Annotated in this window: 417 protein-coding genes, 4 tRNA genes, 2 pseudogenes and 3 riboswitches (1 of these 426 cut by a window edge); of the genes and pseudogenes, 200 read left to right on the top strand and 223 right to left on the bottom strand. The window is 63.9% G+C overall.

Annotated features, from left to right (window positions below; translation table 11 throughout):
* Window positions 1–322: 322 nt before the first annotated feature.
* The 13 genes from fliE to fliR all read left to right on the top strand — a co-directional run bounded on the left by fliE (window position 323) and on the right by fliR (window position 9,822).
* Window positions 323–658, top strand: coding sequence for a flagellar hook-basal body complex protein FliE (gene fliE, locus QM685_RS00005; protein WP_415111803.1), 336 nt, complete (start codon window positions 323–325; stop codon window positions 656–658).
* Between the two features lie 238 nt (window positions 659–896).
* Window positions 897–1,331 (top strand): flagellar export chaperone FliS, encoded by a 435-nt coding sequence (gene fliS, locus QM685_RS00010; protein WP_415111804.1) that lies wholly within the window; start codon window positions 897–899, stop codon window positions 1,329–1,331.
* Window positions 1,328–1,654, top strand: a complete 327-nt coding sequence (locus QM685_RS00015) for a flagellar protein FliT (protein WP_415111805.1) — start codon at window positions 1,328–1,330, stop codon at window positions 1,652–1,654. Before fliS ends, QM685_RS00015 begins: the two co-directional genes overlap by 4 nt.
* A gap of 97 nt (window positions 1,655–1,751) precedes the next feature.
* Complete coding sequence (locus tag QM685_RS00020; RefSeq protein WP_415111806.1) at window positions 1,752–3,203, top strand: flagellar hook-length control protein FliK; 1,452 nt, start codon at window positions 1,752–1,754, stop codon at window positions 3,201–3,203.
* Entirely contained in the window at window positions 3,203–3,577 is a 375-nt protein-coding gene (locus QM685_RS00025) for an EscU/YscU/HrcU family type III secretion system export apparatus switch protein (protein WP_415111807.1), read from the top strand. Before QM685_RS00020 ends, QM685_RS00025 begins: the two co-directional genes overlap by 1 nt.
* A 213-nt stretch (window positions 3,578–3,790) precedes the next feature.
* Entirely contained in the window at window positions 3,791–4,933 is a 1,143-nt protein-coding gene (locus tag QM685_RS00030; protein ID WP_415111808.1) for an IS481 family transposase, read from the top strand.
* Window positions 4,934–5,218: 285 nt separating this feature from the next.
* Window positions 5,219–5,719, top strand: coding sequence for a flagellar basal body-associated protein FliL (gene fliL / locus QM685_RS00035; protein WP_415111809.1), 501 nt, complete (start codon window positions 5,219–5,221; stop codon window positions 5,717–5,719).
* 58 nt (window positions 5,720–5,777) lie between these two features.
* On the top strand, window positions 5,778–6,779 hold the full coding sequence (fliM, locus tag QM685_RS00040; protein ID WP_415111810.1) for a flagellar motor switch protein FliM: 1,002 nt from the start codon (window positions 5,778–5,780) through the stop codon (window positions 6,777–6,779).
* Entirely contained in the window at window positions 6,772–7,233 is a 462-nt protein-coding gene (gene fliN, locus QM685_RS00045) for a flagellar motor switch protein FliN (protein WP_415111811.1), read from the top strand. The genes fliM and fliN overlap by 8 nt, the downstream gene beginning before the upstream one ends.
* Entirely contained in the window at window positions 7,230–7,790 is a 561-nt protein-coding gene (gene fliO, locus QM685_RS00050) for a flagellar biosynthetic protein FliO (protein WP_415111812.1), read from the top strand. Before fliN ends, fliO begins: the two co-directional genes overlap by 4 nt.
* Window positions 7,791–7,897: 107 nt before the next feature.
* Window positions 7,898–8,656 carry a flagellar type III secretion system pore protein FliP gene (gene fliP, locus QM685_RS00055; RefSeq protein ID WP_415112288.1) on the top strand — a complete coding sequence of 253 codons (759 nt, stop codon included), beginning with the start codon at window positions 7,898–7,900 and terminating at the stop codon, window positions 8,654–8,656.
* Window positions 8,657–8,708: 52 nt separating this feature from the next.
* Entirely contained in the window at window positions 8,709–8,978 is a 270-nt protein-coding gene (gene fliQ / locus QM685_RS00060) for a flagellar biosynthesis protein FliQ (RefSeq protein ID WP_415111813.1), read from the top strand.
* 61 nt (window positions 8,979–9,039) lie between these two features.
* On the top strand, window positions 9,040–9,822 hold the full coding sequence (gene fliR, locus QM685_RS00065; RefSeq protein WP_415111814.1) for a flagellar biosynthetic protein FliR: 783 nt from the start codon (window positions 9,040–9,042) through the stop codon (window positions 9,820–9,822).
* Between the two features lie 15 nt (window positions 9,823–9,837).
* Here the strand turns inward: fliR and flgL are convergent, their stop codons facing one another.
* The 12 genes from flgL to QM685_RS00125 form a co-directional block, all read right to left on the bottom strand.
* Window positions 9,838–11,064: a flagellar hook-associated protein FlgL gene (gene flgL / locus QM685_RS00070; protein WP_415111815.1), complete on the bottom strand. Its 1,227-nt coding sequence runs from the start codon at window positions 11,062–11,064 to the stop codon at window positions 9,838–9,840.
* An 11-nt stretch (window positions 11,065–11,075) separates the two neighbouring features.
* Complete coding sequence (gene flgK / locus QM685_RS00075) at window positions 11,076–13,076, bottom strand: flagellar hook-associated protein FlgK (protein ID WP_415111816.1); 2,001 nt, start codon at window positions 13,074–13,076, stop codon at window positions 11,076–11,078.
* A 213-nt stretch (window positions 13,077–13,289) separates the two neighbouring features.
* The gene (locus tag QM685_RS00080) at window positions 13,290–14,063 is read right to left on the bottom strand and encodes a flagellar brake protein (protein WP_415111817.1); all 774 of its coding nucleotides are present in this window, start codon (window positions 14,061–14,063) and stop codon (window positions 13,290–13,292) included.
* Between the two features lie 310 nt (window positions 14,064–14,373).
* On the bottom strand, window positions 14,374–15,369 hold the full coding sequence (gene flgJ, locus QM685_RS00085; RefSeq protein WP_415111818.1) for a flagellar assembly peptidoglycan hydrolase FlgJ: 996 nt from the start codon (window positions 15,367–15,369) through the stop codon (window positions 14,374–14,376).
* Window positions 15,370–15,376: 7 nt separating this feature from the next.
* Complete coding sequence (locus QM685_RS00090) at window positions 15,377–16,555, bottom strand: flagellar basal body P-ring protein FlgI (protein ID WP_415111819.1); 1,179 nt, start codon at window positions 16,553–16,555, stop codon at window positions 15,377–15,379.
* Window positions 16,556–16,557: 2 nt separating this feature from the next.
* Window positions 16,558–17,256 carry a flagellar basal body L-ring protein FlgH gene (gene flgH, locus QM685_RS00095; protein WP_415112290.1) on the bottom strand — a complete coding sequence of 233 codons (699 nt, stop codon included), beginning with the start codon at window positions 17,254–17,256 and terminating at the stop codon, window positions 16,558–16,560.
* Window positions 17,257–17,285: 29 nt separating this feature from the next.
* A complete protein-coding gene (gene flgG, locus QM685_RS00100) occupies window positions 17,286–18,074 on the bottom strand; it encodes a flagellar basal-body rod protein FlgG (RefSeq protein ID WP_415111820.1) in 789 nt (262 codons plus the stop codon).
* Between the two features lie 36 nt (window positions 18,075–18,110).
* Window positions 18,111–18,869, bottom strand: coding sequence for a flagellar basal-body rod protein FlgF (gene flgF, locus QM685_RS00105; RefSeq protein WP_415111821.1), 759 nt, complete (start codon window positions 18,867–18,869; stop codon window positions 18,111–18,113).
* 17 nt (window positions 18,870–18,886) lie between these two features.
* Complete coding sequence (locus QM685_RS00110) at window positions 18,887–20,398, bottom strand: flagellar hook-basal body complex protein (protein ID WP_415111822.1); 1,512 nt, start codon at window positions 20,396–20,398, stop codon at window positions 18,887–18,889.
* Between the two features lie 51 nt (window positions 20,399–20,449).
* Entirely contained in the window at window positions 20,450–21,172 is a 723-nt protein-coding gene (locus QM685_RS00115; protein ID WP_415111823.1) for a flagellar hook assembly protein FlgD, read from the bottom strand.
* 10 nt (window positions 21,173–21,182) lie between these two features.
* Window positions 21,183–21,608, bottom strand: coding sequence for a flagellar basal body rod protein FlgC (flgC, locus tag QM685_RS00120; RefSeq protein WP_415111824.1), 426 nt, complete (start codon window positions 21,606–21,608; stop codon window positions 21,183–21,185).
* Window positions 21,609–21,725: 117 nt separating this feature from the next.
* The gene (locus tag QM685_RS00125; protein WP_415111825.1) at window positions 21,726–22,223 is read right to left on the bottom strand and encodes a flagellar basal body rod protein FlgB; all 498 of its coding nucleotides are present in this window, start codon (window positions 22,221–22,223) and stop codon (window positions 21,726–21,728) included.
* Window positions 22,224–22,441: 218 nt separating this feature from the next.
* On the opposite strand from QM685_RS00125, the gene flgA reads away from it, so the two are divergent.
* The 5 genes from flgA (at window position 22,442) to QM685_RS00150 (ending at window position 25,915) form a co-directional block, all read left to right on the top strand.
* A complete protein-coding gene (flgA, locus tag QM685_RS00130) occupies window positions 22,442–23,926 on the top strand; it encodes a flagellar basal body P-ring formation chaperone FlgA (protein WP_415111826.1) in 1,485 nt (494 codons plus the stop codon).
* Window positions 23,927–24,133: 207 nt separating this feature from the next.
* Window positions 24,134–24,490 carry a flagellar biosynthesis anti-sigma factor FlgM gene (gene flgM / locus QM685_RS00135; RefSeq protein ID WP_415111827.1) on the top strand — a complete coding sequence of 119 codons (357 nt, stop codon included), beginning with the start codon at window positions 24,134–24,136 and terminating at the stop codon, window positions 24,488–24,490.
* Between the two features lie 94 nt (window positions 24,491–24,584).
* On the top strand, window positions 24,585–25,031 hold the full coding sequence (locus QM685_RS00140) for a flagella synthesis protein FlgN (protein ID WP_415111828.1): 447 nt from the start codon (window positions 24,585–24,587) through the stop codon (window positions 25,029–25,031).
* Window positions 25,032–25,325: 294 nt separating this feature from the next.
* A complete protein-coding gene (locus tag QM685_RS00145) occupies window positions 25,326–25,508 on the top strand; it encodes a type II toxin-antitoxin system HicA family toxin (protein WP_415111829.1) in 183 nt (60 codons plus the stop codon).
* Window positions 25,505–25,915, top strand: a complete 411-nt coding sequence (locus QM685_RS00150; RefSeq protein ID WP_415111830.1) for a type II toxin-antitoxin system HicB family antitoxin — start codon at window positions 25,505–25,507, stop codon at window positions 25,913–25,915. Before QM685_RS00145 ends, QM685_RS00150 begins: the two co-directional genes overlap by 4 nt.
* 159 nt (window positions 25,916–26,074) lie before the next feature.
* On the opposite strand, the gene QM685_RS00155 is transcribed toward QM685_RS00150, so the two are convergent.
* From QM685_RS00155 to flhD, 19 genes are all read right to left on the bottom strand, one after another.
* Window positions 26,075–26,809, bottom strand: a complete 735-nt coding sequence (locus tag QM685_RS00155) for an RNA polymerase sigma factor FliA (protein ID WP_415111831.1) — start codon at window positions 26,807–26,809, stop codon at window positions 26,075–26,077.
* A 26-nt stretch (window positions 26,810–26,835) separates the two neighbouring features.
* Complete coding sequence (locus QM685_RS00160) at window positions 26,836–27,705, bottom strand: MinD/ParA family ATP-binding protein (protein ID WP_415111832.1); 870 nt, start codon at window positions 27,703–27,705, stop codon at window positions 26,836–26,838.
* Complete coding sequence (gene flhF / locus QM685_RS00165; protein WP_415111833.1) at window positions 27,698–29,695, bottom strand: flagellar biosynthesis protein FlhF; 1,998 nt, start codon at window positions 29,693–29,695, stop codon at window positions 27,698–27,700. Before flhF ends, QM685_RS00160 begins: the two co-directional genes overlap by 8 nt.
* Before the next feature lie 219 nt (window positions 29,696–29,914).
* Entirely contained in the window at window positions 29,915–32,017 is a 2,103-nt protein-coding gene (gene flhA, locus QM685_RS00170) for a flagellar biosynthesis protein FlhA (protein WP_415111834.1), read from the bottom strand.
* A complete protein-coding gene (flhB, locus tag QM685_RS00175) occupies window positions 32,014–33,243 on the bottom strand; it encodes a flagellar biosynthesis protein FlhB (protein WP_415111835.1) in 1,230 nt (409 codons plus the stop codon). Before flhB ends, flhA begins: the two co-directional genes overlap by 4 nt.
* Before the next feature lie 177 nt (window positions 33,244–33,420).
* Window positions 33,421–34,752 (bottom strand): DUF3443 domain-containing protein, encoded by a 1,332-nt coding sequence (locus tag QM685_RS00180; protein ID WP_415111836.1) that lies wholly within the window; start codon window positions 34,750–34,752, stop codon window positions 33,421–33,423.
* Between the two features lie 14 nt (window positions 34,753–34,766).
* On the bottom strand, window positions 34,767–35,324 hold the full coding sequence (locus QM685_RS00185) for a DUF2844 domain-containing protein (RefSeq protein WP_415111837.1): 558 nt from the start codon (window positions 35,322–35,324) through the stop codon (window positions 34,767–34,769).
* Window positions 35,325–35,656: 332 nt separating this feature from the next.
* Entirely contained in the window at window positions 35,657–36,367 is a 711-nt protein-coding gene (gene cheZ, locus QM685_RS00190) for a protein phosphatase CheZ (protein WP_415111838.1), read from the bottom strand.
* A gap of 1 nt (window position 36,368) precedes the next feature.
* Entirely contained in the window at window positions 36,369–36,764 is a 396-nt protein-coding gene (gene cheY / locus QM685_RS00195) for a chemotaxis response regulator CheY (RefSeq protein ID WP_415111839.1), read from the bottom strand.
* Window positions 36,765–36,828: 64 nt separating this feature from the next.
* Window positions 36,829–37,917, bottom strand: coding sequence for a protein-glutamate methylesterase/protein-glutamine glutaminase (locus tag QM685_RS00200; RefSeq protein WP_415112292.1), 1,089 nt, complete (start codon window positions 37,915–37,917; stop codon window positions 36,829–36,831).
* A 5-nt stretch (window positions 37,918–37,922) separates the two neighbouring features.
* Window positions 37,923–38,639: a chemoreceptor glutamine deamidase CheD gene (gene cheD, locus QM685_RS00205; protein ID WP_415111840.1), complete on the bottom strand. Its 717-nt coding sequence runs from the start codon at window positions 38,637–38,639 to the stop codon at window positions 37,923–37,925.
* Complete coding sequence (locus QM685_RS00210) at window positions 38,636–39,616, bottom strand: CheR family methyltransferase (protein WP_415111841.1); 981 nt, start codon at window positions 39,614–39,616, stop codon at window positions 38,636–38,638. Before QM685_RS00210 ends, cheD begins: the two co-directional genes overlap by 4 nt.
* 208 nt (window positions 39,617–39,824) lie before the next feature.
* Window positions 39,825–41,693, bottom strand: a complete 1,869-nt coding sequence (locus QM685_RS00215) for a methyl-accepting chemotaxis protein (RefSeq protein ID WP_415111842.1) — start codon at window positions 41,691–41,693, stop codon at window positions 39,825–39,827.
* A 46-nt stretch (window positions 41,694–41,739) separates the two neighbouring features.
* Window positions 41,740–42,276: a chemotaxis protein CheW gene (locus QM685_RS00220; RefSeq protein ID WP_415111843.1), complete on the bottom strand. Its 537-nt coding sequence runs from the start codon at window positions 42,274–42,276 to the stop codon at window positions 41,740–41,742.
* 54 nt (window positions 42,277–42,330) lie between these two features.
* Window positions 42,331–44,763: a chemotaxis protein CheA gene (cheA, locus tag QM685_RS00225; RefSeq protein ID WP_415111844.1), complete on the bottom strand. Its 2,433-nt coding sequence runs from the start codon at window positions 44,761–44,763 to the stop codon at window positions 42,331–42,333.
* A 97-nt stretch (window positions 44,764–44,860) separates the two neighbouring features.
* Window positions 44,861–45,238 (bottom strand): response regulator, encoded by a 378-nt coding sequence (locus QM685_RS00230; RefSeq protein ID WP_415111845.1) that lies wholly within the window; start codon window positions 45,236–45,238, stop codon window positions 44,861–44,863.
* 82 nt (window positions 45,239–45,320) lie between these two features.
* A complete protein-coding gene (gene motB, locus QM685_RS00235; RefSeq protein ID WP_415111846.1) occupies window positions 45,321–46,328 on the bottom strand; it encodes a flagellar motor protein MotB in 1,008 nt (335 codons plus the stop codon).
* 18 nt (window positions 46,329–46,346) lie between these two features.
* Window positions 46,347–47,207: a flagellar motor stator protein MotA gene (gene motA, locus QM685_RS00240; RefSeq protein WP_415111847.1), complete on the bottom strand. Its 861-nt coding sequence runs from the start codon at window positions 47,205–47,207 to the stop codon at window positions 46,347–46,349.
* 210 nt (window positions 47,208–47,417) lie between these two features.
* The gene (gene flhD / locus QM685_RS00245) at window positions 47,418–47,738 is read right to left on the bottom strand and encodes a flagellar transcriptional regulator FlhD (RefSeq protein WP_415111848.1); all 321 of its coding nucleotides are present in this window, start codon (window positions 47,736–47,738) and stop codon (window positions 47,418–47,420) included.
* A gap of 745 nt (window positions 47,739–48,483) precedes the next feature.
* On the opposite strand from flhD, the gene QM685_RS00250 reads away from it, so the two are divergent.
* Window positions 48,484–49,548 (top strand): glycosyltransferase family 4 protein, encoded by a 1,065-nt coding sequence (locus QM685_RS00250; protein ID WP_415111849.1) that lies wholly within the window; start codon window positions 48,484–48,486, stop codon window positions 49,546–49,548.
* Window positions 49,549–49,788: 240 nt separating this feature from the next.
* Here QM685_RS00250 and QM685_RS00255 read toward each other — a convergent pair whose 3' ends face one another.
* Window positions 49,789–50,091, bottom strand: coding sequence for an H-NS family nucleoid-associated regulatory protein (locus QM685_RS00255; protein WP_013090908.1), 303 nt, complete (start codon window positions 50,089–50,091; stop codon window positions 49,789–49,791).
* Between the two features lie 286 nt (window positions 50,092–50,377).
* On the opposite strand from QM685_RS00255, the gene aqpZ reads away from it, so the two are divergent.
* The 3 genes from aqpZ (at window position 50,378) to QM685_RS00270 (ending at window position 52,602) form a co-directional block, all read left to right on the top strand.
* A complete protein-coding gene (gene aqpZ / locus QM685_RS00260; protein ID WP_415111850.1) occupies window positions 50,378–51,118 on the top strand; it encodes an aquaporin Z in 741 nt (246 codons plus the stop codon).
* 148 nt (window positions 51,119–51,266) lie between these two features.
* On the top strand, window positions 51,267–51,989 hold the full coding sequence (locus QM685_RS00265; protein WP_415111851.1) for a histidine phosphatase family protein: 723 nt from the start codon (window positions 51,267–51,269) through the stop codon (window positions 51,987–51,989).
* A gap of 307 nt (window positions 51,990–52,296) precedes the next feature.
* Complete coding sequence (locus QM685_RS00270) at window positions 52,297–52,602, top strand: hypothetical protein (RefSeq protein ID WP_415111852.1); 306 nt, start codon at window positions 52,297–52,299, stop codon at window positions 52,600–52,602.
* A 187-nt stretch (window positions 52,603–52,789) separates the two neighbouring features.
* Here QM685_RS00270 and QM685_RS00275 read toward each other — a convergent pair whose 3' ends face one another.
* Together QM685_RS00275 and QM685_RS00280 are read right to left on the bottom strand one after the other, a co-directional pair.
* The gene (locus tag QM685_RS00275; protein WP_415111853.1) at window positions 52,790–53,611 is read right to left on the bottom strand and encodes a Cof-type HAD-IIB family hydrolase; all 822 of its coding nucleotides are present in this window, start codon (window positions 53,609–53,611) and stop codon (window positions 52,790–52,792) included.
* A gap of 180 nt (window positions 53,612–53,791) precedes the next feature.
* Window positions 53,792–54,676: a BadF/BadG/BcrA/BcrD ATPase family protein gene (locus tag QM685_RS00280; RefSeq protein ID WP_415111854.1), complete on the bottom strand. Its 885-nt coding sequence runs from the start codon at window positions 54,674–54,676 to the stop codon at window positions 53,792–53,794.
* A gap of 140 nt (window positions 54,677–54,816) precedes the next feature.
* On the opposite strand from QM685_RS00280, the gene QM685_RS00285 reads away from it, so the two are divergent.
* Both QM685_RS00285 and QM685_RS00290 read left to right on the top strand, forming a co-directional pair.
* Window positions 54,817–55,413: a DNA-3-methyladenine glycosylase I gene (locus QM685_RS00285; RefSeq protein WP_415111855.1), complete on the top strand. Its 597-nt coding sequence runs from the start codon at window positions 54,817–54,819 to the stop codon at window positions 55,411–55,413.
* A 347-nt stretch (window positions 55,414–55,760) separates the two neighbouring features.
* Window positions 55,761–56,186: a hypothetical protein gene (locus tag QM685_RS00290; RefSeq protein WP_415111856.1), complete on the top strand. Its 426-nt coding sequence runs from the start codon at window positions 55,761–55,763 to the stop codon at window positions 56,184–56,186.
* Between the two features lie 196 nt (window positions 56,187–56,382).
* Here the strand turns inward: QM685_RS00290 and rpsU are convergent, their stop codons facing one another.
* Together rpsU and QM685_RS00300 are read right to left on the bottom strand one after the other, a co-directional pair.
* Window positions 56,383–56,595, bottom strand: a complete 213-nt coding sequence (gene rpsU / locus QM685_RS00295; protein WP_006050883.1) for a 30S ribosomal protein S21 — start codon at window positions 56,593–56,595, stop codon at window positions 56,383–56,385.
* A gap of 434 nt (window positions 56,596–57,029) precedes the next feature.
* Complete coding sequence (locus QM685_RS00300; protein ID WP_415111857.1) at window positions 57,030–57,971, bottom strand: aldo/keto reductase; 942 nt, start codon at window positions 57,969–57,971, stop codon at window positions 57,030–57,032.
* A 296-nt stretch (window positions 57,972–58,267) separates the two neighbouring features.
* On the opposite strand from QM685_RS00300, the gene QM685_RS00305 reads away from it, so the two are divergent.
* The 6 genes from QM685_RS00305 to tagD all read left to right on the top strand — a co-directional run bounded on the left by QM685_RS00305 (window position 58,268) and on the right by tagD (window position 67,731).
* Complete coding sequence (locus tag QM685_RS00305) at window positions 58,268–59,764, top strand: flagellin (RefSeq protein WP_415111858.1); 1,497 nt, start codon at window positions 58,268–58,270, stop codon at window positions 59,762–59,764.
* 157 nt (window positions 59,765–59,921) lie between these two features.
* On the top strand, window positions 59,922–61,751 hold the full coding sequence (fliD, locus tag QM685_RS00310) for a flagellar filament capping protein FliD (RefSeq protein ID WP_415111859.1): 1,830 nt from the start codon (window positions 59,922–59,924) through the stop codon (window positions 61,749–61,751).
* Between the two features lie 40 nt (window positions 61,752–61,791).
* Window positions 61,792–62,091 carry a flagellar protein FliT gene (gene fliT, locus QM685_RS00315; protein ID WP_415111860.1) on the top strand — a complete coding sequence of 100 codons (300 nt, stop codon included), beginning with the start codon at window positions 61,792–61,794 and terminating at the stop codon, window positions 62,089–62,091.
* Between the two features lie 362 nt (window positions 62,092–62,453).
* Complete coding sequence (locus tag QM685_RS00320) at window positions 62,454–65,318, top strand: tetratricopeptide repeat protein (RefSeq protein WP_415111861.1); 2,865 nt, start codon at window positions 62,454–62,456, stop codon at window positions 65,316–65,318.
* Between the two features lie 90 nt (window positions 65,319–65,408).
* Window positions 65,409–67,301, top strand: a complete 1,893-nt coding sequence (locus QM685_RS00325; protein ID WP_415111862.1) for a CDP-glycerol glycerophosphotransferase family protein — start codon at window positions 65,409–65,411, stop codon at window positions 67,299–67,301.
* Between the two features lie 16 nt (window positions 67,302–67,317).
* The gene (tagD, locus tag QM685_RS00330) at window positions 67,318–67,731 is read left to right on the top strand and encodes a glycerol-3-phosphate cytidylyltransferase (protein ID WP_415111863.1); all 414 of its coding nucleotides are present in this window, start codon (window positions 67,318–67,320) and stop codon (window positions 67,729–67,731) included.
* 37 nt (window positions 67,732–67,768) lie between these two features.
* Here the strand turns inward: tagD and QM685_RS00335 are convergent, their stop codons facing one another.
* Both QM685_RS00335 and QM685_RS00340 read right to left on the bottom strand, forming a co-directional pair.
* The gene (locus tag QM685_RS00335; RefSeq protein WP_415111864.1) at window positions 67,769–68,578 is read right to left on the bottom strand and encodes a hypothetical protein; all 810 of its coding nucleotides are present in this window, start codon (window positions 68,576–68,578) and stop codon (window positions 67,769–67,771) included.
* 219 nt (window positions 68,579–68,797) lie between these two features.
* The gene (locus tag QM685_RS00340; RefSeq protein ID WP_415111865.1) at window positions 68,798–69,214 is read right to left on the bottom strand and encodes a hypothetical protein; all 417 of its coding nucleotides are present in this window, start codon (window positions 69,212–69,214) and stop codon (window positions 68,798–68,800) included.
* Between QM685_RS00340 and QM685_RS00345 the strand changes: the two genes are divergently transcribed.
* Window positions 69,203–70,297 (top strand): glycosyltransferase family 9 protein, encoded by a 1,095-nt coding sequence (locus QM685_RS00345; protein ID WP_415111866.1) that lies wholly within the window; start codon window positions 69,203–69,205, stop codon window positions 70,295–70,297. The genes QM685_RS00340 and QM685_RS00345 overlap by 12 nt on opposite strands.
* A gap of 101 nt (window positions 70,298–70,398) precedes the next feature.
* Here the strand turns inward: QM685_RS00345 and QM685_RS00350 are convergent, their stop codons facing one another.
* Window positions 70,399–71,409: a sodium:calcium antiporter gene (locus tag QM685_RS00350; protein ID WP_415111867.1), complete on the bottom strand. Its 1,011-nt coding sequence runs from the start codon at window positions 71,407–71,409 to the stop codon at window positions 70,399–70,401.
* A gap of 109 nt (window positions 71,410–71,518) precedes the next feature.
* A riboswitch (yybP-ykoY riboswitch) is annotated at window positions 71,519–71,700 on the bottom strand.
* Window positions 71,701–72,427: 727 nt separating this feature from the next.
* Between QM685_RS00350 and QM685_RS00355 the strand changes: the two genes are divergently transcribed.
* Window positions 72,428–73,582 carry an AAA family ATPase gene (locus tag QM685_RS00355; protein WP_415111868.1) on the top strand — a complete coding sequence of 385 codons (1,155 nt, stop codon included), beginning with the start codon at window positions 72,428–72,430 and terminating at the stop codon, window positions 73,580–73,582.
* 32 nt (window positions 73,583–73,614) lie between these two features.
* On the opposite strand, the gene QM685_RS00360 is transcribed toward QM685_RS00355, so the two are convergent.
* Together QM685_RS00360 and QM685_RS00365 are read right to left on the bottom strand one after the other, a co-directional pair.
* Entirely contained in the window at window positions 73,615–73,773 is a 159-nt protein-coding gene (locus QM685_RS00360) for a hypothetical protein (RefSeq protein ID WP_415111869.1), read from the bottom strand.
* 599 nt (window positions 73,774–74,372) lie between these two features.
* A pseudogene (locus QM685_RS00365) lies at window positions 74,373–74,552 on the bottom strand (hypothetical protein); the annotation flags it as partial.
* 909 nt (window positions 74,553–75,461) lie between these two features.
* On the opposite strand from QM685_RS00365, the gene QM685_RS00370 reads away from it, so the two are divergent.
* The 15 genes from QM685_RS00370 (at window position 75,462) to QM685_RS00440 (ending at window position 83,132) form a co-directional block, all read left to right on the top strand.
* Window positions 75,462–76,607, top strand: a complete 1,146-nt coding sequence (locus QM685_RS00370; RefSeq protein ID WP_415111870.1) for a tyrosine-type recombinase/integrase — start codon at window positions 75,462–75,464, stop codon at window positions 76,605–76,607.
* A gap of 54 nt (window positions 76,608–76,661) precedes the next feature.
* Window positions 76,662–77,207, top strand: coding sequence for a hypothetical protein (locus tag QM685_RS00375; RefSeq protein ID WP_415111871.1), 546 nt, complete (start codon window positions 76,662–76,664; stop codon window positions 77,205–77,207).
* A 127-nt stretch (window positions 77,208–77,334) separates the two neighbouring features.
* Complete coding sequence (locus QM685_RS00380) at window positions 77,335–77,538, top strand: hypothetical protein (RefSeq protein ID WP_415111872.1); 204 nt, start codon at window positions 77,335–77,337, stop codon at window positions 77,536–77,538.
* Window positions 77,539–77,548: 10 nt separating this feature from the next.
* Window positions 77,549–77,761: a hypothetical protein gene (locus QM685_RS00385; RefSeq protein WP_415111873.1), complete on the top strand. Its 213-nt coding sequence runs from the start codon at window positions 77,549–77,551 to the stop codon at window positions 77,759–77,761.
* Between the two features lie 164 nt (window positions 77,762–77,925).
* Entirely contained in the window at window positions 77,926–78,183 is a 258-nt protein-coding gene (locus QM685_RS00390) for a hypothetical protein (RefSeq protein WP_415111874.1), read from the top strand.
* Window positions 78,176–78,820 (top strand): hypothetical protein, encoded by a 645-nt coding sequence (locus QM685_RS00395; protein ID WP_415111875.1) that lies wholly within the window; start codon window positions 78,176–78,178, stop codon window positions 78,818–78,820. Before QM685_RS00390 ends, QM685_RS00395 begins: the two co-directional genes overlap by 8 nt.
* On the top strand, window positions 78,817–79,260 hold the full coding sequence (locus QM685_RS00400; protein WP_415111876.1) for a hypothetical protein: 444 nt from the start codon (window positions 78,817–78,819) through the stop codon (window positions 79,258–79,260). The genes QM685_RS00395 and QM685_RS00400 overlap by 4 nt, the downstream gene beginning before the upstream one ends.
* Window positions 79,257–79,577, top strand: coding sequence for a hypothetical protein (locus tag QM685_RS00405; RefSeq protein WP_415111877.1), 321 nt, complete (start codon window positions 79,257–79,259; stop codon window positions 79,575–79,577). Before QM685_RS00400 ends, QM685_RS00405 begins: the two co-directional genes overlap by 4 nt.
* A gap of 10 nt (window positions 79,578–79,587) precedes the next feature.
* Window positions 79,588–79,881 carry a hypothetical protein gene (locus tag QM685_RS00410; RefSeq protein ID WP_415111878.1) on the top strand — a complete coding sequence of 98 codons (294 nt, stop codon included), beginning with the start codon at window positions 79,588–79,590 and terminating at the stop codon, window positions 79,879–79,881.
* Between the two features lie 74 nt (window positions 79,882–79,955).
* Window positions 79,956–80,939: a hypothetical protein gene (locus QM685_RS00415; protein WP_415111879.1), complete on the top strand. Its 984-nt coding sequence runs from the start codon at window positions 79,956–79,958 to the stop codon at window positions 80,937–80,939.
* Window positions 80,940–80,949: 10 nt separating this feature from the next.
* Entirely contained in the window at window positions 80,950–81,252 is a 303-nt protein-coding gene (locus QM685_RS00420; protein ID WP_415111880.1) for a hypothetical protein, read from the top strand.
* 17 nt (window positions 81,253–81,269) lie between these two features.
* Entirely contained in the window at window positions 81,270–81,584 is a 315-nt protein-coding gene (locus tag QM685_RS00425; protein WP_415111881.1) for a hypothetical protein, read from the top strand.
* A gap of 13 nt (window positions 81,585–81,597) precedes the next feature.
* Window positions 81,598–81,843 carry a hypothetical protein gene (locus tag QM685_RS00430; protein ID WP_415111882.1) on the top strand — a complete coding sequence of 82 codons (246 nt, stop codon included), beginning with the start codon at window positions 81,598–81,600 and terminating at the stop codon, window positions 81,841–81,843.
* 126 nt (window positions 81,844–81,969) lie between these two features.
* Window positions 81,970–82,518, top strand: coding sequence for a P27 family phage terminase small subunit (locus QM685_RS00435; RefSeq protein ID WP_415111883.1), 549 nt, complete (start codon window positions 81,970–81,972; stop codon window positions 82,516–82,518).
* Window positions 82,515–83,132: an HK97 family phage prohead protease gene (locus tag QM685_RS00440; RefSeq protein ID WP_415111884.1), complete on the top strand. Its 618-nt coding sequence runs from the start codon at window positions 82,515–82,517 to the stop codon at window positions 83,130–83,132. Before QM685_RS00435 ends, QM685_RS00440 begins: the two co-directional genes overlap by 4 nt.
* Before the next feature lie 55 nt (window positions 83,133–83,187).
* Here the strand turns inward: QM685_RS00440 and QM685_RS00445 are convergent, their stop codons facing one another.
* The 3 genes from QM685_RS00445 to QM685_RS00455 all read right to left on the bottom strand — a co-directional run bounded on the left by QM685_RS00445 (window position 83,188) and on the right by QM685_RS00455 (window position 84,953).
* On the bottom strand, window positions 83,188–83,553 hold the full coding sequence (locus QM685_RS00445) for an STAS-like domain-containing protein (RefSeq protein WP_415111885.1): 366 nt from the start codon (window positions 83,551–83,553) through the stop codon (window positions 83,188–83,190).
* Complete coding sequence (locus QM685_RS00450; RefSeq protein ID WP_415111886.1) at window positions 83,550–84,515, bottom strand: hypothetical protein; 966 nt, start codon at window positions 84,513–84,515, stop codon at window positions 83,550–83,552. The genes QM685_RS00445 and QM685_RS00450 overlap by 4 nt, the downstream gene beginning before the upstream one ends.
* A 362-nt stretch (window positions 84,516–84,877) precedes the next feature.
* Window positions 84,878–84,953 (bottom strand) — tRNA-Arg (locus tag QM685_RS00455).
* A 302-nt stretch (window positions 84,954–85,255) separates the two neighbouring features.
* Here QM685_RS00455 and QM685_RS00460 point away from each other — a divergent pair.
* Window positions 85,256–86,170 (top strand): c-type cytochrome, encoded by a 915-nt coding sequence (locus tag QM685_RS00460; RefSeq protein WP_415111887.1) that lies wholly within the window; start codon window positions 85,256–85,258, stop codon window positions 86,168–86,170.
* 131 nt (window positions 86,171–86,301) lie between these two features.
* Here the strand turns inward: QM685_RS00460 and QM685_RS00465 are convergent, their stop codons facing one another.
* Window positions 86,302–88,389: a UvrD-helicase domain-containing protein gene (locus QM685_RS00465; protein ID WP_415111888.1), complete on the bottom strand. Its 2,088-nt coding sequence runs from the start codon at window positions 88,387–88,389 to the stop codon at window positions 86,302–86,304.
* A 272-nt stretch (window positions 88,390–88,661) separates the two neighbouring features.
* Between QM685_RS00465 and QM685_RS00470 the strand changes: the two genes are divergently transcribed.
* The 8 genes from QM685_RS00470 (at window position 88,662) to QM685_RS00505 (ending at window position 100,201) form a co-directional block, all read left to right on the top strand.
* Entirely contained in the window at window positions 88,662–89,711 is a 1,050-nt protein-coding gene (locus tag QM685_RS00470; RefSeq protein ID WP_415111889.1) for an oxidoreductase, read from the top strand.
* 222 nt (window positions 89,712–89,933) lie between these two features.
* Window positions 89,934–90,284 carry a hypothetical protein gene (locus QM685_RS00475; protein ID WP_415111890.1) on the top strand — a complete coding sequence of 117 codons (351 nt, stop codon included), beginning with the start codon at window positions 89,934–89,936 and terminating at the stop codon, window positions 90,282–90,284.
* A 253-nt stretch (window positions 90,285–90,537) separates the two neighbouring features.
* Window positions 90,538–90,640: riboswitch (glycine riboswitch) on the top strand.
* 20 nt (window positions 90,641–90,660) lie between these two features.
* Window positions 90,661–90,820: riboswitch (glycine riboswitch) on the top strand.
* A gap of 81 nt (window positions 90,821–90,901) precedes the next feature.
* Complete coding sequence (gcvT, locus tag QM685_RS00480; RefSeq protein WP_415111891.1) at window positions 90,902–92,020, top strand: glycine cleavage system aminomethyltransferase GcvT; 1,119 nt, start codon at window positions 90,902–90,904, stop codon at window positions 92,018–92,020.
* Window positions 92,021–92,081: 61 nt separating this feature from the next.
* Window positions 92,082–92,462, top strand: coding sequence for a glycine cleavage system protein GcvH (gcvH, locus tag QM685_RS00485; protein ID WP_415111892.1), 381 nt, complete (start codon window positions 92,082–92,084; stop codon window positions 92,460–92,462).
* A gap of 81 nt (window positions 92,463–92,543) precedes the next feature.
* Window positions 92,544–95,480, top strand: coding sequence for an aminomethyl-transferring glycine dehydrogenase (gene gcvP / locus QM685_RS00490; protein WP_415111893.1), 2,937 nt, complete (start codon window positions 92,544–92,546; stop codon window positions 95,478–95,480).
* A 178-nt stretch (window positions 95,481–95,658) separates the two neighbouring features.
* On the top strand, window positions 95,659–96,789 hold the full coding sequence (locus tag QM685_RS00495) for an alginate lyase family protein (RefSeq protein WP_415111894.1): 1,131 nt from the start codon (window positions 95,659–95,661) through the stop codon (window positions 96,787–96,789).
* A 27-nt stretch (window positions 96,790–96,816) separates the two neighbouring features.
* On the top strand, window positions 96,817–98,205 hold the full coding sequence (locus QM685_RS00500) for an L-serine ammonia-lyase (RefSeq protein ID WP_415111895.1): 1,389 nt from the start codon (window positions 96,817–96,819) through the stop codon (window positions 98,203–98,205).
* A gap of 253 nt (window positions 98,206–98,458) precedes the next feature.
* Entirely contained in the window at window positions 98,459–100,201 is a 1,743-nt protein-coding gene (locus QM685_RS00505) for a thiamine pyrophosphate-binding protein (protein WP_415111896.1), read from the top strand.
* Window positions 100,202–100,271: 70 nt separating this feature from the next.
* On the opposite strand, the gene QM685_RS00510 is transcribed toward QM685_RS00505, so the two are convergent.
* The 4 genes from QM685_RS00510 to putA form a co-directional block, all read right to left on the bottom strand.
* The gene (locus QM685_RS00510) at window positions 100,272–100,892 is read right to left on the bottom strand and encodes a hypothetical protein (protein WP_415111897.1); all 621 of its coding nucleotides are present in this window, start codon (window positions 100,890–100,892) and stop codon (window positions 100,272–100,274) included.
* An 8-nt stretch (window positions 100,893–100,900) separates the two neighbouring features.
* Entirely contained in the window at window positions 100,901–101,173 is a 273-nt protein-coding gene (locus QM685_RS00515) for a hypothetical protein (RefSeq protein WP_415111898.1), read from the bottom strand.
* A 226-nt stretch (window positions 101,174–101,399) separates the two neighbouring features.
* Entirely contained in the window at window positions 101,400–102,548 is a 1,149-nt protein-coding gene (locus QM685_RS00520) for a branched-chain amino acid ABC transporter substrate-binding protein (protein WP_415111899.1), read from the bottom strand.
* 87 nt (window positions 102,549–102,635) lie between these two features.
* On the bottom strand, window positions 102,636–106,574 hold the full coding sequence (putA, locus tag QM685_RS00525; RefSeq protein WP_415111900.1) for a trifunctional transcriptional regulator/proline dehydrogenase/L-glutamate gamma-semialdehyde dehydrogenase: 3,939 nt from the start codon (window positions 106,572–106,574) through the stop codon (window positions 102,636–102,638).
* 321 nt (window positions 106,575–106,895) lie between these two features.
* Here putA and QM685_RS00530 point away from each other — a divergent pair, with 321 nt between their 5' ends.
* Entirely contained in the window at window positions 106,896–107,075 is a 180-nt protein-coding gene (locus tag QM685_RS00530; protein WP_415112294.1) for a hypothetical protein, read from the top strand.
* 73 nt (window positions 107,076–107,148) lie between these two features.
* Here the strand turns inward: QM685_RS00530 and QM685_RS00535 are convergent, their stop codons facing one another.
* The 4 genes from QM685_RS00535 to hemE form a co-directional block, all read right to left on the bottom strand.
* Complete coding sequence (locus QM685_RS00535; RefSeq protein ID WP_415111901.1) at window positions 107,149–107,430, bottom strand: hypothetical protein; 282 nt, start codon at window positions 107,428–107,430, stop codon at window positions 107,149–107,151.
* Window positions 107,427–108,869, bottom strand: a complete 1,443-nt coding sequence (locus QM685_RS00540) for a YeiH family protein (protein ID WP_415111902.1) — start codon at window positions 108,867–108,869, stop codon at window positions 107,427–107,429. The genes QM685_RS00535 and QM685_RS00540 overlap by 4 nt, the downstream gene beginning before the upstream one ends.
* 172 nt (window positions 108,870–109,041) lie before the next feature.
* Window positions 109,042–111,300 carry a primosomal protein N' gene (locus tag QM685_RS00545; RefSeq protein ID WP_415111903.1) on the bottom strand — a complete coding sequence of 753 codons (2,259 nt, stop codon included), beginning with the start codon at window positions 111,298–111,300 and terminating at the stop codon, window positions 109,042–109,044.
* A gap of 464 nt (window positions 111,301–111,764) precedes the next feature.
* A complete protein-coding gene (hemE, locus tag QM685_RS00550) occupies window positions 111,765–112,865 on the bottom strand; it encodes a uroporphyrinogen decarboxylase (RefSeq protein ID WP_415111904.1) in 1,101 nt (366 codons plus the stop codon).
* Window positions 112,866–112,986: 121 nt separating this feature from the next.
* On the opposite strand from hemE, the gene QM685_RS00555 reads away from it, so the two are divergent.
* Genes QM685_RS00555 through QM685_RS00565 form a run of 3 tightly spaced genes read left to right on the top strand, consistent with a single transcriptional unit; the run spans window position 112,987 to window position 114,308 of the window.
* Window positions 112,987–113,133 (top strand): hypothetical protein, encoded by a 147-nt coding sequence (locus QM685_RS00555; RefSeq protein WP_415111905.1) that lies wholly within the window; start codon window positions 112,987–112,989, stop codon window positions 113,131–113,133.
* An 18-nt stretch (window positions 113,134–113,151) separates the two neighbouring features.
* Window positions 113,152–113,943, top strand: coding sequence for a transporter substrate-binding domain-containing protein (locus QM685_RS00560; RefSeq protein ID WP_415111906.1), 792 nt, complete (start codon window positions 113,152–113,154; stop codon window positions 113,941–113,943).
* Entirely contained in the window at window positions 113,931–114,308 is a 378-nt protein-coding gene (locus QM685_RS00565; protein ID WP_415111907.1) for a hypothetical protein, read from the top strand. Before QM685_RS00560 ends, QM685_RS00565 begins: the two co-directional genes overlap by 13 nt.
* Before the next feature lie 400 nt (window positions 114,309–114,708).
* Here the strand turns inward: QM685_RS00565 and QM685_RS00570 are convergent, their stop codons facing one another.
* The 26 genes from QM685_RS00570 to QM685_RS00695 all read right to left on the bottom strand — a co-directional run bounded on the left by QM685_RS00570 (window position 114,709) and on the right by QM685_RS00695 (window position 145,412).
* The gene (locus QM685_RS00570) at window positions 114,709–116,439 is read right to left on the bottom strand and encodes an AMP-binding protein (RefSeq protein ID WP_415111908.1); all 1,731 of its coding nucleotides are present in this window, start codon (window positions 116,437–116,439) and stop codon (window positions 114,709–114,711) included.
* A gap of 238 nt (window positions 116,440–116,677) precedes the next feature.
* On the bottom strand, window positions 116,678–117,103 hold the full coding sequence (locus QM685_RS00575) for a F0F1 ATP synthase subunit epsilon (protein ID WP_011490288.1): 426 nt from the start codon (window positions 117,101–117,103) through the stop codon (window positions 116,678–116,680).
* Window positions 117,104–117,257: 154 nt separating this feature from the next.
* Window positions 117,258–118,652, bottom strand: a complete 1,395-nt coding sequence (gene atpD, locus QM685_RS00580) for a F0F1 ATP synthase subunit beta (protein ID WP_415111909.1) — start codon at window positions 118,650–118,652, stop codon at window positions 117,258–117,260.
* Between the two features lie 101 nt (window positions 118,653–118,753).
* Window positions 118,754–119,638, bottom strand: coding sequence for a F0F1 ATP synthase subunit gamma (gene atpG / locus QM685_RS00585; RefSeq protein ID WP_415111910.1), 885 nt, complete (start codon window positions 119,636–119,638; stop codon window positions 118,754–118,756).
* A 140-nt stretch (window positions 119,639–119,778) separates the two neighbouring features.
* Window positions 119,779–121,320: a F0F1 ATP synthase subunit alpha gene (gene atpA, locus QM685_RS00590; RefSeq protein WP_415111911.1), complete on the bottom strand. Its 1,542-nt coding sequence runs from the start codon at window positions 121,318–121,320 to the stop codon at window positions 119,779–119,781.
* Between the two features lie 56 nt (window positions 121,321–121,376).
* Entirely contained in the window at window positions 121,377–121,916 is a 540-nt protein-coding gene (locus tag QM685_RS00595; protein ID WP_415111912.1) for a F0F1 ATP synthase subunit delta, read from the bottom strand.
* A gap of 2 nt (window positions 121,917–121,918) precedes the next feature.
* Window positions 121,919–122,389, bottom strand: coding sequence for a F0F1 ATP synthase subunit B (locus tag QM685_RS00600; RefSeq protein ID WP_415111913.1), 471 nt, complete (start codon window positions 122,387–122,389; stop codon window positions 121,919–121,921).
* Between the two features lie 136 nt (window positions 122,390–122,525).
* Window positions 122,526–122,795, bottom strand: a complete 270-nt coding sequence (atpE, locus tag QM685_RS00605; protein ID WP_007180033.1) for a F0F1 ATP synthase subunit C — start codon at window positions 122,793–122,795, stop codon at window positions 122,526–122,528.
* Between the two features lie 82 nt (window positions 122,796–122,877).
* Window positions 122,878–123,729, bottom strand: a complete 852-nt coding sequence (atpB, locus tag QM685_RS00610; RefSeq protein WP_415111914.1) for a F0F1 ATP synthase subunit A — start codon at window positions 123,727–123,729, stop codon at window positions 122,878–122,880.
* A 165-nt stretch (window positions 123,730–123,894) separates the two neighbouring features.
* The gene (locus tag QM685_RS00615) at window positions 123,895–124,440 is read right to left on the bottom strand and encodes an ATP synthase subunit I (RefSeq protein ID WP_415111915.1); all 546 of its coding nucleotides are present in this window, start codon (window positions 124,438–124,440) and stop codon (window positions 123,895–123,897) included.
* Between the two features lie 602 nt (window positions 124,441–125,042).
* Window positions 125,043–125,930, bottom strand: coding sequence for a ParB/RepB/Spo0J family partition protein (locus tag QM685_RS00620; RefSeq protein WP_415111916.1), 888 nt, complete (start codon window positions 125,928–125,930; stop codon window positions 125,043–125,045).
* Between the two features lie 18 nt (window positions 125,931–125,948).
* A complete protein-coding gene (locus QM685_RS00625) occupies window positions 125,949–126,740 on the bottom strand; it encodes a ParA family protein (protein WP_415111917.1) in 792 nt (263 codons plus the stop codon).
* Between the two features lie 70 nt (window positions 126,741–126,810).
* Window positions 126,811–127,494 (bottom strand): 16S rRNA (guanine(527)-N(7))-methyltransferase RsmG, encoded by a 684-nt coding sequence (gene rsmG / locus QM685_RS00630; RefSeq protein ID WP_415111918.1) that lies wholly within the window; start codon window positions 127,492–127,494, stop codon window positions 126,811–126,813.
* Window positions 127,491–129,449: a tRNA uridine-5-carboxymethylaminomethyl(34) synthesis enzyme MnmG gene (gene mnmG / locus QM685_RS00635; protein ID WP_415111919.1), complete on the bottom strand. Its 1,959-nt coding sequence runs from the start codon at window positions 129,447–129,449 to the stop codon at window positions 127,491–127,493. The genes rsmG and mnmG overlap by 4 nt, the downstream gene beginning before the upstream one ends.
* Window positions 129,450–129,635: 186 nt before the next feature.
* Complete coding sequence (locus QM685_RS00640) at window positions 129,636–130,412, bottom strand: ABC transporter ATP-binding protein (RefSeq protein WP_415111920.1); 777 nt, start codon at window positions 130,410–130,412, stop codon at window positions 129,636–129,638.
* Entirely contained in the window at window positions 130,412–132,196 is a 1,785-nt protein-coding gene (locus tag QM685_RS00645; RefSeq protein WP_415111921.1) for an ATP-binding cassette domain-containing protein, read from the bottom strand. The genes QM685_RS00640 and QM685_RS00645 overlap by 1 nt, the downstream gene beginning before the upstream one ends.
* Before the next feature lie 4 nt (window positions 132,197–132,200).
* Window positions 132,201–133,256: a branched-chain amino acid ABC transporter permease gene (locus tag QM685_RS00650; protein ID WP_415111922.1), complete on the bottom strand. Its 1,056-nt coding sequence runs from the start codon at window positions 133,254–133,256 to the stop codon at window positions 132,201–132,203.
* A 232-nt stretch (window positions 133,257–133,488) separates the two neighbouring features.
* On the bottom strand, window positions 133,489–134,649 hold the full coding sequence (locus QM685_RS00655) for an ABC transporter substrate-binding protein (RefSeq protein WP_415111923.1): 1,161 nt from the start codon (window positions 134,647–134,649) through the stop codon (window positions 133,489–133,491).
* A gap of 429 nt (window positions 134,650–135,078) precedes the next feature.
* Window positions 135,079–136,245, bottom strand: coding sequence for an ABC transporter substrate-binding protein (locus QM685_RS00660; protein ID WP_415111924.1), 1,167 nt, complete (start codon window positions 136,243–136,245; stop codon window positions 135,079–135,081).
* A gap of 538 nt (window positions 136,246–136,783) precedes the next feature.
* Complete coding sequence (locus tag QM685_RS00665) at window positions 136,784–137,755, bottom strand: branched-chain amino acid ABC transporter permease (protein WP_415112296.1); 972 nt, start codon at window positions 137,753–137,755, stop codon at window positions 136,784–136,786.
* Window positions 137,755–138,639, bottom strand: a complete 885-nt coding sequence (locus tag QM685_RS00670) for a branched-chain amino acid ABC transporter permease (RefSeq protein ID WP_415111925.1) — start codon at window positions 138,637–138,639, stop codon at window positions 137,755–137,757. Before QM685_RS00670 ends, QM685_RS00665 begins: the two co-directional genes overlap by 1 nt.
* A gap of 257 nt (window positions 138,640–138,896) precedes the next feature.
* The gene (locus QM685_RS00675; protein WP_415111926.1) at window positions 138,897–140,111 is read right to left on the bottom strand and encodes an ABC transporter substrate-binding protein; all 1,215 of its coding nucleotides are present in this window, start codon (window positions 140,109–140,111) and stop codon (window positions 138,897–138,899) included.
* A gap of 84 nt (window positions 140,112–140,195) precedes the next feature.
* Window positions 140,196–140,954 (bottom strand): ABC transporter ATP-binding protein, encoded by a 759-nt coding sequence (locus tag QM685_RS00680; RefSeq protein WP_415111927.1) that lies wholly within the window; start codon window positions 140,952–140,954, stop codon window positions 140,196–140,198.
* Window positions 140,951–141,730 (bottom strand): ABC transporter ATP-binding protein, encoded by a 780-nt coding sequence (locus QM685_RS00685; RefSeq protein ID WP_415111928.1) that lies wholly within the window; start codon window positions 141,728–141,730, stop codon window positions 140,951–140,953. The genes QM685_RS00680 and QM685_RS00685 overlap by 4 nt, the downstream gene beginning before the upstream one ends.
* Window positions 141,731–142,028: 298 nt before the next feature.
* Complete coding sequence (locus QM685_RS00690) at window positions 142,029–143,744, bottom strand: GMC family oxidoreductase (RefSeq protein ID WP_415111929.1); 1,716 nt, start codon at window positions 143,742–143,744, stop codon at window positions 142,029–142,031.
* 129 nt (window positions 143,745–143,873) lie between these two features.
* Window positions 143,874–145,412 carry a CoA-acylating methylmalonate-semialdehyde dehydrogenase gene (locus tag QM685_RS00695; protein ID WP_415111930.1) on the bottom strand — a complete coding sequence of 513 codons (1,539 nt, stop codon included), beginning with the start codon at window positions 145,410–145,412 and terminating at the stop codon, window positions 143,874–143,876.
* Between the two features lie 142 nt (window positions 145,413–145,554).
* Here QM685_RS00695 and QM685_RS00700 point away from each other — a divergent pair, with 142 nt between their 5' ends.
* Complete coding sequence (locus tag QM685_RS00700) at window positions 145,555–146,454, top strand: LysR substrate-binding domain-containing protein (protein WP_415111931.1); 900 nt, start codon at window positions 145,555–145,557, stop codon at window positions 146,452–146,454.
* A gap of 322 nt (window positions 146,455–146,776) precedes the next feature.
* On the top strand, window positions 146,777–147,313 hold the full coding sequence (locus QM685_RS00705) for a class IV adenylate cyclase (RefSeq protein ID WP_415111932.1): 537 nt from the start codon (window positions 146,777–146,779) through the stop codon (window positions 147,311–147,313).
* Window positions 147,314–147,353: 40 nt separating this feature from the next.
* On the opposite strand, the gene QM685_RS00710 is transcribed toward QM685_RS00705, so the two are convergent.
* Window positions 147,354–147,845: an Lrp/AsnC family transcriptional regulator gene (locus QM685_RS00710; protein WP_415111933.1), complete on the bottom strand. Its 492-nt coding sequence runs from the start codon at window positions 147,843–147,845 to the stop codon at window positions 147,354–147,356.
* Window positions 147,846–147,989: 144 nt separating this feature from the next.
* On the opposite strand from QM685_RS00710, the gene phhA reads away from it, so the two are divergent.
* Window positions 147,990–148,892: a phenylalanine 4-monooxygenase gene (gene phhA / locus QM685_RS00715; protein ID WP_415111934.1), complete on the top strand. Its 903-nt coding sequence runs from the start codon at window positions 147,990–147,992 to the stop codon at window positions 148,890–148,892.
* An 82-nt stretch (window positions 148,893–148,974) separates the two neighbouring features.
* Entirely contained in the window at window positions 148,975–149,265 is a 291-nt protein-coding gene (locus QM685_RS00720; protein WP_415111935.1) for a 4a-hydroxytetrahydrobiopterin dehydratase, read from the top strand.
* 105 nt (window positions 149,266–149,370) lie between these two features.
* Here QM685_RS00720 and QM685_RS00725 read toward each other — a convergent pair whose 3' ends face one another.
* On the bottom strand, window positions 149,371–149,595 hold the full coding sequence (locus QM685_RS00725) for a DUF3717 domain-containing protein (RefSeq protein ID WP_233832945.1): 225 nt from the start codon (window positions 149,593–149,595) through the stop codon (window positions 149,371–149,373).
* A gap of 160 nt (window positions 149,596–149,755) precedes the next feature.
* Here QM685_RS00725 and QM685_RS00730 point away from each other — a divergent pair, with 160 nt between their 5' ends.
* A complete protein-coding gene (locus QM685_RS00730) occupies window positions 149,756–150,442 on the top strand; it encodes a response regulator transcription factor (protein WP_013090980.1) in 687 nt (228 codons plus the stop codon).
* Window positions 150,443–150,618: 176 nt separating this feature from the next.
* Window positions 150,619–152,127 (top strand): sensor histidine kinase, encoded by a 1,509-nt coding sequence (locus QM685_RS00735; protein WP_415111936.1) that lies wholly within the window; start codon window positions 150,619–150,621, stop codon window positions 152,125–152,127.
* Window positions 152,128–152,169: 42 nt separating this feature from the next.
* Here QM685_RS00735 and QM685_RS00740 read toward each other — a convergent pair whose 3' ends face one another.
* The 6 genes from QM685_RS00740 to QM685_RS00765 form a co-directional block, all read right to left on the bottom strand.
* Complete coding sequence (locus QM685_RS00740) at window positions 152,170–152,712, bottom strand: SET domain-containing protein (RefSeq protein WP_415111937.1); 543 nt, start codon at window positions 152,710–152,712, stop codon at window positions 152,170–152,172.
* Window positions 152,713–152,930: 218 nt separating this feature from the next.
* Complete coding sequence (locus tag QM685_RS00745) at window positions 152,931–154,043, bottom strand: NADH:flavin oxidoreductase/NADH oxidase (protein WP_415111938.1); 1,113 nt, start codon at window positions 154,041–154,043, stop codon at window positions 152,931–152,933.
* Window positions 154,044–154,124: 81 nt separating this feature from the next.
* Window positions 154,125–154,838, bottom strand: a complete 714-nt coding sequence (locus tag QM685_RS00750) for a glutamine amidotransferase (RefSeq protein ID WP_415111939.1) — start codon at window positions 154,836–154,838, stop codon at window positions 154,125–154,127.
* Between the two features lie 127 nt (window positions 154,839–154,965).
* The gene (locus tag QM685_RS00755; protein ID WP_415112298.1) at window positions 154,966–155,604 is read right to left on the bottom strand and encodes a MarR family winged helix-turn-helix transcriptional regulator; all 639 of its coding nucleotides are present in this window, start codon (window positions 155,602–155,604) and stop codon (window positions 154,966–154,968) included.
* 585 nt (window positions 155,605–156,189) lie between these two features.
* Window positions 156,190–157,305, bottom strand: coding sequence for a YbdK family carboxylate-amine ligase (locus QM685_RS00760; protein WP_415111940.1), 1,116 nt, complete (start codon window positions 157,303–157,305; stop codon window positions 156,190–156,192).
* A 30-nt stretch (window positions 157,306–157,335) separates the two neighbouring features.
* The gene (locus QM685_RS00765; protein ID WP_415111941.1) at window positions 157,336–158,541 is read right to left on the bottom strand and encodes a cation:proton antiporter; all 1,206 of its coding nucleotides are present in this window, start codon (window positions 158,539–158,541) and stop codon (window positions 157,336–157,338) included.
* Window positions 158,542–158,616: 75 nt separating this feature from the next.
* On the opposite strand from QM685_RS00765, the gene QM685_RS00770 reads away from it, so the two are divergent.
* Window positions 158,617–158,979 carry a hypothetical protein gene (locus QM685_RS00770; RefSeq protein ID WP_415111942.1) on the top strand — a complete coding sequence of 121 codons (363 nt, stop codon included), beginning with the start codon at window positions 158,617–158,619 and terminating at the stop codon, window positions 158,977–158,979.
* Window positions 158,980–159,413: 434 nt separating this feature from the next.
* Here the strand turns inward: QM685_RS00770 and mnmC are convergent, their stop codons facing one another.
* Window positions 159,414–161,390, bottom strand: a complete 1,977-nt coding sequence (gene mnmC, locus QM685_RS00775) for a bifunctional tRNA (5-methylaminomethyl-2-thiouridine)(34)-methyltransferase MnmD/FAD-dependent 5-carboxymethylaminomethyl-2-thiouridine(34) oxidoreductase MnmC (protein ID WP_415111943.1) — start codon at window positions 161,388–161,390, stop codon at window positions 159,414–159,416.
* A gap of 424 nt (window positions 161,391–161,814) precedes the next feature.
* On the opposite strand from mnmC, the gene QM685_RS00780 reads away from it, so the two are divergent.
* On the top strand, window positions 161,815–162,093 hold the full coding sequence (locus QM685_RS00780) for an HU family DNA-binding protein (protein WP_075303500.1): 279 nt from the start codon (window positions 161,815–161,817) through the stop codon (window positions 162,091–162,093).
* A 100-nt stretch (window positions 162,094–162,193) separates the two neighbouring features.
* On the opposite strand, the gene QM685_RS00785 is transcribed toward QM685_RS00780, so the two are convergent.
* The gene (locus QM685_RS00785; RefSeq protein ID WP_415111944.1) at window positions 162,194–163,534 is read right to left on the bottom strand and encodes a GTP-binding protein; all 1,341 of its coding nucleotides are present in this window, start codon (window positions 163,532–163,534) and stop codon (window positions 162,194–162,196) included.
* 258 nt (window positions 163,535–163,792) lie between these two features.
* Window positions 163,793–164,236 (bottom strand): lytic transglycosylase domain-containing protein, encoded by a 444-nt coding sequence (locus QM685_RS00790; protein ID WP_415111945.1) that lies wholly within the window; start codon window positions 164,234–164,236, stop codon window positions 163,793–163,795.
* Between the two features lie 501 nt (window positions 164,237–164,737).
* Here QM685_RS00790 and gspD point away from each other — a divergent pair.
* The 3 genes from gspD to gspF are packed head-to-tail and all read left to right on the top strand — an operon-like array spanning window position 164,738 to window position 169,918.
* Window positions 164,738–167,170 (top strand): type II secretion system secretin GspD, encoded by a 2,433-nt coding sequence (gene gspD, locus QM685_RS00795; protein WP_415111946.1) that lies wholly within the window; start codon window positions 164,738–164,740, stop codon window positions 167,168–167,170.
* 50 nt (window positions 167,171–167,220) lie between these two features.
* Entirely contained in the window at window positions 167,221–168,696 is a 1,476-nt protein-coding gene (gspE, locus tag QM685_RS00800; RefSeq protein WP_415112300.1) for a type II secretion system ATPase GspE, read from the top strand.
* A gap of 4 nt (window positions 168,697–168,700) precedes the next feature.
* Complete coding sequence (gene gspF / locus QM685_RS00805; protein WP_415111947.1) at window positions 168,701–169,918, top strand: type II secretion system inner membrane protein GspF; 1,218 nt, start codon at window positions 168,701–168,703, stop codon at window positions 169,916–169,918.
* Window positions 169,919–169,986: 68 nt separating this feature from the next.
* Here gspF and QM685_RS00810 read toward each other — a convergent pair whose 3' ends face one another.
* A complete protein-coding gene (locus QM685_RS00810; protein WP_415111948.1) occupies window positions 169,987–170,400 on the bottom strand; it encodes a type II secretion system protein N in 414 nt (137 codons plus the stop codon).
* 136 nt (window positions 170,401–170,536) lie between these two features.
* On the opposite strand from QM685_RS00810, the gene gspG reads away from it, so the two are divergent.
* From gspG to QM685_RS00850, 8 genes are all read left to right on the top strand, one after another.
* Window positions 170,537–171,001, top strand: a complete 465-nt coding sequence (gspG, locus tag QM685_RS00815; RefSeq protein ID WP_415111949.1) for a type II secretion system major pseudopilin GspG — start codon at window positions 170,537–170,539, stop codon at window positions 170,999–171,001.
* Between the two features lie 147 nt (window positions 171,002–171,148).
* On the top strand, window positions 171,149–171,721 hold the full coding sequence (locus tag QM685_RS00820; protein WP_415111950.1) for a GspH/FimT family pseudopilin: 573 nt from the start codon (window positions 171,149–171,151) through the stop codon (window positions 171,719–171,721).
* Between the two features lie 91 nt (window positions 171,722–171,812).
* Window positions 171,813–172,166: a type II secretion system minor pseudopilin GspI gene (gene gspI / locus QM685_RS00825; RefSeq protein ID WP_415112302.1), complete on the top strand. Its 354-nt coding sequence runs from the start codon at window positions 171,813–171,815 to the stop codon at window positions 172,164–172,166.
* A complete protein-coding gene (locus tag QM685_RS00830; protein ID WP_415111951.1) occupies window positions 172,144–172,818 on the top strand; it encodes a type II secretion system protein J in 675 nt (224 codons plus the stop codon). The genes gspI and QM685_RS00830 overlap by 23 nt, the downstream gene beginning before the upstream one ends.
* A 1-nt stretch (window position 172,819) precedes the next feature.
* Complete coding sequence (gspK, locus tag QM685_RS00835) at window positions 172,820–173,968, top strand: type II secretion system minor pseudopilin GspK (RefSeq protein ID WP_415111952.1); 1,149 nt, start codon at window positions 172,820–172,822, stop codon at window positions 173,966–173,968.
* Between the two features lie 28 nt (window positions 173,969–173,996).
* Window positions 173,997–175,430 carry a type II secretion system protein GspL gene (gene gspL, locus QM685_RS00840; RefSeq protein ID WP_415111953.1) on the top strand — a complete coding sequence of 478 codons (1,434 nt, stop codon included), beginning with the start codon at window positions 173,997–173,999 and terminating at the stop codon, window positions 175,428–175,430.
* Window positions 175,427–175,930, top strand: a complete 504-nt coding sequence (locus tag QM685_RS00845; protein WP_415111954.1) for a type II secretion system protein M — start codon at window positions 175,427–175,429, stop codon at window positions 175,928–175,930. The genes gspL and QM685_RS00845 overlap by 4 nt, the downstream gene beginning before the upstream one ends.
* A gap of 28 nt (window positions 175,931–175,958) precedes the next feature.
* Window positions 175,959–176,738: a type II secretion system protein N gene (locus tag QM685_RS00850; protein ID WP_415111955.1), complete on the top strand. Its 780-nt coding sequence runs from the start codon at window positions 175,959–175,961 to the stop codon at window positions 176,736–176,738.
* Between the two features lie 120 nt (window positions 176,739–176,858).
* On the opposite strand, the gene QM685_RS00855 is transcribed toward QM685_RS00850, so the two are convergent.
* Window positions 176,859–178,475 carry an efflux transporter outer membrane subunit gene (locus QM685_RS00855; protein ID WP_415111956.1) on the bottom strand — a complete coding sequence of 539 codons (1,617 nt, stop codon included), beginning with the start codon at window positions 178,473–178,475 and terminating at the stop codon, window positions 176,859–176,861.
* Window positions 178,476–178,747: 272 nt separating this feature from the next.
* A complete protein-coding gene (locus QM685_RS00860) occupies window positions 178,748–179,161 on the bottom strand; it encodes a hypothetical protein (RefSeq protein ID WP_415111957.1) in 414 nt (137 codons plus the stop codon).
* A gap of 257 nt (window positions 179,162–179,418) precedes the next feature.
* Between QM685_RS00860 and QM685_RS00865 the strand changes: the two genes are divergently transcribed.
* Both QM685_RS00865 and QM685_RS00870 read left to right on the top strand, forming a co-directional pair.
* Window positions 179,419–179,964, top strand: coding sequence for a MarR family winged helix-turn-helix transcriptional regulator (locus tag QM685_RS00865; RefSeq protein ID WP_415111958.1), 546 nt, complete (start codon window positions 179,419–179,421; stop codon window positions 179,962–179,964).
* A gap of 170 nt (window positions 179,965–180,134) precedes the next feature.
* Entirely contained in the window at window positions 180,135–181,697 is a 1,563-nt protein-coding gene (locus QM685_RS00870) for a DHA2 family efflux MFS transporter permease subunit (protein WP_415111959.1), read from the top strand.
* Between the two features lie 62 nt (window positions 181,698–181,759).
* Here QM685_RS00870 and QM685_RS00875 read toward each other — a convergent pair whose 3' ends face one another.
* The 4 genes from QM685_RS00875 to ada all read right to left on the bottom strand — a co-directional run bounded on the left by QM685_RS00875 (window position 181,760) and on the right by ada (window position 186,478).
* Window positions 181,760–182,266, bottom strand: a complete 507-nt coding sequence (locus tag QM685_RS00875; RefSeq protein WP_415111960.1) for a hypothetical protein — start codon at window positions 182,264–182,266, stop codon at window positions 181,760–181,762.
* A 252-nt stretch (window positions 182,267–182,518) separates the two neighbouring features.
* Window positions 182,519–184,135, bottom strand: a complete 1,617-nt coding sequence (gene gshA / locus QM685_RS00880) for a glutamate--cysteine ligase (RefSeq protein ID WP_415111961.1) — start codon at window positions 184,133–184,135, stop codon at window positions 182,519–182,521.
* 217 nt (window positions 184,136–184,352) lie between these two features.
* Window positions 184,353–185,276 (bottom strand): DNA-3-methyladenine glycosylase family protein, encoded by a 924-nt coding sequence (locus tag QM685_RS00885; protein ID WP_415111962.1) that lies wholly within the window; start codon window positions 185,274–185,276, stop codon window positions 184,353–184,355.
* The gene (ada, locus tag QM685_RS00890; protein WP_415111963.1) at window positions 185,273–186,478 is read right to left on the bottom strand and encodes a bifunctional DNA-binding transcriptional regulator/O6-methylguanine-DNA methyltransferase Ada; all 1,206 of its coding nucleotides are present in this window, start codon (window positions 186,476–186,478) and stop codon (window positions 185,273–185,275) included. Before ada ends, QM685_RS00885 begins: the two co-directional genes overlap by 4 nt.
* Before the next feature lie 489 nt (window positions 186,479–186,967).
* On the opposite strand from ada, the gene QM685_RS00895 reads away from it, so the two are divergent.
* Window positions 186,968–187,393, top strand: coding sequence for a VOC family protein (locus tag QM685_RS00895; protein WP_415111964.1), 426 nt, complete (start codon window positions 186,968–186,970; stop codon window positions 187,391–187,393).
* Window positions 187,394–187,434: 41 nt separating this feature from the next.
* Here QM685_RS00895 and QM685_RS00900 read toward each other — a convergent pair whose 3' ends face one another.
* Both QM685_RS00900 and QM685_RS00905 read right to left on the bottom strand, forming a co-directional pair.
* Window positions 187,435–187,989, bottom strand: a complete 555-nt coding sequence (locus tag QM685_RS00900) for a YaeQ family protein (protein ID WP_415111965.1) — start codon at window positions 187,987–187,989, stop codon at window positions 187,435–187,437.
* Between the two features lie 143 nt (window positions 187,990–188,132).
* Window positions 188,133–189,110, bottom strand: coding sequence for a LysR family transcriptional regulator (locus QM685_RS00905; protein WP_415111966.1), 978 nt, complete (start codon window positions 189,108–189,110; stop codon window positions 188,133–188,135).
* A 187-nt stretch (window positions 189,111–189,297) separates the two neighbouring features.
* Here QM685_RS00905 and QM685_RS00910 point away from each other — a divergent pair, with 187 nt between their 5' ends.
* The 4 genes from QM685_RS00910 (at window position 189,298) to araH (ending at window position 194,724) form a co-directional block, all read left to right on the top strand.
* A complete protein-coding gene (locus tag QM685_RS00910; protein WP_415111967.1) occupies window positions 189,298–190,743 on the top strand; it encodes an aldehyde dehydrogenase family protein in 1,446 nt (481 codons plus the stop codon).
* 202 nt (window positions 190,744–190,945) lie between these two features.
* Window positions 190,946–191,950, top strand: coding sequence for an arabinose ABC transporter substrate-binding protein (locus QM685_RS00915; RefSeq protein WP_415111968.1), 1,005 nt, complete (start codon window positions 190,946–190,948; stop codon window positions 191,948–191,950).
* A gap of 85 nt (window positions 191,951–192,035) precedes the next feature.
* Window positions 192,036–193,604: an L-arabinose ABC transporter ATP-binding protein AraG gene (araG, locus tag QM685_RS00920; RefSeq protein WP_415111969.1), complete on the top strand. Its 1,569-nt coding sequence runs from the start codon at window positions 192,036–192,038 to the stop codon at window positions 193,602–193,604.
* Window positions 193,605–193,719: 115 nt separating this feature from the next.
* On the top strand, window positions 193,720–194,724 hold the full coding sequence (gene araH, locus QM685_RS00925; RefSeq protein ID WP_415111970.1) for an L-arabinose ABC transporter permease AraH: 1,005 nt from the start codon (window positions 193,720–193,722) through the stop codon (window positions 194,722–194,724).
* A gap of 248 nt (window positions 194,725–194,972) precedes the next feature.
* Here araH and sap1 read toward each other — a convergent pair whose 3' ends face one another.
* On the bottom strand, window positions 194,973–195,311 hold the full coding sequence (gene sap1 / locus QM685_RS00930; RefSeq protein ID WP_415111971.1) for a surface attachment protein Sap1: 339 nt from the start codon (window positions 195,309–195,311) through the stop codon (window positions 194,973–194,975).
* A gap of 439 nt (window positions 195,312–195,750) precedes the next feature.
* The gene (gene speG / locus QM685_RS00935; RefSeq protein WP_415111972.1) at window positions 195,751–196,293 is read right to left on the bottom strand and encodes a spermidine N1-acetyltransferase; all 543 of its coding nucleotides are present in this window, start codon (window positions 196,291–196,293) and stop codon (window positions 195,751–195,753) included.
* A gap of 327 nt (window positions 196,294–196,620) precedes the next feature.
* Here speG and QM685_RS00940 point away from each other — a divergent pair, with 327 nt between their 5' ends.
* The gene (locus tag QM685_RS00940; protein WP_415112304.1) at window positions 196,621–196,800 is read left to right on the top strand and encodes a hypothetical protein; all 180 of its coding nucleotides are present in this window, start codon (window positions 196,621–196,623) and stop codon (window positions 196,798–196,800) included.
* A gap of 246 nt (window positions 196,801–197,046) precedes the next feature.
* Here QM685_RS00940 and QM685_RS00945 read toward each other — a convergent pair whose 3' ends face one another.
* Window positions 197,047–197,484: an HIT family protein gene (locus QM685_RS00945; protein WP_415111973.1), complete on the bottom strand. Its 438-nt coding sequence runs from the start codon at window positions 197,482–197,484 to the stop codon at window positions 197,047–197,049.
* 269 nt (window positions 197,485–197,753) lie between these two features.
* On the opposite strand from QM685_RS00945, the gene QM685_RS00950 reads away from it, so the two are divergent.
* Window positions 197,754–198,086: an ecotin precursor gene (locus tag QM685_RS00950; RefSeq protein WP_415111974.1), complete on the top strand. Its 333-nt coding sequence runs from the start codon at window positions 197,754–197,756 to the stop codon at window positions 198,084–198,086.
* Window positions 198,087–198,223: 137 nt separating this feature from the next.
* Here the strand turns inward: QM685_RS00950 and QM685_RS00955 are convergent, their stop codons facing one another.
* The 3 genes from QM685_RS00955 to mnmE all read right to left on the bottom strand — a co-directional run bounded on the left by QM685_RS00955 (window position 198,224) and on the right by mnmE (window position 201,389).
* Window positions 198,224–198,385 (bottom strand): hypothetical protein, encoded by a 162-nt coding sequence (locus QM685_RS00955; protein ID WP_415111975.1) that lies wholly within the window; start codon window positions 198,383–198,385, stop codon window positions 198,224–198,226.
* A 246-nt stretch (window positions 198,386–198,631) separates the two neighbouring features.
* Complete coding sequence (locus QM685_RS00960; protein WP_415111976.1) at window positions 198,632–199,822, bottom strand: tyrosine-type recombinase/integrase; 1,191 nt, start codon at window positions 199,820–199,822, stop codon at window positions 198,632–198,634.
* A gap of 172 nt (window positions 199,823–199,994) precedes the next feature.
* On the bottom strand, window positions 199,995–201,389 hold the full coding sequence (mnmE, locus tag QM685_RS00965; protein ID WP_415111977.1) for a tRNA uridine-5-carboxymethylaminomethyl(34) synthesis GTPase MnmE: 1,395 nt from the start codon (window positions 201,387–201,389) through the stop codon (window positions 199,995–199,997).
* A 369-nt stretch (window positions 201,390–201,758) separates the two neighbouring features.
* On the opposite strand from mnmE, the gene QM685_RS00970 reads away from it, so the two are divergent.
* Window positions 201,759–202,166, top strand: coding sequence for an XRE family transcriptional regulator (locus tag QM685_RS00970; protein WP_415111978.1), 408 nt, complete (start codon window positions 201,759–201,761; stop codon window positions 202,164–202,166).
* A gap of 138 nt (window positions 202,167–202,304) precedes the next feature.
* On the opposite strand, the gene yidC is transcribed toward QM685_RS00970, so the two are convergent.
* The 4 genes from yidC to rpmH form a co-directional block, all read right to left on the bottom strand.
* Window positions 202,305–203,963: a membrane protein insertase YidC gene (yidC, locus tag QM685_RS00975; protein WP_415111979.1), complete on the bottom strand. Its 1,659-nt coding sequence runs from the start codon at window positions 203,961–203,963 to the stop codon at window positions 202,305–202,307.
* Between the two features lie 30 nt (window positions 203,964–203,993).
* A complete protein-coding gene (yidD, locus tag QM685_RS00980; protein WP_187632646.1) occupies window positions 203,994–204,224 on the bottom strand; it encodes a membrane protein insertion efficiency factor YidD in 231 nt (76 codons plus the stop codon).
* Window positions 204,225–204,336: 112 nt separating this feature from the next.
* Window positions 204,337–204,816, bottom strand: a complete 480-nt coding sequence (locus QM685_RS00985; RefSeq protein ID WP_415111980.1) for a ribonuclease P protein component — start codon at window positions 204,814–204,816, stop codon at window positions 204,337–204,339.
* A 19-nt stretch (window positions 204,817–204,835) separates the two neighbouring features.
* Entirely contained in the window at window positions 204,836–204,970 is a 135-nt protein-coding gene (rpmH, locus tag QM685_RS00990; protein ID WP_004198824.1) for a 50S ribosomal protein L34, read from the bottom strand.
* Between the two features lie 384 nt (window positions 204,971–205,354).
* Here rpmH and dnaA point away from each other — a divergent pair, with 384 nt between their 5' ends.
* The 8 genes from dnaA to QM685_RS01030 all read left to right on the top strand — a co-directional run bounded on the left by dnaA (window position 205,355) and on the right by QM685_RS01030 (window position 220,524).
* Window positions 205,355–206,950, top strand: a complete 1,596-nt coding sequence (gene dnaA, locus QM685_RS00995) for a chromosomal replication initiator protein DnaA (protein ID WP_415111981.1) — start codon at window positions 205,355–205,357, stop codon at window positions 206,948–206,950.
* Between the two features lie 423 nt (window positions 206,951–207,373).
* Entirely contained in the window at window positions 207,374–208,477 is a 1,104-nt protein-coding gene (gene dnaN, locus QM685_RS01000; protein WP_129956695.1) for a DNA polymerase III subunit beta, read from the top strand.
* Window positions 208,478–208,590: 113 nt separating this feature from the next.
* Window positions 208,591–211,062, top strand: coding sequence for a DNA topoisomerase (ATP-hydrolyzing) subunit B (gene gyrB / locus QM685_RS01005; RefSeq protein WP_415111982.1), 2,472 nt, complete (start codon window positions 208,591–208,593; stop codon window positions 211,060–211,062).
* 295 nt (window positions 211,063–211,357) lie between these two features.
* Window positions 211,358–212,920, top strand: a complete 1,563-nt coding sequence (locus QM685_RS01010) for an SIR2 family protein (RefSeq protein WP_415111983.1) — start codon at window positions 211,358–211,360, stop codon at window positions 212,918–212,920.
* Window positions 212,921–213,229: 309 nt separating this feature from the next.
* A complete protein-coding gene (locus tag QM685_RS01015; RefSeq protein WP_415111984.1) occupies window positions 213,230–215,071 on the top strand; it encodes a type I restriction-modification system subunit M in 1,842 nt (613 codons plus the stop codon).
* Window positions 215,068–216,417, top strand: coding sequence for a restriction endonuclease subunit S (locus QM685_RS01020; protein ID WP_415111985.1), 1,350 nt, complete (start codon window positions 215,068–215,070; stop codon window positions 216,415–216,417). The genes QM685_RS01015 and QM685_RS01020 overlap by 4 nt, the downstream gene beginning before the upstream one ends.
* Window positions 216,414–217,346, top strand: a complete 933-nt coding sequence (locus QM685_RS01025; RefSeq protein WP_415111986.1) for a DUF5655 domain-containing protein — start codon at window positions 216,414–216,416, stop codon at window positions 217,344–217,346. The genes QM685_RS01020 and QM685_RS01025 overlap by 4 nt, the downstream gene beginning before the upstream one ends.
* 64 nt (window positions 217,347–217,410) lie before the next feature.
* On the top strand, window positions 217,411–220,524 hold the full coding sequence (locus tag QM685_RS01030) for a type I restriction endonuclease subunit R (protein WP_415111987.1): 3,114 nt from the start codon (window positions 217,411–217,413) through the stop codon (window positions 220,522–220,524).
* Window positions 220,525–220,646: 122 nt separating this feature from the next.
* Here the strand turns inward: QM685_RS01030 and QM685_RS01035 are convergent, their stop codons facing one another.
* Genes QM685_RS01035 through QM685_RS01045 form a run of 3 tightly spaced genes read right to left on the bottom strand, consistent with a single transcriptional unit; the run spans window position 220,647 to window position 224,348 of the window.
* The gene (locus QM685_RS01035) at window positions 220,647–222,632 is read right to left on the bottom strand and encodes a DUF3732 domain-containing protein (protein WP_415111988.1); all 1,986 of its coding nucleotides are present in this window, start codon (window positions 222,630–222,632) and stop codon (window positions 220,647–220,649) included.
* Between the two features lies 1 nt (window position 222,633).
* Window positions 222,634–223,128, bottom strand: coding sequence for a three component ABC system middle component (locus QM685_RS01040; RefSeq protein WP_415111989.1), 495 nt, complete (start codon window positions 223,126–223,128; stop codon window positions 222,634–222,636).
* The gene (locus QM685_RS01045) at window positions 223,125–224,348 is read right to left on the bottom strand and encodes an ABC-three component system protein (protein WP_415111990.1); all 1,224 of its coding nucleotides are present in this window, start codon (window positions 224,346–224,348) and stop codon (window positions 223,125–223,127) included. Before QM685_RS01045 ends, QM685_RS01040 begins: the two co-directional genes overlap by 4 nt.
* Before the next feature lie 762 nt (window positions 224,349–225,110).
* On the opposite strand from QM685_RS01045, the gene QM685_RS01050 reads away from it, so the two are divergent.
* From QM685_RS01050 to QM685_RS01085, 8 genes are all read left to right on the top strand, one after another.
* Entirely contained in the window at window positions 225,111–225,713 is a 603-nt protein-coding gene (locus QM685_RS01050) for a hypothetical protein (protein WP_415111991.1), read from the top strand.
* Window positions 225,710–227,698 (top strand): hypothetical protein, encoded by a 1,989-nt coding sequence (locus QM685_RS01055; RefSeq protein WP_415111992.1) that lies wholly within the window; start codon window positions 225,710–225,712, stop codon window positions 227,696–227,698. Before QM685_RS01050 ends, QM685_RS01055 begins: the two co-directional genes overlap by 4 nt.
* Window positions 227,695–228,666, top strand: coding sequence for a TniB family NTP-binding protein (locus tag QM685_RS01060; RefSeq protein WP_415111993.1), 972 nt, complete (start codon window positions 227,695–227,697; stop codon window positions 228,664–228,666). The genes QM685_RS01055 and QM685_RS01060 overlap by 4 nt, the downstream gene beginning before the upstream one ends.
* Window positions 228,663–230,522, top strand: coding sequence for a TniQ family protein (locus QM685_RS01065; RefSeq protein ID WP_415111994.1), 1,860 nt, complete (start codon window positions 228,663–228,665; stop codon window positions 230,520–230,522). Before QM685_RS01060 ends, QM685_RS01065 begins: the two co-directional genes overlap by 4 nt.
* A 10-nt stretch (window positions 230,523–230,532) precedes the next feature.
* Window positions 230,533–230,880, top strand: coding sequence for a hypothetical protein (locus QM685_RS01070; protein ID WP_415111995.1), 348 nt, complete (start codon window positions 230,533–230,535; stop codon window positions 230,878–230,880).
* A 51-nt stretch (window positions 230,881–230,931) separates the two neighbouring features.
* Entirely contained in the window at window positions 230,932–231,435 is a 504-nt protein-coding gene (locus QM685_RS01075) for an HAD domain-containing protein (protein ID WP_415111996.1), read from the top strand.
* A gap of 67 nt (window positions 231,436–231,502) precedes the next feature.
* Complete coding sequence (locus QM685_RS01080; protein ID WP_415111997.1) at window positions 231,503–232,282, top strand: hypothetical protein; 780 nt, start codon at window positions 231,503–231,505, stop codon at window positions 232,280–232,282.
* Between the two features lie 1,295 nt (window positions 232,283–233,577).
* A complete protein-coding gene (locus QM685_RS01085; RefSeq protein ID WP_415111998.1) occupies window positions 233,578–233,904 on the top strand; it encodes a helix-turn-helix domain-containing protein in 327 nt (108 codons plus the stop codon).
* A 12-nt stretch (window positions 233,905–233,916) separates the two neighbouring features.
* On the opposite strand, the gene QM685_RS01090 is transcribed toward QM685_RS01085, so the two are convergent.
* The 5 genes from QM685_RS01090 to QM685_RS01110 all read right to left on the bottom strand — a co-directional run bounded on the left by QM685_RS01090 (window position 233,917) and on the right by QM685_RS01110 (window position 238,334).
* Window positions 233,917–234,048: a hypothetical protein gene (locus tag QM685_RS01090; protein WP_415111999.1), complete on the bottom strand. Its 132-nt coding sequence runs from the start codon at window positions 234,046–234,048 to the stop codon at window positions 233,917–233,919.
* Window positions 234,049–234,356: 308 nt separating this feature from the next.
* The gene (locus tag QM685_RS01095) at window positions 234,357–235,259 is read right to left on the bottom strand and encodes a plasmid partitioning protein RepB C-terminal domain-containing protein (RefSeq protein ID WP_415112000.1); all 903 of its coding nucleotides are present in this window, start codon (window positions 235,257–235,259) and stop codon (window positions 234,357–234,359) included.
* Complete coding sequence (locus QM685_RS01100) at window positions 235,256–236,158, bottom strand: ParB/RepB/Spo0J family partition protein (RefSeq protein WP_184249271.1); 903 nt, start codon at window positions 236,156–236,158, stop codon at window positions 235,256–235,258. The genes QM685_RS01095 and QM685_RS01100 overlap by 4 nt, the downstream gene beginning before the upstream one ends.
* Window positions 236,155–237,720, bottom strand: a complete 1,566-nt coding sequence (locus QM685_RS01105; RefSeq protein WP_415112001.1) for a recombinase family protein — start codon at window positions 237,718–237,720, stop codon at window positions 236,155–236,157. Before QM685_RS01105 ends, QM685_RS01100 begins: the two co-directional genes overlap by 4 nt.
* Before the next feature lie 170 nt (window positions 237,721–237,890).
* Window positions 237,891–238,334 carry a hypothetical protein gene (locus tag QM685_RS01110; RefSeq protein ID WP_415112002.1) on the bottom strand — a complete coding sequence of 148 codons (444 nt, stop codon included), beginning with the start codon at window positions 238,332–238,334 and terminating at the stop codon, window positions 237,891–237,893.
* A gap of 948 nt (window positions 238,335–239,282) precedes the next feature.
* Here QM685_RS01110 and QM685_RS01115 point away from each other — a divergent pair.
* Window positions 239,283–242,417: a DEAD/DEAH box helicase gene (locus tag QM685_RS01115; protein WP_415112003.1), complete on the top strand. Its 3,135-nt coding sequence runs from the start codon at window positions 239,283–239,285 to the stop codon at window positions 242,415–242,417.
* A 367-nt stretch (window positions 242,418–242,784) separates the two neighbouring features.
* On the opposite strand, the gene QM685_RS01120 is transcribed toward QM685_RS01115, so the two are convergent.
* The gene (locus QM685_RS01120) at window positions 242,785–243,666 is read right to left on the bottom strand and encodes an AraC family transcriptional regulator (protein ID WP_415112307.1); all 882 of its coding nucleotides are present in this window, start codon (window positions 243,664–243,666) and stop codon (window positions 242,785–242,787) included.
* A gap of 241 nt (window positions 243,667–243,907) precedes the next feature.
* Between QM685_RS01120 and QM685_RS01125 the strand changes: the two genes are divergently transcribed.
* Window positions 243,908–245,302: an ethanolamine ammonia-lyase subunit EutB gene (locus tag QM685_RS01125; RefSeq protein ID WP_415112004.1), complete on the top strand. Its 1,395-nt coding sequence runs from the start codon at window positions 243,908–243,910 to the stop codon at window positions 245,300–245,302.
* Complete coding sequence (gene eutC, locus QM685_RS01130; protein ID WP_415112005.1) at window positions 245,299–246,096, top strand: ethanolamine ammonia-lyase subunit EutC; 798 nt, start codon at window positions 245,299–245,301, stop codon at window positions 246,094–246,096. Before QM685_RS01125 ends, eutC begins: the two co-directional genes overlap by 4 nt.
* Window positions 246,097–246,104: 8 nt before the next feature.
* On the opposite strand, the gene QM685_RS01135 is transcribed toward eutC, so the two are convergent.
* On the bottom strand, window positions 246,105–248,459 hold the full coding sequence (locus tag QM685_RS01135) for a heavy metal translocating P-type ATPase (protein ID WP_415112006.1): 2,355 nt from the start codon (window positions 248,457–248,459) through the stop codon (window positions 246,105–246,107).
* 80 nt (window positions 248,460–248,539) lie between these two features.
* Here QM685_RS01135 and cadR point away from each other — a divergent pair, with 80 nt between their 5' ends.
* From cadR to QM685_RS01165, 6 genes are all read left to right on the top strand, one after another.
* Window positions 248,540–248,971 (top strand): Cd(II)/Pb(II)-responsive transcriptional regulator, encoded by a 432-nt coding sequence (gene cadR / locus QM685_RS01140; protein ID WP_415112007.1) that lies wholly within the window; start codon window positions 248,540–248,542, stop codon window positions 248,969–248,971.
* Between the two features lie 67 nt (window positions 248,972–249,038).
* The gene (locus QM685_RS01145; protein WP_233845985.1) at window positions 249,039–249,239 is read left to right on the top strand and encodes a hypothetical protein; all 201 of its coding nucleotides are present in this window, start codon (window positions 249,039–249,041) and stop codon (window positions 249,237–249,239) included.
* 23 nt (window positions 249,240–249,262) lie between these two features.
* Window positions 249,263–250,678 (top strand): ATP-dependent RNA helicase DbpA, encoded by a 1,416-nt coding sequence (gene dbpA, locus QM685_RS01150; protein ID WP_415112008.1) that lies wholly within the window; start codon window positions 249,263–249,265, stop codon window positions 250,676–250,678.
* A gap of 339 nt (window positions 250,679–251,017) precedes the next feature.
* Window positions 251,018–252,172 carry a pyridoxal phosphate-dependent aminotransferase gene (locus QM685_RS01155; protein ID WP_415112009.1) on the top strand — a complete coding sequence of 385 codons (1,155 nt, stop codon included), beginning with the start codon at window positions 251,018–251,020 and terminating at the stop codon, window positions 252,170–252,172.
* A 117-nt stretch (window positions 252,173–252,289) separates the two neighbouring features.
* The gene (locus QM685_RS01160) at window positions 252,290–253,084 is read left to right on the top strand and encodes an ABC transporter substrate-binding protein (protein ID WP_415112010.1); all 795 of its coding nucleotides are present in this window, start codon (window positions 252,290–252,292) and stop codon (window positions 253,082–253,084) included.
* Between the two features lie 109 nt (window positions 253,085–253,193).
* Window positions 253,194–254,054: an AraC family transcriptional regulator gene (locus tag QM685_RS01165; RefSeq protein WP_415112011.1), complete on the top strand. Its 861-nt coding sequence runs from the start codon at window positions 253,194–253,196 to the stop codon at window positions 254,052–254,054.
* Window positions 254,055–254,079: 25 nt separating this feature from the next.
* Here QM685_RS01165 and QM685_RS01170 read toward each other — a convergent pair whose 3' ends face one another.
* Complete coding sequence (locus QM685_RS01170) at window positions 254,080–254,667, bottom strand: LysE family translocator (RefSeq protein WP_415112012.1); 588 nt, start codon at window positions 254,665–254,667, stop codon at window positions 254,080–254,082.
* A gap of 419 nt (window positions 254,668–255,086) precedes the next feature.
* Between QM685_RS01170 and QM685_RS01175 the strand changes: the two genes are divergently transcribed.
* From QM685_RS01175 to QM685_RS01265, 19 genes are all read left to right on the top strand, one after another.
* On the top strand, window positions 255,087–256,607 hold the full coding sequence (locus QM685_RS01175; RefSeq protein ID WP_415112013.1) for a diguanylate cyclase: 1,521 nt from the start codon (window positions 255,087–255,089) through the stop codon (window positions 256,605–256,607).
* A 320-nt stretch (window positions 256,608–256,927) separates the two neighbouring features.
* Entirely contained in the window at window positions 256,928–258,286 is a 1,359-nt protein-coding gene (locus QM685_RS01180; protein ID WP_415112014.1) for a tyrosine-type recombinase/integrase, read from the top strand.
* Between the two features lie 82 nt (window positions 258,287–258,368).
* Window positions 258,369–258,770 carry a hypothetical protein gene (locus tag QM685_RS01185; protein WP_415112015.1) on the top strand — a complete coding sequence of 134 codons (402 nt, stop codon included), beginning with the start codon at window positions 258,369–258,371 and terminating at the stop codon, window positions 258,768–258,770.
* Between the two features lie 88 nt (window positions 258,771–258,858).
* Window positions 258,859–259,014: a hypothetical protein gene (locus QM685_RS01190; protein ID WP_415112016.1), complete on the top strand. Its 156-nt coding sequence runs from the start codon at window positions 258,859–258,861 to the stop codon at window positions 259,012–259,014.
* Between the two features lie 263 nt (window positions 259,015–259,277).
* Entirely contained in the window at window positions 259,278–260,000 is a 723-nt protein-coding gene (locus QM685_RS01195; RefSeq protein WP_415112017.1) for a hypothetical protein, read from the top strand.
* A gap of 156 nt (window positions 260,001–260,156) precedes the next feature.
* Window positions 260,157–260,519: a hypothetical protein gene (locus tag QM685_RS01200; protein WP_415112018.1), complete on the top strand. Its 363-nt coding sequence runs from the start codon at window positions 260,157–260,159 to the stop codon at window positions 260,517–260,519.
* 1 nt (window position 260,520) lies between these two features.
* The gene (locus QM685_RS01205) at window positions 260,521–261,156 is read left to right on the top strand and encodes a hypothetical protein (RefSeq protein ID WP_415112019.1); all 636 of its coding nucleotides are present in this window, start codon (window positions 260,521–260,523) and stop codon (window positions 261,154–261,156) included.
* 120 nt (window positions 261,157–261,276) lie between these two features.
* Window positions 261,277–261,513 (top strand): helix-turn-helix domain-containing protein, encoded by a 237-nt coding sequence (locus QM685_RS01210; RefSeq protein WP_415112020.1) that lies wholly within the window; start codon window positions 261,277–261,279, stop codon window positions 261,511–261,513.
* A gap of 10 nt (window positions 261,514–261,523) precedes the next feature.
* Window positions 261,524–261,823 carry a helix-turn-helix domain-containing protein gene (locus QM685_RS01215; RefSeq protein ID WP_415112021.1) on the top strand — a complete coding sequence of 100 codons (300 nt, stop codon included), beginning with the start codon at window positions 261,524–261,526 and terminating at the stop codon, window positions 261,821–261,823.
* The gene (locus QM685_RS01220; protein ID WP_415112022.1) at window positions 261,820–262,716 is read left to right on the top strand and encodes a PriCT-2 domain-containing protein; all 897 of its coding nucleotides are present in this window, start codon (window positions 261,820–261,822) and stop codon (window positions 262,714–262,716) included. Before QM685_RS01215 ends, QM685_RS01220 begins: the two co-directional genes overlap by 4 nt.
* Window positions 262,706–263,827: a helicase RepA family protein gene (locus QM685_RS01225; protein ID WP_415112023.1), complete on the top strand. Its 1,122-nt coding sequence runs from the start codon at window positions 262,706–262,708 to the stop codon at window positions 263,825–263,827. Before QM685_RS01220 ends, QM685_RS01225 begins: the two co-directional genes overlap by 11 nt.
* Window positions 263,828–264,084: 257 nt before the next feature.
* Window positions 264,085–264,273, top strand: coding sequence for a hypothetical protein (locus QM685_RS01230; RefSeq protein ID WP_415112024.1), 189 nt, complete (start codon window positions 264,085–264,087; stop codon window positions 264,271–264,273).
* Window positions 264,270–264,659 carry a single-stranded DNA-binding protein gene (locus QM685_RS01235; protein ID WP_415112025.1) on the top strand — a complete coding sequence of 130 codons (390 nt, stop codon included), beginning with the start codon at window positions 264,270–264,272 and terminating at the stop codon, window positions 264,657–264,659. The genes QM685_RS01230 and QM685_RS01235 overlap by 4 nt, the downstream gene beginning before the upstream one ends.
* Before the next feature lie 30 nt (window positions 264,660–264,689).
* Window positions 264,690–265,106 (top strand): DUF5681 domain-containing protein, encoded by a 417-nt coding sequence (locus QM685_RS01240; protein ID WP_415112026.1) that lies wholly within the window; start codon window positions 264,690–264,692, stop codon window positions 265,104–265,106.
* Entirely contained in the window at window positions 265,084–265,392 is a 309-nt protein-coding gene (locus tag QM685_RS01245; protein WP_415112027.1) for a hypothetical protein, read from the top strand. The genes QM685_RS01240 and QM685_RS01245 overlap by 23 nt, the downstream gene beginning before the upstream one ends.
* On the top strand, window positions 265,392–265,625 hold the full coding sequence (locus QM685_RS01250) for a hypothetical protein (RefSeq protein WP_415112028.1): 234 nt from the start codon (window positions 265,392–265,394) through the stop codon (window positions 265,623–265,625). Before QM685_RS01245 ends, QM685_RS01250 begins: the two co-directional genes overlap by 1 nt.
* Entirely contained in the window at window positions 265,622–265,984 is a 363-nt protein-coding gene (locus QM685_RS01255; RefSeq protein WP_415112029.1) for a hypothetical protein, read from the top strand. The genes QM685_RS01250 and QM685_RS01255 overlap by 4 nt, the downstream gene beginning before the upstream one ends.
* A gap of 13 nt (window positions 265,985–265,997) precedes the next feature.
* Entirely contained in the window at window positions 265,998–267,938 is a 1,941-nt protein-coding gene (locus QM685_RS01260; RefSeq protein ID WP_415112030.1) for a hypothetical protein, read from the top strand.
* 10 nt (window positions 267,939–267,948) lie between these two features.
* The gene (locus QM685_RS01265; RefSeq protein WP_415112031.1) at window positions 267,949–270,090 is read left to right on the top strand and encodes a hypothetical protein; all 2,142 of its coding nucleotides are present in this window, start codon (window positions 267,949–267,951) and stop codon (window positions 270,088–270,090) included.
* 4 nt (window positions 270,091–270,094) lie between these two features.
* Here QM685_RS01265 and QM685_RS01270 read toward each other — a convergent pair whose 3' ends face one another.
* Window positions 270,095–270,403: a hypothetical protein gene (locus QM685_RS01270; protein ID WP_415112032.1), complete on the bottom strand. Its 309-nt coding sequence runs from the start codon at window positions 270,401–270,403 to the stop codon at window positions 270,095–270,097.
* A gap of 109 nt (window positions 270,404–270,512) precedes the next feature.
* On the opposite strand from QM685_RS01270, the gene QM685_RS01275 reads away from it, so the two are divergent.
* The 5 genes from QM685_RS01275 (at window position 270,513) to QM685_RS01295 (ending at window position 275,070) form a co-directional block, all read left to right on the top strand.
* Entirely contained in the window at window positions 270,513–271,262 is a 750-nt protein-coding gene (locus QM685_RS01275) for a hypothetical protein (protein WP_415112033.1), read from the top strand.
* 577 nt (window positions 271,263–271,839) lie between these two features.
* Entirely contained in the window at window positions 271,840–272,397 is a 558-nt protein-coding gene (locus QM685_RS01280; protein ID WP_415112034.1) for a hypothetical protein, read from the top strand.
* 282 nt (window positions 272,398–272,679) lie between these two features.
* The gene (locus QM685_RS01285) at window positions 272,680–273,039 is read left to right on the top strand and encodes a hypothetical protein (protein WP_415112035.1); all 360 of its coding nucleotides are present in this window, start codon (window positions 272,680–272,682) and stop codon (window positions 273,037–273,039) included.
* A 38-nt stretch (window positions 273,040–273,077) separates the two neighbouring features.
* Window positions 273,078–274,238 carry a restriction endonuclease gene (locus tag QM685_RS01290; RefSeq protein WP_415112036.1) on the top strand — a complete coding sequence of 387 codons (1,161 nt, stop codon included), beginning with the start codon at window positions 273,078–273,080 and terminating at the stop codon, window positions 274,236–274,238.
* A gap of 298 nt (window positions 274,239–274,536) precedes the next feature.
* A complete protein-coding gene (locus QM685_RS01295) occupies window positions 274,537–275,070 on the top strand; it encodes a Panacea domain-containing protein (RefSeq protein WP_415112037.1) in 534 nt (177 codons plus the stop codon).
* Between the two features lie 455 nt (window positions 275,071–275,525).
* Here QM685_RS01295 and QM685_RS01300 read toward each other — a convergent pair whose 3' ends face one another.
* Entirely contained in the window at window positions 275,526–275,999 is a 474-nt protein-coding gene (locus tag QM685_RS01300) for a hypothetical protein (protein ID WP_415112038.1), read from the bottom strand.
* A 101-nt stretch (window positions 276,000–276,100) separates the two neighbouring features.
* A tRNA-Lys gene (locus QM685_RS01305) sits at window positions 276,101–276,176 on the bottom strand.
* A gap of 204 nt (window positions 276,177–276,380) precedes the next feature.
* Here QM685_RS01305 and QM685_RS01310 point away from each other — a divergent pair.
* Together QM685_RS01310 and QM685_RS01315 are read left to right on the top strand one after the other, a co-directional pair.
* Window positions 276,381–276,785 carry a PaaI family thioesterase gene (locus QM685_RS01310; RefSeq protein WP_415112039.1) on the top strand — a complete coding sequence of 135 codons (405 nt, stop codon included), beginning with the start codon at window positions 276,381–276,383 and terminating at the stop codon, window positions 276,783–276,785.
* Window positions 276,786–276,863: 78 nt separating this feature from the next.
* Window positions 276,864–277,739 (top strand): patatin-like phospholipase family protein, encoded by an 876-nt coding sequence (locus QM685_RS01315; RefSeq protein ID WP_415112040.1) that lies wholly within the window; start codon window positions 276,864–276,866, stop codon window positions 277,737–277,739.
* Window positions 277,740–277,823: 84 nt separating this feature from the next.
* Here QM685_RS01315 and QM685_RS01320 read toward each other — a convergent pair whose 3' ends face one another.
* The gene (locus QM685_RS01320; protein WP_415112041.1) at window positions 277,824–278,837 is read right to left on the bottom strand and encodes a D-2-hydroxyacid dehydrogenase family protein; all 1,014 of its coding nucleotides are present in this window, start codon (window positions 278,835–278,837) and stop codon (window positions 277,824–277,826) included.
* Between the two features lie 392 nt (window positions 278,838–279,229).
* Here QM685_RS01320 and QM685_RS01325 point away from each other — a divergent pair, with 392 nt between their 5' ends.
* Window positions 279,230–281,086 carry a phosphoenolpyruvate carboxykinase (GTP) gene (locus QM685_RS01325; RefSeq protein ID WP_415112042.1) on the top strand — a complete coding sequence of 619 codons (1,857 nt, stop codon included), beginning with the start codon at window positions 279,230–279,232 and terminating at the stop codon, window positions 281,084–281,086.
* A gap of 344 nt (window positions 281,087–281,430) precedes the next feature.
* Window positions 281,431–282,534, top strand: a complete 1,104-nt coding sequence (locus tag QM685_RS01330) for a LysR family transcriptional regulator (protein ID WP_415112043.1) — start codon at window positions 281,431–281,433, stop codon at window positions 282,532–282,534.
* Window positions 282,535–282,715: 181 nt separating this feature from the next.
* On the opposite strand, the gene QM685_RS01335 is transcribed toward QM685_RS01330, so the two are convergent.
* The 3 genes from QM685_RS01335 to dprA form a co-directional block, all read right to left on the bottom strand.
* Window positions 282,716–285,385, bottom strand: a complete 2,670-nt coding sequence (locus QM685_RS01335) for a DNA topoisomerase III (RefSeq protein WP_415112044.1) — start codon at window positions 285,383–285,385, stop codon at window positions 282,716–282,718.
* A gap of 267 nt (window positions 285,386–285,652) precedes the next feature.
* Window positions 285,653–286,030 carry a thioredoxin family protein gene (locus QM685_RS01340; RefSeq protein WP_415112045.1) on the bottom strand — a complete coding sequence of 126 codons (378 nt, stop codon included), beginning with the start codon at window positions 286,028–286,030 and terminating at the stop codon, window positions 285,653–285,655.
* A gap of 98 nt (window positions 286,031–286,128) precedes the next feature.
* Window positions 286,129–287,445: a DNA-processing protein DprA gene (gene dprA / locus QM685_RS01345; protein ID WP_415112046.1), complete on the bottom strand. Its 1,317-nt coding sequence runs from the start codon at window positions 287,443–287,445 to the stop codon at window positions 286,129–286,131.
* A 242-nt stretch (window positions 287,446–287,687) separates the two neighbouring features.
* On the opposite strand from dprA, the gene def reads away from it, so the two are divergent.
* The 14 genes from def (at window position 287,688) to QM685_RS01415 (ending at window position 300,519) form a co-directional block, all read left to right on the top strand.
* Window positions 287,688–288,191 carry a peptide deformylase gene (def, locus tag QM685_RS01350; protein WP_415112047.1) on the top strand — a complete coding sequence of 168 codons (504 nt, stop codon included), beginning with the start codon at window positions 287,688–287,690 and terminating at the stop codon, window positions 288,189–288,191.
* A 30-nt stretch (window positions 288,192–288,221) separates the two neighbouring features.
* Entirely contained in the window at window positions 288,222–289,211 is a 990-nt protein-coding gene (fmt, locus tag QM685_RS01355; protein ID WP_415112048.1) for a methionyl-tRNA formyltransferase, read from the top strand.
* 116 nt (window positions 289,212–289,327) lie between these two features.
* A complete protein-coding gene (locus QM685_RS01360) occupies window positions 289,328–289,969 on the top strand; it encodes a LysE family translocator (RefSeq protein WP_415112049.1) in 642 nt (213 codons plus the stop codon).
* A 105-nt stretch (window positions 289,970–290,074) separates the two neighbouring features.
* A complete protein-coding gene (gene htpX / locus QM685_RS01365) occupies window positions 290,075–290,932 on the top strand; it encodes a zinc metalloprotease HtpX (protein WP_415112050.1) in 858 nt (285 codons plus the stop codon).
* 198 nt (window positions 290,933–291,130) lie between these two features.
* The gene (gene rsmB, locus QM685_RS01370) at window positions 291,131–292,582 is read left to right on the top strand and encodes a 16S rRNA (cytosine(967)-C(5))-methyltransferase RsmB (RefSeq protein ID WP_415112051.1); all 1,452 of its coding nucleotides are present in this window, start codon (window positions 291,131–291,133) and stop codon (window positions 292,580–292,582) included.
* A complete protein-coding gene (locus tag QM685_RS01375) occupies window positions 292,579–293,178 on the top strand; it encodes a DUF4390 domain-containing protein (RefSeq protein ID WP_415112052.1) in 600 nt (199 codons plus the stop codon). The genes rsmB and QM685_RS01375 overlap by 4 nt, the downstream gene beginning before the upstream one ends.
* The gene (locus QM685_RS01380; RefSeq protein ID WP_415112053.1) at window positions 293,168–295,594 is read left to right on the top strand and encodes an ATP-binding protein; all 2,427 of its coding nucleotides are present in this window, start codon (window positions 293,168–293,170) and stop codon (window positions 295,592–295,594) included. The genes QM685_RS01375 and QM685_RS01380 overlap by 11 nt, the downstream gene beginning before the upstream one ends.
* Entirely contained in the window at window positions 295,595–296,284 is a 690-nt protein-coding gene (esaR, locus tag QM685_RS01385) for a response regulator transcription factor EsaR (protein ID WP_415112054.1), read from the top strand.
* Between the two features lie 94 nt (window positions 296,285–296,378).
* Window positions 296,379–296,454: transfer RNA gene (locus tag QM685_RS01390), tRNA-Phe, on the top strand.
* 403 nt (window positions 296,455–296,857) lie between these two features.
* Window positions 296,858–297,589, top strand: a complete 732-nt coding sequence (queC, locus tag QM685_RS01395) for a 7-cyano-7-deazaguanine synthase QueC (protein WP_415112055.1) — start codon at window positions 296,858–296,860, stop codon at window positions 297,587–297,589.
* Window positions 297,590–297,654: 65 nt separating this feature from the next.
* Complete coding sequence (gene queE, locus QM685_RS01400; protein ID WP_415112056.1) at window positions 297,655–298,287, top strand: 7-carboxy-7-deazaguanine synthase; 633 nt, start codon at window positions 297,655–297,657, stop codon at window positions 298,285–298,287.
* Window positions 298,288–298,296: 9 nt separating this feature from the next.
* A complete protein-coding gene (gene queD / locus QM685_RS01405) occupies window positions 298,297–298,740 on the top strand; it encodes a 6-carboxytetrahydropterin synthase QueD (protein WP_415112309.1) in 444 nt (147 codons plus the stop codon).
* Window positions 298,741–299,005: 265 nt separating this feature from the next.
* Window positions 299,006–299,788, top strand: a complete 783-nt coding sequence (locus tag QM685_RS01410) for an HpcH/HpaI aldolase family protein (protein ID WP_415112057.1) — start codon at window positions 299,006–299,008, stop codon at window positions 299,786–299,788.
* Entirely contained in the window at window positions 299,785–300,519 is a 735-nt protein-coding gene (locus tag QM685_RS01415; RefSeq protein ID WP_415112058.1) for a tetratricopeptide repeat protein, read from the top strand. Before QM685_RS01410 ends, QM685_RS01415 begins: the two co-directional genes overlap by 4 nt.
* Before the next feature lie 85 nt (window positions 300,520–300,604).
* Here the strand turns inward: QM685_RS01415 and rodA are convergent, their stop codons facing one another.
* The 5 genes from rodA to QM685_RS01440 all read right to left on the bottom strand — a co-directional run bounded on the left by rodA (window position 300,605) and on the right by QM685_RS01440 (window position 307,057).
* On the bottom strand, window positions 300,605–301,753 hold the full coding sequence (gene rodA / locus QM685_RS01420; RefSeq protein WP_415112059.1) for a rod shape-determining protein RodA: 1,149 nt from the start codon (window positions 301,751–301,753) through the stop codon (window positions 300,605–300,607).
* 10 nt (window positions 301,754–301,763) lie between these two features.
* Window positions 301,764–304,121, bottom strand: coding sequence for a penicillin-binding protein 2 (gene mrdA, locus QM685_RS01425; RefSeq protein ID WP_415112060.1), 2,358 nt, complete (start codon window positions 304,119–304,121; stop codon window positions 301,764–301,766).
* 80 nt (window positions 304,122–304,201) lie between these two features.
* On the bottom strand, window positions 304,202–304,714 hold the full coding sequence (gene mreD / locus QM685_RS01430) for a rod shape-determining protein MreD (RefSeq protein ID WP_415112061.1): 513 nt from the start codon (window positions 304,712–304,714) through the stop codon (window positions 304,202–304,204).
* Complete coding sequence (gene mreC, locus QM685_RS01435; protein WP_415112062.1) at window positions 304,711–305,859, bottom strand: rod shape-determining protein MreC; 1,149 nt, start codon at window positions 305,857–305,859, stop codon at window positions 304,711–304,713. The genes mreD and mreC overlap by 4 nt, the downstream gene beginning before the upstream one ends.
* A gap of 154 nt (window positions 305,860–306,013) precedes the next feature.
* On the bottom strand, window positions 306,014–307,057 hold the full coding sequence (locus QM685_RS01440; RefSeq protein WP_004189550.1) for a rod shape-determining protein: 1,044 nt from the start codon (window positions 307,055–307,057) through the stop codon (window positions 306,014–306,016).
* A 375-nt stretch (window positions 307,058–307,432) separates the two neighbouring features.
* On the opposite strand from QM685_RS01440, the gene gatC reads away from it, so the two are divergent.
* The 5 genes from gatC to QM685_RS01465 all read left to right on the top strand — a co-directional run bounded on the left by gatC (window position 307,433) and on the right by QM685_RS01465 (window position 312,684).
* Complete coding sequence (gene gatC, locus QM685_RS01445) at window positions 307,433–307,732, top strand: Asp-tRNA(Asn)/Glu-tRNA(Gln) amidotransferase subunit GatC (protein WP_415112063.1); 300 nt, start codon at window positions 307,433–307,435, stop codon at window positions 307,730–307,732.
* Window positions 307,733–307,862: 130 nt separating this feature from the next.
* Complete coding sequence (gatA, locus tag QM685_RS01450; RefSeq protein WP_415112064.1) at window positions 307,863–309,356, top strand: Asp-tRNA(Asn)/Glu-tRNA(Gln) amidotransferase subunit GatA; 1,494 nt, start codon at window positions 307,863–307,865, stop codon at window positions 309,354–309,356.
* A 5-nt stretch (window positions 309,357–309,361) separates the two neighbouring features.
* A complete protein-coding gene (gatB, locus tag QM685_RS01455) occupies window positions 309,362–310,837 on the top strand; it encodes an Asp-tRNA(Asn)/Glu-tRNA(Gln) amidotransferase subunit GatB (protein WP_415112065.1) in 1,476 nt (491 codons plus the stop codon).
* Window positions 310,838–310,997: 160 nt separating this feature from the next.
* Window positions 310,998–311,837, top strand: coding sequence for a PPK2 family polyphosphate kinase (locus QM685_RS01460; protein ID WP_415112066.1), 840 nt, complete (start codon window positions 310,998–311,000; stop codon window positions 311,835–311,837).
* Window positions 311,838–311,904: 67 nt separating this feature from the next.
* Entirely contained in the window at window positions 311,905–312,684 is a 780-nt protein-coding gene (locus QM685_RS01465; protein WP_415112067.1) for an exodeoxyribonuclease III, read from the top strand.
* A gap of 32 nt (window positions 312,685–312,716) precedes the next feature.
* On the opposite strand, the gene QM685_RS01470 is transcribed toward QM685_RS01465, so the two are convergent.
* From QM685_RS01470 to argB, 7 genes are all read right to left on the bottom strand, one after another.
* Entirely contained in the window at window positions 312,717–314,015 is a 1,299-nt protein-coding gene (locus QM685_RS01470) for a M48 family metallopeptidase (protein ID WP_415112068.1), read from the bottom strand.
* Window positions 314,012–315,406 carry an AmpG family muropeptide MFS transporter gene (locus QM685_RS01475; protein WP_415112069.1) on the bottom strand — a complete coding sequence of 465 codons (1,395 nt, stop codon included), beginning with the start codon at window positions 315,404–315,406 and terminating at the stop codon, window positions 314,012–314,014. Before QM685_RS01475 ends, QM685_RS01470 begins: the two co-directional genes overlap by 4 nt.
* Window positions 315,407–315,420: 14 nt before the next feature.
* Window positions 315,421–316,029 carry a methionine biosynthesis protein MetW gene (gene metW, locus QM685_RS01480; protein ID WP_415112070.1) on the bottom strand — a complete coding sequence of 203 codons (609 nt, stop codon included), beginning with the start codon at window positions 316,027–316,029 and terminating at the stop codon, window positions 315,421–315,423.
* Window positions 316,026–317,171 carry a homoserine O-succinyltransferase MetX gene (gene metX / locus QM685_RS01485; protein WP_415112071.1) on the bottom strand — a complete coding sequence of 382 codons (1,146 nt, stop codon included), beginning with the start codon at window positions 317,169–317,171 and terminating at the stop codon, window positions 316,026–316,028. The genes metW and metX overlap by 4 nt, the downstream gene beginning before the upstream one ends.
* Before the next feature lie 327 nt (window positions 317,172–317,498).
* Window positions 317,499–318,233, bottom strand: coding sequence for a nucleoid occlusion factor SlmA (slmA, locus tag QM685_RS01490; protein WP_415112072.1), 735 nt, complete (start codon window positions 318,231–318,233; stop codon window positions 317,499–317,501).
* A 38-nt stretch (window positions 318,234–318,271) separates the two neighbouring features.
* A complete protein-coding gene (locus tag QM685_RS01495; RefSeq protein WP_415112073.1) occupies window positions 318,272–319,039 on the bottom strand; it encodes an HAD-IA family hydrolase in 768 nt (255 codons plus the stop codon).
* Window positions 319,040–319,136: 97 nt separating this feature from the next.
* Window positions 319,137–320,036: an acetylglutamate kinase gene (argB, locus tag QM685_RS01500; RefSeq protein WP_415112074.1), complete on the bottom strand. Its 900-nt coding sequence runs from the start codon at window positions 320,034–320,036 to the stop codon at window positions 319,137–319,139.
* Window positions 320,037–320,302: 266 nt separating this feature from the next.
* Between argB and QM685_RS01505 the strand changes: the two genes are divergently transcribed.
* Window positions 320,303–320,527 carry a cysteine-rich CWC family protein gene (locus QM685_RS01505; RefSeq protein WP_415112311.1) on the top strand — a complete coding sequence of 75 codons (225 nt, stop codon included), beginning with the start codon at window positions 320,303–320,305 and terminating at the stop codon, window positions 320,525–320,527.
* Between the two features lie 98 nt (window positions 320,528–320,625).
* Here QM685_RS01505 and QM685_RS01510 read toward each other — a convergent pair whose 3' ends face one another.
* Window positions 320,626–321,978, bottom strand: a complete 1,353-nt coding sequence (locus QM685_RS01510; protein WP_415112075.1) for a tetratricopeptide repeat protein — start codon at window positions 321,976–321,978, stop codon at window positions 320,626–320,628.
* Window positions 321,979–322,105: 127 nt separating this feature from the next.
* Between QM685_RS01510 and QM685_RS01515 the strand changes: the two genes are divergently transcribed.
* The gene (locus QM685_RS01515; protein WP_415112076.1) at window positions 322,106–323,416 is read left to right on the top strand and encodes an ATP-binding protein; all 1,311 of its coding nucleotides are present in this window, start codon (window positions 322,106–322,108) and stop codon (window positions 323,414–323,416) included.
* Entirely contained in the window at window positions 323,413–323,955 is a 543-nt protein-coding gene (locus QM685_RS01520; protein ID WP_415112077.1) for a response regulator transcription factor, read from the top strand. Before QM685_RS01515 ends, QM685_RS01520 begins: the two co-directional genes overlap by 4 nt.
* A 114-nt stretch (window positions 323,956–324,069) precedes the next feature.
* Here QM685_RS01520 and hslU read toward each other — a convergent pair whose 3' ends face one another.
* The 9 genes from hslU to QM685_RS01565 form a co-directional block, all read right to left on the bottom strand.
* Window positions 324,070–325,410, bottom strand: coding sequence for an ATP-dependent protease ATPase subunit HslU (hslU, locus tag QM685_RS01525; RefSeq protein WP_415112078.1), 1,341 nt, complete (start codon window positions 325,408–325,410; stop codon window positions 324,070–324,072).
* 13 nt (window positions 325,411–325,423) lie between these two features.
* Window positions 325,424–325,960: an ATP-dependent protease subunit HslV gene (hslV, locus tag QM685_RS01530; protein ID WP_415112079.1), complete on the bottom strand. Its 537-nt coding sequence runs from the start codon at window positions 325,958–325,960 to the stop codon at window positions 325,424–325,426.
* Window positions 325,961–326,313: 353 nt separating this feature from the next.
* On the bottom strand, window positions 326,314–326,733 hold the full coding sequence (dksA, locus tag QM685_RS01535; protein ID WP_331601524.1) for an RNA polymerase-binding protein DksA: 420 nt from the start codon (window positions 326,731–326,733) through the stop codon (window positions 326,314–326,316).
* A 673-nt stretch (window positions 326,734–327,406) separates the two neighbouring features.
* Complete coding sequence (locus QM685_RS01540; RefSeq protein WP_415112080.1) at window positions 327,407–328,537, bottom strand: CobW family GTP-binding protein; 1,131 nt, start codon at window positions 328,535–328,537, stop codon at window positions 327,407–327,409.
* 222 nt (window positions 328,538–328,759) lie between these two features.
* On the bottom strand, window positions 328,760–329,962 hold the full coding sequence (locus QM685_RS01545) for a class I SAM-dependent rRNA methyltransferase (RefSeq protein ID WP_415112081.1): 1,203 nt from the start codon (window positions 329,960–329,962) through the stop codon (window positions 328,760–328,762).
* A gap of 89 nt (window positions 329,963–330,051) precedes the next feature.
* Entirely contained in the window at window positions 330,052–330,975 is a 924-nt protein-coding gene (gene xerC, locus QM685_RS01550) for a tyrosine recombinase XerC (protein ID WP_415112082.1), read from the bottom strand.
* Between the two features lie 55 nt (window positions 330,976–331,030).
* Complete coding sequence (locus QM685_RS01555) at window positions 331,031–331,759, bottom strand: DUF484 family protein (RefSeq protein ID WP_415112083.1); 729 nt, start codon at window positions 331,757–331,759, stop codon at window positions 331,031–331,033.
* A gap of 56 nt (window positions 331,760–331,815) precedes the next feature.
* Window positions 331,816–332,775: a diaminopimelate epimerase gene (gene dapF, locus QM685_RS01560; protein ID WP_415112084.1), complete on the bottom strand. Its 960-nt coding sequence runs from the start codon at window positions 332,773–332,775 to the stop codon at window positions 331,816–331,818.
* A 179-nt stretch (window positions 332,776–332,954) separates the two neighbouring features.
* Complete coding sequence (locus QM685_RS01565) at window positions 332,955–333,839, bottom strand: lipid A biosynthesis lauroyl acyltransferase (protein ID WP_415112085.1); 885 nt, start codon at window positions 333,837–333,839, stop codon at window positions 332,955–332,957.
* 285 nt (window positions 333,840–334,124) lie between these two features.
* On the opposite strand from QM685_RS01565, the gene metK reads away from it, so the two are divergent.
* Window positions 334,125–335,315 carry a methionine adenosyltransferase gene (gene metK / locus QM685_RS01570; RefSeq protein WP_415112086.1) on the top strand — a complete coding sequence of 397 codons (1,191 nt, stop codon included), beginning with the start codon at window positions 334,125–334,127 and terminating at the stop codon, window positions 335,313–335,315.
* A gap of 123 nt (window positions 335,316–335,438) precedes the next feature.
* Here metK and QM685_RS01575 read toward each other — a convergent pair whose 3' ends face one another.
* The gene (locus QM685_RS01575; RefSeq protein WP_415112087.1) at window positions 335,439–335,801 is read right to left on the bottom strand and encodes a hypothetical protein; all 363 of its coding nucleotides are present in this window, start codon (window positions 335,799–335,801) and stop codon (window positions 335,439–335,441) included.
* A gap of 46 nt (window positions 335,802–335,847) precedes the next feature.
* On the opposite strand from QM685_RS01575, the gene QM685_RS01580 reads away from it, so the two are divergent.
* Window positions 335,848–336,081: a hypothetical protein gene (locus QM685_RS01580; RefSeq protein WP_415112088.1), complete on the top strand. Its 234-nt coding sequence runs from the start codon at window positions 335,848–335,850 to the stop codon at window positions 336,079–336,081.
* Between the two features lie 303 nt (window positions 336,082–336,384).
* Window positions 336,385–337,146 (top strand): phytanoyl-CoA dioxygenase family protein, encoded by a 762-nt coding sequence (locus QM685_RS01585; RefSeq protein WP_415112089.1) that lies wholly within the window; start codon window positions 336,385–336,387, stop codon window positions 337,144–337,146.
* A 75-nt stretch (window positions 337,147–337,221) separates the two neighbouring features.
* On the opposite strand, the gene QM685_RS01590 is transcribed toward QM685_RS01585, so the two are convergent.
* Window positions 337,222–337,428 carry a DUF3185 family protein gene (locus QM685_RS01590; RefSeq protein WP_415112090.1) on the bottom strand — a complete coding sequence of 69 codons (207 nt, stop codon included), beginning with the start codon at window positions 337,426–337,428 and terminating at the stop codon, window positions 337,222–337,224.
* Between the two features lie 215 nt (window positions 337,429–337,643).
* Here QM685_RS01590 and mgrA point away from each other — a divergent pair, with 215 nt between their 5' ends.
* Window positions 337,644–338,687, top strand: a complete 1,044-nt coding sequence (gene mgrA, locus QM685_RS01595) for an L-glyceraldehyde 3-phosphate reductase (protein ID WP_415112091.1) — start codon at window positions 337,644–337,646, stop codon at window positions 338,685–338,687.
* A gap of 89 nt (window positions 338,688–338,776) precedes the next feature.
* Here the strand turns inward: mgrA and QM685_RS01600 are convergent, their stop codons facing one another.
* The 5 genes from QM685_RS01600 to QM685_RS01620 form a co-directional block, all read right to left on the bottom strand.
* Entirely contained in the window at window positions 338,777–338,962 is a 186-nt protein-coding gene (locus QM685_RS01600) for a hypothetical protein (RefSeq protein WP_094777732.1), read from the bottom strand.
* A gap of 327 nt (window positions 338,963–339,289) precedes the next feature.
* Entirely contained in the window at window positions 339,290–340,480 is a 1,191-nt protein-coding gene (locus tag QM685_RS01605) for an MFS transporter (RefSeq protein ID WP_415112092.1), read from the bottom strand.
* Window positions 340,481–340,658: 178 nt separating this feature from the next.
* On the bottom strand, window positions 340,659–342,281 hold the full coding sequence (locus QM685_RS01610; protein ID WP_415112093.1) for an efflux transporter outer membrane subunit: 1,623 nt from the start codon (window positions 342,279–342,281) through the stop codon (window positions 340,659–340,661).
* Entirely contained in the window at window positions 342,278–343,531 is a 1,254-nt protein-coding gene (locus QM685_RS01615; protein ID WP_415112094.1) for an efflux RND transporter periplasmic adaptor subunit, read from the bottom strand. The genes QM685_RS01610 and QM685_RS01615 overlap by 4 nt, the downstream gene beginning before the upstream one ends.
* A 39-nt stretch (window positions 343,532–343,570) precedes the next feature.
* Complete coding sequence (locus QM685_RS01620; protein ID WP_415112095.1) at window positions 343,571–346,753, bottom strand: efflux RND transporter permease subunit; 3,183 nt, start codon at window positions 346,751–346,753, stop codon at window positions 343,571–343,573.
* 414 nt (window positions 346,754–347,167) lie between these two features.
* Here QM685_RS01620 and QM685_RS01625 point away from each other — a divergent pair, with 414 nt between their 5' ends.
* Both QM685_RS01625 and QM685_RS01630 read left to right on the top strand, forming a co-directional pair.
* Entirely contained in the window at window positions 347,168–347,380 is a 213-nt protein-coding gene (locus QM685_RS01625; RefSeq protein WP_415112096.1) for a hypothetical protein, read from the top strand.
* A 185-nt stretch (window positions 347,381–347,565) separates the two neighbouring features.
* The gene (locus QM685_RS01630; protein ID WP_415112097.1) at window positions 347,566–348,603 is read left to right on the top strand and encodes a serine/threonine protein kinase; all 1,038 of its coding nucleotides are present in this window, start codon (window positions 347,566–347,568) and stop codon (window positions 348,601–348,603) included.
* Window positions 348,604–348,769: 166 nt separating this feature from the next.
* On the opposite strand, the gene QM685_RS01635 is transcribed toward QM685_RS01630, so the two are convergent.
* From QM685_RS01635 to QM685_RS01645, 3 genes are all read right to left on the bottom strand, one after another.
* Window positions 348,770–349,048 carry a hypothetical protein gene (locus QM685_RS01635; protein ID WP_415112098.1) on the bottom strand — a complete coding sequence of 93 codons (279 nt, stop codon included), beginning with the start codon at window positions 349,046–349,048 and terminating at the stop codon, window positions 348,770–348,772.
* Window positions 349,048–349,731 (bottom strand): hypothetical protein, encoded by a 684-nt coding sequence (locus tag QM685_RS01640; protein ID WP_415112099.1) that lies wholly within the window; start codon window positions 349,729–349,731, stop codon window positions 349,048–349,050. The genes QM685_RS01635 and QM685_RS01640 overlap by 1 nt, the downstream gene beginning before the upstream one ends.
* A 159-nt stretch (window positions 349,732–349,890) precedes the next feature.
* Window positions 349,891–351,792, bottom strand: a complete 1,902-nt coding sequence (locus QM685_RS01645; RefSeq protein WP_415112100.1) for a DUF3857 domain-containing transglutaminase family protein — start codon at window positions 351,790–351,792, stop codon at window positions 349,891–349,893.
* A 366-nt stretch (window positions 351,793–352,158) separates the two neighbouring features.
* Here QM685_RS01645 and QM685_RS01650 point away from each other — a divergent pair, with 366 nt between their 5' ends.
* Entirely contained in the window at window positions 352,159–352,884 is a 726-nt protein-coding gene (locus QM685_RS01650; RefSeq protein ID WP_415112101.1) for a PepSY-associated TM helix domain-containing protein, read from the top strand.
* 71 nt (window positions 352,885–352,955) lie between these two features.
* On the opposite strand, the gene QM685_RS01655 is transcribed toward QM685_RS01650, so the two are convergent.
* The 16 genes from QM685_RS01655 to QM685_RS01730 all read right to left on the bottom strand — a co-directional run bounded on the left by QM685_RS01655 (window position 352,956) and on the right by QM685_RS01730 (window position 372,138).
* Window positions 352,956–353,978: an XdhC family protein gene (locus QM685_RS01655; protein WP_415112102.1), complete on the bottom strand. Its 1,023-nt coding sequence runs from the start codon at window positions 353,976–353,978 to the stop codon at window positions 352,956–352,958.
* Window positions 353,951–354,556 carry a CoxG family protein gene (locus QM685_RS01660; protein ID WP_415112103.1) on the bottom strand — a complete coding sequence of 202 codons (606 nt, stop codon included), beginning with the start codon at window positions 354,554–354,556 and terminating at the stop codon, window positions 353,951–353,953. Before QM685_RS01660 ends, QM685_RS01655 begins: the two co-directional genes overlap by 28 nt.
* On the bottom strand, window positions 354,547–355,827 hold the full coding sequence (locus tag QM685_RS01665) for a vWA domain-containing protein (protein WP_415112104.1): 1,281 nt from the start codon (window positions 355,825–355,827) through the stop codon (window positions 354,547–354,549). The genes QM685_RS01660 and QM685_RS01665 overlap by 10 nt, the downstream gene beginning before the upstream one ends.
* Before the next feature lie 20 nt (window positions 355,828–355,847).
* Entirely contained in the window at window positions 355,848–356,729 is an 882-nt protein-coding gene (locus QM685_RS01670) for an AAA family ATPase (protein ID WP_415112105.1), read from the bottom strand.
* A gap of 128 nt (window positions 356,730–356,857) precedes the next feature.
* Complete coding sequence (locus QM685_RS01675; protein WP_415112106.1) at window positions 356,858–357,655, bottom strand: FAD binding domain-containing protein; 798 nt, start codon at window positions 357,653–357,655, stop codon at window positions 356,858–356,860.
* A 22-nt stretch (window positions 357,656–357,677) separates the two neighbouring features.
* Entirely contained in the window at window positions 357,678–360,062 is a 2,385-nt protein-coding gene (locus tag QM685_RS01680) for a xanthine dehydrogenase family protein molybdopterin-binding subunit (RefSeq protein WP_415112107.1), read from the bottom strand.
* Between the two features lie 10 nt (window positions 360,063–360,072).
* A complete protein-coding gene (locus QM685_RS01685) occupies window positions 360,073–360,606 on the bottom strand; it encodes a (2Fe-2S)-binding protein (protein ID WP_415112108.1) in 534 nt (177 codons plus the stop codon).
* A 317-nt stretch (window positions 360,607–360,923) separates the two neighbouring features.
* Entirely contained in the window at window positions 360,924–362,315 is a 1,392-nt protein-coding gene (locus QM685_RS01690; protein ID WP_415112109.1) for an amino acid permease, read from the bottom strand.
* A 304-nt stretch (window positions 362,316–362,619) separates the two neighbouring features.
* Window positions 362,620–363,276, bottom strand: coding sequence for a response regulator transcription factor RqpR (gene rqpR, locus QM685_RS01695; RefSeq protein WP_415112110.1), 657 nt, complete (start codon window positions 363,274–363,276; stop codon window positions 362,620–362,622).
* A 10-nt stretch (window positions 363,277–363,286) separates the two neighbouring features.
* Window positions 363,287–364,153: a sensor histidine kinase gene (locus QM685_RS01700; protein ID WP_415112111.1), complete on the bottom strand. Its 867-nt coding sequence runs from the start codon at window positions 364,151–364,153 to the stop codon at window positions 363,287–363,289.
* Between the two features lie 379 nt (window positions 364,154–364,532).
* A complete protein-coding gene (locus QM685_RS01705; protein WP_415112112.1) occupies window positions 364,533–365,303 on the bottom strand; it encodes a ferredoxin--NADP reductase in 771 nt (256 codons plus the stop codon).
* A 498-nt stretch (window positions 365,304–365,801) separates the two neighbouring features.
* A complete protein-coding gene (locus QM685_RS01710; protein ID WP_415112113.1) occupies window positions 365,802–366,758 on the bottom strand; it encodes an ABC transporter permease in 957 nt (318 codons plus the stop codon).
* Between the two features lie 55 nt (window positions 366,759–366,813).
* The gene (locus QM685_RS01715) at window positions 366,814–367,854 is read right to left on the bottom strand and encodes an ABC transporter permease (protein WP_415112114.1); all 1,041 of its coding nucleotides are present in this window, start codon (window positions 367,852–367,854) and stop codon (window positions 366,814–366,816) included.
* Complete coding sequence (locus tag QM685_RS01720) at window positions 367,844–369,418, bottom strand: sugar ABC transporter ATP-binding protein (RefSeq protein ID WP_415112313.1); 1,575 nt, start codon at window positions 369,416–369,418, stop codon at window positions 367,844–367,846. The genes QM685_RS01715 and QM685_RS01720 overlap by 11 nt, the downstream gene beginning before the upstream one ends.
* A gap of 418 nt (window positions 369,419–369,836) precedes the next feature.
* The gene (locus QM685_RS01725; RefSeq protein ID WP_415112115.1) at window positions 369,837–370,856 is read right to left on the bottom strand and encodes an ABC transporter substrate-binding protein; all 1,020 of its coding nucleotides are present in this window, start codon (window positions 370,854–370,856) and stop codon (window positions 369,837–369,839) included.
* 229 nt (window positions 370,857–371,085) lie between these two features.
* A complete protein-coding gene (locus tag QM685_RS01730; protein ID WP_415112116.1) occupies window positions 371,086–372,138 on the bottom strand; it encodes a LacI family DNA-binding transcriptional regulator in 1,053 nt (350 codons plus the stop codon).
* A gap of 339 nt (window positions 372,139–372,477) precedes the next feature.
* On the opposite strand from QM685_RS01730, the gene QM685_RS01735 reads away from it, so the two are divergent.
* Window positions 372,478–373,530, top strand: coding sequence for an aldose 1-epimerase (locus QM685_RS01735; RefSeq protein WP_415112117.1), 1,053 nt, complete (start codon window positions 372,478–372,480; stop codon window positions 373,528–373,530).
* Window positions 373,531–373,550: 20 nt separating this feature from the next.
* On the opposite strand, the gene QM685_RS01740 is transcribed toward QM685_RS01735, so the two are convergent.
* On the bottom strand, window positions 373,551–374,348 hold the full coding sequence (locus QM685_RS01740) for an endonuclease/exonuclease/phosphatase family protein (protein WP_415112118.1): 798 nt from the start codon (window positions 374,346–374,348) through the stop codon (window positions 373,551–373,553).
* Between the two features lie 69 nt (window positions 374,349–374,417).
* Window positions 374,418–374,975, bottom strand: coding sequence for a hypothetical protein (locus tag QM685_RS01745; protein WP_415112119.1), 558 nt, complete (start codon window positions 374,973–374,975; stop codon window positions 374,418–374,420).
* A gap of 312 nt (window positions 374,976–375,287) precedes the next feature.
* Here QM685_RS01745 and QM685_RS01750 point away from each other — a divergent pair, with 312 nt between their 5' ends.
* The 5 genes from QM685_RS01750 (at window position 375,288) to QM685_RS01770 (ending at window position 379,728) form a co-directional block, all read left to right on the top strand.
* The gene (locus tag QM685_RS01750) at window positions 375,288–376,265 is read left to right on the top strand and encodes an AAA family ATPase (protein WP_415112120.1); all 978 of its coding nucleotides are present in this window, start codon (window positions 375,288–375,290) and stop codon (window positions 376,263–376,265) included.
* The gene (locus QM685_RS01755; protein ID WP_415112121.1) at window positions 376,262–376,573 is read left to right on the top strand and encodes a hypothetical protein; all 312 of its coding nucleotides are present in this window, start codon (window positions 376,262–376,264) and stop codon (window positions 376,571–376,573) included. The genes QM685_RS01750 and QM685_RS01755 overlap by 4 nt, the downstream gene beginning before the upstream one ends.
* Window positions 376,574–376,697: 124 nt before the next feature.
* Window positions 376,698–377,804 carry an NAD(P)/FAD-dependent oxidoreductase gene (locus tag QM685_RS01760; protein WP_415112122.1) on the top strand — a complete coding sequence of 369 codons (1,107 nt, stop codon included), beginning with the start codon at window positions 376,698–376,700 and terminating at the stop codon, window positions 377,802–377,804.
* 162 nt (window positions 377,805–377,966) lie between these two features.
* Window positions 377,967–378,278: a high-potential iron-sulfur protein gene (locus QM685_RS01765; protein ID WP_415112123.1), complete on the top strand. Its 312-nt coding sequence runs from the start codon at window positions 377,967–377,969 to the stop codon at window positions 378,276–378,278.
* 157 nt (window positions 378,279–378,435) lie between these two features.
* Complete coding sequence (locus QM685_RS01770) at window positions 378,436–379,728, top strand: MFS transporter (RefSeq protein ID WP_415112124.1); 1,293 nt, start codon at window positions 378,436–378,438, stop codon at window positions 379,726–379,728.
* Window positions 379,729–379,742: 14 nt separating this feature from the next.
* Here QM685_RS01770 and QM685_RS01775 read toward each other — a convergent pair whose 3' ends face one another.
* Together QM685_RS01775 and QM685_RS01780 are read right to left on the bottom strand one after the other, a co-directional pair.
* Entirely contained in the window at window positions 379,743–381,260 is a 1,518-nt protein-coding gene (locus QM685_RS01775) for an amidase (RefSeq protein WP_415112125.1), read from the bottom strand.
* 259 nt (window positions 381,261–381,519) lie between these two features.
* Entirely contained in the window at window positions 381,520–382,218 is a 699-nt protein-coding gene (locus QM685_RS01780) for a dienelactone hydrolase family protein (protein WP_415112126.1), read from the bottom strand.
* A gap of 367 nt (window positions 382,219–382,585) precedes the next feature.
* Here QM685_RS01780 and QM685_RS01785 point away from each other — a divergent pair, with 367 nt between their 5' ends.
* Together QM685_RS01785 and QM685_RS01790 are read left to right on the top strand one after the other, a co-directional pair.
* The gene (locus QM685_RS01785) at window positions 382,586–383,689 is read left to right on the top strand and encodes an NAD(P)H-dependent flavin oxidoreductase (RefSeq protein ID WP_415112127.1); all 1,104 of its coding nucleotides are present in this window, start codon (window positions 382,586–382,588) and stop codon (window positions 383,687–383,689) included.
* Window positions 383,690–384,176: 487 nt separating this feature from the next.
* The gene (locus QM685_RS01790; RefSeq protein ID WP_415112128.1) at window positions 384,177–385,322 is read left to right on the top strand and encodes a branched-chain amino acid ABC transporter substrate-binding protein; all 1,146 of its coding nucleotides are present in this window, start codon (window positions 384,177–384,179) and stop codon (window positions 385,320–385,322) included.
* Between the two features lie 124 nt (window positions 385,323–385,446).
* On the opposite strand, the gene QM685_RS01795 is transcribed toward QM685_RS01790, so the two are convergent.
* On the bottom strand, window positions 385,447–386,697 hold the full coding sequence (locus tag QM685_RS01795) for an MFS transporter (RefSeq protein ID WP_415112129.1): 1,251 nt from the start codon (window positions 386,695–386,697) through the stop codon (window positions 385,447–385,449).
* 143 nt (window positions 386,698–386,840) lie between these two features.
* Here QM685_RS01795 and QM685_RS01800 point away from each other — a divergent pair, with 143 nt between their 5' ends.
* The 3 genes from QM685_RS01800 (at window position 386,841) to QM685_RS01810 (ending at window position 389,764) form a co-directional block, all read left to right on the top strand.
* Window positions 386,841–387,488, top strand: coding sequence for a HugZ family protein (locus QM685_RS01800; RefSeq protein ID WP_415112130.1), 648 nt, complete (start codon window positions 386,841–386,843; stop codon window positions 387,486–387,488).
* Window positions 387,489–387,893: 405 nt separating this feature from the next.
* Window positions 387,894–388,199: an H-NS family nucleoid-associated regulatory protein gene (locus QM685_RS01805; protein ID WP_129956792.1), complete on the top strand. Its 306-nt coding sequence runs from the start codon at window positions 387,894–387,896 to the stop codon at window positions 388,197–388,199.
* A 290-nt stretch (window positions 388,200–388,489) separates the two neighbouring features.
* Window positions 388,490–389,764 carry a cation diffusion facilitator family transporter gene (locus tag QM685_RS01810; RefSeq protein WP_415112131.1) on the top strand — a complete coding sequence of 425 codons (1,275 nt, stop codon included), beginning with the start codon at window positions 388,490–388,492 and terminating at the stop codon, window positions 389,762–389,764.
* Window positions 389,765–389,842: 78 nt separating this feature from the next.
* Here QM685_RS01810 and QM685_RS01815 read toward each other — a convergent pair whose 3' ends face one another.
* The 3 genes from QM685_RS01815 to QM685_RS01825 all read right to left on the bottom strand — a co-directional run bounded on the left by QM685_RS01815 (window position 389,843) and on the right by QM685_RS01825 (window position 391,664).
* A complete protein-coding gene (locus QM685_RS01815; RefSeq protein ID WP_012431468.1) occupies window positions 389,843–390,301 on the bottom strand; it encodes an Lrp/AsnC family transcriptional regulator in 459 nt (152 codons plus the stop codon).
* Window positions 390,302–390,396: 95 nt separating this feature from the next.
* Entirely contained in the window at window positions 390,397–391,023 is a 627-nt protein-coding gene (locus QM685_RS01820; RefSeq protein WP_415112132.1) for an exonuclease, read from the bottom strand.
* Window positions 391,020–391,664 carry an MBL fold metallo-hydrolase gene (locus QM685_RS01825; protein WP_415112133.1) on the bottom strand — a complete coding sequence of 215 codons (645 nt, stop codon included), beginning with the start codon at window positions 391,662–391,664 and terminating at the stop codon, window positions 391,020–391,022. The genes QM685_RS01820 and QM685_RS01825 overlap by 4 nt, the downstream gene beginning before the upstream one ends.
* A 647-nt stretch (window positions 391,665–392,311) precedes the next feature.
* Here QM685_RS01825 and QM685_RS01830 point away from each other — a divergent pair.
* Window positions 392,312–392,914 carry a septal ring lytic transglycosylase RlpA family protein gene (locus QM685_RS01830; protein ID WP_415112315.1) on the top strand — a complete coding sequence of 201 codons (603 nt, stop codon included), beginning with the start codon at window positions 392,312–392,314 and terminating at the stop codon, window positions 392,912–392,914.
* A 145-nt stretch (window positions 392,915–393,059) separates the two neighbouring features.
* Here QM685_RS01830 and rsmI read toward each other — a convergent pair whose 3' ends face one another.
* Window positions 393,060–393,944 (bottom strand): 16S rRNA (cytidine(1402)-2'-O)-methyltransferase, encoded by an 885-nt coding sequence (rsmI, locus tag QM685_RS01835; protein ID WP_415112134.1) that lies wholly within the window; start codon window positions 393,942–393,944, stop codon window positions 393,060–393,062.
* Between the two features lie 97 nt (window positions 393,945–394,041).
* Between rsmI and QM685_RS01840 the strand changes: the two genes are divergently transcribed.
* The 5 genes from QM685_RS01840 (at window position 394,042) to QM685_RS01860 (ending at window position 396,684) form a co-directional block, all read left to right on the top strand.
* Window positions 394,042–394,587, top strand: coding sequence for a YraN family protein (locus QM685_RS01840; RefSeq protein ID WP_415112135.1), 546 nt, complete (start codon window positions 394,042–394,044; stop codon window positions 394,585–394,587).
* 171 nt (window positions 394,588–394,758) lie between these two features.
* On the top strand, window positions 394,759–395,346 hold the full coding sequence (locus QM685_RS01845; RefSeq protein WP_415112136.1) for a phosphoheptose isomerase: 588 nt from the start codon (window positions 394,759–394,761) through the stop codon (window positions 395,344–395,346).
* 26 nt (window positions 395,347–395,372) lie between these two features.
* Window positions 395,373–396,164, top strand: coding sequence for a BON domain-containing protein (locus tag QM685_RS01850; RefSeq protein WP_415112137.1), 792 nt, complete (start codon window positions 395,373–395,375; stop codon window positions 396,162–396,164).
* Between the two features lie 8 nt (window positions 396,165–396,172).
* Window positions 396,173–396,544 carry a c-type cytochrome gene (locus QM685_RS01855; RefSeq protein ID WP_415112317.1) on the top strand — a complete coding sequence of 124 codons (372 nt, stop codon included), beginning with the start codon at window positions 396,173–396,175 and terminating at the stop codon, window positions 396,542–396,544.
* A gap of 64 nt (window positions 396,545–396,608) precedes the next feature.
* Window positions 396,609–396,684: transfer RNA gene (locus tag QM685_RS01860), tRNA-Ala, on the top strand.
* A 307-nt stretch (window positions 396,685–396,991) separates the two neighbouring features.
* Here the strand turns inward: QM685_RS01860 and QM685_RS01865 are convergent.
* The 11 genes and pseudogenes from QM685_RS01865 to QM685_RS01915 form a co-directional block, all read right to left on the bottom strand.
* Window positions 396,992–397,909, bottom strand: coding sequence for a LysR substrate-binding domain-containing protein (locus tag QM685_RS01865; protein ID WP_415112138.1), 918 nt, complete (start codon window positions 397,907–397,909; stop codon window positions 396,992–396,994).
* Between the two features lie 141 nt (window positions 397,910–398,050).
* On the bottom strand, window positions 398,051–399,496 hold the full coding sequence (locus QM685_RS01870; RefSeq protein WP_415112139.1) for an MmgE/PrpD family protein: 1,446 nt from the start codon (window positions 399,494–399,496) through the stop codon (window positions 398,051–398,053).
* 120 nt (window positions 399,497–399,616) lie between these two features.
* Complete coding sequence (locus tag QM685_RS01875) at window positions 399,617–400,600, bottom strand: ABC transporter ATP-binding protein (protein ID WP_415112319.1); 984 nt, start codon at window positions 400,598–400,600, stop codon at window positions 399,617–399,619.
* Entirely contained in the window at window positions 400,597–401,619 is a 1,023-nt protein-coding gene (locus QM685_RS01880; protein ID WP_415112140.1) for an ABC transporter ATP-binding protein, read from the bottom strand. Before QM685_RS01880 ends, QM685_RS01875 begins: the two co-directional genes overlap by 4 nt.
* Window positions 401,616–402,503 carry an ABC transporter permease gene (locus QM685_RS01885; protein WP_415112141.1) on the bottom strand — a complete coding sequence of 296 codons (888 nt, stop codon included), beginning with the start codon at window positions 402,501–402,503 and terminating at the stop codon, window positions 401,616–401,618. Before QM685_RS01885 ends, QM685_RS01880 begins: the two co-directional genes overlap by 4 nt.
* Window positions 402,500–403,441 (bottom strand): ABC transporter permease, encoded by a 942-nt coding sequence (locus QM685_RS01890; RefSeq protein WP_415112142.1) that lies wholly within the window; start codon window positions 403,439–403,441, stop codon window positions 402,500–402,502. The genes QM685_RS01885 and QM685_RS01890 overlap by 4 nt, the downstream gene beginning before the upstream one ends.
* Window positions 403,438–404,607, bottom strand: coding sequence for an NAD(P)/FAD-dependent oxidoreductase (locus QM685_RS01895; RefSeq protein WP_415112143.1), 1,170 nt, complete (start codon window positions 404,605–404,607; stop codon window positions 403,438–403,440). Before QM685_RS01895 ends, QM685_RS01890 begins: the two co-directional genes overlap by 4 nt.
* Window positions 404,604–406,001 (bottom strand): FAD-dependent oxidoreductase, encoded by a 1,398-nt coding sequence (locus QM685_RS01900; RefSeq protein ID WP_415112144.1) that lies wholly within the window; start codon window positions 405,999–406,001, stop codon window positions 404,604–404,606. The genes QM685_RS01895 and QM685_RS01900 overlap by 4 nt, the downstream gene beginning before the upstream one ends.
* Before the next feature lie 80 nt (window positions 406,002–406,081).
* Window positions 406,082–406,369, bottom strand: a pseudogene (locus QM685_RS01905) ((2Fe-2S)-binding protein); the annotation flags it as partial.
* A complete protein-coding gene (locus QM685_RS01910) occupies window positions 406,350–407,510 on the bottom strand; it encodes an NAD(P)/FAD-dependent oxidoreductase (RefSeq protein ID WP_415112321.1) in 1,161 nt (386 codons plus the stop codon). The pseudogene QM685_RS01905 and the gene QM685_RS01910, both read right to left, overlap by 20 nt.
* A 92-nt stretch (window positions 407,511–407,602) precedes the next feature.
* Window positions 407,603–409,174, bottom strand: a complete 1,572-nt coding sequence (locus tag QM685_RS01915) for an ABC transporter substrate-binding protein (protein ID WP_415112145.1) — start codon at window positions 409,172–409,174, stop codon at window positions 407,603–407,605.
* Between the two features lie 474 nt (window positions 409,175–409,648).
* Here QM685_RS01915 and QM685_RS01920 point away from each other — a divergent pair, with 474 nt between their 5' ends.
* A complete protein-coding gene (locus QM685_RS01920) occupies window positions 409,649–411,202 on the top strand; it encodes a diguanylate cyclase (RefSeq protein ID WP_415112146.1) in 1,554 nt (517 codons plus the stop codon).
* A gap of 210 nt (window positions 411,203–411,412) precedes the next feature.
* Window positions 411,413–412,720 carry a solute carrier family 23 protein gene (locus tag QM685_RS01925; protein WP_415112147.1) on the top strand — a complete coding sequence of 436 codons (1,308 nt, stop codon included), beginning with the start codon at window positions 411,413–411,415 and terminating at the stop codon, window positions 412,718–412,720.
* Window positions 412,721–412,778: 58 nt separating this feature from the next.
* Here the strand turns inward: QM685_RS01925 and QM685_RS01930 are convergent, their stop codons facing one another.
* Window positions 412,779–414,434, bottom strand: coding sequence for a Na+/H+ antiporter (locus tag QM685_RS01930; RefSeq protein WP_415112148.1), 1,656 nt, complete (start codon window positions 414,432–414,434; stop codon window positions 412,779–412,781).
* Window positions 414,435–414,800: 366 nt separating this feature from the next.
* Between QM685_RS01930 and QM685_RS01935 the strand changes: the two genes are divergently transcribed.
* Both QM685_RS01935 and QM685_RS01940 read left to right on the top strand, forming a co-directional pair.
* The gene (locus QM685_RS01935; protein WP_415112149.1) at window positions 414,801–416,069 is read left to right on the top strand and encodes an EAL domain-containing protein; all 1,269 of its coding nucleotides are present in this window, start codon (window positions 414,801–414,803) and stop codon (window positions 416,067–416,069) included.
* Window positions 416,070–416,140: 71 nt separating this feature from the next.
* Complete coding sequence (locus tag QM685_RS01940) at window positions 416,141–416,842, top strand: copper homeostasis protein CutC (RefSeq protein WP_415112150.1); 702 nt, start codon at window positions 416,141–416,143, stop codon at window positions 416,840–416,842.
* 88 nt (window positions 416,843–416,930) lie between these two features.
* On the opposite strand, the gene QM685_RS01945 is transcribed toward QM685_RS01940, so the two are convergent.
* The 7 genes from QM685_RS01945 to QM685_RS01975 form a co-directional block, all read right to left on the bottom strand.
* Window positions 416,931–420,518, bottom strand: coding sequence for an indolepyruvate ferredoxin oxidoreductase family protein (locus QM685_RS01945; protein ID WP_415112151.1), 3,588 nt, complete (start codon window positions 420,516–420,518; stop codon window positions 416,931–416,933).
* 320 nt (window positions 420,519–420,838) lie between these two features.
* Window positions 420,839–421,084, bottom strand: coding sequence for a hypothetical protein (locus QM685_RS01950; protein WP_415112152.1), 246 nt, complete (start codon window positions 421,082–421,084; stop codon window positions 420,839–420,841).
* Between the two features lie 74 nt (window positions 421,085–421,158).
* Window positions 421,159–421,389 (bottom strand): hypothetical protein, encoded by a 231-nt coding sequence (locus QM685_RS01955; protein WP_415112153.1) that lies wholly within the window; start codon window positions 421,387–421,389, stop codon window positions 421,159–421,161.
* Window positions 421,390–421,557: 168 nt separating this feature from the next.
* Entirely contained in the window at window positions 421,558–422,466 is a 909-nt protein-coding gene (locus tag QM685_RS01960) for a carbohydrate kinase family protein (protein ID WP_415112154.1), read from the bottom strand.
* Complete coding sequence (locus tag QM685_RS01965; protein ID WP_415112155.1) at window positions 422,463–423,764, bottom strand: AGE family epimerase/isomerase; 1,302 nt, start codon at window positions 423,762–423,764, stop codon at window positions 422,463–422,465. Before QM685_RS01965 ends, QM685_RS01960 begins: the two co-directional genes overlap by 4 nt.
* Window positions 423,761–424,747, bottom strand: a complete 987-nt coding sequence (locus QM685_RS01970) for a LacI family DNA-binding transcriptional regulator (RefSeq protein WP_415112156.1) — start codon at window positions 424,745–424,747, stop codon at window positions 423,761–423,763. Before QM685_RS01970 ends, QM685_RS01965 begins: the two co-directional genes overlap by 4 nt.
* Before the next feature lie 380 nt (window positions 424,748–425,127).
* A complete protein-coding gene (locus QM685_RS01975; RefSeq protein WP_415112157.1) occupies window positions 425,128–426,153 on the bottom strand; it encodes a bile acid:sodium symporter family protein in 1,026 nt (341 codons plus the stop codon).
* A 564-nt stretch (window positions 426,154–426,717) separates the two neighbouring features.
* On the opposite strand from QM685_RS01975, the gene QM685_RS01980 reads away from it, so the two are divergent.
* The 4 genes from QM685_RS01980 to QM685_RS01995 all read left to right on the top strand — a co-directional run bounded on the left by QM685_RS01980 (window position 426,718) and on the right by QM685_RS01995 (window position 433,761).
* The gene (locus QM685_RS01980; RefSeq protein ID WP_415112323.1) at window positions 426,718–427,266 is read left to right on the top strand and encodes a hypothetical protein; all 549 of its coding nucleotides are present in this window, start codon (window positions 426,718–426,720) and stop codon (window positions 427,264–427,266) included.
* 518 nt (window positions 427,267–427,784) lie between these two features.
* Window positions 427,785–428,870, top strand: coding sequence for a porin (locus QM685_RS01985; RefSeq protein WP_415112158.1), 1,086 nt, complete (start codon window positions 427,785–427,787; stop codon window positions 428,868–428,870).
* Between the two features lie 216 nt (window positions 428,871–429,086).
* Complete coding sequence (locus tag QM685_RS01990) at window positions 429,087–430,019, top strand: LysR family transcriptional regulator (RefSeq protein ID WP_415112159.1); 933 nt, start codon at window positions 429,087–429,089, stop codon at window positions 430,017–430,019.
* 118 nt (window positions 430,020–430,137) lie between these two features.
* Complete coding sequence (locus QM685_RS01995) at window positions 430,138–433,761, top strand: methylmalonyl-CoA mutase family protein (protein WP_415112160.1); 3,624 nt, start codon at window positions 430,138–430,140, stop codon at window positions 433,759–433,761.
* Window positions 433,762–433,815: 54 nt separating this feature from the next.
* Here the strand turns inward: QM685_RS01995 and QM685_RS02000 are convergent, their stop codons facing one another.
* On the bottom strand, window positions 433,816–434,775 hold the full coding sequence (locus QM685_RS02000; protein WP_415112161.1) for an NAD(P)H-dependent flavin oxidoreductase: 960 nt from the start codon (window positions 434,773–434,775) through the stop codon (window positions 433,816–433,818).
* A gap of 281 nt (window positions 434,776–435,056) precedes the next feature.
* Here QM685_RS02000 and QM685_RS02005 point away from each other — a divergent pair, with 281 nt between their 5' ends.
* The gene (locus tag QM685_RS02005; protein ID WP_415112163.1) at window positions 435,057–435,947 is read left to right on the top strand and encodes an alpha/beta fold hydrolase; all 891 of its coding nucleotides are present in this window, start codon (window positions 435,057–435,059) and stop codon (window positions 435,945–435,947) included.
* A gap of 369 nt (window positions 435,948–436,316) precedes the next feature.
* Here the strand turns inward: QM685_RS02005 and QM685_RS02010 are convergent, their stop codons facing one another.
* The 6 genes from QM685_RS02010 to QM685_RS02035 all read right to left on the bottom strand — a co-directional run bounded on the left by QM685_RS02010 (window position 436,317) and on the right by QM685_RS02035 (window position 440,491).
* On the bottom strand, window positions 436,317–437,234 hold the full coding sequence (locus QM685_RS02010) for an MBL fold metallo-hydrolase (protein ID WP_415112165.1): 918 nt from the start codon (window positions 437,232–437,234) through the stop codon (window positions 436,317–436,319).
* The gene (locus QM685_RS02015; RefSeq protein ID WP_415112167.1) at window positions 437,231–437,704 is read right to left on the bottom strand and encodes a MaoC family dehydratase; all 474 of its coding nucleotides are present in this window, start codon (window positions 437,702–437,704) and stop codon (window positions 437,231–437,233) included. The genes QM685_RS02010 and QM685_RS02015 overlap by 4 nt, the downstream gene beginning before the upstream one ends.
* Complete coding sequence (locus tag QM685_RS02020) at window positions 437,701–437,961, bottom strand: DUF1289 domain-containing protein (protein ID WP_415112169.1); 261 nt, start codon at window positions 437,959–437,961, stop codon at window positions 437,701–437,703. Before QM685_RS02020 ends, QM685_RS02015 begins: the two co-directional genes overlap by 4 nt.
* A 17-nt stretch (window positions 437,962–437,978) precedes the next feature.
* Window positions 437,979–438,500, bottom strand: coding sequence for a YbaK/EbsC family protein (locus QM685_RS02025; protein ID WP_415112171.1), 522 nt, complete (start codon window positions 438,498–438,500; stop codon window positions 437,979–437,981).
* A 46-nt stretch (window positions 438,501–438,546) separates the two neighbouring features.
* On the bottom strand, window positions 438,547–439,473 hold the full coding sequence (locus QM685_RS02030; RefSeq protein WP_415112173.1) for a hydroxymethylglutaryl-CoA lyase: 927 nt from the start codon (window positions 439,471–439,473) through the stop codon (window positions 438,547–438,549).
* A 76-nt stretch (window positions 439,474–439,549) separates the two neighbouring features.
* Window positions 439,550–440,491: a 2-hydroxyacid dehydrogenase gene (locus QM685_RS02035; RefSeq protein ID WP_415112175.1), complete on the bottom strand. Its 942-nt coding sequence runs from the start codon at window positions 440,489–440,491 to the stop codon at window positions 439,550–439,552.
* A gap of 325 nt (window positions 440,492–440,816) precedes the next feature.
* On the opposite strand from QM685_RS02035, the gene QM685_RS02040 reads away from it, so the two are divergent.
* Together QM685_RS02040 and QM685_RS02045 are read left to right on the top strand one after the other, a co-directional pair.
* A complete protein-coding gene (locus tag QM685_RS02040) occupies window positions 440,817–441,419 on the top strand; it encodes an RBBP9/YdeN family alpha/beta hydrolase (RefSeq protein ID WP_415112177.1) in 603 nt (200 codons plus the stop codon).
* Between the two features lie 149 nt (window positions 441,420–441,568).
* On the top strand, window positions 441,569–442,594 hold the full coding sequence (locus QM685_RS02045; RefSeq protein ID WP_415112179.1) for a sulfate ABC transporter substrate-binding protein: 1,026 nt from the start codon (window positions 441,569–441,571) through the stop codon (window positions 442,592–442,594).
* 106 nt (window positions 442,595–442,700) lie between these two features.
* Here QM685_RS02045 and bioB read toward each other — a convergent pair whose 3' ends face one another.
* The 12 genes from bioB to QM685_RS02105 form a co-directional block, all read right to left on the bottom strand.
* Window positions 442,701–443,789, bottom strand: a complete 1,089-nt coding sequence (bioB, locus tag QM685_RS02050; protein ID WP_415112181.1) for a biotin synthase BioB — start codon at window positions 443,787–443,789, stop codon at window positions 442,701–442,703.
* Window positions 443,790–443,822: 33 nt separating this feature from the next.
* Complete coding sequence (bioD, locus tag QM685_RS02055; RefSeq protein WP_415112183.1) at window positions 443,823–444,569, bottom strand: dethiobiotin synthase; 747 nt, start codon at window positions 444,567–444,569, stop codon at window positions 443,823–443,825.
* Window positions 444,566–445,750, bottom strand: coding sequence for an 8-amino-7-oxononanoate synthase (bioF, locus tag QM685_RS02060; protein ID WP_415112185.1), 1,185 nt, complete (start codon window positions 445,748–445,750; stop codon window positions 444,566–444,568). The genes bioD and bioF overlap by 4 nt, the downstream gene beginning before the upstream one ends.
* Window positions 445,750–447,135, bottom strand: a complete 1,386-nt coding sequence (gene bioA, locus QM685_RS02065; RefSeq protein ID WP_415112187.1) for an adenosylmethionine--8-amino-7-oxononanoate transaminase — start codon at window positions 447,133–447,135, stop codon at window positions 445,750–445,752. The genes bioF and bioA overlap by 1 nt, the downstream gene beginning before the upstream one ends.
* A 516-nt stretch (window positions 447,136–447,651) precedes the next feature.
* Window positions 447,652–448,986 carry a dienelactone hydrolase family protein gene (locus tag QM685_RS02070; protein ID WP_415112325.1) on the bottom strand — a complete coding sequence of 445 codons (1,335 nt, stop codon included), beginning with the start codon at window positions 448,984–448,986 and terminating at the stop codon, window positions 447,652–447,654.
* Between the two features lie 624 nt (window positions 448,987–449,610).
* Complete coding sequence (locus QM685_RS02075; protein ID WP_415112189.1) at window positions 449,611–450,066, bottom strand: YchJ family protein; 456 nt, start codon at window positions 450,064–450,066, stop codon at window positions 449,611–449,613.
* A gap of 7 nt (window positions 450,067–450,073) precedes the next feature.
* A complete protein-coding gene (locus QM685_RS02080; protein ID WP_415112191.1) occupies window positions 450,074–451,204 on the bottom strand; it encodes an acyl-CoA dehydrogenase family protein in 1,131 nt (376 codons plus the stop codon).
* Between the two features lie 42 nt (window positions 451,205–451,246).
* Complete coding sequence (locus QM685_RS02085; protein WP_415112193.1) at window positions 451,247–451,924, bottom strand: SDR family oxidoreductase; 678 nt, start codon at window positions 451,922–451,924, stop codon at window positions 451,247–451,249.
* 62 nt (window positions 451,925–451,986) lie between these two features.
* A complete protein-coding gene (locus tag QM685_RS02090; protein WP_415112327.1) occupies window positions 451,987–453,195 on the bottom strand; it encodes an acetyl-CoA C-acetyltransferase in 1,209 nt (402 codons plus the stop codon).
* Window position 453,196: 1 nt separating this feature from the next.
* Complete coding sequence (can, locus tag QM685_RS02095) at window positions 453,197–453,973, bottom strand: carbonate dehydratase (RefSeq protein WP_415112195.1); 777 nt, start codon at window positions 453,971–453,973, stop codon at window positions 453,197–453,199.
* A gap of 91 nt (window positions 453,974–454,064) precedes the next feature.
* Window positions 454,065–455,873, bottom strand: a complete 1,809-nt coding sequence (gene aceK / locus QM685_RS02100) for a bifunctional isocitrate dehydrogenase kinase/phosphatase (RefSeq protein WP_415112197.1) — start codon at window positions 455,871–455,873, stop codon at window positions 454,065–454,067.
* A gap of 33 nt (window positions 455,874–455,906) precedes the next feature.
* Window positions 455,907–456,314, bottom strand: a complete 408-nt coding sequence (locus QM685_RS02105) for a MerR family transcriptional regulator (RefSeq protein ID WP_415112199.1) — start codon at window positions 456,312–456,314, stop codon at window positions 455,907–455,909.
* Window positions 456,315–456,465: 151 nt separating this feature from the next.
* Here QM685_RS02105 and QM685_RS02110 point away from each other — a divergent pair, with 151 nt between their 5' ends.
* Complete coding sequence (locus QM685_RS02110) at window positions 456,466–457,539, top strand: MBL fold metallo-hydrolase (protein WP_415112201.1); 1,074 nt, start codon at window positions 456,466–456,468, stop codon at window positions 457,537–457,539.
* A gap of 90 nt (window positions 457,540–457,629) precedes the next feature.
* Here QM685_RS02110 and QM685_RS02115 read toward each other — a convergent pair whose 3' ends face one another.
* Window positions 457,630–458,821: the 3' portion of an ABC transporter substrate-binding protein gene (locus tag QM685_RS02115; protein ID WP_415112203.1), read on the bottom strand. 395 nt of this gene lie beyond the right edge of the window; 1,192 of the gene's 1,587 nt are visible here — the last part of the coding sequence; its start codon lies beyond the right edge, outside the window; its stop codon occupies window positions 457,630–457,632.

A 458,821-nucleotide genomic window follows, 5' to 3' on the forward strand; every position in this document is an offset into this window, starting at 1 on the left:
CGGGCTGGCCGGACGCGGGCTGCGCGCCGGCCAGCCCCATGCGGGCGTCGGGGTTGATCAACGAGTTGGCTGACGAATCCATGCGTCGGGGTTCTCCGGGGGATGCCTTGGCGTTCTGCCGTGATGCCGCGCCGGGGTTCGGCGGGCGGACGGACAGAGACTTTCACCCTTGAAATTATCCGCGGCGCGGCGCGCGCCGATTGCTTGAATAGAGCCGGGTTTCCCCCCTAGTTTCGGGACTTTCCCGGAGGGGGCGCTGCTATTCTTTCATCCACGCCGGTACGTCCGATGACAGTCCGGTGGTTCATTCAACGGAGAAAACATGACGATGCCCGTGAACGCGCTTTCGTCGGCGCTGCAACAGATGCAGGCGATGGCGGCGCAAGCGGCCGGCGAAGCGAGCCCGGCGGCGCAACAGTCCGGCGCGGCGACGCCCGCCAGTTTCGCGGCGGCGCTCAAAGCCTCGCTCGCCAAGATCAGCAGCGACCAGCAGAGCGCGATCGGCGAATCGCAGGCGTTCGAACTCGGCTCGCCGAACGTGTCGTTGAACGACGTGATGGTCGACATGCAGAAGGCCAACGTCGGCTTCCAGTTCGGTCTGCAAGTGCGCAACAAGCTGGTCGCCGCCTACAACGACATCGCGCAGATGTCGATCTGAACGGGGCCGCCAGGTCCCGCGCGAAGACCCCGGCAAGGAAGGCCGGCGCGAGCGCCGGCCGGTTCGGCATGCGTGCCTGCCGGGCGTCTTTCCACGTGTCCGGATCCTCCTTACATTGGTCTAAAGCTTTGCCGTCGCGTATCCGATAACCAGGGTACAGGTCACACCGGCGCGGCGACGCGCGGCACGGCCATGCCACGACTTAACCGCATCAATCAGTATCAGAGGAGGAGCGCCGATGTTTTCCCCGGGTCACGCTGGAGCCAACGCGTATGCGCGCGTCGGGGTCGAGACGGCCGTGACGGGCGCGAGTCCGCACCGTCTCATCGTGTTGTTGTACCAGGGCGCGAGGCAGGCGATCGCGCAGGCCCGCATGCATTTCCAGCAGGGCAATGTGGCCGGGCGAGGGATGGCGATCAGCAAGGCGATCCGGATCGTCGAAAGCGGGTTGCAGCAGTCGCTCAACCTCGAGGCGGGCGGCGAAATCGCGGGGCGGCTGAACGCGCTGTACAGCTATATGACGCGCCGGCTGCTCGAAGCCAATATCCAGCAAAGCGAAGCGATGCTGGTGGAAATCGACGGCCTGCTCGCGACGCTCGAAGAGGCATGGATCGGGATTGCCCCGGAGGTCGCGCGGATGGCAGCCCAGCCAGCCGCGGAAAGCCTGAGATGACATCGAACGCAGAATATTTTGCCCGCTACGAGGCGATCGCAGCGCTGTCCTGCCGCATGCTGACGGCGGCCCGGCGCGCGTTGTGGACCGATCTGGTCCACTTGCAGGAAGAATACCGGCAACTGGTCGAAGCGCTCAAGGAAGCGGACGACGGCGTCAGGCTCGACGAGGCCGAGCGGCTGCGCAAGTACGCGCTGATTCGCCAGATTCTCGCCGACGACGCCGCGATCCGCGACCTCGCGAATCCGCGCATGGCGAATCTGTCGGCGCTGTTCGCCGGGCGGCCGTCGCGCGTGCTCAAGGAACTGTACGGAGCGCGCTGAATGCGGGCTTCGGCGAGTTCCAGCGGGCCGCGCGCCTAACCGATCAGAGCACTCAGAGCGTTGAGCGCACCGTCGCCAATGCGACCAAGGAACCGGCATGAACGGAATCGACACGGCCCTCGCTTCGGTGCTTTCGAGCCGGGTCGACAGCCTGCCCGGCATCGCGCCGGGCAGCGCGAGCACGGCGCAGACCGGGGCGGCCGGCGTCGCTGGCGCGCCGGCTTCCGCGACTCCCGGCGCGACGCCCGCGCCGCAGGCGTCCGCGCAAACCGCGCTGTCGGCGGTCGCGCTGACGCTCGACGCGATCGCGCGCTCGGGCGGCGAAGCAACGCCCGCCGTGCTCGGCCAGGCGCCGATCTGGGCGGCCGCGCCGGCGCTCGACATCGCCGTGGCGGGCTCGCCGCTGGCCGATGCGGCTTCCACTACCAACGCCAACCCCGCCGCGAACGCAAGCGCGACGGCCGCCGCCGCCAGCGTGGCGGCCGCCGAGGTGCCGGTCGCGGCGCTCGCGGCCGCGCTCGAACAGACGGTCAGCGATAGCGGCCTGTTCTACGAGGCGCATCTCGCCGCGTGGCTGGTCGGCCAGCGCTCGCCGGCCACGCTGGCGGGCGAGGCACAGAACCGGCTGGTCGCGGCCTCGCAATTGCCGCTCGACTGGACTGACGCGGATGGCGACGCGGCCGCGCCGCGCGCCTGGCCGGGCGCGGCGGGTGGCGCGTCCGACGGCATGGCCGGCGCCGTGCCGCGCGGCATGCCAGGCGGCGCGGCGAGTGGAGCCCAGGGGGGAGCACAAGCCGGCACGCCGAACGCCGCGTCCGACAACAACCCCGCGCACGCGATGCCATCGATCCTGACCGCGCAAGCCGCGCGTCTGGCCGCGGGCGAGGTGCTGGCGAGTTCGCTGTCCGACCTCGCCGACCAGCCCGCGCACGCCGGGCTGCATGGCGGAGCGTCGCAAACGGCGGATACCGGTTCGCCGCAGAACGCGCAATCGATGGCGGCGGCCGTTCATCCGGCAACGGTGCCGCTCGTGCGGCAGCAACTCGATATGCTCGCGACCGGCCAGTTTCGCTGGACCGGCGAAGCGTGGCCCGGCGCGCGGCTCGACTGGACCATCGAACAGGACGGTGACGAATGGGACCGCGGCGGCGGCGGTCTCGCGAGCGAGGACGGCCAGCCGTGGCGCACACGCCTGACGCTGTCGCTGCCGACGCTCGGCACCGTCGACGCCGAACTGACGTTGACCGGCATGCAGCTCACCGCGCGCGTGCAGGCGAGTCCGCACGGCGCAGCGCGGCTCGCGATGCAGGGCGACAGCTTCCGTCAGCGGCTCGCGGCGGCGGGCATCGAGTTGCGGGGGCTGACGATTCGCGAGATTGGCGGCGGCACGCCGGCCGTGGGGGCGGGTGCGGCGGGAGGGCAAGCAGCGGCGTCAGCGTATGCGCGCTCGGCTGCATCGGCGGCTTCGGGGCGCTCCGCGGCCTACGGTTCGACGAGCGCGCGCGGCACGCCGGGCGCATCGCGCGACGACTTCGACTGGGACATCTGATGAGCCGCACCCATCGCCGCAGCGCGGCTGCGCTCGTCTACGACACCCAGAGCGGCGAAGCGGCGCCGCGCGTCGTCGCGAAAGGGTATGGGCTGCTCGCCGAGATGATCGTGCAGCGCGCGAAGGAAGCGGGTCTTTATGTGCACGAGGCACCGGAGATGGTGTCGCTGCTGATGCAGGTCGATCTCGATGCGCGGATTCCGCCGCAGCTTTATCAGGCCGTCGCGGAGTTGCTTGCGTGGCTGCATCGGTTGGAGAGCGGTGCTGATGTTGAAACGGCACATGAGGTGGGGAGTAGTGCTGCGCAGGATGTGGTTGATGTTGTTGCTATTGACGTTGGGGGTGGTGGGGGGGCTGCGCCCCGTGGTGCCTAGTGTTTGTGGTGCCGATGTGCGGGGTGATATCTGTTTTTTTTCGTTGTTCTTGGGGTGTTGGCCTTTCCTTGTATTCATGTCGGTCTGTTGGCGTTGCCCCTGTGCGGGGCGGCACCTACTTTCTTTGCAGCAGTGTATGGACCGGAGACATGGGTAACAGGTGTGCGGAGACATGGGTAACACTCTGGGCGAGTGATTCGCCTGGAGCCGTTCATGCCCTGGAACCCGGGAGACACCATGAACCTGCGTCTGGAATTCGTTCATCTGGCTTTGCAGGACGGCGCCAACCGGCGTGAACTGTGCCGACGCTTCGGCATCAGTCCGAAGACCGGCTACAAGTGGCTTGCCCGTCACGCACGGGACGACGGCGCCACCGCACTGGCGGACCGCTCGCGCCGACCCCTGCAGAGCCCGGCGCGCACGACACCCTCAGTCGGGCAGCAGGTGGTGGAACTGCGCCAGGCGCATCCGGCCTGGGGCGGGCGCAAGATCAGCCGGCGCCTGCGCGATCAGGGTCACACGCACGTGCCCGCCCCCAGCACCGTGACGGATATCCTGCATCGCCACAGCCTGATCGACGAGGCGGCGTCCGCGGCCGCCACGCCATGGCAGCGCTTCGAGCATGCCCAGCCCAACGAACTCTGGCAGATGGATTTCAAGGGCTGGTTCGACCTGCGGGACGGACGACGCTGTTCGCCACTGACCGTGCTCGACGACCATTCGCGCTACAACCTGACACTCGATGCCTGCGGCTGCACCGACAGCCGGACCGTGCAGCACCATCTGGAGCGTACGTTTCGCCGCTACGGCTTGCCGCTACGCATCAACGCGGACAATGGCTCGCCGTGGGGCAGCCCCAGCCAGCCGGGGCAGCTGACCGGGCTGGCCATCTGGCTGATCCGGCTGGGTATCCGGCTTTCCCACAGCCGCGTGGCCCATCCGCAGACCAACGGCAAGGAGGAGCGGTTTCACCGCACCCTGAAGGCAGAGGTGATCAACGGGCGTTACTTCAGCGATCTGCCCAGCGCGCAACGCGCGTTCGATGCCTGGCGCACGGTCTATAACCATCAACGCCCGCATCAGGCACTGGGCATGGCGACGCCTGTGACACGCTACCGGCCCAGTCCGCGTGCCTACCCCGAGATCCTGCCGCCGGTCGAATATGGTGAGAACGACGTGGTGCAGCGCGTGCGATGGAACGGAGAGCTACGCTTCAGGGCGCGACGGTTCAAGGTATCGAGCGCCCTGCATGACCTGCCGGTCGCCATCCGCGAGCGGGCGGGCCAGGAGAACTGCTACGACCTGTTTTTTGCGCATCATCATTTCGGAACCATCAACCTGGATCAACCCGGATGAGCGGATCATGTGTTACCCATGTCTCCGCACACCTGTTACCCATGTCTCCGGTCCATACACTGCTGCAAAGAAAGTAGGTGCCGCCCCGCACAGGGGCAACGCCAACAGACCGACATGAACACAAGGAAAGGCCAACACCCCACGAACAACGACAAAACCAAACCCCACCCACAAAACTCAAAAACCAGAGATAACCCTCAATAACCCTTCTTTTCGACCCATCGCGGCGCAGCCAAATCAACAACAATCACCCTAACCCATACTCAAGCCAGCACAGCAAACCTCATGGCATCCACCACCGCACCTCAGCAAGCCGCGCCCGCCTCACCGGGCCCCTTGAAGCGCATCATCCTGATCGCCGTCATTGCGCTCATCGCCGCGGCCGCGGCCGGCGCGGGCGTGTGGTTCTTCATGTCCAGGCACGCGCCAGTCGCCTCATCCACCGAAGCCGCGCCAGCCGCGCCCACCGTGCCGCTCTTCTTCCCGCTCGAATCGATGACCGTCAACCTGCAATCGGACGACGGCCAGCAGCATTTCCTGCGCATCGGCCTCACGCTCAAGCTCGGCGACGCCACCACCCAGCAGGCGCTCACCGATCACATGCCGGAAGTGCGAAGCCGCATCCTGCTCGCGCTGTCGAACAAGCATCCGGAAGAACTCGCGCCGCTCGAAGGCAAGCGCGCGCTCGCCGAGGAGCTGAAGACGCTGATCGCCGAACCGACCGACCGGGGCGCCGCGCCGCTGCGCGTGCAGGACGTGCTGTTCACCGAGTTCGTCGTGCAGTGACGTGACGTTGTCTAGCGCTGCCATCATCAACCGCCAAGGGACGCACGAGGAATAAGCAATGGGCCACGAAGAGTTCATGTCCCAGGAGGAGGTCGATGCCCTTCTGAAGGGCGTCACCGGCGAATCCGACACCGAAACCGAGCAGACCGACCGCACGGGCGTGCGTCCGTACAACATCGCGACGCAGGAACGGATCGTCCGTGGCCGCATGCCGGGCCTCGAAATCATCAACGACCGCTTCGCGCGCCTGTTGCGCGTCGGCATTTTCAACTTCATGCGGCGCTCGGCGGAAATTTCCGTCGGTCCGGTGAAGGTGCAGAAGTACAGCGAATTCACGCGCAACCTGCCGATCCCGACCAACCTGAACCTGGTCCACGTGAAGCCGCTGCGCGGCACGTCGCTGTTCGTGTTCGATCCGAACCTCGTGTTCTTCGTCGTCGACAACCTGTTCGGCGGCGACGGCCGCTTCCATACGCGCGTCGAAGGGCGCGATTTCACGCAGACCGAGCAGCGCATCATCATGAAACTGCTCAATCTGACGTTCGAGCATTACACGGCGTCGTGGAAGAGCGTGCGCCCGCTGCAGTTCGAATACGTGCGCTCGGAAATGCACACGCAGTTCGCCAACGTCGCGACGCCGAACGAAATCGTCATCGTCACGCAGTTCTCGATCGAATTCGGCTCGACGGGCGGCACGCTGCATATCTGCATGCCGTATTCGATGATCGAGCCGATCCGCGACGTGCTCTCCTCGCCGATCCAGGGCGAGGCGATGGACGTCGACCGCCGCTGGGTGCGCGTGCTGTCGCAGCAGGTACAGGCGGCCGAAGTGCAACTGACCGCCGACCTCGCGCAGGTGCCGGTCACGTTCGAACAGATCCTGAACATGCGCAAAGGCGATGTTCTGCCGATCAACATCCCCGAGCACATCACCGCGAAAGTCGACGGCGTGCCGGTGATGGAATGCGGCTACGGAATTTTCAATGGTCAGTACGCGTTGCGGGTCCAGAAGATGATCAGCGCAGCCGACACGATGAAGGAAGGTGGTGGATATGAGTGACCTGAACGCAAATCCCGAGGCCGAACTGGCGGCCGCCGAGCAACTGGCCGCCGGCGCACCCGGCAGCGGAGAAGACGACGCGATGGCCGACTGGGCGAGCGCGCTCGCCGAACAGAACGGCAACGCCGAAATCAACCCGGCCGCGGGCGGTGTGTTCCAGCCGCTGTCGAAGGTCGAGCCGACCTCGACGCACAACGACATCGACATGATCCTGGACATTCCGGTCCAGATGACGGTCGAGCTCGGCCGCACCAAGATCGCGATCCGCAACCTGCTGCAGCTCGCGCAGGGCTCGGTCGTCGAACTCGACGGCCTCGCCGGCGAGCCGATGGACGTGCTCGTCAACGGCTGCCTGATCGCGCAGGGCGAAGTGGTCGTCGTGAACGACAAGTTCGGCATTCGCCTGACCGACATCATCACGCCGTCCGAACGCATCCGGAAGCTCAATCGATGAGACGCGTCGCCGTTCGCGACGTGCCGGTGGCGTCGCGCAATGTCCCGTTGCGGGCCGCGTTGGCACTGGCCACCGCGGCGGTGCTTTATGCACCGGCCGCCGCGCGCGCCGCCGACATCAACGCGGTCAACAACGCCGCGAAGATCGCCTCCGGCGTCGGCGCGGGCAGCGCGGTGCCGGCGCTCGGCGTCGGCGCGGTATTGCAGACCTTCGTCGGGCTCGCGGTCGTGATCGGCCTCGTGTTCGGCTGCGCGTGGCTCGCGCGGCGCTTCGGCCTGCAGCCGGGCCAGCGCGGCGGGCTCGTCAGGACGGTCGGCGGCGCGTCGCTCGGCGGCAAGGAGCGTGTCGCGGTCGTCGAGATCGGCGATACGTGGCTCGTGCTCGGCGCGGCGCCCGGCAACGTGCGTCTGCTTCATACGATGCCGGCGGGTTCCGTCGCGGCCGCCGCCACCGGTTCGCAGGCGCCGCTTCCCGGCACTTTTGGTCAACGCTTTCGCGACGCCATGAAGGGCGAAGTGGGCAAACGTTTCAACGCGCGCGGCGGCGGGGAGCGGTAATGCAGGTCAGTTTCATGCAATCGGATCTTCAGGCCGTACGCGCGGCACGTGCCGGGCGCGACGTACGCGGCGACACACGCGGCACCGCCGCCGCGCGACTCGTCGCGATGCTGCGCCGCGCGGCGCCGTTGCTTGCGCTGGCGCTGCCGGCCCTGCTGTTCGCGCTGCCGACGCGCGCGTTCGCGCAAACCGCCGGCCTGCCGGCCTTTACGACGAGCCCCGGCCCGAACGGCGGCACGACCTACTCGCTGAGCGTGCAGACGATGCTGCTGCTCACGATGCTGTCGTTCCTGCCCGCGATGGTGCTGATGATGACGAGCTTCACGCGCATCGTGATCGTGCTGTCGCTGCTGCGCCAGGCGCTCGGCACGACCACCACGCCGCCGAACCAGGTGCTCGTCGGGCTCGCGCTGTTTCTCACGCTGTTCGTGATGTCGCCGGTGCTCGACAAGGCGTATAACGAAGGCTACAAGCCGTTCTCCGAGGGCACGCTGCCGATGGACCAGGCGCTCGCGCGCGGCGTCGCGCCGTTCAAGACCTTCATGCTGCGGCAGACCCGCGAAAGCGATCTCGCGCTGTTCGCGCGCATCTCGCACGCGGCGCCGATGCAGGGTCCCGAAGACGTACCGCTGTCGCTGCTCGTGCCCGCGTTCGTGACGAGCGAGCTGAAGACCGGCTTCACGATCGGCTTCACGATCTTCATTCCGTTCCTGATCATCGACATGGTGGTCGCGAGCGTGCTGATGTCGATGGGGATGATGATGGTATCGCCCGCGACGATTTCGCTGCCGTTCAAGCTGATGCTGTTCGTGCTCGTCGACGGCTGGCAGTTGCTGCTCGGCTCGCTCGCGCAAAGTTTCGTCTGAGCGGCGCCGCGTTGCTGTTCGCCCGTTTGTTCGTTTTCTTCAGGCACTCACGATGACACCCGAAGCAGTCATGACGCTGGCCCACGAGGCCATGTACATCGGTCTCATGCTGGCCGCCCCCCTGCTGCTCGTCGCGCTCGCCGTCGGCCTGCTCGTGAGCCTGTTCCAGGCGGCCACGCAGATCAACGAAAACACGCTGTCGTTCATTCCGAAGCTGCTCGCGATCGCCGCGACGATGGTGATCGCCGGGCCGTGGATGCTGACGACGATGCTCGACTATCTGCGCCACACGTTGAGCGCGATTCCGACGCTCGTGAACTGAGCGCGCCGACGCGCTTCGGTTCCCGCCACGCCAGGCCTGAACGCCGCCCCCTCTGCCCGCCATGTTCTCGGTCACCTACGCGCAACTGAACCTCTGGCTGACCGCGTTCCTGTGGCCGTTCGCGCGCATCGCCGCGCTGATCGCCACCGCGCCCGTGTTCGGCAACGTGGCGCTGCCCTCGCGCGTGAAGATCGGCCTCGCCGCGTTCACGACGATCATCGTCGCGCCGACCATCGGCGCGCTGCCGCAGGTCACCGTGTTCTCCGCGGACGGCGTGTGGATTCTCGTCAACCAGTTCCTGATCGGCATCGGGCTCGGCGTAACGATGCAGATCGTCTTCCAGGCAATCGACGCGACCGGTGAATTCATCGGCCTCGGCATGGGCCTCGGTTTCGCGACCTTCTTCGATGCGCAGGCGACCGGCTCGGGCGTCGTGATCTCGCGCTACATGACGACGATCGCGACACTCGTGTTTCTCGCCGTCGACGGGCATCTGCAGATGATCGCCGCGCTCGTGACGACGTTCCAGTCGGTGCCGGTGTCGGCCAACCTGCTCGCGCCGCAGGGCTGGCAGACGCTCGCCGGCTGGGGCGGCTCGATCTTCTCGGCGGGGCTGCTGCTCGCGCTGCCGGTGGTCGTCGCGCTGCTGATCGCGAACCTCGCGCTCGGCATTCTCAACCGCGCGGCGCCGCAGATCGGCGTGTTCCAGATCGGCTTTCCGCTGACGATGCTGGTCGGCCTGCTGCTCGTGCAACTGATGCTGCCGAACATGATCCCGTTCTTCGCGCGGCTCTTCGATAGCGGCCTGGACGAGATGGGGCGGTTCGCGGCGGCGCTCAGGTAACGATCGTTCGCCGGATCAGTTGTTGATGTACTGGAACAGCGACATGTTCTGGATCTGCACGAACGCCTGCTGCGAAGCCTGCAACGCTGCCTGCGTCAGCGTGTACTTGCTGATCGCCGAGACCATGTCCGTCGAGGTCAGATCCTCGAGGTTGCTCTGCGTCTGCAACGAGTTGGTCGACGTGACCGTTTGCACCGCCTGCACTTCCTGTTCGCGGCCACCCACCGACGCCTGCACCGCCGTCACGTTGTTCAGCGTGTTGGCGAGTTGCGAGAGCCCCGTGTTCATCGCGTTCTGCAATGTCGCGGCCGCCGCCGCGTTGCCGCTCACCGGCTGCTGGAGCGCGGCGATCATCGCGTTCAGGTTCGCGAACACATCGGTGCCCGCCTGGTTGGCCGGTTGCACCGTGAACGTGTCGTTGGCGGCCGGGGTGCCGCTGATCGCGACGCTCTGGCCGCCCAGCGTGATGTTCGAGCCCTCGGTATAGGCCTGCGGCGTGCCCACGGTGCCCGTCGTCGTGTCGGTGATCGTATAGGTGAGCGAGGAGCCGCTGCCGCTGAACTGGATCTGGTACGAATCCGCGTTCGCCGCGTTGGTCGGATCGTTGACCGTCACCGCGCCGATCACGCCCGTGCCGGTGTTGGCCGGATTGCCGGCCGCGATCGGCTCGGCATTGGTCGCGCCGACGCTCATGAACACCGACATGCCGTTGTCGCCGGTCGCGACCTGGTTGCTGTCGGTGATCTGCACGGCGCGCGAGCCGGTATCGCCCGAATAGACGACGTTGCCGGCCGCGTCGGTGGTGAACGGCTGGGTCGAATTCTGGAATCCGGCGAAGAGCGCGTTGCCGGAGCCGTCGGTCGCGTTCGCGTAGGTCAGCAGTTGATCGCGCAAGGTCGTCAACTGCGCGGCGATCGCCGCGCGGTTGGTGTCGTTCAGCACGCCGCTGCCGACGCTCAGGCCCAGCGTGTTCGCGCTTTGCAGCGTCGTGACCACGCTCGAGAGCGTCGAGTCCTCGGCCTGCAGCGACGCCAGCGCCGAGTTCTGGTTCGTCGTGTATTGCGACAGCGCGGTCGCCGTCGAGCTGAGCTGCACCGCCTGGGCCGCGCCGAGCGGATTGTCGGCGGGAGTGCTCAGGCTCGAGCCGCTCGAGATTTCCTGATAGATCTGCGACAACTGAGCCTGCTGGTTGCTCATTGTCTCGACGTTCATGCTGAAGTACTGCGCGCTGGAAATACGCATGATTCGACGCCTTACGAGAAGATGCCAAGCAATGTCTGGAACAGGGTCTGCGCGGTCTGGATCACCTTGCTGTTCGCCTGGTAGAGCTGCTGGTACTGAAGCAGATTGGCTGCTTCCTCATTGATGTTGACGCCCGACACCGACTGCTGCGCGGTCGTGATCTGCGTGACGAGCGTGCTTTGCGCGGTCGCGGAGGTCTGGATCTGCGTGGTCTGGTTGCCGATCTGGTTCACGTAGCTCGCGTAAGCGCCCGTCAGCGTCGACGTGCCGCCCGACATCACCTTCGCGGTGGTCAGGTTCGACAGCAACTGCGCGTTGCGGCCGTCGTTGCTCGCGCCGGTGTTGGGCCCGATCGAGAACGAGTCGCCGTCCGACGGCGCGCCGCTGATCGTCACCGTCACGTTGTTCATGTTGGCACCGGTGGTCGGCTGCGCCGGATCGGCCGGGCTGGTGATCGTCAGCGTCGCGCCCGAGCCGGCCGAGTACGGCACGGCGTCCGTCGACGAGTTGATCGTGTACGAGGTCGGCGGCGTGCCCGCCACCGTCACCACCGAATTCGGCGGGAAACCGGTGAGGCCGGTGCCGGCGGTATAGGTGATCGTCGACGCGGTGGTCGGCGCGGTGTAGCCGGCCGATACCGTGCCCTGCGTGATCGTCGCGCTGCCGGTGTTCGACGACGAAGCCGATGCGAGCACCGGCGCCGCGGCCGCGATCGCCGAGGCCGACGTGGTGGTCAGCGCGAAGTTGTTCAGCGCGCCGCGCGTCGGCTCGATCGAGAACGAGTCGCCCGCCTTCATCGTGCCGGTGGCCGAGAACTGCAGGCCGCCGATCGGCTGGCTCAGATCCGACGCGGAGCCGACGATGCCGCCGGTCTCGTTGTCGGTCAGCGTATAGGTGCTGCCGTCGTACGACAGCGTGTAGTCGCTGGTGGTCGGCTGGGTCGCGTCGGCGAACGACACGCCGAGCGTCGCGTTGCCGGTGTTCCGCGAGTTCGCGTACACGGCCGGCGAGCCGACGGTAAACAGCGCGCCGCCCGCGGTGCCGTTCAGCGTGATGCCGAGTTCGTTCTGCGCGTTCACCTGCGCGGCGAAGCTCGTCGCGATCGCGCCGAGTTGCGCCTCGGCCGGATCGAGCGTCTGCGAGCGGAATTGCAGCAAGCCGCCGAGCGTGCCACCGGAGACATCCGTGTCGGACAGCGTCTGCGGGGTCGGCGTCGCCTTCGCGCCGGCCTGGCCGAGATACTGCACCGACAGCTCGCTCGGATCGCTCGACGACGTCGCCGTGCCGAGATTGAAGCTGTTGCCGGACAGCACGAGCGGCTGGCCGTTCGACATGAACACGCTGTAGCTGCCGTTGTCCTGCACGACCGACACGCCGATCAGTTGCGACAGGTTCGACACCGCTTCGTCGCGTTCGTCGAGCAACTGGTTCGGCGGCTGGCCCTGGCCGCTCGCCTGCGTGATCTGCGAGTTCAGCGACGCGATCTGCGCGGTGTAGGTGTTGATCTGCGTGACCGCGTCGCTCAGTTGCGTGTTGACGCTCGCGCGCATCGAGTCGTATTGCTGGCCCGCCGCGTTGATCTGGTTCGCGAGCGTCTGCGCGTCGCTGATCGCGGTCTGCCGCGTCGCGATGCTCGACGCGCCGTTCGCCACGTTCTGCAAACCGGTGAAAAAGCCGGTGATGGCGCTCGCGATCCCCGAGGTCGGGCTGCCGACCAGGTTGTTCAGCTGCGAGATCATCGTGCTGTACGTCGAGAGCGCGCTGCTGGCCGACTGCGCGTTGTTCAGCTCGGTCGTCAGGTACTGGCTGTACTGGCGCTGCACGGTCACCGTGGAGACGCCCATCGGCAGATAGCCGGAGCCGGTGTAGCTGCCGCCCGTCTCCGCATAGACGGGGGTCTCGATCGAATAGCCGGGTGTCGACGCGTTGCTGATGTTTTCACCAGTCGTCGTCAAACCCCATTGGGCCGCGTTGAGTCCGCTAAGGCCGATAGTCAAGAGATTGCTGGACATGCGTCATCCTGAAGGGCGGCATCTCCGGCACGCCGCCGCGTTACTGGAACATCCTCTTTAACGGCCCGCCGTGCGAAAAATTGAGGGCCACGCCACTACGTTTGCGGCTGTCACGGGCGCGAGTGCAACGTTTGCCGTCGTCCGCATGCCCGACGTGTTTTTCGTGTGCTCCTGCGTGCTCCGCGCGCATGCCGCCGCGCGGCGCGTCGTCGCCTAGCGCGCGAGCTGGCGGCGCTTCATTTCGAGCTGGGTGATCACCCGCTGCAGCGTGTTTTCCGCGCTGCCCGGCAGCGCGAGAAAGCGGAAGCCGAGCTGATAGCGCTGCGTGCCGTTCGGCAGCGCGATCGCGCGATGCGACACGAGCTGCAGATCGAGCGACAGCCGCCCGAACGAACCGAGCGCGAACTGGCAGTCCATCAGCCGCGCGCCCATCGGCAGTTCGGCGACGCGCTCGTCGGTCGTGTGCAGGCCGAGGCCGCCCAGCGACAGGTCGTGCACCTCGAAGCGGAACGTATCGCCCGCGGGAAGGCGCCCGGTGCAGACATACGGGTCGAGGATCGGCGTGGCGACGCGGAAGTATTCGCGGCGCTGCACGTAGAACAGCACGTCGGGGAAATCGGCCTCGAATGCGGGCAGTCCCTCGAAGCGGGTCTCGCGCGGCATCGCGGTCGAGAAATCGACGCGCACGCCGTCCGGCGACGCGTGAAACTGGCAGCGCGGCGCCGCCAGCAAACCCTGGTTCTGCTCGGAGAGCGCGCCCCAATCGAAAGTGAAGGTGCGCTCGCGCACGTCGACGTCGAGCAGACGCGTGACGAGCTGCCCACCTGCATATTCGACGGTGAGGAAGTCGCCGCGATTGACGAGATTGCGCAGTTGCACGCCGATTTCCAGCGGATTGCGACGGCCAAAATCGGGAACGCTTTCGTGGTCCGCGACGTGCGACGGGCCGTGTGTGTCGGTCTGGCCGTTCGACTGGTTCATATCCATGAGCTTGCCGGTATGCATGTTCTTGCGGGCACGTGCCGGGCTTGGCCGGGACTTTGCTTTCGCGGTCTGCCGCGAAGCCGTGGCACGCGCGTTCGAGCGGAAAAATTACAGTTTCTTCCGGGATCGGGTCTAACTCGTTAGCGGCAGTATCCCGCCAAAATTTAGGGTTTTCTATTAAATATTTGCCGCGAGCGCGCCGCAAACGTTAAACACAATCCAGCCCTTTTTCCCGAATCCGCGCGCCGGCTTGTTTTTACGTGTAGTGGGCAAAATCGGTTTTTAAACCGTCCGCCCAGCGCGCGCTTTTTAATCAGCCCATTTTCTGCATGATCGACATCAGCTTTTTCGCGTAATGCGGGTCGGTCGCATAACCGGCGCGCTGCATGCCGTTCGCAAAACCGTTCACGTCGCGCGACGAATTGATCACCTGCGCGTAACGCGGGTTGTTCTTCAGCAGGCTCGCGTAGTCGCTCATCGCTTCCTCGTACGAGTCGTACGCGCGGAATTTCTCGACCGAACGGTGCGGTTTGCCGTTCACGTATTCGGTCGTGACCGTCGACACGGTCTTGCCGGTCCAGTCGCTGCCCGCCTTGATGCCGAACACGTTGTGGCTCGTCGAGCCGTCGGCCTTCCTGATCTCGCTCTTGCCCCAGCCCGATTCGAGCGCGGCCTGGCCGATGATGAAGCGTGCCGGAATGCCGGTCGCGGCGCTTGCGGCCTGCGCCGGCGCGGCGAGCTTGTCGACGAACGCATCGACCTTCGGCGAGCTGCCGTCGCCGCGCAACGGCGGCGTGAATGCGCTGTTGGCCGAGTAAGGCCGGCCGCGCGCGAGCTGGCCGTTCGCCTGCGCGTTGCCGTAGGCGCGCGCGAGCGCGTTGAGCGCCGCGCTCTGGCCTTCGTCGCCGCCGCTGCCGCCGAGCGCGTTCGCCATGCCGGCCAGCCCGCCCGCGCCGTTGGCGCCGCCGCCCACCTGCATGCCCTGATTGCGCATCAGTTGCTTGAGCATGGCGTCGGCAACGCCGATGCCCTTCTTCGACAACTGCTGCGACAACTGCTGATCCATCATCGACGTGAAGGTCGCGCTGTCGTGCGAATCGAACGGGCCGTCCTGCGGCGTCGCATCGCGCATGCTCTTCAACATCATCTGCGTGAAGACGGCGTCGAACTGCTGCGCGGCCATCTTCATGCCGGCTTGCGGCGACGCCTTCGCCTGCGCGCTCAATGCGCCGAAGCCTTGCACGTCGAGCGCGAAGCGGTCGGTCAGATCGTTCGCGGAGTTGGCGGTGTTGGTCATGTTCGAATTCATCCGGTCCTTAGATGATTTCCAGATCGGCGCGCAACGCGCCCGCCGCCTTCATGGCCTGCAGGATCGACATCAGATCCGCGGGCGTCGCGCCGAGGGCGTTGAGCGCCTTCACTACTTCGGCGAGGTTCGCGCCGGCGTTCACCAATTTCAGCGCGCCGTTGTCCTGCTTCATCTGGATCTGCGACTGCTGCGCGACCACGGTGCGGCCGTTCGAGAACGCGCCGGGCTGGCTCACCACCGGCTGCGTGTTGATCACCACCGACAGGTTCCCATGCGCGACCGCGCAGTTCTGCAGCGTGACCATCTGGTTCATCACGATCGAGCCGGTGCGCGCGTTCAGGATCACCTTCGCGGCCGCCTGCGCGGGCCGCACGTCGAGGTTCTGCAGTTGCGCCATGAACTGGACCTGCTGCGCCGGATCGGCCGGCGCGCGCAACTGGATCGTGCGGCCGTCGAGCGCGGTCGCGGTGCCGCTGCCGAACGCGTTGTCGATCGCCGCGACGACGCGCTGCGTGGTGTCGTAGTCCATGTCGTTCAGGTCGAGCTGCATCGTGCCCGCCTGCGACACCGTGGTCTGCACCGTGCGCTCGACGATCGCGCCGCCCGCGATGCGGCCCGCGGCCAACTGGTTGACCTGCACCTTGCTGCCGTTGGCGCTCGCGCCCGCGCCGCCGACCGCGATGTTGCCCTGGCCGAGCGCGTACACCTGGCCGTCGGCGCCCTTGAGCGGCGTGAGCAGCAGCGTGCCGCCGCGCAGGCTTTTCGCGTTGCCGAGCGACGACACGGTGACGTCGATCTGCTCGCCGGTTCGCGCGAACGGCGGCAGCACCGCCGTCACCATCACCGCGGCGACGTTCTTCAACTGGATGTTCGACAGCGACGACTGCTGGTTGCTCGAGCCCGCCGCCTGGTTGTTGATCGAGATGCCGAGGTTCGCCAGCATGTTGGCGAGCGTCTGCGTCGTGAACGGCGTCTGCGTGGTCTGGTCGCCGGTGCCGTCGAGGCCGACCACGAGGCCGTAGCCGATCAGCGGGTTGTCGCGCACGCCCTGGATCTGCGCGAGGTCCTTCAGGCGCTCGGCATGCGCGGGTGTCGCCGACAGCGCCGCGCAGGCGAGCGCGACCGACGAGGTCAATGCGGCGAACGCGCGGCCCGTGCGGGCAAGGGCTTTGAAGACGGTACCCATGATCACCACGGCGCCACGTTGAGGAAGAACCGCTGGAGCCAGCCCATGTTCTGCGCTTCGTCTATATAGCCCTTGGCCGAGTACTCGATTTTCGCGTCGGCGACCTGGGTCGAGTAGACGGCGTTCAGGCTCGAGATCGTGTTCGGATTCACGACGCCCGAAAAGCGCACGAACTCGTTGCCCTGATTGATCAGCATCTGCTTCTGGCCGCTCACGACGAGGTTGCCGTTCGCCTGCACGGCCGTCACCGTGACGGTGATCGTGCCGTTGAAGGTATTCGACGCGTTCGCGCCGCCGGTGCCGGAAAACACGTTCGCACCGTTCGCGCTCAGGTTGGTCTTGCCGAACAGTCCGCCGAGAAAGCCCGCGGTCGGCACGTCGAAGTTCGTGGTGCCGTTGCGGCCCGCATTGGCGCCCGACGACTTGGTCGCGTTGATGTTCTCGGCAATCACGATCGTGATGATGTCGCCGACGTTGCGCGGCCGCTGGTCTTCGAACAGCGGCCGGCCCGCGAAGCCCGGGTTGTAGATCGAGCCCGGCGCCTGCGCCTGCGGCGGAACCGGCGGCAGCGCGGTCATCGGCTGCTGCGTGATCGGTTCCTTCGGCACGAGGCCGCAACCGCCGAGGGCCGCGAGCAACGCGAGCTGCACGAGAGCCTCGGCCGTGCGCGAATGAACCGGAGTGCGAGTGGAGTGCGACATCATCGATTACCGTCTTTGATTCCGGGTCCTCAAACCTGCATCTGGCTCAAGGTCTGCAGCATCTGGTCGGAAGTGGTCACGGCCTTGCTGTTGATTTCGTACGCGCGCTGGGTCTGGATCATGTTCACCAGCTCCTGCACGACGTTCACGTTCGATGCTTCCACATAGCCCTGATTGAGCGAGCCCGCGCCATTCAGGCCCGGCTGCGATACGTTCGGCGCGCCCGACGACGCGGTCTCCGAGAACAGGTTTTCGCCCTTCGCATCCAGCCCGGCCGGGTTGATGAAGGTCGCGATCTGCATCGAGCCGAGCTGCTGGCTGTTGGTCGAACCGGCGACGGTGATCGACACGACGCCGTCGCTGCCGATCGTCAGCGAGGTCGCGTTGGTCGGGATCGTGATCGCCGGGATCACCTGGTAGCCGCTCGATGTGACGAGCTGGCCCTGCGCGTTGGTCTGGAACGAGCCGTCGCGCGTGTAGGCGGTGGTGCCGTCGGGCATCTGCACCTGGAAGAAGCCCGCGCCGTTGATCGCGACGTCCTTCGAGTTGCCGGTCTGCTGCAGGTTGCCCTGCGTGTAGAGGCGTTCGGTCGCGACCTGCTGCACGCCGGTGCCGAGCTGGATGCCCGACGGCAGCTCGGTTTGCTGCGTCGAGTTCGCGCCCGGCTGGCGGATCGTCTGGTACAGCAGATCCTCGAACACCGCGCGCGAGCCCTTGAAGCCATTGGTGCTGACGTTCGCGAGGTTGTTCGAGATCACGTCCATCTGCGCCTGTTGCGCATTCATGCCGGTAGCGGCGATGTAGAGCGAGCGATTCATAATTCTTCTCCTGTGGCGGCGCTTACTGCCGTCCCATTAGCTGAAGCTGAGCAGCTGGTTGGCGGACTGATCGTTCTTGTCGGCGTTTTCCAGCATCTGCGTCTGCATCTGGAACTGGCGCGCGTTGGTGATCATCGAGACCATCGCGCTGACCGGATTCACGTTGCTGCCTTCCAGCGACGCGGGCGCGAGCGTGACGGCCGGATCGGCGTCGGCGGGGTTGCCGTCGGCGGTGCGAAACAGGCCGTCGTCGCCGCGCGTAAGCGTCTGCGGATCGGGGTTCACGAGCTTCAACTGGTCGACGGTGACGACCGCGGTCGGCGGATCGCCCGGCGTCAGCGCCGACACCGTGCCGTCCTTGCCGATCGTGATCTCCGCGCCCGGCGGCACCGACACCGGACCGCCGTTGCCGAGCACCACCTGGTTGGTGGCGTTCACGAGCTGGCCGTTTTCGTCGACGTGCAGATTGCCCGCGCGCGTATAGGCCTCGTTGCCGTCGGCGGTCTGCACCGACAGCCAGCCCGGCCCCTGGATCGCGACGTCGAGCGGGTTGCCTGTCTGCTGGATCGGCCCCGGCGTGTAGTCCGCGCCGGGCGTCGACGACAGCACGAAGGTGCGGGTCGTGTCGTCGTTGATCGAACTGCCGTCGCCGAACGACATCGGCACGGCACGGAAAGTCTCGAGCTGCGCGCGAAAGCCCGTGGTCGACGCGTTCGCGAGATTGTTCGCGACGATCGCCTGCTGCTCGAGCGCCTGGGCGCTGCCCGACATCGCGGTGTAGATCAGCCGATCCATGATGAGGTCCCGGTCGCTTACAGGTTGATCAGCGTCTGGTCGACGGTCTGCTGGGTCTTGATCGTCTGCGCGTTCGCCTGATAGTTGCGCTGCGCGGTGATCAGGTTGACCAGCTCGCTCGTCAAATCGACGTTCGAGTTCTCGACCGCGCCGCCTTGCAGCACGCCGTGATTGGTCGAGCCCGGCGTCGAGATCTGCGCGACGCCCGAGGCTGCCGTCTGGCCGTATTCGTTGTTGCCCAGGTCGACGAGGCCGTTCTGGTTCGCGAAATTCGCGAGCACGATCTGGCCGAGCGCCGCCGTCTGGCCGTTCGAGTAGTTGCCGGTCAGCGTGCCGTCGGTGCCGACCGTGAAGCTGGTCAACTGGCCTGCCGCGTAGCCGTCGGTCGAAAGGCTGTTCACGCCGTCCTTGCCGCCGTATTGCGTGGTGGCGCCGAGGTCGAGCGTGAGGCTCTGCGGCGTCGACGAGCCGTCGCTGGTCGGAATCGAGAAGGCGAACTGGCCGAGCGTCGTGGTCGCCGTGCCGCTCGCGTCGGTCGTGCTGACGAGCTTGCCCGACGAATCGAAGTTCGCCTGGCCGATCAGCGACGCAGTGCCGGTCGAGGTGCCCGCGTACACGTTCCACGTGCCGGCGGCCGTTTTCGCGAAATACATGTTGACCGTCTGCGAGCCGCCGAGCGTGTCGTAGGCGGTCGTGCTGGTCGAGTAGTTGTAAGTGGTCGAGCTGTTCTGGTTGAACGCGGTCGGATTGGGCGTGACCGTGTAGCTGTCGCCGCTCGCCGGCGCGCCGCTGAACGTGATGCTCTCGCCGTTGCCGAGCGTGATCGCGGTGCCCGCCGTGAAGGTCGCGGACGCCGAGGTCGTGCCGAGCGTGTTGTCCGTGACCGTGTAGGTGGTCGGGCTCGTGAAGTTGATCGTGTAGTTGTCGGTGTTGGTGCCGGCGGCGGCGTTCGTGATCGTCGCGCCGGTCGTGTTCAGCGTGCCGGTGTTGCCGGAGTCGGCCGTCACGACCGGCGCGCCGAGCATCAGGTTGTCCTGCGCATTGAGGTTCAGCCCCGCCGTGATCGTCGTGGTCGCCTGCGGCGCGATGTTCGCGGTCGGCACCTTCAACGGCACGGTTTGCGCGGTGTTGATCACGCCCGAGCTGTCGGCGCCGTAGCCCATCAGTTGCAGGCCCTGCGCGTTCGTGATGTAGCCGTTCTTGTCGAGCTGGAACACGCCGTTGCGCGAATAGGTCAGCGTGCCGTTGTTCGACATCTGGAAGAAGCCGTTGCCGTTGATCGCGACGTTCAGCGCCTGGTCGGTCGTCGTGATCGTGCCTTGCGAGAACTGCTGCTGCACTTCGGCGAGCTGCGTGCCGATGCCGATCTGCTGGTTCACCGCGGTCGCGATCGAATTCGCGTACATGTCGGCGAATTCGGCGGTGCCGCTCTTGAAGCCGACGGTGTTGGCGTTGGCGATGTTGTTGCCGATCACGTCGAGGTCGCTCGACGACGCCGACAGACCGCTCAAACCTTGTTGGTAACCCATGGCGTACTCCGTATCTGCAAAGTCGTAACTGAATTGATCGGATTGATCGGCTTAGAGGATCGCGGCGACGCTGGTCAGGTCGACCGTCGAACCGTTCGACAGCACGAGGCCGGCGGTGCCGCTCGTCTGCGTGACGACGCTTTGCACCGTCGCGCCGGTGAGCGTGGTGGCGGTCGCCTGCTGGCCGTTGATCGTGCCGGTCGCGGTGATCGTGTAGGTGCCGTCGGCGAGCGTGTTGCCCGCCGAGTCGGTCGGCGTCCAGCCGACCGGAATCGTGCCGGCCGACTGCTTGCCGAGATCGATCGTGTTGACGATCGTGCCGGCCGAGTTCTTGACGACGACCTGCAGGTCGCTCACGGCGTTGGCGAGCGTGACGCCGAACGCGCTCGCCTGGCCGTTCGACACCGTGACCGAGTTGCCGGGCGCGAGTACGGTCGAGCCGATCAGCAGCGCCGCCTGCGACTGCTGGCCGGCCGAGAGCTGCGTCGACAGCGAGCTGAGCGACGTGTTGAGCTGGCTGATGCCCTGCACCGTGCTGATCTGCGCGAGCTGCGAGGTCATCTGCGAGCTGTCCATCGGATTGGTCGGATCCTGGTTCTTCAACTGCGCGACCAGCAGTTGCAGGAAGGTGTTCTGCAGATCGGCGGCCGACGTGCCGCCCGTGCTGCTCGTCGAACCGGTCGCGCTCGTGCTGCTCGTCGTGCCGTTCATCGTGTCGAGCAGCGTTTGCGAAACGGTCGTGCCGTTGCTGCCGATCGTGGTGTTGGTGGTCAAGACGTTCTCCTCAGGTTCCGATCGTGAGCGTTTTCAGCATCAGCGCTTTGGCGGTGTTCAGCGTTTCGACGTTGGCCTGATACGAGCGCGAAGCCGAGATCATGTTGACCATTTCCTGCACCGGGTCGACGTTGGGCAGCGTCACGTAGCCGTCGGCGTCGGCGGCCGGGTTGCCGGGTTCGTACGCGGTCTTCATCGGCGACGGATCGTCGATCACGCCGGTGACCTGCACGCCGCCGACCTGCTGGCCGGAGCCCGAGCGCGCGCCGCCGAGCGGATTCACCGCGAACACGACCTGCTTGGCCTTGTACGGCTGGCCGTCCGGGCCGGTCGTGCTGTCCGCGTTGGCGAGGTTCGACGCCGTCACGTTGAGCCGCTGCGACTGCGCCGACATCGCGGAGCCCGCGACACCAAAAATATTCATCAGGGATGGCATGTTTCCTGACCTCTCCTGCCGGTTCGCACCGGCTTTACGTTAAGTCCCGTAGCGCTGCTGTTGTTGTCTGCTTGCGTGTTGCCTGCGTGTTGCTTGTGTATTGCCGAACTGCCCGCATCAACTGCCCGACGTGATCGCCGCGAGCATTGTCTTGATCTGGTTCGACACCACCGTCATGCCCGATTCGAAGTGCAGCGTGTTGTCGGCGAACTGCACCCGCTCGGTGTCGAGGTCGACCGTGTTGCCGTCGAGCGCGGGCTGCTGCGGAATCCGGTATTGCAGGTTGCCGTAGTCGTCGGGGCTGCCGCCCGTCGCCTCGAGCGTGCTCTTGCCGCTCATGTGGCCGGGTTCGGTCGCCGTCATCGACATGCCGCCCGTCACGCCGGCCGGCTGCGTCATCGCGAGCGTCGAGCCGTTCGACGCGCCCTCGCCCGCGCTGGCGCCGCCCGTCTTCTTCAGCGCGCCGGCGAGCGACGACGCGAAGTCGATGTCGCGCGCCTTGTATCCAGGGGTGTCGGCATTGGCGATATTCGACGACAGCAGCTCCTGCCGGTACGCGCGCACATCCATCGCCTGCCGGCCGAACGCGAATTCGGCATCGAGTTTGTCCAGCATAGAAATCTCCCGAGAACGTTCCCGAAGCCTTTCCATGCATACGCCGCGCACTGGGCACGGCCGGCGGAAAGACCTTTTTGCATGAGGTGCATCTTATGGGCCGGACGCAAGCTGCAATCGGACGAATAACCGGGAAAGGGGGCTTCTATTCAACGCTTGCGCGAAAAGGGGGCTCACTAGAATGCAAGGCGTACCGATGCATTCGATGGAGAACCGCGATGGACCAGCCCACTTCCGCCTTGCCGCGGCGCGCGAACCGCGCGGCGGGATATCGCGCGGGTGTGGAGTCGGGCGCGCCCCACGCCACGCCGTGTTCCCCGCCGCGCTTTTTCCTGCACTACCTGACACGCTGCCTCGGGCGGCTCATCGTGCACATCGCGCTGTGGGTCGCGGGCGGCATCGTGCTGCTGCCGGCGACGACCCAGGCGCAGGACACGGGGGGCGGCCCGATCGTGATCCCGGGGCCGGGCGAAAAGAACCCCGCCGCGCTGAACGATCTCGTGCAACAGATCCAGACGCCGGCGCAACGCACGGCATCGGCTGCGTCGCTCACTGCCGCGACCGCGCAGTCGCTCGGCCGCGCGCCGGCACAACGCGAGAACGATCCGTTCGCGCGCGCCGCGAACGCGAACGGCGCGATCGTCATTCCGGGCGCGGGCGAATCCGCGGGCGCCGCGCCGGCGATGATCCGCACCAGTCTGAAACCGGACGCCAACGGCGTCGTGACCATTCCCGCGCCGGCCAATGCGGGAGCGTTGGGTGTCGCGCGCGTCAATGTCGAAGCGCGCGCGGTCGTCCCGGTCGTCGTGACGCCAGCCGTGAATGATGCAAGCGGCGCGGGCGGCATGGCCACGCGCCCGGTCGCCGCGAACGCGCCGCAAGGCAGCGGTTTCGACAGCCTCGCGTCGCGCGGCGAACCGCCTGAATTCGGCGCCAACGGCAAGCCGATCGCCACCGCGCAGCGGACCAGCACGACGCTCGCGAGAACGCCGGCAACGTTGCGCCAGCCGGCACCCGCCATCGCGCAAAAAGCACCGCAGGCCAGCGCGGCGACGCCAGCACCGCCCGCGCCGCTGCCCGGTCAGCAGGACCCGGAAGCGATCCACGCCGCGGCGCTCGCGTTCCTTCAGCAGCAGGCCGTCGGCCTGCCCGGCAAGATCGACATCACCGTCGCGCCCGCATTCCCGCGCGGCCTCGCCGCATGCGCGTCGCTCGAGCCGTTCATGCCGACCGGCGCGCGCCTGTGGGGCCGCATGACGGTCGGCGTGCGCTGCGCGGGCGAGCGGCCCTGGACGATCTATCTGCAGGCGCGCGTCAGCCTGCACGCGACCTACTACCTCGCCGCCCGCGCGATGGCGCCCGGCGAAGTGCTCACCGCCGCCGACCTCGTCGCGCGCGACGGTGATCTGACCGGCCTGCCGCAGGCGATCGTCACCGACCCGTCGCAGGCGGTCGGCTCGGTGTCGCTCGTGCGGATCGCAGGCGGCATGCCGTTGCGCCGCGACATGCTGAAAAGCGCGTCGGCGGTAGCGATCGGCCAGACCGTGCGGGTCGTGGCGGCCGGCGACGGTTTCTCGATTTCGGCCGAGGGCAGCGCGATGAACAATGCGTCGCCGGGCCAGCAGGTGCGGGTGAAGACCGCGAACGGCCAGATCATCTCCGGCATCGTCAAAGACGGCGCCACGGTGGAGATCCAGATGTGAACGGGTTCGTCGCGATAAAGCGTGCGCGCGGAGCATGGGCATCCGCTGAAGCGAAGGCGGCACCGGCCGTGCTCGCGGCGAGTGCGGCGCAAGTAGCATCGAAGGGGTCGGATAGCCCGACGAGGCCCGGTATGGAATGGAGCGATTGCGCTAAAGTTTTGATCGGCGGTTGCCGTTATCAGGATCAAATCGTTCAGGAAGCCAATCGTGAAAGTCGATTCCACCACCTCTTCGAGTCTGCCGACGTTGAAAGACGGCTTGTCCCGTTCGCAGCAGAGCGACGCCGCGCCGGCAGCGGGCGCCACGCAGGGCGCGAGCACGTCCGCGCCGGCCACGGCGGGCAGCGGCTCGGGCGACACAAGCGTGAGCCTGTCGGGGCTGTCGCAGCATCTGCGCAGCCTCGCGGCATCCGGCTCGGCCGATATCGATACGGCGCACGTCGAGTCGATCAGGCAGGCCATCAAGGACGGCACGCTGCAGATGGACTCCGGCAAGATCGCCGACGGCGTGCTGCAGACGGCACGCGAGCTGTTGCAGAACAAGACCTCGTCGAGCGGCAACTGATCGGTACCTCGAAGTGCGGTGACGTGCCGGGCGGCGTTCGACCAACCCGGCTCGCGCGTCATCCGCGAGCCAGCGTGTGTAGCGAGTCGTTGACATGAAAGACGCCCTGGTTGCCACTCTGATCGAAGAATATTCGACCGTCGAGGCGTTCGCCTCGATCCTCACGCTCGAAACCAAGGCACTGACCGCGGTATCGCCGCTGGAACAGTTGCCCGCGATCGTCGAAAAGAAAACCGAGCTGATCGGCGTGCTCGCGAGGCTCGAAGCCGCGCGCGACGCGCAACTGGCCGAACTCGGCTTGCCGCCCGGCTGGTCCGGCATGGAACTCGCGGCAAGCGCCGACACGCGTATCGCAACGCAGTGGAAGCTGCTGCAACAGGCCGCCGAGCGCGCGCGGCGCGTCAATACCAACAACGGCGAACTGATCCGCGTGCGGATGGACTACAACCAGCGCGCGCTGAAGGCGCTGCAGGTCAACGTACCGCGCAAGGCCAGTCTGTATGGGCCCGATGGACGTATGCCGGCTCATTTCGGACTTTGATCGGACGACCCGGCCGCAGGCCGGGTCCCCACACCCCGGCAGCAATTGAAAATCCCGTCACCGATGACGGGCCTTCGCCGTTTCCGCGCTGACCCTCCACTCCCGCTTTTGCCCTCCCGCCACGCAACATTAGCCATTCGGCTAGCTGGCGCGCAACGCCGCGTCACGTTGAAATAGCAACCTTGGTCGAGCTTTCGCCGGCGCCCCGACTTCGATGTGGCGGCGCATGTGTAAGGCGGAATTTTGTCTACTAGCGAGGTTGTGTAGTCGTGTGTACACTGGAGGGAATGATGTATGAACAGCGCCGAGGTCGTCAAACTGATCCAAGCCGATGGTTGGCAGCTCGTCCGAATATCGGGCAGCCACCATCATTTCCGGCACGCGGGCAAGCATGGTCTCGTTACCATTCCGCATCCGAAAAAGGATCTGCCGCCCGGCACCCTGAACAGCATATTGAAACAGGCGGGGCTCAAATGAAGCATCTGATCTTTCCGATCGCAATCGAACCCGGAGACAGCAAGCACGCATTCGGCGTGGTCGTACCCGACATCCCGGGCTGCTACTCCGCGGGCGACACGATCGAGGAAGCCTACGCAAACGCGAAGCAGGCCATCGAATCGCATCTCGAAACCTTGCTCGACGAAGGACTGCCGCTGCCCGAGCCGCTCACGCTCAGCGAGCATCAGCGCAATCCCGGGTTCGCGGATTTCATGTGGGGTTTCGTGACGACGCGCAACATTCCGGCGCTGAGAAAGGCGGTCCGCATCAACATCTCGCTGCCCGAAGTACTGGTGCAGGAAATCGACTCGTATGCGCAGGCGCGCGGCATGTCGCGCTCGGCATTTCTCGCGCTTGCCGCCGAACACGAGATGGCCGGTGCGTGAGGAGCGATGCGCGCGCAGGCGCGCACGTCGCGCGGCGGGCCTGCCGCCGGCGCCGGAGCGATTGGAAGCGGGGGTAAAAAGCGGGAGTGAAAAGCGGGGGTTGAAAGCGGCGGCTGAAACTATCGGCGAAAAGGTGGCGGGCTCGCCGCCGGCAAGACTTCAGCTCGTTTCAGCATTCGCCCAGGCCATTTCCCGCAGCCGCGTGCGCAGGCGCGCCACCGCCTGGCTGTGCAACTGGCACACGCGCGATTCGCTGACTTCCATCACCGCGCCGATTTCACGCAGGTTCATGCCGCGTTCGTAGTACAGCGACATCAGCAGCTTCTCGCGCTCCGGCAAGCGGTCGATCGCTTCGACGAGCGCCGAGCGCAGACTGTCGTCGAGCAGCGCGGAGAGCGGGTCCGAATGATCGACGCAGTAGCGGTCCAGAAACGGTTCGTCGTCGGCGGAGCGGTCGAAGTCTTCGTAATAGATCAACTGGCTGCCGTGCAGATCCTGCAGCATCGACTGGTATTCGTCGAGCGGCATCTGCAGATGCTCGGCGATCTCGGCTTCGCTCGCCGAGCGGCCGAGGTTCTGCTCGACCTTGTGCACCGCCGTTTCCACTTCGCGCGAGGTGCGCCGCAAGCTGCGCGGCAGCCAGTCGTTGCTGCGCAGCTCGTCGAGCATCGCGCCGCGAATCCGCTGGCTGGCATAGGTCTCGAACTGCGCGCCCTGGTCTTCCTTGTAGCGGCCGGCGGCATCCAGCAAGCCGATCATGCCGGCCTGGATCAGATCGTCGAGATCGACGCTCGCCGGCATTTTCGCGACAAGCTGCAAGCCGAGTCGACGCACGAGCGGTGCGTACTTCGTCAGAACTTCGGCCTGGGAAATCTTTCCCTGAGCGTTGTACATCGTGCTCCCCTTGTCCTGTGCGCCGCTTAGGCGTGCTGCGCGGACGGTTGGTCGGCGTGGTGCGCCGCTGTAACGGCCGCGGGCGCCCGCCGGGGCGTTTGCGGCGACATCGCTGGCCGCATCGGCCAGTATTGCAATTCGGCGGCGAGTTGACGGAAGTCGCGCGCGGCCGGGGTCGACGGAAACGCGTCGACGACACAGCGCGACAACTCGAGCGCTCGCGCCATGCGCATGTCGGCCGCGATGCAGCCGGCGTCCTCGAGCGCCACGGTCAGATAACGGCCCGCCACGCCGGCGAGATTCGCGAACGCGGCATGCGCGTCGTTTGCGCTTTGCACGTGATTCCAAAGCACGCGGAACTGCGCGATGGCATGCGCGTAATGCAGACGCTTCGTGCAGGCATAGGCGTCGGTGATCGCCTGGGCCGACACGCGCGTGACGATCATCACGTCGTGCGCCTGCTTCGCGAACTCCGATAGATGCCCTTGCGCGTCGAGTTGCGCGTCGATCAGCACGATGTCGGCCGAACCGTCGAGCAGCACGCTGAATTCGGCCGCCGTGTGGCCCTCGCGGTTGTTGCGCGACGCGGCCAGCACCGAAAACCCGAGCGCGTGCCGCGCGGCGGCGAAGTCGACCGGCATCTCGCCGCGCATCACCGCCGAAAAATTGCCCACGCCGCGCAAGCCGCCGAGCATCGCGCTCACCGACTTCTCGCCGACGCATTCGTCGATCACGAGCACGTCCTTGCCCTGCTGCGCGAGCGCCGCGGCGAGATTGACGACCACCGTCGTGCTGCCCACGCCGGGCGCCGCGCCCGTCGCCGCGATCACGCGCGCGCCGCCGCGCGCGAGCAGCCGCCGCAGTCCTTCCGCCTGATCCGAAACGAGCTTATCCAAAGCGGACCTCGTGCAGCTCGGCCGTCGAACGCGCGGACAGCGAGGACAGCAGCGCGGGAATGTCGTCGTCCTGCGGCACGAACGGCGAGTTGTCGCGCGGAATGCAGAACGTGCTCTTGATCAGGAATTTCTTCGTCGCGACGTACAGGTTCTCCGGCACCTTCTGACCGGTCGACACGTAATGAATCGGCAGCTTGTAGCGGATCACCGCGTCGAGCACGCCGCCGAGGTTCGTCGCTTCGTCGAGCTTGGTCAGGATGCAGCCGGCGAGCGGCTGCTGATCCGGCGCGCGCTGATAGGCCTGCACGACTTCGTTGAGCGTGTCGCCGTGGCCCGTCGCGTTGAGCAGCAGCAGTCGCTGCACCGGCTGGCCGGCGCGGCACAGCATCGCGATCTGGTCGGACACGAGACGGTCGCGCTGGCTCATGCCGATCGTGTCGATCAGCACGATGTGCTTGTTGCGCAGCTCGGAGAGCGCGAGTTGCAGATCGGCGCTGTCCTTCACCGCGTGCACCGACACGCCGAGAATCTTGCCGAAGATGCGCAGTTGTTCGTGACCGCCGATCCGGTAGCTGTCGGTCGTCAGCAGCGCGACCTTGCTCGCGCCGAAGCGCATCACGCAGCGCGCGGCGAGCTTCGCGGTGGTGGTCGTCTTGCCGACGCCGGTCGGGCCCATCAGCGCGAACACGCCGCCGCGCTCCATCAACGCGTCTTCGTCCTCCATCACCGGCAGGTTCGATTCGAGCACCGAGCGCACCCAGTCCATGCCGGCTTCCATCGTGTCGACGTCCTCAGGCAGGTTGTCGACCATCATCTGCACGAGCTGCGCGGAAAAGCCGGCGGCGAACAGATGCTTCGTGAGCGCGGCGCGCGCCGGATTGCGGCGCTGGCGCTCGCCCCACAGGAGGCCGGCGAAATGCTCTTCCATCATCCCGCGCATCGACGACAGCTCGTTCATCACCGTGTCCTTGACGACCTGCTCCATGCGCGCCTTGATCGCGTCGGCGTCGGCGACGGCGGCCGGCGTGCGGGTTTCGTCGACGGCGGGCGGCACCGGCGCGAATTTCCGCACGGTGCGGCGCGCGGCGGCTTCCGCGGCTTCGCGCGCCCAGTCGGGTGTGTCGATCACGGGCGGCACGAGCGTCGGCCGCGTGGCGGGCTCGCTCGCGTCGACCGCGATGCCGAGGCCCCTGGCGGTCGCGACGGCGGGTGTCATCGCGGCGGGACGCGCGCTGTACTCGCCGCGCTGTTCATGCTGCTCGGCGGCGATGTGGCGCGCGTGATCGATGAGCCACGGATTCGATTCGGCCATCGTGCGTGGCGCGGCGCTTTCGGTCGCCGCCGTGGCTGGCGGAAGCGGAATGCCGGCGGCCTTCAGCAGGTCCGCGCGAATGTCTTCCGACAGACGCGTTGCCGCGGCGCGGGCGCTGGAGCCGGCGGGCGTGGCGGATGCGTTGAAGGGGTTGAAGGCGTTGGACGACGACAGGCTTGCGGCGGACGTCGCGCCTGCCGCGACGGCTGCCACCGTGCCCGTTGCAGGGTCGACCGGATTTGCCGCGGAGCGTGTCGCGGGGCGAACGGCCGGGTTCGCAACCGGCACCGCATTCGCTGCTTCGTTCGCGGGCGCGCCGACGGATGCACCGGCAGACGTATTGACAGCGGAATTCGTGCCCGCATTCATCGACATATTCATCGGCATCGCTTCAGCGCCCGCTTCCGGGCTCGCGCCGAACACCGACGAAAACACGTCCGGCATGCCATTCGCGTACGGATTCGCCGGCGCGCCCGGCGACGCGCGCAGCGCGGCCCGCGCGCCCTCACGCGCTTTCGGCGTGATCGCGGCGAGATCGCTATCGGCGAGCGCAACGATTTCGACGCTTCCGTCGTCCATCGTCCGGTTCGACAGCACGACCGCATCGGGGCCCAGTGCTTCGCGAACGAGACGCAGCGCATCGCGACTGTTAGCACCGACAAATTTACGAATGTTCAAGCTGGACCCCCGATGAGGTATACGGACTGACGGACCGGCGATATACCGCTTCCCATTGAGGGCCATTATTCCGAAAGGCGTCGGGCGACGATCGATGGATAAAGGCCGTTAAAGGCAGGCTATTCGCGCGATGGACGCATCGCCGGCACATCGCGTGAGCAGGTCGCGACGGGTGTTTCCCCAAGGGCGGAAATCCGGCCATCCCGCACACGCACGCCGTCAGCCTTGCGCGCCGATCACATTGACGACCTTCACGTGGCGCGTGTCGGGCACTTCCGCGTACGACAGCACCTTCAGTTGCGGCAGGCTGCGGCGCAGGAAGCGCGCGAGCATCGGCCGCAGCGCGTGCTGCACGAGCAGCACCGGCGCGAGGCCGAGATTCTGCTGACGCGTCATCGCCTTCTGCGTTTCGGTGAGCAGCGTATTCGCGAGGCCCGGTTCGAGGCCCGGATTCGGGCCGGTCGAGAGCGCCTGCGACAACACCCGTTCGAGGTTCGCGTCGAGCCCCATCACCTGCATGTCGCCGGTGCCGGGGAACCACTGCTGCGTGATCGCGCGGCCGAGCGCGAGGCGCACCGCGGCGGTCAGCTCGTGCGCGTCGGAGATCTTCGCCGCGTGCTCGGCCAGCGATTCGAGAATCGTGCGCATGTCGCGGATCGGCACGCCTTCTTCGAGCAGGTTCTGCAGCACCTTCTGCAGCGTGTTGAGCGGCAGCGCCTTCGGCACCAGATCGTCGACGAGCGACGGCGTGTCCTTCTGCATCCGCTCGATCAGCGCCTGCACCTCGCGGCGGCCGAGCAGTTCCGACGCATGCGTGACGACCAGGTGATTCAGGTGCGTCGCGACCACCGTGCTCGAATCGACCACCGTGTAGCCGTACACCTGCGCCTGTTCGCGCAGATTCGTATCGATCCAGATCGCCGGCAGGCCGAACGCCGGGTCCTGGGTCGGCGTGCCGGGCAGCGCGGCCGACACCTGACCCGGATTGATCGCGAGCCACTGGCCCGGATACGCCTCGCCCGAGCCGATCTCGACGCCCTTCAGCGCGATGCTGTAGCCGTTCGGCCGCAGTTCGAGGTTGTCGCGGATATGGATGACCGGCGGCAGGAAGCCGATTTCCTGCGCGAACTTCTTGCGGATGCTCTTGATCCGCTTCAGCAGCTCGCCATCCGAATTCTTGTCGACGAGCGGAATCAGCCGGTAGCCGACTTCGAGGCCGAGCGTGTCGATCATCGTCACGTCGTCCCAGCTTGCTTCGGCGTTCTCGACCGGCGCCATCGCGGCCGGCGCGACATCGACCAGCGCGGTCGTGTTCTTGCGCTCCTCGGCGCGCTTCTTCATCGTGCGGCCGAGCTGGATCAGCCCGCCGCCGAGAATCAGGAACGCGAAGTGCGGCATGTTCGGAATCAGGCCCATCATCACGAGAATGCTGCCCGTGATGATCAGCACGCGCGGGTTCGTGAAGAGCTGACCGGTGAGCTGCGTGCCGATGTCTTCGTCGGTCGCGACGCGCGACACGATCACGCCGGCCGCCGTCGAAATCACCAGCGACGGGATCTGCGCGACGAGGCCGTCGCCGATCGTGAGCAGCGTGTAGTTCTTGCCCGCCGCCGCAAAACTCATGTCGTGCTGGACCATCCCGACGATCAGCCCGCCGATGATGTTGATCACCATGATCAGCAGACCGGCCACCGCGTCGCCGCGCACGAACTTGCTCGCGCCGTCCATCGAACCGTAGAACTCGGCTTCCTGCGCGACTTCCGCGCGGCGCTTGCGCGCCTGCTCCTCGTTGATGAGGCCCGCGTTCAGATCGGCGTCGATCGCCATCTGCTTGCCGGGCATCGCGTCGAGCGTGAAGCGCGCGGACACTTCGGCGATCCGCCCCGCGCCCTTCGTGATCACCATGAAGTTGATCACCATCAGGATCACGAAGACGACGATACCGACCGCGAAATTGCCGCCCACGAGGAAGTGGCCGAACGATTCGATCACCTGGCCGGCCGCGTCGGGACCGGTGTGGCCCTCGAGCAGCACGATCCGCGTCGACGCGACGTTCAGCGACAGCCGCAACAGCGTCGAGAACAGCAGCACGCTCGGGAACGCCGCGAAATCGAGCGGTTTCATCGTGTACATGCTGACGAGCAGCACCATCACGGAAAGCGCGATGTTGAACGTGAACAGCAGATCCAGCAGGAACGGCGGCAACGGCAGGATCATCATGCCGAGGATCATGCAGATCAGCACCGGCCCGGCGAGGGCGCGCAGATTGGTGCTGTTCAGGGCATCCGGCCGTCGGGCGAGGAAACCGGCGCGAACGTTCATGCGGAGGCTCCCGTTGCGTTGTTGGTGTCGTCTTTGGCGTCGTTGGCGGGGTCGAGCGTGTCGGCGGCTTCCTCGGCGGCGTCTTCGTCCGACACGCCGCCCTTGTCGAGTTCGGCCGGCACGTCGAGCCCGGTCGGGGCGACCGGCGCGATACCGCCCTCGGTTTTGAAGCGCCGCAACTGGTAGACCCACGCGAGCACTTCGGCGACCGCGCCATAAAGCGGCCCCGGAATCTCGCGGTTCAGCTCGACGTTGTGATAAAGCGCGCGCGCGAGCGGCGGCGCTTCGAGCAGCGGCACGTTGTTTTCAGCGGCGAGTTCGCGAATCCGCGCGGCGACCAGATTCACGCCCTTCGCGACCACCTTCGGCGCGCGCATCTCGCCGTCCGTGTATTGCAGCGCGACCGCGAAGTGCGTCGGGTTCGTGACCACCACGTCGGCCTTCGGCACCTGCGCCATCATGCGGCGCCGCGCGATCGCGCGCTGCTGCTGGCGAATCTTGCCCTTGATGTGCGGGTCGCCTTCGCTCTCGCGATGCTCGCGCTTCACCTCTTCCTTGGTCATCCGCAGCTTCTTGTGGAATTGCCACAACTGGTACGGCACGTCGAGCCCGGCCACCACGAACATGCCGGCCACCGTGATGCCGCAGCACACGGCGATCAGATGCACGGCGTTCGCGAGCGCGAGATGGAGCGGCTGGGTCGCGAGCGCGAGCATCTCCTCGCGGCGATTCCAGATCGCCGTGCCGCCGATCAGCCCGACCACGAGCGTCTTCGCGAACGACATGCCGAGCTGGATCGGCCCATTGATCGAAAACATGCGGCCGAGGCCCGCGATCGGGTTCAGCCGGTCGAACCTGGGCTCGAGCCCTTTCGTCGATAGCTGCCAGCCGCCGAGCGCCATCGGCGCGAGCAGCGCGGCGGCGCCGGTGAAGCCGAGAATCGGCAGCAGCGCGTAGAGGCCTTCGCGCGCGGCGGCGCCCGCGCCGGTCAGCATGCGGCTCGTATCGAACGTGCTCGCGTGATTGAACGTCAGCGACGCGCGCAGCATGTCCTGCAGATGCACGCCGATATGGCCGGACAACCCCCAGACGCCGTAGAAGCCGGCCGCGAGCAGCGCAAACGTCGACAGCTCCCGCGAACGAACGATCTGCCCCTCCTCGCGCGCCTTCTGCAGGCGCCGGGGAGTGGCGGCTTCGGTTTTTTCGAGGTCGCTGTCCTCTGCCACAAAGCTCTCCAGTCGGCCGAGGCAACGCGCCTCTTTCCAGTGACAGCGATTATTCCCGCTCGGCGCAAGCGCCGATCGGCGGATAAGGGCGGAGAAACGGGGGTATTTCGACGGATGGCCAGAGTGCCCGCGCGTTACTCGCGCGGGCACTCCGACATCGGGATTGACACGCCGGGGCTAGAAGCCGACGTAGGGGGCGGAGCCGCCGGTCGCGGTCCGGTCGAAGCCGTAGTACACGTGGCGGCCGTAGAAGAACGGCAGACCGAGGTCGAAGCTGCTGTTGCCGCCGATCTGGCCGGCGAGGTCGTTGAACGCGTAGTTGCCGCCGTTGCCGAACAGCGTCTGCGCGTTGGCGATGCCGATGCTCACGGCTGCCGTGGTCTTGTTCAGCCCGACCAGCGTAACCGAGCGGGTTTGCGCCGACGACGGGCAGTAGAAGCCCGCGAAGCTGCTGCCGCACAGCGCGAGCGTGCTGTCGGCGAAGAAGTAGCCGTTCGAGCCCGAATCGAGGAACGCCTGCACCGTCGCGCCGTTGAACGTGCTGTTGTTCATGTCGCCGTATGCATCGGTCGTGAAGACCTGCGACGCGGCGAGCGCGTTGTTCGACTGCGTGCCGATGCCGAACACGAGCGTGCCGCTCGCCGATGGCGCGCCGGCGTCCGGCAGCGGCGGCATCTGCACGATCACGCCGTTGTTGCTGCCGTCCGGGAAGTTCGCGACCGGGTTGGCCACCTGCTGCGCGAGCGACACCGCGGTGCGCGCGCACGAAGTGCCGCCCGGGCACGCATAGTAGTTGCTGTAGGTCGCCGCGGTGCTGGCATTCACACACGTTGCGCCGCAGTCGGTGGGCGCGGTGCCGACGCCGAGAATGCCGTTCGCGCCGAGATCGCTTACCGTGTTTTCCGCCGAGCCGCCACTGTTGCTGCAACCCTGCGCGGGCACCGTGCTCGCGTCCTTGTCGCCGATGATCTGGATCGGGATCGCGCTCGCCGTCGATTCGCCGCCGATCGCGATCGTCGCGGTGCGCACCGAGCCCCAGGTGTAGCCGTCGGCGAAGGTCGCGCACTCGGCGAGCTGCGCGCTGCTGCCGGACAGCGTGCTGACCGGCAGCGCGCCGAGCAGCGACGAATTGAGCGCCGAGCCGACCACGCGCAGTCCGAACGAGCCGGTGTCGAGCTGGACGTTGTTGATCGTCTGGCAGTTGGTGGTCGAGCCGGGCGCGCAGATCGTCACGCTGACGGTCGGGATATTGATGACGCCGCTCGCGCCCTGCCCGACCGTGACCGGCACCGTGTTGGTGGCGGTCGCGGCGATCGGCTGCTGGGTCGGGCTGGCGGGCAGCGAGCCGCCGTTCAGCAGGCTCGGCGGGTTGCTGTTGTTGCTGGAGCTGGAACTGGAGTTGTCGCTGCCGCCTCCGCCGCCGCAGGCGACGAGCGTCGCCGTGAGCAGCACGGCGGACACGGCCTGCATCCAGCCTTTGATTTTCGCGGTCGTGTGCATGGTTCGCATCGTCGTCCTCGCCGTTACTGGATGTCGGAACCGCTGACGCCGGCCGGCAGCGCGGACGGCAGCCAGGCCACGCCGCTGAACGCGCCCATATGGCCGCCCGAGCGCACGACGAGCCCGCTCTGTTCGACGCTGACCGGACCGCGCGCGTTGCCGCGCGCCGCGCGCACGGCCTTCACGCCGGCGACATATTGCGGGAAATAACTACCGAGCAGATCGCTCAGATCGGGCATCTGCGGACCATGCCACGCAATGCCGAAGACGGCGCCGTCGGCGCCGAGATATTCGCGGACCACGGTGCCGTTGCCGAGCGTGGTCTCGCGCACCGTGTAGGAGGAAACTGTGGAAGAGGTGGAGGCCGCCGCCGAAGCCGCGCTCGATGCGGAGCGCATCACACTCTGCGTTGCGCCGCCCGCGGGCTGAACCACGCGGGAAGAAACCGAGGCGTCGGCGGGCGGCGTCATCGGCGCGCTGCCCAGCGCCGCATGGGCGGACTGCGCGGCTGTCAAAGCCCACAGCGAACATGGCAAGACCAGCGCCGCGATTTTCCCGGCGCGACGTACACAACTCCACATGACGATGCTCCTCCCGAGCCGCAACGCGATCCGCCCTGTCGCGCGAACCGGCTGCAAGTAGGCAGATGATACGGCACCGCCGCGGGCGCAACCCTGGGAAGTCTCCCTCACCATGCGATCGCCCGGCGCTGCGATGGCCGGCGCCGTACCGCTTTGACCCCGTAGTATGCCTGTGGATCGTGTCGGCCGACAGAAGGCGCGCTCGCGCACATGACTTACCGTCCATTACAGCCGGGAAACTGTCCGGAATGTGCGTATCGGCGGGCGGTAAAAAGAACCGCCACGGGAACAGTCAATGAGAAAAATTGGCCCGGCATCGAAGCCGGGCCGCGTCAGAAGCCGAGGCTCGCGAGCAGGTCGTCGACCTGCGATTGATCCTGCATCACATCGGCGTTGCCTTCCGGATTGATCTGCGGACCGTTGAGCAGATGCTCGGGGCTGCCGGTCGGCGACACCTCGGCCGCCAGCGCCGCCGCGTTCGCCGCGAACTGCTCGCGCCGTTCGAGCGCGATATTCTCGACCAGCACGCCGAGCAACTGCTGCTCGATCAGATAAACGACGTCGGTGATCTTCTTGATCACCTGGCCGGTCAGATCCTGGAAGTCCTGCGCGAGCATGATCTCCATCAGTTGCGCATTGGTCGCGCCGGTCGCGTCGGGCACGCCGCGCAGGAACGCACGCGTGTCGTTCATCAACGCGCGCACTTCCTCGCGCTCGATCGGCGCCGCATACCACTGCTCCCAGCGCGCGTCGAGCTCGGCCGCGTCCTTCTGCAACTGCTCCTGCACGGGCTTCGCGACGTCGATCGCCGACAGCACGCGCTCGGCGGCCTGCTCGGTCATGTTGGCGATGTACTTCAGACGATCGCGCGCATCGGGCACGGCTTCCGCCGCGCGCTCGACGTGCTTGTCGAGCCCGAGCTCGCGCATCGAATCGCGCAGCGTGCGCGTCAGTTGTCCGATGCGGGCGAGAATGCGATCCGACGCGAAGTCGATGCTCTCGCTGGCCGCGTCGGCGTCCGGCGTTTGGGTCGGCGGCGTCACGTCAGCTCCCGGCTTTCGCCATCTTCTCGAGGATCTTGTTGAGCTTCTCGTCGAGCGTCGCGGCGGTGAACGGCTTGACGACGTAACCGCTCGCGCCGGCCTGCGCCGCCGCGATGATGTTCTCCTTCTTCGACTCGGCCGTCACCATCAGCACCGGCAGATGCGTGAGGCTCGCGTCGGCGCGGATTTCCTTGAGCATCGCGAGACCGTCGAGATTCGGCATGTTCCAGTCCGAGATCACGAAGTCGTAGCTGCCGCCGCGCAAACGCGCGAGACCGGCCGCGCCGTCTTCCGCCTCGTCGACGTTCGAGTAGCCCAGTTCCTTCAGCAGGTTGCGGACGATCCGGCGCATCGTCGGAAAGTCGTCAACGACCAGAATCTTCATTCCCTTATCCATGTGTTTCCCTTTGCTTGATCCATGTTGCGGCGCGCGAACGCCTCAATCAATTTATTCGCCCGCATCACACTCGCTGAACGCGCTCGCCCATCACCGACAAATGCGCCATCACGCGCCGGCTCATTTCCGGCAGCGAGGCGATCTCGTCGGCGGCGCCGAGCGCGATCGCCTCGCGCGGCATGCCGAATACGATGCAGCTCGCTTCGTCCTGCGCCAGCGTGTAGGCGCCGGCCTTTTTCATCTCCAGCAAGCCGGCCGCGCCGTCGCGCCCCATGCCGGTCAGAATCACGCCGACCGCGTTCTTGCCCGCATGCTGCGCGGCCGAGCGAAACAGCACGTCGACCGACGGACGATGCCGGTTCACCGGCGGGTCGTCGGACAGGTGCGCAATATAGTTCGCGCCGCTCCTCGCGAGCAGCAGATGCGCGTGGCCGGGCGCGATGTACGCATGACCGGGCAGCACGCGTTCGCCGTGCTCCGCTTCTTTAACGGTAATCCGGCACAAACCATTGAGGCGTTGCGCGAAAGATTTCGTGAAGCCCGGCGGCATGTGCTGCGCGATCAGCACCGCGGGCGCATCGGGCGGCAACGGCAGCAGCACTTCGCGGATCGCCTCGGTGCCGCCCGTCGACGCGCCGACGATGATCAGCTTCTCGGTACTCAGCAGCGGGTTATTGAAAAGCGGCGCGGAACCGACCGGCGCATGCGCGGCGTGCGCGGCCGCATGCTGAGCGGGCGCCGCCTGGCGCACCCGCGCGCGGGCCGCCGCGCGAATCTTGTCGGCGAGCTTTTCCGCGTAGTCGAGCATGCCGTCGCGAATGCCGACCTTCGGCTTGGTCACGAAATCGACCGCGCCGAGTTCGAGCGCGCGCAGCGTGATTTCGTTGCCGCGCTCGGTCAGCGACGACACCATCACGACCGGCATCGGCCGCAGGCGCATCAGCTTCTCGAGAAAGTCGAGGCCGTCCATGCGCGGCATTTCGACGTCGAGCGTCAGCACGTCCGGGTTGTGCTGCTTGATGAGCTCGCGCGCGACGAGCGGGTCGGGCGCCGTCGCGACGACCGTCATGTCCGGCTGGCCGTTGATGATCTCCGTCATCAGGCTGCGGATCAGCGCCGAATCGTCGACGCACAGTACCTTGATCTTTTGCACAGCGCTCACGCCTCCTCTGTGGTTCTGGCGTTGTTGGAATAAAGGGCGCGCGGGCTCGCGCCGAACAGTTCGATGCGCGGCCGCGCGCCGCCCGGCGAAGCGAACAGCTCGACCCGCTTGCGCGCCGCCGCGAGCCGCTCGGCGCGCGCTTCGGCGCTTTGCCGCACGAGCGCCTGTTCGCGCTCGGCCACGCCCGCTTCCTGCTGCAAGCGCAATTTCTTCACCATCACCTGGCCGGTGCGCGGCATGAACGCGACCTTGCGCGGATGCGAGCCCTGCAGGTCCTCGGCGACGATGCGGATTTTCTCGGTGGCCAGATAGCGGCGCACGAACGCCGAGTTGCGATCGCCGATGTTCATCGTCGTCATGCCCGCGAGCACCGCGCCGCCGCCGAACACCTTGGCCTCGAAGCGCTCGCGCCGCCCGCCCGCCTTGATGAGCTCGTTGATCAGCACTTCCATCGCGTACGCGCCGTAGCGCATCGAGTCCGACGCGGCCTGGGCGACGTCCGCGCCGTCGTCGTCGGGCAGCATGAAGTGGTTCATGCCGCCGATGCCGGCGGCGCGGTCCTGGATGCAGGCCGCAACGCACGAGCCGAGCACGGTCACGAGCACCATGTCCTCGCTCGTCGTGTAAAACTCGTTGGGCAACAGCTTCACGGCGGGGCGCTGGAAGTGGTTGTCGTAATAGAGATTGGAAGCGATCGGCAACGCGCTGCTCATGCCGTCACCCCGCTCGCCGTGTCATGCGTGGCGGCGCCGCCGGTCGCTTGCGCCGCGCCGCGCGAACTCGCGCGCGCGCCGCCGGCGTCGCGCGTCAGTTCATAGACGGTCTGGCCGCGCAGCCGGAATGCCTGCGTCACGTACGTGAAGTTCTCCGAGTGGCCGGCGAACAGCAGGCCGCCCGGCTTCATCAGCGGCTCGAAGCGCGTGAGCACCTGCCCCTGGGTCGGCTTGTCGAAGTAGATCATCACGTTGCGGCAGAAGATCGCGTCGAACTGCGAGCGCAACTGGTAATCGCGGTCGGTCAGGTTCAACTGCTCGAAGCGCACGAGCGCGCGCACTTCGGGCCGCACCTTGACCATCCCCGCATGCGCGCCGGTGCCCTTCAGGAAGAAGCGCCTGAGCCGCTCGGGCGACAGTTGCCTCACCTGGTCGAACGGATAGACGCCGGCCTGGGCCTTCGCGAGCACCTGGGTGTCGATGTCGGTTGCGAGCACCGACGCCTGACGCGCGCCGCTTTCGCCGAGCGCCTCGATCAGCGTCATCGCGATCGAATACGGCTCCTCGCCGGTCGACGCGGCCGAGCACCACACGGACACCGGCTGCGCGCGGCGCTGCACGAAGTCGGCGAGGATCGGGAAGTGATGGGCTTCGCGGAAAAACGCGGTGAGGTTCGTGGTCAGCGCATTCGTGAACGCCTCCCACTCGGCCGGATCGTTTTCCGTTTCCAGCAGATCGAGATACTGGCGGAACGTGTCGAGACCGCGCGCGCGCAAGCGGCGCGCGAGGCGGCTGTATGCCATGTCGCGCTTGTGATCCGACAGCGAGATGCCCGCCGCGCGATGAATCAGATCGCGAATGCGGGCGAAATCCGCCGACGTGAATTCGAAATCGCGTCCCGTCTCGGCGGATCTGGCCGGTTCGCTCCGCTCGGGCATTGCCCGGGCGGAGCGTGGCTGTGCGCGCGTTGCCATCATGAGAATTCCTGTCTGCGATATGTGCCAGCACGCTTGCCGCCCAGCCGGTCTGTCTGGGGGGAAGGAATCGTCGTCGCGGGATCGCGCCTGCCCGCGCATTTCATCGGCATACGGACGGCCGGCGGCACGCGCTTGCCGCGTGTTCCGATGCTTCGCCCGTAAGCGGGCTCGATGCCGGGTGACCGCATGTCGTTACACCGTTCGTTGCCTAGAAAGTTTCCCAGTCCGCGTCGGAGCCTGCCGCTGCCGCGCTCGCCACAGCCGGGCGCGCGCCGGCGTCGGCCGCGGCGCGTGCGGGCGTCGCGGCCGGCTTCGGCTTCAATGCCGGTTCGACGCGTGCGGCTGCGCCGTGCACGGATTGAGCCGTGCCTGCCGTCGCCGTCACCGCCGCGTTGCTCGCGCTCGCTGCGTTCGCAGCGCCCGCTGTTGACGGCGCGGGTTTGACGAACCGCGAACCCGCGGCGCCGCCCGCCGGCGCGGACGTCTGCGCGCGCACTGCCGGCGCGCCGTTACGCGGCGCGCCGCCGGCCACCTTCCAGCCGCTCAGCACGGCCTGCAACTGGCGCGTCTGGTCTTCGAGCGAAGCCGCCGCGGCCGCCGCCTGTTCGACCAGCGCCGCGTTCTGCTGCGTGACCGAGTCCATCTGCACGACCGCGCGATTGACCTGCTCGATGCCGCCCGACTGCTCTTCCGACGCGGCGCTGATCTCGCCCATGATGTCGGTCACGCGGCGCACCGCCTGCACGATCTCGTCCATCGTCGTGCCCGCGCGGCCGACCAGTTCCGAGCCGCTGTGCACCTTGTCGGCCGAGTCGCCGATCAGCTCCTTGATCTCTTTCGCCGCGCTCGCGCTGCGCTGCGCGAGGCTGCGCACCTCGCCCGCGACCACCGCGAAGCCGCGGCCCTGCTCGCCGGCGCGCGCCGCCTCGACCGCCGCGTTCAGCGCGAGGATGTTGGTCTGGAACGCGATGCCCTCGATCACGCCGATGATGTCGACGACCTTGTTCGAACTCGTCGCGATCTCCTGCATCGTCGTGACGACCTGGCTCACCACGTCGCCGCCGTGCGTCGCGATATCCGACGCGTTGACCGCCAACTGGCTCGCCTGGCGCGCGTTCTCGGCGTTCTGCTTCACGGTGCTGGTCAGTTGATCCATGCTCGACGCGGTTTCCTGCAGCGACGCGGCCTGCTGCTCGGTGCGCTGCGACAGATCGGTATTGCCCATCGCGATTTCGCGCGCGCCGGTGTCGATCGATTCGGTGCTGCCGCGCACCGCCCGCACCATCGTCGCGAGGCTTTCCTGCATCTGCTTGATGCCGGCGAACAGGCGCCCGATTTCGTTGTTGCTGTACACCTCGACCGTTTCGGACAGATCGCCCGCGGCGATGCGCTCGAAGCACGCAGTCGCGTCGCTCAGCGGCTGCACGATGAGCCCGCGCAGCGCGATGCGGATGCCGATCACGAGCAGCAACGCCAGCACGATGATGGTGATGATCGACGTCATCATCAGCGACGCGTTGGACTGCGCGCTCGCCTCCTGATCGAGCACACTACGCTGCAGCGCGTTGATGACCGCGGCCGCCGCCGTGTCGAACGCGATGAACATCGGGCTGATCTTCGTGTCGGCGACCGCGTGGTACGCGTCGAGATTGTTCGCGTTGAGCGCCGCGAATTCCGCGTCGACGCCGTCGTGCATCACCGCCGTATGTTTGGCGAGCACGTCGTCGAGCAACGCCTGATCGACGCCATGCTTCGGCGCGTCGAGATACGCCTGCCAGCTCTGGTTGCCCTTCGTGAGCAGTTCCTGCGCGCGCTCGAGTGCCTTCTTCGCCTCGTCGGCGTTGCCGGCGGCCGTCAGCGTGTTGAAGCGATCGATCGCGAGACGCGAGCGCAGCATATAAGACGATGCATCGTCGAGCGCGTGAATCGACACGAGTTCGCCGCGCGCGATGCGATCGAGCGAGCCGCTCGCGCGATTCAGCGCGGTGAGCCCGAGCGCGCCGACCACCACGGTCAGCGTAACGAGAAGAATCCCCACCATCGTCAACGAGGTGCGGATCGACCACCTGCTCAGCATTCTGGTGCTCCCTTTGCCTGTTCGGTGTTGTCCGTCATTGCCGCGCTCAGACGCCGAGCGTCTCGGTGAGCGACATCTCCCGGCTCGTCATCAGCTTCTCGATGTCCATCAGGATCAACATGCGGCCGTCGACGGTGCCGAGGCCCGTCAGGTACTCGGTCGTCAGCGTCGCGCCGAACTCCGGCGCCGGCATGATCTGATCGACGGCGAGCGTCAGTACGTCGGACACGCCGTCCACCACCATGCCGACCACGCGATGCGCGACGTTCAGGATGATCACGACGGTCTGGTGGTCGTACTCGACGCGGCCCAGATGAAACTTGATGCGCATGTCGACGATCGGCACGATGATGCCGCGCAGGTTGATCACGCCCTTGATGAACTCGGGCGCGTTGGCGATGCGCGTCACGTTGTCGTAGCCGCGGATTTCCTGCACCTTCAGGATGTCGATGCCGTATTCTTCCGCGCCGAGCGTGAAGACGAGGAATTCCTGACCGCCGGCCTCCGCCTGCTGCGCGTCGCGGCGGCCATTCGTACCGCTCGCGCTCGCGACGCTCGAATTGATGGATTGGACTTCTGCCACGTTAGCCCCCAAACGGTTGGGATGAATTGAGTTGAATGTGTGTTGCGCCCCGCGTCAGGCGAGGCTCATCTCGCGTTGCGCCGGTTCGCGCTCACGTCCGCGTTCATGCCCATGCGCATGAGCGTGTCCGTGCGCCTGACGCGACTCGCGGTTCAGCGCCGCCACGTCCACGATCAGCGCGACGCTGCCGTCGCCGAGAATGGTCGCCGCGGAAATGCCGTGCACCTTGCGGTAATTCGTTTCCAGATTCTTCACGACCACCTGCTGCTGGCCGACCAGTTCGTCGATCAGCATCGCGAAGCGCCTTCCCTCGGTCTGCATGATCGTGACGATGCCCTGAGTCGGCTCCTGCTTCGCGTCGCGCACGTTGAACACCTCGTGCAGCGCGACGAGCGGCAGGTATTCGCCGCGCACGCGCACCACGCGCTCGCCGTTGGCGACCGTATAGATGTCTTCGGCTCGCGGCTGCAGCGACTCCATCACGAAGTTCAGCGGCAGGATGAAGATCTCGTTGCCGACCTTCACCGACATGCCGTCGAGAATCGCGAGCGTGAGCGGCAACACGATGCGCGTGGTGCTGCCCTTGCCCGCGTGCGAGGTGATCTCGACGTGACCGCCCATCGCCTGGATGTTGCGCTTCACGACATCCATGCCGACGCCGCGGCCCGACACGTCCGTCACCTGCTCGGCCGTCGAGAAGCCCGGCAGGAAGATCAGGTTCCAGACTTCCTCGTCGCTCATCGTTTCGCTGACCTGCATGCCCTGCTTCGCCGCCTTCGCGAGAATCTTGTCGCGGCGCAGGCCCGCGCCGTCGTCGCTCACCTCGATGACGATGTTGCCGCCGTGGTGCGCCGCCGACAGCACCAGCTGACCGGTCGCATCCTTGCCCGCCGCGCGCCGCGCCTCGACCGTTTCGATGCCGTGGTCGAGACTGTTGCGCACGAGGTGCGTCAACGGATCGATGATCCGTTCGATGAGGCTCTTGTCGAGTTCGGTCGCCTGACCGAAGGTGACGAGTTCGACCTCCTTGCCGAGCTTCGCCGCCAGATCGCGCACCAGACGCGGGAAGCGGCTGAACACGTAATCCATCGGCATCATGCGGATCGACATCACCGCTTCCTGCAGATCGCGCGCGTTGCGCTCGAGTTGCGCCATGCCGTTGAAGAGCCGGTCGTGCAGCGCCGGATCGAACGTGCTGGTGGTTTCGGCAAGCATCGCCTGCGTGATCACCAGTTCGCCGACCAGGTTGATCAACTGATCGACCTTCTCGACGCCGACGCGAATCGAGCTGCCTTCGCCGCCCGCCGCCGCGGCGGCCGGACGGGCCGCCTTGCGGTCGTGCTCGGCGGGAGCAGCAGGCGCGGCGGCAACCGGGCTGGCTGCCGCCGGTTGCGCCGCGCCGGGTGGCGGGGCAGACGCCGCCGGGTCCGCGAAACCCTGCGCGGCGCTGCCCGTGCCGGACGTGTTGGCCGGGCTGGCGGGTGCGGCGATGTGGGCCGCCGGGGCCGACGATGCCGCATGCTCCGCGTCGGTGGCCGAATGCGCGTGCGCCACCGCGGCGGCGGACACAGCGTGTGTTGCGTGCGCCGGCGTTCGGGCGGCGGCGTTGGGCGTTCCAGGTTCGCCCTGCTGCGCGTCGTCCGCCGGCGCGGTGCCGCGGCCGATCGAGATCTGACTTTCGTCGATCACGAAACAGCACACGGCGATGATGTCGTCGGAGGGTACGTCGGTCGAAAGCCACAGCATCAGATCGCTGCCGCTCCTGACCTGCCCGACGATGTTGCCCAGGTTGCCCAGCTCTTCGGCGAGCAGTTCCTGGTCTTTCTCTCCCACGCCCCGTAGCGTAATTTTCAGATGAGGACCGTCGGCCTTGCCATCGGCTGTCCCCGCGGCCTGCCCGGTCTGTGCCGGCTCGCCGCCCGTCCCTTCGCCCGCCACCTGCACCGCCTGTTCGACGACGTGCTCGGGCGGGATGCCGCCTGGTTCCTGTCCTGGCGCCGCGCTTGCCGATGCCGCCGCCATCGCCGGTGTTTCCGGCGGAACCGGCAAGCGCTCGGCCGGCGCTGTTTCCGCCACCGCCGGCGCGCCGCCCATGCGGCTTTCCGCATGCAGCCGTTCGAGCTTCGCGCAGATCGCGCCCGCCACCGCCGCGTCGGGCTCGGCGCTCGCGCGATAGTCGGCGAGCTGGCCGGACAGCACGTCCTTGGTTTCGAGGAACGTGTCGATCATGTCCTTGCGCAGCACGAGTTCGTTGTTGCGCGCGCGATCGAGCAGCGACTCGAGAATGTGCGTCGTCTCCGTGAGCGCGGTGAAGCCGAAGGTCGCGGCACCGCCCTTGATCGAATGCGCGGCGCGGAAAATCGCCGCGAGGTCTTCGGGGTCCGGATGGGCCACGTCGAGATCGAGCAGCAGTTGCTCCATCTGCGCGAGCAGTTCATCGGCTTCGTCGAAGAACGTCTGATAGAACTGTGTAATGTCGAGTGTCATACCTGGTTCACCGCGAGAGTTCCTGTCCTGGCGTGCTGCCGTGCAGCCGCGTCGAGAGCTATCCGTACTGTGTCCGTGCCGGGTCCGAAGGTGGCGCTTACGCGGGGTCCGGCCCGGCCAGCGCCGCCACCAGTTCGGTCAGCATGTCCGGGTCGAGCGGCTTTTCGATCCAGCCGGTCGCCCCCGCCGCGCGCGCCGCCGCCTTGAACGGCTCGCCCGATTCCGTCGTCAGCACGAGGATCGGCGTGCTCTGGTACGCCGGATTGCCGCGCAGCGCGGTAATCAGATCGAGGCCGGTCTTGCCCGGCATGTACTGGTCAGTCAGCACGAGATCGAACGACATCGCGAGCGCGTTTTCGAGCCCTTCGTTGCCGTCCGCCGCGAGCGTGACCTCATAGCCCGCGCCCATCAGCGTCGCGGCGAGGATCTGCCGCATCGATGCCGAATCGTCGATTGCCAGGATGTGCCTGATCATGAAAACCTCGCCGCGCTTGACGTCCGGACCACCGGGCGGGCCGCGCCACCAGGGCGCGCCGCGGCCCGGCCGCCACGGTCTGTTACTGGGCCGCCGGCGCTGCCGCCGGTGGCTTCGGTGCAGCCGTCACCGGCTGCGCAAGTTTTTGCAGCAGCGGCTTCGAGCCGGCTGCGTCGTCCGACAGGGTGGTCGTCGTCGAGTCGTCGTGATTGAGCGCTTCCTCGGACTTCCTGTTCAGCACGATGATGCTGATGCGGCGGTTCTCCGGGTCGAGCGGATCCGCCTTGTTCAGGTTCTGCGTCGACGCGAGCCCGAGCACGCGCATCACCTTCGCTTCGTCCATGCCGCCCGCGATCAGCTCGCGGCGCGACGCGTTCGCGCGATCGGCGGACAGCTCCCAGTTGCTGTAGCCCTTGTCGCCGCCCGCGTACGGCACCGCGTCGGTGTGGCCCTGCACGATGATGCGGTTCGGCACGTCGTTCAGCGTGTGGCCGATCTCGCGCAGGATGTCGCGCATGTACGGCTCCACCTCGTCGTTCGCGGTCGCGAACATCGGCCGCTTCTGCGAGTCGACGATCTCGATGCGCAGGCCGGTCAGCGTCGAGTCGATGCGGATCTGCTGCTTGAACTGGCGCAGCACCGGGTTCGCCTCGATCGCGGCCATCAGCTTCACCTGCAGGTCGTGCAGACGCACCTGCTCCTGGCGCTCGAGCTCGCCCTGCAACTGCTTCATCGAGTCTTCGTTGTTGTGCGAGGCCGTGCGCTCCGCGCGGCTGTTGCTGCCGTCGGTCGCGCGGGTCACGCCCTGCGCGTCGGTCGAGATGTCGCGGCCGCCGCCCTTCAGGATGCTCGAATCTTCGGCGCTTCGATCGCCGCCCCACAGCGTGATCTTCAGCGGCTGGTTGAAGTAGTCGGCGATGCCTCTCAACTGCACCGAGGATGCCGAGCTGAGCAGCCACATCAACAGGAAGAACGCCATCATCGCGGTCATGAAGTCCGCGTACGCGAGCTTCCACGCGCCGCCGTGATGGCCTGATTTCTTCGGTGACGCGCGCTTGACGACAATGGCGCGATCTTTGTCCTTGCTCATCGTTCGATTCCCGCCGCCTTATTTCGCCTTGACGCGGCGCACGTGCTCTTCGAGCTCGGCGAACGACGGACGCTCGGTGGAGAACAGCACCTTGCGGCCGAATTCGACCGCAATCGCCGGCGCATAGCCGTTCAGGCTCGCGAGAATCGTCACCTTGATGCACTGGAACATCTTGGTCGACTCGGTCACGCGCTGCTCGGCGACGCTCGCGAGCGGCCCGATCAGCCCGTACGAAAGCAGAATGCCGAGAAAGGTGCCGACCAGCGCCTGCGCGATCATCTCGCCGAGCACCGCGGGTGGCTTGTCGGCGGAGGCCATCGTGTGCACCACGCCCATCACCGCGGCGACGATACCGAACGCGGGCATCGCGTCGCCGACCTTGGTCAGCGCGTGCGCGGGGGCCTCGCCTTCCTGGTGGTGCGTCTCGATCTCCTCGTCCATCAGGCTTTCGATCTCGAACGCGTTCATGTTGCCGCCGACCATCAGACGCAGGTAGTCGGTCAGGAACTCGACGATGTGGTGGTCGGCGAGAATCTTCGGGTACTGCGTGAAGATCGGACTCTTCGACGGATCGTCGATGTCGGCCTCGAGCGTCAGCGTGCCTTCCTTGCGCGCTTTCGCCAGCAGGACGTAGAGGAGCCCCATCAGCTCCATATAGACGTCCTTGTTGTATTTCGCGCCCTTGAACAGGGTTGGGATGACGCGCAGGGTCGCCCTGATCGTCTTCATTCCATTGCCCAGAATGAACGCGCCGAGACCGGCGCCGGCGATCATCAGCACTTCAACGGGTTGCATCAGCGCGCCGAGATGACCGCCTTCGAGCGCATAACCGCCGAAAACGGACAACAGCGTCACGAGTGTTCCCACGAATATCAGCACTGCCGAGCCCTCACAAAGAAGCGACGTTAACCGTCGTTAATCTGGTTTACGGCAACGGCGCGGAAAACTTTGAGGGGAAAACCGCGTGGCGCTCCGGTGTGAAACCAGAGGCATTCGGCGCTCCTGCGCGCGCGGCGCCCGGCGCCCGGCGATGGCGAGGGGGGACGGTGGCCGCGTGCGCGGCCTGGAGTGGTGGCGTTCCGGGCGGCGTCAGCCGAGTTGCTCGACCGGCTGGCCCGCCATCAGGATCGCCGAATGTGCCTGTGCGGCAGCGCTTTGCTTGCCCTTGTCGGCGAGGGCGGACAGCACCGCGTGATCGTCGAAACGGAAGCGGCACAGCATCTGGTTGGACGCCGCGAGCTTGACGGTCTGCGCCAACGACAGATTGGCGAGCACGTCGGCGAGCTGATCCGAAATTCCCATGCGAAACATGCCCATCGGCTTGTCTTCGCGCAGCAGGCGCTGTGCGAGCAGCAGATAGGACAGGTTGACTTCCCTGATCTCATTGAGCATATCGCTATTCGTGCTCATGATTTCCCCCGTACATATGTCCGGCTGGTCAGGCCGTTTTTTGCGGAAACGTTTGCTCGAACGTGCGCAATCAAACCGCACGAATCGGCCGTCTCTGGTCTTGCAAACATTGTGTCTAAAGGGGGGACTGCCGAAAATCGGAGAGACACCCCGCCTTTCTGACGGATAAATCCGTCATTTCTGTAGGAATTTTTCCTACATGTGGCGCTGCCGGGGGATGCATTCAATGGGATGAAGCGACGCGCACCGCGGGACTGGCGATGCGCCTTGATGAGTTTCGGCGGCCGCGGCATGTACCGGATGGTGAGTTTCCAGGAATTTTTTGCCGCACCCTGAAACGTTGAAAAACAATTATAAGACCTTTTCACGCCTGCGCAATGCGGCTGGCTTCAGGCAGCTTTCAGGCGGGTTTTTCATTCTTTCGAAGCCGGGCGCGTCGCTTGCTGAAGCACGTCGGGCTTGCCGAGCGTTGACTCACGCATGCGGATTAACGCTTCCCGACTCTCGGGATCGCCCTGTTATATGAGCTGTAACGGCTCGTGTTTCGCGCTGTAACAACATTAAGCGTTTGAAAAATAACTCGAATTGGCGTCGTCAATCCCGATAATGAACGCTAAGGGATTACCCGATACCGATTCGGAGCACCCCCGGGCGGCGGCTAACCGCGCCCAACCGTCCGTCAGGCATTCGCTTTCGCGCTATTCGCGCGTCGCCCTGCGAAGCCTCAGTGAACAGGAGAAACCGCATGCGAATCGCACAAATCGCGCCGCTGTATGAAGCTGTCCCCCCGAAACTCTATGGCGGCACCGAGCGTGTCGTGTCGTATCTGACAGAAGCGCTGGTCGACCTCGGCCACGACGTCACGCTCTTCGCGAGCGGCGATTCGGTCACGTCCGCGAATCTGGAAGCGTGCTGGCCGCGCGCGCTGCGTCTCGATCCGACGATTCGCGATGCACTGGCGCCGCACATCCTGATGATGGAAAAGGTGCGCAAGGTCGCGCACGAGTTCGACGTGCTGCACTTTCACCTCGACTACATGCCGTTTCCGCTCTTCACGACGATGGACACGCCGTTCGTGACCACGCTGCACGGCCGCCTCGATCTGCCGGAATTGCAGCCGGTGTTCGACACGTTTTCGCACGTGCCGGTCGTGTCGATTTCGGATTCGCAGCGCATCCCGCTGCCGCAAGCCAACTGGCTCAACACGATCTATCACGGGCTGCCGGAGCAACTGCTCACGCCGCAGCCGCACAGGAAGCCCGAGTATCTGGCGTTCCTCGGCCGCATCTGCCCGGAAAAACGCGTCGATACAGCTATCAGGATCGCCGCGCAAAGCGGTCTGCCGCTGAAGATCGCCGCCAAGGTGGACAAGGTCGACATGGAATACTTCAAGCGCGAGATCGAACCGCTGCTGTCGATGGCGCATGTGGAATTCGTCGGCGAGATCAACGAGGCGCAGAAGCCCGAGTTCCTGTCGGGCGCCAAGGCGCTGCTGTTCCCGATCGACTGGTCGGAGCCGTTCGGCCTCGTGATGATCGAGTCGATGGCGTGCGGCACGCCGGTCATCGCGTTCAACCGCGGCTCGGTGCCGGAAGTGATCGACCACGTCGTGACCGGCTATATCGTCGAGGACGTGCAAGGCGCGGTGGCCGCGCTGCAACGTCTCGATGAACTGTCGCGCCCGGAAATCCGCGCGCAGTTCGAGCGCCGTTTCAGCTCGAAAACGATGGCGCAGAACTATATCGACGGCTATTCGGCACTGATTGAAACGACGCGGCGCCCGGTATTGCGTCAGGTGGCGGTCGGCTAAGCGCGTTTGAAAAACGGCCGGCCCGGCCCATAGCGGACGAGTCCGATAACGGAATCGTTTGCGCAAGCGGGAATCACAGTTATCGCACTTGCCCGGTCGAGAAAAAGCCGCCCCGCACGGGCGGCTTTTTTAATAGCGGGGTGGTTGCGCTTCCACGCGGATTAGCGTCCGGCCAATAAGCCAAACACTAAAAAAACCTTCAGACCGCTTTCATCCACCTTGCCTGACATCGCATTGGACTCAGGCCGAGCCAATCAGAAAGCGTTCGCGATTCTTGCCGACAATCCATTTCGGCGGCTTGCCGCGACCGCTCCATGTATTGCCCGATTTCGGGTCCTGATATTTTGCCGGCAGCGGCGTCTTCTTCGGCGGCCGGCCGCGCTTGGCGGCAACCGCGAAACCGAGGTCCTGGGCGGTCAGACCGTATTCGGCGATCTTTTGGCGGATGTCGGCGACGACATTGTCAATTTCAGTGCGGCGCGCTTCTTCTGCTTGTGCCTGCAATTTGGCAATCTGCGCCTTGAGATCTGCATATTGAGACATTCGGTTCTCCCCTTTTCTAGAACTCATTCGACCGCAGACTAACTGCAATTATAAAAATTCGCAATGGCCAGTAATACCGGTTTAGGAAGATTTCCTCTGATAATTATTAAACCGCGATGAATTGTGGAGCCTTCTTTTATCCCGAAATAATCCCTAAAGCCGCGCCGCTAACATTGACAATCTTTGACACCTGATTGGGATACCCCTGTCTAGAATTGCGCGCTCAAGGCATGCATACGCGGCTTGCGATGCGTGCTCCTGAAGCATCTTTAAGGGATTACCAATCATGCAATTGTCAAAACGCCTTGTTGCCGAAGTGTTCGGCACCTTCTGGCTCGTACTCGGGGGTTGCGGCAGCGCGGTTCTCGCGGCGAATTTCGCCGGGCCGCTTCACGGTCTGGGTATCGGCTTCGTGGGCGTGTCGCTCGCCTTCGGCCTGACCGTGCTGACCATGGCGTTTGCGATCGGCCATATCTCCGGCTGCCACCTGAATCCGGCCGTGAGCGTCGGCCTGACCGTCGCCGGCCGCTTCCCGGCGCGCGATCTGCTCCCGTATATCGTCGCGCAGGTGGTCGGCGCCGTGCTCGGCGCGTTCGTGCTGTCGCTGATCGCATCGGGCAAGCCGGGCTTCGATCTCGTCGCGAGCGGATTCGCGACGAACGGCTACGGCGAGCACTCGCCGGGCCACTACTCGCTCGCCGCGGCCTTCGTTTGTGAAGTGGTGATGACGGGCTTCTTCCTGTTCGTGATCCTCGGCGCGACCGACCGCCGCGCGCCTGCCGGCTTCGCGCCGATCGCGATCGGCCTGTGCCTGACGCTGATTCACCTGATTTCGATTCCGGTCACGAACACGTCGGTCAATCCGGCGCGCTCCACCGGCCCGGCGCTCTTCGTCGGCGGCGCGGCGATCGATCAACTGTGGCTGTTCTGGGTCGCGCCGATCATCGGCGCGGTAATCGCGGGCGTCGTGTATCCGCTGGTCGCCGAGAACCACGGCGACACGATGCGCAAGCTGGCGCTCGACTGACAGGCCGGTTGCGCAATCCGCGGGAACGGGCGCCACGGCGCCCGTTTTTCTGGCGCGACCCGGGTGCCGTGAGCGGCGTGGCGGCCATCTGTTCGCGCGGACCGCTGCTAGAATCGGGCGACCTCCCGGCCTCGCACAGGTGCTATCGATGAACCGTTTCCGCGGATTCCTGCATGGCGTCGCATTCGCGCTCGGCGGCTTGTGCGCGGGTGCATCCGGACTGCCCGCCGCGCATGCGGCCACGACCGCCACCGCGGCCACGTCCCCGGCCGGCGGCAATATCGAAACACTCGTCTTCGTACGGCATGGCGAGAAGCCTGCTCAAGGCTATGGGCAGCTCGACTGCCAGGGGCTCAACCGCGCACTGGCGTTGCCGGCCGTGATCGCCGCGAAGTTCGGCAAACCCGATGCGATCTATGCGCCCGACCCTGCCCAGCAGAAAGACGACAGCGGCCGTCCCTACTATTACGTGCGTCCGCTCGCGACGATCGAGCCGACCGCGATTCAATTCCAGATGCCTGTGCAAACGCCGTATGGTTATGCGCAGATCGACCAGCTCGGCAACGCGCTCGTCGATCCGGCCAACCGCGGCAAGCTGATCGTCATTGCATGGGAACACAAACTGATCGAGAAACTGTCGCGACAGATGCTGGGCGCGCACGGCGGCAATGCCGCCGACGTGCCGAAGTGGCGCAGCGACGACTTCGACAGCATCTATATTGTTCGGCTCGACTGGCAGAACGGCATGCCCCGCGCGAGCTTCAAACATGACCGCGAAGGGCTCGACGGACGCGCGACCGATTGCCCTTGCGCGGCATTGCCTGGGGTGTCGGCATCGGTATCGGCGGCTTCGGCAGCTTCGGCGGATTAATCGGGTAATACAGATGTAAGCCACGATTACGCGCGTCACCGCGTAAATCGGACAACGCGCGCGCAGAGCCTGCGTGGAACCCGCGTAGAACCGTTAGCCAGCCACGCGCCGTGCGCCGCGAGGCCTGACATGGAGAGACTTTCAGCGCAGCACGGCAGTGACTTGCCGCGAACGCGCGACATTTCCGCCACCCTTCAATTGCTTCGACGATGCTTGCAGTCCGTAACATCTGGTCGCAGTCCGCGTCGCCCCGAGTGCGTACATTGGTCCTGTGCGACAAACCTACGTCGCGTCACAGGAGAGCAACATGAAACGCATCGTCACTCACTTGCTGGTTGCCGCCGGACTCGCGGCGGGCGCATGCGGTGTCGCGCAGGCACACACGGATCTGAGCGTCGGCCTGTCGCTCGGCGCCCCGGCTTATGTCGCACCGGCGCGCGTCTACGCGGCGCCGGAGCCGGTGTACTACGGCTACGGCGGCTGGAATCATCGCTATGACCACGGTTACTACGCCCGTGACTATCACCGCTATGACCGCGGCTGGGGCTGGGGTCACACCGACCGCCGTTGGGGACATGACGATCGAGGCGGGCATCGTGGATGGCGTGACTGATGAGTGACTGACGAGCGTCGGTTAGCGGGGGTTGCCCGATGGCCGTTCGGCCTAAGCGCCGTCGATGACGGTTGATGGCTGGTGATTGATCGGCGATCGGCGGTTAGCGGTTGAAGCCCCCGCGCCTGCCGGGCAAGTCCACGGCCCGCATCCGTGCAAAGCGGATGCGGGCCGGTTTCATTCCGGCTCAGGACGTCAGTTCGTCGTCGAGCGAAAAGAGCTTGCGCAGATGATGCGCGACACCCGCCTCGAAGTTGTTGCCGATGCGCGGCACATGCGGCAGACGGGTGATCAGATCGGGATTGGCGTTGTTCATCATGAACGGATGGCCGGCGGTCTCGAGCAGGTCGATGTCGTTCATGTTGTCGCCGAACGCGACGCAATGCGAAGCGTCCACGCCGAGGCGCTCGAGCACGATCTGCAACGCGCGCCCCTTCGACACGTTCGACGTCATCACTTCCAGGCAGTCCGGCAGCGAATAGGTGACGTACAGGCGCTCGCCGAATTCGCGTTCGAGATTGGCGGCCACCTGCGCGAGATCGGCGGGGTCGCCGATATAAAGCGCCTTCGCGATGTCGGCACCATCGTGGTTCGGCAGGTCGGTCACTTCATAGGTGAAGCCCGAGTCCTGGTGGAACTTCAGCAGATCGGGTGCATCGCGGTCGATCAGCCATGCCGCGTCGGCGAACAGATTCACGATCACGCGGCCATGCGCGCCGGCAATTTCCGGTTGCACGAGGCGCTGGACGACGGCCGGCGGCAGATCGTCGGCGTGAATGACGGTGTTGTCCGGCGCGTGAATGCGCGCGCCGTTCGACGTAATCAGATATGGCTCGATGCCGAGCAGATCGCGAATTCCGGCGACGTCGCAGTAATGCCGTCCCGTGGCGATCACGAATTGCAGCCCGTCGCTTTCCAGCTTGCGCACCGTGGCGACCGTGAACGGGTCCACCTGGTGATCGGCGTTGAGCAGCGTGCCGTCGAGATCCGTGGCAATGACTTTGTACATGGTGAGAGCCGACGGCGGTTAGCCGTCGAGGCAGCGTCAAAATGCGTATTTTACCGGTGGCGGTTGGGGTGCCGGTTTAGGGCTCGAGCCTGCGCCTTCAGTTCCCGGAGCCAAGTCCCCGAACTCCCGGCCCCAGGCACCCAATCCCGAGCCTGTGTTCCTTGCGCTGCGCCTGCACCTTCATCGGCCGGCAAGCCGCTCGGCCTCTCGCCGCGCGAGTTGCAGTCCACCACGCGCCGAATCCGCCAACGGCTCGCGCAAACGCGCCTGATAAATTTGCGGCACGTATTCGCGCAACGGCGCGCCGAGCCCACCGCACAGCGCGACCGGCAACGTACCGGTGTCATCCAGCGCGGCGATCATCTTGCCCACCTCCACGCCGGCCACACCGAGCAGCCGCGCCGCGAACGGATGCGCGCGGTGTTCGAGCGCAATCGGCGCGAGCCGCGCATAAGCGGTCTGATCGGCCGCGCACAACCACACGACGAGACTGTCGCGATCCTGCGCGCCCGTGTGCGCGAGCAGCGCCTCGACGAGATCGTCGTGGGGCACGCGGCCGTCCAGCGCCTGCTGCGCATGCACGATCAGCCTGAGCCCGAGCCACGCGCCGCTCGCTTCGTCACCCGACGGGAAACCATAGCCGCTCGCCATGCGAAACCCGCCGTCGCTCGCGAGCGACGCTGCCACGCTGCCGGTGCCGAGCGCGACGACCACACCGGGCGCGCCGCCGTGCGCGCCGAGCAAGGTCGTATAGGCGTCGGTTTCGACGGCAAGCCCGGCCAGCTTCGGCGCCAGCGCGTAAAACTCCGCGAGCCAGTCGCGATTGTTGACGCCCGCGAGCCCGCATCCGAGCACGCAGCGCGACCAGTCCAGCGTCACGCCGACGCGTTCGAACGCCTCGCCGCAGGCCGCCTGAATGGACTGCCACGCGCGAGCGACGCCGAGCCCGAGGCCCGAAGGTCCGCTGGCCGCCTGCACCAGTTCGCGGCCCTGCGCGTCGCCGAGTACAACGCGCGTGCCGGTGCCGCCGCCGTCGACGCCGATCAGAAAGAAGTCGTGAGTCATCGAATCGAATGAGTCCGTGGGTGAATTAACGCGTAGCGTGGCAGGTCGATTGCGATCCGGCAATTAGCCGAACGGCCGGCTTGCGGCGTACGCAGCTTCAGCTATGCTGGCGGACGACATGGCCACGCGGGAGCGCGACAGTGACACAACGATGCAACTGGGTATCGAGCGAAGCGCTCGCACAGTACCACGACACCGAATGGGGCGTGCCCTCGCGCGACGACCAGCATCTGTTCGAAATGCTCGTGCTCGAAGGCGCGCAGGCCGGTCTGTCATGGTCGACGATACTCAACAAACGGGCCGGCTACCGCCGCGCGTTCGCCGGTTTCGAGATCGACAAGGTGGCCCGCTTCACACCGAAGCACGTTGATGCGCTGGTCGCGGACGAGAGCATCGTGCGTCATCGCGGCAAGATCGAGGCAGCCATTCAGAACGCGCGTGCCGTGCAACAGATTCAGACCGAGCATGGCTCGCTCGCGAACTTCGTGTGGTCGTTCGTCGACGATACGCCGATCCAGAACGAGTGGGCCTCGTACAAGCACGCGCCGGCGTCGACGGAGGTATCGGACGCGCTGAGCAAGGCCCTGAAACGCTATGGCTGCAAATTCGTCGGCTCGACGATCTGCTATGCGTTCATGCAGGCGGTCGGCATGGTGAACGACCACGAAACGACCTGCATGTGCCGCGCGCGATGCGCGTCGCTGGGCAAGAAGTCGCGCCGTCGCAAGGCGGGTTGAAGCGGCGGAGTTGTTTTTGCGCTGGGCGCCCGAGGCTTAGTGCCGTGGGTCTAACAAACGCGTGCAGCCTGGGGAAATTCCCGAGGGGCCTGAGCAAACCCTCTGGCGTTTGCCGTGCGACGCCACCCAGCAGGCCTCGGACGCCTGCTGTCGCGCCGACGCGCCAATCCGACACTCGTATCCGGTGAAGCCCTGTTGTGCTTCCGGTGGACGTCGGTCGTTATACGGTTATGAGCAGCACAAGGGGCACCGCGGCGATGACAGCGCGCTGGATACCAGCCTTCGTCCGCTCGCGCCATGCGCGCTCGACAACGAATAACCGCCGCTTCAGGCGCGGGAGACCAGCCATGAAAACGCTCAGCTTCCTGACCCATCAGGACATTTTCGATCGGGCCGTGACCCATCTGTTCGGCCAGAAGCGCGCGGCCTTGCTGCCAAAGGGCGGCGGCGCTTATCGGGGCTATTGCGGCGGCTGCCCGGTCGGCAGCTTCATCAGGCCGCGCGACTATATGACCGCGATGGAGGGCATTCCGGTGCGTTTTCTCGGCAAGACATCGGCCGAGATCCCCGCTTATATGGACGTCGGCATATCCGCACTGAAGAAGGCGCTGCTGCGCGCGCGCATCAACGTGTACGACCCGGCTACCATCGATCTGCTCAGTTGCTTGCAGAACGTGCACGACGTTTTCGGCACATGGGAGTGGCACGAGCGGCTGGGCTCGATCGCGCGGCAGTTCAACCTGTCCGCCGAGCGGCTGAAAAACGCGGCATGACGGGTTGCCCGCCAGGCGTCAGCCGTAGCAAAAAGCGCAGATGCCCTCGGCAACGTAAATGCACGAAATCAGGACATTCGGGCACACGCAAACCGACACAGAGCCCAGACATCCGCATCGAAAGCCCAAAAAACAAAACGGCGATGTGGCCTCTTTCGAAGCTCACACCGCCGTTCGGCGTGTGTAAAAAGCGTGCTTAGTGCAGCTTTTTCGGCAGCATCTGGCTGCGCAGACGCTTGTGCAGGCGTTTCACAGCAGCAGCCTTCTTGCGCTTGCGAGCCGTCGTCGGCTTTTCGTAGGACTGGCGCTCGCGCAGTTCAGCGATCAGGCCATTTTTTTCGATTGCGCGACGAAAGCGGCGAATTGCCACTTCGAACGGCTCGTTTTCCTTCAGAAGAATCGTCGTCATATAATTCCTAACTCAATCACCAGATACGGGTTTAATTGCGTGGCGGTAACCGCTCAGGGAACCACTCACGCGCCGGCCCTCCGGTCGCTCCGATTCGTGGCCAGTAACAGGCAAACGCAGGGCAAAAACACGACCCCGGCCAAACCACGAAATGAAGCGAGAGGCAAAGCGGCCACGGAGGCCGGAAAAGAGAGGTGGGGAGTTCACCGCGGAACGCGGACAGACGTAATGCAAAAGCCGCGTCTGTTGCCGTTTCGCCAACCTTTCATCAATGAAAAACACTGACGAAACAGGCAAAGATCTCAATTCACTCGCGATGATATCAGGAAACTCTCCATCGTACCAGGGGTTCAGCGATTGCGCCAGGCTTTTCCCCGACCTCGCGACAACGAGCCCGCTCCGGCACCGCAGCCCGCTCCGCCTGCCCCGTACCGTCAGGCGCTCGCCGCGTCCAACTCGCGGATATCGTCGGTTGTCAGCGTAAGCTGGAGCGCGGCAACAAGGCTCCTGAGCTGCTCGACCGAGGTCGCGCTGGCAATTGGGGCGGTAACGCTCGGGCGCGCAATCAGCCACGCCAGCGCGATCGCCGCCGGCGTGCTGCCATGCCGTTCGGCGACGCGATCGAGCGCGCCCAGAATCCGCAGGCCGCGCTCGTTCAGATATTTCTCCACCCGGCTGCCGCGCGTCTTGCCGGCCAGATCGGCCTGGCTGCGGTACTTGCCAGACAGAAAACCGCTCGCGAGGCTGTAATACACGACCACGCCGAGATGATTCGCGAGCGCCACCGGCTCGCTGTCGCGCTCGTATTGCGCGCGGTCGTACAGGTTGTATTCGGGCTGCAAGAGCTGGTATGCGGGCAAGCCGTGCTGACGCGATACCGCGAGCGCTTCCTCGACGCGAGCGCCGCTGTAATTGGACGCGCCGATCACGCGCACCTTGCCCGCTTCGATCAGCTTCTGATACGCGCCGAGCGTCTCCGTGAGCGGGGTCGCGGTATCGTCGTCGTGGGAAAAATAGACGTCGATGTAATCGGTTTGCAGGCGCCGCAGCGAGTCTTCGACCGCCGCCTGAATGTTCGCGGCCGACAGCCCCTTGCGCTGCGGATGCTTCGACACCTTGGTCGCGAGCACGATCCGCTCGCGCTTGCCGCTTTGCCGGAACCACTTGCCGATGATGGTCTCCGACTCGCCGCCCTGGTTGCCGGGCACCCATGCCGAATAGACATCGGCGGTGTCGATGAAATTGAGCCCGGCGTCGACGAACGCATCGAGAATCGAAAACGACGTCGCTTCGTCGGCGGTCCAGCCAAATACGTTGCCGCCGAACATCAGCGGCACGACCTGCAATTCGGAACGGCCAATCCTGCGCTTTTGCATGATTTCTCCGGAATCGATAACACGCGAACGAACGAGAATACGCTCTCTTTCGAATACCCGCAGCGCATCGCGCCATTGAGGCTACATGCGGCTTTCGGCCCACAAGCCGCGCCAGCTCCCGGCAACGTCGCGCCAACTTCGCGCAAACAATCAGGTACGGATTTACAGAAAGCCCCCTCAAGTTTTTTTCCCGAGCGCCGACATCCTGCTCAGAGGCGGCCAGCAACCATCGAATGCGTCCGCCCTTGTCAACGTGGCACAAGTCTTAAGGCTACACAGCCTCTTGGGAGAAATTTATGCTCAGCATCAATAGCAACATCTCGTCGCTGGTTGCTCAGGAAAACCTGAACGGTTCCAGCAGCGCGCTGTCGCAAGCCATCACCCGCCTGTCGTCGGGCAAGCGCATCAACAGCGCGGCAGACGACGCCGCTGGCCTTGCGATTTCCACCACGTTGCAGACCGCCATCAACGGCCTGACGCAAGGTGTCTCGAACGCGAACGACGGCACGTCGATGGTGCAAACGGCAAGCACGGGCTTGAGCCAGATCACGCAAAGCCTGCAAACCATTCGCCAACTGGCCAACGAAGCGGCCGGCGGCTCGCTGTCGGCAAGCAACCAGGCAGCACTGCAGCAGGAAGTCGCGCAGCAGGTCGCCGAAGTGAACCGTCTGGCGTCGCAAACCACCTACAACGGCATCAACCTGCTGAACGGCACGGCCGGCAACGTCAGCGTGCAGGTCGGCGCGAACGTCGGTCAGACCATCACGATCAATCTGAGCCAGGGCGTGTCGGCGGCTTCGCTCGGTTCGGGTCCGGTCCAGTCCGGCAACACGGTCGGCACGATCACCGGTCTCGACCTGACGTCCTCGGGCGCGGCGAACTCGGCTGGCGGCACGGGCGCGATCACCCAGATCAACATTCTGGCGAACGGCACGGGCGGCTTCACGTACACCGACCAGAACAACCAGGTGATCTCGAGCTCGGTCGCATCGAACCTGTTCACGGTGACGGGCACGGCCAACGGTATCGACAGCATCTCGCTGAACTCGACGTCCGCGACCAACGGTCTGACGCTCGACAACGAAATGAAGGCGATCAATTCGTACTACACGAGCGGCACCGACTCGGCGGGCAAGGCGATTTCGTCGGCGGCTTCGGGTACGGTTCTCGGCAAGCTGTCGGGCCTGAACATCAACCCGACCACGGGCAGCACGGCAGCAGCAGGCACCGCGAACGTGATCACGTCGATCACCGTCGAAACCAACGGCGCGGGCGGCTTCGCATACGTCGACCAGAACGGCAACCAGCTCTCCAGCTCGGTCGCGGCATCGGTGTTCGCGACGACCGGCGGCACGCTCTCGTTCGCCGGCGCCTCGAAGCCGGTCAGCACGATCTACGGCAAGAGCAGCACGACGGCCACGTCGACCGCCAGCGCAACCGGCAACTCGCTGCAGCAGATCAACTACATGAACCAGCCGAGTTCCGTCGCGAAGGTCGACATCAGCACCACCGCCGGCGCGAACCTCGCGATGGAAACGATCGACAACGCGCTGTCGACGATCAGCAACATCCAGGCAACGCTCGGCGCGGCGCAAAACCGCCTGACCGGTATCGCCACGTCGCAGCAGGCGGAGTCGACCGACCTGTCGAGCGCGCAATCGCAGATCACCGATGCGGACTTCGCGCAGGAAACCGCCAACCTGAGCAAGGCGCAGGTTCTGCAGCAAGCCGGCATCTCGGTGCTGGCCCAGGCGAACTCGCAGCCGCAGCAAGTGCTGAAGCTCCTGCAATAAGGTAGTCCGCGTAGTCGACGCAGGTGGGCCGTCAATGTATCGCGGCCCATCTGCGTAAGCATTTCAACGGGAGGCTCGTCCTCCCGCAAGCACGTCCAGACCCAACACTTCAGACACGACCCCGGTCACGCGGTCCAGAGCACGCAGGGAGCCTTTTATGTCGACCATTTCCGGTACCTCCAGCGCAACGTCGGGGAGCCAGTCGTCCGCGGCCGCCGCGGCCGCCGCGGCCCAGGCCGCGCTACAGGAAGCAGCCCAGTCGATTATCGGCGGCTCGACAGGCAGTTCTCTCGATGTCTCGTCGCTGGTGTCCGCGCTCGTGACCGCGAAGGTCGCCGGCCAGACCTCCGCGCTGACCGCGAGGACGAGTGCCGACAACACCCAGATCTCGGCCCTCGGCCAGCTTTCGGCCTCCCTGTCGGCGCTGCAGGCCAGTCTCGCGCCGCTGTTCAACGGCTCGATGCTGACCGCGTTCACCGCCACGACGAGCGGCACCGGCCTGACCGCGAGCGCCGGCAGCGGCGCCGTGGCGGGCACGTACTCGGTCAACGTATCGCAGATCGCCAGCGCGCAAAGCCTGACCTCGGGCGCCTTCAGCACCAGCGCGGCCGCCTCGCTCGGCACCGGCACGTTGACCGTGGCGGTGGGCGGCAAGTCGATGGACCTCAATATCACGGCGTCGAACAACAGCCTGAGCGGCATCGCCGCCGCGATCAATTCGGCGGACGACAACCCCGGCGTGTCGGCGACCATCGTCACCGGTTCGGACGGTTCGCACCTCGTGTTGAGCTCGAAATCGACGGGCGTGTCCAACACGATCGACGTCTCCGTGTCGAATGCCAGCACCGGCTCCACGCTCGGCAACCTGGCCGTGTCGAGCAGCACGCCGACCACCTCGAGCTCGCTGACGGCCACGCAGGCCGCGGCGCTCGGCGCCGGCACGATGACCATCGCGGTCGGCAGCAAGACGATGAACGTCAGCGTCGCCGCGACCGATAGCCTGACCGACCTCGCGAACTCGATCAACACGGCAGCCACTTCCAGCAATGCCGGCGTGAGCGCGAGCGTCAGCACCGACGCGAACGGCAACCAGACGCTCGTGCTGAGCCCGACGGCCTCCGGCACGACGGTTTCCGCCAGCGTGAGCGGCACCACGTCCGGCAGCCCGCTCGCAGGACTGACGATGACCACGCAGTCGCAAATCAGCTCGTCGGGCGGCTGGACCCAGGCGTCCGCCGCGGCCGATGCCCAGTTCACCATCAACGGCACGCAGGCGTCGAGCTCGAGCAACACCGTAACCAGCGCGCTCAACGGCGTGACGCTGAACCTCACCGCCGCGGCCGTCGGCACGGGCACGCAGACACTGACCGTCGAGCCGGACACGACGACGGAAGTCACCGACATCACGAATTTCGTCAGCTCGTACAACACGGTGATCAGCACGATCGGCTCGCTGACGTCGTTCGACAAGACCGCGACGGCAGGCTCGCAAGGCGGCCCGCTGCTCGGCGATTCGATCGTCAACGGCCTGCAGCTCGCGCTCGGCAATATCGTCAGCAGCAGCGTGTCGAGCGCCGGCGTGACGGGCACGCTCGCCTCGCTCGGCATTACGCTGAATTCGGACGGCACGCTGTCGCTGGATTCGTCGGCGCTGAATTCGGCCGTGCAGAGCGATCCGTCTCAGGTTGCGGCGGTTTTCAACCTGACCAACGGTATCGCGCAGCAACTGAACAGCAGCATCAAGACCTATACGCAGGACGGCGGCCTGATCGATACCCGCACCGACGCACTGACCGCGGACCTGAAAAGCATCACCACGCAAACCACCGCGCTGACCGCGTATTCGAACCAGTTGACGTCGCAATACAACGCCGAGTTCACCGCGCTCAACGCGTTGATGGCGAGCACGACGAACGACACCCAGTATCTGACCGCGCTGTTCGGCGGCTCGAACAGCTCCGGCGCGTTGTCCGACGCGAAGAGCTGATCGCACGCGAGAGCGGCACACATCGGCAAGGGACAGGAAAATGGAACAGGCACAACTGCTCGAACGCGTTCTGGCGCTTACCCAGGAAATCGACGAAGCGACCCGCATCGCCGACTGGCAACGGGCGGCGCAACTGTCCGAGCAGCGTTCGCCGCTCGTCCATTCGATCACCGCGCGGCAATCGCCGGCCGGACTCGCGCTCGTGCGCCGCATTCAGGCCATGGACGAAGCCACGCTGCGCAGCGCGAAGCTGGCGAGTGCCGAGCTCGCGGCTGAATTTCAGGCGGCAACGCAGAACGTCGAGGCCGCCCGGCAATATCAGCGCGTCGCGCTTTTCTGAAGCGCGCCAGGGCTGCCTCTCATTCAGCCTCTCATTCGGTCTCTAACGCTGCCCGGCACCGCGCGAACCAGCCGCCAAACCACGAAGGGCACGCTGTGCAGACCCAGGCCCGCTCGACGCGGGCTTTTTTGCGCCTCGCTGCCAGCCCCGCGGCCCCGCGAAAAGCGGGTAAATCCGCCCTTTACTCCCCAAATTGGCGCGAGCGCACATGGCTAGACTACTCAAAGGACGGTGCGCCCGGATAAAGGCCATGCAAGCGGCCATGCAGGCGGACGCTTCCGGGTTCGCCAGCACGGGCCGCATCGTCGTCAATATCGCGTGCCTCGCCATTACGGGCCCGGTCCGCGCATAAGAGGAAACGCATGACTACCGACATCGAGCTCCAACGGGCCGTGGAACACCACCGCGCAGAGCGGTTTTCCGAAGCGGAGCAGCTCTACCGCTCGATCCTGCTCGCCGAGCCCGATCACCCCGATGCGAATCACAACTTTGGACTGCTCGCGCTGCAGATGGGCCTGTTCGAGGACGGCCTGCCGTTCTTCCGGGCGGCCGTGTCGGCGGCGCCCGAACGGCGCCAGTTCTGGTCTAGCTATATCGAAGCGCTGACGTTGAACGGACGTCACGACGAAGCGCGCGAGGTCTGCGAATCCGGACGTCGACGTGGTTTCGCGCTGCAAGCAACGGACGCCGCCAAAGCAGCACCCACGGCCGAAGCCGCCCCGGCCGACGAACGCGAACTGCTCGCGAACGAATTCGCGGAGACGATCGCGACGCTGGTTCAGCAAGGCCTGTTCGAACAGGCCGAAACGCTCGCGCGGCAGATGACCGACACCTTCCCGGCGCGCGGCGACGGATGGAAGTTTCAGGCTCACGCCGCGCTTCAGCGCGGCGATCTGGCCGCGGCCCTGGCGCCGCTCGAAAAGGTGGTCGCGCTGATGCCGGAGGACGCGCAGTCCAGTCAGCATCTGTATGCCGCGCAAGCGATGCGCGATGCGCTCGCGCTCGACAGCCGCGGCGACTACGCGGAGGCCGGCAAGCTTTATCAGGCGGTTCTCGAAACCTTCCCGGACCATCCGGGCGCGAGCCATAAGCTCGGCGTCATCGCGATCAGACTGCATCAGCCGGAAGCCGCGATTCCGCTGCTGGAAAAGGCGATCGGCGCGAATCCGAACGAACTTCAATACTGGGCGCACTATATCGACGCGCTGTTTCAGGCCGGGCAACTGAAGGCGGCCTGGCTCGCACTCGAAATGGCGCAGCAGCGCGGTCTCGCCGGTCCGGCCATCGACCAGTTGATCGCGATCATGACCAAGGTGTCGTCGCAGCCGACCGTCAAGGTGCCGCGCCCTGTCTTCGCCGATGCGCAGGGAGGCCTGCCGGTTCAACCGGTGGCCGCGCCCCGACCGGTCGAGAAGGCGCCGCCCAGGCCTGCCCGCCCGCTCACCGCCACCGAAGAAAAGCAGTGCAAGGCCATCGCCGATCTGTTCAATCGCGGCAAGGTGCAGGAAGCGATCGACGGCGCGCGCGAACTGGTCGAACGCTTGCCGTCGCACGGCTTCGGCTGGAAGGTGATCGGCGTTTCGCTGCATCGCCTCGGCCGCTACGACGAAGCGCTCGAATACATCGAGAAGGCGCTCGAATTCTGGCCCGAAGACATCGATCTGCTGATTCTCGCGGCCGGCGTGCTGCAGATGAAGAACCGGCTGCGCGAAGCCCATGTCTATTGCAGCCGCCTGCTGCAATTGCAGCCCGATCATGCCGAAGGCCTGCGAGTGATGGGCGTGATCCTGATGGGACAAGGACAGTTGAAGGAAGCCGAGGAAATCGGCCTGCGCGCGATCGAAGCGGCCCCCAATGCCGCGATGCCGGTGAACTCGCTCGGCGTCACGCTGATGAAGCAGGGCCGGCTCGACGAGGCGGCGGAGCTGTTCGCGCGCGGCGCGCGCCTCGCCCCCGAGAACGACATGATGTACAGCAACCGCGCGTTCTGCGTCACGCACAGCGAAAACGTGACGCCGGCCGAAGTGTTTGCCGCGCATCGCAGCTTTGCCGAGCAGTTCGAAGCCCCGCTGAAGGCACACTGGCCCACGCACGCCAACGACAAGGACCCCGAGCGGCGTCTGCGTGTCGGTTTCGTATCGGGCGACTTCTGTCACCACGCGGTGGCGAGCTTCTTCGAACCGATGCTGGTCGCGTTGTTGCGCGACGCCAGCCTGTCCGTGTACGGCTACTCCAGCACGCCCGTCAACGACGACGTGACCGCGCGCCTGCGGTCGCTCTTCAGCAGCAACTGGCGCGATGTCGTCGGCATGAAAGACGGCGCGCTGGCCGACATGATCGCGACCGACGGCATCGATATCCTGATCGACCTGTCGGGCCATACGGCGCTGAACCGTCTGCGGACGTTCGCGTACAAACCGGCGCCGCTGCAGGCTAGCTGGATCGGCTATCCGGGCACGACCGGGCTCGATGCGGTCGACTATTTCATCGCCGATCGCTTCTGGGTGCCGTCGGAACAGTTCCGCGACCAGTTCACCGAAAAGATCGCTTACCTGCCCGCGCTCGCGCCGTTCGAGGCCGACCGTCTGTGTCCGCCGGTCAACGGCTTGCCGGCGTTGCGCAACGGCTATGTGACCTTCGGCAGTTTCAACCGGCTCGACAAGCTGCGCCGCGACGTGATCGCGCTGTGGGCGCGCGTACTGCGCGAAGTGCCCGACGCGCGGCTCTTTATCGGCGCGATGCCGCGCGACGGCAACGGCGACCTGGCCGAGTGGTTCGCGGAAGAAGGCATCGCGAGCGAGCGCATCGAATTCCGCGCGCGCTCGAGCGTCGCGGTTTATTTGCAGCAGCATCATCACGTCGACATCTGTCTCGACAGCTTCCCGTTTTCCGGGCTGACCACCGCGCTGCATTCGCTGTGGATGGGAGTGCCGACGCTGACGCTGCCCGCCCATACGGTGCCGGGACGCAGCGGCCTGACCGCGATGTCGCACGTCGGGCTCGAGCAGTACATCGCCACGGACAAAGACGATTACGTGAGCAAGGCTGTTGCGCTAGCTGCGGACATTCCGGCGCTCACCGCATTGCGCGCCGGCCTGCGTGAGCGTTGCAGCCAGTCGCCGATGTTCCGTCCCGACGTCGTGGCCGCAAGCATGAGCCGCGCGCTGCGCGTGATGTGGCGGCGCTGGTGCGAAGGCGCACCGGCCGAATCGTTCGAGGTGTCCTGAGCCGCGCTTGCGGGCACGTCAGCGAACACGCTCACGGGCACATTCAGCCGGCCATTCCGGGTTCCATTTTTCGCCTTACCGAGAATCACCATGAGTCAAGCACCGGCGCGACATCGCCACGATTCGGACTTGCTGCAGATCATCCCCGTTACGTCGCAATCGGTCATCGAGATCGACTGCGGCAGCGGCGCGCTCGCGCACGAATTCAAGAAGCTGAATCCGGCCTGCGACTATTTCGGCGTCGACGCCGATCCGGCGGCCGTCGCGTTGGCGAGAATGCAATGCGACGGCGTCGAAGTGCTCGATCTCGATTCGGCCGGCGAGCGGTTTTACGAGCAGCATCGCTCGCGCGAGTGCTGGGTGCTCGGCAATGCGCTGGCACGGTCGAGCGACCCGTGGGGCATCCTCGCGAAAATCGGCGACGTGCTGCCGGAAAACGGCTCGATCGTGGTCAGCATTCCGAATGCGCAGCATTGGTCGATTCAGGCAAGACTGGCGATCGGCGACCTGCGTTATGAGCGCGGCTTCCTCGACAGGAAGCAGTTGCGCTGGTTCACGCGCACCACGATGCTCGAGCTGTTCGAGAAGGCCGGCTTCCAGATGACCGACGGATGGCCGAAGATCGGCGACGAGCCGTTCGGCGAACCGTTTCTGCGCCAGGTCGGCGAGATGGCGAAGCTCGCGGGCAGCGATCCGGACACCGCGGTGGACGATGCGAAGCCGCGGCGCTACGTGGTCAGGATCACGGCCAAACCGGGCCGGCATCGACAGGTTCCCCGCGCCGAGCATCCGGTGCAGCTTCACGGCAACGGGCTGCTCGACGAAGCAGCGTTTCGCGCCGAAGATCTCAGGGTGCCGAAAGACGACTACTGCTGGGCATTTCCGGTGTGCGCGTTCGACCATTCGCTGGGCGGCAACGACCGCGCGGTTTTCGAAGTGGTGAAGAACGATCCGCGCATCCGCAAGATCATTCTGACGCGCAGCAAGGCTGTTCCCGTGGACGGCGTGAACGTGGAAATCCTGCCGCTCGCGAGCCGCGCCGCGCAGGACGCGCTGATGCGCGCCCGCTATATCTTCGTCAAGCATGCGCCGCGTCTGAACGTGCCGTTTCCGCTCGACACGAAGCTGCATCGCTTCATTAACCTGTGGCACGGCATTCCGCTCAAACGGGTGGGCTACGCGTCGATCGATACGGCATCGCATCGCGACCATCTGGAGACGGAGCACGCGTACAACCACGCGATCATCGCGTCGTCGAAGATGGACCGGCTCGCGATGACCGCGTCGTTCTATCCGCTGAGCTTTCACGATATCTGGGTGACCGGCCTGCCTCGCAACGATCATATCGTTCGCGAAGAAACCCGGTTGCCGCGGGATTTCCAGGCGCAGCTCGCGCAGCTTCGCAAGGTGCTCGACGGCCGCCGGCTGGTTCTGTTCGCGCCGACGTTCCGCAATGCCCAGGCGCAAGGCTATTACCCGTTCAGCGACGCGGAGCGCCAGGCGCTCGCCGATTGCCTGAATGCGCACGGCGCCGTGCTCGGTATCCGCGAGCATATGGCCGACAACGCCCACAGTTATTCGCAGAAGTTCTGCGTGTGGGGCATGCCGACGGTCAGCCTGGATCGCGGCGGCTATCCGGAAATCGAACTGCTCTATCGCGAGGCGGCGGCGCTGATTACCGACTACTCGAGCTGCTTCATCGACTTCATGCTGACGGGCCGGCCCGCGATCAGTTTCGCCTACGATCACGAACGCTACGCGACCAGCGAACGCGGCCTCTTCTACAACCTCGACGAAGTATTCCCCGGCCCGGTCTGCACCGATTTCAAGTCGCTGCTGACGTCGCTCGATAACGTGCTGCGCGAAGACCGGCGCGAACCCGACGAGATTTACAGGCTGAAACGCAAGATGTTCTTCGAATATCTCGACGACCAGAGCGGTGCCCGGGTCGTCGAGCGGGTCAAACAGGAAATCGGGGGCTAATACGATGAAAACCACGATGAAAACCGTGATTACGTATGGCACGTTCGACGTGCTGCATGCAGGTCACATCCGCTTGCTGTCGCGTGCGAAGGCGTTGGGGGATCGCCTGATCGTCGGTCTGTCCAACGACGATTTCAACGCGCTGAAGAAGAAAAGCGCGCTGCTCGACTTCAGGAACAGAAAAGCGGTGCTGGAAGCGTGCCGATACGTCGACCTCGTCATCGAAGAGAAGAACTGGGAACAGAAGGTCGACGACGTGCAGGCTTATGCCGCCGATATCTTCGTGATGGGCGATGACTGGAAAGGCAAATTCGACTTTCTGAAGCCGTATTGCGAGGTGGTGTATCTGCCGCGCACCGAAGGTATTTCTTCGACGGAGATCCGCGACGAGCTGCGCGGCGAGCCGGTTCTGGAGGCGGGCCGTTACTGAAGCGGTGGGGTTCGAGGTGCCGCGCGTTGCGGCAAACTCACTCCGCGACCGCCCCGTACACGTTGCGCCAGTTGAATTTCGGTTCGACGGAAAGCTCGGATTTTCCATCGTCGAAATGCAGCATCGACGCGTCGATATGAAGAACGTTGCGGTTCTTCTTCATGTTGTCGTAGTGGAAATTCGCGTTGCCGCGGCGCAGGTCCGCGCGGTCCTTATCGAGGCGCCTCGCCGCCTGCTCCGCGCTGCGCATCGGATAGTGACGCAGGTTGAAGCGCACCGGCACCGGCTTGCCTTCCGGCGGATTGTGATTGAACCAGCGGATATTGGTCGCCGACGCGCGCCATGAGCGGATTCGCGGCGCGCAGTCCGGCACGATCGAGTAGTGGCGAATCCGTTGCGTGGGCAACGCGATGCGCGCATCGTCTTCGTCGGTAAACCAGAAGTTCTGGTTGTTGAACTGAATCCAGTCGTACGGCGAGTTGAACGCGTCGACCAGATGATCGTAGTAGGACTTGCTGCGATCCGGGCCTTCGAGCAATTCGTCCTGATCGGGCCACGAAATCCAGTCATAGCGCGCGACGTAATGCGACATCAGGTGACGGGACATCGTCTCGTAGAGCTTGTAGAAATCGAAATCGCGCGGCAGAAAAATTCTTTCCACCAGCCGATGCCGGTATTTATCGAGGACCGCGGCCGTGCCGTCGTCCGAGCCGTGATCCAGCGCGATGACGTCATGCCTGTTCAGCAGCAGCCAGTCGATCGACTCCGAAAGCATTTCGGCGTCGTTGTAGCACAGTAGTACGCCAAGCGCTTTCGGTAGCGCCTGGCCGCCAGAAGATTGATTCATGAACGCGCATCCTGCTGTAGGAAGTATGGTTTGCTCGTGTGTCCCGCAGCCGAAGTCTCTTTTCATCTTCTCGATCAAGCGAGATGACATGAGAAAAACGCGCCGCCGGGATCATGAGCCAGTTTGATCCGGTTCACCCGCATTACATCGCTGAAAAAAAGCGGGAAACGCCCTTCTTATTGGCGAATCGGCGCAGCGGCCGAAGCTCGCGCCGCCGGGCTACCGGTAAGAGCCGAAATAAGGCTCGATGGGAGCCTGCAGCAATTCCGACCGATACCTGTACAGCAACGGATGCAGAATCTCGCCAAGCAGCTCGGCCCAGCGCAGCGGATACGAAGACCTGTTCCCGCCCGGCAGGATCACCCCTGTCTGATCCAACGGGTGCGAGGCCGGTAACCGTTGTAGTTCGTCGAGTTTCCGGTCCAGCAGGTTGTCCGCCTGACGGAGCCATTCGGTCGTCAGCGGAGTTTGCCGCCTGAAAATAAAAGCGCACAGTCCGATGAGTTCGGCGTGGGATCGTCTCAGCACATCGCCGAATTCGCCTTCGATATGAGGAATGCCGTGGGCAAGTTCGGTGTAGCCCAAAGCCTGCTTGTCCGACGCCTCGATCCCGACCAGCCGGATGTGCTGCACCATCTGGTGTTCCTGCGCGCGAAGATGTGCGAGTGGCCGGTGTACGCGCCGCCACCGGGCGTCGACTCCGAACTGATGCGCCGCTCGAATCCGGAGAACGCCGACGCGCATATCTGGCTCGGCCGTCAATATCTGAAGAAGGGCGACTTCGACAAAGGTGCGAGCGAAATCGGCTGGATGTGGCATCAACGCGCACCGGAACTGGTCGACCAGAAAGGTCTCTTCATCGATGAGGCCGGACGGCCCATTCGCCAGGACGGGCGCACCGTCGTGCTGTCCGCCGACAGCGGTCTGGGCGACACGCTGCAATTCGTGCGCTACGCGCGAGCGCTGAAGGAACTGGGCGCGCGAGTCGTCGTGGAGTGCCAGAGCGAATTCGTGAGACTGATCCGCAACACGGCCGAGATCGACGAGGTGGTGGCCGTCGGTCAGTTGAGCGACGGCGAAGATCTCCGGGTGCCGCTGCACAATCTGATGAGCGCGTTTCGCTCGACGACGCCTGACAGTATTCCCAACGCCGTGCCGTATGTCAGACCGCACGACGAAGAGACCGATAGCTGGCGCCAACGGGTCGCGCCGCTGCCCGGACTTCGTGTGGGCTTGTGCTGGTCGGGCAATCTTCGGCATCAGCGCAACAGAAGCCGTTCGATACCGGTCGGGCAGATGTCCTCGCTGTTCGAATTACCCGGCGTTTCCTGGATCTCCCTGCAAAAAGACAGCGATGTCGCGGTGCCCGCGCTGCTCGACTGGTCAGCGGAATTCGTCGATCTCGCCGCGACGGCGGCACTCGTTCAAAACCTGGATCTGGTGATTACCGTGGATTCGGCGGTCGCTCATCTCGCGGGCGCACTGGGCCGTCCCGTCTGGTTGCTGAACCGGCTGGATAGTTGCTGGCGCTGGATGGAAGGACGAACGGACAGCCCGTGGTATCCGACGTTGACCCAGTTCCGCCAGCGACGCGCCGGCGATTGGTCGGATGTGCTGCCGGAGGTCGCCGCCAGCCTGACCACGCTGACCGGAGAGCGAAAAAAGAGCGCGGCGCGTCCGCGCAGACGGAGTCGCGCCGCGGTTCCGGCCGTCGCGTAACGCGCCGTTGCATAACGCGCTTTTGCGTAACGCCGTCATCCATCAGTCGGCGCGGGCAACCGCGTGTGCCATCTCCATGCCGGCACACGCGGTGTCTGACGCTAGCGTGTCAACGTGATCAGCAGATAGCTCGCGTAGAGCGGCCCGCACGCCAGCAGCGCGCCGACGCGCAAGCCCCGCGCACGTATGCTGGTACGCAGCCACGCGGCGGCGGCCAGCGTGATCGCGACGCCGGTCAGCACTTCGACGCGCGGCGTCCACGGCGTCAGCAGAATGCCGATGGCGGGCAGCAGCGTCCCCTGAAACACCATCGCGCCGGTGATGTTGCCGAACGCGAGCGTGTCCTTGCCGCGCCGGATCCACAGAATGCTGTTGACCTTCTCGGGCAACTCCGTCGCGATCGGAATGATCAGCAGCGACAACAGCAGCGGCGACACGCCAACCGCCTCGGATACGCCCCGCACGCCGTGGATGAAACCCTCCGCGCCCCATACGAGCAATGCGACCGCGAGCGCGAGCTGAAGCACGATGGTCGCGAGACTGGTCGGCACGCCGATGCGCGAAAGCAGCATCTTGCCGGGCGCTTCCGTGCCGTGCCCCGCGTCGACGAGTTCGCCCGATGCGCGGAACGTCATCACCACATACGTGACGTACACGCCCACCAGCGCCACGCTGAACAGCGCGCGCACGATCATCTGCTCGTGCGGCACATACATCGCGGCGGCGGCCAGCGCGAACGCGCACAGGAAATAGTTCAGATCGCGCGTGAAGCCGGTGCGCTCGGGCGCGACCCAGCCCTTGACGCCGCGTGAGCGAAGCACGGCGAGCGTCATCAGAAACGTCGACAGCGTGGAGAGCATCAACGGCGCGCCGAGAATCGCGCCGACACCGATCTCCTGATTGACCGAGCTACCGGCCTTGCTGCCCGCGATCGCGAGCAGCGGCACGAGCGTTTCGGGCAGCGCGGTGCCGACCGCCGCGAATAGCGAGCCGGTCACGCCTTCGGAGATTTTCAGACGTTCGCCGAGATGTTCGAGTGCATTGGTGAAGAGTTCGGCCGCCACGAGAATGACGACCAGCATGATCGCGAGTTCGAAGAACAGACCGGTCATGCGGCACTCCCGGCGTTCGCGCCAAAAGCACGGTCGCCGCTCGCCGAAGGGGGAGTCAATCGGGAAGTAGGTGGGGGGACTGCTGGTGTGCAACGATGATTCACAGGGCAACTCCGTGGTCGGACGCAGATGACGAACCATGACGCACCGCCTCCGTCCGACCAGAACGAGGTAATGCGTCAATGGTCTCGCCAAACCGACCCGGTCGAACGCGCCATGACCCGTAGGTCAAGTATGTTGACGCGCTCTCCTTCATGTGATGAAGGAAGGCTACTCCCCAGTGACCGGGGGATTCTAAGGGGCGGGGTGGTTTTCGGCAAGGTTGTGGGGGTGGGGCGGAATGAGCGGGCGGCGTCGATGCTGCCGGATCCGCCGTTAGCCGCTGGAACGATGTAACGGCTGCATTCTCGACGGGGGGCTTGCCTGGAGGCACCAGGAGCGACCGGAGCCGGCGGTTGGGAAACGATGGAGATGATCCGGAGTGTGATTCAGCGCTACGCGCATCGCATCTGCGGATCATGTGGTAGAGCGGTCACGCCGCGTACGAGGGCGCAGATGGTATCGAGCTACCGCTGGAGGGGGCATAAAGACAGCGTGCGTAGCAGATGAGGTACTTTAGCTGCACCCTGTAGAAACGGCTGAAGGAAAAACCGCTGACAGCCTGATCAGACTTGGCCTCGGCTGGGATCGAACCAGCAACCCCTGCCTTCGGAGTTTTACAGCCACGCCACAGCCCCTTATAAATCAAAGCCTTACGAAACTCGCAAACTACAAAACCAAGGCTAAACACGGTCAATCAAGGTCAGTCCAGCTCGTCCAAGCTGCAATTTAGCTGCACACGCAACGGTCTACTCGCCGGTTCATCAGCGCACCGGCCCACTATCCGACGCCACCTCGCGGATCGCCGCCGGGGCAAGTTCGCGGTATCCTTGCCGCTTTGGTCAGCCCCGATATCCCGGCATCGAAATGTACATGGCCTCCCGTCCTGCCGGCGCAACAGCCCTATGAGGCGTTAAATATGCTCGTCACGCACATCGCTCTCAAGAACTGGAGAAACTTTCGCGAAGTCGACGTTCCGCTTCGCGAACGCACCTATTTGCTCGGCGCCAATGCCTCTGGAAAATCGAATTTCTTAGATGTCTTCCGATTTCTTCGAGACATCTGCAAGCCGCAGGGCGGTGGGTTGCAGAAGTCAATACATGACCGCGGTGGCATACAAAAATTGCGTTGCTTGCACGCTCGCAAGGATCCAGAGGTGCGTATAGAAGTCGAACTCGCGGAGGCCGCAGGCGATGAACCTGTTTGGCGTTACATATTGGGCTTTAAGCACGAAGGAAAGGGAGCACACAGGACACTGATTTCAACCGAACAGGTATGGCAGAGGGGCGAACGGATATTGAATAGACCGGACGGCGATGACAGAAATGATGCCATCCGTCTTACCCAAACCGCTTTAGAACAGATCCAAGCCAATGCGCCCTTTCGAGAACTTGCAACGTTCTTCGGCGAAGCAACATATCTACATCTGGTTCCCCAATTATTAAAATATGGCGACAAGATTGGGGGACAGCGGCTGGAAGATGATCCGTTTGGTCAGGGCTTTCTCGAACGAATTGCCAAGACCTCGCCCAAGGTCCGAGATTCGCGCCTGAAGAAAATCGAGGCGGCGCTTGCATTGGCGGTTCCGCAGTTTAAAGAGTTGCGCTTCACTACGGACAAAGTCAATGGGCACCCCCACTTGGAGGCAATGTATACGCATTACCGTCCCAACGCTGGCTGGCAACGTGAAGAACAATTTTCGGATGGCACGCTTCGCTTATTGGGTCTTTTGTGGGTTTTGCTGGAGGGCGACTCGTTGTTGCTACTTGAGGAGCCTGAACTGTCACTTAACGACGCCATCGTGCGCGAGATTCCTCGTTTATTACAGCGCGTGCAGCGCGATAGGAAGAAGCGCTCTCGGCAGGTCTTGATCAGCACGCATAGCGAAGCTCTGCTTAGCAACCCAGGCATCGACGGTCGCGGCGTCCTCTTGTTGGAACCTGCTCAAGAAGGGACGCAGGTTAGGGTTCTCAACCACCAGGAGGAATCGGTTTTGAAGAGCGGACTTTCTATCGCAGAAGTCGTGTTGCCCAAGACCCACCCCAAATTGGCAGAACAGTTGGGGTTCTGGTAATGGTTTGGATCGTACTTGCGACGGAAGACGAATTAAGCGAGCAAGTTGGTCTTTGCCTTGCCATCGAAGCGGGCTTGGAGGTCGGCCAATGCCTCAGGAGAAACGGCAACGGCTACCTCCGAAGCCGAATCGCAAATTTCTGTCAAATCGCAGAACAACAGCCGGTCTTTCTTATCACCGATCTGGATCAATCGGCCTGCGCCTCGACGTTGATGAATAGTTGGTTCGGACAAGTGAAACGACCCGCGGAATTCTTATTTCGCGTCGCGGTCCGCGAAATAGAATCATGGCTACTTGCGGACCATGAGGCAATGGGCAACTTGCTAGGGCGCCGAGCACCCAAACTACCGAGCAATCCGGACAGTCTTCCGGACCCGAAGCAAGCGCTCTTACGCTTCGCGGAGCGCGCGCCGCGTAACGTTCGCGAGGAACTTGTGGTAACCAAGGGAAGTATCGCATCTCAGGGGTTGGGGTATAACTCGCTCCTCTGTCGCTGGGTACGCGAAACTTGGCAACCAGAACGCGCGGCGGCTCGCTCCCCGAGTCTAAGTAAGGCTAGAATCCGGCTCCGAGAACTAGCAAACTGAACGAGCCGGTAAAAAGAGCGGTCCTCGCTCTTCGCGAGTATGTGGTTCATGAATTAAGTCACCTACTTTCCGCTGCATCAAACTGCATCAAAGCGCACAACTTCTGCACCTCACGAAACTCCCTGAACCCGGCGCCGCGAGAGCCGGAGCACTGGACAGTGTGTGCACTAAAACCACCCTATCAAGCGAAGCCCGCAGGCAGGGATGCGCGGCAACACCTTACCGAGTGCGTCGACGTCCAGATTCACGAGCGCATTGAGCGACGTGCCGCGCAGCTTTTGCGCGAGCGTCGCGAATGCCGTCGCGACCGGTTGCGTGTCGAGGCTCCTACAACCTTCCTCCCGTATGCCCTGGACGTACTCTTCGACGGCAATCTCACCCATTTCGCTCAGCGTCTCGGGGTAAGCAAGGGCGCACTCCACGAGTAGACATGGGGCCCGTCCGGCCGAGTCCGCCGCGCATTGCACTCGTGGCCTATTGCTGTGGCTGCGCTGTCTCGGACGTGATTCTCGGAAACAAGGTGATGCTTTTGAAACGCTCGGCTCCTGTTTGCTCAGCGCCGCTCTTTGTACGCACGCGGAAAGGGGCTAGCCGTCCGCGTAACGAGCTTGAACAGGAGTTCGAGCAGCTTGTTGAATCGGGACGCGCGACGAGCGCGCGAGAAGTTGCAGACCTTTTGGACGTCTCAGGCAAATTTTTGCGCTCACTCTCACCCAGTCTGTATCGGAGAGTCGCTGATGCCGGACAAGAGCTTTTCCAGCGCCAGGCGAGGGAACGACAAGATTTGGAGTTTGATGAATTTAAGAAATCGTTCGACGCCATTGTCGCGAGGCTTGAAAACCCGGCGAGACGCAGAGTGCAGCGCGACGTGTTTGAAAGGATGGGAATGACTTTCCGGTACGGCCAGTACCGGCGCTTCTTCAAGCGAGCACGGCAACTTGCGGAGGATGGCGCGCGTGGCGCACTAGCAGACGCTGAGAGCGCAGGCGGAGGGAGACGCTGAGGAAGGAATCGTCCAGCTATGGACTAATATCTGTGAAAAATTAACCAGTTCATGTCGTTTACCGACATTAACAGGTGAACTTCACTAGAGGGGAAATCGCTGAAAGCCTTATCAGGCTTGGCGCGCCCGGCTGGGATCGAACCAGCAACCCCTGCCTTCGGAGGGGCGAATTTCAGGTTTTTGTAGGTTCGTCAAGGTATCTAAGCTATTGATTTTTATACAATCAGTTTCATGACGGTTCGCCCGGTTTCGCCTAGAATTTCCGTACAGTTTCCGTACGGACGAAATCATGAGCGACAAAAAAGCCCCGAATCTCACTTCAAAATCTGGCCGCGCCGCGCTCGCCCCGCGCCGTGAGCCGTACTGGTCCCGACTCTCTGCGGGGGTGTATCTCGGCTATCGCGCGGCGGAATCGGGCGCGGGCACGTGGATAGCGCGTCGCCGCAATGACGAAGGCAAACAGGAATACCACGCGCTTGGCACGCATGAATCGTTTGATGATGCGAAGGCCGAAGCCGAAGAATGGGCGCGCGCGCTTAGTCACGGTGTAAGTGCGAAGGCCGTGACGGTTAAGGACGTTTGCGCCGATTACGTTTCCGATCTGAAGGTGCGCCGAAGCGTGCAAAGCGGGACTGACGCGGCGGGCCGCTTCCGTCGCCTGGTCGATGACGCGAAGATTGGACGCCTGACGCTCGACAAGCTGCGCACGACGCACTTGCGGACGTGGTTGCACGAACAGGTAGACGACGCCGAAGACCCGGATGAACTGCGCCGCGCGAAGGATTCCGCAAACCGCAACCTCGCAACCCTGAAAGCCGCGCTCAATCACGCGCTGAAAAATCGCCTTGTGCTCACTGACGCGGGTTGGAAAACGGTAATGAAATTCGAAGGCGTTGGACGGCGGCGCGAGTCGGCGCTAACCGCCGATCAGGTGGGCGCGCTGCTCGCCAAGCTGCCCGATGACCTGCGCCCGCTGATGGCCGCGTTGGCGTATGTGCCAAGCCGTCCGGGCGAAGTCGCGGCCCTGCGCGTTCGTGACTTTGACCCGCGTCAGGGTACGCTCGCGCTCGAAGGCAAGACCGGGCGGCGTGTGGTGCCGCTCTCGACGGCGGCAATCGCGTTTTTTAAGACGCACACAAAAAGCAAAACGGCGGGCGCGTTGCTGTTCGCGCAGGCGCATGGTGTCGCATGGAATCGTCATGCATGGAAAAAGCCGTTTCGCGCGGCGGCGGACGCGGCAGGCCTGTCCGATGACGTGGTTGCGTACACCATCAGGCATACGGCAATCACGAACCTGATCGCGGCGGGCGTCGATTCCGTACTGGTTGCGCGGCTTGCCGGTACGAGCGTCGAAATGATCCAGAAGCATTACGAACACGCCGACGATGGCCGCGTGCGAAAGCTGCTCGACGCCGTGCCCGCGCTTGTCGGTTGATGCGTAACCGTTCGCTGGTGTTAATCTGACTTCCCAACGGTTCAGGGAGGAAGGATGAACGCCAACGAACATCACGCTTTGCTTGCCCGGACACTGGCCGAAAAGCTCGATGCCATCGAAAGCGCCCGCGCCGCCATCGACGCCGCCGCCGATCCGGTCGCAGCACTCGTAGCCATCAAAGCTATGCGCGAAGATGTCGAACGGCTCGCGATACGGGTGTTTTCCCATGCGGCAATCCTGCGGGCGCGAAGCCCGGACGCCACTATCGAAGAAAAGGCGGCGGGCATTGTCGCTTCACGCCTGCACACGTTTCCCGGCCAGAATGGCGACCGCGACGACGCGCGGCGCTGGCGCGTCAGTTTCCCTTATGTGTTTGTCCCGAAGAATCAGGCTTTGACGCCAGCGCAACTACGCGAACGCCAATGCTACTTGTTTGTGTCGCGCCTGATTGCTTCCGGTAAAAAATGGGACGAAGCCGCCCGGCTTGCGGAAACGGAGTTTCGCCGCTCACGTTCGTGGGTGAGCGGCGCTTACTACAACGACACGCACCGCGCCGAACTCGAACCGCTGCTGAAGATCGAGCGGGGCGACGCTTTCTAGTTTTCGCGCGCCGAAAAATAGAACAGAAAAACGGCGCGTATTAATGGAATGACGGGCCGCGCGCCCGCTTCTAGATTCCCTCCAAGGAAGTTCAAAACGAACTTCCGCTAATCAGGAGGGATTCAGCATGGAAAATCAGGACGCTTTCACGGTCGCGGAATTCTGCGCCGCCGTGCGCATCTCGAAAGTCACTTACTACGCCTTGAAAAAGCGCGGCGAAGGCCCGGACGAAATGCACATCGGCCGCCGCCGCGTCATCACGGCTGAATCGAAGCACAAGTGGGAAACCCGCATGACGAAGCGCGCCGCCGAAGCCGAAGCGGCGGCGTAAGGGGCACGTCATGACGACCCGACACCCGTTGCAGGACACGCGTATGCGCGTGAATAGCGGTTCGTATAGGGGCCGCTTGTGCAAGGTGATTCGCGTGCTGATGGACCACGGCGAAAACGGCTTCGCCGAAGTCGAATTCGACCCGCCGAAGGATTCGCGCACTAAGGTAAAGGAACGCGACCTTGTGCCGTTGCCGTATCTCACGCACGCGGGGCAGGTATGAGCGCTGCCGCTCTGCTCGATAGGCTCGACGGCGTGCGTTCATGCGGCCCGAATCGGTGGCGGGCGAAATGCCCGGCATGCGGCTCGAACAAGGCCGTTCTCGCGGTCACCGAAGCGGCGAGCGGCGCGACGCTGGTGCATTGCTTTCGCGGTGGATGCGCCGTGGTGGATATCGCCTACGCCGCTGGCGTGCCGCTCGATGCGCTGTTCCCACCGCGCGTTGACGGCGTCCACGCTTCAAAGCCCGCGAAGCGTCGCTACAACGCCGCGCAGACGCTCGCCGCCATCAATTGCGAACTAATCGAAGTGATGCTGATCGTCGGTGCGATCTTGCGCCGTGGAGCTGTCACGGCGAGCGAACACGCGCGCCTGAGGCTGGCACTCACGCGCGTGAGCATCGCGGAGGGCTGGTCCCATGACTAACAAGGCCCCGAACTATGCGACGCTGGCCGCGCAATACGCGGCGATGCAATGGCTTCGCAGACACCCGTTATCCGACACCCGCCGCATAGCGCTCTATGCGGCGCTGATCGAGCACATGGATATTGAATGCGTCTGCTATCCGGGGACGCGCCGACTCGCCGCCATCACACGTATCAGCCGCCCCGTTGTGCTGAAACTTCTCAAGGAGTTCGAAAGGTGCAGCCTGCTCGAATTTCTCGACCGGCCGACAAGTGGAAGCACGCCGCGACGCGTGCGTCTGCACTTCGAATGTCTCGCACTGGTCAATCCTGCGTTGACCACAAACGAATCGGATGACGAAACCTTTGTGGTCAATCATGCGTTGACCATAAGCCCGCAATTTGCGGTCAATCCTAGGTTGACCACTCAAAAACCGTTTGTGGTCAATCCCGCGTCGATTTGTGGTCAACCCTGTGTTGACCCGAATAGTAAACAAGAATACGCGGGCAACTCAAACGAGAGCGCACCGGATGCGCCGAAGAAAAGCGACGTTCCACGGAAAGCAGATTCCCGTTCGAACGTCGCCGTTAAAAAAAAAGCGCTGGTGGACCGCGAGCGCCTGACCAACGCCAAATCCGCGCGCGCGAGGCAGATATGAGCGAGGACTGCAAAGGCGCGCTTGTCTCGAAGTCGGGCGGGTTGTATCTGCCGTGGGGTCCGTACCTCGACGCCGACCACGTGCGCCGGATGCGCGCCGATCTGGTCGGCACGATTGAAGCGCTGGCCGCGCTCGAATTGTGGCCGAAGGAATACCGCGACGGCGTGCTTACGCGGGCGATTTGCGGGCCGCTCGCCGACCTCGCACCAAATCATCACTACTTCACCGAACGAACGATCAAAGCCGAGTGCGACGTGATGGCCGCTCAATTGCGCGACGAGCGCACGTGGCACGGCGAAGGACTCGACGACCGAATGAGCGACCGCAAACCAGACACGAAAGCACGCCGCACGAAAGCTCGCGGCATGTCAACGCTCGACCGGCAAGCGAACCACTTGCGTAAGGAAGCAACGCCTCACAACGAAAGGAGACGGACATGACGAACGAACAACATATGACCGCGAAGGAACGCGACGCACTGCTGCTTTCCGCCGAAAGTGTCAACGAGTGGGACCGCGAGGACATCGACATGACCGAAACCGCGAAGCAATGGCGCGAGGCGTGCGAATGCCCGCCCGTGCATGGCGCCCTGATCGGGCTGGCCCTGCTGCTGCAATACGAGCGCTCGACCGGCCACCGTGTCGTGCCGTCACAGGACGCACGGCCCGAACTGGCCGCATTGCGCGCGCTCGTGGACGACATCACGACGAAGCTCGACGCGGCGGACGATACCGCGAGCGGCGAGACGATCCACTAGCGGAGGCACCATGAGCGCACCCGATGCCGTATCACGCGACCAGGCTGTGCGCGATCTGGCCGCGTCGCTCGCCGCCCGCGTCCGCGACGAACTGCACGGCTTTGTGCGTGGCGATCTGCGCACGCGCGAGTGCTACGCCGAAGCGCTCTACGGATTGCGGCCCGGCGCTTTTCGCAAGCGCGAGCAACTTGGCAAATTGCGCTTCACCGTACATCGCCAGGGCAATCGCCGCCTGATCAACCTGCGCGAAGTGGCCGCCGACATGCTGGGCCTTGAAGTCGGGAAAAGCCGGGAAATGTCGTGAAGCGTTTTCGCGTTCCATTGCCGATCCTGTAGGAACGGCCCGCGCGGTGCGGGCGTTCCTCACAGGGGGCAAGCATGGAAGTTTCAACGCTGTCGAAGGCGCTGGCCGCTGTCGCACGTTGCCGGGGTGATATCGCTGGCGCGTTTCGCATGTCGCTTGCCCGCTGGGGCGAAGGTTCCCCAGCCACATTGCTTTTGCGCGCCGCGATCACGACCGGCGCACTCGGCGACGATCACGCATTCGCGGCCATGATCGCGGGCGTGCCGACGCAATCCATCATTGCCGCAATCGACCGCATTTCACCGTGGCGACGCGCCGCGCCGAATGTGCCCGTGCTGTGCGAAAGCGCACCGCCGCAAGCAAGCTGGCGCAACGAAGGCCAGGTGATTGCCGTATCGTCCGCCGATTTCGAAACCGTCCGCGTGAACGCAGACAAAAGCATCGCGGGCATTCTCGTTTTCACCGTCGAAGCGGGCCGCGAACTCGGCGACGCTTTCATGGGCCAACTCAGCAACGACGCTGGCGGCGCGATCAATTACGCCGAGAGTGACGCGCTGCTCAATCCTGCGAATGACGGCACCGGCACCGCGCCCGCTTCCCTCACGCATGACGCGATCAAGGTGCAATCAACCGGCAGCACTGCCGAGGCGATCCGCAACGATCTGGCCACGCTGCTCGCGCAGTTTGGCGGCGACATGAGCCGCGCCGTTTGGGCTGTATCGAGCCGCACCGCCACGCAACTCGCATTGCACGGCGCCGCGCTCGGATCGGCTGACGTGAACGTAACCGGCGGATTTTTGGCTGGTTTGCCATTATGCGCCGCGCGAGGCGTGCCCGATTCCGTGCTCGCGTTGATCGACCCGTCCGGCATTGTCCTGTTCGACGGCGGCGCGCAGTTCGCCACAAGCGAGCAATCCATGCTCACCATGCCCGATGGTTCGGTCCGTAGCCTGTGGGATGAAAACCTGGGCGCGCTGCGTTTCATTCGCGTGCTCGACTGGCAGGCAGGCCGCGCCGGTTGCGTGGCCGCGATCACGGGCATTCAGTGGGCCACGTAGGCACCCCGCCATGAGCGCCGTCATCATCACCGCCGCCAACGTCGAAGCCGAGCGCCGCGTGCGCGACTACTACCGCGACGCCGACCGGATCGAGCGCGCCGTGCTGGCCGCCGTGCGTTCCGGTCAACTGGCCGCGCTGTCCGCCGACGCGTCCGCGATCACCGCCGCCGTGCTGGCCGACCCCGCGAGCAATCGCGGTCTGAACGTGGACGGCGTGCTGATCGACCGCGACGACCAACGCACGCAATGGCTCGTGCTGCTCGTGCTGCGCGACGGCTCGCACCGTTCGCTTGCCGTGCCCCATCCGCAGTGACAAAGGAGTGAGCAACCATGTGTTCATGCAACGAATTGCTTGGCGATTGCCACTATCGAAGCGAACAGGAATACCGCGACGAATGCGAGCGGATAGCCGCCGCGAGCGCGCTGGATTGGGAAGTGCTCGACGTGCTGCACGGTGAACCCGTCGAGGCGTCAGAGCGCGCCGAGGCATTCGCCGCGCTGCTCGCACCGCACCGCGCAAGCATTGTGGACATCATGAGCGGCGACGGCTGCCTGTGGTGGTGGAGCGCAGACGGCGACGAACACCGCGTGTATCTCGCCGACGCACAAGCCGACACCGTGCCCGCGCTGCGACTGGCCGCGTAATAAGGAGAAGCCCATGCAACTGATCGCCTACAGGCAATACAACCGCACGCAGATTCGCGGGACCAAAACGCAGCGCGACGCCACAAAGCTGATCGGCAAGCGCCACGCGCCCACCCTGCTGAACCTGTGTGAGCGGGCACGCGCGAACCATGGCGACGCCGTGCCCGTGCTGGTCATGGGCGACGGCAAGCGCGAAACTCTCGTGGCTTTCATCGGCGGCCGATGGATCGAGTACAAGGCGCGCGACGCGAAAAAATAGGCGGCGGGAGACCCGTGGGGGGCATGGAAAAAGTTTTCGGACGCAAAGCGGACACTCCTTGCCCACCTTTTTCCGATGCAATCCCCGCTTATGTCCTGTTTGTCACCCGACAACCCGGAGCACACCATGCGAAAACCCGCGTCTTACTCACCCGGCGACCGTGACGAATCCGGGCGGCTCGTATGCCCCCCAACCGTCAATGCGGCGGGGCGCAAGCTGTGGCACGCGACCGTGTACAGCTATGAGGTGGACAAGTTCCGCGCGGCGCATGTGCCGCTGCTCGTGGCGCTTGTGGACGCGCACGAACTGCGCGACAAGGCCGCCGCGCAGGTAGAGAAAGACGGCGCGTTCATACCCGGCCGCGACGGCGTGCGCGAGCATCCGGGGGTGCGCACGAAGCGCCGCGCCGAAGCGAGCATTACGAGCCTGTCTGCAAAGCTCGGACTGAGCAACGCGGCGGGACACCACCGCAGGGAGCACGCGAACCGGCACCGCACGAAACACCATCTGGAAGTGTTCGACCGCATGACGCGCGACGGTATCAACGTGGCACGCCTGAAACGCGACCGCGAGGGGCGCATCCGTTTTCATAGCGATCTGTTCGACCGGTATCCCGATCTGTTTTTCATGACACCCAGTGATGTGACCGACTATCTGAGGGAGATAAAGGTATGAGCAACGAAACCAAGGGACCGCGCACGGCGGACGTGGTACATGCAACGTCGCTGCTGATGCTGCGCGAGATCGACAACGAGGCGCGGATTATTGAGGGCGTGGCGAGCACCGCCGCCGTCGACGCGTACAACGATATCGTTGAGCCGCGCGGCGCGGAGTTCAGATTGCCGCTGCCGCTGCTGTGGCATCACAACAGTCACGAACCGGTCGGAAGTGTGGTTTTCGCGAAGGCCGAACTAACGGGCGTGCGATTTCGCGCGCAGATTGCGAAGATCACTGAACCCGGCAAGCTGCGCGAGCGCTGCGACGAGGCATGGCAGAGCATCAAGAATTCGCTGATACGTGCCGTGTCGATTGGCTTCGTTCCGTTGCAGACTGAACCGCGTGAGGGTGGCGGCAAGCGTTACACGAAATGGCGTTGGCACGAGCTGAGCCTTGTGACAGTTCCGGCGAACGCTGACGCGGAAATTACGGGCTATCGCACGCTGGCCGAAGAAATGGTTGAACGCACACTCGCGGAATGGCGCGCTGCGCATCCTGTTATGCGCAGCGGACCAACGCGCGTGGTACGACTCAACGACAAGTGGTCCGCGCCACGGACGGGGCGCGATTGATGACTCAAAAAAAAGCCCCACCTAAATGGCGGGGCTTTCACAGCAATCCTAGCGCTTAGCAATGACGATAGGTGGTGTTGCGTGCATGCTTAGCCGCCACCAGTGCTTGAATTTGAGCGCGCGCCGCGTTCCCGCTTTCCTTTTCTAAGCGCTCTTTCAATGCATGTGCAATCACACGCAGAACGTGCTTGTTCGCATGCAGGACGGAAACTCGCTGGACAAAATTGTCAATTCCGAGTCCGATTGCCAACATACCGAACAACTCATCAGCGTACGACTCCGAGATGCTCTCTACCCGATGAAGGTCAATGACCACGGACGTGCCTGCACGAAGTTGCTTGACGACATTGCTGCGCAGGTCCGATGCGAGACGGCGAGAAGAAAGGTCGGTGTGTTCCGGGGTAAAAGCAACGCGGTTCATGGCTCACCTCCGAGTAATGTAATCAGGTTCGCGGTTGTTTCATCGTCAGTCTGTGCGGCAGCAAGCTGTTCGCGGATAACAAGGGTGTCAAAGCGGGCCGCGAGAGCAACACCTTTACATGCGCTTGGCGCTGCGCGAATGACATATTCATCCGTGGGCGGCTTATAAAGCAAACTGTCGCCCGTAGCTAACCACAGACGACCTTTGTACTTCTCCACCAGCGACATCAGCTTCGCCAAGCCCAATCCCATATGATGGTTGTCGCTTTCCTTTATCGCCGCAAACCCCGGCATTGGATTGCCCATCATGTCGGGCGGCAGGGACTGGGCAAATTCATCGCGCACCTTCGTCTTTTTGGACGTGTTGCCTTTCTGTATACACCACTCGATGGCGTCCGCGTGTGAATCAATGTCGCGGATACCTGCGCGTTGTGTTTCCCTCAGAAAGCCCATACCGCAATCCGCAAGTGAAAACTCAAACCAGTTGCTGCCTTCCCGACGTGGATTCCGCCACTTCTGTGCCATCGAAAATCCAGTGCTCAGTCCATGGGACCAGACGTTGTCGTGAAGGTCACCCACCACTTCGGTCAAATCTTGCACAAAACGGTCCAGGTCCGCCCCTGCGAAGATATGACGGATACAACCGTTGACCCGTTCGCTAGCACCGTCCGTCGCCTCAGCGCTTTCAAGTAAAACTAGACCGCTGTAATTCAGACCTTCGTTCGGACGATGAAACGGATACTCGTCCCTCGCGCCCAATGCATTGGGCAAGCGCAAGGCCTGAGCATATCCAGCGTTACCGTCGTAGTCGAAAGTCAAATCCTCGAACGAAATCCCGGCATCCCTTGCGGTCGCCGCTAGCATGGTCCAATAACCCGGTGCGTAGTGGCCACGCGGAATTGCTTTGACGATTCCCCCGCCTCCGTCAGCCGCACGAAGAAATGTCTCCAAACCATCGGCCATCTACTAAATCCCCGGTCTCAGTCGCGCTCGCCGTCTTTATATACAGCGCTCGCTTATCTATGCTAACCCACCCAAGCGGAAGCCGCTTTTGGTACAAAAATCGGAATGCTCACACAGCAACGCGGCGCTTCGATACCCCCGAAGCGCCGCGTTGCTGGTACGAAGTTAGCAACTATTAGGGCGCCAGTCAACGGTTCATGCGCTGATTCCGGCGACTGATAGTTACATTGGATAGCGGCAGAAAGATGAGCAACCTTAAATGTCTGCCTGGAAAAACGCTTTGCAATTTTCCGTATAATTTCCGTACGAAAAACAAAAGGGCCAACGCGCGCCGCGTAAGCCCTTGAATTCAAATGAAATTTTGGCGCGCCCGGCTGGGATCGAACCAGCAACCCCTGCCTTCGGAGGGCAGTACTCTATCCATTGAGCTACGGGCGCTTTACCACGAGAAAGAACTGCGCGAAAGCGCGGCAACCAGAACGGACGCGACGCCAAAGCGAGAGACCGCAAGAATACCCGGTTTCGGCCTGACCGTCCACCAGACGGCCAGCGAGCCGGGTTTCCAGGCGCCCCCCGCATCCACAAGCCGGCCATCCCGATGCGGGTAAACGCCTGCTGAACACCTCCCAGGCCCTCTCGCCGCCGTCGAAATCTTGCGTCTATAATCGTCCGTGGCTGATAAAGAACAAGAAGTTGCCGTCGCGCTGTACCGCTCACATTCCCACGGAGACGAGACAAGCATGAGCGAAGCACCACACGGAGCCCCGATCAAAACCCCAGCACAGCTCATCGCCGCGGTCATCGCCGGGTTTGCTGTGCCGATCGTCATCATCGTTCTGCTCGCCGTCTACGTCGATAACTCGACGCGCACCGGTGCCGGCACCGACTCCCTCTCCGAAGCCGAAGTCACCTCCCGCATCAAGCCCTTCGCCCAGGTCGAAATCCGCGACGCCAACGCACCGCGCGTCTACAAGAGCGGCGAGGAAGTCTACAAGGCTGTCTGCTCCGCGTGTCATGCGTCGGGCGCGGCAGGCGCGCCGAAATTCACCAATACCGCCGACTGGGCGCCGCGCATTGCGCAAGGCTTCGACACGCTCTGGCACACCGCGCTGTCCGGCAAGGGCGCGATGCCGCCGCGCGGCGGCACAAGCCCCGACGATTACAGCGACTTCGAGATCGCCCGCGCGGTCGTCTATATGGCGAACAATTCGGGCGCGAGCTTCCCGGAACCGGCACAGCCGGCCGCGGGCGCCGCGGCGGCCTCTGGTGCCGCGGCTGCATCGGGCGCGGCGGGTGCCGCGCCGGCAGGTGCATCGGACGCGGGCGCGGCCCAGGCCGCCGCGGCCATGGCAGCGATGGCCAGCGTGCCGCAAACGCCTGCCCCGGCGGCGGGCGGCGCGCAAACCGCGGACGCTTCGCAGGCCGGCAAGGCGCTGTATCAGTCGGTATGCCAGGCCTGTCACGCGGCCGGCGTGCTGAACGCGCCGAAATTCGGCGACAAGGAAGCGTGGGCGCCGCGTCTGAAAGACCCGATGGACACGATCTACAACTACGCGCTGCACGGCAAGGGCGCGATGCCGCCGAAGGGTGGCTCGAATGCGTCGGATGCGGATGTGAAGGCCGCCGTGGACTATATGGTCAACGCGGCGAAGTAAAACGCCTGAATCATCGGCGGCATCGGCCGCCGAATGAAAAATCCCTGCATACGCTAACGCGATGCAGGGATTTTTTATACGCCACCAGGCGCTGTGCAGCGACAGACACCCGAAATCGCCCCCCCGCCCCCTCAAGCCTTCTGCAACAAAGCCTTCAGGCTCGCCAGCCGGTCCTTCGGCGACATCGGCGCTTCCTCGGGCGTCGGCGGCGGCGCATCGTCGAGCAGCATTTCGGCGATGAAGCGTGACGGCTCGCATACCACCGTCTCCCGCGCGCGCTTGCGTTTCTTGCACCAGTTCAGATGCAGGCTGCGCTGCGCGCGCGTGATCGCGACGTACATCAGGCGGCGCTCCTCCTCGATGCGCGCGTCGTCGATCGGTTCGTCGTCGGGGCCGCCGCGGTGCGGCATGATGCCTTCCTCGACGCCGACCAGAAACACGTGCGGATACTCGAGCCCCTTCGACGCATGCACGGTCGACAGCCGCACCGCATCGGGGTCCTCCTCGCGGCCTTCGAGCATCGACATCAGCGCGACGGTCTGGATCAGGCCGAGCAGGTTCTTGCCGGTATCGCCGAAACCGTCGGCGGTGTCGTAGCCGGTCGCTTCGCTCTGGGCACCCCCGGGCTCTTCCTTCGTGCCCTTGCGCTTCAACCATTCGAAAAACTCGAGCACGTTCTGCCACTTCGCCTGCGCCTGGCGTTCGTCGAACGCGTCGTACAGATACGCCTCGTAGTGGATCGCGTCCATCAGCTCGTCGAGCAGCGTGCCGGCCGCGTCCTTTTCCGCCCGCTCGGTGAGGCGCTGCATGAAGTCGCAGAACGCGCGCATCGGCTCGATCTGGCGCGGCGACAGACGCGCCTCGATGCCGCCCATGTACACCGCCTCGAACAGCGATACCTTCGCCTGGCCCGCGAACGCGCCGAGCGCCTCGAGCGTCGTATTGCCGACGCCGCGGCGCGGCGTCGTGATCGCGCGGATGAACGCGGGGTCGTCGTTCGCGTTGGCGATCAGGCGCAGGTACGCGCAGATATCCTTGATCTCGGCCTTGTCGAAGAACGACTGGCCGCCCGACAGCACGTATGGAATCCGCTCGCGGCGCAGCACCTGTTCGAAGATGCGCGCCTGGAAGTTGCCGCGATACAGGATCGCGTAGTCGCGGAAATTCGTGCGCCGCTCGAACTTGTGCGCGGACAGGCGAAACACCACCGACTCGGCCTCGTGCTCCTCGTCGTTGCAGCCCGTTACGGTGATCGTGTCGCCCATGCCGTGCTCGGACCACAGCTTCTTCTCGAACAGCTTCGGGTTGTTCGCGATCACGTTGTTCGCGGCGGTCAGGATGCGCACCGTCGAGCGGTAATTCTGTTCGAGCTTGATCAGGTGCAGGTTCGGAAAATCCTTGCCGAGCTGGCCGAGGTTTTCGAGCGTCGCGCCGCGCCAGCCGTAGATCGCCTGATCGTCGTCGCCGACCGCCGTGAACGCCGCGCGCTTGCCGGCCAGCAGCTTCACGAGCTCGTACTGGCACGCATTCGTATCCTGATACTCGTCGATCAGCAGATAGCGCAGCTTGTTCTGCCAGCGCTCGCGCACCTGCTCGTTGTTCGCGAACAGTTCGGCGGGCAGACGGATCAGATCGTCGAAGTCGACCGCCTGGTACGCGTGCAGCGTCGCCACGTAATTGCGATAGACGATCGCGGCCTGATGTTCGTCCTCGGTCGATGCGGTCGCGATCGCCTGCTCGGGCATGATCAGGCCGTTCTTCCACAGCGAGATGATCGACTGGACCTTGCGGATGAAGCCCTTGTCCGTCGAGCCGACCTGTTCCTGGATCATGCCGAAGCAGTCGTCGGAATCCATGATCGAGAACTGCGGCTTCAGACCGACGTGTTCCGCCTCCTGACGCAGGATCTGCACGCCGAGCGAGTGGAACGTGCAGACCGTCAACTGGTTCACCGGCACCTTGCGGCCTTCCTTGCCCGGCGCGGTGAGCGTCTTGCCTTCGAGCAGCTTGCCGACGCGCTCGCGCATTTCGGCCGCGGCCTTGTTCGTGAACGTGACGGCGGCGATGTGGCGCGGCTCGAAGCCCTTGGCTTCGATCAGGTGCGCGATTTTCTGCGTGATCACGCGCGTCTTGCCGCTGCCGGCGCCGGCAAGCACGAGACAGGGGCCGTCGAGATAACGGACCGCTTCACTTTGAGCGGGGTTCAGGCCTGCGGACATCGTCTGTGGATGGGTAATGCGGTTGAGAGCGGTTGAGGTCTCGCGGGCAAGGGCGCCGACAGAGGGCCCGGGGGCATGCTGCGCGGCGCCGCCGTGCTGGAACTGACGTCCCGCGTGACGCGCTTCGCGCGAGAGGAGCGATGTTAACACGGACGGTTGCCATCGACGATCGGCTCATCGCCCCACGCGCCGGATACAAATGCCACAATAATGAGATTGCGCGCCGCCGCCGAGGTGGCAAGACGGCGCGCCGCTCCTGCAGGAAGACACGCATGTCCGCATCGCTGAAGATTGGATTGATGGGCTACGGTTTCGCCGGGGCGACGTTCCACGCACCGGTGATCGAACATTGCGGGCGCGCGAGCGTCGCCGCGATCGCAACGGGCCAGCCCGAGCGCGCGCGCGCCGATTATCCGCACGCGAAAATCGTCGCCGACCTCGACGCGCTGCTCGCGCTCGACGACATCGACTGCGTCGTGATCGCCACGCCCAACGACACGCACTTCGACCTCGCGCGCCGCACGCTCGAAGCGGGCAAGCACGTGGTCGTCGACAAGCCGGTCACGCTCTCCGCCGCCGACGCCCACACGCTCGCCAACATCGCGCTCGCTCGCGGCAAGCTGTTCGCGCCCTTTCACAACCGCCGCTGGGACGGTGATTTTCTGACCGTGCGCGATCTGCTCGCGCGCGTCGAACTGGGCCGCGTCACGCACTACGAATCGCACTTCGACCGCTTCCGGCCGGGCGTACGCCAGCGCTGGCGCGAAGACGTGACGCGCGGCGGCGGCCTGCTGTTCGATCTCGGTCCGCACCTGATCGACCAGGCGCTCGCGCTGTTCGGCGCACCGCAAACGATGTCGGCGACGGTGCGCTCGCATCGCGACGACGCGAGCGCGCCCGACTACGTGCACATCCAGCTCGGCTACGGCGAGTTCGAAGCCGTGCTGCACGCGAGCGCGCTGACGGCCATCCCCGGACCGCGCTTCGCGATCCACGGCACGCGCGGCAGTTACGTGAAATACGGGCTCGATACCCAAGAAGATCAGTTGAAGGCGGGGCTGCGCCCGGGCGACGAAGGCTTCGGCACAGGCAACGCGGCCGGCGTGCTGCGCGTGCTCGACGGCGATCAGGAAGTCGAGCGCGAATGGCCGACGCGCAACGGCGAATACGCGGGCTTCTATATCGCGCTCGCCGACGCGATCCAGAATCGCGTCGCGTTTCCGGTCAGCGCGCAGGACGCGGTCGACGTGATGACGATCATCGAACTGGCCGCGCGCAGCTCGGAACAGGGCGTGCGCCTGCCGTTCGAGCGCATTCGCTGAGCGTCGCGCCGGCCGCGGCCAGTTTCGCGCCACACCGTTACGTGTACCCGGAAAGGCCCCGGCTGGACATCTCTCCGAGCGCGTCCAGCCTGGCCTTTCCTGACATTCCCGCAAGGAACATAACGTTACAAATTTGCCCGCCGCCGCGTCAGCGGGCGTCCATCATCATCCGTTGCTAACGGGGTAGCACCCCCGCCCAAAACAACGACTTCGGGAGAATCCATGCCTCGTATCATCCGTGCCCTCGCCGCCTGTGCGCTGCTCAGCTCTGTCGCCGCCTGCGTGGTGGCGCCTCAGCCCGCGCCGCATCCGGGCCCCAGCCCGCAGCAGATCGCCGACCAGCGCCTGCATCAGATCGACGGCCGCGTCGACAACCTCGCGCGCCGCATCGACGCTCACGTGAATCAGGGCTATTACCCGCCGCCGCAAGGCGCCGCGCTGCATCACCGGCTGGAGACGATCCGCCAGGAAGCGCACGACATGGCCGCGCAGCATGGCGGCGGGCTGTCCGCCGACGAGCAGCGCGTGCTGAACCAGGAGCTCGACAACGCGGCGCACGCGATCGGCGAGTAACGGGCAATGAACGGACTTTGCAAGCAGGCGCACAAGCCCGCTTACGAGCCGGCAAGCAAGTCGCAAGGTAAGCGCCCACTGCGGGACGTTGCACAGTGCATTGACGTATAAGTAGCGACATAAAAACGGTGGCGCAAAGGCGCGGGCATCACGTCCCGCGCTTTCTTTTTTTGACGCCATCGCATCGCCTGACCCACGGCCACACGGCGCGCGGGGCTTCAATTGACAAGCCCCGGCCCGTCGCGTACATTCGCCGCACGCGTCGGGAGAGCGCGCTGGCCGCCGAAAAATCGCTGGCCGCGCCGCCGAAGGGGCACACCCGCAAACTCTCAGGCAAAAGGACCGACCGCGTCGAAAAACCCGCCTTCCGGCAGCTTTTTCGCACTCTGGAGAGCGGCAGTAGCCATCCGCGTCGCACGTCGTGCATAGCAGGCAGGCTGCCCACCGAAGGGGCGCGCGTTCACCGTGACGGATCAGGCTCATCGAGCAGGTCGCGGCAGCGCAATCTCTCAGGTATCGAGGACAGAGGGGTCATGCAGGGCCATGCTCGCAGGCACGTCGCCTGCGAGGTGTCGCGCCGCATGGCCTTTTTTGTTTCGCGAGACGCCCGAGGCCCCATGACCGAACTCAAACACACCCCGCTCCACGCCGCTCACCGTGCGCTCAATGCTCGCATGGTCGACTTCGGCGGCTGGGACATGCCCGTCAACTACGGCTCGCAGATCGAGGAACACCGCGCGGTGCGTACCGACGCCGGCATGTTCGACGTATCCCACATGTGCGTGGTCGACTTTACCGGCGAGCGTGTGCGCGCGTTCTTCGAATTCGCGCTCGCGAACAACGTCGCGAAACTGCAAACGCCGGGCCGCGCGCTCTATTCCTGCATGTTGAACCCGAACGGCGGCGTGATCGACGATCTGATCGTCTATTACTTCGCCGAAGACCATTTCCGCACGGTCGTCAACGCCGGCACCGCCGATAAAGACATCGCGTGGTTCGGCCAGCTCAACGCCGAAGGCGGCTTCGGCCTCACGATCACGCCGCGCCGCGATCTCGCGATCGTCGCCGTGCAAGGCCCGAACGCGCGCGAAAAAGTCTGGCAAACCGTGCCGGCCGCGCGCGCCGCCACCGAGCCGCTGAAGCCGTTCAACGCGGCGCGCGTCGAAGGCACGCCGTTCGGCGAGCTGACAGTCGCGCGCACCGGCTATACCGGTGAAGACGGCTTCGAAATCATCGTGCCCGCCACCCACGTCGAAGCGCTGTGGAAGGCGCTGCAGACGCAAGGCGTGCGCCCGGCCGGTCTCGGCGCGCGCGACACGCTGCGCCTCGAAGCCGGCATGAACCTGTACGGTCAGGATATGGACGACAACGTGTCGCCGCTCGACGCCGGCCTCGCCTGGACCGTCGACCTGACCTCGCCGCGCGACTTCGTCGGTAAAGGCAAGCTCGAAGCCGACGGTTCGCGCGCCGCGTTCGTCGGCCTGATCCTGCTGAAGGAAAACGGCAAGGCGGCGGGCGTGCTGCGCGCGCATCAGAAAGTCGTCACGCCACATGGCGAAGGCGAAATCACGAGCGGCACGTTCTCGCCGACGATGCAGGAATCGATCGCCTTCGCGCGCGTGCCGAAAGGCGTGCAGCCGGGCGACACCGTGCACGTCCAGATTCGCGACAAAGCCTGCCCCGCAAGCGTGGTAAAACTGCCGTTCGTGCGCAACGGCAAGGTGCTGGCGGTTTAAGCGGCCGGCGCACGCCCCCTACATTGAAACCACTACCGAACACACCGCACAGGAGCATCCGATGAGCATCCCGGCCGATCTGAAATACACCGAATCGCACGAATGGGTCCGCACCGAAGCGGACGGCACGCTGACGGTCGGCATCACCGACCACGCGCAGGAAGCGCTCGGCGACATCGTCTTCTTCGAAGTCCAGGAACTGGGCAAGTCCGTAACCGCGGGTGACACCGTCGCCGTGATCGAATCGGTGAAGGCCGCTTCCGACATTTACGCGCCGGTCTCGGGCGAAGTGATCGAAGCGAACCCGGCCGTCACCGATTCGCCGGAAATCGTCAACAGCGCGCCGTACGATAGCTGGCTCTTCAAGATCAAGCCGGCCGCCGACGCGGCGCTCGACCGCCTGATCGACGCCGACGCGTACACGAAGTCGATCGGCGCCTGAGTCATCGCCTGACTCACCTTCCGTTTTAACCGTCAGATGCGGCGCTCGCGAAACAGCGCGCGCCGCACCGCCAGGAACACCATGAAGCTCGAACACCCGGATCGTCTGATGAACCGCACTCCTCTCTCGCTCGCCGCGCTCGAAGTGCACGACGCCTTCGCCGAACGGCATATCGGCCCGGATGCGGCCGACCAGCAAGCAATGCTCGAAGCGCTCGGCTTCGCATCGCGCGCGGCATTGATCGACGCCGTCATCCCGAAGACGATCCGCCGCACCGAAGCGCTGCCGCTCGGCCCCTTCGCGCAACCGAAGAGCGAAGCCGAAGCGCTCGCCGCGCTGCGCGAGCTCGCGGACAAAAACCAGGTGTTCCGCTCCTACATCGGCCAAGGCTATTACAACGCCCATACGCCGACGGTGATCCTGCGCAACGTGCTGGAAAATCCCGCGTGGTACACCGCGTACACGCCGTATCAGCCGGAAATTTCGCAAGGCCGTCTGGAAGCGCTGCTGAACTTCCAGCAGATGGTCACCGACCTCACCGGTCTCGCGATCTCGAACGCGTCGCTGCTTGACGAGGCGACCGCCGCCGCCGAAGCGATGACGCTGCTGCAACGCATCGGCAAACCGAAGTCGAATGTGTTCTACGTCGCCGACGACGTGCTGCCGCAAACCATCGAAGTGGTGAAGACGCGCGCGCTGCCGGTCGGTATCGAAGTGAAGGTCGGCCCGGCCGCCAAAGCCGCTGGCGCGAACGCGTTCGGCGTGCTGCTGCAATACCCTGGCGTGAACGGCGACGTGCGCGACTACCGCGCGCTGACCGAAGCGATCCACGCCGCGGGCGCCCACGTGGTAGTCGCCGCCGACCTGCTCGCGTTGACACTGCTGACGCCGCCGGGTGAATGGGGGGCGGACGTCGCGGTCGGCAATACGCAGCGCTTCGGCGTGCCGGTCGGCTTCGGCGGCCCGCATGCGGCGTACCTCGCGGTGCGCGACGAATTCAAGCGCCAGATGCCGGGGCGTCTGGTCGGCGTGACGGTCGACGCGCAAGGCAACCCGGCGCTGCGGCTCGCGCTGCAAACGCGTGAACAGCACATCCGCCGCGAAAAAGCGACGTCGAACGTGTGTACCGCGCAGGCGCTGCTCGCGATCATGGCGAGCATGTATGCGGTCTATCACGGCCCGCGCGGTCTGAAGACGATCGCGCTGCGCGTGAACCGCATCGCCGCGCTGCTCGCCGAGGGCGCGAAGCAGCTCGGCTACACGCTCGTCAACGAAACCTTCTTCGACACGCTCACGTTCGACACCGGCGCGCGCACGCAGGCACTGCACGACGCGGCCACGGCGAAGGGCATCAACCTGCGCCACGTGAGCGCGACGCAAGTCGGTCTGTCGGTCGACGAAACCACCACACGGCACGATCTGGCCGACCTGCTCGCGGTATTCGCGCAAGCGGCCTTCAAGAGCGACGTGCCGCAAGTCGACGCGCTCGACGCCGCCTTGAGCGCATCGACCACCGCATCGGTGCCGGCCGCGCTCGAACGCACGAGCGCATACCTCACCCATCACGTGTTCAACCGCCACCATTCGGAAACGGAAATGCTGCGCTATCTGCGCAGCCTCGCGGACAAGGACCTCGCGCTCGACCGCTCGATGATCCCGCTCGGCTCCTGCACGATGAAGCTGAACGCGACCTCGGAAATGCTGCCGGTCACGTGGCCCGAGTTCGGCCAGATCCATCCGTTCGCGCCGGCCGAGCAGACCGTCGGCTACCGCGAAATGATCGATCAGCTCGAAGCAATGCTGGTCGCCGCGACCGGTTACGCGGCGGTGTCGCTGCAGCCGAACGCGGGCTCGCAGGGCGAGTACGCGGGTCTGTTGATCATCCACGCGTACCATGCGTCGCGCGGCGAAGCGCATCGCAACGTCTGCCTGATTCCCGCGTCGGCGCACGGCACGAATCCGGCGTCGGCGCAGATGGCCGGCATGCAGGTCGTCGTCGTTGCGTGCGACGCGCAAGGCAACGTCGATATCGAAGATCTGAAAAAGAAGGCCGCGCAACACGCGGACAAGCTCGCGGCGATCATGATCACATATCCGTCGACGCACGGCGTGTTCGAACAGAACGTGCGTGAAATCTGCGAGATCGTGCACGCGCACGGCGGCCAGGTGTACGTCGACGGCGCGAACATGAACGCGATGGTCGGCCTGTGCGCGCCGGGCCAGTTCGGCGGCGACGTCTCGCACCTGAACCTGCACAAGACCTTCTGCATTCCGCACGGCGGCGGCGGACCGGGCGTCGGTCCGGTCGCGGTCGGCGCGCACCTCGCGCGATTCCTGCCGAACCAGACTTCGTCGGGCTACGAGCGCGCGGAAAACGGTATCGGCGCGGTATCGGCCGCGCCGTACGGCTCGGCGTCGATCCTGCCGATCTCGTGGATGTACATCGCGATGATGGGCGCGAAGAACCTGACCGCCGCGACCGAAACCGCGATCCTCAACGCGAACTACGTCGCGAACAAGCTCGCGCCGCACTATCCGGTGCTGTACTCGGGCCCCGGCGGCCTCGTCGCGCACGAGTGCATTCTCGATCTGCGTCCGATCAAGGACACGAGCGGCATCACCGTCGACGACGTCGCCAAGCGCCTCGCCGACTACGGATTCCACGCACCGACGATGAGCTTCCCGGTGCCGGGCACGCTGATGGTCGAGCCGACCGAGTCGGAGTCGAAGGAAGAACTCGACCGCTTCATCGAAGCGATGATCGCGATCCGCGACGAAATCCGCGCGGTCGAGGAAGGCCACGCTGACCGCGAAGACAATCCGCTGAAGCACGCGCCGCACACCGCGGCCGTGGTCGTCGCCGACGACTGGCAGCATGCGTACTCGCGCGAAGCCGCCGCGTATCCGCTGAAGACGCTGATCGCGAAGAAGTACTGGCCGCCGGTCGGCCGCGCGGACAACGTGTATGGCGACCGCAACCTGTTCTGCTCCTGCGTGCCGATCGCTGATTACGAGTAAGAAGCGCGAGTCAGCGCGGCACGACGCGCATCGGGCCGCCGCCTGCTCCAGCGGCAACACGCCGAAGCAGGCGGCACGGCGGGGCGCGGGTCCATACACGGTCGCATGAGCGGTTCTGTCGCTCACGGTCGCAAACGGCTAACATCACACACCGAATCAGCCTAACGAGGAGTTCCGCATGGCGCGAAAGGTGCGATTGATGCAAAGCCGGGCCGAAGCCGCACACGCCCGTCCGTGGCGGGCCGCTTATGCCGTGCTGCTGGCGGGCGCGGCCGCGTTGCTGCCGATGCGGCCGGCCCAGGCGGCGATGAATTTCTGCGCGGCGCCGGCGTTGCAAACCAGCGAGCGCACCAATGCCGATCCCGGCGTCAAGGCACTCGTCAGCAACGTGCAAGCTCATCTGAACGAGCAGCCGCACGCGCTCGCGAAGCTGCATACCGAGGGCACGCTGCCGCACGAAGGCATCTACGATCAGAGCGTCGAGGCGGAGAAGGATCTCGACCTGCTGCGCGACGCCGCGCTCGCATGGCGCGCAACCAGCGACGACCGTTTCCTGAAGCTCGTCGACCGTCTGCTGTATGCATGGGTGACGACGTATCAGCCGAGCTTCAATCCGATCGACGAAACGCATTTCGAAGGCCTGATCCTCGCGTACGACATGACCGCGAGCGCATTGCCCGTCAAGACGCGCAATGCGGCGATGGCGTTCCTGACGAAGCTGGCGAACGGCTACATCGCGCAGATCGACGCGCAGCCGCGGCCGCTCACGGGCACGTTCCGCAACAATTGGCAAAGCCATCGCATCAAGCTGATCGCGATGGCCGCGTTCACGCTCGACAATCGCAAGATGATCAACACCGCGCAGCGGCTGTTTGTCGAGCATATCGGCGACAACATCGCGCCGGACGGCTCGACGATCGATTTCAGCGAGCGCGACGCGCTGCACTACGTGACCTACGATCTGCAGCCGCTCGTGACGGCCGCGCTCGCCGCGCGCCGCCACAACCGCAACTGGCTGCAGGAGAAAGGCGCGAACGGCGCGACGCTGCTCGCCGCGCTGAACTGGCTCAAGCCGTTTGCAATGGGCAGCCAGACGCATGAGGAATTCGTGCATTCGAACGTTCCGTTCGATGCGAAACGTCGCGAGGCCGGCTTGCCCGGCTATTCGGGCCGGTGGGATCCGAAGAACGCGACGGAACTGTTTCATCTGGCGGCGCGTCTCGATGGACGCTTCACGCCAGTCGCGCTGCAGCTCGCACCGACGCCGCCCGCGTGGCTCGCCGTGTGCTTACCGCTGCCGGCGCGCTAAACTTTCATTATCGGCAGGGAGCAGTACATGGCAGTCAGCGTCTTCGATCTCTTCAAAATCGGCATTGGTCCGTCGAGCTCGCATACGGTCGGGCCGATGCGCGCGGCGCTGATGTTCGCCCAGGGGCTCGAACGCGACGGGCTGCTCGACGCCGTCGCTTCGGTGAAAGTCGACCTGTACGGCTCGCTCGGCGCGACCGGCAAGGGGCACGGCACCGACCGCGGCGTGATGCTCGGCCTGATGGGCGATGCGCCCGACACGGTCGACCCGGACACGATCTCGCAGCGGCTCGAAGCGGTGCGCGTGTCGCGCAAGCTTGCGCTGCTCGGCCGGCACGACGTGCCGTTCGTGCAGAAGGAACACATTTCGTTTTACCGCCAGGCGCTGCCCGAACATCCGAACGGCCTCAAGCTCTACGCATTCGATGCGCAAGGCGCGACGCTGCGCGAAGCGACCTATCTGTCGGTGGGTGGCGGCTTCGTCGTGACAGCCGGCGCGCCGAACACGAAGGTGCTCTCCGCCGTCGATCAATTGCCGCACTCGTTCCGCACGGCCAATGAGCTGCTCGCGCTGTGCGCATCGACCGGTAAAAGCATTGCGCAGTTGATGTGGGAAAACGAGCGCGTGTGGCATACCGAGGAAGAAACGCGCGCGGGCCTGCTGAAGATCTGGGACGTGATGCAATCGTGCGTCGCGCGCGGCTGCGGCATCAACAATCCCGACGCGGACGGCAACCTGCCCGGCCCGTTCCAGGTAAAGCGCCGCGCGCCGCAACTGTATCGCGCGCTGACAGCCCATCCCGAGCGCGCGCTGCAGGATCCGCTGTCGATGGTCGACTGGATCAATCTCTACGCGATCGCCGTCAACGAAGAAAACGCCGCGGGCGGGCGCGTCGTAACCGCGCCGACCAACGGCGCGGCGGGCATCATTCCGGCCGTGCTGCACTACTACACGCGCTTCATGCCGGGCGCGAACGAGCAGGGCGTGATCGACTTCCTGATGACGGCTGCCGCAATCGGCATCCTGTACAAGCTGAACGCATCGATCTCCGGCGCGGAAGTGGGCTGCCAGGGCGAAGTGGGCGTCGCCTGCTCGATGGCCGCGGGCGCGCTCGCCGCGGTGATGGGCGGCACGCCGAAGCAGGTCGAGAACGCCGCCGAAATCGGCATGGAGCACAATCTCGGGCTTACCTGCGATCCGGTCGGCGGCATGGTGCAGATTCCGTGCATCGAGCGCAATGCGATGGCGTCGGTGAAGGCGGTCAATGCCGCGCGCATGGCGTTGCGCGGCGACGGCAGCCACTACGTGTCGCTCGATTCGGTCATCAAGACGATGCGCGAAACCGGCGCGGATATGAAGACGAAGTACAAGGAAACGTCGCGCGGCGGGCTCGCGGTGAATATCGTCGAGTGTTGAGTGTCGGGCGCGGTGTTTGATGGGTGTCATGAAGACGCGGGCTATGTGGCCCGCGTTTCTGCTTGTGCATCGGCACCGTGCGTCTTGCCGTGCATTCGCGTCGACGCGCGACCCGGTTGCGCTGCGCCGTGACAGCGCCCGCGTGCCCGGCGTAAGCTGTCGAAGCGTCCATCGGCCGCCATGCGCAATTGCGCGTGGCGTCGATGCGGCCCCACCCCATCGCAGACAGGCACTACCAGGAGGCTTCTTCGCAATGTCGCTGCCGAATGCTCCCGCTTCGAATTCCGCTTCGAATTCCGCTTCCGATTCCCACCCCGCTCGCACGACCGGCGCGCGTCTCGTCGTCGATGCGCTGCTTACGCATGGCGTCGAACGCGTTTTCTGCGTGCCCGGCGAAAGCTTTCTCGCTGTGCTCGATTCGCTGCACGACGAAACCGAACGCATCCGGACGATCGTCTGCCGTCACGAGGCCGCGGCGGCGAACATGGCCGAAGCGGTCGGCAAACTGACCGGCCGGCCCGGCGTCGCGCTCGTCACGCGCGGGCCGGGCGCGACGCACGCATCGATCGGCGTGCACACCGCGTTTCAGGACTCGACACCGATGATCCTGCTGATCGGCCAGTGCGCGCGCGAGCATCTCGATCGCGAGGCGTTTCAGGAGATCGACTATCGGCGTATGTTCGGTCAGATGGCGAAGTGGGTCGCGCAGATCGACGACCCGAAGCGCATCCCCGAATATCTGAGCCATGCGTTTCACACGGCGACCTCTGGCCGGCCGGGGCCAGTCGTGCTGTCGCTGCCGGAAGACGTGTTGAGCGATGCGTGCGACACGGTGCCCGGCGCGCCCGCGTATCGGCGCGTGGCGGCATCGCCGTCGACCGCGCAGATTGCCAGGCTGCGCGAACTGCTCGAACGCGCGCAACGGCCGATGGTGATCGCGGGCGGCAGCGGCTGGACGCCGGCCGCCCGCGCGGACCTGCGGCGCTTCATCGAGAACTGGCAATTGCCGATCGGCCTCGCGTTCCGCTTTCAGGACACCTTCGACAACGAGCATCCGAACTACGCCGGCGACGTCGGCCTCGGCATCAATCCCGCGCTCGCGCAGCGTATTCGCGATGCCGATCTGCTGCTCACGCTCGGCCCCCGTCTCGGCGAAGCGACGACCAACGGCTACACGCTACTCGACATTCCGAAGACGAAGCAGACGCTCGTGCACGTGCATCAGGGCGCGGAAGAACTGGGGCGCGTGTATGCGGCCGATCTGCCGATCGTCTCCGGCATGCCCGAACTGGCGGCAATGCTGGCGGAGATGAAACCGTCATCGGAAAAGCTCGCCTGGGGCGGCGCGGCGGAGGAAGCGCATCGCGCGTATCTGGAGTGGCGCAAACCGCGCCCGATTCCCGGCGACGTGCAGATGGGCGAAGTGATCCAGCAGTTGCGCGCGCATCTGCCTGAAGACGCGATTCTCACCAACGGCGCGGGCAATTACGCGACGTGGCTGCATCGGCATTTTTCGTATCGGCATTTCCGCTCGCAGCTCGCGCCGACGAGCGGCGCGATGGGCTACGGCGTGCCGGCCGCGCTCGCGGCGAAGTCGCTGTATCCGCAACGGGCGGTCGTCGCGCTGGCCGGCGACGGCTGCTTCATGATGGCCGCGCAGGAACTCGCGACAGCGATGCAATACGACCTGCGCGTGCTGTTCATCGTCGTGAACAACAGCCACTTCGGCACGATCCGCATGCATCAGGAGCGGTACTATCCGCATCGCGTGCACGGCACCGGTCTGACGAATCCGGACTTCGCGGCATTCGCGCGCTCGTTCGGCGCGCATGGCGAAACGGTGGAGCGCACCGGGGATTTTCTGCCCGCATTGCAACGCGCGATGAACTCGCAGTTGCCGGCGGTGATCGAGATCCGCATGCCGCAGGAAGCGAGCACGCCGGGGGCGACGCTCGAGCAGATTCGCGAGCAGGGCAGGAAGATGCGCGGGGAGTAGCAGGGGGCCGAACAGGCAACGCCTGCGGGTTAAGTACCCGCGGGCTTTTTTCGTGCGCGAAGCATGCGAGCTACGCGTAGATAATCGACAACGCGCCAAGCTCTTTCAATAACGCAGGCTTCCGGGCTTCGATCACGTCGGATTGAATCTGATAAATCACTGATTTGATCACTTCGGTCTGGCTCAAGGTCGTTTCGTACATCAGCGTCTTCAGATCTTCCGCGATGCGAGGTGTGACCTTCATTGAAAGCCGTCTGCGAGCTGCGCCGCGACGCTCCTTGAAGCGCTCTGATGCCGACCGATGCGCCTTGACGAGCCTCGCCCGCGGATATTCCCCCGACGCGAACCGATGCAGATAAAGCGTCATCAACACCTTGCGAAATTCGGTTGAGCTCGCGCTATCGATCATATAAGCCGCCAGGTCGAGAACATCGAGATAGATCGCGGGCAGTTGTGCCTCGATCGGCCTGACCTCCTTTTGCCGTGCTTCGCGGACAGCCGGCGTCGACTGGGCCGGCATGGCAACAATCCGACCGCATATGTCGCAGACCGCGGCGAGGATATTCTTCACCTCGCCTTTGCCATCGCTGAAAGGCACGTCCCGCCGCCGGAACGTCGTACTCACCAGTTGCTTGCAGTGGGAACAGATGGCGTGGCTCTTTTCGCCCTCTTCATACAGTTTCATCTTCATGGGGTCACTCACTGATGCACGCTGATAAACACGGTTTCCGGATCACCTACGAAGTAGAACTTCACGTACCAGCTACCAGACACGATGATGTGAACATCGATTGAAGGAACGCGGTGGTGAGGCGACGAGCTATATTGCGTGCCGTCGCTTCTTGCAATGAGCGCCTCAACGAATCGAGCGGTAATCTGCCCGGTCGCAAGAAGATTTTTCACGTTAATGCCGGCGCGGGTCTCGTGCTGAAACTTACCGGAGCGGAGCGCGGAAATGACCGCACGTTTCACCTGCCTGTATTTGCTCGGTATCGACAACCACACCTTCAATTATACGATAGGTCTCGTACAAAGACGCCAGAACGTTTTCGTGGCGCCACTGGAGATTGTCTGCGAAATTTTTTTCGGTAGAAGTCGAATACCCGAGGTCGTTCAAATAACAGCGGCACGACAAAGACAATAAAAAAACCCCGCCGAAGCGGGGTTTTTATCGTCAACGCGGACTGCGCAAAACCGCTTACTTGCCGCCCACGCTTTGCAGCGTCGTCCACTTGCCATCGACGACCTTGTACAGCGTGATACCGCCGTTCTTCAGATCGCCGTGCTGGTCGTACGCGAGATTGGCCGACGTCACGGCCGGCATCGAGGTCTTCGCGAGCACCGGCAGGTATTTGGCCGGATCGGTCGAGTTCGCGTTCTTCATCGCGGTGAACATCGCCATCGCGCCGTCGTATGCATACGGCGAGTACGTCTGCACGTCCTCGTTGAAGCGCTTCTTGTACTTCTCGACGTAGGCCTTGCCGCCCGGCATTTCTTCGAGCGGCAGGCCGGCGAGCGAAGCCACCGTGCCGTTCGCCGCGTCGCCCGCGAGCTTGATGAAGGTCGGCGTGTGGACCATTTCGCCGCCCATCAGCGGCGCCTTCACGCCGAGCTGCTTCATCTGCTTGACCATCGGCGCTGCCTGCGAATCCGCGCCGCCGTAATAGATCAGATCCGGGTTCACCGACTTCAGCTTGGTCAGGATCGACTTGAAGTCGACGGCCTTGTCGTTCGTGTATTCACGATCGACGATCGTCGCGCCCGCCGCCTTCGCCGCCTTTTCGAACTGATCGGCGAGACCCTGGCCGTAAGCCGTGCGGTCGTCGACGATCGCGATCTTCTTCATGCCGAGATTCTTCACCGCGAACGTGCCGGCAACCGAACCTTGCTGCGTGTCGGACGTCATCATGCGGAAGGTCGTCTTGAAGCCTTGCTGCGTGTATTCGGGCGCGGTCGCCATCGCGATCTGCGGGATGCCCGCGTTCGCGTAGATGCGCGACGCCGGAATCGTCGTGCCCGAGTTGAAGTGGCCGAGCATGCCCTTGATGCCGTCATCCACGAGCTTTTGCGCGACGGTCGTGCCGGTGCGCGGGTCGGCCTGGTCGTCGGCCGAGTCCAGCACGATACGAACCTGCTTGCCGCCGATCACCGGCTTGGTCGCGTTGAACTCTTCGACCGCGAGCACGATGCCGTTCTGGAAGTCCTTGCCGTAGTGCGCCTGCGCGCCCGTCATCGGACCTGCAAAACCCACCTTCACGTCTTCCACCGATTGAGCGTTGGCCGTCCCCGCCAGCGACATTGCGGCAACCAGAGCTGCGCCTGCCAGCTGTTTCATTTTTTGTTGCATAGCTTCTCCTTGATACCAGGTGTGGATGAAGCGGATTCGGGGTCGCCGTGCCGCTTCCTTTCTATTGAATGGATCGCCGAGGTTGGCTCAACCGATCGTCATCAAATTTGCATTGCCGCCTGCCGCCGCGGTGTTCACGCTGACCGAGCGCTCCGTGAGCAGACGCTCGAGCGCGTAGTCTTCGTCGCCGCTCGCGAGCGCGCCGGCCGCGACACCCTGCACCGACACGATCGGCCCCGGCCGCTTCGCGACTTCCTTCACGAGCGCCAGCAGTTCGTCGCCGTCGCCTTCGAACAGCACGGCGTCGAACGGCGCATCGGTGCTCTTCTTCACGCTCGCGTACGACTTCAGCGACGCGGGTAGCTGGGACACCAATTGTTCACCGGCCGCGCCTTCGAACAATGCACGATTTCCCGTAGCAATCGCGGCGGCCAGTTGCACGCGCGCGCCGCTCGCGGTCGACGCGATGCACAGCACCGTGCCGCGGGGCCCAAGCGTGTACGTGTTGCGCTCGCCGGTCGGCCCGGGCAACACTGCGGTCGCGCCCGCCGGCACATGCGACAGATAGCCGTCGCAGCGCGCGGCCAGTTGCGGCTCGCGCTCGGCGATCAGCCAGTCGCGCAGCGCGGAGAGCGCGGCGGATGGATTGTCGCCGTTTTCCGCCGTCTGCGGTACTTCGGTCACCAGCGCCTGCGCGAGCGACTTCGGCAGACCGGCCGGGCGCGTCGCGAGCAGACGCTGCAGATACAGCGCGCCACCCGCCTTCGGCCCCGTGCCCGACAGCCCTTCGCCGCCGAACGGCTGCACGCCCACCACCGCGCCGATCACGTTGCGGTTCACGTAGATGTTGCCCACGTGCGCGCGGCCGATCACGTGCGCGATCGTTTCGTCGATACGCGTGTGGATGCCGAGCGTCAAACCATAGCCGGTCGCGCGGATCTGTTCGAGCAGCCTGTCGAGCTGGCTGCGGCGATAACGCACGACGTGCAGCACCGGGCCGAACACTTCGCGCTTCAGTTCGTCGATGCTGTCGAGCTCGATCAGCGTCGGCGGCACGAAGGTGCCCTGCGCAGTGCCTTCCGGCAGCGGCAGTTGCTCGACCTTGCGGCCCTTGTCGCGCATCGCCGCGATGTGCGCATCGATGCCGCGCTTCGCGTCGAGGTCGATCACCGGGCCGACGTCGGTCGACAGACGGTCCGGATTGCCCACGGCAAGCTCGCGCATCGCGCCGGTCAGCATTTCGAGCGTGCGGTCCGCGACGTCGTCCTGCAGACAAAGAACGCGCAACGCCGAACACCGTTGACCGGCGGAGTCGAACGACGATTGCAGCACGTCGGCCACGACCTGCTCGGCGAGCGCCGACGAGTCGACGATCATCGCGTTCTGGCCGCCGGTTTCGGCGATCAGCGGAATCGGCTTGCCGTCCGGATCGAGGCGGCCGGACAGCGTTTTATTGATCAGGCGCGCGACTTCGGTCGAGCCGGTGAACATTACCGCGCGGGTGCGCGGATCGGCCACCAGTGCCGCGCCGACCGTTTCGCCGTCGCCCGGCAGCAGTTGCACCGCGCCCGCCGGCACGCCGGCTTCGCGCAGGATCCGCACCGCCTGCGCGGCGATCAGCGGCGTCTGCTCGGCCGGCTTCGCGAGCACCGTATTGCCGGCCGCGAGCGCGGCGGCCACCTGGCCCATGAAAATCGCCAGCGGGAAATTCCACGGACTGATACAGACGACGGGCCCCAGCGGGCGATGCGTGTCGTTCGAGAACTCGTTGCGGATCTGCGTCGAGTAGTAGCGCAGGAAGTCGATCGCCTCGCGGATTTCCGCGACCGCGTTCGCGAGCGACTTGCCCGCTTCGCGCACGACCAGACCCATCAGCGTGTGCATCTGCGCTTCGAGCAGATCGGCGGCACGCGCGAGGCAGTCGGCGCGCGCTTCGACCGGCGTCGCCTGCCAGATCGGCGCGGCGGCCACCGCGTGACCGAGCGCGGCGCTCACGTGCCCGGCGGTCGCGTCGACGACCGTGCCGACGAGGTCGCGCTGGTCGGCCGGATTGCGCACGTCGCGCGCCACGCCGGCGGTCGCGCCGGCGCTCTCGTTGTCCTCCAGCATCGGCGCGGCGTGCCACGGATGATGCGCGCTCGCCAGCAGCGCCGACGACAACGACGCGAGCCGATGTTCGTTCGACAGATCGAGGCCCATCGAATTGAGACGCTCCGCGCCGTACAGATTGCGCGGCAGCGGAATGCGCGCGTGCGGCGCGCCGAGCGGCACGATCTTCGATGCTTCCTCGACCGGATCGGCGACCAGGTCCTTGATCGCGACCGATTCGTCGGCGATGCGATTGACGAACGAGGTGTTCGCGCCGTTTTCGAGCAGGCGGCGCACGAGGTACGCGAGCAGCGTCTCATGCGTGCCGACCGGTGCGTAAACGCGGCACGGCCGGTTCAGCTTGTCGCGACCCGTGACCTCTTCGTACAGCGGCTCGCCCATGCCGTGCAGGCACTGGAACTCGTACTGGCCGGGGTAGTAATTGTTGCCGGCGAGGTAGTAGATCGCCGACAGCGTATGCGCGTTGTGCGTCGCGAACTGCGGATACACGGCATCCGGCGCGCCGAGCAGTTTCTTCGCGCAGGCGAGGTACGACACGTCCGTGTAGACCTTGCGCGTGTAGACCGGATAGCCTTCGAGGCCGTCGACCTGCGCGCGCTTGATTTCGGTGTCCCAGTAAGCGCCCTTCACGAGCCGCACCATGATGCGGTGACGGCTGCGGCGCGCCAGATCGAGCAGGTAGTCGATCACGAACGGGCAGCGCTTCTGGTACGCCTGCACGACGAAGCCGATGCCGTTCCAGCCGGCCAGCTCCGGATCGAAGCACAGCGCTTCGAGCAGATCGAGCGACAGTTCGAGGCGGTCGGCTTCTTCCGCGTCGATGTTCAGACCGATGTCGTAGCGGCGCGCGAGGATCGCGAGCGAGCGCACGCGCGGCAGCAACTCGTTCATCGTGCGTTCCTGCTGCGCGCGCGAGTAGCGCGGATGCAGCGCCGACAGCTTGATCGAGATGCCCGGGCCTTCGTAGATGCCGCGGCCGCCGGCCGCCTTGCCGATCGCGTGGATCGCCTGCTCGTAGGACGCGTAGTAGCGCTGCGCGTCGGCCTCGGTGGTGGCCGCCTCGCCGAGCATGTCGTACGAATAGCGGAAGCCGCGCGCCTCGTATTTGCGGCTGTTCGCGAGCGCTTCGGAGATGTTCTCGCCGGTCACGAACTGCTCGCCCATCAAGCGCATCGCCATGTCGACGCCCTTGCGGATCAGCGGTTCGCCGCCCCTGCCGATCAGGCGCGTGAGCGCCGACGACAGGCTCGTCTCGCTATTGGTCGTCACCAGCTTGCCGGTGATCATCAGCCCCCAGGTCGCCGCGTTGACGAACAGCGACGGCGCCTGGCCGACGTGCGATTTCCAGTCGCCCTTGCTGATCTTGTCGCGGATCAGCGCGTCGCGGGTCGCGCGGTCGGGAATGCGCAGCAGCGCTTCGGCGAGGCACATCAGCGCGACACCTTCCTGGCTCGACAGCGAGAATTCGTGGATCAGCCCTTCGACGCCGCCACCCTTGCTCTTGCCGCGCAGCGTCTCGACGAGCTTGCCGGCCATCGCCAGCACGTCACCGGCGAGATTGGCGGGCAGACGCGCCTGACCGAGCAGGAACGGCACGCACTCCGGCTCCGGACGGCGGTACGCGGCGGTGATCGCCGCGCGCAGCACCGACTGCGGTTGCACGTTCTGCGCGAAATCGAGGAACGGGTGCGATGCGCCGTCTTCGTCGTTCTCGACCGCCGCGCCGTCGGCCAGATCGGCCGAGCCCGTCGTCCCCGATAGTTCAGCGGGCAACTGGCCGTGCTCGATCTTTTCGAGGTACGCGAAGATCGCCTGTTTGATCAGCCAGTGGGGAGTGCGCTCGAGGCGGGTAGCCGCATCTTTGAGCCGGGAACGCAGGAGGTCATCGACCTTGACGCCAAGGGTGGTGCTAGCCATGTTTCCTTCTCGATACCAGGTGCAGGCCTGGCGAAAGACTAAAAGTTGGCGAATCGTACGCCTCCCAATAAAAAGGTGCAACCAGATCGGCGGAATGGTTGCACCCTGCTGAGGGCCTTGTATAGCGGGGGTTTCCGGCCGACGGGCCGAGAGCCGGCGAGCGCGGTTGTGATCGGTACTTTCCCTGGCGTGATTCTTTTCTCAATAAGCCTTATCAAACGACTTCACGCGCCGATATACAGAAGCACGGCGACGGGTGGCCCGAAACGTCTGTTTTCAGGGCACGCAAAAAAGATAAACGGGGTTCTGAGGGTTGGTGAGATGGAAAAATGGCTGGTGATACTGGGTATCTGGGTGATGTGCGCGGCCTGTGCGGTGTTCTTCATTCGAGGCGCGACCGGCGGCTCGAACAGGCATGAGCATGAGGAAGAGAAGCAACGCGCGCGAGCGGCATCGCGCGGGTCGGCGGGGAATACGGCGCGGACCGCGATGAACGATTGACGTGAATCGGTGACGCCCCGGGGCCGGGATGGGCGGCTGGCAGTTCGCGCTTCGCGCTAGAAATCGCCCCGGTTCAGCGCGGCGAGAGCGCCGCGATCCCCGCAGCCGGCTCGAAGCGCTCGCAGCAATCGCGAGGCGACACGAGCTGGTCATGCAGATGGCACAGCCGGCTATCCGCGACGCTCGCGCCAAATCCTGAACCGAAGGCCACGAGGCCCGGAATGCGCTGCTCGAGCGCATCCCGATTCTCCACATGATGCAGGCAAGCCGCGCAGCACGGCGCGTCCGCTCCGGCGGGAGCGTGCACGAGCGCCGCCGCGCGGGCGAAGCGCTCCATCGACATCAGGATCTTCACGCGCCCTGCCCCAGGCTGTTCCAGTACGACGCGAACACGTGCGCGGATAGCGCATAGCCGATCGCGATATTGACCACGACGCCCGCCGTGAACGCGAGGAACGGCTTCAGGCCGGTCGCGGCGAGCGAGCGGAACCGCGTCGTCAGACCGATGCTCAGGAAACAGAACGTGAACGCCCACGTGCGCAGCACCGTAATCGGCGCAACGAATTCGGGCGTGACGATCTTGCGGTAATCGGCAAGCGAATAATGGCTCGCGATCCACGTGACCAGCGCCGACGCAATCACGAAGCCGATCACGAACTTCGGGAAACGCGCCCAGATCTCGCCGGCATTCGCGCGTGCGGTCACGCCGCTCTCCTGCGTTTCCCAGCGCGTCGTCGCGACGATCGCGAGCACGAACGCCCAGATGCCGATCCAGATGTCGCGGCCGACCACCTTCATCAGCGTGAACGCCTGCAACGATGCGTCCGGCGCGCCCGCGATCGCGCCGCCTGCGTGCCGCGCGAAATCGCCGTAGGCCTGCGCGGCGGCAATGCCCGCCGCGTCGGCGAATTCGGAGGTGCCGATCCATGCGCCGGCGACGGCCGTCGGCAGTCCGAGCGAGCGCGACGCGAACGGCAGCACGAAAATCATCACGATCGCCCACAGCACCACCAGCGTGATCGCGACCGATGCCTGCTCGCGCCTCGCCCGCACCGCACCGGCAATCGCGATCGCCGCCGACACGCCGCACACCGCGCCGCCGACGCCGAGGACCGCGGCAAAGCGCCGGTCGAGCCCGAACGCCCGCGCGGCGAAGAAGATCACAAAGAACGTCACGAGCGACACGATGCTCGCCTGCGCGACCGCTACCGGCCCCGCCCACACGAGCAACGTGAACGGCAGCGTCGCGCCGAGCAGCACGATGCCGACCTTGATGTAAAACTCGACCCGCAGCCCGGCCGCCAGCCATTCCGGCAGAGTAAACACATTCGACACGATGAGCCCGAGCGCCAGCGCGACGAGCGGCGGCTCGAGGTTGTACTTCGACGCATCGACCCAGGCGCCGAGTATCAGGATCAGCGCGGAAGCGACGAATACGACCAGGAACGCCGCCAGAAACGCGCCGACACGTTGCCCGAGGAGGGCGACGCTCGCGCCGAATAGCAGTGCGAACGCAGCGAATAGCGCGACGTAGTCAGGAAAATGCCGGATGAAGTCCTGCCCGGCCTGGCCGATGCCCGACCATTTGGCCGGCGCCACCGCGAGCCACTTGATGCTGCCGCCGGATGCGAACAGCGCCCACGCAATCACGATCACGAGCAGGCCGACGCCGGCGGCGAGCCAGTCTTCGGTGAGTGAAAATCCGCTGCCCCTCTTCGAGCTTTGCGCGCTTTGTGTACCTTGCGGTTGTGCCGGCGCGCCGCCCGGCGGCACGGTGTGATGGGTGTCGCTCATTGCAGATGCCCCGAAAAAGTTGAGTGGCACCGGCGCGGAGTTGTTGTCGATTTGCCCGAAGATGCGCCGATTTGGCGACTATAGGTGAGCGCCTTCGCAAAGCGAAACGATCATTCGCTCTATGGATATGACGCAAAGAAGTATGGCGCCCGCGGACTGGCTGCCGGCGTCGTCAGATGTCGAGCGGATCGACTTCGAGATTCCAGCGCAGTACACCCCGCAGTACCCCCTTGAGCCCGCGCAGCAGCGGCTGCCACGCATGCAGCGTGGCCTGCAGCGCGGCGCGCGACGCGCTTTCGATCAGCAACTGCGCGCGATGCACGTGCATCACCTTGACGATGGTGAGCGGCACTGCGTCGTAGACAGTCACGCGCTCCGCGGCGGGGACGTGGGCGAGTTCGGCGGCGGCCTGCTGCAGAAAAGCAAGCGCCGCTTCGAGCGTGCGGCCCTCGGCGCGCAGCAGCGCCTGATAGACGAATGGCGGCAGTTGGGCGTCGCGCCGCTCGGCGAGCGTTGCATTGGCGAAGCCGACGTAGTCGTGAAGGCTCAGCGCGTGATAGAGCGCGTGGCGCGGATAACGTGTCTGCACGAGCACCTGGCCCGGCAGACCGGCGCGTCCCGCGCGGCCGCTCACCTGCATCAGTTGCGCGAAAAGACGCTCGCTCGCGCGGAAATCGTGGGAGAAAAGCGCAGTATCGGCATTGAGCACGCCGACCAGCGACACCCGCTGAAAATCGTGCCCCTTCGCGATCATCTGCGTGCCGACGAGGATATCGACCTCGCCCGCGTGCACGTCGGAGAACAGTGCCTGCGCGCTGCCTTTGCGGCGCGTGCTGTCGGCATCGATGCGCAGCACGCGGGCGCCCGGCACCGCGCTCGCGAGCGTTTCCTCGACGCGCTGCGTGCCGCGCCCCAGCGGAGCGATATCGACGTTGCCGCACTCCGGGCACGAGCGCGGGATGCGCGATTCCCAGCCGCAATGGTGGCAGCGCAACGCGCGCTCGGGCTTGTGCAGCACGACATAGGCGCTGCAGCGCGGACAGCCCGCGACCCAGCCGCACGCATCACACGCGAGTTGCGGCGCGTAGCCGCGACGGTTCAGGAACACGAGGCTCTGCTCGCCGCGTTCGAGCCGCGTCTTTAGCGCGGCGATCAGCGGCCCCGACAGGCCTTCGAACGACGCCCGGCCACGCCGGCGCTCATCTTCGAGGTCGATCAGCGTCACGGCTGGCAGTACGGCGTCGGCGACGGCCCGGCGCGACAGCGTGAGCCGTTTGTAGCGCCCCTGATCGGCCTGCCACCAGCTCTCCAGCGACGGCGTCGCGGAGCCCAGCACGACCGGCACGCCAAGCTGCTTCGCGCGATAGATCGCGAGATCGCGCGCCGAATAGCGCAGGCCTTCCTGCTGCTTGTAGGCCGGATCATGCTCCTCGTCGACGACGATGATCGCAAGTTGCGGCAGCGACGCGAGCACCGCGAGCCGCGTGCCGAGCACGATGCGCGCGCGGCCGGTGTGCGCGGCGAACCAGTTGCGGGCGCGCTCACCTTCCGCGAGGCCGCTGTGCAGCGTGACGATCGCGGTGCCGTCGAGCGCGGCGAAGCGGGCGCGAAAAGCCGCCTCGAACTGCGGCGTCAGATTGATTTCGGGCACGAGCACGAGCGCCTGCGCGTCGGGCTTCGCGCTCAGAATTTCGGCGAGCGCGCGCAGGTACACCTCGGTCTTGCCGCTGCCCGTCACACCGTGCAGCAGGAACGGCGCGAAGCCGTCGGCGTCGCGGATCGCCTCGACAGCGGTTGTCTGTTCGTCGGTGAGCGTGGGGAGAAGCGGCGCGGGCGCGTCCGGCAGTGCGGCGGCGGCTGGCACCGCGGCGGCTTCGATCACGTCGAGTTCAACCCAGCCGGCCGCCTGCCATGTGTCGAACGTCGCCAGTGCCTTTGGATGCAGCGCGCGAGCATCGGCGGCCAGCACGAAGTCGCTGTCGGCCAGCGCCTGCGCGAGCCTTCTGAGCGCCGTCGCGCGGGCGGGCAACGCATCAGGCAACGCCGCACGGCCCCCGGGCGTCAGCCGGTAGCGCTCTTCCGGCGCGAACAGCCGCGACCAGCGCGACGCGTCGCGCAACGCCTGCGGCAGTGCGGGCAACGCCACTTCACCAAGACCGCGCTGGTAGTAATCGGCGGCGAATGCGGCAAGCGCGAGCCAGTGCGCCGACAGCGGAGGACACACGGTGCAGACTTTATCCACGGACCGCAGGCGCTCGGCCGGCACCTCGCTGTGAGCGGCCACTTCGCATACGAGCCCCACCACATGCCGCCTGCCGAACGGCACGCTGACGAGCATGCCCGGCACGGCCGCCTCGGGCGTATCACAGCGATAGTCGAACAGAGTCGGCAGCGGATGATCCAGCGCGACGCGCACGAACAGTTCGCTCACGCGGCGCTGTGGAAAAGATGAGCCACCACGGCACGAAGCTGCGGGACGGGGACAGTTGCAAAGGAGGCGAGACCGCCGAAGTTAAAGTAAAACTTCAATTTCGCCGCTAAGTTTTGGATTCGACTGAACAATTGCAATCGGCTCGGCGCCTGTGGATAACTTTGTTAAGAACTTCGCTTCGAAGCGCCGCAAATGGCGTCGCAGCGGCCTTTTGTGGGCTTCCGCACATTGCGCCGCGATACCCGCAAACCCTTGCCAGACAAGGCTTAGATCAAATGCGCCGAGCATGTGCAAGGGTCAGGGCACGATTAAAGCCTCTACCGCGCCGCAACGTGACGGATGTGCATAAGTCAACTCTTGACAATCACAAGACCGCCATCTGACGGCCTCTGCGCGGCATTTTTATCCTTAGGGCGAGAGCCCACTTCGCTGCACTGCAACAAAAAATGGTAACGATTACGGCATCAGGTCGGTGTATGCGCGCCGCATCGAATCGCGCGGCTGTGACGATGCACTTCGTCGACCAGTTCGGCGACATGCTCCGGCGGCGTGAACTGCGAGATGCCGTGACCGAGGTTGAAAACGTGCCCCGGATAATTGCCGAAGCTGTCCAGTACCGCGCGTGCTTCCATGCGGATCGCGGCGGGCGGCGCAAACAGCACCGCCGGGTCGATGTTGCCCTGAAGCGCGACGTTGCCGCCGACGCGCTCGCGCGCCTTGCCGAGATTCACGGTCCAGTCGAGGCCGACCGCGTCGACACCGCTTGCGGCGATGTCTTCGAGCCACAGGCCGCCACCCTTCGTGAAAGCGATCACCGGGATCTTCTCGCCGTCGTGCTCGCGCTTCAACTGGCTGACCACCTGCTGGATGTAGTGCAGCGAAAAGCGTTGATAGACGCCGTCCGCGAGCGCCCCGCCCCACGTGTCGAAAATCATCACGGCTTGCGCGCCGGCTTCGATCTGCGCATTCAGGTAGGCAGCGACCGAGCGCGCGTTGATATCGAGAATCCGGTGCAACAGGTCGGGACGCGCATAGAGCATCGACTTGACGGTACGAAAGTCCGCCGAACCGCCGCCTTCGACCATGTAGCACGCGAGCGTCCACGGGCTGCCCGAAAAGCCGATCAGCGGCACGCGCTGGCGGCCTTGCGCATCCTTGAGCGCCACGCGGATTTCGCGCACGGCGTCGGTCACGTAGCGCAGTGTCGCGTCGATATCCGGCACCGCGAGACGCGCGACGTCCTCTTCGGTGCGCACCGGACGCGCGAATTTCGGCCCCTCGCCATTGACGAATTCCAGCCCCAGGCCCATCGCATCGGGCACGGTCAGGATGTCGGAGAAAAGGATTGCGGCGTCGAGCGGATAGCGTTCGAGCGGCTGCAATGTGACTTCCGTCGCGAACGCCGGGTTCTTTGCGAGGCCGAGGAAACTGCCCGCGAGGCCGCGCGTGGCATTGTATTCCGGCAGATAGCGGCCGGCCTGGCGCATCAGCCAGATCGGCGTGTAGTCGGTCGGCTGGCGCAGCAGCGCGCGCAGGAAAGTGTCGTTCAGGAGTTGATGGGCCACGTTGCGTACGGCTCAGACTAAAGGGCAATGGGGCATTTTACCGGACCCGGCTCGCCGCATTGCGCGTGAATGGGCCATAGCTGTTGCGTTAACGCCCTTCGGGCATGGCTCGCGAGACAAGTTGCGAGCGGCTGGCGGCTGGTACGGGCTCGGCCTGTATGGGGTCGCGGGCTCGCTGTCGCCGCCCGCGCAACCTGACCTGGCTGAATGGCTGATGTTCAAGCTCGCGCTGGCGGGCTACTATCCGACAGCCTTACCGACGAATTAAACACAACAAGGAGACTCGATGAACAAGGCAGCACTCGCAATGCTCGGCGCGCTCGCCGGCCTTTTGATGCACGTGGGCGTGGCCAGCGCGCAAACCGCGGCGGCCGCGCCGTCCCGGCTCGACGAAATCATGAGTCGCGGCACGCTGCGCGCCTGCACGACCGGTGACTACAAGCCGTATTCGTTCTACAAGGGGGATGGCCAGTTCGAAGGCATCGATATCGACATGGCCGAGTCGCTCGCCAAATCGCTCGGCGTGAAGGTCGAGTTCGTCAAGACGTCGTGGTCGAACCTGATGAACGACTTCGTCGCGAAATGCGACATCGGCATCGGCGGCGTATCGCCGACGCTCGAGCGGCAGAAGCATGCGTTCTTCACTCAGGCTTACATGATCGACGGCAAGACGCCGATCGTCCGCTGCGATGACGTCAACAAATTCCAGACGGTCGCGCAGATCGACCAGCCGAACGTGCGGGTCATCGTGAATCCGGGCGGCACCAACGAGCGTTTCGCGAAGCAGTACTTCCCTCACGCGAACGTGACCGTTTATCCGGATAACGTGACGATCTTCAAGCAGATCCTCGCCGGCAAGGCGGACGTAATGGTGACGGATGCGTCGGAGACCCTGCTGCAGCAGAAGCTGAATCCGGGTCTGTGTTCGGTGCACCCGGACAAGCCGTTCCAGTATGGTGAGAAAGCATGGCTGCTGCCGCGCGGCGACGTCGCGTTCCAGCAGTATGTCGACCAGTGGCTGCATCTCGCGCGGGCAACCGGCGAGTATCAGGCCATTTCGGATAAGTGGCTGAAATAAGGCCGTTGGCGCCGGTGCGGCCTCGTTTCGAAGACGATGATGTAACCAAGGGCGACCCTGCGGACCCGGAACAGCTCAATCTGATCCGCATGAAGCAGATTCAGTCGTCCCTTTTTTATATGCCTGAAAGGCGGAAGCTGGAGTGCTGCGATGCAGCACCATCTTCCGTTTTCCACAGACGAATTTCGACGCCCGATGAGTTTCTTGTAACACGCGGAACTCACCCCGCGAAAGATGTAGATGCAACCATTTCACGCGCAATCGACCGGATTATTTATGCGGCAATATGCGTCACGAATAGCATCAATCAGGCGTATGAAGTTGCCCCAAAGTCATCGGTAAAAATTGCATTTCAAACATCGTAATTTAGCAATAAATCCCGCAGCGCCTTATCTGGCGGGCGTTACAACCTGAAACACTTTGTTACCGCGTTCCTGGATTAATTCGCCCACAATGCCCTAAACGGTTTCAACACGGATGTGGCTGGGTGCGTGGTGTGAGCGGATACGATGCATCTGCCGGTCGGCTTTGCCGAAGCCCTGTGAAGGGGCATCCTTGTTGGGGTCGTAGCCGGCGCAGGGTCGCTGTGATAGCCGGTCCCAACTTTGGTCTCCTCGCGCTAACCCCGTAGCGTGTGGTTTTTAGCGGGCTCCAGGCCCGCTTTTTTTTCGCCTGCTCAAACGTTTGCGCGCGGCGAAAAAGGCCGCCGCAGTGCGCCAGCGCCTTTCCTTATTTCGCCCGGTCGACGCCTACGCGGCAGCAATTTCATGCCGTCTTGCCCTCCTCCAGTTTCAATTCGCTGATCATGCGTTCGCGCATGATGAATTTCTGCACCTTGCCCGTCACGGTCATCGGCAATTCGTCGACGAAACGGATGTATCTGGGTACCTTGTAGTGCGCGATTTGCCCCTGACAGAATTCCCGGATTTCTTCGCTCGTCGCCTGTTCGCCTGAGCGCAGCACGATCCAGGCACAGACTTCCTCGCCGTATTTCGTGTCGGGCACACCGAACACCTGCACGCTCTGGATCTTCGGGTGGCGAAACAGAAATTCCTCGATCTCGCGCGGATAGATGTTTTCTCCGCCGCGAATCAGCATGTCCTTCAGGCGGCCAACGATGTTGCAATAGCCCTCGCTATCGAGCGTCGCCAGATCGCCGGTGTGCATCCAGCCGTCGACGATGCTCTCGCGCGTCTTCGCGTCGTCGCCCCAATAGCCGAGCATCACCGAATAGCCGCGCGTGCATAGCTCGCCGGTGTCGCCGACCGGCACGATGTTGCCGAGCGGATCGACGATTTTCACCTCGAGATGCGGCTGGATGCGACCTACTGTCGTAGTGCGTTTGTCGAGCGGATCGGTCGTCGAACTCTGGAACGACACCGGGCTCGTCTCCGTCATCCCGTAGGCAATCGTGATCTCGCTCAGATGCATCTTCGAGACGACCTTCTTCATCGTTTCGATCGGGCACGGCGAGCCGGCCATGATGCCCGTGCGCAGGCGCGAGAAGTCGTAGGAGGCGAAATCCGGGTGCTCGAGTTCGGCGATGAACATCGTCGGTACACCGTGCAACGCGGTGCATTTTTCTTCCGCGGTCGCCGCGAGCGTCGCCGCCGGGTCGAAGCCCTCGCCAGGGAACACCATGTTCGCGCCAACCGACACGCACGCGAGCACCGCCAGCACCATCCCGAAGCAGTGGTACAGCGGCACGGGAATGCACAGGCCGTCCTGCTCGCTGAGCCGCATCGCCATCGCGATATAACGCGCATTATTCACGACGTTGCTGTGCGTTAGCGTCGCGCCCTTCGGATTACCCGTCGTGCCGCTCGTGAACTGGATGTTGATCGGCTCGTGACACGACAGCGTGGCGCCGATCGCATCGAGCCGCGCGATGTCGAGCGCCACGCGCCCGCGCTCGATCACGTCGGAAAAGCTCAGCATGCCCGGCGTTTCCGTATCGCACATGCGGATCACGTAGCGCAATTCGGGCAGCCTCGCGGCGTGAAGCTCGCCGGGCGCCTGCGTCGCGAGTTCGGGCGCGAGCTCCTGCAGCATCTCCAGATACATCGACGTCTTGAAGCGCTCGGCGGCGATGATCGCCTTGCAACCGACCTTGTTCAGCGCATATTCGAGTTCCGCGAGCCGGTAAGCCGGATTGATGTTGACGAGGATGGCACCGATACGCGCGGTTGCGAACTGGGTTAGCAGCCATTCGACGCGATTCGGCGACCAGATACCGACGCGATCGCCCTTCGCAATACCGAGCGCGAGCAGTCCGGACGCCAACACGTCCACCTCATTCGCGAACTCTGTCCACGTCCAGCGGATGCCCTGCTCGCGGAACACCAGGGCCGGCCGATCGGGAAAGCGCGCCGCAGTGTCGCGCAGAAACTCGCTGATGGTCGCTTCGCTCAACGGGATTTCGGTCGACCCGCGGACGTACGACAGTCCGTCCTTGGGTTCGATGAGTGCACCTTCGCCCGACCTATGCGCTGCCATGGTGTTGTCTCCGTGAGCGCAAGCGTGCGCTCGATTGAAATGAATTTGAAATCGATTGTGCACCGACGTGGATCCAGCCGGCATCAAGTCTTACCCGCAGCGCATCGCGCAGACTCCGGCGGATGACCATTTCGCCAAGCCAAACCATCCCGGGAATTTTGCTGACCTTTCCGTAAACGTCAATCAGATATCAAAAAAAAGCAGCCGCGAGGGCTGCTTTCTTCGGCTGCGTATTGCCTTAGTGCTGACCACGCAGTTTGCGCAGACGCTGGATTGCCGCGAGCTGCGCCGTCGCGTATGCGAGTTCGGCTTGCGCAGTTGCGTATTCGAGGTTCGAACCCGTGTTCTGCAGTGCTTCTTCCGCGCGCTTGCGTGCGTCTTCAGCCTTGGCTTCGTCGAGATCCTTGCCGCGGATCGCGGTGTCGGCGAGAACCGTCACTGCGCCCGGCTGGACTTCGAGGATACCGCCCGCCACGAACACGAACTCTTCCTCGCCGTTTTCAGCTTCGATGCGCACCGCACCCGGACGGATCCGCGTGATGAGCGGCGTGTGGCCCGGCAGAATGCCGAGCTCACCCGCTTCTCCCGGTAGTGCGACGAACTTCGCCTGGCCCGAGAAGATCTGCTCTTCCGCGCTGACGACGTCTACTTTAATGGTTGCCATAAGTGTCGACTCCTGTCGACGAAAGTTAGCGCTTTAACGCGCTGACTTTCGTCTCATGCAAGGCTGGGTTGAGCGTAGTGAAAGGCGCGATAAGTCAGTGGTGACTTATTCAGTCGGTACGACTTTGCCACGCCTGATTACTTACACCCGACCTTTATTGGATCTTCTTGGCCTTTTCAAAGGCTTCGTCGATCGTGCCGACCATGTAGAACGCCTGTTCCGGCAGGTGATCGCACTCGCCTTCAACGATCATCTTGAAACCACGGATCGTTTCCTTCAGCGGCACGTACTTGCCCGGCGAACCCGTGAACACTTCAGCGACGTGGAACGGCTGCGACAGGAAACGCTGGATCTTGCGAGCGCGCGCAACGGCGAGCTTGTCTTCCGGCGCGAGTTCGTCCATGCCCAGAATCGCGATGATGTCGCGCAGTTCCTTGTAGCGCTGCAGCGTTTGCTGCACGCCGCGCGTGATCGAATAGTGCTCTTCGCCGATCACGTTCGGGTCGATCTGACGCGAGGTCGAATCGAGCGGGTCCACTGCCGGGTAGATACCCAGCGAAGCGATGTCACGCGAGAGCACGACGGTTGCGTCCAGGTGGCCGAAGGTCGTAGCCGGCGACGGGTCGGTCAAGTCGTCCGCGGGGACGTACACGGCCTGCACCGACGTGATCGAGCCTGTCTTGGTCGACGTAATACGTTCTTGCAGCTTGCCCATTTCTTCAGCCAGCGTCGGCTGATAGCCCACTGCCGACGGCATACGGCCGAGCAGTGCCGACACTTCGGTACCGGCCAGCGTGAAACGGTAGATGTTGTCGACGAAGAACAGCACGTCGAGACCTTCGTCACGGAAATGCTCGGCCATCGTCAGGCCGGTCAGCGCGACGCGCAGACGGTTGCCCGGCGGCTCGTTCATCTGGCCGTACACCAGCGCGACCTTGTCGAGAACGTTCGAGTCCTTCATTTCATGATAGAAGTCGTTCCCTTCGCGGGTACGCTCGCCCACACCGGCGAACACGGAGTAACCACCGTGTTCCTTCGCGATGTTGTTGATCAGTTCCATCATGTTCACGGTCTTGCCCACGCCGGCGCCACCGAACAGACCCACCTTGCCGCCCTTCGCGAACGGGCAGATCAGGTCGATAACCTTGATGCCGGTTTCGAGCAGCTCGGTCGACGGCGACAGTTCGTCGAACGCCGGAGCCTTCTGGTGAATCGAGCGCGTGGTGTCGCTCGAGATCGGGCCGGCTTCGTCAATCGGACGGCCCAGCACGTCCATGATGCGGCCGAGGGTCGGCTTGCCGACCGGCACGCTGATCGGCTTGCCCGTATTCTTCACAATCGTGCCACGACGCAGACCGTCCGAAGCACCCAGACAGATGGTACGGACCACGCCGTCGCCCAGTTGCTGCTGGACTTCGAGCGTCAGCTCCGAACCTTCGAGAATGAGCGCGTCGTAAATCTTCGGCATGGATTCACGCGGAAATTCCACGTCGATCACCGCGCCGATGCACTGTACGATCTTGCCTTCTACCAAAGCAGTGGTACTCATCGCTTTTCCTTTAGATACTCAATTCTTCACTCGCGCAAAGGCGCGGTTCTTCGATGGGTGCGCCGCCGCGGGCGCACGCGAAACGATCAGCCTGACCGGGGTCAGACAGCCGCTGCTCCACCGACGATTTCCGACAGTTCTTTCGTGATCGCGGCCTGACGGCTCTTGTTGTACACGAGCTGCAGATCGTTGATGACCGTCTTCGCATTGTCCGAAGCGGCCTTCATCGCCACCATCCGGGCCGACTGCTCCGATGCCATGTTTTCCGCGACGGCCTGATAGACCAGCGCTTCGACATAACGCACCAGCAGCTCGTCCACCACTGCCTGCGCATCCGGCTCGTAGATGTAGTCCCACTGGGTGCTCGGCGTCGTGCCGTCTGCTTCCGTGCGCTCGAACTGCTCCGCCGACAGCGGCAACAGTTGCTCGATCACCGGCTCCTGCTTCATCGTGTTGACGAAGCGCGTGTACGCGAGGTACACCGCCGAAATCTTGCCTTCCGAGAACAGGTCGAGCTGCACCTTCACCGCGCCGATCAGTTTTTCCAGATGCGGCGTGTCGCCCAGATGCACGACGTTCGACACGACCTTCGCGTGCAGACGGTTCAGGAAGCCCAGACCCTTACTGCCGATCGCGGTTGCCTCGACCGTCTTGCCGTGGCCTTCCAGTTCCTTGAACTTCTGCAGCGATGCGCGCAGCACGTTGGTGTTCATCCCGCCGCACAGACCCTTGTCGGTCGTGACGAGGATGACGCCAGCCGCCTTCGCGCCTTCGTTCGACACCATGAACGGGTGACGATACTCGGGGTTCGCGCGGCTCATGTGGGCAGCGATATCGCGGACCTTGTCGGCATACGGGCGAGCAGCGCGCATGCGCTCCTGAGCGCGGCGCATTTTCGATGCGGCCACCATCTCCATCGCTTTCGTGATCTTGCGCGTGTTTTGCACGCTCTTGATCTTGCCGCGAATTTCCTTCATTCCAGCCATTGCTTGCTCCTTTGTCGGCCCGGGTTAGCGCTTCAGCGCTTACCCGGGTCCCATGCAAAGCGGCCGAAGCGGCGCGGGGGTATTCACATACGGCCCGCGCTGCTTCAAGGTCCGTTTATGCCTTGCGGATCACTCGCGGATCAATAAGCGCCGGACTTCTTGAAGTCTTTGACGGCCGTATGCAGCAGGCCTTCGTCGTCCTTCGAGAGTTCCTTGGTATCTTCGATGCGCTTGATCAGGTCAGCATGGCTCGTCTTCAGGAATTCGCGCAGGCCCTTTTCGAACGGCAGGACTTGAGCAACTTCGAGGTCGTCGAGGTAGCCGTTGTTCGCCGCGAACAACGACACGGCCAGCTCCCACACCTGCAGCGGCTGGTACTGCGGCTGCTTGAGGAGTTCCGTCACGCGGCGGCCGCGCTCGAGCTGCTTGCGGGTCGCTTCGTCGAGGTCCGATGCGAACTGCGCGAACGCCGCGAGCTCACGGTACTGCGCGAGGTCGGTACGGATACCGCCCGACAGCTTCTTCACGACCTTCGTCTGAGCCGCGCCACCCACACGCGACACCGACACCCCAGCGTTAATTGCCGGGCGGATACCTGCGTTGAAGAGGTCGGTTTCAAGGAAGATCTGGCCGTCGGTAATCGAGATCACGTTCGTCGGAACGAATGCGGTCACGTCGCCTGCCTGCGTTTCGATGACCGGCAGCGCCGTCAGCGAGCCGCTCTTGCCCTTCACTTCGCCGTTCGTGAACTTCTCGACGTACTCTTCCGAGACGCGAGCCGCGCGCTCGAGCAGACGCGAGTGCAGATAGAACACGTCACCCGGATAAGCTTCACGGCCCGGCGGACGGCGCAGCAACAGCGAGATCTGACGGTATGCCCAGGCCTGCTTGGTCAAGTCGTCGTAAACGATCAGCGCGTCCTGGCCGCGATCGCGGAAGTATTCACCCATCGTGCAGCCGGCGTACGGCGCGAGGTACTGCATCGCCGCCGAGTCCGAAGCCGAAGCAGCGACGACGATCGTGTATTCGAGCGCGCCGGATTCTTCGAGCTTGCGCACCACGTTCATGATCGACGAAGCCTTCTGGCCGATCGCGACGTAGATACAGACGAGGTTCTTGCCTTTCTGGTTGATGATCGCGTCGACGGCGACGGCGGTCTTGCCGCACTGACGGTCGCCGATGATCAGCTCACGCTGGCCGCGGCCGATCGGCACCATCGAGTCGATCGACTTCAGACCGGTCTGGACCGGCTCCGAAACCGACTTACGCCAGATCACGCCCGGCGCGATCTTTTCGATCGCGTCGGTCATCTTCGTGTTGAGCGGACCCTTGCCGTCGATCGGGTTGCCGAGTGCGTCGACCACGCGGCCGAGCAGTTCGGGACCCACCGGCACTTCGAGAATGCGGCCGGTCGTCTTGACGATGTCGCCTTCCGAAATGTGTTCGTACTCACCCAGAATCACGGCGCCGACCGAGTCGCGCTCGAGGTTCAGGGCAAGACCGAAGGTGTTGCCCGGGAATTCGAGCATTTCGCCCTGCATCACTTCCGACAGGCCGTGGATGCGCACGATACCGTCGGTCACGGAGATCACGGTGCCCTGGTTGCGAACGTCTGCGCTCGCGTCAAGGCCCTGGATCCGGCTCTTGATCAGCTCGCTGATCTCAGAGGGATTGAGTTGCATTATTCGCTCCTGATAGTCAATTCTGTTGCGTGCCAGCCGCTTCAGCGCGAGGCGCTTCAGGCCGTCAGGGCCGTCTGCATGCTGGCAAGCCGCGCGCGGACCGAGGTATCGAGCACTTCGTCGCCGACCGTCACGCTCACGCCGCCGATCAGCGACGGGTCGACTTCGACCGTCGGCTTCAGCTTGCGCTTGAACTTGCGTTCGAGACTTGCGACGAGTTCGTTCAACTGCGCACCTTCGAGCGGGAATGCGCTGACGATCAGCACATCTGCCGCCCCTTCGCGGGCGTTCTTCAACTCTTCGAACTGCGAGGCGATTTCCGGCAGCAATTGCAGGCGATGGTTGTCCACCAGCATCTGCACCAGATTCTTCGCTTGCGCGTTGTCCTTGAGCGGCGACCTGACCGCGGCCAGCAGCAGATCGCTGACCTGGGCGCGGCTTACTTTCGGGCTCGAGGCGACCGACAGCACTTCGGGCAGACGCGCAACCTGTGCCAGCTCCTGCACGAGCGTGGACCAGGCGGCGATGTCACCAGCTTCGGCCACGCCAAACAGCGCTTCTGCGTACGGACGGGCGATGGTTGCAAGTTCGGCCATGATCAGAGCTCGGCTTTCAGTTGATTCAGCAGGTCAGCGTGAGCTGCCTGGTCGACTTCGCGCTTCAGGATCTGTTCAGCGCCCTTCACGGCGAGTGCGGCGACTTCGCCACGCAGCGTTTCGCGCGCCTTGACGACTTGCTGTTCCGCGTCGGCCTTGGCCTGCGCGATGATGCGCGCGGCTTCCGCCTGCGCCTGCGCCTTGATTTCGTCGGCGACCGCCACAGCGCGCTTTTCCGCGTCGGCAATGCGTTGCTGACCGTCGTTGCGTGCCTGGGCGAGTTCCTGGTCGACGCGCTTGTGAGCGGCTTCGAGTTCCTGCTTGCCCTTCTCCGCGGCGGACAGACCGTCGGCGATCTTCTTCGCGCGCTCGTCGATGGCGTTGATCAGCGGCGGCCACACGAATTTCATCGTGAACCACGCGAGGATCAGGAACACGACCATTTGCGCAAACAGGGTTGCGTTGAGATTCACGGTGTTTCCTTAAACGTTGCTAGTTCGGAAAGTGAAACGGCAAGGCGCTCATCGATTCTGCTCGATCAGCGCCCCAGTACCCGTTCCGCCCTGCGCCTTTACCAGTTATAGCTCAGACGCAAACCTCCGAGGAACCTCAGCCTGCCAGCTTCGAGAGCAGCGGGTTCGCGAACGCGAACAGCATTGCCACACCAACACCAATCAGGAACGCCGCATCGATCAGACCAGCCAGCAGGAACATCTTGGTTTGCAGCGGGTTCATCAGTTCCGGTTGACGGGCGCATGCTTCGATGTACTTGCCGCCCATCAGACCGATACCGATACAGGCGCCGATTGCACCCAGGCCGATGATGATGCCGATACCGATGGCGGTCAGACCCTGGATGTTGGCGATGAAAGCTTGCATGATCACTCCTTTGTGAAAAGTCTTTTAGAACTGGTTGGAACTGGGATTTGAAAAACTACGATTCTTTTACCGACCGCGCGGGTTAGTGCGTGTCGTGTGCCTGGCCGATGTACACCAGCGTCAGCATCATGAAAATGAACGCCTGCAGCAGAACGATCAGGATGTGGAAGATTGCCCACACGCTGCCGGCGATCACGTGGCCGATGAAGCCAAGCACCGTCGTGTCCGCGCCGAAGCTCCAGATGCTGCCGAGCAGGGCAATCAGCAGGAACAACAGTTCGCCCGCGTACATGTTGCCGAACAGCCGCATGCCGAGCGAAACCGTCTTCGCGACGAACTCGATGATGTTCAGTGCAAGGTTCGGGATCCACAGGAGCGGATGCGCGCCGAACGGAGCGGACAGCAGTTCATGCACGAAGCCGCCGGCGCCCTTGATCTTGAAGTTGTAGTAAATCATCAGCACGAATACGCCGAGTGCGATGCCGATGGTGCCGTTCAGGTCGGCCGTCGGCACGATACGGTGGTGCGGGATGACTTCGGACAGACCCAGCCAGCCGATCACGCGGCCCGGCAGGTCGACGGGAATGAAGTCGAGGGAGTTCATCAGCGCGACCCAGACGAATACGGTCAACGCGAGCGGTGCGATGAAGGTGCGCGAGCCGTGGATCATCGCCTTCGATTGATCCTCGACCATTTCGACCAGCATTTCGATTGCGCATTGGAAACGGCCCGGCACGCCGGACGTTGCCTTGCGTGCTGCCATGTGCAGCACGAAGATCGTGACGAGGCCGCACACGATCGACCAGAAAAGGGTGTCCAGATTCCACACGTGGATGTCAAAAATCGACGTCTGATGCGCGGTGGAAAAGTTCTGCAAGTGGTGCGCAATGTACTCGGACGGATCCATTGCGCGCGTGCCTTCGCTAGCTGCCATATCGTTAAAGCCACCCAAATTGTCGAAAATCGTCTGAGGCCGCTCCCGCCGAAATGCTCTATTGCGGGAACGCGCCGGGTGCGGGGCCTGTCATATCCGCACACCTGCTGCCGGTGCCACGCACCGGCCTGAAATTCTTTTTGCCGCTATTTTTGTGCTGCTACCTTAGCGCCACGCCAAGGCAATCCAGTAAGTCTTCAGCGCGACGAGGTAGGTCACGAGTAGCGGAATCCAGCGTACGTCGTGGTACCAGAAGGCGATCGCTACAAACATCGCGATCGTTGTCCCCATCTTGAGCGCTTCGCCGATCATCCAGCTCATCACTGTCTCAGCGCCGCTCAGTTTTTTCAGGCGCGTCGCGAACAACGCGCCCGGCACCCAGCAAATCGCTCCCCCCAGGAACGCGGACAGCGCAGCAGCGCCCGGCGGCTTGTAGAACAGCCACCACACCAGCGTAGCAACCAGGGACAAAACCATTTGCGCCGCGACGACCCTGAAAGGCGTCACGCGCGATGGACGACCCACGTCAGGACCAAACAGCTTTTCTGCCTCGGCCCGCGTGAGCGGAACGATGTTGTTATCTTCCTGCCCGTCATCCCACGCTTCGCCTGGGTCAAACTGCCGACTGGCGGACGTATCGGAAGCGGGGCGTTCTGTGCGGTGTCCGTCATGCCCATTGTCCGGCGACGGATTCGACGTTTTGACCGCCATTGCAATGTTCCGAATGTCTTGTTCCAGCCCGCGAGCTTACGCAGTACTTACGGGGTTCCCGAGCAATTAAATCCGGGCGATTGTAAGCGATAGTTGCAGGCAATTCAAGACTTTAGCCCGTCCTATCACCTGCGTGAAAAGCACCTTCACAATGCGGCAAAACGCTTGCTGGCAAAGCGAAACACGCCAAATGTAAGGTGGACGCGGGACGGCAAATCCTGTGCTTCGAATCGCACGGACTGAAGCTTGCCCGCGGGCTGTTTCGGTGCTGTGGCAGACGTCTCGAAAATGCAACAAATGCGGATTTCGGACGAGCGAATGAGATGGTCTGAAACGGGCCAGACCGATACGGAAGGCGAACCTGAAATGAGTGCCGGTAATAGCAGATCGTAAGAATAATTACCGTGGGACAACGGCGCGTATAAGCCAGGGATCCCTGATTATTTGAGAACTAATTGCTGCGAGGTTAATGAGATTGATGGGGATTGGTGCGGGGAGCAATGCAAAAGAAATAAATGCCCGGAGTGAATAGCTTGCGAAGCGCCTAGGCGCTGTCTACAAGCTATTCACCCCCCTTCCCCATCGATCGCAGATCGCCAAGGTCAGACGTTGGCATTGCCGCGCAGGCGAGCAAGAATGCCTTCCAGTGCATCGAGATCGCCGAAGTCCACCAGCACCTGGCCGCGACCGCGTCGGCCGAGCTTGATTTTCACAGCAGCCGACAACAGGTCCGATAGCTCTTCTTCAAGCCGGCGCGTATCGCGGCCGCCGTCTGGATTCGCGCGTGCCTTGACGGCGGGCGTCGTCTTCGTGGTCATCGCCACGAGCTTTTCCGTCTCGCGCACGGACAGACGCTTGTTGACGACCTGGTTGGCCAACGTGATCTGCGTCGCGGCATCGACGGCGAGCAACGCGCGGGCGTGCCCCATATCCAGGTCGCCAGCGAGCAACATCGTTTGCACCGGTGCGGCGAGATTGAGCAAACGCAACAGGTTCGACACCGCGCTGCGCGAGCGACCAACCGATTCCGCCGCCTGCTCGTGCGTGAAGTGAAATTCATCGAGCAAGCGCTGGATGCCCTGTGCCTCTTCGAGCGGATTCAGGTCTTCGCGCTGGATGTTCTCGATCAGCGCCATCGCCGCGGCAGCCTGGTCCGGCACGTCCTTCACGAGTACCGGCACCTCCTCGAGCCCCGCAATCCGTGCCGCCCGGAAACGCCGCTCGCCCGCGATGATCTCGTACCGGTCCGCCGCGATGGGGCGCACGAGAATCGGCTGCATCAGCCCCTGAGCGCGGATGCTCGCCGCGAGCTCCTGCAGCGCGCCTTCGTCCATCCGAGTACGCGGCTGGTATTTGCCCGCCTGCATCTTGCCGAGCGGCAGTACGTTCGGCGCGCCGTCGATCACCACCGCCTCGGTGATATCCGCGGTGCCGCCGAGCAATGCCTCCAGACCGCGGCCCAATCCTTTCTTTCTTGCTACTGCGTTCATCGTGCTTCCTCGATCCGCTTAGGATGCCTGGGGCGCGTCGTTCAGCGCACGCACCCGCTCAATCATTTCGGCGCCGAACTGCACGTACGCCTGCGCGCCACGCGACGCCCTGTCGAACACCACGCCGGGCAACCCGTAACTGGGCGCCTCGGCAAGGCGCACGTTGCGCGGGATTACCGCGTCGAACACCTTGTCGCCGAAATGCTCTTTTAACTGATCCGAAACTTGCTGTTGCAACGTGATGCGCGGATCGAACATCACGCGCAGCAGGCCGATCATCTTGAGGTCGCGGTTCAGATTCGCGTGCACCTGCTTGACCGTATTGACGAGGTCGGACAAGCCTTCGAGCGCGAAGTATTCGCACTGCATCGGAATCACGATGCCGTGCGCGGCGCACAGGCCATTGAGTGTCAGCAGCGACAACGCCGGCGGACAATCCATCAGCACGAAATCGTATTCGCCCTCAACGACAGAGAGCGCCGCCCTCAGCCGGCGCTCGCGATTCTGCATGCTGACGAGTTCCACCTCGGCACCCGCAAGTTCGCGGTTAGCGGGCAGCACATCGTAGCCGACGGCTTCCGGTCGCACGCGCGCATCGGTCACCGGAACGTTATCGACGAGCACCTCGTATACGGTATTCGTGCACTCGGCCTTGTCGATACCGCTGCCCATCGTGGCGTTGCCCTGCGGGTCCAGATCGATGAGAAGGACTCGCTGTCCCTGCGCTGCCAGGCTCGCGGCCAGATTGACTGTGGTGGTCGTCTTGCCGACACCGCCCTTCTGGTTCGCAACGCAGAAGATTTTTGCCATCGTTGGTGTGTCCCTTTTGCTGCTTGAATAAAGTGAAAAACGTTGATGGTGCTTTAAAGCGCGGTGGTCGTCAGTATTCGGCGTCCACCCGTATCCTGATCAGGTGCCGTTCAGCGTCGAGCAACGGTACGTTCAGCCGGATGATCTGTTCCACGTAGGCACCCGCCGGCAGGCGCCCGATTTCGCCGTCCGGCCGCACGCCCTTCATCGCCCAGATCGCACCCTGCTCCGCAACCAGATGACGGGCCAGTGTAACGAAATCCGCGAGTTCTGCGAATGCGCGCGAAACGATTACGTCGAACTTTGCCGGTACTTCGGCGCCGGGCTGTAGCGTCTCGACCCGGCCCGTCACGACCGACAGATTCGTCAGACCAAGCTCCGCTTTCGCCTGCGCCTGGAAGGCCGTCTTTTTATGAACGATGTCGTTCGTCGTGACAGTCCATTCAGGCAGCACGATCGCCAGTACGATGCCCGGCAGGCCACCGCCGGACCCAACGTCGAGCACCGAGGACGGCCCGCGGGGCGCGAGATGCGGCACGATCGAGAGCGAATCGAGGATGTGCTGGATCAGCATCTGCCGCGGATCGCGGATCGCCGTCAGGTTATAGACGGCGTTCCACTTTGCCAGTAGTGCAACGTAATCGAGCAGCTTGCGCTGCTGAGCGTCGGTCAGCTCGAGACCAAGCTCCCGGACGCCGTCCGCCAGCAATGGCGCCAACGTCTGCTGATCGATTCCTCTTTGCCCTGTCGTCATTGAGCCACCGGCTTGCTGTCGGCGTGGAGTTCGGCGGATTTCGACGGACGGCGGCCGAGGCCGCGCTTCAGATGAACCATCAGCAACGAAATGGCGGCCGGTGTGATGCCGGAGATGCGCGAAGCCTGGCCGATCGTCTCGGGCCGGAACTGCATCAGCTTCTGACGCGCCTCGAACGACAGCCCACGGACCTCCGTGTAGTCCAGCCCTTCCGGCAGGCGCGTGTTCTCGTGCGCCTCGTTGCGCTCGATTTCGCCAGCCTGACGGTCGATATAGCCCTGATATTTGATACCGATCTCGATCTGTTCCTTGATCTGTGCGAGCAGCACTGGGTCTTCCGCGAGCACGTCCGGCGTGCCGCAGGCGCCCGCGCGCAAGCCGCAGACCCCGTCGTAGCTGACGCCCGGCCGGCGCAGAAGATCCGCGAGGCTGTATTCGTGGTCGATCTGCTTGCCCAACAAAGCCGTCGCTTCGTCGGCGGGTAACGTCTTAGGATTGACCCACGTCGTGCGGAGGCGCTCTGTTTCACGTGAAACAGCGTCGCGCTTGCGGCTGAATGCGTCCCAGCGCGCGTCGTCGATCACACCCAGTTCACGGCCGATTTCGGTCAGACGCATGTCGGCGTTGTCTTCGCGCAGGCTCAGGCGATATTCGGCACGGCTCGTGAACATCCGGTACGGCTCGGACACGCCACGTGTGACCAGATCATCGACCAGCACGCCCAGATAAGCCTGGTCGCGACGCGGGCACCATGCTGCGTTGCCCTGTACGAACAGCCCCGCGTTGATGCCGGCCAGAAGGCCTTGCGCGGCCGCCTCTTCGTAGCCGGTCGTGCCGTTGATCTGCCCAGCGAAGAACAAGCCGCTGATCACCTTCGTTTCCAGCGATGCCTTCAGCCCGCGCGGATCGAAATAATCGTATTCGATCGCGTAGCCCGGCCGCAGGATATGCGCGTGCTCGAGACCGCGCATCGAACGCACCAGTTCCAGTTGCACGTCGAACGGCAGGCTGGTCGAAATTCCATTCGGATAGAACTCGTTGGTCGTCAGCCCTTCCGGCTCGAGGTAGATCTGATGCGATTCTTTCGACGCAAAACGGTGAATCTTATCCTCGATCGACGGGCAATAGCGCGGCCCCACCCCTTCGATCACGCCCGTATACATCGGCGAACGGTCGAGACCGCCGCGAATGATGTCATGTGTACGCTGATTGGTATGCGTGACCCAGCACGGCACCTGGCGCGGATGCTGCTCGGCACGCCCGAGGAACGAGAACACCGGCACTGGATCCAGATCGCCCGGCTGCTCTTCGAGCTGCGAATAATCGATCGTGCGGCCATCGATACGCGGCGGCGTCCCGGTCTTGAGCCGGCCCTGCGGCAGCTTCAGTTCTTTCAGGCGCGCAGATAGCGAAACCGCAGCCGGATCACCCGCGCGGCCACCGGTGTAGTTGTTCAATCCCACGTGAATCTTGCCGTCGAGGAACGTGCCGGCCGTCAGCACCACCGCGCGCGAGCGGAAGCGGATTCCCACCTGGGTGACGGCACCGACCACGCGGTCGCCCTCCACCATCAGATCGTCGACGGCCTGCTGGAACAGCCACAAGTTCGGCTGATTCTCAAGCCGATGCCGGATCGCCGCTTTATAGAGCACACGATCGGCCTGAGCGCGCGTCGCGCGGACCGCCGGGCCCTTCGACGAATTCAGGATACGGAACTGGATGCCGCTTTCGTCGGTTGCGGCCGCCATGGCGCCGCCGAGCGCGTCGACCTCCTTGACCAGATGGCCCTTGCCGATGCCGCCAATCGACGGATTGCAGCTCATCTGCCCGAGGGTTTCAATGTTATGAGTCAAAAGCAGCGTCTTATTGCCCATGCGCGCCGACGCCAAAGCGGCTTCGGTGCCGGCATGACCTCCGCCGACGACGATTACGTCAAATTCTGTGGGAAAAAGCATCGCGGGACCTCACGCCAGATCGTCGCGTGAGCCTTCAAAGGAAAATGTATGGGCGAATTATAGCGGGTTCGGTTTAGGCCCGAATTTCGTCCGAATGGCCAAACAATAAAAAAGCGGTGTGTTTCACGTGAAACACACCGCTTGAAGAGACAGCAGTCAGCAAAAAATGCTGGCCTATATCACCCCTTACGCCACTTTCTTGGCCAAACCGAGATAGGTTTCGATCACGCGCGGATTCTGCGCCAGATCCGCCGCCGGCCCTTCGAGCACCAGTTCCCCGGTTTCAAGCACATAGCCGTAATCGGAAATCTGCAGCGCGGCGCGCGCATTCTGCTCGATCAGCAGTGTCGCCACGCCCGTCTGCCGCAGTGCGCTGATGATGTGGAAAATTTCCTTGACGATCAGCGGTGCGAGGCCAAGGCTCGGTTCGTCGAGCATCAGCAGATCGGGCTTGCCCATCAGCGCGCGGCCAACCGCCAACATCTGCCGCTCGCCACCGGACAGCGTGCCGGCCGCCTGCTTGCGGCGCTCCTTGAGTCGCGGAAACAGTTCGAATACCGGTTCGAGCTGGTCGAGAAAATTGCGCTCCCCTGCCCGTTTGCGCCGGTAAGCCCCGAGCAGGAGATTGTCTTCGACCGTCATCGATGCGAACAGCTCGCGCTTTTCCGGCACCAGACACATGCCACGTGCGACCCGCTTTTCGACCGGCACCGCACTGACGTCTTCACCCTGATAGTCGATCGCGCCCTTCGCATGACCGGAAGTCGGCAGCGCCCCCATGATCGCGTTCAGCAGCGTCGACTTGCCGGCACCGTTCGGACCGATCACCGACACGATCTGTCCTGGCCGCACCTTGATTGCCGCGCCGTGCAGCGCCTCGACCTTGCCGTAGCGGACCGACAGGTGGTTCACCTCGAGAACTGGCGTACTCGCCGCTACGCCGGCCGTGTTCACGTTTTCCATTACTCTACCCCGCCCAGATACGCTTCGAGCACCGCCGGATTCTGCTGGACATCCTGCGGCAGACCTTCGGCGATCCGCGTGCCGAATTCCATCACCACCAGCCGATCGGTCAGATTCATCACGAAATCCATGTCGTGTTCGACTAGCAGAATACTCATCCCTTCCGCCTTCAGGCGACGCAGCAGATCCGCCAGTTGCAGCTTTTCCTGATAACGTAGACCGGCCGCCGGCTCGTCGAGCAATAGCAGAGTCGGATCGCAGCACAGTGCGCGCGCAATTTCGAGAATCCGCTGCTGCCCCAGCGCGAGGCTGCCGGCTTCGTCGTACATATGCTGCTCGAGGCCGACACGGCGAATCTGCCGCGCCGCCTCGGCCATCAGCCGCGCCTCTTCGGCGCCATTCAGCCGCGCGATGCTGCGCCACACGCCCGCATGTCCACGCAGATGCGCGCCGATCGCGACGTTCTCGAGCACGGTCATGCCCGGCAGCAGCTTGACGTGCTGGAACGTCCGGCCGATGCCGCGCTTGACGATTTCACGTGAATTCAGCGCATCGATACGCTCGCCGCGGAACGTGATCTCGCCGCTCGTCGCCTGCAGCACGCCGGTCACGAGATTGAACGTCGTCGACTTGCCGGCACCGTTCGGCCCGATCAGGCCGATGATCTGCCCCGCTTTCACTTCGAAGCTCACGTCGTTCACCGCGACCAGGCCGCCGAACTGCTTGCGTGCCTTGTTCACTGTCAGCAGGTCCTCTCCGGCCCGCGGCTTGTTGCGTTGCGGCAGAGGCTCCGCATGTTCCGCCAGATGGGCACGCGGCCCACGCGGGAAAAAGCGCGCGACGAACGGCCACACGCCTTGTCGCGCGTATTGCAGCAGCAGCACCATCAGGATGCCGAATACGATCACTTCGAAGTTGCCGTTCTCGCCGAGCAGCTTCGGCAGCAGCGTCTGCAGATAGTCCTGCAGCACGGTCAGGATTGCCGCGCCGAGCACCGCGCCCCATACATGCGACACGCCGCCCACCACTGCCATGAACAGAAACTCGATGCCGTGGTTCAGGCCGAACGGCGTCGGATTCACCGCACGCTGAAGATGCGCGTACAGGAAGCCCGACACCGACGCGAGCACCGCCGCATAGACGAAGATCACGACGCGCATCCAGCCGGTATTGACGCCCATCGCCTCGGCCATCAGACCGCCGCCGCGCAGCGCGCGAATCGCGCGTCCCGGCCGGCTATTAAGCAGATTCTGAACAGAGACGACCGCGCCGAGCACGACGATCCAGATCAGGTAATAGATATGCCGCCCGGACTCGAGATCGATCCCAAAAACATTCAGCACCGGAATGCCATTGATGCCGTCGTACTTGCCGAGCATGTCGAGATTGCCGAACAGGTAGAACAACGCGAGTCCCCACGCGATCGTCCCAAGCGGCAGGAAGTGGCCGGACAGACGCATCGTCACGAGGCCGAGCATCAGCGCGATCAGCGCGGTCACGATGACGCCCACGATCAGCGCGAGCCACGGCGACACGCCGTAGTTCGTCGTCAGATATGCAGTCGCATAAGCGCCGATGCCGACGAACGCCGCCTGGCCGAAGCTCGTCATCCCGCCGATGCCGGTCAACAGCACGAGGCCGATCGCGACGATCGAATACAGGCCGATGTAGTTGAGCAGCGTGACCCAGTACTCGGGCACGTGAACCGGGTGCGGCAGCACCGGCAACGCGAACAGCACCACGAGAAACAACCAGAAGAACTTCTTTTGCATGATCCGTTTCATCGCGTCACTCCTCTTCCTCTTCGGCGTGCGGGCTCGCAAGACTGCGCCACAGCAGCACCGGGATGATCAGCGTGAACACGATCACTTCCTTATAAGCACTGGCCCAGAACGACGAATACGACTCCAGCAGGCCGACCAGAATCGAGCCGGCCGCCGCGAGCGGATAGCTGACCAGACCGCCGATGATCGCCCCGACGAAGCCCTTCAGGCCGATCAGGAAGCCCGAGTCGTAGTAGATCGTGGTGAGCGGCGCGACGAGGATGCCGCACAGCGCGCCGAGTCCCGCCGCGAGCGTGAACGCAAGGCGCCCCGCCTGGGTCGTGCCGATACCGACGAGGCGCGCGCCGAGCCGGTTCACCGACGTCGCGCGCAACGCCTTGCCTGAGATCGAGCGATCGAAGTACAGATACAGCGCGCCGATCAGCACGACGGCGGTGCCGATCACCCACAGGCTCTGGCCGGAAATGGACAGGCTGCCCACGTTGAACGTCGCGTCGGAAAACGCATTGGTGCGCGAGCCTTCCGCGCCGAACATCACGAGCCCGAGGCCGACCATCGCGAAATGCACGGCCACCGCGACGATCAGCAGCAGCAGCGTGGTCGCTTCCGCGATCGGTTCATAGGCGAACCGATAAACGAACGGCCCCATCGGAATCACGATCAGCAGCGTCAGCGCGATCTGCACGACCATCGGCAGCGGCTGCATGAAGATGCCGCGCGTGAGCGCGTACACAGCGATCGGGAACAGCAGATACTTCCCCGCCAGCACAGGCAGCGTGCGCGCCGCATGACGGCGCCGCTCCGCATGCCGCAGCACGGCCGCCGTCTCGACGACGAAGCACGCCGCGCCCATCGCCATCAGCAGCCAGCAGGTGGCCGGAAACTTCTGCGTCTGCAGTGCGGCGAGCGTCAATGCGCCGTACGAAACAAACTCGCCCTGCGGGATGAAGATCACCCGCGTCACGGAGAACACCAGCACCAGCGCAAGCGCGAGCAGCGCGTAGATCGCGCCGGTGGTGATGCCGTCCTGCGCGAGGATCGCCGCAATTGATAGATCCATACTTCCTCATCCTGAAGCGTCGAAATCGAAAAAACCGGGAAACAGTCGTGACAGCGCGGCTGCGTGGCCGTCCATCAACCTGCAATGCCTGAAAAAGGCAACCGCCGCGCCGTGATCCGGCGCGGCGGTCGATGCCATTGTCATCGAACACAATGGCAATGCGGCGTCATGCACCGCATGATTGCGCGAGAGGCGCGTACCGCTTGTTGTCGTTCGTTATTGCTCGTTGTGTTTAATCGTTCTGCAGCTTCCACTTGCCGTCGACGATCTGCACGATCACGCGCGCGCGCTGGTCGAGGCCGTTATGGTCGGTCGGCGTGGTGTTCATGATGCCGTGCGACACCGGCAGCTCCTTGATGTTTTCGAGCGCGCTGCGCAACGCTTCGCGGAACGCCGGCGTGCCCGGCTGCGCGGTCTTCAGCGCGACCGGAATCGCGGCCTGCAGCATCTGACCGGCATCCCATGCATGACCGCCGAAGGTCGCGACCGAACCCGCGCCATACGCCTTTTCGTATGCGTTCTTATAGGCTTCCGACGACTTCTTCACCGGATTCGAATCGGGCAACTGATCGACGACGAGAATCGGGCCAGCCGGCAGCAACTCGCCGTCGCAGTCCTTGCCGCACACACGCAGGAAGTCGTTATTCGCGACGCCGTGCGTCTGATAGATCTTGCCCTTGTAGCCACGCTCCTTCAGCGTCCTGGCCGGCAGCGCCGACGGCGTGCCCGAGCCCGCGATCAGCACCGCATCGGGATTCGCGCCCATCGTCTTGAGCACCTGGCCCGTCACCGATGCGTCAGTGCGGTTAAAGCGCTCGTTCGACACGATCTTCAGGTTGTGCGCCTTCGCCGCGGCGGCAAACGTCGTATTCCAGCTATCGCCGTATGCATCCGAGAAGCCGATGAAGCCGACCGTCTTCACGCCGTGGCGCGCCATGTAATCGGCGATTGCGTCGGCCATCAGGCTGTCGTTCTGCGGCGGTTTGAACGCCCATGCGCGCTTCGCGTCCATCGGCGAGATGATCGCGGCCGATGCCGCGAGCGAGATCACCGGCGTCTTGCCTTCGGCGGCGGGATCGAGCATTGCGAGCGCATTCGGCGTGACGGTCGAGCCGATGATCGCGTCGACGTGGTCTTCGTCGATCAGCTTGTGCGTGTTCTGCACGGCCTTGCTCGTATCGGACCCATCGTCGAGCACGATGTACTGCACCGTCTTGCCGCCGATCTCCTTCGGCAGCAACGCGATCGTGTTCTTCTCGGGAATTCCCAGCGATGCGGCCGGCCCCGTCGTGGATAGCGTCACGCCGATCTTCACCTGCGCGAACGCCGCACCCGCGCCGCACATCAGCGCCATCGCGATGCCGGTGCGTACCCATTGCCTAGTCTTTTTCATTGCGAGTCTCCAAACGCCTTGAAAAGCGCCTACCTGTAAACCGGCTTGATGGGCCGGGTGTTTGAATCCAGTTATCGGGTTTGGGTACGTGCGTGCCAAGCATGGTTTTCCCTGCCCGGCCCGAATACCTGCCCCGTTCTGTTGGGTACCGCTCCTCTCGCGTGTCGCGGCGGCGAATCAGCGTGATTCACCGCGCAGTTCCCACGAAGTGCCGTGGTTTCTCTGCCGCGGCTTTGTTTTGATCAATCACCCATTAACCACTAATATGTTAGTAGTTTGCGTTCTGCATCATCGACGGTCAAGCTAGCGTGCGCCAAATGCGGGTTTGTCCTGAAGCAGCGAAACCACACTTTTTCGGTACACGGGTAATAAAAAAGACGCGTCAACTGCACGCGTCTTTTCGATGAGGTCTCCTGGCGCTTTGCCTTCTCAGTTGTCGGCGAGCTTCCACTTGCCGTCGACGATCCGCACCATCACGCGCGCCCGCTGATCGAGACCGGCGTGGTCGTTCGCGCTCATGGTGAAGATGCCGTGCGACGCGGGCAGGTCTTTCGTGCCTTCGAGCGCGGCGCGCAGCGCCTCGCGGAATGCCGGCGTGCCGGGCTGGCCCTTCTTCAGCGCGAGCGGAATCGCATGTTGCAGCAGCAGGCCCGCGTCCCATGCGTGACCGCCGAACGTCGACACCGAACCCGCGCCGTAAGCCGCTTCATACGCGTGCTTGTACGCAAGCGAGGTCTTCTTCACAGGATTCGAATCGGGCAGTTGATCCGCGACCAGTAGCGGGCCGGCCGGCAGCCACGTGCCTTCGCAATCCTTGCCGCACACGCGCAGGAAGTCGTTGTTCGCGACACCGTGCGTCTGATAGTACTTGCCCTTGTAGCCGCGCTCCCTGAGCGTCTTCTGCGGCAGCGCGGCCGGTGTGCCCGCCCCCGCGATCAGCACCGCGTCCGGGTTCTGCGACATCATCTTCAGCACCTGGCCCGTGACCGATGCATCGTTGCGCGCGAAACGTTCGTTTGCGACGACCTTGATCTTCGCGAGATCGGCGGCCTTGCTGAACTCCTTGAACCAGCTTTCGCCATACGCGTCGGAAAAGCCGATGAACGCGACGGTTTTCACCCCGTGATTCGCCATGTGCTGCGCGATTGCGGTGGCCATCAGGATGTCGTTCTGCGGCGTCTTGAAGACCCACGCGCGCTTCGCGTCCATCGGCTCGACGATGCCCGCGGCCGCGGCCATCGAGATCATCGGCGTGGACGTTTCGGCGGCGACGTCGATCATCGCGAGCGAGTTCGGCACGACGGTCGAGCCGATCAGTGCGTCGACGTGATCTTCGCTGGTGAGCTTGCGGGCGTTCTTGACCGCCTGGGTGGAATCGGTCGCGTCGTCGAGCACGATGTAGTCGATTTTCTGGCCCGCTACTTCCTTCGGCAGCAACGCAATCGTGTTCTTTTCCGGAATACCGAGCGAGGCGGCCGGCCCCGTTGCCGACACGGTGACGCCGATTTTCACGTCCGCGAATGCATGGCTGCTCCATGCGGTCGATACCCCGGTGGCGACCAATGCCGCGCTGATCCAACGCAATGCCGACTTCATCCTGCTCCTCTATTAACCCCGTTATTCAATTGAATTTAAATCCGTGGATTTAAATGCCGACCCAGCGGTCGCTGAATGGCGAGTTTAGCGGACGCTCGCGCCGTGCCGCAAGCGTTTTGCAGGGTAGTGACGTGTAAATGCTGCGTCATCCAGCGAATAAAAAATGGCCGCCAGATTAGCAAAGGAATTTCGCCGCTTTTTTGAAAAGCGCAAATAAAAAGCGCCGTTGGATATCAATCCAACGGCGCTTTCGTCTGGGCACTGAGTGCCTCAATTGTCTCCTCGTTCTCCACCTGCAAATTCGTGGTGCATCAGAACTGCATGAAGGTTAAACGACCGTCTGGGCAGCAACAACTAGCAATTACCCTAGTGGTGCATTGCGGCACTAAATTGGGGCGCGCTGGGCATGGCGAGCCAGTATGCCGCGAGCCGTTCGCGAAGACGCCCATTTTAACGGGGTTTGAGCTCTTTCAATTAGATTGGATGTCGAATCAACCCGATATCGCACTGCACCAGGAATAGGGTGTTACGCACGACATCACGCACGCAGTGGCCGCACGCGCGCGACGATCTCGCCGACGATGCCGCGCCGGAAAGCCAGCACGCAGGCGATGAAAATCAGCCCCGTCACGATCGTCACCGACTCGCCGAGCGAGCGGAACCAGTCGATGCCCGTAACCGACGCCAGCGCGGAGCCGATATCGCCGAGCCGGTCCTCGAGCGAGACGATCAGCGCGGCGCCGAGCAACGGGCCGAACAGCGTGCCCATGCCGCCCACCAGTGTCATCAGGATCACGAGACCGGACATGGTCCAGTACGCATCGCTCAACGTTTCGAAGCCTTGCACCAGCACTTTGAGCGACCCCGCCAGACCCGCGAGTCCCGCCGACAGAATGAACGCGAGCAGCTTGAAGCGATCGGTGTCGTAGCCGAGCGACACCGCGCGCGGCTCGTTCTCCTTGATCGCGACCAGCACCTGCCCGAACGGCGAATGCACGATCCGCACGATCAACAGGAACGCCGCGACGATCACCGCCAGCACGACGAAATAGAGCGCGATATCCGAAGACAGGTCGAGCAGCCCGAACAGCTTGCCGCGCGGCACGCCTTGCAGCCCGTCCTCGCCGTGCGTGAACGGCGCCTGCAGGAACACGAAGTAGACCATCTGCGCGAGCGCGAGCGTCACCATCGCAAAGTAGATGCCCTGGCGGCGGATCGCGAAGAAACCGACGACGAGCCCGAGCAGCGTCGCGGCCGCGGTGCCGCTCAGCACGCCGAGCTCGGGCGAAAAGCCGAGCGTCTGCATCGCATAGCCGGTCACGTAGCCGGCCGACGCGAGAAACATCGCATGGCCAAACGACAGCAGTCCGGTATAGCCGATCAGCAGATTGAACGCGGCCGCGAACAGCGCGAAGCACAGCACCTTCATCACGAAGAGCGGATAGATACCGAGCAGCGGCACCGCGAGCAGCAAGACCAGCAGCAGACCGTAGAGCACTTTTCTCTGCATCATTTTTCCCTGCCGAAGAGACCCGCCGGACGCACGAGCAGCACGAGCGCCATGATCACGAAGACGACGGTCGCCGACGCCTCCGGGTAGTACACACGCGTCAGCCCTTCGATCACGCCGAGCATCAGGCCGGTGAGGATCGAGCCCATGATCGAACCCATGCCGCCGATCACGACCACCGCGAACACGGTGATGATCATCGACTGCCCCATCAGCGGCGAGACCTGGATGACCGGCGCGGCGAGCACGCCGGCAAACGCCGCGAGCGCAACGCCGAAGCCGTAGGTCAGCGTGATCATCAGCGGCACGTTGACGCCGAACGCCTCAACGAGCTTCGGGTTTTCGGTGCCCGCGCGCAGGTACGCGCCGAGGCGCGTCTTCTCGATCACGAACCACGTCGCGAAACACACGACGAGCGACGCGACGACGACCCATGCGCGATAGTTCGGCAGGAACATGAAACCGAGATTGGTCGCGCCGGAGAGCGCCGACGGCACGTCGTACGGCTGGCCCGACGAACCGTAGATCGAATGGAATACGCCTTCGATCACGAGCGTGAGGCCGAACGTGAGCAACAGACCGTACAGATGATCGAGCTTGTAGAGCCAGCGCAGCATCGAGCGCTCGATCACGATGCCAAGAAGCCCGACGACCAGCGGCGCGACCACGAGCATCACCCAGTACGGCAGATTGAAATACGACAGCCCCATCCACGCGAGCATCGCGCCGAGCATGAACAGCGCGCCATGCGCGAAGTTGATCACGTTGAGCAGGCCGAAAATGACCGCCAGCCCAAGGCTCAGAATCGCGTAGAACGAGCCGTTCACGAGCCCGAGCAGAAGCTGGCTCAGCATCGCCGGTAGCGGAACGCCAAAGATGTCCATTGAAGCCCTTAGCCCTTCAGACCATCGTCAAGGTGAGGTAGGTCGCGCGCGATCCAGCAGGCGCGCGGCGGACGGCCATAACGCCCATTCGCCCATTAACGGCCATTACTTCTTTTGCCCACGGCGCGTGCGACACGTGCGCCGCGCGCGGCGGATGAAACGGCTCACCGCCGGCGCTTCCTCACTCCTCATGAGCAAGCGGCCGGCGATGTTTCAGACGGTCGCGCGGCGCGCGACCGCTTTTCCCAGGCCCGCGCTTATTTCCACAACGCGCAGCGGGTCTGCGCCTTGGTCGTGAACGCCTGCTCGCCCGGAATCGTCGCCATGATCTTGTAGTAGTCCCACGGCTCCTTCGATTCGGCCGGCGTCTTCACCTGCATCAGATACATGTCGTGGATCATGCTGCCGTCCTGGCGGATGTAGCCCTTCGCATAGAAGTCGTCGATCTTCGCCTTGTGCAGTTGCGCCATCACCTTGTCCGGATCGGTCGAGCCGACCGCCTGCACCGCCTTCAGGTAGTTCATCGTCGCCGAGTAATCCGCGGCCTGCAGGCTCGACGGCATCTTCTTCATCTTGTCGAAGTAGCGCTGCGACCACTTGCGCGTGTCGGCGTTCTTGTTCCAGTACCAGCTATCGGTCAGCACGAGGCCTTGCGTGGTCTCCAGACCGAGGCTGTGCACGTCGTCGATGAACATCAGCAACGCGGCGAGCTTCATCGTCTTCGTGATGCCGAATTCCTTCGCGGCCTTGATCGCATTGATCGTGTCGCCGCCGGCATTCGCGAGACCGAGGATCTGCGCCTTCGACGCCTGCGCCTGCAGCAGGAACGACGAGAAATCCGACGCCGACAGCGGATGACGCACCGCGCCGAGCACCTGACCGCCGTTCGCCTTCACGACGTCGGAAGTCGCTTTTTCGAGCGCCTTGCCGAACGCGTAATCGGCGGTCAGGAAGTACCACGTTTTGCCGCCCTGCTTCGTCACCGCCGAGCCGGTGCCGTTCGCGAGCGCGGTCGTGTCGTACGCGTAGTGGATCGTGTACGGCGTGCATTGCTCGTTGGTCAGCGTATCGGCGCCGGCGCCGACGTTGATGTAGACCTTGTGCTTCTCGCCCGCGACGGTGTTCATCGAGAGCCCGGTGGCCGAGTTCGTGCCGCCGATCAGCATGTCGACGCCGTCGCGGTCGAACCATTCACGCGCGCGCGACGCGGCGATGTCCGCCTTGTTCTGGTGGTCCGCGTACAGCACGGTGATCGGCTTGCCGTTGACCTTGCCGCCGAAATCGGCGACCGCCATGCGGATCGCTTCAAGACCGCCCTGCCCGTCGATATCCGCGTACAGCCCCGACATGTCGGTGATGAAGCCGATCTTCACGGCATCGTCGGCCGCTTGCGCGCTGCCCAACGTCAGTGCGGTGCCGGCGGCGACCGCGAAACAGAGTGAGGCAAGCCGCGCGAGTGGGTTCTTTTTCATGTGCGTCTCCAGGTTGTTCGCTTGTGGTTATCAGAGGCAATCGGGCACCTGCGAATGTGTCCGCATACGTGTCCGAATGTGTGTTTATACGCCCAGCAAATCGTGCAGCACCGGCATCTTGCCTTCGAGCTCGTTCGCCTCGAAGTGCTCGACGATCGTGCCATGCTCCATCACATAGAAACGGTCGGCGAGCGGCGCGGCGAAGCGGAAGTTCTGTTCGACCATCACGATCGTGTAGCCGCGCCCTTTCAGCGTGACGATCATGCGCGCGAGCGCCTGCACGATCACCGGCGCGAGTCCTTCCGAGATTTCATCGAGCAGCAGCAGATTCGCGCCGGTACGCAGAATCCGCGCGACCGCGAGCATCTGCTGCTCGCCGCCCGAGAGCCGCGTGCCCTGGCTCATGCGGCGTTCGCGCAGATTCGGGAACATCGCGTAGATTTCGTCGAGTGACATCATGTGCGCCTTGTCGCCGATCGGCGGCGGCAGCAGCAGGTTTTCCTCGCACGACAGACTCGAGAAAATGCCGCGCTCTTCCGGGCAATAACCGATGCCGCAATGCGCGATGCGATGCGTGGGCAGCTCGATCGTTTCGCGTCCGCCGATGCGGATCGAACCGGTGCGCCGCCCCGTGAGACCCATGATCGCGCGCAGCGTCGTAGTGCGTCCCGCGCCATTGCGCCCGAGCAGCGTGACGACCTCGCCGCGGCCGACCGTCAGATCGACGCCGTGCAGAATGTGGGATTCCCCGTACCAGGCTTGCAGTCCCGCGATCTCCAGCGCGGGTACGCCGTTTTTCGTTTCGCTCACTTCGAGGCCTTCGCGCTCGACAGTCGTATTCATGCGTGGGCTCCGGCGAGCGCCGCGTCGGCGCTGCCCATATAGGCTTGCATCACGAGCGGATTCTTCGACACTTCCGCGTAGCTGCCTTCGGCCAGCACTTCACCCCGTTGCAGTACGGTGATCGTGTCGGAGATGCCGGCGATCACGTTCATGTTGTGCTCGACCATCAGGATCGTGCGGCCCGCCGATACTTTCTTGATCAACGCGGTCACGCGGTCGACGTCTTCGTGGCCCATGCCTTGCGTCGGTTCGTCGAGCAGCATCAGTTCCGGTTCCATTGCAAGTGTCGTGGCGATTTCGAGCGCGCGCTTGCGCCCGTATGCGAGTTCGACGGTCAATACGTCGGCGAAATCGGTCAGGCCGACCTGGGTGAGCAGATCCATCGCGCGATCGTTCAGACGCCGCAGCGTGCGCTCGCTCTTCCAGAAGTGAAACGCGGTGCCGAGCGAGCGCTGCAGACCGACGCGCACGTTCTGCAATGCCGTCAGATGCGGAAATACCGCGGAAATCTGGAACGAACGGATGATGCCGCGCCGCGCGATCTGCGCGGGACGCTCGCCGGTGATATCGAGGCCGTTGAAAACGATCTGACCCGCAGTGGGCTCGAGAAATTTGGTGAGCAGATTGAAGCAGGTGGTCTTGCCCGCCCCGTTGGGGCCGATCAGCGCATGGATCGAGCCACGGCGCACGCGCAGGTTCACGCCGTTCACGGCGACAAAGCCTTTGAACTCGCGGGTGAGGCCGCGCGTTTCGAGAATCGTATCGCCGAGAATCATGTTCCCTTCCATACGGAGTAAGGCGAAGCATTACGATCTTTCCGCGCGAAACTCTGCGCGACTTTTTATGACGGCGGCACCCCCTGCCGCTCGTTGGCGTACTGCACCAATCCGGACGGTAATCCATGGCGCGGCACGCAGCATGGCTGTCATTGTCGCGCCAATGATGCAGCGCATTCATTGGGATTTGCACTTAGTGGATGAGGCCCGCGCCGTGCGTGCGCGATGCGCGCCGCACCGCGCCGCGGCAAACATGACCGATGCGGTGCATGACGCGCCCACTGTTCCGCGCTTCATGTCACACAGCGGACATCGACGCAGTCGCGCCGCTTTGCGCGGACACGCTGCCGCCCACGCGCGCGCGGCGGTCCTCGCGAATCATGTCGCTCGCGCGCTCGGCGATCATCAGCGTCGGCGAATTGGTGTTGCCCGACGTGATGTTCGGCATCACCGACGCATCGACGACACGCAAGCCCTCGACGCCGATAACGCGTAGCCGGTTGTCGACCACCGCGGCGGGATCGTCGGTCGTGCCCATGCGGCAGGTGCCGACCGGATGGAAGATCGTCGTGCCGACCGCGCCCGCGGCCTGCTGCAATTCCTCTTCGCTCTGGTACTGGATGCCCGGCAGAATCTCCCGCGGCTGATAGCGCGCGAGCGCGGGCGCGGCAGCGATGCGGCGCGTGAGACGCAGCGCATTCGCGGCCACGTGGCGGTCATAGTCGGTCGACAGATAGTTCGGCGCGATCGACGGCGGCGCGGATGGATCGGCGCAAGCGATATGGATGCTGCCGCGCGAGGTCGGACGCAACTGACACACCGACGCGGTGAATGCATTGAAGCGGTGCAGCGGTTCGCCGAAGCGATCGAGCGACAGCGGCTGCACGTGATACTCGAGATCGGGTCGCGTGAGCGATTGGTCGTCGGGATCGGACTTCGCGAATGCGCCGAGTTGCGACGGCGACATCGACATCGGCCCGCTCTGGAACAGCGCGTACTGCACGCCGATCATCAGCTTGCCCCACCAGTGCGCGGCCATCGTATTGAGCGTGCGCACGCCCTGCACCTGATAAGCCATGCGCAGTTGCAGATGGTCCTGCAGGTTTTCGCCGACCCCGCGCAGATCATGGACGACCTCGATGCCGAGATTTTGCAGACGCGCGCCGTTGCCGACACCGGACAGTTCGAGCAATTGTGGCGAGTTGACCGCGCCCGAAGAAAGGATGACTTCGCAACGAGCCCTGGCGAGATAGTCGACGTCGCCGCCACGGTATTCGACTCCCGTGCAACGGCGTCCTTCGAACACGACGCGCTGCGTGTGCGCGCCGGTAATGACCGTGAGATTCGGCCGCTTCAGCGCGGGCCGCAAAAACGCCTTCGACGCATTCCAGCGAATGCCGCGCTTCTGGTTGACGTCGAAATAACCGACGCCGGTGTTGTCGCCGCGATTGAAGTCGGCCGTCGCGGGAATGCCGGTTTGCTGCGCGGCTTGCGCGAACTCTTCGAGAATCTTCCATTTGAGGCGCTGTTTCTCGACGCGCCACGGACCGCCCGCGCCATGCGCTTCGTTGGCGCCGCCGTAATGATCTTCGCTGCGCCTGAAAACCGGCAGCACCGCGTTCCACGACCAGGCGCCGTCGTTCGTCACGCGCGCCCATTCGTCGTAGTCTTCGCGCTGCCCGCGCATATAGATCATGCCGTTGATCGACGAGCTGCCGCCCAATACGCGGCCCCGCGGATACGACAACGCGCGGCCGTTGAGGCCCGGTTCGGCTTGCGTCTTATAGAGCCAGTCCGTGCGCGGATTGCCGATGCAGTACAGATAGCCGACCGGTACGTGAATCCAGTGATAGTCGTCCTTGCCGCCTGCTTCGAGCAGCAGCACGCGCATATTCGGATCCTCGGACAGCCGGTTTGCCAGCACGCAACCCGCGGTGCCCGCGCCGACAATGATGTAGTCGAATTCGCCTTCGAGCCGCCGCGCGGCCACCTGCGTCGTTTCCGGGTGACTCATCGTCCAGTCTCCTAAGCATTTTTCCCGCGCACGCGGGGATGCCACTCCCACGCGTGCGCGGCAACGGGCTTTTATTTTTGTTGCGCGCGCGTCCCGAGGACGCGCAGGCTGCCCGCGCGAACCGCCCGATTATTTGGCGACCGGCATCGTGAATTCGGCGCCCTTCGCGATGCTGTCGGGCCAGCGCTGCATGATGCTCTTGTAGCGCGTATAGAAGCGCACGCCTTCCTCGCCGTACGCGTGATGGTCGCCGAACAGCGATTTCTTCCAGCCGCCGAACGAATGCCATGCCATCGGCACCGGAATCGGCACGTTGATGCCGACCATGCCGATTTCGATCTGACGCGAGAACGCGCGCGCGACGCCGCCATCGGAGGTAAACAACGACACGCCGTTGGCAAACTGATTCGCGTTGATCAGCTCGACCGCGGACGCGAAGTCCGGCACGCGCACCACGCACAGCACCGGCCCGAAAATCTCCTCGCGGTAGATCTTCATGTCGGTCGATACGTTATCGAACAGCGTGCCGCCGAGAAAGAAGCCCTTCTCGTGCCCGGCCACCTGGTGAGCGCGCCCGTCGACGACGAGCTTCGCGCCCGCCGCGACGCCGGCGTCGATATAGCCGACCACCTTGTCGCGATGCGCGCCCGTCACGAGCGGTCCCATCTCGGCCGCCGCTTCCATGCCGTTCAGGATCTTCAGGCTCTTCACGCGCGGCGTCAGACGCTCGATCAGTTCGTCGGCGATATGACCCACCGCGACCGCGACCGAAATCGCCATGCAGCGCTCGCCGGCCGAACCGTAGGCGGCACCGATCAATGCGTCGACGGCCTGGTCGAGATCGGCGTCGGGCATCACGACGAGGTGATTCTTCGCCCCGCCGAGCGCCTGCACGCGCTTGCCGTGCTTCGTGCCTTCCGTATAGATGTATTCGGCAATCGGCGTGGAGCCGACGAACGACAGCGCGCTCACGTCCGGATGCACGAGCAGCGCATCGACCGCGACCTTGTCGCCGTGCACGACGTTGAACACGCCGTCCGGCAAACCCGCTTCCCTCAGCAATTCGGCAAGCCGGTTCGACGCGGACGGATCGCGCTCGGACGGTTTCAGCACGAAGGTGTTGCCGCACGCGATCGCGACGGGGAACATCCAGCACGGCACCATCATCGGGAAGTTGAACGGCGTGATGCCGGCGACCACGCCGAGCGGCTGACGCAGGTTCCAGTTGTCGATGCCGCCGCCGATCTGATCGGTGAAATCGGTCTTCAGCAGATTCGGAATGCCGCACGCGAATTCGACGACTTCGATGCCGCGCATCACTTCGCCCTTCGCATCGGAAAACACCTTGCCGTGCTCGCGCGTGATCAGCTCCGCGAGTTCGTCGTGATGACGGTCGAGCAATTCCTTGAACTTGAACAGCACCCGCGCCCGTTTGATCGGCGCGGTTTCGCTCCATGCGGGGAACGCGGCTTTGGCGGCGGCGACCGCGGCGTCCACCTCGGCGACGCTCGCGAGTGGCACCCGCGTACTGACGCTGCCGAGCGCCGGATTGAAGACGTCGCCGAAACGGCCGCTCGTGCCCTCGAGGGCCTTGCCGTTGATGACATGGCTCAACGCGCGCGCGCCCGTCGTGCCGCGCACGGTGTCGTCCTGATGTGTCTCGCTCATCTCGTTCCTCTTCCCGTGAAATCTTCCGCTCCGCGCCATAACTGTCGAAGAGCTTGCCAGACGCCAAGCGTACGGCGCTTCGGAGCGACAAATCCAATGAGTAATGCTCAACTGCGCTATAAGCCGCGCTAATATCAGCGTTATGGATCTGACTCTACTCCGGGCCTTCATGACAGTCGCTCGCGAGGGCAACCTCACGCGCGCGGCGGTGCAACTGCACCTGACCCAACCCGCCGTCAGCCTGCAAATCAAGCATTTGCAGGAGACGCTCGGCGTGACGCTGTTCACGCGGACCTCGCACGGGCTCACGCTCACACGCGACGGCCAGGCGCTCCTGCCGCATGCCGAACGCGCGCTCGGCGCGGCGGCCGACGTCGAACGCGCCGCGCAATCGCTGCGCCAGGAAGTGCGCGGACGGCTGCGCATCGGCACGATTCTCGACCCCCAATTCCTGCGCCTCGGCGGCTTCCTGAAGCAGCTCGTCGAAACCTGGCCGCAGATCGAAACCGCGCTGCGTCATGGCATGTCGGGCTGGGTGCTCGAGCAGATTCGCGCGGGCGAACTCGACGTCGGTTACTACATCGGCCTGCCGTCCAACGACGACGCGCGCGACGGCTCCGCGTTCCACGCGGTCACGCTCACGCACTTCCAGTACCGCGTACTCGCGCCGGCCGGCTGGAAAGACCGCGTGAAGGGCGCGCGCGACTGGCGCTCGCTCGCCGCGCTGCCGTGGATCTGGACGCCGCCCGCGTCCGCGCACAACCGGCTGCTGTCGCGCTGCTTCGGCGAGGCGGGCGTGAAGCCCGTCAAGGTGGCGGAAGTGGACCAGGAGCCGTCGATGCTCGATCTGGTCAAGTCGGGGGTCGGCCTGACGCTCGCGCGCGATGCCACCGCGCTCGCCGAAGCGCATGCGCACGCGCTGACGATCGTCGAGGGGATCACGGTGCCGACCCAGCTCAGCTTTATCACGCTCGACGAGCGCAAGGACGAGCCGGCGATCGCCGCCGCGTTGAAGCTGATCGAACAGCAGTGGGCCAATTGAGCGGGGGCACTCTCCCGGGCGGGCGGCGGGTTCGGTACGCGCCACGCGGCGCTTCGCGATATGAGCTGCGCTAATGCCATGCGGGCGCGGCACACTGCGCAACCCAGCGGCTCGTGCATCGACACGCGATCCGCCAACGCCGCTCCTACCCGCCCCCACACCTGAAACCATGCTGTCACAAAGTTTTTGCTAGATTGAGGGCTTGCGCGCGCGCACCGGCCTCGCACCGTTTTTCCGTTCCGCCCAACTTAGTCCTTCCCGGCAGCTTCGCCCCGGCAACCCCGGAAGCCGCCGACCCTCGATCCATCGACAGGAGCCTGACATGGCACGCAACATCGAAATCAAAGCCCGCGCCCAGCATTTCGAGCAACTGCGCGAGCGCGCGGCGCAGCTCGCGACGGAGGCGCCGCTGATCTTCCGCCAGCAGGACTTTTTCTACGACGTGCCGCGCGGCCGCCTGAAGCTGCGCCAGTTCGAAGACGGCACGCCGGCCGAGCTGATCTTCTACCAGCGCGACGATCGCGACGGTCCGAAGGCGTCGTACTACACGCGCAGTCCGGTGACGAATCCCGAAGCGATGCACGCGCTGCTCGCGACCGCGCTGACCACGCGCGGCATCGTTACGAAGGAGCGGCATGTGTATCTGAGCGGGCGCACGCGGATTCATCTGGATCGCGTCGACGGTCTCGGCGATTTCGTCGAACTCGAAGTCGTGCTCGCGCAGGATGACGACGAAGAAGGCGGCCACGCCGAAGCGCATGCGATGTTCAGGAGCCTCGGCGTGTCGGAAGCGGATCTGGTGCCGGTCGCTTATGTGGATCTGCTGAACCAGCAAGGCGAGCCGAAGCAGGCCGCATGAGTTTCACGCGAACACGGGCCGCGGCATCGGATGGACGGCATCAGCCCGCCGCCGCCCCCGGCGCCAGATGACCTAGCGGCAACGGCCCGTTGCGCTTGAACGTGGTCAGCACGATATTGGAGCGCACGCTGTCGACGCCCGGCACGCGCATCAGCTTCTTCATCACGAAGGTGGACAGGTAGTTCAGATCCGGCGCGACGATGCGCAGCAGATAATCGGCGTCGCCGACCACCGCATGACATTCGAGCACTTCGGGCAGCACGTCGATCTGCTGCTGGAACTGCTCGATGATCGAATCGCCGTGATGCTTCAACTTGAGGCTCGTGAAAGCGGTGACGCCGAGGCCGAGCTTTTCCGGCCGCAGCACGACGCGATAGCCGTCCACGACGCCCACCTGTTCCAGCCGTTGCAAACGCCGGCCGATCTGCGACGGCGACAACGGTATCTGCTCGGCAAGCTGCTGATGCGTGGCGCGACCGAAGCGCTGCAACACGTCGAGCAGCGCGAGATCGAAGTGATCGAGTTCCAGCATGTTTGAATTCCGCATTGAATCGCCATTTGATGCAGGATTATTGCATGCAATCGCAATGTGACGCCAATCTTGCGCCCCTCCCGCGTGACACCCGCTCTACACTTGCATTCATCTGATGCAATTCGCGTTAAGCGCAGCTTTCCCATGTCCACCGCCACCAGCACCGCCAACACAGCCCGGCTGAAAGCGCAGTTCGACGCCGGCCTCGAAACTCGCGCCGATTTCACGATCGACCAGCCACTCGCACGCTACGGCACCGTCGATCACGCGGTCTGGCGGCAGTTGTATGCCCGGCAAACGGCGTTGCTCGAGGGCCGCGTGTGCGACGAATTCCTCACTGGGCTCGCGCGCATCGGTATGCCGGCCGACCGCGTGCCCTCGTTCGACAACGTCAACGCGAAGCTCACACCCGCAACCGGCTGGCGCATCGTCGCGGTGCCCGGCCTCGTGCCGGACCACGTCTTTTTCGAGCACCTCGCGAACCGTCGTTTTCCGGTGACGTGGTGGATGCGCCGCCCGGATCAGCTCGACTATCTGCAGGAACCCGACTGCTTCCACGACCTGTTCGGCCACGTGCCGCTGCTGATCGACCCGGTATTCGCCGACTATATGCACGCATACGGCCGCGCCGCGCTCGCGGCCAGCGACGCCGGCGCGCTGCCGCTGCTCGCGCGGCTTTATTGGTACACAGTGGAGTTCGGTCTGATCCGCGACGACGCCAGTCCGAACGGCGTGAAGATCTACGGCGCGGGCATCATATCGAGCAGGGGCGAGACGCTCTACAGCCAGCAGAGCGCCGCGCCGAACCGGCTCGGCTTCGACCTCGAACGCGTAATGCGCACGCGCTATCGCATCGACACGTTCCAGAAAACCTACTTCGTAATCGATGACTTCGCGCAACTCTTCGACGTCGCGCAAACCGATTTCGCGCCGCTGCTGGCGAAGCTCGCCGTGGCGCCCACATGCGCGGCCGGCGATGTATTCGACAGCGATTGCGTGATCACGCGCGGCTCGCGCGAAGGCTGGCAAACCAGCGGCGACGTTTGAGCCAGCGCCCGCGCGGCATACGTGAAAAAATGACGGATGCGCACGCCCGCCGGCGCGCGCGTTCGACCTGTGAGGTGATGCGATGATTCAGAAACTGACTTCCGGGGAACGTACCCAGCAACTGGCGAAGCTCGAGGGCTGGCAAGCGGTCGCGAACCGCGACGCGATCCAGCGGACCTTCAAGTTCGCCGATTTCAACGAGGCTTTCGGCTTCATGACGCGCGTGGCGATCAAGGCACAGGAAATGGATCACCACCCCGAGTGGTTCAACGTCTACAACAAGGTGGACATCACGCTGTCCACGCACGAAGCGAACGGCGTAACCGAGCGCGACATCGAACTCGCATCGTTTATCGACAGTATTGCCGTGTAATACAAAAAATTCGCGGCGTTGTACGCGTATTTATATGCCGGACTGCGCGCAATCGGGCCAGAATGAAAGGGCAATGCAGGCAATTCCCCCTGCAAACCTTCAGTTCTACAGGCTAGTATTAAGTCGAACGTAAGACTCCCACGCCTGCTTTGCGAGAGGGTCTAAACGATCCGGTGATAGCGACTGCTGACGCTGTACAATCAGCAGCGCATACGGCTTGGAGAGCGCGCTTGCCTCCTTGCACAGAACGAGTTCGTCGCCGCTCGAAGGTGAGCGGGCGCGCCAGAAGTTGATCGCGGCTTCCAGTTCGTGAATGCTGATCTCGGACATGACTTCGTGATGGCTCGAAGGCGCTTCAGGACGGCTCGATGGCTGCTTCGTGGCCCGTTACCGCCAATCCGGCACGGCCACGCCGCACGCTACCTGTGCAGCAGGCGCCCCGGCGAACCGCTTGCCCAAACGCCTAACCCATTGTACTTGAGCGAATTCCATGCGACTCCTTCTGATCGAAGATGACCGCCCCATCGCACGCGGCATCCAAAGCAGTCTCGAACAAGCCGGCTTCACCGTCGATATGGTCCACGACGGCATTTTTGCCGAACAGGCCCTCACGCAAAACCGTCACGAGCTGGTGATTCTCGACCTGGGTCTGCCGGGCATCGACGGCATGACGCTGCTCTCGCGCTTCCGCCAGAGCAACCGCCACACGCCGGTAATCATCCTGACCGCGCGCGACGAGCTGAACGACCGCGTGCAGGGTCTCAATTCCGGCGCCGACGACTACATGCTGAAGCCGTTCGAACCCGCCGAACTCGAAGCGCGCATTCGCGCGGTGATGCGCCGCAGCGGTCCGCACGGCGACATGCCGCGCCCCGAAGTGTCGTTGGGCGGTGTGCGGCTGTCGGGCGTCGATCGCCGCATCTTCAACGACGACAAGCCGCTCGAGCTGTCGCCGCGTGAATTCGCGGTGCTCGAAATGCTGCTGCTGCGTCACGGCCGCGTAGTCAGCAAGGCGCAGCTCCAGGATCACCTCACGCACTTCGGCGGCGATCTCGGCGATACCGCGATCGAAGTCTACGTGCACCGGGTACGTAAGAAACTCGAGAACTGCCGTGTCGAAATCGTCACCGTGCGTGGCTTCGGCTACCTGTTGCAGGAAATCCGCCAGGCCGCGTAATCGCCGTGAAGGCCGCGCATCGCGTCGCGGCCCGACGGCGCCGGTCCGGCGCCGCGTACCCGGTGCGTCCATGACGCACGGTGCGCGATCGGCCGGCATCTGGACTATTTCAGAGCGCGACGCACCGTTGTTACAGCGGCTGCCATCGCGGTTGCCCCCGTCCCGAGCGTACGATCATGCCCCAGCCGGCCGCCAATAGTCTGCGCCGCACGCTGCTGCGGCGCCTCGCTGCTCCCCTTTCGCTGCTCGCGCTGATGAGCGGCCTGATCGCTTACTGGCTTGCGTGGCAGTACACGCAGCACGTGGTCGACCGCTCGCTCGCCGACCTCGCCACCGCGATCTCCAAACAGATCCAGATTGCCGGACCGGAAGCGCCGATCACGGTGCCGCCGCTCGCGCAGGCGATGTTCTCCGATCCGGTCGAGCATCTGGTCTACCGGATCAGCACCGGCGACCGGGAAATCGCCGGCGACAACAATCTGCCGCTGCAAGGCACCAACGTGCGCCGCATGCACTACGCGTATGTATTCGAGACGCAGCACGAGGGCGTGACGGTACGCGTCGCTCAGGTGCGGGTCGATCAGCCGACCGGCAATCCGATCGTCGTCGAGGTGGGTCAGCCCGTGCATCACCGGTTCCGCATCGCCGCCGAGTTTCTGGTCGCGATCATGATGCCGCTGCTGTTGCTGCTGCTGGCCGGCTGGGTGATCGTATGGCGCGTCGTCAACCAGCAGCTCAATCCGCTGACCGCGCTCGCGGATTCGCTGAACCGGCAAACGCACACGTCGCTCGAACCGGTCGACGAGACCTTCGTGCCGGTCGAAATCCGTCCGCTCACCGGCGCGCTGAACGCGTTGCTCGACCGGTTGAAGGCCGCCCTCGAGGCGCAGCGCAAATTCATCGCCGACGCCGCGCATCAGTTGCGCACGCCGCTCACCGCGGTGAAGCTGCACGCCGAGCAGGCGGTTGTCGCGCGCGACCCGCAGCAGACGCTCGCCGCGGTGCGCGAGCTGCGCGCCGCCGCCGACCGCGCGGTGCGGCTGTCGAATCAGTTGCTGTCGCTCGCGCGCGCGGAGCCGGGCGAACAGGCGGCACGCTTCGTTACCGTCGATATGGCCGCGCTCGCGTTCGACACCGGCGCCGAATGGGTGCCGCGCGCGCTCGCCGTGCGGGTCGACCTCGGCTTCCAGCGCCTCGACGATCCGTCGAACGATCAGCCGCTGATGGCGCGCGGCAATCCGGTGCTGCTGCACGAGGTGATCGCGAATCTGCTCGATAACGCGCTCAAGTATGTGCCGCCGTCGCGCATGGACGGCGGCCGCATCACCGTGACGGTTTCGCAGACGCTGATCGACGACGTGCGCATGGCGGAGATCGTCGTCGAGGACAATGGGCCCGGCGTGCCGTATCCGCAGCAGGCGGACCTGTTCAAGCGGTTTTTCCGCGGCGACGGACAGAGCGAAGCCGGTGTGGACAGCGGCGCGGGTCTCGGCCTCGCGATCGTCCACGACATCATGGTGCTGCATCACGGCAGCGTGCACTACGAGGACGCGCCGGACGGCGGCGCACGATTTATCGTGCGAATTCCGTTGCTGCCGGTCAACGCGGCTGGCGGCGTTCCCACCGATTCCGACGCACGGCGACCGGCAAAAAAACCGGCGCACTCGGCGCCGGTGGATTTATAGCGCTCCTGTTGTAGCGCTATGAAGACTTGACGGGCCCATCCCTCATTTCTTCTTCGATTTCTTCGCCGACTTGCCCGGCTTATCCGTGGATTTGCCGGCCTTGCCCGATTTATCGGACTTGCCGCCGCCCTTGCCCTTCTCCGGCAGCGCCAGCATCGTGCCGCGGCACTTGCGTGCGCCGCAACGGCACTCGTATTCCTTCTTCAGTTTCTTCGTCTGACGCGCGTCGATCACGAGGCCATAGTCATAAAAGACTTCCTCGCCTTCCGCGATATCGCGCACCGCGTGAATGTACACGTGACCGTCGATTTCCTCGGCTTCGCAGTTCGGCGCGCACGAATGGTTGATCCAGCGCGCGCTATTGCCGTTCACCTTGCCGTCGATCACCTTGCCGCTGTCCAGCGCAAAGTAGAACGTGTGATTCGGTTCAGCCGGATTGTGCGGATGACGGCGCAACGCTTCTTTCCAGGAGATCCGCTCGCCCTTGTATTCGATCAGCCGCTCGCCGGCCGCAATCGGTTCGAGTGCAAACACGCCTTTGCCGTGTACACCCGAACGGCGCACGGCGATCCTGCGTGAATTCATTGAATGAATCCTTGTGAATAACGGGGAGATGAAGTTGAACAACCGTCAGACGCGCATCTTGCGCGCTGCTTTTTCTGACGCGAATAGCAAACGCGGCGCCCTGCGAGCGCCGCGTCCGTCGATTTGCGACGCGCAACGCGCCACAACCGGCATCCTACACGCTGGAGACGGCTTCGTTCAACCGTCACAAAACGCGTTCGCTCAACGTGCGGCACACGTCATCGTTGACCGAACGAAATGTCGCCGAACAGCGCCTTCTGGTCGCGCGGTTGCGAACGCCAGTACTGCGGCGGCGCCTCGACCGTGGCGCCGAGCTGCGCCGCCGCGTGCCACGGCCAGCGCGGGTTGTACAGCAGGCCGCGGGCCAGCGCGATCAGATCGGCGTCGCCCGCTTCGATCAGTTGCTCGGCATACAGCGGATCGGTAATGAGCCCGACGCCGATCGTCGTGAGACCGGTGGCATGCTTGACCGCCTTCGCGAACGGAATCTGATAGCCGGGTTCGAGCGGAATGCGCTGCAACGGCGACACCCCGCCCGACGACACGTCGATCCAGTCACAGCCGCGCTTTTCCAGTTCGTGCGCAAAGGCGATCGTGTCTTCGAGCGTCCAGCCGCCTTCGACCCAGTCGGTCGCCGACACGCGCACGCCGACCGGTTTGTCGGCCGGAAACGCGGCACGCACGATATCGAAGACCTCGAGTGGGAAACGCATGCGGTTTTCGAGCGAACCGCCATATTCGTCGTTACGCTGATTGGCGATCGGCGACAGGAACTGATGCAGCAGATAGCCGTGTGCCGCATGCACTTCGAGCGCATCGATACCGAGACGCGCGGCGCGCCGCGCCGATGCCGCGAACGCTTCGCGAATCCGGTTCAGGCCGCCGACGTCGAGCGCGAGCGGCGGCTCCTCGCCCGCCTTGTGCGGCAACGCCGACGGCGCATGCGGCAGCCACCCGCCTTGCGCCACCGGAATCAGTTGACCGCCTTCCCACGGCACATGGCTCGACGCCTTGCGGCCCGCATGCGCCAACTGCATCGTCACCTTGATATGCGAATGCTTGCGGATCGCGGCCAACACCGGCACGAGCGCGGCTTCGGTCGCATCGTCCCACAAGCCGAGATCGCCCGGTGTGATGCGGCCGCCCGGCTCGACCGCGGTCGCCTCGATAAACAGCATGGCCGCGCCGGACAACGCGAGGCTGCCGAGGTGGATCATGTGCCATGCGGTAGCCTCGCCACGTTCGGCGGAGTACTGGCACATCGGGGATACGACGATACGATTGGGAAGCGTCACGCTACGCAGCGTGAGCGGAGAGAAAAGCGCGCTCATGGATTCGCCCAGTGAAAACCCGAGAGCGATCGAGCATAGCACCGTAGGCCGTTTACTGCTTTACCGCATGAGCACGCCCAGTCAGCTTTTCGTGTCGACCTGGTCGAGCCATTCGCCGAACATGCGGCGCGCGGCGGCTTCGAGCGTCGGACCGAATTGCGCGGTATCGGCACGCAACCGGCACGCGTCGATGCGGCGGCCGGCCAGCTCGCTCGCATTGCCGATCAGCCACGGCTCGAAGCGATCCGTGCGAATCTCGGGGTGACACTGCAAACCAAGCACGTGATCGCCCCACGCGAACGCCTGGTTCTCGCAGGCCGGCGTCGACGCGAGACGCGTGGCGTTGGTGGGAAGATCGAAGGTGTCGCCGTGCCAATGCAGCATCGACGTAGACGCGCCATCCAGATGACGCAGCGGCGACGCGCGGCCGGCATCGGTCAGCGTGAGCGGCGTCCAGCCGAGTTCGGCTTGCGCGGCCGGATAGACACGCGCACCGAGCGCCCGCGCGATCAATTGCGCACCGAGACAGATGCCGAGTGTCGGCAGACCGGCCGCGATGCGCTTTTCGATCATCGCGAGCAACGGCACGAGCGTCGGATAAAACGTATCGTCAGTTGCGCTGATCGGGCCGCCGAGCACCACCATCAACGACGCGCCGACCGGATTCGGCGCCTCGATACGGGCCACGCCCACATCGAGATAACGAACCGGGCGCCCGCGCTCGCCGAGCACGAGCTCGAGACTGCCCAGATCCTCGAAATGCACATGGCGAATGGCCAGTACTTCGTGATTCATCGGCCTGCCCCACCTTCAGGTTAGCTCGCAACTCGCCGCGGTATGGCGCCCGCCGGCTGACAGGCGGTTCGTGCCGCCCGCCGCGGCCGGCAGGTCATGGTAGCGGATTGTTCCGGAAAACGCTCCGTTATTGGGCGAAGATTTTCCAGGTTCTCTTCTGGGTGGTCATGTCCGCGATTTCGTATACGGAACAGTCGAGACGCAGATTGGTATCCGACATGTTCTGCTCGAGCAGCGTGCAGCGATGCGGCGTCTTCTTCGGATTCTTGCTCGGTTCGAAATATGCGCAGCTCAGGCACATACGGTGCGCCGGAATCGTGTTCTGCGCCTCGAGTTGATGGATGGTTTTGAGCAGCGTGCGGTAGAACACGACCTGTTCGTCTTCACGCAACGTACCGACAGCCTTGCTCAGAAAGTCCGGCCACTGCACGGCGCGTTTAGCCGCGGTACGGCCACGCCCGGTCAGACGGACAGCGAGCGCACGGCCGTCGTCGAGCGCGCGGCGCTTTTCCACGAGGCCCTTGGTTTCGAGCGTGCTCACCGCATCGCTCGTGGTCGCGGCGGTCAGCGCCGTTTCGCGGGCAATTTCGCCGAGACGCATCGGCCCTTTACGCTGCATCAACAGCACCAGAATTTCACCCTGGGTCGGCGTGAGGCCCGCGCCTTCCGCCCATTCCCAAGCCTGGCTTCGCATCGCCGTGCTCAATCGCAGCAGGCTGTGCGTCACTCGCCCGGGTGCCTGTTCTCCGTATACGCCTTCGCTCATAATCTTCAATTCGTTTATTTGCCGCTTTCGTGCGATACCGGCAATCTGCTTGCCGGCCGCGCCCGCTACGTGTGTGGGGTAGCTTCGCCCAACTGCCGACGAAACCGTTGCTTCTACTATCTCAAAAATGTGCCGCCTTGCAAGCCACAAGGCCACGAAAAACGACATTCTATGCGAGAGCGCCAAATCGCACAGCTAACTTTCCCAACGCAAGCTGTGGATAACCGGGGGAAAACATAGGGATAGCCTGTGCAGCGTTTTTCGACGACTATCCGCAACAGGCTGAACCCTTCACCGCCAATGCCCCGCCCAAGGCCGCCGGCACGCTTTTATCCACCCGTTATCATTTTCACAGCGCGTTGACTTTGCAAGGGATTATCAGTTGTCCACAGGCTCGGGCAATGCCGGTTAACGACTACTACGCTCATACGCGCTCATATTCGTAAACGTTTGGAAAGACCAGAAGTGCCGCGCGCTCAAAATTTCCTGAAAGTTTCATTACGAAAAAAACCCGCACACGGCGGGTTTCGTTGCAACGTCACGCACACGTGATGGATGCGGACAGATTTTGCGCGGACTTCGCGGCTAGGCCCGCCATTGCAGACACTGCTGCCGCACCGCTTCGTGCAAGGATTTTTCCTGCGCAAACACGCTGCGCAGCCACGTCGCGTCGTTGACCTGGCCACGCGCAATCGCACCGATTTCGGCAAGCGCGTTGACCGAACCCAGCGCCTGGGCATGCGGCGCGATCAATTCAAGCGTCTCGAGGATATCCTCCGAAATGGTCTTGCGCTCGCCCGTTTGCGGATTGATGCAGGTGCCGCCGAGCCCGAAGCGGCATGCTTCGAAGCGGTTGAATGTATAGACGAGATAGTCGTCTTCTTTCGGCGTAATCGGTTTGTCGAGCAGCAGATGGCGCGCGAGCGTCTGGATGTAGCAGGCGATCGCCGCGGCGCGGTCCACCGAGAACGGCGTATCCATCACACGTACTTCGATCGTGCCGAAACCGGGTTTCGGCCGGATGTCCCAGTAAAAATCCTTCATGCTGTTGACCACGCCGGTGTGGACCATCTTCGAGAAATATTCCTCGAAGCTGTCCCACGTAAGCACGAACGGCGCGCGGCCCGACAACGGAAATGCGAACACAGAATTGAGCCGCGCCGAATGAAAACCGGTATCGACGCCCTGCACGAACGGCGACGACGCGGACAACGCGATGAAGTGCGGAATGAAGCGCGACATCGAATGCAGCAGATACAGCGCGCTGTTCGGATCCGGGCAGCCGATGTGCACGTGCTGGCCGAACACCGTGAACTGCTTCGCGAGATAGCCGTACAACTCGGAAAGATACTGAAAACGCGGCGTATCGACGATCTGCCGCTCGCTCCATTGCTGGAAAGCATGCGTGCCGCCGCCGCACAGGCCGACGTTCAGATGATCGGCCGCGGACACCAGCGTGTCGCGAATCTTGCGCAGATCGGCGACGGCCTGCTCGTGCGACGTGCAGATGCCGGTCGACAGCTCGATCATGCTTTCGGTGATTTCCGGCGTGATATTGCCGGGAATTTTTTCGTCCTTGATGAGGCGCAGCAGATCCGTGCCGGCCTTGGTCAGATCATAGTCATGCGTATTGACGATCTGCATCTCCAGTTCGATACCGAACGTGAACGGTTTCGAATCGATGAAGGGTTCGAGTGACATGGCGTCCCCTGAGTCAGGTCGTTTTTGAAACTACTCCTCGCGCCGTTCGGCGACGAGCGCGAGACTGCGATACACGAGCCACGGCCCGAGAATCTGCAGCACGAAAATCGAACACATGACGATCGCGCGCAGTTGCGGATCGAAATTCGGATACAGGTTGTACGTATCGTCGACGAGCAGATAGGCGAGCGCTGACATCGGCGATAACGACAGGCCGAGCGCCACCCCCTGCTTCCAGTTCAGACCGCTCGGCCTGGCGAACGCGAGCACGCCGACCAGTTTCGCGACGAGGCGCGCAACAATCAGGCCCAATGCCGCGACACCGCCGAGCGCAATGTGCTTCCATTCGAACGAGGTCAGCGTCAACACGAACAGGATCACGGTCAGCAGCCAGCCGGCCGTGCCGAAATGTTGCGGCCACAATTGCGGACGCGCTTCGTGGTTCTTGACGATGATGCCGGCGGCGAGCAGCGCGAGAATCGTCGACAGCTTGAACAGATGCGCGACGGCGATCGCGAGCAATACGAGACCGAACAGCGCGACGAACGAATGCTCGTCGTGCATGTTCAGACGGCGATAGAAAAACGTGCAGGTGCGCGCAAGCAGATACGCGAGCACGAGCGAGCCCACCAGCAGATACAACGGCTGCAGGATGGTCGCGAACACATTGCCGTAAACCTCCTGATGCAACCAGCTCGACACGAGCTTTTCGATCACCACCGCGTACATGCTATTGAGCGCGGTCAACGTCAGAAGACGCTGCGTGACCTGGCCTTCGGCGCGCAATTCGGTTTTCAACTGGATCACCATCGCGGGCGACGTCGCCATCGCGATCGCCGCAAGCACGGTTGCCACCATCAGCGGCACGTTCAGAAACAGCAGAACCGGCAGAACGAGCACGAAAGTCAGCGTCGCTTCGGCGACGCTCGACAGGATCAGCCACGGATTGCGGCGAATCCAGCGCAGATCGAGCCGGCTGCCGAGTTCGAACAGCAGCAGACCGAGCGCGACATCGAGCAGCGGCCGCGCGGCGCTCGCGGAATCCGCATCGATGACGCCGAAGCCGGCCGCGCCGGCTACGAGGCCGATCACCGCATAACCGGAAATACGCGGCAAACGCCACGCGCGATAACAGAGCTCGCCGCACAAACCGGCGGCAAGCAATGCAAGACCCGCCCAGAAGATGGCGTCGGGTGAAAGCGGCCACGCTGGAAAAAACGAAAACGCCGAATTCATCGTGATGGGTTCTCCCTGGCAGCAACGGCAGACGACACGAACCGGCGCACACGCACGCCGGCGAACGAGCGAACAGTGAAGGCAGGTTCGCTGTCGCAATCGCTTCGCGAAGTCAGCGTTGCGAGTTTCAATGATCGGATGATCGGAATGCGCCGCGGCCGTAAAGAACCGCAAGAGCCGGCAGATTCACCGATGCGGCCTGGCAACAGCAACCGGAACGGAGAAAGAACGCCGTCGACTTTGAATCAGATTCTGTTTGATCGGCACCGTTCCGTTGCTGCACGTGCCGCCAGACGCGGAGGCACGACGCGGAAAAAGAACGGCGATTGTGCCATAGCTTTTTCTGTCCAGACCGAAAAGACGCCAGGTCGCAGGCAAAACGGTAAAAAGGTACAACTTCTTCATGGCGACGGAAAAAGCGACCTTGCGTTGCGTTAACCGATGCTAACCGGCCCCGCAGTTTGCGCATGGCGGATGTGTTTTTCATGTGCGTTGGCGAACCTCGATAAGCAGAGTCCGACGACGTTTTGATGGAGTTCAGCCGGGCGGGAGAGCTGGCGTTAGCCCGGGCTTTGCTGTTTACCGGTTTACCGTATGTATACGTAGTAACAGTTAACAAGCTGCCTCCGTTTCTGTGGATAACTCCGGTTTACCGAAATGAATCAGCCATTTGTCGACCGCATAACCGGATGCACAGCATGTGCGGGAGCGGCAGGTATACGCGGGCAACTTTTTGCCGTTTTTCGCGGAGCTCGAGTTACCCCGTTTACGTCCACAACGGTTCCACACGACTTGCGCCGGTTAACTGCGTGGTTGTCCACAGGTTGCGGTGGATAACCGGGATAACCGCGGGTGCCGGTTAACGTGAGCGGTTAACCGACCGTCCGCTGCCGTAACGCACGCAGCAGAAAACGTGCGGGGTCGATGTCCTCGGCGAGATCGCGCTCGAGCGGCCAGGGCTCACCTTCGATCTGCGATGCGATCAACTCCGCGCCGAGCGCGGCCCACACGAGACCGCGGGATCCATATGCGAACGCGCCGTACAGACCGTCGCTGCGAGGCAGATCGAGCGGCCATGCGCCGCGCAGGCGCGCGGCATCGCGGGCGGCCGCGGTTTCGTCGGCGAACTGGCCGATCATCGGCATGCGGTCGCTCGTCACGCAGCGGAATGCAACGCGGCCTGCGAACCCGGCAAGCGCGTCCGGCCGCGTCGTATCGAGTGTGCGAGAGAACGCCGGCAACATCTGCGTGACGCGCTCGATGTTTTCCCGATGACCGTCCGCGCGCAGCGACGTGTCAGGGTCATCGAGTTCATAGGTGGCGCCTGTCAGCGTGACGCCGTTCGCGAGCGGCACCGCGTAGCCTTCGCCGATCACCGGCAGCGCGAGCGGCGCAACCGTGCCGGGCGGCAGCAGGCTCAACTGGCCGCGAATGCTGCGCGTCGGCGCATGGCGCAACCCCGCGATGCGCGCGGCTTCGTGCGCGCCCGCGACGATCACGACCGGGGCGCGCGCGACCGCGTTGCCGGCGATATCGAAGACGGTCCATTGATCGCCGGAACGTTCGAGCCGCGCGACGTCGACACCGAAACGCCGTTCGAGCCCATCACCCGCCGCGGCGAACTGCGCCGCGCAGAGCGACGCCGGATCGATCCAGCCGCCGCGCGGAAAGAACCAGCCGCCGCGTGCGAGCGGCGTGCCGGCGAGCGTGCCGGCTTCGGCGGCACAGACTGGTGTCACGTAGCCGGATGGATAGCGGAACGTGGCGATCGCGTCGCCGATCGCGCGCGCTTCGTCGTCGTCCGCGGCGATCTGCAGCAAACCTGCTGCGCCGCGCGCAAGTCGATGACCGGCCCGTTCGAGCGCGTCCCAGCGATCGAGCGCATACAGGAAGCCCGCACGCGTGACGCGCGACGCGACACTGTCGTCGCGGGAAATCATCGGGTGGAATACGCCGGCCGGATTGCCCGACGCATTCTGCGCGACCGATGCATGCCGTTCGAGCGAGGTCACGCGCCAGCCCCGCGCCGCGAGCCGTTCGATGACCGCGCAACCGGCGAGCCCCGCGCCGATCACGACCGCGTGCCGTTCTTCGTGCGCGAACGGCGTGGGGGGTTCGTAGCGACGCACGCGCCAGCGCGGCGCGAAACGGCCGACCAGCATCGCCCGCTTCCAGCCGAAGCCGTCGACCTTGCGATACTCGAAGCCGCATTGCGTCAACGCGCGCTTGACGTCGCCGGCACTGCTGTAGGTGGCGAACGTCGCGTCCTCGTCCGCGACACGCGCGAGCGCCTTGAAAATCGCCGGGCTCCATAGCTCGGGATTTTTCGCCGGTGAGAAGCCGTCCAGATAGAACGCGTCGGCGCGCAGCCGCAATGCGGGCAGGGTCTCGGTCGCATCGCCGAGGATCAGCGTGAGCACGACGCGGCCGTCTTCGAATTCGAGCCGGTGCGTGCCGGGCACGAGCATCGGACATGCGTTCGCGAGCGTGTCGGCGAGTTGCGCGATCAGCGGATCGGAGAGTGTCATCGCATGGACGCGGCGCAAATCAGCGGCGCTAAACGGATGCTTTTCGGTCGAGACGAAATGCAGCCGCTCGCAACGCGATGGATCCGCGCGCCACGCGGCCCACGTCACGAGAAAGTTGATGCCCATGCCGAAGCCGGTCTCGAGCACGGTAAACGCGCGGCGGCCCTGCCATCGTTCGGGTAGCGCATTGCCGCGCAGAAAAACGTAGTGGGCCTGCTCGAGCGCGCCGACGGCACTGTGATAGATATCGTCGTAGAGCGGCGAAAACGGGCTGCCGTTATCGCGAAAAGCGAGGACGGCGGGGATCAGCGGATCGGTCATGCGCGGCGAAAAAGGACGCTCGAAAGAGCGGTTTCGGGTCGTTGACGTCAGCGCTCGCGGCTCGCGAAACGCCGGAAAAGACAGCTACGGGTGCTTGCTGCGTTGGTAAAAACCAACGTCAGGCCCCGTCGGTACTGGGTTTCAGGCCTCAAATGGGGGTCCTGGAGCGCGAAAATTTCGATTTCCTTGCAATAACGGCCCGAGAACCGTGCAATTCTTCGAAACCCTTATCCTGATTGGGTTTGCGCTGCGCTATCATAGCAAGCGCCGCGAAGGGTGCGGCAGCACGGCCGCCGTACTGTTATCTGTGCGGCGCGACAGATCCCCGGGATCAGGGCCGCAGCTGCTCGACGGCGCGGTACGCGCACGTATAATCGGCGCGTTCGCGCTGTTCGTATCAACCTAAACTCAGAAAGGAACCTTAATGAACAAACAGGAACTGATCGACGCTGTCGCAGGACAGACGGGCGCCAGCAAGGCTCAAACCGGCGAAACGCTGGACACGTTGCTTGAAGTGATCAAGAAGGCTGTGTCGAAGGGTGAAGCGGTCCAGTTGATCGGCTTCGGTAGTTTTGGTTCGGGTAAGCGCGCAGCGCGTACGGGTCGCAATCCGAAGACCGGCGAAACTATCAAGATCCCGGCAGCCAAGACCGTCAAGTTCACGGCAGGCAAGGCGTTCAAAGACTCAGTCAACAAGCGCTAAGCAGACGCCTGCCAGGCAGTTGACGCAGCGAGAAACCCGCCAATGCCAACGGCGGGTTTTTTTTCGTCTGTACGGTGTGGCGAATTAAAGAGCGCTTCGCCTAGTCGCGACGATGCACGATCTCGCCATGACCATGCCCGCAATGCTCGCAGTCATCGCCGTGCTCGTGGTCGTGATGATCGTGGTCGTGATCATGATCGTCTTCGTCGAAGTCCCACGTAGGGAATGGATCGGCGAACTGCTGCCAGCCTTGCGGGCCGAGCGCGTATTCGTCGTCGGTGACGAGGCACGCGTCGAATTTCGCGCGCCACAGCGCGGGATCGATATCGACACCGATCAGCACGAGTTCCTGGCGACGATCGCCGATGCGCATGTCGTCCGGATCGCCGTACCAGTCGGCGGCGATTTCGGCGGCGAGCTCGTCATCGCCTTCCGGCCATTCGCCGCGGTCCTGCGCGGCCCACCACATACCCGCCGGACCATGCCGGCAGGCACCGCCCGCCTGCGATAGCGAGCCGGCAATGTCGTTGCGCGTCGCGAGCCAGAAGAAGCCCTTGCTGCGCAGCACGCCCTGCCATTCCTGATGCAACAGCTCCCATAGCCGCTGCGGATGAAACGGTCGGCGCGCGCGGTAAACGAAATGGCCGATCCCGTATTCGTCCGCTTCGCTGTGGTGCTGGTGGCCGTGCTCATCTTCATGCTCGTGTTCGAGCGACGCGAGCCAACCCGGCGCGCCCGACGCCTCATCGAAATCGAAATGGCCGGTGTTGAGCACCTGGTCGAGCGGCACGTTGCCGAAACGGCTCACGACCTGCACCGCGCGCGGGTTGATTCGCGCGAGGATGTGCCGCAGGCGCGCGAGTTCGTCCGCGCTGACGAGATCGGCTTTATTCACGACAAGCACGTCACAGAATTCGATCTGCTCGATCAGCAGCTCGACGATCGTGCGATCGTCTTCTTCTGTAGCCGCGATGCCGCGTTCGGCGAGCGCATCGGCCGAGCCGTAGTCCCGCAGGAAGTTGAACGCGTCGACGACCGTAACCATCGTGTCGAGCCGCGCAACGTCGGAGAGCGATGCACCGTCGTCGTCGACGAAAGCGAAAGTTTCGGCGATCGGCATCGGCTCGGCGACGCCGGTCGATTCGATCAGCAGCGCATCGAAGCGCTTTTCATCCGCGAGGCGGCGGACCTCGTTCAGCAGATCGTCGCGCAACGTGCAGCAGATGCAGCCGTTCGACAGCTCGACGAGCTGCTCGTCGACATGCGACAGCGCGGCGGCATTGCGCACCAGCGTCGAATCGATATTGACGGCGGCGAGATCGTTGACGATCACCGCGACGCGCAACCCGGCGCGATTCGCGAGGATATGGTTCAGGAGCGTGGTCTTGCCGGCGCCCAGAAAACCGGAGAGCACGGTGACGGGCAATAGCGGCTGGTTCATCGCGATACGGAAAAACAGGAAGATTGGAAGGCGTGCCGGGCTCGGACTGCATCAAACGATGCGGCCATTGCGTCGTGAAAACCCGCAAGAGCCTTAGCGGCAGTATGAAGCCGCATTGTGCATCAAAACGGACGCGCGCCGCGCGAGCATGTCAGGCAGCAACGCGGCGTCTGAAATCGGCCGACGGAAAAAACAGCGGGAGAGAAAGGAATAGCAGAGCGAAAAGCGGAAGGAAGGAGACGGAAAAACTGCCGCGCGTTAGCGCGCGGGCGGCATCAGTTTCCAGCTACGCAGGATCGCGGCGATCTGCTGCGCGTACTTGTCGCGCAGCGTCGGCGTTTCCGAGTGATATGCGCCGACCGCCTGCCACGTATTGCCATATTTATTCATTTGCCGGCGCAGATGCCACGCGGCGATATAGACGTTCTTGCACGGCTCCATCAGCGTACCTTGCGAGATTCCGTATTGCGCGAGCACGGGCAGATGGACCGAGTTGATCTGCATCACGCCGTAATCGGTCGAGCCGTTTGCGTTCTTGTGCTGCGCATCCGGCCGGTTGTGCGATTCCTGCCAGGCAATGGCTCGCAGGATCAATGGGTTAACCTTCTGATATTTAGCCGCCTCATCGAAACAGTCGGCGCGCGCGGATCCGGCTGCTGCGAGCAGCGCCAGGGCGGCGGCGGTGACGAACTGACGTTTCATCGATCAATAGGACTGAAGAATCTCGAAGTAAGGATCGGTAAGGCATTTTGCCAGCCGCATTCCGGCCGCAAGGGCCTGCTGGCTGGGGATTTGTCGCGCATCGGGGAAAACCCGCGTCGGCAAACTCATAACAGCAGGACGAACGGCTCGTATCATACCGGCAGTCCGATCTGCGTCCAAGTTGGCTAACCGACATAAGCCAGCACAAATCCGGATGCTGCTGTTCGCGCCCCATGCTGGTTGGCTTTCAATTGAATGACATCAGCGCGGTTTTTCAACAGAAATCGCGCGCGGTCGTTTGTTTTGTTTCAAATCAGACATGAAAAACTGTTACTGTTCGTGCTTTTCGGACGCTGGGAGTGCTGGCGCTCGAAGCGAAATTCGCTTCTGAGACAGGCTGGCAGCCCGACTGGGCGGTGGCTTGCCGCCGGGTCCACGTCGCATGACCGTCGGCAGCAGCGGCTGCCGACATCGATATCACATTCCATGAGAAGAAATTGTATGGCTTTGCGTCGCGTGGCAACGGCGCTGCTGGTGGCTGGCCTGATCACCGCGCAGACAGCACAGGCAGAGGTGACACTGAATTTCGTGAACGCCGACATCGATCAGGTCGCCAAGGCGATCGGCGCTGCAACCGGCAAGACGATCATCGTCGATCCGCGGGTGAAGGGACAACTGAACCTCGTCTCCGAAAATAGTGTTCCCGAGGACCAGGCCCTCAAGACTTTGCAGTCCGCTCTGCGCATGCAGGGCTTCGCACTGGTACAGGACCACGGCGTGCTGAAGGTCGTGCCCGAGGCCGACGCCAAGCTGCAAGGCGTGCCGACCTACGTCGGTAATGCGCCGACCGCGCGCGGCGACCAGGTGGTCACGCAGGTCTTCACGCTGAGGAACGAATCGGCCAACAACCTGCTGCCGGTGCTGCGCCCGCTGATTTCTCCGAACAATACCGTCGCGGCCTACCCTGCCAACAATACGATCGTCGTGACCGATTACGCCGACAACGTGCGGCGCATCGCGCAGATCATCGCGGGCATCGACAGCGCGGCGGGCCAGTCGGTCGCGGTCGTGCCGCTCAAGAATGCGAACGCGATCGATATTGCGCAGCAGATGAACAAGATGCTCGACCCGGGCTCGATCGGCAGCACCGACGCGACGCTGAAGGTCTCCATCTCGTCCGATCCGCGCACCAACTCGCTGTTGATCCGCGCCTCGAACGCCGCGCGCCTTGCCGCCGCGAAGGAACTCGCGAAGCAGCTCGACACGCCGACCACGATGCCCGGCAACATCCATGTCGTGCCGCTGCGCAACGCGGACGCGACGAAGCTAGCGCGCACGCTGCGCAGCATGCTCGGCAAGGGCGGCGGCGAAAGCGGCTCGTCGGCCAGTTCGAACGAAGCGAATTCGTTCAACCAGAATGGCAGCGGCGGTGGCGGCGGTCTGTCGGGCAGCAATTCGACGGGTACGTCCGGTACGCCGCCATTGCCGTCGGGCGGCCTCAGCAGCAGCTCGATGTCCTCGCCGATGAGCGGCGGCGCTTCCGGCTCGAACGGCAACAACGGCGGCTTCCTCGGCGGCGACAAGGACAAGGGCGGCGAGGACCAGGGCGGCGGCATGATCACGGCCGATCCCGCGACCAACTCGCTCATCATCACCGCGCCCGAAGCAACGTACCGCAACTTGCGCGCGGTGATCGACCAGCTCGATGCGCGTCGCGCGCAGGTGTATATCGAGGCGCTGATCGTCGAGCTGAACTCGAACACGAGCGGTAACCTCGGCATTCAATGGCAGGTCGCGAACGGCAACCTGTTCGCCGGTACCAACCTGGCGGCCGGCACGGGCAACAGCATCATCAACCTGACGGCCGCGGCGGCCGCGGCCGGCACGACCGGCGGTCTCGCGACGGCGCTGGGCAACTCGGGCCTGCAACAGGGCTTGAACGTCGGCTGGATCCACAACATTTTCGGCGTGCAGGGCCTCGGCGCATTGCTGCAGGCGCTGTCGCAGACGGCGGACGCGAACGTGCTGTCCACGCCTAACCTGATTACGCTCGATAACGAAGAAGCGAAGATCATCGTCGGTACCAACGTGCCGATCCAGACCGGTTCGTACTCGAACCTGACGAGCGGCACGACGAGCGCGGCATTCAACACGTTCGACCGCGTCGACATCGGTCTGACGCTGCACGTGAAGCCGCAGATCACCGACGGCGGCATCCTGAAGCTGCAGCTCTACACGGAAGATTCGGCGATCGTGAACGGCACGAACAACGCGTCGACGAACCCTGCGGGGCCGGAATTCACGAAGCGTTCGATCCAGTCGACCGTGCTGTGCGATAACGGCGAAATCATCGTGCTCGGCGGCCTGATGCAGGACAACTACCAGGTCAGCAACAGCAAGGTGCCGCTGCTCGGCGACATCCCCTGGCTCGGCCAGCTGTTCCGTTCCGAACAGAAGACGCGCGACAAGACTAACCTGATGGTGTTCCTGCGCCCGGTCATCCTCGCCGATCGCGACACCACGCAGGCCGTCACGGCGAACCGCTACGACTACATCCAGGGTGTGCAGGGCGCGTACCGTCAGGACAACAACATCATGCGGGACCGTGACGATCCGGTCGTGCCGCCGATGCCGCTCGGCCCGAGCCAGGGCGGGGTGCCGGCGCTGAACCTGTTCGACCTGAACCAGATGCGCCGTCAGCAGATGGCGCCGCAGCAAGCACCGCAACAGGTTCCTCAACAGGTACCCCAGCAAGTACCCCAGCAAGTACCCCAGCAGGCCGTGCCGCAAACTGTGCAACCCGCCCAGCAAGCCATGCCGCAATCCGTGCAACCGGCCCAGCAGGTCCCGCCACAGACGGCGCCGGAACCGCTCACCGTCACGCCCGCCGACAACGTCGTGCCGAGCACCGTTTCGCCGGGAGCGCATCCGTGACGCAGACGTCCGCGCAAACATCGCAATCGCCACGCACGCAGGGCGCCGAAGTGGGCGCCGCGGCCGGCGAGCGCGCGGCGCCCTCGCCGCTCGCCGCCCGGTTGGTGCCGTACGGTTTTGCGCGCAGCGGCCAGATCCTGGTCGCGCATCAGCACGCCGATAGTCTCGAAGTCTGGATCAGCGAACGCACGAGCGAAGCTGCGCTCGCGGAAGTCGCGCGCAATTACGGCACCGTGGCGGTCGTGCGCGTGCCCGCCGACGAACTCGCGCAGGCGATCAACCACGCATACGCGCGCCAGGACGGCAGCGCCGCGCAGGTGGTCGGCGAGGTGGAAGGCGAAGTCGATCTGTCGCGCCTGATGCAGGACATTCCCGAGGTCGAGGATCTGCTCGAATCGGAAGACGACGCGCCGATCATCCGCATGATCAACGCGCTGCTCACGCAGGCGGCGCGCGAGCAGGCATCGGATATTCATATCGAGCCGTTCGAAAATGCGTCGGTGGTGCGGTTTCGCGTCGACGGTACGCTGCGCGACGTCGTGCGGCCGAAAAAAGCGCTGCACGGCGCGCTGATCTCGCGGATCAAGATCATGGCGCAGCTCGACATCGCGGAAAAACGTTTGCCGCAGGACGGCCGCATCACGCTGCGCGTCGGCGGCCGTCCGGTCGACGTGCGGGTGTCGACGCTGCCGACCGGCCACGGCGAGCGCGCGGTGCTGCGTCTGCTCGAAAAAGACGCGTCGCGCCTGAACCTCGAAGCGCTCGGCATGGCGTCCGACACGCTCGGCCAGTTCGACAAGCTGATCAGCAAACCGCACGGCATCGTGCTCGTGACCGGGCCGACCGGCTCCGGCAAGACCACCACGCTCTATGCGTCGATGTCGCGGCTCGAAACGGCGACGACGAACATCATGACGGTCGAGGATCCGATCGAATACGACCTGTCCGGCATCGGCCAGACCCAGGTCAACGAGCGGATCGGCATGAGCTTTGCGCGCGCGTTGCGCTCGATTCTGCGTCAGGATCCGGACGTCATCATGATCGGCGAAATCCGCGATCTCGAAACCGCGCAGATCGCGGTGCAGGCATCGCTGACCGGTCACCTCGTGCTCGCGACGCTGCACACGAACGATGCGGCCTCCGCCGTCACGCGTCTGACCGACATGGGCGTCGAGCCGTACCTGCTCGCGTCGACGCTGCTCGGCGTGCTCGCGCAGCGGCTCGTGCGGCGCCTGTGCCCGGTGTGCCGCGAAGAGCGCACCGAAGAGGACGGCAGCAAGCGCTGGCATCCGGTCGGCTGCGACCGCTGTGGCCATTCCGGTTACGCGGGACGGCGCGGCGTCTATGAACTGCTGCTGATCGACGAAACGATTCGCACGCTGATCCACCGCAACGCGGCGGATGCGGAAATTCTCGAAGCGGGCCGCGCGGAGGGTATGCGCACGCTGCGCGAGGATTCGGAGCGCTGGCTGGAATCGGGGCTGACCTCGCTCGAGGAAGTGATTCGCGTGACGGGCGGAGCATAAGCACATGCCGGCATTTCGTTTCGAGGCGATCGACGCGGCGGGCAAGGCGCAAAAAGGCGTGCTCGACGCGGACAGCGCGCGCGGCGCGCGCACGAATCTGCGTTCGCAGGGCTTGACGCCGCTCGTCGTCGAACCGGCGGCCGCGCGCACGCGTGGCGAGCGCAATCAGCGCCTTGCGTTCGGGCGCCGTCTGTCGCAGCGCGAGCAGGCGATTCTGACGCGGCAACTCGCGAGTCTGCTGATCGCGGGCCTGCCGCTCGACGAAGCGCTGGCGGTGCTCACCGAACAGTCGGAGCGCGACTACATCCGCGAACTGATGGCGGCGATTCGCGCCGAAGTGCTCGGCGGTCACTCGCTCGCCAATGCGCTGCAGCAGCATCCGAAGGATTTCCCCGAGATTTACCGGGCGCTCGTCGCGGCCGGCGAACATACCGGCAAGCTCGGTCTCGTGCTGTCGCGGCTCGCCGACTACATCGAGCAGCGCAATGCGCTGAAGCAGAAGATCGTCCTTGCGTTCACGTATCCGACGATCGTTACGATCATCGCGTTCGGCATCGTCACGTTCCTGCTGAGCTACGTGGTGCCGCAGGTCGTCAACGTGTTCGCGAGCACGAAGCAGCAACTGCCGTTTCTGACCATCGTGATGATGGCGCTGTCCGGCTTCGTGCGGCACTGGTGGTGGGCGATGCTGATCGGCGTCGTCGTGCTCGTATATCTGGTGCGCTCGACGCTGAAGCAGCCGGGCCCGCGCCTCGCGTTCGACCGCTGGCTGCTGACCGCGCCGCTGATCGGCAAGCTCGTGCGCGGCTACAACACCGTGCGTTTCGCGAGCACGCTCGGCATTCTGACGGCCGCGGGCGTGCCGATTCTGCGCGCGCTGCAGGCCGCCGCCGAAACGCTCAGCAACAACGCGATGCGCGAGAACATCGACGATGCGATCGTGCGCGTGCGCGAAGGCACGTCGCTGTCGCGCGCGCTCGGCAACACGAAGACTTTTCCGCCGGTGCTCGTGCACCTGATCCGTTCGGGCGAAGCGACCGGCGACGTGACGACGATGCTCGATCGCGCGGCCGATGGCGAAGCACGCGAACTCGAACGCCGCACGATGTTCCTGACGAGCCTGCTCGAGCCGCTGCTGATTCTGGCGATGGGGGGCGTGGTGCTCGTGATCGTGCTCGCGGTGATGCTGCCGATCATCGAGTTGAACAACCTCGTGCAGTAAGCGCGAGCAAGAGGTTCGTGAAGCGAAGTCTCTGAAGGCGAAAAAGCGAACGCCCGGCGCGGTCCGCCTCAGCGCACGTAGATGGTGGGACCGCCCGCGTTGGGGGGCAGGAAGATTTCGGAGTGCGCGCCGTTGCGGTCGATGATGATCGAGCGGGCGCGGACTTCGGAGAGTTTCGTGCCTTGCATCAGCGTGCTGCCGAGCGACACCGCGTGCGGCGGCTCGCCGCCGACGCTGACGATTGCCGCGGCGCCTTCGCGCAACGCCAGGATGCCGAACAGATGGATGTCCTGATTGACGTTGCGCGTGAGCTGGCCGCCGAACAGCGTCGCGGCCTGCTCGGTCGAGATCGGCGGATGCGCGGCGGCGGCCGGCAACGGCGCGCCGGACATCGTGGTGAGCGTGATGACCCAGTAGGTCAGCGTCGCGCAGAACACGGCGAACAGCGCAAGCGACAGGAGGCGGATTTGGATGGCGTTCATGCGCACATTGTACGGACTATTGTGAAAATTGCGGTGGGTTGAAACCCTTCAACTGCATGACATTAAAATGATCGGCCCGGCGTGTTCGAGCACGGCCAGGGTCGAACACTTTCACCTGAAAAGAGGTAAGCAAGCTATGCAACTATCGACCATTCGCCGCGCGGACAACGCGGCTTCGCGCAGCCGTCGCCAGCGCGGTTTCACGCTGATCGAAATCATGGTCGTGATCGCGATTCTCGGCATTCTTGCCGCGCTGATCGTGCCGAAGATCATGAGCCGTCCGGACGAAGCGCGGCGCGTCGCCGCCAAGCAGGACATCGGCACCGTGATGCAGGCGTTGAAGCTCTATCGTCTCGACAACGGCCGCTATCCGACCCAGGAGCAGGGCTTGCGCGCGCTGATCGAAAAGCCGGGCACCGACCCGGTGCCGAACAACTGGAAGGACGGCGGTTATCTCGAGCGTCTGCCGAACGATCCGTGGGGCAATCCGTACCAGTACCTGAACCCGGGCGTGCACGGCGAGATCGACGTGTTCAGCTATGGCGCCGACGGCAAACCGGGCGGCGAAGGCAACGACGCCGACGTCGGGTCCTGGCAATAGCCCGCGTCGACTACCCGAAAGCCATATGATGTTCCCGCCCGCGATCGCTTCGTTCCCCGCGCTCCCCGCCTGGCTGTCGGCCACGCGGCGCGGCGAAGCGCGCGTGCTTTACCGATGCATTGCTGTTTGATTTTCCGTTGATCGTCGATGGCCGGCACTATGCGCATGTCCGCTTGCAAGTCCCGTGTGGACACTCCGTGTACGGCTTCGCAGCCGCGCACGGCGTGCGCCGGCGCGCATGAAGCGCGGCGTGCGGCCTGGAGCCGCCGCCGCGCGGCCGGCTTCACGCTGCTCGAAATGATGGTCGTGCTCGTGATCGCGGGCCTGCTCGTGTCGCTGACAGCCGTAACGATGACGCGCAATCCGCGCACCGATCTGAACGAGGAAGCGCAGCGCCTCGCGCTGCTGTTCGAATCCGCCGGCGACGAAGCGCAGGTGCGCGCGCGGCCGATCGCGTGGCAGCCGTTCGAAGGCGGCTTCCGTTTCGATCAGCGCACCCAGGACGGTTGGCGTCCTCTGCGCGACGATCTGCTCGGCCCGCGTCAGTGGGAAGGCGGTGTGACCGGTGTCGCGATCAGCTACCCCGGTTCGGATTCGCAAGCCGATCGGATCGTGTTCGGCACCGAGGCGATCGACGTACCGGTGCAGGTCACGCTCTTTTCGGCGTCGGGACAGGTGAAGATCGTCAGCACCGGCAACGGCCGCTACGAGGTGCGCTGAGATGCGAACGCGTCGTCGCGGCGGCATCGACCGCGCCCCTTCCCTCTTCCTGATACGCGGCATCGCGCGCCGGTCTCAGCACGGCTTCACGATGATCGAGGTGCTGGTCGCGCTCGCGATCATCGCGGTCGCGCTCGCCGCGTCGATCCGCGCGGTCGGCAATCTCGCGAGCGGCGAGGCCGATCTGCACCGGCGCCTGCTGGCCGGCTGGAGCGCGGACAACGCGCTCGCGCAATTGCATCTGACGCATGCATGGCCGAACGTCGGCGAAACGAGTTTCGATTGCTCGCAAGGCAATCTGCAACTGCTCTGTACCGAGCATGTGACGGCGACGCCGAATCCGGTGTTTCGCCGTGTCGAAGTGATGGTGACGATGCCTGGGCGCTCCGGCAATCTCGCCCAGATGGTCACGGTGGTCGCGAATGAAAACAACCGCTCGCTCTGAACGCCGCCGCTTCGGCGCGCGCGGCTTCACGCTGATCGAACTGCTGGTCGCGATCGCGATCCTGGCGGTGATCGCGGTGCTGTCCTGGCGCGGGCTCGATCAGATCATCCGCGGCCGCACGACGATCACGAACGCGATGGAAGACGAGCGCGTGTTCGCGCAGTTGTTCGACCAGATGCGCATCGACGCGCGCCAGGCCGCCAGCGACGACGAAGCCGGCGGCGAGGCGGCGATTTCCGTCTCCGGCAACACGCTGCAGATCGTGCGGCATATGGTGCTGCCGGGCACGGCGCCGCGTCTGCAGGTGGTGCGCTATCAGATTTCGAATGGGCGCGTGGTGCGCTACGCGTCGCCGCCGCTCGGCAATGTCGGCGAATTGCAGCGCGCGCTGCGCGGCAGCGTCGAAGGCTGGAGCGCGGTGCCGCTGATGAGCGGCGTCGGCGCGATTTCGGCGCGCATGTACGTGCCGAAGCTCGGCTGGACCACGCAGATGAACGACGTGCAGACCGCGATCATGGAGGCCATCAACAATCTGAAGGTGCCGCAGCTCGGCAATGCGCCGATGCCGCGCTCGGTGACGGGGCTCGAGGTGAGTGTCGGCGCGACGTCGCTCGCGCGGCCCATCAAGCGTGTTTTTCTGGTCGGAGAATGAGATGACGTTCTCCTCGTCGTTGCCGCGAAGAGTTGCCCCGGGTGCGCGTGCTGAACGTGCTGAACGCGCGCGACGCACCCGCGTGCGTCAGCGCGGCGCGGCCATCATCAGCGCGCTGCTCGTCGTCGCGCTGTCCGCGATCCTCGTCTCCGGCATGCTGTGGCGCCAGCAGGTGCAGATTCGCCGCATCGAGAATCAGCGGCTGCTTTCGCAGGCGCAATGGGTCGCGCGCGGCGCGCTCGACTGGACACGGCTGATCCTGCGCTCAGAAGGCGATACGTCGGCGGGCATCACCTATCTGGGCGGCCTGTGGGGCGTGCCGATCGCGAAAACGCGCCTGTCGGATTTTCTTGGCCAGATCGGCGAGGTACGCGCCGAGCAAGGCGCGGCGACGTATCTGTCCGGCTCGATCGAGGATGCGCAGGCCAAATTCAATCTGCGCGATCTCGTCGCGACCCCCGCGCCCGGCGTGATGCAGTTGAGCGCGGAACAGACCGCCGCCTATCAGCGCCTGCTCGTGTCGCTCGGCCTGAGCGGCCAGCTCGCCAAAGTGACCGCGCTGCAGATGCGCGCGGCCCTGTCGCATTCGGCGACGCGCTTTCAGACCGGCACGGCGACCAGCAGCTCGACGAGCAGTGCGACGCCGGTCGGCGGCGGCGGCACGACGGGCGGCAGCTTCACGAACCAGCCCGGCATGGAAGACGGCGACGACAACCAGCGGGTTGCGCCGCTGCTGATGACGGGCGTCGATTCGCTGCTCGACATTCCCGGCTACACACCGGAGATCGTCGCGCGGCTGCGCCCGTTCGTCACCGTGCTGCCGACCACCACCGCGATCAATATGAACACCGCGTCGGCCGAGGTGATCGCCGCCGTCGTGCCGGGTATGAGCGTGTCGCAGGCGCAGGCACTGGTCGCGCGCCGGCAGACCGTGTTTTTCCGCAACGTCGGCGATGTGCAGCTCGCGCTGACCGCCGCGGGCGTGCAAACGGTGTCGATCGATCCGAACGAGCTGGACGTCAATTCGAGCTACTTCCTGGTCCACGGCAGCGTGCAGCACGAGCGCGCCGAAGTGGATCGCACGACGCTCGTCTATCGCGATCCGCTGACTCACACTACGCGTATCGTGCGAGTACAAGACCAACTATGAATAACGCAATTCACAGAGAGAGTGGCCTTTGAGCACGCTGATCGTTCTACTGCCGCCACGTGATCCGGCGGTGCCGTCGCAGGAATGGCAACTGCCCGAGCTGCCGTTCGTCCTGCTCGACAAGACCGGGCGCACGCAGCGCGCCGGCCGCTCGGCGCTCGCGCTGCTGCCGCGCGGGAGCACGACGGTGCTGATGGTCGCCGCGCGCGACCTGCTGCTGATGCCCGCCGCGCTGCCGCCGCTGCGCGGCCCGAAACTGCGCCAGGCGCTGCCCAATATCGTCGAGGATCAACTGATCCAGGATCCGCAGACCTGCCACATTGCGGTCGATCCGCAGGCGCTCGCCGATGGCCGGCAATTGCTCGCGATCGTCGATCGCGGCTGGTTCCGCTTCATCTACGAGGCGTTTACGGCGGCCGGTCATCGCAGTTTGCGCGCGGTGCCGGTCACGCGCTGTCTGCCACAGCCGCCTGTCGCCGAGACGATCGCGAGCAGCGCCGAGACGGCCGAAGCGCGAGCCGATGTGCGAGCCGGTGCGCGCGAGCCCGCGCTGGCCGGCACGGCCGGCGTCACGACTTCGCTGCCGGGCGTCGCGCCCGTGGTGGCACCCGACGCGCCGTCGGTCGTGCCGATGGTGGCCGCCGTGCTCGGCGCGGTCGTGCAGACCGCGCCCGCGATGCTGCTGGAAGGCGTGATCGAAAGCGGCGTGCCGCGCGTCGAACTGGCGATTGCGCGCGGCGCGCAGGGCGAAGGTTTCGCGGCGCCGGCCGACGCGGTGAACGCGACGCTCGCCGCGCTCGCGGGCGCGGCGCCGGTGTCGCTGTACATGCTGACCGAAATGCCCGGCAACGAGCCGAGCCATGCGGCGACGAGCCCCGCGCGGCTCGCCGCGCACGTCCACGGCGCGAGTCCGCTGCCGTTCGAACAGCTCGCGCGGCGCGCGCTCGAATGCCGCTTCGATCTGTGCCAGTTCGAATTCGCGTCGCAGCCGTGGCGGCTCGATCGCGCGACGCTGCGGCGTCTGCGCTTGCCGATCGTGCTCGCGGTCAGCGCGCTCGTCGTCGCGATCATCGGCGCGAACGTGCAGTGGCTGATGCTCGCGCGCCAGCGCGACGCGATCAACACGCAGATGACGGAGCTGTTTCTCAACACGTTTCCGAAGACCACGGTCGTGCTCGACGCGCCCGATCAGATGGCGCGTCAGTTGCAGCAGTTGCGGGTCGCGGCGGGCGAGCTGTCGCCGGAGGATTTCCTGTCGCTCGCCGATGGCCTCGCGCGCTCGCTGTCGCCGCTGCCGGTTAACGGCATCGCCGCGCTCGACTATCACGACCATCGCCTCGACGTGACCTTCAAGCCGGCGATCAAGGTCGACCCCGACTTCGACAAGCGCCTCGCGCGCAATGGCCTGAGCGGCGCGATCGACAGCAGCACCGGCAAGTGGACCATCAGGAACGGACAATGAAAGCTGAACTCGCTCAAACATGGGCTGGCTTCTGGGGCCAGCGCACCGATCGCGAAAAGGCGCTGCTGACGTGGGGCGGCGGCGTGCTCGCCGTGGTGGTCGCGTGGTCGGTGCTGTGGGCGCCGGCGCAGGAAGGCCGCTCGCATCTCAAGGAATCGCTGCCGGGCCTGCAACGGCAACTCGCGCAGATGACCGCGCAGGCGAACGAGGCGCGCTCGCTGTCGGCTGCGGCGCAGGGTGTCGCGCCGACCGGTGCGGCGCTGAAGGACGCGCTCACCGCGTCGCTCGGCGAGCACGGTCTGGCCGCGACGCAGGTGCAGTTCGCCGGCAACGCGGTGCAGGTGCAGATGAAGAACGTGTCGTTTCCGGCATGGACGGCCTGGGTCGACGACGTGCGGCGGCAGTTCAAGGTGCAGGTTTCCGAGGCGCACATCACCGCGTTGAAAGATGACGGCCAGGTGGATCTGACGGTGTCGCTGCAGCCGTCGACCGCAAAATAAGAACGCGCCGCTCGCTACAGGATCTCGCATGAATTACTGGATGTGGCGCCTGCGTGTGGCGCTGCCGTGGCTGATGGTCGCGGTGCTGTCGGTCGCGGCCGTGATGCTCGCGTTGCTGCCGGCCGCCTGGATCACGCCGCAATTCGCGCGGCAAACGCGCGGGCACGTGAATCTCGTCGACGCCGAGGGCTCGCTGTGGCGCGGCTCGGCCACGCTGATGCTGGCCGCCGGCTCCGACATGAGCGGGGCGACGCTGCTGCCCGGCCGGATCGAATGGCATACCGCGTTCTGGCCGCTTTTCACCGGACGCGTGCGCATGATCATGCGGCACAGCGAAGCGATGCCCGATCCGATCACGGTCGATGCGACGCCGCGCAGCGCGACGGTCACGCCGGGCGCGCTCGCGGTGCCCGCGTCGCTGCTCGCGGGGCTTGGCGCGCCGTTCAATACGCTCGATCTGCAGGGCAACGTGCGGCTTTCGTGGTCAGACTGGCGCAGCTTCAACGGCGAGGCATTCGGCCAGTTGACGATGACGCTGGACGACGTCAGCTCGCGGGTTTCGCTGGTCAAGCCGCTCGGTTCGTATCGCGTGAAGTTTCAGGCGCAGGGCACCTCTTCGACGGTCGATCTGACGACGATCAAGGGGCCGTTGATGCTGAACGGCAACGGCACGGTGTCCGCCGCGTCGACGTCGTTTCGCGGCACGGCGAGCGCCGCGCCGGAGCAGCACGATAATCTCGCCGGCTTGCTGAATCTGCTGGGCCGGCCGAGCGGACCGGATACGGTGACGCTGACGTTCGTGCATTGAACAGCGCGCGGAGGCGCGTGTTGCACGCGTAACGCGATGAAAAAAGAGGCATGGCCGCGGTTCGTGGCCATGCCTCTTTTGCTTGCGCGGCCCAGCGCCGGCTCGCGAGCGGTACGGCGTTTATTTGCCTTGCACCGGCGATTGCGGCGCGGCGCCGTTTTGCGCCGTGTTTTGCACGTCGGGCGTTGCGCTCATCGCCGCGCTCGCCGCTGCGGCAGCCGGAGCCGATGCCGGTAGCGGCCCGGGCGCCGCCACGTCGCCCGTCTCGCGATTCATCTGCGACACATCCCAACCGCCGCCGAGCGCCTTCACCAGACCCACCGACGACACCATCCGCTGCCCCGCGATGCTCTCGAGCTTCTGCTCGGCCGTGAACGCGGTGGTCTGCGCGGTCAGCACGTTGACGTAGCCGACCGTGCCGGCCTTGTACTCGTTCGTGACGATCGCGAGCGCCTGGCGCGCCGATTCGACCGCCTGCCGCTGCACGACGATTTCCTGCTCGAGGATGCGCAGCGACGCGAGGTTGTCCTCGACGTCCTGGAACGCGGCGAGCACCGTCTGGCGATAGGTGGCGACATCGGCATCGTAAGTGGCGCGCGCGGCCTCGGTTTGCGACTTGCGCAGGCCGGCGTCGAAGATCGTCGCGGCGAGTTGCGGGCCGAGTGTCCAGAAGCGCGACGGCGCGGTCAGCAGTTGCGAGAACACCGAGTTCTCGAAGCCGCCGCTCGCCGACAGCGTCAGCGACGGGAAGAACGCGGCGATCGCCACGCCGATCTGCTCGTTGGCCGCCGCGGCCTTGCGTTCCGCCGACGCGATGTCCGGACGCCGCTCGAGCAGCGCGGACGGCATCTGCGGGGGCACGGCGGGCGGCGTCGCGGTGAGCGGCATCGGCGGCAGAGAGAAGACCGACGCCGGCACGCCGATCAGCACCGCGATCGCATGCTCGTCCTGCGCGCGCTGGATGCCGTTGTCGATCGCGGCGGCCTGCGCCGATTGCAGTTGCGTTTGCGCCTGAATCACGTCCGAACGCGCGGCGACACCCGCCGCGTACTGGTTCTGCGTGAGTTGCAGCGAACGCTGATAGGCGGCGACGGTGTCGTCGAGCAGGCGTTGCGTGGAGTCGAGCGAGCGCAGCGAGAAGTAGGTCTGCGCGAGCGTGGCCTGGGCGGACAGGCGCGCGTTCGCGAGGTCGGCGGCGGCGCCCTGCTGGCCGGCTTTCTGTGCGTTCACCGAGCGCGTGACCGAGCCCCACAGGTCCGGCTCCCAGCTCGCGTCGAGCTGCACGTTGAAGCTGTTGCCGACGCCGGCGCGGCTCGTCGCGGTAGTCGAATTGCCGCCCGACGACACACCGTTGCCGGAGCGCGTCGCGCCCGCCGATGCGCCGATCGTCGGGAAGTATGCGGAGCGCGCCTCGCCGACGAGCGCACGCGCTTGCCGGTAGCTTGCGGCGAACTGCGCGATGGTCTGATTCGCGGCGTTGAGCTTGTCTTCGAGTTCGTTGAGCTTCGGGTCTTCGTAGATCGCCCACCAGTCGCCGCGATCGTGCTGATCGGCGGGTTCAGCGACTTTCCAGCCGGGCGCGGCTTCCTTGTACGACGCGGGGATCTCGGTGGCCGGCCGCTGATAGTTGGGACCGACCGCGCAGGCGGCGATGAGCGTCGCGCAGGCCGCGCTCACGGCGAGGGTCAGGACACGCGGCGCGAGCGGCCGCGCGCGCGAGATTCGATCAGACTGCATGCAATGAATTCCTTCTGGACGCCGCGGTGCGGCCGGCAGCGGCGCCACCGGCCGGGCGAGATCATGGTCTGCCGGAATGTTAGCGTATGAGCCCGCGCGAACGCGGGGAACTGAAAGGTGAAAGGTTAATGTGCGGATGCGCGCAGATGTGTTACCTGCGATGACGCGATGGTTACGCGTTGTTACCGCGTGGCGCTGGGACAGCGGTATCGGGGGCTTGTGCGCTGGAAGAGGCTGGTACGTGGGTCGAACTCGCGCGTTAAACCTGTTCGTTAAACCCGCGCTGTCGAACCCACGCCTTCAACCCGCGATTCCGCGGATTTGCTCTGCTGCCCCTGACGACGCGCCAGCTTGCCGGCCGCCGCCCGGCACGATGCACCGCCGCGCGCCTGGCAAGCGGTGCCGGTACTGGCGAGGTTTTTCGCCGCTTCGACCACCTCAGGCAGTACCACAGGTCGCGCGATCGCGCCGTTTTTAGCTACCGCCGCCGTACTCTTCGCGCGCTTCGTCTCCCGTCGATGCTCGACCCATGCGAGCAGCGCGACACCGACCGATCCGCCCGGCAACACGATCAGCCCGGCGAACAACGCGAGCTTCCACCAGCGGTGCGGGCCGCGAAAGCTGTTGACGGCGGAATCGGCGAGTGAGCGGCTCAGGCCGCCAAGCGTGTTTTTGAGGTACGGCATCGGGGAAATCCTTTTTCGCGCGTCGCGGGGTGCGACGCGCGGACGATTGGTCAGAACATAGTCTCGAATGGCGCATCACGCGCGAAACTCATTGCCGAAGATAATATTGACTATGCAATTAAATTTCAAGATACTGTCGCGCACTTGCGGCTCGAGTGTTGTTTTTTGAGCCGCCCATATTGGCGCGAAAATGAAATTTGACTTGTCTGCTTAGGCAGCTAAACTTCATTCCTGTTTGTGGATGTTGCGGATACACCATGGCCGACGGTCCATACAAAGCGGACGAGATCGAACTCACGACGAGCCTCGGCTACTACCTGACGAAAGCGCGCAACGTGCTGGTCGAGCGCACGGACCGAGCGGTCAAGCCGCTCGGTCTGACCGCGCAGCAGATCGGCGTGATCCTGATGCTGTCGTCGCGGCGCGCGAGCACGCCGTTCGAGCTGTCGCGCGCGATGGCGTACGACAGCGGCTCGATGACGCGTCTGCTTGATCGCCTTGAAAAGAAAGGCTTTATCGTGCGCTCGCGCAGCAGCGACGATCGCCGCATGGTGAAGCTGGAATTGACGCGGCAGGGGCACGACGCCGCGCGGCAGTTGCCGGGCCTCGGCGCGGCGGTGCTGAACGAGCAATTGCGCGGCTTCACGGCCGACGAGCACGCGACGCTGATTCACCTGCTCGGCCGTTTCATCGCGAACGGCCTGGAGGGCGGAGCCGGCGCGTGTTGTGGGTTGGCACGGGAACTGGACGAACCGGAAACATTATCCGGGGAAGCGTCACCGCCCGAAGGCTGCGGCGTATAGCGACCACGCAATAGCCGGCAACGGCAGAGTCACAACGAGGCGCTTTTTCAACGGCGCCATTGTCTTAGGATATCTGTCTGGGCAGAGGGTGTTCCGGCATGTAAGCATCACGTTCAGGGCGTGTAATAAAGCTGCCGCGACAAGCTTTTCCCGATTGAGGAGAACAACATATGGACGCCACGGCTTCCAACGCCTCGCTGCCCGCCGCCGAGCCCGCCCCGCTGCAAGGCGGCACGCTCGCGCTGCTGACCGTCGGCCTCGCGCTCGGCACCTTCATGGAGGTGCTCGATACCTCGATCGCGAACGTCGCGGTGCCGACCATTTCCGGCAGCCTCGGCGTCGCGGCGAGCCAGGGCACGTGGGTGATTTCGTCGTATTCGGTCGCCTCGGCGATCGCGGTGCCGCTGACCGGCTGGCTCGCGCGGCGGGTCGGCGAGGTGCGCCTCTTCACGCTGTCGGTGCTGCTCTTCACGATCGCGTCCGCGCTGTGCGGCTTCGCGCACAACTTCGAATCGCTGATCGCGTTCCGGCTCGCGCAAGGGCTCGTGTCCGGGCCGATGGTGCCGCTGTCGCAGACGATCCTGATGCGCTCCTACCCACCCGCGAAGCGCGGGCTCGCGCTCGGCTTATGGGCGATGACCGTGATCTGCGCGCCGATTTTCGGCCCCGTGATGGGCGGCTATATCACCGATAACTTCACGTGGCCGTGGATCTTCTACATCAACGTGCCGATCGGCCTGTTCTCGGCGTTCTGCGCCTATCTGCTGCTGCGCGGCCGCGAGACGCAGACGACGCGGCAGCGCATCGACGTGGTCGGCCTCGTGCTGCTGGTGACCGGCGTGTCCTGTCTGCAGATGATGCTCGACCTCGGCAAGGACCGCGACTGGTTCAACTCGACGTTCATCGTGACGCTCACGGTGATCGCGATCGTCGCGATTGCGTTCCTGCTCGTGTGGGAGTTGACGGAGAAGGAGCCGATCGTCGACCTGTCGCTGTTCAAGGATCGCAACTTCGCGCTCGGTGTCGTGATCATCTCGTTCGGCTTCATGGCCTTCTTCGGCTCGGTGGTGATCTTCCCGCTGTGGTTGCAGACGGTGATGGGCTATACGGCCGGACTCGCGGGTCTCGCGACCGCGCCGGTCGGCCTGCTCGCATTGTTCCTGTCGCCGATGATCGGCAGGAACATGCATCGGCTGAATCTGCGCATGGTCGCGAGCTTCGCGTTCATCGTGTTCGCGATCGTGTCGTTCTGGAACTCGACGTTTACGCTCGACGTGCCGTTCGGTCACGTGATCCTGCCGCGGCTCGTGCAGGGTATCGGCGTTGCCTGCTTCTTCGTGCCGATGACGACGATCACGCTGTCGAGCGTGTCCGACGAACGCCTCGCGAGCGCGTCCGGCCTGTCGAATTTCTTCCGCACGCTGTCAGGCGCGATCGGCACGGCGATCAGCACGACGTTCTGGGAGAACGACACGATCTACCATCACGCGATGCTCGCCGATACGGTGAACGCATATTCGGCGAACACCAACGCGTATACGAATGCGCTCGCGGGTGTCGGGCTGTCCGGCGACAGTCTGACCGCGCAGTTGAATCAGGTGGTGACCAGCCAGGCTTATATGATGGCCACCAACGACTTCTTCCGTATTTCGTGTGTGGCGTTTCTGGTACTGGCGGTATTGGTGTGGATCACGAAACCGCGCAAGGGCGCTGGGCCTTCGATGGGACATTGACGCGAATGCCGGGGCGGTGAGCGTAGCGCTTCGGCGCTACGCTCGATGCGCATTCGTGCGAGCTATTGCGACATTGCCTCGCCATTCGGCGCCGTGGCCGGCTTCCCGGGTATCGCCTCCGGATGCGCCGCATCGGGCGCGGCCTGCGATGGCGTCGCGCTACCCTGTGCCGCGCCGGCACCGGTGCCTCTCACATACTGCTTGAAATCCGCGCCTGCTTCCCACGGATTCGGCTTGCAGCCGAGCGAGCCGTCGCAATGCGCGGAAAAACCGATCGTCGCGGTGCCATCGGGATTCACGGTGCGCGTGATCTGATACGCGAGCGCGCGCTTGCCGCCATCGGGGCCCGCGGTCTGGATCAGCGAGTCGGTCGCGGTTTCGATCTTGTACTTCGAATGACTCGACACCCACGACTGCGCGCGTTGCCACCACAGGTCGCACTCGGCTTTGCCCGAACACGTCAACGGTTTGGTCGCGATCTGCATGACGTCCGGATCGACCTGCCCCTGGGTCGCGCACCCTGCCGTTGCCGCCAGACACAGCACGGCTAACAGAGCTTTGTTCTTCACGTTGATACCTCCCGCTGTGGAGCATGTCATATTCATATCAGTTTGGACCGCGACGTCGAGCCGGTGTTTCATCCAGATCAGTGAATCGCGAGAACGCGCGGAGAATTTGCCGATTCCGCGCGGACGTTTGTGATGCGGTACGTAGAGCTTACCTGCGCATTATCCGCGGCATTCACTGCGGCAAGGAACAAGCAAAAAGCGGCCACGTGGGCCGCTTTTCGCATATCGCGATGCTCTCGCGGTTCGAGCGCTTCAGACGCTGAAGCGATTGAGCGTATACGCCCGATACGCGGCAACGAATGCGTCGAACGAACCGACTTCCTCGCGTTCGAGCTTCGCCTGTTCGTCGAGCGATTGCACCGCGAGTTCGGCGAACGCCTGGGTCTGCGCGGCGTCGAGCGGACTCGCGCGGAAATACGCGGCATGCGCTTCGCTCTGTTCGAGACCGAACGCGATAAAGCTCTGCTGCTTGTCGCGCATCGTTTGCAGCACGCGCGCGGACGGCGTCAGCGATACGTCCGCGAGCTTCGCGCGCTGCGCGGCGACAGCACGCGCGTGTTCGTCGCCGCCTCGCAGGCTGTCGAGCGCCGCGGCGGCGGCGTCGATTTTAACGAGCAGTTCGTTGGCCCAATCGATCATCGCGACAGGCCTGCCGTCGCGGATCAATTCGAGGCCGGGCTTGCGGCCTTCCATCGTCACGCGACCGAAGTTCTGGTTCGCTTCGGTGTAGGCGGGCGGCGGCAGCGGCGCGCTGTCGTCGAGCGCGCAGACGAGCAGATAGGCGTCGAGAAAGCGCGACGTTTCGAGAGAAATGCCGATCGGCTCGAACGGATCGATGTCCATGCAGCGCACTTCGACATACTGCACGCCGCGCGCGGCGAGCGCATGCAGCGGCCGCTCGCCCGGATACGTGACACGCTTCGGCCGGATCGTCGAATAGAACTCGTTTTCGATCTGCAGCACGTTGGTGTTGATCTGCACCCACTCGCCGTTGCGTTGCGTGCCGATCTGCTCGTAGGCCGGATACGGCTGGCTCACCGCTTTCGCGAGCGCGTCGAGATAGCCCGGCAGCGTGTCGTAGTCGGCGTGCAACGCGGCTTGCGCGGCGGTGTTCGAATAGCCGAGGTCGCTCATGCGCAGGCTCGTCGCGTACGGGCGATACAGCGTGTCGGCATCGAACGTATCGAGCGTGTGTGGGCGATCGCGCAGGAAGCGCCGATCGAGCGCCGGCGACGCGCCGAACAGATACATCAGCAGCCAGTTCGTGCGGCGGAAATTGCGAATCAGCGCGAGGTAGCGATCCGACTGGAAATCGACGGCGTTCGCGGTGGATTGCTGATCGGCGTGCAGCAGCCGCCACACTTCTTCGTTCAGCGAATAGTTGTAGTGGATGCCCGCGATGCACTGCATCGCGCGGCCGTAGCGCAGCGCGAGACCGATGCGATACACGTGCTTGAGTCTGCCGATGTTCGACGTGCCGTAGTTCGCGATCGGAATGCCGTCGTCGGTGGCGGGCAGCAGGCCCGGCATCGAGTTGTTCCAGAGGATTTCGTCGCCGAGTTCCGCGTAGACGAAACGATGCAGCGTGTCGAGCTCCGCGAGCGTATCGGCGACGTCGTGCCCGGCGGCCGTGATCAGTTCGAGCAGCGCTTCGGAGTAGTCGGTCGTCAGCGACGGATGCGTGAGCGCGGAGCCGAGCGCGCGCGGATGCGGCGTCATTGCGAGCTGGCCGTCGTGCGTGACGCGCAGGCTTTCCTTTTCGATACCGCGCAGGCCGCGCGTCAGCACATCGCGCTGCGGGCCCGTGGTCAGCACGGACAGGCGGTGCGAGAACGCGTCGGTCGTGCGGGAAGGTGTCGTGTTTGGCATTGATGCGAGTCGCGCGTTGCCGGCCGCGGTGTATCGCCTGATGTTTCGCTGGCGATACGGTGGTACGGTGCGGCAACAACGTTCGGCGGAATTTTCAGTAGCGGGCACTTTAACATCTCGCCAGAACGGCTGCTTGCGGTCGCTTCGGCCGGGTATACGCGCGGTTCTGTCCGGCTTGCGACTCGTCTGTTTTAGCGACGCGGCGTCGCGTTATTCATCAGCCGCCGCGCGCCGCGCCCGCGCGGTCCGCGATCTCGTTCCACAGATGCATCGCCGCATACGCGCGATACGGCCGCCATGCGTCGGTGCGGCTGCGCTGCTGCGCAGGCCGCGCGAGCAGAGGATCGCGCGCGGTGATCGACTGCATCAGCACGAGATCCGACGCGGGCCACGCGTCCGGGTCGCGCCACGCGCGCATCGCGACGTACTCGACGGTCCACGGACCGATACCGGCGAGCGCGAGCAACGCGGCGCGCAGGCTCGTCGCGTCGACGGCATCGCTGTCGAGCGGCACGTCGCCGGTCGCGACCGCGCGCGCGAAGCCCTGCAACGCCGCTACGCGTTTACCCGGCATGCCGATCTGCGCGAGATCGACCTCGGCGAGCGCCGCGGGCGTCGGAAAACGCCATGCGGTGTTCTCGTGCGGATGCCCGTCGATGCGCTCGCCCGCGCGCTGCACGAGCCGTCCGATGATCGTCGTCGCGGCCTTCACGCTGACCTGCTGGCCGACGATCGCCCGCACGACGAGCTCGAAGCCCGACCATGCGCCCGGCACGCGCAGGCCGGGCACCGCGCCGACGAGCGGTGCGAGCCATGGGTCGGCGGCGAGTCCGGCGGCGATCTTCTTCGGGTCGGCATGCAGATCGAACATCTTCGCGACCTGTGCGGCGAGTGCGTCGGCGTGACGGCTCACCGGTCCTTCGATGCTCGCGACGATGCAGCGCTTGCGCGGATGCAGCCGCACGCTCAGCGTGCCGCTGTCGCCGTTCCAGTCGATCGCGCGGCGGTACGCGCCGTCTTCGACGGCCTCGACGCCCGGCGTCGCGCGGCCGCTGAAAAAGCGCAGCAGACGCGGCCAGTCGAAGGGCGCTTTGAACGGCAATTCGAGAGTTGCAACGTCGTTAAGCTTGAGCGTGCTCACGCGGCGTGATCCAGTCGAGTGGGATTGCTGGTGGTCTTGGGGCCCGCGTCGGCGCGGCCCGCCTGGCGCTGCTCCGTCGGGCCGGTCGAAACGCCGCCGGCATGCTGCGCCTCATTGTCGAGCAACGCGGCCTTGCGCGGCAGTCCCCAGCGATAGCCGGCGAGCGCCCCGCCCTTTTGCACGACGCGATGGCAAGGAATCGCCAGCGCGACCGGATTCGTTGCGCACGCGCTCGCCACCGCGCGCACGGCACGCGGCGAGCCGACGGCCTCGGCGATCTGCGAATAGCTGCGCGTCTCGCCGTACGGGATGCGCCGCAGCGCATCCCACACGCGCTGCCTGAACGCAGTCGACGCAATATCGAGCGGCAGATCGAAGTCCTGACGGGTGCCGTGCAGATAGGCGTCGATCTGCGCGACGAACGGCGCGAGCCGTTCGGCATCTTCGCGCAGCTCGGCGTTCGCGAACTCGCCGCGCAGCTCGTCGATCAGCAGCGTCGCGTCGTCGCCGAAGCCGATCTTGCAGATGCCTTTGTCGGTCGCGCCGACCAGCACGAAGCCGAGCGAGGTCGGCGCGCTCGTGTAGCGCACGGTGAGCCCCGCGCCCTTGCGGCGGTACGCGGATGGCGCCATGCCGAGTTCGGCCGGCGCGCTGTCGTACATCCGCGACGGCGAGCCGAAGCCGGCGTCGAGCGTTGCGCGCGTGACGTCGGCGCCGCCCTTCAGCGCATCGCGCAACGCGGCGCCGCGCTGCGCGGCCTGGTACTGACGCGGCGATACGCCGACCACACGCTTGAACAGGCGTTGCAGATGAAACGGGCTCACGTGCACGGCATCGCTCAATTGCGCAAGCGTGAGGCGTTGCTGCGGATCGGCGTCGAGCGCCGCGCACGCGCGATTGACGATATCCAGCTCGCGTGGCAGGCCGCCGGGCCGGCAGCGCTTGCAATCGCGAAAGCCCGCGGCGCGCGCGGCGGCGGCATCGGTGAAGAACGCGACGTTTTCGCGGCGCGGCTGGCGCGACGCGCACGACGGCCGGCAGAACACGCCCGTCGTCCTGACTGCGTAGAAGAAGGCACCGTCGGCTTCGCGGTCGCGGCGCGTGACGGCGTCCCAGCGTTCGTCGTCGCTGCGCCAGTGAGTGGTGTCGGTGTCGGCGGCGGGGGTGCGAAGGGCTGCGGAATGATGGGTGGTGGCGTTCATGATGTCCTGGGGGCCCCGCATGGATAGGCAATGGGGCAGGCAATGTCGATGCCTGTCAATGTAGGCCCGATGCCGACACACTACGCCCCGGTTCTTGCTCTGTCATTCGGCCCGGCTTTTCCTTGCTGCCCACGGGGTCAAAACCCGATAAATCGCGCTCCGATCGCGCCGAAAGCGCCGCGAAACCGCCGCTGGCCGGGCGTTTTGCCTCAAAGTGCGGCAATTTGGCACGATGTCGGGTTTTCCCTTAAAAAGTTATTGCGTCGCACCAAGCCGATGTGTATATTAGGAACTGTCTCCTCCATGTCTCCTCCTGATATGGATTCAGCCCGCTCCACCTGAGCGGGCTTTTTTTTGCCCGCGTTCCGGCGATTTTCATCCGCGGATTCGCCGCGGCCAACTGCCCTTCCTTCTCTTCCGCGCGGCTCCGCCCTTTCTCCTACACTTGGCTCATCACCGCTTTTTCGAATCAGCCAGAGGGCGTTCGACATGAAAATCCACATTCGCGAGATCGACCACATCGTCATCCGGGCGACGAACGTCGAGACGCTGGCGCGCTTCTATTGCGACGTGCTCGGCTGTAGTCTCGAAAAGGAACAACGCGAACTGGGCCTCACGCAACTGCGCGCGGGACGCTCGCTGATCGATCTGCTGCAGGTCGGCGCGAGACTCGATCGCGCGGAAAACGGCACGCCGGGCGCGGGCCGCAATATGGATCACCTGTGCCTGCGCGTCGATTCGTTCGATGCCGAAGCGCTCAGGACACATCTGGGCGCGCATGGCGCGCGGCTCGGCGAACAGGGCGTGCGGTATGGCGCGGACGGTTTCGGACCGTCGCTGTATCTGTTCGACCCGGAGGGCAATATGGTCGAACTGAAAGGGCCGCCCGAAGCGGCGCGAGTCACGTCGCTTTAAGGAGCGTCGCAACTCGCCGGAACTGTCTCAGGTATGAAAAGTCACGCGCCGGCGGGCGCCTTCAGCACGGTCCAGTCGATCTTCACCGCATCCGCTTCGGCGCTGCCGAGCCACGCTTCGCCGTCCTGCACCGTGCATTGCAGCCGCATGGTCCGTTCGGCGAGCGAGCCGAGCGATGCCGCGACGTTCTCGCCCAGCGTCCACACCGTCACGTTGCGCATGCGTTCGACCTTGTTGCGCACGCCCTGCCACCAGATCTCCGACGCCCGCCCGCCATACGCGATCACGATCACGCGATTCGCGCGCCCGCTTGCCTTCGCGATGCGCCGCTCGTCCGGCTGGCCGACCTCGATCCACGTTTCGATCGCGCCGGTGAGGTCCTTCTGCCACAGGTCCGGTTCGTCCACATCCGACAGACCTTTGCAAAACTCGAGCCGTTCCTGCGCGAACAGCGCAAACGCGGCGACGCGGACCATCATCCGTTCGTCGGTTTCGGAGGGGTGACGGGCGATCGTCAGTGAATGATCGGCGTAATAGTGCCGGTCCATGTCCGCGATCTGCAGATCCGCCTTGTAAATCGTCGATTTGAGAGCCATGCCGTTGCTAAACCAGGCGCTCGCTCCACCGGAGCGCAGCGAAAAAGAATCGTCGACGGCGCGTTGCCGTTTTCCATGTTTGCTATACATCGCATGTTCCTCCCGCGCCGTTCAGCCGATACCTATAACGAGGGAGTGAGCATTTATCGCGCCACGGCGGGCTCGAAAGCCGCGCCGTACACGTCGCGAGCCGCCTCCCGCAACGCGTCGAGCACGACGGCGGCCGCCGGGGACAGCAGATGCGACTGGCGCGTGATGATACCGAATGTATCCATCCTGCACGGTAAATCGATCGGCAGGCGCTTCAACACGCCGTACTGTTGGTATTGACGCGCCACTTCGTCGGGTAACACCGCCAACATGTCGCTTTGCAGCAGCAGGCTCGAAATCGCGAGGAAATTGTTGGTATTGACGACGTTCTGCGGCGGATTGAGCCCGATCTGCGAAAACATCAGATCGAAGCGATGGCGCAAGACGCTGCCCGGCGGATGCAACACCCAGCTCGCGTTGACGATCCCACGCAGCGTCAAACCCGTTTCATTTTCGAGCGGATGGCCGGGACGCGCGACCACGCACAGTGGTTCGTCGGCGAGCGGTTCGTAGCGGATCTCGGTCTTGAACTGGTTCTGCCGCTCGAGCACCCGGCCGATCATGATGTCGAGATCGCCTTCGGCGAGGCGCGGCAGCATCACGTCCGAGGTCTCGACCTCGGCCCAGATCTGTAATTGCGGATAGCGTTCCTTCACGCTCGCGATCGCGTGCGGCACCATCGTCGCGGCGGCCGCGGCGATCACGCCGATGCGCACCTGGCCCGCGAGCCCCGAGCGCAGCGCCGAGATTTCGTCGTGCGCCTGGCTCAGATTCGACAGCACCATGCGCGCGTGGCGGATCATCACCTCGCCGTACAGCGTCGCGTGCATGCCGTGCGGGGTGCGGTCGAACAGGCTCACGCCGAGCATGTCCTCCAGCTCCTTCAGGAGCCGCGACGCAGCCGGCTGCGTCATGCCGAGCACGTCGGCCGCGCGGCGCACGTTGCCCTCTTCCTCCATCGCCGCGAGCAGCAGCAACTGGCGCGTCTTCAATCGCGCGCGCACGAACCAGTTCGAATAGCTACGCGTCATCGCGTTGTCTCCATGTTTTTTGACGAGCGGCCAACGCCACTGCGTTGCCGCTTATTCAGCTCAGGGCCCATGATGCCATACCGAAACTGATATCGGAGAGGCCTAAAAAGGGATTGGAAAGTTATTGGGGCGGCTCATACCATTCGTGGACTTTGTCAACGCCCTCCCGTGACGCCCTTTTCCGTCGATGAACCGCGATCCGCTCGTCCCTGTCGTTGCCAGCCCGTTTCGCCATTACATCAATGGCGGATGGGAGACGGGCGCGACCGCGGGCGTGTCGGTCAACCCGTCGGATCTCGACGATCCGGTCGGCGAATATGTGCGGGCCGACGCCCGGCAGACCGACAGCGCGATCGAAGCCGCGCACGCGGCATTTCGCGACTGGTCGCAGGCATCGGCGCAGCGCCGCGCCGATGCACTCGACGCGATCGGCACCGAAATGCTCGCGCGCCGCGAGGAACTGGCCCGGCTGCTCGCGCGCGAAGTCGGCAAGGTGCTGCCCGAAGCGCTCGCCGAAGCGACGCGCGCCGGCCAGCTCTTCAAGCTGTTCGCGGCCGAGGCGCTGCGCGCGTTCGTCGAGCCGCTCGCGTCGGCGCGGGCCGGCGTCGAGATCGACGTGACGCGCGAGCCGCTCGGCGTGGTCGGCATCATCGCGCCGTGGAGCGCGCCGCTCGCGCTCGCCGCGGCGAAGATCGGCGCCGCGCTCGCGCACGGCAACTGCGTCGTCTACAAGCCCGCCGAGTCGACGCCGGCCTGCGCGGCGGCGCTCGCGTCGATCATCAGCCGCGCGGGCTTGCCGGCCGGCGTGTTCAATCTCGTGATGGGCAGCGGCCGCAAGGTCGGCGCGCGCATCGTCGCGCATCCGCTCGTCGTGGCGGTCAGCTTCACCGGCTCGACCGAAACCGGCACGCGCGTGCTGCAAGCCGCCGCCGCGCGCCAGGCGCGCGTGCAACTGGAAATGGGCGGCAAGAATCCGTTCGTCGTATTGGCCGACGCCGATCCCGGCAACGCGGTCGATGCGGCGCTGACCGGCGCCTACAGCGCGACCGGCCAGCGCTGCACGGCGGCGGCGCGGCTGATCGTCGAGCGCGCGGTGTTCGGGCCGTTCGTCGACGCATTGCAGGCGAAGCTCGCGAAACTCACCGTCGATCACGCGCTGAAGCACGGCACCGATATCGGCCCGGTCGCGAACGCCGCGCAGCTCGAACGCAATCTCGACTACGTGCGCATCGGCCAGCAGGAAGGCGCGCAATTGCTGCGCGGCGGCCGGCCCGTGGAACGCGCGACACGCGGCTACTTTTTCGAGCCGGCACTGTTTCTCGGCGAACCCGAACACCGTGTCGCGCGCGAAGAGATCTTCGGCCCGCTCGCGGTCGTGCTACGCGCGGACGACTACGAGCACGCGCTGCATCTCGCGAACGACACCGCGTACGGACTCTGCGCCGGCATCTGCACGCGCTCGCTGGAGCGCGCGCGGCATTTCCGCCGCCATGTGCAAAGCGGCCTCGTGACGATCAATCTGCCGACCACGGCGGTCGAGCATCACCCCAGCGGCGGGCGCAAGGCATCGGCCTACGGCGCGGCCGACGCGGCGTTCTGGACCGCCGTGAAAACGGCGTACGTGGCGGGCTGAGCGCGATGAGACTCCCGGCAACACGCTTCGCCCCAACTTTGGCCGTGGGTTTTAGCCCGGCTTTCAGCGCCTGTTTCGCGCGCGGCGTGGCGCGCGCTTTACGTCGATTCGCGCGGATTCCCGCAACGGCTGACGCCGCCCGCGCGTGTCCCGCTGCAACTACACGACATCAATGCAACTTTTCAACCTCAGGAGACACCAGATGACCAGCAAGCTTCGCCGTTTGACCCTGTCCGCCATCGCCGCCGCGGCGCTGGCCGCGCCGTTCGCCGCGCAACTGTCCGCGCACGCGGATGAACCGCTGAAAGTCGGCTTTCTCGTGAAGATGCCGGAACAGGCGTGGTTCATCAACGAACAGAAGGCCGCGACCGCGCTCGGCAAGAAGGACGGCTTTTCGGTGGTCAACATCGGCACGCCGGACGGCGAGAAAGTGCTGGCCGCGATCGACAACCTCGGCGCGCAGGGCGCAAAGGGCTTCGTGATCTGCGCGCCCGACGTGCGCCTCGGACCGGCGATCCAGGCGCGCGCGAAGCGCTACAACATGAAGTTCGTGACCGTCGACGATCAACTGGTCGACTCGAGCGGCAAGCCGCTCGCGAACGTGCCGCATCTGGGCATGTCGGCATTCAAGATCGGCAACCAGGTCGGCCAGGCGATCACCGACGAAATGAAACGCCGCGGCTGGAAGCCCGAAGAAGTCGGCGCGCTGCGCATCACCGACTACGAACTGCCGACCGCGAAGCTGCGTACCGACGGCGCGACGCAATCGTTGCTGGCCGGCGGCTTCAGGAAGGACAACATTTTCGACGCGCCGCAGAAAACCACCGACGACGAAGGCGGTTTCAACGCGGTGTCGCCGGTGCTCGCGCAGCATCCGAACATCAAGAAGTGGGTGATCTTCGCGCTCAACGAGGAAAGCGTGCTCGGCGGCGTGCGCGCGACCGAGCAATTGCACATTCCGGCTGCGGACGTGATCGGCGTCGGCATCAACGGCGCGGGCGAAGCGTTCGCCGAGTTCCAGAAGAAGGAGCCGACCGGCTTCTACGGCACGATCGCCGTGAGCTCGACGAACCACGGCAAGGAGAGCACGGAAAACCTCGTCGAGTGGATCAAGGACGGCAAGCAACCGCCTGCCGACACGCAGACCACCGGCAAGCTGATGGTGCGCGGCAACTGGGAGGACGTGCGCAAGGAACTCGGCATTTAAGCGGGCGTTCGCGCAGCACGTAGCGGGCCGCGTCGCGCTTTCACGCGAGCGGCCCGCGCAGGTTCCACCCGTTCGAGGTTTTTCGATGACGTCCTTATCCCCTGCCTCCGCCGAGTCCTACGGCAGCGCGCCAGCGCCCTCGCCCGCCGCGCCCCGCTCCGCGCCCGGCGACGCGCCGTATCTGCGGCTCGACGGCATCACCGTGCGTTTTCCGGGCGTGCTCGCGCTCGACCAGGTCTCGCTCGAAGTGCGGCGCGGCGAGGTGCACGGGCTGATGGGCGAAAACGGCGCCGGCAAGTCGACGCTGCTGAAAGTGCTGTCCGGTGTGAATCATCCGGCGGCGGGCACGCTGTCGCTCGACGGCGTCGAGCAGCAGTTCACGACGACGAAGGCGGCGATCGCCGCGGGCATCGCGATCATCTATCAGGAACTGCATCTGGTGCCGGAGCTGACCGTCGCCGAAAACCTGATGCTCGGCGCGCTGCCGAACCGTTTCGGCGTGCTCGACGAAAAGGCGCTGGTCGCGCGCGCAATGCGCGAGCTCGAGCGGCTCGGCGAAAAAATCGATCCGTCGCGGCAGGTCAAGCATCTGTCGATCGGTCAGCGGCAGATGCTCGAAATCGGCAAGGCGCTGATGCGCGACGCGCGCGTGATCGCGTTCGACGAACCGACCAGCTCGCTGTCGTCGCGCGAGACCACGCAGTTGTTCCGGATCATCCGCGCGCTGAAGGCCGAAGGCCGCGCGATCATCTACGTCACGCACCGGATGGACGAGGTGTACGAGCTGTGCGACCGCGTCACCGTGTTTCGCGACGGCCGCCGCATCGATACGTTCGAGGCCGGCGAAGGACTCGATCGCGACCGGCTGATCAGCTGCATGGTGGGCCGCTCGATTACCGATGTGTACGGCTATCGCGCGCGCGAACTCGGCGGCGTGCAGCTCGAAGTGAAAGAACTGCTGGGGCCGGGTCTGCGCGAACCCGCAACGTTCGCGGCGCGCAGGGGCGAGATCGTCGGCTTCTTCGGGCTCGTCGGCGCGGGCCGCTCCGAGCTGATGAAGCTGATCTACGGCGCGGCCAGGCCGGCCGCCGGCGAGGTCACGCTGAAGGGTAAGCCGGTGCGTTTCGCGACGCCGCGCGACGCGGTGCGCGCGGGCGTCGCGCTGTGCCCCGAGGATCGCAAGCAGGAAGGCATCGTGTCGATCGCATCGGTGTCGGACAACCTGAACATCAGTTGCCGCCGCCGCTTCAGCCGCTTTCACGTGCTCGACAGCCGCAAGGAAGCGCAGATCACGCGCGAGTTCATCGGCAAGCTCGCGATCAAGACGCGCAGCGGCGACACACCGATCGGCACGCTATCCGGCGGCAACCAGCAGAAGGTGATCCTGTCGCGCTGGCTTGCCGAAGACATCGACGTGTTCCTGATGGACGAGCCGACGCGCGGCATCGACGTCGGCGCGCGCAGCGAGATTTACGGGCTGCTGTACGGGCTCGCGGAGGCGGGCCGCACGGTCATCGTCGTGTCGAGCGATCTCGCCGAGGTGATCGGCGTGACGGATCGCGTGATCGTGATGAAGGAAGGACGCATCGTCGGCGATCTGCCGAAGGCGCAGGCCACGCCGGATGCGTTGATCAAGCTCGCGCTGCCGCGCTGAACCGCCCTGCTCCGCGCCCGCTCATTCGACTCACGAAAAACCACCGGATCGCGCCGCTCGAATTTTTTACCGGACACCGCACTGCTGAAAAACGGCATTGAATGGAACAGACACCATGAATACACCCTCGACCGATTCCTCGACCCCAGCCGTCGTCTCCGTGGGTCTCACCGCGCGCGCGGCGCGCACCTGGGACCTGATCAACAAATCCGGCATCGTGATGGTGTTCATCATCCTGTTCGCGGTGCTGTCGTTTACGGTTCCCGACTTCCTGAGCGCGCGCAATATCCAGGGCCTGCTGCTGTCGGTTACGCTGATCGGCTCGATCTCCGTGACGATGATGTTCGTGCTCGCGCTCGGCGAGGTGGACCTGTCGGTCGCATCGATCGTCGCATTTTCCGGCGTGGTCGCCTCCGTGCTGATTACCGCGACGCATAGCGTGCTGATCGGCATCGCGGCCGGCGTGCTCGCGGGCGGCGCGGTCGGTCTCGTCAATGGCACGCTGGTCGCGCGCTACAAGATCAATTCGCTGATCGTCACGCTCGCGATGATGGAGGTCGTGCGCGGCCTCGCGTACATCACGTCGAATGGCGACGCGGTGATGATTTCCGAAGAGCGTTTCTTCGACCTCGGCGGCGGCTCGTTCCTCGGCATTTCGTATCCGATCTGGAGCAACATCGTCGGCTTCGTGCTGTTCGGTTTCCTGCTGAAGAAAACGGTGTTCGGCAAGAACGTGCTGGCCGTCGGCGGCAATAGCGAGGCGGCCGTGCTCGCGGGTCTGCCGGTCATGCGCATCAAGATCACCGTGTTCGTGCTGCAAGGGCTCGTCACCGGCTTCGCGGGCGTGATGCTCGCATCGCGGATGAGTCTCGGCGATCCGAAGACATCGGTCGGGCTCGAACTCGGCGTGATTTCGGCGTGCGTGCTCGGCGGCGTGTCGCTGACGGGCGGCGTCGCGACGATTTCCGGCGTGCTGGTCGGCGTGCTGATCATGGGTTCCGTGCAGGACGCGATGAGCCTGCTGAACGTGCCGACCTTCTATCAGTACCTGATTCGCGGCGGCATTCTGCTGCTCGCGGTGCTGTTCGACCAGTTCCGCCGCAGCAAGCGCGTGCACTGACGCGCGGCGCTTCTATTCCCGTTTTGTTCCCTGCGCTTTGCGAGAAGGCGTACTGCCGATGCGGGTCGATAATCCGCATCGGCTTTTTTTATTGCGCCGCGCGCCGCGGAGGCCAGAAAAAAAGGCGGCCTGGCATTCGACGCCAAAGCCGCCTTTTAAATCACGCGTTTACGCTTCCAGCCTTAAAAGCCGGAAATGATATGCGTGCAACCGTATTCCGGCGTTTTGCCGGAATACCGGTGTCGTACTTATTGCTTGATAAACCGGTCGTTTGCCCAAAGTCCTTCAGTGTCGCTATTGCCGGCATTCACGAACTCGACGTCGTGGCCAACCACGCGTACGACGCGGAAATTCGAGTCCGCCGGTGTCGACACGCATTGATATCCGGAGAAGAATTCCTGCATCTGTTGCTGTTCACCGGCTTGCGCGTGGTGGTCGACAGCGTCGAGCTTATCCTTCGACACGCAGCCGTACGCATTGGCCTTGAACTGGATCGTTTGCTGCGGCTTGATCATGACGTCCTGTGCCTGAACGCTCGCGGCAGCCAAACCGGCGACGGCGAAAATAACCGCAATTCGAGTTTTCATTTGTTCCTCCGGTGCGGATCAGAGACTCAGGTTAGCTATGTATTTAACTTTAACGGCGGACCCGCATCTTGCACTCTAGGAGAACTAAAAGGAACAACAAGCACATTTTGTGTGCGGTCGCAACAGTGGCGAATTGTCGCACCCGTTGCCGCACCGATTAAAGCCCTAGCAGACGTCTGAATAAAGCAGAATGAAACAGATAACTAAAAGACCGGCGGCGTGCGCGGCTTTAACTGGCAAAGGTTTGCGGGAGTATTCGCGTAAACCAGCAGCATCAATTAAATGACTTAATACAATTTAATCGCCTGCTTTGTGCGTCGCACACAAAGTCATTCGACACGCCGATGCCTGAATGCGAAATAACGGTGTAGATGCAGAAAATAAACAGTGCCAGGCGCGGCATCGAGGGTTGCCGGGCAGGGCTGGCCGCGCGGAGAAATTACTCCGGGCGGCGGTCGGTTTGGAAGAAATCGGCCTGAAACAGGCACATGCGTAGCGCATTGTGATAACGCCCGTTGCTGAAAAATTCCTCGATCAACTCGGCCTCGTGCCGGAAGCCGCATTTTTCATACACATGAATCGCCGCCGCATTCGATTTATCGACGATCAGATAGAGCTTGCGGATGTTCAGCACTGAAAACGCATAGTCGATCGCGAGCCGGGTCGCGATGCTCGCGTAGCCGCGGCCCTGCGCGTGCGGCGCAATGATGATCTGGAACTCGCCACGTCGATGGATGTAGTCGAGCTCGATCAGCTCGACAAGGCCGACGGTCGCGCCCTGGTTGTCGATCGCGACGAAGCGCCGCTCGCGCAGATCGTGGACGTGCTCGTCGTAGAGCTGGGTCAGTTCGGAGAAGGTTTCGTATGGCTCTTCGAACCAGTACCGCATGATTTTCGCGTCGTTGTTCACTTCATGGACGAAGCGCAGGTCGGTGCGCTCGAGTGGGCGCAAGCTCAGCTCGCGGCTGCGTTCGACGGTCATGGCGTTCTCCTTGAGAGCTGCTGGTTCGAATGATCGCGCAATATTCACACGATACGTGGCGGCGCGCGCATCGGGCATTTTCTGCGTGGCGTTCGAGCCTGGTCAGCGCGCGGCATAGCGAGTTTTACTGCGTGAAGCACATGCAACGCGTCATTGCAAAAAAGGCAGAAAAAAAAGGCGCAACGCGCAAAGCCGCGCGGGCAGGCGAGTGCAGGGCGATGCCGCGCCGTAGGGCCACCCGTATCGCGTGTTTCTGAGCCGCGCGGCACGCTGCGGGAACAGGCGGTGCTCTACAATGAAATCAATCTCCTGCAACTGGAGGCTATCGTGAACGAGAACGTGATACTCGGGATCTTTCTGGTCGTTCCGCTGCTGATCGTCGCGTTTCTTTTCTCCGACGAATTGTGGCAGGAACATCGTCACCTGCACGAAGGCCGGCCGTTGCATGCGCGACCCCGGCGGCACGACTGGCGCCACCCGCTGCGCCGTTCGCGCGATCGTCCTTAATCCTCGAGCCTGCTTTTTGAGTTTTCAGGTCGTCGAAAAGGCCGCGCAGCCCGGCGGTATACTCGTGCCGGATCGCCAAAGAAAAAAGCCTGCCGCGACGGGCAGGCTGAAAAAGAGATCCACACTCAATGCCTTGAAGAACAAGGCAGTTCGCAGTCTAGCGAGCCCGCGCCCGGCGATGGTTTCAATGGCTTTTACAGATGTTACGGCCGATGACCATGCGCGACGGGTGAGGGCAGCACGATATCAATCGGCGATCCATTCGGGCCGCCAGTGCGCGCGAATCCGTTTGGCGAGCGCTTCGAGCGTGTCCGTATCGGCCGGCTCGCGCGCGTGCATCTTCAGCGGTTGACCTTCCCAGCGCGGAATCACGTGGAAATGGACGTGCGGCACGGTTTGCCCGGCCGCCGCGCCGTTGAATTGTCCGATGAACACGCCGTCAGGCCGCAATGCCGCGCGCACGGCGATCGCGAGTTTCTGCACCATGCGCATCGACGCGATGAGTGATGCATCCGGCAGGTCGAAAATTTCCGCCACCGCCTCCTTCGGCACGACGAGCAGATGACCGTCGGCTTGCGGCATCAAGTCCATGAAGGCCAGAGCAGCGTTGCTTTCGGCCACTTTGATGCACGGCAATTCGCCGCGCAGAATCTTCGCGAACGGGTTGCTGTCGTTGTAGTTCATCACGTTTCCTTTCCTCGTCAGACGGGGGTCGGTTTACAGGTCGATATGGGGGCGGTGCTGTCCAAACTGTCTTGCCGCGTGGTTTTTCGTATTCTCCCCCCGATCTCTTATAACGTGCGCGCAACACGCAAGGGGGACCGGAGCAGGGCGTTGCATGCGCGCCGTCTGTAGCGGCTGTTACACAGTTAATGCCCCGTTACCACTTGCAGCATCTATTTCCATGCGTGCGCCTCACAATCCTTCCATGCCTTGAACGGCGGGAGCTCAATATGAAAAAGATCGTGGTGGCGTTGGTGATGGCGGGTAGTCTGAGCGTGGCGGGACAAGCGTCCGCGCATGGACATGGTGGTGACGTGGTAGGTGCGTTGATCGGCGGCGCGGTGCTCGGCGCGGTCGTGACGTCAGTGTTGAACCCGGCGCCGGTGGTGGCTTATCAGCAGCCGGTCTATGCGCAGCAGCCTGTGTATCAGCCGGCCCCGGCCTACGCGGGCGTGCCGCCCGGATATTGCTATGACCAGTACCAGCGCGCGTATGTCGCATGCGGTGCGCCGCCGCCCGGACAGTATGGGTATGCGCCGCCTCAACCTCAGCCGGCGTGGTAACGGCGCGAACACACACGCAGTCGCTGTGTTCCACGGCTGGTGCGAACCAAAGGAATGCTGACGGGAGTGCGGACGATCAGCGCGCAGACTAAAAGGCCGTCGCCTCGGGCGACGGCCTTTTCAGTTTGATGCACCGCTTAGTGTTTGTGATGCAGCCACTCCGCGTAATGCGTATCGAGCCAGCGCTCGAACCTGGGCGGCTGTGACGGATCGCGGTGACGGGACGTCATCCAGATGGCAAAGCCGACCACCACCATGACGGCGGGCCCCATCAGATAGGCGAGCAGCGATTCAGACATCGGGAACCTCCGTATCGGCTTGCGTCCATCTCCCAGTTTAGGCGATGGAAGCGGGGAAAGAACAACGATATGAAGCGCTTGCCTGAAGCGGCAACGGTGAGCTGGAGCCCCCATTGGAAACCCGATGTTGTCGCCACTTTTTCTTTGTTTATCGTGGGTTGGTGAGGGCCGCTCCTGGCCTGTGTACCAAAGATTTCACGGCATCGCGCGAATCGTCGGACGACGCCAAAACCTATGGCAATGCCGTCAGACCATCCCGCTCGCCGTTTGCCGCGCGGCCTCTATCTGGTTATCGACAAAGTCCGCCCAGCTCTGAAGCAGACGACGCTGCCGCGCCGCTTCATCCATCGCGTTACCCTGCAATACGTCGCTCTGCGCGGCTGATTGCTGCTCCATGTCGCGCAGATGCGTCGACGCGGTGTGACGAAAGTCATGCAGCACGAAATGCTCCACGTCCAGCCCCAACGCCTTGACCGCCTGGTTCAGCGTGCTTCTGGCGATCGGCCGATCGCCACCTCTGACGCCTGGGAACACGAAATTCTCGCCGGCGCGCATGCGATGCAGTTCGCGCAGCATGGCAACCGCCTGACGCGGCAGATGGACGACGCGGTCTTCGCGCGCGTTCAGGCGCGCGGCGGGGAGCGTCCACAGCGCGTTATCCAGATCGAACTCGGCCCATGTCGACTCGACGAGATCGGACTTGCGCACCATCGTCAGCACGAGCAGATGCAGCGCGAGCTTCAGCGGCCGACGAATGTCCGATGTGTCGATCGTGCGCAGCATCATGCCGATCTCCGTGCCGGACAGCACGCGGGTGCGGCTGTCGAAGGTCGCGATCGAGCGCGCCGGTACGATCTCCGCCGGATTGCTCGCCGCGAGTTGCCGGGCGATCAGGTACGCGTACAGACGCTTGACCACGTTGCGCGTGTGCAGCGCCATCTTCGGCGAGCCGCGGCTTTTGATTCGCTCGCAGATCGCGACGATGTCGTCGGCACTCACGGCGCCGATCGGTTTGCCGCCGATCGCGGGCAGCACGTCCTTCTCGAGCGCGCGCCGCGTGGTGCGGCGATATTCGTCCGATTTGCCCGCCATCGCCGTGGCGAGATAAAGCTCGGCGGCTTCGCGCAGCACGTCGGCCTTGCTTTCGGCGCCGCGGTCGCGCCGCGCGGTGGCGGCCGGCGAGATGCCCTGCGCGACCAGCGCCGCGTACTTCTGCGCCTTGGCGCGCGCGACGCGCAGCGAAATCATCCGGTAATCGCCGATTGTCGCGAGCGGCTGGCGCTTGCCGTTCAGCGTGTAGCGGAAGCGCCAGATCTTGCTGCCGGTCGTCATGACCTCGATCACAAGACCAGTGCCGTCGGCGACGCAGTAGCGGGTCGCGCGCGGTTCGAGCGCGCGGATCTGGGATTCGGTGAGGGGCGTGGCGAGGCGGGGCATGGCGGGATCGTCGATATACGGATTGCGGCGATTTTAAACCTTATGCCGGTTGTGTACCAAAGATTCGTGTGGTTTTGGGTCTACGGGGTGAGTTTGAGGTCTTGTGGGAGGTTTGGGAATTTCGGCTGCTTCCCTTGTCAGGTAGCCAATTGAAAGGAGTCCGCACGTGGTGTTATTTGCCAATGCAGAATCTGCTGAAAATCACTCCGAGCAGGTCGTCCGAGCTGAATTCGCCGGTAATCGAGTTCAACTGATCCTGCGCGAGCCGCAGTTCCTCGGCGAACAGATCGAGTGCCTGCGCGTTCTGCTCCGCATGCGCGGCGGCCGTCGCGAGATGTTCGTCGGCCGCGCGCAGCGCGATCAGATGCCGCTCGCGCGCGAGGTAGACGCTCTCGGCGCCCGCCTGCCAGCCGGCGATCCGCAGCAATTCGTCGCGCAGCAGCGCAACGCCGTCCCCTTTTTTCGCCGACAGACGCACCTCGCTGAGTTCGAGATCGGCGTCGAGTGCTTGCGTCGCCGGCGCGAGACCGGTCAGGTCCGTCTTGTTCAGCACACGCACGACCGGCACGCCGCGCGGAAAACGCCCGGCGATCGTTGCGTCGTCGGCCGTCATGCCGGTGCGCGCGTCGAGCAGATGCAGCACCACGTCCGCGCGCTCGATCTCGCCCCATGTGCGCTCGATGCCGATCTTCTCGACTTCGTCCTCGGTCTCGCGCAGGCCGGCCGTATCGATCACGTGCAGCGGAATGCCTTCGATCTGGATCGTCTGCGCGACCTTGTCGCGCGTCGTGCCGGCGATCGGCGTGACGATCGCGAGCTCCGCGCCGGCCAGCGCGTTCAGCAGCGACGATTTGCCGACGTTCGGCTGCCCCGCGAGCACGACCGACAAACCCTCGCGCAGCAATGCACCCTGGCGCGCTTCGCTCAGCACGTGTGCCAGACGCTCGCGAATGCGGGCGAGCTTGCCGCGCGCGTCGGCGGCTTCGAGGAAGTCGATTTCCTCTTCCGGAAAGTCGAGCGTCGCCTCGACGAGCATCCGCAGCGTAATCACGTCTTCGACGAGCGCATGGATGTCGCGCGAGAACGCGCCGTCGAGCGAGCGGCCGGCCGAGCGCGCGGCGGCCTCGGTGCTCGCCTCGATCAGGTCCGCGACGGCTTCGGCCTGCGCGAGATCGAGCTTGTCGTTCAGAAACGCGCGGCGCGTGAATTCGCCGGGCTCGGCCAGCCGCAGGCCGAACGCGCGGCCCGCGTCGATGCAGCGTTGCAGCACGAGTTGCAGTACGACCGGGCCGCCGTGGCCTTGCAGTTCGAGCACGTGCTCGCCGGTGTAGGAATGGGGCGCGGGGAAGTACAGCGCGATGCCGCGATCGAGCGGGTTGCCGCTTGCATCGAGGAATGGCACGTAGCTCGCATGGCGCGGCGCGAGCGTCTGGCCGGTAAGCGCCTGCATCAACGGCTGAGCCGCGGCCTCGCCCGCGCGGCCGAACGAAATCCGCACGACGCCAATGCCCCCCCGGCCTGGAGCGGTGGCAATGGCGACGATGGGATCGGAATCGGTCGTGAGCATGGAAGTTCGGCAAAAACGCTGAAGAGGGCGGTGCGACGCGGGTCGCAGCGGCGCGAGGCATTGTAACGCGGGCGCCTCGAATGGCCGACGGCGGTGGCGCGGCGGCGCGGTCGGCTACGGCATTGTCCCCATAATTAAGATTTATCTTATATAGGCTACGATTACTACTACATTCTCTAGGAGTTATTAAGACAGATTAAGAATTGAGTCACGTGCGAAGGCAAGCCAGGCAATAGAAAGATGAGAAAAAATCGATTTCTCCGGATCCACTGCCTGGCTTGCCGTGCAAGCTAAATTTATCTCAAATAAGAAAAATCTGATCTTGTCTGATTGTCAACTGGTTGGGCCCCGAATTGCACAATCTGGCCCATGCCAACCGACAAAGAAAAAGCCGCCTTCGCAAAACGGCTCAAAGACCTGCTCGAGCCGCTGAAAATTCGCGGCGGGACCAAGCTTGCCGAGCAATTCAATCTTCGCTATCACGGCGAGCGTCCCGTTACGCCGCAAACCGCGCACAAATGGCTCACAGGCACGACGATTCCGAAACCGGACAAATTGCGCACGCTTGCCGAATGGTTGAACGTCAAGGAGCACTGGCTCCATTACGGACCGCCGCCCGGCACGAATGCAAGACCGCTGGCGCGCGGCGAAAAGTATCCGCCCACGCCTGAGACGATCGAACTCGCGTCGAAAATCGCATCGCTGACGCCGAAAGACCGCAATCTGGTCGAGGAGATGATCGTGCGTTTCTATGGCGAAGATACCGACGAAGAATGAGCGCGTGGCCGCGAGCCGCGTTTCTTCCGCATCTCATTCTTCAGCCGCACATGAAAAAAGCCGCCCGGTTCGCACCGGGCGGCTTTTCATTTTCAGCTTGCGTCGCGGCGGCCTTGCGGGCCGCCGCGGGGCATGGCATCAGGCCGGCTTCACCTTCGACTTGCCCATCATGCGCGTGATGTAGTACTGCTGCGCGATCGACAGCACGTTGTTCACGACGTAGTACAGCACCAGACCCGCCGGGAAGAAGAAGAACATCACCGAGAACGCGATCGGCATGAACATCATCATCTTGGCCTGAACCGGGTCCGGCGGCGTCGGATTCAGCTTGGTCTGCAGGAACATCGACACGGCCATCAGAACCGGCAGGATGAAGTACGGGTCCTGCTGCGACAGATCGTGAATCCACAGAATCCACGGCGCGCCGCGCATTTCCACCGACGACAGCAGCACCCAGTACAGCGAGATGAACACCGGAATCTGGATCACGACCGGCAGACAGCCGCCGAACGGATTGACCTTCTCGGTCTTGTACAGCTCCATCAGCGCCGCGTTCATCTTCTGCGGATCGCCCTTGAAACGCTCGCGCAGCGCCTGCATGCGCGGCGTGATGGCCTTCATGCGCGCCATCGATTTGTAGCTCGCGGCCGACAGCGGGAAGAACACCGCCTTGATCAGCAGCGTGAGCAGCACGATCGACCAGCCCCAGTTGCCGACATAGCTGTGGATCTTCGACAGCAGCCAGAACAGCGGCTTCGCGATGATCGTGACATAGCCGTAGTCCTTCACCAGTTCGAGGCCCGGCGCGATGCCTTCGAGCATCTTCTCTTCTTCCGGACCGGCGAAGAGGCGCGCCGACACGGTGACGGTCTGACCGGGGGCGATGGTCGGCAGCGGCTGCTTCATACCGACGCGATACAGCGACGGATCGATCTTCTCGGCGTAGAAATCACGCTTTACGCCCTGCTGCGGAATCCAGGCCGACGCGAAGTAATGCTGGACCATGGCGACCCAGCCGTTATCGGCCGACGCCGCGAAGTCCTGCTTGTTCTTGTCCAGATCGCTGAACGTCATCTTCTGGAAGTGATGCTCGTTCGTGTAGACAGCCGGGCCGATGAAGGTGTGCGAGAAACGCGGCGTTTCGACCGGCTGGTCGTCACGCACGAGTTCCATGTAGATCTGCGGCGTGAGCGGCGTGGCGCCGACGTTCTGGATCTTCGTCTCGACGCCGATCACATAGCTGCCGCGCGTGAACGTATATGTCTTGATGACTTTCAGGCCGCCTTTTTCCGGCGACTCGAAACTCATCTGGAACGAGTTCTGACCGTCAGCCAGTTGGGTCGGCTGATTCGGCATCAGCGTGAAGACGTCGTTGTGGTTCGGGAAATCGCCACCGAGCAGACCCGTGCGGGCGAGGTAGGTGTGATTGTTGGTCTTGTCGAACAGCGTGATGACCAGATCCGGCTGCTTGCCGTCGCCCTGCTTGACGAGCGACAGGCGCGACAGCGTGCCGCCGCGGGTGTCGATTTCGCCGCTATAGACGTCGGTGCTGAACTTCACGAGTTGCGATTGCGCGGCCGCCGGCGCATTGCCGGGCGCGGCTGCGTTGGTAGCCGGCAGGTCGGCCGGCTGGGTTTCAGGCGTCGTGGTTCCCGGAGCGGCGCTGGCGACCGTCCTGGTCGGCGTGGCGCTCGGGAAGAACATCGACGGGCGTCCGTGGTCGCGTTGCCAGTTGTCGAACAGCATGACAGCCGACATGAAAAAGATGACCCATAGGACGGTGCGTTTGATATCCATGCGTTGTCTCAGTGTCGATGGAACGGCGCGTCAGCGCTTTTCAGAGGTGGGTGGCGGGACGAGATCGATGCCGCCCGCGGAAAACGGGTGGCAGCGGCAAACACGCCTCACGGCGAGATAAGTCCCGCGCGCGGCGCCATGATACTGGATTGCCTCGCGCGCGTAATCAGAGCAGGAAGGGTAAAAACGGCACCGGTTGCCGAGCATGGGGCTGACGGCAAGCTTGTAAAAACGCAATAAAGCGATGAGTACCGTTTGCATGGCAGGTGCGGCCGGACGGCGCCGCGCAACGTGGAGTACCGGGCGACGCCCGCGCCCTGAAGCTGCCAGCGCAATCTCGATTGCGCTGGCCGTGGTGCGGGCGGTCACTGCGTCATTCCGTCTTGGGCGCCTCCGCAGGCGGCGCCTGACGACGGGTAATTTCGCGCGCCGCCTTGTCGAGCAACGCTTCGATTTCGCTGCGGCACAGCGCTCGTAACGGCGGTGACGACGCGCTCGGCAGAGCTTTCCTGTCGAAGCGCGTATGCAGACGCAGCAGCACATCCCAACCGCCGAATTCCGCGCGACGCAGCCGGAAGGCTTCACGCGCGATTCGACGCACCAGATTCCGTGTGGCCGCGCGCGGCGCATACTTCTTGCCGATCACGAGGCCGAGACGCGCCTCGTTGCCGGTGGGCCGCCCGTACACGACGAAGTGCGCGGTACGGCGCCACGGCCGCAAACGAAAAACGGATGAAAATTCATCCGTTTTTAGCAGCCTTGCGGCTTTGGGGAAGGCGGCTTGCGCTGGCAACGGAACCGGACCCGGTTGCTGCGCCCCGGCCGCTCCCGCTTCGCCGCGGGCTTCGGTCACAGCGCGCAATCCGCTCGCCTTAGATAGCGAGGCGCTTGCGGCCCTTCGCGCGACGTGCGTTGATGACCTTGCGGCCGCCAGCGGTCTTCATGCGAACGCGAAAGCCATGGGTGCGCTTGCGACGGGTAACGGAAGGTTGGTAAGTACGTTTCATGTTGCTCTCACTTGATCGAAAAAAACCGCGCGATCATCGCTGAAAGCGCAATGGCCGGTGGTTTGCTGAAATTGGTTTTCGCGGAACCCGCTATTTAAACCGGTTTTCCGTTGGCCGTCAATAGTTTAGCGGCTTTCAGACGCTGTCCATACCCATTCGGCCAGGTGATCCGTCCCTGTGGATAACTCCCTTGCGGGTCCGTTTTGGCGTTAGAATCTCGCCTTACTTCCCAAAAATGTTGCACGTCGCTCCGGCACGTTTGTTCCCGCAAACCCTTGTGGCACAAGCGCCTGGAGCCGTTACGCCTGGCTGCTCAGGGCCTTGTTGCGCGCGCGCGACAGGGGCAGCGGCGACCGCCGTGCACACCATAACGACAGCAACTCGATGAACGAATTCTGGCAACACTGTTCCGCATTGCTGGAGCGTGAGCTTACGCCCCAGCAGTACGTGACGTGGATCAAACCGTTGGCCCCGGTCGCCTTCGACGCCGATGCGAACACGCTTTCCATCGCCGCGCCGAATCGCTTCAAACTTGACTGGGTCAAGAGCCAGTTCTCCGGCCGCATCGCGGATATGGCGCGCGATTTCTGGCATACCCCGGTCGACGTGCAATTCGTGCTGGATCCAAAGGCCGGCATGCGCGGCCCGGCCGCCGCGGCGCCGGCTGCGGCACCCGCGCGCCCGGCTTCGTCGGCGCCGCAAGGCGCCCATGCGGGCGGCGTGACCGCCGTGGACGCAGCCGTGAGCGCCGTGCAGGCCGCGCAGATGGTGCGCGCCAATCCCGCCGCGGCGGGATTGGCCGCCATGCAAAACGCAAACTCCCGCAACGCGGCCGAAGACGCCGCCGACCTCGATCTGCCGAGCCTCGACGCAAACGAAGCCGCCGCCGCGCGCCGTACGTGGCGCCCGGGCCAGGGCGCGGGCGCGGCCGGCAATGGCGACAACGACTCGATGTACGAGCGCTCGAAGCTGAACCCGGTGCTGACATTCGATAACTTCGTGACCGGTAAGGCCAACCAGCTCGCGCGCGCGGCGGCGATCCAGGTCGCGGACAACCCCGGTATCTCGTATAACCCGCTGTTCCTGTATGGCGGCGTGGGGCTGGGCAAGACCCACCTGATCCACGCGATCGGCAACCAGTTGCTGATGGACAAGTCCGGTGCGCGGATCCGCTACATCCACGCGGAACAGTATGTGTCGGACGTGGTGAAGGCGTACCAGCGCAAGGCGTTCGACGACTTCAAGCGCTACTACCATTCGCTCGATCTGCTGCTGATCGACGATATCCAGTTCTTTTCCGGCAAGTCGCGGACGCAGGAGGAATTCTTCTACGCATTCGAGGCGCTGGTCGCGAACAAGGCGCAGGTCATTATCACCAGCGATACCTACCCGAAAGAGATTTCGGGCATCGACGACCGCCTGATCTCGCGCTTCGACTCCGGCCTGACCGTCGCGATCGAGCCCCCCGAGCTGGAAATGCGCGTCGCGATTCTGATGCGCAAGGCGCAATCGGAATTCGTGAGCCTGAACGAGGACGTCGCGTTTTTCGTCGCGAAGCATTTGCGCTCGAACGTACGCGAACTGGAAGGCGCGCTGCGCAAGATCCTCGCGTATTCGAAGTTCCACGGCCGCGAAATCACGATCGAACTAACGAAAGAAGCGTTGAAAGACCTGCTGACGGTGCAGAACCGGCAGATTTCGGTGGAAAACATCCAGAAGACCGTCGCCGATTTCTACAGCATCAAGGTCGCGGACATGTATTCGAAGAAGCGCCCGGCAAATATCGCGCGGCCGCGGCAGATCGCGATGTATCTGGCCAAGGAACTGACGCAGAAGAGCCTGCCGGAAATCGGCGAGCTGTTCGGCGGCCGCGACCACACGACGGTGCTGCACGCGGTGCGCAAAATCGCCGACGAGCGAGGCAAGGACGCGCAGTTGAACCACGAGTTGCACGTGCTGGAGCAGACGTTGAAAGGCTGAATGCGCCGGCACGGAACGGCTGAGAACTGCCGGATGAGCCGCGGAAGCGGTGAACGGTAGAAGCGGATGAAAACGGGCGGGAAAACGCGGCAAGGAGAAGGGACAGAAAGCGGGGGACAGAAAACGGCCGGAAATCGGCCCGGAAAACCCGTCGCCGAGCGGACCGCCCGGTGGATCGATGGAGCAAATTGCGAGCAAACCGGAGAACGCACCGGAAAATCGACCTGTTTATTCCCGAACTCGCCCCCATTTTAGTGAGGCGGTCCCGTTTTCAGGCACAATACAGGTTTAACCGCCCGGCGGCCGCGGGCGGATTTCACGCCGTGTCGGGCGCTCCCGTGGCGCCGGCGGGGAGCCGCGGCTGCACGCTGGAAATGCTTGTCCCGTAAGGCGTGCAGGCCGTTATATCAACGAAGGAACCTTATGCAACTGGTCAAGACCGAACGCGATAACCTCCTCAGGCCGCTGCAAACCGTGAGCGGCATCGTCGAACGCCGCCATACGTTGCCGATCCTCGCCAATTTGCTGATCACCAAGAACGGTCCGGACGTGTCGTTCCTGTCGACCGACCTCGAGTTGCAGATCACCACGCGCGCCGATTTCGGCGTGGGCGGCGATTCGGTTGCGACCACGGTGGCGGCGCGCAAGCTCCTCGACATCCTGCGTGCGATGCCCGACGGCCAGGTCACGCTGACGCTGAACGACAAGCGTCTGACGGTGCAGTCCGGCAAAAGCCGCTTTGCGCTGCAAACGCTCGCCGCGGACGAGTTCCCGACCGTCGCTCAGGCTAAAGACTACGGCGCGAGCCTCGTGGTTCCGCAGAAAACATTCCGTCAACTGCTCGGCATGGTCCATTTCTCGATGGCCCAGCAGGACATCCGCTACTACCTGAACGGCATGCTGCTGGTGGTGGACGGCGACCAGTTGATGGCGGTCGCGACCGACGGCCACCGCCTCGCGTTCTCGTCGATGAAGATCGAAGGGTCGTTCGCGCGCCAGGAAGTGATCATTCCGCGCAAGACGATTCTCGAACTGCAGCGCCTGCTCGAAGATATCGACGACACGCTGAAGATCGACATCGCGCAAACGCAGGTGAAGTTCACGTTCGGCCAGGTCGAACTCGTGTCGAAGCTCGTGGAAGGCAAGTTCCCCGACTTCCAGCGCGTGATCCCGAAGTCGCACAAGAACAAGTTCCAGATTGGCCGCGAAGAACTGCAGCGCTCGCTGCAGCGCGCGGCGATCCTGACGTCGGACAAATTCAAGGGCGTGCGCTGCATCGTCGAGCCGGGCCAGTTGAAGATCATGTCGACCAACGCCGATCAGGAAGAGGCGCAGGAAGAACTGGAAATCGCATACGACGGCGATAGCGTCGATATCGGGTTCAACGTCACGTATCTGCTCGACGTGCTCGCGAACCTGAAGGTGGACATGCTGCAAGTGAGCCTGGGTGACGCCAGCTCCAGCGCGTTGATCACGATTCCCGAGAACGACGAATTCAAATACGTAGTGATGCCGATGCGCATCTGATACGTCCAACACCAATAACACACCAAGGGGCGCAGCGCCCCTTTGGCGTTTTTATGGCGTTTTGAAAAGTCCAGAGCAGCAACCTTGCAGTAACGCAGAACCGGAAAAAATCCATGACTGAAATGAACAATACGCAGCCCGATAACAGCTACGGCGCCTCGTCCATTCAGATCCTCGAAGGTCTGGAAGCCGTGCGCAAGCGGCCTGGGATGTACATCGGGGATACATCGGATGGCACCGGTTTGCACCACCTCGTGTTCGAAGTGCTCGACAACTCGATCGACGAAGCGCTCGCCGGGCATTGCAACGACATCCAGGTGATCATCCACGCCGACAACTCGGTCTCGATCACCGACAACGGCCGCGGCGTGCCGACCGGCCTGAAGATGGACGACAAGCACGATCCGAAGCGCAGCGCCGCCGAAATCGTGATGACCGAGCTGCACGCCGGCGGCAAGTTCGACCAGAACAGCTACAAGGTGTCGGGTGGCCTGCACGGCGTGGGCGTATCGTGCGTGAACGCTCTTTCGGCATGGCTGCGCCTCACCGTGCGCCGCGACGGCAAAAAGCACTTCATGGAGTTCCACCGCGGCGTGCTGCAGAACCGCATGCTCGAGGAAATCGACGGCGTGACCACGTCGCCGATGCAGGTGATCGGCGACACCGAAAACCGCGGCACCGAAGTGCACTTCATGGCCGACGAGACGATCTTCGGCAATGTCGAATACCACTACGACATTCTCGCGAAGCGCATTCGCGAACTGTCGTTCCTCAATAACGGCGTGCGGATTCGCTTGCTGGATCAGCGCTCGGGCAAGGAAGAAGATTTTGCATTCGTCGGCGGCGTGAAAGGCTTCGTCGAGTACATCAACAAGAACAAGAGCGTGCTCCACCCGACCATCTTCCACATCGTCGGTGAGAAGGATGGCGTCGGCGTGGAAGTCGCGATGCAGTGGAACGACAGCTACAACGAAAACGTGCTGTGCTTCACCAACAACATTCCGCAGCGCGACGGCGGCACGCACCTCACGGGCTTGCGCGCGGCGATGACGCGCGTGCTGAACAAGTACATCGCCGATCATGAAGTCGCGAAAAAGGCGAAGGTCGAGACGTCTGGCGACGACATGCGCGAAGGACTGTCGTGCGTGCTGTCCGTGAAGGTGCCGGAGCCGAAGTTCAGCTCGCAGACGAAAGACAAGCTCGTGTCGTCGGAAGTGCGCGCGCCGGTGGAAGAAGTGGTCGCGAAGGCGCTCGAGGAATTCCTGCTCGAAACGCCGAACGACGCGAAGATCATCTGCGGCAAGATCGTCGATGCGGCGCGTGCGCGCGACGCGGCCCGCAAGGCGCGCGAGATGACGCGGCGCAAGGGCGTGCTCGATGGCGTCGGCCTGCCGGGCAAGCTCGCGGACTGCCAGGAGAAGGACCCGGCGAAGTCGGAGATTTATATCGTCGAGGGTGACTCGGCGGGTGGGTCGGCGAAGCAGGGTCGTGACCGCAAATTCCAGGCGATCCTGCCGCTGCGCGGCAAGGTGCTGAACGTCGAGAAGGCGCGCTATGACAAGCTGCTTTCGTCGGAGCAGATCGTCACGCTGATTACCGCGCTTGGCTGCGGCATCGGCAAGGACGACTACAACCTCGACAAGCTGCGTTATCACCGCATCATCATCATGACCGATGCTGACGTGGACGGCGCGCACATCCGGACGCTGCTGTTGACGTTCTTCTATCGGCAGATGCCGGAGATGATCGAGCGTGGCTACATCTATATCGCACAGCCGCCGTTGTACAAGATCAAGGCGGGTAAGGACGAGCGGTATCTGAAGGATGAGTCGGAGGTGAATGCTCATATCCTGAAGCTCGCGCTGCAAGGGTCGGAGTTGGTGTCGTCCGAAGGGGCGACGCCGATTACCGGGGATGCGCTGGGTGAGCTGGCTCGCGCTTATCTGCTGGCGCAGGCAGTGGTCGATCGTTTGAGCCGGTTGTATGACGCGGGTGCGCTCGAGGCGGTGATGGATGGCGTCAGTATCGATCTGTCCAGCGAGCAGGCGGCCGAGGCTTCGGCTCGCGCGCTCGAGGCAAAGCTGAGGGATGATGCTCTCAAGCCCGAGGTTACCGTTACGACGATGTATGACCCGGTACGTGAGCTGCGCTCGCTGCGCGTCGCGCGTACGCATCACGGGAATCAGAAGATCTCCGTGCTCGATGAAGAGTTTCAGTTGACCGCGGATTATCAGCAGCTTGTGAATACCGCTAATACGTTCAAGGGGTTGATTGGGACGGGGGCGGTGATCAAGCGTGGTGAGCGGAGTATGGCTGTGAGCGACTTCAAGAGTGCGATGAAGTGGCTGCTTGCGGATGCTGAGCGGAATGTTTCCAAGCAACGCTATAAGGGGCTCGGGGAGATGAATCCTGAGCAGCTTTGGGAGACCACTATGGATCCTGAAGTGCGGCGGTTGCTGCGTGTGCAGATTGAGGATGCTATTGCCGCGGATGGGATTTTCACTACGCTCATGGGGGATGATGTGGAGCCGCGGCGGGCGTTTATTGAGTCGAATGCTTTGAGGGCGGGGAATATTGATGTTTGATGAGTGGTGTAGGTAGACGCATAACCTGAGAAAAACGGGCTCGTAAGTTGAGAAACTTATGGGCCCGTTTCTATTGGTAGCTTGGATTTATTGGCAATTCGCCAACGCGCAACAATGCTCTTTGTTCGCGGATTGTTCTATGTAAGTGAGCGCACACATCGAGCAACCGAGACCCTGTCATCCAACACGTCCGGAAGCACTGCGGTGAACCGGTTTGATTGACGGCGAGTGCTCTGCGCCGAGCGGCGGCGGGCTAAAATCTACCTGCCTCCGTCCCTGTTTACGCCAACGCCCCATGACCATCTCTGAAGTTCTTGCAAAGCAGCTGCAAGCTCATAATTCTGGCCCCTTTCTTTTTGCCGGCTCGGGTCTATCACGCAGATACCTCGGGCTCGATGACTGGGCGGGTCTGCTTCGACGCTTTTGCCAACACATTAAGCCGTACGAATATTACCTCTCCTCAGCAAACGGAGACCTGCCCACGGTAGCAGCGGTCATGGCCGAGGAGTTTCATGAGGTTTGGTGGACTCACGAGGACTACTCAGCCAGCCGCGAAAAGCACTCGAAGAACATCTACGAGCGGACTGGACCCCTTCGTGTGGAGATTTGCGATTACCTCAGAGGAGTTGGCATTGCCGACCTGAGCCAGAGCAAGTATGCCGATGAAATTGCGGCTCTGAGCCGACTGAACGTAGATGGCATCATCACCACCAACTGGGACACATTCCTTCAGTCGCTATTCCCTGATTACCGTGTATATGTGGGTCAAGATGAGCTTCTTTTTTCGAACCCGCAATCCATCGGCGAAATCTACAAGATTCACGGTTGCGTGAACACCCCAAGGAGTCTGGTGCTAACCAGCGAGGATTACAGGGACTTCAACGAACGCAATGCCTATCTTGCCGCAAAACTAATCACGATTTTTGTCGAGCACCCTGTCATTTTTATGGGCTACTCGCTGAATGACCCGAACATCATTTCACTGCTGAAAGCAATCTGCGCCTGTATCGGACAGGACAAGCTGCAGCAACTCAACAACAATTTGATTTTTGTTCAGCGGGCACATGAGGGAGAGGACGGCTCCATTTCGCAAACGGTTATTGCACTTGAGAAAGTCCAGATTCCTATCACGCTAATTAAGGCGAACTCATTCGTCGGAATCTACGAAGCCATCGAATCGACGAAGCGAAAGATTCCAGCGCGGGTGCTACGATATTGCAAAGAGCAACTTTACGAGCTCGTGAAGACGACGGAGCCACATGGCAAACTCGTCGTCGTTGACGTTGACCAAGTGAACGGTCGTCAAGACATAGAGTTTGTTGTCGGCGTCGGTGTTGCCGCAGAGCGTGAAGAAGAGGAGCGACGCCGCCTTGGCGACGTCGGGTACCGAGCCATTACTCCACTGGACCTTTTCGAAGACCTCATTTTTAGGAACAAGGGGTACGATGCGCGGCGCGTACTTCAGGAGGCGATGCCGCGACTATCAAAGGGACTTACCTATCTCCCAGTGTTCCACCTGCTTCGAGCAGCGGGCGTCAACTCGAGCGCCGACTATCCCGCATCGGGCTTCGATGTCGACAAATATTTGCAGTTGACGCCAGCAGCGTTCAAACCGAAGGCCTTGGCGAAAGGATTCATGCGCAACTACCGTGACCTGACTGTCAAGGAAATGATTCAGCGGTGCACACCTGAGATTGTCGCCCAATATCTACCATTCACCGAGTGGGCTCGCGACGATTACGAGATTATCCGTCAGTTTCTCGCGGCGCACATCGACCGGTTCACGAACTCGAATTATTCAACGGCGTTCAGAAAGCTTGCTTGTCTATACGACCGCGCAAACTATGGATGGGAGTAGCGTACCTGTTGTTCGCATTGACGTTATCACTTGACGCGATACGCAAGCAAGCCTGCACGCGAAATCGTCCATGCGCATTCTTATGCGTTTGGCCCGCCCAAGTCGAGCAACTTGACCGTAGTGAAGAGCACATTGTGTCTATGACCGACCGGCTCGCTGCGCAGTCTCTTTCTCCCGCTCTGAAATCAATGGGGCGACTGCGAGAGGTAAAATCGGCGCTACGTTCACCGTAGCCGACCCCACCCCAGCGCCGACGTCCACCGTCCTCGGCCACTCCCGTAACCGGCTCACAGGCAAGGTCAAAATATAATGAACCATCAAGCACTATCTTCATTTATCTGGTCCGTGGCGGACCTGTTGCGCGGGGATTACAAACAATCCGAATATGGGCGCGTTATTCTGCCCTTCACCGTGCTACGGCGCTTGGATTGCGTGCTCGAATCCACGAAGCCGGCTGTGCTCGCCGAATTCGAAGCAAAAACAAAGATGGGGCTCAATCCGGAGCCGTTCCTGCTGCGCGTCGCCGGCAGCGCGCGGTTCTACAACACCTCTCCGCTCGACCTGGTCAAGTTGCTGGGCGACCAGGACAATATTCGCCAGAACCTGTACGCGTACATCCAGGCCTTCTCGCCAGCAGCGCGCGATATTTTTGAGCGGTTCGACTTCTACACACAGGTCGAACGGCTCGCAAAGGCCAACCTTCTCTATCTGGTGACCGAGAAATTCGCGAACATTGACCTGCACCCGGATGTGGTCGACAACACCCAGATGGGCCTCGTGTTCGAGGAGCTCATCCGAAAGTTTGCCGAAATTTCGAACGAAACCGCTGGGGAGCACTTCACCCCGCGCGAGGTCATCCGTTTAATGGTGAACCTGCTGTTTATCGAGGACAGCGACGTACTCACGGCAGGTAACGCCGTCGTGCGAACCATTTACGACCCGACGGCCGGTACGGGCGGTATGCTCTCGGTTTCCGACGAGTACCTCCGTGAGCACAACCCGGCTGCGCGGCTGACCATGTTCGGCCAAGAGCTGAATGACGAGTCGTACGCCATCTGTAAGGCGGACATGCTCATAAAGGGCCAGGATGTCGCGAACATTGTTGCGGGCAATACACTGGCCGACGACGGCCATACCGGGCGCAAGTTCGACTACATGCTTTCCAATCCGCCGTTTGGCGTCGAATGGAAGAAAGTAGAAAAGGCAGTGCGGACCGAGCATGAGCAAAAGGGCTTCGATGGGCGCTTCGGCCCCGGCCTGCCGCGCGTGTCCGATGGTTCGATGCTGTTCCTGCTGCACCTCATCAGCAAGATGCGTCCGGCGCAGGACGGAGGGAGTCGATTCGGCATCGTGCTGAACGGCTCCCCGTTGTTCACGGGCGGTGCCGGTAGCGGCGAGAGCGAAATTCGACGCTACGTGCTGGAGAACGACCTGGTCGAGGCGATTGTCGGGCTGCCGACAGACATGTTCTACAACACGGGTATCTCCACGTACGTGTGGATTCTGTCGAACAGGAAGCCCGTGGCGCGCAAGGGGTTCGTCCAGCTCATCGACGGGTCAAGCTTCTGGCAGAAGATGCGCAAGAGTCTGGGCAGCAAACGCCGGGAGATGTCGGACGAGCATATTGCGGCAGTTACCCGGCTATTCGGGGACTTTGTCGAAGCAGAACTGGCAACCGTGTTCGATGCTGAAGGTGCAGAGGCTGGCCGCTGGGTGGTGCCGGCGGGCAGTAATGGGCCTGAAGTCCCAGCCGGTGGCATCGTAAAGTCTGTGCCGATTTCACGGACTTTCCGGAACCAAGATTTCGGCTACACGACCATTACGGTCGAGCGGCCACTGCGCGATGAGCAGGGCAATGTCGTGCTAGGCGTTAAGGGCAAGCAGAAAGGCAAGCCACAGCCGGATAGCGCGATGCGCGATTTCGAGAATGTGCCACTATCCGAAGACATTGGAGCGTATTTCGCGAGTGAAGTGCTGCCACACGCACCGGACGCTTGGATTGACGAAGAGAAGAACAAGGTCGGCTACGAGATTCCGTTCAACCGGCACTTCTATGTGTTCGAGCCGCCACGCGACCTACATACAATTGACGAGGAGCTGAAGGCGGTTTCGGCCAACATCATGAAGATGCTCGAGGAGCTATCGGAATGAGCATGCAGAGGTACCCAAAATATAAGTACAGCGGCGCGCAGTGGCTAGGCGAAGTGCCCGACCATTGGCTTGTTGGCAAGATTCATTCCTTTGCTAAGAAAGAATCAGGACATACTCCAAGCCGTCAGCATCCGGAGTACTGGGAGAACTGCACAGTTCCTTGGTTCACCCTGGCAGATGTGCATCAGATTCGGGCTGACAATGTGAAATATGTTCACGAAACCAAGGAGCTAGTGAGTGAGCTGGGGCTGGCAAACTCGTCGGCTCGTCTACTACCTGCAGGAACGGTCATCCTTTCGCGCACTGCATCCGTCGGCTATTCGGCAATTATGGGCCGAGAAATGGCGACAACGCAGGACTTCGTGAATTGGATTTGCTATCCGCAATGTGTTCCGGAGTTCCTGCTGTACGTACTTCGCGGTATGCGCGCTGAATTTCAACGTCTGATGATGGGTTCGACTCACCAGACGCTCTATATGCCGGACATTGCAAAATTGGCAATGTCGCTCCCACCGGTAGACGAGCAAAGGGCTATCATCGCTTTTCTTGACCGTGAGACCGAAAAAACCGATGTGCTGATTGCAGAACAGGAAAAACTCCTCACTCTGCTGGCAGAAAAGCGCCAAGCGACCGTCTCGCAAGCCGTCACCCGTGGCCTCTATCACGATGCGCTGATGAAGGATTCCGGAATTGCATGGCTTGGGAAAGTTCCGGCACACTGGGAGGTCGTCGGTCTTACCAAATACTTCGAATCAGTCGTCGACTACCGTGGACGGACACCGACAAAGGTGGACGATGGAGTCTTTTTAGTTACAGCCAAGAACATTCGAAATGGCGTAATAGATTACGATTTATCGCAGGAATACATTGATAGGGCAGAGTACGACGAAGTGATGAGGCGGGGACTGCCTCTACGGGGTGATGTCCTATTCACTACCGAAGCGCCGCTCGGACAGGTTGCAATCGTCGACCGGGAAGATATCGCTCTTGCTCAACGCATCATTAAATTCAGAACTGTTCCCGAACGCCTGGACAGCAGCTATTTGAAGATGTGGATTATGGGTAGTGCTTGCCAGTTTAATTTGGAACAGCTAGCTACTGGTTCGACGGCACTAGGTATCAAAGGTAGTAAGGTTGGGCAGGTCCGGCTTTGTCTCCCGCCTCTGGATGAACAACGGGAAATCGTTCGGCACATCAACGTTGAGACTAGCAAGCTCGATTTGCTCAGAATCGAAGCCGAACGAAGCATCGACCTGCTCAAGGAGCGCCGGAGCGCCCTTATTGCTGCTGCCGTAACAGGAAAAATCGACGTCCGCAATGCAGTGTCGCAGGAGCTTGCCGCATGAGCGACCTCCAGTTGTTTCGCCTGTCGAACGGTTCCGCAAACGAGCTGCCGAGCCAGGCAGCCAAACTCGAAAAGCAGCTACAGGGCCTCGTCGAAGCGAACATGCCAACCTTTCTAGGCGTTCGATTTCTGGCCAGCGAGTACGTAACCGGCAAGACGCACAAAGGCCGAATCGACTCGCTGGGCCTCGACGAAAACGGCTGCCCGGTCATCATCGAGTACAAGCGTCACAGCAACGAGAACGTCATCAACCAGGGACTGTTCTATCTGGACTGGCTGCTGGACCATCAGGCGGAGTTCCGCTGGCTGGTCATGGAAAAGCTCGGCAAGGACGTGGCGGATGAAATCGAGTGGGCCGGCACGCGTCTACTGTGCATCGCTGCCGATTTCACCCGCTATGACCAGCACGCGGTACAGCAAATTCCGCGTAACATCGAGCTGATTCGCTACAAGCTGTTCGGCGATGACCTGCTCTTGCTCGAACTGGTCAATTCGCAAAGCGTTCCCGATGCCACGGCGGTCAAGCCCGCACAAGTCGACCTATCCGCTGAGCCTGAAAAGCCGAAGGCGGCGGGCAAGGACAAGTCAGTGGACGAACAGCTTGCCATCGCGTCCGCCGAGATGCGTGACCTGTACGCACAACTCACCAGCGCCCTGGCAGCATTGGGTGACGACGTGCAGGAGAAGCGCCTGAAGCTCTACACGGCCTTCCGGCGTCTGAAGAACTTCGCGTGCGTCATCGTCTATCCGAACAGGCTCCTCGTGACGCTCAAGCTGGACCCTGCCTCCGTCGAGCTGAAGGAAGGGTTCAGCCGTGACGTCAGCCAGGTCGGACATTGGGGCACCGGCGACCTCGAACTGACATTGCGCGGGCAGGCCGACCTGGAGCGCGCCAGGCCGCTGCTTGAACGAAGTTATGCCGAGGGCTAACCAGCCTACCGGCCTGTGCTGACTACCTCAAAAAAAGCAAAAATCGAACGCATAGGGGGCATCCATGAGCAACCTGCACCAGGAACATCATTTCGAAGCCGCAATCTGCCAATCCCTTGCTGCTAATGGATGGCTTCATGCTGAAGGCGACGCCGCCAATTACGACCGCGTCAGCGCGCTCTTTTTGCCCGACCTGCTCGCATGGGTGGAGACAACCCAGCCTGACGCTTGGCAGCGGCTGACGAAGACGCATGGTCCAGCGCTCTCCGAGCGCCTTGCCGAACGGGTGCGTAAGAGCCTCAACGAACGCGGCACTCTGGATGTGCTTCGCCGGGGCGTCGAAATGCTGGGGCTCAAGGAGACGCTCTCGCTCGTGCAGTTCAAGCCTGCGCTGGCCATCAATCCTGCCATCCTGCAGCGGTACGCAGCCAACCGGCTGCGCGTCGTGCGCCAGGTTCGCCATTCGCCGAATCACCCTCAGGACGCAGTGGACCTCGTGTTGTTCGTCAACGGCATACCGGTTGCAACCGCCGAGCTAAAGTCCGACTTCACGCAGAACGTTGAGGATGCCGTCGACCAGTACCGCTTCGACCGGAACCCCCAGCCGAAGGGGGGGCAGCTTGAGCCGCTCCTTGGCTTCCCAGGCGGTGCGCTGGTGCACTTCGCAGTAAGCCAGACAGAGGTCAGGATGTGTACGCGGCTCGCAGGCCCGTCCAGCAGGTTCCTCCCGCTCAACAGAGGCAATCACGGCGCGGCCGGCAACGCGCCGAATCCGGACGGTTTCGCGACGGCTTATCTTTGGGAGGATGTCTGGGCGCGTGACAGCTGGCTCGACATCCTGCACCGCTATCTCATCGGCAAGCGGGACGAAAAGCAGCAGCTCAAGACTGTCATTTTTCCGCGTTTTCACCAGCTCGACGCGACCCGAAAGATAGTCGCAGACGTCCTCGCTCAGGGACCTGGCCAGCGATATCTGATTCAGCATTCCGCTGGCTCAGGAAAGACAAATTCAATTGCCTGGACCGCGCACTTCCTCGCGGACCTGCACGACTCCGAACACAAGAAGATGTTCGACAGCGTGCTGGTGGTGTCGGACCGCACCGTGCTCGACGCCCAGCTGCAGGAGGCCATCTTTGATTTCGAACGCACGACCGGGGTCGTAGCCACCATTACCAATGAGCACGGTAGCAAGAGTGCGCAGTTGAGCCAGGCGCTCAAGAGCGGCAAGAAAATTATTGTTTGCACCATCCAGACGTTCCCCTTTGCCCTGCAGGCCGTGCAGGAACTCGCGGCGACCGAAGGCAAGCAGTTTGCGGTCATTGCCGATGAGGCCCACAGTTCGCAGACCGGTGAAGCGGCGGCGAAGCTCAAGCAACTGCTGTCGGCCGAAGAATGGGCCGCCTTCCAGGATGGTGGTGAAATCGACACCGAGGCCCTGCTGGCCGCCCAGATGGAAGCGCGCGCCGGCGGCAAGGGACTGACCTATGTCGCCTTTACGGCCACGCCCAAGCAGAAAACGCTTGAACTGTTCGGCCGGTCAGGTCCGGATGGATTGCCGCAACCATTCCATGTGTATTCGATGCGACAGGCTATCGAGGAAGGGTTCATTCTCGACGTCCTGAAGAACTACACGACCTACAAGCTCGCGTTCAGGCTCGCGCACGACGGCGAGGAATATGACGAGAAGGAGGTCGAGCGTAGCGCTGCGATGAAGGGCATCATGCAGTGGGTCCGGCTGCATCCGTACAACATCACGCAGAAAGTGCAGATTGTCGTCGAACACTACCGCGAGAACGTGCAGCCGCTGCTCGACGGCAAGGCGAAGGCAATGGTGGTCGTCGGCAGCCGCAAGGAGGCGGTGCGGTGGCAAAAGGCCATTCGCGCGTACATCGAGACCCGGGGTTATCCGCTCGGCGTGCTCGTGGCGTTCTCTGGCGAAATCGACGACCCGGAGAGCTACCCCGTACCAGTGACCGAAACAAGCAAAGAGCTGAACCCCGGGCTCAAAGGACGTGATATTCGCGATGCCTTCGCCGAACCTGAGTATCACCTATTGCTTGTCGCCAACAAGTTCCAGACAGGCTTCGACCAGCCGCTGCTCTGCGGCATGTACGTCGACAAGATGCTTGGCGGCATCCAGGCCGTGCAAACGCTGTCCCGGCTGAACCGCGCACATCCAGGCAAGGACGACACCTACATCCTGGACTTCGTGAACGAGGCGAATGAAATCCTCAAGGCATTCAAGACCTATTACGAGACCGCAGAGCTCGAAGCCACGACCGACCCGCATCACGTCTATGACCTGCGCGCAAAGCTCGATTCCGGCGGATATTACGACGATTTTGAGGTGGACAGGGTGGCGAAGGTCGAGCTGGACCCAAAAGGCACGCAGGCTCAACTGCAGGCCGCTATCGCACCCGTAGCCGACCGGCTACTCAAGCGGTACAAGGCGGCGCAACTGGACAAGGTTGCAGCAGAGGCTCAGCAGGACGGGAAGGCCGGACAGGCAGCCAAAGACACGCTCGACGCGCTGGTGCTGTTCAAAAATGACATGGGCGCATTCGTGCGTCTCTACGCGTTCCTCTCGCAGATTTTTGACTACGGCAATACGGACATCGAAAAACGCTTCCTGTTCTACAAGCGGCTCATCCCGCTGCTGGAGTTCGGGCGCGAGCGCGACTCCGTAGACCTGTCAAAGGTCACACTGACGCACCATAGCCTGAAAAACACGGGTCGCCAGAATCTGAATCTGAGTAAGGGTGAAGTACCCAAGTTGCCTCCGATGGATGCCGTTGGCAGTGGTGCAGTTCAGGAGAAAGAAAAGGCGCTGCTCGACGAAATCATCCAGAAGGTCAACGGCCTTTTCGATGGAGAGCTGACCAACGACGACCAGCTTGTATACGTGAACGGCGTGCTCAAGGGTAAGCTGCTCGAAAACGAATTGTTGGTCCAGCAGGCCGCGAGCAACAGCAAAGAGCAGTTCGCCAGTTCCCCGGACCTTAAGGACGCGCTGATGCACGCCATCATCGACGCATTCGATGCACATACCACGATGAGCAAGCAAGCGCTCGACTCGGAGCGCGTGCGCGACGGTCTGAAAGACATACTGTTAGGGCCTGCGCAACTCTATGAGGCGCTGCGAGCTCGTTCTGGTCCATCTTCGCGCCCGGAGGCATAGCCTTTAACGGATATATCGATTGGGTTACTGGAGCGTTTGCGGGACTAGTTCTACTCACACCCATTTGGAGCCAACGCCCCTTCCGAAAGGGCAGTAGCCGCCGTCGAAGACGTTCCTGAAGACTACTTCCACGACTTCGGAATTAAACCTGTGTCACGAGCCTTCCAGTTGGCGACTTCGACCGTATCAGGTACTGCTCCCCAAATGGTGTCGTCGGCATGTTCCAGCACAATGATTTGGCACTTGTGCCCGGTCGCACGCAAGCCCTCGGACAGAATCTCGAAAATTCGTTTCGTGGCAACGAAGTCCGCATCGCGACTCCGACGCAATTCGGTCAATCCCGCCCTGTCGGCATCGAGTTGATTCGCTCCTGTAGCCGCGCTAGGAAAATAAACCTGACTCGGCTGGTCTATAACTAAAAAGTTGAATATAGGGAGATACTCGCGGGAGGGATGAGATACGTACTCGTGGATGGCAAGAAATGTTGCGATGTGATAACCCATCCAGTTCTCTCCACTGCCGACCTCCCATAGGTACTCTTTTTTCCCGTCCTCAACTTTACTGAAACTGAGGGTGAGTTCCTGCCTGTCCAGTTTTACCTTGCCACGCTGTTCCAAACCCAGCGCATTTGAGTATTTGCTGATTAGCTCTGTCAGCGCGTCGTCGACAAGCGCTTCTCTACGTTCGGAGTCGACCTTAGATAGGTATTTTGCGATTTCCTCAATCTGTTTTGCGACCTCTGCAATTTGAAGAGATAGCTCATCGGTATCGCGAAGCGACGCGAAATTCATTAGAAGCGCCTGGAGCCGCCCCATCATTACAAAAACTCGGCTCAGCGAATCCTTAGCGGCGCGGTCTACCTTTTCGAGGCTCAGACGGTCCGCTCGCACGGAATGAAGCTTTCGTTGCGCTTCGACTAGCGCGGTCTTTGCCGAGTCAATTTCCTTGTCAACGATAGGGTTCTCGAACAGAGCCTCGGAAAGGGCACCGATTCGTCGCATTTCTGCTTCGAGATGGTCCACAGCTTTGTGATGCTGATTGGTCTCGCTACCGCAAACCACGCATCGGACCTCCTGCCTCAGACTTTTCTTCAGCCAGTCGAGATTGATGATGCGGTCACGCTCCGTCGTAACGGCATCCGAAAATTGCAGGGCGCGTTGTGAAAGTCGCTCGAAGCCGCGAATCTGTTTGCGCAAGACATCAACTTCACGTTGTGCCACCTCTTCGGCATCCTGCAATTCCTTGTACTTGTTGTTCGTATACGTGTAGTCGGGGGCCTTAAGGGCTAAGTCGAGGTTACCTTCAAGGTAGGTAGCATTGAGTAGCCGCAAACTAGCGAGCTTTTGGTCCACTGAAGAGTCCTCAATCGCCTCGACCATGCCAAGTTCGACTGCGCGTAGCCATATCCTGTCTACTTCGGCCGTCCACGAAGACATCGCCCTCCTTCTCAGTTCCTGCTGTTTCATCAACTCATCGAGCTGCCGCTGCAGCTGATTTCGCTCACGCTCTTTGACAAGATACGTGCCGTCAATGATGCCGAACGCAAAAGGCAATACTTTTTTCAGTTTCTCCCTGTGGTCGTACGAGTCTGCCTTAAAGAACAGCGTATTGGGATTCGCTACAATGTGCTGAGGCAAAAAGTTGAATGCTACGATGTCCCGGTAGGAGGGCCTTCCATCGTATTGTCGGGGTCGTTCTCCGTCGCCAATTGCGAGGTTTGTTAGCCGAACGAGGTTATTAAACTGCTCCTTGAACTTGACGTCGTTATGAGTTGTCTCCGGCTGCTGCGGAATCAACCCGTCAAGTGGCATGAAATAGAATTCGTTGCTTGTCTGTCGGTTTCCGGGGGTCTTCCGTGCGATTACGAAGGAATTGCCCTTAATGTTTACCTGCAGGCCGAACCACGACACGCTATCACGAATCACGCCCACAGGGATGGCGCAGCGGCTCGCTCCAAGACAATAGTCGATGATGGAAATAATCGACGATTTGCCGGTGCCGCTGCGCCCATGGACGATATTGACTCGTCCGAGCTCGAACGGCAGAGAGTGAACAGAGTTTTTCGAATTCGCCGGCCACAAGAGTAGCTGTTCTATATAAAACTGCATGTCAATCACCCAAAAAGCGGTTGTACAACCGAGCTGTTGACTCGGACGAGTACCAGACCGCAAGGCGTTCAATGGCCTGTCGCATTTCGGGCGGTGCGTTCGAAGGGCGACTTCCATTCGGCCAACGTGAAAACCCCACCGAGAATCTAGTCGCGGCGTCAGTTTCGCTGCGCATACGAAGTAACCCCGTAGAGCATGCGAGGTTCAAGCCTCGGCCGGTCACAGCTGTGAACGCCTTTATACGCTCTACAAAGTCGCTTCTTATCAAAGGGACCTCCGCGAGAACCGCGTGTAGCGGGGTACCCGCCTGTCTACGTTTTATCGCGTCACAGCTTTGTGCATGCCAAAGAACCGGGAGCACAAGTAGTAATTTTAAGAAGTCGGGTTCTTCTGTCGCTGCGGTAAGTTCCTGATATCGTTGGACGAATGTCGTCAATAGAAAGCACGCGAGGGCACTGTTCTGAATTAGGTTCGAGTCAACGTATGACTTTGTCATTTATCTTCGTCAGACTGTTGCGACTTTGACGCGTACGTGTCGTGCCAGAAAACGAAGTAGTCGTCGGTAGGCTTGTTCGCCAGCTCGTGATAGTTTCCCCACGTGAAGTACGGCTGACTTGTGTCACGTCCATCGAGCTTCGCCCGGTGGTTCGCGTCGAGGGTCGCTCGGAGTATGGACTTTGCGACGGCAATATCGTCAGCGGACTCTTTCTCATCCGGCATAAGACGGACACCATCCCGAATACCTTCCCAGCGCTGATGCAACTCCGCGTCGCGCGACGCCCACGCTTGGGGTAAGACTTCACCTGCTTTCAACAGCCGAACCCGTTCAGCATAGAAGCCAAAGTAATGGCTGAGGGCACGGTCACAATAATCGTCGGGCATGCCAAGATGTTTGAGTTGCGCGACGAACATTAATTGAGTGGTATTTTCTCGTTGGAACTCGCGCCAGCGAGTCGAATGAAGACTGCGCTCAAGATACCGGTCCATCCGATGGGCGCTGATTTCCGACTGAAGACGAGCCGCGAACGAATTTTTCGTCAGCCAAGCGGGTTCGCGACGTAGCCACGCTTCCTGACATAGGTCGACGAGATGACCAAGCATCCCGCGATAGATGTCCTGCTGCATTCCGTCCAAGTCGTCGGGCAGGTGGAACAGCTGTATTGTGGCGTCTTTCAGGGAAATTCCGCCGACCGTGCCGTCTCCATCGAGAAGCTCAATGCGTTCAATGACAAAGGCCAAATCCTCGTCTGAAAATGAAGAAACGGCGACGATTTCTGATGAGTCTTCTTTGGAAGCTTCGGATGCCTTTTTCCGTATTACTTCGATGCACGCCTTTATTTGCTCGGACGACTTGGCGTCGCCCAGCTTGCGAGCTAGCGCATGCTCAGAGACAAGCTTGTTCGTCACAAGGCAGTACTTGATGTCACCATACTTCGCACAGGTATCCTGAAGGCAATAAAGCCACACGTGTACAGTGTGCCAAAGGTTTTTATGGCTATCCTGGAAGGGCTGCCCGCTCTGTTTCACCGAATGCTTGTCTTGCTCAAAAATCGCATGAACGGTGTCATCATCTTGGAGGTGTAATTCCACAACGTCGTCATCCGTCTCTATGCCGATAACGGACTTCCGATGCACGCTTGAAAAAATACGAAAGAGCGCTCGCTGGAATTGATACGTGTAGCCGGCGCTCTTTGCGCTGGCTTCGGTGGTTACCATAAAACCCCGATGGTCTTTCAAATATTTGTCGGTTGATGCCTCTCTAAGCAAGTGTCGCTCAAAGTGCGTACGAGAAAAATACTGTTTTTTTATACATATTCCTGTGAACCAAGTGCCGATGCTGGTTGAATATCGTGGCAACGCGGATGGTGAGACAGAGACCCGCTCACGTATTAACGCAACCTTGACGTCTCTCAACCTAGGCTTGTTGCTCCCGACTGGGGTAAGTGTCGATTGCGCAACACGGCGTCGATTGCGTTCTTGTCAAAAAGCCATAGCGGCGTGTAGCATCCGCCCTGACCAAATACAGATGGTCGAGGTGAGAAGGGCGACGCACCCCCACCGTGGAACGGGCGATTAGGTCCGATGGTAAAGTGCGAACATGTAGGAACCTCACCTTCTGATTGAACGGCTGACTGAGGCCGGTGACCAAACGGTCACAAACCACGCGTCGACAACCTCCACCTCGAAGCGTCCTTAAATGTCTGCGTAGCAGACGGGGATGCGTATGTCTAGAGGTTGCGGAAGCTGTGCATATCATCGTTCGCCGACGGACTCGTCGAGGGGACGCACGGGGTGCCTACAATGAGGCGCTCCCAATCCATCAAAGCCTCTTACGGCTCGCGAGGGCAACGCTTGGCGAGCGTAGACACCGGTATCCGGCGTGTCGCCCCCACGTTTGGAAAGTCGCTTTTCCGCACATACAGCGCGAAGTCGACTGGCGAGCTCGTCGAGTCCGACGAGGAGCGCCTGGTTGCTCACATGCTCACCCTGGACCCCAGAGTCCGGGCATTCAAACCGCAGCCGTTCAAGGTCGACCTGATTGACCGACTTCTGTTGCAGACGCCGGAGGCGGTTGCCGAGGCGCGGCTCAGGCACAAGGACCGGCTGGGTCCGAAGTTTTACACACCAGATTTCGCGGTCGACAGGCACAGCGCGCCTCGCAGCGCCATCGAAGTAAAGAGGGAAGGCCACGACGGCGACGATGACTACAAATCCGTCCTAAAGCGGGCCGAGCAGATTCTGGAATCGGCTGGCTATCTGTTTTCCTTGACGATGATGCCGGCTAGCCCGCATCCGCTACGCAGTAATCTCCCGCTGCTCAAGAAGGCCGCCTCGCGCAGCGACCTTTGGCCGTCTCCGGATTTGGTTCAAAGAATCGACGCTGTCTGTGCCGGGCGACACATCACACTGCGCGAGCTGTGTGCAGAGCTCGACCTATCCCCGAATCTCGTACCGGCGCTGCTGGTCAGTGGCGCAGTCAGCGCCGACGTGTCGGCCTATGCCATTCAGGGAGGGATGGTTCTGGCACCGGCCTTGGGTGACCTCAGTCATCTTGAACTGCTCGAGCGGGTCACGCTGTGAAGCGCTCGCTGCTACATAACGACGAATTGCGCGAGCAGGGTCAGGGAACCGCGCGATGGCAAGTGATTGACCCGACACCGCGCGACGGCTACGTAAAGGTATTCGACAGGGAATCGCACCAGGAGACGTACAAGGCCCTGTCAGAAATCGCTGACGCCATTGTCGACGGCCGTCTGGTGCTGGTCCGCCGAGGCGCACCGCTGGTCAGCGCGGCGGCGCAGAACGACCCCGAGCTCGACGAAGAGTTGCAGCTGGCGCAGGCGTGTTTGCGCGAAGTCGAGCAGATTGAGAAGAAGTATGGGGTCAGTTTTCGAAGGGCGTACGAGATTGCTAGGGAAGAACACAATTCCGAGCCGGACCGTACCGACGCATTTCCGTCCCGAGCGACTCTCTATAGATATGGCAAGGCAAGGCGCAACGGCTTGCCATTGCTGCGAGGAGACGGCAACAAAGGTAATCGCACGGAGCGGTATGACCAGCAAGTCGTCAACCTTATTTGCGATGCGGCGGATTCCCTGTTTCTCAATCCGAATTCCAGATGGACCCTGCTCGACCTTACCCGGTACATAAACGACCGAGCCCGGGAGTCGGGATGGCTCGCTCCGGCCAAGAGCATCAGTTCCCAATTTGTCAGCAAAACGATTCTCAGCAAGCTCAGTGTCGACCCTGAAATCGACCGGATGGACCCGAAGGACGTTGCAGCCGCAAAGTCCATCGCAAAAAACCGCATCGTCGTCGCGTTGCCCTTTGAGCGGGTCGAGCAGGACGCGGTGCACCTGCCTTTTGTTGTCAAGACGCGCCACGGCGTGACGAGCAATGTGTACCTGGTTCACGCCATCGACTGCTGCACCGGCCTAGTGGTGGGCTGGTGCCTGGTCATTGGTGCCCCGACCGAGTCTGATGGACTGCAGTGCGTCGAATGCATCCTGTTTTCGAAGAAGGCCAAGCTTGCGAAGCTCGGTCTGACTTACGTCCTTGATGTCTTCGGAACGCCGCACCTGCTCATATTCGACAACGGCCCGGAGACGAAGGGGCGACGGATGGAGAGGTTGACCCGTCTCGACATGGACCCCATGCATTGCAAATCGCGTCATGCGCACGGAAAACCCTTCATTGAACGGCTGAACCGCTCGCTCAAGGATGCGCTGCAGACACTGCCGGGCTGTACGCGAGTCAACGGCAAAGATGGTCAGCGTGACCCGGTGGCATTGGGTGACAAATTAATGTCAGAAGAGGAACTGGAACGCTGGATTGTGCGCTGGTATTACGAGGACTGGGCAAATACCGAACTTAAACGCCACATCCGCAGCGACTTCCGCGATATGACGAGGCTGGGTAGTACGCCAGCGATGCGCTGGAAGAGTTTGACACAGGAACACCTTTTCGCCATGCCGTTGCCTCCGCCAAGGTCGGAATGGCTGATGACGCTTTACGAGCATGACGTCAAGACCTTAAGCCGAAAAACGGGTATCTCCTACAAGGGCTTCAACTACAAGGGTGACAACCTGGACTACCTGCTGAAAGGATACGGCGAAGTACCACTTGACGTGTACGTGAACCCGGACGACTACAGGCAGATATACGTTGACGACGGACCGGACCGGCCGCTTGTCGCGCTGACGGAGGAGTTTGTCAAAGCGACGTCACCTGCGTACTCCTTCACTCGTGTGAAGGAGCTCCTCAAGGAAGCGAAGCCGGCGGACATCGAATCACCCGAGAAAACAGCATTTCGTCGCGATGTGCACGCGCGGTCCATCGAATCGACCGCGAAACCGACTTCGAAGAAGCACGGCAAAGCCGAAAGGAATCGGGCGACGTCGAACCGCGCCAAGGACTCGGCGGCCATCCGTCGCGCCGCAGACAACCCACTCCCGCCGAGGAGCGACACGTCCAGTGCGAACCACACTGGACCAGAGCCGGTGTCGTTTGATGATGTTCCTTCGCTGGCAGTGCTGAACCGAATGAGTGGAGAAAAACAGAAGTGAATCAGGCTCAGAAACTGCGGAAAAGTATCGAAGGCTGCGAACTGCAGCACCCGGCATTCAGGGAGCAGCTCGACCCCCTCACGCGCCACGTCGACGACGCCAGAGACGGCTTCGCGTCACGTATCGAGTGGATTGTCGGCCCCTCGCGTGTGGGCAAAACGATGCTCATCAATGCGCTGTCGCGGGCCTATCCAGAGTCGAAACTCGACGGCAGGCGGCACGTACCGGTGCTGGTTGTGCCCATGGCGACCAATATCTCACCCAAGCTGCTGCCCAGCAGCGTTCTCGACGCGCTGGGCATGCCCGTAACGGGTCGTACCTCCGGGGTGATGGATGCGTACATGCTGAAACAGTTGGGAAACGCTGGGACACGGGTACTGATGTTCGAAGAAGCGAGTCACCTGGTCGAGCCAGGTGCCAAGGTTCCCCCGCGAGCGGCGGGAGACTGGTTCAAGTTTGTCGCGGACGCTCTGAACATGACCATCATGCTATTCGGTGTGCCTCGTCTGGCAAAACTGTTCGAGAGCAACGAACAGCTGCGTATGCGCGCGTCAGCCAGAAGGGAATTCAGGCCATACGATTTCCGCAGCCCGGCCGACCAGAAGGCGTTTGCGTCATGCGTGCGCACCTACGCCGACCTGTTCGGCGAATATGGCTGGCCGATTGAGCTACCGCTGAAATTGCTGGTAACCCAGTGCTATCTGCTCACTGGCGGTCTGGTGGGTGTGTTGAGCAAATTCATGCAGGAACTCGCGAGCCAGCTGAGGTATGAAGCACCTCGCCCGCTGACCATGGAAGACTGCCGCCTTGCAGCCGGTGCAATCCAGGCGGCCGGTCATCCCGACTTTCCCGCGTTCGTGAGGTCGGAGGTCTCTCCGATTGAACTCACCACCGCCCACGCTTACGTGCTCGAGACCAACGGCATGACATTCAATCACGTCGTCACCGCATCGGGAGACATCCGATGAGCCTGGTCATCACTTTCGCCCCGTCCGACGACGAATCGGGATTCGGTTACTACAGGCGTCTAGCGGCCGGGAATGCGTTGTGGGGGTGGCGTGAGCTTGCGGGCCTCGCCAACGTGACGCGCAGCCGTAGCGCGCTTCTCGAGCATCCAGACAATATCGCTGCAGAGCTGGGACTCGAAGAAAAGTGGTCACGCTTTGCAAGCCGGCAGGAGAAACAATGCCGTAACTGGCGGGCGCTGCGCCGTTCACAGTGGGACGCCGTGTGTCCGGCGTGCCTCGCCGAGGAGGTGTACCTCCGGCACTACTGGGAACACGTGTACGTCACCGCGTGTCCTGTCCACCGGACGCTTCTCATGGACCGCTGCCAGGCATGTGGCGACCATCTGTCGCCGCACCGTGAGCGCATAGAACAGTGCGCGTGCGGGCACGACCTGCGCACCCTCGCAACCGTCGCGTCGACGCCGTCCCAACATTGGCTTTCCACCCTGATAGCAAGCGATGGGCGTCTGTCGGGCAAATCTCTTCCAAAGGTCCATCACGGGAAGGTCGACGCATTATGCGCGCTCGTTCGGGTTCTGTGCCTGCGTGCCGTCCCGTCGACGCCCCCACCCCGTCGCAGCGCGGCAAGTCCCAAATCTGTTTCGCAAGCCGTCGAGTTGCTTGCTCCGCTCGAAAGTCTGCTGGCCGATTGGCCCAAGGGTTTCGAAAAGCACGTCGCCGAGCGCATTGCGGTCGGCAATCCGAAGGCGCGTACGCTAAATACGCTGCTGGGTCAGTGGTACGTCTCCCTGAAAAAGATTTGCGAGGACGACAATACACTCGAGCCGTTTCTCAGGGTTGTCGTCGAGGTCGCCGCCAGGAATTTTGATGGCGTCCTTGGCCTGGACATTGCCAAGGACATCGCTGCCGAAGTCACGGAGTATGTCCGTCTTCCTGACGCAGCGAAGACCATCGGTGTCAGTCGCGACCGGCTGCTCAAGGCCGCGAATGCGGGCGAGTGCGCGTACCGGACCCGCCGTTTGGGCACGAGGGGACTCGTCTACGAAATTTCGACGGCGGAGATTGAACGCATCCAGCAACGACGCAGTGAATGGGTTAGCGACGAGCGGGCTTGCGAAGCAGCAAAGGTGTCGCAATCGGTTCTCAATCATATGGTCGCCGCCGGGGTCGTCGCCGCCGACCCGAACTGGAGGCACGACATCTACAAGGGCGGCCCGATTCAGTTGCGGTCATTGACGAACCTGTTTGAGACCGTCAATCGGATGGCGAACGAACACGGGTCAGAAGACGGCGACCGATTGACGTGGGCCGCACTATCAAGCCGCCGCATGGGGGATAAGTCGGCGATACAGTCAGTCATGAAGGCGATAGTCGCGGGCGAGCTCGTCGCCGTCGCTCGCGGTCGTCATCTGGGCGACATGGCCTTCCTCCGCGCCGATGTCTCCAGGTTTTTCGGAACACCTCTTCTCGAATCGGGCATGTCGCTACAGCAGCTGGCGAAGTCCACCGGGTGGAAATGGGAAAGCGTTTCCCACTGGATAAGCGCTGGTTTGCTGCAGTCGCATGAAATCATGCTTCGAGGGCAACCGTGTCGAGTCATCTCGCCTCAACAGCTGCTGGTGTTCCGGCAAACCTACGTCCCGCTTGCCGACCTCGCTAAGGCGATGGGGACGAAGTCCTCTTCGTTGGCAGTCACATTAGCCGGCGTCGATATTGTCGGGGCGTTATTGTTGCCGAACGGTTACAAACGAGGTGGTTTGGTTCGCATAGCCGACATCGGACGACTCGCGGTCATTGGCGCAAGAACGGAAAGTGCCTTTTCATCCGCGAAGCCAGTTCGCGAATCACTGACCTAGTGAGGATAACGTGTGCCCCGACGAGAAAGTTCCTGCTGATTTTCCGCGTGAATTGTCCCGCGCATTGTTGTCTGGTTCAAATCCGAAACTCGCCATCAGGCTGATTGACGGCAAGTACTACGCCGGGCTGACTGAGGAAGAACTGTTCGAGCGATATAAGGCATGTGACGATTTGGCTCAGCAGCTTGCGTCGTACTGCACACGCAAAGAATCGGAAAACCCTTCGTGGACGCGGGACTTCAATCTCGCACGCACACGCGCAGGGGTAGCACGTAAAGTGACGACCGGCCTCTGGGATTTGTCGGCGGAGGAGCAGGGCTGGGTCATGGCACGAGTTCAGCAACTGCTTGGCTGGTAAATGCGGAACATCCTGCGGCCCCCGTACTCACAGACGCGATGAGGACATGAGATGCGACAAGTTCTCTTTTTGGACTATGACGGCGTGCTGCATCGGGGCGATACCTACCTTACACCACGTGGCGTTGTTAGCAGCGCACCTGGCACGATTGAATTGTTCGAATTCGCACCGGTCTTGCTCGAACTGCTGGAGCCATATCCGCAAATTGAAATCGTTCTCTCAACCGATTGGTGCTTTCGATTTGGTCTTGAACGAGCGCGTGACGCGCTTCCGCTCGCAGGGCTGCGCCAGCGCGTGACCGGCGCTACTTACGAAGCGGAGCTCGAGGATTCAGCGTTATGGCCGGCACGTCAGCGCGGTGTCCAGATTCTCCGCTACGCGCGGCGTCACAACCTCGTGTCATGGCTTGCTGCCGACGACCGGCGTGATGGATTTCAGGGCAACTACGACCGGCTGGTCCACTGTCAGACCGAGTCGGGACTGGGTGACCGGGCTGTCGTCGAACTGTTCCAGTCGCGGCTGGCCGAGCGATTTGGCGAGACGCCGCATATCTGAAAATGTTGTTTCCGACTTTCCGGCGAAGCCGCTACTGGCGGCACCGAGTTGGGCACAGGAGGCGAGAGTGACATTTCGTGAGGAAATCCGGCGACAGGCAGAAAGCGCGCGTCGTGAGATGGTGCGAACCGGTGAGTTGCTGACCCGGAGTGAGTTCCGTGCACGGCTGCGCGTGAGCGAAAGGCGGCTTGGACAGATGCTCGCAGCGGGAAGCGTCTTTTCGATGGTGGTCGATGGAGCCGCATACTTTCCTGCCGTTCTCGCCGAGGCGACAGTCGACCGGCAACGATTGCAGGCGGTCTGTCGCATTCTCGTGCCCGCTCCGTCAGCGTGCCGCCTCGATTACCTCACGTCCCCGCAGGCCAACCTGGGTGACATCACGCCACTCAATGCGTTAGCTGACGACAAGAGCTATCACTCGTTGCGCGGAATGGCGCGAGCCTGGGCTGCACAATGGTCGCGAACTGCAGTGAAGATTTACGTGGGCCCCTATGAGCCGGGCAAGAGCGAGCCGATATACGTGGCAGTCTGTGAAACAGACCCGAGAGCCAACCCGTGGAAACGAGCCGTAGAGGCGATGGATGCTGGTGAATACGTCGCACCGCCGTGGCCATATCGTCACGCGGACGTGGTTACGGTTTTCGTGGTGCGAGGCGACGCTGGTCGCACGGATGACGTTTTAGAGGCACGATTGGATGTGGACATCGTCGATGGCATTGCGCGCATGCGGATTCATGCGGGCGACGCCAGTCAAGAACCCGATGCAATTTCGGTCGTTGGCGACGACACCATTGTCGACGTTGTGCATCGAATCGCGTTGCGTCTTTGTGGTATGCAGAGGCACTAGGAGGCGAAACATGGCAACGGAGATTTTTTCGTGGGGCTATGTCGCGTGGGTGACACAACGGCCCTCGGATTACGACGAGGTCGGCACGATTGCATCCTGGGTGTTGGGGGACATCATCCGTGTTAAATGACGACTTGCCCTCATTGCGAACAGCATCAGCGCCGCTTTTGACAACAGTTTTGGTGCACGCTGGTCCTTATCTTGCGCATGACCTCGCATCTGCGATGCCGCTTGTCTGCAGAGGTGTTAGGAGGAGCATTCTCGGGGAAGCACTGTGGGAGCGAACTGCTCGCGCTCTGCAGAACGTCCAGCCGGAAGGGCCCTATCCGACGTGCGACGTTCTGACGGTCTTTGTGTTCGATAACGACGCCTTGACGGCTCGATTTGACATCGACGTTACGTCGCGTGGTGCCGTAGCAAGTATCGTTATTGGAGGTGTTCCGCGCATTAAGCACGCCCCCATCTGCGTTGATAGATACGATGATATCGTTGAGATTGCACGAAAAGTCTTTGTCGCTGGACTACCTCAATGACGTGATATTCACAGGTGCCTTGAGCCGCCCAATCATTTGTGGCAGTTCCAAATCGGGTCCGCGTCGTTGTCACAGGATGGCATATCAAGCACTCCTGATGCAAAAGGGCACAACGGCGGTGTCGTCGGCGGGCATGTATCTCAAGCAGTCGCACATGTCAAAGTTCGTGACATAACTTGATAGTATCCGGCAGACTCGGCTTCGTCTCGGTTAACCGTTGATTGACGTGGGCCGGATTGACGAGCCGCCGCATGGGGGGATAAGACGGCGATTCAGTCAGCCATGAAAGCGATAGTTGCGGGCGAGGTCGTCGCTGTCGCTCGTGGACATCATCTCGGCGAGATGGGCTTCCCCCGCTCCGACGCCTCCAGGCTTTTCGGAACGCCTCCGCTCGAATCGGGTATGTCGATGCAGCAGCTGCCGAACTCCACCGGTTGGAAATGGGAAAGCGTTTCGCACTGGATAAGCGTTGGCTTGCTGCAATCGCATGAAGTCATGCTGCGAGGGCACCAGCGATAGAACGAACGGGAACACCGCACAAACCAAGTCGGGCGAGGGTCTGTCCGAGGGCAGTCGCTCGAATACTGTTGCCGAGATGTCAGGGCGCTGACGGCCCGCATGGCATGGTTAAGGTGTCGTATTGGATACGTTACGCGACAAATACGGATTAACGTGCAATATGCGACACATATCTTTAGGTCAGGTTTGTATCCTATAAGATACGAATTAACTTCATTGCACTTAACGTATCGCGGGCGACACATGGACCTCTTTGAGCTCGGAGAAATGTTTCGCCACACACGGATTGCCGCAAACAAGACTCAGCAGCAAGTTGCGGAGCAGAGCGGGGTCACTCGCGCGCGGATTAGCCGCTTTGAGACCGGACGGCTTCCTGAACTCGGAACAGTGAAGCTGCTGAGCCTCTTTGAGGCGGTCGGGCTTGAGCTTTTTGCTCGCCCCATCGGCCATGGCCGTACACTTGACGACGTTTTGGCCGAGCAACGAACTCCTGCTGTTCCCGAAATCCGGCGGCGCGTCCGCGTCCGTCGTTCCGGGACCGGTGCCAAGACCATTAAAAAGAGCGAATAGCTCATGGCACTGTCATTCCACGTCGGTTAGTGAGGCTAAACGGCCAGGAAATTCACGCACAATCACCGCAAAGTGCACCACGCCGTGGCAGGTCTCGGCTTCGCCGCAGACGCAAAAACTGCGGACATGCAAATAGAATTGCATGAAAAGGCTGGTTTCACTCAATTCTATTTGCATTTGGCCGTGGCACCAGGTTGGACCACGCGCTCGCCGACGCTGACGTTTTACACAACGAATGATTTCCCAGCGCCTTCGTGACTCGCTCCACTCGACGCGACGTCCCTGAAAGTTGCCGCATATAGCTTGGAGCCCAGCAGGTATCCCCGACTATGAAGCAACCGCGTGCGCCGCGTGCCGACGCGAGTCGACATAGGATGGGAGGTTCGTAGCTGACCGACTCGGCGTGGATTGAGCGGAAAACAGACAGCAAGCGCGGCTATCTCAGGACTCGATTAGAGGACCGCGCTGACTTGCTGCTGGTCGAGAGAAATGGTTGCAATGATGGACTCGAACTCCACCATCAAGTCCGGATGGTATTGGGCAACGTATTGCCGTACAGGTTCGTTTTCGAGGAGCTTGGCGAGATATCCTTTCGCAAGCACCAGGTTCAACACGTCTTGGCCGTAGGTCTGTTCCACGAGCTTGTACTGCCCCTGCAGATTGCTCATTTCCCGCTCCATTTTCGCCATCTGCTCCGCGCTAACACCGGTCAGTTTGCGTGGCTTCTTGCCTTCAACGAGACGGGCTGCAGGCGTTGCCACCAGCAATGCCTCTGCGTAGGAGACTGACACATTGTTCGCCGCCACCATCAGCTCAACGCATTCGACCTGCCGCGTAGGCTTCATCTTGCGAATAGCGCGAACAAGGTCCGGCGAGAATTGCCGGTCGGCGAGAAGTTCAGCCGCTTCCGGGCAAACGCCGTCGAGCAGCGCCATCTTTTTTATAATCTGTGATACGTCCACGGAAAGAGCTTTCGCCAATCGTTCTGGCGATACGCCCCTGTCAATCACTCGCCGTATCATATAGTGCTCCTGGATGGTGGACAGGCGATTGACACGGTTGTTGTAGGTGTAGCTCTCATCATCCGTCGCGACAAGGCAGGCAGCCCACTCGTGCCCCAAGTCCTGGATGGCAAGTAAGCGTAGATGCCCATCCAGCAAGACATGCTGTCCGGAAGACTGGTCCGCAGGCATTACCGAGAGCGGCTCGATGAGGCCGACCTCCTCAATGGAGGCTCTTATCTGCTTGAATTTACGCGATTCGACCACGGGCGTCGGTATTCTGCGAGATGGCAAGATGCTTGAGACCTGTACCGACAATGGCTCGGGGATGAATCCAAGGGTTACACCTGTCATGTGACACTCCCGCTCGACCAAACGCGTTCGGCAAGATACTTCGGCAAGCTGGCCAGTCCCTCTGCGCGCAACAGATTGATGAAGTTCTCATCGGCAAACAACTGTCGCAATGCGCCGACCACAAACAGCAGCCGCTGTTGTGTGAATTCGGCCTTTCTCACCATCGACTTCTGACGTTCTACCTCGTGCTCATACGTGCGCACGAGACTCGAGGTCGTGACGGCGGCCGACTTACTGGTCATGTTGTGTGCGGTGCTTCGCCCGAGCGCTTTTCTGCGCTCGATGACGCGACGAGCGCTCATCAGCTGCTTGCCGCGCAATTTGCCCGACTCGTATGCCTCCTGGAGCGCTGCCTGTATCTCAGCATCATCGTCGCCAGCGCCAACAATCATAAGGGCCGCATTCAGCGGAACCTGTCCTTTCTCTACCGCGACGACAAGTCTCTCTTCCCCCTGGCGCAGCAGCGTGAGAATGCCGTGGACGTAAGCCGGAGTAAGACCTGTTTTTTCGGCAATGACTTTCGGCGAGTATCCCTGCTCCTGCAATTGCCGAATCCCGGCAAGCCGTTCGAGTGGGCGACACTGTCTGCGCGCGATGTTCTCCGTCAGACTCATGACGAAGGCATCCTCATCGCTCACGTTCACGACGAGAGCGGGAATTGTCGTTTCCCCAAGGGTGCGAAATGCCTTCAACCGACCCTCGCCGCACACGAGCAAGTATCTTTCTATGCCACCGGCCGTTGCTCTCGGTGTGACCAGGATAGGCTTCTTCAGGCCGATGGCCTTGATGTTGTCGACGATTTCATTGAAGACTCGACCATTGCGTTCTCGCGGATTGATAACTTCAATCTGGGAGACCGGGACCATCCGGATTTCTCCGGGTTGCTGCCGCGAGTTCACGCTACTCTCCTTAGCCTCGCGCGCTCGGCCATGCCGTAGAGGTAGTCCAGCGTATCAAAGCGATAACTCTCAAACTCGATGGGATTCTGGTCGGCGAGGTGAAGACGCGGTTGTCCAAAATCCAGACGTGGCAGCAGGTAGTAGTCCAGCGTGGAAGTATTCGTTTGGTCGAGCCGCACCGCGACTGTGATGTCTGGCAGGAGACTGGTATCGAAGCGCACCTTCCAATGGTTTCGGCCATTCTCATGCGCCTGGCACCGCGCGAGCACGATGCACGCCGCGAACTCGTCGTTCACCGTCAGCAGGTCGGTTGCCGTGTCGCGTATCACCGCGCCACCCAAATCCCCGATTTTCCTCTCCGTCTGTGCAATGATTTCCGGATGCAGTTGCCGCAGGAAGCGGTTCGTCTCCAGGTAACGATAATCGCGACCGGGGGTAAAACCGACAGTCTGGTAGGCTCGAATCAAACTGCCGAATCGATAAACATAGACCGACGTAGAGGGCATGCCGTCTGTTTCGTCAATCACTACGCCGGATAGAAATCCGCGACTGCGGTACAGGTTGCGTAGTCGCTCAATTAACTCCTCATCCGAGTAGTGACGCGCTCTCGCTCTCATGATGCCCTGAGCCGTGTAGAACGTCTCGCTCGGAACAATCGCCTGAAATGCCCCTTCCTTTCGAATCCACATGTCCGGCGTGTTCGTCACGCGCATCTTTTTCAGCTTGAACGACACCCGGTTGTACACGTTGTTGCCAATGTATTTCTCGTTGGTCAACACTTCCCGTACCGTGGCTCGCGTCCACTCCCGGTCAAGGTCGGTTCGCACGTGCATGCCGTTCAGGCGAGCCGCGATTTCGTATTCATTGAGCGACCCGTCGATAAACCAGTTGTAAATCAGATTGACGGTTCGCACTTCGCTTTCTGGCCCCGGCATGAGGATTACCCGGTCCGTCTGCAGGCTTTTATGTTCCCCGCGACACAGCTCCGCCTTCATGAGACCGTGTTCATCGACCAATACCCGGCGCAGCCCGTAGCCAGCCGGGCCGCCTTGCCGGAATCCCATCTCAATCAAACGGCACTGGCCTGCGAACACCTTCGTGGACAACTCACGGCTGTACTCGCCAGCCATTGCCCGCTTGACCCCTTTCACGATGGTCGAGACAGGTGACCCGTCGTTCTCGAACTGTTCGGCGCAGTATGCAACCTGAATGCCGGCACGGCGGCAGATGTACTCGTAATACGCGCTCTCATCCGCATCCTGGAATCGCCCCCAGCGACTCACGTCATAGACGAGGATTACGCCGAAATCAGCTTTGCCGTTAGCCACATCGGAGATGAGATTTTGAAGTGCCTGGCGGCCGTCGATTCGAAGACCGCTTTTTCCTTCATCGGCATATGTGCGGACGATTTCGAATCCGCGACGGGATGCGTAGTCCCGAATCCGGTCTCGCTGATTCTCGGTCGAATATTGCTGGTGTTCGGTGGACATGCGGACGTACTCAGCTGCCCGTCCCGCCAGGGAGCTGGCTACGACTGCTGCACCCGCGTTGCTGAATGACATTCTCCGCTCCGCAACTCTGACCCAGACACACGGCAAGCACCGGGCGCAGGGGAGCCCCCCAAACGCGAGCGCCGCGACTTCACATCCGGCAGTGGCGTTCCAAAAGCGAACGGTGACAAGGCAAAGGTAGCAGGCCAGACGCCGATGTGTATCACGTCATCTCTTTGCAATCACACGGGCGGCGCTGCCGACGCAGACAGCACGGCGATGTGGACCGTCCACGCGTTCATTTTTGCAGCGCCGGCATCATCCGCATGGCACAGCACGTAGAAGCCAGAGCCTAGTGGCCGAGGGAGCCCGATGACATCCATCTTTGCAACCGGCTTGAAACTGCGTCGCGCATTGCGCATCCGCTGCATGGTGCTGTTGCGCTCTCGATACGCTGGATGCGCAGCGCGATATTCGCGCCAATAGCCCGAGTGGCCTGCTCGCCACTTCGCCTGCGCCCGGGCCTGGTTGTCGCGATAGTCGCTGTCGTTGCGGAGCCGTCGGTTCTGCCAGTCGCGCCGGCGAGCGCGCTGGCAGGCGTCCGACGAGCAGTAACGCTGACGCGGGACATGCAGCAGCGGCACGAACGCGTTGCCACAGGCGAGACAGAGGCGGGTCGATTTCATGAATGCCCTCCAGGCTGGGTTGCGACGGACGGACGCCGACGCCTCGACCAGCCACGTAAGGCCGCTGCGCCGAGACGGAACAGAGAGGGCTTACTCGGTAATTGCTTCGTTAACGGCCATCGCAATTTGTTTGGCGCGTTCGCATCCGAGATGGCACTGGGCGATTCTTCTCAGTTGAACCGTCGAGGCAACTGTACGACGTCGCTATGGTGCGAATTTCCCATCCCGTATAAAATCTTATATGCGTAGAACGCGGGTATCTGGTTTGGCTCAATTCATTCGATGGGTGTTCAGGCGATTGAGTGCGAGAGCGCAATATAAATTGTTAGGCCCAGTAGGAAATTCTCAATTTATGGGTGACTTTGTCTCACCTTATGGTGGAGAGAAAGGCGTAACACGTTGATTTGCAAAGTTAGAAATTCTCAGCTTTTGAAGCCTCCTACAAGTGGTGTAGCGGGAACCATGAAGTGGGATTTTGGGAAGCATCCACTGAGACATTTATTGATGGATGCGTCCGGTAGCTCGGATTGACTGCACCTAGCCCGCCATCGCGACGGAAAGGACAGCGACCCTCTCATCGAGGTGGCCGCTGTTTTTTTGCACACTGTACGACAATTATTGAGTCGTTCGCGTCTTTTATACCTTAGCCGCCCGAATCCCATATGAACGGGTACGGGTGTCAAAAAGCCATGTTGAAATTGCTGCCACGCACCGTTGAACGCCTTCCGCACCTACTGAATAGCCACTGATGGTACCCACGCCATAGGTTTCCCAAGTCTCGTATTTTTCGAGTGATTCGACTTCCGGCTCCCCCGGCAATAACAGTAGACAAAGATCCGGACGCCGGCCGACCAAGAATAGCGAGTCATGGTAGATATGTGCGGACGCCATAGCGTTAAGCACATTGTTCTTTCCACTGCGGTACTTTGCATCCAGGACAAATGTCCTATGCTCATCTCCATGCGACGCAATGAGGACGATGTCCGGGCGCCGTTCCCTGGAGAGGCTCCATGCCTGTTTGGTACCGGAGCGATTCATGGCTGGGACGAAGTAGTTGGACAATCGGGAGATCTCTACCTTGTTCCGTTCGACGTGGTACATGCCACATCGGTGGTCGAGCAGTATGTCGCGGCGAAATCGAAAGCATGTTCCGTAATCGAGCAGATCCGGGACGAGGAAATGGCCCCGGAAGGCCTGACATGCTTTGCCAAAATGAAGGTGGGGCAAGGTGGCCGGGTAAATATAGATAGCCTTAGCGTGTCGGCTTTGCCATGGGCGCTGGGTCGTCTGGAACGCGGGGAACTCGCAGATCTTGGTGCAGAAGCGTTTGACGCCGGTCTCAAGGGATTAAAAGATGACCTGGCGTCGCTGGTCGCCGACGAAGACAACCCCTTTGATGCCGCACAGTTGATTGCAATAGTGCAGCGGCTTCACGAATGGGCGGGCTATAAACCCACCAGTGATGGTCTTGCATGGATGGTCATATTACCGGAGCGGACTTCATCGAAGGAGGTCCAGCCCCGTGAGGCGCCAGATGAGAAGCAGGAGACTGAAGAAGAGCGGGATCTACCGATCCTCAACAGTTTTTACGTTCACGACCTTATCCAGGCGCAGCGGGAGTTAAACGGACCACGCGTGCCGCGGGCGTTGAAGGCGTATCTATCGCTGTCGGATCGGTCGAAATTCGATCTGGATGCACCGGACGGACAACGGCACATTCTCGACACGTTGCGGCCGCGCAATGGGATTGCGGGGCGCTGGCCATCACCGGTCGACCATTTCCAGGCGCTGATGCAGCAATACGCGCTAAACCGGATGAAGACCCTCGGTGAGGGAGAAATCCTTGCGGTGAACGGACCTCCGGGTACAGGAAAAACCACGCTGCTCCGAGATCTCATTGCACATCTGATGGTCGAGCGCGCTACGGTACTCGCGTCGCTAGACAGCGCAAGGGCCGGCCTGTCCGGCGCGAACATCGATGCGGTTTTTGCGGGGGGCAAGTCGCATAGTGTCCCGGTGCTTGCGCCTGCGCTGACAGGATTCGAGATCGTGGTTGCGTCGAGCAACAACGGAGCGGTGGAAAACCTCTCGCTCGAACTGCCTCAGCGCCGCCACCTCGATCCCGCGCAACATGACACGCTGGGCTACTTTCAGCCGGTAGCGACGCGCTATGCCGGCAGCCATTCGACGAAGCCATGGAAGATGCCGAAGGAGCCCGTGTGGGGTCTGGTGTCCGCCGCGCTCGGCAAACGGGCCAATCGCACGCGCTTTGGCGACGTATTCTCCACCCGAGCCGCGACCCCCGACGAGCGGCCGGGCGACCGGTTTCTCGGCAAGCATGAGGTCGATTTCCCGAGCTGGGACGCAGTGGGAGCGATGACCTACTGGCGGTACCGGGACCGGACCCGTGGCACGCGTCCGGGCTTTCGTGCGTCGCAGGACCACTTCAAGGCAGCGCACACGGCCTATCTGACGGAGTACAGGCGTCTCGAAACACTCGATGTTGCGCTGACCGAACTGGAACAGAAGTGGACCACGGTGGCGCAACGTTGTCCCGATCTGCCTTATCCGGACACGAAGGATGAGACGCTGCATCGTCTGAGCCGGTTGGCGCTCGAACTGGATGAGGAGGCGAAGCTGGCAGAACAGCGCCTTGGTCCGCCGTTCATCCGTTGGCTCTCAAGATGGTTCCGCCCGAGCCAATATCAACGATGGTGCGAGCTTGCGGAAGCTGCGTTTTCCCTTCGTGTCGCTTGCGACAGGCTCCGCACGGTGAAATCTCTGCTGGTGCAGACGGGGGGGACGGTGTGGGAAGGCGTCGACCTTGCCGAGGAAGTTTCCCAGGCCCGAGCATTCTGGCAGGGCGAGAAACTGAATATTTTGCGTAACGAGCTGTTTTCAGCCGCAATGGCGTTGCACGAGGCATTTTTTCACGAGGTCCAGACGCCGGATCTGGTGTTTGCCCTGTCGAAGATGCTTTCGCGCGCACCATTCGGCGACGCGAGCAAGGTACTCTGGCAATGGTTTTTTATGCTGGTGCCAGTCGTGTCGAGTACTTTCGCATCTTTCCGGCGCCAGTTCGCCGGAATCGGATCGGAGGACCTGGGCTGGCTGGTCATCGACGAAGCCGGACAGGCGGTGCCGCAGGCCGCCGTCGGTGCGATCATGCGCGCGCGGCATGTCGTCGTGGTGGGCGATCCGCTTCAAATCGAACCGGTAGTCACACAGTCAACGCGTCTATTGATGCGTCTCGGAGAACACTGGCTGCAGGAGGCACGTCCACGCTATGCCGTGGATGCCCAATCCGTCCAGACGCTGGCTGACCGGTGCTATCCATACGGTGTGCGCCATCCGCTCGAGCGTGATCAGTTCATTGGCATCCCGCTCGTCATGCATCGGCGTTGCGCGAGCCCGATGTTCGAAATCGCCAATACGATTGCGTACGATGGACGGATGAAGCACGCGAAAAAAGGCATGCCGCATCCACACGAGGTGCTCGGCCATAGCGCATGGTGGCATGTGACCGGCGATAGCAACGATGGGACGAAATACATTACCGCGCAGGGCCGGCGCGTATTTGATGCGTTGTTCGATCTGTATATCAGAACACCGGACCTGAGCGACCCGGATCGACCGCAGCTACCCGACGTGTTCGTCATTACGCCGTTCCGGCAGGTCAGAAAGGGTTTGAGTGAGCTTTTAGGTGATCGCGATACGTGGCGTACTGCGCTAGCCGGAACGGAACGGGACGTGCCGGACAAATTGGCGGAATGGGTGAGGAACCGGATCGGCACTGTCCACACGTTCCAGGGCAAGGAAAGCGAAGTGGTCTTTTTTGTTCTCGGATGTGATGTCGAGCAGACCGGGGCGATAGACTGGGCTGCATCAGCGCCAAACCTGCTGAATGTTGCAGTCACGCGCGCGAAAAGCTATCTGTACGTGATTGGTGATCGTAACCTTTGGGGTTCCCGTCAATATTTCGATACCGCACTTGCGATGCTTGACGCACATGGACAGGTTCAGCCTGGCCAGAAGGGAAACAGCGTACGCGTGCAATCGGATGTTTCGTTGCGGCCGGGTTAGGCTATCTGCGCTTTCTTCTCTGCGTGCGCGACGCAAGATTGGCGTTAGCCATAGTCAACTCCTTGTCAACGGTCTCGCGCCCAACCTGCCCAACCCGACTTATCCACACCCACCTCTGGATAACTCATGTAAAAGCCTCCAGACAAGCTGTGAAGGAAACTTTGATAAAAACTCTCCTTCGCAAGACCCAAAAAAAGTTATTCGCGATCCAACATCACTATCCGCCATCGCTCCGAACACTTATCGATTTGCTAGCCCATTGATCCGTAAACGAAGTAGGAGGTTATCCACAGGCAGAGGCGCTGCTTGTTAACTATTACTACGTATACATATACAAAGAATATAAAAACCAAAAACCAACACCCCCTCAAACCAACGGCAAACAAATCTCCGTCACCAGATCCGCGGGCGCCGTTTCCTTCGGACTATTCAAATACTCTTCGAACACCGGCGCATCCGCCGCCTCCCTGCCGGACTGCACGAGCCACGTCCCATACAACCACTCATAAGTCGCCTGCATATCGCTATACGGCCCGATATGCCGCAACACCGCATACTCCCCGCCCCGTACACGCGCCACGGAAACCGCTCCGCTCAACGCAACAGCCTGAGCCACCTCAGCCATCATCGGCCCCGGCAACAATGCCGCCGCCTTCGACCGCAACGCCTGCTCCTCCACCACTCCCGGATCATCGAAATAAATCCCGATCATCCGCATCTGCGTCGCAAGCAGATTGTGTTGCGCGAGCCAGCCGTACAACGCATCGAATGCCTTGCCGACCTGCATGTAAGGCCCGACGTGATCGACCGACACAACCTCCATCGGCTCGACATGGCGTATCACCACTTCATGCATCATCGTCATTTGCTCGTCTCCTGAAAGTGCCGGCCGGAACCGGCTATGCGCGCCTTGCTTTCGATACTGCGCCGGCGGCATGCCAAATACCGCTCGAAACGTCCGCGAAAAAGACTGCAAACTGCTGTAGCCCGAACGTTCGGCGATCTCGGCGATCGGCATCGAACTATTCGCGAGATAGCCCGCCGCGCGATGCAGCCGTAAACGCCGCACCGTCGTCGCGACGGTCTCGCCGTACATCGCCTGATAAATCCGGTGCCAGTGATACGGCGACAGGCACGCGATCTCCGCCAGCCGGCCGATATCGAGCGGTTCGTCGAGGTGGTCGTAGATATGGTCGAGCACGCGAGCGAGCCGCGTTTCGTAGCGAGCGCGATGACCTGATTCATTCATGACTGGACGGATGAAAATTGACGCGGGAGCATGTGAACAAATTATCACGCCGGAGCCTAAGCGCCGCTGGTCCCGCGAACAGGCACCATCCCACACCCGGCGCCCAGCAATAACGAGCCACAAGCAAGCGCCCATGACGCTGTCGTCATTTGGCGTTATCGTGTGATACGCACTGCCTCAGCAGCCTGCACCGCCGTTCCCATTCCTCCCCGCGTTCGCGCGAAGCGATGGAGCCGCAAACATGAGCTACACCGAGTCGATCGGCAGCCGCACCTACCGTTTCGCCGATCTGAAGACCCTGCTGGCGAAGGCCAGTCCGCTACGCTCCGGCGACCAGCTCGCAGGCATCGCGGCGGCGAGCGAAGAGGAACGCGTCGCGGCCAAAATGGCGCTCGCGCAGATACCGCTGCGCACATTCCTCGATGAAGCACTGATCCCCTATGAAACCGACGAAGTCACCCGCCTGATCATCGACGATCACTCGCCGCAGGCCTTCGCCGAAATCGCGCATCTGACGGTCGGCGATTTCCGCAACTGGCTGCTGAGCAGCACGACCGACACCGCCGCACTCACCCGCATCACCCAGGGCCTCACGCCGGAAATGGTCGCGGCCGTATCGAAGCTGATGCGCAACCAGGACCTGATCGCAGTCGCGCGTAAACGTCCGGTGGTCACGCGTTTTCGCAACACGGTCGGTTTGCCGGGCCGCATGTCGGTGCGTCTGCAGCCGAATCATCCGACCGACGACGTCAAAGGCATCGCCGCGTCGATGCTCGACGGCCTGCTGTACGGTTGCGGCGATGCGCTGATCGGCATCAACCCCGCGAGCGACAATCTGGCCGCGATCACGAAGCTGCTGCTGATGATCGACGAATTCCGTCAGCGCTATCAGGTGCCGACGCAATCGTGCGTGCTCACGCACGTGACGAGCACGATCGCCGCGATCGAAAAAGGCGCGCCGGTCGATCTCGTGTTCCAGTCGATCGCCGGCACGGAGAAAGCGAACGCGAGCTTCGGCATTTCGCTCGCGCTTTTGCAGGAAGCGTACGAAGCCGGGTTGTCGCTACAACGCGGCACTGTCGGCAACAATCTGATGTACTTCGAAACGGGGCAGGGCAGCGCGCTCTCGGCGAATGCGCATTCGGGCGTCGATCAGCAGACTTGCGAGGCGCGCGCGTACGCAGTCGCGCGCAAGTTCAAGCCGTTTCTCGTCAATACGGTGGTCGGCTTTATCGGCCCCGAGTATCTGTACGACGGCAAGCAGATCACGCGCGCGGGTCTCGAGGATCACTTCTGCGGCAAGCTGCTCGGCGTGCCGATGGGCTGCGACATCTGCTACACGAACCACGCGGAAGCCGACCAGGACGACATGGACAATCTGCTGACGCTGCTTGGCGTCGCGGGCGTCAATTTCATCATGGGCGTGCCGGGCGCGGACGACGTGATGCTCAACTATCAGAGCACGTCGTTCCATGACGCGCTGTACGTGCGCGACGTGCTCGGCTTGCGGCGCGCGCCGGAATTCGAGGAATGGCTGGAGTCGATGCAGATCATCGATGCACGTGGCGCATTGCTCGGCGCGTCGGCGCAGCCGCCGCTGCTCGAAGGCGCGCGCGACTGGATGGGTATCGCATGACCGACGCTTTCGACAAGGATCCGTGGAACGCGCTGCGCCGGTTTACGCAGGCGCGCATCGCGTTGGGCCGCGCGGGCAATAGTCTGCCGACCGCGCCGTTGCTCGCGTTCAATCTCGCGCATGCGCAGGCGCGCGATGCCGTGCATCATCCGCTCGATGCGGACGCGCTTCACGAAGAGTTACGCGCGCAAGGTTTCGAATCGCTCGATGTGCATAGCGCCGCGCCTGATCGCGAGCATTACCTGAGACGTCCCGATCTCGGGCGGCGTTTGTCGAGCGAGAGCCGCGCGGCGCTAACGCAAATGCGAGCGCAGTCGAGCGACGTGGTGTTCGTGATCGGCGATGGTCTGTCGGCGTTTGCCGCGTCGAAGCAGGCGATTCCGCTGTTGCAGGCGGTGCGTCCCAAGCTCGCGGATTGGCGCGTCGGTCCCGTGGTGGTCGCGCGTCAGGCGCGCGTCGCGCTCGGCGATGAGATCGGCGAATTGCTCGACGCGAAGATCGTCGTGATGCTGATCGGCGAGCGGCCGGGTTTGAGTTCGCCGGACAGCCTCGGCATCTACATCACGTATGCGCCGAAAACCGGTTGCAGCGACGCGCAGCGCAACTGCATTTCGAACGTGCGCCCGGAAGGGCTCGACTATCCGCTGGCCGCGCACAAGCTGCACTATCTGCTGACGCAGGCACGCAAGCTCGGGCTTACCGGTGTCGGTTTGAAGGACGATAGCGATGATCTGCTGGCGAGTGCGCCGGCGGCGCCGGCCGTGAGTAACGGTTCGGATTCGGGCGCGACGTAAACGCGCGTCTACTTCCGCAACAACCTCAACCCGTTCCCCACCACCAGCAGACTCGCGCCGACATCGGCAAACACCGCCATCCACATCGTGCCGAAGCCCATCAACGTCAGCACGAGAAACACGCTCTTGATACCCAGCGCGAGCGCAATGTTCTGCACCAGCACCGCATGCGTCGCCTTCGACAGCCGGATGAACGCCGGAATCTTGCGCAGGTCGTCGTCCATCAGCGCGACGTCGGCGGTTTCGATCGCGGTGCCGGTGCCCATTGCGCCCATCGCGAAGCCGATGTCGGCGCGCGCGAGCGCGGGCGCATCGTTGATGCCGTCGCCGACCATGCCGACCGTCGCGCCATCCAACGACCATTGCGCGACCGCGTTGAGCTTGTCCTCGGGCAACTGATCGCCGAGCGCTTCGTCGACGCCGACCTGCTGCGCGATCGCCGCGGCGGTGTGGCGGTTGTCGCCGGTCAGCATCGCGGTGCCGACGCCGAGCCGCCGCAATTCGGCGACGGCGGCGCGGCTCGTGTCCTTCACCGTGTCGGCGACCGCGAACAGCGCGAGCACGCGATGGGCGTCGGCGAGCATCACGACGGTTTTGCCTTGCTGTTCGAGCGTATCGAGGCGCGCTTCGAGCCGCGGCGAGCAGCGGCCCAGTTCCTCGATCAGCCGATGATTGCCGAGCCAATGCGCGACGCCGTCGATTTCGCCGCGCACGCCGCGCCCGGCGAGCGCCTCGAAGGCATCGACCGGCACGTGCGCGATGCCGTCGTTTTGCGCGGCGGCGGCAATCGCCATCGATACCGGGTGATCGGAGCGCCCGGCGAGGCTTGCTGCGAGCGTGCGGTAGTGGATGGCGCTGCCTTTGCCAACATCGTTACCTCCGACCCCACCGTCGTCACCAACCACCTCGAACCCCGTCTGCACCGGCTTGCCGTGCGTAATCGTGCCGGTCTTGTCAAGCGCGAGCCAGCGCAGCCTGCGCCCCTGTTCGAGATAAACGCCGCCCTTGATCAGAATGCCCTTACGCGCCGCGGCCGCGAGCCCGCTGACAATCGTCACCGGCGTCGAAATCACGAGCGCGCACGGACATGCGATCACGAGCAGCACCAGCGCCTTATAGACCCACGCATGCCACGCTCCACCCGACAACAGCGGCGGCACCAGCGCGACGGCGAGCGCGATCGCGAACACGAGCGGCGTATAAACGCGCGCGAATTCATCGACGAAGCGCTGCGTCGGCGCCTTCGTGCCCTGCGCTTCTTCGACCGCGTGGATGATGCGCGCGAGCGTCGTGTTGCCGGCGGCGGCCGTCACGCGATAGTCGAACGCGCCCGCCTGGTTGATCGTGCCGGCGAACACCGCGTCGCCGATGGCTTTGTCGACCGGCAGGCTTTCGCCGGTGATCGGCGCCTGATCGACACTCGAGCGGCCCTCGACGATCTCGCCGTCGAGCGCGATCCGCTCGCCCGGCTTCACGCGCACCCGCGCGCCGGGCGCGATCGCATCGACGCGGGTGAGCTGCCATGCGCCGTCGGGTTGCTGGACGCTCGCCTGTTCCGGCGCGAGCTGCATCAGCCCCTCGATCGCATTGCGCGCGCGGTCGAGCGAGCGCGCCTCGATCAGTTCGGCGATCGTGAAAAGCACCATCACCATTGCGGCTTCCGGCCACTGGCCGAGCAACGCCGCGCCGGTCACCGCGATGCTCATCAGCGCGTTGATGTTCAGGTTGCCATTGCGCAACGCGAGCCAGCCCTTGCGATAGGTCGTGAGACCGCAGGAGACGATCGCGACGAGCGCCAGACCCGCGACCAGCCAGGCGGGCGCGCCGAGCCAGCCAGCGGCCTCCGAGCCTGCCGCGACGACGCCGGCGAGCACGAGGGGCCACCAGGGCTTGCGCATGGCGTGAGCGGCTGCTGCGGGCGTGGCGTTGGGGGCGCCGGTATCGGCCAGTTCAGGCGTGAAGTCGAGCGAGCGCAGCGCGGCGAGGATCGGCTCGAGCGCGTCCGGCGCGTGGACGACGGTCAGTACGCGCTGGATCAGGTTGAAGTCCATGCCGCGCACGGTCTGCATGCGGCCGAGCTTCTTGCGGATCAGCGCTTCCTCCGTCGGGCAGTCCATCTGCATGATGCGGATCGCGGTGCGCATGTCGGCGCCGACGGCTTCGGAGCGCGGCAGCGCGAGCGGGATCGGTGCGATGGGGGCGGGGGTGCAGCAGGCGTCGTCGGCGTGCGCACGCCCTTCCCGGCAGCCGCTACTCGCGCCCGGCCCGTGAGCGTGTCCACAGGCGTGCTCCCCGCGCGCCCCACGCACACCGGCCTCGCCCGTTTCCAGACGATCAATTTCCGGGTGACTAACGTCAGGCATGGTGGCTTCCTCGTTCGATTTGTGGTCTAGTAAACACCTTGAAGCCACTACAAGGTCAAGGCCGCGTGGAGGGAAGGTCCATGAAAATCGGCGAACTGGCGAAAATCGCCCATTGCACGACCGAAACCATCCGTTTCTACGAAAAGGAGCGCCTGCTGCCCGAGGCGGAGCGCACCGAAGCCAATTACCGCAGCTACACGGCGAAGCACGTCGAGCGTCTGCGCTTTATCCGCAATTGCCGCGCGCTCGACATGACTCACGACGAAATCCGCGCATTGCTGCGTCTGACCGACGCGCCGGCGAACGGCTGCGGCGGCATCAATGCATTGATCGACGAGCACATTGCGCACGTCGACACGCGTATCGAAGAGCTGCAACAGTTGAAAGCGCAACTGACGACGCTGCGCGATCAATGCCACGGCGAACATCCGGTCGAGGATTGCGGCATCGTGCACGGTCTGACCGACATGGATGTGGCCGTGCCGCGGCCACGGCATACGCACCTCGGCTGACGCGGCGGGGCGCGTCGCAAAACCGGGGCCACGCCTCGATCATCGAAAAATCAGTTGGAGAATCAACGTGTTTACCTGTAGAAACCAGTCCTGTGGCGCACAGTGGGAGCAATCCGACGTCGTCATCAAGAACGAAGGCCAGGGGCTGCTGTTCCGCTGTCCGCTATGCGGCGCGCGCAATTACGTCGAGCGTTTTGACGGCGACGACGGCAAAGTGCTGTACGAACAGCTCCCGGGCCGGCCCGACCAGGGCCCGATGGCCGAGTAACCGCGATTCCCGCCGACGACCCCATGAATAGTCCCAACCCCGGTCTCACCTCCGCCGGCACCGCGTTCAGCGAATTGCCGCTGCCGCCCGCCACGCTCACGAACCTCACGCAACTCGGCTACGTCGAGATGACGCCGATCCAGGCCGCGAGCCTGCCGATCGCGCTCGCCGGCCACGATCTGATCGCGCAGGCGAAAACCGGCAGCGGCAAGACCGCGGCGTTTTCGCTCGCGTTGCTCGCGCGGCTCGATACGCGCAAATTCGACACGCAGGCGATGGTGCTGTGTCCGACGCGCGAACTCGCCGATCAGGTCACGCAGGAAATCCGCCGGCTCGCGCGCGCGGAAGAAAACATCAAGGTGCTGACCTTGTGCGGCGGCACGCCGATGCGTCCGCAAACGGCGAGCCTCGAACACGGCGCGCATATCGTGGTGGGCACGCCGGGCCGCATCATGGATCACCTCGAGCGCGGCAGCCTCGCGTTGCAGTCGCTCAATACGCTCGTGCTCGACGAAGCCGACCGCATGCTCGACATGGGTTTCTTCGACGACATCGCGACTGTCGCGAAGCAGTGCCCGAAAGAGCGGCAAACGCTGCTGTTCTCGGCGACATACCCCGAGGGGATCGCGAAGCTCAGCCGCCAATTCCTGCGCAACCCGAAGGAAATCAAGCTGGCCGAGCGGCATGACGACAGCAAGATCCGCCAGCGCTTCTATGAAGTGACCGAGGACGAGCGGTTGCATGCGGTCGGTCTGTTGTTGAACCACTATCGTCCGGTCAGTACGATCGCGTTCTGCAACACGAAGCAGCAATGCCGCGATCTGCTCGACGTGCTGCGCGCGCAGGGTTTTCATGCGCTCGCGCTGCACGGCGAGCTCGATCAGCGCGAGCGTGATCAGGTGCTGATCCAGTTCGCGAACCGCAGTTGCTCGGTGCTCGTCGCGACCGACGTCGCTGCGCGCGGCCTCGACATCTCGCAACTCGAAGCGGTGATCAACGTCGACGTGACGCCGGACCCCGAAGTCCACGTGCATCGCATCGGCCGCACGGGCCGCGCCGATCAGGACGGCTGGGCACTGAGTCTCGCGAGCATGGACGAGATGGGGCGCGTCGGCGGCATCGAACAGGCGCAGAAACGCGACGTCGAATGGCACAAGCTCGCGGAGCTGAAACCGGCCGGCAATGACCCGCTGCTGCCGCCGATGGAAACGCTGCAGATTCTCGGCGGCCGCAAGGAAAAGATCCGTCCCGGCGACGTGCTGGGGGCGCTGACCGGCGACGCCGGTTTCGAGGGCTCGCAGATCGGCAAGATCAACGTGACCGACATGTCGACCTACGTCGCGGTGGAGCGCAGCATCGCGCGCGAGGCGGTGCGCCGGCTCAGCGCGGGCAAGCTGAAAGGCCGCAAGGTCAAGGTCCGGCTGATGGACGATGCCTGACTGACCGGAAGTCCGGAGGTTTTCGGGTTCCGATGAACAGCGCAACGGCCGCACTCGCGGCCGTTGCCGTATCTGTGCGGGCCCGCATCACATTCCGTCATACCTCCACACTTTCCCGTATTCCTCGGACTGCCCGTCGCGTCCCCTAAAACCGTGATCGGGCCGGTCGAAGCCGCCGCACGGCGGTCTCGCGCGAGCTATGACGAAAACGCATGCCGCGCATGACAAAGTTTCGATTGTGACGGTTCTTTGGCTGATGCCTAATCACCACACCGGAGGGACCGCCCCGCAGCCGCCGTTCGCGCGGCCGCCGGCGGCTGAAGAAAGGGAGAAAGTCTTATGCAGAGCGCCATGCAAGCCCGCTCGAAACTGCCGGACGTCGGCACGACGATTTTTACCGTGATCGGCCAGTTGGCCGCGCAATACGATGCGTTGAACCTGTCGCAGGGCGCGCCGAATTTCGCGCCGGACCCGAAGCTCGTCGACGGCGTCGCGCAGGCAATGCGCGCCGGCCACAACCAGTACGCGCCGATGGCCGGCATCGGCGCGCTGCGCGAAGCACTCGCCGACAAGGTCGAAACGCTATACGGCGTGCGCTACGATCCGGACAGCGAAGTGACCGTGATCGCAAGCGCGAGCGAAGGACTCTATTCGACGATCAGCGCGCTCGTGCATCCGGGCGACGAAGTGATCTACTTCGAGCCGTCGTTCGACAGCTATGGCCCGATCGTGCGCTTGCAGGGCGCGACGCCGGTCGCGATCAAGCTGTCGCTTACCGACTTCCGCGTGAACTGGGACGAAGTGGCCGCCGCGATCACGCCGAAGACGCGCATGATCATCATCAACACGCCGCACAATCCGACCGCGACGATTTTCAGCGACGCCGATATCGAGCGGCTGAAGGCGCTCACGCGCAACACCGATATCGTGATTCTGTCCGACGAGGTCTACGAGCACGTCGTGTTCGACGGCGCGAAGCATCAGAGCATGGCGCGCTGTGCGGAGCTGGCCGAGCGCAGCGTGATCGTGTCGTCGTTCGGCAAGTCGTATCACGTGACCGGCTGGCGCGTCGGCTATTGCCTCGCGCCCGCCGCGCTGATGGACGAGATCCGCAAGGTCCATCAGTTCATGGTGTTTTCCGCCGACACGCCGATGCAGTATGCGTTCGTCGACGCGCTCGCCAATCGCGACAGCTATCTTGGCCTGTCCGATTTCTATCAGAAGAAGCGCGATCTGCTCGCGCATGCACTGCGTGAATCGCGCTTCGAGCTGTTGCCGAGCGAAGGCAGCTTCTTCATGCTCGCGCGTTTTCGCGGTTTCTCCGACGAAAGCGACAGCGATTTCGTGTTGCGGCTGATTCGCGATGTGCGCGTCGCGACGATTCCGTTGTCAGCCTTCTATACCGACGGCACGGATTCCGGCCTGATCCGCCTGAGCTTCTCGAAGGACGACGCGACGCTGATCGAAGGCGCGCGGCGTTTGTGCGAGGTTTGAACGCGCGTACGTGTAAGCCCTGTCAAAACGTCTTTTTGAACGCAGTATGATCGCGCGTGACGATGCGCTCGAAGTAATCGAAGTAACCGAAGCATTCGAAGAAAGAAGGGATCAGTTATGAAGTGGCTCAAGTCTCTGCTGGCGCTCGCCTGCGCATGCGCGTCGCTCACGGCATCGTTCTCCGCGAACGCCGCCGATACGGCGACGCTGCGTTTCGGGCTCGAAGCGCAGTACCCGCCGTTCGAATCGAAAGGCCCGAACGGCGAGTTGCAAGGGCTCGATATCGACGTGGGCAAAGCGGTCTGCGCGGCCGCGCATATGACGTGCAAGTGGGTCGAAACCTCGTTCGACGGACTGATCCCCGCGCTGCAGGGCCGCAAGTTCGACGCGATCAATTCGGCGATGAACGCGACCGAACAGCGCCGTCAGGCGATCGACTTCACGACGGTCGTCTATCGCGTGCCGACGCAGTTGATCGCGCGGCACGACAGCGCTCTGCTGCCGACGCCGGCATCCTTGAAGGGCAAGCGTATCGGCGTGTTGCAGGGCTCGATCCAGGAGACCTTCGCGAAAGTGCATTGGGAACCGGCCGGCGTGATCGTGCTGCCGTATCAGGACCAGAACCAGGTGTACACCGATCTGACGGCGGGCCGTCTCGATGGCACGCTGGTGCTCGCGCCCGCGGGTCAAACGGGCTTCCTGTCGAAGCCGGAAGGCAAGGACTACGCATTCGTCGGTCAGCCGGTGCGTGACGACAGGATTCTCGGCAGCGGCATCGCGTACGGAATCCGCAAGGGCGATACCGCGCTGCGCGACCGGTTGAACGCCGCGATCGCGAAGGTGCAGGCCGACGGCACGGTGAAGACGCTGGCCGCGAAGTATCTCGGCAATATCGACGTGAGCGCGAAGTAACCAGGCGCGTGCCGCCGTGCATGCACTTGTTGCCCCTGCGGTTGACGGCTACGATACGTGGACTTCGCGAGCACGACAGCGAAGCTGACGGATCTACCGGAGAGCGCACATGAGCGAGACGACCGCGGCGGCAAGTGAAGTAAAAAATGCGTACGCGAAAAGCGCATCCGCCCCGCGCTTCTGGCGCAACGACGCGCTGCCGTTCATCGAGGCGCGCTCCATCGACGATGGCCGCAAGGTCTGCTACGCCAAACACTCGCACGAAACGTTTTCGATCGGCGCGGTAACGGGCGGCCGCAGCGTCTATCTGAACCGTCACGCAAGGGAATGGATCGGCGCGGGCGCGGTCGTGCTGATGAACCCCGACGACGTGCACGCGTGCAATCCGGTTGCCGGCGAGCGCTGGTCGTATCGCATGCTGCATGTCGACGTTGCATGGCTGACGAAACTCCAGCACGAACTCGGCTTCAGCGAGAACCATGCGTTTCGCGCGTTCTCGCAGATCATGACGCTCGATGCGGCATTGTTCGACGGCGTGAACCGGCTGTGCGCGATTCTCGCCGACGCTGATGCCAGCACGCTGCGCAAGGAAAGCGCGGCGCTCACCTTCTTCTCCGACGTGCAGCAAAAGCTCAATCCGGCTCGCTTGCCCGAGCGTGATGCGAGCGGCCAGCTTGCGCGCGCCGCTGAATTCATCGCTGAGAATTGCACGCGCGCACTGAAACTCGAAGACGTGTGCAAGGCGGCCGGGTTGTCGGCGTCGCATCTGATTCGCGCGTTCAAACAGCGCTATGGCATGACGCCGCACGCGTATCTGATCAATCGGCGCATTCAGTACAGCCGCGCGCAGCTACGGCGCGGCCGGCTGATCGCGGATGTCGCGCTCGATGCCGGGTTTGCCGATCAGGCGCATTTGCAGCGGACTTTCAAGCGGCTGGTTGCGGCGACGCCGGGGCAGTATCGCAGTTGAGCATGCGGCTTCATGTCCTCCCGCTTCACTCCACCAGCAGATACAGCGCGCTCGCGGCGAGCAGCATCGCCATCGCGCGATTGAACAGCCTGACCCGCTTCGCGTCGCGCAGATATTTGCGCAGAAACGTGCCGGCATAGGCCCAACTGGCGATCGACACATAGCAGATCACGAAGTAGAGCGCCGCGAATTGCCAGACGAGCCTGCCGTCGCCGTTGGCCGCATACGCGCCCATGCCGGCCAGCGACGCGAGCCATGCTTTCGGATTGAGCCATTGCATCGCCGCGCCGTGCGCGAACGACGGTCCGCGAGCCGGCGTGTCCGCGCCGAGCTGGCCGTTATCGACGGCGAGTCTGGAGGCCATATAAAACAGAAACACGACGCCCGCCCATTTGACGATCTCGATCAGATTCGGAAAGTGCGCAAGCAATGCCTGCAGCCCCAGGCCGATCAGCAGAAGCAGCACGGTGAAGCCGACAGTCGCGCCGGTGACGTGCCGCAGGCTCGCGGCGAGCCCATGCTGCGCGCCTGAACTCAGCGCGACGACGTTTACCGGGCCGGGGGAAATGGAACAGGCGAGCGCGAACGCGGCCATCGAGAGTAATGCGGTCATCGGATGCCTCGGTACGTGAGTGCGCAAATGGATTGCAATGCTCAACGGTAGCGAGACGACGGCATTCCGTATTGAAGGAAATTGCTCCGGGGGAAAGCAGTGACCAACCGCAAAAACCGGTGACTCATTCACAAAAAGATAGTGCGACGGCGCTTGACGAATAGCGTGATTCAGCTTTTGTAGTACGCGCAAACGTTGCCGAATAAAGAGGATTTTTAGATTACCCGGTAATTCATCCTGGTGGAAACCTATGATATGCCCCTATAAAGCAGATCATTAATCCGCCCGATAAACAGACCGGGGAAGCCGCTGTCGGTGCGTTTCTTTCGATGGCTGGCGAAAAGACCAGCTCCGTTCCAACAGGCCGCAACCGTGCGTACTTCGACAAACTGACTCCCGGCGTTGGACACGTTGAGCACATGATCATCGAGAAGCTAGCGGGCATCCCTCGCGCGTTGAGGGCGCGGGTGCGCGGACTGCGGATGCCGCGCCACGGTGTCGTCTACGCGGGATGTGGCGTGGTGCTGGCGATGCTCGGCTTATGCGGCTATTCGCTATACCAGAGCCGCGAGGATGCGATCGCGCGCGCGCTCGATTCGTCACGCGACGTCGCGACGATCACCGAGCGCGACATCGCGCGCAATTTCGAGCTTTACGCGCTGTCGCTGCAGGCCGTCGCCGATGGCCTCGCCCGGCCGGGCGTGCTGGACTCGCCGCGTCTGCGGCGCGAAATCCTGTTCGATCGCGCGGCCACCGGACAGTACGTGGGCACGATGGTCGTGATCGACGCAGCGGGCAACGTCGTGTTGGATTCGGAAAACGACGTGACGCGCGGCGGCAATCTGGCGGATCGCCCGTACTTCCAGATTCATCGCGATGACCCGAGCGTCGAGCTCGATGTCAGCGCGCCGTACGACTCGCGGCTCAGGCCGGGCTCGCGCAGTATCGCGTTGAGCCGGCGCCTGTCGCGTCATGACGGTTCGTTTGCGGGCATCGTTGCGCTCGGCATCGACGAAGGGTATTTCACGAGCCTGTTCGCCGACCTGAGGCTCGGGCAGCATGGCTCGGTCTCGGTCATCAGAACGGATGGCACGGTCATCGTCCGCAGGCCGGACGACAGACACGTAACCGGCCGCGACATCAGCAAAACCGGCTTCTTCCAGAAGCTGCTCGCGAAGGACGAGGGCAGCTTTAGCGCGAACTCGCCGCTCGATGGCGTCGAGCGGCTCTATTCGTTCAGACGGATTCCGCAACTGCCGCTGATCGTGCTGGTCGCCGAGTCCACCGCGGATATTTATGCGAGCTGGTGGGAGCGCGCGCTCATGATCGGGTCGCTGATGCTGATCTTCGGCATCGGCGTCGTGGTGCTGTCGGTGTGGCTTGCCGCCGAGTTGCGGCGACGGCAGCGCGTGGAGCTGGAACTGGAACGGCTCGCCGGCACCGATGGACTCACCGCTCTGCCCAATCGCCGCGCGCTATGCGAAACGCTCGACCGCGAATGGCTGCGCGCGCGGCGCACGGGCAGCGTGTTGTCGCTGCTCTTCGTCGATATCGATCACTTCAAGGCGTACAACGACACCTACGGCCACCAGGCCGGTGACGCGGCGCTGATCGAGGTCGCGCGCTGCATCAGACGAGCGATTCTGCGGCCGGGCGATTGCGTCGGCCGATACGGCGGGGAGGAATTCATCGTCGTGCTGCCGGACACCGACGCGGCCGGGGCCGCGGTGGTCGGCGAGAACATACGGGCGGCAATCGGCGAGCTGGGGATCGCGCACGTGGGCTGCGAGTTCGGTCGCGTGACGGTCAGCATCGGCGCGACGACGTGGCGGCCGGATCTGGAAACGGATGTCAGTGTGGTGATTCGGGCTGCCGATGAGGCGTTGTATTCGGCGAAGGCAGGGGGGAGGAATATGGTTGCGCAGATGGGGGTGGGGTGAGGATGAGGACGGTCGTTTTACCCTGCATTTTTTGCGCGGAAATGAAAAAGGGCTGCGACGCTTTCGCGTGCAACCCTTTGGAATTCTTTGGTGGGGCGTGAGTGACTCGAACACTCGACCTACGGATTAAGAGTCCGGGCAAGTTGGAATTCCGCGTTGTTGATCGAAATTCCTCATATCTGTAAATTCCTTTGTTATCAGTGGTTAACGCTGCTGTTCCGGCTACTTTTTAATTGACGCTTGTTGATTTGCTATCCTAGAATGGGGTTACACGGCGGTTACATGGATCGCCTAAGGCCGGTTCGGGGAGCTTGAAGAGGGTGGCAAAGGTCAATTTCACGGCGCAGCGGGTTGCGGACCATTCTTGTCCTGATGGGAAGCCGCAGGCGTTCCTCTGGGACCAGAAAGCGTCCGGCCTCGGCGTCCGCGTTACACGCAACGGTGCCCGCGCATATATCTATCAGGGCAAGCTGGACGGTCAGACGATCCGCGTGACCATCGGTGACCCGAAGGATTGGGCGATCGAGAAGGCCCGAGGCGAAGCCCGTCGGCTACAGATACTGATCGATGCCGGCACTGATCCGCGCGAGCACGCCGCTCAGCAGAAGGCGACGCGCGAGGCAAAGAGAACTGAAGCCGAGCGGCAGATGGTTACCTTTGGCGACGCGTGGGACGTATATCTGGCGGAGCGCCGGCCAAAGTGGAGCGAACGCCACTATCAGGACCACGTCCAGCACGCGAGCGCAGGCGGTGAGCCTCGTAAGCGCGGCAAAGGGGTGACCGTCGCTGGCCCGTTGGCCCAATTGAGGCCGCTCAAGCTTTCCGAACTCACCGGCTCCAACATTGCTGCAGTCATCGAATCCGAAGCGGCCGAGCGCCCAACGATGACCGCGCTGTCGTTCCGCCTGTATCGAGGCTTCGTGCGATGGGCCAACGACACCGATGCATACCGCGGCGTCATTCCCGACGACACCTATCAGACGCGCAAGGTCCGCGACGCCGTTCCCAAGGTCGAGGCGAAAGCCGGCGACGTCTTGCAGCGCGAGCAGTTGCAGGCGTGGTTCGGCGCCGTGCGCGCGATCGAAAATCCCGTCATCAATGCGTATCTGCAGGCGTTACTCATCACCGGAGCACGAAGAGAAGAAATGGCCGCGCTCCGGTGGACTGACGTCGACTTCCGATGGAACAGTCTGGTCATCCGCGACAAGGTGGAGGGCGTGCGCACCATCCCGCTGACGCCGTATCTGGCGACGCTTTTATTTAACCTCAAACGGATCAACGAGACCCCGCCGCCGCGGAAAATCGGCAGCGACGATGAACCGGATTGGCAACCGTCGCCGTGGGTGTTTTGGAGCAAGACGGCGGCCGACGGAAAGCTGGCGGAGCCGCGCCTTGCACACAATCAGGCGCTTGCTGCGGCCGGCCTTCCGCATGTCAGCCTCCACGGATTGCGCCGGTCCTTCGGGACGCTGGCGGAATGGGTCGAATGTCCGATCGGCGTGGTGGCACAGATCCAGGGGCATAAGCCGTCAGCGATCGCGGAGAAACACTACCGGCGCCGCCCACTCGACTTGCTGCGTGTGTGGCACACGAAGATTGAGGCTTGGATGCTGGGAGAAGCCGATATTGAGTTCGAACCGGCGAAGAAGGGCGAAGAGAAGTTATCAACCGCCGCCTGACGATTTCAGGCAAAGCGGTGTCGGAAAGTGCGGTAACACGATCCGGCACCTGACCACAGACAAGCTATAAAGGAGCTTGATAATGGCTAGGGAAAATATTATCCGATTTGTCGATCGGCAAAGCGGTATGTTTGAGGCAACACGGCAAACGAAATGGGTCGTAACGCCCGGTTGTCCGCTTAAGCCCGAAGATCTTAACTTCACCAGTCGCGATGAGCGGGGGCGCTTTGTTTGGTGGGATGTCGTACCGCCGAAGACTGACTATTGGCATGCGCATCAGGTTTTGGGGCGCGCATACGCGTTCGAGTTACTGGACCTTATGAATAATCCGAACAGTGAGTACCCGGAGCACATTGTCGCTTACATCACCTTAGCGATGTCTCGGTGGGCGCAGCGTGTTTCCGCGTGTGCCTCGGAAGGTACGATTTCGGGGTTCTTTGAAGTGTTGAGCGAATTTATGGGAAAAGGGACCGTCACCAGATAGAACGGCGGCTACCTGAAAAGCGGCGATCGAGGTGTTGCAGCACCAAGATCGCCTGACCACAACGCGGCCTATATAGGAGGTCCGTACCATGGCTGATGTCATTTTACCGAGCGTCGCTGCCCGACCCTTGGAAATCATTCGCGCCGCCGCGCTGGCGCCGACGTATCAGAATGCGCTCGACGTAACTGGTGACGCGCTGCGCCGTCTCGCCGACTTGTCCCGCGCCGAGGTGAGCCATGGCTAAGCTCCGGTGCAAGCCAGGAGATCTGGCGATTGTGACGAAGTGCGGGGTGCCAGAGCGGATCGGGCTGCTGGTGCGGGTGATTGAGGCGAGCGCCACTGCGGATCGGGATTGGCGTATCGAATTTATCGGATCTCGCGTATCAGGTCGGGACGTAAAATCGGGCCAAAGTAGAATGTGCAGATTCGCATTTGCTCGGGACTGTAGTCTCACACCGATTAGAGGCGACGTGCTGACCGACGAAGAAGAAAAGCGGGAGGCGCGCCATGGATAAGCGGACATTGCGCATCACAAAGAGGCAATATCGCGCATTTGCCGAGATCGCTAAGGCCCACGGAATAGCGCTCAATTTGTCGACCTATACGCATATGGGATGCTGGGGAGAGTTTTCCCCTTTTGCGCTGCTGATATGTCAGGATGCCACAGATCCTGACTCTTGCTGGGAAGAGCAGGCGCAGATTACGCTAGCCAACTCAATCGACATCGGCCGGCTACGAGCGGCAGGCCCCCTGCGGCCTGAATTAGACTGGTCTCAGCTCGAAGATCATGAGATTTACCCCTTCGTCCTTTGGCACGAAATCGGCCATCGCATGGATAACGTCGATGGCATCGATGTGATGCTAATCAAGGATATTGAGGTGCGCAACAAGTGTGTTCGCCGGCTCCGATTTATCAACGAAGTATTAGCCGACCGCTATGCCTGGAATAAAATCCGTCCCGGGGAGCGTTTTGTGCGTACAGATACCGGGAAATGCCGGGAAAGTGAAATAGACGAGGCAATTGAATATTTGCGCGCGCATGTTAAGCATCGCTCCAAGTATACGGTGCGCCCATTACATGCTGGGCAATATCGGGATGTTCCAGATTACATGCTGGCGACACCTCAACGAGCTGCATTCTTGGGGCGCGGCGTTGCTCCTAAGCTGCTTGAGAGGCGCATGAAGCATTACAGAGAATACGCGGCGCAAGGATGTAAACCGCTTTATTAATCTCAAATGGCCCTGGCGTTTCGTCAAGGCCTTCTTTTTTGGGAGCGTCTCATGCGAACTGAGCGCTATGACACGCGGGACCGAGCCTACGGCGTCTGGCACCGCGCGCAGTCAATCAGCCGTTATATTTGCCGCGATCAAGCAGAATCGCTAACGATGGTTGATCTCGATTCGGTGCTTTTCACCGAGTATGACAACGCAAGGAAGGTTCCGCTGGCTCTCGTCGAGGTTGCACGCGACATTGGGCAGGAGAAGCCTGCTGGAGTCATGCAGCAGCTTGCGCAACTCGCAAATGTGCCTGCGTACGTGGCGCTCTACACGCCGGCGCCAGAGGCGAATCCGGCAAACCCAAATTGGTCCGATATCAAGAGCTTCCGTGTGAAGCGGATGTGGCCGCGCCCCGAGCGTGGCTGGCGCATACTGACGCCGGTGCAATGGGCGCAAGCATTGGTGCAGATTCGTGGATGGCAACTGAGGCGATTCGAAGTACGGGCGCCGGCAAACGAGGACTACTATTAGGATGACAGTTGCGCCGCCAATTACACCGAGCGCCCTTCAGGCGCTCATGGGATTTCCCAACGATGCTGCTGCACGTACAGCGCACGAGATTTATCTGCGGTGTGACGAAGCCTGCGCGGGAGGCGCGCCCGTCACATTGGCAGTTGACGAATACTTGGCAATTACGTCTTCAGGCCTCTCTCGGCCAGAGATCGTAAAGCGTGCGGTACAGGCAAGGCGGGCCGGGGTTGCCGCTGCTTTTCCGTTCGTCCATATGTACCAGGCGGCTCCAGACTCAAAGCCATCACTGGCTAAGGCTTATCGGGCCGCAGCAGAGCTGAAGGCCGACGTATACAAAAAAACGAGGAAGACGCTGACCAAGGCATACCCAGACGCACATTCTGACAGGGTCGACCGAAAATATTTCGAAGAGTTGCGTCGCGAATTCGAGCCAGTTCTGCATTTCTGGATGGCGCTTTCGATTATCGCAGAAGCCGTGGAAGCTCCACCGAACATGCACGACCCCGATATGTTTCGCCGACTCCTTTGGGGGGCGGAAAAATGCGCCGACTACCTCGTATCGATTCAACCCAGCAACGGTAGCGCGCCACCGATTGACGGCTCAAAGCTAATTCGCTTCTCTGTAACACACGGCTAATGCCTTGTCTGGCGCGGCATCGATAGGGAAAGTGAAATCCCCGCACTTACCCGCCAGCAACGCATGCCTAAAAATGGCTCATCGATCAACGGACCGCACAATGCGGGAAAGGAAACGACGATGCAAGCCAGCCTGTCAACCGCTAACTCCAGACTTGCCACGCTCGGGATCGAACCGGTGGTGACGACCGACGAAGCAGCCGCGGTCATCAACCGCAAACCTCAAACGCTCCGCAAGTGGGCCTGCCTGGAGAATGGTCCGATCAGGCCGGTTCGTATCAACGGTCGCCTTGCTTGGCGCGTGAGTGATCTGCGCGCACTCATCGAAGGCAATGAACCGCGTTTGATCGCTGCATAAGGGGCTCGCCATGGCCCAAAAACAAAAAGCCGCGACTCCAGAGAGCGCGGCCAAAAGAAATCTCAACCTGCAGTATAGCAACGACGCCGCTGCTCAGCGCAGCCGCATTCTCGATTTTCTTCGGCGCTACGGCTCGCTTTCGACGCTCGACGTACGTCACATGATCGACGTAATGCACCCGGCCGCGCGTGTGATGGAACTGCGGCGCTGCGGCCACGAGATTGTAACCGTCTGGTCGAATGAGATGACGCCCGAGGGCGGTGAGCATCGCGTTGCGCGCTACCACCTGATGAGCGAGGCGCGCGCATGAACGAAATCGACCGCGCTCGCTCCGCGCTTTTCCATCTCGACGCCGGTTGTGACCGTGCCGCTTGGGTCCGAATTGGCATGGCTGCCAAGGCTGCCGGCCTCGATCTCTCCGACTGGATCGACTGGTGTGCGTCGGGCAGCAATTTCGGCGGCGAATCCGAGGCGCGGACCGTCTGGCGTTCGTTCAAGCCAACGGGTGGCATTGGCGCCGCGACACTGTTTCGCGAAGCATTTGGCGCCGGCTGGACGGATTCGTCGTCGATACAACGGCCCGTGCCGGCGCCAGGCCGCCAGCCTGAATCCGCTCGCGAGATCCGCGAAACGCTTGCGCCGCAGTGGCTGGCCTACTGGCAGTCGTTGGGCACGGTGCAGGACGTCGGCCGCGCCTATCTTGAGGCTCGCGCCTGCGCGCTGCCGCCGTCCGATGGCGATCTGCGGTTCGATCCTGCTGCGCGCCATCCCGCGGGCTATACGGGGCCATGCCTGGTCGCTCTGGTAACGGACGTCGTCTCGGCTGTTGCCATCAGTCTGCACCGCACGTGGATCAACGCCGACGGCACCAAGGCCGATATCGATCCGCCGCGGATGCTGCTCGGCGGCCATCGCAAGGCTGGCGGCGTGATTCGCCTGTGGCCCGACGAAGCCGTCTCGCACGGACTGGCGGTTGCTGAGGGCATCGAGACTGCGCTGAGCCTCGCGCGCGTTATCCAGCCGGCGTGGGCATTGATCGACGCCGGAAATCTCTCGAAGCTGCCGCCGCTATCCGGTGTCGACGCCCTGACGATCGGTGTCGACGCTGATGCCGCAGGCGAGCGCGCCGCCGAGTCATGCGGAGAGCGATGGGCTCTTGCGGATCGTGAAGTCACGCTTGTGGAGGCCAGCCATGGGGCGTGATCTGAACGATATCGCCGTCGAGGGTGGCGCGGACGCGATGCACCTCGCCGTGGCAAATGGCCGACGCATAGCCAAAGCCTCGGAGCGCAACCTCCAACCGGGACACGCACATGTGCTGGCGAACGATTTGCCACTGAGCGTCACCTTCGCCGATGAGCTGCCGGGCGAATTTACGCCTCCGGACGAACTGGTCCAAGGGCTGCTGACCGTCGGTGGTGGCAGTGTTCTATATGGCGACTCCAACAGCGGCAAGACTTTCCTTGTGATCGACCTCGCCGCCGCCGTAGCAAGGGGCGTCGAGTGGATGGGTAAGCGCACGGAGCCCGGCATGGTGGTCTATCTGGCCGCCGAGTCGCCTGCTTCGGTGCGTAGTCGCCTGCAGGCCTACCAACTGCACCATGACGTGCGCGTGCCCAATTTCGCGATTGTGCAGAACCCGGTGAACCTGTTCGAGAGCGATGCCGACGCTTCCTCGATCATTGCCACCGTCCAGCGACTCGAAGCGCAGCGTGGTCGGAAGGTCAGGCTGATCGTGGGCGACACACTTGCGCGGATAAGCGCCGGCGCGAACGAGAACGCCGGTCAGGACATGAGCCGCGTCATTGAGCGCTTTGACCGCATTCGGACCGAGTGCAAAGCCCACTTCCTGCTCATCCACCACAGCGGCAAAAACGCCGCCGCAGGCTCGCGCGGATGGTCGGGCGTGCGTGCCGCCGTCGACGCCGAGATCGAAATCACAGATTCACCAACCAGCCGGTGCGCCGAAATCACCAAGGTTCGCGACCTCGGCACCAAGGGAGAGCGCATCGGATTTCGGCTCGACGTCATCGAACTCGGCATGACGAAATGGGGCTCTCCTGCGACTACGTGTGTCGTCGCGCCTGCGGATGCTCCCGAGCGCTCGAAGGGCAAGCGCATGGGTGAAGTCGAAGGCGCAGTCGTCGAATTTCTCGCGACACGCAAGGTGGGCGTCAAAAAATCCGAAGTGGTCGGGCATTTCGAAGGTCGCTACGCCAAGGGGCCAATCTATCGTGCGATGAAAGCGCTCGTCACTGCGAGTGCCATTCACGACGCAGCCGGAATGGTCTGCATCGCGGAGGTTGCCAAATGACCAATTCTGCCCTCAAAACCACCAAATTTTCGAGTACCTCACGATCGTGCTTTTTTCTTCATCGACGTCTGTTCTCTGTCCAAAGGTACGCGAGCGCAGATATCGCAAATCCTTTGCTGGCGGGCGAGGTACAGGAGGTACGCGAAGGGTACCCGGGGGTACAGGTACCCAAGGAAAAGGTACGTTTAGGTACACCACCCTATAGGGGTGTACCTCGTGTACCTCGTGTACCTCGGTGTACCGCTACGGAGATGCAGATGAGTAAGACAGACGAACGGCTCAAATCCTGGAGCGACTTCATTAAAGCCGTACACGCCGGAAAGCGCGGCGACTACAAACCGGCACGCGCGATCGTCGAGCGGGTGCGCCGGAAGTTTGGCGACAAGGTAGCCGAATCGCAGCGCCGGGAGCTATGGCGCCTCATGCAAGCAGGAGAACCGAAATGAGCATTGACGCACTGGTAACGGGAAAGCTGTGGAAGACGCCGGAGGAACGCCGCTCGAATGCCGGCAAGACATTCGTGATCGCGAACGTTCGCGCAGCAGACGGCGAAGGCGAGAGCCTGTTCGTGAACGTGGTGGCGTTCAGCGATTCCGCGAAGGCAGCTTTGCTGGCGCTCGATGATGGCGACAGCGTCTCGCTCGCTGGGACACTCAAGATCGGCACGTACGAGGCTCGGGACGGCTCGGTGAAGCCCAGCGTCAGCATGGTCGCCTCGAAGGTCCTGACGGCCTATCACGTGGCTCGCAAGCGCAAGTCGGTTGCCGAATGTGGCGCTGATGAACGGCCTACACGCGCACCTTCAATGAGCGATGACGCGCTCGACTTCTGAGTGTGATTTTTTCAGGGGCATTTCAGAACAATGGCGCGATTCAGAAAAGGCGAAAGCGGCAATCCAGCGGGCAAGCCCAAGGGGGCCAGGGACAAGCGCACGGCGCTGCGCGAACTGCTGCAGCCGCACGCCGCGGATCTGGTGAAGAAAGCGGTCGAGCTGGCGTTGGCTGGCGATACGACTGCCCTGCGCATCTGTATCGATCGGTGCATTCCGGCGATCAAGGCAAAGGACCAGCCGATCAGCCTCAGCGGCTTGAACGGCACGCCGGCGGAGATGGGCGAAACGGTTTTGCAAGCAATGGCGGCGGGAGAGATCACGCCCGACGAAGCAGCCGCGGTGATGCAGGTCGTTACCGCGCAGATGAGGATTGTCGAAGTCGACGATCTCGTGAAACGCATCGAGGCCTTGGAGGGCACTGGCGATGGCAAGCAACAGCAATCTTAAGGCGCGCGTTGCGTGCCTGGAGCAACGAGTGGGCAAGTGCGAGCGGCCGATCATCATTCGCAGGCTCATCGCACCGGACGATGGAGGTGGCTTTGCGGGCATCACGGTCAATGGAGTCTATATGCCGTGCTCAGTAGGCCAGTCCGCATCCGAATTGGAGCAACAGGCGATTGCCGAGATCAGGCGTCAAGGTGTGGCAGGCAGGTTTCTCTTTCGCAAGGTGCGGACAGGTGCCGCGACCGACGCGGACGAAAAGCTGAATTGTGATCATTGGAGGGCAACGTAATGGCTAGCAGCAATCTCAGAACGCGGATTGAGCAACTGGAGCGTCGGCAACCCCCTCAGGATTCCGTTTCCTTGATTGTGATTACCGCGCTGGGTGACCCCGAGAACCGGCCTCATCTCTTTGCCAGGTTAGGTCGTGGGCAGTTTGGCCCATTCAAAGCGGTGCCGGAAGGAGCAACGCTGGAAGGCCTCAACGCCTGCATCGCTGAATCACGTCATGGAGATCTGAAATGAAAGACGCAGACATGCACATCATGTGCGCCCGTTTTGATCACGCGTTTAGTACCGCCTTGTCGCAGGTGCGGGTTGTCGCCGCGCACCTCATACCGGTGACGAACGAACTCGCTCCCGATAGTGACGCGCAGCGATACATGAGCCTCGCCATTCAGGAACTGAACGCGCTGCACACGTACATCGCGCACCGCCTGAACGAACTCACAACAGGGATCTCCGACCCCGTCGAGGCGGCTCGTGCAGTGCTGGCCTTCACTCAGCAACATGTCGCAGAGATGGAAGCCGCCGCGGCTGCCATCGCCGAACCGCCGATGCGCGAATCACCCGACGGTGAGCGCGTGGAAGTCTCGATCCATTAACAGGGGGAATCTCATGGGACTGCTGGATGCAATTACTACGAGCAACGAATCGGATCAGGCTGCACCGTTCGGCGGCGGCTTGATGGGGATGCTGGCGAATCCGCAGACTGCGGGGCTGCTAGGCATGGCGGGCGGTTTGTTGCAGGCTTCCGGGCCATCACGCCTGCCGATTGGCAATGGCCAAGCGATCGCCGGTGGCCTCATGGGTATGCAACAGGGCCTCGGTAATGCGATGCAAGCGCAGCGCACTCTGGCTGGATTGCGCATGTTTCAGGATGCGTTCAACAATCAGGGTGCGCCTTCACCTTCGATTGCACCGTCGGCCGCCGTCACTGGATCTGCAAATGTCGCTCCAATGTCGGGCGTTTCCGCGGGCATGGGGTCGCTTGCACCTTCCTCGACTGATGCCGCGTCGTCTGCAACGGCGGCATATCCAGCCGGGTTGTCGCCCCTTGCGCGATATATGAAGCAGATCAATGCGCTTACTTTCCTTGGTCTGCCTACGACAGGGATTGAGGCGCAGATGAGGTATGACCCGGCGCTTCAGATGGCTCAACCCACCGATACGCAGCGCAACTTTGCTGCGGCATACGGCGATGGCACACCCGAATACACGGCTGCGTTGCGTGGGTATGCTACGAAGACGAACTACATTCCCCCTGTTTCGGCTCGACCGGGCGGCGCGCTTCAGATGCCCGACGGCTCCATGCGATATACGTTGCCAGCGCCTCAAGCTGGCGGCATGTGGGCCACCGATCCTAACGGCAAACTGCTATTGAATCAGGCCGGCCAGCCCTATCAGATCGGCATTGGTGGTGCTTCCAACATTGCAGGTGGAATGGCCTACGCCAAAACGGCTGGCGAGGGCTCGGCCCTGCCATACGCTGGTTTAGATGGAAACGGCAATCCGTTGCCCGTCACCAACCGCACCGCGGTCGCGACGCAGGGCAACACCAACCTACCTCTTCCCTTGCGCAACAACAATCCGGGTGCCGTCTCACCCGGCGGCCAGGTTGCGAGCTATCCGGACCTCCAGACCGGCCTCCAGAAGATGGACGCGAATCTCGCGAGCTATGCGGGTCAGTCCGGTACGGACACGCTTGGCGGGGTCATCACGAAGTGGGTGGGCTCGCCGTCGAACGCGCCCGCGTACATCAAGGACGTTACCTCGCGTTTGGGCATGAGCGCCAACACGCAAGTGGACCTCACGAATCCGGTGCAGCGGCAACTGATTGGCTCGGCGATCATGCTGCACGAAAACGGCCCGTCGGCCCTCTTCAGCGGTTCGCAGGCGACTGGCAGCGCTCCGCAGGGCATCGGGGGGGCGCAGGGTGGCGGGATCTACGCACAGGCCCCTCTTGGCGCGCAGGCGAACGCAGAAGCCCAAGCGAAAGGTCAGGTCGACATGATGAACGCGTCGTACAAGGAGGCGCGGCAAGCTCGCTCCACGGGGCAGAACGCGCTCACGATGCTCGACGACATGTCCAACTACGCGCAGACGAAGAGTCCGGCGCTGGCCAACAAACTGTACAACGTGCAGGGCATCTTCTCCGGAGATGCTCAACTGTTCGACAAGGCCCGTGACAATCTCATTACCCAGGTGTCCGGCTCGACCGGAATGAGCACCGACGCTGCGCGCGCGATCGTCGAAGGCGCTATCCCTTCATACGGCATGAATTCGCAGGCGATCCAGACCGGTCTTGGTCAGATCAAGGGGCAGGTGCAGATGCGCATGCTCAAGGGCGACTACCTCTCCGATGCTTACGCCAACGGCAACGCCCCGGCCTACAACCAGCGCGAAAACCAGTTCGACCAGATGATGACGCCAGCCGCCTCCGCAATCATCAAGATGCCGCCCGGTCCAGCCCGCAATCAGGCGATCGCCGAGGCCAAGAGCAACCCGCAGGACGCGCAGGCCCTTCGCTGGGGCTTGAACGTCGGTCTGCTGCACTAAGGAGGTCGCCATGCCCTACCAATACGGCTTCATCACTCCCGGTGCCGGCGCAAATGTGCAAGCGCCGCCGGTTCCTGCGAGCGGTGCTGATCCGCTTGATGCGTTCATTGCTTTCCAAGGTGGAGCAACCGGCGGCAAGCCAGCGGCCGTCGCTACCGCACCGGCATCGGTGGCCGCCAGTTCCGCGGACCCGCTCGATTCCTTTATCTCGTCTCAGGGCGGTCTGCCCAAGTCGATCGCGCCTCTCGCGCGCACTGCCTCCTCGGACTTGGCGCAGGATCTCGCCGCTGGCGGCGCGTCACCCTATGGTCTCGACGATATGAGGCAGGCCGCATCTGGCGCATGGCATGGTCTCAGCAGCCTTGCCAACAACGCGGCCAATCTCGTGGAAAAGGGAATCGCCACAGGGGCGAATGCAATTCCTGGCGTACGCGGCTCGGCAGTGGGCGACTGGCTGGCCAACACCGCGAACAGCGATGTCGCAGCCCAATCGGCAGCCGACCAGCAGTTCAAGCAGATGGCGTCGCCGGGCGCGCAGGCATCGGCAATCGTGGCGCCGATGCTGCTGCCGACGGGCGGCGCGCTGCGGGTCGGGAATGCGATTCGGGACGGCATTGCCGCGCTTCCGGCAATGGGCGGGACGGTCGGCCGTATGGTCGGGGCTGGAGTCGGGAACACCGCAACCGGTGCCGCGCTCTCTGCTGGCACGTCCGTCGATCCGACTCAGCCGTACTGGCCTCAGGTTGGCCGCAATGCTCTGCTTGGTGCGGGCATGGGCGCCGCTGTGCCGGCTGTGCTTGGCGGATTGGCTGGTGCAGGACGAGCCGCCTACAACGCTGCGCTTCCGCTGCTGAATCCGCGGGATTATGTCGGACAACAGTTCGCTAACGCTGTAGGTGACGACGCCGCACAGGTGGCGGCCAATATCCGCAGTGCACCGCAGTTCGTACCGGGCTCGCAGCCGACCACCGCTCAGATCGGCGCAACACCGTTCCTCGTCCAGACGGAGAAGGCCGCCGCAAATAGCAACCCAGCGTTCAGGACAGCGCTCGAACAACGCGGAATCGACAACAACGACGCCCGCTGGGGCGCGCTTATGGGAGTCGCCGGCACGCCGGCCGATATACAGGCCGCGCAGGCGGCGCGCGACGCCGCAGCGACGCCGCTCTATCAGCAGGCGCATCAAGCCACTACCAATGTCGGCCCCGCATTCATGCGCTATGCGCAGATTCCTGAAATGCAGGAGGCAATGCAGCGCGCGAACGACCTCGCATCGCTGGACGCTGCCGCCGGGCGCGGCGTGGCACCTGTATGGCCCCAGCAGGGCGGTAGCCGACAGATCAACGGTGCGGCGCTCGACTACACTTCGCGCGCGCTGGGCGACATGATCGGAGAGGCACAGCGGACTGGTGCCACAACGCGAGCTGGGGCGCTCACGGCCCTCAAGGGTGACGTCGACAACTGGATGACGCGGTACGTTCCAGGCGTTCAGGCTGCAAAACAGGCGTACGCACAGGGAAGCGTACCGATCAACACGATGGAAGTCGGTCAGCAGATCGCAAACGGCCTTGGGACGCGTGCCATGAACGCCGGTCAAGTGCCGCAGATCCAGTTGATGCCCTACCGCACTGCCTTTACGCAGGCTATGAACGGCGCTCCATACGGGATCGACGCGAACGCCCTGAATACGCTGCAAGGCATCGGGCAGGACCTCCAGCGCGCTACGGTGTCGAACTCCCTGCGTTCGCCGGGCAGCGACACGGCTTACAACATCGCGGCGAATGGATGGCTCGCGCGGCAGCTCTACGGGCGGAATTTCCAGGGCGGCGCGGTTGGTAGCGTTCTCGGCAACGCCGCGCAGGCAGCCGGGGCGGCCGGCGGCGCGGCGATGTTCGGGCCGGCGGGCGCCGGCGTCGGATCGGCCCTCGGGAGCGGTGTCGGCGGATTGCTCAACGGTTCGCGAGTTGGTACGCGGCTCAATCAGCAACTGAGCGGTCTGCTACTCAATCCGCAGGAGTTTCTACCGTATCTCAATGCGCGAGCGGCCGGCGTGCCTGCGCAGGTCAATGGAGGGCTTCTGGGGGATCTGTCGCGCCGCCTGCAATTCACGCCAGCGCTCCTTGCTCCTCAACTCGCCGCGCCGAGCCACTGAGGGTCTATCGTCCCCATCGAGGATCTCCGCCAGCAAGCTGTGGCGGTTCCTTGATCTCCCGGACCTCACCGTCGATCGTCAGTCCGTCGCTTTGGAGCCGCGCATCGATTGGGGCGCGCGCTTCCTTGGCACCATCGGCGACAGTCCATTCGGGCGACGCCGCGGCTTTCGGACTATCCGTCAGCAGCGGCACAAGCCCGATCAGCCCGAACAGCGTCGCGCCCGCAACGTAGATGAGGATGCGGCCGTAGATGCCGACATCGGTAGCATTCGTTGTGGCGACGGTTCCGACGACGGCGGCGACAAGGCTCATTCTTAATCTCGCGCTTCGACTGATCTACTATGATCATACTCGTCTGACTGAAACCAAAGGCGGCGCCCCTCCGCGTGCCCATTTCTTCTACAACCAAGAATCCGATTCGATGAGCATCCGAGACGACCTTGCCGCAGCTCGAGCGGAGTACGAAAACTATATTCCCATCAAGGATGCCGTTGAGCAGGTGGCGTCACATGATGGCGTCACGGTGCGTGAAGCTGCGCAATGGTTGCTGAACAAAAGGGCGGACAGCGACATTGCGGCTTTCGTCCGGTATCGAGCGAGCTACTTGGTCGAGGAAGTGCAGCGAAGCGATGATAAGGCCGGGCGACGGCCGTATAAGGCAGTTCGCGAGTATCTGACAAAGATCGTAATGCCCGAGCAGCGGGGAATTTTCGCGCTCGCTGAAGCAATCAATATGTGGCAGCGTGCCGCCTCCGCAGTGACTGAAGAAGTTGTTTGGTCACGGGACGATTTGAAGTATTTTTTGGCTGACCAATCCATCGCCCTCACATCTCCGGACGCATCCACTCCGAAACGCGAACACGAAGCCTACGCCGTGACGATCGACGTCGTTGCGAAGACTTTCGTCATTGGATCGTCTGTCGACGCGAGCGTGAAATGGTGGAAGTCGGCAGCGCGTGCCGCAACTGATCGCCCTTGGCTACTTGCGGCTCGGATTTCCAAAGGGCGGGGCGGAGCGAACCCTATGCCAGCCAAGTTTGACCTATCAAAGATCTTTACCGGTATGCCCGACTCCGTGATGCCGGAGCGTGGAAGATGGGCGGCAATTCAGAATAATGCGCCCGATTTGTATGCCCAGCATGAAGCATTTGATCCGAGAATGGACGGCTGATGACCACGGCAGACGGTCGTGTGCCGTGACCGGTTATAACGGCATGCCCACATCGAGCGTTACAAATCTATAACGGTTTTCTCAGTAGCGTGCCGTTATTCGTCTGGAAGCCTTCCTGCGCGTACTCTTTTGAGCGGTACGGCACGGCAAGAAGAATGACGCCAAATATCGTCGCGCCATGTTCAACTAACCTTAAGGGGTTAAACCACATGGCCTTCGAAAACAAGCGCCTAAGCACCACGCCTACCGCCCGCTCAACGCGTTCGGCGCAATGTGCCAAAGCATTGGCTATGCTTCGAACCGCACCGCGCCACACCTACGATTTTCGCGCAGCCGGAGTTAGTCATCCTGCCGCCCGAATCGGGGAACTCATTGACATGGGTTTCTGCATCGAAGTGGCGAGAATCGATTGCACCGATTCAGCCGGTTTCTTCCACCGTGGCGTCGCGTTGTATCGGCTTGTCTCCGACGTTGCCCGTGAGGCGCTCCCGTTGTTCGGATAGTGAGGGCGTACGGTCGTTGCCGGTACCGTCGCGATCGAAGAGAATGGGTCTGCAAAACGGACCCCCTTCGATCCATGCTTAACGCTATTGAGACACGCACCCCTCCAACTATTGACGATCTCGCGGGCTTGCCGGAGGAGGTTGCAAGGGTCGCCGCGGGCATCGTGGCCGAGGTGGCGGAGATCGACAAGGCACTGATGGCGCTCGACGAGCTGCTCAATTTCATGCAGCCGCCGCGGACCGGCAAGATCCGCATCGAGTGGTGGGAGCGACGCGGGCGACGTGTGCCGACGCCAGTCATCTGGTCGCACTCGAAGGCGGCCTGGCGGGCTGAGCGCGTGTCGGACACCGGACTATCGCGACGCGTGAAGTCGTCCCGCGAGTTCCATGACAACTATCCGCAGGTGAAGGCGATCTGCCAGAATGTAACCACGCTGCTCAAGATGCGCGAGCAGGCGCTGGCGCCGATCGCTATGTTTCAGAGGACGAGGGGCGGCACGTTAAACACCAATGTGCATCGGCTGACGATCGCGTGCATTGGGATCGATCTGGCGATGGGGTTTGCTCGCCAGGCTTTTGAGATGGAGGATGACGCTGACCAGGCCGATGAAGAGATCCTGCGCAATGAGTGATCTGCGAGGGCGGGGCGCCGCCGATCCAACCGCTGAGGACGAACTTGGGAAGACTGTGACGAACGCAAAAGCGAACATATCATCGCCCGATGACCTCGCATTGCTGTACCTGCGAGCCGCTCTCATTCCCTACTACGTGCAAGGTGTTGGAGCGGGCCTGAAGGCGTTAGATCTCTTAGTGGCAAGTACCACGCGCTCGATCGTATTGAGATTCGGGTAGCTGGCGTGGAGGAGCCTGTTCACAGTACCGTCCTGATTGCGTACACACAGACAGCCTCCTCCATGGCGGCGATCTACTCGCGATTGCTGGTGGAGTTTCTGTGCCTGAGGGCGGGCGGTATGCCGTCTCAACTGCAGGCAATCGCAAAACGCACTCGGCGTGGCGACATTGGAATTGAGAACTTTCTCGGGTCGGACGGTTCACCGCTGGAAAAGGTATTGCCGTCCATCATCGATGACTTCCCCGATCCACAGCAAGTCGAGCGAGCGTGGATCATGACGTGCGAGTTCGCGGGCCAGCGCGTCGCCCATATTACCGACGACTTCAAGCTGAACGGTGGCGATGTCACTCCGATGCTGGTGAGAACGTTCGAAACGGTCCCTCGGGTCCTCGATCATGCTTTTTCTAACAAATTCGACTAACGCCATACTACGCCGCATAGCGGAAATGAGGAGCGAACATGAATCCGCTTGGTTTCATGCACAAATATTACGATTGGGCTGCGTTTGAGACCTTCGTGAGGGACCTATATGACGGCGATGGCGATGTCATAGTTGAGCGGGATGTAAATGAGGTCGATCGCTACGGCGCTAAGCGTCAGACCGATATCAAGATTACCCGCCGTTCGCGCTTCCATCGATACATAACGTTGGTCGAATGCAAGAGATGGAAGGAGCCGGTGAGTCGAGACCGGATCGACGTTTTGGCCTCTAGTATTGAGGCACTTAACGCGAGCAACGGAGCGATCTTTACGACCACCGGGTTCGAAGAGGGCGCAATCGCGTATGCCAAGGGTAAAGGCATCGACCTATTTGTGGTGAGGGATCTTACAGACCATGAATGGGGAAGTCCTGGCCGACATGTAACTGTCCATCTGCATATCGATTCTGCGCAGTTCAACAACATTCAGCTCGCCGCGCAGGCGGTCATGTTGGTAGACGGGCCGCCGGGCAACGTCAATCTAGCGATCGACCTCAGTAAAGAAAAGGTACTTGATCCAGACTTGGATCTGTTTTCAGTAAAGACCGGAGAGCGCGGACCCAACCTTGTGGGCATCTTGGCGGATGCGCACAGTATGCTGCTGCAGGCCTTAGGCAATTCGATAGGTCTGTTGGACGGCGGTAAGTCCATGGCGCTGGAAATAACTGCGCCGTGTGAGCTGGACCTCGGTAGGACAGAGTTCCATCAACTTCGGCTTCCGATGGCGGCCGTTCGAGTCGAGCGGATTGGATTCCAGTTTTGCGCTCGTGTCTCACAATCAACGATCGAAATAGATCGGGGCAAAGACCTTGATTTCGCCGTCGTGGTCGAAAGCTACGTTTCCGATCACCGGTTGGTCGCGCACCGCAAGGCCGGAAGCCCCAACATTACCTTCCTCGATCTGTCCCGCTCTCAGCAGGACAGTCCGCCTGCTGAGGACGCGTTCCAAAATGGGTCGTTGCTGCGTGTGTTCTGTGCCCCGTGGGTTGGCAACGAAAGCGCCAAACCGGACAAGACGGGCGCAACGGGTCAATTGATTAAGGTTTGCGTAGAGACGGATGGAAAGAAGCCGCAGCTATCGTTGATTGCCACACCGCTTTCGAATACAAACAGCGCAGCGATTAAGCCGGACGCGATCTAGTTTGGCTCGGTGGGACAGATAGAGTGTTCCCTGTCATCGCGCGATGGCTAGAGCATCGCCCGATGCGCCGCCAGCGGCAATGATGTAGAATTCACTCCAATCACTGTGTATACGTACAGTATTCGGCGTTGCATCGCAGCTTGACTTTTCGCAAATTATCTTTACCTACCTAAACTTCTTGACTAGAATCGCGTCCAACAAAATAGTCAAGCCTATGTCGGCTCCGGCCGATAAGCAGTTGAAGCATCATCACAAAAAGGGGGATGCCGTGAGCTTCAAAGAACGGAAAGTGTCCCAAATGGCAGCTTTCTTCCTTGCTAAAAGCGGGGGGAAGATGGCCATCCTGAAGTTGATGAAGCTCCTCTACTTGGCTGATCGCGAATCGCTGAATCGGTACGAAGAGCCAATTTCGGGTGACCGCATGGTCTCAATGCCCCATGGGCCGGTGTTGTCTCGAACCTATGAGTTGATGAACGGCGCTGAAGGCCCTGTCGACGACGGCTGGGACCATTGGGTCGCCGATCGCGCGGGTTACGAGGTTGCCCTCAAAGACGACATCAGCGCCGATCGTGAAAGTCTTGGTGCTCTGAGCGACGCCGAAATTGAGGTGTTGGATTCCGTGTGGACGGAATTCGGACACTTGGGCAAGTACCAAATTCGTGATCTTACACACGATACCTGTGCGGAGTGGACTGATCCTCACGGCTCGTCCAAGCCCATACCGTACCGCGATGTGTTTTTGGCGCTCGGGCGTGACCTCGAAGCGGCTCGGGAAGCGGAAAGCCATCTGAAGGCGTCCAACGCCGTGGATGCTCTATTCGCATCGCTGTGATTTTTCTCCCTGCTCGAAGGGCTACGGTCCTCGTTCCGACGCCGATCGACGGCCGGCCTGATTTGCGGCACCTCTTCATTTTGCTCACGGACCCGGTTGGAGACGAGAACCAGAATCTGATTGTTAGCTTGTCCACCGTCCGACAGGGGCGTTATCACGACGGAACGTGCCTCCTCTATCCCGGCGATCACGATTTTGTACGCGACGTAACCTACGTCAAATACAGTTCTTGCCGGTTTGAGGCCGCGGATAAATTGGTTCGAGGCGTAAAGAGTGGCGTGCTGGTGCCCAAAGATACGATCGAAGGTGGCGTATTCGCTAGGGTCTGCGAAGGCGTCATGAACTCTCGGCAAACCCCCGCCGAAATTAAAACCTTCTACCAGCAGTTGCGCGATAGCGGCCAAGCATAGGTCTAACCGTTGGGCGGGGTTTGAGGCGATTTAATCTCGCCGCCACTAGCGCCGCCACTGTCGTCTTCGGCGCTCCAAATGGGACACAGTGCCTGCAATCGCCGCCTCAAGCGGTAGATTCTTTGCATCACCCGAGCTGTTGACTTGCCACTCTCCTACCAGGCGATGAAGTAGGTCGCGAGTGAGCGCGCCGTACTCCGGAAAATTGCGCAGCTCATGGATGTATGCCAACTGCGAGACCAGCTTGTGATCGATTCCATGCTCGTCTTGTCCGCGACTAATGTCGGCTATCAATCGGTGGTATAGCTGAAATTGCTCTCGGGCCAAGGTTTCTTGACGCTCAGAGACATAACGCCACGCTGAAAAGCAAATTGCGAAAAGAGGGATGACTAGGCCGAAGATTGCGAGCAGCAGGGCTACCGCGGCTACTAAAAGACTGAGCACCGTCGCGGCAGATGCCTGATCGGAAAGCGACGATGCGCTAAGGTGCGCCCACAAACTTGCCAAGAAGGTGATCAAGTACCCTCCGCTCATCGATCAAAAATGGTTACACAGCGGTTACATCGGCTCGAAAAGAAAAAGGGCTGCATCGCGAAACGCGTGCAACCCTTTGATTTCTTTGGTGGGGCGTGAGTGACTCGAACACTCGACCTACGGATTAAGAGTCCGCTGCTCTACCAACTGAGCTAACGCCCCAAACAGAAGCGAGATTATGCAGTAACTTTTCGAGATTGCCAAGCCCTGTTAGCAAATTCATTAAAAAATTCACACCCTCAGGACTCGAGCCTTCCCTCGACAACGCCGTCATTCTGAAAACATCGCCGCGTCCGGCCGTCCCGGTATCATGTCGCGGACACTTGGCCGCACGAAGCATCGCGCGGCTTTCGACCGGGGATTGCCATGGATGACAAAGAGATTACCGAGCTGCTCGACCGAGTCCTCGCGCCATGGGTCCGGGCGCTCACGCTGACGCCGGTCAAGGCCGACGAGCAGGGTGTGACGCTGCGTCTGCCGTTTTCCGGCGAGTGGCGCCACTCGGGCGGCATGATCAGCGGCCAGGTTTTCATGGCGGCCGCGGATACGGCGATGATCGTCGCAATTACCGCCGCGCTTGGCGGCTTCAAGCCGATGAGTACGGTGTCGCTGAATATCAACTTCATGCGCGCGGTCCGCAAAGGCGATGTGCTGATCCAGGCGCGCGTGTTGCGCATGGGCCGCAATCTCGTGTTCGGCGAAGTCGAATTGTTCGATGAAGGCGGCAACATGGCCGTCCACGCTACCACCACTTACGCGCTACTGGACTGACACAGCCCAGCCGACGCGGGCCGGTGTCACGAAGGACCAGCGGCAAAGCAAGGAAGCAAAGAAGCAAGGAAAAGCAGCATGTTCGATCAGGTCGTATTCGCCGGCGGCGGCAACCGCTGCTGGTGGCAGGCGGGCTTCTGGGACGTCGTGCAGCCGCAGCTCAATATTCGTCCACGCGTGATCACCGGCATTTCGGCCGGCGCGGCCACCGCGTGCATGCTCTACACGCGCGATTCCGACTGGGTCATGCGCTATTACGAGGACGCGCTGCGCCACAACACGCGCAACGCCTATTGGGGCAACCTGCTGCGCAGCGAGTCGGTGTTTCCGCATTACCGGATCTACCGGCAGGCGCTGCTCGACATCTACGGCGACAGGTTTTCGAAGCTCGAACATGCGCCGGAAATTCGCATCGGCGTATCGCATCTGCCGCGCTGGCTCGGCGCGCGTAGCGCGGTTGCCGCGGGGCTGATTGCGTACAACGTCGAAAAATACGTGCGCAAGACGCTGCATCCGACGCTCGGGCGGACGCTCGGCTTTCATCCGGAATTCGTGCGCGCGCAGGACTGCGCGACCGTCGACGAGCTTGCGGACCTGATCCTGCAATCGTCGAGTACGCCGCCGTTCACGCCGGTTCTGCGGCGCAACGGCCGGCCGGTGCTGGACGGCGGCATGGTCGATAATGTGCCGGTCGGCGCGCTCGATGCCGACGCGCCGGGCAACGTGCTCGTGATGGTCACGCGTCTCTATCCGCGGCCTCGGATGTTCGTCGTCCCGCATGGCGTGCAGCAGCGGCTCTATGTGCAGCCGTCGCGCAAGGTGCCGATTTCGAGCTGGGATTACACGAGCCCGTCGCAGATGGTGCACGCGTACAACCTCGGCCGCGCCGATGGTGAAAGCTTCCTTGAGCGCATACCCGCGCTGATGGAGGCGGGGGCGCACGAGGCGCGCTGAACGGCAGCGGGGCGCCTGCCCCGTTCAGGCAGGGCGGCGCAGTGTCACTCTTACTTCCCGTGCCGCCCGAGGCTCACCGGCAAATCACCGGCGCCGCCCGCCCTGCAACGCTTCCGGATTCGCGACACTCGCGGTATCGCCGGCGTCGAACGCAAGAATGTTCTTGAACGCCGCGCTGAAATACAGCTCGTAGCTCTCGCGCTCCACATAGCCGATGTGCGGCGTGCAGATCACGTTTTCCATCCGCAGCAGGCTGTAGCCCTGCAGAATCGGCTCGCTTTCGTAGACGTCGATCGCGACCATCCCCGGACGGTTGTGCGACAGCGCGTTCACCAGCGCGTTTTCCTCGAGCAGCTCGGCCCGGCTCGTGTTCACGAGCAACGCGGTCGGCTTCATGCGCATCAGGTCGTCCTGCTTGACGATGCCGCGCGTGTCGTCGTGCAGGCGCAGATGCAGCGACAGCACGTCGCTATTCTCGAACAGCGCCTCGCAGCTTTCCGCGATGCCGTAACCATCGGCGCGCGCGGCTTCGCGCGAATGCTCGCGGCCCCAGATCAGCACGTTCATGCCGAACGCCCTGCCATAACCGGCCAGCAGACGGCCGATCTTGCCGTAACCCCAGATCCCGAGCGTCTGCCCGTGCAATACCTGGCCGAGACCGAAGTTCGGCGGCAGCGCGGACGTCTTCAGCCCCGATTGTTGCCAGGCACCCTGCTTAAGGTTTGCTACGTATTGCGGAATGCGGCGCTGGGCGGCCATGATGAGGGCCCACGTCAGCTCGGCCGGCGCGACCGGCGAGCCGCTGCCTTCGAGCACGGCGATCCCGCGCTCGGTACAGGCCGCGAGATCGATGTGGCCGGCCACCTTGCCGGTCTGGCTGATCATGCGCAAACGCGGCAGCTTGTCGAGCAGTTGTGAGTTGATGCGGGTACGTTCGCGAATCAGCACCAGTGCGTCGACCTCGGCGAGACGGCTTGCCAGTTGACCGAGACCGCGCACGGTATTGTTGAAAACTTTTACCTCGTGGTCGGCCAGCAATTGAAAGCAGTCGAGCTTGCGGACGGCGTCCTGGTAATCGTCGAGGATGGCAATCTTCATGGTATGTTTTTTGCGGCGCACCTCTATGGTGCGAACGGAATGTTATGCTGACTGTCCCAGCATGTGACTTAGGTCACACGCTGGTCTGGCTGAATGCCTTAGCGTAGAAGCTGTCGCAAAAGAACGGCAGCACTGCGTGAAGGGGAATTGAGAACGTTTTTAGCAGTTTGTTGCATGTTGAGGCAAGCCGCTTTACACAAGGTTGCAGAAGCTTCGTGCAGAGCGCGCCTCCGCCTGGCAGGCTGTGTGGCCCAGGACGATCTGCGTAATCGTGCGGCGGCAGTGAAATCGACACAAATCGACACGCCGGCGTACTGAATTGAATGCCTCTCGCATGCAGCGTCCCCGGGCTTGTACCGTTTTTCTATTGCTTTCAAAACGGAGACAGGTCGATGAATCATCCCTCGTTTGAAGGGCAGCCTACTATCGAGGCGCCCACATGGGTCAAACACCGCAAGCTGATCGACTGGGTCCAGCGTATCGCCGCGCTGACCAAGCCGGAAAAAGTGGTCTGGTGTGACGGCTCGCAGGAAGAATACGACCGCCTGTGCGCGCAGATGGTCGAGGCGGGCACGATGAAAAAGCTCAATCCCGCCAAACGTCCCAATTCCTACCTTGCCTGTTCGGATCCCTCCGACGTCGCGCGCGTCGAGGACCGCACGTTCATCTGCTCGCAGCGCGCCGAAGACGCCGGCCCCACCAATAACTGGATCGCGCCGGCCGAAATGCGCTCGACGCTCGACGGTCTGTTCGACGGTTCGATGCGCGGCCGCACGATGTACGTAGTGCCGTTCTCGATGGGCCCGCTCGGCTCGCCGATCGCGCATATCGGCGTCGAACTGAGCGACAGCCCGTACGTGGTGACCAACATGCGCATCATGACGCGCATGGGCCGCAAGGTGTACGACGTGCTCGGCGAAGACGGCGAATTCGTGCCGTGCGTGCATTCGGTCGGCGCGCCGCTCGCGGCCGGCGAGAAAGACGTGCCGTGGCCGTGCAACAAGACCAAGTACATCGTGCACTTCCCCGAAGCGCGCGAAATCTGGAGTTTCGGCTCGGGCTACGGCGGCAATGCGCTGCTCGGCAAGAAGTGTTTCGCGCTGCGCATCGCGTCGACGATGGGCCGCGACGAAGGCTGGCTCGCCGAACACATGCTGATTCTCGGCGTGACCTCGCCGGAAGGGCGCAAGCATCACGTCGCGGCGGCGTTCCCGTCGGCATGCGGCAAAACCAACTTCGCAATGCTGATTCCGCCGGCCGGCCTGAACGGCTGGAAAATTTCCACGATCGGCGACGATATCGCATGGATCAAGCCGGGCAAGGACGGCCGCCTCTACGCGATCAACCCGGAAGCCGGCTACTTCGGCGTCGCGCCGGGCACGAGCGAAAAGACCAACTACAACGCGCTCGCCACGCTGAAGGAAAACGTGATCTTCACGAACGTCGCGCTGACCGACGACGGCGACGTCTGGTGGGAAGGCATGACCGACGAGCCGCCCGCGCACCTGATCGACTGGCAGGGCAACGACTGGACGCCGGCCATCGCGAAGGAAAGCGGCCGCAAGGCGGCGCATCCGAACGCACGCTTCACCGCGCCGGCTTCCCAGTGCCCGTCGATCGATGCCGACTGGGAAAACCCGGCGGGTGTCGCGATCGATGCGTTCATCTTTGGCGGCCGACGCTCGACTACCGTGCCGCTCGTCACCGAAGCGCGCAACTGGATCGAAGGCGTCTACATGGCTGCGACGATGGGCTCCGAGACGACCGCGGCCGCCGCCGGCCAGCAGGGCGTGGTACGGCGTGACCCGTTCGCGATGCTGCCGTTTTGCGGCTACAACATGAGCGATTACTTCGGCCATTGGCTGAAGACCGGCGAGCGTTTGCAGCAACTCAACGCGAAGCTGCCGAAGATCTTCTGTGTCAACTGGTTTCGCAAGGGCACGGACGGCAAGTTCGTCTGGCCGGGCTTCGGCGAGAACATGCGCGTGCTGAGCTGGATGGTCGGCCGCATCGAAGGCAACGCGCAGGGCGAGGAGCATGCGTTCGGCATTTCGCCGCACTACGAGGACATCGACTGGAGCGGCCTGAATTTCAGCCGGGAACAATTCGAGCAGGTGATTTCCGTGGACGATGCCGCATGGCGTGACGAACTTGCGTTACATGCGGAGCTGTTTGACACACTGCAACACGGCCTGCCGCCGGCGCTGGCCGAAGCCAAACGTGCGCTCGAGGAAAAACTCGCCGCCTGATCAGGTGAGTGCTTACTCTGCATGAAAAGCCGCCTTCTGGCGGCTTTTCCTATTTATGCGGCCCGTTTTATCCCGATTTTTCCGGATTGGGCAACGGTGGGATTACCGTTGCGTCTGTTCGAACAAAAAACACACTGCAAGCTGCGGTGCAGCAGATTGTTTTATTTTTGGGAATAATTACTGGTCGAGCCCCGCTTCTGAGGATACAGTCGCACCAAAATTGACAATATTTCGTGTTTCGGGGGCAACTTCTGCACGATTTTGCGAGTCGTAGGAGAATTCCAGGTTCGCTTCGCTGGTTTTCACTAATTGTCAGGAAGCAGTAACACGGCAGGAGTTGTCCTATGGATCATTTGCAGTCGATGCGAGTTTTCGTCAAGGTGGCGGATCTCGGCAGTTTCGCCCGCGCCGCGAGCGCGATGGATATTTCCAACGCGGTCGCCACCCGTCACGTTGCCGACCTCGAAGGCCGTCTTGGTACGCGGCTGCTCAATCGCACCACCCGCAGTTTGTCGCTGACCGAATCCGGTCAGGTCTATCTCGAGCGCGCACGTCAGATTCTCGACGAACTGGAAGACGTCGAACAGATGGTGGTCGCGCGCAATCACGAACCCGTTGGCACGCTGCGCATCGTCGCGCCGGTCGTGTTCGGGCTGCATAACCTTGCGCCCGTGCTGCAAACGTACGCGGAGCGCTATCCGAAAGTTATTCCGGACGTCACGCTGGTCGACCGTCAGGTGGACCTCGTCGAAGAAGGCTTCGACGTTGGCGTCGTGATCGCGCGGCAGATGCGCAGCGCGAGTATCGTCACGCGGCGTCTGACCACCGGCTGCATGACCGTGTGCGCGACGCCGGCTTATCTGGAAAAGCACGGCACGCCGACGCGTCCCGAACATCTGCTCGAACATCCGTGCCTGAGCCTGCCGTCCGAATATTGGGGCGACGAGCGCGTGTTTACGGGACCGGAAGGCGAAGTGCGGGTGCGTCCGGCGAACGTGATCGTCGCGAATAACACGGAAATGCTGCGGCAGTTTGCGCTGCTCGGCATGGGCATCGCGATTCTGCCGAGCTATCTGATTGGACGCGATATGACGCGCGGCCGGCTCGTGCGTCTGCTCGGCGACTACCGCTTGCCGCAGGTCGAGATCAACATCGCGTATCCGAGCCGCCGTCACTTGCCGGCCAAGGTGCGCACGTTCATCGACCATCTGGTCGAACATTTCAGCCAGACGCCAAACAGCCTGCTCGGCGAACAGTGGATCAAGGACGGTCTCGAGCGGCCCGCTACGGCGGCCGCGTTCGATTCCACCGAGCCCCGCGCACCGGAAGCGTTCGATGGCGCCGAGCCACTGTCGCGACTGCTCGATAACGAACTGTCGCCGGCCGTGCCGAAGACCCTGACGAAGTCGGCAAATCGCACGCGGTCGACGGTGTTGTCGCCGTTGTAAGTCGCTGAGTGCCGAAGTCCGCAGCCATGCGGACGGACGTTAAAAAGGCGCAGTCACCTCAGGTGACTGCGCCTTTTTTGATGGACAGACGCGGACGCGGAAGAATCCGCTCTTCAATACACGGCTCATCGTCCCGCTGCTGGTGAGCTAACGCCACTAGCCGCCGGTTCGAAAAAACGCCTTACGAGCCGGTTTTACGTGCCGTGGTTTTCTTCGCCGGCGCCTTCCTGGCCGCCGCGGTCCTGGTGGCGGGCGCCTTCTTTGCCGCCACCTTCTTCTCCGCCGGCTCGGCTTTCACAGCCACCGCGGTATCGCCTTCGTCCGCTTCCGACATTGCCTTCGTCGCCGAGCGGGCCGCCGATGCCCTGGCCGCCGCGGTTTTCGCCGCCGCCGGCTCCTTCTTTTCGAATTCGAAGCCGATCTTGCCGTCGTTCTGCTTGACGAGGAACGCCTTGAAGTTACGGCCGGTACGCGACGACTTGAAGTTCGTCAGCAGATCGGTGCGGCCTTCCTCGAGCAGCTTGGCCATCTGCTCGCGGGCGATTTCCTGCTGCAGGATCACCTTGCCGGAGCGGAAGTCGCAGCTCTTCGGGCTGGCAACCGAGTTCTCGCAGACGTAGCTCATGCCGTGCTCGAACACGCGACCGTTGCACTTCGGACATGCGCCGACCGGCTGCTGATCGGAGAAGTCGGGCGGTTCGCCGTCTTCGCCGGCCGCATCCTGGCCGAAGTCGAATTCGAGCTTGTAGTTCTTGATCTCGTCGTCGAACGACAGCTTCAGGATTGCCGAGAACGGCCGGCCCATCTTGCTGCGGAAACCCGACAGCGGCCCGATCGTCTTGTTTTGCAGTAACTCTTCGACTTCCGCGATTTCGAACTGGCGTCCGCCCGGAATCTTCGAGATCGAAAACTCGCACTTCGAGCACGCGAAGCGCCGGTAGTTCTCCTTCACCTGACCGCCGCAATTCGGGCAAGGTGTTTCCAACGTCGCGTAATCGCCCGGAATCGTGTCGGAATCGTATTCCTTCGCGCGTTTGACGATGGTTTGCGTCATGCGCGCGATTTCCTGCATGAACGCGTCGCGCGGCAGATTGCCCCGTTCCATCTGCGAGAGCTTGTATTCCCACTCGCCGGTCAACTCCGGCGCGGTCAGCTCCTTCACGCCGAGGCCGCGCAGCAGCGTCATCAACTGGAAGGCCTTGGCGGTTGGAATCAGGTCGCGGCCTTCGCGGATCAGATACTTCTCGGTAAGCAGCCCTTCGATGATTGCGGCACGCGTCGCCGGCGTACCGAGGCCCTTGGCCGCCATCGCTTCGCGCAACTCGTCGTCCTCGACGAGCTTGCCCGCGCTTTCCATCGCCGACAGCAGCGTCGCTTCGTTGTAGCGAGCGGGCGGCTTCGTCACCAGTTGCTGCGCGGCGATCTTGTCGGTCTTGACCTTCTCGTCCTTCTGTACCGGCACGAGGTTCGCGTCGTCACCGCTGATTTCGCGGCCGTAGACCTGCAGCCAGCCCGGTTCGACCAGCACCTTGCCTTCGGTCTTGAAGTGATGGCCAACCACTTCGGTGATACGCGTCGTCACGCGATATTCGGCGGCCGGGAAGAACACCGCGAGGAAGCGCTTCACGACGAGGTCATAAAGCTTCTGTTCCGGCTCGGACAGGTTCTTCGGCGCCTGCAGCGTCGGGATGATCGCGAAGTGGTCGCTGATCTTCGAATTGTCGAAGATGCGCTTGTTCGGCTTCACCCAGCCCTTGTCGAGCACCTGCTTCGCGAACGGCAGGTAGTTGTTGCTCTCCTTGAGCATGCCGAGCGTCTGCCTGACCGTGTCCATATAGTCTTCCGGCAGCGCGCGCGCGTCGGTTCGCGGATAGGTCAGCACTTTGTGCTTTTCGTACAGCGCTTGAGCCAGGCCCAGCGTGTTCTTCGCCGAGAAGCCGAAGCGGCCGTTGGCTTCGCGCTGCAGGCTGGTCAGATCGAAGAGGGCCGGCGATAGCTGCGTCGACGGCTTCGACTCCTCGGTCACGGTGCCCAACTGGCCGCGGCAGGCCGCGACGATCGTCTCGGCCGCGGGCAGCGACCACAGGCGCGAGTCGCGCTTTTCCGGGTCGAACTCGTCGCGCCTGAATTTCGGATCGAACCAGCGGCCTTCGTAGAAACCACCCGCGCAGACGAATTCCGCCTTCACTTCCCAGTAGTCGCGCGGCACGAAGCGGCGAATCTTTTCCTCACGCTCGACGACGATCGACAGCGTCGGCGTCTGCACGCGTCCGACCGTGGTCAGGAAAAAGCCGCCCCCCTTGCTGTTGAACGCGGTCATCGCGCGCGTGCCGTTGATGCCGACGAGCCAGTCGGCCTCCGAGCGGCAGCGCGCCGCGTCGGCGAGCGGCTGCATCTCTTCGTCGCTGCGCAGACGCGCGAAACCCTCGCGGATTGAGCCGGCCGTCATCGACTGCAACCATAGCCGTTGCACCGGCTGCTTGGCTTTCGCGTGCTGCGCGATCAGGCGGAAAATCAGCTCGCCTTCGCGCCCCGCGTCGCATGCGTTGATAAGACGGTCGATGTCCTTGCGCTTCATCAGCCTGGTCAGCACCTTCAGGCGCGACTCGCTTTTGGCGATCGGATTCAGATCGAAATGCGGAGGAATGACGGGCAGATTGGCAAAGCTCCACTTGCCGCGCTTGACTTCGTATTCGTCGGGCGCGGCGATTTCCAGCAGGTGGCCCACTGCCGAGGAAAGGACGTAGTCGTCGCTTTCGTAGTATTCGTCATGCTTGGTAAAGCCGCCCAAAGCGCGCGCGATGTCGTTCGCGACAGAAGGCTTTTCGGCGATGATCAGTGCTTTGGACATGACTCGATGTGAGGTTGGTAGATCCGGGTTGGTGGTCTGGAACGCGCCAGCCTGGCGCGCGATACTCGTTTGAGACCTTTTCGACCCATTAACGACCGCTTTATAGCACATGGCGCGGACCCGGCGTGTCAAGTGCCATAAAAGCGCGCCATCATAATTGCGCGCCTCGCGGTTGATCAAGCTGAGGCAAACGCGGCGTGCCGGTTGCGGCGTTGGCCGCTGTGTCGTCCACCCCGCGCCGCGCCGCAAGGCGCACGCCACCAGCCGTCAGGCGACCGTCAACGCGGGCCGCAGCTTGGGCGCGCCGCTCACGCCAGGCAGCGCCGTCAGGTCCGACAACATGCGCTCCACGATCGACACTTGTGGCAAAACCGTACCGAAAAATCGTGTCGTGACCGAGTCTTCGATCAGGATGGTCGGGAAATTCTCGACGTCCAGATCGTCGAAGCGATCCGCATGAGTTTCGATGTCGATCCACGCGAAACAGACGTCGGGGTGCCGCTCGGAAAGCTGGTTGAAAGCATTCCGGTATTCGCGGCACGTACCGCACCACTCCGCGCACAGGCAGGCAACGAACAGCGTACCGGGCTCGTTGACGCGCTCGGCGATCCGGTCCTGGTCGGTGTCGAGGTTTAGCGCGGGCATGGATGATTTCCTTGTACTTGATCAGGTGCTTTGGCGCGAATGTAGCATGGCCGGTCGCGAAGGGTAGCGCGTGCCCATTGACGCAGATCAGCCGCGGCTCAGCCATGATGGGCCCGCATGAAGCGGCCGCCGGGCAGCAAAGTAACTTCGCCGGCGAGTTCGAGTTGCAGCAGGATGGCGTGCAACGCGGCGTCCTCCATCTCGGTGCGGGTGGCAAGAATTTCAAGCGTGGTCGGTGAATGGCCGAGCGCGACGAGCAGGCGCTCGGCTTCGGGGCTGAGCGGCGGTTTCGGGGACTGGCCGGAGCGGGGCGGCTCCGCGAAGGCTGCGGTGGCCGATGCAGTGCGGCGCAGGGTTGCGGCCGCGGATTCCTGGGCGGACGGGATTGCTTCGGCCGCCGTCGCTTGCACCACCGCCCCGCGCATTGGTCTTGATGTGAGTGGGCGCTCACCTACGGAGCCGGCATCTCCAGCCGGAACGGTCCGCTTCGCTATCCGTTCGGCACGCGCCGCTGGACGGCCAGCAAAACCCAACTCCTCCAGCACCTCGTCAGGCGTCTCCACCAGCCGCGCGCCCTGCTTGATCATCCGATGACAGCCACGCGACAGCGGCGCGTGAATCGAGCCGGGCAAAGCGAACACATCGCGTCCCATCTCGTTGGCGAGCCGGGCGGTGATCAGCGAGCCGGAGCGCATCGCCGCCTCGATGATCACGACGCCGCTCACCAGTCCGGCGATCAGACGATTGCGCTGCGGAAAGTTGGCGGCGCGCGCCGGCGTGCCGAGCGGCCATTCCGAAAGAATCGCGCCCTGAGCCGCGATCTGCCGCGCGAGCGCATGATGCGCGGACGGATAGACGAGATCCGCGCCGGTACCGATCACCGCGATCGTTCCGCCGCTGCCCTGAAGGCCGCCCCGGTGCGCGGCGCCGTCGATACCGAGCGCGAGTCCGGAAACGATGGTCACGCCCGCCGCCGACAGTTCGCGCGCAAACCGCTGCGCGTCCTCGATACCTTGCGGCGTCGCGTTGCGGCTGCCCACCAGCGCGACCGCTCTCGCATGCAGCAGATCGAGCCGGCCCTTTATATATAGCAGCGGCGGCGGATCGGGCATCGTCAGCAGCGCGGGCGGATAGGCAGGGTCGTCGAGCGTCACGATCTGGTTGCCTGGCGACTCGCGCCACGTGAGCGCCGCGTCGAGCTGGCCCTCGAACTGCGGACCGGGCGGCGCCAGCGCGGCGCGCGCCGCGGCCTCGCCGGCGACCTCGGCGAGCGCTTCCTGCGACTGCGAGAAAATCGCTTCCGGCAGCCCGAACGCGCCCAGCATCAGGCGCAACGCCACCGGTTTCAGCCCCGGTGCGAGCGACAGCCGCAGCCAGGCGGCCAGTTCCATCCGGGTTGCGGGCAAGGTGTGCATGCGGGACGCTCCTCCTGCAGGGCCTGCGGGCAGGCAGGCGCCATGCTAAAATTTTCATCATCCGAAATAACGACAGCGCCGCGTCCACCCGCGCGGGCTCATCGTCTGGCGCACGGGGCGCGTTGAATCGAACCGGTTCGATACCATCTATCCTCGGCGTATTACGACGGGCTCACAACCTGGCCGAACGGCCAACGCGAGCCTCCCAACGGTTAGCGGCGTCTGAATTCACACTCGAAATCATGGCTTTACTGAACATCCTCAATTACCCCGACAAGCGGCTGCACAAGATCGCGAAGCCGGTCGCGGAGGTCAACGACCGCATCCGCCGTCTTGTCGCGGACATGGCCGAAACCATGTATGCCGCACCCGGCGTCGGTCTCGCCGCCACCCAGGTGGACGTGCACGAGCGAGTGATCGTGATCGACGTCTCGGAGACTCACGACGAACTGCTCGTGTTCATCAACCCGGAAATCGTCTGGTCGAGCGATGAGAAAAAGTTCTCGGAAGAGGGTTGCCTGTCGGTGCCGGGCATCTACGACAACGTCGAGCGCGCGGAGAAAGTGCGCGTGCGCGCGCTGAACGGGAAGGGCGAAGCCTTCGAGATCGATTGCGAAGGGCTGCTCGCCGTGTGCATCCAGCACGAAATGGATCACCTGATGGGCCGCGTGTTCGTCGAATACCTGTCGCCGCTCAAGCAGACGCGCATCAAGAGCAAGATGAAGAAGCTCGCGCATGCGATGTAACGCGCGCGCTTATCTCGCTACCGATCATTCATGAGCCATTCGTTGCGCGTCATCTTCGCCGGGACGCCGGAATTCGCCGCGGCCGCGCTGGCTGCGATCCATCGCGCCGGTTTTCCGGTGCCGCTCGTGCTGACCCAGCCGGACCGCCCCGCCGGACGCGGCATGAAACTGCAGGCGAGCCCGGTCAAGCGCTATGCGCAGGAGCACGGGCTGGCGGTTGCGCAGCCGACGTCGCTGCGCCGCGCCGGCAAGTATCCGGAGGAAGCCGCCGCCGCGATCGACCAGTTGCGCGCCACGCCGCATGACGTGATGGTGGTCGCCGCGTACGGGCTGATCCTGCCGCAGGAGGTGCTCGATATTCCGCGCTTCGGCTGTATCAACATTCACGCGTCGCTGCTGCCGCGCTGGCGCGGCGCGGCGCCGATTCATCGCGCGATCGAGGCCGGCGACGCGCAAACCGGCATCACGCTGATGCAGATGGATGCCGGCCTCGATACCGGCGCGATGATCTCCGAAGTGCGCACGTCCATTGCAGTCGCCGACACCACCGCCACGCTGCACGACCGCCTCGCCGAGGACGGTGCGCAGTTGATCGTCGACGCACTGATCGAACTCGAGCGGGGCGGCAGACTCGCGTCGACGCCGCAGCCGGCGGACGGCGTGACCTACGCGGAGAAAATCGCCAAGCACGAAGCGGCGCTCGACTGGCGCCGGCCGGCCGAGGCGCTCGCGCGCCAGGTGCGCGCGTTCGATCCATTCCCCGGCGGTGCCGGCACGCTCGAAGACGGCTGCGTCGTGAAGATCTGGGGCGCCGTTGCCGCGCCGGTTTCCGACAGTCAGAAGGCGCCCGGCACCATTACCGACGTTTCGCCCGAAGGCGTGGTCGTGGCGTGCGGCGAAGGCGCGCTGCGTCTGACGCAATTGCAGAAACCCGGCGGCAAGCGCCTGCCGGTGCGCGAATTCCTCGCCGGTTCGACGCTCACCGCGGGACAGCGCTTTCGGCTTCCCGAAGCAGAATAACCGCGTCGCGCATGGCCTGAACATCGTCCATCCGGCCGATGTTCACGGCCCCCGCCGCGAGCCTGCCGCGCGTTAGAATCCTCTATGCAACAGCCAAAGTTTCGAGGGTTCATCACATGTTCGGCATCGTCCATTTCGAGTTTTTCATCGTCGCGGTTTTTCTGCTGAATATCACGCCGGGGCCGGATACGGCTTACATCGTCGGGCGCAGCGTCGCGCAGGGCCGCGGCGCGGGACTGATGTCGGCTCTCGGCATTTCGGCTGGCTGCTGCATTCACTCGCTTGCCTGCGCGTTCGGCCTGACCGCGCTGCTCGCGGCGTCGGCTACGGCGTTCACCGTCGTCAAGTTCATCGGCGCCATTTATCTCGTTTATCTTGGGGTGCGCCTCATTTTCGCGAAGCCGGTGCCGGATGCACCCACGGGGGAAGCGCGCGCGCCGTCCACGCCGAAGTCGCTGCGCCAGCTTTTCCTGCAAGGTTTCTGGACCAACGTGCTGAACCCGAAAGTGGTGCTGTTCTTCGTGTCGTTCTTCCCGCAATTCGTCGCGACGGGCAGCGATCACAAGACGTTCGCGTTCCTCACGCTCGGCGCGGTGTTCGTCGTGATGAGCATGATCTGGAACAGCTTTGTCGCGTGGATCGCGGGCAGCGTGACGCAGCGCTTCTCGGGCAAGCCCACGGTGAAGCGGTGGCTCGATCGCGGTGTCGGCGGCGCATTCGTCGGCCTGGGGATCAAACTCGCCACCACGTCACGATGATTGAATTTTCTTCGACTGCCCTTATCTAACATTTCGCTTACAATCCGGCGCCGCGATCGCGTGGCGCGGAGACGAAGCCCACGCTTGGGGCAAGGAGTTGCAGACATGTTTAATTGGGTTAAAACCGCGATGTTGATGGCCGCGATCACGGCCCTTTTCATCGTGATCGGCGGAATGATCGGCGGCTCGCGCGGCATGATGATCGCGCTCATCATCGCCCTCGGGATGAATTTCTTCTCATACTGGTTTTCCGACAAGATGGTGCTGCGCATGTACAACGCGCAGGAAGTCGACGAAAACAGTGCGCCGCAGTTCTATCGCATGGTGCGCGAGCTCGCCACGCGCGCGAACCTGCCGATGCCGCGCGTGTACCTGATCAACGAAGACGCGCCGAATGCGTTCGCGACCGGCCGCAATCCGGAGCACGCGGCAGTCGCGGCGACTACCGGCATCCTGCGGGTGCTGTCCGAGCGCGAAATGCGCGGCGTGATGGCGCACGAACTCGCGCATGTGAAGCATCGCGACATTCTGATCTCCACGATTTCGGCGACGATGGCCGGCGCGATTTCGGCGTTGGCGAACTTCGCGATGTTTTTCGGCGGCCGCGATGAAAACGGCCGTCCCGCGAACCCGATCGCGAGCATCGCGGTTGCGCTGCTCGCGCCGATTGCCGGCGCGCTGATCCAGATGGCGATTTCGCGTGCGCGCGAATTCGAAGCCGATCGTGGCGGCGCGCAGATTTCCGGCGATCCGCAGGCGCTTGCTTCGGCGCTCGACAAGATTCATCGCTATGCGAGCGGTATTCCGTTCCCGACTGCCGAGGCGCATCCGGCCACCGCGCAGATGATGATCATGAATCCGCTATCGGGCGGCGGCATCGCGAATCTGTTCTCGACGCACCCGGCGACCGAGGAACGTATCGCGCGCCTGATGGAAATGGCGCGCACGGGGCGCTTCGACTGAGTTGCCGGGTCGCCCGCGCGGTAAGCGCGGAATACTGAAAAAGCGAGCCTGCGAGGCCCGCTTTTTTTCGCGCCTTCCGTTGCCGCCGCGCGATAGCGCGGGCGCGCTCAGCCACCCGCGGCAGCCCCCATCCAGCGCCACGCTACAATGTGTGCTGTTTGCGCCGCGCGTTCCGTGCGGCTTGCCTTGGCTCTCTTCATGACCTCAAAGCCTTCTTCGCGTTCTGCTTCTTCGCCGGTGCGTTCGCGCGAATCCCGTTTGTCGACGCTGCATCTGTTGCCCGAATCGCTCGGCTTTGCGCTCGACTGCGCCGCTCAGGCCGTCGGCGCCGTGCGTCTCGGCGCGGCGTTGCCCGCGGCGCTGCAAAGCGTTTTCGTGTCCGTGCCCGAGGGCAATATCGCGGCGGCGCGCGGCGCGGTGCAGGACATCGCGTACCGTACGATGCGGCGGCTCGCGACAGCCGAGTGGCTGATTGCGGAGCTCGTGAAGAAGGCGCCGCCGCCGCATGTTGCCCATGTGCTCGAGTGCGCGCTCGCGCTGCTCGTCGACGACGAAGCGAGCGCCGCCTATACGCCGTTTACGGTGGTCGACCAGGCGGTCAACGCGATCGGTGCGCGGCGCGAATTTGCGTTCGCGAAGGGGCTCGTGAACGCGGTGCTGCGTAACTTCCTGCGCGAGCGCGAAACGCTGCTCGCCGCCGCGCAAACCGACGAAGTCGCGCGCTGGAACTACCCGGCCTGGTGGATCGACGCGGTGAAACGCGCATGGCCCGACGCATGGCGGGCCGTGCTGTCCGCCGGCAATGCGCAAGGTCCGCTCACGCTGCGCGTGAACGCGCGCCAGTCGACGGTCGACGCCTACCTGCAAGTGCTGCAACAACGTCATCAGATTGCGGCGAGCAAAACAGGCGAGCATGCGGTTACGCTCGCCGCGCCGATGCCGGTCGAGCGCATTCCCGGTTTCGACGAAGGCGTCGTGTCCGTGCAGGACGCGGGCGCGCAGCTCGCCGCGCAACTGCTCGGTGCGCGCGACGGCATGCGCGTGCTCGATGCCTGCGCGGCGCCCGGTGGCAAGACCGGTCATCTGCTCGAGCTCGCCAATATCCAGCTCGTCGCGCTCGAAAGCGACACATCGCGCGCGCGCCGCATCGGCGAAAACCTGCGGCGTCTGAAACTCGAAGCGGAAGTGCGCATCGGCGACGCGGGCGCGCCCGCGCAATGGCACGACGATCTCGACCAGCCGTTCGACCGCATTCTCGCCGATGTGCCGTGCTCGGCGTCGGGCATCGTGCGGCGTCATCCGGATATCCGCTGGCTGCGCCGTGCATCCGACATTGCCGCGCTGGTCGCCGAGCAGCGCCGCATTCTCGGCGCGCTGTGGCCGCTCGTGAAACCAGGCGGCGAGTTGCTTTACGTTACGTGCTCGATATTCCCTGAAGAAGGCGAGTTGCAGGCACAGTGGTTTGGAAACAAGTATCAGGATGCGGTACGATTGGACGCGCCGGGGCAACTGTTACCCGCGGTTGCCCGCGCGCCCGCCGACTCATCGGCCGGTTCTCCTGCCGGACAACCCGCTCCACACAGCGAAGAGAACGCCGGCGCGAACTCAGACCACGACGGATTTTTCTACGCGCGCTTTCAGAAACGGTGACCATCAAACGCTTCTTCCCGCTTCGGCTCGCTGCCGTGCTCTGGATCGCGCTGGCCGTCTGGCTTGCAGCGCCGGGCGTGGCGCACGCTGATTCGATCGCGGTACAGCGGGCGTCGCTGCAAGCCGATAACAGCGGCTGGAGTCTCGACGCGCATTTCGAGTTCGAGCTGAACAGCAATCTCGAAGACGCGGTCAATAAAGGCATTCCGCTTTACTTCACGACAGACTTCGAACTGAGCCGGCCGCGCTGGTACTGGTTCGACGAGCAGCCGGTCAGCGTGTCGCAGAGCCTGCGCCTGTCGTTCCAGCCGCTCACGCGCGAGTATCGCGTGTCGAGCGTGTCGTCGGGCGGTTTGCAGCTCGGTTTTTCGACGCTCAAGGACGCGCTCGCGGTGATCAAGCACATCACGTCGTGGCACGTGATCGACCGCAATCAGGTACGCGCCGACGAAACCTATACCGCGTCGGTGCGCATGCAGCTCGATATCGGGCTGATGCCCAAGCCGTTCCAGATCGACGCGGTGAACAACCGCGACTGGAACCTCGCCTCCGACTGGAAGCGTTTTACCTTCACGGCGACCGAACGTGCTAAATAAAGTGCGCTCATCCCCCACCAGCGTCAGCAGCATCGTCGTGCGCGTGCTGGTGTCCACGGTCGCCGTGACGGCCGTGCTGCTGCTCGTGCTGCTGGCCGCCGCGAGCGCGAACACCGAATTCTTCGACCGCTATTACCAGTGGCTGTACGCGGCCAACGTCGCGGTCGCGATGATCTTCCTGCTGGTGGTGACGACACTCGTCATCATCATTGCGGTGCGATTACGCAAAGGCAAATTCGGCACGAGACTGCTCGCGAAACTCGCGTTTTTCATGGCGCTCGTCGGCGTGGTGCCGGGCGGCATCATTTACATCGTGTCGTATCAGTTCGTGTCGCGCAGTATCGAATCGTGGTTCGACGTGAACGTCGAAACCGCGCTCGCGTCGGGGCTGAATCTGGGACGCGGCATGCTCGACGCGTCGCTGTCCGATCTGCAGACGAAGGCGCGCTTGATGTCCGAGCAGCTCGCGACCTCCGATGCGGCCGGCACTACCCTGACGCTACTGCGTCTGCGCGACCAGTTCGGCGTGCAGGATGCGACGATCGTCGAGCCGACGCGCAGCATGTCGGGCGCGACGCCCGACATGCACGTGGTCGCACAGGCCTCCGGCAATTACGCGATGCTGTTGCCGAACGATCTGCCCACGCCGCTGATGATCGAGCAGGCGCGCGGCCGCGGCTATGCGGCGATCGAAGGCGAGGTGGACGGCGATCCGCATGCGCACGGCGGCAAGGGCGCGCTGCGTCTGCGCGTCGTGCAGCGCATTCCCGATTCGAACGCATCGCTGTTGCAGCCTACCGAGCGCTTCCTGCAACTGACGCAACCGGTGTCGCAGACGCTCGCGCGCAACGCCGATTCGGTGCAGCGCGCGTATCGCGAGTATCAGGAGAAGGCGCTCGGCCGCACCGGTTTGCGCAAGATGTACATCGGCACGCTGACGCTGTCGCTGTTTCTCGCGACCTTCATCGCGATGATGCTCGCGCTCGCGCTCGGCAATCAGCTCGCGCGGCCGCTGTTCCTGCTCGCGCAGGGTACGAAGGAAATTACCGAGGGCGACTACACGCCGAAGCGCGAAATCAAGTCGCGCGACGAGCTCGGCTTCCTCACGCAGTCGTTCAACGCGATGACGCGGCAGTTGTCCGAGGCGCGCGCCGCGGTCGAGAAGAACCGCATCGCGCTCGAGCATTCGAAGGCGTATCTGGAAAGCATCCTCGCGAATCTGACCGCGGGCGTGTTCGTGTTCGACCGGCAGTTCCGGCTCACCACCGCGAATCGTGGCGCCGAGCGGATTTTCCGCCAGCCGTTCCAGACCGTGCTCGGTTCGTCGCTCGATCAGATCAGCGTGCTCGGCGAATTCGGCGCGATGGTGCGCAAGGCATTCGCCGACCGCGAGGCGGCGAGCGAAGACGGTCACGACGACAACGGCCACTGGCAGCAGCAGTTCTCGGTGCAGGTGCCCGGAGAAACCGAGCCGCTTACGCTGCTCGTGCGCGGCGCGCGCCTCGTGGCCGCCAACGAGCGCGATGCGGAAGACATGCAGACCTCGGGCTACGTGATCGTGTTCGACGACATCTCCGACGTGATCTCCGCGCAGCGTTCGATTGCGTGGGGCGAAGTCGCGCGGCGTCTCGCGCACGAGATCAAGAATCCGCTCACGCCGATTCAACTGTCGGCCGAGCGTTTGCAGATGAAGCTCTCCGACAAGCTCGCGCCGTCGGATGCGGATGTGCTCAAGCGCGGCGCGACGACGATCGTCAATCAGGTCGCCGCGATGAAGCAGATGGTCGACAATTTCCGCGACTATGCGCGCACGCCGCCCGCGGTGCTCGCGCATTTGCAGCTCAACGATCTGGTCAGCGAAGTGCTGACGCTGTACGGTATCGAGGAAGGCAAGGGTGCGATCCAGGTGGAACTCGCGGCGCTCCCCGCGATTCGCGGCGACGCGACGCAATTGCGCCAGGTGATTCACAACCTGCTGCAGAACGCGCAGGATGCGGTCGCCGAGGTCGCGCATCCGCGTGTTTTGCTCGAGACGAGGACAGTAGAATACGGAGACCCCGACGCGGAGGGCAAAGTGCGCGTCGCGGTACGTCTCACCGTGTCGGATAACGGACCGGGCTTCCCCGCGCGTATCCTCACGCGCGCGTTCGAGCCTTACGTGACGACCAAGGCCAAGGGTACGGGCCTGGGTCTTGCGATGGTCAAGAAGATCGTCGACGAACATGGCGCGCGCATCGATATTCGTAATCGCATGAAAGCCGGCGACGTGATCGAGGGTGCGCAGATTTCGATCCTCTTTCTTCAACTGGCGGACGACACCGCAACGCCCGACGCGCCCGGTACAGGCGCGCATCCGGCGCATGGCGGGGCGTCGCGGGGAACGACAAAAGCAACAGTGCAGACAAGGGCAGCGTAAATGGCAACCATCCTGGTGGTAGATGATGAAATGGGCATCCGGGAATTGCTCTCGGAAATCCTGAGCGACGAGGGTCACGTCGTGGAGGCCGCTGAAAATGCGCAGGAGGCGCGCGAGTTCCGTCTGCGCCAGGCGCCGGACCTGGTGCTGCTCGACATCTGGATGCCCGACACCGACGGCGTGACGCTGCTCAAGGAATGGGCCGCGCAAGGTCAGTTGACGATGCCGGTCATCATGATGTCCGGCCACGCGACCATCGATACCGCGGTCGAAGCCACCAAGATCGGCGCGCTCAACTTCCTCGAAAAACCGATCGCGTTGCAGAAGCTGCTGAAGGCGGTCGAGCAGGGTCTCGCGCGCGGCAATGCGGCGGCCGTGCCGGGTGGTGTCGCCGCGAAGCCGGCCATGCCGGTCAGCGCGTCGACGGTGGCGTCGGCGGCCGCGTTGCCGATGCTGTCGGCCGATGGCGTGAGCGGCGGCGCGCTTGCCGCGCAAACGGCATCGATCTCGTTCGACATTCCGTTGCGCGATGCACGCGATGCGTTCGAGCGCGCGTATTTCGAATATCACCTCGCGCGGGAGAACGGCAGCATGACGCGCGTCGCGGAGAAAACCGGTCTCGAGCGCACGCATCTTTATCGCAAGCTGAAGCAACTCGGCGTCGATCTCGGCAAGAACAAGGGGGAGTAAGCGTCATCCGTTGCTCACAAATGCGGCTCGACGGATTTCTTTGCGAAAGGGCTTGCTGAGTCGAAAACCCTTTGATATAGTTTCGTTCTTCGTTGGCCCGGTAGCTCAGTTGGTAGAGCAGCGGATTGAAAATCCGCGTGTCGGTGGTTCGATTCCGCCCCAGGCCACCAGGATTCAGCCCCAGGAAATCGCAAGATTCCTGGGGCTTTTCCGTTTGGCGGGCAGTCGTTGCTTCGGCTCGCTACGTGGGTCGGGCCGTGCAGCGAGTCGGGGGCGAGGCCGGGCGGCATTGGGTGTCGCGTGATAAAATCCGCGCCAGTTCAAGGACTTGCACGTAAGCGTGGCGTCCGGTTCGCAGCGGCGCAGCGTGCCACGATTCGTGCAACGCGCAGTACCCACCGCACCCAACCCTTCGCCCGACGATCGGCGGTATAAGCGCCCAGCCACGTTCACGCGCAACGCGCGACCTATACTGCTTTGGCCGGCTCTGTGCCGGCACACGTCGCGCCGCGTTGCTTGCATGGCGCACTTCGCGCGAGCGCGACGTGGCACTCTCATTCACGGAGTTTCACGGTGATCCGCAAAGACGCTAAGCGTAGCGCGCTCGTGCTGTTTTCCGGCGGCCAGGATTCCGCCACCTGTCTCGCGTGGGCGCTCGATCGTTACGACATCGTCGAAACGCTCGGCTTCGATTATGGTCAGCGGCATCGCGTCGAGCTCGAGTGCCGTGAAGGGTTCCGTCAGGCCATCACGCGCGCGTTTCCGGCGTGGACCGATCGCCTCGGCGATGACCACCTGATCGATCTGTCGCTGCTCGGTGCGATCAGCGACACCGCGATGACGCGCGAGATCGAGATCGAGGCTTCGGCCAACGGCTTGCCGAACACGTTCGTGCCGGGCCGCAATCTGATGTTCATGACGATCGCCGCGGCCATTGCGTATCGGCGCGGCTTGCAGGTGTTGGTGGGCGGTATGTGCGAGACGGATTTCTCGGGCTATCCCGATTGCCGCGACGATACGATGAAGGCGCTGCAGGTCGCGCTGAATCTCGGCATGGACACGCGCTTCGCGCTCGAGACGCCGCTGATGTGGCTCGACAAGGCCGACACGTGGCGCCTCGCGCACGAGCTTGGTGGTGACGAACTCGTTGAACTGGTGCGCGTCGAGACGCATACGTGCTACGTCGGCGAACGCGCGGAACTGCACGCATGGGGCTTCGGCTGCGGCGAATGCCCGGCATGCCGTTTGCGCAAGCGCGGTTACGAGGCGTACCTCGCCGGCGAAAAGGTCACCGAGCCCGTCTAGGACGTATCCGGCGGCAGTGCGGGGCTCGCGAATCACTCATTTCAGGAATACAGGCAGAAAGCAGCATGACTTACGCGGTCAAGGAAATCTTCTACACGTTGCAGGGCGAGGGCGCGAATGCCGGACGTCCGGCCGTGTTCTGCCGCTTCGCGGGCTGCAATCTGTGGTCGGGTCGCGAAGAGGATCGCGCCGACGCCGTGTGCCGCTTCTGCGATACCGATTTCGTCGGCACGGACGGTGAGAACGGCGGCAAGTACCGCACTGCGGAGGAACTCGTCGCGATGATCGCGTCGCAGTGGCCGCAAGACGAGGGCGAGCGTTTCGTCGTATGCACCGGCGGCGAGCCGATGTTGCAGATCGATCAGCCGCTCGTCGACGCGCTGCACGCGGCCGGCTTCGAAATCGCGATCGAAACCAACGGCTCGCTGCCGGTGCTCGACACGATCGACTGGATCTGCGTGAGCCCGAAGGCCGACGCGCCGCTCGTCGTGACCCGGGGCAACGAACTGAAGGTCGTGATTCCGCAGGACAACCAGCGCCTCGCCGACTACGAAAAGCTCGACTTCGAGTATTTTCTCGTCCAGCCGATGGACGGCCCGTCGCGCGACCTCAACACGAGGCTCGCAATCGACTGGTGCAAGCGCCATCCGCGCTGGCGCCTGTCGATGCAGACCCACAAGTATCTGAACATTCCCTGATTTGCCGTGCTGACGATTACCCGAAAACTCGAATTCGACGCGGGCCACCGCATTCCCGATCACCGCAGCCAGTGCCGTAATCTGCACGGCCATCGCTATGTGCTCGAAATCACGCTGCAAGGCGATCTGGTCGACACCGAAGGCGCGCCCGATCGCGGCATGGTGATGGACTTCGCCGACGTGAAGTCGCTCGCGGTCGAGCATCTGGTCGACAAGTGGGACCACGCGTTTCTCGTCTACGAAGGCGACACGCAGGTGCGTGCCTTTCTCGAAAGCATGGCGGGCCACAAGACGGTCGTGCTCGACCGCATCCCCACCGTCGAAAACCTTGCCGCGATCGCGTTCGAGATGCTCGCGAACGTGTACGACGCGCACTACGGCGTGAACCTGCGTCTGCACAAGGTGCGTCTGTACGAGACGCCGAACTGCTGGGCCGACGTGGTCCGCGACTAACGATTCCCCGCCGCGCGAGGCCGCCCTCGCGTTATTTATTGTCACGGTATGATCGCTTCGATAACCATACGGAGCGAGACATGCCGGTCACCGCATTGCGTCGCAGCAGGCATCGAGGCCGTCAGCGCCCCCGTTCCTGGCTGCTCTCCTATCTGGCCCCGCTTGTGGCCTCGCTTCCAGCCCCGCCTTTGGCCGTTCTCCGGGCCCTTCCGCTGGCCTCCGCCTTGCCCTGTCCTCTGACCGCGAACCCACGCGAGGCCGGCCGATGAGCACGTTCACCAATCCCCTCAAGCAACGTCTGAAGGAAAGCACGCCGCTGTTTGGACTGTGGCTGTCGCTCGGCAGCGACGCGGCGGCCGAAGCGCTCGCGCATGCGGGCTTCGACTGGCTGCTGATCGACATGGAGCACGCGCCGAACGATAGCGGCGGCGTCGAGTCGCAACTGCGCGCGATCGCGGCTGCGCATCTGCCGAGCGAGCCCGTGGTGCGCGTGCCGGCGACCGAGCCGTGGCTCGTCAAACGCGTGCTGGACGCCGGCGCGCGCACGCTGATGTTCCCGAACATCGAATCGGCGGAGGACGCGGCACGTGCCGTGCGTCTCACCCAATATCCGACAGCCGGGGCGCTCGACGGCCAGCGCGGCGTCGCGGGCGTCGTGCGCGCGGCCGGCTATGGCATGCGGCGCGACTACGTGCAGACGGCCAATGCGCAGATCGCGACGATCGTGCAGATCGAATCGGCGCGTGGCCTGGAGGAAGTCGAGAAGATCGCGGCGACGCCGGGCGTCGACTGTCTGTTCGTCGGACCCGCGGATCTGGCCGCGAGTCTCGGTCATCTCGGCGACGCGAAGCATGCCGACGTGCAGGCCGCGATGGCGCGGATCGTCAGCGCCGCGGAGAAGGCCGGCATCGCCGCGGGCATTTTCGCGATGGACGTGGCGGGCGCGCGGCAGCATCGCGACGCCGGCTTTCGCTTCGTCGCGCTGGCCGCCGACGTCATCTGGATGTTGCGCGCGACCCGTCAGGCATTACAGGAGGTGAGGTCATGAACGGCAGAGTGCAGGGCGCCGCGGGACGGATCGCGGCGCATGTTGCCGCGCGGGTGGCCATCGTGGCGGCGCTGCTTGCGAGTGGCGCGACGGATTTCGCGTACGCGCAGGACCGCGTCGCGAAGTCGAACGATCCGCAGACGCAAACCGCGGTCGCCGATTACAACGCCGGCAATCTCGGCGCGGCGCTGACCGAGTTCCGTCAGGCCGCCGAGCGCGGTAGCCGGCTCGCCGAATTCAATTACGCGATGATGCTGCTCAACGGCGAGGGCACGCCGGTCAACGTCGACGAAGGCAAGAAGTGGCTGCGCAAGGCCGCCGACGCGAACATGTCGCACGCGCAGTACGTGTACGGCAAGATGTACGACGATGGCGAGTTCGTCGAGCGCGATCCGGTCGAGGCGCATCGCTGGTTCCTGAAGGCAGCCGAGCAGGGACACGTGCAGGCGCAGCTCGCGCTGGCCAACCAGTTTCTCGACGGACGCGGCACCGGGCGGGACAACAAGCAGGCGTTCGTCTGGTACAAGAAGGCCGCGCAAGGCGGCGACATGACCGCGCAGTACGTGACCGGCTCGTTCTATGAACGCGGCGGCGATGGCGTCGACAGGAATCTGAACGTCGCGCGCGCGTATTACGCGGCGGCGGCCGCGCAGGGCGATCCGGCGGCGCGTCTGAAGTATCAGCAGTTGAGCGCGCAGTTGCGGGAGCAGAAGGAAGTGAAGCCGCAGTAAAGAAAAGGGCGCCCGGTGATGACGAGCGCCCTTTCTGCTTTTCCGGCTGTGTGCTTGTATGTGCTTGGTGTGTGCCTGTGCGTCGCTAGCTCTGCATCAGCCGCTTCTGCCGCGCGACACTCATGATGAGGCCGACCGCGACGCCCAGGGTCGTCAGCGCGGTGCCGCCGTAACTCATGAACGGCAACGGCACGCCGACCACCGGCAGGATCCCGCTCACCATGCCGATATTGACGAACGCATAGGTGAAGAACGCCATCGTCAATGATCCGGCCAGTAATCGCCCGAACAGGGTCGCGCCATTGGCCGCGATGTAGAGCCCTCGCGCGATCAACAGCATATAGAGCGTGAGCAGCACGATCCCGCCCGCTAGACCGAACTCCTCGGAGAACACCGCGAAGATGAAGTCCGTGTGCTTCTCGGGGATGAATTCCAGATGCGCCTGCGTGCCCTTCAGCCAGCCCTTGCCGAGCGGGCCGCCGGAGCCGATCGCGATCACCGCCTGGATCGTGTGGAAGCCCTTGCCGAGCGGGTCGGAGGTGGGGTCGAGCAGCGTGCAGATACGGTGCTTCTGATAGTCGTGCATCAGCGGCCACTGCACCTCGGGCTGACAGATCTTGTCCTGAAACGCCGCGATCGATACGACCGCGATCACGCCCGCGATCAGCACCGGGACGATCAGCTTGAAGCTCAGTCCCGCGAAGTAAATCACGAACAGGCCGGCCGCGAACACGAGCACCGCGGTGCCGAGGTCGGGCTGTTTCGCGATCAGGCCGACCGGCACCGCGAGGATCACGAAGCCGACCAGATAGTCGTACCAGCGCATCACGCCTTCGCGACGCTGGTAGTACCAGGCGAGCATCAGCGGTGTCGCGATCTTCAGGATCTCCGACGGCTGGATCACGACGCCGACGTTGATCCAGCGCTTTGCGCCCTTGCGTGTGAGGCCGAACATCGCGACCGCGACCAGTAACGCGATCCCGCATGTATAAAGCGGGACCGCGAAGCGCATCAGCGTATTGGGCGGCACGTTGGCGAGTGCCCACATCAGCACGAACGTCAGCAGGATGTTGCGCAACTGGTCTTCGACGCGGCCGGGCATGTCGAGGCTTGCGCTGTACAGCGTGACGATGCCGACGCACAGCAGCAGAAACACGATCAGTGCGAGCGGGCGATCGAAGCCCGCGAACATCTGTTTGATGCGGTCGAGCGAGGCGCGCTTGTCGAATTGCATGCCTTTCTCCTTATTCGTCGATGCCGCCGGCGGCCGGCCGGCGCGGCGACGCATCCTGAGCCGCGTCTTCGCGCGACGGCGCGACGACAGTCGGCACCGGTTCGCTCGCCGGACGCGGTTTATGCGGCGCGCTGGGTGAACGCGACGCGGGTTTCTTCGCGGCGCTCGCCGAAGCAGGTCTGGCTGCCGACGCTGCGTGCGCTGCCGTGGCCGAAGCAGCGACCGGAGCGGCGACCGACGCCGCCACTGGCGCGGAGGCGCCATCCGCCGCCGAAGCCGCAACAGCCGCCGAAGCGCCCGACGCCGCGCCGGCGGCGGCCGCATCCGACGCCCCCGGCATCGGCAGCGCCGTAAAGCCCGCCGCGATTTTGAGCGGCTGCGCGCCTTCGCGTGAAGGCGGCGTATCGCCGACCTGCGGCGCGGACGCGTCGAGCGTCGCCGAAGCCGCCGCCGCGACGGCCGCCGCCTCGGCACCCGGCTTGTTCCTGCCGACCAGGTAGTAGTCGAGCACCTTGCGCGCGATCGGACCGGCCGCTTCCGCGCCCCAGCCGCCGTTTTCGACGATCAGCGCGAGTGCGATCTTCGGCTGCTCGGCCGGCGCGAAGGCGATGAACAGCGCGTGGTCGCGCAGATGCTCGGCGAGTGCGTGACCCTTGTAGTTCGCGCCCTGTAGCGAGTACACCTGCGCGGTACCGGTCTTGCCGGCTGCCTGATACGGCGCGCCGATGAACAGCTTGGACGCCGTGCCGTTCGTCACGACGCCTACCATCGCGCGCTTGATGAAGTCGATGTCGGCCTGCTTGACCGCGATCCTGTCGCTCGGATCGCGCACGACCGGGCGCGTTTCCTTCGTGATCGGATTCTCGATGTCGCGCACGAGGTGCGGCTTCATCACGATGCCGTTGTTCGCGAGCGTGGCCGTTGCGTGGGCGAGCTGAAGAATCGTGAATGAGTTGTAGCCCTGGCCGATGCCGAGGCTGACCGTCTCGCCTTCGTACCACTTCTGCTGTTCGGGGCGGCGATACGCGTGGCGCTTCCAGTCGGTCGACGGCAGGATGCCCTTCGCCTCGCCGGCGATGTCGATGCCGGTGATCTGCCCGAAGCCCCACGGCTTCATGAAATTCGCGATGTTGTTCACGCCGAGGTCGTGCGCGAGCATGTAGAAATACGTGTCGTTCGACACGACGATCGCGCGGTTCATGTCGACCCAGCCCTGCCCCGAGCGCACGTCGTTGCGGAACGTGTGGCCGCCGAACGTGTAGTAGCCGGGGTCCTGGAAGCCCCAACTGGTCGTGCGCTTGTGCAGCGTCAGCGCGGCGAGCGCCATGAACGGCTTGTAGGTCGAGCCCGGCGGGTAGGTGCCGTGCAGCGGGCGGTTCAGCAGCGGATGATCGGGCGAGTTGTTGAGCTCGTCCCAGGTCTGCTGGTCGATGCCGTCGACGAACGAATTCGGATCGAAGCTCGGCGCCGACACGAACGCGAGCACGTCGCCGGTCGACGGCTCGATTGCGACGAGCGCGCCGCGGCGGCCGGCGAATGCCTGCTCGGCGACCTGCTGCAAACCGATGTCGATCGATAACTGGAGATTGTTGCCGGGCGTGGCTTGCGTGCGCGACAGCGTGCGCACCGGCCGGCCGCCCGCCGTCACCTCGACTTCCTCGAAACCGGTCTGGCCGTGCAGCTCGGTCTCGTAGCTCTGCTCGACGCCGATCTTGCCGATGTAGTCGGTGCCCTTGTAGTTGTTCGCGTCGAGGCGCGGATCGTAGTGGTCCGGATCGCTGTCGTTCTGGTCGCTCGCGTCGTCGATGCGCTCCTGATCGCGCTGCGAAATCCGGCCGATGTAGCCGATCACGTGCGCGGCGGTCGGCCCGAGCGGGTACTGGCGGAACAGACGCGCGCGCACCTCGACGCCGGGGAAGCGGAAGCGCTGCGCGGTGAAGCGCGCGACTTCGTCGTCGGTCAGGCGGGTACGGATCGGCAGGCTTTCGAAGTTCTTCGAATCTTCCTGGAGCTTCTTGAAGCGGCGGCGGTCGCGCGCGTCGATCGACACGACGGTCGCGAGGTTGTCGATCACGTTGTCGAGCGAGTCGTTCAGCTTCGAGGGCGTGATTTCGAGCGTGAAGGCCGAGTAGTTCTTCGCGAGCACGACGCCGTTGCGGTCGGTGATGATGCCGCGGTTCGGCACGATCGGCGCGACGGAGATGCGGTTCTCGTCGGCCTGCAGCGAGTACTTGCTGTAGTGCCAGACCTGCAGGAACAGGAAGCGGAAACCGATCAGCCCGAAGCAGACGAACACGAACAGGCCCGCCGCCGCGACGCGCAGGCGGAATTTCGTGAGCTGCTGCTGAGTGTCCTTGAATTCGGTCATGCGATTCTGCAAAAGGCCGGCTCGCGGCCATCAAGAGTGTGCGCCCAACCGGGCCGCGGGCCGGCGGGTCCGATGCGGGATCAAATAGGCCGCGTGTCGTCCGGATCGGCCGGGCGGCGCTGCGGCATCAACAGCAGCATGCTCGCGATCGGCCACAGCACGGCTTCGACGAAACCGTCGATCAGATAACCCCAGCCCGGAAACGCCGCGCCCGTCAGCAGACGGATCACGAACGGCACCAGTTGCGCGACGACCAGCAGCGGCATCACCGCGAACGCCTGCACGCCGAGCGACATCCACAGCACGCGGCGATGGATCGTGATCGCGCCGTACGACAGCAGCGTGTACGCGAGCGCGTGTTCGCCGAGCAGGCTCGCGTTGTGCACGTCCATCAGCAGGCCGAGCAGGAATGCGATGCCCATGCCGACCTTGCGCGGCTGGTGCACGTTCCAGAACAGCAGCACGAGCGCGACGAAGTCGGGTACGCCAGCCAGACGCCCCCACGGCATCAGGTTCAGCAGGAACGCGGCGGCGAGGCTGAAGGCGATGAAGTACGGGTTGACCGGCTGCAGGATGTATTGCGGGCGATTCATGGCTGAGCCCCCGACGCGGCCTGCGGCTTCACGTTCTTCGCGGCGGCCGGTTTTTCGGCCTTCTTCGCGGTCACGGATTTCTCGGGCTGCTTTTCCGGCTTCTTCTCCGCGGCGGCGGCCTTGGCGGGCGCTTTTTCGGCGCCTTTTTCCGGCGATTTTGCCGTGGGCTTGTCGGCTGCGGCCTTGTCGCCCGCCCTGGTCGCGGATTTATCCGCCGCGCCCTTGCCGTCCGTGACCTTGCCGCCCTTCTTCCCTTTCGCCTCTTTCGCGACCGTGGCCGCGTCGGGTTCGTCGGCCGGCCGCGGCGGCACGTCGTTCGCGACATGCAGCACGAGCAGTTGACGCGCGCCGCGCACCGCCGCGACGGGCTGGCAGACCACGCGCGCGAATGCGGTATCGGCCTGCTTGTCGACGCGCACGACCTTCGCGACCGGCAGCCCCGGCGGATACACGCCGTCGAGTCCGCTCGTGACGAGTTCGTCGCCGGCCTGCACGTCGGCGCTGATCGGCACGAAGCGCAAATCGAGCGAGTCGCCCTTCGGCGTGCCGTAGATCACGCTGCGCAGACCGGTGCGCAGGATTTCCACCGGTACCGCCTGATCCTTGTCCGTGAGCAGCGTGACTTCGGCCTGCAGCGGGAATACCCGCGTGACCTGGCCGATCACGCCGTCCTCGTTGACGACCGGCGAGCCGTTCTGGATGCCCTGTTGCGCGCCGCGTCCGATCACGACTTTCTGCGTGAACGGATCGCGCGTGTCGTACTGGATTTCGGCGGGCAGCGATTGCGTGGTGAGGTGTTGCGACAGTTGCAGCAGCGCGCGCAGATGGCCGTTTTCGGCGGCAAGCGACGCGGCGGTGTTGGCCTGCTGTGACAGCAGCAGATCTTTCGCGCGCAGCTTTTCGTTTTCGCTGCGCAGCGTAGCGCTGGTCACGGCGAGATCGGCGGCGCCCATGAAAATATCGCGCGGTACGAGGGCCGCGCGTTGCAACGGATAGAGACCCGCGCCGAGCACGCCGCGGACGATCTCAAGCGTCTGGAAGCGGGCATCGGAGATCAGCAGGGCGATCGCCAGCACGACGAAGAACACCAGTCGTGCGAGAGCGGAGGGGCCTTGCTTGAACAGGGGCGGCGGACTGTATTCCATGGTCGGCGCCGGGGGCGTGAGCGGTTGGGTGAGACGGCGGCGCGCGATGGACGCACGCTCAGTACGCGGCGGCTGGTTTACCCAGCCAACGGCAAAGCGGCCCGCAAGGGGCCGTGTGCCAGATCCGCGCTACAGACATGGGAAAAAAGCTCGCCTACTCGTACGAGAAGATGCTGCCGAGCTTGTCCATGCGCTCGAGCGCCATGCCCGAGCCGCGCACGACGCAGGTCAGCGGGTCTTCGGCGACGAGCACCGGCAGGCCGGTTTCCTCGGCGAGCAGGCGGTCCAGGTCGCGCAGCAGCGCGCCGCCGCCGGTGAGCATCATGCCGCGCTCGGCGATGTCGGCGCCGAGTTCCGGCGGCGTTTGCTCGAGTGCGATCTTCACCGACGACACGATCTGGTTCAGCGGATCGGTGAGGGCTTCGAGAATTTCGTTGCTGGAGATCGTGAAGCTGCGCGGAATGCCTTCCGACAGATTGCGGCCCTTCACTTCCATTTCCTTGACTTCGGAGCCGGGGAACGCGGAACCGATTTCCTTCTTGATGGCTTCGGCGGTCTGCTCGCCGATCAGCATGCCGTAGTTGCGGCGGATGTAGTTGACGATCGCTTCGTCGAACTTGTCGCCGCCGACGCGCACCGAGCCTTTGTACACGATGCCGCCGAGCGAGATCACGCCGACTTCGGTGGTGCCGCCGCCGATGTCGACGACCATCGAACCGGTGGCTTCCGAGACGGGCAGGCCCGCGCCGATCGCGGCGGCCATCGGTTCCTCGATCAGATAGACCTGCGAAGCGCCGGCGCCGTGCGCGGCTTCCTTGATCGCGCGGCGCTCGACCTGGGTCGAGCCGCACGGCACGCAGATGATGATGCGCGGCGACGGCGAGAACATGCGCGATTCGTGTGCCGTCTTGATGAACTGCTTGATCATCTGTTCGGTGACGGTGAAGTCGGCGATCACGCCGTCCTTCATCGGGCGGATCGCCTCGATGTTGCCCGGCACCTTGCCGAGCATCTGCTTGGCTTCCTTGCCGACTGCCTGGATGGTTTTCTTGCCGTTGGGCCCGCCTTCCTGGCGGATCGACACGACCGACGGTTCGTCGAGCACGATGCCCTTGCCGCGCATGTAGATAAGCGTGTTGGCGGTGCCGAGGTCAATCGCCAGATCGTTGGAGAAGTAGCTGCGCAAAAAACCGAACATTCAAAATCCTGTCTCGCTGGGGGCCGGGCCTCGCACCGTATGCGTAGGGCGGCAGCGGAATAAATAACAGCTTCAACCCGGCGGAAGCGGCGCCACGGGAACTTGAAGCTGCGAGGGGGTCTACCGGAGGCCGTTGCAAAGCCAGGGTGGAAAGCGCCGGACGTTCCTGGGATTGTCCGTAAGGCCCTGGTAAGTCGGTCCGGGTTTGGGTCGAACGCGTAATGATACCTTATAATTTTGGATGTTTTGCAGGAAACGGAGGGCACTTTTTGCCGCCGTCGCTCCTTTTTCGGCATTGTCCTATCGTGACGTAACCCGCTGTTACAACGCGGTTTTTTAAAGTGTTGCGACACTCCACCTCTTCCCGGTGACTGCATGGCTCTGACCCTGACCGATGTCAAACGCATCGCGCATCTCGCGCGGCTCGAACTCGCCGACGCCGACGCCGAGCACACCCGTACCCGGCTCAATGATTTTTTCGGCCTTGTCGAGCAGATGCAGGCGGTCGATACCACCGGCATCGCGCCGCTTGCCCACCCGATCGAGCAGATCGAAGACGTCGCGCTGCGTCTGCGTGACGACGCCGTCACCGAGACGGTCGAGCGCGAGGCTTTCCAGCGCCCCGCGCCGGCCGTCCAGGACGGCTTGTACCTCGTGCCGAAGGTGATCGAATAAGACCCGCCGGGCAGGCGGGCCTGGCCCCGGTGCGCGGTTTGCCGCGCGCTTTGCCGGCCTGCCTGCCGGCGGGCAGCCGAACGCCTCCACGGCAGCGTGACCGCTGCCGCGCTTTCCAGGATAAAACGCAATGCATGAAAAAAGTCTGACCGAACTGCGCGCCGCGCTCGCGGCCAGGGAATGCTCCGCAGTCGAACTGGCGCAGTCGTACCTGAAGCGGATCGACGCGGCCAATGGCCTGAACGCATTCATCCAGGTCGATCCCGAATTGACGCTCGCCCAGGCGAAAGCCGCCGACGCGCTGCTGCACACCGGCCACGCCGGCCCGCTCGCCGGCCTGCCGATCGCCCACAAGGACGTGTTCGTCACGAAGGGCTGGCGCTCCACAGCCGGCTCGAAGATGCTCGCGAACTACGAAAGCCCGTTCGACGCGACCGTGGTCGCGCGCCTGCAGAAAGCCGGCATGGTGTGCGTGGGCAAGACCAATATGGACGAATTCGCAATGGGCTCGTCCAACGAGAATTCTTATTTCGGCCCGGTGCAGAACCCGTGGGACCGCAAGGCGGTGCCGGGCGGCTCGTCGGGCGGCTCGGCTGCGGCGGTGGCCGCGCGTCTCGCGCCCGCCGCGACCGGTACCGACACCGGCGGCTCGATCCGTCAGCCGGCTTCGTTTTCGGGCGTGACCGGCATCAAGCCGACGTACGGCCGCGTGTCCCGCTACGGGATGATCGCGTTCGCGTCGTCGCTCGATCAGGCCGGTCCGATGGCGCAAAGCGCCGCCGATTGCGCGACGCTGCTCAACGCAATGGCCGGCTTCGACGAGCGCGACTCGACGAGCCTCGCGCGCGAAGACGAAGACTACACGCGCTACCTCGGCAAGTCGTGGCAGGAAGGTGGGGACGGCGCGGGCAAGCCGCTCGCCGGCCTGCGCATCGGCCTGCCGAAGGAGTACTTCGGCGCGGGTCTCGCCGACGACGTGCGCGCGTCGATCGACGCCGCGCTGAAGCAATACGAAGCGCTCGGCGCGACGCTCGTCGAGGTGTCGCTGCCGAAAACCGAACTGTCGATTCCGGTCTACTACGTGATCGCGCCGGCGGAAGCGTCGTCGAACCTGTCGCGTTTCGACGGCGTGCGCTTCGGCCATCGCGCGGCCGAATACCGCGATCTGCTCGACATGTACAAGAAATCGCGCGCCGAAGGCTTCGGCCCGGAAGTGAAGCGCCGCATTCTGGTCGGCGCGTACGTGCTGTCGCACGGCTACTACGACGCGTACTACCTGCAGGCGCAGAAGATCCGCCGCATCATCGCGCAGGACTTCCAGGAAGCGTTCAAACAGTGCGACGTGATCATGGGACCGGTCGCGCCGTCGGTGGCGTGGGACCTCGGCGCGAAGGGCGACGATCCGGTGCAGATGTATCTGGCCGACATCTACACGCTGTCGGTGAGCCTCGCCGGCCTGCCGGGCATGAGCGTGCCGTGCGGCTTCGGCGCGGGTGCCAACGCGCGGCGTCCGGTCGGTCTGCAGATCATCGGCAACTATTTCAACGAAGCCCGAATGCTGCAGGTGGCCGACGCGTTCCAGCGCGCGACCGGCTGGCATCGGCAGGCACCGGCGGGAGTGTGAGCGCCATGACCAAACAATGGGAAGTCGTGATCGGTCTGGAGACCCACACGCAACTGTCGACTCAATCGAAGATTTTCTCGGGCGCCGCCACGCAATTCGGCGCCGCGCCGAACACCCAGGCCTGCCCCGTCGATCTGGCGTTGCCGGGCACGTTGCCGGTGATGAACCGCGGCGCCGTCGAGCGCGCGATCCAGCTCGGCCTCGCGATCGGCGCGAAGATCGCGCCGCGCAGCATCTTCGCGCGCAAGAATTACTTCTACCCCGATCTGCCGAAGGGCTATCAGATCAGCCAGTACGAAATCCCCGTCGTGCAGGGCGGCCAGGTGACCATTCAGGTGCCGGCCAATGAAAAGACGGGCAGCGCGGCGTACGAGAAAACCATCAACCTGACGCGCGCCCACCTCGAGGAAGACGCGGGCAAGTCGCTGCACGAAGACTTCGCGGGCATGACCGGCATCGACCTGAATCGCGCCGGCACGCCCTTGCTCGAAATCGTCACCGAGCCGGAAATGCGCAGCGCGGCCGAAGCGGTCGCCTATGCGAAGACGCTGCACACGCTCGTCATGTGGCTCGGCATCTGCGACGGCAACATGCAGGAAGGTTCGTTCCGCTGCGACGCGAACGTGTCGGTGCGCCCGGTCGGTCAGAAGGAATTCGGCACCCGCGCCGAGATCAAGAACCTGAACTCGTTCCGCTTCCTCGAAGAAGCGATCCAGTACGAAGTGCGCCGTCAGATCGAACTGATCGAAGACGGCGGCACCGTGGAGCAGGAAACGCGTCTGTACGATCCGGACAAGCGCGAAACGCGCCCGATGCGCAGCAAGGAAGACGCGCAGGATTATCGTTACTTCCCCGATCCCGACCTGATGCCGCTCGTGATCGACGCGGCGTGGATCGAACGCGTGAAGAGCGAAATGCCGGAATTGCCGGAAGCGATCCAGCGGCGCTTCGTGTCGCAATACGGCCTCACGCCGTACGATGCGAACGTGCTGACGTCGAGCAAGGCGATGGCCGCGTACTACGAAGCAGTGGTCGCCAAGGTCGGCCCGGCCAATGCGAAGGTCGCGGCGAACTGGCTGATGGGTGAAGTCGCGTCGCAACTGAATCGCGAAGGCCTGGACATTTCCGCATGCCCGGTGTCGGCCGCGCAGCTTGCGCTGGTGCTGCAACGCATTGCCGACGGCACGATCTCGAACAAGATCGCGAAGGAAATTTTCCTTGCGATCTGGGAAGAGAAGGCCACCGACGAAGGCGCCGCCGATCGCATCATCGAGGCGAAGGGTTTGAAGCAGATTTCGGATACCGGCGCGCTCGAAGCGATCATCGACGAAGTGCTGGCCGCGAACCAGAAGTCGGTCGACGAATTCCGCGCCGGCAAGGAGAAGGCGTTCAACGCGCTGATCGGCCAGGCGATGAAGGCGACCAAAGGCAAGGCCAACCCGGCGCAGGTCAATGAGTTGCTGAAGAAGAAGCTGTCCTGAGTTGAAGCTTGACGCGCCAGGGCCGGGCGTGCGCGCCTGAGCCATCACGAGCCGTTGCCGGATCGAAAGCAGGGCAACGGCCCGTTTTATCTTGCGGAGCCGCCTGAACCGCCCAAACGCGCATACAGACGCAGACAAGCGCAGACCACGGAGTGTATGTATGTCGAAGCAACCCGATCTCGACGATTTCCGCGTGCCGTATTTCGACGACGGCAAAAAGAAAACCTCCTTCTCGCTCGACGATTTCGACCCGGCCGCGAAGCCGTTCTCGAAGGGCTCGAAAGAGGCGGATCGCGCGCGATTATCGGAGATCGGTTTGCAGCTCGACAACCTGCAGGAGCGGCTGCACGCGCAACGCAAGCGCCGCGTGCTGCTGGTGCTGCAAGGGATGGACACGAGCGGCAAGGACGGCACGATCCGCGCGGTGTTTCACGAAGTCGATCCGCTCGGCCTGCGCGTCGTGCCGTTCAAGGCGCCGACGCCGGTCGAGCTCGCGCACGACTTCCTGTGGCGCGTGCATTCGCAGGTGCCCGCGGCCGGCGAGCTGACGATCTTCAACCGCAGCCACTACGAAGACCTGCTCGTGCCGGCCGTGCTCGGCGAACTCGACGCCGACGCGTTCGAGCGGCGCTGCCGCCATATCCGCCAGTTCGAGGACATGCTCGCGGACAGCGGCACGACGATTCTCAAGTGCATGCTGCACATTTCGAAGGACGAGCAGCGCGCGCGTCTGCAGGCGCGTATCGACGATCCACAGAAGCACTGGAAATTCGACGTGTCCGATCTCGAGGCGCGCAAGGAGTGGGACGCCTATCAGTCGGCGTATCGCGACGCGCTCGCCGCGACGTCGACCGGGTACGCGCCGTGGTACGTGATTCCCGCCGACTCGAAGACCCATCGCAACGTGATGGTCGCCGAATTGCTGGTGCGCGCGCTCGATGCGCTGAATCTCGAGTATCCGCCCGCGAAGGAATCGCTGAAGGGCGTCAAGGTCGAGTGAATCAAGGTCGAGTGAAAACGGCCGGGCCCTTTGGCTTCGGAAATGAATCGAACATAAGAGGAACGACATGTTGCGTGTGATTACCGCCAACCTGAACGGCATTCGCTCGGCGGCGAAGAAGGGCTTTTTCGACTGGTTCGGCGAACAGAAGGCCGACGTGCTGTGCGTGCAGGAAATCAAATGCTCGCAGGACGACATGACGCCGGAATTTCTCGCGCCGCACGGTTTCACCGGTTATTTCCAGCATGCGGTGAAGAAGGGCTATAGCGGCGCGGGCGTCTACACGCGTCACGAGCCGGACGAAGTGGTGATCGGCTTCGGCAGCGAGGAGTTCGATCCGGAAGGGCGCTATGTCGAACTGCGCTTCGGCAAGCTGTCGGTGATCTCGGTGTACGTGCCGTCCGGTTCGAGCGGCGAGGAGCGTCAGCAGGCCAAGTTCCGCTTCATGGACGAATTCATGCCGCATCTCGCCGAACTGTCTCAGGAGCGCGAGGTGATCGTGTGCGGCGACGTGAACATCGTCCACAAGGAAATCGACATCAAGAACTGGAAGAGCAACCAGAAGAACTCCGGTTGCCTGCCGGAAGAGCGCGCGTGGCTCGACAAACTGTTCGACGACGTCGGTTATGTCGACGTGTTCCGCACGCTCGATCAACGCCCGGAACAGTACACATGGTGGAGCAATCGCGGCCAGGCGTATGCGAAGAACGTCGGGTGGCGGATCGACTACCAGATCGCGACGCCGGGCATCGCGGGCAAGGCGAAGCGCACCGACGTGTTCCGCGACATCAAGTTCAGCGACCATGCGCCGCTGACCGTCGATTACGACCACAAGGTCAGGAAGTAAGCACGCCGCGGCGCTCGCACCGCGGTTCGGTATCAGTCGCGGGCCGGCTTGCGCGCCGGCCGGTCGACGCCCGGGTAATCGGGCAGCGTGGCGACGCTCTTGCCGATCGCCTTCGCGTAGAGCGGCAGCATGTCCGGCAGCCGCTTGATGATGTCCTCGCGGCGTTCCGGCGTGTACGGGTGGACATAGATGAAGCCGCGTTCGCCGTTGCCGCGCGTCGCCTGCGCGAGCTTGTCCCACAGCGTGACCGCCGCGCGCGGATCGAAGCCGGCGCGCGACGCGATATCGCTGCCGATCACATCGGCTTCGGTTTCGTCGGTGCTTTCGTACTTCATTTCCAGCAGACGCGAACCGATGCCGAGCGGCGCCATGCCGAGATCGGCGAGACCGAACAGTTGCGGGATCGTGCCCGACGAATCGAGCTGACTCGCCTGAAGCTGACCGAGCCGCATGCGCGCGTGCTCGCGTAACGCATGCGCGATTTCGTGGCCGATCAGCATGCCGAGTTCGTTGTCGTTCAGGCGTATGCGGTCGAGCAGTCCGCTATAAATGACGATCTTGCCGCCCGGCAGGCAGTACATGCGGATGTCGTTCGAACGCACCACCGCCACGTCCCACTTCCAGCTCTTGGCCCGCTCGTTCCATTTCAGCGAGTACGGGATCATCTTGTCGACGATCGAGCGCACGCGTGTGACGCGCGCATCGGTGTCGCCGTAGAGGCGATTCGCATGTTCGGCGCCGTAGACGATCTGGTTGAATTCCTCGGCGGCTTGCGCTTCGAGCATCGGCGACGGGATCAGATTGCGGAACACCATGTAGCCGCCATAGCGCAGTTGCGGGCTCACGTAGTACGGCGGCGGGACGGAGATCGGCGCGGAGGTTGCGGCGGGCGCTCTGGCGGCGGTGGAGGGTTGCGCGGGCTGGGGCGCGGAGCCGGGGGCGGCGGACGTAGCACTGCCGGGCGCGCCTGGGGTGGTAGTGTTCGGGCCGGTGTTTGTGCTGCTGCTTGTGCCTGCGCTTGCGCCCGCTGTCGCACCGGGCGTTGCCGATGTCGCATTTTCGGCACTGGCGGCGCTTGTCGTGGATTTGGCCGCGGGCGCCGCCGCCGCGCCGGTCGTCGTGCCGGCTGTACCACTGGTTGCGGCTGGAGCGGGCGTCGCCGCGCTGTTAGCCGCGCTCGCGCCGGCCGCATGCGCGCCCGACGGCGCCATCAGCGCGATGCTCGCGCAGCCGAACGCCCATGCCGCGCGCCGCGCCGCGCGACTCACGTCGATCGATAAAGCGCGGCTCGTGGCGAGTTGCCGCATGCGCGTCGGGAACCGCGTCTTCACGACTGGGCCCTCCACGGCGCGATACGCAACAGCAGCAACATGCCGGGCACCGCGAGCGCGGTACACAGGATGAAATAATCGAACCAGCCGATCTGCGCGACCACATAGCCGCTCGCCGCCGACGCGAGCGTGCGCGGCACCGACGCGAGGCTCGTGAACAGCGCGAACTGCGTCGCGGTGTAGCGCGGATCGGTGGTGCTGGCGATATACGCGGTGAACGCGGCCATCGTCAGGCCGGTGGCGAAGGTTTCGAAGCCGTACACGAGTGCGAGTGCCACCGAGCGCGGGTCGAACTGCACGCTCCAGTCGATGCCGACGAACGAGAGCAGCTTCGTCGTCCCCTGGCTCAGCACGACTGCGATGTTGTAAATCTCGGTGAGGCCGGGCGAATCCGGCCCGAGATGCGCGAGCCATGCGAAACCGAGCGTCGACACCATCTGCAGCAAACCGAAAATCCACAAACCGCGGCCGATGCCGATTTTCATCAGCCAGATTCCGCCGACGATGCCGCCCGCGAGACTCGCGCCGAACGCGGTCGTCTTCGCGATCACACCGATCTGCGTGCGCGAGAAACCGATGTCGAGGAAGAACGACGTGGACAGCGTGGTCGCCATCGTGTCGCCGAGCTTGTACAGGAAGATGAAGCCGAGCACGAAGAGCGCACCGCGCCAGCCGTCGCGCTGGATGAATTCCCGGAACGGCTCGACGATTGCTTCGCGCAGATTCTTCGGCGGCTTGCCGTGCACCTCGGGCTCGCGCACCACCAGCGTCATCACCATACCCGGCAGCATGAACGCGGCCGTCACGATGAACACCGTGCTCCACGGCAGATGGTCGGACAGGATCAGCGCGAGCGAGCCGGGCACGAGCGCCGCGATCTTGTACGCGTTCACGTGCACCGCGTTGCCGAGGCCCTGCTGCGTGTCGCTCAGCAATTCACGCCGGTACGCGTCGATCACGATGTCCGAACTCGCGCCGAAGAACGCGACCAGCGCGGTCAGCGCGGCGACGGTCCAGATCGATTCGCGCGGCGACACGAAGCCGAGCGTCGCCATCGCGCCCGCCACGAGCAGTTGCGTGACCAGCATCCAGCCGCGCCGTCTGCCCGGCCGCCAGCCCGGCAGCCGCGGCACGTAGCGGTCCATCAGCGGCGCCCAGACGAATTTCCACGTGTACGGAAACTGGATCAGCGCAAAGAGGCCGATTTCCTTCAGATTGACGCCTTCGGAGCGCAGCCACGCCTGTACGAGATAGACGAGCGTAAACAGCGGCAATCCCGACGTGAAGCCGAGAAAGACGCAGATCAGCATGCGCGTATTCAGGAACGCGCGCCAGCCGGGATGTTCTTCGTGAGCGGTAAGTGCGGGCGCCTCGTGCGGCGGGTTCGACATGTGGATAAGTGACGTTAGCTTTTCTTGACGCGATAGACCGCAAGACTACCACGCCAGTTCACGCCCCAACGCACCGCCTGTCCGTCGTGCAGTACGACGCGGTCGAGAATTTCGATGCCGACTTCGGGGGCGAGCGCTTCGAAGTCCCTGATCGTCAGCACGCGCACGTTCGGCGTGTTGTGCCATTGATAAGGCAGCGACTTCGACACCGGCATGCGCCCCTTCAGCACCGACAGCCGATGCGTCCAGTAGCCGAAATTCGGAAACGACACGATGCATTGCTTGCCGACGCGCACCGTCTCGCGCAGGATCGCCGCGGTCTGGTGGATGGTTTGCAGCGTCTGCGACAGGACCGCGAAATCAAAGCTGCCGTCTTCGAACAGACGCAGGCCGTCTTCGAGGTTCTGCTGGATCACGTTCACGCCGTTTTGTGTCGCGGCCAGCACGCCGGCGTCGTTGATCTCGATGCCGTAGCCCTGCACGTCGAGCTCCTCGGTCAGCAGCGACAGCAGCGAGCCGTCGCCACAGCCGAGATCGAGCACGGTCGCGCGCGGTTCGACCCAGCGGGCGATCGCGCGGAAGTCCGGGCGCAGCGCCAGGTAATCGAGTGCTCGCTGGTTCATGCGTTGACCTCGTTTGCAATGCGTTCGTAGTAGGCGCGCAGCAGGTTGTGATAGCGCGCGTCGTCGAGCAGGAAAGCGTCGTGGCCGTGCGGCGCGTCGATCTCCGCGTACGTGACGGTGCGCTTGTGATCGAGCAGGGCCTTCACCAGTTCGCGCGAGCGCGCCGGCGCGAAACGCCAGTCGGTCGTGAAGCTCGCGATCAGATACTTCGCGGTGGTGTGCGCGAGCGCGGCGGTCAGATCGCCGTCGAAGGCCTTGGCCGGGTCGAAGTAGTCGAGCGCGCGCGTGATCAGCAGGTAGGTGTTCGCATCGAAGTAGTCGGCGAACTTGTCGCCCTGGTAGCGCAGATACGATTCCACCTCGAACTCGACGTCGAAGCTGAAGTTGTAGTCGTCGAGCGCGCCTTCCGCGCGGCGCAGCGAACGGCCGAATTTTTCGGCCATGTCGTCGTCCGACAGGTACGTGATGTGGCCGATCATGCGCGCGACGCGCAAGCCCCGCTTCGGCTTCACGCCGTGCGCGTAGTAGTTGCCGCCGTGAAAGTCCGGATCTGACAGGATCGCCGAGCGCGCGACCTCGTTGAACGCGATGTTCTGCGCCGAGAGCTTCGGTGTCGATGCGACCACGATGCAATGCGCGACGCACTCCGGGTACATCATGCTCCACGCGAGCGCCTGCATGCCGCCGAGGCTGCCGCCCATCACCGCGGCGAAGCGCGTGATGCCGAACGCGTCGGCGACGCGCGCCTGCGCGTTGACCCAGTCTTCGACGGTGACGACCGGAAACGCCGCGCCGTACGGCTTGCCGGTGGCTGGGTCGACGCTCATCGGCCCGGTCGAGCCGAAGCACGAGCCGAGGTTGTTCACGCCGATCACGAAGAATCTGTCGGTGTCGAGCGGCTTGCCGGGGCCGACCATGTTGTCCCACCAGCCGACGTCCTTCGAATTGTCGGCATAGACGCCCGCCACGTGATGCGACGCGTTGAGCGCGTGGCACACGAGCACCGCGTTGCTGCGCGCGGCATTGAGCGTGCCGTAGGTCTCGACCATCAGGTCATAGCCGGCGAGCGAGCTGCCGTTGCGCAATTGCAGCGGCTCGGTGAAATGCATTTTCTGGGGAGCGACGATGCCGATGGATTCCATTCATTCCGCCATTGAGTCAACAGGGCGGCTAAACGGCGTCGGCGAAGCACGGAGAAGGACTGTGTGCGCGGCTGACGACCTCTTTAGCCGCATTTATAGTGAACCGCGGACCTGTGGCCGGTGGTTCGCGCGCCCGCAATCGAGTCAGCAAATCGGCGCGTGAGATGGTGCAAAAGGGTGTTGCGTATTCGGGAATTCCTGAACGCGGTGCGGCGTGCATTGAAACGTAGCGGACGCGTCAGGCGCAAAGTATAGCGGAAAATTCCGCGCGGCAGCGTCGCGGCCGGCGCTGTAAAGGCGCCGCGCGGGCGTTGCGCGCCGCAAGCGCTACTGGAGAATCAGCAGCAGTTGCGCGTCCGCGTGTTCGGCGGGTGGGCGCGCGAAACCGCTGCGCGCATAGCGGTGCCAGCGGCCGATCACGTAGCTCAGCAGCAGGCTTGCGCGGATCGCCGGATCGTAGCCGGCGGGCAGCGCCGCGGCTTGTGGCGTGGCCTCCGGCCCGGCATCGGCCTCGACGTTGCCGGCGCCGTTGCTGTTTGCGCTGGCAAGCGCCTCTGTTTGCGCGAGCCGCAGACATTGCTTCAGCGACGCCTCGATGCGCTCGAGCATCTGGTTCACGCGCTCGGTCAGCCGCTCGTGCTCGCCGACCAGCGCCTCGCAGGTCAGCACGCGCGTCATGCCGGGATTCTTCGCGGGAAAGTTGAGCAGCATCAGCGCGATTGCGCGCGCTTGCAGCACGCCGTTGCTTTCGTGGCTCGTGATCTGGTTGATGAGCCCGAACAGCGTCTGCTCGATGAACTCGATCAGTCCTTCGAACATCTGCGCCTTGCTGGCGAAATGACGGTACAGCGCGGCTTCCGAGACGCCGAGCCGGGCGGCGAGCGCCGCCGTCGTGATCTTTTCGCTCTTCGGCGCCTCGAGCATGCCGGCGAGCGTCTGCAGGATGTGCACGCGGCGCTCGCCCGGCTTCGGGCGCGGTGCCCGTGCCGTGGCGGGCGCGGCGGCGGGCGTCGCGGGGGAGGCTTCGGCTAAGGCTTCATCAGGCTTGTCGATCGGCTGCATGGCTATCGTCCCCCGCTGCTGTCGTGGCGGCTTTCGTCCTATTGTCCCGGCTTGCGTCCCTTCCATCGAACTGAGCGCGTGCTCAGTCGTAACGATTTTAGCGAACGAATGCTGCGGTCGACATAGTGCGGCCGGCCGGTTCCCGGCAGGCGTGTCGGCACGCCGTCCGCGCGCGGCTTGCGCGGCAGGTGGCCGGTGATCCACATCGTGCGGATGCCGAGCCGCCGGTAGTTTTTCAGATGCGAGCGGGTGTCTTCGACGAGGATCGCGTCTTTCAGTGACACGTGCGCGTCACGCATCGCGCGGCGCAGCATCGTGTGGTCGGGCTTTGCGCGCCACTGGCGGCGGTCGCGCATGTGCTCGATCGCGATCACGCGCTCGAACAGCCGCTCGATGCGCAGCTCGGCGAGCACCGCGCGCGCGTAAGCCTCGGGCGCGTTGGTCAGCACGATCTTGCGGCCCGGCAGCGCCGCGACGAGACGCGCGACGCCGCGTTCGTGGCGGATCATCGAGCCGAGATCAGGGAACGTGTGGACGACTTTCAGGAAGTCGTGCGCGTCGAGCGGATGGTGGCGCGTGAGGCCGAGCAGCGCGGCGCCGTAGCGCAGCGTGTAGCCGGTGCGCAGGCGATTGGCTTCGTCGATGCCGACCTGCAGCGCGCCGACGATGTACTGCGTCATCGCGTGGTTGATCGCCGGGAAGATTGCGTGCGACGCGTGATGCAGCGTGTTGTCGAGATCGAACAGCCAGACCGGCTTGCCGCCCGCGATGTCGGGACGGCGGCGCCGCGAAGTAAGGGTGCGCATGGTGTGGAGGCCTTCGGATGCCGGCGGGCGCTTCATGCAGCGGATGCGGGCGCCGCGCCACGGCGGCGCGCCGCTTGTGCCGGGTTGGCCGTAGCGATCAATGCGAGCGGATCATCGTACCGAACGGCTGTTCGGTCAGAATCTCGAGCAGCACCGAGTGCTCGATCCGGCCGTCGATGATGTGCACCGAGCGCACGCCGCTCTTCGCCGCATCGAGCGCGGACGAGATTTTCGGCAGCATGCCGCCGGAGATCGTGCCGTCGGCGAACAGGCCGTCGATTTCGCGCGCCGACAGGTCGGTCAGCAGATTGCCTTCCTTGTCCATCACGCCGGGGATGTTGGTCATCATCACGAGCTTTTCGGCGTTCAGCACGACCGCCAGCTTGCCCGCGACGAGGTCCGCGTTGATGTTGTACGACAGGCCGTCGTCGCCGCAGCCGATCGGCGAGATCACCGGGATGAACGCATCGTCCTGCAGCGCTTTCACGACGGCCGGGTTGATCGCCTCGACTTCGCCGACCTGGCCGATGTCGACGTACTGGCCCGGATTGTCGCGATCCGGCATCAGCATCTTGCGCGCGTGGATCAGGCCGCCGTCCTTGCCGGTCAGGCCGACCGCGTGGCCGCCGAAGTGGTTGATCAGCATCACGATGTCCTGCTGCACCTCGCCGCCGAGCACCCATTCGACGACTTCCATCGTCTCTTCGTCGGTGACGCGCATGCCCTGGATGAACGTGCCCTGTTTGCCGATTTTCTTCAGCGCCTGGTCGATTTGCGGACCGCCGCCGTGCACGATGACCGGGTTGATGCCGACCAGCTTCAGCAGAATCACGTCGCGCGCGAAGCCCTGCTTGAGTCGCTCCTCGATCATGGCGTTGCCGCCGTATTTGATGACCACGGTCTTGCCGTGATACTGGCGAATGTAAGGCAGCGCCTCGGCCAGGATTTCAGCCTTCAGGGTGGGCGCAATCTGCGAAAGGTCGGGAAGCTCGGACATGGCGGCAGGCTCGGGCACGGGACAGTTAAAACAGCGCGAATTGTACAGGACTGGCGCGCTGCAACAGGGTTTTGGGCAGCGTCGCAAGCGACGGGCGATGCGGGTTTGGCGTGCCGCACCATGACGGGCCTCGGAGGCGGGTCGAGGAGCAAGCTTAACGCGCTTGCGTGACGGCTGTGAATCGGCCGGATGGACGACTGCACCTGGGCGCGGCGACATGGCATCATTGGTCGAACAATGTGCCCGGCAATCTCCTGCACCTCGCGATGAACCCGTCTTTCACCGGCTCCGGACGCAGCGCGCGCTGTCCGCGCTGCGGCATTGCATTCGACTGCTGCATGCGGACGGGGGCGGCCAATTGCTGGTGCCGCGAGTTGCCGCCGCTGCCGGCCGACCGGCTCGACCCGGCGAGTACGTGTCTGTGTCCGGAATGCCTCACCGAGGAGATCGCACGGGCGGCGCGAGGGGAAGCTGGGGGTGACCGGTCCTGACTGATGCTGATTGGGGCTGGTTGGCGGGGAGCGCCGCTGGCGTGAGCGGCGGGATTTGCCGCCGCGTCATCGCGAAACCGCCGCAAGGGCAGGCCCGTCTACTCCCCCCGATTCCGGGCCGCCAGCGCCCGCAAATCACGGGCAACCGCCTCCAGCGGCGGCTCCCATTCGCCGAACCGCGGCCGCCGGTACAGCGTGACGCGCGGGTCGATCATCCGCAGGCCGGCCGCGCGGGCGGCGGCGACCTCGTCGGCCGCGCCCGGTTGCAGCGAATAGAACCGGACTTCGCCGAGGTCGGCGAAATGCGCGGCATAGCGCCGCCAGCCGACGCTGCGAAACGGATTGCGCTGATGGCCGCGGCTGCCGGTCCATGTGAGTCCGACCTTCAGGCAGCGTCCGCCGGCAAGCCGCCTGCGCCACGACTCGCAGGCCGCCGCGTCCGCGAACAGATACGGCAACGCGGCCGGAATGGTCTCCTCACGCGTGCCGAAGATCAGCGGCAGGCTGAGCAGCGGAATTTCATAATCCATCGGCGGCAGTGCTTCGACGCCCCCACCGGACGAATAGCTGTCCACTTGAGCGCCGAGGCTGCGCGCGAGCAGCGCGCCCATCTGCGGAAACGAATTCCAGACGACGCGGCCGCCCTCGCGATGAACGCGCCCGGCCAGCATCGGGATATAGCGGCTGAATTGAAGCACGTCGCCCATACCCTGTTCGCCCCATACCAGCAGCGTTTTGCCGGCGAGCGGCTCGCCGCGCCAGGTCGGCGCCGGCATCACCGGACGGTTGCCGCCGAGCTCCAGCGAGCCGTCCCAGCGCGCCTCGTGCGACGGCCATCCCTGCACGTAGTTGCCGCGCACGAGCCGCAGCATGCCGAGGTTCGAGCGCATCGTGGGGTTCCCCGGCGCGAGCTCGCAGGCCGTCGTGGCGGCCTGTTCGGCTTCGTCCCAGCGTTGCGCTTCGCGGAGCGTCAGCGCATAGTTGTTGTAGCCCAGCGGGCTCTGTGGCGCGCATTGCACGGCCTGCGCGCCGGCTTCGAGCGCGCGGGGCAGGTCCAGATTCCTGCGATACGCGTTGGCGAGATTGATCCATGCGTTGCCGTCGTCGGGCGTATTGCGGACGGCACTTTCGAGAAGCGCGAGCTGTTCGTTCAGGTCGCTGCCGGTGAGGGCTAGCGCGCCGGCAAGATTGCTGCGTAGCTGCGGCAGCGCCGGATCGAGCGCGAGCGCGCGGCGATACGGCGCGATCGCTTCGGCGTGGCGCTGCTGCTCGAGCAGCGTGGAAACGAGTGTGTCGGGCGAGGCACCGTCGAGCGGATGCAGTCCGGCCGCGGCATCGAGGCAACGGGCTTCCACTGCCGCCGTGCCGTTTGCTCGCGCGGCGACGGCGTCCCGCACAAAAGTCAAAAAAGCGGATAAGGCGTCGGCTTCGCGATCGGAGGTGAGCGGCATGAATGGATGGCGGGCGACGATCGTCGATGCAGCATGGGCCCGCGCGGCGCTATCCCGAAGACAGTCATGTTACCGGCAGTCGGGTTGCGCAGTGAGCCGGAACTATCCGAACGGGTAGACTAGGGTCATGCACCGTATAACCAATACCGGCCGCGTCAATCTCGGTCATCTGTTCTGGCTGCGCAGCCTCGCGATCATCGGTCAGTTGCTGACGATCGCGTTCGTGCAGATCTTCATCGGCGTGAATTTGCCGTTGCCCGCGATGCTGCTCGTGATCGCACTCGAGGTGATGTTCAACGCGCTCACGTGGTGGCGCGTTTCGCAGCAGCGGCCCGAGTCCAACATGGAGCTGTTCGGGCAGATCTGGGTCGATCTCGGCGCGTTGTCAGCGTTGCTGTTCCTGTCCGGCGGCACCACCAATCCGTTCGTTTCGCTGTATCTGCCGTCGCTTGCGATCGCCGCGGCCGTGCTCCCCTGGCATCTGATGGCCTGGCTTGCGGCGTTCGCCGTCGCCTGCTACGCAGTGCTCGGTTTCGATTCGGTGCCGCTCAATCTCGATAATCCCGCGAATCTGTTCGAGTACTACCGCGCCGGCATGTGGGTCAACTTCATGGTGAGCGTCGGGCTGATCGCGTGGTTCGTCGCGCGCATGTCGAGGGCGCTGCGGCTACGTGACGCAGCGCTCGGGGAAGCCCAGCAGCGCCTGCTTCACGACGAGCGGGCGGTCGCGCTGGGCGTGCAGGCCGCCACCGTCGCTCACGAAATCGGCACGCCTCTGTCTACAATCGCGATGCTGTCCGAAGAATTGCGCGATGCGGCGCGCACCGACGAAGGGCTTGCTCCTTATCGCGCCGACTTCGAACTGCTCGAGCGGCAGATGACGCTGTGCACGTCGGCGCTTGCGCGTCTGCGCAGCCGTGCGTCGACGGCGACGAACCGTCAGCCGGTGGACGAGTGGCTCGAATCGTTTGCCGGGCAGTGGCGTCTGCGTCATCCGCACGTGAAGTTCGAGCGGCTCGGCACGCCGCCCGCCGACGTCAGTCTCGACGATACGGTGGCCGTCGGCCAGATACTGACGATCCTGCTCGACAACGCCGCGCGCGCCAGCCGCGATCACGTGACCCTATCGTGCGCGCTCGGGCCGCGTGGCGACCAGATCGTGTTCGAGGTGTGCGATGCGGGTCCGGGCATTCCGGCCGCGCTGCGCGGCTCGCTCGGAGCGATGCCGGTGGACAGCACGCAGGGCGGCCACGGCGTGGGCCTGTACCTGGCGTTTTCGGCGGCGGCGCGTCTGAAGGGATCGATCGAGCTGACCGACGTCCGCGCGGCCAGGCCGCGCGGTACGCGCGCGGTGCTGAGACTGCCGCTCGCCACGCGCAAAATTTCCGGCGCGAGCCGTCAAGGCGCCGCGCCATCCAACACGGAGAAACAGGCATGAGCGAAAAGAATTTTCTGGTGATCGACGACGACGAAGTGTTCTCCGGCATCCTCGCTCGCGGTTTGACGCGGCGCGGCTACACGGTCAGCGAAGCGCACAACGCGGACGAGGCGATCCGGCTGGCGAATCAGCAGAAGTTCAGCGAGATCACCGTCGATCTGCATCTGGGCAACGACTCCGGCCTCACGCTCGTCGCGCCGTTGCGCGATCTGCAACCCGATGCGCGCATGCTCGTGCTGACCGGCTACGCGAGCATCGCCACCGCGGTGCAGGCAGTCAAGGACGGCGCGGACAACTACCTCGCGAAGCCCGCCAATGTCGAGACGATTCTGTCGGCGCTGCAAAGCGAGGCGAGCGCGCTGCAGGCCGAAGAGGCAATCGAGCATCCGGTGCCGCTTTCGGTTGCGCGGCTCGAATGGGAGCATATCCAGCGTGTGCTCGCTGAAAACGGCGGCAATATTTCGGCGACCGCGCGTGCGTTGAACATGCATCGGCGGACGTTGCAGCGCAAGCTCGCCAAGCGGCCGGTCAAACAGTAAGCGGTTGGCACGGCGTTGGCTGTTCGAGCCGCCGCCGCGTATTGAGCGACTCAAATGAAAACGGGCTGCCTTTTCAAAGGCAGCCCGTTTTTTACGCGTCGGATTCAACCGATATCACAGCACGTAACGCGACAGGTCTTCGTCCTCGGCCACTTCGTTGAGCGCGCGATCGACATACGCCGCGTCGATCTGCACGGCGCGGCCCGAATGGTTGCCGGCCGAGAACGACACTTCCTCGAGCAGCTTTTCGATCACCGTGTACAGACGCCGCGCGCCGATGTTCTCGGTCTTCTCGTTCACCGAGTATGCGATCTCCGCGAGACGGCGAATGCCGTCGCTGGCGAATTCGAGGTGCACGTCTTCGGTGGCGAGCAGCGCCTGATATTGCTTGACGAGGCTCGCATCCGTCGACACGAGGATCGACTCGAAGTCATTCACCGACAGCGAATCGAGTTCGACGCGAATCGGGAAGCGCCCCTGCAGTTCCGGAATCAGATCGCTCGGCTTCGCGAGATGGAACGCGCCGCTCGCGATGAACAGGATGTGATCGGTCTTCACCATGCCGTACTTGGTGTTGATCGTCGTGCCTTCGACGAGCGGCAGCAGATCGCGCTGCACGCCCTGACGGGACACCTCGCCGCCGCCGGCCTCGTTGCGCGACGCGATCTTGTCGATTTCGTCGAGGAACACGATGCCGTTCTGCTCGACGTTCTGCACCGCCTTGGTTTTCACCTCCTCGTCGTTCAGCATCTTGCCGGCTTCTTCGTCGGTGAGCACCTTCAGCGCTTCCTTGACCTTCAGCTTGCGGCGCGTTTTCTTGCCACCGCCGATGTTCGCGAACATCGAGCGGATCTGCTCGGTCATGTCTTCCATGCCCGGCGGCCCCATGATGTCCATGCCGACCTGCGGCTGCTCGACGTCGAGTTCGATTTCCTTGTCGTCGAGCTGGCCTTCGCGCAGGCGCTTGCGGAACGTCTGCCGCGTGCTGCTTTCGTCGCTGCTTTCCGAACTCGTGGCCGAGCCGAAACCCACCGGGCGCGCGCTCGGCAGCAGGATGTCGAGGATGCGGTCTTCGGCGAGGTCGCCCGCCTTGGTCCGCACCTTGCGCATTTCCGTTTCGCGGGTCTGCTTGACCGAAATCTCGATCAGGTCGCGCACGATGCTGTCGACGTCGCGGCCCACGTAGCCGACTTCGGTGAACTTCGTGGCTTCGATCTTGATGAACGGCGCGTCGGCGAGCTTCGCGAGACGCCGCGCAATTTCGGTTTTACCGACGCCGGTCGGACCGATCATCAGGATGTTCTTCGGCGTGATTTCCTGGCGCAGCGGCTCTTCGACCTGCTGACGGCGCCAGCGATTGCGCAGCGCGACGGCCACGGCTTTTTTCGCGCGGCCTTGGCCGATGATGTGCTTGTCGAGTTCGGAGACGATCTCGGCGGGGGTCATGGTGCTCATCGTGGGTCCGTCCTTACTCGATCGTCTCAATGACGCGGTTGTGATTCGTGTAGATGCACATGTCGCCAGCGATTTCGAGCGCTTTTTCCACGATCTCGCGCGGCGCCAGCTCGGTGTTGTCGGCAAGCGCCTTGGCCGCCGCCTGCGCATAGGCGCCGCCCGAACCGATCGCGCAGATGCCGCCTTCGGGGTCGAGCACGTCGCCGTTGCCGGTGATGACGAGCGTGGTGGTGGCGTCCGCGGTAATCAGCATCGCTTCGAGGCGGCGCAGCATGCGGTCGGTGCGCCAGTCCTTCGCGAGTTCCACCGCCGCGCGGGTGAGGTTGCCCTGATGTTTTTCCAGCTTCGCCTCGAAGCGGTCGAGCAGCGAGAAGGCGTCGGCCGTGCCGCCGGCGAAGCCGACCAGCACCTTGCCGTTGTAGATGCGCCGGACCTTCTTCGCTCCGCCTTTCATGACGATGTTGCCGAGCGTCACCTGGCCGTCGCCGCCGAGTGCGACCTTGTTGCCGCGGCGCACGGAAACGATCGTCGTGCCGTGAAATTGCTCCATATGCGTTCCTCTTTGCAAAACGGGTAGGACGCGGCGGCGCGGCGCGCCACCGCATGAATCCTGTCAGCGGACGGCGCGCCGGCTGGCGCGCTCGTGAGCGCATGTCCGATCTATTTTAGGGCGTGCGCGGTCATATCAAGATCAGCCGGAAGGCATAGGACGAAAAACTGGAAACCGGCTGCGGGAGCGGAAAAAGAGGGGGCGAAGGAACGGCGGATAAGGGGGGAGGATGAGGGTGGCGCGGCGCAGTTCGCGCGGATGTCGCGTAAAAAGAAAAGGCGCACGGTTCACCGTGCGCCTCTCGACGAAGCAGCGTTTTCCCGGGCGCCAGGCCAAAGCCGCGCCGCGGGCGGTCAGTCGCCGAACAGCTTCTGGCGCAGTTCGCGGCGCTCCTGTGCTTCCAGCGACAGCGTGGCCGTGGGTCGCGCGAGCAGACGCGGAATGCCGATCGGCTCGCCGGTTTCCTCGCACCAGCCGTATTCGCCCGCTTCGATGCGCGCGATCGATTGCTGCACCTTCTTCAGCAGCTTGCGCTCGCGGTCGCGGGTGCGCAGTTCGAGCGCATGTTCTTCCTCGATCGTTGCGCGGTCGGCCGGATCCGGCACGATGACCGTTTCGCGCAGGTTTTCGGTCGTCTGGCCGGCATTGCGGAGAATGTCCGCCTGCAACTGTTCGAGCCTGTTCTTGAAGAAAGCGAGCTGATCCTCATTCATGTAATCCTTGTCGCTCATCTTCAGGATTTCGGCTTCGGTCAAGAGTCGTTTCGTCGTCATCTGGCTTACTTCTTCAATGTGAGGCAAAACTCTTACAGGGTGCCCGCACTTTCGTATTGCCCGCAAAGGCGTCGCGCGGACGCGCGGCGCAGGGTGGCCACGAACGATGGGCTGTCGTGACGCCGAAGCGCCTGGCGCCCACACGCCGGGCGTTGCTATCTACGCCGCTGCGGGGGCCGAACTCCTCTGGAAACCGATTCTCAAATGCTCCTGAGGCATCGCTTACCGGCGGCCGCGTGCCTTTTCAGGCCATGTCCGCCAGCGTTTTTCGGCGTGTCCCCGGACGAGATTTTCCGGCGCCGTTTGGGGCCCGGCGCGGGATACGCGCAACCGGGTAATTCGTTGTCATTCTCCAGTGGGCACGTATTGTAACTGAATCACAATCCAGCACCGCAACTGCTGGAAATCTGCCAGCGGCGCATTGATATCCCGAAAATATAACGCGCACAAGGCCAAAAAGCGATGGTCGTGCACGCTTTAATACAGCAGGGTTTTCACGTGCTTTTCATACGATTTGCTTTCTTGTTGCCTTCGCGCGTCTTGCGTGAACGTAGCGTATTCAGCGGATGATTAACGCGCGTGGCTGCAATCCGCAGTCGCGGTGGGCGTCCCCGGCGCACTAGCAGTAGCACGGCGCATGCCGCGCGCCCGGCGCGACATGCGCCGTGCCCGCTCAGGCGAGACAGGCGTCGAGGCCGTCGGTGATCAGGTCGCGCGGCAATTCGATGCCGATGAACACCATCTTGTTGGTCTTCTTCTCGGCCGGTTGCCATTTCGCGGCCAGATCGCTGCCCATCATCTGATGCACGCCCTGGAACACGACCTTGCGATCGACGCCCTTCATATACAGCACGCCCTTGTAGCGCAGCAGATGCTCGCCATAGATCTGCAGAATGCCGCCGAGGAAATCCTCGAGCTTGTTCGGATCGAACGGGCGGTCGCTGCGGTACACGAACGACTTGATCTTGTCGTCGTGATGCGCATGGTGATGATGCGCGTGATCGTGGCCTTCGTGATCGCAATGGCCGTGCTCGTGATCGCAGTTCGCATGATCGTGGTCATGGTCATGGTCATGGTCATGGTCGTGATCGTGATCGCCGTGCGTGTGGCCGTGCTCGTCGTGCGCATGCGCGTGGCTGTGCGCGTGCTCGTCTTCGGTGAGAAAGTCGGGGTCGATTTCGAGCTTCGAATTCAGGTTGAAGCCGCGCAGATCGAAGATTTCCTTGATGTCCGCCTCGCCGAAATTGACGACCCTGATCGCCGCCTTCGGGTTCATATGCAGCAGACGGTGGCGCAGATCGGCCACGTGCTTTTCGTCGACGAGATCGGCCTTCGTGATGAACAGGCGGTCCGCGAAGCCGACCTGGCGCTGCACCACTTCGTGTTCGTCGAGCTGATGGTTCGCGTGCTTCGCATCGACCAGCGTGATGATCGCGTCGAGCAGGAATTCGCCCGCGATCTGGTCATCCATGAAGAAAGTTTGCGCGACCGGGCCCGGATTCGCGAGACCGGTGGTTTCGATCACGACGCGGTCGAAGTCCACTTCACCGGCCTGCTTCTTCGCGGCCAGGTCGTTGAGCACGCGCGAGAGGTCGCCGCGAATCGTGCAGCAGATGCAGCCGTTGCTCATCTGGATGATCTGCTCGTTGCTGTCCTGCACGAGGATGTCGTTGTCGATGTTCTCTTCGCCGAACTCGTTCTCGATGACGGCGATCTTCATGCCGTGCTTTTCATTCAGGATGCGCTTGAGCAGGGTGGTTTTGCCGCTGCCGAGAAAGCCGGTCAGGATGGTGACTGGGATCATGTGGGTCGCCTGTAAGTCGTGAAACGGTGCGTGATCGAACGCTAGCGAAGCTAGCCAGATGCGTAAGCCGGGCGCCGCAGCCGGATGACGCGCGGCCCTGTCTAGCCGGTTATTGAAACATATTTGCCAGGCGGGCGCAGGCCCGCGCGGCTCGGAACCGCGTGTGCCCATGCCCGCCGCCGCTGCCGCCGGCACGCGCAATCGCCCTCAAAATAAGGACGATCAGGCGATTTGCAACAGCAGCCCCTTCAGGTATTCGCCTTCGGGGAAAGCCGTGAGCAGCGGATGATCGACGCCCGCGCCGAGGCGCTTCAGAATGCGCGCGTCGACGCGTGCATCGGCGGCCGCGCCCGAGACGATCTTCTGGAACAGTTCGGGATCGATCGCGCCTGAGCACGAATAGGTGAACAGCAGGCCACCCGGGCGCAGCAGCTTCAGCCCGGTCAGGTTGATGTCCTTGTACGCGCGCGACGCGCGGTCCACGTGTTCGCGCGACGGCGCGAATTTCGGCGGATCGAGCACGATCAGATCGAACCGCTCGCCTTCGTCGTACAGGCGCCGCAGCGTCCTGAACGCGTCGGCGTCGAGCCAGGCGGCGCGTTCGGCGTCGAAGCCGTTGGCCGTGACGTTCCGCTGCGCGAGCGCAAGCGCCTCACCCGACGAATCGACCGACACGACCCGTTTCGCGCCACCCTTCAACGCCGCCAGCGAGAAGCCGCCGGTGTAGCAGAAGCAGTTCAGCACGTCGCGATCCTGCGCGAACTGCTGCACGAGCAGGCGGTTGTCGCGCTGATCGACGTAGAAGCCAGTCTTGTGGCCGTTGCGTACGTCGACGTGATAGCGCACGCCGTTTTCGCTCGCGATCAGCATGTCCGACGGCGCTTCGCCCGCGAGCACGCCGGTGATCTGCTCGAGCCCTTCCTTCTGGCGGATCGACACGTCCGAGCGTTCGTAGACATTCGGGCAGCCGGTCGCGCCGACCAGCGCCGCGACGATCGCCTCCTTCCACGCCTCGACACCCGCGGCCATGAACTGGCAGACGAGCTGGCTGCGCTGGCCTGCGTCCTCGGCGACGTAGTGATCGACGATCAGGCCCGGCAGGCCGTCGGCCTCGCCGAAAATCAGCCGTACCGCGCCGGTGTCGCGCACCATCGTGCGGCGATGCGCGAGCGCGCGCTGCACGCGGCGCTTGAAGAACGCGTGATCGATCGGCTCGGCTTCGTCGAAGCTCCATACGCGCGCGCGGATCTGCGAATGCGGGCTATACGCGGCGCGCGCGAGAAAGCGGCCGTCGTGCGCGCGCACGAGCACGGTCGCGCCGGGCGCGGGATGGCCGTCGACGCGGTCGATCGCATTGGCGTAGACCCACGGATGGCGGCGCAGCAGCGATTTTTCTTTCGACGGTTTGAGCGTAACGGTATTCATCGGGGATGTCGGTCAGGCAATGGGCCGCGCGGTAGGCCGGCGCGGCGGATGAGGTTCGGGGCGGGGACTGCGCGTCGCGGCGAGCGGTGTCAGTCGCGTTTTTTTGCGCGCGGATGCGCGCTGTCGTAGACGTGGGCGAGGTGCTGGAAATCGAGTCCTGTATAAACCTGTGTCGCGGTAATGCTCGCGTGGCCGAGCAGCTCCTGCACCGCGCGCAGATCGCCGCTCGATTGCAGCACGTGCGTCGCGAACGAATGCCGCAGCACGTGCGGATGCACGTTGGCCGGAATGCCGGCCGCCAGCGCCGCGCGCTTCACGCGCTCGCGCACGACGTTCGGCGACAGCCGGTTGCCGCGCGCCGACAGAAACAGCGGGTGGGGATCGTGTTTGACCATCTGGCCGCGCACCGCGAGCCACGCGTTCAGCGCCGCGATCGCCTTGCTGCCGACCGGCACGACGCGGCGCCGGCTGCCTTTGCCGAGCACTTCGACTTCGCCGGAATCGAGTTTGAGCCAGCCGGCGGAACGGTAGCCGTCGACGTCGGTGAAACGCGCATCGAGGCCGACCAGCTCGGCGAGGCGCAGGCCCGACGAGTAGAACAGCTCGAGCATCGCGTGATCGCGCAGGCCTTCGGGCGACGCGGCGGGCGGGCTGTCCATCAGGCGAGTGGCGTCGTCGACCGAGAGCGCCTTCGGCAGTGTCTTCGCCTGCTTCGGCGCGCGCACCGCGGCGACCGGATTGGCCGGCAGATCGACGCGGCCCGCAAGCCAGCGGTAGAACGCGCGCCATGCCGACAGCCGATGGCCGATCGAGCGCGCGGTCAGGCCGCCCGCGTGCGCGCGCGCGACGGCGCCGCGAATGTCGACGGCGCTCAGGCTTTCGAGCGGCCGGCCGTTGGCGAGCAGCTTCAGTTCCTCGAGTTCGTGCGTGTAGCCGCGCAGCGTATGCGCCGACAGCCGCCGCTCGTGTTCGAGATGCGACAGGTAGGCGGCGATCGGGTCGGCGGCGGTCACGATGGGATTGGGCGGCGGATGCGGGTGGGTGCGCGTTGGCGATGCCCGGCGCGACTCAGCGCGGCAGCAGCCGGCTCAGCGCGGCGCTCGCGAGCGCGCCGATCTGCGTGAGGAAATCGGTGGCCATGCCGTCGTGGAAGCGCCGCGCGTCGGCCGAGCCCATCACGAGCAGGCCGAACGTGGAGGCATCCTCGGCGTTTTCGGGGTTGCGCAGCGCGAGCAACGCGATCGATTCGGTGGCCTGCGACTCGGCCGACGCGGCGCCGTCCTCGTCGGCTCCGTTGGTCGCGCTGGCCGCATTCGCCGCCGGCGCGAGCCACTGTGCCGCCTCGAAGCCGGTGTTCGCGCCGCAGTACGGCGTCGTCAGGCTGCTCGCGAAAATGCGCACTTCCTCGCTGACCTGGCGCGCGAAGTCGGCCTGCGCATACGGCTCGGCGACGTCCCATACGCGCAGCGCGGCTTGCGGCACGTCGAAGATGTCGCGCAGACCGCCGGCGATCGTGCGCGGCAGCGCGTACGGATCGCGCTCGGCCATCACGCGAATCGTCCAGCGGTTGAATCTGGACGCGATGCTGTCGTTCTCGTGACCGTAGCGCAGCAGCTCGGCGAGACGCCGTTCGAGATGTTTGTTCTTGTCGCGCAGCATTTCCATCTGCCGCTCCTGCAGCGACACCGCGGCTTTGCCGTGCGGGTTCGCGAGCCGGATCGCCGCGAGCGTTTCCGCGTGTTCGACGAAGAATTCAGGGTTGGCGAGCAGGTATTCGGCGACTTCGCGATCGTTCATGGTTTGGCTGGAGGACTACGGGACGGCCGTCTTGCGGCGGCGCGTCGGTCAATGAGTTAGGCGGTGGGCACGGCGGCGGTCGAGTTCACGGATGGATTGGCGGATGTGTTGGAGGGCGCATTCACCAGGTCGCTGTCCCGCTCATCGGTCAAGTCGTCGGCCAGCTCGATCTCGCCTTCAAAGACGGTTGCCGCGGGGCCGGCCATCAGGAGCGGCGCGCCTTCCCGCGTGCTGTCCCACGTGATCGTCAGATCGCCGCCATGCGTATGCACGAGCACCGGCGAATCCAGCAGCCCGCGCCGGATACCGGCCGCGACCGCCGCGCACGCGCCCGTGCCGCACGCGAGCGTTTCGCCCGCGCCGCGCTCGTAGACGCGCAACCTGATTTCGCCGCGGCTGACGATCTGCATGAAGCCCGCGTTCACCCGCTGCGGGAAGCGCGTATGCCGCTCGATCGCCGGACCTTCGACGAGCACCGGGAACGCCTCGGCATCGTCGACGACCTGCACCGCGTGCGGGTTGCCCATCGACACCACCGAAATCCAGCGCGTCGTGCCGTTGACGTCGAGCGGCCAGAGCGTATCGGCACCTTCGCGGCGCCCTTGCAGGCCCTTGGTCGCGAACGGCACGCGTTCGGAATCGAACACCGGCGCGCCCATGTCGACGATCACCTCGCCGTTGTCCTGCATCGTCAGCGTGATCGTGCCTTTCTGTACCTGCACGCGCACGCTGCGCTGATCGGTCAGGCCGCGATCGCGCACGAACTTGACGAAGCAGCGCGCGCCGTTGCCGCAGTGCTCGACCTCGCCGCCGTCGCAATTGAAGATGCGGTATCTGAAATCGACGCCTGCGACGGTCGGCTTTTCCACCAGCAGCAACTGGTCGGCGCCGACGCCGAAATGGCGATTCGCGAGCGCGCGCACCTGTGCCGTGGTCAGGCTGACCGGCTGGGTGTAGCCGTCGAGCACGACGAAGTCGTTGCCCGCGCCGTGCATTTTGGTGAATTTGAGCTTCACGTTTTCCGTGTATCCGTTACTGCATGAGGCTTCGCGCGCGTGGGCGAAGCCGGAATCCTGGTCTGGCCGGCCGTCTGGCTATCTGCCGTTCGAGCCGGGCTGGACCAATAGTGGATGATACACGTTGGTACGCGGGGAACGGTACGGCCAGGGACGGGACGGCGCGCCCGCGAGCGCTCTCAATACACCCCCGGCACCCCCGACGGCCTCGTCTTGAACCGCTTATGCACCCAGTAATACTGCTCCGGCATCAGCGGAATCTGCTTTTCGAGAAACTCGTTCATGCGCCGCGCGTCGGCGTCGTCGTCGCCGGTCGGGTAGTTGTCCCACGGCTTGAAGACCTTGAGCCGGTAGCCCTTGTAGTTCGGCAGCACTTCGCCGATGAACGGCACGACCTGTGCATGCCCGACTTTCGCGAGACGGCCGACCGCGGTCAGCGTGCAGGTCGGCACGCCGAAGAACGGCACGAACGTCGAATTGCGCGCGCCGTAATCCATGTCCGCGCCGAGCATCACCGGCTTGCGTTCGCGCAGCCAGCGCAGCACGATGCGCGCGCTGTCCGCGCGGCTCGCCATGTCCGCGCCGAAACGCGCGCGCGCCGCTTTCGCGACCTCCTCGAACTCCGGGTTCGACATCGGCTGATAAAGCGAGCCGCACTGGCGCTTCAATGAGTAGTTCAGGAAGATCGAGCCCGCCTCGATGCCGACGAAGTGAAAGCCGAGAAACAGCGTCGGCGGCAGGTTCGGGTCCGTCAGATCGATCGCGCTGTCGAGCTCGATCAGCTTTTCGAGCTTCTTCGCCGAGCCGAACCACTGTACGCTGCGTTCGAGGTAGCTGCGGATCGCATGGCGAAAGTGCTTCTGCGCGACGTCCTCGCGGCGCTCGTCGCTCCAGTCGGGGAAGCACAGCTTCAGGTTGATGTGGACGATGCGCTTGCGGCGGCTCGGGATCTGATAGAGCAGCCAGCCGAGGCCGTCGCCGAGACGGGCGACGAAACCATAGGGCAACAGCGCGAAGAGTTTGAGCAGCCCGATCGCGAGCTTCGGACCGTAGCGGCTCAGCATGCCGCCTCCGCCGGGGAGGCGCTGCGTGTGACGGGTTTCGGGAAAGCAGAAAAATCGACGGAATACCGCACGCGTGAACACTCTGTGACATTCAAGGGAAGTCGCTATAATAAAGGCTTCGCCGAGTTAATAGACAACTTGCGGGGCGAAGCCGGCGGGTGCGGTCCATGGGTTTCCATGGCAACGCATCCAACGGTCAGGTAATCCGCTAAAGCGTCGCCGCTTCAGACTCCCGAAGCTGGCTACGTGAAACTCAACCGTAACCACCAAACAGGAGTCTGCAACGTGGCAAACGACTATCTCTTCACTTCCGAATCCGTTTCCGAAGGCCATCCCGACAAAGTCGCGGACCAGATCTCGGACGCCATCCTCGACGCCATCCTCGCTCAGGACAAATACTCGCGTGTTGCGGCCGAAACGCTGTGCAACACCGGGCTCGTCGTGCTGGCTGGTGAAATCACCACGACTGCGAACATCGACTACATCCAGATCGCGCGCAACACGATCAAGCGCATCGGCTACGACAACACCGACTACGGCATCGACTACCGCGGCTGCGCGGTGCTCGTCGCGTACGACAAGCAGTCGCCGGACATCGCCCAGGGCGTGGACCGCGCGCACGACAACAACCTCGACCAGGGCGCGGGCGACCAGGGCCTGATGTTCGGTTACGCGTGCGAGGAAACGCCGGAACTGATGCCGCTGCCGATCCACCTGGCGCACCGTCTGGTCGAGCGTCAGGCGAATCTGCGCCGCGACGGCCGTCTGCCCTGGCTGCGTCCGGACGCGAAGTCGCAGGTCACCGTGCGCTACGTCGACGGCAAGCCGCATTCGATCGACACCGTCGTGCTGTCCACCCAGCACTCGCCGGACATCGAACTCGCCACGCTGCGTGAAGCGGTGATCGAGGAAGTGATCAAGCCGACACTGCCGGCCGATCTCATCAAGGGCGACATCAAATTCCTCGTGAACCCGACCGGCCGCTTCGTGATCGGCGGTCCGCAAGGCGATTGCGGTCTGACGGGCCGCAAGATCATCGTCGATACGTACGGCGGCGCGGCGCCCCACGGCGGCGGCGCGTTCTCGGGCAAGGATCCGTCGAAGGTCGACCGCTCGGCGGCTTATGCCGGCCGTTACGTCGCGAAGAACGTCGTGGCCGCGGGCCTCGCATCGCGCTGCCTGATCCAGGTGTCGTACGCGATCGGCGTCGCCCAGCCGACCTCGGTGATGGTCAACACGTTCGGCACCGGTCGCGTGTCGGATGCGACGATCACGGAACTCGTGCGTCAGCATTTCGATCTGCGTCCGAAGGGCATCATCCAGATGCTCGACCTGCTGCGCCCGGTCTACGAGAAGAGCGCGGCCTACGGCCACTTCGGCCGCGAAGAGCCGGAATTCACATGGGAAGCCACCGACAAGGCGCTCGCGCTCGCCGAAGCCGCCGGCACCGAACCGGTTGCGGCGCTCGCCGAATAAGCGCGGACCGATCGCTGTCTGTTAGAGCAAAAAACCCCGCCGGCGCGAGCCGGGCGGGGTTTTTCTTTATCTGCTGGATGCGCGCGCGTCGATTGGCAGTTCAACGGCTCAGTGGCCAAAAGCTCACCGGCTTGCAAACGCGAACGCGAACCACCCGCTGCTGCTCGTCGACAGCCGGCGCGGCCGGCGGCTCGCATGAATCTGCCCCTCCGGCGCGCGCCTCCTGGCGGCAAGACGCATCGGCGTCGGCTTGCGCAGCAAGGTGCGCAGCGAGAAACGGCGCGTGCCGCCTTGCTGGCGCAGCGACGAGAAGAACGTATGGAACCAGGTGCGGATGCCATCGACGGTCCTGGCGTCGCGCCACTGTTCGCCGAGCGCGCGGGTACGCGCGGCATGATGGCGCAGCGCCCGCATCAGATGACGGTGGGTGGGACGCGCCGCTTTCAGCGCGGCACGGGTAAGACGGGTGCTCAGAAGAGTATGCATGGCTTCACAAATAGGCTATGTACCGCACGTCGGCACGTGCACCGGAATGCGCACGGAAAGCAGCACCAAATGTGCCAATGACGGGGTTGCGATGAACGGTCTGAAAGCCGGAAATCCGGTGCGGATCGCCACGGCGGAAACCGCGACGCGAGACGCGAAGCGCGGCGCAGCGACGGAAAAACGCGGAGAAACCGGCGGCACGGACCCTGGCGGCCCGCGCACGGCAAGCAAGCGGGTGAGCGACGATCAACATTCCATGCAGGCTACACGCGATTCGTGACGTCAGAAAGTCGGTTATTACCCTGCGAAAGCGGGTCACTTCCCTATAAAGCAATGCCGTGGATGCGGAAGTGATGCGCCCTTTGCGGTCGATTCTCGTGCCCGTTTGCCCATCGACTGTGCGCAGCGGCGCCCATCGCGCCAGAATCGGGTGCATCGGCGCGCGGCAAAACTGCGGCAAAAGGGGATCTGCGGAGACGACACAACGGACAAAACGGCGGACAAAACCGCCAGCGAAACAACGCACCCCGATCGCGCCCGTTTTACAATCGACAATCAGGTTAGTCGACAGTCACGGAACACCATGTCACTTCATTCGAAGAAAGAACAGATTCACACGTTGCGGGAGCAGGGTTTTGTCGTCGTGCCAGGACTCGTGGCGCCCGAGCGTTGCGAGGAACTGAAGCGGATCGCGCAGCAGCAACTGCACGAAGCGGCGGCGCCGATCGAGTTCGAAGCGGATCTGCAGTATCCGGGTGCGCCGTCGTCGAAGGATGCGCCCGGCGGGCATACGGTGCGGCGTCTGCTCGATGCGTATGGGCGTCACCCGGCGTTCGCGCAATGGGCGACCGCGCCGGAAATTCGCGGCTGGATGGAACTGTATTTCGGCGAGGAGCCGCGCCTGTCGCGCGCGCATCACAACTGCATGATGACCAAGCATCCGGCGTACGGCAGCCTGACCGGCTGGCATCGCGACGTGCGCTACTGGTCGTTCGAGCGCGACGATCTCGTGTCGGTATGGCTCGCGGTCGGTCCGGAAACCGTCGATAACGGCGCGTTGTGGTTCGTGCCGAAATCGCATGGCGCGGCGTTCACATCCGAGCGTTTCGACGAAGCGAAATTTTTCCGCGCCGATCTCGAAGAGAATCAGGCCGCGATCCGCACCGCGGTATCGCCGGAGCTGAAGGCAGGGGACGTCGTCTTCTTCCATTGCAACACGCTGCACTCGGCCGGCAAGAATCTCAGCGATCAGGTGAAGTTCTCGCTGGTGTACACCTATCACGGCGTGAGCAACGTGCCGCTGCCCGGTACGCGTTCGGCGGCGAAACCGGAGATCGCGTTCTAGCCTCATGAATGACGACGGCGCCTGTTCTCGCGTTCAGACGATCGAACGCGAGAACAGGCGCCGCGTATGCAAGCGTTACCGCTTCCTCCCCGACAACGCCATCCCCGTCAAGCCGGCCAGCGTCGCGACGACGCCCGCCACGATCAGCACGATCGCCTTGTTGCTCGGCGAGCCGGTAAAGAAGCGCGACACGTCGCTGCTTACCGAATTGAATGCCTGGCCGCCGAAATACAGCAGCACGATACCGCCGACAATCAGCGCGATCGAAATCGCTTTCGTCATCTAGTCCTCCCATCAGCCTGATCCGGCCAGAGTGTAGGTGAGCCGTCCACGTTCGTCCATCCCGCATACCGGGTGCCTGCAAGCGTCGCGTCGATTGGCTACCATAACGCTCTGGCCGCACACAACAATGAACCTCTGAAGCAGCACGCCTCCCGCAACGCGCGAATCCTCGTGCCCGCAATCGCCGGGCGATTTCATCGACAAGGACATCAGCAATGGCTTACGAAGCAGCTCCAGAACGCTATTCGGACATGCAATACCGCGTCTGCGGCAAGTCGGGTCTCAAACTGCCGGCGCTATCGCTCGGTTTGTGGCACAACTTCGGCGACACCACGCCGATCTCCACGCAGCGCGACATCCTGCGCACCGCCTTCGATCTCGGCATCACGCACTTCGATCTCGCGAACAACTACGGGCCGCCGTACGGCAGCGCGGAAACCAATTTCGGGCGTCTGTTCAAGGACGATTTCAAGCCGTATCGCGACGAACTGCTGATTTCGTCGAAGGCCGGCTGGGACATGTGGCCGGGTCCGTACGGCCAGGGCGGCGGCTCGCGCAAATACGTGCTCGCGAGTCTCGATCAGAGCCTGAAGCGCATGGGCCTCGATTACGTCGACATCTTCTATTCGCATCGCTTCGACGCGCACACGCCGCTCGAGGAAACCGCGGGCGCGCTGGCGAGCGCGGTGCAGCAGGGCAAGGCGCTGTATATCGGCATCTCGTCGTACTCGTCCGCGAAAACGCGCGAGATGACGAAGCTGCTCGCCGGGTACAAGGTGCCGCTCCTGATCCATCAGCCGTCGTACAACATGCTGAACCGCTGGATCGAACGCGATTTGCTCGATACGCTCGAAGAGGTCGGCGCGGGTGCGATCGCGTTCACGCCGCTCGCGCAGGGGCTGTTGACCGGCAAGTATCTGAACGGCGTGCCGGCCGACGCGCGTGTCAACAAGCCGGGCGGCGGCTCGCTGAAGCAGGAGCATCTGAGCGGGCAGAACATCGAGCACGTGAGAAAGCTCAACGACATCGCGCAGCGGCGCGGCCAGAGCCTCGCGCAAATGGCGCTCGCATGGGCGTTGCGCGATGCGCGCGTGACCTCGGTGCTGATCGGCGCGAGCCGCGCGGAGCAGGTGCGCGAGAACGTCGGCGCGTTGAAGAACCTCGCGTTTTCGGCGGAGGAACTTGCGGAGATCGATCGCTTCGCGACCGAAGGCGGGATCAATCTGTGGGAAAAGCCGTCGACGGATCAGGCCATCTGATCTGATCGGGTGATGGACCGTCCGCGAACGGAATAGAGACAGGCAAAGCCGCACGCCGGGCGTGCGGCTTTTCTATTGACGCTTCGCCGCTACACGAGCGCCGGCAGACCTTCGACCAGCGCGACGGCACATATCACGCCGATCAACGCGCCCAGCACCCGCAACGCGTTGTGCCGCAGTTCGGTCTTGCAGGGCAGTGCGCCGACGAACAGCGCGCCCGCCAGCGCCATCGGAATGACCAGGATGAAATCGCCGATCGTAAAGTACGTCGTCATATTCGTCTCCTTTGTATTTCCGGCGAAGGCTGCGGTCCTGAAAACATGCGAAGAGCCCGCGCTCGATTCGAGTATAGGAGACCGGTGGACGGACATCCTCGCGTCACAGTGCGTGGCGGCGCTTATTCGCAAGCTGCTGAACGCGGCCCGGCAGGGAATGCGGCGATGGCGCGGCGCAGCAAATAAGGCGAAAAAATATGAAGCGTTCGCCTACATATGGCTTACGTTTCGTGGCGAGTTCATGCGGAGTGAGTCATACGGGCCGGTACCGCGCGGCGTATGGCGGGCGGGGATTCTCGCAGCGCCTGAGCCGATGTACTCGTCCGGCTATTCGCGCTGGCGCAAACGCATTGCCGCGAGCAGCCCGATCACGAGCAGCGTACCCACGAGCCCGGCGACGCCATTCCAGCCATGCCCGGTCCACACGTGGCCGCCATACGATCCGATCACGCTCGAGCCGATGTAATACGCGAGCAGATACAACGCGGCAGCCTGCCCCTTCGCGTCTTTCGCGAGTCGCCCGACCCAGCCGCTCGCCACCGAATGTCCGGCGAAGAAACCAAACGTCAGGCACGCGATACCGGTCGCGATTGCCGTGAGCGGATGCAGCATCGTCAGCGCGAGGCCGAACATCATCAGCAGCAGGCTTGCGGTCAGCACCCGTGCGCGGCCGAACGTATCGGCCATGCGCCCGGACCACGGCGACGCGATCACGCCGGTCAGATAAACGATGAAAATCGCGCCGATTTCCGTCTGGTTCAGCCGATACGGCGGCGCGAGCAACCGGTAGCCGATGTAGTTGTACAGCGTGACGAAGCTGCCCATCAGCACGAAGCCGAGCAGGAACAGCAGCGGCAGCCCGGGTCGCGTGAACTGCCTGAGCAGCGCGGCGCGGTGATGCGCGAAGCCGAGCCCGCGGCGCGGCACGAAATGGCGCGACGGCGGCAGCAGCGCGCGAAACGCGAGCATCGACAGCAGGCCGAGCACGCCGATCGTGCCGATCGCGACACGCCACGAGAACAGATCCGCGACGACGCCGGTAATCACGCGCCCGGCCATGCCGCCGATCGCGGTACCGCCGACATACAGTCCCATTGCGAGACCGAGGCCGTCGGGATGCACTTCCTCGGCGAGATACGCCATCGCGACCGCCGGCACGCCGCCGAGCGCGAGTCCCTCGAGGAAGCGCAGCACGAGCAGTTGATGCCAGTGCGGCGCGACCGATACGCCGAGTGTCAGCAGCGCCGACATCGTCAGCGACAGCGTCATCAGCTTGTGACGGCTCCAGCCCTCGGAGATGAAACCGGCGACGAAAATCGCGAGCGCGAGCGCGGCGGTCGAGAGCGACAGCGACAGGCTGCTTTGCGCGGGCGTCACGCCGAACGACTCGGAAAACGACGGCAGCAGCGGTTGCACGCAATAGAGCAGCGAGAACGTCGCGTAGCCGGCGAACAGCAGCGCGATGCTCGCGCGCCAGTATGCGCGCGAGCCGCGTTCGAGATAGGGGATGTCCGGCACGGTGCGAGCGCGGGAGGAAGCAGCGGGGGCTGGAGTAGGAGAGGGAACGGCAGAAGCAGTCCGCAGGGATTCCGGCGGCAGAGTCACAACAAAACTCCTTGAATCACACGACAAAGCGCAAAAAGGAGTTAAGGATACGCTGAAAAGGGAACTCGGGCCGGCGGCGCGCGCAGTCGCGCTAACCGTGCGCCGCCGCCCCGCTGGCTGGCACCGGCGCCGGCGGATGCACGATCTCTTCGTCGCCTGGCAGCGCCGACGTATTCCAGCCGCCGCCGAGCGCTTTCACGAGCGCGACGCTCGCGGCCATTCGACGGCGCGCAATAACCACCGCGTTGCGCTCGTTCGTGAGCGCGGTCGTCTGCGCGACCACCACGTCGAGGTAAGTGATCGCGCCGTTCTTATAGCGATCCGACACGACCGCGAGCGAGCGCCGCGCGGCCGCCACCGCGTCGTCCTGCGCGGCCGCTTCCTGTTCGAGCACGCGCAGCGCGGCGAGGTTGTCCTCGACCTGGCCGAACGCGTTCAACACCGTTTGCCGATACTGCGCGACGCTTTCGTCGTAATGCGCGCGCGCCTGTTCCTTGACCGCCGCGCGGCCGCCGAAGTCGAGCAACGTGCCCGCGAGCGTCGGGCCGAGCGACCACAGCCGGCTCGGCGCGAGCAGCCACTGGCTGTAGTTGGTCGCCTCCAGGCCGCCCGTCACGGCCAGCACGAGATTCGGGAAAAACGCCGCGGTCGCGACGCCGATCTGTGCGTTCATCCCGGCGACGCGCCGCTCGGCCGATGCGATGTCGGGCCGCCGTTCGAGCAGTTCCGACGGTACGCCCGTCGCCGCGACGACCGGCACGGCGACGAGCGGCGCGACCGGCAGCGTGAACGTCGACGGCGGCTGGCCGATCAGGATCGCGATTGCATGTTCGAGTTGCGCGCGCTGCACGCCGAGGTCGAGCGCTTGCGCCTGCGTGGTCTTCAGTTGCGTTTGCGCCTGCGCGACGTCGGCGTCGGTCGCGATGCCGCCCGCGTAGCGGTGCTGCGTGAGTTCGAGCGCTTCCTGATAGGCCTTGATCGTGTCGTCGAGGAGTTGACGTTCCTGGTCGAGTCCGCGCAGCTCGAAGTAGTCGGTGGCGAGTTCGGCCTGCATCGACAGCAGCGCGGCTTCGACGTCGGCGGCGCTCGCCTGCGCGCCGGCCTTCGCGCCTTCGACGCTGCGCGATACGCGGCCCCACAGGTCCGGCTCCCACGATGCGTCGACCTGCACGAGATAGTCGTTCAGCGCGAGACCGGCCGTCGATTTGTGCAGCACGTTCGCCGAAGTCCGCGTGCGTGAAAACTGGCCGCTCGCGGTCACGACCGGGAAGAACTCCGAGCGGTATTGCGCGACGGTTGCGCGGGCCGCGCGAAAGCGTGCTTCGGCGGCCTGCACGTCCTGGTTCGCGCTCGCGACCTGTTGCTCGAGCGCATCGAGCGACGGGTCGCCGTAGATGCGCCACCAGGCGCCGCGCGCGAGCGTGTCGGCGGGCTGCGCGGGCTTCCAGCCGGTGCCTTCGAGTTCGCGGTAGGTGGCCGGCGTGACGGTGGTCGGCTTGACGTAATCGGGACCGACCGTGCAGGCGGTCAGCGCGCCCGCGAGCGTCAATGCAAAAACCGACGCGCGCACCGCGCCGTGCGGTGAAGGACGCAGCGCGGTGTGTGTCGATTCAGTCGATTCACGCGCGCCGGCACGCGCCGATGCCGTACGAACGCAACCGCGCGCGGACGCGCAAGCCGGCATGACCGCACGATGCAAACGCGGCATCTTCATGACTGCGTTCCCGCGGCCGGCGGGGCGGCGCCTCGCGCAGGCGAGCTTGCCGCCGCGCCTTCGGCACTACCGTTGTCCTTGCGCGGCACGATCCGCACCGGCGCGCCATCGACGATCGAATCCTGCGGATTCAGGATCACCTGCTCATCACCCTGCAACCCCGATACGATCGCGACGCGCGTGCCGAAGTCCGTACCGAGCGACACCGGCAGCAGCTTCACCTTGCGTTGCGCATCGACGCTCGCGACCTTCACGCCGTCGGGCCGGAACAGCAGCGCATTGCCCGGCAGCGTGTATGGCGCCGCGCCCGCGCCGAGCGCGAAATGCACCTGCGCATACGCACCCGGCAGCAGCTCGCCGCCGCGATTGTCGACGTCGACCTCGACGAGCATCGTGCGCTGCTGCGGATCGACGGCGCCCGCGGTGCGCGCGACCGTGCCCGGATAATGCCGCGACGGCGTCTCGGTCAGCGTCAGATACGCGCTCTGTTGCGCGCGCACCTGCTGCGCGTACCCCTGCGGCACGTTCACGTAGACGCGCAGCCGGTCCGCCTGCACGACATGAAACAGCTCCTTCGCGGGACCGCCCGAACTGCCCGCGTCGATCAACGCGCCGACGTCGACGTTGCGCGCGGTCACGGTGCCGTCGAATGGCGCATAGACCTTCTGGAACGACTGCGTTTTCTCGAGCCGCGCGACGTTGAAACGCGCGGCATCGAGCGTGGCTTTCTTCGCGAGCATGTCGCCGACTTTCTCGTCGGTCTCCTGCTTCGACACCGACTTGCTCCGGAACATCTCCGTCCAGCGATCGGCGGTGCTCTTCGCGAGCGCGTAGTTCGCGTCGGCGTTCGCGAGATCGGCGCGGGCGGCGCGCAACTGGTCGTCCACTTCGGGCGTGTCGATTTCCGCGAGCAACTGGCCGTTCTTCACGTGCGCGCCGATATCCGCGTACCACTTCTTCAGATAGCCGTTGGTGCGCGCGTAAATCGGCGTGTCGAGAAACGCCTGCACGTTGCCGGGCAGCACCAGATCGAGCGCGCCCGACGACTTCTGCGGCAGCACGACTTCGACGCTCATCTGGCTCGCGTGCTCGGCCTCGCGCTCGAGCGCCGCGTGCGCATCGTAGCGCGACCAGATGCCTTGCGCGGCGAGCGCGAGCACGGCGACGGCGGCGGCGAGCGCGATCCAGCGGGTGCGCTTCGCTTTCGCTTGATCGCTCGAGTCCGAGCCGTCTGGACGTTGTGCTTCCATCAACCTTCCCCTATGTCGATCTCGTCACGCGCTGCATGTTCATGGCTTCCTCACCACCTGTTCCGCCGCGCGCCGATGCCGCGCCGCGAGCCGCCGGTAAATCATCGAGAACACGACCGGCACGAAGATCAGCGTGGCCACCGTGCCGACCGCAAGACCGCCGATCACCGCGCGCCCGAGCGGCGCATTCTGCTCGCCGCCCTCGCCGAGACCGATCGCCATCGGCACCATGCCGATCACCATCGCGAGCGCCGTCATCAGCACCGGACGGAAGCGCGTGAAGCCCGCTTCGATCGCCGCGCGCGTCGCGTCGCCGTGCAGCAGCAACTGCTCGCGCGCGAAGCTGATCACCAGAATCGAGTTCGCGGTTGCGATGCCGATACACATGATCGCGCCGGTGAGCGCGGGAATCGACAGCGTCGTATGCGTGAGGAACAGCGTCCACACGATGCCCGCGAGCGCGCCCGGCAATGCGGTGATGATGATGAACGGATCGAGCCACGACTGGAAATTGACGACGATCAGCAGATACACGAGCAGCACCGCGAACAGCAGACCGGCGAGCAGGCCCGAGAACGAATCGTTCATCGTCTGCACCTGGCCGCGCAATTCGATCGTCGAACTCTTCGGCAATTCGGCTTTCGATTCGTCGATGATCCCGCGGATGTCATCGGACACGCCGCCGAGGTCGCGGCCGTCGGCGGTGCCGTAGATGTCGATCGTGGTCTGCGCGTTGTAGTGCGTGAGCACCGCGTTGCCGGCTTCGCGGCGCATCGTCGCGAGCGAGCCGAGAATGTTGCTGTGGCCGTTCGCATTCAGCGGAATGTTGGCGAGCGATTGCAGCGAATCGATCGTGTATTGCGGCGCTTCGGTGATTACGTTATAGCTGACGCCGTTGCGCGGATTGAGCCAGAACGTCGGCGTGGTCTGCTGGCTGCCCGACAGCGTGATCAGCAGATCGCTCGCGATATCGCGCTGCGAGAAGCCGGCCTGCTGCGCGCGCGTGCGATCGACGTCGATGAAGATGCGCGGCAGATCGGCGGGCTGCTGGATGCGCGCGTCGACGAGGCCCGGCACCGTGCGCAGACGATTCAGCAGCGTCGCGGCGAACACGCGATTGGCCGCCACTTCACGTCCGACGATCTGGATGTCGATCGGCGACGGCATCCCGAAGTTCAGCGTCTGACTGACGATATCGGCCGGCAGGAACGCGAACTGCACGCCGGGAAATTCGTCGCTGAGCGTGCGCCGCAATGTGCGCACGTAGCCGGCGCTCGGATGATGAGCGCGATTCAGCGTGATCAGGATGTCGCTATCCGACGTGCCGATCGTGCCCGTGTTGCTGTACGACAGGTTGATGCCCGACACCGGCAAGCCGATGTTGTCGATGATCGAATGCAACTCGCCTGCTGGAATCAACTGACGGATGCGTGTGTCGACGCGATCGGTCAGCACCGCGGTTTCCTCGACCCGCATGCCGGTTTTCGCGCGCATGTGCAGCGCGATCGTGCCGGCATCGACGGCGGGGAAAAAGTCGCGGCCGATAAACGGCAGCAACAGCATCGACGCGCCACAGCAGACCAGAAACAGTGTGACGAACAAACCGGGCCGCGCGACACGTGCTTCGAGAAACACGCGATAACGCTCGCGCAACCGCGAAAAACCGCGCTCGAATGCATAGTGCACGCGCATGAACGGATTGCGCGTCGGCGCGGGCGCGTGATGCAGATCCGCCGGCTTGTGGTGATAGCGCAGCAGATATTTCGCGAGCGTCGGCACGAGCGTACGCGAGAAGAAGTACGACGCGAGCATCGCGAACACCACCGCTTCGGCGAGCGGAATGAACAGATAGTGCGCGACGCCCGTCAGCAGAAACATCGGCACGAACACGATGCAGATCGACAGCGTCGACACGAGCGTCGGAATCGCGATCTGATGCGCGCCGTCGAGAATTGCCTGTTCGAGCGTCTTGCCCTGTTCGAGTTGATGGCTGATGTTTTCGATCGCGACGGTCGCGTCGTCGACGAGAATCCCGACCGCGAGCGCGAGCCCGCCCAGCGTCATGATGTTGATCGTCTGACCGAGCGCCGAGAGCGCGATGACCGACGTGATCATCGACAGCGGAATCGACACCGCGATGATCAGCGTGGCGCGCCAGTTGCCGAGAAACAGCAGAATCATCAGACCTGTCAGGCATGCGGCGATCAGCGCTTCGCGCAGCACGCCCTGCACCGACGCACGCACGAACAGCGACTGGTCGGCGACGGGGTCGATGTTCAGCGACGCCGGCACGAGATTGCGCAGCGTCGGCATCATCGTCTTGATGCGATCGACGATATCGAGCGTGGATGTGTTGCCGCTCTTGTTGATCGTGAGCAGCGCGGCGCGCTGGCCGTTCACCCGCACGATGTTGGTCTGCGGCTGATAACCGTCGCGCACGTGCGCGACATCGCGGATATAGATGGTGCCGTTCGCGGTCGTGCGGATCGGAATGTTGTTCAGGCCCGCGAGCGAATCAGGGCTGCCGTTCATTTCCACCGAGTACTCGGTCGAACCGATTTTCGCGGTGCCGGACGGCAGGATCAGGTTCTGCGCGGAGACCGCGTTGACCACGTCCATCGGCGACAGATTGCGCTCCTGCAGCTTGCGCGAATCGATATCGACCATGATCTGCCGCTGCTTGCCGCCATACGGCAGCGGCGCGGACGCGCCGGGCACGGTGGCGAGTTGCGTCTTCAGGAAGTTGTTGCCGAAGTCGTACAGCTCCTGCTCGGTCAGCGACGCGGACGACAACGCCAGCCGCAAAATCGGCACCGTCGACGCGTTATAGCGCAGGATGTTCGGCGGCGTGATGCCGGGCGGCAGCGAGCGCAATTGCGTCTGCGACAGCGCGGTAACTTGCGCGAGCGCTTCGTCGATATTCGCGCCCGGCTGGAAAAAGATCTTGATCACCGTGATGCCGTTCAGCGACGTCGATTCCGTGTGCTCGATATCGTTGACCGCGACCGACAGTCCGCGCTCGTAGTTGAGCGCGATGCGCCGCTCCATTTCGTCGGCGGGCAGGCCGTTGTACGACCAGATCACCGAGAGCACCGGAATGTCGATGTTCGGGAAGATGTCGGTAGGGGTGCGCAGAATCGTCAACGGTCCGACGATCAGCAACAGCAGCGCCAGCACGATGAACGTATAGGGGCGCCGCAGTGCGAGACGAACGATCCACATGGCTAGGGCAGACGAATGAGGCGGGCAGCGGCGCAAAGCGTGCCGCGCGTGTTGCGTGCGCCGCGAAGGTGAGCGCGTGGCGATACAGCGCTCGTATCAGGCAGGTCGTTGTGGCGGCGCACGTTTTTGATGTCTCCCCCCCGGCAGGGTTTATGATGGTCTTCATTGCGACGTCTTATGCCGAGATCATCGGTCGCGCGCAGCGTAATTGGAATAGGGCGAAACGACTGGTGAAAGCCTTCTATTCGCGCTTCCCAAGGCCCCGCAAAACGGGAACAATGACTCGAACCTCTCACGCGCAAAGCGCGCGGCGGTTTAGGTGCGTTCGCAACGTTGGCGGCGAAGCGGCGCTTTTTATCATCACCTCGACCGGCGTGAAATCATAAAGCCGGCTAAGGGAAACGGGGAAATATCATGCAAGTCGGTTCCATTGTCCGATCGGTACATATCGCCGTGCCGCAAGGCGCGCGCGGAATCGTCATGCGCATTCTCGGCGACATGGCGATGGTGGCGTGGTATGCCGGCGAACCCGGCGTATCGCAGCAACTGAATACCGAACCCTTTTTCCTCGAAGATCTGATCGATACCGGCGATGTGATACGTCCGGCCGGCGCGCAGACGCATTGAACGCGACTGCTGTTACCGATGTGTGTGAATTGTAGTCTTGTTGTAAGGCGTGGTTAGGCTGGGTGCCTGGCGGCGGCACAAGCCGGAGGTCGAGCCGCGAATCGGACAGCATCGAGCCACGCATGGACTCACGTTGTGAGCTGCCGCTCTCGTCTTTAACGACGGCGCGGCGCACAATGCGGGGCATGAACGACACCACTCCCGACATTCCCAATCCCGAGGCCGGCGCGAACCGCGCCGTGCCGTTCGCCCGGCTCACGCCTGAAACCGTGCTCGACGCGCTCGACGGCGTGCTCGCGACGGCCGGCGTGCGCACCGACGGTCGCCTGCTGCCCCTCAACAGCTACGAGAACCGCGTGTACCAGGTCGGCGTCGAAGACGGGCCGCCCGTGGTCGCGAAGTTCTATCGTCCGGAACGCTGGAGCGATGCCGCGATCCTCGAAGAGCACGCTTTCGTCGCGGAGCTCGCCGCGCGCGAAATTCCGGCTGTGCCCGCGCGCGTGCTGGACGGCCGTACGCTTCACACCTTCGACGGTTTCCGCTTTTCTGTCTTCGAGCGGCGCGGCGGCCGCGCGCCGGATCTCGACCGGCGCGATACGCTGGAATGGCTGGGGCGTTTCATCGGACGCATTCATGCAATCGGGCAGACGCGGAATTACGCGGAGCGTCCCACGCTCGACATCGACACGTTCGGCTACGAGCCGCGTGATTTCCTGCTCGCGCAGCGTTTCGTGCCCGACGACGTGCGCACGGCGTGGGAAACCGTCGTGAACCTCGCGCTCGAAGGCGTCGCGCATGCGTTCGAACGTGCCGGCGAAATTCGCACGCTGCGCCTGCACGGCGACTGTCATCCGAGCAATGTGCTGTGGACTGACGCGGGTCCGCATTTCGTCGATTTCGACGATAGCCGCATGGGTCCCGCGATTCAGGATCTCTGGCTGCTGCTGCCGGGCGAGCGCGCGGAGGCGTCACGCGCGCTTGCGGATCTGCTCGCCGGTTACGAGGATTTCTGCGACTTCGAGCCGCGCGAACTGTATCTGATCGAGGCGCTGCGCACGCTGCGGCTGATTCACTACCAGGCATGGCTCGCGCGTCGCTGGAGCGACCCGGCATTTCCAGCCGCGTTTCCGTGGTTCAACACGCAGCGTTACTGGGAGGAGCGCATTCTGGAGATGCGCGAGCAGATCGGCGCGATGCAGGAAGGGCCGTTGTGGCCGGTTTGACGATTTTGAGACGTCGGCGCATCGTCCTGGTCGCGCGCGCGATTCGAAACCGGTTGGCGGCATGTTCGTCGCATGCGGATTTGAGTCCTGGTGCTGGATTCGTCACACCAGAAAAGTGAAGGAAGATCGCCTCTAAAAGCGCTTTCGGGATTCGATCCGGAGGCCGCTAACGCTGGTCTCCTTCCCGCGTGACCGGCCTCGGCGTGACGCTCATGTACTGCTTCAGATCGGGCTTGCCCAAAGCAAGCAGGTTGAGCATCGCGACACCAAGACGGCGAGCGAATTCATCGTCGATCCGGTAGTCGAACTCGTCCAGCAGGATCGGCATGTCGAGCTTGCCGGCGAGCAGCGGCACGAGCTTCGCCGGATCGGCCGTCTGCACGCTGAATTTCTGCTGATGCTCGTCGTAGCTCAATACGACCGAGTAAGGTGGATGCGTTGCCATTAATATCCCCTGCATTGCTGATAGTTCACGAATGCCTGCTGTTTGCAGAGCGCCAAACCCCGGAAGCCTCCCATAGCGCTTGCGAGCGCGTTGCACAGATCGAGGTCCCGCTCATATTGCGTGAAGCATTCGGCCTCATTCGCTTCGCTAACACCTCTTGCGGCCAGATCAAATGCATTGTTACTCGCCGGGTTCGCCGAGTACTCGAACGGCTGCGCATTCCCGAACAGTGTCGGCATATTGTTCGTATCAGCGTCGATACCGTCCTTACTGACCACAATAGCTATCGCCCCGGTCAGGCCGAACCATTCAAAGCTACCAACATCGCCGCTAGCCGTATCGACGACGGCAACGCCGCCATCGCTGCCGGCAATCAGCAGCGACTTCCCGGAGGCGATGATGGGGCTTTTCACCACTGCCGAAAGTGGACCGTTCAGCGTCACTGATATCGGATCGCTACATCCTTCGCCTGAGGGCGGCGGCCGCTCCGATGCAAGTGGGGGACGCCCATCCGGGGCAGTCTGTTTCAGGCCGCGCAAGTGATTGGAGACGAACGACAGCACATCGTCCAGTTCGCTGCGAGTGGGTTTGCGAAAGTCGAAATCCGTGCGGAAGTGCTCATTGAAGTCCCGCTGGTCCTCTTTCAACTGGCTGCGAGCTGTTTCCTCTTCGTTGTCAGCCATAGACGTCAAAGGGTGCATAAAGAGTGTCGTACATCGGCGGTCAACCCGGCTTTGTTGCCTGCTGGAACGCACATCGTAGCGGGCATGGGCCGCCTACGGATCGATCTCGAAAAAATTTGACACGCTGTAACATCTCGGGCGCATCACCACGCCCACCCCTCAAGGCGCCTGCGACGCCACACTCGACGACTCCACCAACGTCGACCTGACGATCACTTCCGCGCGCACGTCGCGCCCGATCGCTTCGATAGCAGGCCGCATCTGCGTGAAATCGTCGGGCGTGCAGACGTCGCTGTCGAAATGGGTCGTGCCGTCGCGCGTCATCGTGATCACGTTGCTTTGCGGATCGAACGTGTAATGCGATTCGAAATCGACGAAGCGGTCCTGCGTGCGCTTCGGCTCCGGCATGTCGAGCACGTGGAAATTGGCGGGCAGCTCGATGCGCGCGCGTTCGTGCACCGCGAGGTTGTGGCACACGAACGGCTGGGTGCGCTTGCGCTCGCCGAGCCAGTAGCGCGTGTCCGCCTCGACGCCGCCGCCGAGGCTCGTCAACGCCGGAATCGATGCCGTCATGCCGGTCACGACGAGGCTCTCCAGCGTGCCCTTCATCGTCAGCGTCAGCGGGCCGTCGGTCGCGGCGAGATCGCTCGTCGTGAGTGTCGCGGTGCCGCGCAGATTCGCGTTGCGCAGCTCGGCCTGAATCGATTCCTCGCGTTGCGCGGCCGTCTGCGTGCGCAATCTCGCGCGCGCCTGTTCGGCGTACGGCCCGGCGTCCCGCAGCCGATACGTGAAGCTCGCCGAGCCGTCCGGCTCGATCCTGATCGCGAGGTCCGTGCTGCGCGTCATCGGCGCGGTGGCGGGGGTGCGCGCGAGTACGCCGTCGCCGACCAGCACGGTCGGCCGGTTCATGTCGGATGAAGGCAGAAAGCCGAATTCGACGTTCGACGCGGTCGAATCCGCGTACATCTGCAAATCGGGCAGCCACGTGATCACGTGGTTGATGACGCCGTAGCCGGCCACGCTTGGCAGCGTATAGATCGTGCCGTTGCTGATCAGCGCGGGTTCATTGCGCACGTCGACCGCGTCGAGCATCGCGCCGTAGAGCGCGACGTGATCCTTGCAATCGCCGTAGCGGTTCGCGAGGATCGCGCTCGCGCTGTGCGGCACGACCGCGCCGCGTCCGACGTTGATCGCGACGTAGCGCACGTTGCGGCGCACCCAGTCGTACAGCGTTTTGGCCTTGTCGCGCGGCGTGCGGTCGTGCGCGGTGAGCTGGCGCGCGAGCTGCGTGAGCACGGCGTCGTGCGCGCCCAGGTCGGCCGCCGAGTCGCGATAGGACGCGGCGAACGCGGCATAGCTCGGAAAGGTCGACACCATCAGCCGGTCGCCGTACGACACGTACGCGACCGAGCCGCGCTCGAGCCGGTCGAAATGCGCCCTGTCGTAGCGGAATTCATAGCGGGTGCGACCATCGCGCGTGATGGGCGGCAGCGCATCGAAGCCGCGCGCGTCGGCATGGAGCGGCTTGTCGGCGGGCAGATCGTAGATCAGGCGGAAGTTGCGCGTCGGCGCGAGATCGGGCGGCGTGAAATCGCTGAACTGGCCCGGCACGATCGGCTGCCGCTGCGTCTTCAGATAGGTCAGATGCACGCGCGCGCCCGGTTCGACCGCGGGAAACACGATCACCTTCTCCTGGATGTCCTGAAACATCGGCGCGTTGAACGAACGGGCTTCCTGCACGTCGCGGATCTGCTCGGGCTGCACGTCGTGACGCTCGCCATCGGCGGTGATCGTATAGGCCTCGATGATCCGCACGTCCGCCATGTTGCGGTTGAACCAGACGTATTGCTGCGCGACCCGCTCGACGCCGGCTTTGTTGTTCACGCGCAGCGTCATCGAATCGAGCTTCGTGTATGAGCCGTCCGCGTTGACCGTGAAGGTCTGCGTCTCGCCTTCGTTGGTGTAGGGATCGTCCAGTTTGACCGGCACGCTTGCGCTCGCGGCGTGAATGCCGGCGAGCCAGCCGATGAAGGCAACGCGGATCAGGAGAAAGAGTCGCATGACGGGCGGTATCCGAACGATGAACGTCGACGGGATCGCCAGCTAGAGTCGGTTCGCGCCGGTCGGATGTCAAGCGGCTGGCGCGCATTCGGCGGGTGGAGCCCACTCGTTCGGAACAGCGTGGCATTGAGCAAATCGCCCGATTGTGCAATGATAACGATTCTCAATTGAAAGGCGTCGCCAGCTTCCCGTCACATTTCTCCTCCTCTGTGACTGCCAGCCAGCCTCTCAGCCGGATCACCAGGACCGCAAGCCTGGTGATCCGGCACCTTCCCCCGGATTTTTCCCACCGCTGCCATACGGGCGCGCCTTACCTTTACGTCGCGCCGGCGGCGGCTTAACCGCCGCGCCTGGAGTACGTACGTTGTGAACGCGCCCGACTCGCTTGATTTCAAACCCGATACCCCCGCCGCCGACGCGCCGCGGCGCATTCATCCGTTGCTCGACGACGCGCAGCAGGCGGCGCGCCGGCAGCGCTCGCGGCGCGCGAATTTCATCAAGTGGCTGCGCAAGGTGCATGGCTGGGTCGGCCTGTGGGGCGCGGTGCTCGGCATGATGTTCGGCGTGACCGGCTTTCTGCTGAATCATCGCGGCGGTCCGCTGAAGATTTCGACGGGCGCGCCGCAGGTCGAAGAAATGCAGATCGCGGTGCCGCGGACGCCGCTGCGCTCGCCGATGGAGATGGCGAAGTGGCTCAGCAGCGAACTGAAGATCGACGGCAGGCTGGGGCGCATCAAACGCGAGCCGGCGCACCCGGTCGCCTGGGGTGAGCGCAGCACGATCCAGCCGGAACTGTGGCAGATCGGCATCATGGGACCGGGGCACAGCGTACAGGCCGAGTACTGGGTCGGCAACGGCTTCGTGTCGGTGAAGCGCACGCACAACTCGTTTCTCGCGACGTTGAACAACCTGCACAAGGGCGTGGGTTTGAGCGTCGGCTGGGTATTGCTGATCGATACGATCGCGGGCAGTCTGATTCTGCTTTCGCTGACCGGCGTGCTGCTGTGGACCGAGTTGAACAAGCGCCGCATGATCGGGGCGGTACTCGTGGGCGGCTCGGTGATCGCGGCGGTGGTTTGCGGGTTGATGTGAGCGAGGGCGCGATGATTCGCGTTGCGCGGTCCGATGCCCCGCGCGCAACGTTCATTTGCGCTCGATAGGTACTACACGCTGCAAGCCGCTCCACCCGAGGCGGCAATCTCGCGTGCCGCCTTCGCGCCTTCGACCCGCAGCAGCGTCGGCAGCGACACGCCGTTCTTCGCGGCCGTCACCTCGGCGAGAATCGACACCGCGATTTCAGGCGGCGTCCTGCTGCCGATATAAATGCCGACCGGGCCATGCAGGCGGGCCAGCTCGGCTTCGTTCAGATCGAACTCCTTCAGCCGCTCGCGCCGCGCGTGATTATTCCTGCGGGAACCCAGCGCGCCGACATAGAACGCCGGTGTCTTCAACGCTTCCATCAGCGCGAGATCATCGAGCTTCGGATCATGCGTGAGCGCGATCACCGCGCAGCGCTCGTCGAGCTTCATATCGATCACGGTATCGTCCGGCATCGTGCGCACGATCTTCGTGCCGGGCACGTCCCATTCCTCGGTGTATTCCTCGCGCGGATCGCACACCGTCACCTGATAGTCAAGCCCCACCGCGATATGACACAGGTAGCGCGACAGTTGCCCCGCGCCGATCACGAGCATCCGGTAGCGCGGGCCGTGGATCGTCAGCAGGCGCTGGCCGTCGAAATGCACGCCGTCGGTGGCCTGCGCGTTGTCGAGCCGCACCGCGCCGGTCGTCATATCGACTTCGCGCGCGACGAGCCGCCCGCTCTCCACCGCGCGACACAGCTCGCCAATGCCGCTCGTCCGCGTCAACGGTTCGAGCACGAGCTGGATCGTGCCGCCGCACGGCAGTCCGAAGCGATGCGCTTCCTCCGCCGTGATGCCGTACTTCACCGCTTCCGGATGTGTTTGCTCGATACCGCGTTGCCGCACGCGATCGATCAGATCGTCTTCGATGCAGCCGCCGGATACCGAGCCCACCACGAGTCCGTCGTCGCGCACCGAGAGCATCGCGCCCTCGGGACGCGGCGACGAGCCCCATGTCTTCACGACCGTCACCAGCAGCGCGCGATGCCCTTCTTCCAGCCAGCGGGCGCTGGACTTCAGGACTTCGAGATCCACGCTGTCCATGATTTCTTCCCTTTCTTTGCCTCGCCGCCAGACTCGCCGTCCGCGGTCCCGTTCGATTCCGCTTGCGCGGGCGCGGCTTCGGCCGCAGCCGATGCGTCGCCTTGCGCCGCGGCTTCGGCGTCATTGTCTCCTGAGTCTCCTGAGAGCTGGGCGCCGAAGCGCCGGAAAAATTCCCCGGCAATCTTGCGCGCCGCGCCATCGACAAGCCGCGAGCCGATCTGCGCGAGCTTGCCGCCGACCTGTGCGTTCGCCGTGTAGCTGAGCTTCGTCGCGGCGTCGCCGTCGGCTTCGAGCGTGACCTGCGCATTGCCCTTCGCGAAGCCGGCGGCGCCGCCCTGGCCTTCGAAGACGATCGTGTAGGTGTTCGGCGCATCGATGTCGGTCAATTGCATGCGCCCCTTGAAGCGCGCCTTGACCGGGCCGACCGCCGCGCTCAGCGCGACCAGGTACGCGTTTTCTCCGTCGGGGTCGATGCTTTCGCAGCCGGGGATGCAGGCGCGCAGAATTTCGGTGTCGTTCAACGCGTCCCACGTTTGCTGTTGCGCGACCGGCAGCGTGTGGGTTTCGGTCAATTCCATGACGTTGCTCCTGCGAGTGTCGTCGCGGCGACGGCGTGGCGAGGCGCGCGCGTGAGTTGCGCGAGATCGCGGCCGAACACTGCGAGACTGTCCAGATTATGAACCGGGCGATGCGCGTCGACATACGGGAGGATCGCCTGCACGCCGCGTGCTTTCGGTGTGAAGCCGCTGAAACGCAGCAGCGGATTGAGCCAGACGATCCGATGCGCGAAGCGCGCGAGGCGCGCCATTTCGGTGTCGAGCACGTCGATCGCTTCGTGATCGAGTCCATCGGTGACGAGCAGCACGGTCGCGCGGCCGGTCAGCACGCGGCGCGCCCAGCGCCGGTTGAATTCGGCGAGCGCCGCGCCGATGCGCGTGCCGCCCGACCAGTCGATCACCTGATCGCTGAGCGTCGCGATCGCGACGTCCGGGTCGCGCTCGCGCAACGCGCGCGTCGCGTTCGTGAGCCGCGTGCCGAACAGGAACACCTGCAGGCGTTCGCGCGACTGCAACAGCGCGTGGCAGAAGTACAGCACCGCGCGCGAGTAGTTGCTCATCGAGCCGGAGATATCGAGCAGCAGCACGAGCGGCGGTTTGCGTTCGACGACCGCGCGATATTTCCACACGGTCCAGTCGCCGCCCGCGCGCACCGCGTGCCGCGCGCTCGCGCGCAGGTCCGCATGCGTGCCGTGCGACGCCGCCTTCAGGCGGCGCGTGGGTTCGGTCGCGAGCGGCAGACGCTGGCCGCGGATCAGATGGCGCAGGCTGCGCCATTCGTCGGCGGTGAGCGTGTCGAAATCGCGGTGACGCAGACGCTCCTCCGCGCTGAACGTGAGCTGCGCGTGCAACTCGTGCTGCTCGGTTTCCCGCGGTGCGTTCAGATGCGGCGACGGCGGCATGCGTACCGCGAGCGCATCGGCGAGACGGTTGTTGCGTTTCGGCGGCGGCAGCCCGTCGTGGACTTTCGGCAACAGCAGCGCGCGCAGCTTGCCTTCCCAGTCGGGATCGCGCCAGAACAGATCGAACGCGGCATTGAAGAGCTCGCGCTCGTCCGGCGCGGTGACGAGCAGCGCGGCGAGCGCGGCGCGCACGTCGTCGCGGCGGCCGAGGTCGATCCACTGCAACGCGGCGAGCGCGTCGACGGCCTGCGCGGGCGACATCGGCAGGCCCGCGCCGCGCAGCACGCGCACGAAGTGGACGACGTTGCGCGCGAGCATCGGCGCGCCGTCCGGCGATGCGGCGGCCCGCTTCCCGTTGCCCCGATCGTTCGCGTCGCTTCGATTTGCCATGCCGGCTATCCTCGGTATCCTCAGGCAGACAGACATTGCGCGATCCGCGCGGTGTCCACCCGCGCGAGATCGTCCTGATACTTGAGCAGCACGCCGAGCGTGTTCTGCACCGATTGCGGATCGAGTTCCGTCACGGACAGCGCTTCGAGCGCGCGGCACCAGTCGATCGTTTCGGCGATGCCCGGCGCCTTGAACAGATCCATCCCGCGCAGCTGGTGCACGAAATCGACCGCGCGCCGCTGCAATTGCGTCGACGTTTGCGGCGCGCGCGCGGCGACGATCTCGAGTTCGCGCTCGCGGTCCGGATAGCCGATCCACTGATACAGGCAGCGGCGCTTCAGCGCGTCGTGAACTTCGCGCGTGCGGTTCGACGTCATCACGACGAGCGGCGGCTGCGCCGCGCGCACGGTGCCGTATTCCGGAATCGATACCTGGAAATCCGAAAGCAGTTCGAGCAGGAAGGCTTCGAACGGCTCGTCGGCGCGATCGATTTCGTCGATCAGCAGCACGCGCCGCGCGCCCGGATGATGTTCGTCGGGCAGCAGCGCCTGCAGCAGCGGACGCTTCAGCAGGAATTCGCCGCGATACAGCGTGTCGTTGTCGGGACGCTCGCCGCTCGCTTCGGCGAGCCGCAGCGCCATGATCTGGCGCGGGTAGTCCCATTCGTAAAGCGCGCTCGCGGTGTCGAGCCCTTCATAGCATTGCAGCCGCAGCAGCGTGGTGCCGAGCATGCCCGCTGCGGCTTTCGCGAGTTCGGTCTTGCCGACGCCCGGCTCGCCTTCGACGAACAGCGGCCGCTCCATGCGCAGCGCGAGATACAGCGCGGTCGCCAGTTCGCGGCTCGCGAAATAGCGTTGGGCGGCGAGTTGGGCAAGGGTGTCGTCGATCGAAGCCGGCTGCATGGGTGGTCCTGAATCCGCGCGATGAAGCGTAGGTAAAGCGTGGCGCAAGTAATGAGCGGAAAGCGCGAAGCCGGCTGGCCCGCATGCGGCGCCGATGCGCGTGGGGCCGGTTGTGTCAGCCAGGGCCGCTAACTGTTCGCCTTCGTGACCGCGCGCGCGGCGAGCACCGGAATCAGATGCGCGCGGTATTCGGCGCTCGCGTGCATATCCTCGTTCAGATCGGCGGCGGACACGCTGACCGCGCGCGCGGCGTCCGGCGTGAAATTCGCCGACAGCGCGCTTTCCAGCTCCGGCACGCGAAACACCGACGACGCGGCACCCGTGACCGCCACGCGCACGCCGCTTGCGAACTTCGCGACGAACACGCCGACCAGCGCGAAGTGCGACGCGGGGTTGCGGAATTTCTCGTACGCGGCGCGCTCGGGCACCGGAAACTCGACGGCGACGATCAGCTCGTCGGGCGCGAGCGCTGTCTCGTACATGCCGACGAAGAAATCGCCCGACGCGATGCGGCGGCGGTCGGTGACGATCGTCGCATCGAGCCCCATCGCCGCGGCCGGATAGCATGCGGCCGGATCGTTGTTGGCGAGCGAGCCGCCGATCGTGCCGAGCGCGCGCACCTGGCGATCGCCGATATGGCCGGCGAGCTCCGCGAGCGCCGGCAACACGCGCCGCACGTCCGCGTGATCGGCGACGTCCGCGTGGCAGACCGCCGCGCCGATCGTCACCGTTTTGGCGTCGACGCTGATCGATTTCAGCGCGGGAATCCGCGTCACGTCGATCAGTTGCGACGGCTGCGCGAGACGCAGCTTCATCGTCGGCAGAAGGCTCTGGCCGCCGGCGAGGAATTTTGCGTCGCTGTCGGCGGTGAGGGCCGCGGCGGCCGCTTTCGGATCCGTCGCGCGTTGATACTCGAATGAATACATGTCGAATGCTCCGCTCAGGATCTCAGTGGGGTTGCGCAGCCGCGTGAATCGCGGACCACACGCGATGCGGGGTGGCCGGCATCTGCAGATCGGTCACGCCCAGCGGCGCGAGCGCGTCGATGATCGCGTTGATCACCGCCGGCGGCGAACCGATCGCGCCCGCCTCGCCGCAACCTTTGACGCCGAGCGGATTGTGCGTGCACGGCGTGCCTTTCGCGGTTTCGACGGTGAAGTCGGGCAGATCGGACGCATGCGGCATCGCGTAGTCCATATACGAGCCGGACAGCAACTGGCCGCTATCCTTGTCGTACACGCAGCGCTCGAGCATCGCCTGACCGATGCCCTGCGCGAGCCCGCCATGCACCTGGCCCTCGACGATCATCGGGTTGATCACGTTGCCGAAATCGTCGACCGCGGTGAACTGCTGGATGCGGCACACGCCCGTCTCCGGATCGACTTCGATCTCGCAGATATACGCGCCGGCCGGATACGTGAAGTTGGTCGGATCGTAGAACGCGCTTTCCTCGAGGCCGGGTTCCAGCACGTCGAGCGGATAGTTGTGCGGCACATAGGCCGCGAGCGAAATCTCCGCGAATGCTTTCGTGCGGTCGGTGCCCGCGACGCGGAACACGCCGTTCTGGAACTCGATGTCTTCGGCCGACGCTTCCAGCAGATGCGCGGCGATCTTCTTCGCCTTCGCCTCGATCTTGTCGAGCGCCTTCATGATCGCCGAGCCGCCCACCGCGATCGAGCGCGAGCCGTACGTGCCCATGCCGAACGCGATGCGGCCGGTGTCGCCGTGCACGATCTCGACGCTTTCGAGCGGAATGCCGAGCCGCTCCGCGACCACCTGCGCGAAGGTCGTCTCATGCCCCTGGCCGTGACTGTGCGAACCGGTGAACACCGTCACCGAGCCGGTCGGATGCACGCGTATCTGGCCGACTTCGAAGAGACCCGCGCGCGCGCCGAGCGCGCCCGCGATGTTCGACGGCGCGAGACCGCATGCCTCGATGTAGCACGAGTAGCCGAGGCCGCGCCGTTTGCCGTTCTTTTCGGATGCCTCGCGCCGCGCGGCGAAACCCTTGACGTCCGCGAGTTCGAGCGCGCGCGTGAGCGTCGCGTTGTAATCGCCGGTGTCGTAGGTGAGGCCGACCGGCGTCGCGTACGGGAACTGCGTGATGAAGTTGCGGCGGCGGATTTCGGCGGGATCGAGCTTCATCTCGCGCGCCGCGGCTTCCACCAGACGCTCGACGACGAACGTCGCTTCCGGGCGGCCCGCGCCGCGATAGGCATCGACCGGGACCGTGTTGGTGAACACCGCCTTCACTTCCGCGTAGATCGCGGGCGTTGCGTATTGGCCGGCGAGCAGCGTCGCGTACAGGATCGTCGGCACGCTGGAGGCGAACGTCGACAGATACGCGCCCATGTTTGCGATCGTGTGCACGCGCATCGCGAGGAACCTGCCGTCCGCGTCCATTGCGAGTTCGGCTCTGGTCACGTGATCGCGGCCATGTGCATCGGAGACGAATGCTTCGGAGCGCTCCGCGGTCCATTTGACCGGCCGGCCGATCTTCTTCGACGCCCACGTGAGCGCGACGTCTTCCGCATACAGGAAGATCTTCGAGCCGAAGCCGCCGCCGACGTCCGGCGCGATCACGCGCAGCTTCGATTCCGGCAGCGACAACACGAACGCCGCCATCAGCAGCCGCTCGACGTGCGGGTTCTGATTCGCGACATACAGCGTGTAGCTCTCGTCCTGCGCCGAATAGTTCGCATTGACCGCGCGCGGTTCGATCGCGTTCGGTACCAGCCTGTTGTTGACGATGTCGAGCGTGGTGACGTGCGCGGCTTTCGCAAACGCGGCGTCGGTCGCGGACTTGTCGCCGTGGCCCCAGTTGTAGCAGACGTTGTCGGGCACTTCGTCGTGCACTGCCGCTTGTCCCGGGTCGGACGCATGCGCGGGATCGACCACCGCCGGCAGCACGTCGTAATCGACGTCGATCAGTTCGGCCGCGTCTTTCGCGGCCTTGATCGAATCGGCGATCACGAGCGCGACCTGATCGCCGACGTGGCGCGCTTTCGTATGCGCAATCACCGGATGCGGCGGCTCGTTCATCGGCTTGCCGTCGATGCTGTGAATCAGCCAGCCGCACGGCAGTCCGCCGACGTTCTCCGCGGCGAGATCCGCGCCGGTGAAGATCGCGACGACGCCCGGCGACTGCTTCGCCGCGCTCGTGTCGATGTGGTTGATTTTCGCGTGCGCGTGCGGCGAGCGCAGGAACACTGCGTAAGTTTGCTGCGGCAGCACGATGTCGTCGGTGTACTGGCCTTTGCCGGTGAGGAAGCGATAGTCTTCCTTGCGTTCGACGGCGGCACCGATCAGGTGCGGGGTATCGGGTGCGTTCATCGTCGGCTCCTCAGGCGGCGGGCGCGGTGGCCGCGCCTGCGTTCGCGGGGGTGCTGGCTTTTGCGCCGGGCGCGCCGGACTTCATGCCCTTCGCGCCTTCGAGCACCGCCTTGACGATGTTGTGATAGCCGGTACAGCGGCACAGATTGCCGTCGAGCTGCGCGCGCACGTCGTCGCCGGTGAGATCGGGTTGACGCTCGGCGAGCGACACCGCGCTCATCACCATGCCCGGTGTGCAGAAGCCGCATTGCAGGCCGTGGCAGTGCCTGAACGCGGCCTGCATCGGATGCAGCGTGCCGTTTTGCGAGAGCCCTTCGATGGTGGTGACTTGCGCGCCATCGGCTTGCGCCGCGAGGATGTTGCAGGATTTGATCGCCCGGCCGTTCAGATGCACGGTGCAGGCCCCGCATTGGGCCGTATCGCAGCCGACATGCGTGCCGGTCAGACGGAGTTGGTCGCGCAGGAACTGGACAAGCAGGGTGCCGGGGTCGACTGTCGCGCTGACAGGCGCGCCGTTGACCGTCAGACTGATGCTGATTGCCATGGAGTTGTCTCCTTGTCGATCGGAGCGAGGGCTGAAGCGCCGACTCCGATCGCACGCTTTGGCGTGTCGACCGGAATTGGCGCTTCAGCGCTTACCGCGATCCCATGCAAGATGGTTGCTGTGGGTGATCGGACCTGTGATTTTTATTGCCCTTGCTTTCCTTCGACTGCGTGCTGACTGCTATTCGCGAGGTCCGACGAGGGTGCTACGGGTTTTTATGGGTCTGCCGAAAAGTAAAGCACAAATCGCGCGGGCGCGCTATGAGGGGAAGTGTGTTCGGAGCGCGAGGGCGCGGGAACGCGGGAACCGCGGGAACATTACTTCGCCAGTTTCGAATGACGGCGCGAGTAGCCGAAGTAGATCACCATGCCGATCGCCAGCCAGATCATGAACGCGGCCCACGTAATGCCTTGCAGATTGAGCATCAGGAACAGGCACGATGCGACCGCGAGCACCGGTACGACCGGCACGCCCGGGCAGCGGAACGCGCGCGGCAGTTCGGGGTGCGTCCTGCGCAGCACGAGCACCGCGATCGACACCATCGAAAACGCGGCCAGCGTGCCGATATTGATCAGTTCAGCCAGCACGTCGAGCGGCACGAGCGCGCCGATCAGGCCGAAGAAAATGCCGACGAGCCACGTCGTGAAGAACGGCGTCGCGAAACGCGGATGCAGTTTCGACAGCTTCGCGGGCAGCAGGCCGTCGCGCGACATCGCGAAGATCACGCGCGTCTGGCCGTAGGCCATCACGAGAATCACGGTCAGCATGCCGAGCACCGCGCCGAGATCGATGAAGCCCGCGACCCAGTTTTGCCCCGCCTGCTGCAACGCGTACGACACCGGGTGCGAGATACCCATGAACTTCGCCGACGGCACGATGCCGGTCACGACCGCCGCGACCGCGACGTACAGGACCGCGCACACGCCGAGCGACGCGATGATGCCGATCGGCAGATCGCGCTTCGGATTCTTCACTTCCTCCGCCGCGGACGACACCGAGTCGAAGCCGATGAACGCGAAGAACATCACCGCGGCGGCGCCGAACACGCCGTTCCAGCCGTTCGGCATGAACGGATGCCAGTTCGCGGGGCTCACGTGGAACACGCCCACCGCGATCACCAGCAGCACGACGGTCACCTTGATCGCGACCATGATGTTGTTGATCCGCGTGGATTCGCGCACGCCGAGCGACAGCAGCGTCGTGATCGCCATCATCACGAGGAACGCTGGCAGGTTGAAGAGCGTTGCGTGTCCGGGGATCGCGCCGGGCGCGGCCGTCAGCGCGAGCGGCAGCGATACGCCGAAACCCGCCAGCAGCGACTGCAGATAGCCCGACCAGCCGACGGATACCGCCGAGGTCGCGAGGCCGTATTCGAGCATCAGGTCCCAGCCGATGATCCATGCTGCCAGTTCGCCGAGCGTCGCATACGAGTACGTGTAGATCGAACCGGCGACCGGAATCGTCGACGCGAATTCCGCGTACGCGAGCGCGGCGAAGCCGCAGGCGATCGCCGCGATCACGAACGACACCATCAGCGCCGGGCCCGCTTGTACGGCGCCGGTGCCGGTCAGCACGAAGATGCCGGTGCCGATGATGGCGCCGACACCGAGGAAGGTGAGATCGAGCGCGCCGAGCGCCTTTTTCAGGCCGGCGTTCTGAGTGCTCGTCGCGAGCATGTGCTCGATGCTCTTTTTGCGAAGCAGGGACATTGGCGTGGGTCTCCAGTAGTGCACGCGTGTTGCGCGCCGAATGTCAGGGAAAACCCGCGATTCTAGCGGAAGCGCGCTGCTGGCCTTGCCGGCGAGGTCGTTTCCCGGGCTGGGGCGGCGGCCGGAAACGCTCGCCAGAAGGGAACTTCGGGGTGGTCTTCGCGTGTCGTGAGCCGGCTGCCGGCAAAGCTTTCACCGGAGACGCGATTAATGGGGAAGGAATCTCTCCGTCAACGAATGTGACGGCAGTGACGGCGGCGCAGTGAATCGTTGCGGCGCACCGCCGACGGCAAGCGGGCGGGGTTCAGCCCGCCATCGCCGGATTCAGGTCGACCAGACGGTTGCTCATCACGTAGAAGGTCAGCTCCGCGTTGTTGCGCAGCTTCATCTTCTCGAGCAGCCGGGTGCGGTACACGCTGACCGTCTTTACTGACAGCGACAGCGTGGCGGCGATATCGGTGAGCCGTTTGCCGGACGCGAGCATGCACAGCGTCTGGTATTCGCGGTCGGACAGCTTTTCGTGCGGCAACTGCTCGCCGTCGAACGACACGTAATCGGCGAGCGCTTCGGCCATCGCGGGGCTCACGTATTTGCGCCCCGCGGCGACCTGCTGGATCGCGCCGATCATCTGCGCGGTGTCGACCGTTTTCGACAGATAGCCGGACGCGCCGGCCTTCAGCGCGCGCACCGCGTACTGGTCCTCGCGGTACATCGAGAACATCAGCACGGCCACGCGCGGCGCCTTGCGCTTCAGACGCTTGAGCACTTCGACGCCGTTCATGTCGGGCAGCGAGATGTCGAGCAGCACGACGTCGAAGCTCTGCCGGATGACCGCATCGAGCGCTTCGGAGCCGTTTTGTGCCTCGGCGACCTCGCGCGCGACGCCGCGATCGAGCAGCAACTGGCGCACGCCCTGGCGAACCACGGCGTGATCCTCGACGATCAGGATGCGCAGGCTCATGTTCGGGCGCTCACGATTGCAGCGCGCGCCGGGCGGCGCGGGGCGCGGCTGGCGCAAGGAGCGCGTCCCAGGCGAAACGGGCCTGAACGAGGGTGCCGCCGTTGCCGTCGCCGTCGGCATGGGCGGCGCCGATGCGTCGCGCGCTTACCCGCAGCGTACCGTCGAACGCGGCGCAGCGCGCCTGCATGCCGGCGAGGCCGAAATGGTCGTTTGAGTCATCCCGGGCGCCGTGATTTTTCCGGGCGCCGCGCGCCAGGCCGATGCCGTTGTCGCTGACGCGCAGCGTCAGATGGTGGGGGCCGGTTTCGATACACACGTCGGCGGATGTCGCGCGCGCGTGCCTGGCGACGTTGTTCAGCGCTTCCTGCGCGACGCGGAACACGGCGAGCGCCGCGTCGGCGGGCAGGCGCGCAAGTCGCGCGTCGTCGGCGCTGGCGAACGTGGTGCGCAAGCCGGTGCGCGCGGCGAATTCGTCGGTCCAGCGTTGGATCGCGCCGGCGAGACCCATGCCGAACGATGGCGCGTGTAGCTGCGCGACCGCCTCGCGGTTCGCGGCGCACACGGCGTCGAGCGAACGGTTCGCGACCGCGAGTGCGTTTGCGCATTGCGGCGGAGCATCGGCGGGCAGCCAGGTTTCGATACCGGCGAGCGCGAAGCGTGTCGCGGTCAGTTCGGCGCCCACGCCGTCGTGCAGCTCGCGCGCGACGTGACGGCGGATGCTTTCCTGCGCCTGCACGAGTTCGACCGACAACTCGCGCACCCGCGCCCGCAGCCGCTCCAGCTCGCGCGCGGTGGCGAGCGACGGCGCGTCGAAGCCATCACGTGCCGCTGACGGCGCCAGCGGAGCGTTGAACGGGACGGCAATCGACGTATCCATGAATTTCCCTCTTGAGGAAGCGGTGTGGACAGCGAAGCAGGTGCGCACAGGCACGACGGACAAAACACCCTGGTCGAACGTAACGAAATTTACATTCAGTAACAAGTCGGGCGGACCACGGCCGGTTGGCCAAGGCATCTGATCCTGCGGCGCGATGATATCTCAAAAAAAAGAAAAATGCAGTCGTACCAAGGGTTAGCGCTTTATTTTTCATATAACGCTTAATCTTTTTTGACGTTTTTTTCATCCCGGCTGTCGGAATAATGCTGACGCAAAATGTCAACCGCACGGCGGCAATTTGTAACGGGCAACAAAAAAGGAGCCCGAGGGCTCCTTTTCGAGGATTCGCGGCGCGGGGGCCACGAAACGGAATGCGGACTCAGCCGACGAAGGCCTTTTCGACCACGTAGTGACCCGGTTCGTTATTGCTGCCTTCCTTGAAGCCCAGGTCATCGAGCAGCTTGCGCGTGTCGCGCAGCATGTGCGGGCTGCCGCACAGCATGACGCGGTCGTTTTCGAGCGAGAAGCCCGGCACGCCGAGGTCGGCGAACAGCTTTTCGGTTTCGATCAGCTCGGTGATGCGGCCGCGGTTCTCGAACGCCTCGCGCGTGACGGTCGGGTAGTACAGCAGCTTTTCCTGCACCAGCTCGCCGAGATGCTCGTGCGCCGGCAGGTGCTCGGTGATGTACTCCTTGTACGCGAGTTCGTCGACGAAACGGCAGGTGTGCGTGAGGACCACGCGCTCGTAGCGGTCGTAAATGTCCGGATCTTTAATGATCGACATGAACGGCGCGAGGCCCGTGCCGGTGGACAGCAGCCACAGCGTCTTGCCCGGCAGCAGGTTGTCGGCCATCAGCGTGCCGACCGGCTTCTTGCCGATCAGGACTTCGTCGCCGACCTTCAGGTGCTGCAGGCGCGACGTGAGCGGGCCGTCCTGCACCTTGATGCTCAGGAATTCGAGATGTTCCTCGTAGTTCGCACTGGCGAGGCTGTATGCGCGCAGGAGCGGCTTGCCGTCGACCGGGAGGCCCACCATCGTGAACTGGCCGTTTTCGAAGCGGAACGACGGGTCGCGCGTGCAGGTGAAGCTGAAAAGCGTATCGGTCCAGTGATGGACGCTCAGGACGGTTTGTGAATTGAGGTTGCTCATGGCTTCTTGGATAGTGCGAAAACAAAGGCGGCCAGTCGTCTGAGCCGGCCGGCACGGCAAGGGCGATGCTGCGCTGACCCGTGGTCGGGACTCACGCGCAATCCGCCATTTTACCGTGCCCGCTGTGCGGAGCCGCGGCGCTCGAGCGTGGTGAAACGGATTGCTGGACCAGGAAGCGGCGGCGCCGGGATTGCTGGCGCCGCAAAGTACGTTGGCGTGAGAGCGGCCGTGCTTCAGCGGGGTACGGCGATTCGGCGAACCCCGCGCAGGGCGGCTGCCATCGGCTGTCCGGCAGGCGCGAAAGCAGCGCGCCGCGCGGACGACAATTTCAGGATGATACCGAAAGGCGGCGTGCGGTGCAGCATTGACCCTGCTGATGAAACTGGCAAACGGAGGCCGGGAGGCCGGCAGGGGAGAGGCTGCGCGGAAAGAAGACAGGGGCAGTGTGCGGGGCCGGGTTCGTGGCAGGTGGTGTGGTGGCGCGCCATTTATCCCGGCCTATGCCGCCGCCACCCGCTTTTTCCCGCGTTCTTTCAGCACCCGCGCCTGCAACACGATCACGAGCAGCAGGAACACGCCGCGAATCACCGACTGCCAGTACGCGGACAGGCTGATAAAGCCCATCCCGTTCTCGAAGTTCAGCAGATTGAAGACGAGCCCGAGCAGCAGCACGCCGGCAATCGTCATCGCGACGGAACCCTCGCCGCCGGTCAGCAGCGTGCCGCCGAGCACGACCGCCGAAATCGCGAACAGCTCCCAGCCGACGCCTTCGTTCGGCTGCCCCGCGCCGAACTGAGCGGCGAGGATCACGCCCGCCATGCCGGCGAGCAGGCCGCTCACCGCGTAAGCCGTCACGAGCGTGCGGTCGACGTTCAGCCCCATCAGCCGCGCGGCTTCCTCGCTGCCGCCGATCGCCAGCGAATGCCGACCGAAGCGCGTGCTGCGCAGCGCGAGCCAGCCGGCCACCGCCGCGACCAGCGCGACGAGCCCCGGAATCGGCAGCCCGAACAGATCGCCCTGGCCGAAGTTGCCGAAGTTCGAATCGGCGGCGATCGACACCGCATCGTTCTTGCCCAGCAGCAGCGCGACGCCGTGCGCGCCGAGGCTCGTCGCGAGCGTCACGATGAACGGCAGGATCCGCAGCCGCGTGATGATGAGCCCGTTCAGCACGCCGACCGCGAGCCCGGCCGCGCAGCCCGCGAGCACCGCGACCCAGCCGCCGTAGACGCTCGTCAATGCGGCAACCACACTTGCGAGCGCCGCCACTGTGCCGACCGACAGATCGATGCCGCCCGTGATGATCACGAAGGCCATGCCGATCGAGATCAGCGCGAACATCGAGTTGTAACGCCAGAACGACGTGATGTTGTACGCCGAGCCGAAGTGCTCGTAGCGCACGAGGCCGAAGACGACGAGGGCCGCGAGCGCGAGCAGGATAGGAAGATTCTTTTTCATCGCATCGAGTCCTGAGGTGTCGTGCGGGGTTCTGTGTGCCTGCCCGGTGCGTCAGTCAGCGCGAGCGCCGCTGCACATACACGGCCGCGACGATGATGCCGGCCTTCACGACCAGTGCCGCCGCATCGGGAATGCCGTGCGCGAGCAGCGTGTAGCGCAGCAACTGGATGATCAGCGCGCCGATCAGTGTGCCGCCGATATACGCCTTGCCGCCCGTCAGCGCGGTGCCGCCGACCGCGACCGCGGCGATCGCGTCGAGCTCGACGCCGAGCCCCACGACGTTCGCATCCGACGACGAATTCACCGAGATCGAGATCAGCCCGGCGAGCCCCGCGAGCGCCGCGCACAGCGTGTAGGCGATCAGCTTGACGGTGGCGGTCGGCACGCCGCACAGATACGCGGCCTTCTCGTTGCCGCCGGTAATCAGCAGATACTGGCCGAACAGCGTCTTGCGCACGACCCACACGAATACCGCGACCAGCGCGAGCATCAGCAGCACCTGGAACGGCACGCCCGCGATCTTGCCGAGCGCGATCCACTGGAACGCGGGCGTGTTGAACGCCTGCAGGCTGCCGTCGGTGACGACCTGCGCGATGCCGCGTCCGGCGATGAACAGCACCAGCGTCGCAACGATCGGCTGCACCGCCAGCCTTGTCACGAGCAGGCCGTTGAACACGCCGCACAACGCGGCGGCGAGCACCGGCAGCACGAACGCGAGCGCGATGCCGAGCGGTCCGGAGATGTTCAGGAACAGCATCGGCGCGAGCGCGCCCGAAATCGCCATCGACGCGCCCACCGACAGATCGATGCCGCCCGTCGCCACCACCAGCGTCATGCCGATGCCGACGATCACGATCGTCACGACCTGCGTCATGTTCACGTTGAAGGTCTGCAGCGACCAGAAGTGCGGCGTGAAGATCAGGTTGAACAGCACCATCGCGAGCAGCACGATGATTTCGCGCTGCATCGCGAGATGGCGCCATTTCTGCATGCTGCTCGCCGGCTGCGTGCGCGGGGGCTGGGTGGATTGCATCGTGGTGGTGTCGCCGCGCGGCGGGTCGGTGCGCAAGGTATCGGTGTGCAGCTTAAGCGCCATGACGGTCGCCCTCCAACGCGTCTTCGATGTGTGCGGCATTGGCCGATTGGGCCGCTTCGGCCAGCGCCGACTGACCGTGGCTGCCGTAGGCGATCGCATCCATGATCGCGGTCTCGCTCATGTCGGCGCCGTTCAGCTCGGCGACGGTGTGTCCGTCGCGGATCACCACCGCGCGATCGGCGACCGCGGTCAGTTCCTCGAGTTCGGACGCGGACAGCAGCACCGCCAGCCCCGCGTCGCGCAGCTCGCGCACGATCTTCGCGACGTCGGCCTTCGCGCCGACATCGATGCCGCGCGTCGGCTCGTCGAGTAGCAGCAGCGACGGCTCGGCCGCGAGCCAGCGCGCGAGCAGTACCTTCTGCTGATTGCCGCCCGACAGCTCGCGGATCGGCTGATCGGCGGAACGCAGCTTGATGCCGAGCGTCTGGATGAAGCGCTCGACGATCGCCTGCTGTCTCTTCACGTCGACGATGCCGTTCTTCGCAAGCGTGCGCAGACATACGAGCGTGAGGTTGTCGCGCACCGACAGTTCGGGGACGATGCCTTCGCCCTTGCGGTCTTCGGTCAGATACGCAAGGCCGCGCGCAATCGCGTCCTGCGGCGACTTCAGCGCGACCGTCTCGCCGCCGATCGACAGCGACCCCTGTGTCAGCGGATCGGCGCCGAACATCAGCCGCATCGTTTCGGTGCGGCCCGAGCCGAGCAGCCCCGCGAGACCCACCGCTTCGCCCGCATGCACGTCGAGCGACACGCCGTTCACCTTCGGCGGCGCGCCGAGCTGGGTCGCGCCGATCACCTGCTTGCCGCGCTTCGCGAGATTCGCCTCGCGCGACGCGGTGTCTTCCTGCACCACGGCGGCGAGCGTGCGGCCGAGCATCGTCGTGACGAGCTGCAGCTTGTCCATCTCGGCCATCGTGCTTTGCGCGACCGTCTGGCCGTCGCGCATCACGGTCACGCGGTCGCACAGCGCGTACAGCTCGTCGAGCCGGTGCGACACGAAGATCACCGCGCGGCCGTCGTCGCGCAGCTTGCGCACGACGGTGAACAGCAACTCCACTTCGCGTTCGTCGAGCGACGAGGTCGACTCGTCCATGATGACCATCTTCGCGTCCGACGACACCGCGCGCGCAAGCGCCACCATTTGCTGGATCGCGGTCGAATAGCGGCCGACCGGTTTTTTCACGTCGATCTCCAGGCCGAACGATTCGAGCAGCGCGGCCGCGCGCTGCTGCACCGTGCGCCATTCGATCAGCCCGAAGCGGCGCGGCTCGCGGCCGAGAAAAATGTTTTCCGCGACCGAGCGGAACGGCACCAGGTTGATCTCCTGATAGATCGTGCTGATGCCCGCTTCGCGTGCCTGCTTCGGCGTGCGGAAATCGACTTCGCGGCCTTCGAAGCGCACGCTGCCCGAGCCGCGCCGATAGGCGCCGGTCAGGATCTTGATCATCGTCGATTTGCCGGCGCCGTTCTGGCCGATCAGCGCGTGCACTTCGCCCGCGGCGACGCTCAGACTGGCGCTGCGCAGCGCGGGCACGCCGCCGAAGCTGATGCCGATGTCCTGCATCTCGAGCAGCGGCGGACGGTTAAGAGGGGAGTGAGTCTGCGTGCCGGATTCCGTCACGGGTGTTCTCCTGATGCGGATGCTGCCGATGTGGCATAGGCGGTGTGGCGCTGCCTGCGCCATCCGGGGCGAAGCGTCGGCCGGGTCGATCGAGGGTCCGCTTTGCACGTTCGCTTCGCACGTTTGCTTCGCACGTCCGTGAAGCACGCGCGCCCGGACCATGTTACGCCGCATAAAAGCGAAGCGACGGTCCGTGCGGTCACGGGCGCGTCGCTTCGAACCCTTCCCGCCACCCGCCCGACGAGGAGACATCATGGAAGGCGGGTGACTTCCTGCTACAACGCTGGGGGAAGCTCTTCAGCTGGTCCCGAGGACGCTCACTGTGGAGCGCGTGCCTCAGGGCGCTTCGCCATGTTCGCGATCAATAGCCGTACTGCATGTTCTGCTGCACGTTTTCCTTGTCGTAGAACCGGTCGGACACCTTGACCCACGTCGGGATCTTTTCACCCTTTGCATAGCGCTGCGCGACGTCGCACGCGAGCGGGCCGAAGAACGGGCTCGACTGCACGCTCGCGCCGAGCTCGCCGGCGGCGATCGCGTCCATGCCGCCCTTGGTGCCGTCGATCGTGACGATCTGGATGTCCTTGCCCGGCTGCTTGCCGGCCGCCTTGATCGCGGCGATCGCGCCGAGCGCCATTTCGTCGTTGTGCGCGTAGACGGCGGTCACGTCCGGATGCGCCTGCAACAGCGTTTCCATTACCTTGCGGCCGGTGTCGCGCGCGAAGTCGCCGCTTTGCGACGCGATGATCGTCATGCCGGGATTCTTCGCGATCACCTCGTCAAAGCCCTTCTTGCGATCGTTCGCGGCCGACGCGCCGGTCGTGCCTTCGAGCTCGATGATCTTCGCCTTGCCGCCCGTCGCCTTGACGAGCCAGTCGGCGGCGCGGTGGCCTTGGTCGATGAAGTCCGAGCCGATGAACGTGATGTAGTCGCGGCCCGCTTTCGCGACCGACTGGTCGACGTCGCGGTCGACGAGGATCACCGGAATGCCGGCCTTTTTAGCTTGCAGCACGACCGGCGCGAGCGGTTTTTCCTCGCGCGGCGGGAACACCAGCAGATCGACGTGCTGCGCGATCATGCTTTGAATGTCCGACACCTGTTTGGAGTTGGAGCCATTGGCGTCGGTCATCACGAGCTGCCAGCCGCACTTCGCGGCGATGTCCTTGAAGCTCTTCGTTTCCGCGAGACGCCACGGGTTGTTGCTTTCGGTTTGCGCGAAGCCGACCTTCAACGGGGTCTTGTTCGGCAATTTCGGCAACGCGTCATCGGCGTGCGCGGCGGCGGCGCCGAGACCGATTGCCAGAGCCAGCAGCGAAGCTGCCAGCGGACGAATCTGCTGCTTGCGCGCGTGCGAGCGCGACTGCGTATTGAGCGACGCCATGTCTTCCTCCAGTAACCGGGTGAGGGTTGTATTTGCTTTTGTGCTGCTCGGTATTGCCTCGGATGCTGCATCGGGTCTTGCCGGGCGCATTGCCAGGCGTTGCCCGCGGATGGGCGGACAACTGCCGGCTTTGCACCGGGGACGGTCGCGCGGCCATCGGGTGATGACCAGCCGGCGTGCGCCCCTCTCGATCCGACGTGCCGATTATTCCACTCGGAATTATTATCGGTCAATCACTAATAATATTAATTGTCGGCTGTTTCGCCTCGGTAATTACCCTGACCGACGCGCGTTCGACGAGCGGCCCGTCGAGCTTGACCATCCGGTGTCGCACCGGCGCGCCGGCCGCGCGGTTGTGCTCTTCCTGCAGCAGCGTTTCGACCGCCCAGCGGCCGAGCTCGTAGTTCGGCAGCACCACGGTGGAGAGCGGCGGATGCGTATGGCGGGCGATTTCCTGGTCGTCGTAGCCGAGCACCGACACGTCTTCGGGCACGTGCAGGCCGAGCTGCTTGAGCGCCTCGATCGCGCCGATCGCGGTCAGGTCGTTCGCGCAGAAGATCGCGGTGGGCGGATTGGCTTCGCGCATCAGCGACAGCGTCAGCTCGAAGCCGAGGCCCGAGCTCCAGTCGCCGTCGCGCACGAGTTCGGGCGCGAACGGCAGGTCGGCGGTGGCGAGCGCGGTGCGGTAGCCCTTCAGACGGTCCTTCGCGGCGTCCTGCCACGGCTCGCCGTTGATGTAGCCGATGCGCCGGTGGCCGGCCTGCAACAGATAGTCGGTCGCGAGATGGCCGCCCGCGACCTCGGCCGGCACCACCGACGAAAACGCGCTGTCGCCGGTGTAGCAGTTCAGCAGCACGGTCGGCACCTGCGACAGCGCGGCCGGCGGCGCCACCTTGCGCGTGTAGACGGTCGCGTAGATCACGCCGAACACGTGCGGATTGGCGAGGACCGTGTCGAGCACCTGCTTTTCGATGTCGGCGTTGCCGTGCGTCGAGTAGACCGCGAGCATCTTGCCGCTCGCGTAGGCGGCGTCGCGCGCGCCGTCGATGTTGACGACCGGGTGCGGACTCGTCGAGATCTCGTCGGCGAGGTAGACGATCAGGTTGCGTTCGTCGCCCGACGCCGCGACCGGCGCGCGCAGCGACAGCCGGTAGCCGAGATCGTGCGCGGCCTTCAGCACCTTGTTGCGGGTGGCTTCCGAGAATTTCGCGCCGGCCGCGTTGTTGAGCACCAGCGACACGGTGGATTGCGACACGCCGGTGAACTTGGCGATGTCGGTCATGGTAGGACGGCGTTGAGTCGATTTTTTCATTGTGCGGGCCGCGTCGACGCGGCGCGAAAACAGGGGGAATGCCGCTGGCATCATGCTGCCGACGGTACCACTAATAATATCTGCGCGGCAACGCGCGCTAACCCGCCATTTGGGAGGGATATTTCGACGCCGGGTCGCGTATTTCGATAAATTTATTACTAATAATATTGACCGACGATGCCATGTCGTGCGATTCTCGCTCGGCGGACTCAGCCGGTCCGCCGGCCGCGTGCCGTGCGCGGCACGCTATAAGGAGACCCCGATGCACGTTGACGCCGCCTTTGGCCCGCGGTTTCACTTCTTCTGACTATGCGCGACGTTTCCCTGAATCCGATGCGGCCCGCTGTGACAAAACCCGTGGCGCAAGCTTCGTCACAACCGGCCGTACAGGCCGTACAAACTGGCGCACTTTCGTGGCTCGCCGATCCCGCGCTCGCCGCGCGGCTCGTCACGCTGACGGCCGGCGCGTTGCGCGTGGTGATCGCACCCGAGATCGGCGGCGCGCTCGCGGCGTTCTACGAAGTCACGCCGGACGGTCCGTTGCACTGGCTGCGGCCGGCGGCGCCGGAGGCATTCGCCCAGCGCGATCCGCTGCGCATGGCGAGCTTTCCGTTGTTTCCGTATTGCAACCGGATTCGCGACGCGCGTTTCGAATTCGACGGCGCCACGATCGACCTCGCGGGCAACGACACGCGCTTCGCGCATGCGCTGCACGGCAACGCATGGCGGCATCCGTGGCGTGTCGGGGCGCGCAGCGAAAGCGCGGTGGACTTGCACTTCGAGCATGCGCCGGACCCCGGCGCGCGCGGCGACTGGCCGTTTCGCTATCGCGCGCGCCAGCGCATCGAATTGCGCGGCGGCGCGCTGCATATCACGCTGTCCGCGCAAAACCTGGCCGAGCGGCCGATGCCGTTTGGCATGGGTCATCACCCGTACTATCCGCGCACCGCGCAGACGCGCATTCATGCCGACGTGCAGGCGATGTGGCACGCCGACGCCGAGGTGCTGCCGACTCATCTCGGCCCGCATCCCGCGGTCGACGCGATGCGCGCGGGCATGTCCGCGGACGCGTTCGATCTCGACAACAATTTCGCGAACTGGGCGCGCGAGGCGACGATCGCGTGGCCCGATGAACGCCGCAGCCTGACGCTGAGCGCCGACGCACCGTTCGACCACATGGTGGTGTTCGCGCCGGCCGACGATCCGCAACTGTGCGTGGAGCCGGTCACGAACACGACCGACTGCTTCAACGCGTTCGACACGTTCGACACGGCGGGCCTGCGTGAGCGGGTCGGCGGCTGCGTGCTGCAGCCGGGCGAGAAGATCGAGGCGGCGCTGACGTGGACGCCGCATCGGGAGTAAAGGCGTCGCGCCCGCCCGATCTAATCGAGCCTCAACCGCGCCATATAAGGCAGATGATCCGACAGCCACGCGGTCTCCTGCGTCGGCTGGATCCATTCGACCGGCTGCATGCCGCGCACGAACATCTTGTCGAGCGACAGCGCCGGTGAGAACGCCGGGAACGTGCGCGCCGGCTCGCCCAGCAGCGTCGCGACTTCCTGCAGGCCATGCTCGCGGAACAGCGGCACCGAGTCGTTGCGCCAGTCGTTGAAGTCGCCGGCCAGCACGAGCGGACCGTCGGGCGCTTCCTTCGCGATCCAGTGCGCGATCCACTCCATCTGCCGCATCCGCGCCGGACGCGTGAGCGCGAGATGCGCACACAGCAGCGTGACGAGCCGTCCGCCGAAGGTCGCGCGCGCGACCAGCAGGCCGCGCTTTTCGAAGCGGTGCGCGGAGATGTCCCAGCGGCCGCCGAGATCGAGCGGATGCGGCGACAGGATCGCATTGCCGTGCCGCCACGACGGCTTGAACACGTTCGGGCCGAGCGCGACTTCGAGCTCGAGCGCGCGCGCGATTTCAGTTGCCTGACAGTGCCAGACGTCGGTCAGCGGATCGTCGATCGGCGCGCCGAAACTGCTCGCCAACACCGGCGACGGCAGGCGCCGCGCCATCGCTTCCTGCAGGAAGTACGCGTCCGCATGGGTCGACTGCACCCAGCTTTGCATCGCCTGCCAGGCCTGAAAGCCGAGCGGCGTGCGGCCCTTGTGCAGGTTCCAGCTTACCGCGACGAAATCGTTCGGCGCGAGATTCTCGCGGATCAATTCTTCTGGGTTTCGCATGCCGTGTTATCCACGTGTTCTGTTTGAGCGCGTCGAAAAGGCGCGCAGCTCAGGTCCGCTATTCATGTGTCAGTTCGAATTGCCGGCCGCGCTGCCGTTGATCTTGCCGTTCGTCACGCCGCCCGCGCCGGTGCCGCTCGCGCCGCTCTCCACGACGTTCGCGCGCACGCGGTAGACGAGATTCGGATTGTGGTCGACGATCGTCCAGCTTGCCCATTGATCCGGCGGCACGATCAGGCCGGGGTGGCTCGCGCTCACCTGGCGAGGTTGCGGCGGCAGCTTGCAGCCGATGTCGGTGCGCGGCGCGCTGTTGTCTTCGAGCGTTTCCTGTGTGTCGATCGACATCATGACGCCTTCCGGATCCACCCGCAGCGGCGAGACGGTCAGCGTGTGCGACAGGTCGATGCTGCCGGCCGGCTGGTCCTTGCAGCCGACGTTATGCTGCACGACCCGGTGATGCGTATCGGTGCGCGCCTGGCCGACCGTGGTGGTGCCGTCGAACGAGTCGATCTGCTGGCCGTCCTGCATCACCCGCAACTGCCATTGCACGACCTGCGCTGGCCGTTGTTGCGCGTGAGCGAGCAACGAAGCGCCAAGCAGCATGGCCGCGATACTGGTTTTCCACATAGAAGGAATCTCCGGTCCCGGCGTCGGCCCGCATGGTTGCCGGGTCATTACAGGTATGTTTCCACGTAATCAGAGAGCCATCTTACCTCTGATGGCCGGAACGTTTTCTGACATGTCGGCGGGGGTCCGGTTCAGCAACAATGCATTCCAGATAAGGACGACAATCGCCGAAAACCAGCGGCCAGCAACGCGGCGGTTAGCAGCAGAGCGGCGCGACTGCTGGCTTGCATGCGTTTATGCCGTCGCTACACTGGACCTGGAACGGCGCTCACGAGGCGCCGCGTTGGCAGGACCAGTCAGACGGGGTGAGCGATGACAACAGCAATGGTCAAACAGGAAATCGCCGTGGCTTCGTTCAGCCGGGTGTACGACCTCGATCAGGTCGAAACCGCGCTGAACGGTCTCGGCGACGGCGCGAACGAGGCGTTGCGCGCGACATATGAAAAGATGCTGAAAACCGGCAATCTGCGTTTTTGCGTGAAGCCGAACCGGATGCCGTCGATCGACGATCTGATCGACGCGCTGCCCAATTTTTCCGCACCGCTCGACGACATCCGCAAGCAGGTCGCGCTGTGCCTCGAGACCGAGGACCGGCTCGAACTGATGCCGATCCTGCTGCTCGGCGATCCGGGCATCGGCAAGACGCATTTCGCGAAGCAGCTCGCGCGCCTGCTCGGCACCGCGTATCAATATGTGGCGATGAGTTCGCTGACGGCGGGCTGGATTCTGTCGGGCGCGTCGTCGCAATGGAAGAACGCGAAGCCGGGCAAGGTGTTCGATGCGCTCGTGAACGGCAGCTACGCGAATCCCGTGATCGCCGTCGACGAAATCGACAAGGCCACCGGCGATTCGCAATACGATCCGCTCGGCGCGCTGTACGCGCTGCTCGAGCACGACACCGCGCAGAGCTTCATCGACGAGTTCGCCGAGATTCCGATCAACGCCGGCAACGTGATCTGGATCGCGACCGCCAACGACGAACGCGCGATCCCCGAGCCGATCCTGAACCGGATGAACGTGTACGAGATTGCGCCGCCGGACCACGACGGCGCGCGGCGCATCGCGCAGGCGATCTACGACGAGATCCGCTCCGCGCACGGCTGGGGCTTGCGTTTTCCGGAGTCGCTCGGCGATGCGACGCTCGACTCGCTCAAGCGCGCGTCGCCGCGCGAAATGCGTCGCGCGATCCTGAACGGCTTCGGCGCCGCGCGGATCGCCGGACGCGATCGGATCGAACCCGCCGACATCCGGCTCGACTACGGAAATCGCCGAAAACCGATCGGTTTTTGACCTTTTTTGCCCCTTTTCCTTGTGAAAACGGCCCTTCGGGCGGTTTATTCGGGCCGAAGGCTGGAATTTTTACTTTGCGTGACGTGAATGCAGCGGCAATTGTTGCTGTTTTTGAGATGCCAGCGGAAAATGTCGCGCGCGAGCCGGATCGTAAACACAAGTCCGCGAGCCGGCGGCATACACTTGAACTGAAGCAGTTAGCCGCCGCGCCTCGCGTGCGCTCGCGACAGCAATGCCCGCAGACCCGCGGGCATTTCCGTCTGTACCGCGTCGTACAATTTTGCGTGGCGGCGATAAAAATGGCATAGGCAGACACAAGTGGACAGAGGCGTTCGGCAACGAGCGGACCGCGGCGCCGAGGCGCCGTATCCTGTCCTCCTCTCCATCGGCTGAACGAGGCAGCGCGCGGCGCAGTGAGCCGCGTCAACGGATATGGATCAGATCGAATGTGTAGTGATCGGCGCCGGCGTGATCGGCCTCGCGACGGCGCGCGCGCTGGCGGCGCGCGGGCGCGAGGTGATCGTGCTGGAAGCCGCCGAGGCGATTGGCGTGGGCACGAGTTCGCGCAACAGCGAAGTGATTCATGCGGGTATCTACTATCCGCGCGGTTCGCTGAAGGCCACACTGTGCGTGCGCGGCCGCGAGATGCTGTACGACTATTGCGCCGGGCACAACGTGCCGCATTCGCGCTGCGGCAAGCTGCTCGTCGCGACGTCGCGCAACCAGATTCCTCAGCTCGAAAGCATCATGGCCAAGGGCCGCGACAACGGCGTGCTCGACCTGATGCGCATCTCCGGCGATCAGGCGCAGGCGCTCGAACCGGCGCTCGAATGCGTGGAAGCGGTGTTCTCGCCGCAGACGGGGATCGTCGATAGTCATCAGTACATGCTCGCGCTGCAGGGCGATGCCGAGCGCGACGGCGCGGTGTGCGCGTTTCATGCGCCGGTCGAGGCGATCGAGGCGCGCAACGGCCGCTTCACTATCTCGGTCGGCGGCCATGCGCCCACCACGATCAGCGCCGCGTGCGTGATCAATAGCGCGGGTCTGCACGCGAACGCGCTCGCGCGCAGGATTCGCGGGCTCGATGCGCGTCATGTGCCGCCGCTGTATTTCGCGCGCGGCAACTACTTCAGCATCTCGGGACGCGCGCCGTTCAGCCGCCTGATCTATCCGATGCCGAACGAGGCGGGTCTCGGCGTACATCTGACGATCGATCTCGGCGGCCAGGCGCGCTTCGGTCCCGATGTCGAATGGGTCGACGCGATCAATTACGACGTCGACCCGCGGCGCGCGGACTCGTTTTACTCGGCGATTCGCGCGTATTGGCCCGCGTTGCCCGATGACGCGTTGCAACCCGCGTACGCGGGCATTCGTCCGAAGCTGTCCGGTCCCGGCGAGCCCGCCGCGGACTTCGTGATCCAGGGGCCGGCCGCGCATGGCGTACGGGGGCTCGTCAATCTGTTCGGCATCGAGTCGCCGGGGCTGACGGCGTCGCTCGCGATCGCGCAGCGGGTGTGCGAACTGGCCGGGCGCGGCTGAACCGGCGGGCGCGCCTGGCGCCCGTCGAGCGCGCCGCGCCCGCGCTCCTACCGATCCTCTTATCTCCATCATTGGACCCTCACGCGCGACGGCTTCGTTGCTATGCTTGGGGAACGCTGTCACCAGAACGGCGTTGTTTCCATATAAATGGAGTGAGTCCCCATGAGATCTTCCCGTCGTACGTTTTTGATCACCAGTATCGGTGTGGCATCGACGCTTGCGCTGTCACGCCAGGCGTTCGCCGATGCACCGAAAGTCTCCGAAACCGACCCGACCGCGCAGGCGCTCGGCTATCGGGCGGATGCAAGCAAAGTCGACAAGGCAAAGTTCACCAAATTCGCGCCGGGCGAGGAATGCGGCAACTGCAGCTTCTTCCAGGGCAAGGCGGGGGATGCCTACGGCGGCTGTCCGATGTTCGCGGGCAAGCAGGTGGCGGCCAAGGGTTGGTGCAGCGCCTATAACAAGAAAGCCTGACGACGCGGCTTCAATGCGTTTTTCGGCTCGCGGAATGCGCCGCGGCATCGCGGTGTATTCCGCAGTAACGTCTTCAGTGCGATGTATCCCGATGCGTCTGCTCGGCGCGTCTGAAACGGCTGACCGCCGGACATTTTTCGCAGTCTGGAGACTTCGAATGGCACCTGCGTCGAGGAGCCTTCATACACGCGCAGTCGTCGCGGCGGTGATCGGCAATGCGCTCGAATGGTACGACTTCACCGTATTCGGCCTTCTGACGGCGGTGATCGCGCAGTTGTTCTTTCCGGCCGGCAACGGCTACTCCTCGATACTCCTGAGCACCGCGACCTGCGGCGCCGCCTTCGTGATGCGGCCCATCGGCGCCATCGTTCTCGGACTCCATGCGGATCGCGCCGGACGCAAGGCGGCGTTATCGCTCGTGATTGCGCTGATGACGCTCGGCATCCTGCTGCTCGCGATTGCGCCGCCTTATTCGGCGATCGGCATCGCCGCGCCGCTGATGATCGTGCTCGGGCGTCTGTTGCAGGGCTTCTCCGCCGGCGGCGAATTCGGCAGTTCGACCGCTTTGCTGATCGAAGCGGCGCCGTTCTCGAAGCGCGGCTTCTACGGTAGCTGGCAGATGGCGAGCCAGGCGGCGGCGCTGCTGCTCGGCGCGCTGGTGGGCGCGTTGATCACGCGCGGTTTGTCGCCCGACGCGCTGAAGTCCTGGGGTTGGCGCGTGCCGTTCATTTTCGGCGCGCTCATCGGCCCGGTCGGCTTTTACATCCGCCGCCATCTCGCCGATTCCGAAGTCTTTCTGCTCGCGCAAAGGCATGCGCCGCGCGCGACGCTGCGCGAAGTATTCGCGAACCATCGCCGCAACGTGCTATGCGGACTCGGCTCGGTGATCGCGCTCACCGTGACGATCTACGTGCTGGTCAGCTATCTGCCGAGCTTCGCGGTGACGCAACTGAAGCTGCCTTACGCGCCGTCGTTCTCCGCGGTGATCGTCGGCAATCTGCTGCTGGCGGCGCTTGCGCCGCTGACCGGCGCATGGTCCGACCGGATCGGGCGCAAGGGCCTGTCGCTGTGGTCGCTGACGCTGACGTTCGTGCTCATCTATCCGCTCCTTGCGTGGCTCGCGGACGAGCCGAGCGTGTCGAAACTGATTCTCGTGCAGGCGCTGCTGTCGATCCTGCTGTCGGGCTGCTACGGCCCGTTCGGCGCGCTGATCGCCGAGCTGTTTCCGGCGAACGTGCGCTCGATCGGCCTGTCGCTCGCCTATAACGTCGCGATGATGCTGTTCGGCGGCTTCGGCCCGTTCGTCGTGACGTGGCTCATCGACACCACAGGCTCCGCGCTCGCGCCGACGTGGTACGTGATGGCGGGATTGGCGCTGTCGATCGTCTCGGTGGCTTGCATTCCGGGGCAGCGACACGTCGATCTCGATGCGCGGCGCAAGCCGGCCTGACATTGCGGCTTTCTCTACCGGCGCGCGTTCATCAACGGCGGCCGTCTGTCGAACCACGGCCGTGCCGCTTCGAGTTGCGCGGCAAGTCTGAGCAGCGTCGCTTCGCCGCCGGTGCGCGCCGCGAACTGCACGCCGATCGGCAGCCCGCGTGCGTTCCAGTAGAGCGGCACCGACATCGCCGGCTGTCCGCTCAGATTGAACAGCTCCGTGCATCCGGCCCACGCGAAGGCCTTGTTCGACGCTTCGAGCAGCAGCTTCTTCATCAGCGGTTCGAGCGGCATCGTCGTGACGGCGCGCATCTGCATGCGCTCGACGGAAGTCGGCTGCATTTCGCCGATCCTGATCGGCGCGCCGGCCAGCGTCGCGCACAGCAGCACGTCATAACGGTTCATCAGATCGGTCAGGCGCGCCGTGATGCGGCGCTGTTCGTCGAGCGCGGCCGGCAAGCCCTGCTCGCCGAGCTTGCGCCCGATATGCGCGATCGCCCACGTCGAAATTTCGAATTCGCTGCGCAGGGGCTTGCGGCCGGTAATGCGCTCCGCGTTCAGCACGAGGTCTTCGGCGCTGACGGACCACAGCGTCAGAAACGCATGGCGGACCGCCGCGAAATCAATGCCGAGCGACACCGGCTCGAGACGATGGCCGAGCGAACTCGCGAGTTGCGCGGCGTCGTCGAGCGCGGCGCGCGCATCGGCGGATAGCGATGTTGCGAGCATCGGCTCCGTTACGTATGCGATGGTGAGCGGCTTGCACGGCTCGCGGGTCGCGCCGAGAAACGTACCGGGCGCGCCGCTGGGCCGCTGCGCGTTGCCCGACAGCAGATCGAGCAGCAACGCGCTGTCGCGCACGCTGCGCGAGACCGCGAGGTCGATACCGAGTTCGCCGGGGCCGGGCGGCGCGGCGCGCGGCACGCGTCCGCGCGAAGGCTTCAGGCCGAACAGTCCGCAGCACGAAGCCGGAATGCGGATCGAGCCGCCACCGTCCGACGCATGCGCGAGCGGCACGATGCCGGCGGCGACCGCCGCCGCGGCACCGCCGCTCGAACCGCCCGGCGTGTGATCGAGATTCCACGGATTGCGGCACGCGCCGAATAGTTCGGGCTCCGTATAGGGCATCTGGCCGAGCTCGGACGTGCTGGTCTTCGCGAAGATGTTCAGGCCCGCCGCTTTCGCGAGCGTCACGACCGGTGCGTCCTGCGTCGGAATGAAGTGACGGTAGTGACGGCTGCCCATCGCCATGCGCAAGCCGGCGATCGGCGCGCCGAGATCCTTGATCAGGAAGGGCACGCCGGCGAGCGCCGCGTGCGCGGCGGAGGGGGGCGTTCCGTTGACGCCGGGGTTGCGATTGGCGTCGTCGCTCGATGCGCGTTGGCGCGCCGCGTCGTAATCCTTCAGCACGATCGCGTTGATCGCGGGATTGACTGCTTCGGTGCGCGAAATCGCGACGTCGATCAGTTCGCGCGCGCTGACCTGACGCGTGCGCACGAGTTCGGCGAGACCGATGGCGTCATGAGCGAGATAGTCTGAGTGCACGGCGGATGGATCCTCGCTGTCGGTTTGTGTTCTGCGCTGAATTTGCCGGCTGCCTTGCCGCGGCTTCGCCGGCTGCGACGCCATTTGCGTGTGCGCGCGACGAACCCGTTTCGCCAGGCATCCGTTGCCCGGTCGATCGTCGCACATGGAAAAAGACGGCGTGTCACCGCCACGCCGTCTTTCAGAGAGTACCCGAGTTACGCTGGCGCGGTAGGCGGCGCGTGGATACGAAGGGAAGCCTGCGGTTCGGAACCGCGGATTACATCCGCTCGCCGAGGAACGTCAGCGTGCGGCCATGCGCCAATGCGGATGCGTGCTGGTTGTAGGACGCGCGATCCGAGCAGTTGAAGCCGTGATCGGCGTTCGGGTAGATGTGGAACTGCACGTCCGCGCGGCCCGCGAAGCGCTCCTGGATCTGGCCGATGTCCGACAGCGAAATATGCGCGTCGAGTTCGCCGTAATGGAACAGCATCGGCACCTTGACGTTCGCGGCCTTGTCGAGCTGCGTATGGATGCCGCCGCCGTAGTAGGCGACGGCGGCGTCGAGCGAGCCGGCCGCCGCGGCCAGATACGCGAGCCGGCCGCCGAAGCAATAGCCGATCGCCGCGACCTTGCCGGTCACTTCCGGCATCGCGCGCAACGCGGCGGCGGCGGCGCCGATGTCGGCGACCGCGTCGTCGAGCCGGGTTTTCTGCATCAGTTCGATGCCCTTTTCGCGGTCCTTGCCTTCATAGGTCAATTCGACGCGCGGCTGCACACGCCAGAACACGTCCGGGGCGAGCGCGACATAGCCGTCCTGCGCGTACTGATCCGCGACCGAACGGATATGGCTGTTCACGCCGAAGATTTCCTGAATGATGATGACGGCCGGTCCCTTGCCGCCCTTCGGCAGCGCGAGGTAGCCGCCGAAACTGTCGTTGCCGGCGGGGATGTCGATCCATCGGGAAGTCGTGCTCATGCTGTTCTCCATTGACTCGCGCGCGTGCCGCGCGAGGTCGGTCTATACGAAACGCCAGAGGCCGGGCGGCCCTGAAGCGGCGGTTAGTTTGCCATCAAAAGAAACGGCTTGCAGTGAGGCTGGACGGGGGCTTCGCGCGCCGCGCGGCACGCGTCGGTTCTCGTAAGGCGATTGAAACAATCTCGATAATTCATTTCTCCGCCGGCGCGCGTATCGGTACAGTCGGGCGTGACGGCTCGCGCGGCTCGGAACCCGGTGGAAACCCACTGGGAACATGCGGCGCACACATGGCGAAATACATGGCGAATACGTTTGCGAGCCCATTGGCGAGAAGAGTGCCGGTATTGCGCCGGCAAAGGAAACGATCATGAATGAAGGCAGTTTCGTGACGCCGTTTGCCGGGCGTTTTCAGATGCGGGTGCCGGTCGTGCAGGCGCCGATGGCGGGCGGCGCGACCACGTCCGCGCTGGTGGCGGCGGTATCGAACGCAGGCGGCCTCGGCTTTCTCGCGGGCGCGGCGCTCGCGCCGGAAAAGATCGCGAGCGAGGTCGCGGCGATTCGCGCGCTGACCGATCGCCCGTTCGGCGTGAACCTGTTCGTGCTCGACCCCGCTTCACCCGACGACGCCACCGTGCGCCGCGCGCTCGCGGCGATCGATCCGCTGCGCGCCGATCTCGGTTTGCCGCTGGGCAAGCCGCTCGAACGCTACGCGCCGGATTTCCGCGCGCAACTGGACACCCTGATCGAATTACGCGTGCCGGTCGCCGGCTTTACGTTCGGACTGCTGCCGGCGGCCGACGTCGAACGCCTGCACGCGAACGGCACGTACGTGGTGGGAACTGCGACGCATGTCGCCGAAGGCATCGCGTGGCGCGACGCCGGCGCCGACGCGATCGCCGCGCAAGGCGCGGAGGCGGGCGCGCATCGCGGCACTTTCATCGGCGCGTTCGAGGACGCGCTGGTCGGCACGATGGCGCTCGTGCCGCAGCTCGTCGACGCGACCGGGCTGCCGGTGCTCGCGGCCGGCGGCATCATGGACGGCCGCGGCATCGTCGCCGCGCTCGCGCTCGGCGCGCAGGCGGCGGTAATGGGCACCGCGTTTCTCACCTGCCGCGAGAGCGCGATTCCGGACGTATGGAAAACCCGCGTACGCGGCATGTCCGATACGTCGACCGAGGTGACGCGCGCGATCACCGGCCGTCATGCGCGCGGCATCCGCAATCCGTTGATGCGGCGCCTGAGCGAAACGGCGGACAGCATCGCGCCGTATCCGGTGCAAAACGCGTTGACGCAGGAATTGCGGCAAAACGCGGGCCGCGCGCAGAACGGCGATTATCTGTCTCTGTGGGCCGGGCAGGGCGCGCCGCTCGGACGCGCGCGCGCCGAAGGCCTGGGCGCCGCCGAACTGATGACGCAACTCGAGCGGGAATGGCAGGCATCCGCCGCGCGCATTGCCGCATTCAGGCGCTGACTATTTATTTAACTGATGCGCAATCGATGCGCGACTGATTCACGATTGACGCGCGGCTGATTTCCCATTTTGCCGCGCGCTCGCCAAACTGTGCGGCGCGCCTCATTTTTAGTTGAAAAAACCTTCGAATCACGTCCTGTTCAAGCCGGTAAAAGCGTGAATCCGCACCTGCGGAGAAAAAACCGAATTAGCGGAAACCCGCATGGGCTGGGGCTTTCCAGCCGGTTCCCCTGATTGCGGACAGCTCGCGCCGGATAAGCGCTATTAGTGTTCTTCCCACTTTCTCAAAAAATTCCCCCAAATTAATTTGTTGGCCTACACTTGCGCGCAAGTACGGTTTGCCATCTGTCACAAACAGTCCGGCAAGCGTGCTGGCCAAGTGCATGAACGATGCAACCGGCGTGGTCGTCCACGGGACTGAGCGACACGAGTTGGGGAAGCGGGGCACAGGGCGATTACGTTGTTTTGACCGAAACTGGAGACTTACATGAACATCAAAATTCAAAAGCTGTTGCCGATCAGCGCTGCGGCGATGCTGTTCGCGACGTTGGCAACATCGGCCGCGGCCGACACGGTCGTCAAGATCGGTCACGTTGCGCCGTTGACTGGCGGTATCGCCCACCTGGGTAAAGACAACGAAAACGGCGCGCGTCTCGCCGTCGAGGAAATCAACGCGAAGGGCCTGACGATCGGCGGCCAGAAGATCACGCTGCAACTCGACGCGCAGGACGATGCGGCTGACCCCCGCACCGCCACGCAGGTTGCGCAGAAGCTCGTCGACGACAAGGTCGTCGCGGTGGTCGGCCACCTGAATTCGGGCACCTCGATCCCGGCTTCGAAGATCTATAGCGATGCGGGCATCGTGCAGATCTCGCCGTCGGCAACGAACCCGGCCTACACGCAGCAAGGCTTCAAGACGACGTACCGCGTCGTCGCGACCGATGCGCAACAGGGTCCGGCGCTCGCGAACTACGCGGCGAAGGGCATGAAGGTGAAGAGCGTCGCGATCGTCGACGACTCGACCGCTTACGGCCAGGGTCTCGCGAACGAATTCGAGAAAACCGCCAAGGCGCTCGGCATGAACGTGGTGTCGCATGACGCGACCAACGACAAGGCCGTCGACTTCCGCGCGATTCTGACGAAGATCAAGGGCGAAAACCCGGACGCGATCATGTACGGCGGCATGGACGCCACCGGCGGTCCGTTCGCGAAGCAGGCCAAGCAGCTCGGCCTGCGCGCGAAGGTGCTCGCGGGTGACGGCGTCTGTACCGACAAGCTGTCCGACCTCGCCGGCGACGCGACCGACAACATCGTCTGCTCGGAAGCCGGCATGGCGCTCGAGAAGATGGCGGGCGGCAAGGCGTTCGAAGCGAAGTACGAGAAGCGCTTCGGCCAGCCGATCCAGATCTACGCGCCGTTCACGTATGACGCGGTGTACATCATCGTCGACGCGATGAAGCGCGCGAATTCGACCGATCCGGCGAAGATCCTGGCTGAGATGCCGTCGACGGACTACAAGGGCGTGATCGGCGAAACGACGTTCGACTCGAAGGGCGACCTGCAGCACGGCGTGATCTCGCTGTACAACTACAAGCAGGGCAAGAAGACGTTGCTCGACGTTGTGAAGATGTAATTTGCGTGGTCGGGGACGGCGTATAGCCGTCTTCGCTTCGCTGCTATTGAGGCACGCGGGCCGTGAGGTTTGCGTGCTTTTTTCTTTGGGTTGGCGGTAGGGGGCGGTTTGTGCCGCCCCCACATCAGATGTTCAAACGCCGCAGCACCTTCGGCCCGGCGAGCGCGATTGCCGCGGAGCACACGGCGACGACCGACAGGCCGATCGTCAGATTGGTCACCTGCGTGACCGCGCCGATGATGACCGGCCCGAGCAGCAGCCCGAAATACGCGAGCCCCGCGACGTGCGCGAGCCCTTCGGCCGCGTGGATGCCCTTCACGCTCGCTGCCGCCGCGAACAGCACCGGCATCATGTTCGCGAGGCCCAGGCCGATCAGCGCGAAGCCGGCGAGCGCGGCAACCGGGTTGGGCAACAGCAGCGCGTCGACCATCCCCGCGCACGCGAGCGCGGCGCTCATCATCACGAGTTGCGGCGCGCCGAAGCGGGCGCGCACCGCGTCGCCGGCGAAACGGGCGGCCGCCATCCCGCCCGAAAACGCCGCGTAGGCGGCACTCGCGAGCGCGGGTGTCGCGAGCACGACGTCGCGCATATAGACCGTGGCCCAGTCGTACATCGCGCCTTCGGCAATCAGCGCGACCAGCGCCATCGTGCCGAGCGCCCACAGCGCCGCCGAGCGCCAGCGGCTCGCGCGCGGCGTGGCGGCGTCGGGATGCTCGGCGTGCGGCACGTGCGGCAGCACCGACGGACAGGCGAGCAGCAGCACGAGCGCGCTTACCGCCGCGGCGAGCGCAAGATGCAGCGCCGGCGCCATGCCGCGCGACAGCAACGCGCCGCCGACGGCCGCGCCGAACATCCCGCCGAGGCTGAACATGCCGTGCAGCGACGACATGATCGGCTTGCCGAGCGCTTTTTCGACGGCGCTCGCCTCGGCATTCATCGCGACGTCGAGCGTGGCCATGCCCGCGCCGAAGATGGCCAGCACGATCAGCAACGTCCAGTAGGCCGGCACGACCAGAATCGATGCCGCGCAGGCGGCCATCACGAGGCCGCCCGTCAGGCACGCGCGGCGCGTGCCGACCCGCGCGATCCACGATCCATTGGTCACCATCGCGCCGATCGAGCCGCCGGCCACTGCGAGCAGCGCGAACGACAGCATCGCGGCATTCAGATGGAAGCGGTCGCGCACGGTCGGCACATGCACGCCCCACGATGCGTACATCATCCCGGCGATGAAAAACAGCGCCATCGTGGCGACGCGCGCCCGCTGCCGCGCGGTGACGGGTAGGTCGCGGTGAGCGGCAGGCAGGACGGCGAATTCGGAGGCTTGGTGATCGGGCACGGAGGTATCGAGGGGATAACGTATGAGAAAGCGCATTGAAAGCGGACTTCCGATTCTATCGAAGCGCCGTCTCTAACGCCTGGACGGCCTGGACGGCGGCGCGCAAGGAGCTTGAACGGTCCGGCGGCGGCCAGGTACGATTGACACGATCCACTCGTCACTCATCGAGGTCCGCTCACTTGAACATTCCCGCTCATGCCCCGCTGCATCTGCTGCACACGGCCGCGGTCGGTACGCTCGCGACCCATGCGCGTCAGCCCGAGGGCTTTCCTTATCCATCGATGCTGCCGTTCGCGCCGGACGCGCGGCATCGTCCGACGATCCTCATCAGCCGGCTCGCCGAGCACACGCACAACCTGCATGCCGATCCGCGAGCCGGTTTTCTGGCCGTCGACGCGCCCGACGGCGACGTGCTCGGCGGCCAGCGCGTCACGCTGCTGGGCACTTTCGAGCCCGTCGACCCGACCGCGGAAGTCGTGCGGCGCTACCTGCGTTATCACCCGGACGCGGAGCGCTATCTGGTGCTGGGCGACTTCTCGTTCTGGACGATGAAGCTCGAGCGGCTGCGATATATCGGCGGCTTCGGCGCGATGGGTTGGCTCGACGGCGCCGAACTCGATCCACTGCCGCCGCTTGCCGCCGAAGAAGAGAACGCGCTGGTCGAGGAGTTCGACGCCCGGCTGGGTACCGCCAGCGCGGCGAAATTGCTCGGCGTCGACCGCTATGGCGCCGATTTGAAACGCGACGGCACTCGCCTGCGCATTCCATTCGACAGTGCCCGGTCCAGCCCCGAGACATTGCGCGCGGCGCTCGAAGTTTGCATCTGACGGCATCTCAATTAGGCATTAATGTTTTTCGAAGAAACACGCATACATCAGGCATGGCGCGCCTCTTCTATCTCAATAGAGCTTGGCTTATTGAGACAAAAGCTTTCATGCCATGAAATGTTAGTCCGATATAGACATCTTAAATCGCATTTTCTGATAGTTAATCTTATAAATAGGTAGTCAACGAGACTTTTCAGTGACATGCGAAATCATGCAATTGAAAGGCCGCGGTCAGACACGCTGGGCGCGGAAACCTTTTGAAACGAATTTGAATTAATTTTTTGCTTTCGCTTTTGCAGGCTTTCTATTTTGTGTTAATCTCGCCATCAAATTCCGAGGCATGAAACTTCAAAGGGTAAGCCGGCGTAAGACTGGCGGCCATTTATCCATACCACAAGGGAACCTATGTCTTCTTACAAGGAACTACTCGCGCAGCGCGAGAAGCTCGAAAAACAGATTGAAGAAGCGAAGTCGCGCGAATACGCGGAAGTGTTGAATGAGATCAAGCAGAAAATGGCCGACTACGGCATTTCGCTGAGCGAACTCGGCGGCGGCCGCGCACCGAAGGGCGGCGCTAAAGCCAGCCGTCCGCGCGCAGGCGTCGCACCGAAATACCGCGACCCGGAAAGCGGCAGCACGTGGTCCGGCCGCGGCAAACCGCCGCGCTGGATCGCCGGCCTGGATCGCGAAAAGTTTCTGATTCAGAAGTAATGCCGGTGGCCGGAAAGCCACGCTTCCGGTATGCATGTAATACGAATACTGGCAATGAGCAGCGCTTATAGCGCATTGCTCGATCTCAAAAAAGCCGCGCACCGTTCCGGGCGCGGCTTTTTGTTAAATAGCCGCCCCGATTTTTGTCGCAAGTACTTCAGGTAATTTGAAACGCGAATGCTTTTCGTTTAGATAAGCGACTGATTCAAAAGGATTTTTTGGCGGGCACTCGACGTGTTTCCGAGTTGCGGCGCGTACAATAACGAGATTGAACCTGTCTCGTTTTGCACATGCCGTCCGCCGCCATCGCCCAATCCGTCGAGAAACAGCGCGTTGCGCGCAAAAGCACGTTTGTAAGTATTGCGCTCAATACGGTGCTGATGACGCTACAAATCGTCATCGGAATGGTCGCGCACTCGCAGGCGCTCGTTGCCGACGGCGTCCATTCCTGCGCCGATCTGATTTCCGATTTTGTCGTGCTGATTGCCAATCGGCACAGCGGTCCAGAGCCCGATGCGGATCACAATTACGGACATAGCCGTTATGAAACGGTGGCTTCGTTATTTTTAGGCGCGTTGCTGATTTCGGTCGGTGTCGGCATGTTATGGGGTGCCGGCACGCGGCTCGCCAATCTGAAAAACATTCCCGCGATTCACGTGAGCGCGTTTGCAGTCGCGGCGCTGGTGCTGGTTTCCAAGGAGACGCTGTTTCGCTACATGCTGCGCGAGGCGACGCGCGTGCGTTCCGCGATGCTGATTGCGAACGCGTGGCATGCGCGCTCGGACGCGGCTTCGTCGCTGGTGGTGAGTATCGGCGTGATCGGCAGTCTCGCCGGTGTGCGGCTGCTCGATCCGATCGCGGCGGCGATCGTCGGCTTCATGGTCGCACGCATGGGCTGGACGTTCGGCTGGGACGCGTTGCAGGACCTGTCCGACCGGGCGCTCGACGTCGCTGCTGCCGCCGACATGCGCGCGCTGCTGCTCTCCACCCCTGGCGTGCGCGACGTGCACGAAATGCGCACGCGCAAAATGGGCGATTTTGCGCTCGTCGATGCGCATATCCTTGTCGATCCGCTGATTTCGGTATCGGAAGGGCACTACATCGCGGAGTCGGCGCGGCTGCGCGTGCTGAGCGACAAACGCGTGCTCGACGCGCTGATTCATGTCGATCCGGAAAACGATGTGCTCGCCCATCCGCCCATCGATTTGCCGCCGCGCGAGCGGGTGGTCGCCGAGGTCAACGCGGCGCTGGCGGCGGGCGGCCTGCACGCCGCGGCGGTGAATCTTCACTACCTGAGCACGGGACTCGATGTGGAGGTGATATTGCCGGCGGCGGCGTCATCCGGTGCCGGCGGCGCGGCGGATGCGGCCCGCATGCTGGATAGCGACGCGCAATCGCTCGGCCGCGTCGATCTGGATGCGCTCAAGCGCCGCCTGGGCGCGCGCAAACTGGATGTGCTGTTGCAGCGCGACGTGCCTGCCGCGCAAGTTCATACGACGGCGGAGGTCAGAATCAGCGCGGCCGCCGATCAGGCAAAGAGCACGGAGCCTCACAACGCCGCCTGAGTTCGGCTTTGGCCGCACTTCGGCTCTCACGCATCGAGCTTCACGTCACGGCCCGTGGTCCGCTCGCGGCGACTTCCCTCACAACGGCAACTGCGTGTCGAATTTGATCTCGCGCAGCACGACGCTCGTGCGCACCTGCGCGACGGCCGGAATCTTGAAGATGCGTTCGTGCAGAAAACTGTCGTATGCCTTGATGTCGGGCGCGACGATCTTGAGGATGTAGTCGGATTCGCCGGTCGTGCTGTAGCACTCGGTGACTTCGGGGCAGGTGGCGATTTCCCGCTCGAACTGCTCGACTCCTCCTTCGGTGTGACGGGTCAGGTGGATATGCGCGAGCGCGCAGACGTGCAGACCGAGCTTTTCGCGATCGAGCAGCGCCGTGTAGCGCTGGATCACCCCCGACTGCTCCATGTCCTTGATGCGCCGCCAGCACGGCGTGCTCGACAGCCCGACCTGGTCGGAGATTTCCTGCACGGAACGGCGCGCGTCGAGCTGGAGCAGGCGCAGGATCTTCTGTGAGAACGTATCGAGTGTCAACTGCGCCTCCGTTTGCGTCGCCTATCAACGCATGGTAGAGGGCGCGAAAACGAAACGCAATGTAAAACGGCTCCCGCGAGGGAGATCGCCCTGATTTACCTTTCGGGGGCGGCGTTTTGCCCTGTGCCGTCCCCATCATCCTTCATGTCCGCGGACACTGCGGGGTGGCTCGCGCGCAGCTCCTTCAGCATGTTGCAGAAGAGTGCGCCCTGTTCGATGGCGTCGTCGAGCGCGACGTGCGTATGCGGATGCTCGTCGAACCAGTGCTTCGGAAAGCGCGGCTTGATGTTCTTGCGGTACGGCAGGCCGGTCATCGCGAACGCGAGTGTCTTGATATCGAGCGCCGACCACGAAAACGGGCAGCGCCCGACGAAGCGCATCATGTACCAGAACATATAGGTGAAGTCGAAGCCGGCCGGCATCGCGACGAACACCGGTTTGCCCGGCAGCGCCTCGACCCAGTCGACATAGGCGGCGAGCGCCGCCTCGGGCGTCTGCAGATCCTTGCGGCAGGCTTCCCACGCTTCCGGCTGGGTCTTCCACCACGCTTCCTGTACCGGATGCGGCGCGGCGCCCTCGAGCAGCTCGAGGTTCGCCGAGAAGGTTGCGATCAACTGCTTGTCTTCGGTGTACGCGGCGGATGCGAAGCTCAGCATCGAATGCGGGCCGGGAATCGGGCCGTCCGCTTCGACGTCGGTGCTGACGTAGATCTCGCTGCTCATGCGCGCACTCCGTCGGCGACATAGGGATTGGTGCGACGCTCGGCGCCGAACGTCGAGGTCGGGCCGTGACCGGGCACGAAGGTCACGTCGTCGCCGAGCGGCCAGAGCTTTTCGCGGATCGAGCGAATCAGGTCCGCATGATTGCCGCGCGGAAAATCCGTGCGGCCAATCGAGCCGGCGAACAGCACGTCGCCGACCAGTGCGAGCCGGTGCGCGCGGCTGAAGAACACTACGTGACCCGGCGTGTGGCCCGGGCAGTGATAAACCTCGAGGGTTTCGTCGCCGAATTGCACGGTGTCGCCGTCCTGAAGCCAGCGGTCGGGCTCGAACGCGTCGGCGGGCGGGAAGCCGAAACGCGTGCTCTGGTCCGGAAGCTTGTCGAGCCAGAAGCGCTCATCGGGGTGCGGGCCTTCGATCGGCACGCCGTAATGTGTCGCGAGCGTCTTTGCGCCCGCGCAGTGATCGATATGACCATGGGTCAGAAAGACTTTTTCGACTGTCACGTTCTGGCGCGCGATCTCGCGCTGGATGACGTCGAGATCGCCGCCCGGATCGACGAGGGCCGCACGGCCGGTTGCCTCGCAAACGAGCAGCGAGCAGTTCTGCTGGAACGGCGTGACGGGGATCAGAGTGACTTTCATAGCTGGACGTCGCGCTGGAAAAACATTGATTGTACCGGCCTCGCGAGCGTCGCCGGAGTCCGCGCGAACGGGGTCGCGCATGGATCCACGAGGAGCTTTCGTCTGCCCATTTTTGCGATAAATGTGAAGATTGAGCAAGGTTTTGGCCAGCTCATGATCCCGGAAAATTCTTTTGGGTATAATGCAGCCTATGCACAGTAATTTGTGCTGCCACAAGGCGATGCGTCCCCATCAAAAGAGGGTACGCCGCTCGCCGTTCAAGTAAGGGCCGTCGGAGTTGTCGACGGCCATCCAGTATCGATGCGTTCGATGCACACGTCTTGCCCAGCCAGGCGCCGCGCGCCTGCTACGGACTTAACCGCCGTGACGCTGGGTGGGGCCTACGCCGCCGTTCCTGCGCGCTGAATTGCGCGCGCAAGAACGTGTTTGCCACGTTCGATGGCGGCATGTGGGGTCTGGTCAGGCTGCCGGGGACAGGTTGCGCCAGACGTGAAAATTAACCGTGCGGTAGCGGCTGAGTGAGCCGCATCCGGGCTTTGACGTACTGCGCTTTTCGGCGCGGCGTGTCGTCGTCCTTACCGCCGGAGTCGCAAGCAACACACCCAACTTTCTGGGTGACGCGGCTCGACAATCTGATTGCACGTCTTATGAAAACTCGGCTAACCCGCGGTCTGGGGACTGCTTTTGCCTTTTTTGTACTGGCCGGCTGCGCCACCCCTCCGGGCGCGTCCGACACCTCGGCGAACGACATGCCGCGCAGTACGAAAAATGTGAACTTGAGCTCCTTCGGACCTCAATCGTTTGGTAGCGCGCCGGCCTCCGGCGCGAGCACGCCAAACACGCCACTGGCCGATGCCCAACCGCTCAACGATGACGGCGTCGACATTCCGGACTTCCGTCAAACCGGCCGCGCATCGTGGTACGGACGCTTCTTCCACGGCCGCCGCACCGCCAACGGCGAGCGCTACGACATGCACGCGCTGACGGCCGCGCACCGCACGCTGCCGCTCGGGTCCTATGTGCGCGTCACCAATCCGGCCAATTCGCGCTCGGTCATCGTGCGAATCAACGATCGTGGCCCGTATGCGCGCGGCCGGGTGATCGATCTGTCGATGGCGGCCGCGGCCGTCCTCGACATGCGCCACAGCGGTACGGCCAAGGTGACGATCGAAGGACTGACGCAGCAGCAAGCGCGTGCCGAGTTGAACGAGACGCTGGCGTCGAATTCGGGTTCGGATGCGGGCAAGTAAGTTAAAACGGCGGTGCGTCTTCGTGCCGCCCGCGCGACACGGGCTTGGATCTGTCTGCGCGCCGCGTTTGCCGGGGTTCAGCCTGTAGAAAAAACGAGGGGCCGCATCATGCGGCCCTTTTCCTTTTATTCGCCCACATCGAGCCTTACGCGTCGGGCTTGTCTTCCTTCAGCGCCAGCGCACGCGTGTACAGCACGTTGCGTGACGCGCCGGTGAGCGCCGCCGCCACTTTCGCGGCGCTGCTCACTGTCAGTTCTTCCAGCAGCATGCCCAGCAACGCGTCGTGATCGTGTTCGCCGGCGGCTTCCTGTGCCGCGCCTTCGACCACCAGAACGAATTCGCCGCGCTGCCGGTTCGGATCGGCGGCGAGCCACGTTGGCCCTTCGGCCAGGGTGCCACGATGCAGCGCTTCATGTAACTTCGTCAGTTCCCGTGCGATCAGCAGCTTGCGCTCGCCGCCGAATGCGTCGGCGAGCGCCCGTACCGTTTCGACGATCCGGTGCGGCGCTTCGTAGAACACCATCGCATGCGGATGCGTCGCGAGTGTCTGCAGTGCGGCGGCGCGCGCCTTCGGCTTCGGCGGGAGGAAGCCGAGGAACGAGAACGTCGCGACCCAGTCGCCGGCCACGCTCAGCGCGGTTGCGAGCGCGCTTGCGCCGGGTAGCGGGATCACCGCGAAGCCGGCCTCGCGCACGGCGTCGACGAGTTTCGCGCCCGGGTCGGAGATGCCCGGCGTGCCCGCATCGGACACGTAAGCCACGCGCTCGCCTGCCTGCAGATGCTCGATCACGCGCTGTGCCGCGGCGCGCTCGTTGTGCTGATGCACGGCGACGAGCGGTTTCGAGATGCCGTAGCGCGCGAGCAGTTGGCCGGTGTTGCGCGTGTCCTCGGCGGCGATGCGGTCCGCGAGTCCGAGCACATGCAGCGCGCGCAGCGTGATATCGGCGATGTTGCCGATCGGCGTGGCCACCACATAGAGCGCGGCGGCGGGGTACTGCTGCCCTTGCGCGAGTTCGGAGAGAGGAGTCATGAGACAGAAGACGCAAACAGACGGAGCGAGGCCGCCATTGTGCCATGTGGGGTCGGGCGAATCAGGCATGGTGGAGCAGGGACGTGGATCAGTGAAGATGCCGGCGGTGACCGCGGCGACGCATACCGCGCAAGGAACCGGGCTGACCGAGGCGACCGCGCCAACAACCACGCGAACCGCGCCAACAACCGCATCCAGAGCAATACCCAAACCCGCCCCAGGGACTCCGCTAAAAACCCCGCACCTGCTCCACAACTTTTCTGCTGACCGTGGGTCCAAATCCGTCGGCGCGGCCTTCGAAGCACGCGCGCGCGAATTTCTTCAACGCCAGCGCATGCGCTTCATCGCGGGGAACGTTGCATGCCGAGGCGGTGAGATCGATCTCGTGATGCGCGATCGCGATGGCGCGCTGGTGTTCGTCGAAGTTCGCGCGCGGGCCCAGCGTCATTACGGCGGCGCGGCGGCCAGCATCGGCTGGCACAAGAAACGGCGCATCGTGCGCGCGGCACGGCACTACCTCGCGACGCGCGTCGCGGCAAGCGATAATCCGCGCGAGCAGCCCGCCTGCCGTTTCGACGTGGTCGCCTTCGACGGCGGCCGGCTCGTGTGGCTGCGCGATGCGTTTCGCGCCGACGAAGTCTGACGGCCCGCGCGGGCAACACGCGTGAGTGCGATAAACTTGCGCTCGCATGCTGGGGTTCGACGTCGCGCGCCGCGTTTTCCTCGCAGTTCATCGGCGGGACGCAGCCTGGCAATATGACTTCACAACACGGCCGCGCAGTGCGGTCCATTCGCGGTAGAAGATAGAGACTCGATGTCAGTCGAACGTATTCAACAACACTTCCGCGACAGCGCGGCAGTCAAACTCGAAGCCCTCGAGCTCCTGTCGATGCCGATCGCTGCGGCGGTCGACACGATGTTCGCCGCGCTTGCCAACGGCAATCGCATTCTCGCGTGCGGCAACGGGGGGTCGGCCGCCGACGCGCAGCATTTCGCCGCCGAACTGATCGGCCGCTTCGAGCGCGAGCGGCCAGGCTTGCCGGCCCTTTCCCTGAGCACCGACACCTCGGTGCTTACCGCCATCGCCAACGACTACTCGTTCGAACAGATTTACGCGAAGCAGGTCTGGGCGCTCGGTCAGCCGGGCGACGTGCTGCTCGCGATCACGACGTCCGGCAATTCCGCGAACGTGCTCGCCGCGATCGAAGCCGCGCACGAACGCGAAATGATCGTCGTCGCGCTGACCGGCAAGGGCGGCGGACGCGCGCAGGAAGTGCTGAGCGATACCGACATCCACGTGTGCGTGCCGTCCGATCGCACCGCGCGTATCCAGGAAGTACACCTGCTGACCATCCACTGCCTGTGCGACGGCATCGATGCCATGTTGCTCGGCGAAGACTGAGACTGATTTCGAAGGAGAGCTAGTTGATGAGCGTATTCCGCGTCAAGAAGACACTGGTGAGAACCGTGCTGGTGGTGGGATTCGCGGCGGGGCTGTCGGCCACGCTGCAGGGTTGCTTTCTCGCCGTCGGGGCCGCGGCGGGCGGCGGCGCGCTGATGGCGACCGACCGCCGCACGCTCGGCGCGCAGACCGAGGACCGCGAAATTCAGGTGAAGGCGCTGGCACAGATCAGCCAGAATCTGCCGGACTCCGCGCACGTCAACGTGGCGGTGTTCAACCGTCGCGTGCTGCTGACCGGCGAGGTCGCGGGCGACGCGTCGAAGCAGCGCGCCGAGAACATCGTGCGCGGTCTGAACAACGTGAATACGATCGTCAACGAACTGGCGATCATGCCGGCGAGTTCGTTCTCGTCGCGCACCAACGACACGTATCTCGAGACGCGCGTGAAGACCGCGCTGATCGCCGAGAAGAATATTTCCGCGAACAACTTCAAGGTGGTGGCCGAGCGGGGCAACGTGTATCTGATGGGCCTCGTCACGATGGACGAGGGCAATCGCGGCGCCGACGTCGCGAGCCGGGTGCCGGGCGTGGTCCAGGTCGTGAAGGTATTCCAGTACATCCAGCCGCAGGAAGCGGCGGCCGCTGCCGCCGCGGCGGCGACCGCGCCGGTGGCGGCATCGCAGCCGGAGGCGAGCGAGCCGACGGTCGACGCGATCCCCGATTCGTCGGTGAGCGCGCGGCCGCTCGAACAGCAGGCGCCCGCGCCGGTGAGCAACTCGACGTCGGTGCATCCGGGTAATCCGAAGGCGGTGCCGTGACGTGGGTTGTGGCTCGCGCTGCGAGTCGGCTTAGGGTTCGCGCGAGCGTCGCGCGGGCGCTTGTCGTTGGTGGCGTGCTGGCGGGCGCGGCGACGCCGGTCGCATACGCGGCCGAGGCACCGCGTGGCCAGCAGGTCGCCAATGCGAATGCGTGCATGGGATGCCACGCGGTAGACCGCAAACTCGTCGGCCCGTCGTTCCAGCAAATCGCCGCGAAATACAAGGGCGATGCGCAGGCGCCGGCGAAACTCGCGCGCAAGGTGAAGGACGGCGGCTCCGGCGTGTGGGGCATGATTCCGATGCCAGCCCATCAATCGATGAGCGATGCGGACATTCACTCGGTGGTCGACTGGGTGCTCGCGGGCGCGCCGCCCAGATGAGGTTTTCCCGAGGCCGGAGGCTTGGCAAAAGGGAAAACGGCTGTGCTAGAATTATCGGCACGTTGGGGGGGTAGCTCAGCTGGGAGAGCGTCGCGTTCGCAATGCGAAGGTCGGGAGTTCGATCCTCCTCCTCTCCACCAATAAAATCAAAGGGTTACAGGTAATTTGCCTGTAACCCTTTTGTGTTTTTACGGTCTGGGTAACCGCCATGTAACTGAATTTGGTACACGCCAATCCATATAGATCTCACTTCCAGGCGAGCGGTGGGACCGCTTACGGTTCGCGCGGGTTTGCACGAACGCCTGAGGTTTCCTGCGTAGGTCATCGAACCCAACTGATCCATACCACTCTTTCCATGATCGACATGACCTATCCGACCAGCGTGGTGGTGAGGGTCTTGCCGGATGGAGATTTGTCGCGGCAGAAGTAGTTACTGCCACACGCGATTCATGAAGAACTCAACATCTCATGAAAAACTTCGTCGGCCACCTGCCGAATCTCGTGAAAGAACGCGTCGACAAGACTCGAGTTCTGCGATGCTGGCATGCGACAAAGCTGGAAGCGAAAGTACACCTCTGGTTCGAAGCGGCGCAGCACGATGCGGTCCTGCATGCCGCCGCCGAACAGCGGATGAATCAATGAGACACCCACGCCCGAGGCGACGAATTCGCATACGCTTGGCGCATTGTCGGTTTCGAGTACGATATTCAGGCGGACGCCGTGATCTTCAAAAACGGTTTCCACCAGCTGGCGCGTCTGGCTCATGAAGAAGAATGTGACGAACGGCACGTTGTCCAGGTCGCGTGGGCGAATCACCTTCTTTTTGCACAACGGATGCGAAGGTGGGAGTGCACAGACGAGTGCGTGTTCCATCAGCGGCTCCCGCACGAGGTAAGTGTTATCGACCAGGCCGTGCACCAGGCCGAGATCGAGCTGGCGGGTAACGAGCCATTCCGTCACGATCTGCGAACTGCGCGAGTGGATCGCCAGTGTGACGTCAGGGTGCGTTTTCAGGAAATTGAGCGAGACACGCCGGATGAACGAGCCGGCCAACGCGGGGAGGCTACCGACGGTCAGGTGGCGCTGCTCGTCGCGGCGGATCGAGTCGATGGCCTGCTCGAGCTGTCGCAAGCCGGCGAAGATACGGTCGATCTCCGCGTACAGACGCATCCCCTGGCGCGTCGGTGCGAGCTTGCCCCGAACGCGATCGAACAAGGTCAGGTCGGAACTGTACTCGAGGTGGGTCAGCATCTTGCTGACGGCCGGTTGCGAGATATAGAGGATTTCGGCGGCACGGCTCACCGTGCCTTGTTCTATGACGGCCTTGAACGCTTCGATCTGTCTCAGGTTCAGCTGACGCTTCATGCATCACCCTATCGAATCAATTTATAGGAGCTAGTGCTTGAATGGGATGATGCATCGAAGGTTATGGCATCTGCAATGCGATATTCCGCTCCCGGGCGATCCACTGGACGGTTATCGGTAAATCGAAGGCGTGAGCCCAGGCTACCGGGCGCTCACCGCCGGCGCGTTCGATGATCGATCGTCGAGGACCAGCGTACCAAGACAAGCCATCAGGGTGGACAGATCACCCGAAGCCAACGCATCGACGGCATCGAGCACCTGACTCTGTTGTCCCCCGGTTGCAATCAGTCGGGTGGCCGCGCGGAATTTCGCCTCCAGCTGCGCCCAGGTGAGCGGGTTTGTCGCTTCGCCGCCCGGCGCGGTGACATCAGATGTGAAGTGCTGTCCCGCGCTCGTCACCGTGACACGCGCCAACGTCTGCGCGGGGAAGCAGGCATCGAGTTCGGAATCCAGCCTCAGCGTCACCTTCTCCGCCAACGCGCTAACGTCATCACGGAACAACTGCTCACGCGTGAGGGGCAGCAACGCCGACGGACCGACTATTCCCACAAGGGCCAGGCAATAAGGGATGCTGTATTGAACTTCAACGAGATTCGCCGGGTGCGACGTATTCAGGATGCGCAGCGCGCCACCATGAATCGCGACTTCGATCGAGTCGACGCAGCGCATATCGATGCCGTGTTGCTGGACCAGCGCTAATAGCGCATCGAGAGGCGCATGCACGTGGCGGCAGCACGCGTGGAGTTTGAAATAGACGTTGCGGATGTGCGCGGCCTCGCCCAGTCGGAGCTTGTCGGGAAAGCGGTAGTGGCGGGCACTGTCGAGGATATTGCGGGGCCCGGTATGTCCAGCCTGGGCTATACCGAGCGCCATGAGACCGGTGACAACCGACCAGGGGATGCCTTCCTTGACGTCGCTCCCCTCCGGGTCGGGCGTGCGAGGTGCGGGAGCGCTTGCGAACGACTGGTTCGGCGCGCTCTCTCCCGCAATCGCGAGTGCATGCTCCAGTACGTCGCGTGACGTCTGGCGCAATGCGGCGGCCGTGGCGACGACAGCGTACGCGGACCACGTGCCCGTGTTCCCGTACGTGAGGCGTGCGGCGCCGATCGTCACGCCAACCTCGTAGCCGATGACGATGGCGCTAACGATTTCTTCGAGGGTGGCGCCGGTTTCCTCGGCAACGGCGAAGGCGGTCGGGATTACCGCCGCTCCCGGATGGCCGCGGGCGAGACGGTGACCGTCGTCGAGATCGAGCGCCGACGCCGCGGCGCTATTGGCCCACGCGGCACCGATAGCGGACCCGGACAGCCCCGAGAACCAGATGGATGAACGTCCCACGCCGAAAGTTTCGAGCGCCATGCCACGCACGGCGACTACACCTGGCTCGTGAAGACCCGCTACCGCCGCGCTCAACAGGTCGAGGATGCACCTGAATGCGGCTTGCCTCGCGGGTTCACTCGCACGCTGTCCGCGGGCCGCCACCACGTATCCGGCAATGTGCGTCGCCATACCGTTGGCGCGGATGGAGTCCGTGGCGCCTGTCACGAGTTGAGTCGCCGCCTGCGACCGTTTGCCTGATGCAACCATGATGTGATGAGCTGATTCGTTGAGTTGTGGCCTTGATCTTGTGATCGTGCCTTCGACCTGTGAGACGAACCCGAGACTTCCTCGTGAAGGCGGCTGCCGCTGCCGCTGCCGCGCCGCGGGCTATGCGTACTCCCGCGCCAGCAACGGAAAATGGCAGGCCACCTTCCGTTCCGATCCGAGCGCGTCGAGGTTCGGGACGTGCTCCGTGCAAGGCCCGGCCGCCCGCGAGCAGCGCGGATGAAAGGCGCAACCGGCGGGCAGGCGCGTAGGCGACGGAATTTCTCCGTCGATCTTCGACAGGTGGATCCGTTCGCCCGGATCCGGCACTGGCGACGAATCTCTGAGCACCCGGCTGTACGGATGCGCCGGCGCGTCCAGCAACGGGCGTGTCGGTCCGCTCTCGACGATACGGCCGAGATACATGACGCTTACGGTGTCGCAGAACTGACGTACCACGCCGAGGTCGTGAGAGACGAAGACAAACGATAGCCCGCGTTCCTTGCGCAACTTCGCGAGCAGTTGAAGGATCTGCGCTTGCACCGAGACGTCGAGCGCGGACACGGGCTCATCGGCAATGATGAGGTCGGGGTCGAGCACGAGCGCACGCGCTATACCGACGCGCTGACGCTGGCCGCCCGAGAATTCGTGCGGGTAACGGTCGAGCGCGTCGAGCGGAAGCCCGACGTCGAGCAAGGTCTTCGCGGCCTTGTCCGCGATCGTGCGGGCGTTGCCTCTTCGATGAACGCGCAACGGTTCTTCGAGCGTCTGACGTACCGTGCGGCGTGGATTGAGGGACGCGTAGGGATCCTGGAACACGATCTGGATGCGCTGGCGCACTGCGCGCATTTGCCCGGCATTGGCTCGCCTCAGATCGATCCCGTCGAAGACGATCGACCCGGAATCAGGTTCGATGAGGCGCAGCAATGTACGCGCGACCGTCGATTTACCGCAGCCGGATTCGCCGACGAGGCCCATCGAGCTGCCCCGCTCGACGAAGAAGGACACGTCGTTGACCGCTCGCACGACGCTTTTCGGCGCGCCGAAGCGCGCGCCGCCGCTGACGAAATGCTTGACAAGGTTGTCCACTCGCAAGAGTTCATTCATAGCGACGTATCCGGATTCGTTCGACACTGTTCCACCATGACGGGACAACGCACCATGTGCGCGGGGGCATTCCCTGGCATCGGCAACAGATCGGGGTGCTCGCGTTCGCATCGCGCCTGTCGATGCGGGCAGCGCGCCGCGAACGCGCAACCGGACGGCATCGTCGCGAGCGTGGGCGCCTGCCCCGGAATACCCTGGAACTCGTCGATATCGAGATCGAGATCGACGCGCGGCATCGCTCGCAGCAACGCCTGCGTATAAGGATGCGTGGGCCGGGCGAAGAGCGCGTCCACGTCCGCCAGTTCGACGATCTCGCCCGCGTACATGACGGCCACCCGGTCGGCGATTTGCGCGACGACACCGAGGTTGTGCGTGATGAACAGGACGGACATCCCATGCGCCGCCTTGAGCTGCGCCAGCAGCGCCAATATCTGCGCCTGGATCGTGACGTCCAGCGCGGTGGTGGGTTCGTCGGCCACGAGCAGCGCCGGTTTGCACGCCAGGGCCATTGCAATCATCGCGCGCTGGCGCATGCCGCCCGAGAACTGGTGCGGATAGTCGTCAAAACGATTCTCCGCGCCGGGAATGCCCACCTCCCGCAGTGCGTCGAGTGCCCGTCGGCGTGCTTCGGCATGCCGGACGTCCTGATGCTGGCGAATTGCTTCGATGATCTGATCGCCGACCCTCATGGTCGGGTTCAACGAAGTCATGGGTTCCTGGAACACCATGGCGATCCGGTTGCCGCGCACGCGCGCGAGCTGCGCTTCGGACAACGCCGACAGATCGCGTCCGTCGAGAAGGATCTGGCCACCGGCGTGACGCGCGGCGGCAGTCGGCAGCAAGCGCAAGATGGAAAGCGCGGTCACGCTTTTGCCGCTGCCCGACTCGCCGACGAGCGCGACTGTCTCGTTGCGTGCCACCGAAAGCGACACGCCGCGTACGGCAGCATGCCATTGCTGACGCAGGCGAAATTCGGTGCGCAATTCGCGAAGCTCCAGAACGGCCGGATGCAGCGTCATCGTTTCTCTCCGCGAAGTCTGGGGTCGAGCGCGTCACGCAACGCGTCGCCCAGCAGGTTCAAGGCCAGCACCGTCAGGAGAATGGCGAGACACGGAAAAACGATCAGCCACCACGAGTCGAGGATATTGTCGAAGCCATCGCGTATCATGCCGCCCCATGTCGCGACGGGCGGCGGCACGCCGAGACCGATGAAGCTGAGCGAGGCTTCCGTGCGGATCGCCGTGGCCATCCACATCGCTCCAAGGACGATCACGTCCGAGATCATGTTGGGAAGGATATGCACCGCCATCAACCGGATCGGCCCGTAGCCCAGCGCGCGGCCCGCTTCGATGAAATCGCGCTGCTTGAGCGCGATCGTCGGCGCGCGCGCGACGCGTACGAAGGGGGCAATCTCCGTGATCGCGATCGCGACGACCAGATTCTGCAAGCTGGCGCCGAGCATGGCCGCCACCATGAGGCCGAGCAGCAGCGTGGGAAACGACAGCAGCACGTCGACGAGTCCCATCACGAGCTGGTCGACCCAGCCGCCGAGGTATCCCGCCAATATGCCGAGCGACGAGCCCACCACCATCGCGATCAACACGGCGAGGAAGCCGACCAGCAGGGAAATGCGAGCGCCGTAGATCAGGCGCGAGAGCACATCGCGGCCATAGCTGTCGGTGCCCAGCCAGTGCTGCGCCGAGGGCGGGTCCAGCCGGTACGCAATGTCTTGTTGAATCGGATCGTGCGGCGAAATCCATGGCGCGAACACCGCCGCGAGGACGACCGTCGCGAGCAGGATCAAACCGATCCATGCAATGCGATTGCCGAGCAGCGTGCGCCACAGCCCGTCCGGGCGGGTGGCGGCCGCGGTAGTAGGAGACGGGGTTGCCACGATGCTCATTGGTATTTCACCCGGGGGTCGACCCACGCATAGGCGAGGTCGGTCAACAGATTGACGACGATTACGCAGAACGCGAAAACGATCACCAGACCTTGCAGCAGGGTGTAATCGCGCGCGTTCAGGGCGCCCAGGATCAGCTTGCCGATACCGGGCCGATTGAAGACGATTTCGGTCAGCACCGAGTTGCCTATCAGCGTGCCGAAATAGAGACCTACGACCGTCAAAATGGGAATCAGCGCGTTGCGCAGGCCGTGGCGCAGGATCAATTGGCCCGGTCGCAAGCCTTTGGCGCGAGCCGTGCGGATGTAGTCTTCGCCCAGCACGCCCAGCATCGACGAACGTGTCACGCGCGTCACATAGGCCGTCATGATCAGGCCCAGGTTGAAGGCCGGTAACACCAGGCCGCGCCATTGGTTCCAGGGATTGCCGGACGTCGTGCTGCCGATGACGGGAAACCAGTCGAGCTCGATGGCGAACACGAGCAGCATCAGGATGCCCGAGACGAACGCGGGGAACGACAAGCCGGCCAGCGAGAGCAGACGGGTGACATAGTCGGGCCACGCATTGCGCCGCAGTGCGGCCCAGATCCCCAGGGGCAAGCCGAGCCCGACGCCGACGACGATCGCGGCGATGGTCAGTTGCAGCGTCCATGGCAGCACGGCCGCGACTTCTCGCAATACACTCTGGCCGTTCGAAAGCGAATTGCCCAGATTTCCGCTCAGCACGTCGGTCAGGAAGTGCAGATATTGCGTATGCAGCGGCAAGTTCAAACCGAGCTGGGCGCGCAGCGCCGACAGCGCCTGCGCACTCGCCTGGTCGCCGAGCATGGCGGCGGCCGGGTCGCCCGGTACGAGGCGAACGAGCACGAACACCGCGGTCAGCATGGCCAGCAGCGTCGGGATCGCAAGCAGCAGCCTTTTGACGGTATATCGAATCACGCGGAGACCTCCGAAGGCGATGCGGCCATCAGGCGCCGGGCACTCAGCATCGCGATGGCGCGGCGGGTTGAACCGCTGACGATCAACTCCGTCAATGCCGCGCCGACGACGGGAACGAGCTGAAAACCGTGCCCCGAGTAGCCGAAGGCGTGGAACACCCCCGGCGCGTTCACCGCGGGCCCGATGACGGGCAGCATATCGGCTGTTCTGGCTTCGAGGCCGGACCAGACGCGCACGATGCGAACATCGCTTACGCAGGGGAACAGGTCGGTCGCCGCGCGAGCGCCTTTGCACAGGACGCCCATTCGCACTTCCGACGTCTCGCGGTCGAGATCAGGCACGCCTTGCAGGCCGCCACCGATCACGAGCGTGCCCTGGTCCGACTGCTTGAAGGACAGAGAACGTCCGACGACCGATACGACGGGCTCGATCATCGGGGCGATGCGTTCGGAGACGATCATCATCGAAGCCTTCGTGCCGAGCGGAATCACGTCGCCGACCATCGCCGCGATACGGCCGGCCCACGCGCCCGCCGCGTTCACGACGACAGGCACGACTAGCGGGCCGGCTTGCCGCGCCGGGCCAGCCGTCGAATAGTCGGTACCGATGGCCCAGTCCGACCCGCGCCGCTCGATGCGGCGCACGCCGCATCCTTCGCGAATCACGACACCGGCCGCTTGCGCGCTCCGCCGAAACGCGGCCAGGGTGCGATGCGGATCTGCGGCTCCATTGTCCGCCGCGATCGATGCGCCGATGCAATGCGCACTGATCGCGGGAACCCGTCTGCGCAGCTCCCTGGCATCGATGATGGCTTCATGGGTATATCCGTTGACCTTCAGTTCGGCGACGCGTGCCTCCAGCGTGGACAGGTCCGTGGGGTTTTCCGCCACGCAGATCTGACCATGCGCGTGAAAGCCGCAATCGTCGCCGACGAGCGACGCGATGCGATGCCACATCTCCATCGATTCGAGAGAAAGGTCCAGTTCGCGCAGGTCGCGGTTCAGCGTGCGCACACCCGCGGCGGACGCACCGGACGCATGCCTGCCGGCCCAGGCACGCTCCAGCACGACGACGCGCTTGCCGGCGCGTCCGAGATGCAACGCCGCCGACAGTCCGTGCAGTCCTCCGCCGATCACGGCAACGTCGAATACCGCGCGGTTCGTCACGTTTCGCTCCCCGTATCGAGCGATGCCAGTTCGCCGAGCGTCAACGGCTTCAACGGCGGCCGAATGCGATAAAAGCCGATTTCCTCGACGGGTTTGCCGTGCGCCGCCGCGAGGATGTGCGCGACGGTGTAGCCGCACTGGCGGCCTTGGCACGGTCCCATTCCGGCGCGCGTGAAAGCCTTGATCTGATTCGGCCCCGGCTCGCCGATCCGGGCAGCCGCGCGAATCTGGCCAGCCGTCAGCTCCTCGCAACGGCACACTACGGTATCGTCCGCCGGTTCGAACAGTTCCGCGCGCGGCGGGTACAACGCGTCCAGCATCGGACGCATCGACAGTTGCGCCGCCAGTTGTCGTCGTAAGGGCTGGGCAACGCGCTGCGCCGCTTCTTCGGTCAGTTTGCCAGCGCGCACCGCGATGCCGAGCGCGGCCAGCTCGCCACGCGTGCAGGCCGCACGCGCCCCGCCGATGCCTGCGCCGTCGCCGGCCGAAAATATCCCGGGCTGGCTCGTCTGCCCCCATTCGTCGAGCTTCGGTGCGAGGCAGCGTTGATCGGTGCGCCAGACATGCTCGCAGCCGAGCGCCTGGGTCATATGAATCGAAGGCACCACGCCTTCGTGTACGAGCAGCAGGTCTACGGGGATTCGCCGCGACTCTCCATCGGCCGTGCGGTAGACGAGATGCTGCAGATGCTCATCGCCTTCCCCGCGCAAGTGCGTCACGCCCCGGACGATGGGAAAGCCGGCCCGTCGCAACTCGCGCGTCCAGTTCAGGCCCTTGAGCACGTCTTTCCAGCCGCGCAATGCCCCCGCCATGTGCGGCAGGGCACGCGGCCAACCGCCGGCGGGCGAGGTATCGAGCCAACCGGCGATACGGCCACCGGCGCGCAGCAACTGCACCATGTAAAGCAGCACCAGCGGACCGCTGCCCGCGATCCACGGCGGCGTTTGCGGAATCTCGCGCGCCGTTTTCAGGAGAATCTGCGCCGCCCCCACGGTCAGCACGCCCGGCAAGGTCCAGCCCGGAAACGGCGCGGGACGCTCCTGCGCACCCGTGGCCAGCAGCACGTTGGCCGCCTGCACGCATTCCGCCTGCTGTGCGCGGCTCATGAAGACCTGCCAGCCGGGCTCGATCTGCCACACCTGCGTGCCCGGTTCGTAAAGCGCACCGCTCGCGCGAAACGCGCGGGCGAGCGGAAGACCGGCGGCATATTCGTCGCCCAGCAAATTCCCCGTCCGTGTCCCTGCCCGAGCTTCGACCGCGCGCCAGATCTGGCCGCCCGGCGCGTGCTGATCGTCCACGACCAGCACGCTCAAGCCAAGGCTGCGTGCCCGCAGCGCCGAGCTCATGCCCGCCGGCCCCGCGCCGACGATCAGCAAGTCGACCGCGCGGCTCATCGCGGCGCTCCTTCCGTCGTGCCGCCGCGAGAGGCAACGGTGTCGACAGCGGCATCGTCCCGCGCCGTCGCCGTGAGCACGCGGCGGCCATGTTGCCGCTCCACGCGCATCCCGTCGCGCACCTGCACGAGGCAGGTCTGCACGGAGGCCACGCCATCGACGCTGGCCAGGCATTCGAAGCACACGCCCATCATGCAATACGGCGTGCGCGGACTGCCGTTCACGGGCGTGGTACGCGAGATCGGAGAAGCGAGCCGCAGCAGAACAGCGGCCACGCTTTCGCCCGACTCGGCGCTTACCGTTTGTCCATCGATCGTCACCGTCAAGCCGGGGGCCTGCTCGCCAGGGTCATGCAGTTTGCGGAACATTGAAGCGTCCATGGTGAAAGATCTGTAGTTCGTCTGGAATCCGCGCTTGCGCGAATGCGGCGGCAAGCGGTCCGGCATGGAATGCGGCGAGCGTGATGCCGGAGTGGCACAAGGCGATCCAGGCACCGGGATGGTCGGCGGACCCGGCGTAGACGGGGCAGCCGTCCGGCGTCATCACGCGCAGGCAAGACCAATGCCGCACGAGCTGCGCTTGCCGGAGCGCGGGCAACACACGGCCGGCTTGACGGCTCATGCGCGCCGCGGCAACCGTCGTCGTGCTCAGGTCGTAGCCGACTTCTTCCTGAGTGACGCCGATCATCACGGTGCCTTCCGCCGTCTGCCGCAGACCGCTGGCCGGCAGCGGCAGGAGCGGGGCCAGCCGCTCCGTGACGAGCAGTTGCCCCCGCTGCGGCCGCAGCGGGACATCCAGCCCGACCATCGGGCCGAGCGCCGATGAGCCAAGACCAGCGGCGACGACGACCCGGGCCGCCTCGAACCGTTGCGTGCCGGCATGGACCGAGAAGCCGCCACCGGAAAGCGGCGCAATCCGCGAGACAGGGCTGTTGGTCCGTAAATTTCCGCCCCGCAACTGGAACCCGCGCTGCAGGGCCGCCAGTAAACGGAGCGGATTGACATGGCCATCCATGCGCCCATAGCTCGCGCCACTTACCTCGGGCCCGAATTGCACCTTTGGGAAGAGGCGTTGCAGTTGCGCGCGATCGAGCATTTCCGTGCAGCTTTCATGGCCCGGCAACTGATCGGCGAGGCGCGAGAGCTTCCCGGCCCGTTGTTCCCATTGCGTCTGGCCGAGGCAGAAGTGAATGCCGCCTTCAGCCCGGTAATCGAGTTCGATGCCGCTCTCCGCGGTCAACTCGCGCGCGAAGGCGGACCACAACGCCGCGCTGCGCCGCGAAAGCTGCTGATAGGCCGGCTGACCGAAGCCTTTGCCCTGTACCCACACCAGGCCGAAGTTCGCCTTCGCCGCGCGCAAGTCGCCATCCGTGCCGTCGAGCACGAGCACGCGCAGACCCTGCCGGACCAGACCGTACGCGATGGCGGTCCCCACTACGCCCGCGCCGACGACGATCGCATCGCAGGAGCGCGTGTCATGCGGATGTTGAATGGTGCTATCTGATGTCATGGCGGTATGGGCAAAATGACCAGGTCCGGTGCGGAGCCCCCGAGCCCATCCAGCTTGTGGATCGGGCCGGACTGATGCACCCGTCAAAGCCTTCAGTGACTGGTCAGCGTGGTTTTTTCGGTAATGAGCGGAGCGAGGTTCAGCGAGCCCTTCAGGTCATATCCATACTGCACCTTGTCGCTATGCACCCACACCTGAAGCAGGCCGAACAGCGGCACGGTGCACACATCGTCGTGAATCTTCTGCTGCGCGCTCTTCCACAAGGCCAGCTTCCTGTTGGGATCCGGCTCCACGTGCGCCGCGCGAATGTCGGCATCCGCGGCCGCGCAATGCGAGAAGTTCGACATCGCCGTCGGCGTATTGACCGACGAAGCCGAATCGTAGAACTCGCTCAGCCAGATATCGGCGCTCGGATAGCGCGCCGCACCGTAGAACACGAGTGCGCTCAGATCTTTCCGGCTCTGCGCCTGATAGGTCGAATGATCGACGACCTGCATGTTCAGCGTGATGCCGGCCTTGGCCAGTTGCGCCTGGATGATTTCCATGATCGGCTGCTGCGCCGAGATATTCGACACGATCGATCTGATCGTGATTCCGTTGGGATACCCGGCTTCGGCGAGCCGCTTGCGCGCGTTTGCGGCGTTGTAGGTATAACCGCCACTCGAGCAATCCTCCCCGAGGTAACCGGGCGGAACTGCCGAGCACCCCTTGATGGCCACATCGCCACCGACGTAATGCATGATCTCGTCGACGTTGATCGCTTCGGCGATCGCCTCGCGCACCTTGATGTTGTCGAGCGGCTTGATCGTGCGGTTGATGAATAGCGAGCGGAATTCCGCCGGCTGGAAGATGTCGACGTGCGCCCCGCTGCGCTTGCGTTCGCGTTCCACCCAGCGTTGCTCGCGCTTGCCATAGATGACGTCGAGTTCGCCGGAACCGAACGCCAGCTCGCGATCGCTGTCCGAGGGGATCATCCGATAGGTGATGCCGGCGAGCCTGGGCTTGCCACGGAAGTACTGGTCGTTCGCCACCAGTTTGACGTATTGCTGGGTCACATGCTCGCTGAACGCGAACGGGCCGGTGCCGACCGGATGGTTGCCGAACTGGCTGCCGTATTTTTCAGCCGCCTTCATGCTGACGACGTAGCCGCCGTGGTAGTTCGACACGCGCCCGGGAAAAGTGCTGTCCGGGTATTTCAGCGTGACCTGCACGGTGTAGGGATCAAGGGCTTCGACCTTGTCGATCTCCGAGAAGTCCGCCGCGAAGCTCGAGCGCTTCGGGTCCGCGGCACGCTTGAGCGAGTAGACGACATCGGCCGCGGTCAATTCCCCCCAGCCGCCCTGGAAGTTGACGCCGTGACGCAGATGGAACGTCCAGGCCTTGCTGTCGTTCGAGGCTTGCCAGCTTTCGGCGAGATCGGGTTCGAGCGATTTCGGGTCCGCGCTGCCTGGGGCGAAACGGACGAGGCCGTTGAATATCTCGGCCACGACGGTGACGTCATTGGTCGAGGTGGCGCGATCCGGGTCCAGCGTCGCAATATCTTCGGCGCCGGAGCTTATGTGAATCGTCGGGCGTGGATCGGTTTGCGCATGTGCCGCAAGAGGATACGTTCCAGTTGCAACAACGAGCGTTGTGAAGAGCAGGGAGAAGAGTCGACTGTTCATGTAGTCCGTTCTTGGGTCGAGACGCATCGGTCAACTGCATCGTTTATGGGCGATCCCAAGGTAGGACCGCCAAATTGGGATGTCAAAGTCCGGTATCCGCATTGGTCATTCCAGAAGGTTATACGTCGGGTAATCCCTATCCGCATGCCGGCGCAGAGGCAACCAGTGTGTCCTCCTTGCGTGCAAAGCCCGTATGAACCGTCACGACAGGCGAGGCGGGTGGACAGCCATCCGGCATAACCGGCGCAACGGTCCGGCCGGCTTGCTGGGCGGGGATCACACGGATTTCGCGCCGGCCATGCGCGCGGCATCGGGGCAAACCCGCAAAACACGTCTGTTTGGCCGTTTGCGGGGTGGCGGCGTCTGCTACGCTAGCGGTTCACAGGGTGCGCGCCCAGGGTAATTAACGAGGCGCGGCCGTTTCTTTACGCGCGTGGTTCAGCGCATGTCAGAACAGAACAGAACGAACAGCGAATGGTGACGCGCCGACCGAACGTCGTGATTGCGATCAGCGTCGTGCTAGCCGGCGCGATTCTGGCGATCGCCGTGTTGCTGCTCGCGCAGATGCGCGATGACGCGCTGCGGCGCGCGCAGGACGCGATCTTCAACGTGTCGCTGCTGGTCGAGCGCGACGTGTCGCGCAATCTGGAGATCTACGACCTGTCGCTGCGCGCGGTGATCGACGGACTGAAGCAGCCCGGCGTGCTCGACCTGCCGCCGGAGATCCGTCAGATGGTGCTGTTCGACGGCTCGATCAGCGCGAAGGACATGGGTTCGGTGTTCGTGCTCGATGAGCACGGCAACGTGCGCTTCGATTCGCGGGCTCTGGCGCCGCCGCCGGCCAATCTCGCCGACCGCGACTACTTCAGGGTGCATCGCGATTCGCCCGATACGGGCCTCTTCATCAGTCATCCATTCAGCCCGACCGGCAGCGACGAGGATCTGCGCATCGCGCTGAGCCGGCGCATTTCGCGGCCGGACGGCAGCTTCGGCGGCGTGGTGGTCGGCACGCTGCGCCTCACCTATTTTCACCGGTTATTCGACGGCATGAAGCTCGGCCCGAGCGGCTCGATGGCCCTGATGCTGAGCGATGGCACGATGCTGATGCGCCGTCCTTACGATTCGAAGACGATCGGCATCAACCTGACCGGCACCGCGAACTATTCGCGCTTCGTCCGGCACCCGAGCGGCGACTTCTTCGGCACGGCGGCGATCGACGGCGTCGAGCGCTGGTACGCGTTCCGCCATATCGACATCTATCCGCTGATCCTCGATGTCGCGCTGTCGACGCAGGACATCTACGTGCAGTGGCGGCGGCGCGCGTGGATCATCGGCACGCTGATCGCCGCGCTCGACGTGACGATCATCGCGCTCGCGATCCTGTTCTCGCAGCAGTTGCGGCGCCGCCGCGAGGCCGAGGAAGAGTTGCACGAACTCGCGCGCACCGACGGGCTGACCGGCCTGAACAACCGCCGCGCGTTCGAGGAGCACCTGAACGACGAGTGGCGCCGCGCGCAGCGCAGCGGCTTGCCGCTGTCGCTGCTGCTGATCGACGTCGACTACTTCAAGGGTTTCAACGACCTGTACGGCCATTCGGCGGGCGACGAAGCGCTGATCGGCGTGGCGCGCTGCATCGCGGAGAGCGTGCGGCGCCCGGGCGACACGGCGGCGCGCTATGGCGGCGAGGAGTTCGCGGTGCTGCTGCCGGATACCGGCGACGCGGGCGCGTTGTGCATCGCCGGGAAGATTCGCGCGGCGGTCGAGGCGCTGCAGTGCCGCCATGTGGCGAGCGCGCATCACGTGCTGACCGTGAGCGTTGGCGCGGCGACCGCGCAGGGTCCGGCGATCGCGACGCATCGCGCGCTCATCGATGCCGCCGACGAAGCGCTCTACCGCGCGAAGGACGCGGGGCGTAATCGCGTGATGAGCTTTTGCGCGACGGCGGATGCCGTGCCGGTCGATCACGACGTCGTGACGCCGGACGAGAAAGCCGTGATGCCGGAGGGGAAGGGGCGGGGTCCGGGTTGAGGCGCCTGTCCGCCCATTTACTGGCCGCGCTTTTCAGTCCTGCTTTTCAGTTTCGCTTTTCAGCCTTCCGCTTTCCAGCCCCCCGCCTCTCAGTCCCGCTTGTCAGCGCTTATTGCTCTCCGTAAACTCGCGCGTAACCTGCCGGCCCCCCACGCCATAGCGCGTGAACCGTACACATACACACGCCGACCCAAGAGGAGAACCCCCGCGATGGCCGCATCCTATTTCCCCAGCTGGCGCCGCCAGCCCGCCGCCGCCGAGGGCGGCATCGTCGGCATCGACGAACGGCTCGCGTGGCCGCAGATGTTCGCGATGGGCATCCAGCACGTCGTCGCGATGTTCGGTTCGACCGTGCTCGCGCCGCTGCTGATGGGCTTCGATCCGAACCTGTGCATCTTCATGTCGGGGATCGGCACGCTGCTGTTCTTCGTGCTGGTGGGCGGCCGCGTGCCGAGCTATCTCGGCTCGAGCTTCGCGTTCATCGGCCTCGTGATCGCGGTGACCGGCTACGGCGGCCATGGCGCGAATCCGAACATTCCGGTCGCGCTGGGCGGCATCATCGCGTGCGGCGTCGTGTATGGGGTGATCGGCCTGATCGTGTCGGCGGTCGGCACGCGCTGGATCGAAACGCTGATGCCGCCCGTCGTGACCGGCGCGATCGTCTGCGTGATCGGCCTGAACCTCGCGCCGATCGCCGTGCATGGCGTGAGCGGCAGCAACTTCGACTCGTGGATGGCGCTCGTGACGGTGTTGTGCGTCGGCGCGGTCGCGGTGTTCGCGCGCGGCATGCTGCAGCGTCTTTTGATCCTGATCGGCCTGCTGGTCGCCTACGTGATCTACGCAATCGTGACGAACGGCCTCGGCATGGGCAAGCCGGTCGATTTCTCGATCGTCGCGAACGCCGCGTGGTTCGGCATGCCGCACTTCACGGCGCCGGTGTTCGATCCGCACGCGATGACGCTGCTCGCGCCGATCGCGGTGATCCTCGTCGCCGAGAATCTCGGCCATATCAAGGCGGTGAGCGCGATGACCGGGCAGAACCTCGACCGCTATATCGGCCGTGCGTTTCTCGGCGACGCGCTCGCGACGATCGTGTCCGGCTTCGCCGGCGGCACCGGCGTGACGACGTACGCGGAGAATATCGGCGTGATGGCGGTCACGAAGATCTATTCGACGCTGGTGTTCGTGATCGCCGCGCTGATCGCGCTCGTGCTCGGTTTCTCGCCGAAATTCGGCGCGGTGATCCAGACGATTCCGGGGCCGGTGCTGGGCGGCGTGTCGATCGTCGTGTTCGGGCTGATCGCGGTGACGGGCGCGCGCATCTGGGTGGTCAACAAGGTGGACTTCTCCGACAACCGCAATCTGATCGTCGCGGCCGTCACGCTCGTGCTCGGCGCCGGCGACTTCTCGCTGAAGCTCGGCGGCTTCGGTCTCGGCGGGATCGGCACCGCGACGTTCGGCGCGATCATTCTCCATGCGCTGCTGAGACGGAAGCCGACGCTGGGGCCGGTCGCCTGATTTCCCGTGGACGCCGGCCGCGGCTTGCCCGGGCGGTCGGCCGGGGCGTCCATCACCGCTACCGCTTGCGCGCGGTCAGCGCCGTCTCCGACAGATCCACCTCACGCATCAGCTTGTTCAACGTCTCGTCGTTGATCTGCTGACTGCTGCGCAGATCGAGCAGCGCCTTGCGCTCGGCGCGCATCGCCGCGAGCTTCATCCGGAATTCGAGCGCGTCGGCGCGGCGCGCGAGCTCGCGCGGCTCCTGTTCGTCATCGAACGTCGCGAGGCGGCGGCGGTACAGGTCCATCACCCGCGCGGTCACATCGGTCGCATACGCTTGCGCCGATTCATCGAGGTCCGCGCACTCGGTGTCGTGCATGTCGTCGACCGCGCGAATCGCGGCTTGCGCGGCGAGCGTGCGCGCGAGCGCTTCCTCGGCCGCGTGCGGGTCCTTGCCGCGCCGCCAGCCGCGCAGCAATAGCGGCAATGCCGCGACCGCGACCAGCAGCGACAGCAGGATCACGCCCGACGCGATGAAAATCGCCAGATCGCGTCCCGGCAGCGGCGTGCCGTCCGGCAACAGCTCGGGCAGCGACAGCACGCCCGCGAGCGTCACCGCCCCGCGCACGCCGGCGACCGTCGTCACCGACACCATGCGCAGCCCCGGCACCGCGTTCGCGACGCCGTGCTTCGCCGCGCCGCGGCTCGCGAACCAGCGCAGCAGCCACACCCACACGAAGCGCATCGCATACAGCGCGACCGCGACCGCGACGATATAGCTGATCAGCAGCACGACCTGCGCGTCGCTGGTTTCGTGCGCGTCGAGCAGCGCGCGGCCGAGGATGTGCGGGAACTGCAGGCCCAGCAGGATGAACACCATCCCGTTGAACACGAACTCGATCATCGTCCACGTGCTCGTGGCCCGCACGCGCGAGGCAACCTGCCACGTGTTCGCGATGCTCGCGTAATTCATCATCATGCCGGCGGACACCGCGGCGAGGATGCCCGACAGCTCGAAGCGCTCGGCGGTCAGATAGGCGGCGAACGGGATCAGCAGCGTCATCACGACGCCGGGCGCGGGGTCGCCTTCTTCGGTGAGATTGAGGAAACGCGCGGACACGAAGCTGAACAGCGCGCTCACCGCCGCGCCGACCGCGAGGCCGCCCACCGCGATCACGACGAAGCTGATCGACGCCTCACGCAGCGAAAACGCGCCGGTCAGCGCGGCGGCGATCGCGAACTTCAGCGCGACGAGGCCCGACGCGTCGTTCATCAGCGCCTCGCCTTCGAGGATATGCATCAGTTGCCCCGGAATCCTGCCCTTGCCGGCGATGCCGCTCAGCGCGACCGCGTCGGTCGGCGACAGCACCGCGGCGAGCGCGAACGCGACCGGCAGCGAGATCTGCGGCACGAGCGCATGCGCGAAGTAGCCGACCACCAGCACCGTCATGAACACGAGGCCGAGCGCGAGCATCAGGATCGCGCGGCGCGCCATGAAGAACTCGCGCTTCGGGATGCGCCAGCCATCCGCGAACAGCAGCGGCGGGATGAACAGCAGCATGAAGATTTCCGGATCGAACGTGACGTGCAGGTCGAGCCGCGGCCACGCGAGCAGCGCGCCGATCGCGATCTGCACGAGCGGCAGCGGCAGCTTGAACGGCAGCGCGCGGGTCAGCATGCCGGAGGCCGCGACGGCGAGTAACAGGATCAGGACGGTGAAGACAATTTCCATCGTGTGTTCCGGGCGGATGAAGGGGCTTGAAGAAGGGCGCCGCGTCCATCGCTCGCGTGATCGGATGTGAACGACGGCAAGGGGCCACGGCGCGCAGGGTCGAGTGTAGCCCGGCGACGCGCGGGGCTGCCGCCGGGCGCGCACGATGCGCGTGCGCGGCTCGCGCACCGCAACGGTGCGCGTCGCGCCCACGCGCGGCGCACGCCCCCTGCCGCCGGTGCAGACTGTCGGTCGAATTACATCGCTATGTGCGCCAGCGTGCGCACGGAGCTTGCTTAACCGGTACCGATGACGCACATTTTTAGAACCGCCGCCGCGTGTCCGCTTCCGTGTTCGGACCGGCCGGTTCCTGCGTGAGAGGACTGCATGACGATTGCGCAACAGGAAAGAGCGGCGAGCGCGCCGTACGGTTTCGAGGTCGAGGTGGCTTCGGGTCTTCACCGTTATTCGGTGCAGCATGGCGAGCTGACGCTGACGAGCGTATTCCAGCCGATTTTCAGCCTGTCGCATATGCGGGCGGTCGGCTACGAAGGGTTGCTGCGCGCGCACGACGCGCTCGATCGCCCGGTGTCGCCGCTCGACGTGTTCGGCGACGCCACGCGCGTCGGCGAGGCGCTGCAACTCGACCGGCTCGCGCAGACGCTGCATCTGGAAAACTTCAAGGTGCTCGGCGCCGAGCGCGAGTGGCTGTTCCTGAACGTACATCCGGGCGTGCTCACCGATCCGTATCTCGCGGCGGCCCTGCTCGCGAATCTGCGGCGGCTCGACCTGTCGCCGCGGCGCGTCGTGCTCGAAGTGCTCGAGCAGAGCGCCGAAGATCTCGATCGTCTCGCCGATGCCGTGCGCGAGTTTCGCGAGCGCGGCTTCCTGATCGCGCTCGACGATTTCGGCGCCGGCCATTCGAACATCGAGCGTATCTGGCAACTGAACCCCGACATCGTGAAGCTCGACCGCATCCTGCTGTCGCACGCCGCGCATCGTGCCGACATGGCGACGATCCTGCCGGGGCTGGTGGCGCTGCTGCACGAGGCGGGCAAGCTCGTGCTGGTCGAAGGCGTCGAAACCGAGCATGAAGCTCAGATGGCGCTCGCCTGCAACGCCGACTTCGTGCAGGGCTTTTTCTTCGGCCGGCCCAATCCCGGTGTCGCCGACGCCGTCCATGCGGCGGCCTGCATCGGCGAAGTCACGGAGCGCTATCGCGAGCAGGCCGAAGCCCGCGAGCGCCTCGGCGCGAGCCGTCTCGCGCCGTATCTGCGCGCGTTCGAGCGCGCCGCGGAGCGGCTGGCCGCGGGCGAACCGCTCGACGAAGTGTGCTGGAATTTCCTCGCGCTCGATCACGCGGCGCGCTGCTTTCTGCTCGACGCGAAAGGCCGCCAGGCGGGCCGCAACGTCGTGTTGCGCGCGGATCGGGCGGCGCACGAGACACGCTTCTTGCCGCTCGCCGATGCGCAGGGCGCGAACTGGCTGCGTCGTCCGTATTTCAGCGCCGCGATCAACGCGCCCGAGCGTGTGCACGTGACGCGGCCGTATCTGTCGATCAACGAGGCGTTGCCGTGCGTGACGCTGTCGATGGCGACGCGCGTCGGCGAGCAGACCTGCGTGCTGTGCGGCGATATCGACTGGGTGGACGAGTAGCGCGAGCGGCGCGAAGAACACCAGGCGCGGTTCTGCGATGATGTCGTTTTCAACGACACCGGGTTGGATTCATGTCCGTGCTGCTCGAAGTGATTGCCACGACCGTCGCCGATGCGCGCGCCGCCGCGCGGGCCGGCGCCGACCGTCTCGAACTTATAGCCGCGATGGGCGAGGGTGGTCTCACGCCGAGCGTCGGGCTGATCGAGGCGGCGCTCGCCGCGGTCGATATCCCGGTGAACGTGATCGTGCGGCCGCATAGCCGCTCGTTCGTCTACGACGCCGACGACTACGCGGTGATGCTGCGCGACATCCGCGCGGTGAAGGCGGCCGGCGCGAACGGCATCGTGATCGGCATGCTCGACGCGCATCGCGCGATCGATCGCGAAGGTCTCGCGCGTGCGTGCGATGCCGCAGATGGCCTCGCGATCACATTCCATCGCGCGTTCGACGAAGCACGCGATCTGCGCGAAGCACTGGACGTGCTGCTCGGTTTCGATGCGGTGACCAGCGTGCTGACGTCGGGCGGCAAGCCGTCGGTGTTACAGGCGGAGGCGACACTCGGCGAACTGGTGCGGCAGGCTTCGGGCTCGCATTGCACGGTGCTGGCGGCCGCGGGTTTGACGGTCGAGGCGCTCGCCGGCTTTGTGAGCGCAACGTGTGTCGAGGCCGTGCATTTCGGCTCCGGCGTGCGCGTGGACGGCAACGGTCTCGCGCCGGTCGATCCCGCGAAGGTCGCCAAGGTGAGGGCGCTGCTCGATGCGACGTCGCGCTGAGACGTGAGGCACGCGGCCAGAAAAAAGCCGCTTCGGCACGAAACCGAAGCGGCTTTCCCGTTGTTGCCGTGCCGCGAACCGATGCGAACTACTTCGCGACCACCACCGGAATCCCGCGCAACTGCCCGGCGCCCTTCATTTCATCGAGCGACTTCCTGACCGCCGCACCCGTCGCCGCATCGATCCGCAGGCGTGCCGCGAGGTCGCGTTCGCCGCGCTTCACGCCCGCGAGATTTGCGAGCTTCACGTGACCGTAGCCGCGCACGCGCGCATGCAGTTCAGCAAGCTTCGCGACGTCGTCGAGCGTGTTCGCGTCGAGTTGCGCGAGCGCGCGCTGCAGCGTGATTTCATAGTCGCTCGCGAGTTCGCGCTCCATCCTGCGTTCGAGCGTGCGGCCGAACGGATCGAGCGGCGTGCCGCGCAGGCCGCGCCATTTCGCGAGTACGCCGAGCACCGGCCACATCCACTGGCCGTAGGTTTTCTTGCTGGGCACGGCACCGGCCTCCGCGCGCGTGAGCGTCGGCGGCGCGAGGTTGAAGCTGATGCTGAAGTCCTTGCCCGCTACGCCCTCGAACTGCGCTTCGAGCGCTTCACGGAATGCGGCATCCGTATGCAGACGCGCGACTTCGTATTCGTCCTTCACCGCGAGCAGCCGATAGAACGTCGTGGCCACCGCGCGCGTAACGCGCTCGCTCGTGGCGTCGACCTTCGCTTCCGCGCGGCGCGCGGCATCGACCAGCGCGCGATAGCGCTTCACGTAAGCGGCGCCGCCATACGTCAGCAGCCGGGCTTCGCGATGCGCGATCAGTTCATCGAGCGTATCGACACGCGGAGCTGGCTTCGCCGGATGACGCGCCTGCCACAGCGATTCGAGCGCGGCCGGATCGGCGGCGGCCATGCGTCCGATCGAGAACGCCAACTGGTTCATCTGCACGGCGACGTTGTTCAGTTCGATCGCGCGCATCATCGCGGCGAACGACACTGGCACGAGACCGAGCTGCCACGCGAAACCGAGCATCAGGATGTTCGCGCCGATCGTATCGCCGAGAAAACGCGTCGCGAGCGCCTGCGCGTCGCAGGTCGACATGCGCTCTTCGCCCGCCGCGTGACGCATCTTGTCGAGCAATGCGTCGGCATGCAGCGTCGCGTCCGGGTTCTGCACGAAGCTCGCATTCGGAATCGCATGCGTGTTGACGACGATGCGCGTGCGGCCATGCCGCACCGTTTGCAACGCATCGGCGCTCGCGCCGACCACCATGTCGCAGGCGAGCAGCACGTCGGCCTGCTGCGTGTCGATGCGCACCTGGTTCAGCCATTCGTCGCGCGCCGCGAAGCGCACGAACGACAGCACCGAGCCGCCTTTCTGCGCGAAGCCCATGAAGTCGAGCACCGACGCGCTCTTGCCTTCGAGATGCGCGGCCATGCTGATCAGCGCGCCGACCGTCACGACGCCCGTGCCGCCGACGCCCGTCACCAGAATGTCGTACGGCGCGGCATCGAGTTGCGTGGCGGGCAGCGGCAATCCGGCGACATGCGCGGCGAGCGCTTGCGGATCGAACGCGGCACCCGCGGCTTTCTTCAGCTTGCCGCCTGCCACGGTGACGAAGCTCGGGCAGAAGCCGTTCACGCACGAGTAGTCCTTGTTGCACGACGACTGGTCGATGCGGCGCTTGCGTCCGAGCGCGGTTTCAACCGGCTCGACGGAAAGACAGTTCGACTGCACGCCGCAATCGCCGCAGCCTTCGCAGACTTCCTCGTTGATGAAAAGACGCTTGTCCGGATCGGGGAATTCGCCTTTCTTGCGACGGCGCCGTTTTTCGGCCGCGCAGGTCTGGTCGTAGATCAGCACGGTCACGCCGTCGGTGTCGCGCAGCTCGCGCTGCACCGTGTCCATTTCGCCGCGGTGATGGAACGTCGTGCCTTGTGGAAACTGGCCGTGATGGCCGTCGTATTTCTCGGGTTCGTCGCTGACCACGACGAAGCGCGACACGCCCTCGGCTTCTACCTGACGCGCGATCTGCGGCACCGAAATACTGCCGTCGACCGGCTGGCCGCCGGTCATCGCGACCGCGTCGTTATAGAGGATCTTGTAGGTGATCGTGGCCTTCGCGGCGACTGCCTGGCGGATCGCGAGAATGCCGGAGTGGAAGTAGGTGCCGTCGCCGAGATTCTGGAACACGTGGCGCGTTTTCGTGAACATCGAATGCGCGGCCCAGTCGACGCCTTCGCCGCCCATCTGAATGAGGCCGGTGGTGTCGCGCTCCATCCACGAAGCCATGAAGTGACAGCCGATGCCGGCCTGCGCGATCGAGCCGTCCGGCACTTTCGTCGACGTGTTGTGCGGGCAGCCCGAGCAGAAGTACGGCGTGCGCTTCACGCTGTCGGCCGCGTTCGACAGGATCTGCGGCGCGACCAGATCGACCACGCGCTCGCGCCGATCGAGCGCGGGCTTGTGACGCGCGAGCCAGTTCGCGAACACCGGCAGGATGCGCGACGGGCGCAATTCGCCGAGCTCGGACAGCAGCGGCGTGCCGTCTTCGGCGTTCTTGCCGATCACGGCCGGCCGCGCGCCTTGCGTGCGGTTGTACAGATAGTCCTTGATCTGCTGCTCGATGACCGGGCCTTTTTCCTCGATCACGAGCACTTCGGAAAGGCCGGACACGAATGCGTCGATACGCGTCATCTCGAGCGGAAACGACAGGCCGACCTTGTAGATGCGCACGCCGGCCGCGTCGAGATCGGCGACCGTCAGATCGAGCCGGCGCAGCGCTTCCATCAGGTCCAGATGCGCCTTGCCGCAGGTGACGATGCCGACGTTCGCGTGCGGGCTCGGCGCGATCCATTTGTCGATGCTGTTCAGGCGCGCGAAGTGGCGCACCGCGTCGAGCTTCGCGTGCAGGCGCGCTTCGATCGTGAGGCTCGGCAGGTCGGGCCAGCGGTTGTGCAGGCCGCCCGCGGGCGCGGCGAAATCCTGCGGGACGGCCCATTCGGTTTGCAGCGCGTCGAGATCGACGGTCGACCCCGACTCGACCGTCTCCGAGATCGCCTTGTAGCCGACCCACGCGCCCGAGAAGCGCGACAGCGCCCAGCCGTACAGGCCGAATTCGAGCATGTCCGCGATGTTCGACGGATTCACGATCGGCATGTGCCACGCGATCATCGCAAAGTCGCTCTGATGCGGCATCGACGACGACACGCAGCCGTGATCGTCGCCGGCCACCACCAGCACCCCGCCGTGCGGCGACGAGCCGTACGCGTTGCCGTGCTTCAGCGCGTCGCCCGCGCGGTCGACGCCGGGACCCTTGCCGTACCACATCGCGAACACGCCCTCGACGGTGCGCTCCGGGTCCGCTTCCACGCGCTGCGTGCCGAGCACGGCGGTGCCGCCGAGTTCTTCGTTGATCGCGGGCAGAAAGCGGATGTCGCTCGCGGCGAGCAGCTTGTTCGCTTTCCATAGCTGCTGGTCGACCATTCCGAGCGGCGAGCCGCGATAGCCGCTGATGAAGCCGGCGGTGTTCAGGCCACGGTTCTTGTCGAGCGCGCGTTGCATCAGCGCGAGGCGCACGAGCGCCTGGGTGCCGGTCAGAAAGATCCGGCCGCGCGTCGCGGTGAGATTGTCGGATAGCCGGTAATCGGCGAGAGCGGGCGTGCCGTCGACGGGCAGGCGGGCGGTCATGGGCGAATCTCCGTTGTTCTGTTCCGCGCGCGGTGGTGGGGTCACGGATGGGGCGCGGCGGAAGAGACTCTATTTTTTAGCGCCTGTGCGAGTGAATTTTTTCTTCTTTAATCGGGCGTTGACGAATGGGCGCGATGAGTCGCGCGTTTCGACCGGCTTTTGAGCCGGATTTGCCATGCGGCGGCGGGGTTCGGGTATGCCCTGGGAGGAGGCGGCGGCGCGCGGCGGGGAAGTTTCGGCGCTAAAAAAGAACGCACCGCCGAGGCCGGCGGGACACTGATTCGCGATCGGCGCGTCGCGCGCAAACAGCCACGCGCCGCTCAGGGAAACACATGAGGCTTCGGAATCCCCGCGCCATGCTCGATATCGTCGATCGCCTGGCGGTGCGCGCTTGCCACCGCTTCGGCCTCGTCCGCGTAGCCCGCGTCGCCGCCAACCGTGGTCCACGATTTGACGGCCTTCTCCCGATGACGGATTTCGTACTCGGCGTCCCAGCGCGCGCCGCTCAGTTCAAGGGGGCGCACGTGTATCGAATAGACGCCGTATTGGAAGAGCTGTTCAGCCATGATCGCCTCCAGCCGGCCGGCCCGGCGGCGCGCGACGCATCGGACGACGCGCGGCGCGCCCGCCGATGTTCGGCCTACAGTTCGATTTCCCCGAGGATACGATGCGCGAGCGCTTTGGCTTCTTCGAGCGCTTCTTCCGGCGTCGACGAAGTGGAATCGACTTCGTAGACCGTGGTTTCCTGATCGGCGCTGGCTTCGCCTTCGTCGCGCGCGAGTGTGACGATACCCTGCCAGGAGTCCTGCGCGACTTCTCTTATCGACGCAGTGGCCGTGTAGATCCCTTTGGTGTAGGTGACGTTTTCCATGGCCTCGCTCCTTTTTGCAAAGGTTTCGATGTTTTCATCGTAGCACGGCGCTGGAGGTTCGGCTCCCGGCCGGGGCGGCGCTTTCACGGGTGCGATGTCCTCGACATCGGCGACATTACGCGCGCCCCAAGGCAGGAAAATTACAGCCACGCAATCACCGCAACGCAGTCACAGCAACGCGACGACCTCGTCGAGCGCGGGCGCATGCGCGCCGGCATGCCGGCAGGCCGCGGCACCCGCCGCGAGCGCGAACGCGAGATGCTCCGGCCATGCACGCCGCGGCGCGCTCATCAGGCTGAACAGCAGGCCGCCGATCGACGCATCGCCCGCGCCGACCGTGTCGACCACCTCGACGCGCGGCGGCTTTGCCTCGATCACCGCCGCGCCGTCGATCAGCAGCGCCGCTTCCGGACCGCGCGTGACGAGCACGGTGGCGGCCGGATTCATCGCGCGCAATTGCGCGAGCGCGGCGGCTTCGTCGCCGGTCCTGAACAGCAGGCGCAGGTCTTCGTCAGACACCTTGATCAGGTCTGCGAGCGCGGCCATCTTGCGCAATGTCGGCTCGTAGCCGTGCTCCATCAGGTTGCGATAGTTCGGATCGAAGCTGATCTTCACGCCGTGCGCGCGCAGTTGCGCGGCGAGCGCCGCGAGCGTGTCGCCGAGCGGCTGGCGCACCAGGCTGATGCAGCCGAAGTGCGCCCACTTCACCTGGTCCATCCAGCCGGCCGGCAGGCGCGCCGGATCGAACGCGAGATCGGCGCCGTTCTCGCCCATGAAGAAGTACGCGGGCGGATGCGTCCGATGCACGATCGCGAGCAGCGGCGGGCGTTCGACGCGTTGCATGAAGCGCATGTCGAGCCCGGCGGCGACGCTCGCCTCCCACAGTTCGTCGGAGAAGTTGTCGACGCCGAGCGAGCCCGCGCACGCGGTCGGCAGACCGAGCCGCGCGACGCAGCGCGCGACGTTCCAGCCCGCGCCGCCCGGCCGCGACAGCCATTGCGACGCGCCGGTGCGCACGAGATCGGTGAGGATGTCGCCGGCGGAAACGAAAACGGGCAGATCGGTCGTCGGGCTCATTGTGCTTTCTCCGCGGACCGCGCGGCGGCGGATGCGGCCGGTCCGGCCGCCCGAGCCTCGTCGAGCGCATGGGCGAGCACCTCGTAGCACGCGCCCATCGTGTGATAGTCGGTCTTGCCGGCGGGGCTCTTTTCGTCGCTGTACTTGCGGTTGTCGCAGGTGAGGATGCGGTACCACGCGCCGTATTTGTGATCGACGAAGTGCGCCCAGCTATAGCGCCAGATCTCGTCGTACCAGTCCCAGAAGCGCTCGTTGCCGGTGCGCTTGCCGAGCAGCGCGGCGGTCGCGAAAGTTTCGGCCTGCACCCAGAAGTACTTGTCGTGATCGCACACGGTGCCGTCCGGACCGAAGCCGTAGTAGAGGCCGCCGTGGTCTTCGTCCCATGCGTGCGTCATCGCGGCGTCGAACAGCTCGATCGCGCGCGGCAGCAGCCACGGCAATGGACGGAAGCGTTCGAGAATCAGCAGCAGCTTCGCCCACTCGGTCTGATGGCCGGGCTGGAAGCCCCACGGACGGAAGATGTTCGAGCTGTCTTCCTCGTTGTAGTGCCAGTCGACCGACCAGTCCGCGTGAAAGTGTTCCCACACGAGCCCCTGCGACAGCTTCGCCTGGCGCAGCGTGATGTTCGACGCGACGCGCTCGGCGCGGTCGAGATAGACCAGATGGCCGGTCGCCTCGTGCGCGGCGAGCAGCGCCTCGGTGGTGTGCATGTTCGCGTTCTGCCCGCGATACGAGCTCACGCGCCATTCCGGCGACGCTTCGTCGGCATAGAGGCCGGCGGCGGCGTCCCAGAAGCGGTGCTCCATCAGCTCGAAGGTCGCGCCGATCATCGGCTTCGCTTCCTCGATGCCGGCCATCGCCGCATGCGAATACGCGAGCAGCACGAATGCGAGGCCGTAGCAGTGGCGCGTGCCGTCGAGCGTGCGCTTTTTGCCGTCGCGCCATTCGAGTTCCCAGTCGTAGCCTTCGTTCTGCGCGTCCCAGTGCGCGTCGCGCAGGAAGCGCAGACCGTGGCGCGCGTACTCGAGATGCCGCGGGTCGCCGAACTGGCGATACGCCATCGCGTAATTGAACACGTAGCGGCAACTGCTCACCAGATGGCGCGTGGTGCGGTCGTAGATCGAGCCGTCGTCGCGCAGGAAATGGAAGAAGCCGCCGCTCGGGTCGAACACGTTCGGCGCGTAAAAGCGCAGCGTGTCCTGTATATGCGAGAGCAGGAATTCGCGGCTGCGGAAGCTCGCGACGGGCGGCGCCTTGACGGCGTCGCCGGAAGGGTGGAGCTGATCGGATTGCGTCATGGCGTTTTCACCAAAGTACTGGCACGGGCAACGAGTTGAACGGGCAAGCGGACTTCGAGTTCGGCGGGTGAGTCTTCGAGCAGCAGTTCGACGCCGCGCCGCCCGAGCGCTTCCTTGTCGACCGCGATCGTCGATAGCGGCGGCGTGGCGTGCGCGGCGGCGGGAATGTCGTCGAAACCGATGATCGCGATGTCGTCGGGCACGCGCAGGCCGCGCGCGAGGCACACGCGCAGCGCGGCGAGCGCGGCGGCGTCGTTATAGGCAAACACGGCGTCGGGATGTGGGCCCGGCGCATCGAGCAGGCGCTGCATCGCGCGCGCGGCGCCGGTGTCGGGGTCGAGGCCGGCGTCGATGTTCACTTCGAGCGACGGGTCGAACAGCAGCCCCGCTTCGAAGAACGCGCGCCGGTAGCCGAGCGCGCGCTCGGCGATGCTGAAATGCGCGAGCGAGCCGCCGATGAACGCGACCCGTTTGCGCCGCTGCTCGAACAGATGCCGCATCGCGAGCGTCGCGCCGGCCGCGTTGTCGAGATTCACCGAGCGCAGCCCGGGCGACCACAGGTCGATCAGCACGAGCGGGCGCTGCATCGCGACCAGCGTGGCGAGCGTTTCGGGCTCGACGAAGCCGGCGATCGCGACGGCGTCGGGCGCATGCAGGCGTATCTGGTGAATCACGTCCTCGGTCGGGCCGGCGGTCAGCACGGACGGCACGATGCCGCGCTCGCGGCACGCATCCTCGACGCCATGCAGCACGTGCGAGAAGAACGGGCTCGCGGCGAAATTGTTGTGCTGACGATGCAGCAGGAAGGTCAGGCGGCGGATCCGTGGGCGCAGTTGCGCCGGGTCGTAGCCGAGCTGCCGCGCCGCCTCGACGACGCGTTCGCGCGTGGCCTCGGACAGCCCCGGCTGGTTTTTCAGCGCGCGCGATACGGTGCCGATCGAAACGCTGGCCGCGCGGGCGACGTCGCGGATGGTTGTGGCCATCGGATGAAGCAGCCGCCAGAGCGCGGCTTTACGTGTTTGGGTTCGGGCGATTGTATAGTAAAACGCGAGCGAAACAGCCCGGAAAGCGGCGATCAGGTACCGGTAAATACCCGTATTTTATGGAGTTATGTGATTCAATAGTGTTTAGTAAAATAAACTAAACAACGGCTGGGAAGGCAATCGTAGCGTCGCGCCAGGAATCGTCCTATGCCATCCGGCCGAGGCGACAGCGACCGCGTTTGAGCGTGAAATAACGCAAAGGCGAACGGAAACAATGGCAACGCCAAAAGAAAAAAGCCGCGCAAGGCGGCTTTCTTCACACGATCAAACGACGCTCAGGGAGGGCGCTTATGAATGTCCTGTTTGCATTGCGTGTATTTTCAACGGCGCGCGACGGCCGCGGCGGGAGCCTGCGAGGCGGCCTGGGTCTCGCCGCTGGTGTCGCGGGCGCCCCAGCGCTGCGCGAGCGCGGCGCAGACCATCAACTGGATCTGGTGGAACAGCATCAGCGGCAGCACGACGGCGCCGACCGCGTGCGACGCGAAGATCACCTTGGCCATCGGCACGCCGGCGGCGAGGCTCTTCTTCGAACCGCAGAAGATGATCGTGATCTGGTCCGCGCGGTTGAAGCCGAGCCGCTTGCTCGCGAAGATCGTCACGGCCAGCGCGAGCGCGAGCAGAACGGCGCTCACCACCACGAGGCCGCCGAGCGCGGACAGCGGAATCGTGTGCCACAGGCCTTCGTTGACAGCCTCGCTGAACGCGCCGTACACGACGAACAGGATCGAGCCCTGGTCGACGAACTTCAGCACGCCGCGGTTGCGCTCGATCCACTTGCCGATCAGCGGGCGCAGCAACTGGCCGGCGATGAACGGCACGAGCAGTTGCAGCACGATATTGCCGACCGTATGCCACGGCGACGAACCGCCGCTCGCCGCCTGGCTGGTCACGATGAGGCTGACGAGGGCTGGGGTGATGAAGATGCCGAGCAGGCTCGAGGCGGACGCGCTGCATACCGCGGCCGGCACGTTGCCCTTGGCAATGGACGTGAACGCAATCGACGACTGGACCGTCGATGGCAGCGTGCAGAGGAAGAGGACCCCCGCGTAGAGCGACGGCGTGACCAATGGCGAAAGAACCGGTTTAAGCGCGAGGCCGAGCAGCGGAAAAAGCGCGAACGTGCTCAGCAATACGACCAGGTGAAGGCGCCAGTGCGTTGCGCCCGCAACGATCGCCTCGCGTGAGAGCTTGGCGCCGTGCAGGAAGAACAGCAGGCCGACCGCGATGTTGGTTACCCAGTTGAACCCGACGGCGGCTTGCCCGTGAACAGGCAGAAGGCTGGCGAGGATCACGGTGCCCACGAGGCACAGGGTGAAGTTGTCGGGTAAATATTTCGGGCGGGCCATGTCGGAATCTCGATTCAATGACGCGAAATAGCGCGAGACGCACGCGCAGATGGCGCCGTCTCGAGTAATGGGAAGCGGCTATTGTTGTTTAAAATCGATTAAAAAGGCAAATTCATTTACCGAATTGATTAATGAATGTTGTGCATCAACAGGCCCAATGGGGGCGACGTGAACCGCGCTTTGCGCCACCGTTTCAGTATTGGCGACACGCTCCGCCTGGGCCAGGTCGTTTTAACGATTGGAAGTAAAAAGCGACTCGCGCTCGCGGCTCGGCAGGCTCGCGCGGCATTCGCGAAAACGCCCGCCGGCAAGTGATTCCGGGCTTTCGCGCAAGGGCTTTGTCGCAGAAAAACGTCGCGGTAACAAGGTGTTACATCCAGGGGGAGGGCCTAACACTTTTTGGCTCGACACCCTCGGCCGCCGCCCATAAATTACCGTTCAAAGGCCGCAGGGATGCCCCCTGCGCCGCGACAGTAACGCGGCGCTTTTCGTCAGTCCCGCAACAGGTCCATCGCAGCTCGAACGGTGGATTTCAGGCAAGTCTTCGGGCATGAGAGTCAGAAGGTGGACGGGTTGTCGAGAACGAGGCGCTGGGTGTGGGGCGCGGTCATCGCCGTGCTGTGTTCGCTCGCCTATGCAAAAGTGCCGGGCATCGCGCATGGCGGCGGCGCTTTTTCGCATGGCGGCGCGGATCGCGCGACGCGCATGGAGATGCGCGGCGGCGGCCGATACGCGAGCCCCGTGGGCGCCCCCTCCGCAAGACCTTCTCTCAATGCGATGACTTCGCGCGATCCGCGTGCCCAGCGTGACGGCGCCAATTTCGCGGTCGCGAATTACCGCTACGGCTACGGCGGCGACAAGTCCGGTGTGCGCCGTGTCAGCGGACCGTCCGGTTATCCCGATGAGCGCGCGCGCATGCAGTATGCCGGCGCCATGACGCCGGTCAGCGCGGAGTCGCGCCCGGTGCCACGTCCACCGCCGAATATACCGATGCGCAGCGGCTCGATCCGCGCCGACGTCGCGCGCTACAACGAAGAGCGCGGCGCGGCGCGCTCGCTGCAGCGTCCCGCCGACGATCCGCGGCAGCCCGAAGGCTCGCCCTATCGGAACTGACTGGCGGGCTCGCTTCTGGCTGCCGCTCGGCGCCTGTTCAACACCTGTCGTCACCCCCATCTCACTCAACTCCCGCGGACTCGCCTCTGGCGATCTCCCGTCTGCCGCCCGCAATCCCGTCAATCTGACGTTTCGACGCCACACTTTTTTGAAAACACTCGGCTGTAAGGCGCTTGTCACTGTCAAATCGGGGCAGGCTGCTGCGCCGCGTCATCTGTCTGTCATCTGATGCGTTGTCAGCCGCTACGGCGCGCCGTTCCCGGCATGACGCGCCGCGGGCGAGTGGTCGGCGCTCGGCTCCGCATGGGTGCCGGCAACCTGCGGATATCAGGCCGATAAACGACCAAGCTAACCAGATCGATATACCGGCAATAAGCGGCAACATTTCTGTTCATAAAAATGGTCCGCAAAGATGGCTCAGCCCAGATTGGCTCGATGGTCGAACGGATAACAACAACGGTTCGCGCGAGCGTCCCCTTTCGCACAGCCACACCTTTTTGACAAAGATTGGAGAATCCATGAAAACAAGCCTCAGCAGCGCGCTGAAGACCACTCTCAAGGCCACCGCGTGCGTCGCCGTGCTGGCGGGCACCTCGTCCGCGTTCGCGCAGTCGAGCGTGCAGCTTTACGGGCAGGTCGACGAATGGGTCGGCTCGCAGAAATTCCCGGGCGGCAAGACGGCCGTGGTGGTGTCCGGCGGCGGCATGTCGACGTCGTACTGGGGCTTCAAGGGGACCGAGGATCTGGGCAACGGCTACAAGGCGATCTTCGCGCTCGAAGGCTTCTTCCGCGCGGAGAGCGGCTCGTACGGCCGCTTCACCGGCGACACGACGTTCTCGCGCAATGCGTACGTCGGCATCGAGGCACCGTGGGGCACGCTGACGGCCGGGCGGCAGACGACACCGCTGTTCGTGTCGACGATCCTGTTCAACCCGTTCGTCGATTCGTACGTGTTCTCGCCGATGATCTATCACACGTACCTCGGCCTCGGCACGTTCCCGACCTACACGACCGATCAGGGCGTGACCGGCGATTCGGGCTGGAACAACGCGGTGTCGTACGCGTCGCCGAACTTCAACGGGCTCTCGGCGACGGCGATGTACGCACTCGGCAACACCACGCAGAACGGCGCGAAGAAATGGAGCGGCCAGGTGCTGTATTTCCACGGCCCGTTCGCGGCGACCGCGGTCTATCAGTACGTGAACTTCAACAGCGTGCCGGGCGACCTCGGCAGCTACGAGACGTCGGGGGTGCCCGGTCTGCGCAGCCAGAGCGTCGCGCAGGCGGGCGTCTCGTACGACCTGAAGTTCGTGAAGCTGTACGGCCAGTACATGTACACGTACAACAACCAGCAGGTCACGAGCTGGCACGTGAACACCGGCCAGGGCGGCGTCACGGTGCCGTTCGGGTCGGGCTCGGTGATGGCGTCGTTCGCGTGGTCGCGCAACGGCGGCGGCTCGAACCAGACGCGCCAGACCGCGGCCGTCGGTTACGACTATCCGCTGTCGAAGCGCACGGACCTGTATGCGGCGTATCTGTATGACCGGATTACGGGACAGTCGAGCGGCAATACCTACGGCGCGGGGATGCGCATGAAGTTCTAAGCCGTAAGGGCGAGGCCGGGCTGCGGCGAGCCCCGCCGTCGTTCTTGCGGCGCGACTCGCGCCGCCACCTGGCCAGCCCGGTTACACCACGAAGCCCGCCTTCCTTCGGAACGCGGGCTTTGTCGTTTGCAGCCGTCGATCGCAGCGCTTTGCCGTCCAGTCTTTGATAAACCCGGCAAAATGGCGTCGATTGATTCCTGAAGCGAGCGATTGGAGATGGATACCCTCGTCAGCATGAAAGTGTTCCGCCACGTGGTCGAGGCCGGCAGCTTCGTCGGCGCGGCGGAGAAGATGGAAATGTCGGCGGCGATGGCGAGCAAGCACGTGATGCATCTGGAGCAGCAGCTCGGCGCGCGCCTGTTGAACCGCACGACGCGCCGCGTCGCGCCGACCGAAGCGGGCCGCGAGTACTACGAGCGCCTGAGCCAGGCGCTCACCGAGCTCGACGAGGCTGGCCAGGCGGTCGGCGCGGCGAGCGTGGTGCCGCAGGGCCGGCTGCGCGTGTCGTCGTTATCGGCGTTCGGCCTGAGTCACGTGATGGCCGCGGTGGCCGACTACGCCGCGCAGTATCCGCAGGTCACCGTCGACATGACGCTGTCCGATCGCGTCGTCGAACTGATCGACGAGGGCTTCGACGTCGCGATCCGCGCGTCGCCGGGCGGGCTCAAGTCGTCGTCGCTGATCGCGCGGCAGATCGCGACCGCGCACCTCGTGTTGTGCGCGTCGCCCGCGTATCTGCGCAAGCACGGCACGCCGAAAAGCGTCGCCGATCTCGCGCGCCACAACTATCTGCAGTACGCGGGCGTGTCGGCGCTCGAAGTCGCGACCGGCGACGCGGGCTCGCGCGTGCGTCTGTCGGGCAACCTGATCGTCAATCAGTTGGAGGCGCAGCGCGTGATCGTGCTGCACGGCGCGGGCATCGCGATGCTCGGCACCGAGGTGATCGGCGGCGATCTTGCCGACGGGCGGCTCGTGCCGCTGCTCGTCGATGAAGTGCCGCCGCGCGAGCTGCCGATTCATGTGGTTTATACGAGCCGGCGGCATCTGTCGGCGAAGGTGAGGTCGTTCGTCGATTTTCTGGCGGCACGGTTCGCGAACGAGTCGCTGTGGCCGTCGCTGGAGCAGATCAAGGCGCTGGCGGTGCGCTAGCGGAACGCGAGAACTGCCCACCGGACGCCCTCGCCACCGGCTCCGCGTACCCTGCGGCCTTACCCCGTTTCGCTATACTGGTTGCCAGCACCCATACGCGAAAAGATCCGGGGGAGACATGACCGATCTGTCCACGCCGCGGCGCGCCGGCAGCCACGAGCTGCCCGCGGGTCGGCGTCTGCGTTTCGTTACCGCGGCCGCGCTGTTCGACGGCCACGATGCATCGATCAACATCATGCGGCGCATCCTGCAGGCGAGCGGCGTCGAGGTGATCCATCTCGGCCACAACCGCTCCGTCGATGAAGTTGCAACCGCCGCGCTCGACGAGGACGCCGACGGCGTCGCCGTGTCGAGCTATCAGGGCGGCCATAACGAATACTTCCGCTATCTCGTCGAGTTGCTGCGCGCGCGGGGCGGCGAGCGCATCAAGGTATTCGGCGGCGGGGGCGGGGTGATCGTGCCCGAGGAGATTGCCGCGCTCGAACGCGACGGCGTCGAGAAAATCTACTCGCCGCACGACGGCCAGCGGCTCGGTCTGCAAGGCATGATCGACGACATGATCGCGCGCTGTGTCGAAGGCGCGCGCGCCGCGGAGGCGGCGCGGCCGGTGCCGGTGGATGTATGGCTCGCTGAACTCGCGGCGCGGGCGGACGCCGCAGATGCTTCACACAGCGCCGCCGTGAGCCACGCGTCCGAGGCCAGGGAAGCTCACACGGGCACGAGCGGCATTGCCAGCGGCGGCCGCCAAGGCAGCGCAAGTGGGACAGCGGCGACTTCGACACGAGACACCGCAAACGCTCCCGACTCCGTCACCCCCATCTTCCGCCGCGTCGCCCGGTTGATCAGCGCCTTCGAAACGAAAACTCTCGATCCCGGCGCGCGCGAAAAACTCTCGACCCTCGCCCAGGCCACCCGGATCCCGGTTCTGGGTATCACCGGCACGGGCGGCGCGGGCAAATCGTCGCTCACCGACGAGCTGATCCGCCGCTTCCGGCTCGATTACGGCGACGCGCTGACGATCGCCGTGCTCGCGATCGACCCGTCGCGCCGCAAATCCGGCGGCGCGCTGCTCGGCGACCGCATCCGCATGAACGCGATCGGCGATTGGGGCGGCGGCGCGCGCGTTTATATGCGATCGATGGCGACGCGCGACGCATCGAGCGAAATCTCCGATGCGCTGCCCGATGCGCTGATGCTCTGCAAGGTGGCGGGCTTCGATCTGATCATCGTGGAGACATCGGGGATCGGGCAGGGCGACGCGGCGATCGTGCCGTTCGTCGACGAATCGCTGTACGTGATGACGCCCGAGTTCGGCGCCGCGAGCCAGCTCGAGAAGATCGACATCCTCGACTTCGCGGACTTCGTCGCGATCAACAAATTCGACCGCAAGGGCGCGCGGGACGCGTTGCGCGACGTCGCGAAGCAGGTGCAGCGCAATCGCGCGGACTTCGCGACGCCGCCCGACAGGATGCCGGTGTTCGGCACGATCGCGTCGCGCTTCAACGACGACGGCGTGACCGCGCTGTACCGGCACATCGCCGATGCGCTGCGCCGGCACGGCCTGCGTACGACGGACGGCGGACGGCTCGGCGCACCCGACGCACCCGACGCACCCGACGATCCGCGCTGTTCGAGCAATCTGCACGCGATCGTGCCGCCCGCGCGCGTGCGCTATCTGGCCGACATCGCGCACACGGTGCACGCTTATCGCGAGCGGGCCGACGCGCAGGCGCGTATCGCGCGCGAGCGCTGGCAACTGATCGAGGCGCGCCGCATGCTCGGTGAGGCGCAGGGGCCGGCGAGCGCGACGGTGGCCGCTCATGCGGGCGCGGGTGCAAATGCAGCCCAAGCCGGCGCAGCCGGCAATGCATCGTCCAACGCAAAGGCGCACGTCGTGTCAAGCCCTGCCGCGACTGAAGCCAACCCGCTTCCGTCGTCCCTCGACGCCCTGATCGACCAACGCACCGCCGCGCTCGGCGCACGCGAGCGCAAGCTGCTCGACACGTGGCCGCAAACGGTGGCCGCCTATTCCGGCGACGAGCACGTCGTGCGCATCCGCGAGCGCGAAATCCGCACCACGCTCACGGTGACGACCTTGTCCGGCTCCCCGGTGCGCAAAGTCTCGCTGCCGAAATTCGTCGACCACGGTGAGATCCTGCGCTGGCTGATGCTCGAAAACCTGCCCGGCTATTTTCCGTTCACCGCCGGCGTGTTTCCGTTTCGCCGCGAGAACGAGGACCCGACCCGCATGTTCGCGGGCGAGGGCGATCCCCAGCGCACCAACCGCCGCTTCAAGCTGCTCTCCGAGGGGATGCCGGCCAGGCGTCTGTCGACCGCGTTCGACTCCGTGACGCTGTACGGCGAAGAACCGCACGAACGCCCGGATATCTACGGCAAGGTCGGCAATTCGGGCGTGTCGGTCGCGACGCTCGACGACATGAAAACGCTGTACGACGGCTTCGACCTGGGTTCGCCGGACACATCGGTGTCGATGACGATCAACGGTCCCGCGCCGACGATCCTCGCGATGTTCTTCAACGTCGCGATCGATCAGCAGATCGCGCTGAAAGAGCAGCAGCTAGGCCACCCGCTCAGCGCGGACGAACTCGACGAAACGCGCCGCGGCGCGCTGCAAAACGTGCGCGGCACCGTGCAGGCCGACATCCTGAAGGAGGACCAGGGGCAGAACACCTGCATTTTCTCGACCGAATTCAGCCTCAAGGTGATGGGCGACATTCAGGCGTATTTCGTCGAGCACGGCGTGCGCAATTTCTATTCGGTGTCGATTTCCGGCTATCACATCGCCGAAGCCGGCGCGAACCCGATCTCGCAGCTCGCGTACACGCTCGCGAACGGCTTCACGTACGTCGAGGCGTATCTGGCGCGCGGCATGTCGATCGACGACTTCGCGCCGAATCTGTCGTTCTTCTTCTCGAACGGGATGGACCCGGAATACACGGTGCTCGGCCGCGTCGCGCGACGCATCTGGGCGGTGGCGATGCGCGAGCGCTACGGCGCGAACGAGCGCAGCCAGAAGCTCAAATATCACGTGCAGACCTCGGGCCGCAGCCTGCACGCGCAGGAGATCGACTTCAACGACATCCGCACGACGCTGCAGGCGCTGATCGCGATCTACGACAACTGCAACTCGCTGCACACCAATGCGTTCGACGAAGCGATCACGACGCCGACCGAGGAGTCGGTGCGCCGCGCGGTCGCGATCCAGTTGATCATCAATCGCGAATGGGGACTCGCGAAGAACCAGAATCCGAATCAGGGCAGCTTCGTGATCGACGAACTGACCGATCTCGTCGAGGAAGCGGTGCTCGCCGAGTTCGAGCGGCTGACCGAGCGCGGCGGCGTGCTGGGTGCGATGGAAACCGGCTATCAGCGCGGACGCATCCAGGACGAGTCGATGCTGTACGAGCATCGCAAGCATGACGGCTCGTATCCGATCGTCGGCGTGAACACGTTCCTGGGCGCGCATCCGCATGAGGCGCCGCGGCCGATCGTGCTGGCGCGCTCCACCGATGCGGAAAAGCAGAGCCAGTTGACGCGGCTGCGCGATTTCCAGGCGCGCCACCGCGACGCCGCGCCGGCCGCGCTGGAGCGGTTGAAGCGCGCGGTGATCGACAACGCCAACGTATTCGCGGTGCTGATGGACGTGGTGCGCGTGTGCTCGCTTGGGCAGATCACGCATGCACTGTTCGAGGTGGGCGGCCAGTACCGGCGCAATATGTAGGCGGTATGGCGGGTTCGGCGGCTCGCCTTCGCTGCGAGCCGCGGCAATGCAGGCTCAGCGTGCGATGCCGAGCCGTGCCTTCGCGTCGTCGTACTCCTTCGACAACCGCTTGACCAGATCGGCGACGCTCGGCACGTCGTCCATCAGGCCGACGCCCTGGCCCGCGCCCCAGATGTCCTTCCACGCCTTCGTCTTGTCGCCGCCGAAGTTCATCTTGGTCTTGTCCGATTCGGGCAGCGCGTCCGGGTCGAGCCCCGCGTTCAGGATGCTCTCGCGAATGTAGTTGCCGTGCACGCCGGTAAAGAGGTTCGTGTAGATGATGTCCGACGCCTTTGCGTCGAGGATCGCCTGCTTGTAGCTGTCGACCGCATGCGCCTCCCTGGTCGCGATGAAGCGCGTGCCCATGTATGCGAGGTCCGCGCCCATCGCCTGCGCGGCGAGAATCGAGCCGCCGTTCGCGATTGCGCCGGACAGCACGATCGGGCCATCGAAAACGCGCCGCACCTCGCCGACGAGCGCGAAGGGCGAGGTCGTGCCCGCATGGCCGCCCGCGCCGGACGCGACCAGGATCAGCCCGTCGACGCCCGCCTCCAGCGCCTTCTGTGCATGGCGCAGATTGATCACGTCGTGCAGCACGATGCCGCCATAGCCGTGCACCGCATCGATGATTTCGCGCGCCGGCGCGCGCAGGCTCGTGATGAAGATCGGCACCTTGTGCTCGACGCACACGCGCACGTCGTGCTCGAGCCGCGTGTTCGACTGATGGACGATCTGGTTGACCGCGATCGGTCCGATGACCGCGTCGGGGTTCGCCGCCTTGTGCCCGGCGAGCTGTGCCTGGATCTGCGTGAGCCATTCGTCGAGCAGCTCGGCCGGGCGCGCGTTGAGGGCCGGGAATGAACCGACGATACCGGCCTTGCACTGGGCGAGAACGAGTTCGGGATAGCTGACGATGAACATCGGCGAAGCGACGACGGGCAGCGCGAGGTTTTGCAGGACGGCGGGCAATGCCATGGTGCGAGTCTCCAATTTGAGCAACCGGTACGTCGTGGTGCGCCCGGCGTTGAACGAAGTTTAGCGGTACACGGCTGACGGCGCGGAGATGCGAGCCGAAGCCGCCAGAAGGTTTAAGAACGGTCGTTCGATTATAGGCGAAGCGAGTGGCTGGCGCGGCAGCGCCGTCTGGAACAGTTCGAGGAAGTGTTCAGGTTCTATGTTTAGGTGGGTTATCCCACCTGGCGCGGACACATCGGGCTTCTACAATGCACACACACTCAAACGATCAAAGAGACCCCATGGCCTTCGAAAATTTCACGCCTTTTCGCGTCGCCGTGGGCGATGTCGATATTTTCGGGGTGAAGGGCGGCGCCGGGCCGCCTTTGTTGCTGTTGCACGGCCATCCGCAATCGCATCTGATCTGGGAGCGCTGCGCCGGACCGCTCGCACGACACTTCACGGTGATCGCAACCGATCTGCGCGGCTACGGCGCGTCGGGCAAGCCGGCGAGCGATGCCGCGCACACGCCTTATTCGAAACGGGCGATGGCCGCCGACCAGGTCGCCGTGATGCGCCACTTCGGCTTCGAACGCTTCCTCGTCTGCGCGCACGATCGCGGCGCGCGCGTCGCGCACCGGATGGCGCTCGATCATGCCGACGCGGTCGAGCGTCTGATGCTGCTCGATATCGCGCCGACGCTCGCGATGTACGAGGCCACCGACCGCACGTTCGCGACGCACTATTTCCACTGGTTTTTCCTGATCCAGCCCGAGCCGCTGCCCGAAACGCTGATCGGCGCGAATCCGGCCGCGTATGTCGATGCGGTGATGGGCGGCCGGCATGCGGGGCTTGCGCCGTTCGACCCCGCCGCGCTCGACGCGTATCGCGCGGCGCTCGCGCAACCGGGCGCGGTGCATGCGATGTGCGAGGACTATCGCGCGTCGGCGAGCATCGATCTCGAACACGATCGCGCCGACATCGAGCGTGGCAACAAGATCGGCTGTCCGCTGCGGGTGCTGTGGGGCGACAAGGGCGTCATCGAGAAATGTTTCGACGCGCTCGAAGAATGGCGGCACGTCGCGCGCGACGTGAGCGGCCGCGCGCTGTCCTGCGGACACTATCTGCCGGAAGAGGCGCCGGGCGAACTGGTCGCCGAAATGCTGTCGTTCTTCGAGGCTGTCGAACAGTAGGGTAGGCGCCTTGCTTCTCAAGGTTTCAGCGAGGTTTCAATACCGCGCCGCTCAATCGAGCGGCGCGCAGTGGCCCGATCTGGTGGTGCTCGGCGTCGTCCTGTCCACACCATGTATGCGGCCTTAAAACGTAGCGTCAAATTTCTGTAGGGAAATCACCGATGCGTTGCAAAAATGCGGCACGCGTATAATTTAACGCGACGCTGATCACGTCCAACAGATGTTCCGCCGCTCGCTTCGTCGAGCGGCTTTCTTTTTGTGGCGACGGTTTTGCGCATTGCCCAGCGGAGGCAGGCAGTTCCAGCGTTGCTTTTCTTTTGCTTGCTGCCGTTGTTCCGGGCTTGCCGCGCGATTGGCGCTGTCGCTGTATTAGCGTCGCGCCACAATACGCGTGCCGTCCACCTCGAGCGGTCCATCGTTCGCCGCCAGCTCTCCAACCATATCCGTCAGCAAGGCGCGCCATTTGCCGCGCGGCTTCAGCATCGACGCGGCGGCGCGCATCACGGCCGCGTCGTCGAGCATGCGCAGCAGCGTGTCGAAACTCATCTCGCGGACTTCGAGCAGCTTGAACACGATCAGCACTTTCAGCGCGTTTTTTGCGTTGCGCGCGGGATCGGCTCGCAGCCACGCGACGCGCGATAACGCACGTTCAAGCGCCTGTTCGACATTCGTAAACGGCGCGCCGTGGCCCGGAATGACGACCCGCACGTCGAGCGCGGCGATCGTGTCGAGCACGGCCTGCTGTTCGGCGAAGCCGCTTTCGCCTTCGAGTTCCGGGAAGATCACGCCGAAGCCGTTTTCCCACAGCGCGTCCGCGCTGATCAGGATGCGTTCGCGGGCGCAATAGAGCATCAGCGAATGCGGATCGTGACCGGGCGCGCTGAGCACCTGCCAGTCGAGCGCGCCGAGCCGCAACTGCGCGCCGGGCGCGATCGTGCCGGTGAAGCCGAAGTGCTCGCAGGACTGCCCGGTCGCGCGAAAGGTGAGGCGCGCTTGATCCCAGTCGCGCACCGCGTCGGCTTCGGACGCGGGAATCAGCGTGCGGCACGGCCACGTCGCCTGCAAAAGCGCGTTGCCGCCGCAGTGGTCCGAATGCAGATGGGTGTTGACGATCAGATCGAGCGGGCGCGTGTTCAGTGCGCTGCGCACCAGCGCGACGGTTTGCGGTGCGTGCGTTGCGTAGCCGGTGTCGACGAGCGCCGCGCAGGCGTCGTCGACGAGCAGCACGTTGTTCGACGACAGCCAGCCGCGCTCGAAGACCCGGATCGACGCGGGCAGCGCGATCATCGCGTAGCGGCTTGCGTATCGGCCGGCGCGGACGCGTCCGGCTTCGGCATCACGAGAATCGTCGACGTGCCGGTCAGCATCAGCTCGCCGCGCTGATTGACGACCGAGCCTTCGAGGTAGGTCAGATCGCCGTTCAGGCTCGGCTTCCAGTGAGCGTCGCGGATGCGCCAGGTGATCGTCAGCGTGTCGTGCGCGCGCACGGCCTTCTTCAGCTTGATATCGAACTCGAGACCGAGTGGCTGCGCGTAGGTCGAAAAATGTGTCGCGAGCAGCGCCATGAAATATGCGGTGGGCTGCGTGCCCGATGCGATCAGCCCGCCGAAGCGGCTTTGCCCGGCATACGCTTCGTCGTGATGCAGCGGGTTCAGATCGTTGACGAGCGTCGCGAACGACCTGATCGAATCCGCCGACAATTCGAGCGTCGAGCTGAACGTCTCACCGGGCGTGACGACGCGCGGCGGGGCGTTCATTGCCGCTCCTTTGCCCGCGGCGCCGGGTGTTGCGCGACGAACGCCGCGTGACGCGCCTCGATTGCCTTCCACACCGCGCGCCTCGCGGCGTCGTCGAATGTCGACCAGCCGGCGATCTCGTCGATCGTCCGCAGACACCCCTCGCACCAGCCCGTCGACGCATCCATCCGGCACACGTTGATGCACGGCGAGGCCACCGGGGCGCCGCCGCTGCCGCCGTCATTGCTCTTGCCCTCGTAGCCGTTGCCGGTCGTCATCGTCATCATCATCGCATTCAGGCCGGCTCGCGCAGCGCGACGTCGACGACCGGCGCGCCCGTCAGCACAATCAGTTCCTGCGCGGTCAGGTTGAACACCGCGTGCGGATGACCGGCCGCGGCCCACAGGCTGTCGAGCTCGAGCAGATCGGCGTCGATCAGCGTGACCGGCTCGGTCGCATGACCGACCGGGCACACGCCGCCGATCGCGTAGCCGGTTTTTTCGCGGACGAACTTCGCGTCCGCGCGGCCGATCTCGCCGACCTGCGCGGCGACCTTCTTTTCGTCGACGCGATTCGCGCCGCTTGCGATCACGAGCACCGGTGCATCGTCCTCGCGGCGGCGAAACAGGATCGACTTGGCGATCTGCGCGACCGAGCAGCCGAGTCCGGCGGCTGCTTCGGCGGAAGTTTTGCCGGTTTCCGGCAGCATCACGATTCGCCCCGCGTGACCGCGTTCGCGCAGCAGCAGCGCGACGCGGCGCGCCGAGTCGGGCAGCGCGGCGAGATCGTCGGATTCGAAGGACGCGAGGTCGGTCATCGCTGGAGATCCTGATTGAAAAGTGACGGTGTGAAGAGAGCGCCGGTCATACGCAGGTATTCGCTTCGCTGCGCGCCTTCGCGAGCAGCGCCTTGCCCGCGCGCGACACGTTGGGCCGGCCGATCGCGTTCGAGATGAAGTCGCCGATTGCCACGACCTGCGCGAGGTCGATGCCGGTCTCGATGCCGAGGCCGTTCATCAGATACAGCACGTCTTCGGTCGCGACGTTGCCGGTCGCGCCCTTCGCATACGGACAGCCGCCGAGCCCCGCGACCGATGCGTGGAAAATCCCGATGCCTTCGAGCAGCGCCGCGTAGATGTTCGCGAGCGCCTGGCCGTAGGTGTCGTGAAAGTGCCCCGACAGACGCTCGCGCGGAAACACCCCGGTCACCGCCTGGAACACTTCGCGGGTGCGCTCGGCGGTGCCGACGCCGATCGTATCGGCGATATCGATCTCGTCGCAGCCGAGCGCCGCGAAGCGCTCGACGACGTCGACGACCGACGCGACCGGCACCTCGCCCTGATACGGACAGCCGAGCGCGCACGACACGCTGCCGCGCATCCGCAAGCCATGCTGCTTCGCGGCCGCGGCAACCGGCGCGAACCGCTCGATGCTCTCCGCGATGCCGCAGTTGATGTTCTTCTGCGAAAACGCTTCGCTTGCCGCGCCGAAAATCACGATCTCGTCGGCGCGCGCGACGAGCGCGCCTTCGAAGCCGCGCAGGTTCGGCGTCAGCACCGAATAGATCGTGCCGGGGCGGCGCGCGATGCCGGCCATCACGTCGGCGCCGTCGGCCATCTGCGGCACCCATTTCGGCGACACGAACGACGCCGCTTCGACGTTGCTGAAGCCGGCCGCCGATAGACGGTCGATCAGCTCGATCTTGGTCGCGGTCGGCACGAATTCCTTTTCGTTCTGCAGTCCGTCGCGCGGACCGACTTCGACGATTTTCACCTGCTTCGGTAAGGCCATGATCTGTCTCCTGCCGCGTGGTGCGGGGTTCCTGCGATTCAATTCAATTCGACCCGTGCGCTTGCGATCGCGGGTTTCAATATCCGCGTTCCGCCCGCACGACGCCGCTCACCGGCTCGCCGCGCAGCAGCGCGCCGATCTTCGACGCGACCTGCGCGACGCTTTCCTCGCGCAACGTCAGCGCCGACGTGTGCGGCGTGATCGTAATACGCGGTTCCCGCCAGAACGGATGATCGGCGGGCAGCGGTTCTTCGTGGAACACGTCGAGCGTCGCGGCGGCGAGCTGGCCGCTTGCGAGCGCGGCGAGCAGATCCGTGTCGACCAGATGCGCGCCGCGCGCGACGTTGACCAGATACGCGCCGCGCGCGAGCCTCGCGAACGTGCGCGCATTCAGCACGCCTGCGGTATCGGGCGTATACGGCAGCAGATTCACGAGCACCTTCGCGCCGTCGAGAAACGCGTCGAACCGTGCTTCGCCCGCGAACGTCGTCACGCCGTCGATCTGCTTCGCGCCGCGGCTATAGCCGCGCACCGGCAGGCCGAACGACGCGAGTGTCCGCGCGACCTGCGTGCCGAGCACGCCGAGTCCGAGTACGCCGACCGTGAAGGTCGCGCGCGGATGCGGTTCGAGCGCCTTCCAGCGGCGCTCGCGCTGTTGCGCGTCGTATTCGTCGAAGCAGCGCAGATAGCGCAGCACCGCATGCGTGACGTACTCGGCCATCTGCGCGCCCATGCCGGTGTCCTCGAGGCGGATCAGCGGCACGTTGCGCGGCAGCGTGCCCGGCTGCTCGCGTTCGAGCGCGAGGATCGCATCGACGCCCGCGCCGAGATTGAAGATCGCGCGCAGCGTGTCGCGGCCGGCCAGCATCTCGCGCGGCGGGCGCCAGACGACCGCGAAATCGGCCGGCGCGCGATCGCCCGGCTGCCATTCGCGCAGATCGGCGTCGGGCAACGCGCGCGCAAGATCGTGCAGCCACGTGGCGGCATCGGTAAGCGGCATGTAGAAGAGGATTTTCATACGGTCCGGAAGGCGTCCGCGGTTGGGGCTACGTATGTGCCTGCACGAGCGGAACGGACCACGGCCGCGCCGCGAGAGCGCGATGTAGATGACCGCGGCGGCTGCGGCAACTGGGACGACGCGTACGGCATCGGGTCTCCTCCCGTTATGAACAGGCTTCATTCTACTTTTTCGCCGCGGATCGCGCGCATTTGCGCACGGACGTGCGCGTTGAAGCGGGCCCGGTGTGCCCGTTTGAGCCATAACCAAAGCACAAAAACTTGGTTCGTCCGCCCGGTATTCAGCAGGACAATGATTGCCCGGATTCCCGCAGCGAGGCACGCACATGCTTTCATGCACCCGATCGACATGGCCGCCACGGCTCGTCACCGTTCCCGGTTTGCACGGCAGCGAAGGCGCGCATTGGCAAACATGGCTGGAGCGGCAGTTCGCGCGCTCGCTGCGCGTCGAGCAGGCCAACTGGGATGCGCCCGATATCGCGCTCTGGGCGCAGTCGCTGCGCGAGCTACTGGCGCGCGAGCGCGGTCCTTTCGTGCTGGCCGCGCATAGCTTCGGCTGCCTCGCGACCGCGCATGCGCTGCAGCAGGCGCCGCTCGCGCACGACGTGATCGGCGTGCTGTTCGTCGCGCCCGCGAGCCCGCGCAAATTCGCGTTCGCGGGACCATTCGACGCAAGACGCGTCGGCGTGCCGTCGATTCTGATCGGCAGCGCAACCGACCCGTGGATGCCGCTCGCCGATGCGCGCGATCTCGCGCGGCGCTTCGGCAGCGCATTCGTCAATCTCGGCGACGCGGGGCATATCAACACGGCGGCCGGTTTCGGTCCGTGGCCGCGCGCCAAGTATTTCATCGATACGCTCGTGCATTGCGCGGCGCCGCTGCGCTTTGGCGAGGAAGCAAGCGAGGCCGCGCGGCATGCGGTGGTGTGAGCGGTTCGCCACGCACTCGCGCAGCGCCTGCGTGGCCCCGCCATCGCACGAAACCCGGCGCCGCCCGCGCCGTAAGCGATCCGTTAGAATCCCGCTTCATGCCGCGCGCAGGCGGCCACGGCTTTTTATCATCGACAGGCGGGAACAGAATGAAGGGCACCACGGGGACATCGCGCCGGCTCGCAGCCGGCATCACGGCCATCGCGCTCGGGTTCGGCGGCGTATCGACGGCACACGCGGATACGTCGCTGCTCAACGTGTCGTATGACGTGACGCGCGAACTCTACAAGGACATCAACGCGGGCTTCATTGCCGCATACAAACAGAAGAGCGGCGAGACCGTGTCGGTGCGGCAGTCGCACGGCGCGTCGAGCGCGCAGGCGCTGTCGGTGCTGCAAGGTCTGCAGGCCGACGTCGTGACGATGAACCAGCCGAACGATATCGATCTGCTCGCCGACAAGGGGCATCTCGTACCCGCGAACTGGCGCGCGCGTCTGCCGGACGATAGCGCGCCGTACACGACGACGATGGTGTTCCTCGTGCGCAAGGGCAACCCGAAGCACATCAAGGACTGGGACGATCTCGCGAAGCCCGGCATCCAGGCGGTGATCGCGAATCCGAAGACTTCTGGCAACGGCCGCTATACGTACCTCGCCGCGTGGGGTTATCGCAAGCAGCATGGCGGCACCGACGCGCAGGCGCTCGACTTCGTGAAGGCGATCTTCCGCAACGTGCCGGTGCTCGATACCGGCGGACGCGGCGCGACGACCACGTTCACGCAACGCGGCATCGGCGACGTGCTGGTGACGTTCGAGAACGAAGTGTCGCTGATCGATACGGGCGTGGGCGCCGGCAGCTACGAAGCGGTGTATCCGTCGGTGAGCCTGCTCGCGGCGCCGCCGGTGTCGATCGTCGATAAGGTCGTCGACAAGCGCGGCACGCGCAAGGAAGCACAGGCGTATCTCGACTATCTGTGGTCGCCGGCCGCGCAGGAAATCATCGCGCGGCACCATCTGCGTCCGCGCGATAAAAACGTGCTTGCGAAGCATGCGGCCGAATTCAGGCCGATCAAAACGTTCACGGTCGAGGAGATGTTCGGCAGTTGGCAGAAAGCGCAGGACACGCATTTCTCCGATGGCGGCACGTTCGATCAGATCATCGTCGACCGGAAGTAAACCAACGGGGAAGTTTGCATCGTGAGAAAAAGGCTGCCTCGCAGTGTTGCGAGGCAGCCTTTTTTCATGCGCGCGCGCTTCTTAATGCGGACGTAAGCGCCTACGCTCAGTTCGCCGCGGCATGTCCGTCATGACCCTGCGCGCAGCCATGCTCGCAATCGCTCTGCTCGACCGGCATCTGCTGCGCGGCTTCCGCATGGATGCCCAGGCGCGCGAGCAGCTTGCGGTCCGCTTCCGCCTGCGGATTGCTGGTGGTCAGCAACTGGTCGCCGTAGAAAATCGAATTCGCGCCGGCGAGGAAGCACATCGCCTGCAATGCTTCGTCCATCTGCTCGCGGCCTGCCGACAGGCGCACCATCGCGCGCGGCATCGTGATGCGCGCAATCGCGATCGTGCGCACGAATTCGAACGGATCGATCGCTTCGGTGCCGGTCAGCGGCGTGCCCTGCACCTGCACCAGATTGTTGATCGGCACCGATTCCGGATACGGGTCCATGTTCGCGAGCTGCGCGATCAGCCCCGCGCGCTCGCGGCGCGACTCGCCCATGCCGACAATGCCGCCGCAGCACACGTTGATGCCCGCGTCGCGCACGCGCTCCAGCGTGTCGAGCCGGTCCTGGTACGTGCGCGTCGAAATGATCTGGCCGTAGAACTCGGGCGACGTATCGAGGTTGTGGTTGTAGTAGTCGAGGCCCGCGTCGCGCAGCGCCTGCGCCTGATGCGTTTCGAGCATGCCGAGCGTCACGCAGGTTTCGAGGCCCATCGCCTTCACGCCGCGAATCATGTCCTTGATCGGCTCGAGGTGGCGGTCCTTCGGATTACGCCACGCGGCGCCCATGCAGAAGCGCGTCGCGCCGTTGTCTTTCGCGACCCGCGCGGCGGCCAGCACGTCGTCGACGGCCATGAGCTTGTCGGCCGCGAGGCCCGTGTCGTGATGCACCGATTGCGGACAGTACGCGCAATCCTCCTCGCAGCCGCCGGTCTTGATCGACAGCAGTGTCGACAGTTGCACCGCGTTCGCGTCGAAGTTCTCGCGATGCGTTTGCTGAGCGCGGAACATCAGGTCGTTGAACGGCAGTTCGTACAGCGCGACGATGTCGGCGACGCGCCAGCGCGCGAGCGGCTTCGCGTCGGCGGCGGCGTTGTTGTTCGAGGTGCTGTCGACGGCGCCTCGCGTGATGTTCAGTTGCGTCATGTGATCGATCCTCGTGTAGGAATGTATTCGGGTTCAGTGCTGCGCGACGCGCGATCGACGCAGCGTGTGCAGAAGCCGTCGAATGTCGAGCTGTCCGGCCGCCAGGTCCGGCGAGATCGGACTCATGTGCGGCACGATGCCGAGCAGTGGCGCGTCGTACGCCTGCGCGAGATGCGCGCGAATCGACGCGACGTTTTCATCGGGAAACGTCATGTCCGGATCGATGCGATTCGCGACCCAGCCGGCGAGCGTGAGGCCGCGCGCGGCGATCGCTTCGGCGGTCAGCAGCGCGTGGTTGATGCAGCCGAGCCGCATGCCGACCACCAGCACGACCGGCAGCTTCAGCGCGACCGCGAGATCGGCGGTGTCCTGCGTCGCGGTCAACGGCACGCGAAAGCCGCCGACGCCTTCCACGACCACGACGTCCGCGCGCTTTAGCGCCTGCCGATGACAATCGACGATATGCGCGAGATCGAACGTGACGTTCTCCAGCGCCGCCGCGATGTGCGGCGCGACCGGCTCCCTCAGCAGATACGGCGTGCGCATGGCGGGCGGCAGCAGCACGTTCGATGCGGCATCGAGCTGATCCGCGTCCTCGTTGTGAAGCACGCCGTCCACTTCGAACGCGCCCGCGGCGATCGGCTTCAGCGCGGCGGCTTGCAGGCCTTCGCGCGCGAAGCCGCGCAATAGCGCCGACGACACGAATGTCTTGCCGATTTCCGTATCCGTGCCGGTCACGAACAGCGACAGCGTGCCGTCCGTGCGATTCGTGGTGCTCATGCGGCGCTCGCTCCGAGTTGTTGCAAGCCGGCTTCGAGCCGGTCGAGATCCGCATGCGAATGCGCGGCGGACAGCGAGATGCGCAGGCGCGACGTGCCGGCCGGCACGGTCGGCGGACGGATCGCGGGCACCCACAGGCCCGCGCGATCGAGCGACGCGGCGATTTCGAGCGTCGCATCGTTCGCGCCGATGATGAGCGGCTGCACGGCGGTGTGCGAATCGACCGGCAGCCACGGCGTGGCCTTCAGCATCGCGCGCGTGCGTTCGATCAGTTGCTGAAGATGCGCGCGGCGCGCGTCGCCTTCTTCCGAACCGATGATGCGCAGGCTCGCCGACACCGCATGCGCGGCGGCCGGCACCGACGCGGTCGTGAAGATATACGGCCGCGCGCGCTGCACGAGCCATTCGATCACGGTGGCGTGGGCCACGACGAACGCGCCCGACACGCCAGCGGCCTTGCCGAGCGTGCCGATCGAAATCAGATGCGGCGAGCGTAGCGCGGCTTGCGCGACCGCGCCGCGGCCTTGCGGGCCGAGCACGCCGAAGCCGTGCGCATCGTCGACGATCAGCCATGCGCCATGTTGCTCCGCGAGTTCGACGAGACGCGGCAGCGGCGCGATATCGCCGTCCATGCTGAACACCGTATCGGAGACGATCACTTTCACGTCCGCATCCGACGCGTCGAGCATCGCGCTCAACGCATCCATGTCGCAGTGCGGATAGATCTGCACGTCGGCGCGCGACAGCCGCGCGCCGTCGATCAGCGACGCGTGATTGAGCGCATCGGAGAACAGCGTCGTGCCGCGGCCCGCGAGCGCGGTCAGCGTCGCGAGATTCGCCATGTAGCCGGTGCTGAAGTAGAGCGCGCGCGGAGCGTCGACGAAGCCGCCCGCGAATGCCGCGAGATCGTCTTCGAGCCGCGCATGCGCGCGTGAATGGCCGCCGAGCAGATGCGAGCCGCCGCTGCCCGCGCCATAGAGGCGCGCGCCTTCAGCGAGCGCGTCGACCAGCCGCGGATGCGCGGCGAGGCCGAGATAGTCGTTGCTCGCGAAGCCGATGATCGGACGGCCGTCGACGCTCATGTGCGCGGCGCACGGTGTGTCGGCGGTACGGCGGCGCCGGCGCAGTCCGCGCGCGTCGATTTCCTTGAGCCCTTCGGCCAGCGTGTCGAGCAGATGCATCAGCGGACCTCCACGAGGGTAGCGTCGAAGGTTTCGCGCGTGCGCGCGGCGAGCAACGCGAGTTCTTCGTCGTCGAGGATGTACGGGGGCATCAGATAGACGGTGGTGCCGATCGGGCGCAGCAGCAGTTCGCGCCGCAACGCGTTTTCGAAGAAGCGGCGCGAAAAAGTTTTCGCCTGTCGAGGATCGTCGATGACCGCGTCGAACGCGAAGATCGTGCCGCGCTGACGCGGATGACGCACCTGCGCGTGTTCGCCGAGCGGCGCGAGAGCGGCCTTCAGCGTCGCGGCTTTGCGTGCGTTCGCGGCGAGCACGTCGTCGCTCGCGAACAGGTCGAGCGTGGCGAGCGCCGCGCGGCACGCGAGCGGATTGCCGGTGTACGAGTGCGAATGCAGGAAGCCGCGCGCGGTGTCGTCGTGATAGAAGGCCGCGAAGATGTCGTCGCGCGACAGCACGATCGACAGCGGCAGATAACCGCCGCTGATGCCTTTCGACAGACATAGAAAGTCAGGCCACACGCCCGCCTGCTCGCACGCGAAGAAGGTGCCGGTGCGCCCGCAGCCGACCGCGATTTCGTCGGCGATCAGATGCACGCCGTACCGGTCGCACAGCGCGCGCAGCCCGGCGATATAGGACGCGTCGTGCATCGCCATGCCGGCCGCGCATTGCACGAGCGGCTCGACGATCAGCGCGGCGATGCGGTTCGCGCGCGCGTCGAACAGCGTGCGTACGCTGTCGAGCGCGCGGCGCGCGACGTCGGCGGCGGTTTCGCCCGCTTGCGCGAGCCGCGCGTCGGGCGACGCGACGACATGCGCGTGGCGAATCAGCGGATCGTAGGCATCCTTGAACAGCGCGACGTCCGTTACGCCGAGCGCGCCGATGGTCTCGCCGTGATAGCTGTCGGCGATGCAGACGAATTCCTGCTTGTCGGCGAAGCCCCGGTTGCGCCAGGTGTGGAAGCTCATCTTCAGCGCGATCTCGACCGCGGATGCGCCATCCGAGGCGAAGAACGCGTGGCCGAGCGTGTTGCCGGTCAGCGCATGAAGACGTTCCGCGAGTTCGACCGCGGGCTCGTGCGTGCAGCCCGCGAGCATCGCGTGTTCGAGCGTATCGAGCTGGTCTTTCAACGCCGCGTTGATGCGCGGGTTCGCATGCCCGAACAGGTTGACCCACCACGAGCTGATCGCATCCAGATAGCGATGGCCGGCGCGATCGTAGAGCCATGCGCCCTGACCGCGCGCGACGGGCACGAGCGGCAGACGCTCGTGATGCTTCATCTGCGTGCACGGGTGCCACACCGCGCGCAGGCTGCGGGCAACCCAGTCTTCAGGCGCGGCCGGCCGTGCAACTGGCGGTGCGACAAAGGGAACTGCTGATTTTTCCAAAGGGGTACTCCAGGATGCTTTTTTGCCGCTCCCGCGAGAGTCGTTTCGCGTCCTTCATTAAGGGCTTTTCCGGATTTTCCAGATGCGCCGCGTGCTCCCGCAGGTTGCGGCGCCCGAGTCTCGACGAGTGCGCGGGGTCGAGATTAGCGGTTTATTTCGCGGCGCGCACCAGGGGAAAAATGCGCGTTTTTCGTTATGGGGCCGAGGTTTGACGCTGTTCGACCCAGCTAGGTCGACTTCGGGATCGAAGCTCGCAGATCGACGCAGATGACGACGTCAAAGTAATGGGCTACTACTGGCACGAATTGCGGTCCGTGAGCGTTTTTTCCGGCGTTCGCGGATGCGGACTTCGTTGCAGCGGCGCGGCGAAGATCGATTCCCGGCAAGGTCCGGGTGAAAAAGTGCGGGTAAGGAAACGGTCGGGATGCCGCTAATACACGCACACCGCGATTCAATAGAAAAAGGCCTGCTGAAACAGCAGGCCTTCAACTGGCTAAAACCGGCTCTACCCGCGTTTCACTCGCGGCTCGCGATGGCATGCTGGCCATCGGTATCGGCCGCCGGCGCAGCGCGGCCCGCATCCGCCGTCTGCGAACCCTGGTTGCCCCACACGACCGCGTTATCGACCGCATACAGGCGGCACGGATCGGAGCTCTGCTTCTGGCAATTGGCGACGGCTACCGACATCGGATCGTCGCCGCCCTCGGCCCACGACCACGCGCCCGAATCCGACACCGCGAACGCGCGGCTCGGATACTGATGCAGGAAGTTGCGATAGCCGTTGCGGCCCGCTTCGTCGATGTACGGCACCGCATCGACCGCGTCGAGCGACGCGAAGCCGGTCGCCTTCGGCGCGGTGGGATCGGCGACGTAATATTGCACGGCCGTCGGCATGCCGGCGCGCGCGAGGAACGATTCGACGGCCGGCCACCACACGTGCACGCCGTCGCGGTCGCCGACGAGCCGGTGCGCGTCGTTCTTGTAGCTGCCGAAATCGACCATCTTCGCGCTCGCGCCGTGCGCGCCATAGGCAGCGTACATGCTCGCGACGAGCGGTGCGTTCCAGACCGAATCGTTATCGCCGTACAGCCACAGCGACGGCACTTTGGTCTTCTCGCCATACGCGCCGAATGCGCGCGTCAGGTTGCCCTGCCAGTCGGTGCAGGCGTCCTGACGCAGGCCGCCCGAGAAATTGATCAGCGCGCGCACGCCCGGCGCGGCTTCGGTGCCGTAGGCGATCGTCGCGAGACCGCCGTGCGACGTGCCGGCCACCGCGATATGCGTCGCGTCCACATAAGGTTGCTTCGACATGTAATCGATCGTCGCGGCGACATCGCCGGCCTGGCCCAAGCCGTTGGCTTCGACGTCGCAGCCGTCCTGTTCGTACACGCCGTCCGAGTGGCCGAAGCCCTGGCGGTTCGGCGCGACCACCACGTAGCCGCGCCGCACGAATTCGCGCGCGAACGGCAGCGGGTCGCTGCGTTCCTGGGTGCGCGGATCGCCCGGAATCTTGCCGTGGTTGAAGACGATCATCGGGAACGGGCCGGGGCCGTCCGGTTTGTAGATCGTCGTTTCGAGCGTGATGGTGCCGGCGGCGTCGACCGGCACGCGAATGATCTGTTCGTTCAGGTGCGCGGTGGGCAGATAGACGTCGTCGTCGAGCGCGATGCGCGGCACGCGTGCGCGCGCGAGCGGTCCGCCCTGGCTGTCGGAGAGCGGCGTGGCGTTCAGGGCGGCGGAGCGTGTGACGGACGGCGCGGCGGCGAGCGGATCGGCGTGCGCGATCGCGACGGCGCAAGTGGCCGCGGCGCAGATCGCCGCACACTTCGTCAGAACCTTGCTCAACACCATTGACGCACCTGCCTTAAAGACCTGTCCCGAACTCCGTGCTGTCCATGTGTCGAAAATCGTGGCTGACATGCAGCTTTCGTTCGCGTTTTCGACAAACAGACTCACTCGCGTACGTAGTGCGCGAAGCGCACGCACGCCAATCGAGATCGCACGGGATGAACCCAACGGCCGACGCGACCCCACGCGCCGATGATGAGCGTCACCTGATGCACTCCTGAACCGCCGCGGCTCGCATTGATGGAGGGGCCGGCACGGTTTCCTGTCGCATCGTGCGAAGCGGGTATGGCCTGCTCTCGCAACGTGACGTCATGGAACAACGGGGTCATCCTGGCACGCCAATTTTGTTTTGTGCAATCAAGGAGAACCCGCGCCGAAAAAATTGCCGCGTGGATAAAGACGGCTCAGGAACCGTGGCTGGCGGAACTCAACGGCGCGTGGCCGAAAGCGGCGGACAAAGGGCGTCCAGGTGCTGTAGCGCGAGGCCAACACAAAGAAAAGGCCCTCTATGAGGACCTCGTATGAAACGATACGAAGTACGCCGTCAGGTCGTGAAAGACAGCGGAAAGGTTCGATGCGTGATGCAGCGACCGCTTAGTCGATGATTACTCGTTGCCTGAGCAACGACTACTCGCCGAGGTCGCCATCGACATAACGCCAACGGCCATCTTCACCGCGCACGAAGCGGCTCAGTTCGTGCAGCCGCTGCGCGCGTCCGCCCACCTTGTAGCGGGCGATGAATTCGACGCTCGCGTGATCGGGATCGCTTTGCGCGAACAACTTGATCTGCAATCCGAGCCAACGCGGCGCGCCGGGCGCGGCGGGGTCCGCGTCGAGATCGGCGGGGCAGGTGCGCGCGTCCCACGTCGCGCGCAGGTAGTCGGTGGCGCCGAGCACGTACGCGCTATAGCGCGAGCGCATCAGTTCGAGCGCGCGCGGCGCCGCTTCGCCGCCGTCGATATAGCGGCCGCAGCATTGCGCGAAGCGCGGCGCTTTGGTGGCGCCGCCGCCGCGTCCTTCGGGCGTCGCGCCGCCGCACGGGCAGTCGGTGGGTCGTTGCTGCGACAACAATGGCTTATTCATCGAATTTTCAGCTCAGTGCGCGAGCGATCAGGATCTTCTGGATATCGCTCGTGCCTTCGTAGATCTGGCACACCCGCACGTCGCGGTAAATCCGCTCGACCGGGAAGTCGCTCAGATAGCCGTAGCCGCCGTGAATCTGCAACGCCGCCGAACAGATGCGCTCGGCCGCTTCGGACGCGAACAGTTTCGCCATCGCGGCCTCGGTCAGGCACGGCTGGCCCGCATCCTTCAACGCCGCCGCATGCCAGATCAACTGACGCGCGGCTTCGAGTTGCGTCGCCATGTCGGCGAGACGGAACTGCACCGCCTGGTGCGAGAACAGCGGCGCGCCGAAGCTCTCGCGTTCCTTCGCATAGACGAGCGCGGCCTCGAACGCGGCGCGCGCCATGCCGACGCTCTGCGCGGCGATACCGATCCGTCCGCCTTCGAGCCCCGACAGCGCGATCCGGTAGCCTTCGCCTTGCGCGCCGATCAGATTCGCGGCCGGCACGCGGCAATCCTCGAACACGATCTGCGCGGTATCCGACGAATGCTGGCCGAGCTTGTCCTCGACGCGCGCGACCACGTAGCCCGGTGTCGTCGTCGGCACGATGAACGCGCTGATGCCGCGCTTGCCCGCGGCCTTGTCGGTGACGGCCATCACGATCGCGACGTCACCGTTCTTGCCGCTCGTGATGAACTGCTTGACGCCGTTCAGCACGTACGCGTCGCCGTCGCGCGTCGCGCTGGTGCGCAGCGCCGACGCATCGGAGCCCGCCTGCGGTTCGGTCAGGCAGAACGCGCCGAGCATCTCGCCGCGCGCGAGCGGCGTGAGCCAGTCGCGTTTCTGCGCGTCGTTGCCGTACGTGAGCAGGATGCTGCACACCGGGCAGTTGTTCACCGAGATCGCGGTCGACGTGCCGCCGTCGCCGGCCGCGATTTCCTCGAGGATCAACGCGAGCGCGAGCGCATCCATGCCCGCGCCGCCATAGGTTTCGGGCACCAGCACGCCATACGCGCCGAGTTCGGCGAGTTGCCGGTGCACGTCGCGCGGAAAGGTGCGTTCGCGGTCCCACGCGGCCGCATGCGGCGTGATCGCTTCGCGTACGAAGGTGCGCAGCGCGTCGCGCACCATCAGGTGATCCTGATCAAGCACCATGAGCGTGTCTCCGATCCTCATGCAACCATGCAAGCTGGTTGCTCACCAGTCGAGCTGCGTACCGTCGTATTGAAAGAAGCGGCCGTGAAACGCGTCGGGCGACGCCGCCGCCTGCGCGAGCACCTCACGCATGCCGGCCACGCTGCGCGTGGGATCGAGCGCGGCCTGCGCGCCGCCCATGTCGGTGCGCACCCAGCCCGGATGCAGCGACACGCAGGTCGCGCGCCGCGTTTCCAGCGACGCGAGCTTCAGCACGTCGTTCAACGCGGCCTTGCTCGCGCGATAGAGCCAGCCGGTCGTGCCGGTCGCATCGGCGATGCTGCCCATGCGGCTCGAAATCACCGCGAGCACGCCTTCCGCTTCTTCGACGAGCGGCAACACGATCGGCAGCAATTGCATCGGGCCGCGCACGTTCGTGTGCATCACGTGATCGAAGTCCTCGGCGGTGATCGTTTCGATGCCTTCGGTGCGCGGGCCGTACACGCCCGACACCAGAATCGCCGCATCGAGCCGTTCGCCGTCGAGCTTCCAGCCGAGCGCGGCGATCTCAGCGGGCGCGGTCACGTCGAGCGCGAAGGTTTCCGCGCCGAGTTCGGCGAGCGCGTCGAGCGCCGCGCCGTCGCGCGCGGTAGCGAGCACGCGCCAGCCGCTCTTTCTGTACTGCCGTACGAATTCCTGGCCGATGCCGCGCGACGCACCGACGATCAACACTGTTTTCATCGCATCCTTCCTCGATTTTTTGCCGGCGCGTTGCAGCGCCGGGAATCATACGAGCCGGCGCGTCAAACCAGCTCGATACCCATCGCCGTCGCTTCGCCGCCGCCGATGCACAGCGTCGCGACGCCGCGTTTGCCGCCACGCTTCCTGAGCGCGCCGATCAGCGTGACGAGAATCCGCGCGCCCGATGCGCCGATCGGATGACCGAGCGCGCACGCACCGCCATTCACGTTGACCTTGTCGTGCGGCAAGCCGTGCTCTTTCATCGCGGCCATCGTGACCACCGCGAACGCTTCGTTGATCTCATACAGATCGACGTCGGCGGCACGCCAGCCGTTCTTTTCGAACAGCTTGCGGATCGCGCCGACCGGCGCGGTGGTGAACTTCGCGGGCTCCTGCGCGAACGTCGAATGACCCACGACGCGCGCGAGCGGCGTGACGCCGAGCCGCTTCGCGGTCGACTCGCGCATCATCACGAGCGCGGCGGCCCCGTCCGAAATCGACGACGAGTTCGCCGCCGTCACCGTGCCGGTCTTGCTGAACGCGGGCTTGAGCGTCGGGATCTTGTCGAGGTTGGCCTTGAACGGCTGCTCGTCGCGCGTGATCGTCACGTCGCCCTTGCGGGCCGCCACCTTGACCGGCGCGATTTCCCAGTCGAACGAACCATCTTCGTTCGCGCGCTTCGCGCGGTTCAGCGACTCGACCGCGAACGCGTCCTGCGCCTCGCGCGTGAAGTCGAACGAGGCCGCGCATTCCTCGGCGAAGATGCCCATCAGGCGGCCCTTTTCGTACGCGTCTTCGAGCCCGTCGTAGAACATGTGGTCGATCACCTGGCCATGACCCATGCGCATGCCGGCGCGCGCCTTCGGCAGCAGATACGGCGCGTTCGTCATGCTCTCCATGCCGCCCGCGACGATCACGTCGAGCGAGCCGGCCAGCAGCATGTCGTGCGCGAACATCGCCGCGCGCATCCCGGAGCCGCACATCTTGTTGACCGTCGTGCAGCCGGTGGCGAGCGGCAGGCCCGCGCCGAGCGCGGCCTGGCGCGCGGGCGCCTGGCCGAGGCCGGCGGGCAGTACACAGCCCATCACGGCTTCGTCGATCTGCCCGGGCTTCAGGCCCGCGCGCCGCACGGCGGCCTCGATCGCGACCGCGCCGAGCTGCGGCGCGGTGAGCGACGCGAAGTCGCCCTGAAAGCCGGCCATCGGCGTACGCGCCGCGCTGACGATGACCACCGGATCCGCGTGGATTCCACCAGCATTTGCATCACTCATCTCACTCATGTTTGAGCTCCTTGATCACACCTTCGACGACCGCCTTCACGTCGCCCAACTGGGCGGCGTCGGCGGCGACCATATCGTTGTCCGCGTGGCGCGCGCGCCTCGCCGACACCGCCGCCACGCATTCCCGGTAAGTCGGCTCGAGCGCGTCCGCGTTGCCGATCCGCATGCCGAGGTCGCGGATCTTGCCGTCGTGCACGCCGTAGGCCCAGCCGTGCACGGTCAGTGACTGGCCGCGCGCCCACGCGTCGTTGACGATCGTCGTGCGGCACACGTTGACGACCTGCTCGATCGTGTTCAGTTCGACGAGGCGATGATGGCGCGCCTCGCCGATCGGCCATTCGTCGAGCAGCGCCGCATGCTTCGCGCGCACGTCCTGCACGTGCGCGAGCCAGTTGTCGGCGAGACCGACGCGGCGGCCGAGCAGCGCCGCGCCGACACCCGAGCAGCCGTAGTGGCCGACCACCATGATGTGCTTGACCTTCAGCAGGTCGACCGCGAACTGGATCACCGACAGGCAGTTCAGATCGGTATGCACGACCACGTTCGCGATGTTCCGGTGCACGAACACCTCGCCCGGCGGCAGGCCGATGATCTGATTGGCCGGCACGCGCGAATCGGAACAGCCGATCCACAGATACTCGGGCATCTGCTGATGCGCGAGACGCGAGAAGTATTCGGGGTCTTCGGCGAGCATGCGCTTCATCCACGCGTCGTTGTTGTCGAACAGATGCGCGAGCGGATGTTCGGAGGGGGGCGGCTTCGTGTTCATGGCGCTTCTGTAAAAGTGGCCCGGTCGATGAGCCGGCCGGGTTGTTGCATAGGGTTCGGGCGACGCGTTCCAGCGGCGCTTCGCCGCGTGCTCATGCGACGCGCACGTTCGGCTCGTCTGCCCGCGTTTCGCCGAACCGCTCCGGATAGCGCACGCAAAAACGCACGCTTTCGTCGTACGGAAAAAAATCGGGCAGCTCGCCCTTCAACAGATGATCCTTGTGCCGCTGCCACAACGCCGGCTCGAAGAAGTCCGCGTGATGCCGCATGAACGAACGGCTCACGCGCGGATCGCCGAGCAGGAACGTGCCGTACGTCTCCGGGAAAATGTCGTGCGGGCCGACCGCGTACCACGGTTCGCCCGACATTTCGTCTTCCTCGTTACGCGGCGGCGGCACCGCGCGCACGTTGCAGTCGGTCAGATATTCGATCTCGTCGTAATCGTAGAACACCACGCGGCCATGACGGGTGACGCCGAAGTTCTTGTACAGCATGTCGCCGGGGAAGATGTTCGCCTGGATCAGTTCCTTCACCGCGTTGCCGTATTCCTTGATGCCGTGCTCGACGTCGCTGTCGTTGCCGTTCTGCAGGAACAGATTCAACGGCACCATGCGCCGCTCGATGTACATATGGCGAATCACGAGATTGTCGCCGTCGTATTCGATCAGCGACGGCACTTCCTTTTCGAGTTCGCGCACGAGCGTGTCGTCGAGCCGCGAGATGGGTAGCGCGACGCTCGAATATTCGAGCGTGTCGGCCATGCGGCCCAGGCGGTCGTGGCGCTTCACCAGCTGATACTTCTCCTGGATCTGCGCGCGCGTGGTTTCCTTCGGCGGCGGGAAGTTGTCCTTGATCAGCTTGAATACGTACGGGAACGACGGCAGCGTGAACACCAGCATCACGAGTCCCTTGATGCCGGGCGCGACGATGAAGCGGTCGCTCGAATGCGACAGGTGATGCAGCAGATCGCGATAGAACAGATTCTTGCCCTGCTTCTGCAAACCCAGCGACGTATAGATTTCCGCCTTCGGTTTGCCCGGCATGATCATGCCGAGAAATTCGACGTATGCGGACGGCACTTCCATGTCGACGAGGAAATACGAGTGCGAGAAGCTGAAGATGATCAGTAGTTGCTCGTGCCGCAGCAGCACCGTGTCGAGCGCGAGCACGCCCGGCTTCACGTGACGCAGCGGCACCGCGAACGGCAGCAGCGCGTCGCCGTTGATGATGCGCCCGACGATATACGCGGCCTTGTTGCGATAGAACAGCGACGAGAGAACATGAATCTGGAAGTTGGGCGCTTCGTCGAACACGCCGAACGCATCGTGAAGCGCCTGCATCACGCAGCCGACGTCGCGCGTCAGATCCTCGAACGGCGGATCGAGCTGGAAGTTCGTGACGACGCGCTCGAGCGTCGCGGCGAGCCCGTCGGTGCCGGGGTAATACGCGCGATAGGTCGGCTTCGCGGCCGGCTCGTCGTTTTCGATGTACTCGGTCGAGATCGCCGGGCGCACGAAAATGAAATCGTTGTTGAAATACGAACGGTGCAGGATCTTGCAGCACACCGAGTTGAAAAACGTCTCCGCGCATTCGGGCTGGCGGTGCGTGGTCAGAAGACCGATGTAGTGCAGCTTGATCTGCTGCCACACTTCGCTGTCGATGTTCTCCGCGTCGTATTCGTCCTCGAGCAGTTCCACGCATTCCTTCACGCGTTCGTCGTACGACGTGATCCGCTCACGCGCGAGCTTTTGCAGACCGTGCCAGTCGCCGGCTTCGAACAGGGTCTTCGCGTGAATCGCGGCGTCGCGAAAGATCCGGTAGTGGCGGTTGAATCCTTCGAGCATCGTCTGCGCGACGTCGAAACCGATCTGCGACGACAACAGTTTGGGGAAGTGATTCATGACGGCGCGAACTCCGGCAAACGCCCGTGGAAGTCAGGCGGGTTTCGCCGCGGCGTGCCTGCCGCTTTCGAGCAGCGCGCGGGCCTGCGCTTCGTACTGCGCGAGGTCTTCGAGCGTCGCGTCGAGATCTTCGCGCTGACGCTCGAGCGCTTCGCGATGGCGCGTGACCGTCGCGAGAAACGCATGCAGTTGCGGCACGGTGTCGGTCGGCGATTCGTAGACGTCGAGCAGATCGCGGATTTCCGACAGCGTGAAGCCGAGCCGTTTGCCGCGCAGCGTGAGTTTCAGCCGCGTGCGGTCGCGGCCCGAATAGACGCGCCGCAAGCCGCTCGAACCCTCGCGGCTCGGCGAGAGTAAACCCTGATCCTCGTAGAAGCGGATCGCGCGCGGCGTGACGTCGAATTCGCGCGCGAGCTCGGTGATCGTGTATTGCGTGTTCATCGGATATCCCGTGGCCGGGCACAAAACCGGAAATGGACGATAGAATCGACGTTTACGTTATCGTCAACCTGAGCGGAACGCAACCACAACCAGGCCCACCGGCATCGCACACCTCGCCGTGCCGCACGGTCGTCGAAGGAAGACAGTCCCCATGAACGCACTCGAACATCAACTCCAATACCCATTCAACGATACGCTGCCCGAAGCCGGCCGCACGATGGAAGTAGCGCCCGGCGTGCTGTGGCTGCGCATGCCGCTGCCGTTCGCGCTCGACCATATCAACCTGTGGCTGCTGCGCGACGAGATCGACGGACAGCAGGGCTGGACCGTGGTCGATTGCGGCATCACGTCGGACACGATCAAACAGAACTGGGAAAACGTGTTCGAGACGGTGCTCGATGGCCTGCCGGTGCTGCGCGTGATCGTCACGCACTGCCATCCGGACCATATCGGTCTCGCGCACTGGGTGTGCGGCGGCGGCGATAAAAAGCGCTGGGACGCGCGGCTGTGGATGACGCTCGGCGAATACATGCAGGCGCGCGTGATGGCGACCGGCGACGGCTCGAACGCCGGCGGCGAGGCGGCGGCGCGGCACTTTGGCCGCCACGGTCTGAACGACGCCGAATCGCAGGAGAAACTGCGCAAGCGCGAGAGCTACTACTCGAGCCTCGTGCCGGCGATTCCGCGGCAATACCGGCGTCTGTGTGAAGCGGAAGAGGTGAAGATCGGCGGCAGAACGTGGCGCGTCGTGACGGGCTTCGGCCATTCGCCGGAGCACTGCGCGCTGTATTGCGCGGAAACCGGCACGCTGCTTTCCGGCGACATGGTGCTGCCGCGCATTTCGACCAACGTGTCGGTGTTCGATATCGAACCGGAAGGCTCGCCGCTCGAGCTGTATCTGGAATCGCTCGGCCGCTACGAGACGATGCCCGAGGACACGCTCGTGCTGCCCGCGCACGGCAAGCCGTTTCGCGGCGTGCGCACGCGGATTCGCCAGTTGCGCGAGCACCACGACGCGCGGCTCGCCGAGGTGCGCGACGCGTGCGCGGAAAAACCGCGCAGCGCCGCCGACATCGTGCCGCTGATGTTCAAGCGCCAGCTCGACATCCATCAGATGACGTTCGCGATGGGCGAAGCGCTCGCGCATCTGCATCTGCTGTGGCGCAAAGGGGAACTGAAGCGCACGCTGGATGCGGATGAGGTGTTCCGCTTCTCGGCGGTCTGATTCCGCTACGCCGATAAAAAGCCCGGTTGCGCTGCCGCGCAACCGGGCTTTTATTTACGTGACGTGCCTGTTTTCAGGCGTGGCGCGGCATTACTGCACCGACACCGCGCCGAAGTTCTGCCGTCCGAACGGGCTCACGTGATAGCCGCTCACGTTCGTGCGCGTGATCGCCGCGGCGGTCGGGTAGCCGAGCGGAATCCACAGCGCTTCGTCGTGGATGATCTGCTGCGCGGCTTCGTACGCTTTCGTGCGTTTGGCGATATCGGCCGTCGCCTTGCCGTCGGCGATCAGCTTGTCCAGATCCTGATCGCAGAAGCGCGCGAAGTTGATGCCCGACTTCACCGCGTTGCAACTGAAAAGCGGCGACAGATAGTTGTCCGGGTCGCCGTTGTCGCCGGCCCAGCCCATGAACAGCGTGTCATGCTGGCCCTGCTTGGCCTGCTTGATCAGCTCGCCCCATTCGATCACCTTCACATCGGCCTTCACGCCGATCTTCGCGAAGTCGGCCTGCAGCATCTCGGCGCCGGCCTTCGGATTCGGATTCAGCACGCTGCCGTTCGGGCGTACCCAGATCGTCGTTTCGAAGCCGTTCGGATAGCCCGCGTCGGCGAGCAGCTTCTTCGCCTTGGCCGGATCGTACGGCCAGCCCTTGATCGAATGGTTGTAGCTCCACGTATTCGGCGGATACGGATTCACGGCCGGCGTCGCGGTGTTGTCGAACACGGCTTTCAGATAGCTGGTGCGGTCGAACGCCATGTTCAGCGCGGCGCGCACCTTCTGATTGTCGAGCGGCTTCTTCTGCGTGTTCAGCGCGACGAACGCGGTCATGAACGCGGGCGTCTGCACGATCGCGAGCGACTTGTCGCTTTTCGCCTCGGCGAGATCCTGCGGCTTCGGCGACAGCGCGATCTGGCATTCGCCGGCCTTCACCTTCTGCGCGCGCACGGTCGCGTCCGGCGTGATCGCGTAGATCAGGCGCTCGATCTTCGGCTTCGGCCCCCAGTAGGTCGGGTTCACGTCGTAGCGGATCACCGCGTCTTTCGTATAGCTCTTCAGCACGAACGGACCGGTGCCGATCGGCTTCGCGTTCAGGTCGACCTGCTTGCCGGCCTTCAGCAACTGGTCCGCGTATTCGGCCGAATAGATCGACGCGAAGCCCATCGTCAGGATCGACACGAAGGTCGCGTTCGGCTCGTTCAGCTCGAACCTGACCGTGTTGTCGTCGACCCTGGTGATCGACTTGATCAGCTTCGGCAGCCCCATCGATTGCGCGTGCGGGAAG

The sequence above is a fragment of the Paraburkholderia sp. genome (genome assembly GCF_047605525.1).
Lineage (GTDB): Bacteria > Pseudomonadota > Gammaproteobacteria > Burkholderiales > Burkholderiaceae > Paraburkholderia.

Excerpts from the sequence above, each read along its gene's own strand:
- fliE (WP_415111803.1), top strand. The coding sequence starts at position 323 with ATGACGATGCCCGTGAACGCGCTTTCGTCGGCGCTGCAACAGATGCAG.
- fliS (WP_415111804.1), top strand. The coding sequence starts at position 897 with ATGTTTTCCCCGGGTCACGCTGGAGCCAACGCGTATGCGCGCGTCGGG.
- QM685_RS00015 (WP_415111805.1), top strand. The coding sequence starts at position 1,328 with ATGACATCGAACGCAGAATATTTTGCCCGCTACGAGGCGATCGCAGCG.
- QM685_RS00020 (WP_415111806.1), top strand. The coding sequence starts at position 1,752 with ATGAACGGAATCGACACGGCCCTCGCTTCGGTGCTTTCGAGCCGGGTC.
- QM685_RS00025 (WP_415111807.1), top strand. The coding sequence starts at position 3,203 with ATGAGCCGCACCCATCGCCGCAGCGCGGCTGCGCTCGTCTACGACACC.
- QM685_RS00030 (WP_415111808.1), top strand. The coding sequence starts at position 3,791 with ATGCCCTGGAACCCGGGAGACACCATGAACCTGCGTCTGGAATTCGTT.
- fliL (WP_415111809.1), top strand. The coding sequence starts at position 5,219 with ATGGCATCCACCACCGCACCTCAGCAAGCCGCGCCCGCCTCACCGGGC.
- fliM (WP_415111810.1), top strand. The coding sequence starts at position 5,778 with ATGGGCCACGAAGAGTTCATGTCCCAGGAGGAGGTCGATGCCCTTCTG.
- fliN (WP_415111811.1), top strand. The coding sequence starts at position 6,772 with ATGAGTGACCTGAACGCAAATCCCGAGGCCGAACTGGCGGCCGCCGAG.
- fliO (WP_415111812.1), top strand. The coding sequence starts at position 7,230 with ATGAGACGCGTCGCCGTTCGCGACGTGCCGGTGGCGTCGCGCAATGTC.
- fliP (WP_415112288.1), top strand. The coding sequence starts at position 7,898 with ATGCTGCGCCGCGCGGCGCCGTTGCTTGCGCTGGCGCTGCCGGCCCTG.
- fliQ (WP_415111813.1), top strand. The coding sequence starts at position 8,709 with ATGACACCCGAAGCAGTCATGACGCTGGCCCACGAGGCCATGTACATC.
- fliR (WP_415111814.1), top strand. The coding sequence starts at position 9,040 with ATGTTCTCGGTCACCTACGCGCAACTGAACCTCTGGCTGACCGCGTTC.
- flgL (WP_415111815.1), bottom strand. The coding sequence starts at position 11,064 with ATGCGTATTTCCAGCGCGCAGTACTTCAGCATGAACGTCGAGACAATG.
- flgK (WP_415111816.1), bottom strand. The coding sequence starts at position 13,076 with ATGTCCAGCAATCTCTTGACTATCGGCCTTAGCGGACTCAACGCGGCC.
- QM685_RS00080 (WP_415111817.1), bottom strand. The coding sequence starts at position 14,063 with ATGGATATGAACCAGTCGAACGGCCAGACCGACACACACGGCCCGTCG.
- flgJ (WP_415111818.1), bottom strand. The coding sequence starts at position 15,369 with ATGAATTCGAACATGACCAACACCGCCAACTCCGCGAACGATCTGACC.
- QM685_RS00090 (WP_415111819.1), bottom strand. The coding sequence starts at position 16,555 with ATGGGTACCGTCTTCAAAGCCCTTGCCCGCACGGGCCGCGCGTTCGCC.
- flgH (WP_415112290.1), bottom strand. The coding sequence starts at position 17,256 with ATGTCGCACTCCACTCGCACTCCGGTTCATTCGCGCACGGCCGAGGCT.
- flgG (WP_415111820.1), bottom strand. The coding sequence starts at position 18,074 with ATGAATCGCTCGCTCTACATCGCCGCTACCGGCATGAATGCGCAACAG.
- flgF (WP_415111821.1), bottom strand. The coding sequence starts at position 18,869 with ATGGATCGGCTGATCTACACCGCGATGTCGGGCAGCGCCCAGGCGCTC.
- QM685_RS00110 (WP_415111822.1), bottom strand. The coding sequence starts at position 20,398 with ATGGGTTACCAACAAGGTTTGAGCGGTCTGTCGGCGTCGTCGAGCGAC.
- flgC (WP_415111824.1), bottom strand. The coding sequence starts at position 21,608 with ATGCCATCCCTGATGAATATTTTTGGTGTCGCGGGCTCCGCGATGTCG.
- QM685_RS00125 (WP_415111825.1), bottom strand. The coding sequence starts at position 22,223 with ATGCTGGACAAACTCGATGCCGAATTCGCGTTCGGCCGGCAGGCGATG.
- flgA (WP_415111826.1), top strand. The coding sequence starts at position 22,442 with ATGGACCAGCCCACTTCCGCCTTGCCGCGGCGCGCGAACCGCGCGGCG.
- QM685_RS00140 (WP_415111828.1), top strand. The coding sequence starts at position 24,585 with ATGAAAGACGCCCTGGTTGCCACTCTGATCGAAGAATATTCGACCGTC.
- QM685_RS00145 (WP_415111829.1), top strand. The coding sequence starts at position 25,326 with ATGAACAGCGCCGAGGTCGTCAAACTGATCCAAGCCGATGGTTGGCAG.
- QM685_RS00150 (WP_415111830.1), top strand. The coding sequence starts at position 25,505 with ATGAAGCATCTGATCTTTCCGATCGCAATCGAACCCGGAGACAGCAAG.
- QM685_RS00155 (WP_415111831.1), bottom strand. The coding sequence starts at position 26,809 with ATGTACAACGCTCAGGGAAAGATTTCCCAGGCCGAAGTTCTGACGAAG.
- flhA (WP_415111834.1), bottom strand. The coding sequence starts at position 32,017 with ATGAACGTTCGCGCCGGTTTCCTCGCCCGACGGCCGGATGCCCTGAAC.
- QM685_RS00180 (WP_415111836.1), bottom strand. The coding sequence starts at position 34,752 with ATGCGAACCATGCACACGACCGCGAAAATCAAAGGCTGGATGCAGGCC.
- QM685_RS00185 (WP_415111837.1), bottom strand. The coding sequence starts at position 35,324 with ATGTGGAGTTGTGTACGTCGCGCCGGGAAAATCGCGGCGCTGGTCTTG.
- cheY (WP_415111839.1), bottom strand. The coding sequence starts at position 36,764 with ATGGATAAGGGAATGAAGATTCTGGTCGTTGACGACTTTCCGACGATG.
- cheD (WP_415111840.1), bottom strand. The coding sequence starts at position 38,639 with ATGAGCAGCGCGTTGCCGATCGCTTCCAATCTCTATTACGACAACCAC.
- QM685_RS00210 (WP_415111841.1), bottom strand. The coding sequence starts at position 39,616 with ATGATGGCAACGCGCGCACAGCCACGCTCCGCCCGGGCAATGCCCGAG.
- QM685_RS00215 (WP_415111842.1), bottom strand. The coding sequence starts at position 41,693 with ATGCTGAGCAGGTGGTCGATCCGCACCTCGTTGACGATGGTGGGGATT.
- cheA (WP_415111844.1), bottom strand. The coding sequence starts at position 44,763 with ATGACACTCGACATTACACAGTTCTATCAGACGTTCTTCGACGAAGCC.
- QM685_RS00230 (WP_415111845.1), bottom strand. The coding sequence starts at position 45,238 with ATGATCAGGCACATCCTGGCAATCGACGATTCGGCATCGATGCGGCAG.
- motB (WP_415111846.1), bottom strand. The coding sequence starts at position 46,328 with ATGAGCAAGGACAAAGATCGCGCCATTGTCGTCAAGCGCGCGTCACCG.
- flhD (WP_415111848.1), bottom strand. The coding sequence starts at position 47,738 with ATGAGCACGAATAGCGATATGCTCAATGAGATCAGGGAAGTCAACCTG.
- QM685_RS00250 (WP_415111849.1), top strand. The coding sequence starts at position 48,484 with ATGCGAATCGCACAAATCGCGCCGCTGTATGAAGCTGTCCCCCCGAAA.
- QM685_RS00255 (WP_013090908.1), bottom strand. The coding sequence starts at position 50,091 with ATGTCTCAATATGCAGATCTCAAGGCGCAGATTGCCAAATTGCAGGCA.
- aqpZ (WP_415111850.1), top strand. The coding sequence starts at position 50,378 with ATGCAATTGTCAAAACGCCTTGTTGCCGAAGTGTTCGGCACCTTCTGG.
- QM685_RS00265 (WP_415111851.1), top strand. The coding sequence starts at position 51,267 with ATGAACCGTTTCCGCGGATTCCTGCATGGCGTCGCATTCGCGCTCGGC.
- QM685_RS00270 (WP_415111852.1), top strand. The coding sequence starts at position 52,297 with ATGAAACGCATCGTCACTCACTTGCTGGTTGCCGCCGGACTCGCGGCG.
- QM685_RS00275 (WP_415111853.1), bottom strand. The coding sequence starts at position 53,611 with ATGTACAAAGTCATTGCCACGGATCTCGACGGCACGCTGCTCAACGCC.
- QM685_RS00280 (WP_415111854.1), bottom strand. The coding sequence starts at position 54,676 with ATGACTCACGACTTCTTTCTGATCGGCGTCGACGGCGGCGGCACCGGC.
- QM685_RS00290 (WP_415111856.1), top strand. The coding sequence starts at position 55,761 with ATGAAAACGCTCAGCTTCCTGACCCATCAGGACATTTTCGATCGGGCC.
- rpsU (WP_006050883.1), bottom strand. The coding sequence starts at position 56,595 with ATGACGACGATTCTTCTGAAGGAAAACGAGCCGTTCGAAGTGGCAATT.
- QM685_RS00300 (WP_415111857.1), bottom strand. The coding sequence starts at position 57,971 with ATGCAAAAGCGCAGGATTGGCCGTTCCGAATTGCAGGTCGTGCCGCTG.
- QM685_RS00305 (WP_415111858.1), top strand. The coding sequence starts at position 58,268 with ATGCTCAGCATCAATAGCAACATCTCGTCGCTGGTTGCTCAGGAAAAC.
- fliD (WP_415111859.1), top strand. The coding sequence starts at position 59,922 with ATGTCGACCATTTCCGGTACCTCCAGCGCAACGTCGGGGAGCCAGTCG.
- fliT (WP_415111860.1), top strand. The coding sequence starts at position 61,792 with ATGGAACAGGCACAACTGCTCGAACGCGTTCTGGCGCTTACCCAGGAA.
- QM685_RS00320 (WP_415111861.1), top strand. The coding sequence starts at position 62,454 with ATGACTACCGACATCGAGCTCCAACGGGCCGTGGAACACCACCGCGCA.
- QM685_RS00325 (WP_415111862.1), top strand. The coding sequence starts at position 65,409 with ATGAGTCAAGCACCGGCGCGACATCGCCACGATTCGGACTTGCTGCAG.
- tagD (WP_415111863.1), top strand. The coding sequence starts at position 67,318 with ATGAAAACCGTGATTACGTATGGCACGTTCGACGTGCTGCATGCAGGT.
- QM685_RS00335 (WP_415111864.1), bottom strand. The coding sequence starts at position 68,578 with ATGAATCAATCTTCTGGCGGCCAGGCGCTACCGAAAGCGCTTGGCGTA.
- QM685_RS00340 (WP_415111865.1), bottom strand. The coding sequence starts at position 69,214 with ATGGTGCAGCACATCCGGCTGGTCGGGATCGAGGCGTCGGACAAGCAG.
- QM685_RS00350 (WP_415111867.1), bottom strand. The coding sequence starts at position 71,409 with ATGACCGGTCTGTTCTTCGAACTCGCGATCATGCTGGTCGTCATTCTC.
- QM685_RS00355 (WP_415111868.1), top strand. The coding sequence starts at position 72,428 with ATGCTCGTCACGCACATCGCTCTCAAGAACTGGAGAAACTTTCGCGAA.
- QM685_RS00370 (WP_415111870.1), top strand. The coding sequence starts at position 75,462 with ATGAGCGACAAAAAAGCCCCGAATCTCACTTCAAAATCTGGCCGCGCC.
- QM685_RS00375 (WP_415111871.1), top strand. The coding sequence starts at position 76,662 with ATGAACGCCAACGAACATCACGCTTTGCTTGCCCGGACACTGGCCGAA.
- QM685_RS00380 (WP_415111872.1), top strand. The coding sequence starts at position 77,335 with ATGGAAAATCAGGACGCTTTCACGGTCGCGGAATTCTGCGCCGCCGTG.
- QM685_RS00385 (WP_415111873.1), top strand. The coding sequence starts at position 77,549 with ATGACGACCCGACACCCGTTGCAGGACACGCGTATGCGCGTGAATAGC.
- QM685_RS00395 (WP_415111875.1), top strand. The coding sequence starts at position 78,176 with ATGACTAACAAGGCCCCGAACTATGCGACGCTGGCCGCGCAATACGCG.
- QM685_RS00400 (WP_415111876.1), top strand. The coding sequence starts at position 78,817 with ATGAGCGAGGACTGCAAAGGCGCGCTTGTCTCGAAGTCGGGCGGGTTG.
- QM685_RS00405 (WP_415111877.1), top strand. The coding sequence starts at position 79,257 with ATGACGAACGAACAACATATGACCGCGAAGGAACGCGACGCACTGCTG.
- QM685_RS00410 (WP_415111878.1), top strand. The coding sequence starts at position 79,588 with ATGAGCGCACCCGATGCCGTATCACGCGACCAGGCTGTGCGCGATCTG.
- QM685_RS00415 (WP_415111879.1), top strand. The coding sequence starts at position 79,956 with ATGGAAGTTTCAACGCTGTCGAAGGCGCTGGCCGCTGTCGCACGTTGC.
- QM685_RS00420 (WP_415111880.1), top strand. The coding sequence starts at position 80,950 with ATGAGCGCCGTCATCATCACCGCCGCCAACGTCGAAGCCGAGCGCCGC.
- QM685_RS00425 (WP_415111881.1), top strand. The coding sequence starts at position 81,270 with ATGTGTTCATGCAACGAATTGCTTGGCGATTGCCACTATCGAAGCGAA.
- QM685_RS00430 (WP_415111882.1), top strand. The coding sequence starts at position 81,598 with ATGCAACTGATCGCCTACAGGCAATACAACCGCACGCAGATTCGCGGG.
- QM685_RS00435 (WP_415111883.1), top strand. The coding sequence starts at position 81,970 with ATGCGAAAACCCGCGTCTTACTCACCCGGCGACCGTGACGAATCCGGG.
- QM685_RS00440 (WP_415111884.1), top strand. The coding sequence starts at position 82,515 with ATGAGCAACGAAACCAAGGGACCGCGCACGGCGGACGTGGTACATGCA.
- QM685_RS00445 (WP_415111885.1), bottom strand. The coding sequence starts at position 83,553 with ATGAACCGCGTTGCTTTTACCCCGGAACACACCGACCTTTCTTCTCGC.
- QM685_RS00450 (WP_415111886.1), bottom strand. The coding sequence starts at position 84,515 with ATGGCCGATGGTTTGGAGACATTTCTTCGTGCGGCTGACGGAGGCGGG.
- QM685_RS00460 (WP_415111887.1), top strand. The coding sequence starts at position 85,256 with ATGAGCGAAGCACCACACGGAGCCCCGATCAAAACCCCAGCACAGCTC.
- QM685_RS00465 (WP_415111888.1), bottom strand. The coding sequence starts at position 88,389 with ATGTCCGCAGGCCTGAACCCCGCTCAAAGTGAAGCGGTCCGTTATCTC.
- QM685_RS00470 (WP_415111889.1), top strand. The coding sequence starts at position 88,662 with ATGTCCGCATCGCTGAAGATTGGATTGATGGGCTACGGTTTCGCCGGG.
- QM685_RS00475 (WP_415111890.1), top strand. The coding sequence starts at position 89,934 with ATGCCTCGTATCATCCGTGCCCTCGCCGCCTGTGCGCTGCTCAGCTCT.
- gcvT (WP_415111891.1), top strand. The coding sequence starts at position 90,902 with ATGACCGAACTCAAACACACCCCGCTCCACGCCGCTCACCGTGCGCTC.
- gcvH (WP_415111892.1), top strand. The coding sequence starts at position 92,082 with ATGAGCATCCCGGCCGATCTGAAATACACCGAATCGCACGAATGGGTC.
- gcvP (WP_415111893.1), top strand. The coding sequence starts at position 92,544 with ATGAAGCTCGAACACCCGGATCGTCTGATGAACCGCACTCCTCTCTCG.
- QM685_RS00495 (WP_415111894.1), top strand. The coding sequence starts at position 95,659 with ATGGCGCGAAAGGTGCGATTGATGCAAAGCCGGGCCGAAGCCGCACAC.
- QM685_RS00500 (WP_415111895.1), top strand. The coding sequence starts at position 96,817 with ATGGCAGTCAGCGTCTTCGATCTCTTCAAAATCGGCATTGGTCCGTCG.
- QM685_RS00505 (WP_415111896.1), top strand. The coding sequence starts at position 98,459 with ATGTCGCTGCCGAATGCTCCCGCTTCGAATTCCGCTTCGAATTCCGCT.
- QM685_RS00510 (WP_415111897.1), bottom strand. The coding sequence starts at position 100,892 with ATGAAGATGAAACTGTATGAAGAGGGCGAAAAGAGCCACGCCATCTGT.
- QM685_RS00520 (WP_415111899.1), bottom strand. The coding sequence starts at position 102,548 with ATGCAACAAAAAATGAAACAGCTGGCAGGCGCAGCTCTGGTTGCCGCA.
- putA (WP_415111900.1), bottom strand. The coding sequence starts at position 106,574 with ATGGCTAGCACCACCCTTGGCGTCAAGGTCGATGACCTCCTGCGTTCC.
- QM685_RS00530 (WP_415112294.1), top strand. The coding sequence starts at position 106,896 with ATGGAAAAATGGCTGGTGATACTGGGTATCTGGGTGATGTGCGCGGCC.
- QM685_RS00540 (WP_415111902.1), bottom strand. The coding sequence starts at position 108,869 with ATGAGCGACACCCATCACACCGTGCCGCCGGGCGGCGCGCCGGCACAA.
- QM685_RS00560 (WP_415111906.1), top strand. The coding sequence starts at position 113,152 with ATGAACAAGGCAGCACTCGCAATGCTCGGCGCGCTCGCCGGCCTTTTG.
- QM685_RS00570 (WP_415111908.1), bottom strand. The coding sequence starts at position 116,439 with ATGGCAGCGCATAGGTCGGGCGAAGGTGCACTCATCGAACCCAAGGAC.
- QM685_RS00575 (WP_011490288.1), bottom strand. The coding sequence starts at position 117,103 with ATGGCAACCATTAAAGTAGACGTCGTCAGCGCGGAAGAGCAGATCTTC.
- atpD (WP_415111909.1), bottom strand. The coding sequence starts at position 118,652 with ATGAGTACCACTGCTTTGGTAGAAGGCAAGATCGTACAGTGCATCGGC.
- atpG (WP_415111910.1), bottom strand. The coding sequence starts at position 119,638 with ATGGCTGGAATGAAGGAAATTCGCGGCAAGATCAAGAGCGTGCAAAAC.
- atpA (WP_415111911.1), bottom strand. The coding sequence starts at position 121,320 with ATGCAACTCAATCCCTCTGAGATCAGCGAGCTGATCAAGAGCCGGATC.
- QM685_RS00595 (WP_415111912.1), bottom strand. The coding sequence starts at position 121,916 with ATGGCCGAACTTGCAACCATCGCCCGTCCGTACGCAGAAGCGCTGTTT.
- atpE (WP_007180033.1), bottom strand. The coding sequence starts at position 122,795 with ATGCAAGCTTTCATCGCCAACATCCAGGGTCTGACCGCCATCGGTATC.
- atpB (WP_415111914.1), bottom strand. The coding sequence starts at position 123,729 with ATGGCAGCTAGCGAAGGCACGCGCGCAATGGATCCGTCCGAGTACATT.
- QM685_RS00615 (WP_415111915.1), bottom strand. The coding sequence starts at position 124,440 with ATGGCGGTCAAAACGTCGAATCCGTCGCCGGACAATGGGCATGACGGA.
- QM685_RS00620 (WP_415111916.1), bottom strand. The coding sequence starts at position 125,930 with ATGAACGCAGTAGCAAGAAAGAAAGGATTGGGCCGCGGTCTGGAGGCA.
- QM685_RS00625 (WP_415111917.1), bottom strand. The coding sequence starts at position 126,740 with ATGGCAAAAATCTTCTGCGTTGCGAACCAGAAGGGCGGTGTCGGCAAG.
- rsmG (WP_415111918.1), bottom strand. The coding sequence starts at position 127,494 with ATGACGACAGGGCAAAGAGGAATCGATCAGCAGACGTTGGCGCCATTG.
- mnmG (WP_415111919.1), bottom strand. The coding sequence starts at position 129,449 with ATGCTTTTTCCCACAGAATTTGACGTAATCGTCGTCGGCGGAGGTCAT.
- QM685_RS00640 (WP_415111920.1), bottom strand. The coding sequence starts at position 130,412 with ATGGAAAACGTGAACACGGCCGGCGTAGCGGCGAGTACGCCAGTTCTC.
- QM685_RS00645 (WP_415111921.1), bottom strand. The coding sequence starts at position 132,196 with ATGAAACGGATCATGCAAAAGAAGTTCTTCTGGTTGTTTCTCGTGGTG.
- QM685_RS00650 (WP_415111922.1), bottom strand. The coding sequence starts at position 133,256 with ATGGATCTATCAATTGCGGCGATCCTCGCGCAGGACGGCATCACCACC.
- QM685_RS00655 (WP_415111923.1), bottom strand. The coding sequence starts at position 134,649 with ATGAAAAAGACTAGGCAATGGGTACGCACCGGCATCGCGATGGCGCTG.
- QM685_RS00660 (WP_415111924.1), bottom strand. The coding sequence starts at position 136,245 with ATGAAGTCGGCATTGCGTTGGATCAGCGCGGCATTGGTCGCCACCGGG.
- QM685_RS00665 (WP_415112296.1), bottom strand. The coding sequence starts at position 137,755 with ATGCAGAGAAAAGTGCTCTACGGTCTGCTGCTGGTCTTGCTGCTCGCG.
- QM685_RS00670 (WP_415111925.1), bottom strand. The coding sequence starts at position 138,639 with ATGGACATCTTTGGCGTTCCGCTACCGGCGATGCTGAGCCAGCTTCTG.
- QM685_RS00675 (WP_415111926.1), bottom strand. The coding sequence starts at position 140,111 with ATGAAAAAGAACCCACTCGCGCGGCTTGCCTCACTCTGTTTCGCGGTC.
- QM685_RS00680 (WP_415111927.1), bottom strand. The coding sequence starts at position 140,954 with ATGAATACGACTGTCGAGCGCGAAGGCCTCGAAGTGAGCGAAACGAAA.
- QM685_RS00685 (WP_415111928.1), bottom strand. The coding sequence starts at position 141,730 with ATGATTCTCGGCGATACGATTCTCGAAACGCGCGGCCTCACCCGCGAG.
- QM685_RS00690 (WP_415111929.1), bottom strand. The coding sequence starts at position 143,744 with ATGAGTCACCCGGAAACGACGCAGGTGGCCGCGCGGCGGCTCGAAGGC.
- QM685_RS00695 (WP_415111930.1), bottom strand. The coding sequence starts at position 145,412 with ATGAGCGAGACACATCAGGACGACACCGTGCGCGGCACGACGGGCGCG.
- QM685_RS00700 (WP_415111931.1), top strand. The coding sequence starts at position 145,555 with ATGGATCTGACTCTACTCCGGGCCTTCATGACAGTCGCTCGCGAGGGC.
- QM685_RS00705 (WP_415111932.1), top strand. The coding sequence starts at position 146,777 with ATGGCACGCAACATCGAAATCAAAGCCCGCGCCCAGCATTTCGAGCAA.
- QM685_RS00710 (WP_415111933.1), bottom strand. The coding sequence starts at position 147,845 with ATGCTGGAACTCGATCACTTCGATCTCGCGCTGCTCGACGTGTTGCAG.
- phhA (WP_415111934.1), top strand. The coding sequence starts at position 147,990 with ATGTCCACCGCCACCAGCACCGCCAACACAGCCCGGCTGAAAGCGCAG.
- QM685_RS00720 (WP_415111935.1), top strand. The coding sequence starts at position 148,975 with ATGATTCAGAAACTGACTTCCGGGGAACGTACCCAGCAACTGGCGAAG.
- QM685_RS00725 (WP_233832945.1), bottom strand. The coding sequence starts at position 149,595 with ATGTCCGAGATCAGCATTCACGAACTGGAAGCCGCGATCAACTTCTGG.
- QM685_RS00730 (WP_013090980.1), top strand. The coding sequence starts at position 149,756 with ATGCGACTCCTTCTGATCGAAGATGACCGCCCCATCGCACGCGGCATC.
- QM685_RS00735 (WP_415111936.1), top strand. The coding sequence starts at position 150,619 with ATGCCCCAGCCGGCCGCCAATAGTCTGCGCCGCACGCTGCTGCGGCGC.
- QM685_RS00740 (WP_415111937.1), bottom strand. The coding sequence starts at position 152,712 with ATGAATTCACGCAGGATCGCCGTGCGCCGTTCGGGTGTACACGGCAAA.
- QM685_RS00745 (WP_415111938.1), bottom strand. The coding sequence starts at position 154,043 with ATGAGCGCGCTTTTCTCTCCGCTCACGCTGCGTAGCGTGACGCTTCCC.
- QM685_RS00750 (WP_415111939.1), bottom strand. The coding sequence starts at position 154,838 with ATGAATCACGAAGTACTGGCCATTCGCCATGTGCATTTCGAGGATCTG.
- QM685_RS00755 (WP_415112298.1), bottom strand. The coding sequence starts at position 155,604 with ATGAGCGAAGGCGTATACGGAGAACAGGCACCCGGGCGAGTGACGCAC.
- QM685_RS00760 (WP_415111940.1), bottom strand. The coding sequence starts at position 157,305 with ATGTCACTCGAACCCTTCATCGATTCGAAACCGTTCACGTTCGGTATC.
- QM685_RS00765 (WP_415111941.1), bottom strand. The coding sequence starts at position 158,541 with ATGAATTCGGCGTTTTCGTTTTTTCCAGCGTGGCCGCTTTCACCCGAC.
- mnmC (WP_415111943.1), bottom strand. The coding sequence starts at position 161,390 with ATGACCGATCCGCTGATCCCCGCCGTCCTCGCTTTTCGCGATAACGGC.
- QM685_RS00780 (WP_075303500.1), top strand. The coding sequence starts at position 161,815 with ATGAACAAACAGGAACTGATCGACGCTGTCGCAGGACAGACGGGCGCC.
- QM685_RS00785 (WP_415111944.1), bottom strand. The coding sequence starts at position 163,534 with ATGAACCAGCCGCTATTGCCCGTCACCGTGCTCTCCGGTTTTCTGGGC.
- QM685_RS00790 (WP_415111945.1), bottom strand. The coding sequence starts at position 164,236 with ATGAAACGTCAGTTCGTCACCGCCGCCGCCCTGGCGCTGCTCGCAGCA.
- gspD (WP_415111946.1), top strand. The coding sequence starts at position 164,738 with ATGGCTTTGCGTCGCGTGGCAACGGCGCTGCTGGTGGCTGGCCTGATC.
- gspF (WP_415111947.1), top strand. The coding sequence starts at position 168,701 with ATGCCGGCATTTCGTTTCGAGGCGATCGACGCGGCGGGCAAGGCGCAA.
- QM685_RS00810 (WP_415111948.1), bottom strand. The coding sequence starts at position 170,400 with ATGAACGCCATCCAAATCCGCCTCCTGTCGCTTGCGCTGTTCGCCGTG.
- gspG (WP_415111949.1), top strand. The coding sequence starts at position 170,537 with ATGCAACTATCGACCATTCGCCGCGCGGACAACGCGGCTTCGCGCAGC.
- QM685_RS00820 (WP_415111950.1), top strand. The coding sequence starts at position 171,149 with ATGGCCGGCACTATGCGCATGTCCGCTTGCAAGTCCCGTGTGGACACT.
- gspI (WP_415112302.1), top strand. The coding sequence starts at position 171,813 with ATGATCGAGGTGCTGGTCGCGCTCGCGATCATCGCGGTCGCGCTCGCC.
- QM685_RS00830 (WP_415111951.1), top strand. The coding sequence starts at position 172,144 with ATGAAAACAACCGCTCGCTCTGAACGCCGCCGCTTCGGCGCGCGCGGC.
- gspK (WP_415111952.1), top strand. The coding sequence starts at position 172,820 with ATGACGTTCTCCTCGTCGTTGCCGCGAAGAGTTGCCCCGGGTGCGCGT.
- QM685_RS00845 (WP_415111954.1), top strand. The coding sequence starts at position 175,427 with ATGAAAGCTGAACTCGCTCAAACATGGGCTGGCTTCTGGGGCCAGCGC.
- QM685_RS00850 (WP_415111955.1), top strand. The coding sequence starts at position 175,959 with ATGAATTACTGGATGTGGCGCCTGCGTGTGGCGCTGCCGTGGCTGATG.
- QM685_RS00855 (WP_415111956.1), bottom strand. The coding sequence starts at position 178,475 with ATGCAGTCTGATCGAATCTCGCGCGCGCGGCCGCTCGCGCCGCGTGTC.
- QM685_RS00860 (WP_415111957.1), bottom strand. The coding sequence starts at position 179,161 with ATGCCGTACCTCAAAAACACGCTTGGCGGCCTGAGCCGCTCACTCGCC.
- QM685_RS00865 (WP_415111958.1), top strand. The coding sequence starts at position 179,419 with ATGGCCGACGGTCCATACAAAGCGGACGAGATCGAACTCACGACGAGC.
- QM685_RS00870 (WP_415111959.1), top strand. The coding sequence starts at position 180,135 with ATGGACGCCACGGCTTCCAACGCCTCGCTGCCCGCCGCCGAGCCCGCC.
- gshA (WP_415111961.1), bottom strand. The coding sequence starts at position 184,135 with ATGCCAAACACGACACCTTCCCGCACGACCGACGCGTTCTCGCACCGC.
- ada (WP_415111963.1), bottom strand. The coding sequence starts at position 186,478 with ATGAACGCCACCACCCATCATTCCGCAGCCCTTCGCACCCCCGCCGCC.
- QM685_RS00895 (WP_415111964.1), top strand. The coding sequence starts at position 186,968 with ATGAAAATCCACATTCGCGAGATCGACCACATCGTCATCCGGGCGACG.
- QM685_RS00900 (WP_415111965.1), bottom strand. The coding sequence starts at position 187,989 with ATGGCTCTCAAATCGACGATTTACAAGGCGGATCTGCAGATCGCGGAC.
- QM685_RS00905 (WP_415111966.1), bottom strand. The coding sequence starts at position 189,110 with ATGACGCGTAGCTATTCGAACTGGTTCGTGCGCGCGCGATTGAAGACG.
- QM685_RS00910 (WP_415111967.1), top strand. The coding sequence starts at position 189,298 with ATGAACCGCGATCCGCTCGTCCCTGTCGTTGCCAGCCCGTTTCGCCAT.
- QM685_RS00915 (WP_415111968.1), top strand. The coding sequence starts at position 190,946 with ATGACCAGCAAGCTTCGCCGTTTGACCCTGTCCGCCATCGCCGCCGCG.
- araG (WP_415111969.1), top strand. The coding sequence starts at position 192,036 with ATGACGTCCTTATCCCCTGCCTCCGCCGAGTCCTACGGCAGCGCGCCA.
- araH (WP_415111970.1), top strand. The coding sequence starts at position 193,720 with ATGAATACACCCTCGACCGATTCCTCGACCCCAGCCGTCGTCTCCGTG.
- sap1 (WP_415111971.1), bottom strand. The coding sequence starts at position 195,311 with ATGAAAACTCGAATTGCGGTTATTTTCGCCGTCGCCGGTTTGGCTGCC.
- speG (WP_415111972.1), bottom strand. The coding sequence starts at position 196,293 with ATGACCGTCGAACGCAGCCGCGAGCTGAGCTTGCGCCCACTCGAGCGC.
- QM685_RS00945 (WP_415111973.1), bottom strand. The coding sequence starts at position 197,484 with ATGAACTACAACGACAGCAACCCGTTCGCGAAGATTCTGCGCGGCGAA.
- QM685_RS00950 (WP_415111974.1), top strand. The coding sequence starts at position 197,754 with ATGAAAAAGATCGTGGTGGCGTTGGTGATGGCGGGTAGTCTGAGCGTG.
- QM685_RS00955 (WP_415111975.1), bottom strand. The coding sequence starts at position 198,385 with ATGTCTGAATCGCTGCTCGCCTATCTGATGGGGCCCGCCGTCATGGTG.
- QM685_RS00960 (WP_415111976.1), bottom strand. The coding sequence starts at position 199,822 with ATGCCCCGCCTCGCCACGCCCCTCACCGAATCCCAGATCCGCGCGCTC.
- mnmE (WP_415111977.1), bottom strand. The coding sequence starts at position 201,389 with ATGCTCACGACCGATTCCGATCCCATCGTCGCCATTGCCACCGCTCCA.
- QM685_RS00970 (WP_415111978.1), top strand. The coding sequence starts at position 201,759 with ATGCCAACCGACAAAGAAAAAGCCGCCTTCGCAAAACGGCTCAAAGAC.
- yidC (WP_415111979.1), bottom strand. The coding sequence starts at position 203,963 with ATGGATATCAAACGCACCGTCCTATGGGTCATCTTTTTCATGTCGGCT.
- yidD (WP_187632646.1), bottom strand. The coding sequence starts at position 204,224 with ATGCAAACGGTACTCATCGCTTTATTGCGTTTTTACAAGCTTGCCGTC.
- rpmH (WP_004198824.1), bottom strand. The coding sequence starts at position 204,970 with ATGAAACGTACTTACCAACCTTCCGTTACCCGTCGCAAGCGCACCCAT.
- dnaA (WP_415111981.1), top strand. The coding sequence starts at position 205,355 with ATGAACGAATTCTGGCAACACTGTTCCGCATTGCTGGAGCGTGAGCTT.
- dnaN (WP_129956695.1), top strand. The coding sequence starts at position 207,374 with ATGCAACTGGTCAAGACCGAACGCGATAACCTCCTCAGGCCGCTGCAA.
- gyrB (WP_415111982.1), top strand. The coding sequence starts at position 208,591 with ATGACTGAAATGAACAATACGCAGCCCGATAACAGCTACGGCGCCTCG.
- QM685_RS01010 (WP_415111983.1), top strand. The coding sequence starts at position 211,358 with ATGACCATCTCTGAAGTTCTTGCAAAGCAGCTGCAAGCTCATAATTCT.
- QM685_RS01015 (WP_415111984.1), top strand. The coding sequence starts at position 213,230 with ATGAACCATCAAGCACTATCTTCATTTATCTGGTCCGTGGCGGACCTG.
- QM685_RS01020 (WP_415111985.1), top strand. The coding sequence starts at position 215,068 with ATGAGCATGCAGAGGTACCCAAAATATAAGTACAGCGGCGCGCAGTGG.
- QM685_RS01025 (WP_415111986.1), top strand. The coding sequence starts at position 216,414 with ATGAGCGACCTCCAGTTGTTTCGCCTGTCGAACGGTTCCGCAAACGAG.
- QM685_RS01030 (WP_415111987.1), top strand. The coding sequence starts at position 217,411 with ATGAGCAACCTGCACCAGGAACATCATTTCGAAGCCGCAATCTGCCAA.
- QM685_RS01035 (WP_415111988.1), bottom strand. The coding sequence starts at position 222,632 with ATGCAGTTTTATATAGAACAGCTACTCTTGTGGCCGGCGAATTCGAAA.
- QM685_RS01040 (WP_415111989.1), bottom strand. The coding sequence starts at position 223,128 with ATGACAAAGTCATACGTTGACTCGAACCTAATTCAGAACAGTGCCCTC.
- QM685_RS01045 (WP_415111990.1), bottom strand. The coding sequence starts at position 224,348 with ATGGTAACCACCGAAGCCAGCGCAAAGAGCGCCGGCTACACGTATCAA.
- QM685_RS01050 (WP_415111991.1), top strand. The coding sequence starts at position 225,111 with ATGCTCACCCTGGACCCCAGAGTCCGGGCATTCAAACCGCAGCCGTTC.
- QM685_RS01065 (WP_415111994.1), top strand. The coding sequence starts at position 228,663 with ATGAGCCTGGTCATCACTTTCGCCCCGTCCGACGACGAATCGGGATTC.
- QM685_RS01075 (WP_415111996.1), top strand. The coding sequence starts at position 230,932 with ATGCGACAAGTTCTCTTTTTGGACTATGACGGCGTGCTGCATCGGGGC.
- QM685_RS01085 (WP_415111998.1), top strand. The coding sequence starts at position 233,578 with ATGGACCTCTTTGAGCTCGGAGAAATGTTTCGCCACACACGGATTGCC.
- QM685_RS01090 (WP_415111999.1), bottom strand. The coding sequence starts at position 234,048 with ATGCAATTCTATTTGCATGTCCGCAGTTTTTGCGTCTGCGGCGAAGCC.
- QM685_RS01095 (WP_415112000.1), bottom strand. The coding sequence starts at position 235,259 with ATGACAGGTGTAACCCTTGGATTCATCCCCGAGCCATTGTCGGTACAG.
- QM685_RS01105 (WP_415112001.1), bottom strand. The coding sequence starts at position 237,720 with ATGTCATTCAGCAACGCGGGTGCAGCAGTCGTAGCCAGCTCCCTGGCG.
- QM685_RS01110 (WP_415112002.1), bottom strand. The coding sequence starts at position 238,334 with ATGAAATCGACCCGCCTCTGTCTCGCCTGTGGCAACGCGTTCGTGCCG.
- QM685_RS01115 (WP_415112003.1), top strand. The coding sequence starts at position 239,283 with ATGCTCATCTCCATGCGACGCAATGAGGACGATGTCCGGGCGCCGTTC.
- QM685_RS01120 (WP_415112307.1), bottom strand. The coding sequence starts at position 243,666 with ATGAATGAATCAGGTCATCGCGCTCGCTACGAAACGCGGCTCGCTCGC.
- QM685_RS01125 (WP_415112004.1), top strand. The coding sequence starts at position 243,908 with ATGAGCTACACCGAGTCGATCGGCAGCCGCACCTACCGTTTCGCCGAT.
- eutC (WP_415112005.1), top strand. The coding sequence starts at position 245,299 with ATGACCGACGCTTTCGACAAGGATCCGTGGAACGCGCTGCGCCGGTTT.
- QM685_RS01135 (WP_415112006.1), bottom strand. The coding sequence starts at position 248,459 with ATGCCTGACGTTAGTCACCCGGAAATTGATCGTCTGGAAACGGGCGAG.
- cadR (WP_415112007.1), top strand. The coding sequence starts at position 248,540 with ATGAAAATCGGCGAACTGGCGAAAATCGCCCATTGCACGACCGAAACC.
- dbpA (WP_415112008.1), top strand. The coding sequence starts at position 249,263 with ATGAATAGTCCCAACCCCGGTCTCACCTCCGCCGGCACCGCGTTCAGC.
- QM685_RS01155 (WP_415112009.1), top strand. The coding sequence starts at position 251,018 with ATGCAGAGCGCCATGCAAGCCCGCTCGAAACTGCCGGACGTCGGCACG.
- QM685_RS01160 (WP_415112010.1), top strand. The coding sequence starts at position 252,290 with ATGAAGTGGCTCAAGTCTCTGCTGGCGCTCGCCTGCGCATGCGCGTCG.
- QM685_RS01165 (WP_415112011.1), top strand. The coding sequence starts at position 253,194 with ATGAGCGAGACGACCGCGGCGGCAAGTGAAGTAAAAAATGCGTACGCG.
- QM685_RS01170 (WP_415112012.1), bottom strand. The coding sequence starts at position 254,667 with ATGACCGCATTACTCTCGATGGCCGCGTTCGCGCTCGCCTGTTCCATT.
- QM685_RS01175 (WP_415112013.1), top strand. The coding sequence starts at position 255,087 with ATGATCATCGAGAAGCTAGCGGGCATCCCTCGCGCGTTGAGGGCGCGG.
- QM685_RS01185 (WP_415112015.1), top strand. The coding sequence starts at position 258,369 with ATGGCTAGGGAAAATATTATCCGATTTGTCGATCGGCAAAGCGGTATG.
- QM685_RS01190 (WP_415112016.1), top strand. The coding sequence starts at position 258,859 with ATGGCTGATGTCATTTTACCGAGCGTCGCTGCCCGACCCTTGGAAATC.
- QM685_RS01195 (WP_415112017.1), top strand. The coding sequence starts at position 259,278 with ATGGATAAGCGGACATTGCGCATCACAAAGAGGCAATATCGCGCATTT.
- QM685_RS01200 (WP_415112018.1), top strand. The coding sequence starts at position 260,157 with ATGGTTGATCTCGATTCGGTGCTTTTCACCGAGTATGACAACGCAAGG.
- QM685_RS01205 (WP_415112019.1), top strand. The coding sequence starts at position 260,521 with ATGACAGTTGCGCCGCCAATTACACCGAGCGCCCTTCAGGCGCTCATG.
- QM685_RS01210 (WP_415112020.1), top strand. The coding sequence starts at position 261,277 with ATGCAAGCCAGCCTGTCAACCGCTAACTCCAGACTTGCCACGCTCGGG.
- QM685_RS01215 (WP_415112021.1), top strand. The coding sequence starts at position 261,524 with ATGGCCCAAAAACAAAAAGCCGCGACTCCAGAGAGCGCGGCCAAAAGA.
- QM685_RS01220 (WP_415112022.1), top strand. The coding sequence starts at position 261,820 with ATGAACGAAATCGACCGCGCTCGCTCCGCGCTTTTCCATCTCGACGCC.
- QM685_RS01225 (WP_415112023.1), top strand. The coding sequence starts at position 262,706 with ATGGGGCGTGATCTGAACGATATCGCCGTCGAGGGTGGCGCGGACGCG.
- QM685_RS01230 (WP_415112024.1), top strand. The coding sequence starts at position 264,085 with ATGAGTAAGACAGACGAACGGCTCAAATCCTGGAGCGACTTCATTAAA.
- QM685_RS01235 (WP_415112025.1), top strand. The coding sequence starts at position 264,270 with ATGAGCATTGACGCACTGGTAACGGGAAAGCTGTGGAAGACGCCGGAG.
- QM685_RS01240 (WP_415112026.1), top strand. The coding sequence starts at position 264,690 with ATGGCGCGATTCAGAAAAGGCGAAAGCGGCAATCCAGCGGGCAAGCCC.
- QM685_RS01245 (WP_415112027.1), top strand. The coding sequence starts at position 265,084 with ATGGCAAGCAACAGCAATCTTAAGGCGCGCGTTGCGTGCCTGGAGCAA.
- QM685_RS01250 (WP_415112028.1), top strand. The coding sequence starts at position 265,392 with ATGGCTAGCAGCAATCTCAGAACGCGGATTGAGCAACTGGAGCGTCGG.
- QM685_RS01255 (WP_415112029.1), top strand. The coding sequence starts at position 265,622 with ATGAAAGACGCAGACATGCACATCATGTGCGCCCGTTTTGATCACGCG.
- QM685_RS01260 (WP_415112030.1), top strand. The coding sequence starts at position 265,998 with ATGGGACTGCTGGATGCAATTACTACGAGCAACGAATCGGATCAGGCT.
- QM685_RS01265 (WP_415112031.1), top strand. The coding sequence starts at position 267,949 with ATGCCCTACCAATACGGCTTCATCACTCCCGGTGCCGGCGCAAATGTG.
- QM685_RS01270 (WP_415112032.1), bottom strand. The coding sequence starts at position 270,403 with ATGAGCCTTGTCGCCGCCGTCGTCGGAACCGTCGCCACAACGAATGCT.
- QM685_RS01275 (WP_415112033.1), top strand. The coding sequence starts at position 270,513 with ATGAGCATCCGAGACGACCTTGCCGCAGCTCGAGCGGAGTACGAAAAC.
- QM685_RS01280 (WP_415112034.1), top strand. The coding sequence starts at position 271,840 with ATGCTTAACGCTATTGAGACACGCACCCCTCCAACTATTGACGATCTC.
- QM685_RS01285 (WP_415112035.1), top strand. The coding sequence starts at position 272,680 with ATGGCGGCGATCTACTCGCGATTGCTGGTGGAGTTTCTGTGCCTGAGG.
- QM685_RS01290 (WP_415112036.1), top strand. The coding sequence starts at position 273,078 with ATGAATCCGCTTGGTTTCATGCACAAATATTACGATTGGGCTGCGTTT.
- QM685_RS01295 (WP_415112037.1), top strand. The coding sequence starts at position 274,537 with ATGGCAGCTTTCTTCCTTGCTAAAAGCGGGGGGAAGATGGCCATCCTG.
- QM685_RS01310 (WP_415112039.1), top strand. The coding sequence starts at position 276,381 with ATGGATGACAAAGAGATTACCGAGCTGCTCGACCGAGTCCTCGCGCCA.
- QM685_RS01315 (WP_415112040.1), top strand. The coding sequence starts at position 276,864 with ATGTTCGATCAGGTCGTATTCGCCGGCGGCGGCAACCGCTGCTGGTGG.
- QM685_RS01320 (WP_415112041.1), bottom strand. The coding sequence starts at position 278,837 with ATGAAGATTGCCATCCTCGACGATTACCAGGACGCCGTCCGCAAGCTC.
- QM685_RS01325 (WP_415112042.1), top strand. The coding sequence starts at position 279,230 with ATGAATCATCCCTCGTTTGAAGGGCAGCCTACTATCGAGGCGCCCACA.
- QM685_RS01330 (WP_415112043.1), top strand. The coding sequence starts at position 281,431 with ATGGATCATTTGCAGTCGATGCGAGTTTTCGTCAAGGTGGCGGATCTC.
- QM685_RS01335 (WP_415112044.1), bottom strand. The coding sequence starts at position 285,385 with ATGTCCAAAGCACTGATCATCGCCGAAAAGCCTTCTGTCGCGAACGAC.
- QM685_RS01340 (WP_415112045.1), bottom strand. The coding sequence starts at position 286,030 with ATGCCCGCGCTAAACCTCGACACCGACCAGGACCGGATCGCCGAGCGC.
- dprA (WP_415112046.1), bottom strand. The coding sequence starts at position 287,445 with ATGCACACCTTGCCCGCAACCCGGATGGAACTGGCCGCCTGGCTGCGG.
- def (WP_415112047.1), top strand. The coding sequence starts at position 287,688 with ATGGCTTTACTGAACATCCTCAATTACCCCGACAAGCGGCTGCACAAG.
- fmt (WP_415112048.1), top strand. The coding sequence starts at position 288,222 with ATGAGCCATTCGTTGCGCGTCATCTTCGCCGGGACGCCGGAATTCGCC.
- QM685_RS01360 (WP_415112049.1), top strand. The coding sequence starts at position 289,328 with ATGTTCGGCATCGTCCATTTCGAGTTTTTCATCGTCGCGGTTTTTCTG.
- htpX (WP_415112050.1), top strand. The coding sequence starts at position 290,075 with ATGTTTAATTGGGTTAAAACCGCGATGTTGATGGCCGCGATCACGGCC.
- rsmB (WP_415112051.1), top strand. The coding sequence starts at position 291,131 with ATGACCTCAAAGCCTTCTTCGCGTTCTGCTTCTTCGCCGGTGCGTTCG.
- esaR (WP_415112054.1), top strand. The coding sequence starts at position 295,595 with ATGGCAACCATCCTGGTGGTAGATGATGAAATGGGCATCCGGGAATTG.
- queE (WP_415112056.1), top strand. The coding sequence starts at position 297,655 with ATGACTTACGCGGTCAAGGAAATCTTCTACACGTTGCAGGGCGAGGGC.
- QM685_RS01410 (WP_415112057.1), top strand. The coding sequence starts at position 299,006 with ATGAGCACGTTCACCAATCCCCTCAAGCAACGTCTGAAGGAAAGCACG.
- QM685_RS01415 (WP_415112058.1), top strand. The coding sequence starts at position 299,785 with ATGAACGGCAGAGTGCAGGGCGCCGCGGGACGGATCGCGGCGCATGTT.
- rodA (WP_415112059.1), bottom strand. The coding sequence starts at position 301,753 with ATGCAATTCGACAAGCGCGCCTCGCTCGACCGCATCAAACAGATGTTC.
- mrdA (WP_415112060.1), bottom strand. The coding sequence starts at position 304,121 with ATGACCGAATTCAAGGACACTCAGCAGCAGCTCACGAAATTCCGCCTG.
- mreD (WP_415112061.1), bottom strand. The coding sequence starts at position 304,714 with ATGAATCGCCCGCAATACATCCTGCAGCCGGTCAACCCGTACTTCATC.
- mreC (WP_415112062.1), bottom strand. The coding sequence starts at position 305,859 with ATGGAATACAGTCCGCCGCCCCTGTTCAAGCAAGGCCCCTCCGCTCTC.
- QM685_RS01440 (WP_004189550.1), bottom strand. The coding sequence starts at position 307,057 with ATGTTCGGTTTTTTGCGCAGCTACTTCTCCAACGATCTGGCGATTGAC.
- gatC (WP_415112063.1), top strand. The coding sequence starts at position 307,433 with ATGGCTCTGACCCTGACCGATGTCAAACGCATCGCGCATCTCGCGCGG.
- gatA (WP_415112064.1), top strand. The coding sequence starts at position 307,863 with ATGCATGAAAAAAGTCTGACCGAACTGCGCGCCGCGCTCGCGGCCAGG.
- gatB (WP_415112065.1), top strand. The coding sequence starts at position 309,362 with ATGACCAAACAATGGGAAGTCGTGATCGGTCTGGAGACCCACACGCAA.
- QM685_RS01460 (WP_415112066.1), top strand. The coding sequence starts at position 310,998 with ATGTCGAAGCAACCCGATCTCGACGATTTCCGCGTGCCGTATTTCGAC.
- QM685_RS01465 (WP_415112067.1), top strand. The coding sequence starts at position 311,905 with ATGTTGCGTGTGATTACCGCCAACCTGAACGGCATTCGCTCGGCGGCG.
- QM685_RS01475 (WP_415112069.1), bottom strand. The coding sequence starts at position 315,406 with ATGTCGAACCCGCCGCACGAGGCGCCCGCACTTACCGCTCACGAAGAA.
- metW (WP_415112070.1), bottom strand. The coding sequence starts at position 316,029 with ATGAACCAGCGAGCACTCGATTACCTGGCGCTGCGCCCGGACTTCCGC.
- metX (WP_415112071.1), bottom strand. The coding sequence starts at position 317,171 with ATGGAATCCATCGGCATCGTCGCTCCCCAGAAAATGCATTTCACCGAG.
- slmA (WP_415112072.1), bottom strand. The coding sequence starts at position 318,233 with ATGCAGCCGATCGACAAGCCTGATGAAGCCTTAGCCGAAGCCTCCCCC.
- QM685_RS01495 (WP_415112073.1), bottom strand. The coding sequence starts at position 319,039 with ATGCGCACCCTTACTTCGCGGCGCCGCCGTCCCGACATCGCGGGCGGC.
- argB (WP_415112074.1), bottom strand. The coding sequence starts at position 320,036 with ATGTCCGAGCTTCCCGACCTTTCGCAGATTGCGCCCACCCTGAAGGCT.
- QM685_RS01505 (WP_415112311.1), top strand. The coding sequence starts at position 320,303 with ATGAACCCGTCTTTCACCGGCTCCGGACGCAGCGCGCGCTGTCCGCGC.
- QM685_RS01510 (WP_415112075.1), bottom strand. The coding sequence starts at position 321,978 with ATGCCGCTCACCTCCGATCGCGAAGCCGACGCCTTATCCGCTTTTTTG.
- QM685_RS01515 (WP_415112076.1), top strand. The coding sequence starts at position 322,106 with ATGCACCGTATAACCAATACCGGCCGCGTCAATCTCGGTCATCTGTTC.
- QM685_RS01520 (WP_415112077.1), top strand. The coding sequence starts at position 323,413 with ATGAGCGAAAAGAATTTTCTGGTGATCGACGACGACGAAGTGTTCTCC.
- hslU (WP_415112078.1), bottom strand. The coding sequence starts at position 325,410 with ATGAGCACCATGACCCCCGCCGAGATCGTCTCCGAACTCGACAAGCAC.
- hslV (WP_415112079.1), bottom strand. The coding sequence starts at position 325,960 with ATGGAGCAATTTCACGGCACGACGATCGTTTCCGTGCGCCGCGGCAAC.
- dksA (WP_331601524.1), bottom strand. The coding sequence starts at position 326,733 with ATGACGACGAAACGACTCTTGACCGAAGCCGAAATCCTGAAGATGAGC.
- QM685_RS01540 (WP_415112080.1), bottom strand. The coding sequence starts at position 328,537 with ATGATCCCAGTCACCATCCTGACCGGCTTTCTCGGCAGCGGCAAAACC.
- QM685_RS01545 (WP_415112081.1), bottom strand. The coding sequence starts at position 329,962 with ATGAATACCGTTACGCTCAAACCGTCGAAAGAAAAATCGCTGCTGCGC.
- QM685_RS01555 (WP_415112083.1), bottom strand. The coding sequence starts at position 331,759 with ATGAACGATCGCGAAGTCGCCGAATACCTGCTCGCCAACCCTGAATTC.
- QM685_RS01565 (WP_415112085.1), bottom strand. The coding sequence starts at position 333,839 with ATGCTGAGCCGCTACGGTCCGAAGCTCGCGATCGGGCTGCTCAAACTC.
- QM685_RS01575 (WP_415112087.1), bottom strand. The coding sequence starts at position 335,801 with ATGCATACTCTTCTGAGCACCCGTCTTACCCGTGCCGCGCTGAAAGCG.
- QM685_RS01580 (WP_415112088.1), top strand. The coding sequence starts at position 335,848 with ATGCGCACGGAAAGCAGCACCAAATGTGCCAATGACGGGGTTGCGATG.
- QM685_RS01585 (WP_415112089.1), top strand. The coding sequence starts at position 336,385 with ATGTCACTTCATTCGAAGAAAGAACAGATTCACACGTTGCGGGAGCAG.
- QM685_RS01590 (WP_415112090.1), bottom strand. The coding sequence starts at position 337,428 with ATGACGAAAGCGATTTCGATCGCGCTGATTGTCGGCGGTATCGTGCTG.
- mgrA (WP_415112091.1), top strand. The coding sequence starts at position 337,644 with ATGGCTTACGAAGCAGCTCCAGAACGCTATTCGGACATGCAATACCGC.
- QM685_RS01600 (WP_094777732.1), bottom strand. The coding sequence starts at position 338,962 with ATGACGACGTACTTTACGATCGGCGATTTCATCCTGGTCATTCCGATG.
- QM685_RS01610 (WP_415112093.1), bottom strand. The coding sequence starts at position 342,281 with ATGAAGATGCCGCGTTTGCATCGTGCGGTCATGCCGGCTTGCGCGTCC.
- QM685_RS01615 (WP_415112094.1), bottom strand. The coding sequence starts at position 343,531 with ATGGAAGCACAACGTCCAGACGGCTCGGACTCGAGCGATCAAGCGAAA.
- QM685_RS01620 (WP_415112095.1), bottom strand. The coding sequence starts at position 346,753 with ATGTGGATCGTTCGTCTCGCACTGCGGCGCCCCTATACGTTCATCGTG.
- QM685_RS01625 (WP_415112096.1), top strand. The coding sequence starts at position 347,168 with ATGCAAGTCGGTTCCATTGTCCGATCGGTACATATCGCCGTGCCGCAA.
- QM685_RS01630 (WP_415112097.1), top strand. The coding sequence starts at position 347,566 with ATGAACGACACCACTCCCGACATTCCCAATCCCGAGGCCGGCGCGAAC.
- QM685_RS01635 (WP_415112098.1), bottom strand. The coding sequence starts at position 349,048 with ATGGCAACGCATCCACCTTACTCGGTCGTATTGAGCTACGACGAGCAT.
- QM685_RS01640 (WP_415112099.1), bottom strand. The coding sequence starts at position 349,731 with ATGGCTGACAACGAAGAGGAAACAGCTCGCAGCCAGTTGAAAGAGGAC.
- QM685_RS01645 (WP_415112100.1), bottom strand. The coding sequence starts at position 351,792 with ATGCGACTCTTTCTCCTGATCCGCGTTGCCTTCATCGGCTGGCTCGCC.
- QM685_RS01655 (WP_415112102.1), bottom strand. The coding sequence starts at position 353,978 with ATGGACAGCGTGGATCTCGAAGTCCTGAAGTCCAGCGCCCGCTGGCTG.
- QM685_RS01660 (WP_415112103.1), bottom strand. The coding sequence starts at position 354,556 with ATGGAATTGACCGAAACCCACACGCTGCCGGTCGCGCAACAGCAAACG.
- QM685_RS01665 (WP_415112104.1), bottom strand. The coding sequence starts at position 355,827 with ATGGCAAATCGAAGCGACGCGAACGATCGGGGCAACGGGAAGCGGGCC.
- QM685_RS01670 (WP_415112105.1), bottom strand. The coding sequence starts at position 356,729 with ATGCAGCCGGCTTCGATCGACGACACCCTTGCCCAACTCGCCGCCCAA.
- QM685_RS01675 (WP_415112106.1), bottom strand. The coding sequence starts at position 357,655 with ATGTATTCATTCGAGTATCAACGCGCGACGGATCCGAAAGCGGCCGCC.
- QM685_RS01680 (WP_415112107.1), bottom strand. The coding sequence starts at position 360,062 with ATGAACGCACCCGATACCCCGCACCTGATCGGTGCCGCCGTCGAACGC.
- QM685_RS01685 (WP_415112108.1), bottom strand. The coding sequence starts at position 360,606 with ATGGCAATCAGCATCAGTCTGACGGTCAACGGCGCGCCTGTCAGCGCG.
- QM685_RS01690 (WP_415112109.1), bottom strand. The coding sequence starts at position 362,315 with ATGTCCCTGCTTCGCAAAAAGAGCATCGAGCACATGCTCGCGACGAGC.
- rqpR (WP_415112110.1), bottom strand. The coding sequence starts at position 363,276 with ATGAGCCTGCGCATCCTGATCGTCGAGGATCACGCCGTGGTTCGCCAG.
- QM685_RS01700 (WP_415112111.1), bottom strand. The coding sequence starts at position 364,153 with ATGGATACGTCGATTGCCGTCCCGTTCAACGCTCCGCTGGCGCCGTCA.
- QM685_RS01705 (WP_415112112.1), bottom strand. The coding sequence starts at position 365,303 with ATGAGCAACCTCAATTCACAAACCGTCCTGAGCGTCCATCACTGGACC.
- QM685_RS01710 (WP_415112113.1), bottom strand. The coding sequence starts at position 366,758 with ATGAAAAAGAATCTTCCTATCCTGCTCGCGCTCGCGGCCCTCGTCGTC.
- QM685_RS01715 (WP_415112114.1), bottom strand. The coding sequence starts at position 367,854 with ATGGCGCTTAAGCTGCACACCGATACCTTGCGCACCGACCCGCCGCGC.
- QM685_RS01720 (WP_415112313.1), bottom strand. The coding sequence starts at position 369,418 with ATGCAGGACATCGGCATCAGCTTCGGCGGCGTGCCCGCGCTGCGCAGC.
- QM685_RS01725 (WP_415112115.1), bottom strand. The coding sequence starts at position 370,856 with ATGGCGTCGCTCAATACGCAGTCGCGCTCGCACGCGCGCAAGCAGCAG.
- QM685_RS01730 (WP_415112116.1), bottom strand. The coding sequence starts at position 372,138 with ATGACCGACATCGCCAAGTTCACCGGCGTGTCGCAATCCACCGTGTCG.
- QM685_RS01735 (WP_415112117.1), top strand. The coding sequence starts at position 372,478 with ATGCGCGACGTTTCCCTGAATCCGATGCGGCCCGCTGTGACAAAACCC.
- QM685_RS01740 (WP_415112118.1), bottom strand. The coding sequence starts at position 374,348 with ATGCGAAACCCAGAAGAATTGATCCGCGAGAATCTCGCGCCGAACGAT.
- QM685_RS01745 (WP_415112119.1), bottom strand. The coding sequence starts at position 374,975 with ATGTGGAAAACCAGTATCGCGGCCATGCTGCTTGGCGCTTCGTTGCTC.
- QM685_RS01750 (WP_415112120.1), top strand. The coding sequence starts at position 375,288 with ATGACAACAGCAATGGTCAAACAGGAAATCGCCGTGGCTTCGTTCAGC.
- QM685_RS01760 (WP_415112122.1), top strand. The coding sequence starts at position 376,698 with ATGGATCAGATCGAATGTGTAGTGATCGGCGCCGGCGTGATCGGCCTC.
- QM685_RS01765 (WP_415112123.1), top strand. The coding sequence starts at position 377,967 with ATGAGATCTTCCCGTCGTACGTTTTTGATCACCAGTATCGGTGTGGCA.
- QM685_RS01770 (WP_415112124.1), top strand. The coding sequence starts at position 378,436 with ATGGCACCTGCGTCGAGGAGCCTTCATACACGCGCAGTCGTCGCGGCG.
- QM685_RS01780 (WP_415112126.1), bottom strand. The coding sequence starts at position 382,218 with ATGAGCACGACTTCCCGATGGATCGACATCCCCGCCGGCAACGACAGT.
- QM685_RS01785 (WP_415112127.1), top strand. The coding sequence starts at position 382,586 with ATGAATGAAGGCAGTTTCGTGACGCCGTTTGCCGGGCGTTTTCAGATG.
- QM685_RS01790 (WP_415112128.1), top strand. The coding sequence starts at position 384,177 with ATGAACATCAAAATTCAAAAGCTGTTGCCGATCAGCGCTGCGGCGATG.
- QM685_RS01795 (WP_415112129.1), bottom strand. The coding sequence starts at position 386,697 with ATGCGCTTTCTCATACGTTATCCCCTCGATACCTCCGTGCCCGATCAC.
- QM685_RS01805 (WP_129956792.1), top strand. The coding sequence starts at position 387,894 with ATGTCTTCTTACAAGGAACTACTCGCGCAGCGCGAGAAGCTCGAAAAA.
- QM685_RS01810 (WP_415112131.1), top strand. The coding sequence starts at position 388,490 with ATGCCGTCCGCCGCCATCGCCCAATCCGTCGAGAAACAGCGCGTTGCG.
- QM685_RS01820 (WP_415112132.1), bottom strand. The coding sequence starts at position 391,023 with ATGAGCAGCGAGATCTACGTCAGCACCGACGTCGAAGCGGACGGCCCG.
- QM685_RS01825 (WP_415112133.1), bottom strand. The coding sequence starts at position 391,664 with ATGAAAGTCACTCTGATCCCCGTCACGCCGTTCCAGCAGAACTGCTCG.
- QM685_RS01830 (WP_415112315.1), top strand. The coding sequence starts at position 392,312 with ATGAAAACTCGGCTAACCCGCGGTCTGGGGACTGCTTTTGCCTTTTTT.
- rsmI (WP_415112134.1), bottom strand. The coding sequence starts at position 393,944 with ATGACTCCTCTCTCCGAACTCGCGCAAGGGCAGCAGTACCCCGCCGCC.
- QM685_RS01840 (WP_415112135.1), top strand. The coding sequence starts at position 394,042 with ATGCCGGCGGTGACCGCGGCGACGCATACCGCGCAAGGAACCGGGCTG.
- QM685_RS01845 (WP_415112136.1), top strand. The coding sequence starts at position 394,759 with ATGTCAGTCGAACGTATTCAACAACACTTCCGCGACAGCGCGGCAGTC.
- QM685_RS01850 (WP_415112137.1), top strand. The coding sequence starts at position 395,373 with ATGAGCGTATTCCGCGTCAAGAAGACACTGGTGAGAACCGTGCTGGTG.
- QM685_RS01865 (WP_415112138.1), bottom strand. The coding sequence starts at position 397,909 with ATGAAGCGTCAGCTGAACCTGAGACAGATCGAAGCGTTCAAGGCCGTC.
- QM685_RS01870 (WP_415112139.1), bottom strand. The coding sequence starts at position 399,496 with ATGGTTGCATCAGGCAAACGGTCGCAGGCGGCGACTCAACTCGTGACA.
- QM685_RS01875 (WP_415112319.1), bottom strand. The coding sequence starts at position 400,600 with ATGAATGAACTCTTGCGAGTGGACAACCTTGTCAAGCATTTCGTCAGC.
- QM685_RS01880 (WP_415112140.1), bottom strand. The coding sequence starts at position 401,619 with ATGACGCTGCATCCGGCCGTTCTGGAGCTTCGCGAATTGCGCACCGAA.
- QM685_RS01885 (WP_415112141.1), bottom strand. The coding sequence starts at position 402,503 with ATGAGCATCGTGGCAACCCCGTCTCCTACTACCGCGGCCGCCACCCGC.
- QM685_RS01900 (WP_415112144.1), bottom strand. The coding sequence starts at position 406,001 with ATGAGCCGCGCGGTCGACTTGCTGATCGTCGGCGCGGGGCCGGCGGGC.
- QM685_RS01910 (WP_415112321.1), bottom strand. The coding sequence starts at position 407,510 with ATGACATCAGATAGCACCATTCAACATCCGCATGACACGCGCTCCTGC.
- QM685_RS01915 (WP_415112145.1), bottom strand. The coding sequence starts at position 409,174 with ATGAACAGTCGACTCTTCTCCCTGCTCTTCACAACGCTCGTTGTTGCA.
- QM685_RS01920 (WP_415112146.1), top strand. The coding sequence starts at position 409,649 with ATGGTGACGCGCCGACCGAACGTCGTGATTGCGATCAGCGTCGTGCTA.
- QM685_RS01925 (WP_415112147.1), top strand. The coding sequence starts at position 411,413 with ATGGCCGCATCCTATTTCCCCAGCTGGCGCCGCCAGCCCGCCGCCGCC.
- QM685_RS01930 (WP_415112148.1), bottom strand. The coding sequence starts at position 414,434 with ATGGAAATTGTCTTCACCGTCCTGATCCTGTTACTCGCCGTCGCGGCC.
- QM685_RS01935 (WP_415112149.1), top strand. The coding sequence starts at position 414,801 with ATGACGATTGCGCAACAGGAAAGAGCGGCGAGCGCGCCGTACGGTTTC.
- QM685_RS01940 (WP_415112150.1), top strand. The coding sequence starts at position 416,141 with ATGTCCGTGCTGCTCGAAGTGATTGCCACGACCGTCGCCGATGCGCGC.
- QM685_RS01945 (WP_415112151.1), bottom strand. The coding sequence starts at position 420,518 with ATGACCGCCCGCCTGCCCGTCGACGGCACGCCCGCTCTCGCCGATTAC.
- QM685_RS01950 (WP_415112152.1), bottom strand. The coding sequence starts at position 421,084 with ATGGCTGAACAGCTCTTCCAATACGGCGTCTATTCGATACACGTGCGC.
- QM685_RS01955 (WP_415112153.1), bottom strand. The coding sequence starts at position 421,389 with ATGGAAAACGTCACCTACACCAAAGGGATCTACACGGCCACTGCGTCG.
- QM685_RS01960 (WP_415112154.1), bottom strand. The coding sequence starts at position 422,466 with ATGAGCCCGACGACCGATCTGCCCGTTTTCGTTTCCGCCGGCGACATC.
- QM685_RS01965 (WP_415112155.1), bottom strand. The coding sequence starts at position 423,764 with ATGACGCAATCCGATCAGCTCCACCCTTCCGGCGACGCCGTCAAGGCG.
- QM685_RS01970 (WP_415112156.1), bottom strand. The coding sequence starts at position 424,747 with ATGGCCACAACCATCCGCGACGTCGCCCGCGCGGCCAGCGTTTCGATC.
- QM685_RS01975 (WP_415112157.1), bottom strand. The coding sequence starts at position 426,153 with ATGGCCCGCCCGAAATATTTACCCGACAACTTCACCCTGTGCCTCGTG.
- QM685_RS01985 (WP_415112158.1), top strand. The coding sequence starts at position 427,785 with ATGAAAACAAGCCTCAGCAGCGCGCTGAAGACCACTCTCAAGGCCACC.
- QM685_RS01990 (WP_415112159.1), top strand. The coding sequence starts at position 429,087 with ATGGATACCCTCGTCAGCATGAAAGTGTTCCGCCACGTGGTCGAGGCC.
- QM685_RS01995 (WP_415112160.1), top strand. The coding sequence starts at position 430,138 with ATGACCGATCTGTCCACGCCGCGGCGCGCCGGCAGCCACGAGCTGCCC.
- QM685_RS02000 (WP_415112161.1), bottom strand. The coding sequence starts at position 434,775 with ATGGCATTGCCCGCCGTCCTGCAAAACCTCGCGCTGCCCGTCGTCGCT.
- QM685_RS02005 (WP_415112163.1), top strand. The coding sequence starts at position 435,057 with ATGGCCTTCGAAAATTTCACGCCTTTTCGCGTCGCCGTGGGCGATGTC.
- QM685_RS02010 (WP_415112165.1), bottom strand. The coding sequence starts at position 437,234 with ATGATCGCGCTGCCCGCGTCGATCCGGGTCTTCGAGCGCGGCTGGCTG.
- QM685_RS02015 (WP_415112167.1), bottom strand. The coding sequence starts at position 437,704 with ATGAACGCCCCGCCGCGCGTCGTCACGCCCGGTGAGACGTTCAGCTCG.
- QM685_RS02020 (WP_415112169.1), bottom strand. The coding sequence starts at position 437,961 with ATGACGACCGGCAACGGCTACGAGGGCAAGAGCAATGACGGCGGCAGC.
- QM685_RS02025 (WP_415112171.1), bottom strand. The coding sequence starts at position 438,500 with ATGACCGACCTCGCGTCCTTCGAATCCGACGATCTCGCCGCGCTGCCC.
- QM685_RS02030 (WP_415112173.1), bottom strand. The coding sequence starts at position 439,473 with ATGGCCTTACCGAAGCAGGTGAAAATCGTCGAAGTCGGTCCGCGCGAC.
- QM685_RS02035 (WP_415112175.1), bottom strand. The coding sequence starts at position 440,491 with ATGAAAATCCTCTTCTACATGCCGCTTACCGATGCCGCCACGTGGCTG.
- QM685_RS02040 (WP_415112177.1), top strand. The coding sequence starts at position 440,817 with ATGCTTTCATGCACCCGATCGACATGGCCGCCACGGCTCGTCACCGTT.
- QM685_RS02045 (WP_415112179.1), top strand. The coding sequence starts at position 441,569 with ATGAAGGGCACCACGGGGACATCGCGCCGGCTCGCAGCCGGCATCACG.
- bioB (WP_415112181.1), bottom strand. The coding sequence starts at position 443,789 with ATGACGCAACTGAACATCACGCGAGGCGCCGTCGACAGCACCTCGAAC.
- bioD (WP_415112183.1), bottom strand. The coding sequence starts at position 444,569 with ATGAGCACCACGAATCGCACGGACGGCACGCTGTCGCTGTTCGTGACC.
- bioF (WP_415112185.1), bottom strand. The coding sequence starts at position 445,750 with ATGCATCTGCTCGACACGCTGGCCGAAGGGCTCAAGGAAATCGACGCG.
- QM685_RS02070 (WP_415112325.1), bottom strand. The coding sequence starts at position 448,986 with ATGGTGTTGAGCAAGGTTCTGACGAAGTGTGCGGCGATCTGCGCCGCG.
- QM685_RS02075 (WP_415112189.1), bottom strand. The coding sequence starts at position 450,066 with ATGAATAAGCCATTGTTGTCGCAGCAACGACCCACCGACTGCCCGTGC.
- QM685_RS02080 (WP_415112191.1), bottom strand. The coding sequence starts at position 451,204 with ATGGTGCTTGATCAGGATCACCTGATGGTGCGCGACGCGCTGCGCACC.
- QM685_RS02085 (WP_415112193.1), bottom strand. The coding sequence starts at position 451,924 with ATGAAAACAGTGTTGATCGTCGGTGCGTCGCGCGGCATCGGCCAGGAA.
- QM685_RS02090 (WP_415112327.1), bottom strand. The coding sequence starts at position 453,195 with ATGAGTGATGCAAATGCTGGTGGAATCCACGCGGATCCGGTGGTCATC.
- can (WP_415112195.1), bottom strand. The coding sequence starts at position 453,973 with ATGAACACGAAGCCGCCCCCCTCCGAACATCCGCTCGCGCATCTGTTC.
- aceK (WP_415112197.1), bottom strand. The coding sequence starts at position 455,873 with ATGAATCACTTCCCCAAACTGTTGTCGTCGCAGATCGGTTTCGACGTC.
- QM685_RS02105 (WP_415112199.1), bottom strand. The coding sequence starts at position 456,314 with ATGAACACGCAATACACGATCACCGAGCTCGCGCGCGAATTCGACGTC.
- QM685_RS02110 (WP_415112201.1), top strand. The coding sequence starts at position 456,466 with ATGAACGCACTCGAACATCAACTCCAATACCCATTCAACGATACGCTG.